Below are 461,373 nucleotides of genomic sequence, written 5' to 3' on the forward strand. Positions count from 1 at the left end.
GGGCTGATCGCCCGAAGCGATAAGACGCGTGAAGGTGCGCCCATGCACTTCAACTTTTTCTACTTCAACGGTGGCAAGGGCGACATAGTGATCGCCTGGGCCGAGATTTCCCGCTCTTTCCTGTACAGTTAGCAACACATCAGCCAGTCCCGCGGGGCTGGCGATTTTTGTTAACGGTTCTAATGGGGGACTGTCCCGAAGTGAACAATGAAATCGAGCACGAACAGCCTCAACGGAATCCTGATCGGTCAATCCGGCTCTGACTTCAATGACCAGTTCTGTTTCTTCAAGGTTATGGGTGAACCTGAAGACTCCCTCATCACCTAACTTCAGGACTTTGGTGTATTTCTGGGCAACATCATTCTCGCCTGTTTCAAACAGATCAATACTGAAAGCGTCGCTATTAGTAACAGAAAGGAATTGTGTAAAGCTTAAAATAGGAGGGTCGTAAATCTCCCGATATGTAGCATGTTTAGGGTAAGTGGTTGTGGAGGACTTAGGTATTGGCTGCCCGTCAAGACCTAAAGTTGACCGAACGATGACTTCACTATGGGTATACTCCTTGTGTCCATTGACCAGAATATTGATAGATTTTGTCTGCAGCCTGCGCTCGGCCACTGCCTGCGCGCCAGTGATCAAAGAGCTGATTGCAATCAACACTGCAAGGCTTAGTGCATTGGGGCGAGTATTTATCATTCTACTACCTCAGAGGCAGGTACTTTTTTTACCCTGAAAAATGATGGCCATGCCAGATGGGTAAGCGGCTTTTAATGGCTCATGGCTGTCAGTGGCTTATGGTTGCAGATAGAGATCCTGATTGAGGGGCATTGCTCAGATCATTACCGTGAACTTTCTGATCATCGCCCTGTCGCAACTCATAGAGGGCACCCAGAGTGTAGGAGTAAGGAATACTTTCTGCGTGGGAAAATGACCATTTAGGCACATTCTCCCTGAAGTATCTCTCCCAGCCATTCTCAAACAGTTTCATGGTGCGATCCCGGCGTTCGCGGAACTGCAGGTAATTTTCGTGTTGCGTCCAGCCATACCGGGTGTTATTTGCTTTGACATGGCTTGCATAGGCTTCATCGGTTTCATCGAAGCGTTGGGGCCTGGCAACAGTTGTACGTTTCACGTATTTATCTGTCGTTTCCCCCACACCAATCCAGCGATTAATCCTGTCAAGACTTCGGCCCAGAGGTCCACCCAGCCATTGAGTGAGCATCTTGTTGTCGTTCATAAAAAAGTCGAAAGTGAGACTCGACGCCAGAGCGAATCCGAAGGTTTGGGCATAGGTAAATCCGGATAAAAGACCATGGGTATATGCTCCGGCAGTGGCTATCGGTCCCAGCACCAGACCGGCGGTAGCAGAGGCCAGAGTTTTCACTTTTTGTGGTGTCACCCTGTGCAGCAGCGGTACCTGAACCCCTTGTCCGGAACCCATGGATTTCACTATTTCTGGCACCAGACGGGAAATGCTGCGATACATTTGAGGGCTGGCGCTGTATTGTCTGGCAAACAGCGTGGAGCCGGTTCTCAGCAGAATGACTGAAGAAGCGGCCTTGCCCAATGGCATGGCCAGTCCGCCCAGTTCAGAAACTTTTTCAATTCCGCGGTGGTAGGCATATTGCCCGGTTCGCTCAGGATCAACACCGAAGTGTTCCAGCCAGTGCTGGAAAGGTATGAGCATCCGGTGCAGGTAATCACCCCGGTGGGTCAGATCCAGAAGATAGAGCAATGACATGTTCAAGAGAGACTGCTCGGCGGCCTGCAGTGTGGTGTGGGTCACCAGCAGAGGTTTGTAGCTGGAGTAGTACCAGGTGACAGCCTGTACCAGAAAGGCCGAAGGCGTGACCCAGTAGTCATTGAGCTGATTCTCAACCACTGCGGCATGAGCCTGCATCAATGTGCCATGGATAGCCTTGATCAGTTCTGATTCAGAGAGTCCGGCCGCATTGGCATAAGGTGTCAGGGTATCCTGAACATTGGCCAGAAACGCTGCCGTTCTGCGGCCATTGTCAAAGGCAATATCGTCAAGAACATAGTTGGCGATGACCGCTGCTGCGTACTCCTTCATGTCGGCAACCGACTCTTTCATAGCTGCCGGGCCAGTTGCAGTCACGGTCACAGGAGTAAAGACACTCTGCATGAATTCCTCAGCACCCTTGTCGGACAGCATCTGGACGGCACTCTTGAAGTGAGGCACATTGACACCCTGTTTGTAGCCAAGAAAGTGCTCAAATTCATCCACTGTCGGATAGCCGTCGACACCTCTGACGGCCTTCATGTAGTTCCCAAGCTCAGCCTTGCTGATCAGTCCTTCACGCAGCAAAGCGATGATCTTGTTGCCAGTGGCAGAATGGCTGGCGAAGTATTCCGGGAAGCTTTTCAGAACGCCTGGCAGATGCTCGACGTAGTGAATGCCTGCCAAGCCCATGCTGCGAATTCTGTCGTCGTATTCTTTTGCCCCTCTTCCTATCCCGTGCCTGGCCGCATAAGTTAGCCGCTTGACTATATACGTGACACTCAGAGGCAGATGATTTACCGGAGGCTCGAAAGGAGGTTCAGGAAAGGTCGTTTTCAGGTTTTTGAAAACTTCCACAATCCAACTGGCCTGTTCAAACGTCAGCTTGTCCCCGGCCATTGCTCGCAAGCCAATGGGGGCAAATTCGTCATCAAAATCGATAGTAGTAAAGTAGGGTATTTCCTTACCGTTTTCTAATGCTAATTCTGCCAGGCCATTTGCGGCTTGCAGAGCGAGTTGTTTGAGAGGGTGCTGTTGCGCGAATGTGTGAAGATCGTTGAGAATTTCTGCCTGTATCGGCGTGTACTGGAAGGGACCGCCATCATCTTCGACGGCTTTTTCGGCAGCCCTCAGGACTTTTTTCATTTTCTTTATGTCTGCTTTAGTGCCTTCATCCTGAGCTTCAGGACTGACCGGTTCCTTAGCCTCCAACAGTTCACTTTCAGCTTCTTTTATATTTCGCCTGGCTATGGCTACCTCACGGTCAAGAGCGTATCGGGGCTTAGGTTCAGGGAGGAGAGCCATGTGCCTGTCAAGCTCATTTTCAATAGCTGCGATACGCTCATTAACGGTAGAACGGCCCGCCTTGAAAACTTCTTCATCCAGCTGCAGGAGTTTCGCTTCAATCAAACTGTTCTGGTCGTGGATAGTGGCATCTTTTTTGTATTCCTTAATATCGAGCTGACAGGCCATTTCATTGTTTCTGGCTCTTTTGACACTTTCATCCTCATAGACTTGGTTGACTTCATCAATTAATCCCCAAATTTTGTCGATCAGGGCATCCTTCTGTTCAATCAGGATGGCATCTTCTTCAAATACCACATCCAGATCAGTGGCCAGTCTGGCAGTGAAGGCCTTGCCCCTTTCTTTGGCAGCAACGTTTTCACGACGGAAGATATTCAGCTCATGCTCTATAGCTCCAAGCAGTTTTTTCTGTTGTTCATTGCTATGCATATCCAGATACGAATCTTCAACTTTATAGGTAAGACTCGCACCGAGCTTCCTGAGTTTGAGAGCCCTCTCGTCCAGCACTGCGCTGTCTTGTTTCCAGAGGGTTTGATCTATCAGATCCAGAGTCTTTTCTGAGGGATCATCGCCCTCAAGTATGCTATGAACCAGTGCAACTCTTGCTGCTCTGCCATGCACTTTATTCAATGTGAGGGTCAGTATCGATTCTACAGCTTCCAGCAGCTGGATCTGTTGTTCTGTGGCTAGCTTATTTGGAGCCGGGGCTTCGATTTTATAATGAAGATGTGCAAGGACTCTTCTGAGTTTGAGATCCCTATCGTTACGAGCTTTGCCATTGTATGTCCAAAGGCTAATGTCTATATCATTCAGTATGTCATCTGAGTGATTTTCGGTGTCAAGTTTCCTGAAAACTCTGATGAATCTTGCTATTTTGTCATCGTCTTTGTTGACGTTGAGGTTGAGTGTTTGTTCTGCGAATTCCAGTAGCTCCAGGGCTTCTTTCTCTGCCTGATGTCTGGCTTTTCTGATAAGTCTGTCCATGTCTTCAGAAATACAAATGCGACGGAGATAAACATCGAACTCTTTTTTATTACAGGGGAAAGCTATCTCCATCTCCAGAGCTTTTTCTACGTCACCCACTGTCTCCAGGACCAGGGCTTCACGCATAGCTTTGGGATGGCCTGTTCCTGCTTCCGCAGTCGCTCTGTCGATTTCATGAATTTTCTGTCTAATGAGTCTGAATTGTTCTTCTGTTGGCTGGTTATCAACCCGGTTATCAATACCAAGATCTTCTGCCAGTTGAGCGTTGTAAGCTTTTCTGGCTTTTTCTCCGGCATCAAGAACTTCTTGCTCCAGCTCTGAAATTCGTGCAAGTTCCCGCTGAAGTTTCTGTGACTGGTCTTGCAGTGTTTTCGTCATTGTACGCATCTGTGCAATCTCATCCTCAAACCGTTGCTTGAGTTGAAGGCTATCGGTAAAAGCTTTCTCGGCTGTGAGCTTTAACTGGTCTCTAACCTCAATGAGTTTGCCTTCTGTTGCCAGATGCTTTTCCAGCAGGAGTTCCCTTTCAACCAGCTGTCCGGCCATGTCGCTCAGAATTTTGGCCATAAACGGGTTATCGCGAAACATTTTGGTCAGTGGTTCAGGGAGACTGGGTACAAGATTCAGCATACCCTGAACATAAAGATGTTTAGTCAGAAAATGTCTCAGTACGGGTTTGAAGCTGAAGTGTTTTGCCAGCTGAATCTGCTGCCAGGTTGGCGAGATGGCGTACGAAGCGACTCTGATGTGCTCCAGTGTGAGTTCAAATGTATCGCTTCCATACTTTTCTTCAGGAGTAGCACTGGTCAATACCTGCATCAGACATTCGTAGTATGAAAGCGCAAGCATCTCCCGTCTATCTTTGTCTGCCAGTACCATTGATGGGTATTTGCTGGTGCCAGACCAGTGCCTCACAATAAGCCCCTCCAGCACTGTCATCTGTTTGCTTCGAAGGACGTACTGGTAGCTTTTGACTTTATGTTTCATAACCTTTGTTGCCGCTGCTGCTGCCGCTTCCGGGGTGGGCTTATTAAGCTCAGCTTCTTTCCAGAGGTTATGGAGGCTTTCTACAAAAACGACATCTTGCGGATCCTGCATCTGACCATGAAAAACAATAACCTCTCCGGGAGTTTCTTTAACTTCCAGCCTTGAATAACCCGGAGGCACATGAAAAATCTGTTTGTCATCCTCGACGTGTACAACAAACCCGACGGGTTTGCTGAGTGCCAACAGTTCATTAAGTGCCTGCTGTTGTAACGCCTCTCCCAGAACATGAACCTGGATATAGGCAGAGGTGGCTGCTGCCAGGAGAACATCATCATTAACAAAGACTGTTTGACCCAGGCGTTGCAAGTCAGGGGGCTGGTCGCCTGCAGCGATAAGACGCATGAAGGTACGTCCTTCCACTGCAACTTTTTCTACTTTAACGGTGGCAAGAGGAACATAGTGATCACTTTCGCCGAGCTGTCCTTTCAGGATATCGACAATGTTCAGCAATTCAGCCAGTTCTCTGGAGCTGGCGATTTTCGTCAGCGGTTCTAATGACAGACTGCAAGATGATTGACTGCGAACCACCTCAATGGAATCCTGATCGGTCATTCTGCCTCTGACTTCAATGACCAGTTCCTGTTGTTTAAGGTTATGGGTGAACCTGAAGAGCGCCTCATCACCCACTTTCAGGACTTTGGTGTATTTTCGGGCAACGCCATTCTTGCCTGTTTCAAACAGATCAACAATGGAAACGTCAGCATTGGCATCAGCAAGAGCTTCCGAAAAGCCTACAGAATTAAAGTGATGGCTCAACCTGTCACGAGGCTGAGCAGGGTAGGTGGTCGTGAAGGATTTGGGTATGGGTTGCTGATCATTCCCTAATGTTGGCTGGACTTTGACCTCACTCAGGGTAATCTCCACATGTCCATTACCCGGAATATCGGCAGCTTTTATCTGCAACTTGCGATCGGCCAGTGCCTGAGCACCAATAAGGATAGAGCTGATTGCAACAGCTACTGCGAGGCTTAATGCATTGGGGCGGGCATTTGTCATTCTATTGCCTCAGAGCTGGGTAGAGAGCCTGATTAAGGGTTTTTCTCTTATCGTGACCCTGAACTTTTCGATTATCGCTCTTTTGTTATTTGTAGAAGGCACCCAGAGTGTAGGAGTAAGGAATGCTTTTTGCGTGGGAAAATGACCATTTCGGCACATTTTCCCTGAAGTATTTCTCCCAGCTATTCCCGGATATCTTCATGGTGCGATCCCGGCGTTCACGGAATTGCAGATAATTTTCGTGTCGCGTCCAGCCATAAATCATGTCACTTGTTTTAAAACGGTTTGCATACACTTCATCGTTTTCATAAAAGCGCTGAGGCTTGGCAATAGCGGTACGTTTTATATATTCATCTGTCGTTTCACCCACGCCTCGCCAGCGATTCATCCTGTCAAGACTGCGACCCAGAGGTCCACCCAGCCATTGAGTGAGCATCTTGTTGTCGTTCATAAAGAAGTCGAAAGCGAGACTCGATGCTAGAGCGAACCCGAAGGTTTGGGCATAAGTAAACCCGGATAAAAGACCATGGGTATATGCTCCGGCAGTGGCTATCGGACCCAGCAGCAAACCGGCTGTGGCAGAAGCCAGAGTTTTCACTTTTTGTGGTGTCGCCCGGTGCAGCAGTGGTACCTGAACCCCTTGTCCGGAACCCATGGATTTCACTAGTTCGGGCAAAAGACGGGAAATACTGCGATACATCTTCGGGTTGGCGTTGTACTGTCTGGCAAACAGCATGGAGCCGGTTTTCAGAAGAATGACGGAGGAAGCGGCTTTACCTAATGGCATGTTCAGACCGCCCACTTCAGACACTTTTTCAATTCCGCGGTGGTAGGCATATTGCCCGGTTCGGTCAGGATCAACACCGAAGCGTTCCAGCCAGTGCTGGAAAGGTATGAGCATCCGGTGCAGGTAATCACCCCGGTTGGTCAGATCCAGAAGATAGAGGAACGACATATTGGCAAGGGACAGCGCCTTGGCCTGCCCGACGGTATGGGTTGTCAGTAGCGGTTTGTAGCTGGAGAAGTACCAGGTGACAGCCTGTACCAGAAAGGCGGAAGGTTTGCCCCAGTAGTCATTGAGCTGATACTCAACCGCTGCGGCATGAGCCTGCATCAAGGTGCCATGGATAGCCTTGATCAGTTCTGTTTCAGAGAGTTCGACAGCATTGGCATAGGGTGTCAGGGTATCCTGAACATTGGCCAGAAACGCTGCCGTCCTGCGGCCATTGTCAAAGGCAATATCGTCAAGAACATAGTTGGCGATGACCGCTGCTGCATACTCCTTCATGCCAGCAACCGACTCTTTCATGCCTGCCGGGCCATTTGCAGTCAGGTCCACAGGCATAAAAGCACTCTCTATGAATTTCTTGGCACCCTTGTGGGACAGCAGCTGGACAACCTTCCTGAACTCAGGCAACTTGACGTTGTGTTCGTAGCCAAGAAAGTGCTCAAATTCATCCACTGTCTGATAACCTTCGACACCTTTGACGGCCTTTATGTAGTTCTTAAGTTCAACCTTGCTGATCAGACCTTCACGCAGCAGACTTATGATCTTGTTGCCGCTGGCAGAATGGGTAGCGAAGTATTCCGTAAAGCTTTTCAGGCCCCCTGATTGATGCTCAACGAAGTGGAGTGCTGTTTTGCCCATGTTGTGAATTTCGTCGTCGTATTCCAGAGCCCCTTTTTTTATCGAATACCTGGCCCTGTGCAAAAGCCTGAAGATTTCATTCAGGTCACTCCCGGGCAGATCCTCAATAGGCTCTATAGGAGATCCCGGGAAGGTCGTCTTCAGGCTCTTGAAAACTTCCACAATCCCACTGGCCTGTCTAAACGTCAATTTGTCTCCGACCAGTGCCCGCAGGTGAATCGGTGCAAATTCATCATCAAAATCAAAAGTCGGAAGGTAGGGTATGGTCTTACCGCTTTCTACTGCTAATTCTGCCAGACCCAATGTCACTTCCAGAGCTTGTTTTTTGATAGAGTGTTGCTCTACGAAGGCGTCAATAGCGGTCCAAACTTTTACCTGTTTCGGTAAATACTGGAAAGGACCCCCGTCATTTTTGACGGCCCGCTCAGCCGCCTTCAGGACTTCCTTCAGTCTCTCAATATCTGCTTTCCTGATTTCAATTTCATCTTCCAGATGGGCCTGTTCCTGAACCAGATGCCGGATCTTGCCGTCAGTACCATCACCCCCATCCGTGACTTGAGTGTATTTTTTCCTGGTTAAAAGCGGTTCACCCCCGACTTCATGGGATTCGTCCCGACCATGGGCATTTGTGTCATCTTCATTGCTACAAAGCTTATTCAGTCTGCGATGAAAACCTGCCAGCTCACTTTCAGCTTCTGCTATTAACCACCTGGCTGTGGCTGCATCACGATCAAGCATGTACCGTGGTTTAGGTCCCAGGCGAGCGATTTGCCTGTCAAGCTCATCATCAATGGCTGCGATACGCTCATTAACGTCTGGCAGACCCACTTTGAGAACTTCTTCGTCCAGCTGTTGGAGTTTTGCTGCAATCAGACAGTCCTGGTCGTCGATTCTGGCATCATCTTCATAATCTTTAATGTTGAGTTGATGAGCAATTTTATTGTTACAGGTTCTCCTGGCACCCTTATCTTCATAGAGTTCGCCTACTCTATCTCGTAATTCCTGAATTCTGTCTCTCAGAACATATTGCCGGACAGACAGGTTGGCATCGTCTTCAAACTCTACCTCCAGATCACTGGCCAGTTTAGCTGTGAAACTTTTGCCTCTCTCTATAGCATGAGGGTTTTCATTAGGGTCGATATCCAGCTCGTCCTCCAGAACGATAAGACGACTTGCTTGTTGTTCTCTGGCTCGCTGATCCGATTCTTTGATTATATAGTTGAGATGATCACGAATCGCCATGCGTTTGATATCTATTTCCAAAGGGTTTCCCTCCAGATCCTCCCAGTCTGGTCTGTCTTCCCACCAGAGCGTCTCGTGCATCCCATCCAGCTCGTCATTTGAGATATCACCGGCATCAAGTCTTGTAAGAATCCTCTCCAGTCTTGCTGTTTTGTAATCATCTCTATTGACTTTGATGTTGAGTAATCTTTCCATTTGGAACAGTGCCGTCAGGGCCTCTTCCTCTGACCGCTTTCTGGCTTCTCTGATGTCTTGACGTATGTTTTTAGAAATGAACTGACGAAGGACATACACACTTTCACTTTGTTTGAAGTATCTACCCCCCGTCTGGGCTATTAATACCCCACGAATTGTCTTCAGTACCACGGGCATCAGTTTGGGATGGCCCGGTGTTTTGATGTCTTTCAGTTCAATTTTCAGCTTTGAAAGCTCGAAGAGCTTGTCATTTACCTTTGATTCCATACTGGCGCGGTCTTCCAGACGGGGGTCTTTGGCCGGATCAATACCAAGAACCACTGCCAGAGTGTCTTGTCTGAGTTTGGTGTAAAAATCTTCTATATCGAGCTGATGACGCATTGCCTTAAGTTGTTGACGCAGAGCTTCTTCCCGGGCTTTCATTGTCTTAAATGTTTGCAGCAGGTGTTCCTGTTGAGCGTCAACATTGGTATTGCTATCAAAATCCTGAATGTTTAAATGCATGGCAATGGTTGCATAACGAGCTTTTATTTCAGCATCTGTTCTGGAGTCCTCATGCTCAAGAAGTTGTTGAGCGACCCAGGCTTGCTGTTGTTTGAGGTGTTGCTGAATGACCTGTCGACGGACTTCCGGATTCTTTCTGTTATCTGAGACCAGACCGAGCATACTTTCAAAGTGAGTCAGTGAGTTCTGGATGACCACATTGTTGAGTTCTACTTTTTGTTGCAGCTGTTGTTGAATGGACTGATAGCAGGTATCCAGATCATCTGCATGGTTCAGAGTAATGCCTAACCTGCTTTCAAAGGGCGCCAGTCTTGCTTTTACAGCTTCTTGCCATGACTGTGTTGTTGTAGCATCTTTTTCGTCAGGAGATCTTTTGATTTCAAGAATTTTTTCCCTGATGATTCTTTCTTGTTCTTCCAGTGGCTGGGTATCGTCCCGGTTATCAGTACCAAACTCTGCTCCCAGTTGGGTGTTAATATGTACTCTTGCTGCTGCCACAGAATCGCGAAGGTGTTTATCAATCGTTGGAAGTAGATTGACCATGTGCCGAAGTTTCTGTAAGCAGTTTTTCTTTGCTTCCAGCTTTTGTTGATATTGACGCTGAAAATAGGGCTGTTGACCCACCTTGGCCAAACTCAGCCAAAGGTGCATTTGAATCATTTCTTGACGGGCTTTCAGGTCATCTTTTTTGTTTGCAGGCAGACCGAGCTGACATTCGATTATCGTCAGTTTATCCCGGAATACCTCATCGGCCTGGTCTGCCTGTTGTTGCAGATGCTGAAGAATGAACTCAGAGCGGCCACCCAGATCGTTTTCATTGTCTGAAACAATACCGAACTGGCCTTCAATCACTGCCAGTGTATTTTTTACAGCCTGCTCCGGAGTCACCTCTGTTCCGGTAAATATTGCGGCCACCGATCGGTTCATTTCATCAATTTTCTTTCCGAGGAGTCTGGCTTGTTCTTCCAGTGACCAGGTATCATCCCAGTCATTCATACCAAGTACTGCCGCCGCATGGGCGTTGCGAGCTTTTGTTGTAGCATCAATAACTTGTTTTACGGCGGGTTCGGCCTCTCTTGCCCTTGGTTTTTCCAGCGTACTTACCATCTCAAGCATCTGTCCGGCAATGTCATCCATGACTTTGGAAGAAAACTTTGTGCCTTCGCCAACATCAGAAGCCTTAACCGCGTTGAAGAGTAAAAAATTTTGAACAAAATTATGGTGGGTCAGAAGATTTTTAAGTACAGGTTTGAAGTTGAAGTTTTTTATGAGTTGAAACTGCACCCAGATTGGTTTGATGACTGATGAAGCGTCTCTGATATACCTTGTCGTGAACTCAAATTCATCGGTTCCATCTGGAGTGGCACTGGCTAATGCCTGCTGAAGAGATTCATAGTAGGCAAGCTTCGACAGTTTATCTTCGTTCAGCTCAGCATCATTATGTGCAGCCAGCTCAGCAGCAAACTCCTCCAGCAACGCCATTTGCCTGCTTCTAATAACGTACTGGTAGCTTTTAACCTTGTCTTTTTTAACCTGTGTACTCTGGTCTTTAAATTTATTCCAGAGATCATAGTGGCTTTCCACAAAGGCAATATCGGTGGGATTCTGTTTCTGACCACGGAAAACAATCATTTCCCCCGAAACCTGATCCACTTCCAGCTTTGGATAACCCGCAGGCAGAGGATAAACCTGTGTCTCATCCTCGACGTGAACAACATAGCCGACGGGTTTATGACAGGACAACAGCTCGTTCAGAGCTTCCTGCTGCAAATCATCTGCCAGAACATGAACCTGGGTATAGGCTGAGGTGGCTGCCGCCAGAAGCACTTCATCATTGATAAAGAGCGATTGCTCAAGACGCTGCAACCTGGGAGGCTCATCGCCAGCGGCGACAAGACGCATGAAGGTGCGCCCATTCACTTCAACTTCGTTTACTGCAACGGTGGCCAGGGCGACATAGTCATCAACTTCACCAAGGTTTCCTGCTCTTTCATTGGCAACCTTCAACACTCCGGCCAGTTGTTTGGGACTGGCGATTTTTGTTAACGGATCTAATGGCTGGATGTCACCAGATTGATTTCGAATAGCCTCAATGGAATCCTGATCGGTCATTCCGTCTCTGACTTCAATGACCAGTTTTTTTTCTGCAAGGTTATGAATGAACCTGAAGATCCCTTCATTACCGACTTTCAGGACTTTGGTGTACTTACGGGCAATGTCATTGTCGTCGGTTTCAAACAGATCAATACTGGAAACGCCACCCTCGATGCCAGAAAGAATGTCTGTAAAGCCTTCAGTAGGAAGGTCATAGTCCGCTCTGACTTGAGTACGATCAGGGTAAGTGGTTGTAAAAGATTTCGGTATTGGCTGCTGGTTATCATCTAAGGTTGGCTGAACCCTGACCTCACCCCAGGTAAACTCCACACGTTTATTACCCTGAATATCGAAAGACTTTGTCTGTAGCCTGCGATCCGCCAGAGCCTGAGTAGCAATGATGGAGGAGCTGATTGCAATGACCACAGCAAGGCTTAATGCATTGGGGCGAGCATTTGTCATTCGACTACCCAGCCATAGAGGGCACCCAGAGTGTAGGAGTAAGGAATACTTTCTGCATGGGAGAACGACCACTCAGGCACATTTTCCCTGAAGTATTTCTCCCAGCCATTCTCAAACAGTTTCATGGTGCGATCCCGGCGTTCGCGGAAATGCAGGTAATTTTCGTGTCGCGTCCAGCCATAGAGGGTGTTATTTGCTTTAACATGGTTTGCATAGGCTGCATCGGTTTCATCGAAGCATTGGGGCCTGGCAATCGTTGTACGTTTCACATAGTTATCTGTCGTTTCCCCCACGCCTGCCCAGCGATTAATCTTGTCAAGACTGCGCCCCAGAGGTCCACCCAGCCATTGAGTGAGCATCTTGTTGTCGTTCATAAAAAAGTCGAAAGCGAGACTCGACGCCAGCGCGAATCCGAAGCTTTGGGCATAAGTGAATCCGGATATAAGGCCGTGGGCGTATGCTCCGACCGTGGCTACCGGACCCAGCACCAGAGCGGCTGTGGCCGAGGCGAGGGTTTTCACATTTTGTGGTGTCGCCCGGTGCAGCAGCGGTACCTGAACCCCTTGTCCGGAACCCATGGATTTCACTAGTTCGGGCACCAGACGGGAAATGCTGCGATACATTTGAGGGTTGGCGTTGTGCTGCCTGGCAAAGAGCATGGCGCCGGTTCTCAGCAGAATGACTGAAGAAGCGGCCTTGCCCAATGGCATGGCCAGTCCGCCCAGTTCAGAAACTTTTTCAATTCCGCGGTGGTAGGCATATTGCCCGGTTCGGTCAAGATCAACACCGAAGCGTTCCAGCCAGTTCTGGAAAGGTATGAGCATCCGGTGCAGGTAATCCCCCCGGTTGGCCAGATCCAGAAGATAGAGGAATGACATGTTCAAGAGAGACTGCTCGGCGGCCTGCAGTGTGGTATGGGTTGCCAGTAGAGGTTTATAGCTGGAGAAGTACCAGGTGACAGCCTGTACCAGAAAGGCGGAAGGTTTGCCCCAGTAGTCATTGAGCTGATACTCAACCGCTGCGGCATGAGCCTGCATCAAGGTGCCATGGATAGCCTTAATCAGTTCTGTTTCAGAGAGTCCGACAGCATTGGCATAAGGTGTCAGGGTATCCTGAACATTGGCCAGAAACGCTGCCGTTCTGCGGCCATTGTCAAAGGCAATATCGTCAAGAACGTAGTTGGCGATGACCGCTGCCGCATACTCTTTTATGCCGGCAATCGACTTTTTCATAGCTGCCGGGCCAGAGGCGGTTTTGGGCACAGGAGTAAAGACACTCTGTATGAATTCCCTGGCATCCTTGTCGGATAGCAGCTGGATAACCTTCCTGAACTCAGGCAACTTGACGCCGTGTTCGTAGCCAAGAAAGTGCTCAAATTCATCCACTGTCTGATAACCTTCGACACCTCTGACAGACTTTATGTAGTTCTTAAGTTCAACCTTGCTGATCAGACCTTCATGCAGCAAACTTATGATCTTGTTACCACTGGCAGAATGGGGAGCGAAGTATTCCGGGAAGCTTTTCAGGTCCTCTGATTGATGTTGAATGAAGTGAAGGGCTGTTTTGCTCATGCTGCGGATTTCGTCGTCGTATTCCTGAGCCCCTTTTTTCATCCCATGCCTGGCCTTGTGCACAAGCCTGAAGATTTTTTTCAGATCATTCTCGAGCAGAGCTTCAACAGGCTCTGTAGAGGATTCCGGGAAGGTCGTCTTCAGGCTCTTGAAAACTTCCACAATCCGACTGGCCTGTTTAAGCGTCAGTTGGTCTCCGACCATTGCCTGCAAGTGATTCGGTGCAAATTCATCGTCAAAATCGAAAATCGGAAGGTAGGATATTGTCTTACCGCTTTCTGCTGCTAATTCTGCCAGACCCATCGCCGTTTCAAGAGCTTGTTTTCTGAGAGAGTTTTGCTGTACGAAGGCGTGCATAGCGGTCCGAACTTTTACCTGTTTCGGTAAATACTGGAAGGGACTCCCGTCATGTTTGATGGCCCGCTCAGCCGCCTTCAGGACTTCCTTCAGTCTCTCAATGTCTGCTTTCTTGATTTCAATTTCATCTTCCAGATGGGCCTGTTCCTGAACCAGATGCCGGATCTTGTCGTCAGTACCATCACCCCCACCCGTGACCTGAGTATATTTTTTCCTGGTTAAGAGCAGTTCACCCTCGACTTCATGGGATTCGTCCCGACCATGGGCATTTGTGTAATCTTCATTGCTACGAAGCCTGTTCAGCCTGCGATGAGTACCTGCCAGCTCAATTTCAGCTTTTGCAATTAACCACTTGGCTATGGCTACATCACGATCAAGCCTGTACCGTGGTTTAGGCCCCAGACGAGCGATTTGCCTCTCAAGCTCATCATCAATGGCTGCGATACGCTCATTAACGTCAGGCTGACCCGCTTTCAAAACTTCTTTATCCAGCTGTTGGAGTTTTGCTGCAATCAGACGGTTCTGGTCGTCGATCCTGGCATCATCTTTATAATCTTTAATGTTGAGTTGGTGAGCAATTTTATTGTTACGGATTCTCCTGGCACTCTCATCTTCATAGAGTTCGCTTACTCTATCCCGTAATTCCTGAATTCTGTCTCTTAGAACATATTGCCGGACAGACAGGTTGGCATCGTCTTTAAACTCTACCTCCAGATCACTGGCCAGTTTAGCTGTGAAACTTTTGCCTCTCTCTATAGCATGAGGGTTTTCATGAGGGGAGATATCCAGCTCGTTCTCCAGAACGATAAGACGACTTGCTTGTTGTTCTCTGGCTCGCTGATCCGATTCTTTGATTATATAGTTGAGACGATCACGAATCGTCATGCGTTTGATATCCATTTCCAAAGGGTTCCCTTCCAGATCCTCCCAGTCTGGCCTGTCTTCACCAGAGAGCGTCTCGTGCATCCCATCCAGCTCGTCTTTTGAGATATCACCGGCATCAAGCTTTGCAAGAATCCTTTCGAGTCTTGCTGTTTTATAATCACCTTCATTGATCTCGATGTTGAGTAATCTTTCCACACGGTCCAGCATGGAATGGGCCTTTTCTTCTGACCGCTTTCTGGCCTCTCTGATGTCCTGATCTATGCCTACAGAAATGAACTGACGAAGGACATACACACTCTGCTTTTGTCTGAAGTATCTACCCCCTTCCAGAGCTATTAATACCCTACGAATTTTCTCCAGTACCTCGGGCATCAGTTTGGGATGGCCGGGTGTTTTGATGTCTTCCAGTTCAATTTTCAGCTTTGAAAGTTCGGAGAGCTTGTCAATTACCTTTGATTCCATATTGGCGGGGTCTTCCAGACAGGTGTCTTTGGCCGGATCAATACCAAGAACCACTGCCAGAGCCTCTTTTCTGACTTTTTTGTAAAAATTCTCTATATCGAGCTGATAACGCATTGCCTTAAGTTGTTGACGCAGACCTTCTTCCCGGGCTTTCATTGTCTTAAATGTTTGCAGCAGGTGTTCCTGTTGAGCATCAACATTGGTATTGCTATCAAAATCCTGAATGTTTAAATGCACGGCAATGGTTGCATAACGAGCTTTTATTTCAGTATCTGTTCTGGAGTCCTCATGCTGAAGAAGTTGTTCAGCGACCCAGGCTTGCTGTCGTTTGAGGTGTTGCTGAATAGCCTGTCGACGGACTTCCGGATTCTTTCTGTTATCTGAGACCAGACCGAGCATACTTTCAAAGTGAGTCAGTGAGTTCTGGATGACCACATTGTTGAGTTCTACCTTTTGTTGCAGCTGTTGTTGAATGGACTGATAGCAGGTATCCAGATCATCTTCATGGTTCAGAGTAATACCTGACCTGCTGTCAATGGGCGCCAGTCTTGCTTCTACAGCTTCTTGCCATGGCTGTGTTGTTGTAGCATCTTTTTCGTCAAGAGATCTTTTGGTTTCAAGAATTTTCTTCCCGATGATTCTTTCTAGCTGGGTATCGTCCCAGTTATCATTACCAGGCTCTGCTCCCAGTTGGGTGTTAATATGTACTCTTGCTAATGCCACAGAATCACGAAGGTGTTTGTCAATCGTTGGAAGTAGATTGACCATGTGCCGAAGTTTCTGTAAGCAGTTTTTCTTTGCTTCCAGCTTTTGTTGATATTGACGCTGAAAATAGGGCTGTTGACCCACCTTGGCCAAACTCAGCCAAAGGTGCATTTGAATCATCTCTTGACGGGCTTTCAGGTCATCTTTTTTGTTTGCAGGCAGACCGAGCTGACCTTCGATTATCGTCAGTTTATCCCGGAATACCTCATCGGCCTGGTCTGCCTGTTGTTGCAGATGCTTTAGAATGAACTCAGAGCGGCCACCCAGATCGTTTTCATTGTCTGAAACAATGTCGAACTGGCCTTCAATCACTGCCAGTGTATTTTTTACAGCCTGCTCCGGAGTCACCTCTGTTCCGGTAAATATTGCGGCCACCGATCGGTTTATTTCATCAATTTTCTTTCTGAGGAGTCTGGCTTGTTCTTCCAGTGACCAGGTATCATCCCAGTCATTCATACCAAGTACTGCCGCCACATGAGCGTTGCGAGCTTTTGTTGTAGCATCAATAACTTGTTTTACGGCGGGTTCGGCCTCTCTTGCCCGAAGTTTCTCCAGCGTACTTACCATCTCAAGCATCTGTCCGGCAATGTCATCCATGACTCTGGAGGAAAACTTTGTGCCTTCGCCAACATCAGAAGCCTTAACCGCGTTGTTGAGTAAAAAATTCTGAATATTCTGAACAAAATTATGGTGGGTCAGAAGATTTTTAAGCACAGGTTTGAAGTTGAAGTTTTTTATGAGTTGAAACTGCACCCAGATTGGTTTGATGACTGATGAAGCGTCTCTGATATGCCTCGTCGTGAACTCAAATTCATCGGTTCCATCTGGAGTGGCGCTGGCTAATGCCTGCTGAAGAGATTCATAGTAGGCAAGCCTGGACAGTAGATCTTCGTTCGGCTCAGCATCATTTTGTGCAGCCAGCTCAGCAGCAAACTCCTCCAGCAGCTCCATTTGCCTGCTTCTAATAACGTACTGGTAGCTTTTAACCTTGTCTTTTTTAACCTGTGTACTCTGGTCTTTAAATTTATTCCAGAGATCATAGTGGCTTTCCACAAAGGCAATATCGGTGGGATTCTGTTTCTGACCACGGAAAACAATCATTTCCCCCGAAACCTGATCCACTTCCAGCTTTGGATAACCCGCAGGCAGAGGATAAACCTGTGTCTCATCCTCGACGTGAACAACATAGCCGACGGGTTTATGACAGGACAACAGCTCATTCAGAGCTTCCTGCTGCAAATCGTTTCCCAGAACATGAACCTGCGTGTAGGCAGAGGTGGCTGCCGCCAGAAGCGCTTCATCATTGATAAAGAGCGATTGACCAAGACGCTGCAACTCGGGAGGCTCATCGCCAGCAGCGACAAGACGCATGAAGGTGCGCCCATTCACTTCAACTTCGTCTACTTCAATGGTGGCAAGGGCGACATAGTCATCAACTTTACCAAGCTTTCCTGCTCTTTCATTGGCACCCTTCAGTAATCCGGCCAGTTGTTCGGGACTGGCGATCATTGTTAACGGATCTAATGGCTGGATGTCACCAGATTGATTTCGAATAGCTTCAATGGAATCCTGGTCGGTCATTCCGTCTCTGACCTCAATGACCAGTTTTTTTTCTGCAAGGTTATGGGTGAACCTGAAGATCCCTTCATTACCGACTTTCAGGACTTTGGTGTACTTACGGGCAATGTCATTGTCGTCGGTTTCAAACAGATCAATACTGGAAACGCCACCCTCGATGTCGGAAAGAATGTCTGTAAAACCTTCAGAAGGAACGTCATAGTCCGCTCTGACTTGAGTACGATCAGGGTAAGTGGTTGTAAAAGATTTCGGTATTGGCTGCTGGCCATCATCTAAGGTTGGCTGAACCCTGACCTCACCCCAGGTAAACTCCACACGTTTATTGCCCTGAATATCGAAAGACTTTGTCTGTAGCCTGCGATCCGCGAGAGCCTGAGTAGCAATGATGGAGGAGCTGATTGCAACGACCACAGCAAGGCTTAATGCATTGGGGCGAGCATTTTTCATTCTACTAACTCAGAGCTGAGTACCTTTGTTACCTTGTAAAGTGATGGCCACGCCAGACGAGGAAGCCGCTTTTAATGGCTCATGGCTGTCAGTGGGTCATGGTTGCAGATAGAGGCCCCGATTGAGGGGCATTGCTCTGATCATGACCGTGAGCTTTATTATCGCCCTCTCGCCAGCCGCCATAGAGGGCACCCAGAGTGTAGGAGTAAGGAATACTTTCTGCATGGGAGAAGGACCATTTAGGCACATTTTCCCTGAAGTATTTCTCCCAGCCATTCTCGAATAGCTTCATCGTGCGATCACGGCGTTCACGGAACTGCAGATAATTTTCGTGTCGAGTCCAGCCATGCATCATGTCACTTGCTTTCACACGGTTTGCATATCCTTCATCGGTTTCACTGAAGCGTTGAGGCGAAGCAATAGCCGTACGTTGCAGATAGTTATCCTGCGTTTCACCCACGGCTATCCAGCGATTAATCTTGTCAAGACTGCGACCCAGAGGTCCACCCAGCCATTGAGTGAGCATCTTGTTGTCGTTCATAAAAAAGTCGAAAGCGAGACTCGACGCCAGCGCGAATCCGAAGGTTTGGGCATAGGTAAACCCTGATATAAGGCCGTGGGCGTACGCTCCGACAGTGGCTACCGGGCCCAGCACGAGGCCGGCGGTGGCCGAGGCCAGTGTTTTTACTTTTTGTGGTGTCACTCTGTGTAGCAGCGGTACCTGAACCCCTTGACCGGAGCCCATGGATTTCACTATTTCTGGCACCAGATGGGAAATACTGCGATACATTTGAGGGTTGGCGTTGTGTTGTCTGGCAAAGAGCATGGAGCCGGTTTTCAGAAGAATGACGGAGGAAGCGGCTTTACCTAATGGCATGGTCAGACCGCCCACTTCAGAGACTTGTTCAATGCCACTGTGGTAGGCATATTGCCCGGTTCGGTCAGGATCAACACCGTAGCCTTCCAGCCAGTGCTGGAAAGGTATGAGCATCCGGTGCAGGTAATCACTCCGGTGGGTCAGATCCAGAAGATAGAGGAATGACATGTTCAAGAGAGACTGCTCGGCAGCCTGCAGTGCGGTGTGGGTTACCAGCAGAGGTTTGTAGCTGGAGTAGTACCAGGTGACAGCCTGTACCATAAAGGCTGAAGGTTTGCCCCAGTAATTATTGAGCTGATATTCAATCGCTGCGGCATGAGTCTGCAGCAATGTGCCATGGATAGCCTTGATCAGTTCTGTTTCAGACAGCCCGGCAGCATTGGCGTAGGGTGTCAGTGTGTCCTGAACATTGGCCAGAAAGGCTACCATCCTGCGGCCATTGTCAAAGGCAATATCGTCAAGAACATAGTTGGCGATGATCGCAGCTGCATACTCTTTCATGCCGACAACCGACTCTTTCATACCCGCCGGGCCAGTCGCAGTCACAGAAATAAAGACACTTTGCACGAATTCATCAACACCCTTGTCGGAAAGCCTCTGGACAAAGGCTTTGAAGTCAGGCAGATTGACGCCGTGTTGGTAGCCAAGGAAATGTTCAAATTCGTCCACTGTCTGATAACCATCAATTCCTCTGACGGCCTTTATGTAGTTCCCAAGTTCAATCTTGTTGATCAGTCCTTCACGCAGCAGAGCTATGATCTTGTTGCCACTGGCAGAATGGGCTGCGAAGTATTCCGGGAAGCCTTTCAGATCCCCAGGTTTATGCTCGACGAAGTGAATGGCTCTTTTGCCCATGCTGCGTATTTCATCGTCGTATTGTGGAGCCCCGGTTTTCATCTCATTTCTGGCCCTGTTTGCCAGAGCCTGGACTTGTTCAATGACATTCTGAGGCTGATCTTCTAAAGGCTCGAAAGGGTAGGGGGGGAAGCTCGACTTCAGGATTTTGAAGACTTCTACAATCCGACTGGCCTGATTAAACGTCAGATCGTCTCCGACCAGCGTCTGCAAACGGGTCGGTGCAAATTCATCGTTAAAATCGAACGTCGCAAGGCTGGGTATTGTTTTACCGTTTTTGATTGCTGATTCTGCCAGGCCCAGTGCAGCATCCAGAGCCTGTTGGCTGAGAGGATGCTGCTCTGTGAAGGTGTCCATATCGGTCAGAGCTTTTACCTGTCTCGGCGTGAACTGGAAGGGGCCGCCGTCATTTTCGACGGCTTCCTCTGCAGCCCTCAGGACTTCCTTCATTCTCTCAATGTCTGCTTTCCTGGCTCCAATCTCATCTTCCAGGTGAATCCATTCCTGAACCAGTTGATGATGCTTGCCGCCTTTACCATCACGCCCGCCCAGTTGCAGCTTTTTGTTTCTCAGGGCATTAATCCGATGTTCACGGGTGTCAGAAGAGTCTGGTATCTCCTTTTCTTTACGATCCAGATTCTCTTTTGCCTTCCTCTGTTCAAGGGCTGCCAGTTCACTTTCAGCTTTTTGTATTGTTTGTCTGGCGCTGGCCAGCTCGCGATCAAGAACATATCGGGGTTTAGGTCCCAGCCGGGCCATTTGCCTGTCAAGCTCAGCATTAATGGCTGTGATATGCTCATCAACGGTGGTAACACCTGCTTTGGGAACTTCTTCATAAAGCTCTTGGAGTTTTGCTTTAATTAAAATATTTTGGTCGTCTATAGTGGCGTCATCTTTATAGGACTCAATGTTGAGTTGATGGGCGATTTCATTGTTTCTGCTTCTTCTGACATCCACATTGTCACAGGCTTCGTCTACTTCTGTCATTAATGCCAAAATTTTGTTTTCAATAACATCCTTGTTTTCAGGCAGGTAGGCTTTCCTTCTAAGTAATACCCCCAGATTATTGGCCAGTTTAGTTACGAAAGCCGTGCCTTTCTCATCAGCCTCATCGCGTACAAAGTCGTAGATGTGCAGCCTGGTCTCTATAAGTTTGAGTATGTTTGCCTGTTGCCTTACGGTACGTCCATCCACTTTTTCGACAAAAAAGTCAAGACTCTTTTGAAGGTCCTGGAGTTTTGTGTTCCCCCTTTTTCCCACGAATATAATGTCTTCTTTCCGGAGTGAATGCTCTATCTTATCCACCATGGATTCTGAGACATCAGCGTTGTCAAGTTTTGATCGAACCCTGTCAAGCCTTGCTGTTTTGTGATCTTCATTATTGACTTCGATTTTGAGCATTTCTTCTACTGTTTTCAGCATCTTCAGAGCCACTTCCTCATTCTGCTGCCTGGCTTTTGCCAGACTTGCCTGAATGGCCTCAGAAATGGCGTTACGACGGTAATACACATCTTCCTGACTAATGAGGTCATCTATATCAAGGACTTTTTCCACTTCATACAGTTTCTCCAGTACTACAGGCATGACTTTGGGGTGGCCTGGTGTTCTGATGTCTTTCAGCTCATCATCTAAATACTCAACACTGCGGAACCTCTTATACATGGCTGTTTGCAGTGCCGGGTGTTCTTTCATCGCACCGTCATCCAGCCTGATACCTAAAATCAGTGCCAGACCATCTTGCCCGGTTTTGACGTCAGGTTCTTCCATACAGCACTGAGTACTCAGTGTCCGGATTCTCTGAAGCAAATGTTCTTGCTCTTCGTTGCGAGTATTGCCCTGAGTATTCAGTGACTGAAATCTGTCAAACAGACTTTTTTGTTGAAGATTCAGTATATGTTTACCCTGTAATTGAGCATTGAGTACCTCAATTCTCCGAAGCAGGTGGTCGAGTTGAACGTCAATGTCCGCACTGCTATCAAAATCCTGAAGGTTTAAATGTGCGGCAAGGGTTGCATAGCTGGCTTTGATTTCAGCCTCTGTTCTGGTGCTCTGGTGCTGAAGAGCCGCCGGTGTTGTTTCTGGAGAATCTCCCTCAGGCTGTCCTGCTGCCGGTTCTCTTGCCGGTTCTCTTGCCGGTTCTCTTGCCAACAATGCCTGGTTGATTTCATGAATTTTTATACTGATGAGTCTGGTTTGTTTTTCTGGCGGCTGGCTATCATCCCAGTTTTCAATGCCAAGCTCTTCTGCCAGTCGGGCGTTGCAGGCTTTTGTGGCTTCCGCTCTGGCATTTCGAAGTTGTTTTTCCAGCTCCGGGATTCGTTCGACTTTCTGCCGATATTCCCATAACAGGCTTAGCCCTCTTTCCATTGAGCCACGAAGCTCTCGAAGATCATGCTCAGCTTGATGCTTAAGCTGAAGTACTATGAGCCTTTGCTTTTCAATGGTACTGGCTTTCCCCAACATGATCTTTACGTGGTTGTTTACCTGGGTGAGTTTCCATTCTCTTTTCAGCTGGTCTGTCAGTTTGCTTTCCCTCTCAATCAGCTGCCTGGCCATGTCGCTCAGGACTTTGAAAGCAAAGCGGTCGTTGTCGTAAGAAACATCGAGCTGTGATTCGTCGACAACGGGTACAAGATCCATAATACCCTGAACAACATTCTGATTACTCAGAAGGCCTCTCAGTACGGGTTTGAAGCTGAAGTGATTTGTCAGTTGAATCTGCAGCCAGGTTGGCGTGATGGCAGACGAGGCGGCTCTGATGTTTTCAAGTGCGAACTCAAATTCTATTTCCGTAGTTGCCAAATCTTGACTGGCACTGTGCAATGCCTGCTGGAAATATTCGTAGAATGCAAGCGCAGATGCCGACCGTTTATCTTTGTTTGTCAGCGTCGTCGGTTGATTTTCGCTTACTTCAGCACCGTGTCGTGCAACAAATTCCTCCAACACCGCCATCTGCCTGCTTCGAATAACGTGCTGGTAGCTTGTGACCTTAAATCTACTAATCTTTGCTACCAATGCAGGAGCCAGGTTATTGGCCTCAGCTTCTTGCCAGAGGTTGTGGAGCTTTTCTACAAAGGCGGTATCATGGGGATTCAGCTTCTGACCATGAAAAACAATAATCTCCCCCGGAGCTTCTGCAACTTCCAGCCTTGGATAACCCTCAGGCACAGGAGAAACCTCTACACCATCCTCGACGTTTACAACATAGCCGACGGGTTTGCTGTGTGCCAACAGTTCATTAAGAGCCTGCTGTTGTAAATCCCCTCCCAGAACATGCACCTGGAAATAGGCAGAGGTGGCTGCTGCCAGGAGAGCCTCGTCATTGACAAACAGTGATTGACCCAGACGATGCAATTCAGGGGGCTGATCACTTGCCGCGATAAGACGCATGAAGGTGCGCCCGTTCACTTCAACTTTTTCTACTTCAATGGTGGCAAGGGCGACATAGTGGTCACTGGTGCCGAGGTTTCCTGCTCTCTTTTTAGCAGCTTCCAGCAATGCAGCCAGTCGATGAGGGGTGGCGATTTTCGTTAAGGGTTCCATGCCAAACAGGCCAGGATATTCTGCTCGAACAGCCTTAACTGAATCCTGATCGGTCATTTCGGCTCTGACTTCAATGAGCAGTTCCTTTTCTTCAAGGTTATGGGTAAATCTGAAGACGCCCTCATCACCCATCTTGAGAACTTTGGTGTATTTCTGAGCAAGGTTATTTTCGTCTGTTTCAAACAGATCAACAGTGGCAACGCCACCATCAATCCTATAAAGAACTTCTGTAAAACTTATAGAGGAAAGATCAAATTCCAGCCTGTCTCGAACCTGATAAGGGTAGGTGGTTGTAAAGCATTTCGGTATTGGCTGACCGTCAGGCCCGGGAGTTGGCCGAACCATGACTTCACTGTGGATATACTCGGCTTGCTCATTGGCCAGAATATTGACAGATTTTATCTGCAGCTTGCGATCGGCCAGTGCCTGTGTGCTAATAATGGAAGAGCTGATGGCAATGGCCACTGCAAGACTTAATACCTTGGGATGAGCATTTGTCATTCCACTACCTCAGAGCTGAGTGCTTTTACTACCGTGGAAAGTGATTGCCGTACCGGGCGAGGAAGCAACGTTTAAAATCGCTCATGGTGATCTTGAGGTTTCAGATGGAAAGCTTGATTGATGGTAATTTCTCTTATCATGACCGTGGTCTTTCTGATCATCGCCCTTCTGCCATTCGAAAAAGACTCCAAGAGTGTAGAAGTAAGGAATACTTTCTGCATGGGAGAACGACCATTTAGGTACATTCTCCCTGAAGTATTTCTCCCAGCCATTCTCGAATAGCTTCATGGTGCGACCACGGTGTTCACGGAACTGCAGGTAATTTTCGTGTCGCATCCAGCCATACATCGTGTTGTTAGCTTTAACACGGTTCGCATACTCTTGATCGGTTTCTCTGAAGCCTTGAGGCGCGGCAGTAGCCGTACGTTTCACATATTTATCGTCCGTTTCACCTACGCCCAGCCAGCGATTAACTTTGTCAAGACTCCGTCCCAGAGGCCCACCCAGCCATTGAGTGAGCATCTTGTTGTCGTTCATAAAGAAGTCGAAAGTGAGGCTCGATGCCAGCGCGAATCCGAAGGTTTGGGCGTAGGTAAATCCGGATAAAAGACCGTGAGCGTATGTTCCGAAGCCAGCTACCGGGCCCAGCACCAGACCGGCTGCAGCCGAGGCCAGAGTTTTCACTTTTTGTGGTGTCGCCCGGTGCAACAGCGGTACCTGAACCCCTTGTCCGGAACCCATGGATTTCACTATTTCCGGCACCAGACGGGAAATGCTGCGATACATCTGCGAGTTGGCGTTGTACTGTCGGGCAAACAGCATGGAACCGGTTCTCAGCAGAATGACCGAGGATGCGGCCTTACCTAATGGCATGACCAGCCCGCCCACTTCAGAGATTTGTTCAATTCCACTGTGACAGGCATATTGGCTGGTTCGGTCAAGATCTACAGCGTAGTGTTCCAGCCAGTGCTGGAAAGGTGTCAGCATCCGATGCAGGTAATCCCCCCTGTTGGTCAGATCCAGAAGATAGAGGAACGACATATTTGAGAGGGACAGCGCGGTAGCCTGCCAGGCGGTACGGGTCGCCAGTAGCGGTTTGTAGCTGGAGAAGTACCATGTGACAGCCTGTACCAGAAAGGCTGAAGGTTTGGCCCAGTACTCATTCAGCTGCTGCTCAACCGCTGCGGCATGAGCCTTCATCAGTGTGTCATGGATAATCTTGATCAGATCTGATTCCGATAGTCCGGCAGCATTGGCATAAGGCGTCAGGGTATCCTGAACATCGGCCAGAAACGCTGCTGTCCTGCGGCCATTATCAAAGGCAATATCGTCAAGAACATAGTTGGCGATGACCGCAGCAGCGTACTCTTTCATGCCGGCAACTGACTCTTTCATACCCGCCGGGCCAGTCGCAGTCACAGGAATAAAGACACTTTGCACGAATTCATCAACACCCTTGTCGGAAAGACTCTGGACAAAGGCTTTGAAGTCAGGCAGATTGACGCCGCGTTGGTAGCCAAGGAAATGTTCAAATTCGTCCACTGTCTGATAACCATCCATTCTTCTGACGGCCTTTATGTAGTTCCCAAGTTCAATCTTGTTGATCAGTCCTTCACGCAGCAGAGCTATGATCTTGTTGCCACTGGCAGAATGGGTTGCGAAGTATTCCGGGAAGCTTTTCAGATCCCCTGGTCCATGCTCGACGAAGTGAATGGCTCTTTTGCCTATGCCGCGTATTTCATCGTCGTATTGTGGAGCCCCGGTTTTCATCTCATTTCTGGCCCTGTCTGCCAGAGCCTGGACTTGTTCAATGACATTCTGAGGCTGATCTTCTAAAGGCTCGACAGGGTAGAGGGGGAAGCTCGACTTCAGGCTTTTGAAGACTGCTACAATCCGACTGGCCTGATTAAACGTCAGATCGTCTTCGACCAGTGCCTGTAAACGAATCGGTGCAAATTGATCGTTAAAATCGAACGTCGTCAGGCAGGGTACTGTTTTACCGCTTTTGACTGCTGATTCTGCCAGGCCCAGTGCAGCATCCAGAGCCTGTTGCCTGAGAGGGTGCTGCTGTGTGAAGGTGTCCATATCGGCCAGAACATTGACCTGTTTCGGCGAGAACTGGAAGGGGCCACCGTCGTTTTCCACGGCTTCCTCTGCAGCCCTCAGGACTTCCTTCATTCTCTCAATGTCTGCTTTCCTGGCTCCAATCTGACTTCTCAGGCGAATCTTTTCCTGAAGCAGTTCATGGATCTTGCCGCCGAAACCGTCATACCCGCCCAGTTGTAAATATATTTTTACCAGGGCACTAATCCGGTGTTCACAGGTGTCACTGGAGTCTGGTTTGAGACCCGCAGCTTCTTCAGTGGCGTCGAGAGCCGCTTCATGATCCACCAGAGCCTTGTGTGCTTTTGATACAGCATCACTTGCCTGCTTCAAGATTAAGCCCAGCCTGTCCATTTCATTCATATGCAGGGTTTTAGCTTTTTGATCGATGTCGCCAAGATCGATCATCTCCTTTTCTTTATGCTCCAGCTTCTCTTTTGCACTCCACCGTTGAATCTGTGCATTCACCAAATTACTGATTTTTATGTTGTGCTGACTCACGAATTCCCTGATTTGAACGTACTTTCTCCTGGTTAAAAACAGTTCACCCAATGCTTCATTGTCTTCGTTCTGAATATGAGATTCTGTATAAGGAATGGCAATGCAGTAAACAACGTTTTCCAATGAACCGATGTCATCCTTTATCAGGATGCTCAGACCTGTTCTGTCCTTCAGTTCATCAAGGATTTCACCCTGTATTTCTTCGCTGTGTCCCCACAGGAATAGACTGAAGTCCCTTAATCGCTCCTCAGAGGGTTGTTCGTCAACAGCAGGCAGACCCAACTCTGTCTGAATTTGTTTCATTGCCTGATTGAGAGCCAGGTTCTCTTCATCCAGGAGATCCCGGAGGTTGGCAGGTCGACCAGCAAATAACACGTGTTTGCCATCAACAGCAATCAGCCTGCGATGAACGGCTGCCAGTTTGCTTTCAGCTTTTTGTAAGGTTTGTCTGGCGCTGGCTAACTCGCGATCAAGAACATATCGGGGCTTAGGTCCCAGGCGAGCCATTTGCCTGTCAAGCTCAGCATTAATGGCTGTGATATGCTCATCAGCGGTGGTAACACCTGCCTTGGGAACTTCTTCATAAAGCTCCTGGAGTTTTTCTTTAATTAAAATGTTCTGGTCGTCTATAGCGGCGTCATCTTTATAGGAATCAATGCTGAGTTGATGGGCGATTTCATTGTTTCTGCTTCTTCTGACATCCTCATTTCTTCTGACATCCACATTGTCACAGGCTTGGTCTACTTCTGTCATTAATGCCAAAATTTTGTTTTTAATAACATCCCTGTTTTCAGGCAGGTGAGCTTTCCGTCTAAGTTCTACCCCCAGATCATTGGCCAGTTTGGCAACGAAAGCCGTGCCTCTTTCATCAGCCTCTTCGTGTACAAAGTAGAAGATGTGCAGCTTGCCCTCTACAATTTTGAGTGTACTTATGAGTCGTATTCTGGCCACGCTGTTCATCTCTTCGACATAAAAGTCAAGGCTCCTTTGAAGATCCTGAAGTTTTGTGTTCCCTATTTTGCTCCAGAATGTGATGTCTTCTTTCCGGAGTGAATCCTCTATCTCATCCACCATGGATTCTGTGACATCAGCGCTGTCAAGTTTTGTTCGAACCCTGGCAAGCCTTGCTGTTTTGTGATCTTCATTATTGACTTCGATGTTGAGTATTTCTTCTGCTGTGTTCAGCAATTTCTGAGCCACTTCCTCCTCTCGCTGCCTGACCTTTGCCAGACGTGCCTGAATTGCCTCAGAAATGGCGTTACGACGGTAATACACATCTTCCTGACTAATGAGGTCATCTATCTTAAGGACTTTTTCCACGTCAGACAGTTTCTCAAGTATTACAGGCATGACTCTGGGGTGGCCTGGCGTTCTGATGTCTTTCAGTTCTTCATCTAAATATTCAAGACTGCGGAACCTCTTATACATGGCTGTTTTCAGGGCAGGGTGTTCTTCCATTGTGCTGTCATCCAGCCTGATACCTAAAATCAGTGCCAGACCATCTTGCCCGGTTTTGACGTCAGGTTCTTCCGAACAACATTGAGCATTCAGTGCCTGGATTTTCTGAAGCAAATGTTGTTGATCTTCGTCGAGGGTATGGCCCTGGGTATTCAGTGACTGAAATCTGTCAAACAGGCTTTTTTGTTGAAGATTCAGCTCATGTTTACCCTGTAATTGAGTATTCAGTAAAGCGATTCTCCAAAGCAGCTGATCGAGTTGAACGTCAATATCCGCATTGCTATCAAAATCCTGAAGGTTTAAAAGTGCGGCAATGGTTGCATAGCTGGCTTTGATTTCAGCCTCTGTTCTGGTGCTCTGGTGCTGAAGAGCCGCCGGTGTTGTTTCCGCAGAACCTCCCTCAGGCCGTCCTGTTGCCGGTCCTCTTGCCAACAATGCCTGGTTGATTTCATGAATTTTTATACTGATGAGTCTGGTTTGTTTTTCTGGCAGCTGGCTATCATCCCAGTTTTTAATGCCAAGCTCTTTTGCCAGTCGGGCGTTGCGGGCTTTTGTGGCTTCCGCTCTGGCATTTCGAATTTGTTTTTCCAGCTCCGGGATTGCGTCGACTTTCTGCCTGAGTTTCCGTAACGGGCTTAGCTCTTTGTCCGTTACGTCAAGATACTCTCGAATATCATGCTCAGCCTGATACTTAAGCTGAAGTACTATGAGCTTTTGCTTTTCAATGGCAGTGGCTTTGCCCAACATGATCTTTAAGTGGTTGCTAACCTGGGTGAGTTTGCCTTCTCTTTTCAGCTGCTCTGTCAGTTTGCCTTCCCCCTCAATCAGCTGCCCGGCCATGTTGCTCAGGACTTTGAAAGCAAAGCGGTCGTTGTCGTAAGAAACATCGGGCGGTGATTCGTCGATAATGGGTACAAGACCCATAATATCCTGAACAACATTCTGGTTACTCAGAAGGTCTCTCAGTAAGGGATTAAAGCTGAAGTGTTTTGTCAGTTGAATCTGCAGCCAGGTTGGCGTGATGACAGACGAAGCGGCTCTAATGTTTTCAAGTGTGAATTCAAATTCTATTCCCGTAGTTGCCCGATCTTGACTGGCACTGGCCAATGCCTGATGAAGATATTCGTAGAATGCAAGCGCAGATGCCGACTGTTTATCTTCGTTTGTCAGCGTCGGCGGTTGACTTTCGCTTACTTCAGCAGCGTGCCGTGCAGCAAACTCCTCTAACACTGCCATTTGCCTGCTTCGAATAACGTATCGGTAGCTTCTGACCTTAAATCTATTAATCTTTGTTGACAATGCAGGAGCCAGGTTATTGCTCTCAGCTTCTTGCCAGAGGTTGTGAAGCTTTTCTACAAAGGCGGTATCATTGGGATTCGGCTTCTGACCACGAAAAACAATAACCTCCCCCGGAACTTCTGCGACTTCCAGCTTTGGATAACCCGCAGGCACAGGAGAAACCTGTGCGTCATCCCCGACGTGTACAACGTAGCCGACGGGTTTGCTCTGTGCTAAGAGTTCATTAAGAGCCTGCTGTTGTATATCCTTTCCCAAAACATGAACCTGAATATAGGCAGAGGTGGCCGCTGCCAGGAGAGCCTCGTCATTGACAAAGAGCGATTGACCCAGACTTTTCAGTTCAGGGGGCTGATCGCTTGACGCGATAAGACGCATGAAGGTGCGCCCGTTCACTTCAACTTTTTCTACTTCAATGGTGGCAAGGGCGACATAGTGGTCACTGGTGCCGAGGTTTCCTGCTCTGTCATTAACCGCTTTCAGCAATTCATACAGTCGTCCGGGGTTGGTGACTTTCGTTAACGTTTCCTCCATGTCAGATAGCAAAAAAGATCGTGCTCGAAAAGCCTTAACTGAATCCTGATCGGTCATTCCGGCTCTGACTTCAATGACCAGTTTTGTTTCTTCAAGGTTATGGGTAAATCTGAAGATGCCCTCATCACCCATCTTCAGAACTTTGGTGTATTTCTTAGCAACGTTATTTTCGTCTGTTTCAAACAGATCAACACTGGCAACGCCACCATCAATCCTATAAAGAACTGCTGTAAAACTTACGGTGGGAAGATCAAAGTCCACCCTGTCTTGAACCCGATAAGGGTAGGTGGTTGTAAAGCATTTCGGTATTGGCTGCCCGTCAGGCCCGAGAGTTGGCCGAACCATGACTTCACTATGGATATACTCGGCTTGTTTATTGGCCAGAATATTGACAGATTTTGTCTGCAGCTTGCGATCGGCCAGTGCCTGTGTGCTAATAATGGAAGAGCTGATGGCAATGGCCACTGCAAGACTTGATACCTTGGGGTGAGCATTTGTCATTCCACTACCTCAGAGCTGAGTACTTTTATTACTGTGAAAAGTGATTGCCTTACCGGGTGAGGAAGCAACTTTTAAAATCGCTGATGACTTTTAATTAATCGCTCATGGCTGTCAATCGCTCATGGCTGTTAGTCGCTCATGGCTGTTCCGGTGAGCTGAAATATTCACTGGTATCATAGTGGTCTGCTGAGGTTGCAGGTGGAAAGCTTGATTGAGAGGCATTTCTCTTGTCATGACCGTGAACTTTCTGATTATCGCCCTTTTGCTATTCGTCAAAGACTCCAAGAGTGTAGAAGTAAGGAATACTTTCTGCATGGGAGAACGACCACTTAGGCATATTCTCCCTGAAGTATTTCTCCCAGCCATTCTCGAACAGCTTCATGGTGCGATCACGGCGTTCACGGAACTGCAGGTAATTTTCGTGTCGAGTCCAGCCATACATCGTGTTGTTAGCTTTAACACGGTTCGCATACTCTTGATCGGTTTCTCTGAAGCCTTGAGGTGCGGCAATAGCCGTACGTTTCACATATTTATCGTCCATTTCACCTACGCCCAGCCAGCGATTAACTTTGTCAAGACTCCGTCCCAGAGGCCCACCCAGCCATTGAGTGAGCATCTTGTTGTCGTTCATAAAGAAGTCGAAAGTGAGGCTCGATGCCAGCGCGAATCCGAAGGTTTGGGCGTAGGTAAATCCGGATAAAAGACCGTGGGCGTATGTTCCGAAGCCAGCTAGCGGGCTCAGCACCAGACCGGCTGCAGCCGAGGCCAGAGTTTTCACTTTTTGTGGTGTCGCCCGGTGCAACAGCGGTACCTGAACCCCTTGTCCGGAACCCATGGATTTCACTATTTCCGGCACCAGACGGGAAATGCTGCGATACATCTGCGAGTTGGCGTTGTACTGTCTGGCAAACAGCATGGAGCCGGTTCTCAGCAGAATGACCGAGGATGCGGCCTTACCTAATGGCATGGCCAGCCCACCTACTTCAGAGATTTGTTCAATTCCACTGTGACAGACATATTGGCTGGTTCGGTCAAGATCAACACCGTAGTGTTCCAGCCAGTGCTGGAAAGGTGTCAGCATCCGATGCAGGTAATCACCCCTGTAGGTCAGATCCAGAAGATAAAGGAATGACATGTTAGAGAGGGATAGCCCGGCAGCCTGCCAGGTGGTGTGGGTCGCCAGCAGGGGTTTGTAGCTGGAGAAGTACCAGGTGACAGCCTGAACCAGAAAGGCTGAAGGTTTGACCCAGTACTCATTCAGCTGCTGCTCTACCGCTGCGGCGTGAGCCTTCATCAGTGTGTCATGGATAATCTTGATCAGGTCTGACTCCGATAGTCCGGCAGCATTGGCATAAGGCGTCAGGGTATCCTGAACATTGGCCAGAAACGCTGCTGTCCTGCGGCCATTATCAAAGGCAATATCGTCAAGAACATAGTTGGCGATGACCGCAGCAGCGTACTCTTTCATGCCGGCAACCGACTCTTTCATACCCGCCGGGCCAGTCGCAGTCACAGGAATAAAGACACTTTGCACGAATTCATCAACACCCTTGTCGGAAAGCCTCTGGACAAAGGCTTTGAAGTCAGGCAGATTGACGCCGTGTTGGTAGCCAAGGAAATGTTCAAATTCGTCCACTGTCTGATAACCATCCATTCCTCTGACGGCCTTTATGTAGTTCCCAAGTTCAATCTTGTTGATCAGTCCTTCACGCAGCAGAGCTATGATCTTGTTGCCACTGGCAGAATGGGCTGCGAAGTATTCCTGGAAGCCTTTCAAATCCCCAGGTTTATGCTCGACGAAGTGAATGGCTCTTTTGCCCATGCCGCGTATTTCATCGTCGTATTGTTGAGCCCCGGTTTTCATCTCATTCCTGGCCCTGTCTGCCAGAGCCTGGACTTGTTCAATGACATTCTGAGGCTGATCTTCTGAAGGCTCGGCAGGGTAGTGCGGGAAGCTCGACTTCAGGCTTTTGAAGACTTCTACAATCCGACTGGCCTGATTAAACCTCAGATCGTCTCCGACCAGCGTCTGCAAGCGGGTCGGTGCAAGTTCATTGTTAAAATCAAACGTCGCAAGGCTGGGTATTGTTTTACCGTTTTTGATTGCTGATTCTGCCAGGCCCAGTGCAGCATCCAGAGCCTGTTGCCTGAGAGGGTGCTGCTCTGTGAAGGTGTCCATATCGGTCAGAACTTTTACCTGTCTCGGTGTGAACTGAAAGGGGCCGCCGTCATTTTCGACCGCTTCCTCTGCAGCCCTCAGGACTTCCTTCATTCTCTCAATGTCTGCTTTCCTGGCTCCAATCCCAGCTTGCAGATGAATCCATTCCTGAGTCAGTTGACGACGCTTGCCGCCTTTACCATCACGCCCGCCCAGTTGCAGCTTTTTGTTTTTCAGGGCATTAATTCGGTGTTCACGGGTGTCAGTAGAGTCTGGTTTGAGGCCCGCAGCTTCCTCAGTGGCGTCAAGACTCGCTTTATGATGATCCAACAGAGCTTTTTCTGCTTTTGATACAGCATCATTTGCCTGCTTCAATACTAAGCTCAGCCTGTCGATTTCGTTCATATGCAGGGTTTTAGCTTTCTGATCGATGTCGTCAGGATCGACCATCTCCTTTTCTTTACGATCCAGATTCTCTTTTGCCTTCCTCTGTTCAAGCCGTGCATCCCCCAGTTTAATGCTTTTTCTGTAGTGCTCATTCAGGAACTCCCCGATTTGACAGTACTGTTTCCTGGTTAAAAGCAGCTCACCCAATGCTTCATTGTCTTCATCCTGACCATCAGAATCTGGAAAGGCTACAAGGCTAAAAAGGCCATCAGCGTCTGCCACTGAATCGAAGTCATCCTTTATCTGGATCTGGATGCTCAGACCTGTTTCGGCCTTCACTTCATTGAGGATTTCACCCCGTCTCTCTCTACTGTACCCCTGCAGAAAATGCCTCAAGCCCCTTAATCGCTCCTGAGGTGTTTGTTCGTCAACAGCTGCCAGACCCAACTCTATCTGAACTTGTTTCATTGCCTGATTGAGAGCCATGCTCTCTTCATCGGAGAGGTCTTGTAGCTCAGCGGGACGCCCCACAAATAATATGTGTTTGCCACGAATAGCAATCAGCCTGCGATGAGCGGCTGCCAGTTCACTTTCAGCTTTTTGTACGGTTTGTCTGGCGCTGGCCAGCTCGCGATCAAGAACATATCGAAGTTTAGGTCCCAGCCGGGCCATTTGCCTGTCAAGCTCAGCATTAATGGCTGTGATATGCTCATCAACGGTGGTAACACCTGCTTTGGTAGCTTTTTCATAAAGCTGTAGGAGTTTTTGTTCAATTAAAATGTTCTGGTCGTCTATGCTGGCGTCATCTTTATAGGACTCAATGTTGAGTTGATGAGCGATTTCATTGTTTCTGCTTCTTCTGACATCCTCATTATCAAAGGCTTCGTCTACTTCTGCCAGTATTGCCAAAATTTTGTTTTCAAAGACATACTCGTTTTCAGGCAGGTAGGCTTTTCTTCTGAGTATTACCCCCAGATCATTGGCCAGTTTAGCAACGAAAGCCCTGCCTCTTTCATTAGCCTCATCGCGTACGAACTCGTAGATGTGCAGTCTGTCCTCTATAATTTTGAGGATACTTGACAGTTGTATTCTGGCCACGCTGTTCATATTTTCGACATAAAAGTCAAGACTCCTTTGAAGGTCCTGGAGTTTTGTGTTCCCACTTTTGCTCCAGAATGTGATGTCTTCTTTCCGGAGTGAATGCTCTATCTCATCCACCATGGCTTCTGTGACATCACCGCTGTCAAGTTTTGTTCGAACCCTGGCAAGCCTTGCTGTTTTCTGATCTTCATTATTGACTTCGATGTTGAGTATTTCTTCTGCTGCTTTCAGCAATTTCAGAGCCACTTCCTCCTCTCGCTGCCTGATTTTTGCCAGACGTGCCTGAATTACCTCAGAAATGGCGTTCCGACGGTAATACACATCTTCCTGACTAATGAGGTCGTCCATATCAAGGGCTTTTTCCACGTCAGACAGTTTCTCCAGTACTGCAGGCATGGCTTTGGGGTGGCCTGGTGTTCTGATGTCTTTCAGCTCTTCATCTAAATAGTCAAGACTGTGGAACCTCTTATACATGGCTGTTTGCAGTGCAGGGTGTTCTTCCATCGCGCTGTCATCCAGCCTGACACTTAAAATCAGTGCCAGACCATCTTGCCCGGTTTTGACGTCAGGTTCTTCCATACAGCATTGAGCAATCAGTGCCCGGATTTTCTGAAGCAAATGTTCCTGATCTTCGTTGCGAGTATTGCCCTGGGTATTCAGTGACTGAAATCTGTCAAACAGGCTTTTTTGTTGAAGATTCAGTATATGTTTACCCTGTAATTGAGCGTTCAGTACCTCAATTCTCCGAAGCAGGTGGTCGAGTTGAACGTCAGTATCTGCATTGCTATCAAAATCCTGAAGGTTTAAATGTGCGGCAAGGGTTTTATAGCAGGCTTTGATTTCAGCCTCTTTTCTGGCGCTCTGGTGCTGAAGAGCCGCCGGTGTTGTTTCTATAGAATCTCCCTCAGGCTGTCCTCTTGCCGGTCCTCTTACCGCCAATGCCTGGTTGATTTCATGAATTCTTATAGTGATGAGTCTGGTTTGTTTTTCTGGCGGCTGGCTATCATCCCAGTTTTCAATGCCAAGCTCTTCTGCCAGTCGGGCGTTGCGGGCTTTTGTGGCATCCGCTCTGGTATTTCGAAGTTGTTTTTCCAGTTCCGGGATTCGTTCGACTTTCTGCCGGAATCCCCGTAACAGGATTCGCGCTCTTTCCGTTGTGCCACGAAGATCTTGAAGATCATGCTCAGCTTGCTGCTTAAGCTGAAGTACTACGAGCTTTTGCTTTTCAATGGGACTGGCTTTCCCCAACATGATCTTTAAGTGGTTGTTTACCTTGGTGAGTTTCCATTCTCTTTTCAGTTGGTCTGTCAGTTTCCTTTCCCTCTCAATCAGCTGCCTGGCCATGTCGCTCAGGACTCTGAAAACAAAGCGGTCGTTGTCGTAAGAAACATTGAGCTGTGATTCGTCGACAACGGGTACAAGACCCATAATACCCTGAACAACATTCTGATTACTCAGAAGGCCTCTCAGTACGGGTTTGAAGCTGAAGTGATTTGTCAGTTGAATCTGCAGCCAGGTTGGCGTGATGGCAGACGAGGCGGCTCTGATGTTTTCCAGTGTAAATTCAAAATCTACTGTCGTAGTTGCCCGATCTTGACTGGCACTGGCCAATGCCTGCTGGAGATATTCGTAGAATGCTAGCGCAGATGCCGACCGTTTATCTTCGTTTGTCAGCGTCGGCGGTTGACTTTCGCTCACTTCAGCACCGTGCCGTGCAGCAAGCTCCTCCAACACCGCCATCTGCCTGCTTCGAATAACGTGCTGATAGCTGTTGACCTTAAATCTATTAATCTTTGCTACCAATGCAGGGGCCAGGTTATTGCCCTCAGCTTCTTGCCAGAGGTTGTGGAGCTTTTCTACAAAAGCGCTATCATGGGGATTCAGCTTCTGACCATGAAAAACAATAACCTCCTCCGTAGCTTCTGCGACTTCCAGCTTTGGATAACCCGCAGGTACAGGAGAAACCTGTGCGCCATCCCCGACGTGTACAACATAGCCGACGGGTTTGCTGTGCGCCATCAGTTCATTAAGAGCCTGCTGTTGTAAATCCTCTTCCAGAACATGAACCTGGAAATAGGCAGAGGTGGCCGCCGCCAGAAGAGCCTCGTCATTGACAAACAGTGATTGACCTAGACTATGCAGTTCAGGGGCCTGATCGCCTGACGCGATAAGACGCATGAAGGTGCGTCCGTTCACTTCAATTTTTTCTACTTCAATGGTGGCAAGGGGGACATAGTGGTCACTGGTGCCGAGGTTTCCTGCTCTGTCATTAGCAGCTTCCAGCAATTCAGCCAGTCGATGAGGGGGGGCGATTTTCGTCAACGATTCCATGCCAAAAAGGCCAGGATATTCTGCTCGAACAGCCTTAACTGAATCCTGATCGGTCATTCCGGTTCTGACTTCAATGAACAGTTCCTTTTCTTCAAGGTTATGGGTAAATCTGAAGACGCCCTCATCACCTATCTTCAGAACTTTGGTGTATTTCTGAGCAAGGTTATTTTCGTCTGTTTCAAACAGATCAACAGTGGCAACGTCACCATCAATATTATGAAGAACTTCTGTAAAACTTATAGTGGGAAGATGATGGTCCACACTGTCTCGAACCTGATAAGGGTAGGTGGTTGTAAAGCATTTCGGTATTGGCTGCTGGTCAAGACCTGCAGTCGGTCGAACCATGACGTCACTCTGGGTATACTCGGTACGTTCATCGACCAGAATCTTGACAGATTTTGTCTGCAGCCTGCGATCGGCCAGTGCCTGTGTGCTAATAATGGAAGAGCTGATTGCAATGGCCACTGCAAGACTTAATACCTTGGGGTGAGCATTTGTCATTCCACTACCTCAGAGCGGGGTACTTTTATTACCGTGTATTACCGTGGAAAGTGATTGCTGTACCGGGCGAGGAAGCAACTTTTAAAATCGCTGATGGCTGTCAGTCGCTCATGGCTGATAGTCGCTCATGGCTGTCAGTCGCTCATGGCTGTCAATGGATCATGGTTGCAGATAGAGATCCCGATTGAGGGGCATTACTCTTGTCATGACCATGAACTTTCTGATCATCGCCCTTTTGCCATTGGTAAAAGACTCCAAGAGTGTAGAAGTAAGGAATACTTTCTGCATGGGAGAACGACCACTTAGGCATATTCTCCCTGAAGTATTTCTCCCAGCCATTCTCGAACAGCTTCAGGGTGCGATCACGGCGTTCACGGAACTGCAGGTAATTTTCGTGTCGCGCCCAGCCATAGATCGTGTTGTTAGCTTTAATACGGTTCGCGTACTCCTGATCGGTTTCTCCGAAGTCTTGAGGCGCGGCAATAGCCGTACGTTTCGCATATTCATCGTCCGTTTCACCTACGCCCAGCCAGCGATTAACTTTGTCAAGACTCCGTCCCAGAGGCCCACCCAGCCATTGAGTGAGCATCTTGTTGTCGTTCATAAAGAAGTCGAAAGTGAGGCTCGACGCCAGAGCTAATCCGAAGGTTTGGGCGTAGGTAAACCCGGATATAAGACCATGAGCGTATGCTCCGACGGTGGCTACCGGACCCAGCACCAGACTGGCTGTAGCCGAGGCCAGAGTTTTCACTTTTTGTGGTGTCACCCGGTGCAGCAGCGGTACTTGAACCCCTTGTCCGGAACCCATGGATTTGACTATTTCCGGCACCAGACGGGAAATGCTGCGATACATCTGCGGGTTGGCGTTGTACTGTCTGGCAAACAACATGGAGCCGGTTCTCAGCAGAATGACGGAGGAAGCGGCTCTACCCAATGGCATGGCCAGCCCGCTCACTTCAGAGATTTTTTCAATTTCGCTGTGGTAGGCATATTGCCCGGTTCGGTCGAGATCAACACCGTAGCCTTCCAGCCAGTGCTGGAAAGGTGTGAGTATTCTGTGCGTGTAATCCCCCCTGTTGGTCAGATCCAGAAGATAGAGGAACGCCATGTTCGAGAGGGACAGAGCGTTAGCCTCCCCGGCGGTATGGGTCGCCAGCAGGGGTTTGTAGTTGGAGAAGTACCAGGTGACAGCCTGTACCAGAAAGGCTGAAGGTTTGACCCAGTAATCATTGAGCTGCTGTTCAACCGCTGCGGCATGAGCCTGCATCAATGCATTGTGGATAGCCTTGATCAGTTCTGATTCAGAGAGTCCGGCGGCATTGACATAAGACGTCAGGGTGTTCTGAATATTAGCCAGAAATGCTGCCGTCCTGCGGCCATTGTCAAAGGCAATATCGTCAAGAACGTAGTTGGCGATGACAGCAGCTGCGTACTCTTCCATACCGACAACAGACTCTTTCATAGCCGCCGGGGCAGTGGCAGTCACAGGAGTAAAAGCACTCTGAATGAGTTTCTCAACACCCCTGTCGGACAGCATCCGGACAGCGGCCTTGAAGTGAGTCAACTCGACGCTGTGTTTGTAGCCAAGGAAGTGCTCAAATTCAGCCACTGTCTGATAACTATCAGTTCCTCTGACGGCCTTTATGTAGTTCTCAAGTTCAACCTTGCTGATCAGACCTTCATGCAGCAGAGTCATGATCCTGTTACCGCTGGCAGAACGGGTAGCGAAGTATTCCGGGAAGGTTTTCAGGTCACCCGGTTCACGCTCAAGGCAGTGAATCGCTGTTTTGCCCATGCCGAAAATTTCTTTGTCGTATTGTTGAGCCCCGGATTCCATCTCATTTCTGGCCCTGTGCACCAGCATCTGGACTTCTTCCAGAGGGCTGCGAGGCTCGTCTTCTGAAGCGGGGTATTCCGGGAAGGTCGCCTTCAGGGCTCTGAAGATTTGTACGATCCGGCTGGTCTGATCAAACGTCAGTTTGTCTCCGACCAATACCTGCAGGCGAATCGCTGCAAATTCATCGTCAAAATCGTAAGTCGGAAGGTTGGGTATTGCTTTACCGTTTGTTACGGCTAATTCGGCCAGACCACTTGCGACTTGCAGGGCCTGTCGTTTGAGAGGGTGCTGCTGCGTGAATGTTTGGATAGCGTGCAAAACTTCTGCCTGTTCAGGCGTGTACTGGAAGGAACCACCTGTATTTTCGACCTCTTCCCCGTCAGCATTAAGGGCTGGTTTGTCAGTGGTTACCTCCGGAATGTATCGGGGTTCAGCTCCCGGAGCGATTTGTCTGTCAAGCTCATTCTCAATGGCGACAATGCGCTCGTTAACGTCAGGCCGACCCACCCTATCAACTTCTTTTTCGAACTCCCGAAGTGCTGTTTCAATAACCTTGATCTGTTTATCCACATAGACATATTCTTCGTAGACCCTGACGTTGAGTTGACGAGCAATCTTATTGTATCCCTCCATTTCGCGATCTCTATTAAAATAGAGATTGTTTACTTGGTCCCATAATGCCTGAATTCCGGCTTTTAGAGCATCCTTCTGGTCATTCAGGCTGGCACCTTTGTCAAATTCTACTTTCAGAACCAAAGCCAGTTCAGCAGCCTCCTCCCTGCCTCTTTCTATAGCAGCGGGGTTTTCACTCTTGTCGATGTTCAGCTCGTTCTCTAAAGCTTCAAGCATCCTTTTCTGTTGTCTTAAGACACGCGCATCCGGATCCGGGGTTTCGACATAAAGCTCAATAAAATCCAGAAGTTGCCAGAGTCTTATTCTCTGGTCTTTGTTCCAGGTCATTTCCATTTTCCAGATGAAAGCTTCCATCTCACGCAGCATGTATTTTGGGATGTCACAGTGAAATCTATCGCGAACTCTGGCCAGTCTTGTTGCTTTGCTATCCTCTTTGTTGACTTCGATTTTTAATATTTCTTCCAGTGTTTCCAGTATATCCAGAGCCTCCTGCTCTGCCTCCTCTTCGGCTCTTGTTGTGTATGACTGAATTTTCTCAGAAATGGCGTTACGACGGTGATACACATCGACCTCGCTCTTATGTCCATCCATTTTCAGGGCTTTTTCTACGGCAGTGAGTTTCTCATGGGCTTCAGACATGATTTCAGGATGGGCTGGTCTTCGATCAATTTCTTCTTCCGGGTCTGCAATTGTCTTAAGTTGTTGATGCAGAACTTTTTTCCCGGCAGTTATTGTCTTGATTTTTTGAACCAGCCATTCCTGTTGAACGTCAATGTCTGCACTGCTATCAAAATCCTGAATCTCTAAATGTGCGGCAAGGGTTGCATAGTGGGCTTTTATTTCAGCCTCTGTTCTGGTGTGCTCTTGCTGAAGATCTGGTTGAACGAGCTGAGATTCCGGATCAGCTTCGTTGACCGGGACAAGCTGACTTTCAACGACTGCCCGCCCGCGTGTGTCATCCGTTTTTTCCAGGAAACGCCTGACTTGCTCATCTAATGGCTGGGTTTCATCCAGGTCGTCCATGCCAGGTGCTATTGCCGTTTCAGGGTGGGGAGCAGTTATGGTTTTTATTCTGGTTTCCCAAACTTTTTTTTCCAACGGAGGAATCCGTTTGACATCCTTCATAAGTAAGCGATGCAGGTTTCCCTGATCTTTTTGCTCATTAAGAACCCTTGCATGTTTATCCTTAATTTTCTGATAGAGTTGTTTCAATTCCAGTTTTTTCTCATCACTGGCACCGGCTTTATACGATTCAATCTCCAACTCACGTTTGAAACGGACGAGTTCGGCTCTCTCGCTCTCCAGTTTATCCAGCTTGTTGAACAACTCCATAATCTGTTTGTTCCTTTCGCCCAGTATTTTGGAAACAAACTGTATGTCGTCGTATAAAATATTGAACCTTAATTTGGGACCAGCGGGTATGTATTTGAAAATCTTCCGAAAAAAATGCTCGTTAATCAGAAGATCCCTAAATGCGGGTTTGAAGCTGAAGTGTTTTGCGAGTTGATTGTGCATCCAGTTTGGTGTGACGACTGACAAGGCGACCCTGATGTGTTCCTGAGTGATTGGAAATTCGTTGATTCCATATTTTTCATCTGGAGTAGCAGTGGCTAATGCCAGATGGAGAGATTCATAGTATGCAAGCGCACGCATCGCCTGCCTGTCTTTTTTTAAAAACGTCGTCGGTTGATCCTCGGTAACTTCTTCTGCAGCGTGCTGCGCAGCAAACTCCTCCAGCACTGCCATCTGCCTGCTTCGAACGACGTACTGGTAGCCTTTGACCTTATGGGTTTTAACTTCTGTTAATATTGCAGAGTTGGGGGGAGTATCCTTAGCTTCTTGCCATAGGTCATAGAGGTTTTCTACAAAAGCGATGTCATCAGGATTCAGCCTCTGACTATGGAAAACTATCACTTCCCCGGGAGTTTCCGCTACTTCCAGTTTCGGATAACCCGCAGGCACAGGATAAGCCCGTGAGTGACCCTCGACGTGTACAACATATCCGACGGGTTTGCTGGCTGCCAACAGTTTATTAAGAGCCTGCTGTTGCAACTCTCCTCCCAGGACATGAACTTTGATATAAGCAGAGGTGGCTGCTGCCAGGAGAGCGTCATCATTGACAAAGAGTGACTGACCCAGGCGCTCCAGTTCAGGAGGCTGATCACCCCCTGAGACAAGACGCATAAAGGTACGCCCATTCACTTCAACCTTGTCTACTTCAATGGTGGCAAGGGTAACATAGTCATCACGGGTGCCGAGGTTTCCTGCTCTCTCTCCGGCAGCTACCAGCAGTGCGAACAATTGTTTGGGTCTGGCGATTTTCGTTATCGGTTCCAATGATTCCATGTCAGTCCATTGAGAACGAACGGCCTTGAGTGAATCCCAATCGGTCATTCCGACTCTGACTTCAATGACCAGTTCCTTTTCCTGAAGGTTATGGGTGAACCTGAAGATTCCCTCATCAACCAGCTTCAGGACTTTGGTGTATTTCCGGGCAGCATTATTCTCATCTGTTTCAAACTGGTCAACGCTGGAAACGCGCCCGTCGAAATCAGAAAGAACGTCTGTAAAGCCTATAGCAGGAACAATATAGCCTGCGCTGACTCCATACCGGTCAGGGTAGGTGGTGGTAAAGGATCCGGGTATTGGCTGCTGGTCATCACCTAAAGTTGGCCGGACCATGATCTCACTCTGGACAAACTCCACCTGTTCATTGGCTTGAATATCGACAGACCTTATTTGCAGCCTGCGATCGGCCAGTGCCTTTGGAGCAATGATGGAGGAGCTAACGGCAACGGCCACCAGAAGGCTGAATGCACTGGGGCAGGCATTTTTCATGCTACTGCCTCAGAGCTGGCTGGAAAGCCTGATTGGGGAGGCGTTTCTTTTATCATGAACGTGAACTTTTTTATCATCACCCTGTCGCCATTTGGAGAAGGCACCCAGAGTGTAGGAGTAAGGAATACTTTCTGCATGGGAGAACGACCATTTCGGCACATTGTCCCTGAAGTATTTCTCCCAGCCATTCTCGAACAGCTTCATGGTGCGGTCACGGCGTTCACGAAACTGCAGATAATGTTCGTGTCGCGTCCAGCCATGCATTGTGTTGTTTGCTTTAACACGGTTCGTGTAGGCTTCATCGTTTTCATTGAAGCGTTGAGGTGAGGCAATAGTCGTACGTTTCAGATATTCATCTTGCGTTTCACCCAAACCAATCCAGCGATTCATCTTGTCAAGACTCCGTCCCAGAGGCCCACCCAGCCATTGAGTGAGCAGCTTGTTATCGTTCATAAAGAAGTCGAAAGTGAGACTGGATGCCAGAGCGAATCCGAAGGTTTGGGCATAGGTAAACCCAGATATAAGACCATGAGCGTATGCCCCGACGGTGGCTACCGGACCCAGCACCAGACCGGCTGTGGCAGAGGCCAGCGTTTTCACTTGTTGTGCTGTCGCCCGGTGCAGCAGTGGTACCTGAACCCCTTGTCCGGAACCCATGGATTTCACTATTTCCGGCACCAGACGAGAAATGCTGCGATACATCTGAGGATTGGCGTTGTACTGTCTGGCAAACAGCATAGAGCCGGTTCTTAGCAGAATGACAGAGGAAGCGGCTTTACCCAATGGCATGGCCAGCCCGCCCACTTCAGAAATTTTTTCAATTTCGCTGTGGTAGGCATGTTGCCCGGTTCGGTCGAGATCAACACCGTAGTCTTCCAGCCAGTGCTGGAAAGGTATGAGCATTCTGTGCGTGTAATCCCCCCTGTTGGTCAGATCCAGAAGATAGAGGAACGACATGTTTGAGAGGGACAGCGCGGTAGCCTGCCCGGTGGTATGGGTCGCCAACAAGGGTTTGTAACTGGAGAAGTACCAGGTGACAGCCTGTACCAGAAAGGCTGAAGGTTTGACCCAGTAATCATTGAGCTGATACTCAACCGCTGCGGCATGAGCCTGCATCAATGTACCATGGATAGTCTTGATCAGTTCTGTTTCAGAGAGTCCGGCAGCATTGACATAAGGTGTCAGGGTATCCTGAACATTGGTCAGGAAAGCTGCCGTCCTGCGGCCATTGTCAAAGGCAATATCGTCAAGAACATAGTTGGCGATAACAGCAGCTGCGTACTCTTTCATGCCGACAACAGACTCTTTCATAGCCACCGGGCCAGTTGCAGTCACAGCAGGAAAAGCACTCAGAATGAATTTCTCAACACCCTTGTCGGACAGCAGCCGGACAGCGGCCCTGAAGTGAGTCAACTTGACGTTGTGTTTGTAGCCAAGGAAGTGTTCAAATTCATCCACTGTCTGATAACCATCAATTCCTCTGACGGCCTTTATGTAGTTCCAAAGTTCAACCTTATTGATCAGGCCTTCATGCAGCAGAGTTATGATCCTGTTAACGCTGGCAGAGTGGGTAGTGAAGTCTTCCGGGAAGGTTTTCAGGTCATCCGGTTCACGCCCGAGGAAGTGAATCGCTGATTTGCCCATGCCGAAAATTTCTTTGTCGTATTCTCGAGCCCCGGATCCCATCTCATTTCTGGCCCTTTGCACCAGCTTCTGGACTTCTTCCAGAGGGCAGCGAGGCTCGTCTTCTGAAGCGGGGTATTCCGGGAAGGTCGCCTTCATGTCCCTGAAGATTTGCACGATCCGACTGGTCTGATCAAACGTCAGTTTGTCTCCGACCAGTACCTGCAAGCGAAGCGCTGCAAATTCCTCGTCAAAATCGTAAGTCGGAAGGTTGGGTATTGCCTTACCGTTCATTACGGCTAATTCGGCCAGACCATTTGCGACTTGCAGGGCCTGTCGTTTGAGAGGGTGCTGCTGCATGAATGTTTGGATAGCGTGCAAAACTTCTGCCTGTGCCGACGTGTACTGGAAGGAACCATCGTCATTTTTGACCTCTTCCACTGCAGCCTTCGGGGCTCGTTCTTCAGTGGCTAACTCTGGATCAGGAATGTATCGGGGTTCAGCTCCCGGAGCGATTTGTCTGTCAAGCTCATTCTCAATGACGGCAATACGCTCGTTAACCTCAGGCTGACCCAACAGATCAACATCTCTATCCAGCCACCGGAGTTCTGTTTCAATGCGCTTTTCCTTTTCATCATCAAAGTGGAAATGCTTGAAGTTCTTAATGTCGAGTTGACGAGCAATTTTATCGTATCCCTCTCTCGGGAGATCTTCATCCTGACAATAGAGGTGGTAGAGGTGGTTTACTTCTTCCCTTAACGCCTGAATACTGGCTTTTAGAGCATCCTTCTGGTCATTCAGGCTGGCACCTTTTGCAAATTCTACTTTTAGAGGCAAAGCCAGTTCAGCAGCAGCCTCCCTGCCTCTTTTTATAGCAGCAGGGTTTTCACTCTTGTCGATCTTCAGCTCGTTCTCTAAAGCTTCAAGCATCCTTATCTGTTGTTTTAAGACACGCTCATCCGGATCCGGGGTTTCGACATTAATGTCAAGAAAATCTATAAGGTTCCAGACTCTTACTTTCTCTTCTTTGCTCCAGGTCATGCGTATTTTCCAAATGAAAGCTTCCACCTCACGCAGCATGTATTTTGGGATGCAGCTACGAAGCACATCCTGAACTCTGGCAAGTCTTGTTGCTTTGTTATCCTCTTTGTTGACTTCGATTTTTAATATCTCTTCCAGTGTTTCCACTATATGCAGAGCTTCCTCTTCTGCCACCTCTATGGCTTTTGTTGCGTATGACTGAATTTTCTCAGAAATGGCGTCACGACGCTGATGCACATTGTCCTCGCTGTTGTCCCCGCCCTTCAGGTCGTCCATCTTCAGGGCTTTTTCCACGGCTCTCAGTTTCATGAGTACTTCAGGCCTGACCCCGGGGTGGTCGGGTGTTCGATCTCTTTCAGCATCTGCGCTGGTGCTCTGTTGCTGAAGAGGTTGTTTGGCGATCTCAGCTTGCTGTTGTTTAATGTGTGGGTGTTGAAGTCGATGCTCGAGATCTTGTTGATGGGCCCAGGCACATTTCAGCCAAAGGTACTTCCGAATGTTATCCTGGCGGGCCTGGGGTCCATCTTTTTCATCAGGGACCAGACCGAGCTGAGCTTCAACGACAGCCAGTTTATACCGAAATACCTCATCGCTCTGACCTGCCTGTTGTTGCAGATGCGTTAGAATGAACTCAGAGCGGCCACTCAGGTCGTTTTCATCGTATGGAACAATGTCGAGCTGGCCTTCAATCGCTGCCAGCGTTTCTTTATAAGGCTGTTCCCGAAACGGTTTTGTTGCCGCCATCGAATGGTTGATCTCATACAATTTCTTGTTGAGCAGTCTGGCTTGTTCTTCCAGTGGCCGGGTATCATCCCAGTCATCAATGCCCAGTAATGCTGCGGCATGAGCGTGACGTGCTTTTGTGGTATCTGCTATGGCATTACTGACCTGTTTTTCCAGCGCCGGGATTTGATTGATATCCTGCCGAAATTTATGAACCGTGTTTTTCAACACCTGGAACGAATTACGAAGCTCTTTAAGCTCAGCCTCAAATTTCTGTCTGATCAGTTCTGCTTTCAGTTTTTCCTCACCACTGTCGGTGGCTCTTGCCGTTGTAATGCCATCTGATGTTTTGACTGCTCTGGCGAATTCGGGCACGTTTGCCAGCAGTTTTTCCTGCGTGTTAACCATCTCAAGCAACTGTCCGCTGATGTCATCCATGACTTTGGAGGAAAACTTTGTTTTTTCGCCAACACCAAAGTCATTTATCACGCCGCTGTCGTAGGGCATGAGTCTCTGAATATTCCAAATACTCTGAACAAAATTACGGTTAGTCAGAAGATTTTTAAGTACGGGTTTGAAGCTGAAGTTTTTTATCAGTTGAAACTGCACCCAGACGGGCGTGATGACTGATGCAGCGGCTCTGATGTGATCTGTTGTGAACTCAAATTCATAGGTTTTATCCGGAGCAGCACTGGTTAATGCCTGAAGAAGAGATTCATAGTAGCCAAGCTTCAACAGTTTATCATCATCAAGCCTGGCACCGTGCTGCGCAGCCAGGTCAGCAGCAAACTCCTCCAGCAGCGCCATCTGCCTGCTTCTGATGATTTGCTGGTAGTTTTTGATCCTGAATGTTTTCACCTTTGCAGGGAGTTCTTTAAATCGATACTCTTCCCGTATGCCGGAGTAGTGGCTTTCCACAAAAGCGATATCGGTTGGATTCTGTTTCTGACCACGGAAAACAATAATCTCTTCCGAAGCCTGTTCCACTTCCAGCTTTGGATAATCAGTAGGTACAGGATAAGCCAGTGTGTCATCCTCGACGTGTACAACGTAGCCAACGGGTCTATGGTATGACAACAGACTGGCCAGGGGCGCGTGTTGTACTTTTTCCCCTAGAACATGAACCTGTGTGTAGGCAGAGGTGGCTGCTGCCAGAAGCACCTCATCATTGACAAAGAGCGATTGCCCCAGGCGCTGGAGATCAGGGGGTTGATCGCCTGCAGCGATAAGACGCATAAAGGTGCGCCCTTTCACTTCAACCGGGTCTACTTCAATGGTAACGAGGTCAACATAGTCATCAGTTTCACCAAGGTTTCCTGCTCTTTTATATGCACCTTTCATTATTCCGACGAATTGTTGGGTAGTGGCAATTTTCGTTGCAGGTTCTAATGGTTGGATGTCACCTGATTGAGCACGAACAGCTTCAATTGCAGCTTGATCGGTCATTCCTTCCCTGACTTCAATGACCAGCTTACTTTCTGCAAGGTTATGGATGAACCTGAAGACGCTCTCATCACCCACTTTCAGGATTTTGGTGTATTTTTGAGCAACGCCATTGTCGTCTGTTTCAAAAATATCAACACTGTAAACGCTGCCACCAATGTCGGCAAGAACGTCCGTGAAGCCTTCGTAAATAACCTTGATGCCAGCCCTGATCTGAACCTCAATCTGGTCAAGGTAAGTGGTTGTACAGGATTTGGGTATGGGTTGCCGGTCATGACCTGAAGTTGGCTGAACCATGACCTCAGTCTGGGTAAACTCTGTTTGTCCATTGCCCGGAATATCAATAGATCTTGTCAGCAGCCTGCGATCGGCCAGTGCCTGTGTACTCATGATGGAAGCGCTGATTGCAAAGGCCACTGCAAGGCTCAATGCATTGGGACAGGCATTTATCATTCTACTGCCTCAGAGCTGGCTGGAAAGCCTGATTGGGGAGGCGTTTTTTTTATCATGAACTTGAACTTTTTTATCATCGCCTTGTCGCCACTTGGAGAAAGCTCCCAAAGTGTAGAAGTAAGGGATACTTTCCGCATGGGAAAACGACCATTTAGGCACATTTTCCCTGAAGTATTTCTCCCAGCTATTCTCAAATAGTTTCATGGTGCGATCACGGCGTTCACGAAATTGCAGATAATTTTCATGTCGCGTCCAGCCATACATTGTGTTGTTTGCTTTAACACGGCTTGAGTAGTCTTCATCGTTTTCACTGAAACGTTGAGGTGTGGCAATAGTCGTACGTTTCAGATATTCATCTTGTGTTTCACCCGCACCCATCCAGCGATTAATCCTGTCAAGACTGCGACCCAGAGGCCCACCCAGCCATTGAGTGAGCAGCTTGTTGTCGTTCATAAAGAAGTCGAAAGTGAGACTGGATGCCAGAGCGAATCCGAAGGTTTGAGCATAGGTAAACCCAGATATAAGACCATGAGCGTATGTCCCGACGGTGGCTACCGGACCCAGCACCAGACCGGCTGTGGCAGAGGCCAGAGTTTTCACGTTTTGTGGTGTCATCCTGTGCAGCAGTGGTACCTGAACCCCTTGTCCGGAACCCATTGATTTGACTATTTCGGGCACCAGACGGGCAATGCTGCGATAAATATGGGGGTTGGCGTTGTACTGTCGGGCAAACAGCATGGAGCCGGTTCTCAGCAAAGTGACGGAGGAAGCGGCTTTACCCAATGGCATGGCCAGCCCGCCCACTTCAGAAACGCTTTCAATTCCGCCGTGGTAGGCATATTGCCCGGTTCGGTCAGGATCAACACCAAAGCGTTCCAGCCAGTGCTGGAAAGGTGTGAGCATCCGGTGCAGGTAATCACCCCGGTTGGTCAAATCCAGAAGATAGAGGAATGACATGTTCAAGAGAGACTGCTCAGCAGCCTGCAGTTTAGTGTGGGTCGTCAGCAGAGGTTTGTAGCTGGAGTAGTACCAGGTGACAGCCTGTACCAGAAAGGCTGAAGGCTTGAGCCAGTAGTCATTGAGCTGATTCTCAACCACTGCGGCATGAGCCTGCATCAATGTGCCATGGATAACCTTGATCAGTTCTGATTCAGAGAGTCCGGCCGCATTGGCATAAGGTGTCAGGGTATCCTGAACGTTGGCCAGAAATGCTGCCGTCCTGCGGCCACTGTCAAAGGCAATATCGTCAAGAAAATAGTTGGCGATGACAGCAACTGCGTACTCTTTCATGCCGGCAACCGACTCTTTCATAGCTGACGGGGCAGTCGCAGTCGCTGACACTGCTGTAAAGGCACTCTGTATGAATTCCTCAGCAGCTTTGTCTGACAGCATCCGGACAACGGCTTTGAAGTGAGGCACATTGACGCCGTTTCTATAGCCAAGAAAGTGCTCAAATTCATCCACTGTCTGATAACCATGGACATCTCTGACGGCTTTCATATAGTTCTCAAGTTCAATCTTGCTGATCAGTCCTTCACGCAGCAAGGTTATGATTTTGTTACCACTGACAGAATGGGTAGCGAAGTATTCCGAGAAGCCTTTCAGGTCCACTGATTCATGCTCAACAAAGTGAATGGCTTTCTTGCCCATTCTGCGAATTTCGTCGTTGTATTGTGGAGCCCCGGTTTTTATCTCATTCCTGGCTCTGTGTGCCAGATTCTGGACTTCTTCAATGACATTCTGAGGTTGATCTTCTGTAGGCTCGAAAGGGGTGGGCGGAGAGCTGGTCTTCAGGTTCTTGAAGACTTCCACAATCCGGCTGGCCTGGTTAAATGTCAGATCATCCCCGACCAGCGCCCGCAAGCGAATCGGCGCAAATTCATCGTTAAAATCGAAAGCCGTAAGGCAGGGTATTGTCTTACCCTTGTTCACCGCTGATTCTGCCAGACCCAGTGCGGCATCCAGAGCCTGTTGCTTGAGAGAGTGATGCTGTTTGAAGGTGTCACTATCGGTCAGAACTTTTACCGGTCTTGGCATGCGCTGGAAGGGACCACCATCATTTTCGATGGCTTCTTCGGCAGCCTTCAGGACTTCCATCCTTCTCTCAGTGTCTGCTTGCCTGGCTTCAATCTCACCTTCCAGACGATTCTGTTCCTGAATCAGTTGCTGGGTCTTGCCGCCAGTACCATCATGACCGCCCAGTTGTACCTGTTTGTTTCTCAGGGCATTAACCCGTTGTTTATTGGTGTCAGCAGGATCTGGTTTAAGACCCAGAGCTTTTTCAGCAGCACCAGGAATAGCTTCCTGATTCGCCAGAGCCTTTTTCGCTATTGATACAGCTTCACTTTTCTGATCCAGAACTAAATCCAGCATAGCTATTTCGTTCTTATATTCGGTTTTAGCAATCTCATCGGTGTTTCCAGAATTGATAAACGCCTTCTTTTCATGATCCAGAATCTCTCGTACAACAGCCTCTTCCTGCAGAGCACAGGCCTCTGGCGCGCTTTTCCTGTCGTGCTCACGCAGGAAATTTGTGACCTGATTGTACTTTTTTCTGGTCAAAGGCAGTTCATCATCAACTGCGTGGGCTGCGTCCCGATCATGAGTTTTTATATAGGCTTTATTGGCAGTAAGGTATTCAGCTTCTTCCAATAAACCGTGCTCACCTGTTATTTGGATGTTCAGAACTTTTGTGGCTTTCTCAATGACCTCATCCCGCTTTTCTGCACTGCATCCCCGCAGGAAGTGTTCGATGTCGTTGACTCGCTCGCTGAGGGTTTGTTCATCACCTGTAGCCAGACCCCATTCGGTCTGAATTTGTTTCATTGCCTGATTGAGGGATGTCTCGTCTTCATCCGGGACAGGTTGGAGGTGAGTTCGGCTCTGCCCGGATACCCATTGTCTGCGACCAATAACATCCAGCTTTTGACGAGTAGCCTCCGGCTCACTTTCAGTTTCTTGCAGTGCCTGCCTGGCTACAGCCAGCTCACGATCAAGAGCGTACCGGGGTTTTGCTCCCAGGGGAGCCATTTGTCTGTCAAGTTCATCCTCAATGGCTTCGATACGCCCATTAACATCAAGCTGGCCCGCTTTGTATATTTCAGTACCGATCCGCATGAGTTTATCTCTAAGTATAAGGATCTGGTCGTCAATAGCGGCATCATCCTGATAGCCCTCAATATTGAGTTGATGGGCTATTTCATTGTTTCTGTCTCTTTTGACACTTTCATCTCCATAGGTTTCCAAAACTTCACCCAATAATGCCCAAGCCACGACTACCAGAACACGCTGCTTCTCAGACAGGCTGAAATCGTTTTCAAACTCTACCTGCAGATCATTGGCCAGTTTAGTAGTAAAAGCCTCGCTTTTTTCTATAGCGGCAACGCTTCTACGAGGGTCGATCTCCAGCTCCCATTCTACATTCGTAAGATAATGTGACTGTAATTCGTTGACTCGCTCTTCCGATACCTCGACAAGAGATTGTAGGCGCGGATGAATCAATTTGAGTCTCAAATCCCTTCCTCTCTGATCATCCCGAGTTGTGCCGAAATCCCCCCAGAGGATCTTGTCCATCTCATCCAGTTCGTAAGCTGAGATATCATCGCCATCAAGCCTTTTATGAACCCTCTCAAGTCTTGCTGCTTTGTCATCACCTTCATTGATGTTGATATTGAATAATTTTTCCGAGACTTCCAGTACGATCAGGGCGTCTTCCTCCAGGAGCTCTCTGGCTTCTATGATGTATTTCTGCATGCCTTCGGAGATGATCTGGCGATGAAGATACACGTCGTCCTCATCACTGAGGTGGTCGTCCTTCAGGACTCTTTCCACTTTTTTCAGAGTACTGAGTATTTCTGGTGTGGTTTTGGGAGCCAGTGTTCGATCCATTATTTCTTTCAGCCTTGTAAGCTCGTAGAGCGTCATATTTATTGCCAGTTCCATGGCGTCGAGCTCTTCGGCTGTGGTGTTATCATTCAGCTCAACACCAAGAGTAGCTACCAGAACATCTTCATCGCCAGAGTTATAGATGTTGCGATGATCACTGCTTCTCTGAACCCTCTGATGCGGCTGTTCCTGCTGAACATTCATTGTCTCAAGTTGCTGACGCAGACGTACTTTTTCATCATTCATCGTGTTGATTTTTTGAATCAGGTTTTCATGTTGAACGAAAACATCTGCATCCTTGTCAAAATCCTGAATGTGTAAACGTACGGCAATCGTCGTATGCTTGGATTTGATTTCAGCTTCTCTTGTAGTATCTGTTCTGAAGCTTCGTTGCTGAAAATGTTGTCGGTCGACCTGAGCTTCCTCCTCCCCGGGGTGTTGCTCAATGGCTTGGTGAGGGGCTTCCAGATCAGCTTCGTTGATGATGTCCTGACTGACCCGTCCAACGACAGGTAGTTCCTCCACTGCGGATGATTCTGCCGTTTCTTGCAGATACTCTTGAATGGACTTAAAGCGCTCAAACAGATTATTTTCATTGACCGGAGTAATACCGAGCTGGTCTTCAATGTTGGCCAGCTTTGCTTTTATGGCTTCTGTATCTGACTGCCCCCCTGTCACTCTTGTCGCAGGTGTCGATATCACTGCCAGCAGCAATTCATAAAATTCTTTTATGTTGACTCTGGCTTTTTCTCCGACTGTTCTGGCTTCATCGACTTGTTGTTTCAGGCATGTAACTTGACTGACTTCACGGCGAATCATCTCATTCTGATTTTCCAGATATTTCAGCCGTATACTGAGCAGTTCAAGCCTGTCATCAAAAAGTTGCTTCTCTCTCAGCTTTTCCTTATCACTATAAGCAGCAATAGCCTTTGTTTCTTCGACTTGTTCATTTGCGCGAAGTAATTTTTCGTTTAGCTCGCCGAGTTTAGCCTCTTTTGCCCGCAGCTTTGCCAGATTGTTGTAAAACTCAAGCAGCTGTCTGGTCATCATATCTTTCATGACTTTGGAAGCAAACTTTTCGTCTTCCCCGGAAGTATCGGTCTGCGCCTGATTGATATTGCTGATAGCGGGTATCTCATTATGAATATTCTGAATAAAGTGCGCGTTAATCAGGAGGTTTCTAAATCCGCTTTGGAAACAGAAGTTTTTCACCAGTTGATTATGCATCCAGGTCGGTGTGATGACTGACGAAACGATTCTGATGTGTTCCAGCGTGAACTCAAATTCGTCTGTTCCATATGCTCTATTTGTAATTACCGTGTTCAATGCCTGTTGCAGAGATTCATAATATAAAAGCGCAATCGTCGACATTTTTTCTTCAATTGAAATGGTCGTCGGTTTATCCGTGTTAACGCCGGACTCGAGCCGCGCGATAAAATTCTCCAGCAGTTCCATCTGCCTGCTTCGAATGATGTAAAGGTAGCTTTTGAACTTGTATTTTTTAACTTGTGTTGTTAATGCCGGGGCGGGGCTATTACCCTTAATTTCTAACCAGTGTTTATGGAAGCTTTCTATAAAAGCAATATCATGGGGATTCTGTATCTGACCATAGAAAACAATAATCTCTCCCGGAGCTTCCTTTACTTTCAGCATTGGATAACCCACAGGCACAGGATAAACCCGTTTGTCATCCTCTATATTTACAACATATCCGACGGGTTTGCTGTATGCCAATAGTTCATTAAGAGCCTGCTGTTGTATATCTTCTCCCAGGATATGAACCTGAATATAGGCAGAGGTGGCTGCTGCCAGCAGGGCCTCATCATTGATAAAGAGTGATTGACCCAGACGTTGCAGTTCAGGGGGCTGTTCACTCGAAGCGATAAGGCTCATGAAGGTACGTCCATTCACTTCAACTTTTTCTATTTCAATGGTGGCGAGGGCAACATAGTGATCAATTGTTCCTAGGCTTCCTGCCCTGTTACCGGCAGCTTTCAGCACTCCAGCCAGTTGTCGGGGGCTGGCGATTTTCGTTAACGGTTCCAGTGACTGGATGCCAACTAATTGATCACGAACAGCCGCAACTGAATCCTGATCGGTCATTCCGCCTCTGACTTCAATGACCAGTTCTTTTTCTTCAAGGTTATGAGTGAATCTGAAGACGCCCTCATCTCCCATCTTCAGGACTTTGGTGTATTTTACAGCGACGTCCTTCTCACCTGTTTCAAACAGCTCAACACTGGAAATGCCACCATCAACATCAGCAAGAGCATCAGTAAAGCCCTTGGTATGAGCGAAAGAACCCACTTTGACTGTCTGATCAGGGTAGGTGGTTGTAAAGGAGTTGGGTACTGGCTGCTGGTCATCACCTAACGTTGGCTGAACTGTGACTTCACTCTGGGTAAATTCCACTTGTCCACTGCAACGAAAATCGATAGATTTTGTCTGCAGTTTGCGATCTGTCAAAGCCTGTGTGCCAATGATGGAAGAGCTGATTGCAACGGCCACCGCAAGGCGTAATGCATTCGGGCGAGCATTTGTCATTCTACTACCTCAGAGCTGAGTACTTTTATGACTATGAAAAGCGATGGCCACACCCGGCGGGAAGCAGCTTTTAATTACTTATAGCTGTCTTTGGGTCATGGTTGCAGATAGAAATCCTGATTGAGAGGGATTGCTCTTATCATGACTGTGAACTTTCTGATCACCGCCCTGTTGTAACTTATATAAGGCACCCAGAGTGTAGGAGTAAGGAATACTCTCTGCATGGGAAAACGACCATTTAGGCACATTTTCCCTGAAGTATTTCTCCCAGCCATTCTCAAATAGTTTCATGGTGCGATCACGGCGTTCACGGAACTGCAGATAATGTTCGTGTCGAGTCCAACCATACATTGTGCTGTTTGCTTTAACACGGCTTGAGTACTCTTCATCGTTTTCACTGAAACGTTGAGGTGTGACAATAGTCGTACGTTTCAGATATTCATCTTGCGTTTCACCCACACCAATCCAGCGATTCATCTTGTCAAGACTGCGACCCAGAGGGCCACCCAACCATTGAGTAAGCAGCTTGTTGTCGTTCATAAAGAAGTCAAAAGTGAGACTGGATGCCAGAGCGAATCCGAAGGTTTGAGCGTAGGTAAACCCGGATATAAAACCGTGGGCGTATGCTCCGACAGTGGCTACTGGACCCAGCACGAGGCCGGCTGTGGCAGAGGCCAGAGTTTTCACTTTTTGTGGCGTCACCCTGTGCAGCAGCGGTACCTGAACCCCTTGTCCGGAACCCATGGATTTTACTATTTCGGGCACCAGACGGGAAATGCTGCGGTACATCTGAGGATTGGCGTTGTACTGTCTGGCAAACAACATGGAGCCGGTTCTGAGTAGAATGACTGCAGAAGCGGCCTTGCCCAATGGCATGGTCAGCCCGCCCACTTCAGAGATTTGTTCAATGCCACTGTGGTAGACATATTGCCCGGTCCGGTCAGGATCATCACCGCAGAGTTCCAGCCAGTACTGGAAAGGTACGAGCATTCTGTGCAGGTAATCCCCCCTGTTGGTCAGATCCAGAAGATAGAGAAACGCCATGTTTGACAGGGACAGATCGGCAGCCTGCCAGGCGCCATGGGTCACCAGCAGGGGTTTGTAACTGGTGTAGTACCAGGTGACAGCCTGTACCAGGAAGGCTGAAGGTTTGATCCAGAGATCATTGAGCTGGTGCTCAACCGCTGCGCTATGAGCCTGCATCAATGTGTTATGGATAGCCTTGATCAGGTCTGATTCAGACAGGCCGACAGCATTGGCGTAAGGTGTCAGGGCATCCTGGAGATTGGTCAGGAAGGCTGCTGTCCTGCGGCCATTATCAAAGGCAATATCATCAAGAACATAGTTGGCGATGACAGCGGCAGCGTACTCTTTCATGCCGTCAACAGACTCTTTCATACCAGCCGGGCCAGATGCAGTGACGGTCACGGGAGTAAAGGCACTTTGCATGAATTCCTCAACATCCTTCTCGGCAAGCATCCGGACATCGGCTTTGAAGTGAGGCACATTGACCCCGTGTTTGTAGCCAAGAAAGTGTTCAAACTCAGCTATTGTCTGATGACCATCGTCGTCTCTGACGGCCTTCATGTAGCTCTCAAGTTCAACCTTGCTGATCAATCCTTCACTCAGCAGAGTTATGATCTTGTTACCAGCGGCAGAATGGCTGGCGAAGTATTCCGGGAAGCCTTTCAGGTCCTCTGTCTCATATTCGACGAAGTGAATGGCTGTTTTGCCCATGCTGCGAATGGCGTCGTCGTATTCTTGAGCCCCGGTTTGCAGCTCACCCCTGACCCCGTTCACCAGCAGCTGAAGTTCTGCCAGGGCAATCATAGGCATATATTTTATCTGCCCGAGAGGCAGGTGCGCGTCGTTCGTCATCAGGCTCTTGAAGACTTTCACTATCCGACTGGCCTGGACAAACGTCAGGCCGTCTCCGACCATTGCCCTCAGGCGAATCGGTGCAAATTCATTGTCAAAATCAAAATCCACAAGCGAGGGTCTTGCCTTACCGTTTTCCAGGGCTAATTCTGTCAGACCTATTGCGGCTTCCAGAGCTTGTTTATTGACAGAGCGATGTTTCATGTAGTTTTGCATATCGCTCAGAAGTTTTACCTGCTTCGGCGTGTACTGGAAGGGGCCGCCGTCATTTTCGACGGCTTTCTCTGCAGTCTTCAGGACCTCCTTCATTCTTTCAATGTCGACTTTCCTGTTTGCTATCACAGCTGTCAGTTGGGCCTTTTCCCGATTCAGTTGCTGGATCTTGCCACCAGTTCCATCATGTCCGCCCAGTTGTACCTGTCTGTTTCTCAGGGCATTAATCCGGTCTTCACAGGTCTGAGTAGAGTCAGGTTTAAGCCCCTCAGCTTCTTCAGTGGCATCAAGAGCCGCTACCACTTGTTTGTCACTAATAGCATTCAGTTTTTGATTAGCAGTCTTGAGCTCACTTTCAGCTTTTAGTATTGCCTGTCTGGCCCGGGCCACCTCACGATCAAGAACGTATCGGGGCCTGGGCCCCAGACGAGCGATTTGCCGGTCAAGCTCATTCTCGATGGCTGCAATACGCTCATTAACGTCAGGCTGACCGGCATTGAAAACTTCTTTATCCAGCTTTTGGAGTTTTTTTCCAATCAGACGGTTCTGGTCGTCGATAGTGGCGTCTTCTTCATAATCGCGGATGTTGAGTTGATGAGCTATTTCATTGTTCCAGGCTCTTCTGGCAGCTTCATCATCATAGAGTGCCGCTACTTTTTCGATTAATTCCTGAATTTTGGTTCTCAGGGTAGCCTTCTGATCAGACAGGTCGTCATCCTGATCAAAGGCGACATCAAGCTCTTTGGCCAGTTTGACAGTGACAGCCTTGCCTCTTTCTTTAGCCGCATCGTTGTCATCAGGGTAGATGCTCAGCTCGTTCTCTATAGCTCCAAGCAAACTTGTCTGTTGTTTTCTGATTTGCATATCCAGGTACGAATCGTCGATTTTATAGTTGAGAATCGCACGAATCTTCGTGAGTTTGAGACTGCTCTCGTCCAGAGCTGTGCTGTCTTCTTTACAGAGGGTTTGATGTATCTGATCCAGGGTATTTTCATAGCTATCATCGCCGTCAAGTGTTGTATAAATCCGGGCAAGTCTTGCTGCTTTGTCATTCTCTTTATTGAATTTGATGTTGAGTGTTTTTTCTGAGGCTTCCAGCCGATCGGTCTGTTGTTCAGTGGCTTGCTTATTCGGGTCAGGGGCTTCGAGTTTATAGTGATGAAGGTGAGCAAGAAGGCTTAAGGGTTTGGGAACATTTCCGTGCAGAATTGTGCTGCCACGGAACCACCCATAGAACCACCCCCAGGCCCACGAGATTTCACTTATCTCATTCTCTATCTTATCCAGTATCTTATCTGAGAGAAGATCACTGTTAAGTATTATAAAAACTCTGTTGAGTCTTGTTGTTTTGTCATCCTCTTCGCTGACTTTGACGTGGAGTTCTTTTTCTACGACTTCCAGTATGTCCAGGGCCACTACCTGAGCCAGCCGTCTGGCATTTCTGATGTATTCCTGTATGCCTTTAGAAATGTCCTGGCGACGGAGATACACATCGTCGTCTTGATCAAGGTCACCCCGGTGAAGGGCTTTTTCTACGGCACTCAGCTTCTCAAGTACTTCAGGCCAGGCTTTGGGGTGGCCTGGTGTTCTGATGTCTTCCAGTTCTCCTTCAAGTGCCTTGAGCCTGAAGTGTTTGCTATATAACATTGCTTCCAGGGCATTGTCATCGGGCGTACCTGGTGGGCTGTATTCACTCAGCTCAGTACCAAGAATCGTAGTGAGAGCACTGGTTTTGACCCTGGTGTACGAATCCTCGGCAAACTCTTGATCGTACATTGTCTGAACTTCCTGAAGCAGGCGTTGCTTTTGAGCATTCAACGTATTGATTTCTTCAAGCAGGCTTTCTTGCTGAGCGTCAACATCTGCATTGCTATCAAAATTTTCAATGTTTAGATGTGCGGCAATGGTTGCATAGCGGGCTTTGATTTTTGCCTGCAGCTCTGCCTCCGTGTTTTCCAACTCAAGGTCCTTACGGACCATGTTAGCAATGACTTTTTTAACAAAGTTTGTGTCTTCGACAAGAGCAAAGCCCCTCATCAGCAGTTCGTTGAGAATGTCTGTTCCTCTTTGAACATTGAGAAAAAAATGCCGACTGTTCAGAAGCTCTCTGAGTACGGGTTTAAAGCTGAAGGTTTTTTCGAGTTGAACCAGCAACCAGCCCGGCGTGATGATCGATGTCGTGACTTCGATCTGTCCTGCTGTCAATTCAAATTCATCGGTTGCATCCTGGCTGGCAATGGTTAATAACTGCTGTATAGATTCATAGTATGCAAGTATCGCAAGTTTATCCTGGTCCAGTTCAGCATCCTGTTGTGTAGCTAAATTGTCAGCAAACTCCTCCAGCAGCGCCATCTGCGTACTTCGAATGACGTACTGGTAGCTTTTGACCTTGTCTTTTTTAACCCGTGCAATCTTGTCATTATCATTAGCGTCAAATTGTTCACAGAGGTTATAGAGACATTCCACAAAAGCGATATCAGCCGGATTCTGCTTCTGACCAAGGAAAACAATCCTGTCCGCCGTAGCTTCAGTCACCTCCAGTTTTAGATAACCCTCAGGCACAGAGTATACCTGTGTGTTGTCCTCGGCGTGGACAACATAGCCGACGGGCTGATGGTATGACAGCAAATCCTCCAGAATATCCTGTTGTAAATGTTCCCCAAGTATATGAACCTGGGTGTAGGCAGAGGTGGCCGCAGCTAAAAGAACCTCATCATTAACAAAGAGGGTTTGCCCCAGACGCTGCAGTTCGGGAGGTTGATCGCCTGCAGCGATAAGACGCATGAAGGTGCGCCCGTTGACTTCAAATTCGTCTACTTCAATGGTGATCAGGTCAACATAGTGATCAGCCTCGCCAAGGTTGCCTGCTCTTTCGTACGCACCCTTCAGCACTCCGGCCAGATGTGAGGGACTGGCGATTTTTGTTAAAGGTTCCAATGATGGGTGGTCATCTGATTGGGCACGAACAGCCGTAATTGAATCCTGATGGGTCATTCCCTCCCTGACCTCAATGACCAGTTTCTCTTCTGCCAGGTTATGGGTGAACCTGAAGACTCCCTCATCACCGACCTTCAGGACTTTGGTGTATTTCTGAGCAGCGTTGTTGTTGTCTGTTGTAAACAGGTCAACGCTGGAAACGCCACCGCTGATGCCTGAGAGAACATCTGTGAAGCCTTCGGAAGGAACCTTATAGCCCCCTCTGATCTGAGTCTGATCAGGGTAGGTGGTTGTAAAGGATTTGAGTAATGGCTGCTGGTCATGACCTAAAGTCGGCTTAACGATGACCTCGCTCTGGACGAACTCCACCTGTTCATTGCCCCGAATATCGATAGATTTTATCTGCAGCCTGCGATCGGCCAATGCGTCTGTAACAGAGATGGAAGAGCTGATTGCAGCGGCCACTGCAAGGCTTAAGGCATTGGGGCGGACTCTTGTCATTCTACTACCTCAGAGCTCAGTATTTTTATTACCACTGATAAAGTGGTGGCCATGCCGGACGGGGAAGTAGCCTTTAATTGCCCATAGCTTTCAGTGGGTCATGGTTGCAGATAGAGATCCTGATTGAAGGGCATTGCCCTTATCATGACCGTGAACTTTCTGATCATCGCCCCGCCGCAGCTCATAGAAGGCACCCAGAGTGTAGGAGTAAGGAATACTTTCTGCATGGGAAAACGACCATTTAGGTACATTTTCTCTGAAGTATTTCTCCCAGCCATTTTCGAATAGCTTCATGGTGCGATCACGGCGTTCACGGAACTGCAGATAATTTTCGTGTCGAGTCCAGCCATACATGGTGTTGTTTGCTTTAACACGGTTTGCGTAGGCTTCATCGTTTTCATTAAAGCGTTGAGGTGAGGCAATAGCCGACCGTTTCATATATTCATCGCCCGTTTCACCCACGCCCAGCCAGTGATTAATCCTGTCAAGACTACGACCCAGAGGGCCACCCAGCCATTGAGTGAGCATCTTGTTGTCGTTCATGAAAAAGTCGAAAGTGAGACTCGACGCCAGAGCGAATCCGAAGGTTTGGGCATAAGTGAATCCGGATATAAGGCCATGGGCGTATGCTCCGACCGTGGCTACCGGGCCCAGCACCAGTCCCGCTGTGGCAGAGGCCAGAGTTTTCACTTTTTGTGGTGTCACCCTGTGCAGCAGCGGCACCTGAATTCCTTGTCCGGAACTCATGGATTTGACTGTTTCCGGCAACAGACGGGAAATGCTGCGATACATTTGAGGGTTGGCGTTGTGCTGCCTGGCAAAGAGCATGGCGCCGGTTCTCAGCAGAATGACTGAAGAAGCGGCTTTGCCCAATGGCATGGCCAGTCCGCCGACTTCAGAAAGTTGTTCAATTCCGTGGTGGTAGGCATATTGCCCGGTCCGGTCAGGATCAACACCGAAGCGTTCCAGCCAGTGTTCGAAAGGTATGAGCATCCGGTGCAGATAATCACCCCGGTTGGTCAGATCCAGAAGATAGAGGAATGACATGTGCAAGAGAGACTGCTCGGCAGCCTGCACTGTGGTATGGGTCACCAGCAGAGGTTTGTAGCTGGAGTAGTACCAGGTGACGGCCTGTACCAGAAAGGCGGAAGGTTTGCCCCAGTATTTATTCAGCTGATACTCAACCGCTGCGCCATGAGCTTGCTTCAATGTGCCATGGATAGCCTTGATCAGTTCGGTTTCAGAGAGTCCGGCAGCATTGGCATAAGGTGTCAGGGTAGCCTGAACATTGGTCAGAAAGGCTGCCGTCCTGCGGCCATTGTCAAAGGCAATGTCGTCAAGAACATAGTTGGCGATGACAGCAGCGGCGTACTCTTTCATGCCGTCAACAGACTCTTTCATGCCCACCGGGCCAGTCTTGGTCAGGGTCACAGGGGTAAAGACGCTTTGCATGAATTCCTCTGCACCCTTGTCGGACAGCGTATGGACAATGCTGTTGAACAGAGGCAAATTGACACGGTGTCTGTAGAAAAGGAAGAATTCAAACTCAGCCACTCTGTGAAAATCTTCGAAACCGCCGGCCTTTATATCGATACTCCTGACGGCCTTTACGTAGTTTTCAAGTTCAATCTTGCTGATCAGACCTTCACGCAGCAGAGTTATGATCTTGTTACCACTGGCAGAATGGGCAGCCAGGTATTCCGAAAAGTCTTTCAGGTCACCTGTGTGCTCGACATTGTGAATGGCTCTTTGGCCCATGCTGTGGATTTCAGCGTCGTATTGTTGGGCCCCTTTTCCCAACTGATTCCTGATCCCGCACACAAGCGTGTGGATCTGTTCCACGATATTTACAGGCTGATCAGGGGGGGGCGGGAAGCTCTTCTTCAGGCTCTTGAAGACTTCTACAATATCACTGGCTTGATTAAAAGGCAGGTTGTCGCCAACCAGTATCCGCAAATGAATGGGTGCCAATTCATTGTCAAAATCGAAAGTCTTAAGCCAGGGTATTTCATTACCGCTCTTTACTGCCAGTTCTGCCAGGCCCAGTGCGGCTTCCAGAGCCTTGTGCCTGAGAGCGTTATGCTGCGTGAAGGCGTCTATGGCGGCAAGAAATATTGCCTGTTCCGGCGTGTACTGGAAGGGACCGCCGTCATTTTCGACGGCTGTCTCTGCCGCCTCCAGGACTTTCTTCATTGTCTTAATGTCTGCTCTCCTGGTTTTAATATCAGCTTCCAGATGGTCTCTTTCCTGAATCAGTTGCCGAATCTTGCCGCCAGTACCATCATTCCCGCCCAGTTTTACCTGCCTGCTTCTCAGGGCATCAACCCGGTCTTGAAAGGTGTCAGTAGAGTCTGGTGTAAGGCCCATGGCTTCTTCAGCGGCTTCAAGAAGCGCCTCGTGCTCCGGGTCTTGTTTTTCATTAGCTGCATTTATACTTTTCCTGTCATGCTCACGCAGGAATTCCGTGACCTGATTGTAATTTTTCCTCGCCAGTGGCAGTTCACCCAGTGCTTCCTCGGGGATATCGCTTTCGTCCAGACCCTTAATTGCCTGATTGAGGACCCTGTTGTCATCATCCGAGATATGCTGGAGGTCTGCACGGTTTCCCGCAAATACCAGGCGTTTACCACGAAGCATATTCAGTTTGTGATAAAGACCCATCAGCCCAATTTCAGCTTCTTTCAGCTCTTCCCTGGCAGTGGCTAGCTCACGATCAAGAACGAATCGGGGTTTGGGACCCAGGCGAGCCATTTGCCTGTGAAGTTCATTATCAATGTCTGCAATGCGCTCATTAACACTGGGCTGACCCGCATTGAAAACGTCTTCATCCAGCTGTTGGAGTTTCGTTTCAATCAGACTGTTCTGGTCGTCGATAGTGGCATCTTCTTTATAATCATCAATGTTGAGTTGATGAGCCACTTCATTGTTTCTGGCTCTTCTGACACCTTCATCGTCACAGGCTTCATGCAGCTCATCCATTAATGCCTGAATTTTGCCTCTCAGAGCATCCTTCTGAGCAGGCAGCTTGTCATCCTCTGCAAATGCTATCTTCAGATCACTGGCCAGTTTTGCAGCGAAAGCCTTGCCTCTTTCTTTGGCAGCAAGGTTTTCATGAGGATTGATACTCAGCTTGTTCTCTATAGCATCAAGCATACTTGCCTGTTGTTCTCTGGCTTGCTTATCCAGACACGAATCTTTGGTTTTATAGGTAAGAATTGCACCAAGCTTCTTGAGTTCGAGCTGCCTCTCGTTAAGAGCTTCGCTGTCTTTTTGCCAGAGGGTTTCATCTATCTGATCCATCGTGTCTTCAGAGGTCAAGTCTTTGTCAAGTACTTCACGAACCCAGGCAAGTCTATCTGCCAGGTCTTTCTCTTCTTCCCATGGGATGCGGAGTATTGCTTCTACTTCTTTCAGCAGATCGATCTGTTGTTTTCCGGTCGGGTTATCCGGGTCGGAGTCTTCGAACTTATGGTGAAGGTAAGCATGAAGCTTGATGCGGATGAGATCATCCCAATCCAGAGCTCTGCTTTCATAGGCCCAGAGGATACTATCTACCTCATCCAGTATCTGAGCCAGTGTGTTATCTGAGAGATCAGCGTTGTTAAGTATTTTAAAAATCCGGGTGAGTCTTGTCGTTTTGTTATCCTCTTCATTGAGGTTGATACTGAGTTCTTCTTCTACGTCTTCCAGAATCCTCTGTGCTACAAACTCTGCATGCTCTCTGGCGTCTCTGATGAATGCCTGCATGGTCTCAGAAATATACCGGCGTTGGAGATGCAGGTCTTCCTTCTGATTAATTTCTCTCATCCGCAGAGCCTTATTTACGGCATTCAGTGTTTTAATGACTTCAGGCCTGATTTTGGGGTGGCCTGGTGTTTTGATATCAGCCAGTTCTTCTTCCAGTTCTGCAAGGCTGAAGAGCCTGGTGTATACCATTTTTTCCAGAACATCGTCTTCTGGTATGCTGCCATCATCTGGCTCAATACCAAGAACCGCTGCCAGAGCCCCTTTTTTGGCCCTGGTGTAAGCATTCTCTGTATTAAGTTCAACATCCACTGTCTGAGGCTTCTTAAAAAAACTTTCTTGTTCATGAATCAGTTGTTTTTTTTGATCACGCAATGCCTTAATTTTCTGAAGCAAATGTTTTTCTTGAGTATTAATATCATCATTGCTATCAAAATCCTCAATGTTTAAATATGAGGCAATGGTTGCATAACGGGCTTTGATCGCAGCTGCTTCTTCAGGCTTTTCTGTTGTGGCCACCGCCGGATTGGTTCCATGAGTTCTTATACTGGTGAGTCTGGCTTGTTTTGCTGGTGGCGGGCTGTCATCCAGATTTCTACGGGGCTGCATCAGCTTATCTCTGATTTGCTGCTTGGTTCGTTTTACTGTCAGGGTTTGCTTATTCTTGGCAATGGCTGCTGCGGTTGCGCGATCTGATGATCTGCTTATCCCGGAGAGTTTGGCCTCTTTTTGCTGTAGCTTTTCCTGCAGGCTTTCTCTCTCGAGCAGCTTTCCGGTAAAGTCAGCAACGACTTTGGAAATAAAGCTTTCGTCTTTGCCAGGAGTATCGCTAAACATTTTGGTCATAATGGGTATAACTTCATGAATAGTCTGAACAAAATGTCGGCTAGTCAGGAAATTTCTAAGTACGGGTTTGAAGCCGAAGTATTCCATTAGTTGAAGATGGATCCAGGTTGGCGTGATAAACGACGAAGCGATTTTGACGTGAGGTACTGTCAATTCAAATTCATCTGCTCCGTCCAAAGTAGCACAGGTTAATACCTGCTGAAGATATTCATAGTATGCAAGAATCGAAAGCTTACCATCGTATTTAAACGTCGTTTGTCCAGCTTTGTTAAGTCCAGCACTGTGTTCTTCAGCCAGCTCCTCCAAGAGATCCATCTGCCTGCTTCGAATGATGTACCGGTAGCTTTCGACCTTGTCTTTTTTAACCTTTGCTGTTGCTCCAGGCGGGGGGGCATTGTTTTTAAGTTCTCTTTTCCAGATGTCAGAGAGAGCCTTCACAAAAGCGACATCAGCCGGGTTCTGCTTCTGACCACGGAAAACAATAGTCTCTCTCGTGGCCTCAGTCACTTCCAGTTTTGGATAATTCTCAGGCACAGGATAAGACTGTTTGTCATCCTCGACGTGGACAACATAGCCAACGGGTTTGTTGTGTGCCAATAGCTCATTAAGAGCCTGCTGTTGTAAATCCTCTCCCAGGACATGAACCTGGATATAAGCGGAGGCCGCTGCTGTCAGAAGAACATCGTCGTTGACAAAGAGTGATTGACCCAGGCTATGCAGTTCAGGGGGGGTATCGCCGGAAGCGATTAGACGCATGAAGGTGCGCCCATTTACTTCAACTTTTTCTACGTTAACGGTGGCAAGGGCAACATAATGATCACTTGTGCCAAGGCTTCCTGCTCTGTTGTCGGCACCTTCCAGTAAAAAAGCCAGTTGTATGGGGCTGGCGATTTTCGTTAACGGTTCTAATGATCCGAGGCCGCCCAATTGATCACGAACAGCCTTGACTGAATCCTGATCGGTCATTCCGCCTCTGACTTCAATGACCAGCTCATTTTCTTCAAGGTTATGGGTGAACCTGAAGACTCCTTCATCTCCCACCTCCAGGACTTTGGTGTATTTCTGAGCAACGTTATTCTCGTCTGTTTCAAACTGATCAACACTGTAGACGCCACCGTCAATACCAGAAAGAACCGCTGTTAAGCTTGAAGAAGGATGGACATAATCCTCACTTTCCTGAGGCTGATAAGGGTAGATGGTGGTAAAAGATTTGAGTATTGGCTGCTGGTCATGACCTATTGTTGGCTGAACTAAAATCTCACTCTGGGTGAACTCCACCGGTTCATTGCCCCTGATATCGACAGATTTTATCTGTAGCCTGCGATCGGTCAGTGTCTGTGCGGCAACGAGAGACGAGCTGATTGCAACGGCCACTGCAAGGCTTAGCGCATTGGGGTGAACATTTGTCATTCTGCTACCTGAGAGGTGAGTACTTTTACCGTGAAAAGTGATTGCCACACTAGCAGCCTGTTGGACTTAAGCGCCCGTAGCGAGGATTGCGAGAAATTGAGGATAAAAATTTCTGCTTCTGAGGAGAATAGCGGGGCTATTTGACGAAGAGGCAGGAATTTTTAGACCAATTTATCGCAACCGCAGTAGGGCAGACTTAAGTCCGACAGGCTGCTAGGCGAGGGAGCAACTTACAAACGCTCATTGCGCTCAATCGCCCATGGGTGTCAATTGCTTACTTGATTAGCTTCAAGCTCTTTGAGGTCACTGTGGGCTGAGAAAGAAAGGTGACATCCTGTGCCATCACCGTTATTTCATGGGGCACTGGTGTAGCGTTGCTGGTCGTTGCCTGACCCACACTTTTTATCAGTTTCAAGCTAATCGCCTGAGGCGTCAGTCAGAAAGTCCGGTTGAGGGACATTTCTCTCATTATGACCGCGAACTTTCTGATCATCGCCCCATCGCCATTCGTACAAGGCTCCAAGAGTGTAGAAGTAAGGAAAACTTTCTGCATGGGAGAATGACCATTTAGGCACATATTCCCTGAAGTATTTCTCCCAGCTGTTCTCGAACATCTTCATGGTGCGATCACGGCGTTCACGGAATTGCAGATAATTTTCCTGTCGCGTCCAGCCCAACATACTGTTGCTTGCTTTAACACGGTTTACATACTCTTCATCAGATTCACTGAAGCCTTGAGGTGAAACGACAGCGGTCCGTTTCACATATTCATTGTCTGTTTCACCCACGCCTTGCCAGCGATTGATTTTGTCAAGACTACGTCCCAGGGGGCCAGCCAGCCATTGGGTGAGCATCTTGTTGTCGTTCATAAAAAAGTCGTAAGTGAGACTCGTTGCCAGAGCGAATCCGAATGTCTGGGCATAGGTAAATCCAGATACAAGGCCGTGGGCGTATGATCCGACAGTGGCTACCGGACCCAACACCAGACCGGCGGTGGCAGAAGCCAGAGTTTTCACTTTTTGTGGTGTTACCCGGTGCAGCAGTGGTACCTGTATCCCTCCAGAATTCATGGATTGCACTATTTCGGGCACCAGGCGGTTAATGCTGCGATAGCTATGAGGATTGGCGTTGTACTGTCTGGCAAACAGCATGGAGCTGGTTCTCAGCAGAATGACCGAGGAAGCGGCCTTGCCCAATGGCATGGCCAGTCCGCCTACTTCAGAGATTTGTTCAATTCCATTGTGGTAGGCAGACTGGCCGGTTCGGTCAAGATCAATACCATAGCCTTCCATCCAGTTTTGAAAAGGTGTGAGCATCCGGTGCAGGTAATCTCCCCTGTTGGTCAGATCCAGAAGATAAAGGTACGACATGTGTGAGAGGGACAGCCCGACAGCCTGCCAGGCAGTATTGGCTACCAGTAAGGGTTTATAGCTGGAGTAGTACCATGTGACAACCTGCGCCAGGGAGGCTGAAGGTTTGATCCAGTAATCCTTTAGTTGCTGCTCAACCGCAGCGGCATGAGCCTGCATCAATGTGTCATGGAAAATCTTGATCAGGTCTGATTCAGACAGGCCGACAGCATTGGCATAAGGTGTCAGGGTATCCTGAACATTGGTCAGGAATGCTGCCGTCTTTCGGCCATTTTCAAAAGCAATATCGTCAAGAACATAGTTGGCGATAACAGCTGCAGTGTAATCTGTTACGCCGGCAACTGACTCTTTTATACCTGTCGGGCCCGTTGCCGCCACAACCACAGGAGTAAAGGCACTTTGTATAAGTTCTTCAGCATCCTTGTCGGGCAGCATCCGGATAATCTTCCGGAATACTCTTGCTTTAACGCCGTGTTTATAACCAAGGAAATGTTCAAATTCAGCCACTGTCTGATAACCATCGACACCTCTGATGGCTTTCATATAATTCTCTAATTCAACCTTGCTGATCAGTCCTTCACGCAGCAGACTTATGATCTTTTTGCCACTGGCGGTGTGGGTTGAGAAGTATTCCGAGAAGCTTTTCTGGTCCTCTGCTGAATGCTCAACGAAGTGAGTACCCGCTGAGCCTATGCGGTGAATTTCGTCGTCGTATTGTTGGGTCCCTTTTCCCATCTCATTGGTGACCTTCTGCGTCAGAGTCTGAATTTCCTCCAGGGTATTTATAAGTTGAATTTGATTTGCTATTAAAGAATCGTAAGGGTATTCCCAGAAGGTTGTCTTCAGACTCTTGAAGACTTCCGCAATACGACGAGCCTGATTCAGATCGTATCCGAACATTGCATACAAGCGAATCGGTGCAAATTCATCGTAAAAATTGAAAGTCGACAGGCAGGGGGTTGGCTTACCTCTTGCCACTGCTGATTGTGCCAGACCCACTGCGGCTTCCAGCGCTTGTTTTGTGAGAGGGTGCTGTCGGCTGAATTTCAGGAAAGCTTCCAGAGCTTCTGCCTGACCCGGCGTGTACTGGAAGGGACTGCCATCATTTTCGGCGGCTTTCTCGTCGGCCTTCAGGGCTTCCTCCATTCCCTCAATATCTGCTTTTCCGGATTCAATTTCACCTTCCTGACGGGCTATTTCGTGTTCATGTAAGGTTTTACTCTTCTCATCGATGTCAACGTTCATTACCTGATAGAGAGTCGTGTCGTCTTCATTGTCAGGAACGTATTGGATTTTACCCAGGCAAGTCATTTGCCTGTCAAGCTCATTTTCAATGGCTGCGATACGATCATAAATTTTAGGCCGACCTATTATGTCAACTTCTTCATCCAGCTCCTGAAGTGTTTTTTCAATGAGACTGATCTGATCCTCCAGAGGGGCGTCATTCATATAGCCCTCAATGTTAAGTTGCCAGGCAATTTCATTGTTTGTATCTCTTGTGAGATCTTCAGTGTCATAATGGTCGTTTACTTTTTCCCTTAATATCTGAATTTTGTTACTTAGAGCATACTTCTGGTCATTCAGGCTGGCACCTTTTTCAAACTCTACTGCCAGATCCAATGCCAGTTCAGCGGCAAAACCCTTGCCTCTCTCTTTAGCAGAAGGGTTTTCACCCGTGTCGATGTTCAGCTCGTCCTCTACTGCTTCAAGCATCATTCTCTGTTGTCTTGTGACTTGTCCATCTACATCCGGGGTTTCAACATGAAAGGTAATAAACTTTTGAAGTATCTCAATTTTTTTTGCGATTTGGTTTCCAGGTGAGCTGTCTATTTTACAGACAACAGCATCTATCTCATCCAGCATGAATTCTGAGACATCACCGCTGTTTAGTTTTGTAAGAACCCTCTCAAGCCTCGTTGCTTTGTGATCATCCTGGTTGACTTCAACTTCGAATATTTCTTCTACTGTTTCCAGTATTTCCAGAGACTCTTTCTCTGCCTTCTTCCCGGCTTCTGTAATGTATGTCTGAATTTCTTCAGAAATGGCGTTACGGCGGTAATAGACATCGTCCTCGCAATCGTGGTGATCCATCTTCAGGGCTTTTTCTATGGCCGCAAGCTTTTCTTTTAAAGCTTCTTCTCCGGGCTGTCCTGTTGCGACAACGGGTTGCTCAACTTCATGTACTTTCTGACTGATGAGTATGGCTTGTTCTGTATTATCCCGGCCATCAATACCAGGCTGAGCGTTGCGAACCTTTGTGGCACCTGTTCTGGCTTCATGGACTTGTTGTGCCAGCGATGGAACTTGTTCTGCTTCCTGCTCTTGTTGATTCTGAAAATGTTGTTGAAAGACCTCACGTCCCTGCTGCTTAAGGCGCTTCAGAATGTTACGGCGACGGGCTTCAAGACCATCTTCGTTGTTCGGAACCAGGCCGAGCTGTCTTTCAAAGGTAGCCAGTCTTTCCCTGACTTCCTCATTGGGTAGTTCTGAGTTTTGTTGCAGCTGATTATGAATGAAAAGAAGGCTACCCAGGTCGTCTTCATTGACCAAAATAAGCTGGTGCCTGTCTGCAATGGTGGTGCGTTTTGCTTTTACAGCTTCCTTATCAGACTTTGCCGCTGCGGCATATTTCGCAGCCTCCGCTTGCTTGAATTTACGAACTTTTCTACTGATGCGTCTGGCTTGTTCTTCAGGTGGCTGGGTATCATCCCAGTTATCAATACCAAGCTCTGCTGCGATTTGAGCGTTGCGAATTTTTGTGGCATCTGCTCTGGCATCACGAATTTTACGTTCCAGCTTTGGAATTCGTTTGGGTTCCCGCTGCAGTTTCGCAGCGGTGCTCTGCTGTCGAAGAGGTTGTTGAGCAGTCTCATCTTCCTGCGCCTTAAGGTGCTGCAGAATGGCCTGACAACGAGCTTCCGGATCTTTATCGTAATCCGGGACCAGACTGAGCTTACTTTCAACGATAGCCAGTCTTTTCCAGACTTTTTCATCGGTTACTTCTCTGTTTTGTCGCAGCAACTGTTGAATGGACTGAAGGTAACCCAGACTGAATGCCTTGACCGGAGCAATACCTGGCTCACGGCCAGTGGCTGACGGTTTTGCTTTTACAGTTTTGTCATCAGACTGAACTGTTGCGGTAAATATTGCGACAACCAATTGGTTGATTTTATAAATTTCTTTTGCAATGAACCTGAGTTGTTCTTCATCTGGCTTGGTAGCGTCCCAGTTATCGATACCAAGTTCTTTTGCCATTTGAGCATTGCGAGCTATTCTGGCTTTTACTCTGATGCCATGAGTTTTTACTGACTGCTCTGGATTGCATTCGACTTCCTGTTGAAGCTTCTGCATCAATTTTTTCTCTTGTGCCCGCTCCTGGCGAAGCTGTATAAGCTCATTGTTAATTTGTTGTTTGAGTTGATCTGCTCTGAGTCTCCCTTTTTCACTGATAGTGGCTGTCTGCGTTTCGAGATTTATCTCTTTTTTAAGATGCCTGAGACTGAGTTCTTTTATTAGCAAGAATTGCAGCTTATCATCCATCTCAATCATCTGTCTGGAAATGTCGCTTATGGGTTTGGAAGTAAGCTCTTCGTTGACCTCAAGAGTATTGTCCTGCACCTGATTAAGATAACTGTCATCCACTATCTCTTCCTGAATTGTCTGAATAAAGGATGGGTTAGTCAGAAGATTTCTAAGTGCAGGTTTGAAGCTGAAGTGTTTTTCGAGCCGATTAAGCACCCGGGTCGGTGTGAGGAACGGGAAAGCGTCTTCGATCTGTCCTACTGTGAGTTCAAATTCATCGGCTCCATCTGAAGTAGCACTGGTCAATGCCTGCTGAAGATATTCATAGTGTATCAGTGTCCAAAAATCCTCTTCGTATTTAAACGTCGACTGTAAATCATCTTCAGTATGCTGCTCAGCAGCCAAATTCTCCAGCAGTACCATCTGCCTGCTTCGGATGGTGTGCTGGTAGCTTCTGACCTTATCTTTTTTGATGTGTGTTTTTGCTTCAGAGGGAGGATTGCAGGACTCTTCCGCCCACATGTTATAGAGTCCTTCCACAAAAGCGACATCGGCCGGGTTTTGCTTCTGACCACGGAAAACAATAACCTCTCCCGTAGCCTCAGTCACTTCCAGTTTTGGATAGCCATCAGGCACAGGATAAGTCTGTGCGTCATCCTCAACGTGGACAACATAGCCGACGGGTTGATTATGGTGCAACAGATCCTCCAGGGCTGCCTGTTGTAAATCTTCCTCCATCACATGAACCTGGGTATAGGCAGAGGTAGCTGCTGCGAAAAGCACTTCATCATTGACAAAAAGCGATTGACCCAGGCGCGATAAATCAGGAGGCTGATCGTCGGCAGCGATAAGACGCATGAAAGTACGTCCTTTCACTCTTACTTTATCTACTTCAATAGTGGCAAGGGCAACATAGTTATCTATTTCGCCAAGTTTCCCTGTTCTTTCGTGTGCAACTTTCAGCACTCTGGCCAGTTGTTCGGGGCTGGCAACTTTCGTTAACGGTTCTAATGGCTGGAGGTTGCCTAATTGATTTCGAACTGCTGCAATTGAATTCTGATCGGTCATTCCGTTTCTGACTTCAATGACCAGTGCCTTTTCTGCCAGGTTGTGGGTGAACCTGAATATCCCCTCATTACCTATCTTGAGGACTTTGGTGTATTTCTGAGCAACGTCCTTCTCGTTTGTTTCAAACAGATCAACACTGGAAGCGCCGTCGATGCCAGAAAGAATGTCTGTGAAGCCTTCAGAAGCCAGGTCGTAGCCTGCTCTGACTTCGGTCTGATCAGGGTAGGTAGTTGTGAAGGATTTGGGTATTGGCTGCTGGTCATTCCCTGAAGTTGGCTTAACTATGACTTCGCTCCGGGTATACTCTGTACGTCCTTTGTTCAGAATGTCGGCGGATTTTGTCTGCAGTTTGCGCTCGGCCATTGCGTCTGTAGCAATGATGGAAGAGCTAATTGCAAGGGCCACTGCAAAGCTTATTGCATTGGGGCGAGTATTTGTCATTCTACTTCCTCAGAGCTGAGTACTTTTATTGCCGTGAAAGGTGATTCACACCCAGAGCGGGGAAACGGTTTCTAATCGCTCATGGCTGTTTCGATAAGCCGTTGAGAGAATCTAGTTCACAGTGGCAAATCTGATAAGGTGCTTGGCAAAATCGTCGTAAACCCTCGCCCAATCGAGGGTGTCGCAAAACTCTCAGTAGAATTGAGTGTTTTTTCAGGGAAGGAATGCCTCCATACCTTCTGACAGAATTTACTCGATAGTTTGACCTGAAAGAAACCAGTCTGTATTCCTTTGTACTGATTTCATTTGGTTGGCTATGAAGGGGGCATCCACTGGTTTCTGATATCAAAGTTCGTCGCGGGTATTTTTATCTTTATCAAGATCGAACTTCTTAACCTCAAGACCAGCCGATGCTGCTTTCACGGCTGCGGAGGGAGGCTCAGGTGCTGCAGTCCCAGAATCGAAGAGGGCACCCAGAGTGTAGGAGTAGGGAATACTCTCTGGGTGGGAAAATGACCATTTAGGCACATTTTCCCTGAAGTATTTCTCCCAGCTACTCCCGAACATCTTCATGGTGCGATCGCGGCGTTCACGAAATTGCAGGTAATTTTCGTGTCGAGTCCAGCCATACATAGTGTCGTCTGCATTAATACGGTTCGCATAGGCTTCATCGGTTTCAGTCAAGCGTTGAGGCGAAGCAACAGCGGTACGTTTCACATATTCATTGTCTGTTTCCCCCATGCCTATCCAGCGATTAATTTTGTCCAGACTGCGGCCCAGAGGTCCACCCAGCCATTGAGTGAGCATCTTGTTGTCATTCATAAAGAAGTCGAAAGTGAGACTCGACGCCAGAGCGAATCCGAAAGTTTGAGCGTAAGTAAACCCGGATAAAAGGCCATGGGCGTATGATCCGGCTGTGGCTACCGGACCCAATACGAGACCGGCTGTGGCTGAGGCCAGCGTTTTTACTTTTTGGGGTGTCACCCTGTGCAGCAACGGAACCTGAACCCCCTGGCGGGAACCCATGGATTTCACTATTTCGGGCACCAGACGGGAAATGCTGCGATAGCTGTGTGGGTTGGCATTGTACTGTCTGGCAAACAGCGCAGAGCCTGTTCTTAACAGAATGACTGATGAGGCGGCTTTGCCCAGTGGCATGGCCAGCCCGCCCACTTCAGAGATTTGTTCAATGCCGCTGTGGTAGGCATATTGACCGGTTCGGTCAGGATCAACAGCGTAGCGTTCCAGCCAGTGCTGGAAAGGTGTGAGCATTCTGTGCAGGTAATCACCCCTGTTGGTCAGATCCAGAAGATAGAGAAATGACATGTTTGAGAGGGACAGCCCGTTAGCCTGAGCGACGCTATGGGTCGCCAGCAGAGGTCTGTAACTGGAGTAGTACCAGGTGACAGCTTGTACCAGAAAGGCGGAAGGTTTCGCCCAGTAATCCTTTAGCTGCTGCTCAACCGCAGCGGCATGAGCCTGCATCAATGTGTCATGAATAGTCTTGATCAGTTCTGATTCGGATATTCCCGCAGCATTGGCATAAGGTGTCAGGGTATCCTGTATATTGGCCAGAAACGCTGCCGTCCTGCGGCCATTGTCAAAGGCAATATCGTCAAGAACATAGTTGGCGATGACCGCAGCTGAGTACTCTTTCATGCCGGCCACCGACTCTTTCATAGCTGCCGGGCCAGTTGCGGTCACGGTCACAGGAGTGAGAGCACTTTTTATGAATTCCTCGGCACCCTTGTCGGATAGCATCCGGACAAGGGCTTTGAGGTCAGGATTGACGCCGTGTTTGGAGCCAAGGAAGTGTTCAAATTCAGCCACTGTCTGATAACCATTGACACCTCTGACGGCCTTTATGTAGTTCTCAAGTTCAACCTGGCTGATCAGACCTTCGCGCAGCAAAGCCATGATCTTGTCACCACTGGCAGAGTGGGCAGCGAAGTAATCCGAGAAGCTTTTCAGATCCCCTGGTTGATGCTCGACGAAGTGAATGGCTGTTTTGCCCATGCCGTAAATTTCGTCGTCGTATTGTTGTGCACCGGTTTTCATCCCACCTCTGGCTATAAGCACCAGAATCTGGAGTTCTTCCATGACAGTCATAGGGTCATATTTTTCAGGCCGGAGGGGCGGGAAGTTCGCTTTCAGGTTCTTAAAGACTTCTACCATCCGGCTGGCCTGAGCAAACGTCAGTTCGTCTCCCACCAGTGCCTGCAAGTGAATCGGTGCAAATTCATCGTCAAAATCGAAACGGGTAAGGCAGGGTATTTCCCTACCGTTTTCTACTGCTGATTGAGCCAGACCCATTGCCGCTTCAAGAGCTTGTTTCTTGAGAGAGTGCTGCTGTACGAAGTCGTCGATTGCGGCCCGAACCTCCGCCTGTATCGGCGTGTACTGAAAGGGACCGTCGTCCATTTCGACGGCTTTCCGGGCAGTCTGCAGGGCTTCCTTCCTTCTCTCAAGGTTTGCTTGTCTGGTTTCAACCTCACTTTCCAGACGGGCCTGTTCCTGAAGCAGTTGCCGAATCTTGCCGCCAGTACCATCTTCCCCGCCCAGTAGTAGCTTCTGGTTTTTCAGGGCGTTAACCCGTTGTTCATGGGTATCAGCAGGTTCTGGTTTGAGACCCACGGCATCTTCAATGGCGTCAAGAATTGTTTGGTGATGATTGCTGAGAGCAGCTGCTGCTTCCGATAAAGCTGCTTTTTTATCCATAAGTTCTGAATTCAGCCGAGCTATTTCTTGCTCATGTAAGGTTTTAGTCTGTTCGTCGATCTCTCCGGAATCGAGAATCTGCTCTTTTCTGAGATCCAGATTAGTTTGTGCAGTGTCCTCTTGGACCACTGCATTGGTCAGTTCCAGACTTTTTCTGTCGTGCTCACGCAGAAATCTTGTGACCAGATTGTACTTTTTCCTGGTTAAAGGCAGTTCACCCTCGACTTCATCGGTTTTGTGCCGACCACGAGTGATTGCATAGATTGCAATGGCAGTAAAGTAATTCGATACTTCCAGTAAATTGATGTCACTTAACGTGGCGATCTCGAGAGTTTTTGTGGCAGCTCCCATTTTATCAAGAGCTTCGTCCATAGAATCAATGTTCGCGGTGCTGAGAGTTTTTGTGGCAGCTCTCAGTTTCTCAATGGCTTTATCCTCTGTTACTGCAGAGTTCCGGCGCAGGAAATCTCTGATGTCGTCTATTCGCTCTTCAGGGGTTTGCTCATCATCTGCGGGCAGACCGAACCTGATCTGAATTTTTTTTATTGCCTGATTGAAAACCTTTTCGTGTTCTTCCATGGTAATAGGGGTATTGTCAGTTGGACGCAAAAATAACGGTTTTTTGCGACGAATAGCATCCAGGTTGTGATTAGTCGTCTCCAGCTCACCTTCAGCGTCTTTTACTGCCTGCCTGGCTATGGCTAGCTCACGATCAAGAACGTATCGGGGTTTAGGCAGCCGAGCCATTTGCCTGTCAAGGGCATTCTCAATGGCTGCAATACGCTCAGCAACGTCAGGCTGACGCACTAAGAAAATTTCTTCATCCAGCTGATCGAGTTTTGCATTAATCAGGCGGCTTTGGTCGTCTAAGCTGGTATCGTCTTTATAATCTTCAACCTTGAGTTGATGAGCAATTTTATTGTTCCACGCTCTCCTGTCATCCAGATCTTCATAAGTTTCGCCTGCTTCTTTCTCCCGTAATTCCTGAATGATGTCTCTTAGAGTATGCTGCCGGTCAGAAAGGCTGACATCGTCTTCAAACCCAACCTGCAGATCACTGGCCAGTTCAGCTATGAAAGCTTTGTCTCTTTCCCTTTCCATGGCTGCAGGGTTTTTATGAGGGTCAATATTCAGCTCGTGTTCTACAGCTAAAAGATATTTTCCCTGTTTTTCCCTGGCTCGCTGATCCGATGCTGCGACTTTCACGGCAAGACGGCCACGGATTCTGTCGCGTCTAATATCACTCCCCTCTGGAGCCTCCAGAGATGTACTCTCATCTTTCCAGAGGTATTTATCCATCTCATTGAGCAGGTATTCCGAGATATCCTCGTCGTTACGCTTTATAGTAACCCTGTCAAGTCTTGTGAGGACCCTGTCAAGTCTTGCTCCTTTGTCGTCCTCTTCACTGATTTCGATTTTGAGTAATTCTTCCAGGGTTTTCAGTATTTTCAGGGCCTTTTCCTCTGAACGTTGCGTGGCTTCTGTGATGTATTTCTGCATGTGCATGGAAATGTGCTGGCGACGGAGATACTCATCGTGCTCTCCGGGGTAGGTAGCCATGTTCAGGGCTTTTTCCACGTTGGTCAGTGTTACAAATACTGCATCCCTGGTCATGGGGTGGCCTGGTGTTCTGCTGTCTTCCAGCTCTTGTTCCAGCTTTGAAAGCTCGAACAGTTTGTCATATACCGTTGATTCCAGTCTGGCGCGGTCTTCCGGACCGGTGTTTTCGCTCGGGTCAATACCTAAAACCACTGCCAGAGCTTGTTTTCTGGCTTTGGTGTAAGAATCCTCCATATCGATCTGACGACTCATTGTCTTAAGTTGTTGACGAAGACTTTCTTCATGAGTACTTATTTCCTTGAGTTTTTGAATCAGGCGTCCCTGTTGAACGTTAATATCTTCATTGCTATCAAAATCCTGAATAGTTAAATATGCAGCAATGGTTGCGTAGCGGGCTTTGAGTTCGGCTTCTTTTGTAGCATCTGTTCTGATGCCTTGTTGCTGAAACTGTTTTAGAGCAATCTCGGCTTCATTATTCTTAAGGTGTTGTTGAATGGCCTTGCAACGGGCTTCCAGGTCGTTTTCATTATCGGAGACCAGACCGAATTCAGCTTCAAAGCCAGTCAGTTCATGCAGTCTTATCTTATTGGCCAGTTCCAGCTCTTGATACAGGTACTGTTGAATAGACTGAAAGCGGAAATCCAGATCGTTTTCATTATATGGAGTAATATCGAGCTTTTTTTCAATGGCCGCCAGTTTTTCTTTTACAGCTTCTCGCCGAGGCTGTTCTGTTCCGGCATCCGGGTTGTTGATTTCAAGAAGTTTGTCTCTGATGAGTCTGACCTGTTCTTCCAGAGGCCTGGTGTTATCCCAGTTATCAATGCCAAGGTATTCTGCCAGTTGAGTGTTGTGATCCCTTCTGGCTGCCTCTACGGATTCAAGAACATCTTTTTTACGCATGGGTACTTGACCGATGTGATACTGAATTCTTCGTACATAGTTTTTGTGTTTTTCCAGCTCCTCTTCCTGCTCTTTTTTTTGCTGAAGACGATGTTCGCCGATCAGAGTCTCCAGCTTCCTGAGCCGTTGAGAGACTTCCGGGTCATCTTTTTCATGGGAAGCCAGTACGAACTGACGTTCGGTAGTCGGCAGCTTTGCTTGTGCAGTGGCAACCCTGAGCCGACCTGTTTCGGCAACCGCTTTGTTCATTTCATGAATTTTCTGTCGGATGAGTCTGACTTGTTCTTCCAGGGGTTGGCTATCATCCCAGTGATCAATACCCAGATCTTTTGCCAGTTCAGTGTTGTAAGCTTTTCTGGCTTCTTCTCTGGCGTCACGAAATTGTTGTTTTAGCGCCGGAATTCGATCGACTTCCTGTTGAAGTTTCCGTGACTGGTCCTGCAGTCTGAACAGCTCTTTAAGAGCCTTTGAAAGTTCATCCTCAGCCTCTTGTCTGAGTTGAAGGGCTCTGAGTTTTTTTTCCTTTTCGCTGGTGATAGCTTTATTCGATGTGATCTGTAAACGGTTTATAACCCGGATGAGTTCGAATTCTTTTATCTGCAGCTTGTCCAGTTTGCTATACACCTCAATGAGCTGTGTGATGATGTCGTTCTTGACCTTGGAAGCAAACTGTTCGTCGTCCCCAAGAGCATCGGCCTGCGCCTTGTTGGTAATGCTTAAAATGATTGTCACTTTCTGAATCGTCTGAATAAACAGCTGGTTAGTCAGAAGATTTCTGATTATGGGTTTGAAGCTGAAGTGTTTTATGAGTTGCTCATGCATCCAGGTTGGTGTGGCGACCGACGAAGCGCCCCGGATGTGTCCTATCACGAATTCAAATTCCTCTGCCTGATCCTGCGCAGCGCTGGTCAATGCCTGCTGCAGAAATTCATAGTATGCAAGCATAGCCGGTTTATCCTGGTCAGGTTCAGCATGCTGCTGTTCAGCTAACTCCTCCAATAGTGTCATTTGCCTGCTTCGAATGACGTACTGGTAGCTTTTTAGCTTATTTTTTTTTACCAGTGTTGTTAATTCAGAGTTGGGGTAATTGACGAAATCGCCTGCATAGAGGCTATAGAGGCCATCCACAAAAGCGCTGTCGGCTGGATTCTGTTTCTGACCATGAAAAACAATAGTCTCCCCCGGAGTGTGTGACACTTCCATTCTCGGATAACCATCAGGTACAGGACAGGCTTGCCTATCATCCTCAACGTAGACAACATATCCTATGGGCTTCTGATGTGATAACAGTTTACTCAGAGCTTCCTGTTTTAAACTCTCTCCCTTGATATGAACCTGAGCATAGGCAGAAGTGGCTGCTGCAAAAAGAGCCTCATCATTGACAAAGAGCGATTGACCCAGACTTTGCAGTTCAGGAGGCTGATCGCCCGCTGCGATAAGACGCATGAAGGTGCGCCCGTTTACTTCAACTTTGTCTACTTCAATGGTGGCAAGGGCAACGAAATTATCAACTTCGCCGAGGTTTCCCGCTCGTTTATTCGCACCGTTCAGTATTCCAGCCAGTTGTTCCGGACTGGCGACATTCGTCAACCATTCTAATGGTTGTGTCTGGATGCCACCTGACTGAGCAAGAACCGCCGCAATTGAATCCTGATCAATCATTCCTTTTCTGACTTCAATGACCAGCTTCATTTCTGCAAGGTTATGGGTGAACCTGAAGACTCCCTCATCACCCACCTTCAGAACTTTCGTGTATCTCTGGGCAACGTTATTCTCGCCAGTTTCAAATACATCAACACTGGAAGCGCCACCGTCAACATCAGAAAGAATTTCTGTAAAGCCCGCTGAATGAACACGCTGACTTGCTCTATCATGAGCCTCATCAGGGTAGGTGGTTGTGAAGGATTTGGGTATTGGCTGCTGGTCATCACCTAAAGTTGGCTGAACCATGACTTCACTTTGGGTAAACTCCGCATGTTCACTGCCATCAATATCGACAGATTTTATCTGCAGCCTGCGTTCTGCAAGTGCCTCTGTAATGATGATTGAAGAACTGATTGCAACGGCCACTGAAAGGCTTAATGCATTGTGTCGGACATTCGTCATTCTACTACCTCGGAGCGGTGTACTTTTATTACCGTGAGAAGTGATTGCAACACCAGGCCAGGAAGTAGCTTTTATTTAAGGCTGTCTGCTGAGGCTGCAGGTAGAAAACTCGATTGGGGGACATTTCTCTTTTCATGACCGTGAATCTTCTGATCACTACTCTCTTGCCATTTGTAGAAGGCTCCAAGAGTGTAGGAGTATGGAATGCTTTCTGCATGGGAGAACGACCATTTAGGTACATTTTCCTTAAAGTATTTCTCCCAGTCATTCTCAGACATCTTCATGGTGCGATCACGGCGTTCACGGAACTGGAGGTAATTTTCGTGCCGCGTCCAGCCATGCATCATGTCACTTGCTTTAACACGGATTGCATAGGCTTCATCGGTTTCACTGAAGCCTTGAGGCGTAGCAATGGCCGTACGTTTGAAATATTCATCCTGGGTTTCACCCACGCCCAGCCAGCGATTAATCCTGTCAAGGCTTCGACCCAGAGGTCCACCCAGCCATTGAGTCAGCATCTTGTTGTCGTTCATAAAGAAGTCGAAAGTGAGACTCGACGCCAGAGCGAATCCGAAGGTTTGAGCATAGGTAAAACCGGATAAAAGACCATGGGCGTATGTTCCGAAGGTGGCTACCGGGCCCAGCACCAGACCGGCTGTGGCAGAAGCCAGAGTTTTTACTTTTTGTGGTGTCACCCTGTGCAGCAGGGGTACCTGAACCCCTTGCCTGGAACCCATGGATTTCACTATTTCGGGTACCAGGCGGGACATGCTGCGATACATCTGCGGGTTGGCGTTGTACTGTCGGGCAAACAGCATGGAGCCGGTTTTCAGCAAAATGACGGAGGAAGCGGCTTTACCCAATGGCATGGCCAACCCACCCACTTCAGAGATTTTTTCAATTCCACTGTGGTAGGTATATTGGCCGGTTCGGTCAAGATCAACACCATAGTGTTCCAGCCAGTGCTGGAAAGGTGTCAGCATCCTGTGCGCGTAATCGCCTCTGTTGGTCAGATCCAGAAGATACAGGAATGCCATGTTTGAGAGGGACAGTTTGGCAGCCTGAGAGGCGCTATGGGTTACCAGCAGAGGTTTGTAGCTGGAGAAGTACCAGGTGACAGCCTGTACCAGAAAGGCTGAAGGTCTGACCCAGTACTCATTCAGCTGCTGCTCAACCGTTGCAGCATGAGCCTGCATCAATGTGTCATGGATAGCCTTGATCAGTTCTGATTCAGAGAGTCCGGCGGCATTGGCGTAAGGTGTCAGGGTATCCTGAACATTGGCCAGAAACGCTGCCGTCCTGCGGCCATTGCCAAAGGCAATATCGTCAAGAACATAGTTGGCGATGACAGCAAGTGCGTACTCTTTCGTGTCGGCTAAAGGCTCTTTCATACCCGTCGGGTCAGTGGCAGTCACAGCTGCTTTTTTATCTTTCAGGTCCAAATTCAGTCGAGATATTTCGTGCTCATGGAAGGTTTTAGTCTTTTCATCGATCTCTCCGGAATCAGGAATCTCCTTTTTTCTGAGATCCAGATTATTTTGTGCAATATTTTCTTCGACCACTGCCTTGGTCAGTTCCGTACTTTTTCTGTCGTGCTCAACCAGAAGTTTTGTGACCAGAGTGTACTTTTCCCAGGCTAAAGTCAGCTCGTACTCGACTTCATTGGTTTTGTCACGACCATAAGCATCTACATAGGCTTTAAGTGCAGTAGAGAAAGACGATAAATCGTTGCCATTTTCCACCCAGGTGTCCATAGCGTTTATGACAGCTTCGAGTTTCTCAAGCGCTTGACCGATTTCTACGTTGTCCAATGGCTCTTCAGGGGGAGGGGCATCGCCTGCAGGCAGACCCAACCTGGTCTGAATTCGTTTCCTTGCCTGATTGGGAGTCTTTTCGTCTTCATCCGTGACACTGCCCTCGGCGTTAGCAGAAGGCAAAGGTAACACTTGTTCGCGACGAATAGCATCCAGATTATGATTAGCACTGGCCAGCCCGGTTTCAGCTTCTTTTTTAGCATTTGTTCTGGTGTTCTGTTGCTGAAGATGTCGCTGTTGTTCAGTGATCTGAGCTACCTGCTCATTAAGGTGTTGCTTGATGGCCTGACAACGGATTTCCGGGTCCTTTTCGTTATCCGGGATCAGACCGAGCTGACCTTCAATGTCAGCCAAATGATTCTCAGCCGTCTGTACCCGATCGGCCTGTTCTGCTTTTAGTCGCTCCAAGTGTTGTTGAAGGGACCGATAGCGGGCATCCAGATCGCTTTCATTGTCTGGAATGATACCGTGTTTGCTTTCAATGGCTGCCAGTTTTTCTTTTAAAGCTTCTTCCCGGGGCTGTCCTGTTGCAGCAACCGATGCTGAGGCAGTCAATGTTGGTGCAATTGATGTTGATGCAATTGATGTTAGTGCAATTGATGTTGGTGCAATTGATGTTGGTGCAATCGATGTTGGCGCAATAGATGTTGGTGCAATTGATGTCGGTGCAATTGATGTCGGTGCAATTGATGTCGGTGCAATTGATGTCGGTGCAATTGATGTTGCGGAAACCCTTGTTGGGGTAATCGATGTTGCGGCAACCGTTGTTGGGGTAATTGTGATAACGGGTTGCTTGATTTCATGAATTTTCTGGCTGATGAGTCTGGCCTGTTTTTCTGGTGGCTGGGTATCATCCCAGTTATCAATTCCAAGCTCTGCTGCTATTTGAATGTTGTAATCTCGCCTGGCTGCTGCTGTTGCTTCAAGAACTTTTTTTTTCAGGATTGGAATTCGCTCGACTTCCTCCTGAAGATTTCGTATCCAGTTATTCTGTTCTGCCAGCTCTTTTTCGATCTGAGCGTCCTGCTCCCTGATGTGTTGCTGAATGGTCTGGCAACGGACTTCCAGATCCCTGTCGTCAACCGGGATAAGGCCGAGCTGATCTTCAATGTAAGCCATATTATTCAGGATTATCCGATCGGTTAATTCTTCCGGGAGCACACCTTGCTGACAATCAATGTAAGCCAGATTATTCTGGATTATCCGATCAGTTAGTTCTCTCTTTTGTTGCAGGTGCTGTTTAATGGACTGAAGGATACCCAGGTCGTCTTCATTAACCGAAGTAATATCTCGCTTGCCGCCAATGACCGCCGGTTTTGCTTTTGCAGCTTCTTCATCAGGCTTTCTTGTTACGGTAATCCGTTGCTTGATCGCATTAATTTTATCTATGATGAGTCTGGCTTGTTCTTCGGCTGGCCGGGTATCATCCCAGTCATCAATACCAAGCCCTGCTGCCATTTGAGCGTTGCGAACTTTTGTCGCTTTTGCTGCGGCATCATCGGCTTTTTTTTCCAGCTCCGGGATTCGTTTGGTATCCTCCCGAAGTTCATAAACCGTGTTTTTGACCACTTCGAACGTTTGACGAAGCTCTTTAAGCTCAGCCTTAAATTTCTCACTGAGTCGTTCTGGTTCCAGTTCTTCCTCACCGCTGGCAGCGGCCATTGCCTTTATGCTGTGGCCTAATGTTTTGGCTGTCCCGGCGAGTTGCCCGGCGAGTTCGGCCTCTCCTGCCCGCAGCACTTCCATCGTGCTTGCCATCTCAAGCATCTGTTGGCTAATGTCGCCCTCAACTTTGGAGGAAAAGGAGGAAAACTTTTTGCCTTCGCCATCAGCAAAGATCTTCATCGCTTTGTTAACAGAGGATATAAAGCTTTGAATATTGTGAACAAAATTATGGTTGATCAGAAGATTTTTAATTACGGGTTTGAAGCTGAAGTTTTTTATGAGTTGAAACTGCATCCAGATTGGCGTGATGACCAATGAAGCGATTCTGATGTGTCCTGTTGTGAACTCAAACTCATCGGTTTCATCGGCAATAGCACTGTTTAATGCCTGCTGAAAAGACTCATAATAGGTAAGCTCCGACAAGCTATCTTCGTTAAGTTTGGCATTGTACTTTTCAGCCAACTTTGCAGCCAACTCCTCCAGCAGTGCCATCTGCCTGCTTCTAATGACATACTGGTAGTTTCTGACCTTGTCTTTTTTAACCTCTGCAGTGAGTTCTTTAACTTTATATTCTTCCCAGATGACAAGCTGGCTTTCCACAAAAGCGATATCGGTCGGATTCTGTTTCTGACCACGAAAAACAATTATCTCCCCCGAGGCTTGATCCACTTCCAGCTTTGGATAACCAGCGGGCACAGTATAAGCCTGTGTGTCATCCTCGGCGTGTACAACATAGCCGACAGGTCTATGGTACGACAGTAGTTTATTGAGAACTCTCTGTTGTAGTTTTTCCCCCAGAACATGAACCTGGGCATAGGCAGAGGTGGCTGCTGCTAAAAGAGCTTCATCATTAACAAAGAGCGATTGCCCCAGGCGCTGCAGTTCAGGAAGTTGATCGCCTGAAACAATTTGGCGCATAAAAGTGCGCCCGAGCACTTCAACTTTTTTTACTCTAATGGTGGCAAGGGCAACATAGTCATCGCTCGCACCAAGGTTTCCCGCTCTTACATGGGCACCTTTCAGTGCTGCAGCCAGCTGTTCGGGGCCGGCGATTTTTGTTGTCGGATCTATTGGTTGGATGTCACCTGATTGAGCTCGAACGGCCTCAATTGAATTCTGATCAGTCATACCTTTTCTGACTTCAATGACCAGGTGCTTTTCTGCAAGGTTATGGGTGAACTTGAAGACGCCCTCATCACCTACCTTCAGGACTCTGGTATATTTCTGAGCAACGTCATTCTCGTCTGTTTCAAACAGATCAACACTGGCAACGCCACCTTCTATGCCAGCAAGTACGTCTGTGAAGCCTTTAGAAGGAACGTCATAGCCCGCTCTGACTTCAGTTTGATCAGGGTAGGTGGTTGTGAAGGATTTAGGGATGGGTTGCTGGTCATCACCTAAAGTTGGCTGAACCATGACCTCACTATGGATAAACTCCACGTGTCCACTGCCCAGAATATCGACAGATTTTGTCTGCAGCCTGCGATCGGCCAACGCCTGTGTACCAAAGATGGAAGAACCGATTGCAACGGCCACCGCAAGGTGTAATGCATTGGGGCGAGCATTTGTCATTCTGTTACCTCTGGACTGAGTACTTTAACTACCGTGAAAAGTGATTGCCATATTTGGCAGGGGAGCGACTTCTAATCGCTCGTGGCCATCAAATGCCTGTATTTTCCGGAAAGCACACAACAAGAGGGTCTGGATGCAACTGAGGAGTAGCGCTTCTTTCCGGCTCAGTTCACATGGCCATTTAGCCTTGTAAGCGATTGCCAGCGCAGTTTGTAAGCCAGAAAGAAGCTGACAAGTCCACAGGTTTTTATGCTGTTTTCCAGAAAGCGACAATATGTTTCTATCCTCGTCGAGATAAATGGTGGTTTTTAGTTCTTTTACAAATCTCCGGGTCAGAGCCCGAGCTAATCTGCTTCATCGGGATCATAACCTTCGAGTTCTCCCTGATCTTCCATTTCATCAAGATTCGGTTCATAGGGAGCTGGTTCCGGAGTACCGGAGTCATCATCATCAAACATGAACTGTTCAGTTTCGGGTTGATCATCGTCGTCCTCTACTCCGCTTAAGTCTGCATAGTTCACTGAGGCAAAGCCCAATGCCATTAGAATGATCAGGAACGAGGCCCCCGAAATAGCAAAAGCCTGGAGCGTTTTGACAGATAGCCACTTTATTGGCTCGGGTTTCCCGAGGGCGAAGGAAGCATCAGCCTTCCAATTAAATGTCTCTTTTTCTGAATTGACCCTAGGGTCATTCATTTGAGTTGTTTTCTCAGGGGTGGAATACATTTTTTCATACCTCTTCATAGGAGTAATCGGTAGCCCAATCAGAGAGAGAAAGCAGTATGAATTCCTTTATAACGGCTTCCTCTGGATGGCTATGAAGTGAGCATCTGCTGGCTTCTGATATCAGAGTTCGTCCCGGGGATTTTTATCGTCCCCCCGATCTTCATCAAGTTTGAACGCAAGACCAGCGATTGCTGGTTTTACAGCTGCCGGGGGTTCCTCAGGCGCTGCAGTTGGTGTCGCGGCTGTTATCGGCGCAGGTTCAGAGCTTTTCCTTGAGTCGCTTTCTCTGAATTCATCCAATTTAATGGGGGGAATAACTTCAGGCTTTGTCACCGGAGAAGTCTCCGTGGACTCGCAAAGAAGCGCTTCAACTGAAGTCATCACCGGTGTTTCGTGGAGCACTGGCGTGGCACTGCCGGTAGTTGCTTTTTGCCTGGTTGACTCACCGGCTCTTTTCCCCTTATACCCGTTCGTATCAGTATTTAGCCGATCGCCTGAGGCTTCCTGTAGAAAGCTTGATTGAAGGGCATTCCTATCATAATCAACAGGAGCTTTCTTATTATCGGCCTTTTGCCATTCATAGAAGGCACCTAAAGTGTAAGAGTAAGGAACACTTTTTGCATGGGAGAATGACCATTTAGGTACATTTTCCTTGAAGTATTTCTCCCAGCCATTCTCAAACATCATCATGGTGCGATCCCGGCGTTCTCGGAAATGCAGATAATTTTCATGACGCGTCCAGCCAAGCATCCTTTTGCTTGCCTTAACACGGTTTACATAATCCTCACCGGTTTCATTGAAGCGTTGTGGCGTGGCAACAGCCGTGCGTTTCACATATTCAGCGTCCGTTTCACCCACACCTCGCCAGCGATTAATCCTGTCAATACCCCGGCCCAGAGGACCACCCAGCCATTGAGTGAGCATCTTGTTGTCGTTCATGAAGAAGTCAAAAGCAAGACTCGACGCCAGAGCGAACCCAAAGGTTTGAGCGTAGGTAAATCCTGATAACAGACCGTGGGCGTATGCTCCGGCAGTGGAAATCGGACCCAGCACGAGGCCGGCTGTGGCAGAGGCCAGACTTTTCACTGCCTGTGGTGTCACCCGGTGCAGCAGCGGCACCTGAACGCCTTGTCCGGAACCCATGGATTTCACTATTTCAGGCACCAGGCGATAAATGTTGCGATACCTATGGGGGTTGGCGTTGTACTGTCTGGCGAAGAGCATGGAGCCGGTTCTGAGCAGAATGACTGAGGAAATGGCCTTGCCCAATGGCATTGCCAGCCCGCCTGCTTCAGAGAATTTTTCAATTTCTCTGTGGTAGGCATATTGGCCGATTCGGTCAAGATCAACACCGTAGCGTTCCAACCAGTGCTGGAAAGGTGTGAGCATCCTGTGCGTGTAATCCCCTCTGTTGGTCAGATCCATAAGATAGAGGAACGACATACTTGAGAGGGACAGGTCGGCAGCATGCCAGGCGGTGTGGGTCATCAGTAGAGGTTTGTAGCTGGTGTAGTACCAGGTGACAGCCTGAACCAGATAGGCTGAAGGTTTGAGCCAGTATTCATTTAGCTGCTGTTCAACCGCTGCAGCATGTGCCTGCACCAATGTGCTATTGATAATCTCGATCAGCTCTGATTCAGCCAGGCCAGCTGCATTGGCATAAGGTGTCAGGGTATCCTGAACATTGGCCAGGAATGCGGCCGTTTTGCGACCGTTTTCAAAGGCAATATCGTCAAGAACATAGTTGGCGATAACTGCAGCGGCGTACTCTTTTATGCCGGCAATGGACTCTGTCATACCTGCCGGGCCAGCGGCAGTCACAGCCACATTAGCAAAGGCACTCTGCATGAATTCCTCAGCAGCCTTGTTGGACAGCATCTGGACAAAGGCTCTGAAGCGAGGCACATTGACGTTGTGCCTGTAGCCAAGAACGTGTTCAAATTCATCTGCTGGCAGAGAACCATCGATACCTCTGACGGCTTTCATGTAGTTCTCAAGTTCAACCTTGCTGATCAGACCATCACGCAGCAAAGCTATGATCTTGCCACCACTGGCAGAGTGGGCAGCGAAGTATTCCGAGAAGTCTTTCAGGTCCCTTGGTTCGTGTCCGACATAGTGAATACCGGCTGAGCCTATGCCAAAGATTTCGTCGTCATATTCTTGTGCCCCGCTTTTTATCTCATTCCATGCCCTGCTCGTCAGAGTACGGATTTCTTTGAAAACATTCCTGGATTGATCTTCTGAAGGCAGGGGAGGCGGGAAAGCTGTCTTCAGGTTCCTGAAAATTTCCACAATCCGACAGGCTTGTTGAAACGTCAGTTTGCTTCCGGCCCTTGCCTGCAAGCGAATCGGTGCGAAATCATCGTCAAAATTGAAAATCGTGAGGGGGGGCTTACCGCTACTTGATGCTACTATTGTCAGGCCAATGGTGGCCTCAAGAGCTTGTTTTTTGAGAGGGTGTTCCTTCGAGAATTTGTGGATAGCTTCCAGAGCCTTTACCTGTCTCGGCGTGTACTGGAAGGGACCGCCCTCATCTTCGACAGCTTTCTCTGCAGTCTTAAGGACTGCCTTCTTTCTCTCCATATCTGCTTTCACGGCTTTAATCTCGCCTTTCAGACGGGCCTGTTCCTGAGTCAGTAGCTGGATCCTGCCGCCAGTGCCATCGTGTCCGCCAAGTTGTAACTGTCTGTTTCTCAGGGCATTAACCCGGTGTTCACTGGTGTCGGTGGCGTCTGGTTTAAGTCCCACAGTTTTTTCCAGTGGGGCAAGAAACGCTTTATGAAAATCCGTCAGGTCTTCTTCTGCTTTTGATACCTCTTTACTTTTCTGCTCCAGGGCCAGATTCAGCCGCGCTATTTCGTTCTTATGTATGGTTTCAGCCATGTCATCAGTGTTTTCACAACGCTTGATCTCCTCTTTTTTAAGGTCCAGCTTATATCGTGCATTCCTCTCTTCAAGCTGCGCATTGGTTACCTTTAAGTTTTTCTTGTCGTGGTCAATCAGGAATTGCCTGACCTGAGAGTTCTTTGTCCGGGTTAAAGCCAGTTCACCCAATGATCCAAAGGGTATATAGGTTTTGTCCAGATCATGGGTGTTTTTGTTCAGAACGACCATAAAGTCATCAGCTTCTTCCGTAAAACTGAGGACATTTCCTTTTATCTCAATGTTCCTGTTTGTTTTGGCTCTCAGTTGCTCAACGATGTTATCCCGCTGTTCCTGACTGCAACCCCGCAGGTAATGTTTGACGCTCTCCAGTCGTTCTTCAGGGGGTTGTGAGTCACCTGCACCCAGACCCAGGTGGGTCTGAAATTCTTTCATTGCCCGGTTGACAATCGTTTTGTCTTCATCCGAAAGGTGCTGCTGGTTGGCAAGGCTCCTCGCAAATACCACGTGTTTGCCACGAATCTCATACAGCTTGCGATTAACTACGGCCAGTCGACTTTCAGCTGATTTTATTGCACGCCTGGCCTTAGCCAGATCACGATCAAGAACGTATCGGGGTTTAGGTCCCAGACGAGCGATTTGCTTGTCAAGCTCATTTTCAATGGTTGCGATACGCTCGTTAACGCCAGGCTGACCCGCTTTGAAAACTTCTTCATCCAGCTGATCAAGTTTTGCGCCAATTAGACTCTTTTGTTCGTTTATACTGGCACGATATCTATAGTTCTTAATGTTAAGTCGATCAGCAATTTGATTGTTACTGATTCTTTTGCCGCCTTCATCGTCATAGATTTCGTTTACTTCTTCTCTTAATGCCTGAATTTTGCCTCTGAGAGCATCCTTCTGGTCAGAAAGGTTATCATCCTGTTCAAACTCCAAGTGCAGATCACCGGCCAGTTTAGCCGTGAAAGCTTTGCCTTTTTCTATAGCAGCAGGGTTATTATGAGAGTTGATCGCCAGCTGGTCTTCTATAGCCAAAAGGTATTCTGCCTGCTTTTCTATGGCTCGCTGATCAGACTCTTCGATTACAAAGGCAAGACGCTCACGAATTGTGATGAGTTTGAGATCCGTCTCTAACAGATCTCCCTTCAGTGCCTCCAGATCATGTCTGTCCAGCTCACACCAGAGGATCTCGATCATTTCAACCAGCTTGTAATTTGATATATCACCGCCATCAAGTCTTGTACGAACCCTTTCCAGTCTTGCTGCTTTGTCATCATCTGCATTGCTTTGGATGTCTAATACTTTTTCCAGAAACTCCAGTTCAATCAGGGCATTTTGCGCTGACCGCTGTTTGGCTTCTGTGATGAACATCCGTATACCTTCAGAAACAGCCTGACGATGGAAATACACATCGTCCTCTTCACGGTAAAGCCGCTCCAGCTTCAGGACTCTTTCCACGGCAAAAAGTGTCCCAATGACTTCAGGCATGGCTTTGGGGTGGCCTGGTGTTCTGATGTCTTCCAGCTCTTGTTCCAGCTTTTTTTCGTACTCTGAAAGCTTTAAGAGCTTGTCTTGTAATGTTGACTCCGGGATGGCGTGATTTTGCAGTGTGCTGTCTTCATTCGGATCAATAGCAAGAGGCTTTGCCAGAGAATCTATAATGGCCAGGGTGCAAGAATGCTCTGTATTGCGTTGAAAGCCCATTCTATAAAGTTGTTGATGCAGACATTGCAGATGAACATTTATTCTTTTAAATGTTTGAATCAGAGAGGCTTGTTGAACCTCATCAGCTCCATCGCTGTCAACATCCTGAGGGTTTAAATGAGCGGTAATGGACGCATAGCGGGCTTTGATTTCAGCTTCTCTTTTAGCATCTGTTTCAGCCTGTGTCAGGGTGCTCTGTCGCTGAAGATGTTGTTGATTGATCTGAACTTCTTGGGCCTTGAGGTGGTGATGAAGGGTCTGGCGATAGACTTCGGGATCCTTTTTATTATTAGGGGCCATATCCAGCAGACCTTCAATCATAGCCAGATTATTCAGGATTGCCTGATCGGTTTGTTCCAGTATTTCCTGCAGGTGCGGTTGAAGGAACCGATAGCGGGCATCCGGATCGTTTTCATCGTCTGGAGACATATCTTGCTTTCTATTAATGGCTGCCAGTTTTTCCTTTAAAGTTTCTTCCCGAAAATGTGCTTTTGCGGCTCCTGTTGCGATAACCGGTGTTGTGGCAAGAGGTGTTGCGCTAACCGGTGTTGGGACAATCGATGCAGTGGCAAGAGGCTTTGTGCTAACCGGCGTAGTGGCAATGGATCTTGCGCTAACCGATTGCTTGACTTCATGAATTTTATGGCTGATAAGTCCGGGTTTTTTTTCTGGTGCCTGGGTATCATCCCTGTCATCAATACCAGGGTCTGCTGCCCGTTGGGTGTTATCAGTTTTTCCGGCCTCTTCGCCGGTATCACGAAGTTGTTGTTGCAGTTTTGGATGAGGCAGAGCTTCCAGTTGAAGATTTATTTTAATAAGTTTTTGAAGCAGGCGTTCTTGTTGATCTTCAACATCTGCATTGCTATCAAAATTCTGAATGTTTAAATAAGCGGCAATACTTGCATATTGGGCTTTGATTTCAGTCTTTGTCTTTGTGAACTGTTGCAGAAGATGCCGTTGTTGAGCGATCTGAGTATCCTTCTCCTTAAGGCGTTGCTTAATGGCATGACTACGGACTTCCGGGTCAATTTCGTTATCCGGGACCAGACCGAGCTGACCTTCAATCTTAGCCAGATTATTCTCGACTGCCCTCCTTAAATCGTTTTTTTCTGCCTTTTCTTGCTGCAGGTGCTGTTGCAGAAACCGATAGCGGGCATCCAGATCGTTTTCATTGTCTGGAGTAATCTTGTGCTTGCTCTCAATGGCCGTAAGTTCTTCCTTGACAGCTTCTTCCCGGGACTGTGCTGTTGCTGCAACCGATGTGGTGGCAACCGGCGTTCTGGTAACCGGTGTTGGGGCAATTGATGTTGCGGTAACCGGTTGCCTGATTTCAAGAATTTTTTCTCTGATAAGTCTGAATTGTTCTTCTATTGGCTGGGTATCATCCCAGCCATGGATACCAAGCACTGCCGCCAGTTGAGAGTTGTATTTTTGAGTTTTTGTTGCAACTTTGTCACGAGCTTCTCTTTTCAGAATTGGAATTCGATCGACTTGATTCTTAATAAGCTGTATCCAGTTTCTGCGTCTTTCCAGCTCATTTAGATTGTTTATATATTGTTGTTCGATCTCAACTGACCGCTCCTCAGTGCGCTGCTGAATACCCCGGAGACGGGCTTCAAGGTCGTCTTCATCGTTCGGAACCAGGCCAAGCTTGTCTTCAAAAAAAGACAGTCTTTCCTGGGCCTCCTCATCGGTTGGTGCTTCGTTCTGTTGCAGTAGCCGTCGCTGTTGAACGAATTCAAAGGTATCCAGATCGTCTCCATTGATTGTAGTAATACTGCGTTTGCCGCCAATGGCGGCCGGTTTTGCTGTTGCAGCTTCTTCATCAGGCTGTCCTGTTGCCGCAACTGATGGTTTCATCCCATCAATTTTTTTTCTAATAAGTCTGGCTTGTTCTTCGGATGACTGGGTATCATCCCAGTCATCAATATCAAGCTCCGCTGCCAGTTGAGCGTTACGAGCTTTTGTGGCATCTGCTCTGGCATCACGAACTTGTTGTTCCAGCTCTTGAATTCGATCGGCTTCTTGCTCAAGTTGATTCTGAACAGGCTGTCGAACGATCTCGGTTGCCTGCTGCTTAAGGTGCTGCTGAATGGCCTGGTGTCGGGCTTCAAGGTCATCTTTGTTTTCCGGAACCAGACCAAGATAATTCTCAAAGATAGTCAGCCTTTCCTGTACTTCCCGTTTGGGTAGTATTATTTCTTGTTGTTGTAGCCGTTGTTGAATGAACAGAAGGGTGTTCGGATTGTATTTATTGACCGAAGCAATACCGCGCCGACCACCAATGGCTGTTGGTTCTGCTGATAGAGCTTCTTCATCAGACTGCCCTGCTGCTGCCATTGATGCGTATATTTCACTAAATTTTTTTACTATGAGTCCGAATTGTTTATCGAGTGGCAGGTTATCATCCCAGTCATCAATACCAAGCTTTGATGCTGTATGAGCGTAGTGAGCTTTTCTGCCATTTCTCCTGACAGTATGAAGTTGCTTTTGCAGCAGTGGAACCTGATCGGCTTTCTCCAGAAGTTTCATTACCCACTCTTTCTGTTCATTCGGCTCAAAGTGTCCAGGAATGCTCTGGTGAAGGGCTTCCAGCTGGTCTTCATTGGCCAAAATAAGACGACGCTTGTTTCCAATGTCTGACGGTTGTGCTTTTTCCGTTTCTTCATCGGTCTGCTCTGTTGCGGCAAACGGTAGTTTGATTTCCTGAATTTTTTTTCTGATGAGTCTTGCTTGTTCTTCGAGTGGCAAGGTATCGTCCCAATTATCAATACCAAGTTCTGCTGCCGTTTGAGCATTGCGATCTTTTGTGGCGTCTGCTCTGGCATCATGTACTTGTTCTTCCAGCTCTTGAATTCGATTGGATTCTTGCTGAAGTTTCTCTAACCAGATTTTCTGTTCTTCCTGCTTTTTTTGATTCTGAAGTTGTTGTTGCACGATCTCAGGTCCCTGCTGCTCAGGGGGCTGTTGAATGGTTCGGTGAGGGACTTCAAGTTCTGCTTCGTTGTCCGGGATCAGGCCGGTTTGACTTTCAGTGATAGCTTGTTCGTGGAGGCCCCAGGACATTTCAGCCTTTTGCAGGAACTGTTGAATGTAATGAAAGCGGGCTCCCAGATCTTCTTTAAGGCCCCCGGTAAGATCGAACTGACTTTCAATGGCTGCCAGTTTTACTTTTACAGCATCTTCATCAGACTGTTCCATTGCGGCATAGGTTGCGGCCAGCGACTGGTTGATTTCATGAAATTTTATTCTGATGAGTCTGGCTTGTTCTTCCAGTGGCTGGCTATCGTCCCAGTTATCAATACCAAGCTTTGCTGCTACTTCAATGTTGTGTTCTTCTGCAATGGCTCTGGCAATACCAACATTTTTTTCCAGCTGCTGAATTCGTTTGGCTTCCTGCTGAAGTTTCTCTAACCAGTTTTTCAGTTCTTCCTGCTCTTGTTGATTCTGACCATGTTGTTGTACGGCCTCAAGTCTCTGCTGCTGAAGGTGCTGAAGAATGGTCTGGTAACGGGCTTCAAGGTCATCTTCATTTTCCGTAACCAGGCCGAGCTGACCTTCAAAGATTGCCAGATTTTTTCGGAATTCCTCACTGTTTTTTTGCAGCTGCATTTCAATGAATTGAAGGGCACTCAGATTGTCCTTATTGACTAAAGCCATATTGGGCTCGCCATCAATGGCTGCCGGTTTTGCTTTTAAAGCTTCTTCATAAGACTTTGCTGTTGCGGCGACCGGTCTGTAGATTGTGTGAATGTTTTCTTTGATGAGTCTTTCTTGTTCTTCTATTAGCGGGGTATCATCCCGGTTATCAATACCCAGCTTCTGTACTTGTTGAATATTATAAGCTTTCGTGGCATCTGCTCTGCCATCACGAATTTGTTGCTCCAGCCTGAGAATTCCTTTGATCTCCTGCTGAATTTCTCCTGACGGGTTTTGCAGTTCATCCCTCAATTTACGATTTTCTGCAAGCGTATCCTCTACTTGTCGCTTGAGTTGAAGTGCTCTGAGTTTTTTCTCTACAATGGTGGAGGTTTTCTTCATTGTGAGCTTTAACTGGTCTCTAAGCCGGGTGAGTCCGCGTGCTTCTGTTTGCAGCTCTTTCTGCATGTTTTCCATCTCAACCAGCTGTTTGGAAATGATGCTGGCAAACTTTCTCTTGACCCCGGGATCACCATTCCGGGCCTGGTTGATACCGGTTACCACTTGCTGAATATCCTGAATAAAGAGCTGATTAGCCAGAAGATCTTTAATTATGGGTTTAAAGCTGAAGTGTTTTTCGAGTTGATTCTGTATCCAGGTTGTCGTCGCCACTGACGAAGCCTGTCTGATGTCTTCTATCGTTAATTCAAAATCATCGGCTTGATCCGGTCTGGCATTGGTCAACGCCTGCTGGAGAGATTCATAGTATGCAAGCGTAATCAGTTCAGCTCTGCCAACTACAGTATCATACTGTTCAGCCAACTCCTCCAGCAGTTCCATTTGCCTGTTTCGGATGACGTACTGGTAGCTTTTGACCTTATCTTTTTTTATCTTTGCTGTTACTGGAGTGGGGTTGTTGGCGTCATCTTCTTGCCAGAGGTTGTAGAGGCCTTCCACAAAGGCGATGTCGGCCGGATTTTGTTTCTGAGAGCGGAAAACAATAACGCCCCGCCGGATCTCTTCCACTTCCAGCTTTGGATAACCGGCTGACAAACGATAAGACTGTGATTCGTCCTCAAAATGAAGAACATAGCCGACGGGCTGATGGTATGACAACAGATCATTCAGGGCTTCCTTTTGTAAATCTTCCCCCAGAACATGAACCTGGGTATAGGCAGAGGTGGCTGCAGCGAAAAGCGCCTCATCATTAACAAAGAGCGATTGACCCAGGCGCTGCAGCTTAGGCTGATCGCCTGCTACGATAAGTCGCATGAAGGTGCGCCCTTCTACGTCCACTTCGTCTACTTCAATGGTGGCAAGGGCAACGAAGTTATCAACTTCGCCAAGGTTTCCCGATCTTTCATTGGCGCCTTTCAGTATTGCGGTTAACTGTTCGGGGCCGGCAACTTTCGTTAATGGTTCTAATGGTTGGGTGTCGCCTAATTGAGTTCGAATAGCTGCAATTGAATTCTGATCGATCATTCCTTTTCTGACTTCAATGACCAGCTCCTTTTCGGCGAGATTATGGGTGAATCTGAAGACTCCTTCATTGCCAACCTTGAGGACTTTTGTGTATTTTTGGGCAATGTCATTCTCGTCTGTTTCAAACAGATCAACGTTGGAAACGCCACCCTCGATGCCGGAAAGAACCTCTGTGAAGCCTTCAGAAGGAACGTCGAAGCCTCTTCTGACCTGAGCCTGATCAGGGTAGGTGGTGGTAAAGGATTTGGGGATTGGCTGCAGGTCATCATCTAACGTTGGCCGAACTATGACCTCGCTACGCGTGAATTCCGCATGTCCATTGTCTGGAATATTGATCGATTTCGTTTGTAGCTTGCGTTCGGCGAGTGCCTGTGTACCAAAGATGGAAGAACTGATTGCAACGGCCACTGCAAGGCTTAATGCATTGGGGCGAGTATTTGTCATTCTACTACCTCAGAGTTGAATGCTTTGCTTACTGTGAAAATTGACTGCCGAACCGGGCGAGGAGGCAGCTTTCACTCGCTCATGGCGGATAATCGCTCATGGCAGTTTCGGTAAGCTGTTGAGAGAATTTAGTTCACAGTGGCAAATCCGGTTAGCTACTGAGCAAATTTAGTTCACAGTAGTAAAGTGCAGTGGCAGTAAAATTGAGTGACTTTTCAGGGAAGGAATACATTCATACCTTTTAGCAGGGCTTAATCAACAGCCTGGTGTGAAAGAAGCCAGCCAGTGCTGCTTTCACGGCTGTGGTTTTTTTCCAGACGCTGCACTACTTCTGATAGTTGATGTGGCTTGAAGAGCATTTCTCTTGTCATGAAAAGTAGCTGTCTTACCATCGCCCTGTTGCAATGTATAGAAGGCACCCAGAGTGTAGGAGTAAGGAATGCTTTCTGCGTGGGAGAAAGACCATTTAGGCACACTTTCCCTGAAGTATTTCTCCCAGCTATTCGCAAACAGTTTCATGGTGCGATCTCGGCGTTCGCGGAACTGCAGGTAATTTTCGTGTCGAGTCCAGCCATACATCGTGCCCTGGGCTTTAACACGATTTGTATACTCTTCATCGGTTTCACTGAAGCGTTGAGGCATGACTACAGAGGTACGTTTCACATACTCATCGTCCGTTTCACCCAGGCCTGTCCAGCGATTAATCTCATCCAGACTGCGGCCCAGAGGACCACCCAGCCACTGAGTGAGCATCCTGTTGTCGTTCATAAAGAAGTCGAAAGCGAGACTCGACGCCAGCGCGAATCCGAAGGTTTGGGCATAGGTAAACCCTGATATAAGGCCGTGGGCGTATGCTCCGACAGTGGCTACTGGGCCCAGCACGAGGCCGGCTGTGGCCGAGGCCAGAGTTTTTACTTTTTTTGGCGTCACCCTGTGCAGCAGCGGTATCTGAACTCCCTGTCCGGAACCCATGGATTTCACTATTTCCGGCACCAGACGGGAAATGCTGCGATACATCTGCGGGTTGGCGTTGTACTGTCTGGCAAACAGCATGGAGCCGGTTCTCAGCAGAATGACGGAGGAAGCGGATTTACCCAATGGCATGGCCAGCCCACCTAATTCAGAGATTTGTTCAATTCCACTGTGGTAGACATATTGCCCGGTTCGATCAAGATCAACACCATAACGTTCCAGCCAGTGCTGGAAAGGTGTCAGCATCCGATGCAGGTAATCACCCCTGTTGGTCAGATCCAGAAGATAGAGGAACGACATGTTTGAGAGGGATAGCTCAGCAGCCTGCCAGGTGCTGTGGGTGGTCAGCAGGGGTTTGTAGCTGGAGAAGTACCAGGTGACAGCCTGTACCAGAAAGGCTGAAGGCTTGACCCAGTAATCCAGTAGCTGTCGTTCAACCGCTGCGGCATGGGCCTGTATTAATGTGCCATGAACAGTTTCGATCAGGTCTGATTCAGATATTCCGGCAGCATGGGCATAAGGCTTCAGGGTATCCCGGACATTGGTCAGGAAGGCTGCCGTCCTGCGACCGTTTTCAAAGGCAATATCGTCAAGAACGTAGTTGGCGATGACCGCAGCTGCGTACTCTTTCATGCCGGCAACAGACTCTTTCATACCCGTCGGGCCAGTGGCTGTGACAGCTATGGGGTCAAAGGCACTTTGCATGAATGCCTCAACAGCCTTATCGGACAACATCCGGACAACCTTCTTGAAGTTGGGTACATGGACGTCGTGTTTGTAGCCAAGGAAGTGTTCAAATTCATCCACTGTCTGATAACCATCGACACCTCTGATGGCCTTCATGTAGTTCTCAAGCTCAATCTTGCTGATCAGGCCTTCCCGCAGCAGGGTAATGATCCTGTCACCACTGACAGAGTGGGCAGCGAAGTATTCCGAAAAGTCTTTCAGGTCCCCTGGTTTATGCTCGACGAAGTGAGTGGCTCTTTTACCCATGCCATGAATTTCGTTGTCGTATTGTTGAGTCCCGGTTTTTATCTCATTCCTGGCCCTGAGCGCCAGATTCTGGACTTCTTCAATGACATTCTGAGGCTGATCATCTGCGGGCTCGAAAGGGAAGCTCGTCTTCAGGCTCTTGAAGACTTCCACCATCCGACCGGCCTGATCAAATATCAGATCGTCTCCGACCAGCGCCTGCAGGCGAAGCGGTGCAAATTCACCGTTAAAATCAAACGTCGCAAGTCTGGGTATTGTTTTACCGCTGTTGACTGCTAAGTCTGCCAGGCCCAGTGCTGCATCCAGAGCCTGTTGCCTGAGAGGGTGCTGCTGTGTGAAGGTGTCCATATCGGTCAGAATTTTTACCTGTCTTGGCGTGAACTGGAAGGGACCGCCGTCATTTTCGACGGCTTTCTCTGCAGCCCTCAGAACTTCCTTCATTCTCTCAATGTTTGCTTCCCTGACTTCAATCTCACTTTCCAGACGGGCCTGCTCCTGAGTCAGTTGCTGGATCTTGCCGCCAGAACCATCATTACCGCCCAGTTTTACCAGCCTGTTTCTCAGTGCATTAACCCGGTGTTCATTGGTGTCAGTGGCGTCTGGTTTAAGACCCATGGTTTTTTCCATGGGGTCAAGAAACGTTTTATGAAAATCGATCAGGTCCTCTTCTGCTTTTGATGCCGCTTCACTTCTCTGCTCCAGGGCTGTATTCAGCAGGGTTATTTCGTTCTTATTTTCGGTTTCAGCCTTCTCACCGGTGTTTCCAAAACGCTTGATCTCCTCTTTTTTAAGGTCCAGACTTTCTTGCGCGTTCCTCTCTTCAAGCCGTGCATTGGTCAACTCACTGTTTTTCTTGTCGTGAACACGCAGTAGTTGCCTGACCCGAAAGTACTTTTTCCTGAGTGAAGGCAGTTCACCCAATCGTTCATCGAATTCATGGGTTTTGTCTTGATCATGATTATCTCTTCTGCCCCGAATGACAATAAAGTAATCAGCATCTTCCGATAAAATTTCGTCATTTCCTTTTATCTGGGTGTTGGTATTTGTTTTGCCTACCCGTTGCTCAACGATTAAATCCCGTTTCTCTTTGCTGTATCCCGACAGGAAATCTTTGACATCCTCCGTTATCTCTTCAGGGTGTTGTTCGTTACCTGCATCCAGCGCCAAGTCGGTCTGAGATTCTTTCATTACCTGATTGATAACTGTGTCGTATTTATCCGAGATATGTCGGAGGTCATCACGACTCCCGGCAAATAACACGTTTTTGCCACGAAGCGTATTCAGTTTTCGATGAACATCTGTTAGCTCTGTTTCAGCTTTTTGTATTGCTTGTCTGGCTCTGGCTACCTCACGATCAAGAACGTATCGGGGTTTAGGTCCCAGGTGGGCTAATTGTCTGTCAAGTTCTGTATCAATGGCTGTGATATGCTCATTAATACTGACAATACCTGCTTTGGAAACTTCTTCATTCAGCTGTTGTAGTTTTCCTTTAATTAGAATTTTTTGGTCGTCTATGCTGGCGTCATCTTTATAGACCTCAATGTTGAGTTGAGAAGCAATTTCATTGTTTCTGCGTCTTCTGACATCTTCATCGCCATAGGCTTCGTCTACTTCTGTCATCAATGACAGAATTTTGTTTGCAATAACATACTTGTTGTCGTACAGGTAGTCATTGTTTTCAATATTTAACCCCAGATCATTGGCCAGTTTAGCAACGAAAGCTTTGCCTTTTTCTATAGCTCCATAGTTTATATTGGAGGAGATAAGCAGAACGTGCTCTACAACTTCAAGCAGGTCTTTCTGTTGTTTAAAGACTCGCGCATCTGTGTTTTCGACATGGTAGGTAAGATGCCCTTGAATCTTCCTGAGTTTTGATGCCTTTTTTACGCTCGCAGGTATGATCTTTTCTTTTGAGAGGGCATGTTCTATCGTATTCAGCGTGTCTTCTGAGACATCATTGCTGTCAAGTTTTGTACGAACCCTTTCAAGCCTTGCTGTTTTGTGATCGTCTTTGTTGACTTGGATTTTGAATATTTCTTCTACTGTTTGCAGTATTTTAAGAGCATCTTCCTCTGCCTGCTGTCTGATTTTTATGATGTATGTCTGAATTTCTTCAGAAATGGCTTGACGACGGTGATACACGTCATCGACGCTATCGGGGTCATCCATATTCAGGGTTCTTTCCACGGCGGTCAGTTTCCCAAGTACTCCATATTTATTGCTATCAAAATTCATGGTGTTTAAATGACTGGCAATGGCTGTATAGTGGGCTTTGACTTCTGCTTCTCTTTCAGCATCTGTTTGGGTGCCCTGTTGCTGAAGATGTTGTTGGTCAGTAACTACCAGTTTTGTATTTAGAGTTTCTTTATCGGGCTTTTCTGTTGCAGCCAACAATTGCATGATTTCATGAATTTTCTTTCTCATGAGTCTGTTTTGTTTTTCTGTTGGCTGGGTATCATCCCAGTTATCAATACCAAGCTCTGCTGCTATTTCAGCGTTAAGCGCTTTTGTGACATCTGCTCTGATAGTACGAACTTGTGTTTCCAGCTCCGGGATTCGTTGAGCATCCAGCAGAAGTTTCAGTTCCAGATTTTCCAGATATTCCAGTTCGACATGAATCTTTGCAAGCTCATCCTTAACTTCCCAATAGCGTTGTTGCTCCTCTCTCAGCTTTTCCTTACGACTGGGACTGGTTACTTCGATTCTGCACTTTAAGTAGTTATGAAGTCTTAAGAGGTCACTTTCTTTTGCGTACAGTTTGTCCAGTTTATTAAGCAGCTGTCTGTTCATGTCTCCTATGACTCTGGCAGCAAACTTTTTGTCCTTCTCACGATGACTGGTCTGCGCCTGGCTGTCATCGTTGTTAACGGGTACAACACTCTGAATATTTTGGACAAAATGCGGGTTAATCAGAAGATTTCTGAATACGGGTTTGAAGTTGAAGTGTTCTATGAGTTGAGAATGCAGCCATTGTGGCGTGATGACCGACGAAGCAACCCTGATGTGTTCCAAGGTGAATTCAAATTCAGGGACCTGAATCGAACGAGCTGGAGCATTACTGGCCAAAGCCTGCTGGAGGTATTCATAGTGAGCAAGTGCATCTATTGCCAGTTTATCTTCGTTTGTCAGCGTCGTCGGTTGATCATCGTGAACGACAGCATCGTGCCGCGCAACATACTCCTCAAGTATTGCCATCTGCCTGCTTCGAATAACGTGCTGGTAGTTTCTGACCTCATGTTTTTTAACCTTTGCTACCACTGCAGGGACGGGGTTATTACCCTCAACTTCTTTCCAGAGGTAATAGAGGTTACAGAGCTTTTCTACAAAGGCTATATCATTCGGACTCAGTCTCTGACCATGGAAAACAATCTCCTTCCCCGAAGCTTCTGCTACTTCAAGTTTTGGATAACCCGCAGGCACAGGATAAAACTTTGTGTCATCGTCGACGTGTACAACATAGCCAACGGGTTTGCTGTGGGCCATGAGTTCCTTAAGGGCCTGCTGTTGTAAGTCCTCTCTCAGGACATGAACCTGGATATAGGCAGAGGTGGCTGCTGTCAGAAGGGCCTCGTCATTGATAAAGAGTGACTGACCCAGACGCTGCAGTGCAGGGGGCTGATTCCCCGAAGCGATAAGACGCATGAAAGTACGTCCATACACTTCAACTTTTTCTACTTCAATGGTGGCAAGGGCAATATAGTGATCATTGGCGCCCAGCTTTCCTTTTCTATCGTAGACAGCTGCCAGCAATTCAGCCAGTTGCAGGGGGGCGGCGATTTTCGTTAACGGTTCTAATGGTTGCTCGGCATGAAATGCACGAACAGCATTAATTGAATCCTGATCGGTCATTCCGGCTCTGACTTCAATGAACAGTTTCGTTTCTTCAAGGTTATGGGTGAACCTGAAGACTTCCTCATCATCTAACTTCAGGACTTTGGTGTATTTTTGAGCAACGCCATTGTCGCCTGTTTGAAACAGATCAACACTGGAAACTTCGCCTTCAACATTAGAAATTATTTGTGTAAAGCTTGGAGTAGGGAGGTGATAGCAGTTTTCTCTGTCGATAGTATAAGGGTAGGTGGTTGTAAAGGAGTTGGGTATTGGCTGCTGGTCAAGACCTAAAGTTGGTCGAACCATGACTTCACTGTGGGGAAACTCCTCATGTCCACTGGCCTGAATATGGATAGATTTGGTCTGCAGCCATCGATCAGCCAGTGCTTGTGTGCCAGTGAAGGACGAGCCGATTACAGCGATTACAGCAAGGCTTAAAGCATTGGGGCAAGCATTTGTCATTCTACTACCTCGGAGATGAGTACACCGATTAGTGTGGAAAGTGGTTTCTTACAGGTGTTAATTGGTAGCCCAATCAGAAAGAAACCGGTATGTATCCTTTTATACCGGTTGCTTTTGGGTGGCTATGAAGAGGTCATCCACTGGTTTCTGATATTAAAGTTCGTCGCGGGGATTTTTATTGTCACCCCAATCTTCATCAAGTTCGAAATCCTTAATCACAGCCTCAATATCAAGATTGTCCTCAGGATCAGCCTTGGCTGCCAAGCTGTCATCAGGCGCTAAAGTCCCTGTGGTGGCCGGTGTGGAGGAAACAGCTGGAGTTGCTTCAGGCTCTGGCAGTGGGGTTGCCGCCATGGTGTCAGAAGCAACCGTTACTCCCGCAGTCACCACCAGCGTCTCACTGGTTGTTGATGTTGTAGTGGCCGGCGTTATTGGTACTTCAGTGGTTGTGGTTGCAGGAGTTACCAGTGCAGATTCAGTATTTTTCCATGTATCGTCTTTTTCGAGGTCGTCCATTTCAGCCGCTTGATCAGGCTCTTTCACCGAACGGGTCTCTGTGGGCTCAGAAAGCAGCCCTGCATCGGGAGTCATATACCACTCCTCATTACCATCAAGCTGATCGCCCATGGCTCCGGGCAGAAAGCTTGATTGAGAGGAGGGGTTATCATGGGCAGAAAGTTGCTTATCATCGCGCTTATGCCCTTCGAAGAAGGTACCCAGAGTGTAAGAGTAAGGCACACTCTCTGAATGGGAGAATGACCATTTGGGCACATTTTCTTTGAAGTATTTCTCCCAGCCATGCTCAAAGAGTTTTATGGTGCGATCACGGCGTTCACGGAACTGCAGATAATTTTCATGTCTCGTCCAGCCAAGCATCATGTTGCCCGCTTTGACACGATTTGCATACTCCCCGTCGCTTTCACCGGAGCGTTGAGGCGTGGCAATAGCCGTACGTTTCACATATTCATGATCCGATTCGCCGACGCCTCGCCAGCGATTAATTTTGTCAAGGCTTCGGCCCAGAGGGCCGCCAAGCCACTGAGTGAGCATCTTATTGTCGTTCATAAAGAAGTCGAAAGTGAGGCTCGACGCCAGGGCAAATCCGAATGTTTGAGCATAGGTAAAACCGGATATCAGCCCATGGGCGTAGGCTCCAACAGTGGCTACCGGACCCAGCACGAGGCCGGCGGTGGCAGAGGCCAGACTTTTCACTTTTTGTGGTGTCACCCGGTGCAGCAGCGGTACCTTCACCCCTCGCCCGGAACCCATGGATTTCACTATTTCGGGCACCAGACGGGAAATGCTGCGATACATATGGGGGTTGGCGTTGTGCTGCCGGGTAAACAGCATGGAGCCGGTTTTCAGCAGAATGACTGAAGAAGCGGCCTTGCCCAATGGCATGGCCAGCCCGCCCACTTCGGAGACTTGCTCAATTTGATTATGGTAAGCGTATTGGCCGGCTCGTTGAGAATCAACACTATAGCGTTGCAACCAGTGCTCGAAGGGTGTGATCATTCTGTGTGCGTAATCACCCCTGTTGGTCAGGTCCAGCAGATAGAGGAATGACATGTTTGAGAGTGACAGCCTGGCAGCCTGGCAGGCGGTATGGGCCACCAGTAGCGGTTTGTAGCTTGAGAAGTACCAGGTGACAGCCTGTACCAGGAAGGCTGAAGGTCTTACCCAGTATTCATTGAGCTGTTGCTCAACCGCTGCAGCATGAGCCTGCATCAATGTGCTGTTGATAATCTTGATCAGGTCTGACTCAGGCAGGTCAGCAATGTGGGCATAAGGTGTCAGGGTATCCTGTACATTAGCCAGAAATGCTGCCGTCTTACGGCCGTTTTCAAAGGCAATATCGTCAAGAACATAATTGGCAATGACCGCAGCCGCGTAATCTTTCATGCCGGCAACAGACTCTTTCATACCGGCTGGGCCGGAGCCGGTGACGGCCACAGGAGTAAAGGCACTGCGCATGAGTTCCTCTGCCCCCTTGTCGGACAGCATCTTTACAACCTTCTTGAACTCAGGCACTTTGACGCCCTGGTTGTAGCCAAGGAAGTGTTCAAACTCATCCACTGTCTGATAACCATCGACACCTCTGACGGCCTTTATGTAGTTCTCAAGTTCAACCTTGCTGATCAGACCTTCACGCAGGAGTGTTATGATCTTGTTACCACTGGCAGAATGGATCTCGAAGTATTCCGAGAAGCTTTTCAGGTGCCCTGATTCATGTTCGACGAAGTAAATGGCTGTTTCACCCATGCCGTTAATGATTTCGTCGTAATATTTAGCGCCTCTTCCTATCTCATTCCTGGCCCTGTACGCCAGAATCTGGACTTGTTCAATGACGGTCTGAGGCTGACCTCTTTCAGGCTCGAAAGGAGGAGGGGGGGAGGGGAACTCCGTCCTGAGGTTCTTGAAGACTTCCACCATCCGACTGGCCTGATCAAACGTCAGATCTTGTCCGGCCATTGCCTGTAAGCGAATGGGTGCAAACTCATCGTCAAAATCGAATGTCGCAAGGCAAGGTATTGCCTTTCTGCTCTTTTCTGAAGAGGCTGCCAGGCCTATTGCGGCTTCCAGAGCTTGTTTCCTGAGAGAGTGCTGCTGAGTGAAATCGTGCAAATCGGCCAGAACTTTTACCTGTCTCGGTGTGTACTGGAAGGGGCCGCCGTCGTTTTCGGCGGCTTGCTCTGCAGTCTTCAGGTTCTCCTTCATTCTCTCAATGTCTGCTTTCCTGGTTTCTATCTCACCTTCCAGGCGGGCCTGTTCCTGAATCAGTCGCTGGATCCTGCCGCCAGTGCCATCTTCCCCGCCCAGTTGCAGCTGTTTTTTTCTCAAGGCACTGATCCGCTGTTCACTGGTCTCAGAAGCCTCTGGTTTAAGACCCACAGCTTTTTCAGTGGCCTCAAGAGCCGTTTTGTGATGTTCCGTCAGAGCGGTTTCTGCCTTTGATAAAGCATCACTTTTCTGCTTCAGGGCCAGATTCAGCAGCTCTATCTCGTTCTCAATCGCCTCATTTTTTCGATCCAGATCCTCTTGTACAGCGAGTCCGCGAGCCACTGCCGATACATCGTTCCCGATCAAACATTTCAGGGAATCCCGTTTCTCGATATCAGTAGAGTCTGATTCAGAACCTGTGGCTTTGTCAGTGGCTTCAATATCCGCTTTATGAGCCTCCGGAACTTTCACTGCTTCTGATTCAGCGTCACTTTTCTGCTCCGGGGTTTGCTTCAGGTCTGTCTGCTTAAGGTCTGTACTCTGCGATTCAAATTCGTTCTCATATTCGGTTTTAACCTTTTGTTCGATGCCACCGGCTTTGTTAATCTCCTCTTTTTTACGATCCACAGCCTCTTGTGCAAGCGCCTTTTGATGCCGTGCAGATTCTATGTCCATGCCTTTTCTGTCGTGCATACTCAGGAATTCCGTGACCTGAGTGTATTTTTTTCTGGTTAAAGGCAGTTCACCTAATGCTTCATCGACTTCATTGATTTCGTCCCAGCCACGATTATTTGCGTAGGCTGTAATAGCAAAATAATCAGCATGTTTCGGTAATCTGAGGTGATCTTTTATCTGAATGTTCAGGTTTTTTGTGGCAGCTTCCAGTTTATCAATGATTTCATCTCGTCTTTCTGCACCGTCTCTCTGCATAAAGTGGCTGATGTCGTCTACTCGTTCTTCAGGGGTTTGCTTGTCACCTGCAGGCAGACCCAGTTCGGTCTGTATTTTTTCCATTGCCTGATTGAGAGCGCTGTTATCTTCATCCGAGATAGGTTCAATGCCATCGCGATTTACAAGCACTAATTGTTTGCGACGAAGATCATTCAGTTTGCGATGAGCACCTGCCAGCTCAGTGTTAGCTCTTTCTATGACTTGCCTGGCTGTGCCGACATCACGTTCAAGAACGTATCGGGGTTTAGGTCCAAGGCGGCCCAATTGCCTGTCAAGCTCATCTTCAATGGCTGCGACACGCTCATCAACTTCAGGCTGATCTGCATTCATCACTTCGCGATCCAGTTGCTGGATCAGTTGCTGGAGTTTGCCATTAATCAGCTCGATCTGGTCGTGGATAGCGGCATCATCTCTATACTCCTTAATGTTGAGTTGATGAGCCAAAATATTGTTCCGGGTTCTTTTGGCAGCTTCATCCTCATAGCTTTTGTGTATTCCATCCATCATCATGTGAAGTTCGGCACCCAGAGCATACATCCGGTTAGACAGGCTGACATCGTTTTCAAACGCTAACTGCAGATCACCGGCCAGCTCAGCAGTGAAAGCCTCGCGTCTTTTATTAGCCGCAGGGTTTTTCTGAGGGTTGATATCCAGCATTTTCTCAACAGCAGTAAGATAATTAAGCTGTTGTTCTCTGGCTCGCAGATCGGATTCTTCGACTCGAGAGGTTAGATGCTCACGAAGCCTGTCGAGCCGTATATCTCCTTTTTCCGGATCCTCCAGCGTCGTGTCGTCCGTGAGGATCTTAACCATCTCGTCCAGCTGGTTTTCTGATATATCATCGCCATCAAGCTTTGAACGAACCGTTTCAAGTCTTGCTTTTTTGCCAGCATATTTGTCGATTTCGAGGTGGAATATTTCTTCCATTGCGTCCAGTATGTTCAGGGCCTCTTCCTCTGACCTTTTTCCGGCTTCCATGATGTAGGTCTTTATGTCATCAGAAATAGCCTCGCGCCGAAGATAAGCGTCTTCCCCTCCACCTGGGAGAATCATCTTCATGGCATTTTCCACGGCACTCAGTTTCTCAAGTACTTCAGGCTTGGCTTTGGGATGGCCCGGAGTTCTGATGTCTTCCAGTTCTCGTTCCAGTTCTGCAAGTCTGGAGAGCTTTTCATAGACGGTTGACTCCAGAGTGACGCGGTCGTCCTCATTCAGCTTAATACCAAGAACCGCTCCCAGAGCACCTTTTTTGGCCTCGGTGTAAGAATTCTCTGAATCCTGTCGATCAGCCTGAGTTCTACGAAGCAGCCATTCCTGATGCTCTTCTACTGCCGAAAGTCTTTGAATCAGGTACTGTTTTGAATCCTCTATCATCTTGATTTTTTTAAGCAGGCATTCTTGCTGATCGTCAATATCTGCATTGCTATCAAAATCCTGAATGTTCAGATGTGCGGCAATGGTTGCATAGCGGGCTTTGACGTCAGCGACTCCTTTCGAATCTTTTCTGATGTTCTGTTGCAGAAAGCGTTCTCGATCGATCTGAGCTGCCTGCTGCTTCAGGTGCTGCTGAATGACTCGGGAACGGACTTCCGGATCTTTTTCGTTATCTGAGACCAGACCGAGCTTAAGTTCAATATTTGTCAGTCTTTTTCGCATTAAAGTATCGGCCAGTTCGGTCTGCTGTTGCCGATACTCTTGCATGTGTTGCTGAATGAACTGAAAGCGGGTAATCAGATCGTTTCCATTGTTTGGAGCAAGATTGAGCTCTCTCTCAATGTCCGTCATTTTTGCGCTTACAGCTTCTTCCCGAGTTTGTCCTGTTTCGGTAACCGAACTTTTGATTTCAAGAATTTTCTCATTGATAAGTCTGATTTGTTCTTCCAGTGGCTTGCTATCATCCCAGTTATCAATACCAAGCTCGTTTGCCAGTTGGATGTTGTAATCGTCTATGGCTGCTGATACTGAAACATGAATTTCTTTTGCCAATGTTGGAATTCGATCGATTTCCTGCTCAAGAATCGTTGTCTCTTTTTTCTGCTTTTCCAGATTCTGTCGATGCTCAAGATGTTGCTGAATGGCCTGGTGACGGGCCTTCAGGTCATCTTTGTTATCCGGGATCAGCCCGAGTTGATCTTCTATAGTAACCAGTGCCCCTTCTTCAGCCAGTTCTGCCCGTTGCTTCATGTAATGTTGTATGTACGCAAAGCGGGCACCCAGATCGTTTTCATCTTCCGGAGTAATACCTAACACGCCTTCAATCACCGCCAGTTTTGCCTCAGGAGCTTCTTCATGAGACTCTCCTGTTGCAGCAAATGTTGCGGCCACCGCCAGGTTCATTGTGTGAATTTTTTTTATGATGAGGCTGACTTGTTCTTCGGATGGCTGGGTATCATCCCAGTTGTCAATACCCAGTTCTGCTGCCAGTTGAGTGTTGTAATCTTTTATGGCCTCTTCCCTGGCATGACTAACTTGTTGTTCCAGCTCTGGAATTCGTTTGACTTCCTGCTTAAGTTGATCTGAATGCTCTTGCAGCTGTTCAATCATTTCACGATTCTCTGCAAGCTGACTCTCAACTTTTTGCTTGAGTTGAACGGCTTTGAGTTTTTCCTCCTCACTGATAGCGGCTTTCTCCGACAGGAGTTCCAGCTGGTTTGTCATCTGGGTCAGCTTACTCTCTATGGCCATATGCTTTGCCAGCTTCATTTCCCTCTGAACCATTTGGTTGGAGATGTCGCTCAAGACTTTGGAAGCAAACTCTTCATTGTGGGTTAAAGCACTGAGCATTGATTCGTCGGCGGTGAGTACATTACTCATAATACCCTTAACAAAACTCTTAATGATCAGATGGTCTCTAAGTACGGGTTTGAAGCTGAAGTGTCTTGCAAGTTGAATCTGCACCCAGGTTGGCGTGATGACAGACGAAGCAACTCTGACTTGTTCCATTGAGAAGTCAAATTCATCTGCTGGAGCCGCTGCAGCGGCGCTGGCCAGTGCCTGCTGGAGATATTCGTAGCGTGAAAGTGCTCGAAATGCCTGCCGATCTTCGTCTGTATAGGTCGCCGGTTGATCTTTGTTAGCGCCAGTAGAGTCCGTCGCTACAAGCTCCTCCAGCAGTGCCATCTGCCTGCTTCGAATGGCGTACTGGTAGCTTCCGACCTTATGTTTATTGACCACTGTTGCTGCAGGAGCGGGTTGATTACCCTCAGCTTCTATCCAGAGTTTATGGAGGTTTTCTACAAAAGCGACATCTTGCGGATTCAGCCTCTGGCCATGGAAAACAATCACTCCCTCCGAAGCTTCTGATACTTCCAGCCTCGGATAGCCCGCAGGCACAGGATAAACCTCTGTGTCATCCTCGGCGTGTACAACGTAGCCAACGGGTTTGCTGTGTGTCAGGAGTTCATTAAGAGCCTGCTGTTGTAAATCCTCTTCCAGAACATGAACCTGAATATAGGCAGAGGCGGCCGCTGCCAGGAGAGCATCGTCATTGACAAAGAGTGATTGACCCAGACGATGCAGTTCAGGGGGCTGACCGCTCGAAGCGACAAGACGCATGAAGGTACGCCCATTGACCTCAACTTTTTCTACTTCTATGGTGGCAAGGGCAAGATAGTGATCACTTGAGCCGAGGTTTCCTGCTCTGTCATTGGCAGCGTCCAGCACATCAGCCAGTTGTATGGGGGTAGCGATTTTCGTTGACGGTTCCAGTGATTTGATGCCATGCAACTGCCATCCTTTTCGAATAATCTCCACTGAATCCTGATCGGTCATTCCGCCTCTGACTTCAATGAGCAGTTCGTTTTCTTCAAGGTTATGGGTGATCCTGAAGACGCCCTCATTACCCGCCTTCAGGACTTTGGTGTATTTCCTGGCAACGTTATTCTCGTCTGTCTCAAACTGATCAACACTGGAAACTGTGCAACGAGTATTATAAAAAACTTCTGAAAAGCTTATGGAAGGATAGAGAAAATCCTCATTTACTGCAGGCTCATAAGGATAGGTGGTTGTAATGGATCTGGGTATTGGCTGTTGGTCATCACCTAAAGATGGCTGAACCCTGACCACACTCTGAGTAAACTCCAAATGTCCGTTGCCCAGAATATCGGCAGATTTTGTCTGCAGCTTGCGATCGGCCAGTGCCTGAGTGCCAGTAATGGAAGAGCAGATTGTAAAGGTCACAGCAAGGCTTAGTGCATTGGGGTGAGTATTTGTCATTCTAATACCTCAGAGCAGAGTACTTCTAATACTGAGAAAAGTGACTTCCATACCAGGCAAGGATGCAACTTCCAGTAGCTCATGGCTGTCCCGGTAAGCGGCTGAGAGAATTTGTAAGTACCCAAAACTTTTAGCAGTTAAATGGAGAGCTGCAAGTTCAAGTGTCTAAATATCCAAAAGTCTGGCCAATGAGCAGGTAAAGATATAAGACCTGTTGCAGCTTTTTTAGAAGATCATTATTGGGGAGGTCTGATGGGAGCCAGTCACCGTTTCTTGTGTTCTCTGAGCAACGAACTGCGAAACAGGAATCCCCGTCGTTTGGAGGGTGTCAAAAGGGATGTGGTATCCAGCTGGTGTTTCTTGTTTTCGTGCTTGATCCAAAGGATGACAGGCACGGCAATTCTATTGTTCCAGTGCCGTGACTCTTGCCTCAAGGCTCATAATGACTGTTGTGTATGGTTTGTTGTTTGAGCGTAGCTGACAAAAACGAGTCAATAGTGAAATAAATTTCCTGTAAACAGGAGCCGTGTACGAGGTCCGTTCGCACGGTTCTGCAGGTAGGCTGAGGCGAGAACCTCAGCCTACCTGCAGAGCCACTCAGAATCAGGCCGCAGCTGCGGTAGCAATGTACTGATTCCTTAACTCTTCGATCTTCTGCAGATAGCCGTTGTATTCAGGGGAACCGTCGTGTGAGTAGTTGAGGTTCTTGAGCAGGCCGGTCAGCTTGACGAAGTAGTCACGGGCAACTTCTTTATCCTTGAAGGCATACTGCTGACTGATCAGGCTCACAACCAGCTCGAAGCAGGCCTGCTGGCGACTCAGTGGGCAACTGCTGTCGACGTCATCAAAGGCGTCCTGCTGCAGGTAAACCATATCCAGGAAGAAAGACTTCTGGAATGTAACGTAATCTTCCAGGGTAATACCTTCTTCACCGGTCACCTGCATCATCTGGTTAATGCTATCACCTTTGACAAGCAGAGCCTGCATTTCCTTGACGGTATCTACCCAGTCAGCGGACAGGTTTTTGCTGTACCATTCGGACAACTGATCAAGGTAGCGGGACCAGGAGATCAAAGGGTCAATAGCAGGGTAGAAACGCTTGTAGGCGCGATCATACGACAGCCCCAGGAAAGTTTTGACCGTACTCAGAGTAGCCTGGGTGACAGGCTCCTCGAAGTTACCACCGGCAGGGGATACAGAGCCTACCAGAGTCAGGGAACCTTCGTCTCCTTCTTCGTTACGAATCACACCACAACGCTCGTATACACCTTTAATGGCGGAGTCCATGTAAGCAGGGAAACCTTCTTCACCCGGAATCTCTTCCAGACGGTTGGAGGTCTCACGCATGGCCTGGGCCCAGCGGGAAGTAGAGTCTGCCAGAGCGAGAACGTTGTATCCCATCTGACGATAGTACTCTCCCAGTGTCAGACCCGTATAGATAGATGCTTCACGGGCGGCTACCGGCATCGACGATGTATTACATATAATGACGGTGCGGTCGATGAGAGAGCCGCCTGTTGTTGGATCTTGCAGGTGTGGGAATTCTTCAATGGTTTCCACTACCTCACCGGCACGCTCACCACAGGCCGTTACGATGACGATGTCGGCATCGCAGTAACGGGAGAAGGAGTGCTGGAGTACGGTTTTTCCGGAACCGAATGGACCGGGGATACAACCGGTGCCACCACGGGCAATGGGGAAGAAGGTATCCACGATTCTCTGGGTAGTCACCAGGGGAGTATCAGGATACCGACGTTCAGTTTTACCTTTTCTGGACAGGGTTTCAGAAATGGAGTGACGCACTGGCCACTTCTGAACCATCGTCAGGTTGATCTCGTCACCCATCTGATTGCGCACTTTGGCAACAACGGTATCAACGCTGAAGGAGCCTTCCTGAATCCAGATCACTTCCACTTCACCTTCGGTGTTGAAAGGAATCATGATTTTGTGGGTAAAGCGACCTTCCGGGACCGTACCAAAGGTTTCACCCGCGTGAAGTTTATCACCAATCTTGGCCACGGCTGTGAATGCCCATGTCTGACTGCGATCAAGCGCATCAATCTGAACACCACGCTGCAGGAATTTGCCATGCAGAGAGGCCAGCCTTTCCAGAGGGTTCTGCAGACCATCGTAGATCATGGAAAGAATGCCGGGACCCAGTTCCAGAGAGAGCAGGTGCCCCGTCTGGATGATGGCATCGCCTACCGCGACACCCCGGGTGTCTTCGTAAACCTGAATGTCCGCGATATCACCGCGAACCCTCAGGACCTCAGCCATCAGTTGCTCTTCCACCTGTTCATTAGAACGACGGCTGGGCATTACGTAGACGACTTCGTTTTTGGTCAGTGGCTTACTGCCCAGGCTCTTGATGGTGAGGATATCACCCATTACGGCAACGACTTGGGCAGAGGCTCCGTGGGCCAGTGCCTGCTGTTCCGGTTCTGTGTTTGTCTGTTCACTCATTGGAGTTTTCCAAATGCTGTTTACTGCTTGCCACAACGACGCAGTCCTCAGGCATTAAAGAGGGGCTGTATCTTTTCATGGCTGCTTAATCAGGCTGTCCCCGACTCTGGTTCCCGACCAGATAACGGATTGACAAATTCGCCCAGTGCCAGGTCGGTCAATTCGTTAAAACGTTCCACTGCCTGGTCGCCGTCGTAGGCTGTCCAGCGGGCGACCAGGTTCCAGCGCAGCAGGTAGATCACAACCGCTTCGAAGTCGAAGCTGTGCTGTCTGCCAGCGTCGTCCAGTCGGCGCCACACGGCTTCCAGCAGGGTTTTCTCCAGTGTGAGATAGTCCCGCTTGTGCAGACAATCAATAGCCTGTGGAATCCATGGGAAGGCATGCTGAAGGCCCAGTGTCGGATTACTCCAGTTACGACGTATGTAGGCATAGCGGGTACCGAAGCTCCACTGGGGATCACCCGGTGCCTGCTTGCCCTGCATTTTACGACGCAGTGCTGCCATGACCGTTCTCATGTCCAGCCGCCAGTTGATCAGATCACGCAGAGTCTGGCTGGGAAGTTCTCCATGCAGGCGAGCTGCCAGTTTGATCAGGGCTGCCTCGTCTACATCTTCACCCAGGTGGCTCCAGTGCATAAGCTGCTCGACCTTGATCAGGGTATCCTTGTCTTCCTGATTCAACATGGAGAGGCGTCGATCCAGTTGCAGACGAGAGATCGGAGTGATCTTGCTGTCAAACAGTGAATCGATGTGAGGCAGCGAAGTCACCAGGGTGTAATAGGCGTTTTCTGCCATTTCATTCTCCCAAAAAGTCCGGCTTTTTCAGTCTTGACTGTCAACTTCCGACTCTTAACTCATTATTTGACGATGCCTTCGAGCAGCGCCCGGAAACGAGGCTGAAGGTGTCTCAGTAAGACAGCAGTGACGGTATTGTCGCTCAGCTCTACTTCGATCTCCTTGTCCTGAAGACGGAATTTGATACCGCTCTGACTGGTCTGGCCTACCGAGAAAGTCACGCCTTCCTGAAGCATTTCAGCAGCCTGACCGGTGACAAAGTCCAACAGGGGACCTTTTTTAACCAGGTCCGGGTTTTTGCGCAGCTCATCAACACCGATGACCTTTCGAGGCAGGACCACTTCCAGATTTTTCTCGCCATGCAGGTTATTTTCGCCTGCCACTTCAAGAATCATCTGCTTGAGCACTTCTTCTTTCTCCAGGGAACCGCTGACCAGGGCGCTGATCTGTCCGGAGAATTTTTCCAACAGGTAATCTTTCAGTTCCAGAACGGCATTACGCTCCGCGAGTTGAAGGGCTTCCTGACCGGATTGGGTGATAAAGTCCGCCTCTTCACGGGCTTTGCTGACAATCATGTCGGCTTTAGCCTGGGCTTCCCGGATCAGTTCGGCGGCATGGGTCTGGGCCTCGCTGACAATCCGGTCAGCCTGGTCACGACCATCCTGTACGCCCTGATTGCGCAGTTTTTCGATCAGCTCCTGGACGCCAACAGAGACGTTCTGGCCGCCAGGATTCATTGCTGCTGTCATAATTTATTCCTCTAGTTAACTGTCCACCGTCTATTGTCTAGAGTCTACTGATCAGGCCGTGATCTGCTGACCCAGTACCAGAGCAAATACGAATGCGAATACCGAAAAGCCTTCAACAATTGCAGCAGGCGCGATGGACAGACCAAAGACTTCCGGTTTGTTCTTGGAGGCATTGATACAAGCGGCAACCGCCTGACCCTGATAGATAGCAGAGTACATCAGGGCAATACCGGTCAGTAGACCAATACCCAGCAGGCCCGGGGCGCTGTTATCGGAAACACCGATACCGCTGAGGGTGAACATTATTACAATGCCGTATATAACCTGAGATGAAGGCATTGCTGACAGACCGATAAATTTGCCGTAACCACTTTCAACATCCAGCATGGCTCCACAGGCCGCCTGGCCAGCGACTGAACAGCCAATGGCTGAACCCACTGCCCCCAGTGCAACCGGTGCAAATACGCCTATCCAGCCCAGGGCCAAGATCAGATTTTCCATGTTTAATCCTCTTGTTTTCTAAAAGATTTAAATGGGTAGCCCTCGTCGGACAGACCCCAGTTAACGAATTCAATCACGTTGAGACGCATGCCATGTACGACACCGCTCATGATGCAAAGGGCAAAGTTGAGTATGTGTCCCAGCAGCAGGATAAGGCCGCTGAACAGCACGCCAATGACCGGACTGGAATCCAGGGCATCCATAGCCAGAGTGTTGAAGGTCATCGCCAGGGAAGCACCGGAAAGACCCAGGGCAAACAGACGCATGTAGCTCAGCACGTCACCGAAAGCGGAGGTGATGTTATAAATACCTTTCAGGCCGTCCAGACCTCTGAGACAAAGGCTGCCGATGGAGCGAACCGGACGGGTGCTGGTAAACAGGAACACCAGCAGAGCACCTGCGATCAGGCCAGCAGGTCCAACCTTGTCGGCAAAAACAGTCGGCAGTGTATCGGTCGTGCCCAGCCACATTGACAAACCCGAGGCCATAATGATTGCCCAGCCAACCGGGGCGAGCGCATGGCTGCTACCCCGGTTGACCACTGCCGTCATGATGTTGGCAATGATCAAATGTGTCACACCGACAAAGACTGACAGTTTCATCATGGCGCTGTAGTCGTTCAGGTCAACGACGGCCAGATGACCGAGAATCCCTGCCGATTCCGGCGCCACACCAAAGTAACTGCCAATCAGAACACCCCAGACAACACCGGCTGCTGACATGAAGTAAGCCAGATTCATCAGACGTGAACCGGCCTCGGTTTTTTTCAGGTTCTTGCGGAACATAAACACGATGCCACCAAACAGCAGGCTGTACATGGCGTCACTCATGATCATGGCGAAGAACAGCGAAAACGAGTAAAAGACCAGATTGCCCGGGTCCCAGGTACGATAGTTGGGTGTCTGGAAGAAGCCCAATGCATCCGAGCCACCCCCAATGCTGTCGGATTTATCCAGCAGGGTAGGCGGATTGTCTTCTTCAGAGGGCTCCTCTAAGATGGCCGCAACGCCGTTTTCCAGACAGAATGCCTCCACAGCTTTTTTCTCCGATACCGCTACCCAGCCCTGAACCAGGAAGAAGGTTCCCTCATCCTGAGTGCCACTGCTGGCTTCTTCCAGGGCTGCCTGATCCTGTCTGGCTGCCACCGTCTGACCCAGCAGATAGTGCCAGCGGGTCAGAGCTTCGCGCTCAGCCAACTGTTCTTCCAGCAGATGCTCAGACTCTTCCAGTTCCATTTCAAGTCTTGAAAGAGGTACCATACCGACATGGGAGCGAGGCACTGGCAGAAGGTCTTCTGCCGGTTCACTGGTAGAAATGACAATCACATAGGCCTGGCGATGATCCCTGTGAATTTCCTCCCAGGGCAGGTCATTTTCCTTCAGTACTTCGGAGAGAGCTTCCATTTCACCGATAGGAACGACATAAAACCAGAAGCGCTGGCCATTCAGGTCGGACAGACTGGGCAAGCTGAACTCACCCCACTGACGCACTTCACGGATTCGCTCAACCAATTTGTCACGGGCATCGGACACTTCCCGAACAGAGGCCTTGTTGTCCAAAACCTCGGCAACGACCTGATCAATGCAGACATGGTTTTTGTCTTTGAGCTGTCGACGTATACGTGGTGAGCGCTCCAGCCAGGCTATAGCTTCACTGGCCTGTGCCGGTTGCATGCGCAGGCTTTGATCCACGGTGTTATCGGACAGTGGAATCAGGTGCATGCATCCCAGAGTCTGGAGCCCCTGAAGAATCCTGGTTTTGTCTTCCCCGGGCCCGTAAAGGGTAATTTTATTCAGTTGCTTAATGGCCATTGACGTCTGCCTCACCTGATTCCAGTTCACGGGCTCTGGCCAACCTGGCTTCCTGAGCCAACACTTTACCCTTGGAGAGCTTAGCGTTCATGACGTTGGCACGATCCTGGTCAGACAGGTAGATCTGGATTTTCTGGATACTCTCGCGGGTTTGCGGAATCAGTACCTTGGAAAACAGATTTACCCTCTGGGATGTTGTCCGGGTAGCTTTGTCGAGCTCTTTATGACGCAACTCGCGCACCTGGTACTCAATGCGCAGGCGCACCATCTGCTGAAGCAGTTCAACCAGAAAGTCGACCCAAACCGGCTTGGCGAGGTCACTGTAGGCTTTCAGGCTAATGGCGATGTTCTCTACCCTGGGTACTGCTGTACCCACGATGTTCTCATCGATCAACGTGACCCTGTTTACCTTGACCAATCCTTCCAGAGGCACGTCCTCCCGGGCCAGCATCGGGAGCTGTTCCCTGACCAGACGCTCAATGTCCGCCAGATGAGACCGGGTTTCTGCCAGCGCTTCTTCAGCCTTTTTCCGTTCAACCATCAACTGTTGGCGCTTCAACTCCAGTGCCGGCAGATAACGGTTGTAGGTCTTGAGGCTGCGCTTCTCTTTGTTCAGCGAGCTTTTATTGAGGGCTACCTTGGCCATGATTTAAGTCTCTGCCGCTGCTGTTTCCGAGCCTGGCTTTTCAGTGGCCCTGGCGGATTCTTTGGCTTCGGCAAGACCAGGCCAGTACTTGTCCAGCAGGCTCTGTTTCAGCAGGGTTTCTTCGGGTTCAAAACATTCAGCCAGTGTCTGCCAGCAAAGATCCAGAGCTTCTTCCAGACCCATCCGGGCTTCAAGAAGCATGAAGCGACTTTTGAATTTTTCACCGAAGGCAATCGCTTTCAGGTCATAGCTGGACAGTTCAAAGGCCATGGCCTGTTTCTGCTGGGCATTCACAGAGTCAGAGTAGAAACGGATCATGGTGTTCATGATGTGAGGATGGTCGTCCCGGGTTTCTTTGCCCTGAATCATCTGTTTCAAACGCGACAGGGAACCGAACGGGTCAATGACGCCATTGTGCAGGTAGAACTGACCTTCGGTGATGTAACCGGTGTTATCCGGAACCGGGTGAGTGACATCGTTGCCCGGCATGGTGGTTACCGCGAGGATGGTGACAGAGCCGGCACCCTTGTAATCACAGGCTTTCTCATAACGCTTGGCCAGCTGGGAGTAAAGGTCACCCATGTAACCCCGGTTAGCCGGGATCTTGTCCATGGCTACGCCGATCTCTTTCATGGCATCAGCGTAGGAGGTCATGTCGGTTAGCAGAACCAGAACCTTCTTGCTTTCGTTTACGGCAAAGTGTTCTGCCACTGCCAGAGCCATATCGGGCGTCAGAAGACGTTCAACCGTAGGATCAGAGGCCTGGTTGGTAAACATGACGGTACGGGAAGATACACCGGCTTCTTCAAAGGTTGTGCGGAAGAAGTGGTAATCATCGAAGATCAGGCCCATGCCAGCAAACACGACCACGTCAGCTTCAGCCTGAATGGCAATACGAGCGAGGAACCGGTTGTAAGGTTCACCTGCAACCGAGAAAATGGGGATCTTCTGCGATTCAACCAGGGTGTTGAATACGTCAATCATTGGAACATTGGTTCGTACCATTCTTGACGCCAGTACACGACGGACAGGGTTTACCGACGGGCCGTCGATTTCAACCTTGGGGTCTTGCTCCAGAGCCGGACCACCATCAATGGGTTCACCGGCACCGTTGAAAATGCGGCCCAGGATGTTGGGAGAATAGGTGGCCTTCATAGGCTCACCCAGGAAGCAGACGGAGGCATCAGTAGACAGGCCCTTGGTGCCGGCAAAGACCTGCAGGGAAACTTCTTCATGATCGATCTTGATGATCTGGGCCAGGGAATAAACCTGTCCGTTTTGTTCGATCATCGCCAGATCGCCATAGCTGGCCCGGGCATTGCCTGCAGTCAGGTTAGGCACTTGAACGCGAATCAAGTCACCAACAATGCTGAGAATGTTGGTGTATCGCAATAGACTCTGGGGCATTGCTGCTCCTCTATACGGCTTGGGAACTGAAAAATCGGGACGATTGACCGGAAAGCCGGAACTTAATCACCATGTGCCTCTCTTAAACTTAAAAAAGAAACTCATGGTCATGGTGGTTCAGGTCAGGATCAAAGAACCTCCGGTTAATCATAGGTTATCTGTCGCCTATAAAATTGAAGGGCGGCGATCAGGTATAACCGGGCTGCTGAAGGTTTTGGAGTGAAAGCTCCGCACTCTCTGCAGCAGCCTGGATGCATTGTAAAATTTACTCAATAGTAGACAATTCCGGACGTTTCAGTCTCCAGACTTTGTCAGGGTCACTCTTGGCGCAATAAATATCTCTCTTCGATCGCCGCCGTTTTGCTCTGACTGGTCAGGCTCCCAGTGTAGCCACCATAACGGCCTTGATGGTGTGCATACGGTTTTCTGCCTGATCAAAAACGATAGAGTGTTCAGACTCAAAAACATCTTCCGTTACTTCCAGGCCCGACATGCCGTATTTACTGGCAATCTCACGGCCAATAGTCGTTTCATCGTTATGGAAAGCAGGCAGGCAATGCAGGAATCGGACGTCAGGATTGCCCGTTTTTTCAAGCATAGAGGCATTTACCTGATAGGGCGTCATCAGGCGTACACGTTCATCCCAGGCTGCTACTGGTTCACCCATGGAGACCCAGACATCGGTATAGATAAAGTCACATTCACGTACCGCTTCTTCTGCAGACTGGGTAACGGTGATTCTGGCTCCGGATGTTTCTGCCAATGGCTGGCAGTGTTCGAGCAGTTCCGGGGCAGGTGTATAACCTTCTGGTGCGGCAATTCTGAAGTCAACGCCCATTTTGGCACAACCTACCAGAAGTGAGTTCGCCACATTGTTCCGGCCATCACCAACATAACAGAGCTTAAGTTTGCTCAGGGGGCGCCCTTTGCCATGTTCCAGCATGGTCAGAAAATCTGCCAGAATCTGAGTCGGGTGCCAGTCATCGGTCAGGCCATTCCAAACGGGGACGCCTGAGTATTCTGCCAGTTCTTCAACATGCTGTTGGGAGTGGCCACGGAATTCAATACCATCGTACATTCTTCCCAGAACCCTGGCGGTGTCTTTCACAGATTCTTTACTGCCCATCTGTGAGCCGCCGGAAATGTAAGTCACATTGGCACCCTGGTCAAAGCTGGCTACTTCAAAGGCACAGCGGGTTCGGGTGGACGCTTTTTCAAAAATCAATGCGATGTTGCGACCCTGAAGAAAACGGGGCTCGTTACCGCTTTTCTTGGCCTGCTTCAGTTGAGCTGACAGGTCGAGCAGCGAAGCAATATCCTCTTTAGTGAAATCAAGCAGTTTCAGGAAAGAGCGGTTGGGCAGTCTGAAATCCATCATTTTACTCTTGCTTTTTGGTAGGCGCATGGTTGCATGCTATATGCACTGGTCGTATCTTCCGGTGGCACTCCAGACGTACAGGTACGCGATTCCGGGAGGCCATAGAGTATATGCGCAAAAACCGGATGACACTACGTAGAATTACTATTGATGTTACTGCTCATAGTAAATGCGGCTCTCGTAATCAGTAAGTACTTACGTTATGTTTTTCATTTGAAAGCGCTTCTAAACTTTGGTTCTGCATCTCGAAACACCATGTCTGGCATCAATTTAACCCCTTGTTTGTAAGGTTTTTCGGTTTGATTGAACTTATTAAATTTAGAGTCAGAGACCGTTGTATAGCACGCTCTGCAGGTTCGAAAATCAGAAGAGTAAGAATGAATAACCTATGCTGAAGTAGCTCCATGTTCTACTGACCCCATGTAGCTCTTAGTACTTGCTATCAATGTGGTTTATGTGCTTAAAAAAGATTTAAATGATTAAAACCCAGCGATATAGTTGGGTTTTAATCATCTACTGGCATTAAAGCCCAAGAGCTTCTATTTCTTCACGAGCAATATTGTGCACCACAAAATGCAGACTACCGCTATTATCGGTCAAACGCATCTGCAATGTATGTGCACTAGTTTCCAAAAACTCTCGAAGTGTCTGCTCAGGTACTCGAATCGCAAAGTTTTCATCAACTTCGGGCTCATCAACAAAGCTGATATGCGCCAGGCTATTTCGAGTGCCAGTGTTTGGGCTCGCCTGACTATCTACCAGGAGTACTTGACGATAATAATCCTTGTCCCAGGTTGAAAGCTGACTTAAACCAAAACGTACTACAAGATCATAACCTTGCGCCTCAATACGAACTTGCTCAAATGTTGGATGTGTTTCGATACTTTCAGAGTTTGGGCTGGAATAAGGAGTCTTTAGCTCATATTTGGCCACATACCAAAGGTGATCAGAAACAAACTCTCTCTCGCCATAATGAGACTCTCCGTGCTCATCGATCTTCAATCCAGTATGTGGGTCATCGAAGGTGTAGGTATCATCTTCTCCGTGGGGACCGGCAAAGAACTGGTTAATGCGAGGCCCAAGAATCGCCACGTCTTTCAATACAAAGTCTTTTGCATTGGCGTTGTGATAAATAAAATCGATACGATCTCTATCATCTAACGCCCGTCCACATTCATTCACATAAGTGTTGTTACTTGTCCAACTGTCGTCCTGGTGTGCTGGCCAGGTAGCACCCATATGAGTAACAGGATCAGGGTAGATTGCTCTATAGCTATCAGTCAGGCCAGCATCTCGAATCATCCGGTGTGTTAAGAAGTCATGTACAGTACCGCTATGGTCGTACATATGCGCAGTTTCTTCCGTCCAGTCCAAGCCACTCGCTTCATTAAAATCCCCGCCCAAGATAACAGCAGTACCTTTTTCCAGATAAGGCTCAAGGTTGTTCAGCATGTATTCAGTCTGAGCAGGGCGATCGGACTTTCTGTTTAGAGCTTCAAGCTCACTGCTGTCCTGAACCGGAATACAGTTCTCACGAGCATTCCAGGTAACACCGTTACCGCCCCGGGCATCGTAAACATGATAATTCGTAAAGTCGAGATGATTGCTCCACACAACCACGTCACGGCCGTTTATATCCAAAACAGCACCAAGGTTATTGTTGTTGGTATCTGTTATGCGATGATCATAGACTTTCTTAATGGGATGTTTACTTAACAAGGCGGCACTGGTCCCCTTACCCTGCCAAAGGTACATTCCAAGGTCTGCAGCCAATCGGGCGTTTACCCCCTTAGATTCTTGTAAGAAGAGAATATCTGGAGATTGAGCTTTAAACTCTGCGACTGCGATATCGTAAGAGTTCGTGTTATTCCAATTAGTTTTCAGACTGTGCCAGACATTACTTGTCACCACAGTCAAACTTGTTGTATAGCCCGGCTTCGTATTATTGTCATCACTGTCTGATTCTTTGTCACAACCGGTTAGCAATGCGGTCACCAGGATAGTTGAAGCTATGAGTTTTAGTGTCACTTTTTAAGTTCCATTTTGTAATAAAACGAAACAATGATAAAAGTCATTTCTTACAACTATAAGAACCAGGTGGCTAGTTTTTCTTTGTAAATCAATTAGATAATTTAATGATTGCGTGTCTCGTAATGCCCAAGTTAGAGCACAAGAAATTAGTGTTGAAGCCAGACTGGCTGATTCACCGATTTTTTCCCGTTGACGTAAGTAAAGTCAGAAACCGGTAACATCAGGCTTTCCATAGAGACGATTACAGCGGCGATGGGTAGAGGCGGTCTTCAATGATATCTCCGGTAGAGGCATTTACTACCAGTCTTTTCTTATAGCGGCTTTCATCCAGATAATAAATTTCCCGGACCGGCTGTTTTTTCCAGCGAGCCAGCCGGGTTTTCAGGATTACCATGCTCTTGTGAGTATCTCTGGCCTTTGTCAAGACCTGATTCAGGGACACCAGCTTACCCTGAGGTTTCATTGTGTAGTTGTATTCGTCAATGATCATACCAGTATAGGCATCAAGCGTCGTAGACCAGCGCTTGTGTTTCTTGTCTATAAAGTCAACGATTTGAACCAGCTGGCCATTTTGCATGTCGGTCCTTGTTTTCAGAATGGCTACAACAGAATGCTTGCATTTGACTTTGGCTATGATTTTTTCCAGCAGCATAGGCGACTGCAATTGGGCAACTTCAATGATCTTGCCTGATCGGGCATCAACGACTGCACGCTGGTTTCTGTTTATACTGTCGGTGAAGTCTATGACTCTGACCTTGCGTTTGTCTTCTTCAGTCATGCGTACATTCTGAATGATCACCTCACCGTACTTCTTTCGAATCTGACTGATGATCTGTTCCAATGGCAGCAGGTGGTTAGCTTCCACAGGTGTTGGCGATTCGGCCTTGCCGCCAGTCACTATTATTAACGACATGGTCAGCGACAGGATCAAGGCCAGAGAGGAACAGGACAGGAATTGTCTGTACATAACACAGTACCTGCGTTTTATATTGCAGATGCGAAGCCGCAGAAGGGAACTCATGCAAACTGGAACATAAAACCGAATTATGAATTTAGATGTTTTCGAAAGAGCTGTTTTGCTGAATGGTGCTGTTTTCAGTCAAACTAATTGAAGCCATATACCAGGAGGCTGACCGAGAATAGCGCCCGTCTAGGCGACCCCGTCTAGGCGACCCCGTCTAGGCGACCCCGTAGCGAGGACGGCAGAAAACCGGATTTTCAGACCAATTTGTTGCCGCCGCACGACTGCATGGATGCAGGAGCTAGAGCAACGCAGGAGCAGTTGCCGACGACTGCATGGATGCAGGAGCTAGAGCAACGCAGGAGCAGTTGCCGACGACTGCATGGATGCAGGAGCTAGAGCAACGCAGGAGCAGTTGCCGACGACTGCATGGATGCAGGAGCTAGAGCAACGCAGGAGCAGTTGCCGCGTAGGCCAGTCTATTCTCGGTCAGCCTCCTAGCTGTTAATGTAGATTTGAATGGTTGGAATGCAAGCCTGAGTTTTCTCCAATATTAACTGACCCTCGCCTGATAAAGGCTGCCCAAAACTCTGACAACTTCTCCCCTCGCTTCAGAGGCTGTCGCAAACGCCCAACAACTCGTTCCCACGCTCTGAGGGTGTCGCAAAACTCTCTCCAGCGTGGGAACGAGTTGACTCCCGACGTTCCCGCCTTCGCGGGAATGACGACCTCAGAGCATGGGAACCCATACCCATCTCGCGCTGCAGAGTAGGCTTTTCAGGGAATGCATACCTCCCCTGAAAACCGGATTCTGAAAACAGTGGTGGCTTATGGGGCCCGTGTTTTGCGACAGCCTCGATAGCGCGGGTAGTGTCAGTCTTGATAAGCTTTGCGGACTTCTTCGGCAATAACAGTGATACCACGCTCTACGGTTTCATTATCGCGTGAGTAAGTCATCCTCAGACATTCATGCTTGTGTTGCCAGTCATCATCCATGCCCGGGAAGAAATAGTGGCCTGAGACGACCAGAACGTTGCGTTTTTTCAGTCGCTCGTATAGTTCCTGACTGCTGATGGGCAGTCCTTCAAACCAGAGCCACAGGAACATGGCACCTTCCGGTTTGTGTATCTTCCAGTTCACTCCATTGAGATGCTTATGCAATAGAGAAACGGCAAACCTGACCTTGTCTTCATAGTAAGGACGAATCACATTTTTACTGAGATCTATGATGCTGTCGTCACGGATCATATCCAGCACAATCAGACTGCCAAAGCTGTTGGGAGCCAGATTCATGATGGCGTTAATACCAGACAATGCTTTGATAATCTGTTCGTTGGCAATGACGATGCCGGTTCTGGCTGCGGGCAGCCCAAGTTTGGAAAGGCTGAGGCAGAGAATGGTGTTCTCATTCCATTCCGGGTTGGCATCACTGAAGATCAGATTCGGGAACGGGGTGCCGTAGGCGCCGTCAATGATCAGAGGAATGTTATGGGCTCTGGCTATTTCGTCCAGCCGACTGACTTCCGAGTCGGTCAGGACATTGCCGGTTGGGTTGGTCGGGCGGGAAGCGCAGAGTGCACCGGTCCGTTCATCGACTTTCAGGCTGCTGAAATCAACATGGTATTTGAACATGTGGTTATCAATGATCCTGATTTCAGGCTTGTTAGCGATGAAGAAATTTTCACTCAGACCTGCATCACCGTAGCCAATATATTCAGGCGCCAGAGGTAACTGAATACAACGATGACTGCCATCATCATAATCACCGGCAAACATATTGAAGAGCATGAAAAATGCGGCCTGACTGCCGTTGCTCAGGGCAATGTTTTCCGGCCCCAGCTGCCAGCCAAACTGACGGTTCAGAAAGCGAGCCGTCTCAAGAATAAATTCTTTTTCTCCCTGGGGGGGGTCATAGGTCCCGATCAGACGGGTGAATTCGGATTGACTGTCTAGAATTTTCTGAAGTCGCTGACGAAAAGCCTCTTCCACTTCAGGAATATGGGCCGGATTTCCTCCACCCATCATGATCATATCCTGGCCGCCGGCCAGTGCATTTCCCAAGTCATCCATAAGTTGGAGAATGCCGGAATGACTGGTAAATTTCGTGCCAAATGTGGAAAGCTTCATGCTTGTCTCAGGTCAACATAAAATCGAAAGGCTTTTGCTCATTCGCAGTAAAGCCCAGGTAGGGTTATCCTGCTGAAGGCAGTATTGAGTGAAGATTGCCGTCAGGGTGCAAGACTGTAGCAAAAGTGCTTCGCTTTGCCGATAAGGCATTTAAAAGAGGCTCAAAACTCTGATTTGCTGCCCGTGGACTGCCTTTTTTTGCCACTTTTTGCCTTGTTTCAGCTTTGTCCGCTACTTGTGCGATAGTCCAGGTGCTTGCGGACACTCGAGTCGTTTGAATCGCAGCGTTCTTATACCAGGAAATATCACGGCAGTTTAACTGAGATTGTGCTTTTGTGCATAAGATATTTTATGCGCTCCCCGCCGCCGTCCTGCTCATCGTTTGACGTGGGGCGGGGTTCTGGCGAACTGTTTGCAAGCTACTCGTGTACAGGATCTTCTGCTATAGCATTCATTTTGATAAGAGGCTCACTTTGGAGAGAACGTTTACTTTTGTACCTGATGTAGCTGATAGCAATGCCCGCACCGACAAGGGCAACTCCGGTACTGACTATCAGTGCGGTTTGCCAGTCGTGCATACCTGACGAGTCGAGCCTTTTCTTGTCGTCCGAAAACTTAAGACCTGCCGGAGTTGAATTGTTGTTGGTTGGCTGTATTTGTGTCACGAGGCTTTGTGAATGGGTGGTCAGGCTGCTGGCTGGTGATGAATCTGGATGTTCTCTGGTGCTGTTACCCTCAGTATTTATGTGTTTGGAAATTTTATCTCTGCTATGGTTACTGCGTTTGCCGGAAGGGGTTGGTGAAGTCGGCGGTGATGTGCCATTGAAATTTTTGTGTGAACTTGCCGTTATTGACTCTAAAGCAGACTCACTTCTGAGGGATAAGCCAGAGGTCACTGGTTTCTCTGCCCGGGAGCTCAGATCGGGTGTTGTGACAGAATGCGTTGCAGACTCTCTGAAACTGCGCTCATAGCCTGTTTCTGTAGGCTTTTCTGAAAAGCGACGGCTGTCTGAAGAGGGCGTGCCAGAAAAGTGATCTCTGCCCTTGATGGAGTCTGATGGCTCGGTGAGCCCCGCTGTTGGAACGACGAACCCTCCGGGGCAGGAAGTAATCCCGTCAGAAAATACAAGGCCACCGATGATATTAGTATGTTCAAGCTGGTAGCAGGGATCATTACCTATGCTATTAAACTGGTTGTTTCTGTCGCCCGACAGTGTGACAGGCAGTGTCAGATCGTTCCGGCGTTCTATGGACACCAGCCCGCCAAGAAGCCGGTTTGATTTCAATACCAGCTTTTGATAACCGGTCAAAGACAAGGCTGCCTGATAACCCTGGATAAGATTGCCCGTCATATCGACGGTCAGAGGGGCCTGCCAGTTTTCACTGCTCTGGCCCGGGCCATCAATGCTGATGCCTCTTGTATCCCCGTCATCCACTTCTGTTGTCACAAACTCATTGTTAGCAATGCTGACTTTAACGTGTTCGGGAAGAGCCAGGTTCATAGCCCTTGGCGTATTCCCAAGGATGTAATTATCCTTGAATTCCAGAGCCCGAATAAATTCAGGTTTGGGTGTGGCATCCCGGTAGATAAGGTCAATATCCACAGCCGTTTCAACGGGGTTGAGATTTCCTTTGTTGTAGCAGGAATAGACCTGATTGTCCGAAAAGCCAATCAGGGTTCTGTTTCCGAAGAGTGCTGAATTTACGCTTTCCGATTCATCGGCAAGAGCAAGGCTGATGGCTGGTTTAAGGATTTGAAAGAACTCATTTCTGAAAATATTGGCCATGAAGTCATTAGCCGGAACTTCCACGGACTTCAGGTTCAACTCTCCTTTCAGCATCTCAGTGTAAACGTCGTGGCTGGCAGTAGTGATAATCTTCGAACTAGCTCCGCAATGTTTGCCAGCATCTTCCCTGAAGGTGTCTAGTGCAGGTAACGTGGTCAAACCTGTGATCAGGATGCCTGCACCGTTAAAGTTAATCAGCTCACCTTTGAAAAAAATTTTGTGGCTTTGAGTGTGGCTGCGTCCACCGTACCAGCCATTGCTGCAAGAATGTTTGTACTCAATTTTTCTCTTCAGGGCAGCAAAATAGCCGTCTGCCAATGAACCGTTACTGCGGTCCAGTGGCACCCCGATGAGCATCTGCCCTGCTTTTAAATTGATGGTTTTTCTGATCTGGAAGTGTTGAAGCCAGTTATCGGGCAGGACTGAAGGTAGATCGTCGTGTTTACCGGCAATGACCGGCCGTTTCGAAGCGCAGTCTTCACCAGCGGAAACAGGTTCTGACTTCATGCCAACACCCACCAGAAAAAATGCGGTGTTGGTGGTCTCTTCCCATGGTTTGTCAGAATTGAACTCATCAATGCTTTCGTCGAGATAGTTGGTTTTGCTTTCGTCGGGATAGCTTTTTTCGGTCGGGGTATAGATAACACACCGGTCAATGGATTGTCTGGTCCTGGCAGAGACTTGCCTGAGTGCCTTTACAGTTGCCTGTTTCATGGCTTCTGAGGTGAGCAGGTCCAGGTTTACGATGCGCCCTGAGCACAACTCGGAAAGTTCCAGGTCGCCGGTTGCGACAGTGGTTTGAGGTTGGGTGGCACTGTAAGTGGGGCTCGAGGTTGCTGCAGTGGTGGGGAAAGCTGGGGAGGATTCAGCAAATAAGACCGTTATAAAAGTAATAATGCAGAGAGACAGTAAGTATTTCATGGCGTCCTCATTACACAATAAGTGTCGTAAAACAAAAACGGTTAGTACAGGCAATCATTCATGCCGAAAAATGGCTGCTCAATATCAAGCAGGTACTATTGTTTTTGTTAGATAATGTTTTTATTTGCTAAGGGAGTATAGTCGGTGTTATCCATTGGTAGGATTTTTTGAAAATTGATCGAAATATTGATGCAAATCCATTTTCTTCAGCGGCGAGTCGTTGACAGCGAAACCTTGTCTGTATCCTGCCTCATGATTTGACTGGAGGCAGGGTATTCCGGTGGACTGTACTGATCGCCTAGAACTCGGATTTTGGCTCCGACATTATCATTTCAGCAGCAATCATCGCCCTGAAAGAGTTTCTGATTTTGTGCTTAATGTATCCGCTGATAATGCCCAAAATCGCAATCGAAACGCCGCCAATGCATATCATTGTGATTGGCCAACCCTTCGGGTCTTTCAGGTTGTTACTTTCCTTATCGGCAGAGAACTCAAAGTAAGCTCTCTCAGTTGCATTGCTGAATGCTGGCTGTATTTCAGTCAGGATGCTGGGTGAACTGGAAGTTGGTTTACTGTCGGATGATGGATCAGGATACAAGACCAGCTTTTGATGACCTGCCAAAGACAATGCAGCCTGATAACCTTTTATAAGGTTTCCGGTTACATTAAGGGTTAATGAGGCTGGCCAGTTCTTGCTGCTCTGGTCCGGGCCATCTGGGCTGGTACCTTTTGTATCCCTGTCACTGACTTTTGTCGCCACAAACTGATTGTTGTTAATGCTGGCTTTAACCTGTTCGGGAAGCACAATTTTTATGGCTTGTGGTGCATTCCCCAGGATGTGATTGTCTTTAAATTCCAGAGCCTGAATAAACCCGGACTCTGGTGAGGCGTCCTGATAGGCAATGTTAATATTCACGGCCGTTTCAACCTGGCCGGGGTAGCAGGAATAGACCTGATTGTTCGAAAAACCAATCAGGGTCCTGTTGTTAAATAACCTTGAATCTACGTCTTCGGATTGATCCGCGAGGGAAATGCTGACGGCGGGCTGAAGGATTTGAAAGAGTTCATTCCCGAAAATATTGACCATATAGCCATTATCCGGAACTTCCAGCGATCTCAGGTCCAGTTCTCCTTTCAGCATTTCAGTATGCATTTCGTGGCTTGAGGCGGCTTTATGTGTATTAAGCCAACCCCGATAACAAAGAGTTTTTGTTTCAAGGTCAGACTGATAAGTATTGGTGAATGCTGGCAGCGTGGTTAAACCATTAATCAGGATGTTTGTACCACTAAAATGAATCATCTCGCCTTTGTGTAAAATACTTCTGAGATTGGAAAGGTGTTTGGAGCAGTTATGTGCCGGGTCAATTTCTCTCTTCAGGCCGGCAAAATAACCCTCTGCAAATGCACCGTTACTGCTGTCCAGTGGCACCCCGATCAGCATCTGTCCGGATTTTAAATGAATGGTTTTTCTGAGCTGAAACTGTTCAAGCCAGTTCCCGGGTAAAACCGAAGACTGGTCCCTCTGTTTTCCGGCAATGACCGGTTTCGTCGAAGCGCAGTCCTCCCCTGCTCTGAAAGGTTCCGATTTTATGCCGACACCTACCAGCAGGAAAGCGGTGTTGGCGGTCTCTTCCCTTGATTTGCTGGTATTGAACCCATTGATGCTTTCGTCGAGATAGTTGCCCTTTGTAGGGGTCTTGATAATACATCGGTCGATGGGCTGTGCAGACCTGGTCAGGACCTGTTCCAGAGCTTTTACCGTTGCCTGTTTCATGGCCTCAGTGCTGAGCAGGTCCTGATTCTTGATATTCCCTGAGCAGAGCTCGTAGAGTTTAAGGTCACTTGGTGCGGCAGTGGTTTGACTTGTTGGTATTGTGGGCAAAGCCGGAGAAGATTCAGCAGACGGGATCGTTATAAGAGTGACAATGCAAAGAGACAGTAAAAGCTTCATGGTTTCCTCGTTAGACAACATTGCTCGTAGAGTAAAAGCGCTTACTAGAGACAATCATTCATGCCGAAATAGGACTACTGGTTTACTCTCAACCAGGTATTATCGTTTTTACTGGACAGTGCTTTTTATTCAACAGAGGAGTATAGGTAGCAGGCAGAAATAAGGGCGATAAAAATCATTATTTTGCAAAAGGTTTTATTGGCAGACTGAAACTCGGTGTCCTATTAAAATAATTCACCTTTTTGATGGCACGAAGAGTCTTGAAGATATTGATATTTCTGTCGCTGGTTTTTCTGATCTGGTGGGGCTCTGCTCAAGCTTCAGGGGAAGAACCGTCGGGAGTGGCTTTTCATCATGAAGCCTTGTTGCTGATTTTTCTGAATCCCTTATTTAGCGCCCAAATTCTTATCTATAACGACCTGGTGCCAAAAACGATCCAGGAGAAAGAAGCCAGCTCTCAGGATAGGGATTTTGTGACGGCCAGTAATCTGATCGCTTTTTATAGTGCCTTGACCGGAATTTTGCAGTTGGGTGCTGATGTGAGCCGGAGCAATGATAAGGGCTCAACTCAAGATAACAGTGGGGTTGCTAAGAGAAAAGGCGCTGGTATGAAAGAGGAGTCGTCTGAGTCAGATATGCTTGTTGCGGCCGGGGGGGAGGACCACAAGGAGGATAATAGCGATGAGCGAAGGTCCGGGTCAGGAGATAAAAAGATTTCTTATCTGTGCTGGTGTTGCCAGAAAAAGGTGATTCGCTGGAAATACTCCTGTTGTGGCAAAGGGCTCTGTGAAGGCTGCCATCGGTTTTATGGAACCTCACCTGCCAAGTGTCCGTGCTGTGGCAAGAACAGAAGGCCCTGGGTTCACTGTAATCTTTGCCCTCGTGAACATGGACCCATGGCGCTTGATCAGGAGGGGGTCAGGGCTCATCTTTTTTCGCAGCATCTGCAACAGCGGTCCAGGGGAAGAGTCCATGAAGTATGTCGGCATTGCAGCGAGAGCCTGGAATTAAATCTTCCCCGTCAACAGCTCATAAATGCTTTGATACAACACTGTTTTACCGCCTGTATTTTTCCCCGATGTGAGACTGTTTTGACAGCAGAAACAGACAACACTGCTCATTTTGAGTCCTCACATCAGGGGGCGGCAGAATGTCCGGTATCAGGCTGCACTCTTAATCGGTTCGGGCACATCCACCAGCCTTCCGCTTTCCACATGAATAGCCATTTGCAATATAGCTGTTGTTTTTGTGTTGTAACAATCAACAATCAACTAGCCCTGCAAGCTCACCTGCCCCGTCATATCGAGTCATACCGCTGTGGTTCATGCCAGGGTGATGAAGGGGCTGAGTCCCTGCTTCGAGTGCTTCTGATGGGAGGTCATCTTCAACAGTTCGATAATGCGGATTATACGGTTGATCTGCCACTGATGTCAGAAATGGCAGTGATTAATCACTGGGCGTTTTTCCATTGTCAGATCAGTTGTCCAATATGCTCTCATGCTCTGCAGGGTTCTGATAGTGCGATTATCCAGGAGCATATTGATATTGTATGTTCACGAGTCGAGCGTCTCTCCAGGTCAGAACAGGAGCGGGGAGCTTTTAATACTGATTACGAGTTTGAGGATGGGGGTGATCCAGAGTGATAGTCAGTCACTGTGGCCTACCTCACCATTCCAATAAACTGCAGCACAGCTCCATTGGGGTGATGGATATATTGAAGCCCGGTAAATCCCTGGGTCTGAAAGGTATTCTTCAGACGATTCACCATTGGGTAACGCATCTTGGCCAGCAACTTGCCGGAAAGTTTGTCGAAGAAAAGAATGTCCAGTCCCTGCATACCCCGCTGAATAGACACTTTGAAAACTGGAAATTCATTGTATTCCATGGGCTCATCTCTGGAAGAAGGACTCAGCATCAGTGGCAGCGTGACAGCATACCCCCTGGTGCCCGGATCTTTTTGAAAATAAAAGTTCAGGGCCGCTTCCTGAGCTCTGGCCTGGGTCATTGGCGAAATAAGCAGGACGCAGAGGCCGGCCAGTACCAGAGTGATCCTTTTCATCAGGGTTCCTTTTGTCAGAGTCTCTGCAAATATGTCTCGACTGCAAGGTTTAAAACTTGACATCCTCCCTGATTTGAACACTCAGCATGATGCTAAAGAGTCATTGCGCCGGGTATCAGTAGGAACAACGCTGCATTGATGACAGAAAGTACAATACTCATGAGCAGTGCCCAGCCAAAATTTCGGACATTAAAACTGTCTATAAAATAATTAACGATCATCAACATAAGGGCATTGAGTATCAGGATAAATAAACCCAGAGTCAGGATGGTGATGGGTAGGGTCAGGAAAAACAGAATCGGTTTGACAAAGGTATTCACCACAGCCAGTAAGATAGATACCAACACCGCACTTGCGTAGTTTTCAATTTCTACGCCTTTCAGGATTCTGGCGGTGATGAAAACGGCCAGACCATTGATCAGGAAGTATAAAATCAGACTCAGCATGGCAAACGCTCTCCAGATGGCTTCAATGGCTTGTGCACTTTACACCATCCTGGAGTCAAAGACAGAAAAACAGGTGGTAGTCCTGAATTGTTTATCGAGCTTCAGCGTAAGACACCCTCTTTAGCGAACGTCTTCAGTTCAGCATTGAATAGTACTAAAGTACTGTTCAAATCGACATGTATATGTAAAATACCTTGGTCTTGTGCTCAATTGACCTTCTCTTGAAGGCCAAACAAAACGACAAAAAGGCGAGATACTGTGCTGGCTCTGACAGCATATTTCACATTATAAAAAACTGGTAGTGATTGAGTTCCGGCCAAACCGGGACCCTGGAGTGAAACATAATGAAAAAAATAATGGTATTTCTGACGTTTATGCTGGCCTTTAGCACCAGCCTTTTTGCTTCTGACACAGAGCTTTGGCAAGAGTCTACCCTGAATGAAATCATTGAACGCAAAACCCTCCGTGTTGGTATGGAAGCAGGCTACATGCCTTTTGAAATGACCAATAAGCGTGGTGATATTGTGGGCTTTGATGTAGACATTGCCCGCCAGATGGCCAAAGCCATGGGTGTTGAGCTGGAACTGGTCAACACTGCATGGGATGGAATCATTCCTGCCCTGCTGACCGGCAAGTTTGATATTATTATGTCCGGCATGACCCTGACTCCTCAGCGTAACCTGCAGATCAACTTTGCCCAGCCTTACATTGTCGTCGGTCAAAGTATTTTGTTGCGCAAGGGACTGGAGGGTGAAATCAAGAGCTACAAGGATCTGAATAACAAGAAGTACACGGTTGCCACCAAACTGGGTACCACCGGCGAACAGGCGACCAAACGTTACCTGAGTAAGGCCAATATCCGCCTGTTTGAAACAGAAGCCGATGGTGCTCTGGAAGTTGCTAACGGCAAGGCAGATGCTTTCGTTTATGACTTTCCTTTCAATGCGATTTACTCCAGCCAGAATGAAGGCAAGCTGACGCACCTGGACACCGCCTTCACTCATGAACCTCTGGCCTGGGGTATTCGCAAAGGTGACCCCGATTTTGAAAACTGGCTGAATAACTTTATGAGTCAGATCAAGGCCGATGGCACCTACGATAAGATTTATGCCAAGTGGTTCCAAAGCTCTGAATGGCAGAAGACTCTGAACTAAGTGCTGAGCAGTAAACCCTTGACCGGCCGTCCGCTGCAAATGGAAAAGCAACCGAACCGGGTTCTTTGGAACCTGGTTTTCGGTGCGTTATTGCTGCTGATGGGCGTGGGTATCTATAAGTCAAGCCAATCGATTGAGTATATCTGGCGCTGGGAGCGCATTCCTCAGTACGTTTTCTTCAAGGCAGAAAGTCCTCTCAGGGCTGAATACGACGGCACTGTTACAACCAACGACAGTGGACAACTTGTTTTGGTGAATGACTTTGATGACTCAGAGCAGACGGTCATTAAAGGCTTTGCCGACGTTCAGGTTTATGACGGTGATCTGGTCTTCGAAGGGGATTTGCTGGCTGTTAATTATGAATGGAAGGCCGGACCCATAGCCAATGGTCTGGTGATGACCATCAAGTTGTCGCTGGTCTCTATTGTCTTTGCCATTCTCCTGGGAGTGATTTCAGGACTGGCGAGAATTTCTCCCAATCCGGCGTTGAGAAATCTCTCGATACTCTATATCGAGGTGATTCGTGGCACCCCGTTGCTGGTGCAGATTTTCATTGTTTATTTCTTCATCGGTACGGTTCTTCATCTGGATCGTTTTACAGCGGGTGTTGCAGCGTTGTCGATCTTCACCGGCGCCTACATTGCAGAGATTATTCGAGCGGGTATTGAGTCGATTCACAAAGGTCAGATGGAGGCTGGGCGCAGTCTTGGCATGAGTCGTGGTGCAACCCTGCGCTATATCATTTTGCCCCAGGCTTTTAAACGTGTTCTGCCACCGTTGGCTGGTCAGTTTATTAACCTGATCAAGGATTCTTCATTGGTTTCGGTGATTTCCCTGACCGATCTGACCAAAGCCGGTCGGGAAACGGTGAGCAGTACCTTCAGTCCTTTTGAAGTCTGGTTCACGGTTGCGGCACTTTACCTGATACTGACCGGTATCCTGTCGTTTGTCGTCAGAAGAATGGAGGTGAAGTATGCCGCAAGAGACTGACGCTATCATTTCCGTGACGAACATTCACAAGGTCTACCCCAACGGGGTTCATGCCCTGAAGAATGTCAGTCAGACCATCAGGGAAGGAGAGGTGGTGGTTGTGGTTGGGCCCAGTGGCTCGGGCAAATCGACTTTTCTGCGTACCCTGAATCAGCTGGAAACCATCAATGCCGGTGAAATCGTCGTGGACGGCATCTCCCTGACCACGCCCGGTGATGTCAATAAGTTGAGGGAAGAAGTGGGCATGGTGTTCCAGTCCTTCAACCTGTTTCCTCACCTGAGTGTATTGGACAACATCTGTCTGGCACCGATGAAAGTGCGTGGTATCTCCAGAAGCGACGCTGAAGACAGGGCCGTAGCACTGTTGGCCAAAGTCGGTTTGTCTGACAAAGCCAGGAGTTTTCCACCTCAATTATCGGGTGGTCAGCAGCAGCGTGTAGCCATAGCCCGGGCTTTGGCTATGCAGCCGAAGATCATGTTGTTTGATGAGCCGACTTCAGCACTGGACCCGGAAATGGTCGGTGAGGTTCTGGAGGTGATGAAACAACTGGCTCGCTCAGGTATGACCATGGTTGTAGTCACTCACGAAATGGGCTTTGCCCGTGAAGTCGCCGACCGGGTTCTGTTTATGGAGTCCGGTGAACTGTTGGAAGACAGTGTTCCTGATCGCTTTTTTGAGACTCCTGACAGTGAACGCCTGCAGGCTTTTCTCAGTCAGGTCATCTGAGTCATCACCGGGTTCTGGAAGATATGGCTTTGTGGGTCAGGGCCATGCCTTCCAGTGCAGCATGACTCCCTTTAGCGGTAATACAGGGCCAGTAATGGCAAAGCGCCCAGTGGTAGCCAGGCGGAAGCAGCGACCCGACTGGATTCGGAGGACAGTCTTAATTCAGGGGTTATGCATTTGCAGGTACTCTGGCCGTCAATCCAGCTGACTTTTGCATCCCGCCATGTGCCGCCCTGTGCCTTGCAAACGGGAAGCTTGCTGTTTTTGTGTGAATCGCCTCCCGGACAGGCAAGAAAGTAATACCTGGCACACCCTTGAAAATTATCATAATTGTTTGATTCTTCCAGATGCGCCTGCCAGACAGTCTTGCCGTTTTCATCGGTGTCGGGAGCACATTGCTGACCCCAGGGTGAATCAGATACACAGTCATCGCGACTCGGACATAGGGGCTCAACAACACTCAGTGTGTGCCAGGCAGCGTCAACAAACCAGATGCGTCCGGTCTTTTGATCGACCTCAAGACCTGCAATCTGGCCTGCGGGTGTTTGAATGCAGCCTATATAGGTATGGTTTCCTGCTGTGTCGAGACTTATGGCGTGGATCTTTCCGGTCTCAGAATCGCTGACAAACAGCCTCTTGTTAGAAATAACCAGACCGCTGGGGCTTATTAGTTCAAGTCCGGTGACACTGAGTTCGCTGAAGCTGGCACCTTCTATTCTGGTATATGCGGCATATTTGTCACGCCATTCATTTTTGGGCTTTACATCCCCCTCTTCGGTTCCGCTTTGAGTATCAAGAACGTTAATTACACCTTTTGCTGGATTGGCTACAAACAAATACTTGTCGTACCTGGCCATATGTCCGGGGACAATATTGCTTCCGGGCTTTAAGCTCATGGTTGTATTGGCGTACCGATACAGAAAGGCATGGGTATGTTCATGTCCACCATAGCCATGGGAGCGAGTAATATTGCTGTACACAATGCTTCCATATTTAGAGTCAGGGCCTGCGTCCCACGACCAGTAACCCGCTTGCCTGCCTTCCCAGGTGATCCCCATTGCGAAGGGTTCCTGATGAAGCATGTCGATATGGGAGCCAAAAGGTTTTCTGCTGAGATTATCCGGAAAAAAATTATTGTTTTTAATAGCAAAGGTTTTAAGGTTGTTTTCCCAAAGAGTCGGTCCCATAAAGTCCGAGCAGATTCGCTGAGTGAAATCGTATCCCATAAAGGCGGATGCCGTATAATCGTTACAGCTACCACCCGTGGTGGCAAAGGTTCCGGTCTGGCTTATATTATGAACCTCCTGCCCTTCAAATTCGGGGACATCACCCAGGGTGGGTGAGCCACCAAAGGCGATATCAGTGGGTCGGTGCATGAAATGACAGGAAGCCAGGTCACGACGGTGTTCCGGTTTGTATGAAGAAGCGGACTTTACACCGGGACAGTAAAAAATACTTAAGCTGTCATCGCCGCTGTTCAGAACAAAGAACTGGCCTCTTGCATTGGGGTTCTCTGCCACCGCTACAGGCTTGTTCAGGCCTCCGATTCTGGAACTACCCCATTGACGAATTGCAGGACCGAAATGGCCATTTTTCAGTCTGGGTCCGAACTCTGGTATACAATCCTTTTCATCATCTGAAGGATTACAGCGTTTATCGAGAGGACATCGACCATATCCTGCCGATGCTCCACCAGGTTTAACAACGAGAGAACAATCAGCAGACTGAGACCTGGCCGGTGTTGCATTCATCGACAATGGCAGAATCGTCAGGGTGAGAAAAAACAACGGCCGTCGCGTCACTGAGTCTGGTTTTATGAAGTTACAGTTTTTGAAATTCATAGAGCACACTTCTGTACAAAGGTTTAATTGCTGAGGTGCTCATTCAAAGTAGCTGGCTTCGGGGCAGTTGCCAGTAACGCCATAAAACCTAGAGCTGATCAATCACCGCGTGCATGGCATTAAGATTGGCGGCTCCCAGTGCCTGACTTCTTTCAGGGCTCCAGCCCTGGTAGTCATCCGGTGAGTCCACGGTGTCCTTGAAAGGCATTTCCAGAGTCATAGACAGACAGTCGAAGCGTTCAGCCAGGGCTGCAGTGCAAACCGTCATGTTGGCCTTACCGGGCTCATCTTTTGGATAACCGAACTCTGTCTGAAAGTCAGGGCTGGCCTGAACCAGAGCTTGCAGATAGTTTTCGGTTAACCTGTTGAGTCGATCGCTCCAGGAAGGAATGCCTTCAGCCGCTGCAATAAAGTTGTAGGGCAGGGCTTCGTCACCATGAACATCCAGAGCCAGGTCGACACCGGTTTCATCCATTTTGTTCCTGACCAGCAGCACTTCGGGGCTTCTTTCCAGAGTGGGTGCAGCCCATTCCCGGTTCAGGTTGGCACCACAGGCATTGCTGCGCAGGTGACCACGACGACTGCCGTCTGGATTCATATTAGGCACGACGTAGAAAACGGCTTTTTTCAGCAGTTCACGGGCTACCGGGCAGGCAGGGTCCAGCAGTCGCTGCAGGAAGCCTTCCATCCACCATTCCGCCATGGTTTCACCGGGGTGCTGACGGGCAATGACCCAGCACTTGCGCTTGCCTTCGCCAGCACCAATTTTTAGCAGATCCATGGGTTGTCCATCCAGGGTGTCTCCCAGGGTCTCGGTCTGGACTATGGCGGATTGTTGAGCCCAGGCAATCAGGTCATGATGGCGTTCCATGGAGTAAGGAGCGAAATAAGCGTAATAGACTGTATTGCACTCGGGAGTATGCTGAATGATCAGTTTTTTACCGTCGTAATCGGTATCTACACGAAACCAGTGCTCTCTGTCGTAGGAGGCAACGGCCCGGTAATCGATCCAGCCTTCTGGGTAGGATGATCCGGAGGCATTGTTCAGGTGCATGGTCAGGGGCTGACCCTTAGCGCCACCGACCCGGTAGTAAAACCACTGGTAAAACCCGGACTCGACGTCTTTGTTGATTTCCAGCTGAATAGGCCCGGGGTTATCCTTGTTGATAACCTTGATGTTACCGCCATCGAACTGGCTGGTGATATGGAGTGATGTCATGAACTCTGTTTACTTCTTTTAATGATTCGTCGTTAAGCTAACTTATCAGGGATAAAAAATATATATGCTGGGGTAGGTGTTTGTATCCTGCGGCATATCCCTGTTTCTATGGGGCCATCGAAGTAATAGAATGCTGCCGCCTTTCAGTTTCGATTATTGCTTCGGGTTTTTGATTGTTCTTCCAATTGCAGGGGGTAGGTAAGTGGAATGTCGTCTGGGTTGTGGTGCCTGTTGTATAGCACCTTCGATTTCTTCTGCTATACCGGGTATGCCAGAGGGCAAGCCTGCCGGGGTGCGCTGTGTTCAGCTTGATGACAATAATCTCTGCAAAATTTTTGGTCAGTCTGGTCGTCCGGAAGTCTGTTCCGGTTTCAAGGCTGACCGCGCTGTATGCGGACAGGAAAATTCTGTCGCTTTAAGTAATTTGATCGTGCTGGAGACACTGACCCGTTAAAGAAAAGCCGGATACTGTTGCCCGGCTCCCGAATAATCAGGTTCTGCCAATCAGCTCCACATCGGGTAATGGGTATTCATCCACCATCACTTTGTCGACAGCGGGCATGACTTCCGCTTTGCCTTTGACCACCGTTTTGCCGTTCTGGTTTACTACATTCGTAGAGATAGTGGCGCGTTTGCGACGCTCATTAATCTCTACCACTTCCAATTGAACAGTTACCGTGTCGCCGATTTTGACAGGACGCATGAATTTTACTTCCTGTGACAGGTAAATGCCGCCGGGACCGGGCAGTCGGGTGGCGAGGGCACAGGAGATGAGGGATGACGTCCACATTCCGTGAGCAATACGACCCTCAAACTGAGTAGTGGCGGCATAATCCTTGTCCAGATGCACAGGGTTGGTATCGCCGGAAACCTTGGCGAACAGCAGAAGATCCTGCTCGGTCAGTGTCCGGGTCAGGGTATCTTTATCCCCGATTTTCAGCTCATTAAACGGGGTGTTTTCCAGTTTACGCATTATCATTGGCTCTTAAAGGCAACAGAACAGGAGAGGGCGGTAGTAAACACTACCGGCTAACAAATCCATTAATACCCTGAGAAGCTTTTTACGATCAGGACTCTGTGAGCTCCGGGGCGGAGTTATTCACCGGGTAATATTCCTGACTCATGACTGTTTGATTGATCCATTGTAACAAGCGTTTTATCACTTGCTGAGAATTCGTTTCGTTCAACATTTCGTGACGGCCATCAGGATACAGGCTCAGTGTGACATTTCTTACACCGGCTTTCCGTAATGCTTTGGTAAGTTTCTGTTGCCCCAGAGGAACGCTGACCGGATCTTTTTCACCGCCCATGACCAGAAAAGGCAGCTTCGATTCGATTTGTTTAAGGTGCTGGTTGGCCCCGATATGAAGCAAACCCTTGAAAAGGTCGTGCCACAGTTGATTGCTGCAGGAGAAACCACAGAGCTCATCGGAGATATAATCATCCACCGCTTGAGGGTCTCTGCTGAGCCAGTCAAACTCGGTACGGTTTGGCTTGAACCGGCGGTTATAACTGGAGAAGGTTAATTGTTTGATCAGGGGGCTTATGCCTTTCTTACCCTGTCTCAGGCATTCCAGTTTGGTGACCAGCAGGCCGACTTCCAGTAACAGTCTGGGGGCATAATTTGAGCCAGACAGAATAGCTCCAGCCAGCCTGGGAGTATGATGGATCAGGTAGCCCTGCAAAATATAGCTCCCCATACTGTGACCCATGAGAACCAGTGGGGCGCTGGGAAACTTTTTCTGGATAAACTCAACAACGGTTGCCAGATCATCCACTACTTTATGCCAGCCCCGCTGCCCGGCGAAATAACCTGCACCATCTTGCTCGATACAGGCGCCATGTCCTCTATGATCATGGGCGAAGACAAGGTAGCCCGCCTGATTCAGTTCTGTGGCAAAGGAGTGGTAACGCTGTCCATATTCCGCCATGCCATGGCTGATGTGAACAATGCCTTTGCGGACCACAGATTCCGGAAGGTTATTCCAGCAATAGAGAGGAATGTTATGGTCGTCGCTTTTCAGTGTGTAGATTTTCATGCCGTGGAGCTGCTCTCGTTATTGTTGAATTTTTGCTCTTTAGTCATGGGTACAGGTTAAGTCACTTTATAAGACAGGCGAGACAGGGTGGCTCAAGACTTATAAAGTCAGAGGACACTTTATGGCAAAAATGAAACAATTAGTAAATGGTTTAACGATTTTTTCTAGCAGCTCTCTGCCGGTAAAACAGAAAAAATGATAATCTCCGACACCCCGTCGCTGATGGCCGACTCTCAGAAGCCGCTTTATTCCCTGCAAGGGTACGAAAGAAAATCGGATATCAGAGCCCGGACCGGGTATAATCGGGCGTTTTGATTAAAATGCATTTTCCGGGAGATATGAGTGTCCGGCCGAAACAGCCCTGAGCTTATCCAGAGCCCTGAGCCCACCCAGCGTCAAGAAAGGTTATCGCCCAGCGAACATTCCCCAGAACGCGGCCCTGCAAAGGGCGGCCAGCTAAACAAGAAAGCACTGTACGACGCTCTGGACCAGTGCATGGTCAGGGACCGTTTTCCTGTTCGCAGGCAGATTCAGAGACTGAAAACCGGCGACCAGGCAGCCGTAGATAAGCTGCAGGAAAGAATCAATCGATCTACTTCCAGAGTTCAGGAAAGGCTGCAGGCTGTGCCTGACATTGAATACGATGAGGCGCTGCCCGTCGTAGGCCGTCGTGATGAGATCCGTGAGGCGATTGAAAAACATCAGGTTGTTGTTATTGCCGGCGAAACAGGTTCCGGTAAAACCACCCAGATTCCGAAAATCTGTCTGGAGGCTGGCCGGGGTATTGTTGGCCAGATAGGTCACACCCAGCCGAGAAGGCTGGCCGCGCGATCAGTCGCCAGCCGGATAGCGCAGGAGCTGAAAGTGCCTGTGGGAGAGCAGGTAGGTTATCAGGTTCGATTCACCGATCATGGCAATGAGAACACCCTGATTAAACTGATGACCGACGGTATTCTGCTGGCAGAGATTCAGAATGATCGTTTTCTGAACCGCTACGATACCCTCATTATTGATGAAGCCCATGAGCGCAGTCTGAACATTGATTTCCTGCTGGGTTATCTGAAAATTCTGTTACCCAAACGACCTGATCTGAAGCTGATTATTACTTCGGCCACCATCGATGTTGAACGCTTTTCCAGACATTTCGATAATGCGCCTGTTATCGAGGTTTCTGGCCGAACCTATCCCGTGGAGGTCAATTATCGCCCCATGGAAGACCTGGAGCTGGAAGGTCGGGATGCCGACCTGAGAGTTCAGCAGGGTATATTATCCTGTCTGCGGGAGATTGAGCATCTGGAACGTTCCGGCAAAGGCGGACGTCTCGGGGGTGTGCTGGTCTTTCTCAGCGGTGAACGGGAAATCCGGGAAACCAATAAATTCCTCAAGGATGCCCGGCTGGCTCATACCGAGATTCTTCCCCTTTATGCTCGCCTTTCTGCAGCTGAACAGAACCGCATCTTTCAGCCTCATGGTGGCGGTCGAAGAGTGATCCTGTCTACCAACGTAGCGGAAACCTCCCTGACCGTACCGGGCATTCGCTACGTTATAGACCCGGGTACGGCAAGAATCAGCCGTTACAGTGTCCGTTCAAAAGTTCAAAGGCTGCCTATTGAGCCGATATCCCAGGCTTCGGCCAATCAGCGAAAAGGGCGATGTGGTCGTGTAGCAGAAGGTGTGTGCTACCGACTTTATTCCGAAGAGGACTTTCTGGGGCGTCCTGAATTTACCGATGCCGAAATTGTCAGAACCAATCTGGCGGCGGTTATTTTACAGATGCTGCGGTTGGGTCTGGGTGATATTGCGGCCTTTCCTTTCGTTGATGCACCGGATGCCAGGGCGATCAACGACGGCTTTAAGCTGTTGCAGGAGCTGGGTGCCGTCAGTGACAAACGTCGTATGACTCGAATCGGCCAGCAGATCTCCAGATTGCCGGTAGATCCCCGAATGGCTCGAATGCTGGTGGAAGCGGATAAAAACCGTGCTCTTGGCGAATTACTCGTCATCACCAGTGCCCTGGCGATTCAGGACCCAAGAGAGCGACCGGCAGAGAAAAAGCAGGCTGCCGATCAGCGACACCGTGAACATTATCACGACGACTCCGACTTTATGAGCCTGGTTCAGCTCTGGAATACCTATGAAGAACAGCGTCAGAGGCTGTCCCAGAATCAGTTGCGTAAATATTGCAATCAGCAGTTCCTGTCGTTTATGAGAATGCGAGAGTGGCGGGACCTGCATCGACAATTAGCGCTGGCCTGCAAAGAAGTTGGCTTGAAAACCAATGAAGACGAGGCCAGTTACGCGGATATTCATAAATCCCTGCTGGCGGGTTTGCTGTCTCATCTGGGCAGCAAAGATGACGACGCGGATTATATGGGAGCACGTAACCGTCGTTTTTATGTCTTCCCGTCTTCAACGCTTTATAAGCGCAAGCCCAAGTGGCTGATGACGGCGGAGCTGGTGGAGACCTCCAGACTGTTCGCCCGCACTAATGCCAAAGTGGAGCCCCAGTGGATTGAGCCGCTGGCGGGTCATCTGATCAAAAGAAATTATTTTGAGCCCCACTGGGAGAAGAAAAGAGCCCAGGTGGTGGCTTTTGAGCAGGTGACTTTATACGGCCTGATTATTGTGGGTCGTCGTCGGGTCGGTTACGGCGCCATTGACCCCGTGGTATCCCGTGAGATTTTTATTCGGGAAGCTCTGGTAGAGGGTCATTATCATTCACAGGGCAAGTTTCAATCCCACAACCTGTCGTTAATTCAGGAAGTGGATGAACTGGAAGCCAAGTCTCGACGCAGAGATATTCTGGTTGACCCGGAAACTCTTTATCAATTTTACGATGAGAAGCTGCCAGCCAATCTCCACAACGGAGCGGGTTTTGAAAAGTGGCGTAAGGAGGCTGAGAAACAGGATGCTCAGCTGTTGTACCTCACCAAAGAGTATTTGATGAGGCATGATGCCGACGAGGTGACCGAGAACAAATACCCCGATCTTTTTCGCTGGGAAGGGCTGGAATTACCGCTTTCGTATCATTTTGAGCCAGGTGCTATGGACGACGGGGTAACTCTGACATTACCGGTGCAGGCCCTGAGACTATTGCCTAAACACCGGTTGGAATGGCTGGTGCCCGGCATGCTTTACGACAAGTGTGTGGCCCTGGTACGAGCCTTGCCCAAGTCGGTGCGCAAAAACTTTGTCCCGGTACCGGATTATGTTCGGAGCGCTATGGAGTCTATGTCTATCTGCGATGAACCTCTGACCGATATACTGGGGCATCACCTGCATCGTATGTCCGGTATGCGTATTCTGGATGAGCACTGGGACACTGATAATATGCCCGATCATTTGCAGATGAACTTCCGGCTGATGGATGAGAACGGGAAAGTGCTCGGGCAGGGCCGTGATCTGATCAAGCTCAAAGAAAAGTTTGGTCGGGAGTCTGAGGACAGTATGCGCAGACTCACGGACAGTTCTTTGCAGCAGGAAGGTCTGAAAGAATGGACATGCGGTGAACTGCCGGAAGAGATAACCCGCAAAGTGGGTGGTCTGGTCCTTAAAACCTTTCCGGCTCTGGTGGATCAGAACAGCTCTGTGGCCGTTAAACTGTATGAAGACAAAGCTATGGCTGAAGCCACTCACCGTATGGGGGTGACTCGTTTGTTTCAGTTCAAGCTGTCCAGTCAGCTGAAGTTTGCCCTGTCGAAAATGAACCATCTGAAACAGGTGAAACTGCTGACCACGGGCATCATGCAGGCCAAAGCACTGGAGGAAGATCTTCAGGCGTTTCTGATTTCGCAGGTGTTTGTTCGTGATCCTGCCCTGCTATCCGGGAATAACGGGCCAAGGGATGAAGCGGCTTTCAATGCTCTGATTGAAGATCGAAAAGGCCACCTGATGCCTTTTGCTGAAGAGGTTGATGGCCTGTTGTTTGAAGTTTTCCAGAAGGTTCACAACATCAGCAAGCAGCTGAAGGGCAAAATATCCTTTGACCGGGCATTTTCACTTTCCGATATCAAACAGCATCTGGGTCAGCTGATCTATCCCGGTTTTCTCTGTGATGCAGGCATTGAGTGGTTCAGGCACTATCCAAGGTTTCTGGAAGGCATTGAGGTAAGACTTGAGAAGCTGCCTGGCCAGCTTAATAAAGACCGGGCCTGGTCAGAGGAGCTGGCTACCCAGTTTAAAGCCTGGGAAAAGCGTAAAGCTATTCATGAGAAACATAAAATTGTGGATGAAAACCTGATGCTTTACCGCTGGATGCTTGAGGAATACCGCGTCTCGTTATTTGCCCAGAAACTGGGGACCCGTTTCCCGGTATCCGACAAACGCCTCAGGAAACTCTGGCTGGAGGTTCAGGAAGTCTGAAAAAAGTCGTTAACCTTCAGAGAAAGTCGTTAAACACGGTTTGGCAGGGAGGCCACAGCCATGAAAAAGCTTTTAAAGGGGTCTATTCTCGTCCTGACTTCCCTGGGTCTCGGATTTACCGTTGCAAATGAGATGGATCTTTTTGAAGAACAGAATGATACTGACTCCGGGCAGCATGTCTATGACGCAGAAGACCTGTATCACAATGAAACGACTCAGTATTCGGACCCGTACTTTGAATCAGAAGGCGAGGATGAGGCCGATGAAGAAAGGTTCGATGAAGAAAGGTTTGATGAAGAAAAGTACGATGACGACCAATACGATGATGACCAATACAGTGATGATTCTGATCATGATGAAAGCGTCGTAGAACAGGACTATTAATACTTTCTGCAGGTCAATATTTTGCAAGTGCACAGCCTTTACCATGCGCTTGCAGTTAAAAGATACAATGAAATCAGAAAAGCTAATGCTGGCTTGCCAGTAGAGGGTATGGCCTCACTTACAAGATACTCAAGGTCACCCTCAATTGCTATAGTCACGGTCAGGGTCGATTTCAATACCTGCACGCTTTCTCGTTCCGGGAGGGCTTCAAAGATATAAACCTCACCTTTATTGTATTTTGGTTTTAAAATAACTAAATGTTGGTCCCCATTCTGACATGGCCAGCTCTTGATGTATTCACCTTCATCACCCAGCCGGTAAATGACACTGTTAGTTTCGCACAGCGCAACGATTGGAAACCCTGATGTACTGTGAATATACAGATTCTGACTCTCGTTATAGCGAACATTCCAAACGAGTTCAAAAGGTTGTTTAATTGAATGGCCATGCGTCGTTGGAACGGTTGTTGGATAAGTTGTTACTTCAGAAGAATTCCCTGTCTCAGTGTAATTCGCTGTTTCAGTATAATTGCTTGTCTTAAAATAAGTTGTTGGTTCAGCATAAGCCGTTGTTTCAGGTTTTTTATAACTGCATTCGGGGCTGTAGGGGTCACAGATATATACTGCAAGGCGCATATTATGAGATCGGCAATAACCACCTTCAAGGTTATCGAGTGAAGATTTGGTACCATCTGCTGTGGATATAAAATAGTAGAAATGATCCTCTTCATAGGCTGGCATCTCTTTGTAGGAAACGAGTTCTTTAAATTCCGCTGTGTACGCTTTTAGCCCAGCAGGGTCATTGCATTTGATCAAAAGTCTGCTTGTAGACTTAGTTATATTCACTTTACATTGTTCATACTCAGCTTTATCGACTTGCCACAGGTTGACATACATATTATCACGATTTTTAGCGCTCCACCTGGGCGTTGCATAAGTGTTAATATTATCACAAACAAAAAACTGAATTGATCCAAGCCTCATGGATAAGGTTTTATTCACGTTTTTTGAAAATTCATCAACACTCCAAATTATTGAAGGCCTGAAAGTCGCTGTTTGAGCTTCAACCAGGTGGGGGAGTATGGCGAGCCCGAATAAGGTCACTAAAATGCATTTTCTCCATGGCACGGGCAAAGACAGACGGGTCATAACCGGAACCTGGCCTTTTTTGAATACACCGGACTGTATAGCATTACATCAGCTTGTGCGCCATGGTAAATAAATGAATACTGACGAAAGAAGCTTATACGATCAAAGTCATCTATTGCGCTCCATTTTTGTTTGGTGGCTGTATTTGGATTGGCTTGAGCTGACAATCATTATCCAGGTGATCCTGAAATAACTGCCCTGCAAGAATTCATGCCAAAGTATGATCCGTATTTTAAAATTCTGAGCAATGAGTAAAAAGTGTCACAAAACCTTCTTTTTCTCGTCACCTCCAAGAAATATTTCCAGCCCAATATACTCACCCGCAGTTAATAAAAAAAAACAGCCATGAGCGTCTTGCAGCCATGCTCCGAAGTCTGGGGAGGTGGTAAGGCCTGTCAAGGTTGCAAATGATAAAAAATGCCGACAGACCGCTCTTTAGAGCAAATTAATAAATACTAAAACACAGTAAAAATGGAGTTTTTTAATGAAACTTAAACCTGTTTCTCTGGCAGTAGCCGCTGTTGCTGCAGGTCTGACCCTGTCTGCTGCCCATGCTGGTGTTGTTAAGACGGAAGGTGAAGATATTATCGTCAGCACCAAGAACGGTGGTCTTCAGCTGAAAACAGATGACGGCGCTTTTTCCTTTAAGGTAAGTGGCAAGCTGCAGTGGGACTATGCAAGCCTTGATGATCTTTATGTCGCAGCCACTGGTAATGACGCTGAAGCCCGCAAAGGCTATATTCGCCGTGCCGAGATTGGTTTTAGTGGTAAGGCTTACACTGACTGGAAATACAAGCTCAAGCTGAAAACCAACAGCGACGACTCAATCGAACTGGATGATGCCAAGATCACTTATGTTGGCTTCAAACCGGTAGAAGTGACTCTGGGTCGCTGGGGTCGTGATTACGGACTGGAAAATACCGTGAGCTCTTCCTGGATCATGGCGATCGAGCGGCCAATGATCTACGACTTACTGCAGGGCGATGAAGGTAATGACTACGGCATTCAGGTAGCGACCGGTGGTGATAACTATACCGCAGTGTTTGGTATTCACCATGATGGCCAGGCTGAAGAAGATAAGCCGGAAGTAGAACGGACTGCCAGCTATATCGTGCGTGCTACCTATGCTCCCATCATGAATGATGACATGCTGCTTCATCTGGGTCTGAACTATTACAACAAGAATCCGGATGGTGGTTCTGATGTTGAGTTAGAGTCCTCCTTAGGCGTTAAAAAAGGTGAAGATCGGACTGTAACCGTCACAAACGTTGATAAAGATTCTGAATATGTTCTGGAATTAGCGGGTCAGTTCCAATCACTCCAGCTTCAGGGTGAGTACGCAGTTAGAGACTTGAAGTCTAAAGACGCTAACAGCGACGCAAAAGTCTCGGGCTACTACGGGCAGATTTCTTACATGCTGGACGGTGGCAAGCGTACTTATAAAGAAGGTGCTTTTGGTAAGCCAACCGGTGGTCAGTGGGAAGTGTTCGCACGTTACACTCAGGCGACTATCGACCAGGATAATGTGAGTGATGATCTTGAACTGAAAACCACTACTCTGGGCGTGAACTACTTTGCGACCAAGAATATCCGCGCCAGCCTGAACTATGTTCAAGGCAAAACCAATGAAAACATAGAGAATGATAAGGGAAGCGCTATTGTATCCCGCCTGCAATACGTGTTCTGATCCCCTTTCAGTTCCTTAGTGTGTGAGTCTGGCCCTGCTTTTGCGGGGCCTTTTTGGCTAAACCAAAACGTTCAGCAGCCGGTTCTCCGGGGGCGATGTCTTCTCCGCATACAGAGTCATAATTGAGGCTCCGGAACCAGCCCGGACAGAGCTGTTCCGGATCATTTGTACTCCTTATCGATCACTGACCCAACGGTAATATACGCCTGTTGAGGGTGGTTGAGCCTGGTGGGGTACATCAGCCTGAGTTTGTGCTCTTTGATCAATGGTTGCAGGTATTTTTTGCGCAGAGATTCGCCACTTCGATTTAGCAGTTTTTCCAGTTCTTCCAGTTGTAATGTTCGCAGTGCACACAAGTTAAGGATGGCTTGGCGCACCTCTTCGCTGGGGGCTCGCTTTTTTGTAGCGACGGGTTCTGCCAGAGTCGAAAGCTGGTTCTCGAAAGGTCCGGACCTTTCGGGGCAAGGTCCGGACCTTTCGCCTTCAGACCAGGGTCTTTCCATCTCCATACCTTCGAAAATCCGTTCTAACATCGTATCTTCCGCCATAGCCTGGGCGGTGAAATAAATTGTTCCACGACCGCTACCATCTTGATATAGAAGCTTTTTGTCAACAAGAGAGGCAAGCAGGGCTGAGAGGTCTCGAGGGTGAATATCCAGAATCGACATCATTCTGGCATGATCCACTGTCTTTTCAATATGGGCAGTAATCAGGACAAGCTGCTCTTGCTTGCCTAATTTATCAAAAGCTGCTTCCCTCAGGGTTTCCCGAAGGTGTTGCAGTATATGATCGGGAATCAGACTCAAGGTATGCAGTTCAAGCAGTGTTTGCTCGTTGGGGTCTGTTTTTTGCTTCAGGAGCGGCTTGCGCCAGTGTTGGCTGTCCCAGATATCAAATATCTTGGGTAAGCCTGAGCCAGCATTTTCTCCCAGACCGACATAGCGGAACATGTCTTGCAGTGAACGATTCCGGCAGTCACTGATGCTGCCAGCAATGGCATCTTCAATGGCTACCCTCATGTCACCCGGGTTTCGGAATCCGAACATATCCCGGCGCTTGACCACCAGGACAGAAACCCGGCCGGTATAATCGGCGTGAATCAGGGTATTAACCAGAGCTTCCCGCAAGGCCTTGTGGACAGGAGTGTCATCCTGACGCTGATCACCTTCCAGAACAAAAGGAACCTTTAAGTCGGCCGTTAGCTTTCGAATCACCTTCTGGTAGAAATCGAATAAATTTCCAGACCAGCTGCCGTCGGGCACCAGCCTGTCAACCCAGCGTGTTTCCGTTTTCGCTTCCGGTCTTTCCTGATAGTCCACCATATAGTCGGGAAAGGCTTCTTTGATAGGACGATACTGTCCGAACATCAGCAGACCTGCACGGGTCAGGCCACTGTTGCCAGTTTCCCGATCTCTGCTCCAGGCCCCTATCTGATAGAGAAAGTCCTGAACATCTACTTTGTTCCATGGATGGTCGGGCTGGCGAGCACTGTACATATTCCGGTAAGCATTAAAGGTTTCAATATTGAGGTCATCAATGCCGTAGCCTTTAAGGATTTCGGCATCCCGGCTCTCCTCAACCTGCTCAGCCATCATCCGGCGAACCATCTCTTCACTCACCTGCATATCGCCACTGTTAAAGCGACGATAGGTGCCGATCATGGGGTTACCCTTGATGTAGACTGGCTTTTGCTTACGATTGGCGGGTGGAACATGAATGTGGATGAGAAACTTCCCCTCAATCTCCAAAACCTTGACCCAACGATCTTGAATAATACAAGTGCTGACTTTTTGTGGATTGTTCACGGTATCCCAAAACTCTTTTAGAACTTTCGGGGTGTCGGCAATACCTTCCAGAACAAATCGGTGACCCGATTTTTCTTTAAGGCCCAGAAAAATATCGCCGCCCTGGGTATTGGCAAAAGCACTGTAGGTTTCCCACATATCTTTCGGGATAGCACCTTTGCCATCCCGCCCCTGTGCCAGTTTGCACTCCACGTCCACACTTTCCCGCATGGCGGCAATATCTTCAAGCGTTTCGATAATCAGCATTCAAATTCCTGATGGCTGCCCATACCCGACAGTGGTTATGTTACCGCTTATGCAGCTTCTTGTAACAGGTAAACCATGATTTCATTATTTTCTTCTGAAAGCTCATCAATACCAACTCGATCAGAAGAGAATCAGGCTATCGGTTTTACGGAGAGAATGCTCCGTTTATTCCAGCAAACGATCGATGAACAGGGCTATTTCACGTCATTTTTTATAAAAAAATCAAAAAATGAATTAAAGTGGCCGAGAAATTTGACGAAATAGAATTTTAGACCTTAAATGAATTAATAAGAGTTTGCTTATTGCGATTCATATTATTTCAGGGCTGTTTATTACATTGCGTTGATGACAAGGAAAGTCGTTACAATGGATGCAGCAGATCAGGTATTGATCATAGAAGACTCTCAACAGCGCCGACATGATCTAAGTACCGTTATCGAATTTATGGGGTATCGTACCAGAGCGGTCAGTTCCGCCTACTGGGAAGATGCTATCAGCGAGTCCAGCAAAGAAGGATTCTGTGCGCTTTTTCTTGGCGATTTTCTCCAGGCAGAAAGCTCAATGCAGGGCATGATCGCTCGCATACAGAACTGGAGTGGCGGTGTCCCCGTCATTCGCATAGCCGAGCCCCTTCCGGAAAACCTCCAATCCTCACTCCGTAGACAGGTCATTGCCCGTATCGACTGGCCCTGCAATCGTTCGCAGTTACTCTCTTGCCTGCATTACGGTCAGGTGTATCGTGAACAATGGCGCCAACTTCACCAGACAGGTATGAATCAGCAAGTAGAGCTGTTCCGCGGGCTGGTGGGTAAAAGTGACAAAGTCCGCAAAGTTCGTGCTTCCATGGCACAGGTGGCTGACCGTGACGTCAATGTTATGGTGACCGGAGAGTCAGGAACAGGCAAAGAGCTGGTGGCCAGAAATCTGCACGACCACTCCCATCGTCGGGATATGCCTTTTGTGCCGGTAAACTGTGGCGCTATTCCTAATGAATTGCTGGAAAGTGAGCTGTTTGGCCATGAGAAAGGTTCTTTTACCGGTGCGGTCAGCTCAAGAAAAGGGCGGTTTGAACTGGCACAGGGTGGCACACTGTTTCTTGATGAAATTGGTGATATGCCGCTGCACATGCAGGTTAAATTGCTCAGGGTTTTGCAGGAGCGCACTATTGAAAGAGTGGGGGGGTCCGAGCAGATTCCTGTGGATGTCAGAATTATAGCGGCTACTCATAAAAACCTTGCTGAAATGATCGAGTCCGGCGAGTTCAGGGAAGACCTGTACTACCGGCTGAATGTATTCCCCATTGAAATGCCCGCGCTCAGGGATCGTCCGGAAGATATTCCGCTGATACTTAACGAGCTGGTCAGTGCAATGGAAAAACAGAGTCGTGGTTCTATTCGTCTGAGTTCCGCTGCCATTATGTCGCTATGCCGTCATGACTGGCCAGGTAACGTCAGGGAAATGTCCAATTTGCTGGAGAGACTGGCGATCATGTATCCCTACGGTGTCGTAGGTGTTCAGGATCTGCCACAGAATTTCCGTCATATGGAAGCTATTACTGATGATGACGGTGTTGCCGAGCTGTTCCCGGATAGTATTCAACCTGCTGGACCCGGAAAAGTCGATGATTTGGCGATTCTTCCCGTGGGCGGCCTGAATCTGAAGGAATTTTTGACACGGCTGGAAAAAAGCCTGATCCAGCAAGCCCTGAGTGACTGCAACAGCGTTGTCGCCAGAGCGGCTGACAAGCTTCAGATTCGCCGGACAACACTGGTTGAGAAAATGAGAAAGTATGGCCTTCATCGTTATGAAGAGACCATGCGCTAATCAGGTCTGTTCAAAAAAATGGCTGTCAGCGTGAGCTGATAGCCATTTTTTTTGCCTTAACTTTTCCTGTTGTTATACCAATCGAACTTTCTAACTCCTTATTGCGCTGAAGATTTGAGCCTTAATCCTGCGTTGGCGATCATCGCCATAGCTAAGGCTATGACTCCTCATGCCGCTTTTTCTTAAGGCTCAAATCTCTATGCTCATCACGGGATTTAGAAAGCACGATTGGTATTGCCAGGTTCGATTTTATGACGGCCTCGTCTGCTTTTGAGAAAAAGTAGACGAGGCCGTTTTTGTATTTTTAAAAGTCTGAAAACTATTACTTGGTCGCTGTCTTTCTTTTTATCTAAAAAAGTGAGTCGCTTTTATCAGCTATCAAAAAAGTAGGAAATTAAAATTTTTGACGTTTTTTATCTTTGTATGAAGTGTTTTTATCAAACCATGGAAACTAATTTTATTTTGTCGTTTTTTAAATATCTCAGTTTTGAAATTTATTTTGTCAATTAAGTAACACTTTTTATCTTGCTGGAAAATTTTATGCGACAGTAATTCGTCACTATAAAATGACACTGTCAAATAACTTTCTTTTTATTTTTCAATAAAACGACGTTTGATGTATTTTTTTGAGAGTGATTTTGACTCTGTCAAAAAAGTAACATGACGGAAATTCGACTGGTAAGAATAAATATCAATAAAAACAATGGGTTATAATCTTTCGTCTGGGGCGGGTCAAAATGATGTCGCGTCAGCTATATGACCGTGACTGAAAAACAGGCGTTTTAAAAAATTGGCACGGCTCTTGTTATTAATAAAGTACAGGCAGTAAAAAAGAAAAAACGTTTTTGATTCCAGATCTTATGCAGTAATCACTGAAAAGAAGCTGAAAGCCATGAACTCATCAACAAAACAGATTATTGCAGTTGCGGGGTGTAAGGGTGGAGTAGGTAAAACATTAGTTGCAGTTAATCTCGCACTGGCGCTTACAAACAACGGTAGACGTGTGGTTTTAATGGATGGAAACCTGGCTGTCCCCGATGTTGGAATAAGTCTTGGTCTCGAGAAGAAGCTGGATATGTCCCACTTCGATGCCAACGACTCTTTTTCCACTTTTATTCAGGATGGGCCCTCGGGTCTGAAGGTGTTGTCGCCAAGAGGAGAACCTATCTGGAGGGAGACCGTAGAAACCGGTCATGCTGTCCGAATGATAGAAAGCCTTGAGGCATTGGCTCCCACTCTTGATACCCTTGTCATCGATACCGCACCTGGATTAGCTCCGGACAATGTAGCTCTTATTCAGGCTGCGGGAGAAATTCTCATCGTCATTAATCAGGAAGTTGTGTCACTGCTGGATGCTGTGAGAATGATCCGTGTGCTTTACCGAATATACGGTGTTCGTCGTTTTGGAGTGATTGTGAACGCCGTTAATAACCGTCGGTATGGATCGAACCAGTTCGAAAGGTTGCAATCCTATCTGAATGATGAAGTAGAAATTATTCTCCGTTATCTGGGGGCGATTCCATTCGACAAGGCCGTCGCAGAATCACTCAACCGTCAGCAGGTACTTCTGCAGGTAAATCCGGATTGCCGGGCTTCGAAAGCCATTTTGCGTATTGCACATCAGATGATGGCGATACCAGTAACGCCGCCAAGAGGTCGTATCGAATTCTTCTTACCAACAAGAATAATGGAGAGGGTATAAGCATGGATGCTACAGCACAGGGAGTGCAGGTAACTCAAGCCAATCAGGAAAAGAGTCAGAAACTTATTCAGACCGAAATGGTTGAAACTCATAAGGCTCTGGTAAAAAGAATTGCGAACCACCTGGCCGCCAGGATGCCAGCCAGCGTTCAGATCGATGACCTGGTTCAATCAGGCATGATCGGTCTGCTGGAAGCAGCTTCAAAGTACGATGCCAGTAAAGGCGCAAGTTTCGAAACATTTGCGGGCATTCGTATCCGTGGAGCCATGCTGGATGAAATCCGAAAAGGTGACTGGGGGCCAAGATCGGTTTACAGAAACAGTCGTAAAGTGACTGAGGCGATTCAGAAGGTTGAAGCCCGCCTTGGCAGAGATGCCAGAGACTTTGAAGTGGCCCAGGAGCTGGAAGTCAATCTGGATGAGTTCTACACCATTCTCAGTGACCTTCGCGGTTGTCGACTGTTCAGTTTTGAAGAGCTGTTCGACAGCGAAGAGTCCAGAATGCAGGCTCGCTCTGGAGATAGAGGCCCATCGGCCGATATTCAGGAAGAGAAGTTCAAGTATGCCCTGGTAGAAGCTTTAGAGAAGTTGCCCGAGCGGGAAAAGCTGGTCCTGATGCTTTATTACGATGAGGAGATGAATCTCAAGGAAATTGGTAAGGTTCTGGGCGTCAGCGAGTCCAGGGTCAGCCAGATTCACTCCCAGGCAGCCGTCAGATTAAGAGCCAAGCTCCATCACTGGTTAGGTTAAACCACCAGTGTACCCGGGGGGACTCGTGGGTAGGGTCCCCAAGCTCTAAAGCAAGCATTATTTGTTTCTATCCAAGGTCAGTGCTTCTCCAAGCCCTGTGGCTGGAATGAATGATTTGTAGAGTAAACGGTATTTTTTCACTCTATATGCTCTCTGGCAGTGAGCAGCAAGCTTTTAGCTTCCTATTATTCCAAGTACGCAGGTCCTTACTCCATATACTTTTTTATTAAGTAGTTTTTATTAAGTAGTCTTATAACGGACCTGTATTAATATGAAATGGAATTCTTATCTTGCAGGGTGCTTTCTGGCCCTTACCTCCTGCTTCCTGTCTGCACAGGAAGCGCCAGTGAATATCAAGAACGTTGTTACCATTAACACTCATCAGGCCAAGCGCCTTCATGAGTTGGGGGCATTATTTATAGATGTGAGACCTTATCAACAGTGGGAGTGGGGGCATATTGACCGGTCTCAAAGTCTGGATTTAAGGGCGGGCTTCAGACAGCTGTTCAAGCCTGGCACTTTGGATAAAAAGACACCTATTGTCATCTACGGAAACAGCACATATCACATGAGGGGGGCGATAGCGAGCTACCTTGCCGCGCTCTGGGGTTACAAGAGAGTGTTCTTTTTCAGGGATGGCTACTTTTCCTGGTTGGCACTTGATTACCCGGTAACGCTTTATTCAGAGCTGGAAACGGAAGAAGTCATCAGTTGGAAGCCAGAAAAGCATAAGATAGATGATATGAGTGATTTGCAGACGTTCTCGGCCATGCTGATGGAATAAGTTATTTTAAGTTATAAAAAAAAGGCGTCATGTGACGCTTTTTTTATAACTTACAGAAACCCATGGAATGTGAGAGCCGGTTGATGTCTATAATTTTTTATTCAATATTGTGTCGAATATAACCAGGGGAGCGACACCCGCTTGTCTCCCTTCTTCATTTGCTTGAATCATTAAGCCGTAAACCCGTTCATTTCCAGCCACTTTAAACTCCCATAGTGGCATGCCATTATATCTAAAGCATTTGTAGCCTGTAGCGCCAGTTTCATGCGGCGCATAACGGCCTGTTTCATGAATGCTTTGCATTTTTTTAATGGCGTTATCGGAGATTGTGCTTTTGATTGCATCTGATGAAGGGTCAAAATAGGCATAAGCAACAATGTTTTTTGAACCCGTTTCTTTACTAGACGGGATAAAGCCTCTTTTGTAAATTGGCCTGATGCATTGGTGGTTTAACGGTATATCCTCTTTCCAGGGCCTCGCAGGAAACTCGTCTTTTGGCACAACGATATCCTTAATTTTTTTAGCTATTGCTCCAATACTTTGACTTTTTTTGAGACGCTTGTTTTTTTTGATTCGCGTTAAGTCATGATAGAATGATAAAGACGCATGTTCCCAGTTGTCGGGGTAAATAAACGTCAGCTTAGTGCTTGTATGGCTTGAAATCGCCGCGTCTTCTGCTCTGTCGCATTCATCCATAGATTTTTTGATGTCTACTGGCATCTTCTTTTTCTCGGTTCTGATTATTTTTTCTAACAGGCGACTAGTGTCTATTTTCTTTCTGTAGGTGAAGTAACGGGTTATTTTTTTCGGTAAAGGCATCAATGCAAGTGTAGAACCTAACATGCACAGAAGGTAAAATGTATAGGAAGCTACAGACACTAAATTAAAAAACTTCATAGTAAAGCTGTTGTTGTTTGCTTCTCTCCTGGCTCTGACTCTTTCAGCAAGCTCCCTGGCTTCAGTCCGCTTGTGCTCGTTGAGGCATGCTTGACGATCCTTTATGCATTGTTGGAACATTTTTTTTATTTCTACAGGGCTAAGAATGGCTTGAGATTTTCTAATCTGGGAATTAATGTATTTTCTGTGCTGCAGAATATCTTCTTTTTTGTGATCACTATTAACTTTTAGTGCAGTTGATGTCTGTCTTTCTAAATCATCAAATTTACTTTTTAATGATTGTAATAAGCTCACAAATACAGCATTGCGTCCTTTTATTAAGTGGTCCAGTTCTTCAGCATAGGCTTTGTAATCTCCCGATTCCTTCTGATACATGAAGATTTCTTTTAATGCCGTATCATAGCTATCGAGTTCATCAAACAGATTTCTCATACAGCGGTTTAGAGGAAAGAACTCATACTTCTTTAGAACAGTGAGTTGTTTCTCATCAAAAACAAGCATTCCGAAATCATTGTTGTTTATATGGATGTAGATGTTAGTCTGTTGCAGAATCTTTTTTAACTGTAATGTCTTGGACTCCAAACGAACAAGGTCTTTATATTTTTTCATTACAGGAACCGATTCAGGGTTCTGAATACCAAGCACTATGCCAGTCTCATCTGATTTTTTATAAACTCCGGTCATTCTATTCTCTGGACCGATCTGCTCCATCAGACTTGGTTTGTGACAGAATTGAGACTTACTTTCTCTTTTAGGCGTTGATCTTTTTTTGAGAATTATTTCTTTGGGGGCTGAGCACTCATCTGCCTGGCACTCTGTCTGCGCATCATCTTTTCGGCCTGTTTTCTCTAATTTTGTGACCCACTCTGGAAAGCCAGCTTTTGGGCAAGTGCTGAGTTCAGCTTTTGCCGGGGAAGCCACGCTGCAAATGTTACTTTTTCCATTGCTTTGTGCATACACAGACTGAACGCCTGAAAAAAGACCAAGAACAAAAACGAAGCGCTCTGTTATCGACATATCAGAAAAATTTTTACCACGGATTGCAGTCGTTTGTTTCTTTCTGGTTTCTTGGGGAAGGGTGTTTTTTCTTACTTCCCGTCGAGCCCATTGTTTTTTCTTACCCAGTTTTGTGGATTGTTCTGGTACAGAGCCAGATCGTCCATGGATTAAGGTGCTGTGACTGGAAACAGGGAGTGACATCGTAATTCTCCTTAATGTGTCTATGTCGGGTCTGGCCAAACAAGAAAGTTTTGACTGATGAAGATATAGACTGGCTTATTCCAGTAAAGTTCCTTTGTTTGATTCTTTTTTTAATGAGTGATCCTGAACGTCAGTTCATGAAAAACAGAGGCTATCTATCTGCCTAATCTGCAACGATAATCAAACGATTACCTGTTTTTCGTTTTCATGAGGACAGACTCCAGTATTTCCCTGCCGGAACTCCGGAGCCTGTGTGAGGACAGTACCAGTGGCGGAGCTACTCCCAACCTGGCACACCGGTCATGTCAGGCAGCTTATGGGCAATACCCTTGTGACACTGAATGCAGGTTTCACCGTTTTTCTCGGCAGCGGTATGGTTTTTGACCGCTAAAAGTGATTGTTCAGACAGTTCCATAGATTGCTGGGTATGGCAGTTTCGACACTCCTGAGAATCGTTGGCTTTCATGCGTGCCCATTCCCGTTCAGCCATTGTCTTTCGATGAGCTTCAAACTTCTCCGGGGTGTCTACCTTGCCCGTTAAGTGAGCAAAGACTTCTCTGCTGGCCTGCACCTTGCGGATCATTTTCGGTAAAAATTCTTTGGGCAGGTGGCAGCTGGCGCAGTCAGCCTGAACTCCGGAGGCATTGCTGAAGTGAACACTCTGCTGGTATTCCGGTACCACATCATTGGTATGGCAGCTGGAACAGAATTCCAGGGTGCTGGTGTATTCCATCGTCGCATTATAAGTGCCATGCAGGACCAGGGCACCAATAAAGCCAATCACCAGTAAGAGGCCGGCAGAGAGTTTGGCACTGGGTCGGCGCAGAAACTGCCAGAAGGCTTTAAAAAGGATTAGTACCTTGTTTTTCATCGTTTCTTCCTTAAATCACTGTTTTTTCAGAGATTCAACAGGTTCGAAGGTGTTTTTCTTCAAAGGCCTGGCATCTTTCTGCGGAACATGACAGGTCAGGCAGAAATAGCGGTTGGGAGCCACATCGGCGAGCTGCTCACCCTCACGGTTTTTATAATGGGAAACGGCGATCCTGGTAGCGCCCCATTTATCCGCATTTTTCATGCTGTGGCAGCGCAGGCAGCTATTGGCATTCTTGTCGACCTGATAGCGATCAACAGAGTGAGGAATCAGGGGGGGCATATCCACAAAATCACGTCCCATGGCAGGGCCTTGATAGTCCTGCTTCATGTATTCAGCCTCTGGCTCGACACTGACTTCCTGTTTTCTGAGTGACTCCAGTCCACCCATTTCGTTGCTGTTGACCCTTTCTGCCAGGGTGGGCAGGCTGATGGTCAATGCCAATAAGGCACTTATTAATTTGTTCATGGGTTTGTATCCCGTTTTTAAGCAATGCAGTGACACTTTCTGCTTCCCGTTCTCAGACTTTGGAAACCCTTACAGCGGTTTTCTTGAAGTCGGTCTCTTTTGAGAGTGGATCGGTAGCGTCCAGGACCAGCTTGTTGGTCAGCTGGCTGGCATCAAAGAACGGCATAAAGGTCAGTCCCTTCGGCGGACGGTTACGACCCTTGGTTTCAACCCGGGTTCGCACTTCGCCATAACGGGAAGTCACTTTGATCTCATCACCTCGACGCAGTCCCCTTTCTGCAGCATCGTCAGGATGCATAAACAGCTGGGCATCAGGGTAAGCACGGTAGAGTTCGGGAACCCGACGGGTCATTGAGCCAGAGTGCCAATGCTCAAGAACACGACCGGTGGACAACCAAAGGTCGAACTCTTGGTCCGGAGCGTCATGGGGCGGTTCGTAGGGCAGGGCAAAAATCCAGGCTTTGCCATCGGGCTTGCCATAGAAGTCGAAGTCACTGCCCGCTTTGGCATAAGGGTCAGAGCCTTCCCTGAAGCGCCAGCGGGTTTCCTGACCATCCACCACAGGCCAGCGCAAGCCGCGCTCCTGGTGATAACGCTCAAAGTCCGCCAGATCGTGTGCTTTGCCACGACCGAAAGTGGCGTATTCTTCAAACAGACCCTTCTGGACATAAAAACCCAAAGCACGAGCATCGTCGTTCAATCGGTCTTCAGGAATCTCATCCAGTTTGAACCGGTCAACCTGTCCGTTGGCATACAGAACATCAAACAGGGTCTTGCCACGATATTCAGGGTGATTCAACAGCAGAGCATCTGACCAGACTTCCTCAACCTTGAAACGCCTGGAGAATTCCATCAGCTGCCACAGGTCGGATTTGGCTTCGGCAGGAGCTTTTACCTGCTGATACCAGAACTGGGTACGACGTTCTGCGTTTCCGTAAGCACCTTCTTTCTCCACCCACATGGCGGTTGGAAGAATCAGATCGGCAATCTGTCCGGTCAGGGTTGGGTAAGGGTCAGAAACCACGATGAAATTGTCAGGATTTCTGTAACCGGGCAGTGTTTCATGGTTCAGGTTCGGGGCTGTCTGGGCGTTGTTGTTACACATGACCCAGTAAGCATTGAGTTTGCCGTCTTTGAGCATCCGGTTTTGCAATACGGCGTGGAAACCCGGTTTGGCAGGAAGGGTTCCTTCAGGCAGTTTCCAGATTTTTTCGGCATAGTCTCTATGGGCTTTGTTAGCTACAACCATGTCAGCGGGCAGACGGTGAGCAAAAGTACCGACTTCTCTGGCGGTACCACAGGCAGATGGCTGACCGGTCAGGGAGAATGGACTGTTACCCGGCTGGGAAATCTTTCCGGTCAGCAGGTGCAGGTTGTAGATAATGTTGTTCATCCAGACACCACGGGTATGCTGGTTTACACCCATGGTCCAGAGGGACATCACTCTGGTGTCGGGATCAGCATAGAGTTTCGCCAGCTCTTCCAGTTGTGCTTCGCTAACGCCAGACAGTTTTGAGACTTTTTCAGCCGTGTATTCGCTGACAAACTCTGCAAAGCCATCAAAGTCGAGAGGTGTTGCGCCACCATTTCCCGGGTTTTTGGCTTTCTTTTCCAGCTCGTGATCCGGGCGCAGGCCATAGCCAATATCCGTTACACCTTTGCGGAAAACAGTATGCTTCCTGACGAAGTCCTGGTTGACCTTGCCATTCTGGATGATGTAGTTGGCGATATAGTTACCAATAGCCAGGTCAGACTGAGGAGTGAAGATGATAGGTTGATCGGCCAATTCAAAGGAGCGGTGTTTAAAGGTAGACATCACCGCGACTTTTACGTGGGGGTTAGACAGACGACGGTCAGCCAGTCTTGACCAGAGTACCGGGTGCATCTCGGCCATGTTGGAGCCCCAGAGTACAAAAGCATCGGCATGTTCAAAGTCGTCATAACAACCCATGGGCTCGTCAATACCAAAAGTACGCATAAAACCCACAACTGCAGAAGCCATGCAGTGCCGTGCATTGGGGTCAATGTGATTCGAGCGGAAGCCGGCTTTCATCAACTTGGAGGCAGCGTAACCTTCCCAGACAGTCCATTGACCAGAGCCGAACATACCCACGGGAGGCATATCATCGGAGTTACGGGTTTTGGCGATGGCAGCTTTCCATTTTTCCGCCATGATGTCGAAAGCCTGATCCCAGGAGATCGGGGTGAAATCGCCGTTCTTGTTGAACTTGCCGTCTTTCATTCTCAACAGCGGTGTTTCAAGACGATCGCTGCCGTACATGATTTTGGCCAGGAAGTAACCTTTGATGCAGTTTAAACCTCTGTTGACAGGCGCTTCCGGGTCAGCCTGAGTCGCGACCACACGGCCGTGCTGTGTGCCTACCAGTACAGAGCAGCCAGTACCACAGAATCGGCAAGGCGCTTTGTCCCACCTGATCGCTGTCTCCTTGCTGCTGGTAATCAGGTTGGTTGCAACAGCGTTCATACTGACGCCCGCTGCTGCGGCAGTGGCGGCTATGGCACTGCTCTTGATAAAGTCACGGCGGCTTTGTTTCATGGTTCTTTTCCTGGGTCTTTCAATCTTTTCTCAGGGCTGTCTGGCGACCCTGAATAAGGAGTCTTTGTGCTTGTTATTCCTGGTGGGTGTACACCAGGGCAGTGGCAATGACGCCATCTACCTGACTGACTCGGGTTATGGTGTCGACCATGGTGCGTTCGCCGGGCTCTTCTTCAACGGTTACCACCATCTTTCCCGAAGGGTCGGTCATATGAACTTCAACCCCGGGCAGTGCTTGAAGACGCTCTTTTACTGCCACCATCCGGTCAGGATGGGTCTGAACCGAGAGTCCGGAAATGCTGTAGTGCAATGCTTCAGCCTCTTGTGGTGTCGGTATGGGCATTGGCGCTTTCTCTGGCTGTCATGGCGATCGCATCCACAGGGCATGAGGAAACACAGTCACCACAGGCGGTACATGGGTCTGGGTCAATGGCAGGCCCGGCTATTCCACCGGGTCGATATCGGAACTGGATAGCGGTGGGGTCACACACCTCTGAACAGGTACGACAATGTATTTGGTTCATGGCCAGACATTGATCGGAAATCAGGGGCTTCAGTTGCCATGGGGTCTCGCCATGTTTGTCGATTGCACCCGATGGACAGGTTTTTAAACAGGCACCACAGAAAGAGCATCCCGCTTTTCTGAAGTCAGCTTCCGGAAAACCTCCAGAACCTTGAATCAGTAGGCCTGTTTTACAAACGGCAAGGCACTGCCCGCATCGTGAGCAGAGATCTGTGAACAGCTCTTCCTGCAAACTCCAGGGGGGGCGAGCAGGTGGCTCGATGGGTTTGGTTCTTCTGGTCAACTGTGAGCGGCTGAAATGAGTTATCTTCTTCCCGGATGATGAAAAAAATTTTCCTGTCAATAACCCTCGACGATCAAGATCTATCTTCTGGCTCATGGCGTTGTGACCTTACTTGCATTGCGACTTTTCTGGCATGGAATCTGAGTTGAATTTCAGGCTCTTTCAGGCTTTGTTGAGGAGTATTTTAATGAGGATGAACGTTCAAAAAAGACCCTTCAGGGGCTTTGTGTGAGTTGGGGTAAGCCTGAAGTACCTCTAAGGTAGTAGTGGTTCTGCGAAGGTTTGATAAAGTCTTGGCTTGGCAATGCGGTGCGGATCTTTGTAGCCTCTGTTTTCAGCGGTAAGCGGGTCTTTAGGGGTACTCAATGTTGGTGTGGTTTGAGCTTCTTAGATGTCTCTGGCTACCAACGAAAAGAAAACCGGGATGGGTCTTTCTTCCTGGGTCGAATCAAGAATAAAGACCTGCCCCTAAATGCCTTTCGGCTCATCATTCTGTCAGTCAGTAGCTATTGTAAATATTGCACCTATGCTTAACGAAATTGAATGGGTGCGATTTACTGGATCCAAAGGTGGCAGAAATGCTGCTGTATATGTTTTTGCACATTGATCAATGTCAGGGTTTACTATTTTTTCCTGAATTCTGGTTTTTAAACCAAAAATATCATAAGGCCCAGCATTAAATACCGTTCGTTTAACCGGCCATGCACTCACTACATGTTCAGGCGGTATGCGTGTCGTGATGACTTCTTCAAAAGATTTGATAGAAGTGGTGTATAGCCCAGCTCCCGTCAGATCTGCAGCTGTTCTGCAAATGTCGATACCGGTATTGACATAACACTGATAAACATAGGTGCTGTCTTCCTCTCCAGGCTCAGGAATGAAAAGCTCAGGCGAGTCAGGCTCAGTCTGCGATGAAAACATTGGGAACCAGGTTGCGACTGCGACGTTGCGGCTAGTGCTGATGATCTTATTTTCTGAGTCGTTCACCAATTGGTAGCTACCAAAAAAGTCTGGTCCATGCGTTAGTTTATAGGGACTCAATTTTGTACTGAGCAGAGCTTCAAGGAAATCATTATCGTTAATAGAGTCTGAATCATCTGATTTTCGATTAAATCCCGTTTTGAAAATGGTTTCCGGAGGCCTCGAATCGCCCTTATATACCATTCCAATATGGGATGGAGTTTTCAGAGTAGGAGTAAACCTGAATTGACCCTCATGATGCCAGAATGGATTATGACTGAAAAATACATTTTCAGATTCTGGCAGGTAGGTTTTTCCTGGATATGCAGCAACCTCCCGGGCAAAGGCTTTGACTGTTTCAGTTGTTGCAGTTTGCCAGTCTGCAGGGGAGCTGAGTGGGTTGGTCTTAATTGTTTCACTGATGTGCATGGTTACACCTCCATTGGTCAATGAATACTGGTAGAACTGGATTTTCAGATTGCTCTTTCATCAGATGGAGTGTGAGATAGCATAACTAGCAAAATTCCAGAGGTTAATTGCATGTGCCTCCGAGTGCATGTGCCTCCGAGTCTGATAATAGAGTTAAATTTATTACTTGTTTGATCGTGCAACTATAAAAAAGTTCCATTAATTTTCTTTTCAGAACCAGGTAACTCTCCTCCATGAGTATTTTGCTTTCAAACCTGCGGCAAGGCATTAGACTTCTGGCCGAATTTACTGTTCTTGTTGAACATGCTTTCTTTCACTCTCAGCAGCGTTTTCAGGACGATCTCTGCTAAGGGCTGTTTTTGAAAGAAAGTAACTTTTGATTTTCTTATCGCAAAATCTAATAAAACTATACTAACGCACATCAAGATAGATGAAAGGGTGGTAACCATGAAGAAATATCAACCAATACTGCTTGTTGTTTACCTTGGTTTTATGAGTGCCAGTTATGCCGGATCACAACTGACCGAGACTGATTGTCACTATCTATACACTCCTCATGCCACAGATTGGGATTTTATACCCGCCAGTGATCCAACTACTGCCATCGGCGCTCAATGCATTCTTTTCGATTACGGTGGCAATTGTCCTGATGGCAGGCATCATCGCTGTTGTCTGGGTGTTGGTGGACTGAGCAAAGCTCCGGATACAGATTATTTAGGTGGTGTCAGTAGAATTGGCAAAGACTGGCTGCTGTATAAAGTTTACTCAACAAAAGCCGATCTCTTTCGGGCCGTCGATAGTGGTGAGATTAGAGAAGCCTATGAAAAATGCTTGCGTAATTAATGGCTGTGAGAGGATATCTGATAAGCACCTGTCTCAATTCCCGAAACTTTTTCCCACTCCTGCGGCAGTGGCGTCTGCGGCACTGCTTCTGATAAAGTCGTGACGACCTTGTGTCATGGCTCTCTTCCCGGGTCTAAATCTTTTCTCAGAGCTGTCTGACAGCTCTGAGTGTCGAGTCTTTATTTAAGGTGCATGTTGTTGAAGCCCATTCGTTTCAAGGCGCTGGCCGCTATTATCACCATCTGTTTTTTGGGGTTGCTCAGTGTTAGTGGTTCCTTGTGGTTTGCAGCGACGACAGAGAGTGATGCCGCTGCTATCAACCTTGCCGGATCATTGAGAATGCAGGCATGGCGTCTGGTAGATCGGGTCAATTCTGACAAGACCCGCCACAACGGATTGAACCAGTTAATCAGGACCTATGACAGCAGACTTGCCAGTCCTACTTTGAGGCATTTGGCTGACAGAACCGATATTATTGGCCGTCGTTATCAGGCTCTGGTCAGTGAATGGCACAGTGAGATGCGACCTTTATTGAGCGATAAAGCCGGATGGCGAGAGTTTGCGGATAAGGTTCCCGGTTTTGTTGATCGTTTGAACGATCTGGTGACCTCATTACAGTTGCATACCGAGCGAAAACTGCACTGGCTGGTGATCCTGGCGATTTTTTCGCTCTGTTCCATTCTGGCCATTGGGGCTGTGACGATAGGTTACATCCAATTGAACCTGATAAAGCCGGTTGAACAGCTCAGTTATGCGGCAAAGAAGGTCCGTCGTGGTAAGTTTGACCACCTGCGTCTCAATTATAAAAATGCCGATGAAATGGGGCAGCTGACAGAGACCTTCTCTGCCATGGCCGACAGCCTCTCGCTTCTTTATAGTGATCTTGAGGCTCAGGTATCAGGGAAGACCCGATCACTGGAGCAGTCAAACATGGCTTTGCAACTATTGTATGAATCTTCCCAAACATTGAGCATGAATCCCTACGATGAAGATCAACTGACGTTGTTGCTGGAACGCTGGAAGCGGCTGCTCGGACTTAAAAGGGCCTATGTCTGCCTGACTGGCAATGCGGGAAGCATGAAATTGCAGCGGATTTTTCCCCAGAGCGAGACTTTTAATGATGTCTGCAATACAGGTCAGTGTGAAGGCTGTATTCGAGAACCCTCATCGGACCTCCAGTTTTCACTGAGCCAGAATGATGAGGGTTATGGTTATCTGCAAATCTCTCTGCAAGATGGGCAGTCATTGACTGAAGAGAGCAGGCAGTGGTTGAGAACGTTTGGCGATATTGTTTCTGCCTCAATGTATCGCAGTGGCTACCAGACTCAGGAGAGGCAATTGCTTTTGCTGGAAGAGCGAGCCGTCATAGCCAGGGAGTTACATGATTCGCTGGCTCAGGCATTGTCTTACCAGAAAATTCAGGTTACTCGATTGAGGAAGGTTCTAAAGCGGATGGGAACGGAAGAATCGGTCGACTCAATTGTCGAAGAAATTCGTGAAGGCCTGAATAGTGCTTATCGCCAGCTCAGGGAGTTATTGAATACCTTCCGGCTCAATACGTCGTTTGGCAGTCTTGAAGGGGCACTGCAAGAGACGTTGAAAGAGTATGGTAAACGGGATGAGAGTGTGAAGTTTAACCTCGATTATCGTTTACGCTTCTGTCATCTTGATGCCCACCATCAGATTCATGTTTTACAGATTGTTCGGGAAGGGCTGGTCAATGTGATCCAGCATTCCGGGGCAAAAAAAGCAACGGTCGTCTGTGAACAGGTTTCGCCCGGGAAGGTTCAGGTATTGATAGACGATGATGGCTCCGGCTTCAGTGACGAGATCAATACCCCCGGCCACTACGGCACCACCATCATGCAGGAAAGGGCAGAGAGTCTCGGTGGCCAGCTTTATTTTGAAAGTTCCGGTTTTGGCGGGGCGCGGGTGCGTCTTGAGTTTTCATCGGTGTGAGAGATGATGAACGACACAAGTGTTTTATTGATTGATGACCATCCTTTACTCCGAAAAGGGTTGGCTCAGTTGATTGATGAAGAAGAGGGTTTGAAAGTCGTTGCCGAAGTGGGCGACGGAGTGACCGGATTGAAACTGGCCATTGAGTTCGAGCCGGATCTGATTCTGCTGGATCTGAATATGAAAGGTATGGACGGACTGGAAACACTCAAAGCGATGAGGGCTGAAGGAGTCGCTTCGCGGGTGGTGGTCCTCACCGTCTCAGAGCACAGGGACGATATTGCAGCGATGTTTCGCGCCGGAGCCGATGGTTATCTGCTAAAAGACATGGAACCTGAAGAACTCCTGAGCCAGATTTCACAGGCCGCCATGGGAAAACTGGCTGTGGATGCCCGGCTGGCAGAAGTGCTGGCTTCTGTTCTCAGGCCTGATAGCAGCGAGACCAGCAAGATTGATCTGCTGACACCTAAAGAAAGGGAGGTTCTCCAGTTTATTGCGGAAGGGGATGCCAATAAGGTGATTGCCCGAAAAATGGACATCAGTGAAGGCACAGTGAAGGTTCACGTCAAACGTCTGCTTCGAAAACTGGACTTTCGTTCGCGGGTTGAGGCTGCGGTCTGGTGGGTGAGCAGCCGGGATCGTTGATGACGCTTGCGACTGAGGGCATAGAGCTGAATAGAGTCAGGTGAATGTCAGCGAATTTACCCAATCTAGATAGTTAATTACTTCGGAACGAACGTCTTTTTCGATATAATCCTGCCCGAGTTTATGGCTGTTAGAGTGTTTTTTGAACAGCTACCAGGCGTCAATCGTAAACTGCTATGAAATTTCGGCCGTATAAGGGTGCAGAGACTTCAGGTCTCTGAACCACTCAATTGACAGACTGACTTTAGGGAAAACGACTTGCTCGAAGTGGCTAAGCTGGGGTGTGAACGAGACGATCGTGTTCTTTTTTCAAACCTCTCCATTCAACTGTCCCCCGGTGAGCTGCTACAGATAGAAGGCTGTAACGGAGCCGGTAAGACCACGCTTTTGAGAGTGCTGGCTGGCCTCTGCGGTGATTATCGTGGCGAGGTGATCTGGCAGGGACAGAAGCTTTCCGCGGTCTATGCAGACTTTCGGCTGTCAACCTTCTATTTTGGTCACAGACCTGCCATTAAAGCTGAACTCACTCCAATCGAGAATATTGTCTGGCGCTCAAATCTTCGTAATGAACGCTACCCAGAGCCATTGATTTTTTCTGCGCTGGAGCAAGTGAACCTTGCTGGCTATGAAGAGGTTCCCTGCGGACAACTTTCTGCAGGGCAGCACAGACGGGTGGCTCTGGCAGACCTTTCGCTTTCAACCGTGCCGCTGTGGATTCTCGATGAGCCCTTTACGGCTATTGATGTCGATGGCATGGCCTGGCTTGAGCAATTGCTGGCCCGGCATATTGAAAAAAACGGCGCTGTGGTGATGACCAGCCACCAGAGCCTGTCAAAGCTATCTGACCGGGTCAGAAAGCTCCGTCTGGAGACCTATGCAACTTCCGATGAAGAGACCGGTCATGAAGAGTCGGGGGCCTGGTTATGAGTGACACTTCATTGCAGGGAAACCAGTCATTGCAGGGCAGCCGGGCATTTCTGGGATTGGTTAAAAGAGACCTGATTCTGGCCTTTCGGACACCGGGACAGACCCTGAATCCAGTGGCATTCTATCTGATGGTCGCCAGTCTTTTTCCTCTGGGTATCGCCCCTGAAAAAGAACTTTTGTCTCAGTTAGCCGGAGGCATCGTCTGGATAGGCGCTCTGCTGGCGGTCCTTCTCTCCCTGGATTCCCTGTTCAGAAGTGACCAGGAAGACGGCTCACTGGATCAGCTATTGTTATCGCCGCACCCTTTGCCTTTACTGGTGTTGGCTAAAATTTCTGCGCACTGGCTGACCACTGGTGTAGCACTGATAGCTATGGCCCCCTTACTGGCTTTGATGCTGCATTTACCGGCTCAGGCTTTTCCTGCATTAATACTGAGTCTGCTGGTGGGTACTCCCCTGATGAGTCTCGCTGGAGGTATTGGTGCAGCGCTGACAGTGCGTGTTCAGAGGGGAGGAATACTACTGACATTGCTGTCTTTACCTTTATATATTCCTGTTTTGATATTCGGGACAGGGGCTGTTCAGACGGCAGTTGAGGGTATGTCCTATTCAGGGCACTTGTTGTGGATGGCAGCATTGCTGATGTTTGGATTGTGTCTGGCGCCGCTGGCGATAGCCGCATCACTGAGAATAGTTGCAGACTGAGCAACAGGAACCAGTCACGGTAGAGTAAATAATGAACTGGACTTTTTTTCACAAACTGGGGTCACCCAGATGGTTTTACGAAATCAGTGGCAAGTGGTTGCCCTGGTTGGCCATTCTGGCAGCCCTGTTGATGGCCATCGGCTTGATCTGGGGTCTGATGTTTACGCCACCGGACTATCTTCAGGGCAATAGTTACCGGATCATATTTATCCACGTTCCTACCGCCTTTCTGGCTTCTGCTGTCTACGTGATGATGGCCTGTGCAGGGGTCGTCACTCTGGTATGGAAAATGAAGCTGGCTGACATGGTACTGAAGTGCTGTGCACCCATCGGGGCTTCTTTCTGCCTGATGGCTCTGGTAACCGGTGCGATCTGGGGTAAACCGACCTGGGGTACCTGGTGGGTTTGGGATGCCAGACTGACCTCTATGCTGATTCTGCTGTTCCTTTATATGGGGGTCATCGCTCTTCGAGGTGCTATGAGGAACACCAGTACCGCTGCAAAAGCCTGCGCCATTCTGACTCTGGTCGGGGTGATCAATATCCCTATCATCAAATTTTCTGTCCAGTGGTGGAATACCCTCCATCAGGGCGCCACGCTCAAGTTGACTGAAAAGCCGTCCATGGCACCTGAGATGCTTTGGCCTCTGCTGATCAGTATTGCGGCTTTTTATCTGTTCTTTACCGTCGTCCTTATTCTCCGTTTGCGAACCGAAATACTGGACCGTGAGCGCCGAACCAAATGGGTTCACAAGACCGTATTGGCCAAACTGGAGAACTGAAAACTATGTATTTTGAGAGTCTGGCCAGTTTGATACATATGGATGGTCACGGTGTCTTTGTTTGGGCGGCCTACGGCATTGGTGTACTGATCATTGCCTACAACATAATTTCTCCTTTGCGGGCCAGAAAGCGGATTCTGTCACAGGTTCTGCGTCAGGTGCGCAGCAGCCGGTCCAGAGGCCGGAGCTTGACAGCGAACAGGCGCCAAAGCTCGATAGCTGACAGAAAGCAAAAAGTGACAATAACCCGTCAGCGGGAAGACAGAGTCAACATTAAAGATCAGGGTGTCCGGGAGGGAGAAGTGGAATGAATCCAGTTCGCAAACAACGCTTATTATTAGTGCTTTTATTGGTGGCCGGCGTCGGTATTGCTGTGGCCCTGGCTCTGTTTGCCCTGAAGGAAAACATCAACCATTACTTTTCTCCAGCCCAGATGGCCAGAGGCGAAGCGCCCGTCGGTCAAAGGATCCGTGGTGGCGGTATCGTCGTTCCGGGGACGGTCATACGTGATCCGAACAGCCTGAAAGCCAGATTCCGAATCAGTGATGGCGATGGCGAAGTGGAAGTGGAATATACCGGAATCCTGCCAGACCTTTTTAAAGAAGGTCAGGGCATTGTCGGAACCGGCAAACTGGATGAAAACCGTCGTTTTGTAGCCGAGGAGCTGTTAGCCAAGCATGATGAAAACTATATGCCTCCGGAAGTACAGAAGGCCATCGACAAAGCTCATGGTACGAAGTCAGGCAATCCGTCAGATAAGTCTGATGGCGCCCCGTCATACCCACAGGAGAGTCAACAGCCCGTTGAGAGCCTTCATTCTCAGGCATCGGAGAGCAAGTAATGAATCCTGAACTGGGGCTGTTTGCCCTGATACTGGCAACCTGTCTGGCCCTGCTGCAAAGTATTATCCCACTGGCAGGTAGCTACAATGGCCGACTGAACTGGATGGCCACTGGTAAAACACTGGCAACAGGTCAGTTTGTTTTTGTCCTGTTGTCGTTCATGTGTCTGGTAGTTGCTTTTGTTTCGGATGACTTTTCGGTTCAGTACGTGGCCAGCAACTCAAACTCCCTGCTGCCTGTTTACTACAAGGTGACTGCCGTCTGGGGTGGCCATGAAGGTTCTCTGTTGCTCTGGATTCTGACCCTGACCGGTTGGGGGCAGGCGGTTGCCCTGCGCAGTAACAAACTGCCTCCGGAACTGTCTGCAAGAGTGTTATCGGTCATGGGTATGATCAGCGTTGGCTTTATGCTGTTTATCCTGCTGACCTCTAACCCGTTCACCCGTATTCTGCCATTTCCTCCTGCCGACGGTTCTGATCTGAACCCGCTGCTGCAGGATCTGGGTATGATTGTGCACCCGCCCATGTTGTATATGGGGTATGTAGGTTTTGCCGTCGCTTTTGCCTTTGCTATTGCGGCATTGCTCGGTGGCCAGCTGGACAGCGCCTGGGCACGCTGGGCTCGCCCCTGGACAACCGTGGCATGGTGCTTCCTGACTGCAGGTATTTCCCTGGGTAGCTGGTGGGCCTATTACGAGCTGGGCTGGGGTGGCTGGTGGTTCTGGGACCCTGTGGAAAATGCTTCCCTGATGCCCTGGCTGACGGGTACGGCACTGATTCACTCTTTGGCAGTGACTGAAAAACGCGGACTGTTCAAGAGTTGGACACTGCTGCTGGCGATCACCACATTCTCCCTGAGTCTGTTTGGTACTTTCCTGGTTCGTTCCGGTGTGCTGACCTCGGTTCACGCCTTTGCCAACGATCCTGAGCGTGGTCTCTTTATCCTGGGCTATCTGCTGGTGGTGGTGGGTGCTTCCCTGACCCTGTTTGCATTCAGGGCACCGGAAGTGAGAAGTAAAATCAGTTTCTCCCTGCTATCCCGTGAAACCCTGTTGTTGCTGAATAACATTATTCTGGTGACCAGCTGTGCCACGGTATTACTGGGTACTATGTTCCCACTGCTGCTGGATGCCTTGGATCTGGGCATGATTTCTGTAGGCCCTCCCTACTTTAATCTGCTGTTTGTTCCTCTCGCCATGCTGCTGGCTGCCTGCCTGGGTATCGGTATTCTGCTGAACTGGAAAAAAGGCTCCGTCAGCTGGCTGAAACAGCAGGTACGCTGGATTCTTATTGTCTCTGTTATCGGCGGTGTCGCATTCAGCTTCCTTTACGGAGATCGCTTCCGGGTCAGTGAAGCGCTGGCGATTGGGCTTGTCCTCTGGATGGTTCTAACCATTGGTAAGGATGTACGTAATAAAACCCGTAATACCGGCCTGCTGAGAGGACTGACAAAGCTCAAGCCAGCCTACTATGGCATGCAACTGGCGCACCTGGGTCTGGCGGTTACCTTTATTGGTGTGGCACTGACGTCTGGTTACAGTGTTCAAAAAGACCTGCGGATGAGTCCCGGTGACTCTGCCCAGGTCGGTGCATACGTCTTCCGGTTTGATGGTGTGAGTCAGCGTCAGGGGCCTAACTATGTGGCGGACTACGGCACTATAAGCGTCTTTGAGGATGAGAAGAAAATAGCTGTCCTCGAACCGGAAAAGCGTATTTATACCGTGCAGAACATGCCAATGACAGATGCGGATATTGATCCGGGCTTAACCCGTGATCTTTATGTTGCCCTGGGCGAGCCGCTCGGTGGCGATAGTTGGGCAGTCCGTCTCCACGTCAAGCCTTATGTTCGTTTCATCTGGCTGGGTTCCATCTTTATGGCTCTGGGTGGTTTGCTGGCGATTTCTGACAAGCGATATCGTGTCCGTCTCAAGAACAGGAAAGAGGCTTTAATGGGTAACAAAAAGCCCTCCCGGGATTCAGGTAAGGATGCGGCCATCACGACAGGAGGTCGGGCGTGAAGCGTTGGAAACTGTTTCTGCCATTAGGTTTCTTTCTGACGTTCTGTGTGCTGCTTTATATCGGTTTGTTCATGGAAGATAAAAGTGAACTGCCTTCTATGCTGCTGGATAAACCTGTTCCGGAATTCAGCCTCAAAAAGCTGAAGCAGCCTGAACAGAGCGTTACTGAAGCAGCGTTGAAAGGCAAGGTTCTGCTGCTCAATGTCTGGGGTTCATGGTGTCCGGCCTGTAAGATTGAGCACCCTTATCTGATGAAGCTGGCCCGGGAAGGTATCAATATTGTTGGCGTCAACTACAAGGATGAGCGTCAGGATGCTCTGAAGTGGCTGGATCGCCTCGAAGATCCTTACCTTTTTAACATTGCTGATAACGATGGCAGGCTGGGTCTGGACCTGGGTGTATACGGCGCACCGGAAACTTTTCTGGTCGACAAAAAGGGTGTGATTCGTCACAAGCACATCGGGATCATTGATGACCGGGTCTGGAAGGAAGATCTCAAGCCTCGTTACGACGCCCTGCAGAAGGAGTTAGTGCAATGACTCTCGACTATTTGTTCAGGCACTCATCGCTGCTGAAATCTGCAAGTATTGTTCTTTCTTTCAGGCTCATACTGTTGTTGTTTGTCACGGTACTGCTGGTCAGCCCGGGCGCCTATGCCGGGGTCATTGAAAACTACCAGTTTGATTCTCCGCGACAGCAGGAGCAGTTTTTCCGACTGAACGAAGAACTGCGCTGCCCTCAATGTCAGAATCAGTCTATTGCTGATTCCAATGCACCTATTGCTAAGGATCTGCGTCGTGAAGTTCACCGTATGATTGTTGAGGAAAAGGCAGATGATGACACCATTATCCAGTTTATGCTGGATCGGTACGGTGACTTTGTTCTCTATAAACCCAGAATGGATGCCCGTACCATCGCCCTCTGGTTTGGTCCTCTGATTCTGCTGTTGCTGGGCATGTTCATACTGTTCAGAATCCTTAAACGGCATCGTCCCGGGATCGAAGATGAGACACTGGACGAGCAGGACAAAGCCGAGCTTGAAAAGATACTGGGTGGTAAAGATAAATGACGCAGTTCTGGATAATCGCTTCCATTTTAACTCTCACTGGTATGGCTCTCGTAGTTATGCCACTGTGTTACCGCAGTCGACCTGCTGCGGATCAGGGGGTTTCTGACAAGGCTTCCAATATTGCTTATTTCAAAGAGCAGGAAGCCGAACTGAAAAAGCAGCTGGATCAGGGTTTGGTGACACCGGAAGATGCTGAACTGATTCGCACTGAGCTGGAAAAGAAGCTGCTGGAAGATATGGCTGATAAGAAAGAGAAGCCCAGTTACACCGGCACTAGTAACAAAGGCCTGGCTCTGTTTCTGGCCTTCCTGATTCCAGCCATGGCTGTGCCCGTTTACCTTTACCTTGGTTCACAGACAGAACTGTCTGTCGTTGAGATGATGAACCGGGATGTGTCTCACGAAGAGATGATCTCTACCCTGGAAGCGTGGAGTGACAAACGACCTGACAATGCTCAGGCCTGGTATATGCTGGCAGGTCGTTACATGGCCAGAGGTGAGGTTAATAAGGCGATTGACGCTTATAAAAAGCTATACACCGTCACCGAAGGCAGTCCTCAGGCGGCGGCCCAGCTGGCTCAGGTGCTGTTCCTGGCGAACCGCAACCAGATCAATGGTGAGGTGCGTGGCCTCTATCAGGATGCACTGAGCAAGGATGAAAGCAACACCACGGCATTAGGGCTCAAGGGTATTGATGCTTTTGAGCGGGAAGACTACCAGCAGGCAGTTCAGGCCTGGACCAAAGCCCTCTCTTTTGAAAATGATATGGCTGCCCGACAGTCGTTGTCTGCTGGTATTACCAAAGCACGCAAGCTGATGGGTGAAACGGTTGCAGAATTGAGGATCAATGTCGAATTGGCTCCTGAACTCAGTGACCTTCCGGGTAAAGCCAGAGTTATTGTTTTTGCCCGTGAGAGCGGTGCCAAAAAGCCCCCTATTGCTGCTATTCCTCTGCAGGTCAGCGACCTTCCCAAAGAGGTAATACTGGACGATAATGCCGCCATGATGATGGGCTCAGGCAGCCTCTCGGATACAGAAAGTCTGGATGTAGTCGCGCGTATTACACTTTCAGGCGATGTGGCTCAGGCTGATTATCAGGCTGAGGTCCGTGATGTGAAAATCAAGGATAACGGCGTTATTCAGCTGCGGATTGCACCTGCCAGCTGATCTTGCTGCTATTTTGAATTCTTTAAATTCTTTAAATCTGCTGCCTCGTTGACTGACCGGGCAGCGCTATTTTTCTTCCTGTACAACTCGTTCCATTTCCGCCTCTTCATGCCTGTTTACTGCGATTTAGTCTACGATGACCGATTCAATGTCAGGAAAGGTAAATTTCCAGGAGGGCATGGTCTGTGGTCCGGGAGAGGGCTGATAGTCCATCCGTCGGTCATGTTTCATCCTGTATTGGTTGTGATTGATACGATTCTGGCGACTGATGCCAGATTCTTCCTCGATCAATACCGGAGCGGGGCGCTGGTCATTATAGAAGCTGTCATCCTGAACCATTGGTTCGGTGACACACCCTGCTAATAGGCTGCACAGTATTATTGTTGTTGTCGGTAAGAGCAGTAGTTTTGTCATAGTGAGTGTTTTCCTGTTTTGTATTTATTAAAAGTGATACAGAATTATAGACGCTGTTATCAAAAAAATAAGACACCCATAAAAAGAAGAGAAAGAAATAAGACACCCATTTAATATTTAATAAGACATTTAAAAACTGTATTCCCAAAAAAGGATCTGAAAACTTATCTTCGAATAGCTTATCAACGAGCCAAATAGGAGCATTCGACGAACAGAGGCTACTCAGGCCATGATTCAGACGACACAAACTTATTCCGACTTAAAGTCGAGGAGGGATAAAGAGAAAGTGTTTAATTTCTTAACTGACTTCTACGCTAACCTGTCAGATACAAACGGCTACAGACGTTTAAGCCTTGAAGCCACTTCTGTCCGGCTTCAAGTGCATAAGCCTTCATCACCTCCAGACGGCCAACTGCCCGATAAAGCAGAAATAAGACACCCATTCAATAAGACATTTAAAAACTGTATTCCCAAAAAAGGATCTGAAAACCTATCTTCGAATAGCTTATCAACGAGCCAAAAATAGAGATATAAGACACCCAAAAAAATACCCAAAAAAAATAAGCCTCGTCAGCAAATCTGTGGTGACAAAAGCAGAAATAGATATAAGACACCCATAAAAGAGAGAAATAGATATAGAGAGATATAAGACACCCAAAAAAATACCCAAAAGCAGAAATAAGACACCCATTGAATAAGACATTTAAAAACTGTATTCCCAAAAAAGGATCTGAAAACCTATCTTCGAATAGCTTATCAACGAGCCAAATAGGAGCATTCGACGAACAGAGGCTACTCAGGCCATGATTCAGACAACACAAACTTATTCCGACTTAAAGTCGAGGAGCAGCAGAAATAAGACACCCATTCAATAAGACATTTAAAAACTGTATTCCCAAAAAAGGATCTGAAAACCTATCTTCGAATAGCTTATCAACGAGCCAAATAGGAGCATTCGACGAACAGAGGCTACTCAGGCCACGATTCAGACAACACAAACTTATTCCGACTTAAAGTCGAGGAGGGATAAAGAGAAAGTGTTTAATTTCTTAACTGACTTCTACGCTAACCTGTCAGATACAAACGGCTACAGACGTTTAAGCCTTGAAGCCACTTCTGTCCGGCTTCAAGTGCATAAGCCTTCATCACCTCCAGACGGCCAACTGCCCGATAAAAACGATTATTCCTTTGCATGGTTTTCAGCCACTCATCAGGATCAATTTCCAATCTTTCAAGAATAGGAGGGGTACACGACGGGATGGAACCTTTCTTATCTGTTCTGACAACGCGGCCAGTCCAGTCAACCAGTTCCAGATAGTCGTGAAGAAGGTAGGGAAGGGCAACGTCCGTATTCTGTCCCTGCAAACACATAGGTTTCAGGGTCAGCGGCTGCTTTTTAGTCTCGGTATTTGTAACCTGTTCCACCCGTTCCTGAATCGACGTGTAGTTCGACTCTTCCGGTGTTTCTACCTTTCCAGCCCGAATCGGATTCAAGTCAACATAGGTCATGCAGGTTAGTAACGCTGCTTCGTCCAGCAATGCCTGGCTTTTAAAGCGTCCTTCCCAGAAGCGTCCTTTACACTCGTCTTCTTTGTTGGCCTCACGAGCAAGATATTCATTCAGGCAGCGCATAAACCAGCTGATATCCTTTAAACGACGCCGGTATTCCTCAGCATATTCATCAATACGGGCCAATTCAGCGCTGCCCAGTTTGTCAGCGGCCAAATGCCTTTGCACCAGAAGTGGACCTGTAAACAAGGTCGTCCAACGGTGAAGCACTTCGTCCCGTGACCAGCCTCTGGCAGATAACTGATTGATGTGCAAAACCACATGGTAATGATTCGACATGACAGCGTAAGCGCAGACTTCGATAGCGAAGACTGAAACCAGTTCCCGAAGTTTATCCACCACCCATTGGCGGCGATGCTCGTAGTTCTTGCCAGTCAGGTGGTTCTCTCCACAGAGGTAAGCCTGACGGACACATCTCGCCATGCAGTGGTAATAAGGCGTTGAGCTGGGGTCAATCAGGGTATTGCGAGCTTGGGCCATGAACCAACCTGTTTGGGCAAAAAATCAGTTGTAGGTGAAAAGTAGACTAGGTGGATGGTAAAGCAAATTTATGGGTGTCTTTTTTTTCCCCAGGCTTCATAGGGAGTGGAGTCCTGACCTCCAAAGTATGCTGCTTACTGCTCTCATCCATACAGATCAGTGGTCGATTCGGATCATGTGGTTGTTGATAAACATCCAAAACACGTTCCATAGCGCAAACAAATTCTGCGTTTGCTTTTTTTGGAATACACCACTCCTTTTTCTGCCAAGGCTTCAACTCGTTTTTTTTAACTCTCGGCCAATGGTTTGATGCGAGATGGAATTGACATGCTCCAACTCAACCATACGGTCAGCGAGAAGCTGTAGCGTCCAGCGGCTATGACCTTCTGGTGGTGTTGAGCAAGCCAGAGCTGTCAATGCCGCCTGCTGCTCCCCCTGGAGTTTTCTTGGGCGGGCAATGCCATTGAACTTGCTATTAACAGCAATATCCAGCCCTTCAAGTACACAGCGTTTGCGTGTTCTCTGAACCGTTTTCGTTGAAACACCACAGGTTTGGCTGGTCTGGAGCTCCGTCAGTTTTGGCCCGTTTTCATCGAGACACAGGAGGATCTGGGCATGAATACGTTTATGCTTGGCCACCTTGGTCTGGTGAATGAGGTCTTTTAATTGCTGCTGTTCGTCTATGGACAGGCGGATACGGTATTGAGCTGGCATAGGTCACCCTGATCTGAATCAGGGAGAAGAATGCCAGAATGGAAAATTCCGGCATTGCTGCAGGACAAAGAAACTGGAGTTATGTACTAGGTGGATGGTAAAGCAAATTTATGGGTGTCTTTTTTTTCTTTTTTATGGGTGTCTTTTTTTTCTTTTTTTTCTTTTTTTTCTCGTTTATGGGTGTCTTTTTTTTTCTCGTTCTGCTGAAAGACAGAAACATTGTTAGCTGCACTTAACAACCTGTTATGAACTTCCACCCTGAAAAGGTTTCTAACTCAAGACGCAAGTTTTGAACATGCTTGCTGATTGAGGATAAATTCCAGCTTTCAGGAGTCCAGTCGTGAATGTAACAAATAATAAGCCCATCACTGTCGATTCATTGTTGTTTAATTCTGCAAAATCTCAATCGTCGGCAGCAACAGGTACCACTGTGGGTGGCGACATCACGGTGTTTGGCAATTGCGAACCTTCATTGCTGAACTTATCTTTGGTGGAATACTCACTCATTTTTAGATCTTTGGATCTTCGGGATATTCGCAGTTTAGAACAGGTGTGCACCCACTTAAGCAAAGCTGTCAAAGACGATAACGCCCTGGCAAAAGCATGGTTTCGCCGACTTCCTTCATCACACCAGTACCGACTAAGCCAAACCATCACTGCAAAAAATGATCAACAATTCCATAGTTGGCTTGAGTCGTTTATCAATGATCAGGCGCTAGTGAAGTCAATGAGTGAACTCCGAATGAGGAGTAAATATGTACCTGCTCTGTTATTTTTCACCAAGACTGTGCTGATGTCTCAATGTGAAAAATTTAATTTGGTTACAAAAGAAATTAACTGTGCATCGCAGACGTTCGAATCAGCGGTCCAATCAGCCAGCCTTAGTGCCGATAGTCGCCACCTGATGATTAACGGCTATCTTAGGACGGAAATTTACGTTCATATGGCTGATGAATTATGGACAAAAAAAGCCACCATTCCTCATGAAAGTTGTTTGACTTCAGCTGTCTTCAGCCCCGATGGTCACCATCTGCTGATCACCACACGTTATGCTGCGGAAATCTACGTTCATAGGGCTGATGAATCATGGGCAAAAAAAGCCACCATTTCTCATGATGATCGGGTCCATTCAGCTATCTTCAGCCCTGATAGTCATCATGTAGTGACCGCCAGTCATGATCGCAGAGCGAGAGTATATGGCCTTATGGACGATGGCTCATGGAAGCAAGAAGCCATTATTCGACATAGTGGTCCTGTCCTATCAGCCATTTTCAGCAACGATGGCCGCCATGTGGTAACCAACGATCTGAACTTCACACGTAAAACTGGCCAGATAGCCGATGGATCATGGGAATACGCAGATAGCATTAATTTAGGTGGTGCCAGTTTCAGCCCTGATGGCCGCCATGTGCTTGCCAGAGAGGGTTTCGAGGCAAAAATCTTTATTTCGGATGAGGCTGGTGAATCATGGCTAAAAAAAGCCACCATTCCGCACGAGGGTCTTGTCACCTCAGCCACCTTTAGCCCCGATGGTCTATCTGTGTTGACTGTCAGTAAAGATGGTATGGTAAAAATTTGTGGCCAGAAAACCGATGGATCATGGGAACAAGTACAAACCTTTCGCCACGATGGAACTGTCAAGTCAGCCACTTTCAGCCCTGATGGCCGCTATGTGGTGACTGCCTGTAGCAGTGGTACGGTGAAAATATATGGCCAGAAAGCCGATGAATCATGGGAACAAAAAGCCATCTTTGACCATGGACACAGAGAGGTTTTAGTCCGTTTTGGCCCTGATGGCCGACATATGGTTATTTATGGCGATATCAGAACAGCGAAAATCATCGGTCAGCAAACCGATGGAACCTGGTCAGAAAAAGCCGGTATTTCCCATAATAACCTGATCCGAGCAGCCTTCTTCAGCTCCGATGGCAGCTATGTGGTCACTGTCAGTCGAGATGCCAGGGTGAAAATCACTGAACTACGAATGAGTGATCGATTGTTTGCCGTTACTGAGTGACGCCATTGTGCGTCTGCTGAAAGACAGAAACATTGTTAGCTGCACTTAACAATCTGTAAAACAACACCGGGCTGTCAGATTATTCTTTTCGCTACAACAGACCATCCATGGTCTGAGTTGCTGATGGGCCATTCTGGCCTTGGAGAAGATAACCGGATAGCTCAATCCGAAAAAAAATCATCATGGGCTCGGCGACAGAGCCTGCTAACAGGCTGCACAGTATTATTGTTGTGTTTTGTCATAGTGGGTGTTTTCCTGTTCCTGTTTCCCTTGGCTGGCATCAATCCCGTATTAGCTTTAATGCGTTGGTTACGGAACTAAATTAATTAACTGCTGTCATAACATTCGATCAAATTCTTTTGCGCTAGGGTCTGTCAGGAGAATTCACTATCAAGCTGGCATTCAATGGTTTGCAGATCCCGCAGATGACTTGATCGTACTTTAACTAAAAAAAACTTTCATGGAGGAATTAATCATGATAAATCCAAACTCAACTCACCCGGTTGATCGTTCTCAAAATAGCCAACCTGCTGAAGCAGGTAATCATTGTCCTATATGCAAAAAAGTGTTTGGCAGAAATGTGACTGTCACTGCTTGTTGTTCAAAAAAAATTGACACTGGCTGTTTGCGACAGGCGTTTCAAGCTACTCCACTGGAGGCAAGGCTAAAATGCCCATTATGCAAAGCCAGGCAGCCTGATTCAGCGCAATCAGAACCTTCATTAGTCAGCGTAGGGGCGCAGCGAAACATACCAGTTTCCTTTAACGAGCCTCAGGGTGCCTGTTTGTCACAATCGGCCTCAGGTGGTTTTTCCGCTGCTCAAATAGCAGAGATGCCGACACTTCACGGAGGACAGATTTATATTCTGCCTACTCAGGGGCTGAGACAAAAGTGTATTCAGGGCACCAGTCGAGGGCAAACGGACGAAACCTGGGCACTGAGAAACGATCTGGTAAAGGCTTTGAATAACGGGTTGTGGGATGAAGTATATCGTTTGCAGCGCATTATCCGGGACACTGGGGCAAGTCAGACGGACAGAGTGCTCAGGGTAAGGCCGACGCAAGACGCCAAGCTGGCACTGAGTCACAAGCTGATAGAGGCTGTGAATAATGGCTTGTGGGATAACGCAGATCTTTTACAGCAGGTTATTAAGAGCATCGATGCATGGCTGGCATACGAAGACCAGCAGGCACTGGCTAACAAATTGATGGAGGCTGTGAATGATGAGTCTTGGGATATTGCAGATCATTTACAGCAGATTTTTAAAGGCACCTGGACAATACTGCCGAACGAAGACATGAAGGCACTGAGTCATAAGCTGATAGACGCTGTGAATAATGGATCGTGGGAAAACGCATATAATTTGCAAGGCATTATCCAGGGCACCATGACAAGGCTGACGGACGACGACCAGCGGGCACTGATTAACATGTTGATAGAGGCTGTGAACAATGGGTTATGGGAAAGAGCATTTAGTTTGCAACGCATTATCCAGGGCACCGGGGCAAGGTTGATGGACGATGCTACTATGGCAAGGCTGACGGACGACGACCAGCGGGCACTGAGTAACATGCTGATAAAGGCTGTGCAAAATGGGTTGTGGGATGACGCAAATAGTTTTCAAGGTATTATCCAGAGCACCGGAGCAAGGCCGACAGACGACGACCAACGGGTACTGAGTGACATGCTGATAGAGGCTGTGAATAATGAGTCCTGGGATAACGCCCATAGAATTCAATGCATTTTCGAGGGCATCGGAGCAAGACTGATGGACGATGGCAAGGTGACAAGGCTGACGTACGAAGCTCAGCAGGCACTGAGTGACAAGCTGATAGAGGCCCTGGAAAATGAGTCTTTGGATAAAGCGGATATTTTCCAGAAGATTATTAAGAGCAGCGGAGCAAGGACGACGTACAAAGCTCGTGATCTAGTGGAATTTAAGCTGATTCAAACCATAACATATAGTGATTTGAGAGGAAACACATCGCGAATGGAAGACATTATGCGCGGCATTGGGATGAATATCCCCCCATCAGTCGCGCAGGCTATGCATATCTTGTCTGAAGGGACGTATAGAGCAATGTTCGACTATTAGCAAAATTGCCGTAAGCTTTCGCCAAATCGAGGGGGTTGCATAAGTAGCTAGCAAAGCTGAGACAAGGCAAAAAGTGTTGAGAAAATGCAGTTTACAGGGATTGACTGAGCATTATGAGCCACTTTTTAAAGCAGTACCCGCTTTGCTTGCTACTTTTGCAACAGCCTCGTTAGTGCGGCTGGCATCAATCCCGTTTTGGCTTTGAAGGCGTTGGTTACGGAACTAAATTAATCAACTGCTGTCAAAAAATACACGATCAAATTTTGTGGCGCTAAGGTCTGCCAGGACAATTCAGAATCAAGGTGGCGTTTAGAGGTTTGCAGATCCCGCAGATGACTGGTTCGCACTTTAACTGAAAAAACTTTCATGGAGGAATTAATCATGATAAATCCAAACTCCACTAAGCCAGTTGATCATTCTCAAAATAGCCAACCTGCTGAAGCAGGTAATAGCTGCCCTATATGCAAAATAGTGTTTGGCAGAGATGTGACCGTCACCGCTTGTTGTTCGAAAAAAATTGATACAGCCTATTTGCTACAGGCGCTTCAAGCTACTCCACTGGAGGTAAGGCTAAGATGCCCATTGTGCAACGCCGGGCAGCTTGATTCAGCGCAATCAGAACCTTTCTCAGTCAGAGTCGGGGCGCAACGGAACATACCAGGTTTCTTTAACGAGCCTCAGGGTGCCTGTTCCTCACAATCGGCCTCTGGTAATTTTTCCGCTGCCCAAAAAGCAGAGAGAACAACAAGTCATGAAAGACAGATGGATACCCTGCCTCCCCGGGAACTTCAACAAGACAGTATTCAGGGCACCAGGGCAGGGCTGACGGAAGACGATTATTGGGCACTGATTGGCAATCTGACAGAGGCTCTGAATAATGGGTTATGGGATAAGGCATATATCATTCAACGCGCTATTCAGGACACTGGGATAAAGCTGAAGCCCAGTTACATCTGGGTGAAGAATGACGCTAAACTGGCACTGGGTAACATGCTCATAGAGGCCGTGGACATTGGGTTTTGGGAAAAGGCAGATCTTTTACAGCAGATTTTTAAGAGCATCGGGGCAACGCCGAGCTACGACGTCCAGAAGGCACTGGGTAACAGGCTGATAGAGGCTGTGAATAATGGGTTGTGGGATGAAGCAGATAGTTTGCGATGCATTATCCAGGGCACAGGGGCAAGGCCGAGCTACGACGTCAAGAAGGCACTATTTAACAGGCTGATAGAGGCTGTGAATAATGGGTTTTGGGATAAAGCATGTAGTTTGCAATGCATTATCCAGAGCATCGTGTTACGGGTGCCGGACAATTTCCAGGATGCACTGTGTAACAAGCTCATTGAGGCCGTGGATGATAAGTCCTGGGATAAAGCAGATATTTTACGGCAGATTATTAAGGGCACCAGGGCAATACCGCAGTTCGAACACGAGTGGGCTCTGGGTAATAGGCTGATGGAGGCTGTGAATAATGGGTTGTGGGAGGAAGTATATAGCTTGCAACGCATTATCCAGGACACCGGGCCTCGGCCGACGAGCAAAATTCTCTGGGTAAGGCCGACGCACGAAGCCGAGCGGGCACTGAGTAACATGCTGATAGAGGCTTTGAATAACGGGTCGTGGGATAACGCAGATCTTTTACAGCAGGTTATTAACAGCATCGGGGCAAGTCTTGCGGACGCCGACGAACGGATACTGAGTAACAAGCTGATAGAGGCTGTGAATAACGGCTTGTGGGATAACACAGATAGAATTCAACGCATTTTCCAGGGCACCGGGGCAAGGTTGTCGGATGACGACCAGCAGGCACTGGCTAACAAACTGATGGAGGCTGTGAATAATGAGTCTTGGGATATCGCAGATCGTTTACAGCAGATTTTTAAAGGCACCTGGACAATACTGCCGAACGATGACATGAAGGCACTGAGTCACAAGCTGATAGAGGCTGTGAATAATGGATCGTGGGAAAACGCATATAATTTGCAAGGCATTATCCAGGGCACCATGACAAGGTTAACGGACGACGACCAGCGGCTACTGATTAACATGTTGATAGAGGCTGTGAATAATGGGCTATGGGAAAGAGCATTTAGTTTGCATCGCATTATCCAGGGCACCGGGGCAAGGTTGATGGACGATGGCACCATGGCAAGGCTGACGGACAACGCCCAGCGGGCACAGGGTAACAAGCTGATAGAGGCTGTGCAAAATGGGTCGTGGGATGACGCAAATAGTTTTCAAGGCATTATGCAGAGCACCGGGGCAAGGCTGATGGACGATGGCACCGTGGCAAGGCTGACGGACGACGACCAGCGGGTACTCAGTGACAAGCTGGCAGAGGCTGTGCTAAAGAGGTTGTGGGATAAGGCAAACAGTTTTCAAGGCATTATCCAGATCACCGGGGCAAGGCTGACAGACGACGACCAGCGGGCACTGAATGACATGCGGATACAGGCTGTGTATAACGATTCCTGGGATGACGCAGTTAGAATTCGATGCATTCTGGAGAGCATCGGAGCAAGGCCGATGGACGATGGCAAGGCTGACGTTTGAAGCTCAGCAGGCACTGAGTGACAAGCTGATAGAGGCCTTGGATAATGAGTCTTGGGATAAAGCAGATATTTTCCAGAAGATTATTAAGAGCAGCGGAGCAAGGACGACGTACAAAGTTCCTGATCTACTGGAATTTAAGCTGGTACGGAGCTTAACGATTAATCAGTTAAGAGAAAAGTTTGGCAGAAATGTGACTGTCATTCGCTGTTGATTCGCTGTAGACGGTATAAAACTTAAACGGTTAGCTGCTGGTCGGGACAACGAAAATTTTTAGGGATTATTAAGTTCCATGCTACTTATTTGGTGCTTAAGCCCTGATAAGGAGTGGGTATTTTCTAAAGGAGTTTTAATTATGTTTCCTAAACTGTCAACGATCTATATTCCGGTTCGACCCTTACCATCAGTATCTGAAAATTCTATCAAAAAATTGGATGTCGAGAATGAGAAGGGTGACCCTGAGTTCAGTATTGATCTGGATGAAATGCATGCTCGGGCCAGCCAAGAGAGTTATCTGGTTTGGGCAGGAATTGTCAGCGATAAAGCTGATCAAATAAATCATTTTGAAATAACGGTGGCCAGGGGTGAGTCAGTTTTTCTGAAGTTTCAGCCAAAGTCAGGGTATGATTGCAAGTTTCATATGACTGCCATCAGGCACCGGGATGTGAAAATATTTCTGGTCAACGACTACACCGATAAGCGAGTGATAAAGGCTTCCAGGATAGTTGGCGAACAAGGTCAAGATAAAATATTTGTTCTGGCTGATGAGGTGCCAGATTACTCTGCAAGATTACGAAGTTTTCACCTCTTGTTACGTCATATCCAAGGCACTGACGTGAAGGAATTAATAACCCGTCTGGCAAGTAAGGGGTTTTATCTCAAAGATGGTTTTGTCCGCTGTAATGGCTGTGAATACCGTAAAACCCTGAAGCAGTTTACCGATTATATGGACTCCTCAGGGAGCTATCTGGCATCAATGAAATCCATGCTGGCTGTTGTTCAGACCATATTGGGCAAAAGTGATGTTGAACACGATGATGACAATTGTTATCTGGCCAAAACGGATAAGAAAACATTTCTCCGTGTCAGTTACCCGCCAGATCCCAAAGTCGATGGTGGGTATAGTGAACAGGGGCACTATCTTGTCTGCCAAGCTGGTCGCAAAAATTGCATCGAGTGCCCAAGCTATACCGAACGGTGGCCATACAAGAAACTGAAAGAAATTTATGCAGAGCATCCGCAAAAGAAGTACCGTGATCGTTTCCTCAATCACGATAATCAATCTTTTCTGTTTACCACAACGGTTCCAAAATCGGCAATGCTGTCTCAGGATGATTTAATTTATGAGGCTTCGCAGATTAAAACCGATCTTGATGGGTTGCGACAAAAGTATAATGATTTTCAGCGCTTGGTGGATCAGTTATCGGATCATAATCCAGAGTTAGTCAAAGCATTAAATTTGCCTGCGATACAAAGCCTTTTATCCCCTGAAATTGGCATGCTTTTTTCCAGAATCATCTTCAAAATCGGCGAGAAATCGGCCAAAAACCTGTCATGTCATGATAAACAGGGCTTGCGCCATTTGCTTGATCAATTGCTGACATTTATCGAACATCAAGGTGGTGATGTTGGCGATAAAGGCTTTAAGTGTCTCGGTATATACGCCGACGAAAACGATGCTAAAAAAGCTGCACGCAAGGAATTTTCAGCACTGTCAGGGCAAAGCGAAATATCACCAATGCAGCAGCAGTGGCAGGAGCTTAAAACAGGGTTTGCCCAGGCTATTACCTCCACAATACTGAGACCTTTACTTAAGATACTCACCACCGACGGGATGGGTGATCACGTCATGAGTAAAATCTTTGGCGTCAGTGTGGACCCTGTCCCGCCGCCCATAATGCCAGCCCCTGCATCCGTGATGTCCGTGCGAAGACGCAAGGCATCGTAAATGTAAAAAAAATGGCTCTTCAGGGATATCTGTGGGTAAAAATGAGTCAATTTGACAGGTAGAAGCACCAGCGGCTGATTTTTGATAGGTTTTTTGTTACAAAAAAATAACAAAAAATAAGACACCCATTAAAAAAAAAATAATAAAAAAAAATAAGACACCCATTAAATAAATAAGACATTTAAAAACTGTATTCCCAAAAAAGGATCTGAAAACCTATCTTCGAATAGCTTATCAACGAGCCATACAGGAGCATTCGACGAACAGAGTCTACTCAGGCCATGATTCAGACAACACAAACTTATTCCGACTTAAAGTCGAGGAGGGATAAAGAGAAAGTGTTTAATTTCTTAACTGACTTCTACGCTAACCTGTCAGATACAAACGGCTACAGACGTTTAAGCCTTGAAGCCACTTCTGTCCGGCTTCAAGTGCATAAGCCTTCATCGCCTCCAGACGGCCAACTGCTCGATAAAAACGATTATTCCATTGCATGGTTTTCAGCCACTCATCAGGATCAATTTCCAGTCTTTCAAGAATAGGAGGGGTACACGACGGGATGGAACCTTTCTTATCTGTTCTGACAACGCGGCCAGTCCAGTCAACCAGTTCCAGATAGTCGTGAAGAAGGTAGGGAAGGGCAACGTCCGTAAAGCGTCCTTTACACTCGTCTTCTTTAGATGACTGATTGATGTGCAAAACCACATGATGATGGTTCGACATGACAGCGTAAGCGCAGACTTCGATAGCGAAGACTGAAACCAGTTCCCGCAGTTTATCCACCCACCCACTGGCGGCGATGCTCGTAGTTCTTGCCAGTCAGGTGGTTCTCTCCACAGAGGTAAGCCTGACGGACACATCTTGCCATGCAGTGTTAGTAAGGCGTTGAGCCGGGGACAATCAGGGTATTGCGAGCTTGGGCCATGAAGTCACCTGTCTGGGCAAAAAATCAGTTGTGGGTGAAAAGTAGACCAGGTGAATGGTAAAGCAAATTTATGGGTGTCTTTTTTTCTTTTTTATTTTTTTCTTAGCTTTAATGCGTTGGCTACGGAACTAAATCAATTAACGGCTATCAAATGTACATCGAACAAACTCTGTGGCGCTCTGTTCTGCCAGAAGAATTCAGAATCATGGCACCCTGTGCAGGCTTATAGGCTTGCGTTGCAATGCCCGCACATGACTTGTGTGCACTTTATTTGATAAAAAACTACCAGGGAGGCATTTAAATTGAATGGACCAAACTCGGCTAATCCGGATACTCCTTATCAAAACAGCCAACCTGCTGAAAACGATGGCAATTGCCCCATATGTTTAGAAGCCTTTGGCAGAAGAATTGTGACTGTCACTACCTATTGTAAGACACAAGTTCATAGAGACTGTTTGCAGCGGGTGTTTAACATTACTCAACTGGGGCAAAGGAAAACCTGCCCATTTTGCAGACGGGGCCTGGCTGATTTAGCAAAAGAGTTGGGTGCTACAGAAAACCAAGAAGCACAGCAGAACTTACCCGATTCCAACAGTATTCAGGACACCCGGACAATAGGGATGCGAAACCTCCGCAGGCGACTGAGTTGTGCGCTGGTATACGCCTTAAATAATAACTTTATGGATGACGCAGAGAATTTACAATGCATTATTCAGGGCACTGGGGCAGGGCTGGAGGACTACGTTCAGCGGGTACTGAGCGACAAGTTGATAGAGGCCCTCAATAATTGGAATTGGGCTAATGCAGAGCGTTTACAACGCATTATTCAGGGCACCGGCGCAAGGCTTGAGGACTACGCTCAGCGGGTACTAAGTGACAAGCTGACAGAAGCCCTCAATAACAGGGTCTGGGTTAACGCAGACTTTTTACGGCGAATTATTCAGGGCACCGGGGCAAGACTGGACGGCCCCGTTGAGCTGAGACTGAGTGAAATGCTGATAGAGGAGCTGAACAATTTCCGTTGGGAAAACGCTGAGCATTTAGTACGCATTATTCAGGGCACCGGGACAAGGCCGACGGTCGCAGTCGAGCAGGTACTGAGTGACAAGCTGGCTGATGCCCTGAATAATGGCTTGTGGAATAACGCAGTTCTTTTAGGAAAGATTATTCAGGATATCGGGGCAAGTCCGATGGACACAGCCGAGCGGGCACTGAGTGACAGGCTGGTACGAGACCTGTCCCGTGGGCTTTGGAATAATGTAGATCGTTTACGACGGATTATTCGGGGCACCAGGGCAAGTCTGACGGACAGAGCCAAAGCGGCACTGAGTGACAAGCTGATACGAGAGCTGTCTCGTGGGCTTTGGAATAACGCAGAGCGTGTACAACGCATTATTCAGGACACTGGAGCAAGTCACTCGCCAAACGCCCGGCAGACACTGAATAACACGCTGGCATGGCTGATAAGCAATAACATTCAAAATAATGCAGAGCGATTACAACGCATTATTGAAGGCAGAGTACCAGACTAAACTTGGGAAACGCAAAATGAAACCGGGTTTTGCCTGTTAAACTCCTCTGGCTGGAACCCATCCCGTATTGATCTTATTGTGCTGGTTATTTTTGGTCTCCCCGGAAAAAAATAACGAAAAAATAACAAAAAATAAGACACCCATTAAAAAAATAATGGAAAAGAGAAAAATAAGACACCCATTAAATAAATAAGACATTTAAAAGCTGTATTCCCAAAAAAGGATCTGAAAACCTATCTTCGAATAGCCTATCAGCGAGCCACACAGGAGCATTCGACGAACAGAGACTACTCAGTCCATGATTCAGACAACACAAATTCATTCCGACTTAAAGTCGAAGGGGGATAAAGAGAAAGTGTTTAATTTCTTAACTGACTTCTACGCTAACCTGTCAGATACAAACGACTGCAGACGTTTAAACCGCGAAGCCACTTCTGTCCGGCTTCAAGTGCATAAGCCTTCATCGCCTCCAGACGGCCAACTGCCCGGTAAAAACGATTATTCCATTGCATGGTTTTCAGCCACTCATCCGGATCAATTTCCAGTCTTTCAAGAATACGAGGGGTATACGACGGGATGGAACCTTTCTTATCTGTTCTGACAATGCGGCCACTCCAGTCAACCAGTTCCAGATAGTCGTGAAGAAGGTAGGGAAGGGCAACATCCGTATTCTGGCCCTGCAAACAAAAAGGCTTCAGGGTCAGAGGCTGATTTTTAGTCTCAGAATGTGTAACCTGCTTCACGCGCTCCTGAATCGACGTGTAGTCTGATTCTTCCGGTGTTTCTACCTTTCCAGCCCGAATCGGATTCAAGTCAACGTAGGTCATGCAGGTCAGTAACGCTGCCTCGTCCAGCAATGCCTGGCTTTTAAAGCGACCTTCCCAGAAGCGTCCTTTACACTCGTCTTCTTTATTGGCCTCACGAGCAAGGTGCTCATTCAGACAACGCATAAACCAGCTGATATCCGTTAAACGACGTCGGTATTCTTCAACATATTCATCGAAACGGGCCAGCTCGGCGCTGCCCAGTTTGTCAGCAGCCAAATGCCTTTGCACCAGAAGTGGACCTGTAAACAAGGTCGTCCAACGGTGAAGCACTTCGTCCCGTGACCAGCCTCTGGCAGATGACTGATTGATGTGCAAAACCACATGGTAATGATTCGACATGACAGCGTAAGCGCAGACTTCGATAGCGAAGACTGAAACCAGTTCCCGAAGTTTATCCACCACCCATTGGCGGCGATGCTCGTAGTTCTTGCCAGTCAGGTGGTTCTCTCCACAGAGGTAAGCCTGACGAACACATCTTGCCATGCAGTGGTAATAAGGCGTTGAGCCTGGGTCAATCAGGGTATTGCGAGCTTGGGCCATGAACTCACCTGTCTGGGCAAAAAATCAGTTGTAGGTGAAAAGTAGACCAGGTGGATGGTAAAGCAAATTTATGGGTGTCTTTTATTGTTCTTTTATTATTCTTTTTGGGTGTCTTTTATTCTTATGATTGTCCATGGTAAAGCAAATTTATGGGTGTCTTTTATTGTCGGGTGAAAAGTAGACCAGGTGGATGGTAAAGCAAATTTATGGGTGTCTTTTATTGTCCACTGTCGAGAGTGGCTGGACTTGCCTGAAGGCTGATGATCAAAGCTTTCGGTTACAACGACTTTTCCTGACGGGCATAATCTGTGTACACTCGTAGAGAGTTGTTACCTACTGATAACCAGGCAGCTGTGGTCCTGATAGCTACGAATTAAGGAAAAGATGCGTCTTAAATCGATCAAACTGGCCGGTTTCAAATCCTTCGTGGATCCCACAACGGTTCATTTTCCCTCCAATATGTGCGGTGTTGTTGGTCCTAACGGCTGCGGCAAGTCCAATATTATTGACGCCGTGCGCTGGGTTATGGGGGAGTCTTCTGCCAAGCACCTTCGTGGTGAATCCATGACCGACGTTATCTTCAAGGGCTCCAATAGTCGTAAGCCTTCAGCAAAGGCGACGGTAGAGTTGATCTTTGATAATAACGAAGGTCGGGTCACTGGCGAGTTTGCTGCTTACAGTGAGATTTCAGTGCGCAGGATGCTCACCTCGGAAGCCAAGAACTTTTACTTCCTCAATGGCAACAAGTGTCGCCGGAAAGATGTTATGGATATCTTTCTGGGAACCGGTCTGGGTCCGCGCAGTTACTCCATTATCAGTCAGGGTATCGTTTCCACGCTGATTGAGTCCAAGCCGGAAGAGCTGAGAGTCTTTATTGAGGAAGCCGCCGGTATCTCCAAGTACAAGGAGCGCCGCCGTGAGACAGAAAACCGCATTCGCCGAACCAACGAAAACCTTGAGAGACTGACTGACCTGCGGGAGGAGCTGGGTCGTCGTCTCGGGCATTTGCAGAGACAGGCCGAAGCGGCAGAAAAATACAAAGAATACAAAGCCGATGAACGACTGAAAAAAGCCCAGCTTCAGGCTCTGCGCTGGCAGGGCATTGATGAAAAGGTCAGGAATCAGGAACATGTGATTTCCGAACTGGAAGTCCAGCTGGAAGCTGCTGTCAGTGAGCAGCGCTCTTCCGACGCCGGGATGGAAAAGGACCGCGCCCAGCAAATGGAGCTGAGTGATCACTTTCATGAAACCCAGGCCAGGTATTATGGCACGGGCAATGAAATCACCCGGATTGAGCAGACGCTTCGCCATAAGGAAGAGCGGGCCAAAGAACTGAGCCATGACCTGCAACAGCTTGAACAAAGCTGGCAGGAAGCCCGTGAACAGATGGCTGAAGATCAGTCTCAGCTGGAAATTCTGGAAGCAGAAAAATTGCAGATTGAGCCTGAGCTGGAGATGCTTCAGGAGCAGGAATACCAATCCGGTGACTCCCTTGCCCAGGTGGAAGCGGAAGTGCATCGTTTGCAGCAGGAATGGGATCAGTTTAATCAGCGCTCCCATGAGCCTCAGAAAGCGGCTGAAGTGGAGCAGTCCCGGATTCAACATGCGGAGGCCGTACTGAAACGTCTGCAGGAGCGTGAACAGCGTCTGCGGGAAGAGAGCAGCAGTCTTGGTGGTGGTGAAGACATTGAAGAGATGGAATTGCTCTCCGAAAAGCTGACCGAGTTGGAGCTGACCCGCGAAAATTACGAGCTGAAACTCGAAGAAGTCAGCTCTGACATAGAGGAAAACCGTCTTCAATTTGATCAGTTGCAGGAAGATCGTGACAGCCACCGCAATGAGCTGAGTATGATCAGAGGGCGTCATGCTTCTCTGGAAGCCCTGCAGCAGGCCGCTATGGGGCAGGACACCGGGGTCATGGTCTGGTTGCAGCAGCATGGACTGGCATCGGCACCCAGACTGGCCGAAAAACTGCAGGTGGAGTCAGGCTGGGAACTGGCCGTTGAAACCGTTCTCGGAGACAGCCTGCAGGCAATCTGTGTGGATGATCTGGACCCTGTTGCAGGGTTGCTGGGTTCCCTGGAGCAAGGCTCAGCGGTTTTGCTGGATGCTTCTGCTCATCAGGTTTCTGACGATGCCAGAGGTGCGCTTCAGGCCCTGGCTGGCAAAATAAAGTCAGGCAGTGAGGCCAAAGGGTTATTGGCAGGCATCTATGTTACTGGTTCGCTGGAAGAGGCTCTATCTGCTCGATCTTCCCTGGAGGCTCACGAATCCATCGTGACGCAAGAGGGGATTTGGCTCTCCAGAAACTGGCTTAGGGTTTGTCGTGAAACGGACAATCACTCCGGTGTTCTGGCCCGTCAACAGGAACTCGAAGAGCTTGGCAGCCGTATGGAAACCCTGGAGGCACTTAGTCAGCAGGTAGAAGAACGTCTGGCTAACGCCAAGGTTCAAGCCGAGCAGCTGGAAACTCGTCGACAGCAGACACAACAACAGATCACTGAACTCAACCGAAACCAGGGTGAGGTCAGAGCTGATCTCGGTGCCAGGAAGGTCAGACTTGAGCAGTTTTCAGAAAGACGTACCCGACTTCAGCACGAGATTGCTGAATGTCAGGAGTTGAGTCAGGCTGAACAGGAAAGTATCGGAGAGTCCCGTTTGCGACTTCAGGACGCTCTGGATCGAATGGAGATGGACAGCGGTCTGAAAGAGGATTTGCTGGAGAAAAGAGAGAAGGGCCGGGAAGAGCTGGAACAGTTGCGGCAGCGTTCCCGTCAGGATAAGGATCGTCTGCATCAGCTGGCCTTGAGGCAGCAAACCATCAACAGTCAGGTGTCATCTCTGCGGGCGGCTATCGAGCGACTCAGCCAGCAATCCACCAAGCTGCGGGAGCGCCGGGAGTTGCTTCAGGCGTCACTGTCGGAGTCCCATTCTCCTGAAGGAGAACTGCAAGAACAGTTGGAGATTCTTCTGGCCAGAAGGCTGGAAGAAGAGGAAGCCATGCAGAAGGCTCGCAGCGAACTGGAAGACGTTGAACAACGACTGCAACAAATGGAAAAGAGTCGACAGTCAGCTGAGCAAAAAGCCCAAACGGCCCGTTCAAGACTTGAGAAATTAAGAATGGACTGGCAGGGCATGCAGGTCCGGCGTACGACCTTGTCTGATCAATTGCGGGAAGATCAGTTTGATCTGGATACCGTTCTGGCCAACCTGCCGGAAGAAGCCACTGAGAAAGCCTGGGAGCTGGAGCTGGAAAGACTGCAGGCGCGGATTGAAAGGTTGGGAGCGATCAACCTGGCAGCGATTGAAGAATACGAAACCCAGTCGGAGCGCAAAACCTATCTGGATGCACAGAACCATGATCTGGAGTCCGCACTGGAGACATTGGAAAATGCTATCCGCAAAATCGACCGGGAGACCCGCCAGCGTTTCAAAGTCACCTTTGATAAGGTCAATTCCGGTTTGCAGGAACTGTTCCCCAGAGTCTTTGGTGGTGGCCGGGCTTATCTGCAGTTGACCGGTGAAGATCTGCTGGATACCGGGGTGGCTATTATGGCGCAACCGCCGGGCAAGAAGAACAGTACCATTCATTTACTCTCCGGTGGTGAAAAAGCGCTGACGGCGATTGCCCTGGTATTTGCCATCTTCCAGTTGAACCCTTCACCCTTCTGTATGCTTGATGAGGTGGATGCGCCATTGGATGATGCCAACGTGGGCCGTTACGCCAAAATGGTTTCGGAAATGAGCGACAAGGTTCAGTTTATCTATATCACGCACAACAAGATCGCCATGCAGGCAGCGAATCAACTCGTGGGTGTAACGATGCAGGAACCCGGTGTCTCCAGACCTGTATCTGTGGATGTGGAAGAGGCCGCAGCCATGGCAGAACTCTAAGTCTCGGGAACAGTCTTCACAGGCTGTTTTCTAATGGTAATGTTGGTTTGTTATTCGTTGTTAAGGTTCGGAAATCTGTCACTGTGCAACCCTCTTGTAAATTGTGAACTGTTTATGGAGTTGCACTGGCGGCCGGAAAAAGTTATCACTATTCAGGTGCCTGTCCATTTGGCCAGGTGCTTATAGAAGATTGTTAATGATATCCGTAGTTTGCGCTTGAAGGGACAACAAATACTCGCCAGAATAGGGTCTCAGGTCAGGGCGATTTGTTTGTCCCGATTCTGGCGTTCTTCGAACAATAATGTGAAAGTAATGATTAAGAACGTGTGTTAACAGCAGTCTTAAACAATAGTCATAGACAACGGTCTGATTAAAAGATTTTTTGCTGTAACATAGTAGCACATTTTACTGATTTACAATTTTCAGATTTTTTTGCGTTTTCGGGTTGTTGATTTTCAGGCAGCAACAATCCATTGGGTAAGCAGGCGGCATGGACATGAGTTTACGAGATTGGTTGGTAGTAATCGGAATCGTCGTCATTATTGGCGTTCTGGCTGATGGATACCGCCGTATGCGTCTGGCTAGAAAAAGAGCATCAGAACTGTCTTTTGGTCTTGAAGATGTAAAAGGAAACGAAGACGAATTTGGCAGTGAATTGCCCAATGGTGGAGCTAGAAAGTCTGAGGGAAGCCCCCAGAAGCTGGAAACAGTCAAGAGCTGGGTACGTTCGGAAGAGTCACCCCATTTGCCTGTAAGGGAGCGGATCGAGCCGGAAATATCCAGCCTTGAATCAGAAATAGTAGCGCCTGCCAGGCCAGTGACACCGTTGCAGATGCAGCCTGTCGAAGCGTCAGAGGTTCAGAAAGAGTCGGAACCTTTACCCGTCCTGACTCGTGTGGATGGTGTCTCGGAAGTGCTTTCTGCCGTGCCCTCAGGTGGAGTTGAAGAGTCCGCTCCAGAAGTTGAAAAACCAGCCCCCGGAGTTGAAGAGCGCACACCTGTGCAGGAAAGCTTTACCTTGACGCCCGGGCTTGTTGAAGAACCCCGGGTGGCTGTCCCGCAATCTGTTACAACAACCAAGCCTGCAAGAGCGGAAAAAAGTCACCGTCCTGTCAACCAGGAAAAACTGGCAGACCGTCCTGCTGCCAGTGAAATTCTGGTCATCAATCTGCTGGCTAAAGGTGGCGAAAAGTTTAACGGAGCAAGGTTGCTGCAAAGCCTGCTGGCTTCGGGCATGCGCTATGGTGATATGTCGATCTTTCACCGTTATGCCAACAAAGATGGAACCGGGCAGATTCTGTTCAGCATGGCAAACGGGGTAGAGCCGGGCACTTTTGACATTGGCAAACTGGAATCGACTGAGACACCGGCAGTCAGTATCTTTATGGGATTGCCGGGGCCCCGTGAGCCACTCAAAGCGTTTATGCTGATGGAAGAAACGGTTCGTCAGTTAGCCCTGGATTTGGGTGGAGAGCTAAAAGACGAGCACTTTAGTGTACTGACTCAACAGACGCTGGAGCACTATCGTCAACGCATTCGTGATTTCGAAAGAAAACAGTTAACCCAGAAGATGGTTGACTGATTCCTTTCTGCCCTTCAACAATCCAAATCCTCTCCCGGACTGAGGGGGTCGCAAAACTCCAGCATCTCGTTCCCTCGCGATCAGGTCCCTTCGGTACCGGCGAGGGAACCAGAGACGGCTTCGTACCTCCCGGGAATTGTCAGTTTAATAGCTCAAGGCTGTTTTCAATCACTCCAGGCCGTTTAAGTAACAGAATCATGACCCAGACTAACCTCTCTCTCAAGGAAGCAGAACAGCAAGCTCAGAAGCTGCGAGAACAGATTGATGATCATAACTATCGTTATTATGTCATCGACGATCCTGTCATTGCCGATGCCAGTTATGATCGGCTGATGCAGCAGCTGAAGGCTATCGAAACGGATTTTCCGGAGCTGATCACTCCTCAATCACCCACCCAGCGAGTGGGCGCTGCACCCTTGCAGGCGTTTGAACAGATTCGTCATGAACTGCCCATGTTGTCACTGGATAACGCATTTAACGAAGACGATCTCAAAGACTTTGACCGCAGGGTACGGGAGCGTCTGGGTACTGATTCAGCCGTGGAATATGCCTGTGAACCCAAACTTGACGGGATTGCGGTCAGCCTTCTGTACGAGAAGGGTTCACTGGTACGAGGCGCTACCCGTGGGGATGGTACAACCGGTGAAGATATTACTATGAATGTTCGCACCATTGCTTCTATTCCTCTGCAATTACTGGGTGAAGGCTGGCCTGATCGTCTGGAAGTTCGCGGTGAAATCTTTATGCCCAGGGAAGGTTTTGAAAAGCTGAATCAGAGAGCCAAAGCCCGTGATGAAAAAGTATTTGTCAATCCACGCAATGCTGCAGCGGGCAGTTTGAGACAGCTTGACTCAAAAGTAACGGCGAAAAGACCTCTGGAGATCTACTGTTACGGTGCTGGTATTGTTGAAGGGGGTGAGTTACCAGACAGACATGCCGCTATTCTTGAGTGTTTTAAAACCTGGGGCCTGCGGGTAAACCCTGAACTGCGGGTAGTAAAAGGGGCTGCTGCCTGCGCTGAATATTTCTCGAGAATGGAGGAGAAGCGCGAAGCCTTGCCCTACGAAATTGATGGTATCGTTTACAAGGTCAACAGTCTGGCCCAGCAGGAACAACTGGGTTTTGTCGCCCGTGCCCCCAGGTGGGCCATTGCTCACAAGTTTCCCGCCCAGGAAGAAATGACCGTTCTGAAAGACGTCGAGTTCCAGGTGGGAAGAACCGGTGCCATTACGCCGGTCGCTAGACTCGAACCGGTGTTTGTGGGTGGGGTCACCGTCAGCAATGCAACCCTCCATAATATGGACGAGGTAACACGTCTGGGGCTGAAAATCGGTGATACCGTTATCATACACCGGGCCGGGGATGTGATTCCAAAGGTGGTTCGGGCTATTCCCGACCGAAGACCGGATGATGCCAGAGATATTGAGTTGCCTGAACACTGTCCGGTTTGCGATTCAGACGTTGAAAGAGATCAAGACGAAGCAGCAGCCCGATGCACCGGCGGTCTTTATTGTTCTGCCCAGCGCAAGGAAGCTATCAAACACTTTGCTTCAAGAAAAGCCATGGATATTGATGGCCTGGGTGATAAGCTGGTGGAGCAGTTTGTCGAGAAAGGTCTTGTGAATACAGTGGCTGATCTCTACAAGCTCGAAGTAGAGCCTGTTGCATCCCTTGAGCGTATGGGTAAGAAATCAGCCGCTAACCTGGTTAGTGCTCTGAAGGTTAGTCAGAAAACGACACTGGCCAGATTTATTTACGGCCTCGGCATTCGTGAGGTAGGTGAAGCGACTGCCCGGAGTCTGGTGGCTCATTATCGTGATCTTGAGGCGATCAGGTCAGCGACTCTCGAGCAGTTACAGGAAGTGGATGATGTCGGCCCAGTCGTTGCTGCTCATATTGAAAAGTTTTTTAAGCAGGAACATAATCTCGAAGTGATTGATGAACTGCTGAAGGTTGGGGTGCACTGGGAAGAAGAAGCCGAACCGGAAGCCGGTGTGGTTCAACCACTGGCAGGTGAGATTTGGGTGCTGACAGGTACCCTGCTCACCATGACCCGTGATGAAGGCAAGGTTGTATTACAGAAGCTGGGAGCCAAAGTTACCGGCTCTGTTTCAGCAAAAACCACGGCGTTACTGGCCGGAGAAAAAGCAGGATCCAAGCTGACCAAAGCCCAAAATCTCGGCGTTCGTGTTGTCACAGAAGATGAGTTTGCTCATTTGCTGCAGAAATGGGGAGTTTGATAAGTGAAACGAAGGTTGGCACTGATCATAACCATAGCCGGATTTCTTTTTCTGACCGGCTGTGCCACCAGTACAACACCACCTGCCAACCCTCATAACCTCTGTAGTATTTTCAAAGAAAAGCGTAGCTGGTATCGCCATGCTAAAAAAGCCAATGAAAAATGGGGGACTCCGATTCAGGTCATGATGGCCATCATGTATCAGGAGTCCTCTTACCGTCATAATGTAAGGCCCCCCAGACCCCGTTTCCTGTTCATACCACTGCCCAGAAGTTCATCGGCCTACGGCTATGCCCAGGCCCTGGACGGCACCTGGGAGATGTATCTGAAAGAGAATGGTGGCTGGTTCAAGGAGCGGGATGACTTTGAGGATGCCATTGATTTTATTGGCTGGTATACCCACAAAACACGTACTATTAATGGTGTCTCTCTGTGGCACGCTGATCTGCTCTACCTGAATTATCATGAGGGCTGGGGTGGCTACCAACGGGGCAGTCACAAGAAAAAAGTCTGGCTGTTGAATACCTCTAAAAAAGTGCACAGCCGAGCCTCAAACTACGGTGCCCAGCTTCGTCGTTGCCGTCTCTGAGCAAGAAGCCTTCAAGGATTCAGTGACTGATCGCGGTTCGGGACGCTATCGTCATTTTCGCTTTCTTCAAGAGATCATCAAAAGCCTCTGAATGACTTTCACCCCGTAAACGAGCGCCTGTTAAACGGGTCGCTGGATAGTCATGGTCTTACCCAGCGCAGCGTAATCATTACCACCCAGTCTGGAAATGGGATCTACTTGAGCTGCATCAATGACCAGCCGTTCGCCTTTAGATGCGACTTTATCCGACAGATACGCCTGTTTGATCTCGCCAAATACAAGTCCTTGTTTGTTCGCGCCGATTTCCTGATACTCGAAGAGTTGACAGTACAAAGCGATATCGCATTCAGATAAGCGCGGCAGTGATTGCTGCCAATCATTGTTGGTTGTCAGATGAATACGCTCCAATTCAGATTCGCCATAGTCCAAGGTTCGAGCTGTCTCAGTCATCTCTTCTGCCAATGAGGAAGGCGCAATATGAACCACAAACGACCTGCTACGCAAAATATTACGACGAGTGTCTTTTATTTCGCCAGAGGGCTTACTTCCGACAGAAAACATAATCAGCGCTGGGTTACTGCTGATTGCGGTAAAAAATGAAAACGGTGCCAGATTAAAATTGCCCTCTTCATTGACAGTGAGCACCCAGGCCACAGGCCGGGGAATTACAGTTTGAGTCAATAAGTGATAGGCTTGTATATCAGACATTTCTTCTACGTTAAGATGCATAACAGGCTTCCCTGGAAAAATCAGCTCTCTGTTTTTGCAAGCTGTTGCTTATACTTTTCAATCGAATCCGGTCTTTGGTGGCCCCAGAGGCTGCTGAGATTTTGTTCGTAGGCTTGAGAAAGGCTCACAGACCCGTAGCATTGCGGTTCCTGCATAGCACTGATACGAATCTGTTATGTCCCGCCTCATGCTCATTGATGAGCACTGGTTGAAGCCTCAGCCAATTCTCAAACAAGCCTGTATAAATAACAAGCCTGATCTCAGAATTTCTATGGAGGGCATGCTTTATCTCATTTGTATAGGTATTCCATGGCGTGACCTCCTCTGAGTTTGGAAACTGGAATACCGTTTTCCAGAAGTTTAACGACTGGTCTGCCAAGGGAAATGGTTGAAGGTTTTTAAGACCTTCCCACGTCATCAGCGGGTACTAACGCTGTCACTACAGCTTTGAGAATCATAACCATCCTGTCCATACTCGTCGGCCTTAGAGCTCGTGCCGTAAGAAGCAACAAAGGGGGTAGTCACTGAGAGACAGACTCATAAATCAAAAATAACTGACCATCAAGACTGAATAGCTGACCATCAAGGCTGTCCAGTCCACTGAAAGGACTGATCGTGGAATCATTGATAGACGTCCAGGTATTGAAAATCTGGCAGACTGTCGGTGAAGTGGGCGTTACCATGGCACCGGTCGAATCCATATTGTCTTCACACTCTCCTGCCCATGGTAGTGGATCAACGGCTTTCAAGCGTATTGTTGTGGTCGCCACCACCATGAAGGTGGATGTTGTCGCCACGGATTGACCGCCTGAAGATGGTTACAGGCCAAGGCCAGTTTAATGTGTCCTTCGATACCTATAGCTGTACTTTTTGAGCGTATCAGATTGCCTGCCAGATTAAAAACAGGAGGTACCAGGTTGACTTTTGTATCATAATTGCCTCTGAGAAGGAAACCATCTCTAAAACGCGCTAGTCCTGTTGCAAGAGGTTTCTTGCCTGGCATATTGTTGTTGATATCAACCCTGTTTCTGAAAATATCCATACTGCTCCCAGCCGGTAGGTAAAAGTCACCCGCGTGTGTCATCTCGCCCTGGAATGAATTTTCAATAACAGCGATCCTCTGTGACTGCTGCGTACCGGCATGATAAATATCTATCCCTTTGGGAACAATATCTTTCCCGTCGTAGAGTATGGATTTACCTACCATGGTGTTATTGGCAAACCGCAGGCCCGGACCCTGGTTCAACGATGCATTCAGGGGTCCTGCGCAAGAGAGGAAAAGTCCGGCCCGTCTAACAGACACATAGAACAGGTTATTTTCTACAATCAGTTTCCGGTTATAGCACCCTGCATAAATAATAGAATAAGTCCCCTCATTGTTATCAGGTCCAACGGGCTGGAAAGTAACATGCCTTATGTGACTGTCTCTCGTTTTGTCGAAATCGTAAATATCATCAATCATGACCATAGATGGATCTCTAAAACCTGCGTCAACTCTGATAACTATTTCAAAACCTTCGTCTGCCGCACCAATGATGTCCTGACCGTCCTTCAAAACTATTCCTTTACCAATAAGATACTCAACCGGGGTTTTACCCACCGGAGGGAAAGAGGATGTAGAAGTAGAAGACGCAGTAGACACAGTCTCGGAAGAGAGCAGGATAACAGTGTTCTCAGGAGCCCGTTTGATCGTCTCACTCAGATCCTCTGTCTCCCCTGTCGGATCAGCAGCGAGAACAATACACTGTCGTCCCTTGACAAGTTCTGTGTACTGGTTCAACCGCTGAATAACCCCCATCGTTTGTCCGTTAAGAGTCACACAATACTGTCAGCAGAGGAGAATAGGGTGCTGTAGAAGAGTTGACGTTTGCAGATTGAGTCGTCCGGGCTTCTGAAAACAGAGCCATTAACAGGAATAAAGGGACGATTAACCGGGCTAATAAATAGTGTTTCAGCATGATCATGCTCAGGACCCCTTGAAGCAGTCGACAAGAAGTCTAGACTCTGTATTTATACTTAGCCATCAAAAAAATTGTTCCATCCAGTGCTGTAAAAACTTTTCAGATTTTAATAAAAAAAACCTTCTCCATTGGCAACGTTTACACATTGATTCCAATCACAGATCTCAGGGTAGATATTAAGCCCCACCCACAGCACAAGAACCTAATCTTGTTCTTCCTGAACAACCATCTTGTACAGGGTGCTCAGGTTTGGCATTATCTGCCCGGAAGTCGAGCAGCTTCCTCGTATGTGAGAGCAGAGCCTTTCCTGCATTCATCAGGGATAAAATGATATTACCAAACAATCGGGTTCCACTTTTCATCGCCTTATGCGTCGAGATTTCTTCAATTCAGCTCACTGCGCCAAACCTGCCACTGCAATCCAAATGTGTCGATTCGCTTGCGGTTGATTTTTGCTGACAATCAGTACCATCTGAACAACGAAAGCTCCAAAGGAGAGAGGCTTATTTTTTAAAATTGAAAGCTTTGCCTTTATTTATGAAGCATCTGGTCTAAAGTAACTTGGGTTGTCTTAAAAGGATTACGACGACAAGGAGTATCTGTTTTGACATTTAAATATTAGAAAGAGTGAATTGATGAATATCTTAAGATCCGGATTGGTGGTTGCTCTATTCTCAGTAATGAATTCCTTCCCTTGTTATGTCTGTGCAATGGGTGAGCCAACCAGCAGTGCGGTATTTACAGAAGTTTCAAATTGTTCTGAATTAACCAGCGGTGTTGACAGGGATCTGTGTACTCGCCATTTATCTGCGCTTAAGGATTTGATCAGGGAAAAAAACAATCAGGCGTCTTTAAGTACTTCCACGGCTGCTCCGCCCATTCCAGAAACAATCAGGATAAGGAAGATATCCGCTACAAATACCAGACTGGATCAAGAGGTTTTCAGAACCATCTATCCGACGTTATTCATCTTTGATTCAGAGCAACCGACCGGGAATGGACAATCTGCCATTTATGAATTGCCATTGACAGAGCGCGATAATGGCTTATTCAGAAGTGCCAACAGTTTTCAACTACCCGCTAACTCTGCCTTTGTTGGGAATCGAGTCGATATTCTGCCTGAATTTGTTATTAACGGAGGCGGGTGGTTTCATTACGTGATGTCGGCATCCTGCAATGATTCTGTCTATTATCTGGCGAATATTAAAGTCAATTCCAGATCCCCTTCCGATATGGGCAGATCATCTACAGCAGTTGCCACAGTGCCTCCCGGTTCAACTCCGACAGAACGACTCCATGTACCAGCGGGTGTTCTGGATCTCAGGGGGGCGGGTATCTTTGTTGCGGACAACATCAAGGTGGTACTTGATCCAGCGGATAATCAGAGAGTTATCAGGCCGGTACATTTGGGATGTACCGATAATGAAGATGGGAGAGGAGCAAAGGAGCTTTTCGTCTATCGATTTACGCACTCTGAATTTGATCTCCTGCAAGGCATGCAGAGACCAACACATGATCGAAACGCCGCATTGAGTGTTCATTGTTACACCGAAGGGCAGGTGCAGTTGACCTTGAAAAACACTAAAACTGTCGTGTCCTTACCGACTGAGACTGATACTCCAACGCCTGAATCAGTTAAGAGCAGTGGTGTATTGTTCGATCTGACCTTACTGCCCAGAGAAAACGTTCTGCACCTGGTCGATTGTACCTGTAACAGTATTGTTGATCAGTTTGGCAATGACCTATCGATCGACTCAGCCAATCCATCGGATCCTGCTCCCTACATGGGAGGTATCTGGTATGCCAGGTACTGTTATGATGATAAAGTAATCCGGGGAGCATTTGGATTGAAAGGCAGAGATGAGGCATGGGGCTTGATAGACGTTGATCCAGCTGCTTCCGACAGATGCTCGAATGTATTGGCTGAGCGTTATCAACTAGGATTTGCTTCAGTGGGCGCATGGTCTTCGGCAGGGTTTGATGTTGCCTGTCATTCTGATTTGCCGACTTCCACAGCCACTCAGGATAAAACTCCGGTGTCTAGCGATATTTCTGATGTCAGACGCTATGGCTATGAATAAGGCTCAGCAGTTTTAACCTCCGGGCAGAAGGTTGACACAGGTATTGCCGTGTTTGTTCTGGACCAGACTATTCTCATAGCTGGTTCTGTCTCTCAAACCGTCCTTTATGGTTGGTCTGGATAAGGCACACCAGCCAGGTATCAGCCGCTGTATCGGGCTTGGGCATTCTGGCAGTCCAGTTGCTACCAAAACGCGTCAGTGGATTGAGTGGATAGAACTCCTATACTCTAATGGCCGATCAGGCTCGATCCTGGTTCGGCATAAAACTCTTCAAGTCGGTAATCTGAATTTTTAAAGCAGCATTACCGGCTTCCTGATCTAAACATTCCAAAAGCATGAGGCCCATTTCCTACTGTTGAAGACATTGCCTTTATTGATGAAGAACTTGAACAGGATTATTGCGATAAGGGTTCATCTGTTGTGACTTTAAAATATCAGACAGAGTACAGTTATGAATATTTACAGATACAGTTTGGTCATCGCTTTATTGTCAATAATTTATGCCTTACCCTGTCATGTCTACGCCACAGATGCTCCAACAGGCAGTCCCACAGATGCGCCAACAGGCAGTCCCACAGATGCGCCAGTAGGCAGTTCCACAGATGCACTAACAGGCAGTCCCACAGATGCGCCAGCAGGCAGTTCCACAGATGCGCCAACAGTCAGTTCCACAGATGCGCTAACAGGCAGTTCCACAGATGCGCCAGCAGGCAGTCCTACAGATGCGCCAACAGGCAGTCCCACAGATACGGAGGTTTCAAGTTGCTCTGATTTAGCCAGCGATGTGGATAAGAAGGTGTGTGACTATCATTTGTCGGCTTTTGAGGACCTGATCAGAGAAAAAAACGATCAGGTATTTTCAACAAAATCATACTCAACGGCTTCACCCAGTGCTTCTCCAATTCCTGAGACGGTAAGGATAAGAAAAATATCGGCTACAACAAGGCTGGATAAAGAGGTTTTCAAAACCAGCTTTCCAACATTGTTTATCTTTGATGCGCAATCACCCGGACAGGAACACCCCGCCGTTTATGAATTGCCATTGACTGTGCCCGATAGTGGCGGCGATCTCAGGGGAGTAAAGAGTTTTCAGTTGCCTGATAACTCCGCTTTTGTGGGGAACAGCAGAGATATTCGGCCAGAGTTCGTAATCGAGGGAGGCATACAGAATCATTATGTGATGTCGGCACCCAATAATGATGCTGTCTACTATCTGGCGAATATCGAAATTGATTCCAGAAATCCTCTGGACAGGGGCAGTTCTTCAGCGACGGCTGGCTCAGACTCCATCGGTAAAGAGATTCATAAACCTTTAGGCATTCTTGAACTGGAAGGTGCGGGTATTTTTGTTGCAGACAACATCAAGGTGGTACTGGATCCGGCAGATTATCGTAGGACTCTCCGACCAGTTGGTCTGGGCTGTACAAATTTTGCCGATGGGAGAGGAACAGAAGAGACTTTCGTCTATCGATTTACGGACTCTGAATTTGATCTACTGCAAGGCTTAAAAAAAGCAGAGTTTGGTTTGCACGCTGCAATAAGTGTTTCCTGTTATCAAAAAACAGGGCAAGTGCAGTTGACTATGAGAAACACTAAAACTGTCATATTTGTACCCCCTGGAAATCCAATTTCCTCTATTGCACCAGGCAGTGGTGTGTTGTTCTTTATTAGCTTGTGGCCCAGAGACAACATTATGCGCTTTGTCGATTCTTCCTGTAACAGAGTCGTTGATCAGTTTGACAATGATCTATCCATTAACTCAGCTGTTCCATCGAATCCCGGTGTGTATATGGGTGATATCTATAACAGTATCTGTACTGAGATTAATATGGTTCAGGGAGCCTTTGGATTAAAAGACAGAGATCAGGCATGGGGTTGGATATTAACTGATTACAGCAGTGATTATGGCTGTGATCCTGCAGTGAAAAAGACTTATCAACCAAGGTTTGCTTCATTGAGCGAATGGTCTGAAGCAGGTGTTGAAGTTGCGGCTAATTGCACAATGCCAACATCTACTTCTATAACCCTGGCGCCCTTCGTTATTGTTGGTGCCGATGCTCAGGCAAAGAATAATGCCAGTGCAGCAGGATTAACCCCGGTGCAAATAGCAGGCATAGGACTTGCTGCGCTTTTTGTGGACCAGGTCATTACTCAGAGCTGGTTCTATCTTTCACACCGGATAAGGCAAGACTGGATAAGACATACCAGTCAGGTGTTAGCCGCTACATTGGGGGTGGGGCTGCCGGTAATCCAGTTGATGCCAAAATGCATCAGTCGGTTGAGAGGTAGGAGTGCAGTGCACACTCTATTGACAGAAGAAAAGCAACTATAGTTTGTTGCAAGCCTCCTGTAAGTCGGTAATCAGGATTAGAGAGCAGCATTAGGCTTCGCCTTCTCATATACGTGCTATGGCAATGAATAACACTGGCACCAGGAGGGCAGAAAGCGAGTGCAGGTATTGCCGCGTATCACAGTAAGGATGCTGCTGTTTTGGCTTTTAAAAAATCAGACAGAGTGCAGTTATGAATATTTCCAGAGTCGGCCTGGCAGTTGCTCTACTCTCGGCAATGTATGCTTTTCCCTGTCATGCTTTCGCCATGGATGGGCCAACGGGCAGTGCCGTGTTCAAAGAGTTTTCAAGCTGTTCCGGGTTAACCAGTATTGTTGATAAAGACGTGTGCAGTTATCATTTATCTGCTTTTAAGGCACTTATCAGGGAAAAGAACAGTCAGGTATCTCCAACAACCTCTTCCTCGGTTGCTTACTCAAGCATTTCTCCAAATAGTTCCCTGAGTACTGTTCCAGGTACCTACTCAATATCTGAAACGGTCAGGATAAGAAAAATATCCGCTACGACAAAAAGACTGGGTCAAGAGATTTTTAGAACTAATTATCCAACCTTGTTTATCTTTGATGCAGAGCAAGTGCCGGGAACGGGACAGCCGGCCACCTATGAACTACCATTGAGAGGTGGCGGCAGCAGTTACGGAAGTGTCAACAGTTTTCAGTTACCGGATAACTCGGCTTTCGTTGGGAACGGGACGGATATTCTGCCTGAATTTGTTATCGAGGGAGGCTCACGGAGTCATTTCGTGATGTCGGCACCCCATAATCATTCTGTCTATTATTTGTCGAATATTGAAGTTGATTCCAGGAATCCTCGGAAAAAGGCTGTTGGATCAAAAATAACCCCTACAGGACACCCCGTTACAACTCCCGCTTCAAAGGCTCACATACCCGCAGGCATTCTTGACCTGAAGGGGGCAGGTATCTTTGTTGCAGATAACGTCAAGGTGGTACTTGATCCGGCGGATAATCAGGCTGATATTGATCCGGTAATACTGGGGTGTAGTAATTATGCTGACAGGAAAGGAACAGAAGAGAGTTTTATCTATCGATTTACGCACACCGAATTTGATCTCCTGAAAAGCCTGGAAGGAGTAACACATTTTCAAAATGCTGCATTGAATGTCGATTGCAAAGAGAAAACAGGGCATGTGGAGTTGACCATGCAAAACACTAAAACAGTCATATTTGTACCCACTAAAACTCTGTTACCCCGTCCGACAGATAGCAATGGTGTCTTGTTCTCTTTGAGTTTATGGCCCAGAGAAAACGTTCTGCGCCTGGTCGATTCTACCTGTAACAGCGTCGTTGATCAGCGTGGCAATGATTTATCGGTCGACTTAACGAATTTATTGCATCCTGATCACTATATGGGTGGTGTCCGGGGCGTCAGTTACTGTTCTGATATCAAAATAATGCAAGGCGCTTTTGGAATAAAAGACAGAGAGGAAGCATGGGGCTTGATAGTTGTTGATCACACCGATCTGCATAGCTGTTCGACTGCACTGGATAAGCGTTATCAACTGGGATTTGCTCCAGTGAGTGCATGGTCGAAGGCAGGCTTTGATGTTGCCTGCAATTGCACCATGCCAACATCGATTTCATTCAGTTCATTCCCAACCTATCCTTATACAACGCAGGTAGCATACACTTCACTCAGACAGATTCCGGGTAAAGGTGCTCTGGCTATTGACAGTAATGGCACTAAAAGATTGACCGAGTTGGAGAAAGCAGGCATTGGTATTGCCGCGGTTACTTTGGATCAGGCCATTACTCATAGCTGGTTCTATCTTTCAAACCGTATCAAGCAAACCTGGATAAGGCATACCAGCCAGATATTGGCTGCTACATTAGGTTTGGGTATTCCGGCCATCCAGTTGCTACTGAAATGTAAAAGTGGATTGAAAAAAGTAGATATGGAGATCGGTTTATTGAAAGATCCCGCTCAACAGATGTAGTTTGTCGAAAAAACACCACTTCCAAAGGAATGGGACTCATTCCATCTTAGAGAGGGCATTACCTTTATTTATAAAATATCCGGTGCAGGATAAATAGTAGCCTGCGGATGGATTATTAAAGAAAGGGTGCTTATGTTTTTAATGTTTAAAAATTAGACAGAGTGCAGTTATGAATATTTCCAGATCCGGGCAAGGGGCTGTTCTATTGTCAGCAATCTATACTTTCTGCTGTCATGCTTCTCCCACAGCTGGCTCAACGGGAAGTTCCACATATACAGAGGTTTCAAGTTGTTCTGAATTAGCCAGTAGTGCCGATAGGAGCTTTTGCAGTCACCATTTAGCTGCTTTTAAGGCTCTTATCAGGGAAAAGAACAATCAGGCACCTCCGACAACATCTACGCCGGGCACTCCTCCGGGTATTTACCCAAGTCCCCCCTCAGTATCTGCTCCCATTCCTGAAACGGTCAGGATAAGAAAAATATCCGCTACAGCAGAACCATTGGGTCGGGAGGTTTTTGAAACGGGCTTTCCAACCCTGTTTATCTTTGATGCAGAGCAATCGTCAGGAGAGGAGCAACCAGCCGTCTATGAATTACCACTTAAGACCATCAGTCGCGGTCATAGAACAATTAATACTTTTCAATTACCGGATGACTCGGCTTTCGTGGGCAACAGTGCAGATATTCTGCCGGAATTTGTCATTGGGAGAGGCAAACATCATCATTTCATGATGTCGGCAACCCATAATAATTCTATCTATTATCTGGCGAATATTGAAATTGATTCCAGAAACCCTTTAGATGATAAAGGAGCGGGCTTTGCAAGAGGGCAGCCGTATACAACCCCGACCACACAGAATCATACTCCGTTCGGTATTATGGATCTCAGAGGTGCGGGTATTTTTGTTGCTGACAACATTAAAGTGGTAATGGATCCGGCGGATAGTGACATGAGAATCGGGCCGGTAGACTTGGGCTGTAGCAATTATGCTGACGGGTTTGGAACCGAGGAAAATTTCGTCTACCGATTTATGCACACTGAGTTTGATCTGTCACAAGGAGAGCAAGGACCAACACGCGGTCAAAACGCTGCATTGAGTGTTAGATGTCTTCAGAAAAAAGGGCAAGTGCAGTTGACCTTGAAAAACACTAAAACAGTCATATCTGTACCCACTGGCAGGACAACAACCGTTTCACCAAAAAGCAGTAGTGTGTTGTTCTACATATCCTTATGGCCCAGAGAAAATGTTCTGAGCTTCGTAGATTCTACCTGTAACAGCGTCGTTGATCAGCTTGGCAATGATTTATCCATTGACCCGGATAATCCATCGGATCCTGAGCACTACATGGGGCGCGTCTTTAGTAACAATTACTGTTCTGGCATCAAAATGATAAATGGAGCATTTGGATTAAAAGACAGGGAGCAGGCATGGGGTTGGGTTCCGGCGGCTGAGCACATCGGTAAGCACAGGTGCTGGGCTGCTGATAAGAAAGCTTATCACGCTGGATTTGCTTCAGTGAGCGAATGGTCTTCGGCAGGTTATGATGTTGCCTGTAATTGCAGTATGCCAACATCTACTTCATCCATTTTAAACACTTCAGTCAGTCCATTCACAACCTCTTACTATACGACTCGGGTTTCACCCGCACTGATTCCCGATGTTGGTGATACAGCCGCTCTGGTTATGAATAAGACTGATGCCGAAGGATTAAAGGCATTTGAAAAATTAACCATGTGGCAGAAAGTAGGCGTTGGTGCTGGCGTGTTTCTTGCGGACCAGTTGGTTACTCAGCCCTGGTTCCATCTTTCAAAACGGATCAGGCAAGCCTGGATAAGGCATACCAGTCAGGCATTAGCTATTACGTTTGGTTTGGGTTTTCCGGCACTCCAGTGGGTACCGAAATGTATCAGTGGATTGAGAGGAAGGTCAGGGCACGTCCTGTTAGGTGATAAGGAACCATTGGGAAATCAAGAAATATTTGAACCGCGCTAGCAGCCTGTCGGACTTAAGACTGTCCTACACGGCAACTGCTCCTGCGTTGCTCTAGCTCCTGCATCCATGCAGTCGTGCGGTTGCAATAAATTGGTCTAAAAATCCCTGTTTCTTCGTCAAATAGCTCGCTATTCTCCTCAGAAACAGAGATTTTTATCCTCAATTTCTTGCAATCCTCGCTACGGACGCTTAAGTCCGACAGGCTGCTAGGATAAATAACGTCTTCAAAAAGGATGGTTAAGGAGAGGATACTTCTGTTTAACGTTTAAAATCAGACAGAGTGCAGTTATGAATATTTCCAGAATCGGCTTAGTTGTTGCGCTATTGTCAGCAGTTTATGGCTTCTCTTGTCATGCTTTCACTACTGTTGGGCCAACGGTCGGTTCCAAATATACAGAGGTTTTAAGTTGTTCAGAATTAATCAGTAGTTTCGACAGAAAAGTGTGCAGTCAACATTTACCCGCTCTCAAGGCACTTATCAGGAAAAAGAATAATCAGGTATCTTCGGCAACACCTTCCCCAACCGCTTCTCAAATTCCTGAGGCGGTCAGGATAAGAAAAATATCCGCTACAACAGAAAGATTGAGTCATGAGGTTTTTGGGACCCTCCATCCAACCTTGTTCATCTTTGATGCAGAGCGATCATCAGGAAAGGGTGAACACGCCGTCTACGAATTGCCACTGACTGAGCCTGTCAGTGGCAATCCCAGAATGACCAGGAGTTTTCAATTGCCTGTTAATTCGGCTTTTGTGGGGAATAGAAAGGATATTCTGCCTGAATTTGTGATTGCCGGAGGCATGCAGAATCATCACGTGATGTCGGCAACCTATAATGATTCTGTCTATTATCTGGCGAATATCAAAATCGATTCCAGAAATCCTCAAGAGTGGGGTGGTTCATTAGCAACAGCTGCCACAGTATCACCCGGTTCAACCCCGACCACGCAGTATCACGCACCTGCAGGTATTCTGGATTTGAGGGGCGCGGGTATTTTTGTTGCAGACAATATCAAGGTGGTACTTGATCATGCGGATAATGGGATAAGAGTTAATCCGGTAGACTTGGGATGCACCAATTATGCTGATGGGAGAGGCTCAGAGGAGTATTTCGTCTATCGATTTACGTACTCTGAGTTTGATCTTCTGCAAGGATTAAATAATCTTCATAACGCTGCATTGAATCTTGAATGTTATAAGGAAACAGGACAAGTGCAGTTGACCATGAAAAACACTAAAACTGTTCTGTCTGTATCCACTGAAACTGACGCTGCGGGACACAGGATGTCTAAGGGCAGTGGTGTGTTGTTCTCTATTAGCTTATCGCCTAAAGAAAATATTCTGAGCTTTGTCGATTCTACCTGTAACAGTGTCGTTGATCAGTTTGGTAATGATCTGTCCATTGATCCTGCTAATCCATCGGATCCCGATCACTATATGGGTGGCGTCTTTGACAGTAATTACTGTTCTGATGTCAAAATGGTTCAAGGAGCCTTTGGATTAAATGACAGTGAGCAGGCATGGGGTTGGATACCGGTTGAACACGCCGAAAAAGAGAGCTGTTGGGCTCTGTATGAGGAGAGCTATCGAGCGGGATTTGCTCCACTGGCTGTATGGTCTAAGGCAGGTTTTAATGTTGCATGCAATTGCACAATGTCAGCATGCACAGCCTCTCCCTTTGCAACTCAGATACCTTACACAATGGCTGATGCAGATGCTCTGGTCGGGAATAAAATCAGCAGATCAAAATTAATCGGATTAGAGATTTTAGGTTTATCCCTGTTTGCCGGGAGTCAGGTCATTGCTCAAATCTGGTTCCGGCTTTCAGACCGTATCAGGCAAGCCTGGATAAGGCATACCAGCCAGGTGTTAGCGGCTACATTGGGTTTGGGTATTCCGGCACTCCAGTTGCTTCCGAAATGTGTCAGTGGATTGAAAAGAGGGTACAGAGTATCGCCGATAAAGCACTCTCTATTACATGATGATTTTGATAAATTATAAGTACCCGACCGTACGAAATTACATTTTCAGACTTTTTTTTCAGGCGTTCATGGCAAGTACTCCTGCGTTGCTCTAGCTCCTGGTTCGGTTAAAAAATATACGACAATAGACATGCAGCTTGATAGAGAAGACTTTGCCTTTATTTATTAAATATCTGGTCTAGGATGAATAACGACCTTAGGAAGGATTGTTACGTTAAGGACGCTTTGATCTTAACTTTTAAAAAATCGGCAGATTGCTGTTATGATAATTTTCCGGTTCAAGATAGCAGTTGCTTTACTGTTATCAATGTATGCCTTCCCCAGTTTTGCTTTTCCTGCCGTTGGTTCAACAGTCAGCTCCACATATACAGAGGTTTCGAGTTGTTCTGAGTTGGCCAGTCGTGTCGACAGAAACGTGTGCAGTCATCATTTAGCTGCTTTTAAGGCACTTATCAGGGAAAAGAACAATCAGATATCTTCAACAACGCCTTCTCCAACCAGGTTCCCGAGTATCTCTCAAAAGACATCCATAAATACTTCCTCAGATATTTCCTTACATACACCTCCAATCCCTGTCTCAAGTCTTTCTCTAATTCCTGAAACAGTCATGATACGAAAAATATCTGCTACATCAGAAAGATTGAATCATGAGGTTTTTGAAACGTTCTTTCCAACCCTGTTTATCTTTGATGCAGAGCAATCACATGGAAATAAACAACCAGCCGTCTATGAATTGCCATTGCCAGAGGCTGCCAGTGTCGGCCACGAAGGGGGGGCTTTTCACTTACCGGATAACTCGGCTTTTGTGGGAAATGGAGCGGATATTCTGCCTGAGTTTGTTACTCAGGGAGTCTTACAGGATCACTACGTGATGTCGGCGACTCATAGTAACTCTGTCTATTATCTGGCAAATATTAAAGTCGATTCCAGGAATCCTCTGGTCGTGAATAGTTCATCAACAATGGCTCTATCTGGATCCCCTGAATCAACTCCAACCAAACAGAGTCATGTACCGGCAGGTGTTCTGAATCTGATGGGCGCAGGTATCTTTGTTGCAAACAACGTCAAAGTGGTGCTGGATCCGGCAGATAATCAGATGCGGATTAAAACGGTAAAACTCGGATGCAAAAGCTTTGCTGGTGGGAAAAGATCAGAAGTAAACTTCGTCTATCGATTTATAAATTCTGAATTTGATCTTCTGCGAGGCTTAAAAGGACGGACAGATTTTCAAAACGCTGCATTGAATGTTGAATGTTCTGATAAAACAGGGCGAGTGCAGTTGACTATGAAAAACACTAAAACCGTCCTATCCTTACCCACTGATACGGCACCACTCGATTCGCCGCAGAGCAGTGCTGTCTTGTTCGCTATAAACTTGTGGCCAGGAGAAAACGCTCTGAGCTTTGTCGATTCTATCTGTAACAGCGTCGTTGATCAGCTTGGCAATGATCTATCGATCGACTTGGCTCACCCATCGGATCCTGATCATTATATGGGGGGTATCCGGTGCAGTAGTGACTGTTCTGATATTGGAATAATTCAGGGAGCATTTGGATTAAAAGACAGAGAACACGCGTGGGGTCTGATGGAGGTTGATGATACCGGTAAACATGTAGGTATGTCTGTATTGGAGGGGCGTTATCAAGTCGGCTTTGCTCCTGTAAGCGCATGGTCTGAGGCAGGTTTAGATGTTGCCTGTAATTGCACTATGTCAGCGCCTGCTTCATCCAGTTCATTAATAGCATTGCCCTGTACAGCTCAGTTAGCCAACGCTTCAATTACAGACGGTTCCGATTCGGGTGAAGCAGGCTTCATGGTTAATGAAAATGACAATGCAGGATCATACGAAAACCAGAGATTGAAAGTAGTCGTAGTTTTTTCCCTGCTTACTGTGGACCAGGTCATTACAAATACCTGGTTCTATTTTTCATACCGAATCAAGCAAAACTGGATCAGGTATACCAGCCAGACCTTGGCGGCTATCTTAGGACTGGGTATTCCGGGAATCGTAGCCGTGGAGATGAAGAATTTTATTAGTGCATTGAGAATGAAAGATCTCACTGTAGTACTGGTCATTGAGCCAAAGTAGTTTTTCGTTTCATACCCATTCCTTTGCAGTAGGACAGCCAATTTATAAGATTTGCGTCGTTTAAGTCTGGTCGATAATAGACTCATAGTTTTGAGCTTCTTTTGCCGGAATAATATTCACACTCTCGGTTTCGGGATCAAAAACAATAGAGACTTCGCCGGATTTCAATAACCCAAGTACCTGCTGAATACGACTTTCCTGATCCTGCTCAAAACCGTTGTCAGTCCCTTCCCGGCTGACAAAATCGGCAATCAGATTGTTCAGTGTCTCTGTGTTCAGTTCCTGATATGGAATGATCATGACTCCACTCCTGAAGATGACCCTGAGGTCAAGGTGATAAATAAGGTTCCAGATCGGTGACCAGAAAGTGATCTCCCCTGGACTCCCAGACCACATTAACGTCCCAGAGTGCGGAGCCGTGCCTTCGCCCAGTGGTATCTCTGAGGTAGGCCGGGCGTGGATCCTGCCCCAATACCTGTTGAATCAGTTCCACCAGAGAACGCCCTGTCCGCCGCTCATAAGCCAGGCATTTAATCATGGCCTCTTCGCTAAATTCCACTGCTGCCATGATGGCCGGTAAAGGTGCAAAGCCACCTTTAGCTTCTGGCAGAGCATCGGCGTAGGGCAGGTAGGGTTTGATATCTATAACCGGTGTGCCGTCCAGCAGATCAGCTTCTGCCAGTCTTAGTATCAACTTGCCGTTACCGGATTGGATACTTTTCAGTTTTACCACAGACAAGCCAATGGGGTTAGGACGATGGGTCGAACGAGTGGCAAAAACGCCCATGCGCTGTCTGCCGCCAAGTCGGGGAGGGCGAATGGTAGGGCGCCAGCCTTGATTTATGGTTTCGTGAAAAACAAAATGAACCCAGAGGTGAGAGAAACCTTCCAGACCACGTACCAGGTTCTCCTGGTTGAAGGGTGGTAACAGTTCCAGCTCTGACTCTGCCGCTGTGACAATGCCCGGTTGGCGGGGAATTCCAAATTTTTGCCGGTAGCAGGAGTGAATCACTCCAATTTGTTCAAACTGGAAACTGCTTTTGCTCACATTTAACCCGTAATCGCTGTCTTGACCGGGCAATATAATGGAAAAATGAGGCTCTTAACAGGTCTTGGCCTTATAACGGCTCATTATTTCAGAGCAACCCAGCTGGGCCTGATCAGAATTTCCATAGAAAGATCAGGAGTCTGACGGAGACTATCAGACTCCTGTTGTTCTCAGGAAGTCTTTTTTCTCCAGAAGGTTGCCTGGGCAATGGTATGCTGGTGTTTTCTGGCGGTTTCCCGGATGACAAAAGGAATATCTCTGGGTGGTTTAATCTCCTCAAAATGTTGGCCCAGAACTCTTTTTAGTCCGTCATAGGTTGTCAGGGCTTCACCATTCTCGCGTATTCCTCCCAGCCATTTATCTTTTGACGTGTATTCTTCCAGCCAGGTATAGGGCGAAGTCAGCACCAGCAGTCCCTCTGGACGGATTCGCTCATGAACAGAAGAAAGAAATTTATAGGGATCGTTGAGTCGGTCAATCAGATTCCCGGCAAAGACAAGGTCATAGTTATTGTATTTGGTTTTGAGATTGCAAGCGTCTCCCTGGGTAAACAGCACACGACTGACATCAATGTTATCGGCAAAGTCAGTCAGTCTGGCTTCACGGTATTCGCCCAGTTCTCCCTCGGAGGGCACAAAGTATCGAATGTTTCCATTCTGCTGAAGCCTGGAGGCCGCAGAGATAAAGCGGGCTGAGAAGTCGATTCCGTCAACATGTTTGAACCAGCGGGCCAGCTCAAAACTGCTCCTCCCTACCGAGCAGCCCAGATCCAGTGCCCGGGTGCAGTTGAGGTCATTCAACAGCTCATGGCAGATTTCGGCACAGGTCCTGGGGAAATTTTCAACACCAAAGTAGCTTTCGCCATAATGGAATTCCAGATACTGAGCCACCAGCGCATCGGTTTCATAAGGGTTCAGGTTGGCATTATGCTCAGCGGTGGACTCAACATAGCGAAAACCGGCATGCTGGAAAAAATGTCGCCTGAAGGCATATCGGGAATCTCTGATCGCATAGTTACCTGTCGAGATCCAGCAGCCACCTTTAATCAGGTTATGCCGGCCGTCAAATGTGGGGGTAGAAAAGTCATCGTAATAGGGATGAACCTTGAAGCCTTCAAAGGCATCAATGGGCGTCGTTGTCCATTGCCAGACATTACCAATGACATCATAAAAGTCCCCCGTCCTGAACTGGTTAACCGGACAGGAAGAGGCCCAGTATTCGAGGTTGATGTTGCCAGGAGCCTGTTTCCAATAAGGTTGGTCTGTATCAATGCTGTCTCGCAAACAATACCATTCAGCTTCGGACGGCAATTGTATCTGCAGGCCCGTCATTTCTGATTTCCACCGGCAGAAAGCCTGGGCCTCATGGCAGTTGACATCCACGGGCCAGTTCCAGGGCATGTCTATCTCTTCCAACATGGCCCGGTATCGGTAATTTTCATCACCGGGAACCCAAAACTCAGGGTGAACGGCTTCGGCAAAGGTAGCCCATGCCCAGCCCTCATCGGTCCAATATTTTTCGGCGTTGTATCCGCCATTCTGGACAAACTCAAGAAACTCCTGGTTGCTGACCAGGTACTGGCTTGCCTTGAAGGCAGGGATGGTTTCTTCATAGTGACCGTATTCGTTGTCCCAGCCATAAAGCGCATGATCAAACGGCTTACCGAGAATCTGGTGACCACCAGCATGTTCAATTAACTGATTTTCCGGCGCTGCCCCGGAAGTTTTGCAGGGTCGCCAGTCCTGGTGAGGCGTGACGTAAGCCAGAGGTAACTGACGAATGAGAACCGATGAAGTCTCCAGGTGGATGCGCTCGTGCTCAATGCCCATCATGATCAGCCAGGCTGGACTTTCCCAGGTGATGGGTATCTCTATAGGCATGGTTTCAATAAATTCAACGATGTGTGTCCTGACTTTTTGACGGTATTCCTTCATGGCTGGAACCGTTGGCCAGTCGTAGTTGTTTTCGTCCAGATCATCCCAGGACATTTCATCAACGCCGATGGCCACCATTGCTTCAATATCTGTATCTACCCGTTCGTTAATCAGGCGGGCAGCAATCAGTTTGTTAACAAAAAATGCTGCGGTATGGCCGTAGTAGAAAATCAGCGGGTGTCTCTGGGAAATAGCCTTACGGTAATAGGCCTCATCATTGCTGAGTGTTTCAAAAAGACGATCGTAGATATCGAAGGTTTCGCAGAAGTACTGAGTCAGTTCCTGGCGCTTTTCTTCCGGGGTGCCTGAATCAAGTATCAGTGTTCTTGTGGGGATCTGGAGTGGCGAGGTGTTTTCAGTAGACGTCACGTTTAGCACGAGCTAACCTCCAAAGCAATCTAACAATGCATTACGGTTTGACCAGAGTCTATTAAAATATCCTATATGGTTTAGAGCTTAAAGGCAGAAGTATCAAGGTTGACCGATATGTCAATTTCAGCCAGATAACTAATGCCTTTCGAGCTGCTTCAGATCATACGTTTTCAGAGTGTTGTTGGATGACAGGTTATATAATCCATTCAGGGTTTGAGATCAGCTATTGCGACCCTGATCCTGCGAATGCCTTCCTCCAGAGTGGAGCGACTGCAGCCAAAGTTCAGTCTCAGGTAGTCACGGTCTCCAAACTGGGCACCGGGAGAGAACCCCACACCGGCATCCTCAAAGAAGCGGTGTGGGTCATCCAGACCCAGTTCGCTGACATTAATCCAGGCCAGGTAGGTAGACTGCAGGGGCAACATACTTAACCCCTTAATGTCATTGATTTCGGACATCAGCAAATCGTGGTTACCCCGAAGATAGTCGAGCAGACTCTGGCGCCAGGGTTCGCCATGTTCGTAGGCGGCTCTGGCCGCCGTGAAGCCTATCAGCATGTTATCCGGATCAGGGACAATACCCTTGCGAACTCTCTGGAATTCCATGCGCAGTGTGCCATCCGGTATTACGGCAAAGGCACAGCCAAAGCCGGCCACATTAAATGTCTTGGAAGGCGACATCAGGGTGATAGATGTGTTCCGGGTGAATTCACTCAGGCTGGCATAGGGGATGTGTTCGGCATTGCGATCAAGAATCAGGTCGCAATGCACTTCGTCAGAACAGACGGCAATGCTGTACTTTTTGCAGAGCGCCTCGATAGTCTCCAGTTCTTCCCGGGTAAGTACCCGGCCGTTGGGGTTCTGTGGATTACATAGCATCAACAGCCGGGTATCATCGGTGATCCTGTTTTCAAAGGCTTCCAGATCCAGCTGCCACTGATTGTCCCTGATCACCCAGTCCAGTCCGATCATCTGGCGTCCGCCCAACCTGGGTGCCATCAGAAAGGGGTAGTAAACCGGCAGAGGCACTGCAACGGTCTCTCCGGGGCCAGCAACGCTTCTCACCGCAATATTGAGCGCGGTCACCAGTCCGGGCAGCCAGACGATCCAGTCTTTTTCAATCTGCCAGTCGTAGAGGTTGTGCATTCGCTCGACAATTCGATCTTCCAGACCCTCATCGGCCAGGGTATAGCCAAAAACACCGTGCTCAACACGTTGTTGCACAGCTTCAATGATTTCAGGGGCGGATTTGAAGTCCATATCCGCCACCCAGAAAGGCAATATATCTCTGTCTTTGTAGCGGTCCCACTTAAGGCTTGAGGTATGACTTCGGTCGATAAAAGTATCGAAATCTGTGGACACGGATACTTCCCCTGATGTTGGATTGAATGTGTTTCACCGATACTACCTGCAGTCAGTCTTTTTTGAAATGTGATTTATCATTACGGCTTCGCCGACTTTATCCGTTTTGCTGACTCGCTGGTCAGCTCAGGGTGGTAAATCCTGCCGGGGGGCTGGAAAATCGCGGCTTTGTAGGCAATGCTCAGTGAACCTGAAGTTTCTCTGTGGAGAAGTACCGAATTGATTGCCAGAGGCGTTGTCTATTCGCTGTTGTCCGGAGCCTTGCTGGGAAGTCTGATCATTCTTCCCGGATGGATGTCGGAATATTCTGCTATTGAGCTGGTAGCAGGGCGCTTTGCAGTATTTGGTCTCTGGGTCTTTATAATTGTCCTTTTTCGTCGCGAGATTATTAAAAGAGTCCAACAAGGTGGGATCATGCCATGGATCTGGGTGGCCCTGCTGACAAATCTCCTTTATTACCTTTTCCTTATAATCAGTATCCGAAGTCTTGGCGGTGTTTTTGCCTGTATTCTGATAGCCGCCTTACCCATGATTTTTCAGAAATGCTTTTTGGAAAGAAACGCTGCCGGTCAGCTCACTACGCCTTTATTGCTATTGATTGGTGCGCTGTTTCTGTTGATTTCCCAGAAGTTTGATCAGAGTTATCCTGGCTCACATGAGCAGAGTATGGTCATCGGCCTGCTCTGGCTAATGCTGGCAAGTATCTGCTGGCTCGCAGGTACCCGCATACAATTGTCAATGGCCACTGAACGTCCCGATATTGATCCTTCTGATCGTTATCTGTTGACCGGACTGGGCTCTATATTGGCATTGCCCATGATTTATCCCCTGACCTGGCTGAACCACCCCGAATTAACCCTTTTTCCTGGAGGTATTGCTAATATTGACTGGACTTGCTTTTTAGGAGGCGTTCTGGTTGCAGGGGTATTAGCCACCGGTTTGGCCCGGATATGCAGACACAAAGCAGTGGCGCATAATAGTGATTCTGGATTTTATTCCTATACAACCCTTGAGGCTTTATTTGGAGTGCTGTTTGTCTTTATGCTGGAAGGGCGCACACCCAACAATCAGGAGTGGGCAGTTATTGCCATCCTGGTCTGGGGTATGGCCCTGTTTTACCGAAATCAAGCAACTTCACAATTTAATACCAGCTCAGGATAGTTGTTTCTGATCTCTTCCCGGTTACCTCTGAAGAGAATTCTTTCCTGCTTCTGCTCCAGCTGATACTCGTACATGGGGTCATAGTAGCCAACCAATAATTGCTCAATCAGTGGCCGATAGCCATCAATGGCACCATGAACTTCATGTTGCTGAAGGGCTGAAGAGAGTAGCTTTCCCAGCTCCTGATAACGGACTCCACCCAATCGTCTGCGAATCCGGTAAAGGCTGTCAGTCAGTCCCTGGCTGAAGCGGGTAAAGCCCTCTTCTTTACCGTAAACGGTCTGGTATTCGGTCAGGTTATTGCTGACATACTCCTGAAGACCTATCTCTACACGCTCTTCTATAGAAGTTTCCAGCAGAATTATGGAGGACTGTTGCATCTTGTTACTGAACACCTGGGACAGGCTACAGCGTCCGATCAGCTTGCTTTCGTCCTCCAGAAGCAGAGCGCGCCCTGGTTTAAAGTGGCGGTGCTTGAGCATGGCGATAGAAAGACGGTTTTCAAAGTCAATCTGGGTTGGCTGGCCACCATAACGACGCCCGAAGCTCGACCCCCGATGGTTGGCCAGACCCTCCAGATCAATGCTGTCTTCAATGTCATAAATCAGACGAGTTTTGCCGGCACCGGTTTTGCCACTGAGAATCACAAAGGGAATGTCTTCAACAGACTTTTCCAGTTCATCGATCAGGAACCTTCTCAATGCTTTGTAGCCCCCTTTGATCAGAGGGTAAGGGTATCCGGACTCAGCCAGCCAGGATTGGGTAATATGAGAGCGCTGGCCGCCCCGAAAACAGAATAAGTAGCCTTCTGGATGCTGTTGTACGAACTGCTGCCAGAGGGTCACCCGTTCAACACGCACATCGTCAGTGGCCAGCTCATAACCCAGGGCGACGGCAGCATCTTGCCCCTGCTGCTTGTACTCAGTACCAATCATTTCGCGCTGGTAATCATCCAGGATAGGCAGGCTGGTCGCCAGTGGGAATGAACCTTTGTTGAATTCAACAGGCGCCCGAACATCCATCAGTGGAACATCATTCAGGAACAGGGCGAGGTAGTCTTGGGTATCCGGGCGTTGTTGGGTCATAAGGTTCCGTAACAGCTCAATGGGAGCGGGCTGGGTTCTTGTCCAAAAGCACTATAGTTTCGCTGGAAGCTGTCTGTTTAAGCAAGTGTGGATTGTTTCTATCGGATTCACAGGGGCAGAGTACAGCCAAACCTGCATATCACTGGAACAAAGCCAGACAGCACAATACAGGCTGTGTACAGTGAGCGTTTAGCAGCTGTGTACATTTGAGTGCAATATTCTGCATTAGGAGGACGCCGCTATAGCGATTGCCCAAATGGCTTTCTGACAACAGGTTTTAACATTTGATGAGCATTAAAACGGTCTGATTTCTATTTCAAGCTGTCTGGTGTCTCTGGATTTGGCTCTGTGGAGAAAGTGGTAGAGGCTTGCCAAAGATACGAACGTAAAAAAGCTCAGACCGGTGGTTACAGTGATAATCGTAGGGTCAGGTCTGTATCCAAAGGGAGCAATGACCGACATAGGCAGTTTTTCATGACTGAGTATTTCATAACCATTGCCAACGATTAAATTTTTTCCTATATCCCAGAGAGTCCTTGATTCACCCGCAATTTTTTCAAATTCATGCCAGGCGTCCGAGAACAGTCCGGCTCCCAGACTGGCGATTACAAACCACGAAAATGTTCTCAAACAGGTACTTTCGGTTTCCGGATTGAATGGTATCAGTTTTGTAGCAATGATTCCCAAAGGGATGAGAGACATGCAAATGGCTTCGTATTTTTTATCGAGGACCAGCGGTAAAGTGGCCAGAGAGCCTTCTCCGGTTTGGCGAAAAGTATTCGAGATAACATTGATCAGCAGCCCTGATAAGAGAAGTTCCCTTTTACCTGTGGTACCTCCAGCGAGCCTGAGAGCCCAGCCACCAGCGCACATGCTGGCTTTTAATGATGTTAACCCAGTAATAAGCCCAACCCATTTCTCGGGGATTTCCCTCCCTGAATCCGCGAGTAAGACTCCGGTAGTGAATACACCGCCCATAGTAACGAGACTGGTGACAAGTGCTGTTCCCAAAATTTTATTTTTGGCTTCGGGTTTAACTCTGATAGAGCCTTGAAGGAGTATGAACATCTCCACGCCTTCCAAAACCCAGATAGCAACGCTGGTAAGAAACTGCTCGTTATCTTGTTTGCTTTTTTTGGTGACTGTTACAGGAGGGCTTTCACATCCCAGTTTATCTTTAATGGCGTTAAAGTCAGAGCTGTTGCCATAAATCACAGTTGAGTTATTCGGGTCGTTGATGTCTGAGCAGATAAAGGCTTTCAGCTTTCCTCTGTTCTCGCCGCAGCTGATATCGTCTGATGCTGTCTGCGGCAGCCTGATGCCCATGGAAACCCTATCCGGTAGTATGATATTGAGTTTTGAGGCAGGTGTGCTTCCGTTAACTGCTGAAGCCAGCGTGGAGTAGTCAGATTTAACTAACCCCGAAGTATCCAGGGCAGGACTAGCCAGAGCTGAATGAACAGAAATATAAGCAATCATCGTCGATATTAAGAGCACAAGACAGGTTTTTGACCGTTGCATTGGATGTGTCTCCATGAGCTGACTGGCTGATTGATATCAATTGAATTCAGATAAGCTGTTTTGAACACATTCGTATTGGCTCGAGTAGGTATAGTCAATTTGAGGTGAAACGCAACTCGTTTGCATTTACAGGATGGCCGAACAGCTCAAAAGATAGCTTGTATAGGGATTACAACCCTGATGTCTCCGCATTATCAGGTATTAACTGATCAATACTCGTGGGTTGCACTCTGTGGATAAAAAGATAGAGGCTTGCAAGAGTTACCAATGTAAAATAGCCCAGGCCGGACGTTAAGGTGATAACCGTGGGATCGGGTCTGTATCCAAAGGGAGCAATAATCGACATTGGCAGTTTTTTATCGCTGAGTATCTCATAAGTATCGCTAACCGTTGCTTGTTTGCCAAAATCCCAGACAGTACTGGATTCACCGGCAATTTTTTCAAATTCATGCCAGGCTCCCGAGAACAGTCCGGCCCCGAGACTGGCTATTACAAACCATGAGAACCTCTGCAAAAAGACACTGTTGGTTTTCGGGTTGAATTTTATTAATTGTGAAGCAATGACCCCCAGAGGAATGAAAGCCAACAGAGCGGCTGCGTACTTTTTATCAAGGATCAGCGGTAAAGTAACGAGGGCGCCTTCTCCGGTTTGGCGAAACGTGTTTGAGATAACATTCATCAGTAATCCGGATAAGACGAGCTCTTTTTCAGCGGCAAACCCTCCAGCCATCCCAAGAGTCCAGCCACCAATGTTCAGACTGGCTTTTAATTTTGTTAACCCTGCAATAAGTCGAATCCATTTCTCGGGAATTTCCTTACCGGATGCCGCGAGTGCGACTCCGGCACTGTAAAGGCTGCATGTGGTGATGAGACTTGTGAAAAATGCTGTCCACAAAATCTGCTTTCTGGCTTTGGGATTAACTTTTATGGTGGCATGAAGCAGTATGAACATCTCTATGCCTTGCCATACCCAGACAGATACACTGGTCATCCACCGGTCGTAGCCGGGTTTATTTTTTATGGCATCTACTGGAAGGGGAGCTTCGCATCCCAGATGATTTTTAAGATTGTTCAAGTCAGAGCTGTTGCCATAAACGACAGTTGAATTACTTGGTCGATTGATTAGTGAGCAGATAAAGGCCGACAGTGCACCTTTATTCTCCCTGTAGCTGATATCGTCTGATGATGTCAGGGTTAGCCTTATGCCCAGGGAAACCGTACTCGATGAGCTGGCATTAAATTCTGAAGCGATTGCGGGCTCACTGAAATTTGAAGAAAAGGTGGAGCTTTCAGGATTGACTGACGCCGTCGTGTTTATGTCGGTTTTAGCCAAAGCTGAATGACTCAGGATATAAACAATCATCGTCGATATTAAAAGCATATGATCATGTTTCAATAACTGCATTGGATGGGTCTCCAGGAGCAGACTGATTGATATAAGCTGAATCCGGTTCGGCTGGTTTGGATAGGTTTGTCGTGGCTCGGGTAGGTATAGTCAATGTGAGATGAAATGCAACTTGTTTGGATTCACTGGAAGCTTCCGGAGTTTTTACTGCCTGGCTGAATGACGATACAGCTTACATCACAGCTCTGTGCTGATATACCAGGTGGAGGATGTAAGCAAGGCTTGCGAAGAGCAAGCCCATGAACCATTTACCATCTGTCTCTTCTAAACTTGCCGTGGGGCTTATAGTCTATTGAGTTCGTGTGATGCTTGAAGGCGTTTTGCACTTTTAACCGTTACTCTTGCTAGCCTCAAGTCAGGCAGGTCAGTATGGAATTCAATTTGGACTTTTATTCGGCTACCGCGTTATTTTTTTATCAATCAATGCTTACGCGGCATGCCCTTTGATATCGGATCATTATGGAATTTCATTGCAGGGTGTCGATAAGGCGAAAGTTGTTACGTTCCAGACTTCGTCACTCCTTATCCATACGGTAATACACCTTGTTCCTGGTGCCAGAAATAGCAACCTGACCAGTTCGAACTCTGGTAACAAGTTTTTTGTGAAAGAGCTCCCAAATTGGGAGGGTATTTCTCCATTGTTGCTTTTAAAAACTCAAGAGCCCTGTTGAGGTTATCTTTTTTCTGACTTGACACAGGCTGTGAAAAACTCAAAATAATGATCGTTTGGCTTTTCTTTGCTAAATGCTAGTAACTGTCCAAAGATTTTCTCCTTTCAATCGGTGAGAAAATCCAAGCATCCTCTGGTATGGGTTGCCACTGGTACTAACGTTCTCAGCCTCTGGTATGGGCTGACAAGAACGATGAGCAAGCAGCCTCCGGTATAGGTTGCCACTGAAGATGAACATAATGCCAATAGCGGCAAAAGCCCTGGCGGCAAAAAATTAAGGAATATCTCCTCATGCCTGTAATTACGCTTCCCGACGGCAGCAAGCGCGAATTTGCTGACGCCGTTTCTGTAATGGAAGTGGCCCAGGATATTGGTCCGGGCCTGGCCAAGGCGACTCTGGCGGGTCGTATCAATGGTGAGCTGGTGGATGCCAGTACCAAAATCACGGATGACTCTGAGCTGGCTATTATCACTTCCCGTGATGAAGAAGGTGTTGAGGTGATCCGTCACTCAACGGCTCACCTTTTGGCTATGGCCACCCAGGATCTGTATCCCGGTGCCCAGGTCACCATTGGTCCTGTGATTGACAATGGTTTTTATTACGACTTCTCCTATGAGCGGGCATTTAACCTCGAAGACCTGGAGAAGATTGAAAAGCGTATGGCTGAGCTGGCAAAGCAAGATCTGGGTATTGAGCGAGTGGTGATGACTCGTAACGAAGCCATCAGTGCTTTCAAAGCCATGGGTGAAGAGTACAAGGTCGAGATCATTAATGACCTGCCCGAAAATGAAGTGATCTCCGTTTACCGTCAGGGTGAGTGGATGGATCTTTGCCGTGGCCCACACGTTCCTTCAACAGGTAAGCTGAAAGCCTTCAAGCTGATGCGTGTAGCCGGTGCCTACTGGCGAGGTGATTCCAGTAACGAAATGCTGACCCGTATCTACGGAACGGCCTGGGAAGACAAGAAAGCCCTGAAAGCTTACCTGCAGCGTCTGGAAGAAGCCGAGAAGCGTGATCACCGTAAATTGGGTAAGAAGCTGGACCTCTTCCACATGCAGGAAGAAGCACCGGGCATGGTTTTTTGGCACCCCAATGGCTGGGCCATCTATCAGGAACTTGAACAGTACATGCGTAAAAAGCAGATTATGCATGGCTACAAAGAGATCAAAACTCCACAGCTGGTGGATCGCTCCCTCTGGGAAAAATCCGGTCACTGGGATAAGTTCCAGGACGACATGTTCACCACCAACTCGGAAGAGCGTGATATTGCTGTTAAGCCCATGAACTGCCCATGCCACGTTCAGGTCTTCAATCAGGGGCTGAAAAGCTACCGTGATCTGCCGCTGCGACTGGCGGAATTTGGCTCCTGTCATCGTAACGAGCCATCCGGTGCACTCCATGGAATCATGCGTGTTCGTGGTTTTGTTCAGGACGATGCTCATATTTTCGCAACAGAAGATCAGATTCAGTCGGAAGTGGCTGCCTTTATCGATTTCCTCCATGAAGTGTATGAGGACTTTGGCTTCAGTCGTGACAACATGCTCTACAAACTGTCTACCCGTCCTGAAAAGCGCGTAGGTTCTGACGAAATTTGGGATAAAGCCGAAAAAGCCCTGGCTGATGCTCTGAATGCACAGGCGTTGCCATGGGAAGAACTGCCGGGTGAAGGTGCTTTCTACGGACCAAAAATCGAATTTTCCCTGAAAGACTGCATTGGCCGGGTATGGCAGTGTGGTACGATTCAGGTTGATTTCTCTATGCCAGGCCGTCTGGGTGCTGAATATGTCGATGAAAGCGGTGAACGCAAAACACCGGTCATGCTCCACAGGGCGATTCTGGGGTCGTTTGAGCGATTCATCGGTATACTTATTGAGCACTATGAAGGGGCTATGCCGCCATGGCTGGCTCCCAAACAGGTTGCCATCCTCAATATTACTGACAGACAGGCTTCTTATGCGGCAGAACTGGAAAAAATGTTGATGGAAAAGGGAGTTAGGGTAAAAGCGGACTTGAGAAACGAGAAGATCGGCTTTAAAATCCGCGAGCATACCTTAAATAAGGTGCCTTATTTGCTGGTTATTGGCGATAAGGAAATGGAAAACAGAACCGTTGCTGTGCGTACCCGCACAGGTGAAGACCTGGGTACCATGCCTGTAGAGGCATTCAAGGAACGCCTTGCAGCGGATATCAGCAAGCGTGGCCGTACTGCGTAATTAATCTGTAACGGGCTTGTCGATCTTAATGTTAAGCGTCGACAAGCCCTATCGCACAGGCTGCCTTTACAGGAGATACACCCATCAGACGTAACAGCTTCCGCGATCGTCGCCCGCAGAAGGCGCCGATTAATGAGAATATCCGTGCCAAAGAAGTCCGACTGATTGGAGCCGATGGCTCTCAGGTAGGGGTGGTCGATACCCGTGACGCTTTGTCCATGGCCCAGGAAGCAGGGCTGGATCTGGTTGAAATTAATGCAACCAGCGAACCGCCAGTCTGTAAGATCCTTGACTACGGCAAGCATCAGTACGAGCAAAAGAAGCAGAAAGCCGCAGCCAAGAAGAAACAGGTTCAGACCCAGGTGAAAGAAGTCAAGTTTCGCCCGGGCACAGAGGAAGGGGATTACCAGGTAAAACTGCGCAACCTGGTACGTTTCCTGACAGAGGGCAACAAGGCGAAGGTATCACTTCGCTACCGTGGTCGTGAGATGGCTCACCAGCAGCTGGGCATGGAACTGATGAACCGGGTTGAAAAAGATCTGGAAGAGATCGGTACCGTTGAACAGCGTCCAAAGATGGAAGGTCGTCAACTGATCATGGTTATTGCCCCGAAAAAGAAGAAGTGATTTGAGTATGAAAAAACCGGTCACTGCATCAGTGGCCGGTTTTTCGTGTTCTGGATGAGGCTTTTCTATAAAGAAAATGTTCTTCCGGATTGAACGACAGTCGCTTTTATTTTTAATATCCCGACACCTCCTGGCCCTGAAATGGGCGCCGCTCTCAAGATGAGAAGGGGTAGGTGGTCGCGAATGCGGAGTGCTTTTTCATGCCAAAAATGAAAACCAACAGTGGTGCCGCCAAGCGTTTCAAGAAAACGGCTAGCGGTTACAAGCGTAAGGGTGCCTTCAAGAGTCACATCCTGACCAAGATGACCACCAAGCGTAAGCGTCAGCTGCGTGGTACCTCCATGGTAACACCTGCTGACCAGGGTCTCGTTAAGCGTATGCTGCGCGACTAATCGCTTTTTAGATCATTTTTTCGGAGAGTTAGCTCATGGCACGTGTAAAACGTGGTGTAATCGCGCGCAAGCGCCACAAGAAAGTTCTTAAGGCCGCCAAAGGTTACTACGGAGCACGTTCACGTGTATTCCGCGTAGCCAAACAGGCTGTAACCAAAGCCGGTCAGTACGCTTACCGCGACCGTCGTCAGCGTAAACGTCAGTTCCGTGCTCTATGGATTGCCCGTATCAACGCCGGTGCGCGTACCAACGGTCTGTCCTACAGTCGTTTCATTGCGGGCCTGAAGAAGTCTGCGATCGAAATCGACCGAAAGGTTCTGGCTGATCTGGCTGTTCACGACAAGGCCGTTTTCGGTCAGCTGGTTGAAAAGGCTAAAGCTTCTCTGGCTTGAGTCTGATTCATACCAGTTTTTAACGGGGTTATGGTTTTCCATAACCCCGTTTTATTTTGATGGGTCAGAATCAGGCGGTGCGTTTGGAGTGGCGCTCCCGGTTTTCCAGCTTTTTTCTTTCACTCTTTCTCAGCACCACGTACAAGGCCGCAGAGCCGCCGTGAAACTTCAATGCGGTATGAAAGCAGAGCACCTGGTCCATTTCCCGCAGCCAGGTATTGACGTAGCTTTTAATGATGGCGGGGGGGGTGCTGTTTAAGCCCAGGCCGTGATTGATGATGAGTGAGCGAAGCTCGTGTTGCTGGCAGTCGTTGATGAAGTCAAAAACCGCTTTGCGAGCCTCAGCCGCTGTGTGATTATGCAGGTCGAGTCTGGCTTCAATGGCGTATTTGCCCAGTCTCATTTTCTTGAAAACACCTTCCTGAACACCGGAGCGCTTATATTCCAGGTGATCGTAAGGCTGGACTCTTTTCGGGTTATCCAGAGATAAAAAATTAGGGTCATTCAACTCAGTCTGGGCTGCCTTCCTTCTCAGGGCCTGACCGGGAGTCGCTGTCTGATGCTTCTTGAGGTTCGCTTTGGCGCGGCTTTTCAGGGGAGCCACTCCCTCCATTTCCTGGAGGAACAGATCCTGGTCGTCGTAACTCATGGCTTTGTACTTGTCGTAGAAGGGTCAGAGGTGCTCGACGGTCTGGAAGTTTGACGATACACCTCAATGAATTTTGATAGTACCTGTTTTTGTGTATCCGGGGAACTATAGCTGCTTTAAGCGACTTTTTCCCTAAACCTGAAGTCAGAGGAAATTCGTTTTTTCATAATTCAAGGCATACATAGCAACAGGTTTTCCTATGACTTTATTTTGGAAAAACGTGTCATGCTTTTCCAGATTCCATACGAACTCGTTTTCCACAGGTTGGTAGTGGATGACATCGGCGGCCTGCCGTTTTTCCTTGTCCAGAGAGTTAATAATATGGCTGCTCATGTATTCACTGGAAAAGCATCTGGCAGGTAAAACCTTATCTTGTGAAACCGCTGCGTAAGCCGCCTGAGCCCCGCCTTTTTCGTAGCCCGATAATTTCAGAGTCCAGCCTTTAAAGGCACTGTTTTTCTTCATCAGGTTCTGAACCTGCTTAGTGAGCTTGCTGGCTTGCTGGTAACTTTCAGGCACAGTTTTTCGCCTTGCGTTTCTCAGATTTCGTACCCAGCGGATGAGAGTGAATGCTTTTTTGAACCTTCCAGTATGAGAAAGCTCATCCGGTTTTTTCAGGGCATCCCAGCTGCCAAAAACAATGCGAACTTCGGGAGGACTGGTTTTGGGGTTACGAAGAATATAGGCAGTGAGTCCGGTTTTCTTGTCGAACACACAGCCTTCGGATCCTTTGGTGGATAATCCGGCTGCTTTGCCAGCATCCAGGGCGAGACGGCGGTCAGTATCCCAGGACTTAAGTTCATTCAGGATCTTTTTGTCTTTTAATCCCCAGTCGCCTATGGACTTTTTGTAAGGGTAAGCGGCAATCCTTGCCTCGACAGCCATAGCTTCACCCATTCGCCAGTTATTTCTGGGAGTGCCCTTATCCGGAGTAAGAGTCCCTACGTGATGTTGCCAGGGGTTGGTTAATGAAGGAAAATTTCCAAAATAATAAGGAGCTACGGGTGTTTTTGGTTTTAAATCGGACTTTTGAGTATCTTCACTTCTGCTGTTATCTTCTGCGTATCTTCTTGCAGATAAACCCGCTCCAATAAAGACCCCTCTCATAATACTATCCCCCCAGCAGGTGATGAGTCGTAAACAAGCTCCTGCTCTTCTTCTTTCAGTTCCCGGGTTAACGTGTTGGCGAGCTCTATGTAGCCAAGCACCAGGTTTTTGAATGTCTCGTGGGTCAGACTGCCGACAGGGTGGCTGGTCATAAGGTGCAAACCCATTCCATCCTGGTCCGTATAAAACCAGGCACCTTTGAGCTTGTCCGGGGCTCCGTTGAGAGACAACAGCTGCATTGCTCTGGCGGCCTGTAGCTCAGGATCTGTAGGCATGGGTGTCAGCATGCGGTGCAGCAGTAAAAGATCACTGTTCTCAGGTAACTCTATGATCACTGCGGTCTCATCGTTCTCGTCTGCCAGAGCGCAGATGTTGTCTTCTGTGGTCAGGTCATGACCAATATGTTCACCAAAGTTCTTCAAAAACTCTTTAAATTGTTCGTAAGGCTCAATCATGATCAGGCTGTCCGAAGTTATTCATTATTTTTTGCTTCGGCTGGGATGCAGGAAATTGAAGAGTGCTTTGAACTGTGTAACGGAAGGGTTCTGTATCATGAGGTTGCCAGAGCCTGTCTTGATGACCAGGCCCGACAATCAGGTCATCAAGATGACTTCGGTCAGTGGCTATAACTGCGATCCCAGTCCTTCCAGACCGGTTCCAGACCTTTTGATTTGATCGCAGCAGCAACCACTTCAGGACGACGGTTGTCGTCGATGGCGAATTGTTCCAGGGATTCAACGGCACCATCGGCATAACCACCAGGTTGAGTGCTTGAGAAAGCGCTCATAGTGGTAATACCCAGAGGCAGTACATTATCTCTGAACGATTCTGACTCTCGAGTGGACAGTGACAGTTCCGCTTGCGGTTTAAACAGACGGTAAGCGCAGATCAGCTGAACCAGTTGTTTGTCTGAAATAATGGAAATAGGCTGGAACTCACCTTCGCAGGGGCGCAATCTGGGAAAAGAGATGGAGTAACGGGTTTTCCAGTAGGTCTTTTCCAGATAGTCGAGGTGTGCGGCTACCATGGCGGAATCCGTACGCCAGTCTTCCAGACCAATAAGGGCACCCACACCAATCTTGTCGATGCCGGCCTTGCCGAGTCTGTCCGCGGTTTCCAGGCGATAGTCGAAATCCATCTTGCTGCCTCTCAGATGGTATTTCTCATAGGCCGGGCGATTGTAGGTCTCCTGATAAACCAGAACGGCGTCCAGCCCCAGTGCCATCAACTCTTCGTATTCGCTCTGTTCCAGGGGTTGTACTTCCAGTGTAATGTGGGAAAAGTGCAGTCTGACTTTGTCCAGTACGGTTTTGAAATATTCGGTGCCCACCGTACCCTGGGCTTCGCCAGTCACCAGCAGGATATGATCAAACCCCATGGCCTTGATGGCTTTCAGTTCCCGGTCCAGCTCTTCCATGCTCAGGGTTTTGCGCCGGATTTTGTTGTCGAGGCTGAAACCACAGTAGGTACAGATGTTGGTGCACTTGTTGGACAGGTATAAGGGGATATACATCTGTACTGTATTGCCAAAGCGCTGGCGGGTGAGTGCCATGCTTTTCTGTGCCATCTGTTCCAGGTAAGGTTCAGCCGCAGGAGAGATGAGAGACAGAAACTGATCATGAGCCAGTCTGCGGACGGACAGGGCATGTTCGACATCCGCAGCGGTTTTACTCAGGATGCTCATCCTGATTTCATCCCAGTTTAACTGGTTAAATGCGTTTACAAATGACATTAAAAGTCTTCCAGAAATGCAGTCAGTGGGCTGCTTGCCTGAGCCTGATGTGAACGTATTCCGAGGCCAGCCTCGTAAGCTCGCCTGCCCGCTATCACGGCTTCCTTGAAAGCTATACCCATGGCTACCGGGTCATTTGAAACAGCAATGGCTGTATTCACCAGTACGGCGTCAGCTCCGATTTCCATTGCTTTAGCGGCATCGGAAGGGCTGCCAATACCGGCATCTACCACCACAGGGACCTGACTCTGCTCGATGATAATGTTCAGAAACTCCTCGGTTTTCAGGCCCAGATTGCTGCCAATGGGTGCCCCGAGAGGCATAACCGCAGCGGCACCGGCTTCTTCCAGCCTCTTGCACAAGACCGGGTCAGCGTGAACATAAGGTAGAACAACAAATCCCAGTTCGACAAGTTCTCCGCAGGCTTTTAGTGTTTCAATGGGGTCAGGCAGTAAATATTTAGGGTCCGGGTGAATTTCCAGTTTTAGCCAGTTGGTCTGCAGAGCTTCTCTGGCCAGCTGGGCTGCATACACGGCTTCTCTGGCGTCGCGGGCACCGGAAGTATTAGGTAGCAGGTTAACGCCTGCTTCAATCAGGGGGGAGAGAATGTCATCCTGATCGTCATTCAGATCCACTCGCTTAAGTGCCATGGTGACCAGTTCGCTCTGTGAAGCCTTGATGGCTTCAGCCATGGTCTGGCTGTTATTGAATTTCCCGGTACCGGTAAACAGGCGAGAATGGAAGGTTCTATCAGCAATGGTCAGCATACCAGCCCTGTAGTTCGATAAATTGTCGGTCATTCCAAGTGCGATTTCTGCGCGCTATCAGCCACCTGCGGTAGCCTTGATCAGGGTGATACGGTCACCTTCTTCTACTTTTCTACGGGGCCATTGGGAGCGACTGACGATCTCTTGATTGACCGCAAGTGCCACGCCCTTTTCAGCCTGATTGATCTGTTCCAGCAGCCGCTCGAGCGTCAGAGGGGCCTCAAGGCTCAGGGGCTGGTCATTAACAAAAAATTGCATAGATCATTCTGGGAGGTTTTGAAAACAGGGGGAAGTTTAAAGCAAATTCTTCTCCGGATAAATGGGGGGCAGTCAGGAGCCGTTCTTCTGATCTCGGTCAGCTTTTTTGAGCGGCATAGCGAGACTTGTCATAGCAGGGCTTATGGGTTAGTTGATAGGGTCAGAGACGAGAATATTGAACTTAAAACTGAAAAACTGGTCACACAGTGAATCTATATGCAATGACTTGAGGCTAGATATGGTTTTCAGAAAAATAGTAACCGCTTTAGCTTTCCTGGCTGCATCGGTATGTTATGCGGATACATCGGTATGTTACCCAGATTCACTAATAACGGTTAAGACGAACAGCTTGCCGTTATCGGATTCATTTAAGGCTTACATTGAGGATAACCTGCCACAGGCTTTGAATAAAAGGTGTTCTACTCCAGAACGTGTTTCTGCGTTAATTCGAAATGAATTGTTTTCAAATGGTTATGTTGCAACCCCGGAGGATGCTGTTTTTTCGGTGCAGTATATCTTCGATAAAAAATTCTCCGGGAGTCAACTGATTACTTCGGATGCCTGGCCATCAACAATAAAAGTTTTTAGCACTTATCATGACCAGATACACTGTGGAGCAGGCTTGGAAGTAGAGGAAAAAGACTATTTATCAATGAGCCAGCGTAAGCTTTCTCGCTTTGTTAGTGCATTAAACAGAGAATTGAATGGCTATGAGCTAGGGACTGGCTTGTTTTTTATATTGGTTCAGCCAAGCTCGCAGTTCCCGGGAAAAAAGAATATATTTCATTGCGATGCCCTTTATTCAAAATCCAGGTAGATGAAAAGTTTTAAATCCCAGCAACGTCTCTGCCCTGGCTGAAGTTGAGTCAGCTGCCAATGCCGCTGATCTGGACCAGGTCGGGCAAGGCTCCTTGGCAAAAAAGGCGAGCTTGATCAAAAGGTTAGGTCTGACCTGATGCGATATTTAGTAGATCATGTTTCAAGTTCCTGAAACGGGTACCTCCATTTGGCAATGAACTAAATCATTTCCTGGTTGTCAAAGATATTAAGACGATAGTTTCAGTATCATATAATTCGCACGTTCTCCTGAGATGACCTGAAATACTGTCAGGCAGGATTGAATATGCTGACTAAATGAGCTGACTTCAAGAAGGTATTAACGGCAAGCCTATGTGAATGGAGGATAAGAAATATGGATATTAAACCTGAAGGCTTTCAACCCGGCACATATTTTCAGCCCAGAGCAGAGGATGTTAAATATACTAAATTGGATCTTGACGAAAGTTCCACGAGAAAATTTTCGGTTAACCCTTCAAGGTGTGTATCACCTGTGCGATTTGATTCTTCAGATTCGCTAGCTTTAACTGCAATCGATATCGAGCACGAAGAGAAACCGATACATAAACCTGTTTTGTCCAGGCGCGTATCATCTTTGCTATCAGGTGATGAGAAGAAATCAGTTTCAAATAATGTCTCGGACGATGATACTGTTACTTTGAACGATCATCTCAACTCTATACGTCAGATAACCCCCACTTACAAACCCTTTCCGAAAAGTCTCAGCACCAAGTCCGTGGCTGAGCAGTTCGCCGAGAATACAATTTACTGGCTCCAGCTCAGTAACACATCCTACGTTGATCGGGACTCAGTTGAGACAAGCTTTCAGCGTCGAGTGGAAGATTCTGAAGCAGGAGAAGAACCATTTCAGGATAATTTTTGTATTAAGAAATATCGGACCCAAGTAGAAAAAAAACGTCTGGGTATTTTTTATCCTGAGGATTATCGGACTCACGAAATTCCCGGTCTGTCAAAAAGTTCATACCTCGGGAAGCACTCACTGCCGGAATATTTTGACACGGCGAACAGGTATAACTTTGTAGCAATGGATAATGGGCATAAACCAAGTGAGTGTCTGAATGCTTTTTTTCATGGCCCCACCATTGCAGACTGTGCAACGACTCTTTCGGCCTGTCAGTATCGGGCCATTGAAACCATTATTGGCACCGAAGAATTCGACCGCATCTTTGGTGCACCGATCTCAAGGTTCAGAATTCCAGTCGACCTTTTCAGTCACATCTCCCAGGTTACGGCATTCTTCACAAAGGGTGAATATGTAAACCGGGTCAAGTATAGCAACCCTCTCTATCGTCTGTTTGATTATCTTGAGTTTTACAAAGGCTCAGGGAGCAATGGGCAGTCAGAGCTGAATATAAAAAAAGGTGATATCCTCTATATTCAGGGGGTAAAAGGCTACGATTTGAAGCACGCAACTGGTCATGCTGTCGGTTACAATCTGGTATGCACCGGGCAAAACAGCAGCGGACAGAATCTCTATCTGGGGTTTGGTCCGGGTGAATTTGATGAACCGAAAACCTACGATCAGGTCAAAAAAATACTGATTGATGGCTACAATAAACCACAGGGCCCTGAGACAATCCTTGCCATTAAAGAAGGGAAATCGAGCTACACTGAGCGGGCCGACGATATCCTGCCCTATGACCACCCTATTGGTGGTATCATTATCGCGGCTCGCTTTAATAATGAGCCTTGGGAATATTTTTTGTCAGAGTGCGATCAAGTCTGGCATCGTCAACCGCTTTTGTCTGTCACTCCGGCTATGGAACCAAAGCCAGTGCATCAGGTGTCACGTATCCATGCTGAAAATCTTGATGCTGATATAGATCAATTCATACCCCGCTCAACACAGCAGGAACTGATGCATGAGACGGCCCTGAAGTTCACGCATGCTGTGATTAATAATCAGGGTGGAGCCTCGTATAAAAAGCCCATGGGACTATTCCTGACCGGATCACCGGGACTAGGAAAAACACATCTTTGTGTGGCTGTTGCCAAAAAAGCAGCCGACTATGGTGTCAACACCCTGTATCTGGACGCAGATAAGGCAGGTGAACTGTATCAGTGCTTCCAGGGTAATGAAAATGAATGGGATAGCAAGATCAGGGAGATGCTTGCCGGTAAAGATTTGGTGGTAATCGATGATGCTAACGGCGGTCACTTTAGCAAACAACTTCTGGCAAGAACAATGAAACATGTGATGACTGCCAAGAAAGCTATCATGGTCAGTTCAAATCATCATATTCCTGTCAAAGCTGGACTCCTTGGCGATATCGATCCCTTTACCAGGTACGCCCATAATTTTCTTTACCTTAGTGATTTGCAGGGAGACAGTTGCCGTTCCCAATGGTGGCACAGCCCTGATGTACTGGCTGCTGATGCAATATCGCAACTGGGTCAGTATCAAGGCCGTAATGCGGCAGGAGTGATCACTGAGCACGCCGTATCAATAGACGAAATGGCCAGAGTACTCAGTATTCCAGCCGAACAGATCCGCCGGGTGGGCCCTCCCGAATTACCCGGAACAGAATTTGTAAGCCCGAAATTCTATTTCAACCATTTATCCAAAACAGGGCATCAGGCTGTTTTTATGGAGTGTGATATTACTTTTAGTAATCCTTGGATCAAGCAGTTCTTAAATGTTGTTCAGAAAGTACACGACGAAGGCTTGAAACTGGTAGTGAAAACCAATGACCGCATATTATTCTTGGAAGCTGTAATGGATTATTTAAAATTTCTTCAACTTCTAGATGGGGAGGTCCGTATCGGAGAGCGGCTAGAGCATATGTTCCCGGACTTTGCGGAATCCGGACTACAGAACTAGCTCAAGCAGCAACGTTTGCCGGGAGCGTTTGTTGGGAACAAAGCCTGTCGATAAATTGGCAAAAGACACCGGCTTAACAAAAAGGCAGGGTTGTCCACAGTGCAGTCATGATGGTGCCAGAGGATCGAACTGGTACCATTCGTTATGTGCGAACTTTTTAGTAATAGGGGCATATCCAGGCTTCGTTATTTTGATCAGCTGAAATAATTGTGTAACCTCGTTGCCTATTGAAAATTAAATATAAATGTGAATGTTCTAACTCCCAAAAAAAACTTGGAGGTAGTTTGGTGATAATAAACTCACCATTAAGAAAACCAGCTGAGTAGACTGACTCATCTCGCTCTGAAAGTATGATTTTTCTGTACGTCTTAATTTTTTGTTGATTTTTCTCCTGTAAATTTGACCGATTTAATAATAAATGCTGCTCATGAAATATACATGCATTGATAGCCATTATGTTCGTGCTTGCATAACAATATTTCGTCGGATTTTCGCCAAAATAATGATCACTCAAAACGCCTTGCCTCAGTTTATCAAGGAAAGAACAAGCACTCTCCTCTTTTTTGATATAATTTGATTTAGCACCTGATAGACCAATAAATCCCAACGAAAGGAAAAATAAATTTCTCACCAAGTTTTGGTTTTGCCTTCCTTCTGCCACATTCCTTGATCCAGTTGTCAAAAAAGTGAATGACATTACTCCAAGAGGTATAGCCAAGGCTAAAGTTTTTAACTCTGTTAAATGAGTAATTGAGGAAGATGTGGGACTTTTAAATGCGAGATTGTGTTGTATCGATCCCTTGCTGGCAAGGTAAACACCGGAAGCATTTTTGGAAAAGAGCAAAAATAATAGAAAAGTTGAAATAGTTTTCATAACAAAGTAAGTACTCAATCCTATGAAATCGTATTTTCTGGCCCATTGTTTGCCGGAGGTAACACTATAGAATGCGCCGGGTGGAATGCAAGACGTGCTGCGTTGCAACTCCGGTCACATAGCTCGCAATGCTCCCGCCGTTGTGCCTTGCAGAGCACCTGTCCGATAAGCCAGAAATATTCGATTCTGTATGGCTGAGTATTATATCTATTCAAACCCTTCCTCAACCGCTAGAATTGGCGGTTTATTTTCTCTACGCATCGGTTATCAGGAATCCCATGGAGAATCTGGAAACACTTGTTTCACCTATAGTCGTCTCTGCCCTGGCGGAAGTTGAGTCAGCTGCCAATGCCGCTGATCTGGACCAGGTTCGGGTACGGTTTCTTGGCAAAAAAGGCGAGCTGACCCAGCTGTTGAAAGGTCTGGGCAAACTGTCTCCGGAAGAACGTCCGAAGGCGGGCGGCTTTATTAACGAAGCCAAGCAGCAGGTTCAGGCTGCCCTGGATGTGAAACGTGAAGGTCTGGAGAAAGTGGCTCTGGAAGCTCGCCTGGCCAGTGAAACCATTGATGTCACCCTGTCCGGCCGTAGTCAGAACCTGGGGACGGTTCACCCAGTTACCCGCACCATGGAGCGCATCACCGATTACTTTGGCAACATCGGCTTTGAAGTGGCCCAGGGGCCCGAAATCGAAGACGATTACCACAACTTTGAAGCGTTGAATATTCCCGGTCATCACCCGGCCCGTGCCATGCACGATACTTTTTACTTCAATGACAGCACCGTTCTGAGAACCCACACTTCTCCGGTTCAGGTGCGTGTCATGGAAGCCCTGAGCAAGGCCGGTGAGAAACCGCCTATTGCCATTGTTTGCCCGGGCAAGGTGTACCGTTGCGATTCCGACCAGACCCACAGCCCGATGTTTCACCAGGTCGAAGGTCTTTATGTGGCCGAGAAAGTCAGCTTCGCTGACCTGAAGAGTGTTCTCAGTGACTTCCTGAGAGTGTTCTTTGAGCGTGACGACCTGAAAGTCCGCTTTCGTCCTTCCTACTTCCCGTTCACTGAGCCTTCTGCAGAAGTGGACATTGAGTGGGGACGCAATGAAGACGGTTCCATCAAGTGGCTGGAGGTTCTGGGCTGCGGTATGGTCCATCCGAAAGTCTTTGAATACTCCGGTATTGATACCAACAAGTACACAGGCTTTGCCTTCGGTCTGGGGGTTGAGCGTTTTGCCATGCTCCGTTACGGCGTAAACGATTTACGTCAGTTCTTTGATAATGACCTGCGCTTCCTGAGCCAGTTCAATTAACGGTTTCCGGCGATCAGATCGAATAACGGAGTTGAGAAAAGTCTATGAAATTCAGTGAACAATGGTTACGTCAGTGGGTTGCCCTGGAAGCGGACACTCAGGAGCTGGTAGATAAGATCACCATGGCTGGTCTGGAAGTGGACGACGTTGATCCGGTAGCGGGTGAGTTTTCCGGTGTGGTTGTGGGTGAAATTGTTGCCTGTGAACAACATCCGGATGCTGACAAATTGCGTGTCACCCGTGTCAGTACAGGATCGGAAGAGTTTCAGGTGGTTTGTGGTGCGCCTAATGCCCGTGTTGGTATTCGTGTGCCTTTTGCAACAGTCGGTTCCGTTCTGCCGGGCAATTTCAAAATCAAGAAAGCCAAACTGCGCGGTGTTGAATCTTTCGGCATGCTGTGTGCGGAAGAAGAGTTGGGCATGGCTGAATCTTCAGACGGCCTGATGGAGCTGCCAGCGGGTGCTACTGTAGGTCAGGATATCCGGGAGTACCTGAACCTTGATGACAGGATTATTGATGTTGACCTGACGCCAAACCGAGGTGACTGTTTAAGCATTGCGGGCCTGGCTCGCGAAGTCAGTGCGAACTTCCTGGCTGATGTCAGCGAAGTTCAGGTTGATCCGGTAGCTACGGCGATTGACGACACTTTTAAGGTGGCTGTTGAATCCAAAGAAGGCGCCCCACGATTCCTGACCCGGGTCCTGAAAGATGTTGATGTCACGCAACCTACCCCTCTGTGGATGGTTGAGCGCCTGCGTCGTTCCGGTATTCGTTCCATTGATCCCGTTGTCGATGTGACCGCTTATGTCATGCTGGAACTGGGTCAGCCTATGCACGGTTATGATCTGGATACCCTGAAGGGTTCCCTGATTGTTCGCATGGCTCACGAGCAGGAGAAGCTGGTTCTGCTGGACGGACAGGAAGTTACCATGAATACCGGGACTCTGGTCATTGCCGATGAGCAGCAGGCTCTGGGTATTGCCGGTGTGATGGGCGGAGAAGGCTCCGGTGTCTCACAAACTACCCGTAACGTCCTGCTGGAAGCGGCTTTCTTTGATCCCATTACCATTGCCGGTAAAGCCCGTTCCTACGGACTGCACACCGACGCTTCCCACCGCTTTGAGCGTGGTGTGGACTTCCGGTTGCAGCGTAAGGCCATTGAGAGAGCAACCGCCCTGATTCTGGAAATCTGCGGTGGTCAGCCCGGTCCTGTTGCCGAGGCAGTGAGCGAAGACAACCTGCCTGAACTGAGCACGGTGAAGCTGAGAGCTGAAAAAGTGGCTTCTTTGCTGGGCATTACCATCGAGAATGACCTGATTGAAGCTCTGCTGACACGACTGGGTCTGGAGATGAGTTCTATTGCCGAAGGTGAGTGGACCGTTTCAGTTCCAAGCTGGCGTTTTGACATCTCCATAGAAGAAGATCTGGTGGAAGAGCTGGGTCGTATTTACGGCTATGAGCGACTGCCAGAAACCATCCCAACGGCCCTGCTGAAGCTCAAACAGGTGGATGAAAACAGAGTTAAAGAATCAGACATTCGTCGTATTCTGGTCGGTCGTGGCTATCAGGAAGCGGTCTCCTTCAGCTTTATTGATCCGAAACTGCATCAGCTGTTTGATCCCGGCCGTGAGCCTGTCGCCCTGGCGAACCCCATCGCCAGCGATCTTTCTGTCATGCGAACATCCTTGCTGCCGGGCTTGGTTAAAACGGTCAGCTACAACCTGAATCGTCAGCAGAGCCGTGTTCGTCTGTTCGAAACCGGTCAGACGTTTGTTCGTGAAGGCGACACTCTGAGGCAGGAAAACCAGATTGCTGCCGTGATTACAGGCAGTCGCTACCCTGAAAGCTGGGCGATCAAAGCGGAGCCCGTTGACTTCTTCGACCTGAAAGGGGATGTGGAAGCTCTGCTGGAGCTGGGTGGTGCCGGAGGAGCGTTCCGTTTCGAAAAAAGCAGCCCGGAGGCGGGTAAGAGTCATGATGCCATGCACCCTGGTCAGTGTGCAGCGCTGGTCCGTGATGACAAGGTGATTGGTCACATAGGTGCTTTGCATCCAAACCTGGCGAAAGCGTTGGGCCTGAATAGTGCAGTAATCATGTTTGAAGCCAGCCTTGAGGCGGTGAGTCAGGGTAAAGTGACAGAGTTCACACCATTGTCCAGATTCCCTGAAGTCCGTCGTGATCTGGCCTTGCTTGTCAGGCAAGAAGTGGCTGCTGACAGTCTTAACCGGGTTATTCGGGAAGAAGCCTCTGAACTGTTGAAAGGTGTTCGTGTTTTTGATGTTTATGCCGGAAAAGGCATTGCGGAAGGTCATAAGAGTCTTGCTTTGGGCTTGACCTTGCAGCACGCTTCCCGCACTCTAAAAGACGAAGAAGTTAATCACTTGATTGACAGCATTGTAAGTCGGCTGGGATCGGAATTTGGTGCCAGTCTCCGAAGCTAATCAGCCAATGCGAGCGCCCTGTATCGGGCCTGTTTTCTGAGCAGGCTCGACAGTTCGCTGGCCTGGTTATAAGAGAGCGGAAGTTATCCATGGGAGCTCTGACGAAAGCTGATATAGCCGAGCGTCTGCACGAAGAACTCGGTTTGAACAAGCGCGAAGCCAAGGATATGGTCGAGCAGTTTTTCGAACAGATCCGTCAGGCATTAGAGAATAATGAACAGGTCAAGTTATCCGGCTTCGGTAATTTTGAACTGCGAGACAAAAGTCAGCGGCCCGGCCGAAACCCCAAAACCGGCGAAGAGGTTCCTATCTCTCCTCGCAGGGTGGTGACTTTCAAGCCTGGTCAGAAACTCAGGTCACGAGTCGAGGCTTATGCAGGAAACAGAGCTCAGGAAGAGTGATCTCCCTGTTATTCCCGGCAAGCGTTACTTCACCATCGGTGAGGTCAGCGACTTGTGTCAGGTCAAATCCCATGTCCTGCGATACTGGGAACAGGAGTTTTCGCAGCTAAAACCGGTCAGGCGCGGGAACCGTCGTTACTACCGGCGACAGGATGTGCTGCTTATCCGGCAAATTCGCAGTTTGCTCTACGACAAGCGTTTTACCATTGACGGCGCCCGAAATCATCTCAAGGGCGAAGTGCAGAAGCTGGACGCTTCCCAGTACAAACAACTGATCCGGCAAACCATTGCTGAGCTGGAGGATGTTGTCGATGCGCTGGATGGGATTCCTTCCAAGTAAGAATATGCAGATAAAAAAATACCGGCGGATGCCGGTATAATTTACCTTCGGGAAGGGGTAGGCGGGGGGCCGTTTTGCGTGCGGTTATTGACGATTCTATCAATAAGCAGGCCTATCTGACTCCAGTTTTTATCCGCTTTCAAGGTCTCGGTGTATTTAGAAATCTCATCGAACTGTTCCTGATCCTGATTCTGATGTGCCTGACGCAAGACATGGGTAAGTTCAGTGGTCAGCTTATTTTTATCGAATGTTTGTATTGTCATTCCATACCCGCCGGCAGTAATTTTATCCAGCAATTCATCGGCATCTTTAGGGCCATTGTATTTGGTTCTCTCCGCTGCTACCGGTGGTAAGTCTGGAGCCTTTTCAACAGAAGTTTTTGTTTTGTCTGCAAAGTTGGTATTGACGTAAGTGTCATCCCTATTGGCTCTTCTGAGTCTGGCAGCATCTCGCGCTTCCCTATTGATGACGGCATAATCTTCTGAGCCGTACTTCAGTCCGTTATCTTTGGGCTCCGGGGCTTTTTGAGGGGTAGCAGGTGTCGCAACAGTCAGACCCGCTTCTTTCAATAAGGGATTAAACAAGGGTGTGAACTGTCCGTGAACCGCTGTGACGGTATTGAACTGCCCTGCTGTTTGAACAAATCTGTTTCTGACCTTGCGGGCGGTGTTGATGGTTTGAGTGAAATCCTTTGGAACTTCTCCCGTCTTTTGGTACTGACGCAGGCTGTTATCAATCGTTACGAAGGTTCCTGTTCTACCGACACCCGCGTTGCAGTTGACGACGGTGGGGTTGTCTGACCTGCTGGCAACGGAGGGGTGCTGACGTAACTTTTCAACCAGTACCGACAGTTTTGCCAATCGTTCCGGGTTGCCGGCAGAATGGTCTTCCCAGCTTTTATCGTACACCCTGAACTGTGTTTCCCCATTAATGGAGAATTGTTTGACGGTAACGTTACCCTTATCAAAAGAGTATTGTCCATCCAGTCTCACCTTCACGCCATCGTAGTTTTTTTCTTCGCCGATTGTCTTCGGGCCTACTTCGATAGAACGCTGATTTTCTTTTTTATGGGAAATTTTCGGATCCTGGAGTTCTGTGGAGTTAACAAGAGAAACTGAAACGGCAGGGCGATGATGAGCCAGCATTTTAATGAAGTTGGTTTCTGTTTTTTCAATCGGTCCCTGACTGGCGATAAAGCTGCCACCAGGCAGGTCGACTTTTGCCGCATGATAGGGAGCTCCCGGTGCGAATGCTTTGCCTGCATCGCTCTGATGGATGTCTTTGTATTTTGGGATTGCCTGATCTCTGAAAGCAAGGTCGTTATGGATTTCACCTCGTATATCTGGATTTTGAATATTTTTGAATTGCTCATTAATTACACGGTCATCAGGCCTTTTGGGGTACTCCTGATCCAGCTTAAGTGAGACTCCCTGGAAAGTGCCAAATTCAAGTTGGGAGCCATTGCCTGAGTCATAGACACCCTGCAAGGACGGAGTCAGTTCCTTAAGTTCAAGGGATCGGGAGTCAGGGGCTTCCTGAAGACCAACTTGACGATCAATCTCTGCAAGCATCGCCGCTGCAAGTTTGGGGACATGGGCATAGTGTCCGGCAAATTGGTCTTTGAGGCCCTGCACATTGTCACCAAATTTTTTCAGCCCCTCAGTGACTTTTCTTTCAGCATAAATTTCTCGTACTTCTTGCATGACCGTATCATAACCAGGGCCCTCCTTTCGGCTCAGCTGCTTCATCAATGGCTTGATATCCTCAGTAGAGAGCTGTTGGACGGCTTCCGAGAACTTGTTGAGTGAGAAACCGGATTTATCCTCAAACTTGCCATGCTCCAGGTTTTTAATGATTTCCGGAGCTGTCAGGTCTTTAGCCGGTTGGATTTCAGGACTGCTGTTTCTGACTGCAAGCGGTGTATTAGCAGGTTTCGAATGGGTTGTGGGTTGCTCATTCATCTGGTTGGGAAGCTTGGGCAGTGGGCGGGCGGTTCTTTCTGAAAGTGGTGTTGAGGGCAGTTTTGATGGGTTCGCTGTAATGTCAGCGCGATGTTCATGCAACTTGCCATGGAAGTGGTCATAGACGGGTTTAACCAGACCATGAACACCGAGAACTTCCCGTGCAACTCTCAAACCCCAGACTTTCGAAGCACTGCAATTGTAGAGTTTGCCGTTGACCTTGACTGTCTTGGTAATTGAATTCTGTGGATCAGCGCCCGCTGTTTGAGGATGGCTTATTGAAGAAGCCCCGTTATTGTTAATTGTATTGCCCACAACCTCTCTCCTGAGAATCTTCCCTGATTCTTGCAGTATAAAAGGCTATGTGACTTTTTCCACAGAGTCAGGTCAAGCGGGACTGACAGGCGTTTATCGTTAACAGGTGTCATGTTTTTGTCATAATTTGCCGATAGACTCACCGAAAAATTAGAAGTGTGCTCTGAAATTTACTCATGACAATAACAAAAACATTCTGGTCTCTGCTGTTTTATTCATTCTTATCCCTTCTTTCTTTTGGTGCTCAGGCTCAAGAAGAATTATTGTTCTCGATTCATGGCTCGAATACTGTAGGTGCCAGATTAGGGCCATCATTAGCTGAGTCCTATCTGAAGTATCTGGGGGCAGAAGGAGTAGGCGTTTTCCCGACCGGTCTGGATAATGAGGTCAAAGTGACTGGCTTTTTACCCGCTAAGGAGCAATTAGTCAGCATCTTTATTGCTGCTCATGGTTCATCCAGTGGTTTTAAAGCCCTGGCCAGCGGGGAAGGGCAGATTGCCGCCGCATCACGACCGATAAAGACCAGGGAACAGGCCATGTTGTCTGACATGGGTGATTTCAGCAGTCGGGAAGCAGAGTATGTTGTTGGCATAGACGGTCTGGCGATTATTGTGAATCCGGGTAACACCATTAACAAGCTGGATATCAAAGATATTGCCCGTCTTTTTTCTGGTGAAGTGAAGAACTGGGAAGAATTGGGAGGGGCAGATCTGCCGGTTTCGCTGTTTGCCCGCGATGATCGTTCGGGAACCTGGGATACTTTCAAAAACCTCGTGTTGGCCAAAAAATACCAGCTAGACCCTACTGCCAGGCGTTTTGAGTCCAATACCGATGTCTCTGACAAAGTGGCCTCGACTCCGGGGGGCATTGGTTTTGTCAGCCTGAATACCATTGGTCGAGCCAGGCCGTTGATGGTTTCTGAAGGCACTGACAGAGCATTGAAGCCCGAGCTGCTGCACGTTTCGACGGAAGATTATGTTCTGAGTCGCCGTCTTTATATGTATCTGCCAGAAAAGGACGCTGATCCTGATGCTCTCGACTTTCTCCGTTTTGCAACCAGCGATCAGGCACAGCCTGTGGTAGCTTCTGTTGGTTATGTTCATCAGGCGGTTGAGCTGATGAGCCCTGATGTGCACTCTGCACCAGAGGATTATCAGCGGATTGTTGATCGGTTTGACCGTGCTTCTGTTAATTTCCGCTTTGCCCAGGGGCGTGCCCAGCTGGATAACAAGGCTATCAATGATATTGAAAGGCTGGCGCGTTTCATTGATCGACAGCCAGGAGAGGTTCTGTTAATCGGTTTTGCAGATCAGAGGGTGCAATCGAGAAATTCAGATCTTTTGGCTAAGCTCAGGGCTGATGTGGTCAGAAGAGCCCTGGTCAAGGCTGGAGTTCCACGGAAGAAAATCCAGTACCGGGGTTATGGTCAGTACATGGCATTGTCTTCTGCAGACAGTCTGGCCAGCAAAATAAGAAACCGCCGGGTGGAAGTCTGGGTCAAAGCAGAAAGCGAACCCAATCAAGTGGCGGCGTCCTTTTGATTTCACCGATAAATTTCTTTAGGGCAGTGCAATAGTATGAAGCACTGTTCACTTTCTTCTTGAGCCGTGCAGACTATTTTACCGGCGCCTGCTCGGTAGGGCCTTGTGGACTGATTTTAATTTCTTGGCTGTCGGCTTGCCGCCGGCCTCCTCTGGAGAGTTAAACAGCAGATAAAGTTCCATCAACACCTCAGGTATCTGGCTGCACATATCTTCAGTCAGCTTTTCGTCTTCCAGAATAGCTTCAAACTCAGGCTCATCGTCAAACAGTCCGGAGCCGAGCATAACCGGGAGCAGCAATTCACTGACTTCCTGTTCATTTTCCTGAAACCACTGTTCTTCCGTCATGAAATGAGCCTGAAGAAAACCACAGCACCAGTCCATCAGGTCTTCATCATCCGGATCGGTAAATTCTTCACAGGAAAGCTCAAAGCCCTCTTCTTCATTAAACTGTCGATCGATTTCTCGTGACAACTGATCAAGAGCCTGCTCCAGCAGGGCTGAATCTTCTCCAGAGAGTGTTACCCGAGTTCCAAACAGAATCTCATTACGCTCATCAGTCTTCAATTCGAACGGGATGATGGTCATTGCGGTGTAGAAGCCATGGATGGCGTGGAAGGTGAAGCCTTCCTCATCCGCATACCTGTTTAGCAGCGGCTCCAGAGTAGAACAGATGTCCTGCATTTGAAGAAAATCCGGTGTGAACTGAAGTTGGTCAGTTTACAGTAGTTTTCTGAAAGATTCCTGTCTATTCTCGGTCAGGTCCTCAGTTTGATGGTATACTAATCTGTCTTTTCTTATTTAATTAATCATCGTCGTTTAAATGTGCACTGGACTGTAATGACTGATCCTGCTCTGAATGTTCTGCAAAATACTTTCGGGTTCGAATCTTTCCGTGGCTTCCAGGGAGAGGTCATCAGGGAGGTCACAGAAGGGCGTGATGCGCTGGTCCTTATGCCTACCGGCGGTGGTAAGTCACTTTGCTATCAGGTACCGGCTCTGGTTATGGCGGGTACTGCTATCGTTGTGTCCCCTCTGATTGCTCTGATGGAAGATCAGATCCGTAATCTCAAGCAGATAGGTATCCGGGCCGAAAGCCTGAATTCGGGCATTTCCATGGAAGAGCAGTACCGAATAGAGCAGGAGCTGTTCACCGGGCATATTGATCTGCTCTATGTTGCTCCCGAACGTCTGATGACTGAAATGATGCTAAGGAAGCTGGATCGGATACGGATTTCCCTGTTTGCCATTGACGAGGCTCACTGTGTGTCTCAATGGGGGCATGATTTCAGGCCTGAATATCTGCAGCTCTCGGTATTGAAAACACGTTTTCCAACGGTTCCCAGAATCGCCCTGACCGCCACAGCAGACAAGCGAACCCGTCAGGAAATTATCGAACGTATGGGTCTGGCGCAGGCCAAGGTGTTTGTTGACAGCTTTAACCGCGCCAATATTTTTTATCGCATCAGTCAGAAGAAACAGGGTAAGCAGCAATTGTTCAGGTTTCTGGAAAAAGAGCACCCTGACGATTCAGGCATAGTCTACTGTCTTTCCAGAAAGCGGGTGGAGGATACTGCTGCCTGGCTGAATGCCCAGGGCCGAAAAGCACTGCCTTATCATGGGGGAATGACGGCCCACGATCGCAAGAACAATCAGCATCGTTTTCTCAACGAAGACGGCATGATCATTGTTGCCACTCTGGCATTCGGAATGGGAATTGACAAGCCTGATGTTCGTTTTGTTGCTCATCTGGATCTGCCAAGAAGCATCGAAGCTTATTATCAGGAAACCGGTCGAGCCGGTCGTGATGGGCTCCCTGCTACTGCCTGGATGGTTTATGGTCTCCAGGACGTCATGCTGCTGAGACAGATTCAGTCGAATTCTACTGCAGCGCCTGAAATTCAGCGAATCGAGCAGCAGAAGTTGGAGGCCATGTTGTCTCTTTGTGAAGTAACGGGTTGTCGCCGCCAAGTGTTGCTGGAATATTTTGATGAACCCCTGAAAGAGAAGTGTGGCAACTGTGACCTTTGTCTGGAGCCGGTGACGACCTGGGATGGTACTGAAGCCGCCAGAAAAGCACTCTCCTGTGTTTACCGGACAGGGCAGATGTTTGGTGTCTCTCATCTGGTCGACGTTCTGCTTGGCAAAGAAACGGCCAAGGTCAGCCAATTTGGTCACCGACAGATAAGCACTTTTGGTATAGGTAGTGAATACAAACAGAGCGAGTGGCGTTCAATATTCCGGCAGTTGGTGTCCAGAGGGTTTATAAATGTTGATGTAGAAGGGCATGGTGCGCTCAAACTGAATGAAAAATGCCGCCCTTTGCTCAAAGGCAGTGAGCGATTATTACTTCGTCAGGACCGCTTCGAATACGCCTCTGAGAGAGCCGCACGAAAAACCCGGAGTGTGGATCAGGGCAGAGTCATTATTGATGACCATGATCGTCCATTATGGGAAGCCATGAGAGCCCGTCGTAAAGAGCTGGCAGAAGAGCAGGGTGTCCCTGCTTATGTCATTTTTAATGACAAAACACTCTATGAAATGCTAAATGTTAAACCCGCCAGTCTGGAGGCTCTGTCTCATATTTCAGGGGTGGGTGAATACAAGCTGGAAAAGTATGGGCAGACTTTCGTTGAGTTGATATCCGGGTTTGTTGCTTCGACTGCTTGATTTGAGTATTTGCTCCTATGCTGGAGTATGGGGGCCAGCGGAATCACGCTATTAGTCATTTTTTTAGCTTTAGCAGGTTCTTATATGTCTCATACGATTCGCTTCCCGTGTCACAGAGAAATCACAGTGAATAATCCAGATTTACTGGACGAAGTTTGTGAAAACGAAGTGACCTTTCGCTTTGTCGGTTTACATAACGACCCAATTCCAGAGAACTATCAGCTATTTACCAGTGAATTTGATTTTGATCACAGCGCGACTTTGCTGGGTGATGGCTTTCAGATGTTGGCGCAAACTTCCGGGACGTTCGACAGACCGGTTGATATTGGCCGATGCCCGGATAACGGCAGTAGTTATCGGATTTATGGAGAGCAACAGGGAAAGCGATACTACAACTACCTGATTGTAGAAGATTCAGCGGAGTACACCCTGTTTGGCTTTACCCGCTGTCATCGCTATGCGGGCTACTTCGAAATAGCCAGAGATGAGAGAAGTATCTTGATCTCAGCCTGTATCGATGGGGAAGGAACTTCTCCTCAGGACCCTGACAGCAAAGAGTTCGAATCTGTTGCTGTGCTACGTGGAGGTTCTTTATCTCAACTATATCAACAATACGCAGAGTTGATCGCACAGCATCACCCCGCAAGGGCGGGCGTCAGGCAACCAGCACCCATCGGTTGGTGTTCCTGGTATGCCTATTATGCCGATGTTACTGAAGACAATATTCGCCAGAACCTGGACGTAATGGAGGGAGATCTTGATAGTCTGGAGTGGGTGCTGTTGGATGATGGTTATCAGGCATTTATGGGCGACTGGTTGTCTCCTTCGGATAAATTTTCCGGAGGAGTGAGAGAATTAATAGCGGATATCAGGCGCAAAGGAAAAAAGTCGGCGATTTGGCTTGCTCCTTTTATTGCTCAGCCTGAGTCAGAACTGTTTAAACAGAATCCATCGTGGTTTGTTCGCCATCATAACGGTGATCTCCTCAAGGCCGAAGATGTGACCTACGGAGGTTGGCGTTGTACCCCTTGGTATGTATTGGATACATCCAACCCCGAAGTTCAGGCTCATTTAACTCACATAGTCAAAACCATGCGAGAAGAGTGGGGTGTTGAGCTGTTTAAACTCGATGCCAATTATTGGGGAACGCTCAAAGGAAAACGTTATCAGAGAGGTGTCACCGGAGTGCAGGCCTACCGAATGGGTATGGAGGCAATAGCGAAGGGCGCTCAGGATGCTTTGTTACTTGGGTGTAACGCACCCATGTGGCCGTCTTTAGGGCTTGTTGATGCTATGAGAGTCTCTGACGATGTAGAGCGTGACGCCCATAGGTTTGAGCAAATTGCGAAAGAAACCTTCTATCGTAGTTGGCAGCATCGTAAATTGTGGCAAGTCGATCCAGATTGCGGTACGTTTGTTTCGCTTGCTAATCAATCGACGGATCCTGGTAATTACGATTTTCATCGCAATGTATTACTCGCTAGTGGCGGACTTCTGCTTTCAGGCGATCCGCTGCCTGATCTCACTTCGTTTGCTAAAACGACGTTAAGCAAATTGATACTGCGTCATCGTTATAGTCAGGAAGCTGCCCAATTTACTTCACTGTCTTTACATCATGCTTCTCTGGCATTAACAGAGGGTGGAAAACTTCATTGTTTATTTAACTACAACGAGAATGTCAGGGAGGTAACATTGACCTCCGATCACCCTCTGTATTGGTACGATTACTGGAGCGGCGAGAAGCTCATAGAGGAACCCGTTCAAAAGGTCAGGGTTCCATTGGAAGCCGGGCTGACGAGCCGCGCGATAATTGCTTCGATCTAAGAGAAGTTCACTCCCAAAAAATAGAGGTTTTGCCTCTTTTTTCATCACCTCTGAAGCACTGGTACTCAAACCCTGATTTTCTCAAAGAACGTCAAAGGCTCCAGACACTGATTGCAGAGATAGACGGTACCTCGTATTGCCCTGTCCTGGCGAATGCACCTGAGCGGGATAGTCTTTCCTTTATAGCGGTAACTATACAGAAATGGTCTTTTATATTCAGGGCTTTAACTACCTATTTCCTCTTCAAAAATAACTTTTGAGTTGTGTTTCAGAGTTAAAAAATGACCATATTCCTTTTCAAGCTGATCCCGCTTTAGCTTCAGTGTCGGAGTGAGCATTTCATTCTCAATACTCCAGGTTGTTTTAGCGACTATGATATGATCCAGCTTTTCATGAGCCTCCAGCTCATTGTTAACCGATGTCATCGTGCTGACCAATTGTTCTTTTTGCTGGCCACGATTTTTTGAAGCGCCTTCTCCCAACACGATCATTGCTATAGGTTGTTTGCGCCCAATCCCCATAACACAGACTTGCTCGATATCCGGGTTACGACCGAGGCTCGACTCAATAGGTACTGGAGAAACATATTTGCCTTTACTGGTTTTAAATTGTTCTTTGACCCGGCCAATGATTTTCCATGAACCGTCAGAGGTTATCTCGGCTTTATCACCTGTTTTGAACCAGCCATTCTCAAAGGCGGCCTCTGTTGCTTCAGGGTTGTTGTAGTAAGATTTAAATACCGCTTCTCCTCGAATCAACACTTCTCCTTGCTCGGAAAGTGACATTTCGACACAAGATTGAGGGCTGCCTATTGTGCCAATATTATCGGGTTTGAAGGGGATGTTGCTGCACGATAAGCCTGAGGTTTCGGTCATGCCCCAGCCTTCGCTAATACGAATACCCAACTTTTGGAACCACTTCAAAATTTCTGGAGAGATAGGTGCGCTTCCAGAACCGAAAATTTTAGCTTCCTGCAGCCCAAGAGCAGTGCGAATTTTCTTTGCTACTAATTTACCTATAATGGGGATTTTCAAAAGAGTTTGTAGCTTTTTGTTGGGCATTTTGGCCAGAATTTGTGACTGAAACTTAGTCCATAATCTAGGCACTGATAAAAAAGCAGTGGGACGAGCATAACGAACATCGTCTACAAAAGTATCCAAGGACTCAACAAAGAAAATCTCGGCGGAGTAATAAATTGATGGGAGTTCAACAACGCATCGTTCAGTGATGTGGGCAAGGGGTAAATATGACATTACCCGTCTTTCATCACCCCTTAAAAACTTCTCACCCCCAGCCATGGCCGAAGAAGCTACATTTCTCTGACTAATCATGACGCCTTTGGCAAGGCCTGTACTGCCTGAGGTATAGATAATAGAAAATAGATCGTCGATATCCGGATTATGGAGTGTTTTTAGTGGCTCATAAATATTCAGCCAGTCAAGCCACTGCTCTTTGCAATCAAGTGTAGGGTATGGAAATGAGATGCTGAGAAAGTCGTCTGGCATTGCTTCTGAAAGGGCTTCAGTGCTGTCCAGTTTGCCAACAAAAATAGCCTTTGCATTACTATGCTCAAGCACATATTTTATGTTGTCTGCACCAGCTGTTGGGTATATGGGCACACTGATTAAGCCTGCCATCATGATGGCTAAATCAGAAATATACCATTCGGCTGAATTCTTGGCGATGATGGCGACTTTATCGCCCTTTGATAGTCCATTGGATAGAAGGCCTTGAGCGATCTTGCGGGCTTGCTCGTCAGCTTCCCCCCAAGTGTAAGAGGTCCATTGCCTGTTATCAGGCTGATTAAGCCAGACCTTATCGGGATGCCTTGCAACATTTAGCTGCATTTGTGCCAGGGGGGTTCTACGATTTTTCATATTATTATTTTTTCGTACATTTTTTGGTTGCTAACATTAGCTAACGCATGAACTCTAACTTGTAGAGTGGATAGATACAACAATTATTGTAATTTAAAAAATTTAAAGATAATTGATCCGCAATACTCCCTGAAGCACTGGTCATCAAACGTTGATTTTCTCAACGAACTTCAAAGGTTTACGGCACTGGGCGCATAAATAGACTGCACCTTTTACTGCCCTGTTGTGGCGAATGCTACTGAGTGGGATGGTCTTTCCTGCACAGCTGCAGCTGTATAGAAATGGTCTTTTACTGGCGTTGCTGGTGTTGTAACTGTGGGTTCTCCGGGCCGGGAGTTTGAAAACCTCTTCCATAATCAATTGCCACTCTCTGCCGTGGGGGCGAATCTTTCTGCCAAACAGTTGGTGGGCAATGAGGTGTGCGACTTCATGACCCACGGTATGCTTCAGAAAATGCTCCTGGTTTTCTTTGAGTAGTTGCTTGTTCAGACGAAGCAGGTTTTTTTCGGTCCAGGCCTGTCCAGCCGTTTCGCCTCTTAAATTCAGGCTGATCTGAGGACGTGGAAATCGTTTAAGAAAATGCCGCTCAGCCAGGCAATAAAGCTCACTGACCCGTAACTCAACGGTAGGCAAATAGGCGCATTGTATATTCGACATAAACAGATTGACTTGGAAAACTCGTGAGAGGATAGATCAGGGGGATTGTATCTGTGTAGTAGGTTTATTGGAATAATCAGGCAGGTTTCAGGGCATCGCTTCCAGATGATACGACTTAATTCATCTGGTTTGGCGCTGAAGTTTAGTAAACTTGAATGTATTCAGGGCTTACACCCATGCCCCAGAAGATCACGGTAGTGATCATGATAGAGACCAGAACAACCAGCCCGATGCAAAGCACTGAGCTGGCATAGACAAACCCCTGTTCTTTAGGTATCTGCATGAAGGTTGGCAGACCGGAATACAGCATCAGGGCTGAGCAGGACATGGCGATAGTGCCGGCAACAATGGTCAACCATATAGAGGGATAAAGCCCGCACAGGCCAGCCAGAAAGAGTGGTAAAGCGGTATAACAGCTAAATGCAACACTCTGTGTCATGTTGGGTTTGCTGCCAAAGGTTTCTGCCATCCATTGGATGAATGCACCCATAACAGCTACGCCCGCCAGTATGGCCAGCCAGGCAAAAAATGCCATGAAAGCAGCACTGGTTTGCGTTAACTTGACGACCTGATCACTGCCCGGGACTGTCCAGCCGATTCGAGTCGTCCCCAGATAAGTACAGACCGCTGGCAGGGCAGCAAGCCATATGATCTGGCCCAGGTAGAGGCGAATAATGCCGGGAGGGTGCTCCCGAATATCGGTCCACTCTTCTTTCGGACGAAAGAGAAGCCCCCAAAAGTGACTTAATATCATGGCGCAACCTCCGTTATGGCTGTACCAGTAGCTGGTAATCCTTACGTTTTGCTAAGTAATCAGCTACAAAACAGCGGCTAATATGTTGTTATTATTCACTGCAACAGGCATCGGCTCTTCCTATTTAACAGGATCGGTTGATAGCCTTGACTTCAGTGTCTACATATTTCTTGTAGGAAGTAAAGTAATATCGTCCCAATGCAGATTTTTTTATTGAATAATACGGCAATTATTTCGTCGTTTAGTAGTCGTATAAGGGCTTCGGTGCATGACTGTCTGGTTCAGTTCGCTGGTTTGGTGGATTGTGAGACTAAACGGTTAGTATCATAGAACTCCGGAATGATTACTTGACTTCAGGCGAAGCCGTTTTTGTTTAAAAGTAGTGTGTAGAAAGTTTCGTTTTTGCTGGACGGGCTCAGGAGAATTACATAGACCATGATGACTAGAATTGATCGTTTGTTTCTATTACTGCTGGCAGGGCTCGTTGCTCTGGGAAGCGGGTACAACAGAGATTTTCAGCCTGTGAAAGAGCCCGCAAATGAACCGGTGCAAAAGGTCACCACAGAGGAAGTCAAGGTTGAAAAAAAGGTTCAAAAGAATATACCCGACTTTGCTGCCATCGAGGACGTCAATAAGAAGAAAAGTCAGTTCTTTGCCCACGTGAAGCAAATGGTTGATGAAGAGAATGAGCGTCTGGCGGCTATTCGTCAGGAAGTTAAAATGCTCAGGGAAAAATCGACTCTGCATGAACGCGAAGAAAAGTGGCTGTTGGATATGGCCCGAAAGTTCAGAGTGGATGAAGAGCTTAAAGTCAGTGATGAGCTTTATGACGACCTGCTGCACAGGGCGGACGAGATTCCGGTATCGCTTGCTTTGGTGCAAGCGGCTAACGAGTCGGCCTGGGGGACTTCAAGGTTTGCCGTTGAAGCCAACAACTACTTTGGCCAGTGGTGTTTTACTCCGGGCTGTGGTGTTGTTCCCGGTGAGCGTCCGGAAGGTGCGACTTATGAAGTCAGGAAGTTTCCTTCATTGGAAGCATCGGTTCGGTCGTATATGCATAACCTCAATACCAGCCATCATTATGAGGGTCTGAGGGAGCTGCGCTCAAAAAGAAAATCCATGGGACACCCGGTTACCGGACCGGTACTGGCCCAGGGACTTTATGCCTATTCCTCCAGAGGTATTGATTACATAGAAGAGTTGGTATCCATGATCGAGAGTAATGATTTGCTGAAGTACGATCTGGAAAAGCCTCTAACGAGGCACTAGCAGCCTGTCGGACTTAAGTCTGCCCTACTGCGGTTGCGATAAATTGGTCTAAAAATTCCTGCCTCTTCGTCAAATAGCCCCGCTATTCTCCTCAGAAGCAGAAATTTTTATCCTCAATTTCTCGCAATCCTCGCTACGGGCGCTTAAGTCCGACAGGCTGCTAGGCTGCCCAGAGCAATAGTGTAGCTATTGATTGCACTTATATTGCTGATGCCTCAGCAGCAGGCAGCTCCCTCCAGTGAATGCTGGAGGGGTTGAATAAAAGTAACGAACCAGGGAAGGCGTGTTGCATCAGGCTGCCAGAGTGATTTAAGAACCCGGCCAAAGCAAAGCGAAGAGCGGGGGTGTCAGAGGTTCACAATATTCACAATGGAAGCTTGTTCAGGCTTTTCGTCTTCATCGCTTTCATCCCTGAAGGCCAGAGGTACATCCACTGGGTCAAACGCAGTGTCTCCATCTTTAACAGGTTGACCATCCGCCGTCAGATTCTTGAAATCAAACAGTGAGCTGTCTGCCAGATGGGAGGGTGCTACGTTCCTCAGAGCTCTGAACATACTCTCCATTCTGCCGGGGAAGCGTTTGTCCCACTCGGTGAACATAGCCTTGATCGCCTGCCTCTGAAGGTTTTCCTGAGAGCCACAGAGATTGCAGGGGATAATCGGGAATGCCTTGAACTCGGAAAAACGGATAATATCCTTTTCACGGCAGAAGGCAAGAGGACGGATAACCGTGTGCTGACCGTCGTCACTGACCAGTTTGGGCGGCATGGCTTTCATCTTGCCGCCATAGAACATGTTCAGGAACAGGGTTTCCAGAATATCATCCCGATGATGGCCCAGGGCAATCTTGGTGGTTTTCAGTTCGCTGGCCGTGCGGTAGAGGATACCTCGGCGCAGCCGAGAGCAGAGTGCGCATGTGGTTTTGCCTTCAGGCACCTTCTCTTTGACAATGGAGTAGGTATCTTCCTCGACAATGCGGTACTCAACACCCAGGGTTTCCAGATAATCAGGCAGCACATGTTCAGGAAAGCCAGGCTGCTTCTGATCAAGGTTAACTGCGATAACGTCAAAATTGACCGGCGCATAAGTCTTCAGGTTCAGCAGAATATCCAGCAGGGTATAACTGTCCTTACCCCCGGACAGACAGACCATGATGCGGTCGCCGTCCTCAATCATGTTGTATTCGGCGATGGCCTGACCAACCTCTCGTCTCAGGCGTTTCTGTAGTTTGTTGAAGTGGGTTTTTGCGCTTTTTGTCTGCATCTGCATTTTGGTTCTGTCTTGTCTCTAAAAGTACCCAACTTCATTTAAAGCCCGTAAAGGGGGCGGTTAAACCGGGTGACTTACTGCTCTGGATAATGTTGAAACGGGCAAGATCCCGAAAATTCACAACATTATAATCAAAGGTTTCAAGATAGGCATCAGGGATAATGACAGCAGAAGCTATAAGTACCTAACCAATTGGTTACCTCCCGAATTCACAGGGCCGGTGGCCGCTATTGTGAATGAGCTGTCGAAATATGGTTAACTCTAGCTATGCTTAGCTAATGGACAAAATGCGAAGGGACACAGGTTCCTGTCGTCTATACACAGAATAATCGTGGACATTTATTCAGGGGACTTCCATGGCTGATTACGAGAAACTTAGAGTCTGGTTATTATCTCGCAGAGACGAGTTGAATATCCGGCTCGGAAACATCAATAAAGATATGACTCGCAGAGCTAATGCCGATTGGTCGGAGCAGGCGCAGGAGAGAGAAAATGATGAGGTTATTGATCAGCTGGGTAATGATGCCCGGGCTGAACTTAATCTGATAAACAAAGCACTGGATCGTATGAATCATGACGATTACGGCTTCTGTACCGGCTGTGGTGACAAGATAGTTGAAGCCCGTCTGGCCGCTATGCCTTACGCCGATCTTTGCATCAAATGTGCAGAAAAGCGGGATCGCGCCAGCTGACCGCGTCAGGGAGTCTTCAGGCTCTCTGATACTGTCTTTTCTGTCTCATTAGAATTCGTTATCAAAGCACTGTAACTGTCCACAAAGCTTTCGATGGGGCCGGGGTGGTGGCGATGATAGTAATTATGCCAGAGCTTACCCAGCGCATGGACATCATCATGGGGTACCTTGTGGATGGGCTTATTGGTTCGGTAATAGATCATCCAGGCAATGGCAGTAGCATAAGAGAGGTTGGTCGCTAATTCCAGATGTGGATGAGCGAGAAATTCTCTCTGGCTGGCCAGTCCCCGTATCAAACTGGAAAGGTCGGATTTCTTCGCCAGGTAGTGATCCCAGATATTGCGGTGCATTCTGGGTGAGATTTGATAAATCCCCAGAGCCTGATGGTGCTCCTGTTTAAGATGAAACCCCAGACCGGATTCTCTGGCCGCAGTTCCCAGCAGCAGGTTTTCTGCAGTAGGACTCCACATTCTTAAATGCTTCAGGGTAGGGCGAACAACATAGTGGCGCAGCTCCTTTGCACAAATACCCATTGGGATTTCCTTTGTCTTAGAGCATTATTTTCATTATTCAGATTATCGTAGCACTCAGAAAATTCTTAAGTACAGCAAAATTTAACCAGAGAATACTTCGGGTGTGAAAACCATAACAGCCCCTGATAGTCATTTTCCGATAAAACTGAATATCTGGAGATTGCGAAGGGGTTAAAAGGCGTGGGGTGTCAGGAAAGAAAAGAGGGGGACTAATCCCCTTCAAATTCACACAGTGAGAAGACAGGAATTCCCGCTTCATTTAATGTCTTTGAACCACCAAGGTCCGGAAGATTAATAATGGCAGCCGCTTCCAGAATTTGTCCGCCCAGTTGTCTGACCAGTTGACCGGCCGCAAGCAAAGTGCCACCCGTGGCAATCAGGTCATCAACCAGAATGACCTTATCGCCTTTCTTAATAGTGTCTGCATGAACTTCAAGAGTTGCCTTGCCGTACTCAAGTTCATAATCCTGAGCGACAGTATTGTAGGGCAGTTTTCCCTTTTTTCTAAACAGGATCAGTGGTTTGCTCATGGCATATGACAATACAGAGCCCATCAGGAAGCCCCGGGCATCAAGAGCACCGATCCGGTCAAACTCAACATCCATATAGCGATGAATGAGGCTGTCCATGACCGACCGCCAGGCTTTGGGGTTCTCGAAAAGAGTGGTCACATCCCGAAACTGAATGCCGGGCTCTGGCCAGTCAGATACAGTTCTAATCTGTGCTTTCAGATAAGCTTCATCAACGATCATACCTTTCCCTTAATGTCCGTCCCTGGTGTGTTTATAAGGAGGAGATAATCTGTTCCAAATCGACAGACTTTCCACCCGCCAGAGAGCATAATTGAATCGGGTCTCGGATTTCAATTTCTTTGCCCACTGCGAAGATCAGACCGTTTTTCTGGAACCGGGTAAATACCCGACTAACGGTTTCTACAGCCAGTCCCAGGTAATTGCCCATTTCATTGCGGGACATGGACAGTCGGAATGATTGGGATGAGAAGCCTCTGCGACGGAAACGACTGGCCAGGTTGAGCAGGAAGGTCGCAGTTCTTTCATCGGCGTTTTTCTTGGACAATAGCATCATCATCTGCTGATCTTCACGAATCTTCTTACTCATCAGACGCATCATATGACGACGCAACTCCGGGAATCGATCGGATAGCGTTTCCAGCTGGTCAAAGGGGATCTCACAGATCATGGTGGTTTCCATAGCCTGAGCAGAGACCGGGTAGACGTCAGTATCGAGACCACTCAGGCCCAATATCTCACTAGGAAGATAGAAAGACGTAATCTGTTCCTCACCTTCATTGGTGGCGGTATAAGTCTTTATGGCCCCGGAGCGGACAGCGAAGACGCTGGTAAACGGGTCTCCTTCCAGGAACAGGTGTTCCCCCTTCTTGAGAGGGCGGCTTCGCTTGATGATGCGATCAAGCTGGTCAATGTCTTGTAGGTTCAATGCCAGAGGCAGGCAGAGGGAGCTAAGACTACAGTCCCTGCAGGCCACATGGCTAGGCTGTCGTACATTGGGCTTTGACGTCATTGAGTGGCCTCAAAGTCGTATTGGCGAAATCGCTGCCGATTCTATTGAAAATGCTACCAAAGTGTAAGTCTGTGCTTTCCGAGACTAAAGCGTAATTCCTTCATACTTAAGGTTTTTTCGGAAAATCCTTACTGGGTTGCGATAAGTCCGCACTAAAAAATGTTGTACTTGATCAGTCGGTTGGCACTTAAGTAATTGAGCTTGAACAGAAGGCTGTAAACGCTATCAATACCTATGATGCAAGAAAGATGTTCTTCACCGCCAATGTGCCGATAACTGTATTGAATACAATTTCGTAAATCAGGGAGATTTACGCTATGAGTCTGCTCAGCTCAGTGACAGGGATCCTGTTTACTCCAACCGTGCAAGAAGTTGCACCTCGAACCTTTGAGGAGCTCGTTGCTGCAGAGGATCTGACGTTCAATGATCTTTCGCCACAGGAAAAGCAAATCCTGATGGCCAGAAAGGGTGAGCTGACAATCGAGGAACTCAGAGCATTAAAGCTCGAAGAGACCGAGTGTGCTGAGCTTGAAGAGGCGCATCGTACCCGGCTTCAAAAAAGTGCGATCTGGGATGGCCGAAGAATTGCTGTCACGATAGCCAAGGGAACCGGGGTTCTGGCCGTCGGTGCTTTTGCCGCCGGGGCAGCTTCTGTATCTGTGCCTGTTGCTGCCGGGCTGGCTGTATGTTCAGGGGTGGGCTACCTGTTTTATTTGCGGACCCATTCAGGCGAGCTGGAAACACGTTCAAAGCAACTGACTGATTTTGTCATTACCCATGCACAACCCCAGAGAATCATTCGCGAGCAGCTGGAGCTAAGAGAGTCTGAGCGTGCAGAGGCTCTGGATAGAAGGCTCCATGAGGCAGAAGAAGCGCTGAAGTTGGAGAGAAAACGAAAAGCAGACTTGGCCAGTCAGCTTTTCCCGGAAAAGCCGGATCTGGCTTCAGGGCAAGAACACTTTGAAGAGCTACAGAATCGAATTGAACAACTCAGGGCTGCAGAGCAACAGCAAAAAGAATTGTCCGCTGAGTTGAGAGTATTGACTGAGCAGCACAGGAACGTTGATCTTGAAATAGCAGGAGTACTTGAAGAAGTTGAACGATTGAGTCAGGAACTCAGGCACAGGCAAGATAGTGACAAGGGAAGAGATCGCCAGCAGCTAAAACAGCAGGATTTGAGGCTGCACGAGAGGCTTCAGCTTTTCCAGAAACAGGTTGCGGGGCTTGAAAATGAAGCACAGATACTGACTGAAACCATTAAGGAAAAAGATATTGAACTTGAAAAGCTGGATCGGCAGAAAAATCATCAGGCTACTGATATTCAGGCACTGATTCTGCAAAAGAAAGCCGTTGAGCGAGACACCATTAAGCCATTGCAAAGAAGGCTCAGGGCAGCCGAGAAGATGCTGATGGAGGCAGGAGCCGATCAGCAGACTATTCAGAACCAACTGTTTCAAACCCAGCAGACTGTTCGATCTCTGGAAGCGGAGGTAAAGACGGCTTCTGATGCGGCGGTTACCCAAAAGCTTGATTTGGAAAGGGCTACTGAGAGGGTGCTGTTACTGGAGTCTCAGCTGAGTTCTGCCATTCAGCATAAAGACAAAACCTATCAGGACTACCTGATTGTCATTGATGAACTTAATGCTGTTCGTATGCAGCTTGAAAGAAGTCAGGGGTTGCAGCAGGAGCTGGAGGGTCAGCTGGAGAAGGATAAGGTGGCTCAACGCATTCAGGAAAGGCAACTGAGGTCAGATCTGGAACAGTTGCAAAAAGAGAAAGCCGGGTTGATCAATCGCTCAGCAAAGGTCGCTTCCGAGAATCAGTTATATCGGGAGCAGATTGATCTGCTTACCCGGGAAGAGCAGATGGTCAGGGCGCGTTGGGTAGAAGCCCATAAGTCGACTCAGCGTCTTAAGCATGTTGAAAAAGAACTGAAGGCCCAGGGAGAACTGCTCCAGGAAACCAGAGTTCATTTGCAACATGAAGCTTCTTCCAGAAAAGTGCTGACAGCAGAGCTCAATGGTTTTAAGCAACGGGAAGCAGCCGTTGCTAAAGAAAAAGGTTTGCTGGAGGTGCAGATCCAGCGTCTCAGGGAACAGGAAAAGACCGATCGGGATGCGCTCGTCTCGACAGCGCATCAGCTTGAAGAGAAAAAGAATGAACTTGAATTGTTGCAGGAAAGTTATACCCGCCTTCAGGAGAATATCAGTCAGGGTGAGCTTTCGAATCAACAGCTCAGAGCCGAACTGGACCGGGTGAGACTAGAGGTGCTGGTTAGAAATAGAGAGATCCGGGAAGTTCGCGACCTTTTACAGAAAACAAAAAGTGTTCTGGAAAGCTCTGAGCAGAAGGCATTTGACCTGAATGCAGAGTATGAGTCCGTGCGCAGCCAGACCATAGAGGGGACTGTGGTCAGCGCTATGGATCACGTGTATCAACTGACCAGTGATTTGGTGAAGACCAGAGACCATTCAAAAAAGGTTGAGGAGCAAAAGCATAACCTGGAGCTACAGTTTCAGACGCTGAGCAGCATGAATAAGCAGCTGCTTGAAGAAGTCGCTCAGCTTGATAATAAACGGGGTAAGAAGAGAAGGGGCTGGCAACAGCAAATCAGGCAGGCCAAATCTGAAGCTGAGCAGAGTCAGGCACTTGCCAGACGATTACAGCAGGACCTGATCAGCAAAAACTCCTCGGTTGATGAAATGAGTGAGAGACTTAAGCAAGTTGAAGAGGCGTTCGGTCGGGTCTCGGAGCAGTTAAATGTCAAAAAGCAGGAAGCGAATGCTGTATCCGTTCAGCTGGAGTCAACCAGGATAGAGTCCGAAGAGCGAAGGCTAAAGCTCGAAGAATTGGAAAACTCCGGGGCTAAACTGCAACTCAGACTGGATTCCCTGACCAACGAGCTTGAGCTGCTCAGGTCAAAACCGGAAGGCATTGATAAACAAGCTCATCAACGAGTAGTGGATGAGCTGGAAAAAGCACAAGGAAATGTTAAAAAATTACAGGGAGAACTGAGTGCCAGTGACGATCTTGTGAGCGAATCTCTGGCTTATGTTCAGACGTTGCCAGAGCTCAAAGGTAATCTCAGGGACATTGAGGAACATCTGTCGCTCCTTGAGGGGTATTTGCAAACGCCCCATGAGTCGTTTCAAACTGATGCTGATGAGTATACCAGGACCTTGTCCCGGCTAAAGTCTGAATGTCAGGAGATCGCTGTTCTGACGGGACAGGAAATGACCGCTCTCAAACGTCAGGTCGAAAAGCTCCATGATATGAACTACCTGTTGAAAGTTCAGGACGTAGAGGGTCAGACAAAGACTCTGGAAACCCGGGTTAAGCTGGCTGAAGCTCTGAGAACGCTCAATGGGTTGCAAAAGGGCAGAGATCCTGAACAGGCAGACAAGTTTGCTGAAGACCTGGTAGCCGCTGAAACCTCGCTGCAGGCATTAAGACAGGAAGCGAAAGGGCTGTCACGGACTCTCATGACAGTGAAGAATCATCCTGTTATTCAGGCTGAAGCAGATTCCGAAGCCGGGGCTCTGAACCAAGTGCGCAATGATCTCTTGCTGGAGCAAAAAAAGTCAGCAGATTATCTCAGTCAGATCAATGCGCTGAAGATGCAGTTTGTACGACAGTATTCTGAAATTCCACTGTCGCATATTTCTGATGAAGACTATCCCCGGGCGATTCTGGAAGTGGTTAAAAAGTACATTGCCGTTGATGAACATGAAGCCCGTCTGGGGGCAGGTCTGGAAGCCATGCTGACCGATCCTCTGGATTATATTCACCGCATTGACGATTATGACGATGACGCCAGAGACTGGGAGATTGAGTTGGCTGGCGAAGAAGCTCTTGAGAGCTGGCAGCTGGCCCTGAATGAGGAACAGCTTCGCTCCAGGGCGTACTTCAAAGAATTGATGGCCCTTAGGACATACCTGATCGCTGAACTGGAGTATCGTGGATTAACAACAAAAGCGCTGGAATGGGGCATGGACGAGCTACAAGCCATTATTGTTGATCAACTGCGAAGGGATGGAAGGCTGAAAGACTCCTCCCAGACGATTTCACCCGCAACGACAACCATGCCTTCGTCATTGCAGTCGACGGCAAATGACCCGGGCAGTCTGCAGCTCGATGACCCTGTGGGATTGAATTGGGATTATAGTGATATGGTTCAGTATTCAAGCGATGACGATTTAACTTCTGTTGTCTCTGACGATGAAGACAATGCACCATCAGAATACGATTCGACCCCTTCTGAAGGCGGCAGTCTTGAGGATTCTGTTGAGAGCACCATACTTCGGCAGCAGCTGCCTGAAGAGTTGGACTATCAGGAAGAGTTTTACCAGCAAGTGCTCTCTGCAGTGGATGAGCTGGAGGAAATTGACCGTGAGCTTGAAGAGCTGGATTGGTCTGAATCTTCCGATGAAGAGACCGGGGCAGAGAGTCCGCGAGTCAGGCTGGAACAGAGGAGGCAAGAGCTTATCGACTGGCTCCGGCAGGAAGATGTTATCAATATGATGCAAAAGTTTCGTTAGCAAGCGGACAATACACAACCGTTAATATAACAACCTTGTTAGTCAAATCCTGAAAATAATCGGTCATAGTCCCCCGAAGGAATCAAATTAGTACTCCGGGGGGGAAGGATTATGGCCGGAAAATCACTCAAATTATCTTTGCTTTTGCTCATGCTGCTGGCAGCCGCTGTGTTGCCGGTGCCAGTGCTGGCCATTGATCCGGCTTTAATTGTGACTGGCGGAACGGCCCTGCTGGGGACTGGGCTTGGTGGACTCTCCTACAAGTTTGGTCAATGGCTGTACGGCCCGGACAACGGCAGTGATGATAAACCTGCTCCGGTATTGGTTGAACCGGTCTCTTTTTTTAATCCCGGTGAAGACAAGCCTTATGAAATTACTCTCAGGCTCCTTGAAAATGGTGGTGATGGAGGCGGTGGTGAAGGTGGAGAAGCCCGGGTTAACCATAAACCTGACTCGGATTCGAGTCTCATCCCGACAGATCCTGCAAGTCCGAAAAAGCCTGGAAAACCTGACGAGGGGGTAAAAGGCGTTCAGGAAAAGTGGGTGGTTATCAGAGTCGAGAAAGGGGCTGCCAGTCGTGAGTTGCAGTCAATGATCAATCAGCCTCTGCCTCAAGCCGGAGAAGTGCTCTATCATCCAACCCCCAGTGCTCAGGCGACGTTAAATGGGACACGCCACTTGGAAATGGCTTCTACCCAGGCGCTGTTTAGTCAGTTGAGTGATCTGCGTCAGATTCTGGATCTCTTCCGCAATGGTCAGGCTTTTCTTCTTAATAATGCCAGTCTGGATCAACGTACTGTGAAAGGAGGTAATCAAACATCTACCGAGAAGTTGCAGAGCGGTGAGAGCAGTCGGTGGCACAGCTTTGTACAAACTTATGGTTCGAAATCCCATTACTCATCACTGCCTGGTTTAGGGGGAATGAATGCCGACAGTCATGGGCTGAATGTCGGTGTATTCACTCAAGCTGGTGAAAATACCCTTGTGGGCCTGATGCTGGGTAGCCGGAAAACGTCAGCCGGTTTCCAGCAGAGATTGGGCTCGGGCTCGTTAGAATCTATACACTTTGGTCCGTTCCTGTCCTGGCAGAGGGATCAATGGCAGTTTGATGGCGCCCTGACTCTTGCAACCAAACAATACAGCAGCAAACGCACGGGTACCGATGGTCATCGACTTCGGGCTTATCGCTCAGGCACCGACTGGAATGCCTACGGTGCCCTGGGTTATGACATCGATATGAATAACTGGCTCAATGGTCTTACCGTCACGCCAATGGTTGAGTTTCTTTATCATCATTCAGAGTCGGACAGCTTCAGAGAGAGAGGCTTGTCTGATGAAGCGCTGGCTGTGCGCGGGCAGTCCTTTGATCAATCGATTTTACGATTGGGCAGTGACTTTGTCTTATTGAATGGAACTGGGGATACCCCCTCGGCCCTCAAACTTTCTGCGGGCTACCAGCAGCAGACGGTGTTGAGTGGAAAGTCCAGATACACAGTTAATAATACCGGGCAGCATGGACTGTCAGAATATCGGGCTCAGAAGATTAACGACACGGGGTGGTATCTGAGTATGGGCTACAACGCCATAATGTCCGGGCGATCCAGTCTGAGCATGAATTATACGGTGATTCGATCCAGTCGCAGTACCAGTGATGGCCTTCAGCTGAGCTACACACGATCTTTCTGATTCTTACAACAAAAACCGGGCTGTCTGACCATTCTGACCTTTGAAAGGATAACCAGACAGCCCCCTGGAAATCGTGCATTGCCCGCATTCCTGTACGAGAACTGTCAAATAACCTTTGAATAGAGTTTCTGCTGCTGTTGTATCTGCTGTTTAAAATAACCATCAAACTGCATGCAGATGTTTCTGATCAGCATTTTGCCTCTGGGTTCTACTTTAATCCCCTGCTCAGTCAAAGAAAGCAAACCATCGTCAGCCATAGGTTTCAGTGCTGCCAGTGCATCAGAGAAATAGTCACTGAACTTGAAGCCATAACGCTCTTCCACCTCAGCAAAGTCCAGTTTGAAATGGCAGATCAGTTCGTTGATGACACTCTGGCGAATTTCATCATCACGATTCATGGTTAAACCACGGTAGATCGGAAGACGGGCTTCATTGATCGAGTTTTCATACGCCTCCATGCTGACATGGTTTTGCGCATAAACACCGCCCACCTTGCTGATAGAAGAGACGCCCATGGCAATCAGATCGCAGTGACTGTGTGTGGTATAGCCCTGGAAGTTCCTGTGCAGGGTACCTGTTTCCTGGGCAACGGCCAGCTCGTCATCCGGCAGGGCAAAGTGATCCATGCCGATGAAGACATAACCCCGCTCTACCAATCTCTCGGTAGCCTGATGCAGAATGTCCAGCTTTTCCTCAGGAGAAGGCAGGTCTGCCTCATTGATCCTTCTCTGTGGTTTGAAACGGTGTGGCAGGTGAGCGTAGTTAAACAATGACAATCGGTCTGGCGCCATCTCGATCACACGGTTCACGGTATTCATAAAACTTTCGACGGTCTGATGAGGCAGGCCGTAAATCAGGTCCATATGCACTGACTTGAAAGTCATGGTTCTGGCGGCATCCAGAACAGACTGAACCTGTCCTTCGGGTTGCACCCGATTGATGGCTTTCTGAACCTTCTCGTCAAGGTCCTGCACACCGATACTGATACGGTTAAAGCCCTCGTCACGCAGGCGGGACATCATGACCCAATCCACCTCGCGAGGGTCCAGCTCGATGGAAAAGTCCGAATGATTTTGACAGTTGAAGTTAAAGACGGACCGCAGCTTGTCCATCACCGCAGAAATCTGGTCTGGGCTCAGAAACGTCGGAGTACCGCCACCAAAATGAAGCTGTTCAACTCTCTGGTCCCGGCCGAACAGACTGGCTTGCATGTCAATCTCACGAAACAGGTAGTCAAGGTAGTCTTTTGCTTTGGAACGGTGCTTGGTGACTATCTTGTTACAGCCACAGTAGAAGCAGACGTGACTGCAGAAAGGTATGTGTACATAAAGCGACAGGGGGTTGTTGGTCGCACTGCTTGCCCGGGCGCTGGATTCATAGTGCTCGAGGTTAAACCCCTCCTGAAACTGAACGGCAGTAGGGTAGGATGTGTATCTTGGGCCACTGAGGTCATACTTCTTGATCAGACCTGTATCCCATACGGGGGCTGCACTCATGTTAACTCTCGAATTGGTTACAGCTCATCTGGCTGGACTCTGTTGATGACTCTGCAGGTAAACAGCCGATTGACCGCTTCATTTATTAACAGTTTAAAGACTAAAAAGCCAAATGTATTTGACGTGTGTCAATAAGTAGGTGACGCAAATCATACCGGTTCCCATGCTTTCGCCTGTGGGGCAGACATGGAAAAAGTTTTCTTTAGGGCTGTGGATTCAGGAGAAAGGCCGTTAGAAATGCTAACCGGAATGTCATTAAGAGGTCTTTGCGTGAAGGCTAAAATCAATTGATAGCAAAGTAAGGAATTTGCTTCACTGCAAACCTGAGAGTTCATACAGGCAATCGGGAACTTTTAATGTCCGTTGCCTGTCTAACACTATAAATTATCACGGAGGATAGATTATGGCTTATGGATTAACACCAACAACAGACAACTCCGCAACCGGGGCTGAATTTCAACCGCCGCAGAACAGTTCCGCGGGGGCCGGTAGCTGTCCGGCGACAACATCGAACGGTCGACGTCTGGTTAAGGTTGAGCCTACATCTAACACAAGTAGTACAAGCCCAACAGGATGCGATCCGCGCCAACGTGTTTCATTGGATCAACGTACCTGTCAGTGGTTGGAAGAACTCCAAAGCTTTACAGGCCGGAATGTAACCGATGTAAATCAGGCTGCAAGCAGTGTGGCAACCACAGCGGAATCAGAACCATCGCAGTATTGTGAATCGGAGGGCACTGGCTATTCGGCACCAACATATGTTGGTACAGGTTCATTTGTAAGAAGAGATGCTGTTTCATCTGATGAGGACATCAGCCACCTGAAGGTAGCCCATGCATCGCCTGCAAACACTGGCAAAGTTTTTGAACAAAACGGAAAAATCCCTGCTGAGTTTATTAAAGAAATGACCAACTTAGTGTTAGAGGAAGAAAGATTTAAGCCTGAAGATTTAACCCAATTAAAAGAAGATAAAGATGCACTGCCATTTTTATTGACACCCTATGATGTAGAAGACGAGAACGGCAATCTTTACAGTGAATACATAATGTCAAAGGATTCAGAGGATTCAGAGGATTCAGAGGATTCAGAGGATTCAGAGGATTCAGAGGATTTTGAGGTCAGGGGCGTCCGGGTAGGTATTAGGGAGTATACACTGGAGCCAGACACTGAGTTGAAGGTAGAAGCATTTTACTCATTTATGATGGGGGTGCAGGACAGTAAAGATGTACTCCTTGGATTTGGAATTCTGGAAAGTGGTCATCCATTCATATACGAAGAAGATTCGAATTCCAGTACCCAGGTTCATTACGTGCCATGTATTACTATTGCACCTGACTGGAGCAGTCTGATTGATAATATAGATAATGATTATCTGGAAAAATTTGTAAAAAATATGGATGAAGGCAATTGTCAATTGCTCGACGATTGGCTAGAAATCACCCCATCAGGCAACCTCGATGATATACGTGATAAATTGAAAATTGTTTTAAGTCCCGACTTATTGGATACGTTCTGTCAGCAGGTGTTCAAGATGATCAATCATTGAGCCACCTGCTCAAATCGGGCTGTTGCGTGCCCTGTTGATTAGAACAGCTAACCGGTATGTCATCAAAATGCTTTTGCGAGAAGGGTATAGTCCATTTACGGCGAAGCAAGCATTTTCTGCGTTGAATAGTCAAGAGGGCACCAGGTAATCGGGAACTTTTAATGTCCGTTGCCTGCCCAAAATTATAGATATCACGGAGGATAGATTATGACTTACGGAGCAACAAAAAGCAGCGCTGCAACCAGAACTGAATTTCAACCGCCGCGATACACTGCAGCGAGGTCCAATAGCTGTTCGACAACAACTTCAGATGGTCGAAGTCTGGTTGGGCTTGAGCCTGTATCTAATGTAAAGCCAACAAGGCAAGATCCACTCCAATCTGTCTCATTTGCTCAACGTACCTGTGAGCGTCTGGAAGTAATCCCAGACTTTACAGGCCGAAATGCAGCCGATAGTCAGGGTTCAGGCAGCGCCGCAACCAGAGCGGAATCTCAATCATCGCAGTATTGTGAATCGGGGGCCAGTGGCTATTCGGCATCAACATATGGTGATCGAAGTGAAACTTCGAGTTCATCTAATAGTTCTCCAGGAGGAAACATGATGGCTAGTACTCTCGGATTTGGAGGAAAGTCCGAAATCTTTCCTCCACATTATCCAATGTTTGTTGAAATTGAGCCGAATAATTCTCTCGAAGAAAGTGAGCAGGACTTCTATAGACAGCGGATGATCGAATATAGTCAAAATCTGACCGATTATAGAGAACCAAAACCTATCACAGACACAGTAGTAACAAACCTGACTGCAGAAAGATAAGTGCGCAGAAAAGCGCCAGGGGTTATCGAATAAGCGTTACTCGTTCCGACGCTCCAGCGTGGGAATGCATATCTCCCCAACAAGCCAGACACAGTAACTAAAGAGAGTATTTGGGTTCCCACACTGGGACACAAAGTGCCTGAAAGCATGGGGTTAACCTCACCAAGAACCACAACGGCAGAGCATTCACTTGTGCGCCGACAGCACCTAATCAGTCTATGCTGGACAACAAATAATATCGGACTCAACCGGGAGAGAATATTTTGGGGGTTATTGGTTTTAGCAGTTTTTTATTGCTTAAGGTTCTTTTCGGTGTTGTCAGCTACTCCGGAGTGATTACCTGGGAAGAGATTCAGTCAGGCCATATTGATAGCCGAAGAAGACCTGTCCACCTGGCAGTTTACCTTGGTTATTTGGCTCAATTGAAGCTAAGTGGGAAATCGCCAGAAACTGCTGTTCTGGAGAATATTTTCAAGCTATCGAACCAAAGGGCGCTGGAGTGCAGTGATGGTCATTGTATGTTGGAAAGCCAGCTGGTGTTGAATAGTTTTCCCTACTGGTTGGAAGACGACGTAATGCATCTGTTGCTGTTTATATCCGGCAAGGACTGGCAGGAAGAGTATTTGCGGGAAGAGTCAAAACGACTGTTAAAGAAAAATCTTGGCGAGTTACTGTCAAGGTACTCTCTGGAATGGTATATCCATGTGAATCCACCCCATAAACGAACCGTGGCGGGTCTGGCTCATGCTCATATCTTCATCAGGAGTGTGAACTCAAAAGAGATTGCTGATCAGGTCGAGCAGATCTTGCAGTCTGGTAAATAAGGGCGGGATCTCTGGTAGTTCAGTAATGGCCGCCATGCTCGACAGAAAGTATGGACATGACCCAACCCTGGTGCGGGCCCGGAATACTGTAAAGACCAAAGAGAATCATCATAATGCCGGCAATATTGCGGGTCATGCTGGCTTGTATGACAGACGCCAGTTGTCTTGCAAACATTCCGGTCAGAAATACAGAGGGCAGGGTGCCCAGCCCAAAAGCGGCCATCAATAAGGCAGACTGAGTCGGGTTATTCTGACTGGCAGACCAGATCAGTGTGCTGTAAACCAGCCCACAGGGAAGCCAGCCCCAAAGGGCACCCAGGGCCAGAGCATCAGGTGTGCTGCGAATAGGTAGTAGTTTGCTGGCGAGCGGTTGAATGTGTTTCCAGAGGTGCTGCCCCAGCTTTTCCATTTTCATGAGGCCTTTCCACCAACCGGTGATATAAAAACCCATGGCGATCAGCATGGCGCTGGCAATGATTCGAAGAGAAGATTGCAAGGCTTCGCTGGCATCTCCCAGAAACCAGCCCACTAATCCAAGTAGCAGGCCCGCCAGAGCATAACTGCTGATTCGGCCTGCATGATAAGTCAGCATTAACCAGCTGGTTTCAGCTTTTGAGCGCCCTTTGAGGGAAAGGCTCAGGGCCGAGGTGATACCCCCACACATGCCAATGCAGTGAGTGCTTCCCAGCAAGCCAAGGGTGGTTGCGGCCAGTAGAGTGGGTGCTTCGGTCATGGCTGTCTGTCTGCTCGGGGCTGTTTATAGGCTCAATACTGTTTCTGATTACTCTTTTTTGGACGGACGACTGGCTTTTGGCGGGTTATCGTCAAAAAGAATACTGTGGGCGGGTCCTTCCAGATCATCAAACTGATCATTATCTACTGCCCACAGGAATATCGCGACTGCAAGGGCAATCAGCACTACGGCTATAGGGATAAGAATGATCAGGCTTTCCATTGGGCACTATACCTTTACAGCAACTTGCAGATTATTTGCATTTTCACGACCACTAGCCTGGCTGGCAAGTTGCTCTCCCCGGGAAGCAGGTTTTTTGTCTTTGCTCAACCGCAGTGCGTTGCCTACTACCAGCAGAGAACTCAATGCCATGCCGATCGCAGCCATCCAGGGAGCCACCAAAGCGGCGGCTGCCAGAGGCAGGGCAGTCATATTGTAGCCAAATGCCCAAGCCAGATTCTGGCGAATGATCTTGCGGGTTCGCCTGACCAGATCAAAGGCGTCAATCAGACGACTTAAGTCGTCGGATAGAAGAACCGCATCGGCACTGGTCTTGGCCAGGTCTGAAGCATTGCCCATGGCCAGAGAGATGTCTGCACCGGCCAGAACCGGTACGTCATTAATACCATCGCCCACCATCAGAACATGCTGGCCGTCAGCCTGTCGCTGGCGAATAAATTGCAGTTTGTCGTCCGGACTGGCCTGAGAGTGCCATTCTTCAATGGCTAATTGTTTGGAGACGGCTGCTACCACCGGCTCCTGATCACCACTGAGCAGCGTAACCTTGAAACCGGAGTCTTTTAACTGACCAATGACACGGGCCGCTTCCGGTCTGAGGCTGTCTGTTACCTTGAACCAGCACAGTGGCAGGTCATTCTCAGCCATCAGCAGCCATTGTCCTTCCTGCTCCGGGCGTGCCGGTGTGTTTGTCTGACAGCAGAAATCGGGACGACCAATTTTGTATTGGTTTGCCCCCACTCTTGCTTCGATGCCCTGGCCGGTATGACTGACAACTTCTGCAGCCCTGAGGTCAGTCGCAACGGCAAAAGCTCTGGCAATAGGGTGTTCCGAGTGCGCTTCAATGGCCGAGGCAATGGTAAGCAACTTATCTTCAGAATACTGGCAGCCAGCAACGGGATAAATGCCTTCCAGTCTTAAACGGCCCTGGGTCAAAGTACCGGTTTTATCAAAAACAATGTGGGTGATTTTGCCCAGACCTTCGAGTACATGACCCCGGGTGACCAGGAATCCTAATTTATGCAGATAGCCTGTCGCTGTCGTCAGAGCCGTTGGCGTTGCCAGAGAGAGTGCACAGGGGCAGGTCACTACCAGTACCGACAGGGTGATCCAGAACGCCTCTTCTGCTGCGACACCGGACCAGTACCAGTAGACGACCGTTGCTGTCATCAGTACCGAAGCCACAAAGTAACCGGCAACACGATCTGCCAGTCGGGCAATGGCAGGTTTGTCCTGCTGGGCATGTTTCAACAGTCGGAGAATCGCAGACATCCGGGTTTCTTCGCCCACATGAGTGATTTCAATTTCAAGGGCGTTGTCGATATTGAGGCTGCCTCCCATCACTGACTCACCTTTGCTGCGGGCTATTGGCAGATATTCGCCAGTCAGCATGGACTCATCGACACTGCTACTTCCCCGGACTATAACGGCATCAGCCGGGATGGAGTCACCAGGTAATACCCGAACATGGTCTTTGGGTTTCAGATCTGAAAGAGGGACTCTAACATACTCATCACCGTCTTTTTTCAGGCAGCTGGTGGGCAGCAGGTTGCTCAGGGCCCGGGCTGCCCGGGAGGTTGAGTGTCTTGCACGAAGTTCCAGATAGCGGCCGGTCAGCAGGAAGAAAGTAAACATCGAAACCGAGTCGAAATAGACTTCACCACTGCCGTTTACTGTTGCCCAGAGGCTGGCAACATAGGCACCACCAATGGCAATGGAGACCGGTACATCCATGCTGAGATGACGGGTACGGAAATCTCGCAGAGCCGCTTTGAAGAAAGGCGCAGCAGAGTAGAGTATCACCGGAGTGGCCACCAGGGCACTGATGTATCGGATCAGATCCCGATAGGGGGCCGTCATGTCATTACTGATCGCACCGGAGTAGAGCGCGATAGCATACATCATGACCTGCATGGTGCCAATACCGGCAATGGCGAGGCGTCGTATAAATACGCGGTTCTCTTTCTTTAGCATGGCTTCCTGACGATCCGCTCGCCAGGGGTAGGCCTTATAACCAATCTTGTGAATGGCGATCAGAATATCGCTGAGTGGGACCTTTTCATTTTTCCAGCTGATCTGGGCTTCATGAGTACTCAGGTTAACAGTGATGTTTTCCACACCCTCAATCAGGCCAATATGACTCTCCAGCAGCCAGATACAGGCAGCACAGGTGATGCCTTCTATCAACAGGCTGGCCTGTCTTTCAGGACCGCCATTGCGGATCACAAAGTCCTGCTGAATGTCATCCCGGTCGTAAAGCCGAAGTTCTTCTTCCAGTCGCTGGCTGAGTGAATTGGCTTGCAGGCCGGGATCGGTGCGGTGCTGATAATAGCTGTCCAGACCGCCGACAATAATCGCTTCAGTCACCATCTTGCAGCCCGGGCAGCACATAGGCTGTTCTACATCTTCAACCATCGCCGTATAAGGCGGAGTCCCTTCGATAGGCAGGTGACAATGGAAACAGTGGCAACTTTCAGAATGTTTACTCATCCACTCAATCCAAAATGCTTCAGGGCTCAGAGCTATCTTTTGAGCTACCACGTGGCAGCAGCGCGCTGGCAACACCGGCTTTCAGCACCAGAGGCTGATTCAGGCGCCAGCCTGTTTCGTAACCGACTTCAGGAATCAGTTCATCCATTGTTTCGAGCTGGACATAGGTTTTTCCCTCAACCGCTTCATCAACCTGACCCACATAGATCTGGGTGGACTGGTCACCAGAGATGGAATGGTTGACCATGATGACCTTGTCCTGATCGGCGAATACCGGAGAAAGCAGGCTGAGTTTTAATTGTTTGGGCCACTCAGTGATGTCGCCCTTCAGGGTGATTCGGACTTCTCCTGTCAGGTCATCGATCAGCAAGTTGGCGCGAATGCCAAAGTCCCTGGCGTTGTGATCACGGGTAAGGTCTTCATTGATCTGTTTACCTGTTTTGTAGTAGTCATCGACCACCACACTGTCCTGAATCTTGAACGCATAGTAAGTCCGGTAGCTGCCCCAGACAAAGGTGACAGCGAGTACCCCCAGAATTCCCCATACCCAGGGTTCCTGGTACCAGCGGGTGACGGGTTCATTCTTCACAAGGTTCATAATCGTTGTTACCTGTCTTCAGATTTGCGGAGCAAGGAATCGGCTTTCGGCACTTACAGGCTCAATATCCGGCTGATCACTGCTGATTATAAATTCAATATCGCGGCTGCCGGAATCGATAGAACCCGCAGGCAACACCAGTCGAACTACGTGTTGCGCAACTTCGCCGGCATTGACCGTAAAGCTCATATCGCCTTTGGTGCTCAGATCCCCTATGTCCCTGACACTAACGGTCATGGTCAGCGGGCGCTGATCCTTATTGGCCAGTTTGAGGATATAGGTATTTTCAATACTGCCATCAGAAGTGGTGCGATAAAGTTGATTGCGGTCTCTGAGAATGTCCAGTTCCAGTGCAGAGCGATTGTTCAGGCTCCCTATAAACAATCCGATCATTGTCAGCAGGGTAGCGGTGTAAGCGATCAGCCTGGGGCGTATGAAATGTGTTTTCTTACCTGAAAGCTCATTATCCGTGGTGTAGCGGATCAGCCCTTTCTCGTAGCCCATCTTGTCCATAATGCTGTCGCAGGCATCGATGCAGGCCGCACAGCCTATGCAGTCGATCTGCAGCCCGTTCCTGATATCAATACCGGTCGGGCAGACTTGTACGCAGACGCTGCAGTCAATACAGTCGCCCAGTCCCTGGCTTTTGGGGTCCACACCTTTCTTACGTGAACCCCGGTTTTCACCGCGATTATGATCGTAGGCGACCAGCAGAGTATCCCGGTCAAACATAACGCTCTGGAACCTTGCATAAGGGCACATGTGCAGGCAGACCATCTCCCTCAGATAACCTGCATTGCCGTAGGTTGCCAGGGTAAAGAAGCCCAGCCAGAAAAGCGTCCATGGGCTTGCTTCCAGGGACAACATATTCGGAACCAGCTCCCGAATCGGAGTAAAGTAGCCGACAAATGTGATGGCCGTGGCCACAGAAACACCCAGCCAGATACTATGCTTTGCCAGTTTGCGCAGAACCTTTTCTGCGGACATTGGAGCTTTGTCCCTGCGCATTCGCTGGTTGCGTTCGCCTTCTGTAATCTTCTCTGCCCACATAAATACCCAGGTGAATACACTCTGGGGGCAGGTATAGCCGCACCAGATCCTGCCGGCAAACACCGTTATGGCAAAGAGGCCAAAAGCGCAGATAATCAACAGCCATGACAGCAGGATAAAGTCCTGCGGCCAGAAAGTAGCGGAAAAAATATGAAATTTACGCTCTGGCAAGTCGAACAGCACTGCCTGTCGGCCATCCAGCTTCAGCCATGCCGTGCCGAAATACAGAAGGAATAACAGCGCTCCCCCGGCGAGCCTGAGATTGCGAAAGTACCCCTGGAAACTGCGAGTGTAGATTTTGTCCGGCTTTTGATACAGGTCAATCAATTCCGGTTCATTGGCTTGGATTTTTTGGTCTGACTTTGGCATTTCACTTCACTGCCCTGATGGTCGATACAGGTCGTCCACAGGACCGAATTCTCCCCCATGAATTTGAGAAGCGGTCCCCCGAACGGCATCCGTTTTCATTGTTTATACAAGATGCTATCGGAAACTCGGCATTATTTTACATGATAAAAAAAACCGCAGCCAGATGGCTGCGGTTTTCATGACAAGGTGCCAGGAGGCAGTTAGTCCTGCTCTTCTTCGTTGTCTTCGTCATCTATGTGCAGACTGAATACGTAGGTTGCGACCAGGTGGACTTTTTCACTGCCCAGAATGTCTTTCCAGGCTGGCATCACACCGTTACGACCGTTGCGAATGGTGTATTCCACCTGAGCCTGACTTGAGCCGTACAGCCAGACTTCATCGGTCAGGTCAGGGGCTCCCAGCGTCTGGTTGCCTTTGCCATCGGTGCCATGACATACCGCACAGGTCGTGTCATAAATCTTCTTGCCTGCGGTCATTGTGGCCGGGTCTACCTTATCGATCAGACCCGCATTAGCACGAATGAAAGTGGCAACGTCACGAACACCTTTCTCACCAATCACTGCACCCCAGGCAGGCATTTGCCCGTTACGGCCTTCCATGATCGTGGTGGTGATGGCGTCAGCTGTGCCGCCATAGAGCCAATCATCGTCGGTCAGGTTCGGGAAGCCAAAAGCACCGGCGGCATCACTTCCGTGACACAAGGCACAGTTGTTCAGGAAGATACGCTCACCCATCTTGACCGCTTTCGGGTTGTTAACCAGCTCTTCGATCGGGGTATTAGCATACTGTGCAAACAGTGGCTGATAACGGCGATCATGTTTTAGCTGGTGACGTTCCAGTTCTCCCGTAGAAGTCCAGCCCAGGAAGCCCTTCCAGTTACCCAGACCTGGGTAGAGAGCGAGGTAAGCGGCAGAAAAGATGAAAGTGCCGACAAATAGAGCCAGCCACCATTTAGGCATGGGGTTATCCAGCTCTTCGATACCGTCGTAGGCGTGCCCGGTGGTTTCAGTAGTTGTCTCTTTGCGCTGCTGCTTCCAGGTAGTAAACAGCACATAGATTACAAATGCCAGGCAGGCCAGAGTTAGGATGACGACCCATCCACTCCAGAAACTACTCATCATTATATGGCCCCTTTGTCCTTGTCTGCGTGCTCAGTGTTGGCTAAGCCATTGGCGTGTTGCGTATTTATATGAGCTTCGTCATCTGCAAACGGCAGTGATGCCGCTTCATTAAAGTCCCGCTTCTTATGGCCACTGTACGCCCAGAAACAAACCCCCAAAAAGGCGATCATGGCTAAAACAGTGGACAGTCCTCTCAGATCATTAATATCCATGAGTGTCACCGTTTGTTCTGGAGTGCGGTGCCCAGTGACTGCAAATAAGCCACTACGGCGTCCATTTCAGAGTGACCCTTGACAGCGGCAGCTGCACCCTCAATGTCATCATCGGTATAAGGTACGCCCAGACTTCTCAGAACTTCCATTTTCTTGCCGGTCAGTTTGCCGTCCAGAATGTTTTCATTCAGCCATGGGTAAGATGGCATGATGGACTCGGGCACAACATCTCTTGGGTTGTTCAGGTGAGCACGATGCCACTCGTCAGAGTAGCGACCACCAACACGGGCCAGGTCCGGACCTGTCCGCTTGGAGCCCCACAGGAACGGATGGTCGTAGACAGATTCGCCGGCTACAGAGTAGTGACCGTAACGCTCTACTTCAGCACGCAGGGGGCGAACCATTTGTGAGTGACAGCCAACACAGCCTTCGCGAATATAGATGTCACGACCTTCCAGCTGAAGGGCGTTGTATGGCTTCAGGCCTGCCACTGGCTCAGTGGTGGTTTTCTGGAAGAACAGAGGCACGATCTCAACGAGGCCGCCAAAGCTGATGGCTACTACGATCAGTGCCACCATCAAACCAAGATTTTTTTCGACTAAATCATGTTTTTTCATGGTGAACTTCCCCGGTCAGGCCGTCTGTGCAGGTGGCGCCTGAACTTCACCTTCCTGCTGATTTTCACTGCCCTGTCTGACAGTGCGATATAAGTTGTAAGCCATGATCAGAACACCCGCTAAGAAGAAGGCGCCACCGATAGCACGGACAACGTAGCCAAAGTGACTGGCGGTTACTGACTCGAGAAAGCTGTAGGTCAGGGTGCCGTCGTTGTTTACGGCTCTCCACATCAGACCCTGTGTAATACCGTTGACCCACATAGCCACAACGTAAAGAACGGTTCCGATAGTAGCCAGCCAGAAGTGAGCGTTGATCAGGCCAACACTGTACATCTGTTCACGTCCACACACCTTGGGAATCAGGTGGTACAGGGAGCCGAAGGAGACCATCGCAACCCAGCCCAGTGCGCCGGAGTGGACATGGCCAATGGTCCAGTCGGTGTAGTGAGACAGGGCGTTAACTGTCTTGATGGCCATCATAGGGCCCTCAAAGGTTGACATACCGTAGAAGGACAGGGATACCACCAGGAAGCGCAGGATTGGGTCGGTGCGCAGTTTGTGCCAGGCGCCGGACAGGGTCATGATGCCGTTGATCATGCCTCCCCAGGAAGGAGCCAGCAGAATCAGGGACATTACCATACCCAGGCTCTGGGCCCAGTCGGGCAGGGCTGTGTAATGCAGGTGGTGTGGGCCCGCCCAGATGTAGATGGCAATCAGTGCCCAGAAGTGAACGATAGACAGGCGGTAAGAGTAAACCGGACGCTCAGCCTGCTTGGGTACGAAGTAGTACATCATGCCCAGGAAGCCGGCGGTCAGGAAGAAGCCCACTGCATTGTGTCCGTACCACCACTGAATCATGGCATCCATAGCACCAGAGTAAGCAGAGTAAGACTTGGTCAGGGTAACGGGTACAGAAGCGCTGTTGACAATATGCAGAATCGCAACAGTAATGATAAAGGCACCGAAGAACCAGTTAGCAACATAGATATGCTTGGCCTTACGCTTCATGATAGTGGCAAAGAACACAATCGCGTAGCTTACCCAGACAATGGCAATCAGGATATCGATGGGCCATTCCAGTTCGGCATATTCCTTTGAGGAAGTCATGCCCATAGGCAGGGTAATGGCGGCCAGAACAATCACCAGCTGCCAACCCCAGAAAGTAAAAGATGCCAGTCCAGGCATGGCCAGTGGAGTCTGACAGGTTCTCTGGACGACGTAGTAAGAGGTGGCGAAAAGGACGCAGCCTCCAAATGCAAAAATAACGGCGTTTGTGTGTAACGGTCTCAGTCTGCCAAAACTGGTCCAGGGTAGATCAAGATTCAGTTCAGGGAATACCATCTGGGTAGCGATGAACAGTCCCATCCCCATCCCGACGATGGCCCAAACCACCGCCATGATGGCAAACTGCCTGACAACCTTATAGTTATAGGTTGGCTGTATCGTTGCAGTGCTCATGCTCCGTGTTACCTTCGGGTTCTGCTAACAATTATTACGACTTGGAGATAACCTGAGGCTTTGCAACTTTGACCGAAAATTCAGTAAAACAATCAAACTTTGGTATTCACCTTGACACTGGGCGCAGTGTTTTCAGAGTCAGGCCAACACTATCTCGTCGTCAAAGCCTTCTGAAAAGTTAAGGTGAAACTGTTTTACTGGATTTCAGGCCAGATATTCTTTGCTACCGGCCAGCTCCCCCGGGTTTACGTAAGGCCGTGCTTCCTGCAAATTTTTTGTTAATAAAAATGCAGTTAACGAGTTGAGTCGGAACGTTCCGCTCATGAGGGCCGCCAAAAAGCTGCTCTCGCGAGTGTTTGACATAAGACAGTTGTCAAATTCATTACCTGACAGAGATCCTCAGGCTCTGGCTGAATGACTTGAGACTGACTTATTACCTTCAGACTCCGAGTGTTTTGATCCTGATTCGATGGTCCTGATCTTGCACACTTCTGGTTATTATCCGGTCCTTAGCGGTTGGCAGAGTTTTGTGATACTGCCAGACCCGTTGCAATCATACAGAAATATTACATGCCCTGCTAATGCTTTTTGGGTATGACTGGCTCCTATGTATTGAAATCTTTTGTGATGGTCTGTTTAGTAAAGATTATGTCAGGAATGTGATGGATTCAGGGTTGCATCAGACGAGTAAGATGGATTATTGCTGTCAATTTTTGTCATTGTCAGAGGATGTTCAGTTTTGTGTCAGCAGAAAAAAAAAGACATCCATAAATTTGCTTTACCATCCATCTAGCCTACTTTTTCACCCATCACTGATTTTTTACCAAGACAGGTGAGTTCATGGCTCAGGCCCGCAATACTCTGATTGACCCCAGCTCAACGCCTTATTATCACTGCATGGCGAGATGTGTTCGTCAGGCTTACCTCTGTGGAGAGAATCACCTGACTGGCAAGAACTACGAGCATCGCCGCCAGTGGGTAGTGGATAAACTCCGGGAACTGGTTTCAGTCTTTGCTATCGAAGTCTGCGCTTACACTGTCATGTCGAATCATTATCATGTGGTTTTGCACATCAATCAGTCGTCTGCCAGAGGCTGGTCACGTAATGAGGTGCTTCATCGTTGGACGACCTTGTTCGCTGGACCGCTTCTGGTGCAAAGGCATCTGGCCGCTGACAAACTGGGCAGCGCTGAATTGGCCCGTATTGATGAATATGCTGAGCAATACCGGCGTCGTTTAACGGATATCAGCTGGTTTATGCGCTGCCTGAATGAATATCTTGCTCGTAAGGCCAACAAAGAAGACGAGTGTAAAGGACGCTTCTGGGAAGGTCGCTTTAAAAGCCAGGCATTGCTGGACGAAGCAGCCTTACTGACCTGCATGACCTATGTTGACTTGAATCCGATTCGGGCTGGAAAGGTAGAAACACCGGAAGAGTCAGACTACACGTCGATTCAGGAACGCGTGGAGCAGGTTACACATTCTGAGACCAAAAGGCAGCCGCCGTCCCTGAAACCTTTCTGTTTGCAGGGCCAGAATACGGACGTTGCCCTTCCCTATCTTCTTCACGACTATCTGGAACTGGTTGACTGGAGTGGCCGCATTGTCAGGACAGATAAGAAAGGTTCCATCCCGTCGTGTACCCCTCCTATTCTTCAAAGGTTGGACATTGATTCGGATGAGTGGCTGAAAACCATGCAATGGAATAATCGTTTTTATCGGGCAGTTGGCCGTCTGGAAGCGATGAAGGCCTTTGCACTTGAAGCCGGACAGAAGTGGCTTCGAGGTTTAAACGCCTGCAGTCGTTTGTACCTGACAGGTTAGCGAAGAAGTCAGTTAAGAAGTCAAAGACGCTCACTTTATCTCTTCGACTTATGTCGGAATGGATTTGCATTGTCTGAATTATGGCTTGGACAGCCTCTGTTCGTTGGATGTCGCTGTGTGTCTCATTGATACGCTACTTGAAGATATATTTTCTGATCCTTTTTGGGATTACAGTTTTTGAATGCCTTATTTCTTTGGGTGTTTTATGGGTGTCTTATTTTTTTTCTGGGTGTCTTATTTTTCTTTTTTATTTTTTTTCTGGGTGTCTTATTTTTCTTTTTTATTTTTTTTCTGGGTGTCTTATTTTTTTTCGTTCATTAATCAGAACAAACAGGGGCATCGTCGCATAATAAATACTCCCAGTTCGTTCTCTTCGCTCACCCGACGCCGCCTTTAGCGGCTCAGTTTAAGTAGGCGGCATGCTCTAAATAAAATCAGCTGTCATTGTGTCTCTGGCTCTGTCTGTGTCTGTGTCTCAGTTCTGTCTCTGCTTCTGTCTCTGCTTCTGTCTCTGCTCCTGTCTCTATTCCTGAATCTGTTTCTGACTGAATCTCTGTCTTTGCCTCGCTTGCTCCATCCATGAGCGTATTAAAAACTTCTACTGATCTCCACCGATCGGCTTCGCTTAACTCTGAAAAACGCTGAAAGAACAAATCAGTTAACGTTTTGTACAAAGTTCTATCAGTATCATTTCTTGGTGGGTAATCGAGCTGTGATTTTACAAATGGAGCTGCAAATGCTAACAGTTCAGGTTCTGCGGGTTCGCTTTGTAGTTTGGCTATCATTCTTGCCTGATACTCTGGTCTGGAAAGTGCCTGTGACAGAGGTTCTTGATTAAAACAAACTCTATGATCTCCTGAATTTGCACCATGGTGTACTCGGGATCGCTGCTTACAAACCGAACATAATAGATCACGATGAGTTGATCGTAATGTATCTAAACAATCCTCATGAAAATCATGTCCGCAGCAAAGGCTAGTGCTTTGCTGACCGCTGTTAATTTCATGTTGACAAATTGGACATACGTCAGCGTAACCTGTGCCGATTGTTAAACTTAAGCTGAAAACTAAAAAAATAAACAAGCGCATAAACAGCTACACCATTTAGATTTTAATCAAGAGAACAAACACTAAAAAAATTCCTGAGTAATGCATCTACTTCGCAGTCCCTGAATTTGTGATTAAGTGCTGCTTTGAGATTTGTGCTTTATGTACAGAGGGCGGTGTCATGTTCGTCCAGATCGAATTTCATCATAGTCCATCAGTTCACAGACTTCATGAAAAATGCTGAATCTTTCGCCACCCACTTCGGATTGGGTATGCCTTTAATGTTCTCATCAGGTTCCGGAAAACCCAGAGCCTCCAGAGCTTCGCACTGATCTTTAAACTTCCCAATGTTGCAGTACCAGGCTTTGAAGTTCATGTCCCTCATCATGAGTGCTGAGTCCAGATCCTTGGCCTCTATCAATTCATCAAATGTCATCAGTATCCTCTGAAGTCATTGTTGCCACGTACACTGCCGTACCTCTATCGGAGTCGATTCTGTTGTCGCAAGAGCTTCAGCTTCCACACGCTTCTTTCCGCTGGTCGCCAGGAATCCTATAAGCTCGCTGCTGCCCGTTTCAGTGCCGGGTATTTGATGGAAGAAATGCCAGTAAACGCATAACAACCCATGATGGCTATTGAACTGAACAGTTTGTAAAAGACGGTTCAGAGCCATCGGAGTGAGTGGGTGATTGTTCCAGAATGTTTATAGATAATTTGCACAACCCTTTTATCAGGGCCTGCAAGGGAAAGCCAGCTATATGAGCAAGCCCAAAATCAAGACTTCTATCATCCGAGTCACGGGATAGCGAGTATGCTTCGATTTCCATCGAAGTTTTCATTATCTCAGGATCAGGTCTTTTATTCTGCGTTATGTTTGAGAAGTAATTCTGGTGTTTATGATCATGTCTTGAAGCAAAAAAGTCAGGCGTCATTTCATGCGGCTGCATTGCTGACCAATAGACTATTTCTAATGCATTTCTATGCAGCTATTGTTCAAAATCAGCATCATTCAGTCCAAGAGCTTGCTGCAAGTTTATTGTATTGGTTGAATAATAGCCTTGTAAAAAATGCTCCAGCATACCTCTGATAAAAATTTTTACATCTTCAACGGCGATAGGATTTTGGTAATGGAGATCATGGTTTAAACGTTTTCCACGAGCATAAACAACAATGGCAACGATATTATCCATAAGGGCATTAAAAAAAGCTAACGGTTACCGACTTTTGCAAGGAACATTGTATTTAATGCATTCTCAGGGGGCAGGTTGTGCAAGACCTTTTCAAATATTTGGCTGTCTCCAAGATCTCCTTTTCTTGGCACGCTCAATCCCTTATTGACCGAACTATGGGGCAGGGTACCGAGATCGACTCCAGGCGTAAACGTTTCAAGCGCTTCTTCGCCCGGAGTGCCATGGGGCTTGATGATATGGCCAGAATAGTCCTTGACTGGATGCTGCCCGAAGGGAATTGGGTTGTCTGTCTGGATCCCACTAACTGGGACCTTGGCCAGTTCAAAATCAACATCATGATGGTCGCTAACTCTACAGCGTGAGATAGGTATGGGTTCCCAAGCTGGGACCCACAGGGTCTAAAAGCATGGGAACCTGAGTTTTGTGACACTCGCAAAGGCGGGAATCATTCAGCTTGAGTGAATAAGCCTGCAGTTATACCTGCTGGCGAGTACCCACTCATCCTTTTATATCAAGATTCGTTACGAAATTGTCCACTACAGAGGGTCATCTTCTACAGACTCACAGGCAGTAGGGGCGCAAGGATGGAAAACTTGATTGAAATGGCATCCGGTAGTCTACCATGAAGGCTTTGCACCCATTTCTGACGGCTATAACAATACAGGAGTCTTGGAATGTATAAACACTTCTTTTTTTGGCTATTAGTCATTTATCTACAAGATGTAAGAGCAGTTGAAGATTTAAGATTATTTTTCGTTGTGGAGCCATCTAATTTGAAATTCTTGTTGGAAGGGTGTTATCAATTTAATACAGAGTTCAGTTACTCTATAGAAGATGTTAAAGATGAAACTCAAGGAGAGCGTAAAGCAGTAGTCGTCTTTATGAAACATTTAAAAAACCCATTCTCTTGTTTTGTGGTTCCTTCTCGTGAGTTTGGGGTTTTTGCCGAGGGTTCTGATGATTATGAATTTTTTTTGCATTATTTTAATTTTGATGATGATGAGCCAGGTTTTACTCGATATATTATTACCAAATCTTTTTGGTATCATCTTTTTTATACGTCATTTATGGAGCAAAAAAATAGAGAGTCAAAGTTTGCTGAATCATTTGTTAGTAAAATCTCTGATTTGGAAGTAGTGCTGTTATTTAAATGCTTTGGTGATGAAAAATCGACGTATGATTGTAAAAACTATTTATCAGAGAGTCTTGAGTGGTTTGGATGGAGTCTTGAAACTAAAGACAGAAGAAAAGACGGTTTTATATACATTAGAATTATTATTCCTCTTGGAAATGAAAGTCATAATAATTTTCAGACTTTTCAGCTAGATTCCAATGTTCGTTTGGATATTGAAAAATCAGGTGTTAGAAGGAAAGGAGAGAGAAATAAAGGTTCTATGATTTTTTTTCCATCAGTGGTATGTCAGAAGAATTCCTGCGAAACACTGGCTCATGGCAGCGTACAGAATCGGGAAGACTATTGTGCTTTCGGAATGATTGGTCCAAACAATGCCTGTGTATGGACATTTCCCAGAAACTACAACCAACTCGAAACTTTTGTTGAAGAGAGCCCCAATACTGGTTCTGATGCTACAGCTAAAAATGTCTATGAAGCCTGCAGAGATTACACTAAAATCCCGGCAGATGTGTTGAATGCCGCTAAATCCTTACTCGTTGCTCTGAAGGGAATTGTCAATAGTTTCATAAGAGTAAATTCTGATGGTTCTGACAGTCTGAAAGATACGAGTGAATATTTAAAACAGCTTGGCTTTGAGGTTCACAATATGCCAACTGATGGCTACTGTGGCTGGCATGCTATCCTGAGTTGGATCAAAAGCAATAGATATGAGCTTTTATCTGAAATGACTGAAAATCCAGATGATTTAACGGCACAGGGAGTATTTGAATATTTTTCTGCCAGGGCTCAAAAACGGGTTAAGGAAGGTGATGAACCTGACTATATAGTATCAATGGCCAATGAAATGAATGGGTCTAATTCGGATAGAATGTGGCTTGAAGATAATCATATTCGTTTCCTGATTGCCCCGTTTATCAACCAAAATATTTTAATGTTTGATATAGCTTCTAATGCTCCCACTCCAGGATGTCCTTTTCAAGTCAGCTTGATAAGGCCAGATGGTGTTGATGTTAACTTTCAGAATCAAAACGAAATTGTCGAAGCGCTACATGAAAATCGTCATTGTATGATGTTGCTTCATGCTTCTAATCATTGGTTGTTGATAATGCCTGCTGATCAAGTGGCCAGAACTCAAGATAATCAAGGGAATACAACTTCACTGGATTTGCCCGGAGATTCGTTTGAAATTGACTGGAGTAAAGTCGTTGTTCCACTCTCTTTTTCTGAATAAGTAGCTCAGTAAACGAAAGCGCATTGTAATGCCCGTTATTGCTATTGAGCCAGTTATTCTCACTGAAATATCGGGTATTGCCATGCAACTTTACTATTGGTCCATATTTTTTCCTGACTGTTCAAAAAAATTGATAAAAATAAGGTCGTTGGCTATCTGAGGGTGTTCACCGGATCAGAGGCCATCTACCACAGAGTGCTGCATTGGCAATGTGTCTGAGCATAACCGATGCAGGGTCTTCATTACTTTCATTTGTCAAGGGTCATAGTACTACTAGAGTTCACAATTGGTAATCCAAGAGGAAGTGACGCAGTGAAAGCATTTTTTTTCATTCTTATCTTTTTTTTTACGCAATTTTCTATGGCAGGGAGATTTTCTGATGCTATTTTAAGTGAAAATTTTACAGCAATAGAAGAATTGATCAAGAAAGGTTATATGCTCGACAGAGAAGATGAAGCCGTGTCCGACGCACTTAATTCCGGATCATTGGAAATGCTGCTTTTTGTGCTTAAGCATGGTGCTAACCCGAATTCATTTACCTATACACATACCTATAATAGTTTGAGGGTCGCACATATTTTAAATGATGCCTCAACGATATCTGAAATTGTTGCATTACTCAGTTTTGGTGCAAACCCTTTTGGTGACTCTCTATGGGAGTGTAACCATGCATTAGTTGATAAAAGGTGGCTGCATTTAATTATTTATTATTATTGGTGGAAAACGTTAAAGTACGGTAATTTTACAGCCCCCAATAGCCTTTCTGAACTCAATGTTATTATAGGGTCTTTACCTTTTCTGATAATTAACTCTTTTGTTGTTTTTATGGAAAATAATCTTGATTTGGAAGTGATATTACCTGTGTTGCCAGAAGATCTGAAATGGTTATTTGATTTTGTAAGCAGACAATAGCCAGACGACAAGGGAACCGGAGAATAAGGTCTGATTAATTCGAGTTATATTTACGACATGTCAGGCCGCTTTGACAGGCACTTCCTTGCAGACATTTTTGTGTTTCTGGCCACCTTGGCATCTTCAAAGTGCACGCGTCGTTAAGTGCGTCTAATCCAGACTCTTCTTAAATCGTTTTGCCGCAACCACTAATCCAACGATCGTAAAAACGACCAGGTAAGCAACGTCTGTTGTCATGCCCTCTAATTCTGCGCCTCTTAAAATAATACCCCTCATCAAACGCATATAGTGGGTTGCAGGCAAGAGTTCGGAAAACCATTGAGCAGCGATTGGCATGCCTTCAAAAGGAAACATAAACCCTGACAACAGAATGGAAGGCAGCAGAATGAAAATGGTCATTTGTGAAGCCTGCAATTGCGTTTCCGCGCAGGTGGAGATAATCAGCCCCAGTGTCAGACTGGCAGAAATAAACAGCAGGGTAGCCAGTAACATTTGGAAAATACTACCGACAAAGGGCACATTAAAAATCAGGTTACCCAGCAACATAATAATGCCGGTCTGAATAAAACCTGCAAAAATATAGGGAATGATTTTGCCAATCATCAGCTCTATCGGGTGAACGGGTGTCGCTATCAACAGTTCCAGGTTACCCCTTTCCCGTTCACGTACCAGTGCGGCAGAAGTGAACATAATCATCGTCATGGTCAGAATCACGCCCACCAGACCAGGAACAGTGTTGACGACGGATCGTTGCTCCGGGTTGTAATAAAGAGCAACTCTAAAAAACTCTCTCGAAGGCCCTGGCTGAATGCCTGCAACGGCTGAGAATGGCATTTCCCGAAGCTTTATAATGGCTGAGCTGATCATGGGGTCTGAGCCGTCAACCAGCCATTGTGCGGGTATTCTGCCATCGTCCAGGCGCTGGTTGAAGTCAGATGGAATCATCAGGGTAGCCCTGACTTTTCCGTTCCGGAGTGCCTCTTCCGCTTCCTGTGGGAGCCTATCCTGTCGAACTACTCTGATCACCTGAGTCGCCTTCAGCGCGTCTACAAGAGCCCGGCTGAAGTAAGTTTGGCTGCTATCCACAATACTGACCGGTATCTCTCTGACATCGGTATTGATAGCGAAGCCAAACAACAGCAATTCAACCAGAGGAATAATGACGATCATGGCAAAGGTGGCATGATCACGTGACAGTTGTCGAAATTCCTTCATCAGGATTGAGAAGATTCTTTGCAGGCTGTTGGTCATGCCTGACAGGGGTGAAGGTTTTTCCACTACTGTCGCCGCTGTCGAGTGCAATGAACAAATACGTCCTCAAGACTGGGACGCACCTTCTCAATGGTTCTGTCTTTCGTTTCTTCCGGCCATTGGCTTCGTAACCAGACTTCAGGCTCACTGATCGTGTTGCTGACCAGAACCCTGAGGCGAGCTCCCTGCTGGGCTGAGGATAAAATTTCTGATCGGGCTGCCAGAATCTCCCTGATCTGACGAAGGTGATCGCCGTCCACCTCAAGAACCGTGGCCTGTATATCGGCCATGAGTTGTTTGGGGGAACCGTCGGCCTGTTTGATGCCCCCTTCCAGAATGGCCAGGTTATGGCAGCGCTCAGCTTCATCCATGTAATGAGTGGACACCAGAATAGTGACTCCCTGATCACAGAGGTCAAAAAGTGTTTCCCAGAAATCGCGGCGGTTTTCAGGGTCTACCGCTGAGGTCGGTTCGTCCAGTAACAATAATTCGGGCTTGTGCAATGTCGCTGCTGCAAGCGCAAGCCGCTGGCGCTGACCGCCACTGAGACTGCATGTCATACGCTTGCGGCGCTGATCCAGACCATAGGTCGTGAGTTGGCTATCAATGCGATTTTTGACCTCTCTGCCCGGCAGGTTGAAAACTTGTGCCATGAACTTCAGGTTTTCTTCTACGGAAAGATCGTCGTACAGAGAGAATTTCTGGGTCATATACCCTAGACGCCGTCGAAGGGCTTCTGATTGTTTGGGTATGTCCAGCCCCAGAACACGGATGTTACCCTGACTGGGCGTCAGCAAACCGGTTAACATTCTGAGCGTAGTCGACTTGCCACTGCCATTAGGCCCCAGAAAGCCAAAAATTGTTTTTTCTTGGATGTTCAAATCCAGATGATCCACGGCCATGAAATCACCAAAACAGCGGGTCAGCCCTGTGGCCGAGATAGCTTGCCGACTCACAGGGGAAGGTCCACTTGCACAGGCAGGCCTGATGGCAGGTCGGCAGCGGTTTCCGGAAGTTGTACTTCGGCCATGTAAACCAGTCGGGAACGTTCTCTTTCATTAAGGGCATAGTGGGGAGTGAAGGCCGGATCCAGGGATACCCAGCGTACCTGGCCAGTAAAGGCTTTCTTTACGCCATCAACATGTACCGTTAAATGGTCTCCTACGTGTACAGCAGCCTTATGGGGCTCTGGAACGTAAATTCGGGCATAGGGGGCTTCATTCAACAGCAGGATGACCAGTGTGCTGCCTGCTGAAACCCTCTCGCCCTGGTGTCTGGGTAGACTATCCAGCCAGCTGTCTCTTGTCGCATAAATGGACAGATCCTCCAGCTTTCTCTGTTCCAGAAACTGATTGGCTAATGCCTTTTTCATAGAAGCCTCTGCCTGTTCTATGGCTTCAGGGCGATTGCCATTGAGCAGACCCAGGAGTTTTTCGTTGGCATTCACTTTTTCTGCAATAAGCGCATCCCGGTCTGCTCTCGCCTGGTCCAGTCTCGATTGACTGATCAGTTTGCGCTTTAGCAGTACTTCGTTTCTCTGAAACGTTTTGTCGGCATCCACCAGCCGGGCCTCAATTTGCCCGACACTGGCCCTGGCTGCTGCTATGTCTTCCATTCTTGCTCCCTTGACCATTTCATTGAAATAGGCTCGTGCCCGCTCTGTTTCGGCCAGGGCCGCAGCAACAGCGGCCTGTTGTTTGCGATCATCCAGCTTCAGGATCAATTGACCGGTTTTAACCGGGTTACCCTCAGGGATAAGAATGTCTGTAATCAGCTCCGAAGCGGTGGCTGTGAGAGTCACTCTGTCTCGTTCAAGTGTACCCAGAGCCTGATGGCTATCGGAAGAGAAGCAGCCGGAAAGGAGGAGTGTCAGAGCGGCAGCTGTAATTAACATAAGATGACTTTTTATTAATCGGTTCATAGAGTGACGGCGTGTTTCATGACGATTAACATCCAACAAATGTAGACACAAAATGAGGGGACGACCTATAACTATCTTGCGACAGTGTAATGCGTGATGAACCCGAGGTCGTTTAGAAGGAAAGCAGCGAGTACCGAATCACTGAAGAAGCCGGGAGCATCGGTACTCGAATAGACGTTTAAGCTCGATCACTCAGCTGATGTCAGGAACTCAACTGAGGGTGCAAAGAATGCACATCCGGTGATGGCCTGCGAATAATCCATCAAGTGATCGTAGTGGCCATGGCTATCGGCCTTGACCATGGACTCCATCATCTTGTCAAAATGGGCTGGAGTGCGGCAGTAGGAGACAAAGTAGAGTCCGCCTTCACTGGCATTACCGTAGGGCATACTGTGACGGAGTATTTCCATACTTTTGCCTTCACTGTTCTTGACGTTGGAACGTTTTACGTGAGCGGTGGGCGCTTTTTCTTCGCTACTGAATTCAATGTTGTCTTCCTTGGTGCGGCCGATCACCCTTTCCTGCTCGGGTACTGCCAGTTTGTCCCACTTTTTGAACAAGTGAACCCACTTCTGGGTGTGGATATAGCAGCCACCGGCAAACGACTGATCTTCATCACCCACCAGAGTGACGCTGGCCCTGTCATCGCCTTGGGGATTTTCGGTGCCGTCCACAAATCCGCTCAGGTCACGGCTGTCCAGGTAACGGAAACCGGTCTCGTCTTCCTGAATTTTAACTGCCTGTCCAAAATGATCCATGGCTCTGTGCAACAGAATAAAGTTGATATCCCGACGGTTGGAACGGATATGAAGCAGCAGGTCACCCTGAGTGGCAGGTGCAGCGCGGTCACCTTCTGTCACTGCTTTGAAAGGAGCAAGAAGAGCCGGTTTACCGGCTTTGTACAAAACATCCCAGGCCTCGCTGCCAATACTGATTGTGGAGGACAGCCTTGCATCGGGATACTGTTTGCTGAGCTCCTCTGTCAGTCGGGGAATCAGTGCACAGGTCTTTCTGATTTGTTCAAGGCTGTCTGCATCTTGTCTGATAGTTAAAACCAGAAAGCAGGCATCGGTATTGGCTTCTGGAGTAATTCCTGATTGTGGTGTGCTCATTTCCAACTCTAACGTCAGTTTTCGTAACAATGGGAACCTGTCTGTTTTCTTTCAGGTTACCTTGCATAGCATGAAGGGGTTTACAGTTTGGATCAATACGCTTAGATTGCTTTATCGAATAGATTTGCGGGCCTCTTCGCACTCACCTTCTTCAGCCATTTGTGCCAGTTGCGAACATTCTGATGACATCGGCTGGAAAGGGCAGGCTGTGGTCTCTTCCTGACGGGTCACGAGCCTGGCAATAGTGTCTTGCCGGGTAATCTTGCTTTCGATGGTGTCAATGGTTCGAAAGCTTAACCAGACTGCTATGAATGAAAACAGGACGCCTCCGGCTGCCTGACCCACCAGAACGCCATAAGCCCCCATATATCCAGAGGCGACCCAGATGAAAGGGACTGTGCCCAGTGTCGCTCGGCCCCAGTTTAACAGGGTTGAGTATCCGGGCTTGCCAAGATTGTTAAAAGCCGCATTGGCGACGAACATCGTCCCTGTAAACAAAAAGCTGATGGCAATCCAGTCGCAGAAAAACGACACCAGACTGGCAGCTTCACCCCGGGCTCTGAACACCTGAATGAGAATGTCCTGCAGGAAAAACAGTATGACTGAAATCACAAGGACATAATACACGGTAAAGAGGATAGCATTACGAAGCGACTCCCTGACCCGGCTCATACGTCTTGCCCCAAAATTCTGGCCTATTATTGGTCCTACAGCACCAGACAGGGCAAAAATGACACCAAAGGCGACAGGTATCAGCCGGTTAATGATGGAATAGCCTGCTACATAACTGTTACCGTACTGTGACATATAGCGAACCATCCAGGCACCACTGAAAGGCATGGCCAGATTGGTGGCAATGGCAGGGAGGGTGATTGCAAGAATGTTTTTGAGATCCTTGCTAAAAAGCGACAAATCAAAGGGGGAGTAAAGTTTATGTTTATAGAAAATACCGTAAAATGAAATAGCAAACATTGTGACACGAGCCATCACCGAGGCAATGGCAGCCCCTTCTATACTGAGTTCCAGAAGAAAGATCAGAATGGGGTCCAGAATGGCATTCACAGCTCCGGCTGAGAGTGACGATGTCATAGAGAGCCTGGCATCTCCAACCGCTCTGAGTCCGGCCCCGAGTGTCATGGACAGGCTGACCAGAGGCATCGAGGGAATCACAATATTCAGGTAATTGTCGGCCAGTTCATGAACCCGTCCGGTGGCTCCCAGCAGAGCAACCAATTGAGGAATAAGAAGCCAGAAGATGATGGCCAGCGTGACACTGACTAATAGCACCAGGAAACAGATGTTCACCTGATATTGGCAGGCTTTTTTCCGGTTGTGGCTGCCGATGGATCTGGAGACCAGAGCCCCTGCGGCAATGGATAAACCAATACCCAAAGCAGATGTGATAAACAGGACAGTGCCCGCATAACCAATAGCCGCAGCCAGATATTTTTCACCGAGCAAACTGAGAAAGAACAGATCGAGCAGGTCGACAAAAAAGAGCGTTGTGATGCCCGCTGCATTGCTGAGACTCATGACAATGACATGCTTCATTGTTGAGCCCTGGGTAAAGCGGGCATGGGTCATCGTAGGCTACTCTTTCGACATTGTTTAGGTGAGTCGGACATAAAACGACAAAAGTCGTTAGAATTCTGGATAGTAAAGAGCCGTATTTTGCTCAGTGAACAGGATATTGCGCTTCGACCAGCTTAGTTCAGATCCCGGCGACGGGTCGGTTAAATGGCGTTACAATCAAATGCTTTAGCTATTCTGGACTGTTTTTCTATGGATCTTATCTGGAACCGGGCTGAAACCGGGTCCCCATTACTGGTACTGGCCCATGGTGCCGGCGCGGCCATGGACAGTGATTTTATGAATCAAATGGCTGACTTGTTGATGACAGAAGGTGTCAGTGTAGTGCGCTTTGAATTCCCTTATATGCAAGAGCGAAGAGAAACCGGTAAAAAAAGACCACCGGACAGGCAGCCAAAATTATTGCAATGCTGGCTGGATGTGATCGGGCAAATCAAAAACGAATACAATGGCTCCCTGTATGTTGGCGGTAAATCAATGGGTGGTCGAATGGCCAGCCTGTTGGTGTCTGAGATGACTGATCTTTCGTTGAGTGGCGTCGTATGTCTGGGCTACCCGTTCCATGCACTGGGTAACCAGGACAGCCCCAGAACAGAGCATCTTGCCGATTTCCCATTACCCATGCTGGTGGTGCAGGGCAGTCGGGATGCCATGGGTGATTATGCAACCGTTCAAGGCTATGAACTGTCAGAGAATATTGAGCTTCACTGGCTGGCGGACGGTAATCATGATCTGAAACCCCGGGTAAAATCGGGTTTTACTCATCAACAGCATATGATCGAAGCCGCAAAAAAGGTCTCTGACTTCATAAAGACAAAGTTTACGTATACTGGTCTGAACTAAAGTCTCATAGAATAGTCTCAATTCTATCAGGCAATAGTGAGGGCTGGCGTTGACCTCAACAGTAGCATTGTATCGGCGGGTCTGGAAGTTTGCCTGGCCTGCCATTCTTTCCAATATTTCGGTTCCCCTGCTGGGCTTGGTTGATTCTGGGGTCCTGGGGCATCTCTCCAGTGATATTTATCTGGCGGGTGTCGCCATTGGCAGTACATTATTTACACTGCTGTTCTGGGCTTTTGGTTTTCTTCGAATGGGCACCACCGGCCTGGTGGCTCAGGCCCTGGGTCAGGATGATCACCAGGAAACCCGGCAGTGGCTGGCCCAGTCGATCCTGCTGGCAGTTGCAATCGGTGTTTTCCTGATCCTTTTATACCGTCCTCTGCTGGATATTGCCCTGCCTTTATTTAACGCAGCTCCTCAAGTGGCCGAGCAGGCCAGAATCTATTTCACCACCCGAATACTTTCAGCTCCTGCGGTCTTGATTAACTACGCGATCGTCGGCTGGTTGATCGGAATGCATCGTCCCAAGGGGCCGATGTTTATTCTGGTACTGGCCAATGGGGTCAATATTATTCTGGATCTGCTGTTTGTCCTGGGTCTGGGAATGGCTACCAGGGGCGCAGCATTGGCGACAGTGATCGCTGATTATACCAGCCTTGTACTGGGGGTATGGATGGTCAGTCAAACCTTGAGAGGTAAGTCAGGAAGCTTTGCTCGGGCAAGGATTCTGAACCCGGGCACTATGCGCCGCCTGTTGTTATTAAATCGACACCTGTTTGTTCGCACGCTTTGTCTGCTTGCAACTCAGGCTTTCTTTACGGCACAGGGGGCCCAGAGCGGCAGCCATATTCTGGCAGCCAACGCTCTGTTACTGAATATGTTGCTGCTGATTTCCAATGGACTGGATGGCTTTGCCCATGCCGCCGAGGCACTGACCGGCGAAGCTCTGGGTCAGCGAAAAGAAGATCGCTTTAAACAGATTGTCAGGGTAACGGGTTATTGCTCGCTTATTTGTGCTGTTCTGTTTTTCGTCACCTTCTCGCTGGTGGGGCAGGGCATCATTGGTCTGCTGACGGATATTCCTGCTGTCGCAGATACTGCCAACACTTATCTGCCCTGGCTGGCCGCCATGCCATTATTTGCTGTCTGGTGCTATTGGCTGGATGGTGTGTTTATTGGTGCCGTGCGAACGGACATGATGCAAAACACCATGCTGGTGGCAACGTTAATCGTGTTCCTGCCGGTTTGGTATGTCACCCGGGATATGGGGAATCACGGCTTGTGGTTAGCCTACAGTGCCTTTATGCTGGCCCGCAGTGCAGGACTGGCTATTGTTTATCGATCCCTGAGTCGGTCCGGGTCCTGGGTCAGATAACAGGAGTGAATGTGTCAGAGACTATAGAAATCAATTATGAACTGGATACTTCGGGTCTGCTTTGCCCGGAGCCGGTCATGATGTTGCATAACAAAGTGAGGGACATGAAGACGGGAGAAACGGTCAGAGTTATAGCGACTGATCCTTCGACCCAGCGTGATATTCCCAAGTTCTGTAACTTTCTGGATCATGAGCTGCTGTCTCATGAGCAGCTGGAAAAACAGTATATTTACCTGATTCGCAAGGCTGGTTCCTAGCCTATACATCAGTGCTACTTAATCTGGCGATCATTTCACATAACTGTTTCGGGTCCCACTATGGTGCGCCATGCACCATAGTGGATCGTTGTGAAACGCTTTGCCGTAGAGAAATTGAAGAAAATTGACCAAGTAGTTAGTTTTTATGTAAAGTTGACGAATTGGTCAGGTATTTGCATTGTCTATACCAGACGCTGATACAGCGGCTATTGGATATATAGCTATAAAAGCACGGATTATGCTGAAAATAATTGCGTGCATTTATTCAGAACAGAATTATTACAATAAATCCTGAAGGGAATAATCATGAAGTTAATGAAACAAGCCGCTATTGCTGCAACTATTGCTGCTGCCTCTACAGGCGCTCAAGCGGATATCCTGTGGAGTAATGTCTCGGCAACTTATTTGACCGGTGACGGCTATTTGAATGCTTTTTCCGAGCAAGAGGGTAAATCCCAGGTAGTGACTCTCGAGCATGCTGCTGCATACACCTGGGGTAAGAGCTTTTCTTTTGTTGATCGTTCTTTTGTAGAAGATGACGTTGATAATGATGATACCTACGGTGAGGTACATATTGATTTTTCGCTGACTGGAGGTGAAGGCTTTAAAGATTCTGTTATCAAGGACGTTTATTTGGCGACACAGTGGGAGCATGCTGCGACGGTAAATCTGGACAATATTTTATTGGGTGGTGCAATCGGTTGGAATGTACCTGGCTTTATCTTCCTGGACACTGCCGTTTATTATCGTGCTAATGGCAAAGACTCTTTTGACGTTGAGTTAGATGACAATTTTCAATTTACTACAGCTTGGGCCGTGCCTTTTTCTTTAGGTTCAACTAAATGGTTATTTGACGGCTTTGTAGATATTACTAATGCTACGGAAAATAACTCGGGTGAAGATGTAGAAATGCAAATTATTGCACAGCCTCAGTTAAAACTGGATGTGGGTCATTTCTTCGGTAAAGGAGGCAAATATTACGCCGGCATTGAATACAACTACTGGAAAAACAAGCTTGGTCGTGATGGGCAGGATCAAAATCTACCACAGTTCATAGTGCAGGCAAATTTCTAAAAGCTTTCATATCTGTCAGTTGGAACAGTGTTGTGATGGAAAAGCTAGCGCCTTGTGCTGGTTTTTCATCATTTGGATTTTAGGACATACATAAATTTGATCTCCCGATCCTTAAAAGCAGGTTTCAATCCTTTTAAATCTAAGCCAGGCAGGTAATTGGAGTCTGCCCCCTGCCTGAACGCTTACCAAGTAAAATCATTCCGATAATAATGATACTTGAGTAATTGCATTCCAACGAGACTATGTGCCTCCCTGTAATATGGGTCTGGATTATAAGAATCATCGGCAGGTTCACTACCTGGCTCTTGATGAAGGTCTATAAGGCAGGGACTCTTTAGAGCGCATCTTAAAAAAGTATCTTTAGATTGCTCTGCTAAAAATAAACAACTATTTTCACCGTCCCAATTAACACCACATCTAGCGTTCAATAGATAGTCGTAGTCAGAATTAATTGCTGCTAGCAGTTTTGATAGATGTTCATAATTGCATTGTGCCTCACCACTTAAAATATAATCAAAAAGTTTTTTCGCTTTGTCTGAAGACCATTTAATTGATTCGCGACTATTAAGGAAAGGTATGTCAGAGAAAAATGATCTGTGCTTCTGTAAAAGCTTTTTATCAAATGTAGATAGTTGTTCTACATGGTAACTATTTATATGGTTGCTTAGTGTCAAAGACATTGAAAGTCTTGGTTGAGTAAACATCCCATGGCTGGCTAATATATAGGGTGGTTTGGATAACCATTGATTATCAATGTCTGAATAAAACAAATGATTAGCACCAAGTTTTTCTAAACGATGGGCTAATTTGGTTTTATTTTCAGCTTTTGCCCTGTTAATACAAAAGTTTATAGTCTTAGTGATGTTTTGAGACACAACAATTCTGATAGAATCGTTAAAATAAAGACTCATGCGTTTAGCATATTTTTCTAATTGTACTGGGAATTTTAGCTGCAGGTCTTTTTCCAAAGATATACATAAAATGTTGTCATGATTTTTAAATTCAGCCCTCATCTGATCAATTTGAGATTGTCGTAGACTCATACCTGAAAAAACAATAAGCAGTGGTATATCACTTTCAGCGAGTTTGCTTCCTTCTTCCAGTATCCTTTGAATATAGTTAATCCCTCTGAGTTTATCAGGATTGTTCAAACCATTAAATATAGTAGTGCCATGTAGTGCGACCCATGTGTGAAAAACTGGACATGGAGGACATACCTTCAAATCCATAGCAGTAGCTTTCTCTAATGAATCAATGCCTGAAAACTTTAAACTATCAGCCATGTTTTTCCAGGATTCTTCATCAATGGAATCAAAATAAATTGGATCAAGGTTGAAGACTATATTTTTTGCAAGCTGGATGTAGGAAGTTTCGTTATCTTTTCCGCTCGAAGCCAAAGAAACGCATCTTGATGAAAGGTCCTTTTTCTCGAAATTGTATTCTGCTGTGTCTGGAAGATATTTCCTATCATTTGCTCTATTTTTGAACAGGCTGCCCGCTTCCGTCTCGGAGTGTGATAAGGGATATGCCCCCGGAAATGTGTTCGCTTTGACTGCTTGATCCATGTCCTTATTCCTTGATCAATAATCTTTGTTTCCAATTACTTAGAGTCTTAAAGTTTTTTTTAGTTCTGATTATTTGCTAACAAGTGCGTAAGGGTGTCTTACAACAGTGCTTGTCATCAGTAAGTACTCAGCCATACGGAATCGAATATTTCTGGCTTATTGGGCAGGTGCTCTGCAAGGCGCAACGACGGGAACATAGCAAGCTATGTGACCAGAGTTGCAACGCAGCACGACTGCATGGATGCAGGAGCTAGAGCAACGCAGGAGCAGTTGCCGCGAGTGCCTGAACAATGAGTCAGAAAATATGATTTCGTATGGTTGAGTACTTAATATGAGTGTAAATATTTCTGAGGTGAGAACTACAGAATTTACCAGCAGTCGGCTCTCACCTGTAATATCAGTCCATTTCCCTTAGTATCCGCTTCTTATCCAGGACTCATCATGCCCATGATAATGATACTTGAGTAATTGCATTCCAACGAGATTGTGTGCTTCTCTGTAATATGGGTCTGGATTAGCAAAAGCAGCTCTTGGATGAATATCTGGATTTTGATGAAGGTCTATAACACAGGGGGTCTTTAGAGCACCTTTTAAGAAAAAATCTTTTGAATGCTCAGCCAGAAACAGACAACTATTGTCTCCCTGAGAAAAAACGAAACTAGTGTATTTCAATAACTTAACGTAATTAGATGCAACATCTGCTATCTGTTTTACTAGATATTCATAGTTGGATTGTGCCTCACCAGATAAAATATAATCAGACAGGTTTCTAGCTTTTTCAATAGACCAATTTCCTGAATTGTATTTATTTAAGTGAGGCATAGCAATGAAAAATGATCTATGCGTTCTTAAATGCTCTCTAATTTTATCAGATAATCCGTATAAAATCATAGGTCCTATTTCGTTTAGTGGCAAAAATGTTGAAAATAGTGGCTGAGTAAATGTTCCATGGCTAGCTAGTATATAAGGTGGTTTTGAAAGCCATTGATTATCAATGTCTGAATAAAACAAATGATTACTCCCAAGCTTCTCAAAACGATTTACTAAATTGGTTTTGTTTTCTGATTTTGCCTTATCTATACAAAAATTTATAGTCTGAGTGATGTTTTGAGATACAGCAATTCTAATAGAATCCATAAACATTATGCCCATGGATGAAGCATATTTCTGTAGTTTTATGGGTAATTTCAACTGCAGGTCTGATTCAAAAGAAATACATAGGATATTGTCATGGTTTTTAAATTCATCCTTCATTTCTTGAATTTGATCTTTTGTGAGATTCATGTCCGAAAACACTATGAACAGTGGGATATCATGCCTGCTGAGGTTAGTTGCTTCTTCTAATATTCTCTGAATATAATTTATTCCTGGTTGAGTTTGAGGATTGTTCTTGCCATTAAATATGGTCGTGCCGTGCAGTGCGACCCATGTGTGAAATACCGGGCATGGAGGACATACCTTCAAATCCATAGCTGTGGCTTTCTCTAATGAATCAATGCCTGAAAACTTTAAACTATCAGCCATGTTTTTCCAGGACTCGTCATCAATGGAATCAAAATAAATTGGATCTAGAGTGGCGACTATATTCTTTGCCAGTTGGATGTGGTGTTTATCGTTACCTTTTTCGGGCGTTACCGGAGAAACGTATCTTGATGACAAGTCCTTAGAACTAAGAGAATCTCCATCGTTTGTTGCTTTAGAGACATATTTCATAGCTTTAGATGGTCTTTCATACTCGATTTTAGAATATGGCGACGAATATTCCCCACGAAATATGTTCTGTCCTACAACTTTATCCATGTCATTGCTCCTTTTGATACTCTATTTTTAGAGTCTTTTAACTTTGTTTAGTTCTAATTGATTGCTAACAAGAGTGTAAGTGTCTCTGACACAGCGAGATTGAAAGCCGAAGTCGAGGTTTAAAACTTTGATGATGGATATTATTTACATGATGACAGGGCCACTCTGTTTGAGCTTGTCAGGCATTGTCTGGGTAATGTGCCAAGTGTCATCATGCCCATGAGAATGATATTTGAGTAGTTGCATCCCAACGAGACTGTGTGCCTCTTTGTAATATTGATCTGGATTATAAGAGTCATTATCAAGTCGACTATCTGGCTTTTGATGAAGGTCTATAATGAAAGGACATTTCAAAGCGCCTCTTAAAAAAACGTCTTTAGACTGCTCTGAAAAAAAACAACAACTATTTTCGCCCTCCCAGGAAACTGCTCCATCAGGAATCAATAGATAATTGAAGTGTGGTGAAATATGTGCAATCTGTTTTGATAAATGTTCATAATTACTTTCTGCGTCACCACTTAAAATATAATCAAATAACTTTTTTGCTTTTTCTGCAGACCATTTTGCTGGTTTTCTTTGTATGAAATAGGGCATTTCTGAAAAAAATGATGTATGCCACTCTAAAAGCTTTCTATTGATTTCAGATAACTTTTCAACAACGCCTTCTCGTATGTGAATTAATGGTAATGTTTCTGAAATCATTGGCTGAGTAAAAGTCCCATGACTCGCTAATATATAAGGCGGCCTGCTTAACCATTGATTATCAATATCTGAATAAAATAAATGATTAAACCCGAGCTTTTCTAAACGATTAGCCAGTTCTGTTTTGTTTTCAGACTTTGCTTTGTTTATACAAAAGCTTATAGTCTTAGTAATGTTTTGCGATACAATAATTCTAATAGAATCCATAAAATGAAAGTCGATGGATGAGGCGTATCGCTCTAATTGGGCGATAAATTTTAGCTGCAGTTCTGTTTCAAAAGAGATGCATAAGATATTGTCGTGATCTTTAAATTCAGCCTTCATCTCATTAATTTGAGAGGTTGTTAGATTTTTATCTGAATATACTATTAGCAGCGGTATATCACTTTTACTGAGGTTGGTTCCTTCTTCTAAAATTCTTTGAACATAATTAATTCCCGCTAATTTTTCAGGATTATTCAAGCCATTAAATATGGTGGTACCATGCAGTGCGACCCATGTGTGGAAAACCGGACATGGGGGACATACCCTCAAATCCATAGCAATAGCTTTTTCTAATGAATCAATGCCTGAAAATTTCAAACTGTCAGCCATGTTTTTCCAGGACTCTTCATCAATTGACTCAAATAAAGTTCGATCCAGGTTAAAGACTATATTTTTTGCAACCTTTAGGTGGTGATTATCGTCATTGTTTTCGGTATGAGCCAAAGAAATACATCTTGATGAAAGGTCTTTATTTACAGATTGATTTTCTGTGTATTCATCAAGGTTTGGAAGATACTTCTCAGCATCAGCTCTATTTCTGGATGGAGCGTCTGCCAGCATTTCGGGGTATGCCAGGATATACCCCCCTGATGATGCGTCTGGTTTTATTGCTTGATCCATTATTCCATATCCCTTGGGTCTATATGAGGTTTAATATCTTCTCCTGAGATTAATGTCTCGGGCACAGGTAAAAGCTCTAATTTCTCACTTAGATTGTTCAATAAGGTAGTGATTTCTGGAATACTAAATACACCTTTTGATAAGTTAATAATTAAATCTATGTGTTTTTTATCTAAATCCTTTTTCCAATCTAAATATGAAAAATCAGGCCTGAAGTAAATTCTTTTAAAACATGTTACATTACAAAAAGCAGCTTTTCCTTCATAAGGCAGAGCATCACAATTATGGCTTAATCGGGTTAAAACATAATAGACAAGATTCCCAATTTTTGATTGTGTTGTACTACCATCCCAGTCAATTCCAAAATCTGTCAGTTTTAATCTGTTTTCGCTTTTAAAATAGAGAACATTGCCTTCAGATAAATCAGTGTTATTTAATAATTCTTTACTCTCAATATACTTATAGGCCTCTAATAATTCAGTAAGTAAAAAGTCAAGTTGTCCAATTGATAATTTTACTTTTTCTCTACCCCATAAACCAACAAGTTTATCCAGAGAACAGTCTCCAAGTTCTAAGGCTAAGCATACTCTGTGATCAGAAATAGAAAAATCTAACAGATTTACAATGTTTTTATGAGGGTTTAGCTTACTTAAAGTGTCGATTTCAATCTCTCCATTTCTTCGTGCAATTTTAAGAGCAACAAAATTATCTTTGTTTGTGGATTCTGTTTCATTTTTGGCTAAATAAACATTTCCATAAGATCCATAACCAATCAAACGTCTTTTTACATAGTAGCCTTTAGTTAAAGCAATGGTTGTCTCATTATTTGAGTTTGGGGATTGTTTTTGTGCTCCCTTTCCATGGGTCACTGAAGAAGTTGGCTGCATTTTTGGTGCACCTGTAATATATTGTGAATTTATATATTAGAGTGTTTTACATTTAAAATGTTTCTTTATTTGTTACCACTACTTACCAATAAGTTAGGAAGGTAATAAAAAAATCCGTAAATTTTATCAAGCGACAGGTGAACTATTTTTATCCTGTTATCAGTTCTTGTCGTTTTAGTATTCTATGCGAGGGCACGAGACGGCAGCAACAGGGTTTACACCATGTTCTCACTCTCTGTGTCAGTTAGCCTCAGGATATCTGTAGGCTTCGCTTATGTGGTACTGCACATTAACACCAGTGGGGTTGAAAGCTGGAATCAGCCAATTTCTAAAAAAACAGTTGGTTGTTTTTACTCGTTTTGTCAAACTTAGGTTAATTCCAACAAGGAATGTTTGAGCAATCAGGTGTTTTTTATGTATGACGAACTATTTTTTAGCTTCTATTTTGAAATCTTGAGGTTTTCCTGATTTTTATATTTTCCTAATCGTTTCTATTTTTTTGTTTTCCAAAATATACAGTGCTATTTTTCATGGTAAATAGACTATGAGAACAGTTTATTATGAAATTCAAAAAGACGATTTTATTTTTGATAATATTTTTACTTTCATTTCATTCGAACGCAACAGTGCTTTCAACCAGTTCTCGTTTTCTTTCGATTCACGACAGAGGATTAATAATGTCATATAAAAAAAGTACTGAGTGTCATCAAATGTTTTTGAATGCTTGTGAATTATCTGGGCTTACAGAAATAATTGATATGATTCGAATTATATCTTCAGTAGTCTTAATTGGAACTCAGTATAATCCAAAAAAACCAAAAGAAATCTATTTGGGGCAATTAAAGAGGTTGGCAGAAGCTGGTTTAGGTCGCACTGGTTTTAATCAGCTGATAACGTCTTCTTCTTTATCCGCCTCAGGTGGTCTTTCTGATTTTACTTTTCTGGGTTTGCAAAAAAAAACAAAGACTTAAATGGGCAGTTAATGGAGCTCTTACTAGGAGTTTTGAATATCTTGAATGAAGGTGGAGAGTATATAAACATATGCAGTGACTTAGGCTTGAGCGAAGAGCTTCAAGAGTTAAAAAGTGAAATTATGAGGTTGAAAAAAAGTAAATAAAAGCGTTATTCGTATCGGCTTTTGTTTTTTCAATGCTGACTATTCTACTCTTTGCAGAGTCAATAGAAATATTTAGCAAGACGCAATAGTATAGTTTGTCATAATTCCTGCATCCGCCAATTCTATCCGGGGCTTGGTTCCACTGCTCGCCGCCGTCGGTGGCTCAGCTGAACCAGCAAGACCTCAAGATAGAGGCTTACCAGTTTGAGAACTACAGTCGGTTTGAAAAAATCGAAGATACACTCGCTATCATCGTAAACCACCTTCAGAAATAAGCACGCCACCTGACAACACGCTCAACAGGGACGCACATACTGTGTGCCCGTCAGCTCTATGACTATGTTCCTGGGCTGGTCTATGCTATGACTCAGTTCTTTATAGTCGAGAGGCTCAAGGTATGATCAATCCATTGGAGATAGCAAAGTATTACTTCCAACTCTCAAATGACAGTAATTTTGATGAGATCACAAAGCTATTTTGTGAAAGCTCTACTTACAGATCAGGAAAGGGTGAGCTTTTTCTGGGAGTAAATGACATCATGACTATGCAGAGACTTTATCATGGTAAGTTTGCAAGACTTCAATGGCAAGTAAGCAGTGTCATAGAAACCAAACCCGGAATTGTTCATTTTACTTTTAACTTTGTCGGTGAAATGCACACTGGTGAAATTGTAGAGTATTCTGGTTTGGAAGATGTGGTCGTGTATGATGGGAAAATTCAGCACATTCAGGTTCGACGCCTGTGAAACATTTAAACTCTTTTTGATAGAAAATATGAGGAGAAAAGAGTAGAACAAAGAGAACCAGATTTAGAGATAGTGGAGGAAAGATGATTAAAAAATATTTCTATGTCTTCCTGTTAGTGGTTTTGACTGGTTGTTTGTATGCCAGTCAGGACGATACACGTAAATACGTTTATAGGGGGAGTATTTCAGGTTATGCATACGATGAGTATAAATTGTATTTACATAAAAATGATAATCTTTTATCCAATCTGAAAGCAAAAAATCTTGAAGTTATAATTTATTCTCCAGTCAGCCTTACTTTAGAAAATGATAAGCCTATTGAAATACTAAAAGATGGAATGTACGTCATCAGGGTTTTAATGAAAAGAGCATTCTCAAGAAGGGACGCCACCTATAATTATGAACTGTCTATTTGGGTGTGTGGTCATTAATTTAATATATTAGAATTGAGAAAAAACAGTGAGGTCGGGTTTTACAGGATATTTTAAGTGGTTCTTGTGGTGAAAAATATTAAGCTAATAAAAATGCATTTAGCAGGATTTTTTCACGAGATTCCTGCTGTGTGCTCTTCAAGCGACATAGGTTATATCCCTCTCAGCATAAGCTATACTAACCAATCGAATTTTGTTCTATTTAAGTTGGTTTTGTAATGAAAGTTTCTGTTCTACTTTTTGTTGTTGTTGAATTTATTTCAATAAACACTTGGGGCATGGTGGAAGAAGACAACTCAGGTTCAGACAAGAATATCAGCGAAGACACAACTCTAAGAACAACTGTAAAAAAAGAAGAGTGCAGTATGAAATTGCAAGCGTATTTATTAAATCCTCCTTTGCAAGTAATCGTAATAACAACTGATGGTGATATTTATCAAGCAACTACTGGCGTGATGATGGGGAAATTTTATTTGACTGTTGCACATGTTTTACCTTTGTACGATCTGGAGTCAATTAGCCAAATATTTGTTGGCCATCCACAAGGCTCATTCTATAAAGAAGTGATTGTAGATTCCATAAGCTTTAACCCTGGCCAGGGAAAGGATCAGTGCTTATTAAAACCAAAATATTAGAAAATACAGTTCATAACAAAAATTACCAAGGGACTTTGCCTGCTGCGCAGCCTCTCCGAATGGGGGGTTAATAATTAGAAAAAAATCTACCCTGACATTAGGTGCTTAGTCCTCGATCATTTCAGTGAAGGCAGCAATGGCATCAGGGTCACCGTGTTTAATTTTGTTGGCAATGATATGGTGAAAGAAATACTTAAAATCTTCATGTTCCTGCGCTGGAAAAAGGCATTCATCTTTGGGCAGAATGGGTGTGGTTTCTACCTTCTTCTCATCGGCCAGCATGGCATGAATACGGCCGTCGTTGTACAGGCGCCAGCTGGTGACATGAATCAACATCAGGGTGTGAAAATTGTCTTCTGTCAGGATGGCATGAGTGCCAATATTGTCGCCAATTTCCTGCAAAATGAAGTCAGGGTCTTCTTCTTTCGTTTGAAAGTACAGAGCGGCGGTTTCCAGCTCTGTTCTTTTGTATTCGGGAGCCTCAAAAAAGGCGTGATCATGAAAGCTGTCGTAGTAGCCTTCCCAGCGCCCATTCAATGGATCATTGAGCTCTCGGGCAGGCACCAGCTTATTGAGCCATGGCACCAGAGCATCCACTGTACCATCTTTTTTCAGGGCCCAGCAGAGAATTTTCATACTGAACAGTTTTCCGGGATTGGCGTCGTTGCTGTAAAGCATTTCCAGGCCATCCAGCTCCGGTGCCAGCCTGATAATTTTTTCACTTTCCGTTTCGTTGACGGGCTTGCGGGTAAAAAGGTCAATCACATTCCCTTCGTCATCCGGCTTTTTATCCATTGAATCTCCGGTGCTGCAGGGCGCATAAGTGTGAGTCAGGAATCGCCCTTAAGGCTGTCTATCGGCACTGGAGTCTGGAAGTTAATTCGAAGGGTTTTGTCCGGGTTGCATCTGGCATTCAGTCAGTACTTTTTGCCAACTTCGGGTATGGCGCAGAATGGCCTTGTCTAATTGATGCCAGACTGAAAAGGCGTAATCCGAATGGGTAATGGCCAATAGATAGTCTTTCATGGCCTTGTCTGGAGCAGGTGGCAGTTCAATCAGTAAAGGCAAGATGACAGATTGCCATTCTTTCCCTTCTGTAACGACTTTGGCCATGTAGGGCTGGATACTGTCGACGTAGAAAAGTCTGAAGACGTTGTTGAGTCGTTCTATTTTTACAGAGCGCCGACCTTGTGGGCAGATATTGTTGCTCTTTTCCAGCATCACTGAAACACGGTTGAGGGTGTTAGTAATAGCCGAGGCAGCAGCCAGTAGTTGACCACTGTAATGAGAAGCGGTTAATTGTTGCAGTTGCATTTCCAGAGACTGTTGATCGTAGGGAGGAGAAAAACGGTCATCTTTCAGATAAAACCTCAGATAGTTTAGTGCTTCCAGTGTTCCCTGACGGCCATTATCTCCATGGAGCGGAAGCAGGGTCTGAAAGCCGCTCAACTGGCTTGGCAGTTCAGTTCCAGACAGCAGCATGTTCCATTTGGCTGCGGGCAACGCAGCTTCTTTCTGCTGAAGGATAGCTTCCAATCTGGCTCTTAGTTCTGCCTTTTTATCCCGCTGCTGTAAATAGTTTGTGCAGTCTTCCAGCTCGACGATCAGCTTTTTTTCGTAGTGCAGCAGCTGGGAAGGCTGCATCTGTTTACCTAAACTGTTGTTGCGGTGTGCAATGAGCTGGGTAAGTCTGGGGCATTCGAGAAGATTCAGGGCTTCCAGTGCTTTTAAACGAATATCCGGTAATGGATATTGACGCTTTCTTAACGGAGGCATTTCAGGAAAACTGACCGTAGCAGAGGGCATTGGCTGTCCGGTAACGTGACTGATTCTTTCTTCATACTCTTCCAGCTGATATTCAGCTGTGGAACGATAACCACAGCCTGCCAGAGTGATCAGCAAAAGCAGGGCAAGGGAGCGAACAGTTACTTTCAAAGTCATAAGCAGTGATTGACAGGATTGAGTGCAGTATAGGTTTTATTTCTCAAACAGGAGTGACCGATCCACATAAGCTCGGAGTTGTTAATTTTAAGAATGGACTATAGTATCACGCCACCACTGGAATCAACGAATACGGCCATCGATGAAAATTGTTGCTGACGAGAACATTCCACTACTTCATGAATGCTTCGGGGCACTGGGTGAAGTAGTGGCTTTGCACGGGCGAGATATTACTGCAAGCGATATTGCTGATGCAGACGCGCTGCTGGTGCGTTCAGTAACAGCGGTGAATGAAGCACTACTACGGCAGGCTTCTGCTCTCAGGTTTGTTGGTTCTTGCACTGCCGGTGTTGATCATATCGATCAGCAAACTCTGGCCGGCCGGGGCATTACTTTTGCCAATGCGCCTGGCTGTAATGCCCGTTCTGTTGTTGAGTATGTGCTTTGCGCCCTGGATATTCTTGCCGATCGGGATGGCTTCAGGCTGATGAATAGAAAGGTAGGTATTGTGGGTCATGGTCAGGTGGGCAGCCAACTGTATAAAACCCTTGAAGGGCTGGGTGTTGAGGTCATGGCCTGTGATCCACTTTGTGAGCGAACGGCGGGTGTCCGGTTCGAATCCCTGGAAACTCTGTTAGGTCAATGTGATGTCATTGCTCTGCATACTCCCCTGACCCGGGACGTGGATTATCCTACTCATCATATGTTGGATTATGACAGGCTGAGCAAGATAAAACCGGGTTCTATTCTGATCAATGCCGGGAGGGGACCGGTTATTGATAACCAGGCACTCCTTGAATTACTCGAAGAAGGTCTGGATCTCAGTGTGGTGCTGGATGTCTGGGAATATGAGCCTGATGTCAATCTGGATCTGCTGGCACGCGTGGATATCGGCACCCCCCATATTGCAGGCTATAGTCTGGACGGCAAGATCTCGGGTACCGAGAGGGTCTATAAGGCCCTTTGCCAGACCTTTGGCTTACCGTGCAGGGTCAGACTGGCCGCTATCACTCCCATGCCTGCTCTGAAGAGAATGGGTTTCAACGACTCAGCTACCGCTGCCGAGGCTGCTGGTATTGCGATGAAATCCGTCTACGATCTGCGTCGTGACGATGCGCTTATGCGACGTCTCTTCACCATGAAGAAAGAGGCGCGAACTATCGAATTTGACCGGATGAGAAAGCACTACCGGGAGCGGCGGGAATTCAGCACTCTGATGGTTCAGGCCAAAAAGTGTGAGAAAAAGGTTCAAAAACATCTGAAGGCCCTGGGCTTTCATCTTCAGGAGGTCTGAGACAGGTCTGGCAGCTTCTCATAAACAGTTTGTTACAATCAGTTCGTTATAAAGAGTCTCAGGAATCTTACGATAAATCTGTACAGATGAGTTCACTGGGACAGGTTCCATGATCAAGACACTGGTGATGAGCCGCTACATTAGACCTTTGGGGGGGATTGCTATTGCGATTTGCGCAGTGACCTGGTGGATGGATCTGGCAGAGATCGTGAAAACCTGTCCATTCTGCCGCACGGAAAGAACTGCCATCGGTTTGCTCGGTGTTCTGATGGTTTTGCCTCATTACCGCTATATCAGTATTTTCTTAACCTGTCTGGTTTCTGTGGTCGGTCTGGTCACCGCTTCCCAGCACCTGTTCCTGATGATAAAAAGCTGGCATTTCTCGTCGAATACCCCGCTGGTTATTATTGCTCTGTGTTTGCTCAGTGGCGAGTTGCTGCTCCTGATCGAACGGACTTTACTAAGCCGTAAAAGTCTGAAGCAATAGTCTGAAACAAAAGTCATAAACAAAAGTCTGAAGATAAGCATTGGCTATTTGTTATGCTGGCTTACTTTATGGTTAGTACTAATATCCATAAAAGGAAATTATTATTCGTTTTATCTGTCAAATGAATAATAAGAGCTTCAATTTGGAAGAATAAAAAACTGCCAACCAGGCTTGATAAACCATCTGGATAGGTGCTTAATAAAATATTAATGGATGTATAAAAATGAACTCATTGCCAGAAATGCACTTACAATTCAACCCTGCTTCAATTCAATCAGAAAGTACTGTAGCTAAAGAATCAGGAGCTAATAAAGTTAGCTCTGATCAAAGTTACCAGACTCAGGTTGAAACAAAATTATTATCAGAAAGAAAGGTTGACTCTGCTAATGATTTTCGTTTTCTTAATGAAGAGCACTACGTAATAAAATGGTACCTTGAAGAACATTACGCTGAAAAGCTCTACGTTAAAAAAAATTCCGGGGTTAAAAAAATGCATGTTTTTCCGTTTAGCCTAAATGGTGTAAAGCATTATAGATTAAGTCCAGATTACCCTGTTTCAGAAAAAGACTTTTCAGTATCTTTGCCTTTGAGCGAGGAAGTAAATCTTGATTTATGCTATCGGGAACAAGTGAAAAAAAGGTTGTCAGATATCTTTACGCAAGGCTTTGAGAATGTTTGTAAAACTTTTTATTTTTTTGAAGATGAGGAAAGTGTTGTGAGTGGTTTTTGTCATCAATTTGTTAATTACCTGGCATTTGGGATGGATAAACAAATAAGTCAAAATTTCAATGGTTGGTATGAAAAGCTTTCATTTGTATCTATTCAAAAATTTGATCAAGAAAAAGTCCGCTGGGGAGACATCGTTCAATTATTATCAGGTGAAAGTTTACTTCATAGTCTTTTTTACATAGGAGATGGAAGGTATATAAGCAAACATGGAGTGTGTGATATATTTTTCCAGTCTTTGTCTGCTGCTCAGGAGTCATACCCTTCAGACTCAGTGAGGATCGTTAGATTAGCGCCTGAATATTATTCAAAACAAATAACCTTTGAAGGAAATGATTGAGCCTTCTGGTTATCTGCGGCACGCCAGGCACTCCAAAAAATACTGTGTTTGAAGAGCTGATTTACTGTTTTTTCCAAAAAAGGTTTGGTGCACTCAATGCAAAAACTGCTTCGGTAATGACTGCTGGTATCAAGTTAAAAGGCAAAGCGAAAAAAATGAGCTATTTTTAGTTTCTGATGTTAAAAACACATGGTTGTACATTATGAAAAGTATAAAGATGTTCTTGTCAATTTTTATAGCTTTTTCTATGTTTTCTAACTCAGGATTTGCAGATGGTAAAGATAAATTAGAAACCAGTATAAATGAATTCAAAATAGCTTTTACCGATAGATTGTATGGTTCACTTTCCTGGGGAATGCAGCATGATGCGGATTCAATGCTGCATATTACGGATGAGATTGTTTCAGAACATGGTATTCGAGGTGAATTGATACCCTTTGTTTCAACCCTAGGCGAAGAATACGCCGCTAAAGGGGATGTTCTTTCACTACTCATATTGGCAACATTGTGTTTTCATTATGTTCCAAATGAAAGCCGTGAGTTGATTTTAAGATATGTTATGATACTCCAGTCTGCAATTTTTCATGCAATGAAAACAACAGATAAAAAAGAACTTATTTTTGAACAGATAAAAGAACTGTTCGAATCTATGAAACCTGAAAAGCAAAGTGTTTTTTTTGAAGAATCGCGAACCGTTTTTAGTTCAATTTCACAGGGGCATTATACCGGGAAATTATTCACGAATCAGTCAGGGGCATATTTATTAACTTTTTTTCCTACCCCTTTGTTATTGATAGATGCACTAATTTCAACCTGGACAATCAAGCGAGGAGTAAGTAGATAGTAAAGTGAAAAAGTTGGATGGCCACAGGTTTCTGGTATTTATCTACATCGTCTGATAACAGCTTCTTTACTCGGGCGGTTCACAATGGGTGGTGATAGAATCATAATTAAGAGCTACTTTAAGATAACCGAGAATTGTTTTTTGAGCAGAAGCTTAAACATCGAAAGATTAGAGAGTTGAGGTTTTTATGTGCTTTCTCCGTAAATACAAGATAAGTCTCATCTTGAGCTTATGTGGCTCAGGCTGCTTAGTCGTCTATTACTCTGACGGTACATACGTAAATCAAAACGGAATACTAACCGAGTCATTCGGTTTTCTCCCATTGTTCTGGATTTTTCAACTGCTGGCTTTGGTGGCGTTTGCTATCAGTTTTTTTAAGCCAGGATGAGCTAAAAACGGATAATTGTCATATTGAGAACTAACCTTGCGAAAAAATGCCTCTCATTACTTTAGGTACTTGTCATTTCTTCTCAAAGTAATATTTTTCAATAATGGAAATGGTTATGTTGCTCGGCATAAGTATCGAGAAAACCATCAATAGCTAACGTTTTTGTCAACAAGACTTTTTTCCACCGATTGTCATCAGGTAGGTAATATTGAGTATATAAATAACTATATATTGAGCATGCTTCAAGCCCAAACATTAAGCTTATAAGAACAGAGCTGCCAAAATAATCACCAGAGGTTTGAAATCGCTTCCAGAAACCATAACCTTCACGCAAGCGAGCAAGTCCAGTAATGGTCCAGAGGACAGGAAAAGATGTCATTCCTATTATTGCAGTTCCTTCACCGCGAGGGAAGCTATAATACTCGATTGTTTTGTAATTCGACAAATTATTCTTCAGTTTGTTTTTGGAATTTTCTCCGGCGGAAATGCCTCCATACCGAGCTAGCTTATCTGAAAAAGCATAGAGTGTTGTTGATATATCTGTATTAATTTCACTGGGTGATGCAAACATATGTGACACCCATCGTTTAATATCAGGAGATTTATGCTTTTCGACTTTAATATCGATGACTGTATTTTTTCGTAAAACTAACTCAATATTATCAGCCGCTAAAGTCGTGGTAGGGTAAGACGAGAGGCCATAGGGTTTAAGATAATCGATTGCTTTACTGGAAGTGATCGGGCCAAAGATATTGATTCCTTTTATATCAGTTAAACTCACTTTTCTCTTTTCGGCATTATGGTTGATCCGATTTTTTAGCTCATTTATATCAACAGTGTCAGTGCAAAAATGAAATGCGGAATACCCGTTTAATTCCAGACTATGCATATAATGTTGAATGGCACTATTATAGTTTTCACAATAATTCTTATGAAATACTATTAAGTAAGTTGGTCGTAGTGCAGAAGCATCTGCATTAAGAAAAAAAGGAAGAAAGTAAAACAAAGCTATTATTCTGAGTAACATAATTATCATCTCCATATTGTGTATACCAATTTAGACATTAAAAATATGAAATAGTTTCAAAGCTACCAGAGATCGTGAAGTGGTAGCACTGGAGTCAGAAGTTTATCTGACAAAATAATTGCTTACGTCTGATGCTCATTACCCGCTATTTTTCATGCGGCTTTACTTAATGTTTACTATAAATGCACAAGCAAGGGAGTATTTAATCGTTTTAGCTGTTAAAAGAACACTATAAGTACTCAGCCATACGGAATCGAATATTTCTGGCTTATTGGGCAGGTGCTCTGCAAGGCGCAACGACGGGAACATAGCAAGCTATGTGACCAGAGTTGCAACGCAGCACGACTGCATGGATGCAGGAGCTAGAGCAACGCAGGAGCAGTTGCCGCGAGTGCCTGAACAATAAGTCAGAAAATATGATTTCGTATGGTTGAGTACTTAAAGGCTGTATGAAAATAAATTTTCATACAGCCGGTGTTCGATTGACATGAAAAGTGAATATATTGAGCTAAGCTTACCTGCCTAGCTTAAAAAGATATTGTGGTAAAGTATGAAAAGCCTAAAGCTATTCTTGTCAATTTTTACAGTTGTTCTTATTTTTTCTAATAACGGATTCGCAGATGGGCGGGAAGAATTAGTAAAAAGAATAAAAGATTTCAAAAAAGAATTTAGACAGATAGTAAGTGCTCATCTTAGTTGGGGGGTTCAGGTCGATGGACCTGCAATGTTGTATATTACGGAACATGTTGTTGCCGATCATGGTATTGGGATTCAGGAGGAGTTGATACCATTTATTACACCCTTAAGAGAAGAATTCTCTGCTAAAGAAGATACACTTTCACTACTCATATTGGCAGCAATGTGTCTGGAGTATGTTCCATATGAAAGTCGTGATTTGATTTTAAGATATGTTATGATACTGCAGGCTGCATTGTATGAGAAACTGATAGAACACCCAAGTCAAAAAGAAAACCTTTTTAATCTGGTAGAAGAACAGTTCGAAACTATGGATTCTGGTTTGCGAAGCGTTATTCTTGAAGAAGCACAAGCTGTGTTTAACTCAGTTTCTCAAGATCATTATGCAAGCAATTCATACTCTTCTGAGCAAGACACGAGTTTCAATATTTTAACACCCCCTTTGACATTATTAGCTGCATTCACTACAAACTGGGCAATGGGCTCTCCAAAACCGCAATAAAAGAAAATTAAATCCGATGGCCGCAGATTTCTAACATTTAACTAGCAGCCTGTCGGACTTAAGCGTCCGTAGCGAGGATTGCGAGAAATTGAGGATAAAAATTTCTGCTTCTGAGGAGAATAGCGGGGCTATTTGACGAAGAGGCAGGAATTTTTAGACCAATTTATCGCAACCGCACGACTGCACGGATGCAGGAGCTAGAGCAACGCAGGAGCAGTTGCCGCGTAGGGCAGACTTAAGTCCGACAGGCTGCTAGAGTGATTTGAACTGCGAGGCCAGGTGATCCGTATGACTCGTGATGTGGGAAGAGCAGAGTCGTGAGGCTCTGCCCTATCCCGATTATGTGGCACCATAGAAAAGCACTAAGTACTCAGCCATACGGAATCGAATATTTCTGGCTTATTGGGCAGGTGCTCTGCAAGGCGCAACGACGGGAACATAGCTAGTATGTGACCAGAGTTGCAACGCAGCACGACTGCATGGATGCAGGAGCTAGAGCAACGCAGGAGCAGTTGCCGCGAGTGCCTGAACAATGAGTCAGAAAATATGATTTCTGAGTACTTATGGTTAAATTGAACTAATGAAATTTTGTGTAGTCTAACTCCTATCCATATAAAAAAAGAGTTTTTATATGATTCATAGAATGGTAGATTCAGCAAGTATTCAGGATAAACCCAGAGTTAGTATTTCCCCTGCTTCAAAGGAAATTTCAGCATTTATGGGTTTTAAGGTTAAAATAATATGTGATTGTTCAGATCTCTCGTATCTGCCTATATATTTTTCTTCACTTAAAGAAATCTCCCCTATTGATCCAGTAGAGGAGTTATCAGAAGAATTTGAAAAAATTTCTAAAACAAGGCTTTCTGATAGAGCATGTAAGTCACTAATTATTGAGTTATTGGATTCTCAAACAACTCAACTTATCGCCTTTACATCAATGCAAGAATCCAAAAAATCCTTGGTTGTTAGAATGCTGGCAACCAAGGATGAATTTAAAGGTCGTGGAGCTGGTCAATTTCTTATGCGCTGTGCCATTGATATTGCAACTAAAAAAAATATTAAAACTGTTAGGCTTAAGGCTGAAGGTAGTGCAAAAAAATTCTATATCGAAAAAATTGGAATGACAAAAAACAATAAGGCTGAATTAGAGTATTCTCATCCAGGATATAGTGATAGAAAAACACATTCCAGTCCAGTACTCTCAAAATTCAAGATTATACAAACAGATGTGACAGGCTATTTGCACGCCACCCCTCTCTAATTGTGCTAATTATACTGGGTTTGCTCACTGGTATCCTTTTCCTGCGCCATGTCCGGCAAAGAACGATTATGCGGAGGTGAAGGCTTATTTAATACTGCTGCTTTACGTTCATCTGAATATCGAGGCACACTTATCGTCCTCCGCCCACTGTTTAACATTATTGGTTAATCAGTAATCGGGACAACAATCCTGACACAGTGGGAGAGACACAGTTAAATCTTCAGTCTCATCTAAAGACTCACATGTTCTCAACTCAAGGCTTTTTAGATCAAATATCGATCCACTGGGTTTCATAAACACATAACCTGAACTGAGCCGTTACGGCTCATGTGTGTCAGATTTCCAAACGAAGCCTATATTATTCAGAATTCTGTTTGTCTTTTAAGGTGTTCATATGAAACTATTACTAGTCAGCTTTCTGTTATATATATCGGCACTTTCATTCTATGGATACTCTAACGACTGCCTGACTATGGGGAACCGGAACCCCCCGCAGAGCTGTCCTGATGGCCTACGGAGTCAAGATATTTTCGCTTGCCCACCCGGGGAAGTCGTAATAGGTATAAGATCTTTAGATGTGGGGATTCAGTGCGCTTTTGGTCTAGGCTACATTCTGGGTGACATTGATTTAATATGTGCAACTGTATCTAATGGCCTCTGGCATACTGTCAATAAAAAAGCTCTAGACCACATACGTTACTGGCGCACTGTCATGTGCCCGGTAAATACAGCTGCATTTGAAGTGAGGGGGAAAAGAGGAAGCTTATTTGACAGTTTGTTTTTTAAATGCAAAGAATTAGGTGATGATGGTTTTGTAGCAGAAAATGGAACTGAAACAGAAATCGATAGGGTAGGTGGAAGTACTGGAGGAAATAACCTTAACCCTGTCGCTTGTCCTAATAATACAGTTTTTAATAAAATTGATAGCCATGTATTTGGAACACCGCTAGACGCAAGTATTCGAAAAGGCACTCTTGAGATTAAGCTTTGTTGTGATAAATATGGTCAGCAAATGTATTTTGATAATAATAAATGTATGTCTTCTTTCCCGATAATTTTAAATGGTTCTGGTTTGTTGTTAGAAGACAGTAGTAAACATATTTCTCTGCTTGGAGATCAATACTCTAACTATTCTCTTTGTGCGCCAGTTTATACTACTTTCAATAATGGACTTGATGGTGTTATTTGGTTGACTGATTCTGAAGATAACAAACCTTTTATATATAGTGAACATAACGAACAGTGTCCTTCTGGAGCATCTAGTTGGATGATTAGTAACTATATACCTAGAGTCGGAAATCCGATAAACGTTCAGTTTGAGTATGACGAAAGTAATAACAAATGTCCCTCACGTTTTTATATACTAACTACCAATATAACAATTAATAACACAGACGACTTTGTTAACCAGTTTCTTGAGCTTTCAGGAAATTATAGTTCTTTTGGTAGTTGGGTTAGTGATTCTAAAACAATCTATGATAATGGACTGTACATTGCGATTGAAAACAGAGGAGCACCATTCAAGTTAAGAACTCTAAAGGTAATGTCAAATAATAATACCTATGACTTTACAGAGATCTCTTCTACAGCAACAGAGATGACTTCTACAGCAACAAAGATGACTTCTACAGCAACAGAGATGACTTCTACAACAACAAAGATGACTTCTACAACAACAAAGATGACTTCTACAACAACAGAGATGTCTTGTTCAGGACATATTGTAGCTGCATTTCTTTCTTTTGCTATTACAATGTGCCTGCTTACGTACTTGTGAATCTCGCCGGTATTGAGAGGCAACCTAATCGGAATAGGGCAGAACCTCACGATTCCCCGGGATTGCCAGAATCGCGGTGTCCTTCTTTGAACACCACTCAGAAAAAACTCTCAACAAAATTACTGATATTAAGGCACTAACTGTACCAGAAAAATACTTTCATACTGGTCGTACACCGCTTCGTCGGGTCTGACATGGACATGCACATTAAACCACTTATGCGCCTCTTTGCTGGCAATCGATTCATCAATCCTCTCCACCAGCTTGCGATGATAACTAACGGTGATACGTTCAATAATCAGTCCAAGATCCCGTGCAACATTAACCGTACTCTTTCCGTTTACCGTCGTTTCCAGGAAGGCTGTCTTGAAAGCGTCCGAACCGTAATCTTTTTTGTGCTCTAACAGGATCTCTATGGTTTTCTGATTCGAAATCGTTTCCCGGTCAATGATCTCCGGCAGTTCCAGAAGCCATCCGAAACTGTCGAAACTCAACTTAAACTTACCGTAGGTATAAAGCTCTCGAGTGGATCAGACCTCATTCTCACGTTGTGTAGACAATCACGGACGTTGTGTGATACCTGACGCTCTGGTTTAACTGCTTAGATACTGGATCAGATTGACAATCAAAAGTAACAGCGCAATCAACTGCCAGGTCAACACTGGATTTCGTTCTATCAGGGGCTGAAAGTCGCGGTTCCTGAATGAACGGTTCGGTTGTTTGAGATCTTGCAAAAACTCAGACAGGGCAGGGTATCGTTTAGCCGGGTCAGCAGCCACGGCTTTTGCCAGTGCCGAATCAATCCATGAAGGAATGGATGAGTCAGACAGGTTGGCGTGGCGGTATTGCATATGCTGATAATGCCTGACCCTGATACTGCTGCCCGAATGTTCCGGGTAGGGCAGTTTACCGGTCAGCAATTCATAGGCCATGACACCAATGGCAAACTGATCCGCTCTTTCGTCGATAACCCCATCCAGAAAGTATTCCGGCGCCGTATAGTTTTTTGTACCCTGGGGTAAATCGCTGCAATGAGCCTGCTGATTTTCCAAATCCCCTGCGACTCGTGCTGATCCAAAATCAATCAGTTTCAGACGACCTTTCTGGTCAAACATCAGATTTTCAGGCTTCAGATCCTGATGCAGAATCTGAAGTCTGTGCAGCCCCCGAACAGCGGTGATCATCTGGGCGACAATCTCCCTGACCTGAGTCAGCGACGGTTTGGGGTTCTCCTGCATCCAGCTGCGCAGGGTCTGACCTTTGATGTATTCACAGGTATGGTAAAGAAATTTTCGCCCCGTTCTGGGAGCCATGATTGCCATAATAGAAGGATGTTTTACCCTGCGACCGATCCACTCTTCACGCATAAAACCTTCGAGGTAATCGGGGTCATCTTCATAGTTGATAGAAGGGGTTTTGATGACCACATGATGGGCACCGACTTTCTCAGACCCAATGTCTTCTGCGAGATAAAGCTGGCTGCGTTTGCTGGCGTGAAGCTCTTCAAGGATACGATAGCCGTCGAGTATCTGACCTGGGTAGAGATCCGGTGGCAATCTCAGCTGGGAAAGCCTTTCCAGGTTTTCACCAGCATCTCCGGCAGGAACTTTATCAATACGACCGATGACGCAGGTCAGGTTGTCATGGCTGCCGTTCTTTAACGCCAGGTCCACCAGATGTTGTGCCACTTCATCCAGTGATCTTTGATCGGAAAAGCAATTTTTGAGGGCATCCTGTGAGATAAAATCATGAATGCCATCAGTGGTCAGTAGCAGTATGTCTCCGACATCCAAAGCTTCTGATCTGTAATCCACTTCCACATCAGGTGCCATGCCCAGTGCCCGACCTAAATACTGCCGTCCACCCAGAGTGGCGGTATGATCCCTGGTCAGACATTCCAGCTCATTATTTCTTATCCGCCAGGCTCTGGAGTCACCGGTATGCACCAGGTGCAATGTCGCTGACTTCAGAATCATGGCGGTAAAAGTGGTACACCAGCTGCCCTTATCCCTGGGGTCCGTATGACCCTGCTGATAAAGCCAGCGGTTCAATGCGCTGAGAATCCTGGCGGCCGAATAACGGGCCGTCCAGGAATCCGGGGTACTGTAATAATCAGAGGTAAAGCTGGAGATAGAAGTATGGCTGGCCCGACGGGCTTCACTACAGGCGCTGACGCCGTCGGCCAGAGCCAGAACAGCACCTTTGTCATGCATTACATGGCTGTTTGTTGGCACCTCCGCCACCCAGGCATCCTGATTTTCTTCCTTGACGCCGGCACTGCTGGCACCGGCTGTGGTCATTTTTAACGGCTTCATATTCTTCTTTTCTGTTTTCTGGCGCTTAGAAAACCACTGCTGGCAGGTGCTGTCAAATGCAATAACAAAACACAGAATTGCTGTGATCTTACATCAACATTAACCTACATGGTTTCTCGAAAGGTTTCTTTCTGATAACGCAGCAGGGGTGACAGGAAGTATTCCAGTAAACGACGCTGGCTAACAATAACGTCAGCGGTGACTATCATCCCCGGCTGTAATTTGATTCTGAGATCTTCCACCTGGAACCAGTCTTTTTCCAGATCAATATAGATTTGGAAAACCCAGCCCTTTTGTTCATCATTAATAGCGTCGCTGGATACTCTACGGACATGACCGTCAAGGTAGCCGTAGCGGGTGTAGGGAAAGGTTTCGACTTTCACCTGTACTTTTTGCCTGGGCTTAACCCAGCGAATGTCTTTATTCAGAATGATGGCCTCGACGATCAGCAGTATATTGGTGGGCACAATCACCATAACAGGCTGGCCCGGCTGAACCACATCCCCGGAGGAGTGGGTCTGAATTTGCTGGACAATGCCATCGATGGGTGCGATTAATATCTGGTTTTTTTCTCGCTGGTTCGCCTTTTGCCCCGTCTTGTCTGCGCGATCCAGTTGTTCGATCGCTCCCAGATACTCCTTAACATGGTTCGAGATAAAAGATTCACGCTTTTGTTGTCGTTCGGCCAGTAAAGCCTGATATCGGGCTTCGTGTTCCTTGTGGCGCAGCACCATGACTTTCAGTTGCTGGGTGGTGTCGATCTGTTTTTCCCGTCGTGTCAGCCAGTCCACTTCGGACATCATTTTTTTCTGATAGAGGCCTTGGGTAATGGTAGCCAGCTTGTCATGAATGGGGTGTAGAAGCCGAAGACGTTGAATTTCTTCGCTATCAACCAGCAGGGTCGTAGACAACTCATCAATGGTTTTTGCTATGGCTTTATCCGCCGAAAGAAAGGCGTCCAGCTCACTGGTCAGGGTGCTGTTTTCTGTCGACCATCGCTGCTCGTCAGGGGGGACCTCAAAGACCAGCTGCGCAAGGTCGGCTTCCTGTTCCAGATTAACGGAAACCGGCTGGTTAAGGTCAGGGGTATTGACCAGCCTGAGCAGGGTTTTTTCTCTCAGGGCAGACAACTGGGCACTGGTAATTTCGCGGGCGGTTTGCAGAGTATTATTTTCTGAGTCAGTGGGGTTGGGGATCAGTTCAATAAGTTTGTCACCCTTTTTGACCCGGCTACCCTCATCGACAAAAATGGTGCTGACTCTGGCCACCTGTATGGGACTGATTTTTTTTGAGTACCCGTCGGGGATAATACGCCCTTCCGCTTCTACGACGACATCAATATTACCAAACCATGCCCAGACCAGAGCAATCACCAGTAACAGGCAGATACCGAGGGTTAAGACGTGCTTGAGGGGGGAAGCGGGGGTCTCCAGGATTTCTACCGCAGCGGGCAGGAACTCGTTTTCTTCTTTGGGACGAAAAGCAGAGAAGAGACGCTTGAGTCGTTTAATCATTTTGGTTACCTGACTGGATGTTCCACAATCTGGTGTAGTAGCCGTTCATTTCGATCAGGCTATGGTGGGTGCCATCCTCGGTAATCCTGCCATCTTTCATGACGATAATTCGGTCACAATGTCGGATGGTTGAAAGCCGGTGGGCAATGGTGATCACCGTTCGGTCTTCGGAAATGGCGTCCATATTTTGTTGCAGTACATGTTCGGACTCATAGTCCAGTGCTGAGGTTGCCTCATCAAAAATAAGAATTTTCGGATCGCTGATCAGTGCCCTGGCAATGGCAATCCGTTGTCTTTGTCCACCGGACAGTCCTGTACCACGCTCACCCAGCTCAGTGTCGTAGCCCCGGGCCATGCGGGTGATGAATTCATGGGCACCTGCCAGTTTGGCGGCATCGATCACAGCTTCCATAGGTAGCAGCGGGTCTGAATGGGCAATGTTCTCCCGGATGGTACCATTGAACAGAGTGTTTTCCTGAAGTACAACGCTGATTTGCCGCCGCAACCAGGAGGGATCAAGAAGCGCAATATCGTTGTCGTCTATCAATACCTTTCCGGTGTTTGGCACATATAGACGCAGCAACAGTTTTGCCAGGGTCGACTTTCCGGAGCCGGACTCGCCGACAATGCCAATGGTTTGTCCGGCAGGAATTATCAGAGAAATGTCGCTCAGAGTATTCTGTAGTTCGCAGCTGTAGCTGAAATTGACACGCTCTATATGGATATGACCTTGTAATGCCTCTATGGGTGGTTTATCCAGACTCTGCTGTGGCTCTTGGGGGGTGTTCAGAACATCACCTAAACGGGCAATGGATATCCGGAACTGCTGGAACTCCTGCCAGAGCTGGGAAAGCCTCAGAATCGGCTGGGCGACCTGGCCTGAAAGCATATTGAAAGCAATCAGCTCACCAATGGTCAGTTGACCGCTAATGACCTCTTTGGCGCCAATCCACAACAGGGCTACGGTAACTATTTTGTTAATAAGCTCCACCAGGTTGCTGCCTACCGTGCCCAGTACACTGCTGTTGAAGCTGGCTTTGGCATAGCTCGACAGGTAACGCTCCCAGCGGGACTGCATTCTCGGCTCAACAGCGGTTGACTTCAGGGTTTCCATGCCGGTAACTGCTTCAGTCAGGAAGGCCTGGTTGATGGCACTGCGCTCAAACAGTTCCTTGGCACGGTTGTGCAGGGTAGGGCTGATCAATACGGAAAGCAGAACGTAAAACGGGATGGAAGCCAGTACGACCCAGGTGAGCGTGGATGAGTAGAAGTACATGGCGATAAACAAAACAATGGTGAAAAACAGATCCAGTATCAGAGTCATGGCATTGTTGGTAAGAAATGCCCGAATGTTCTCCAGCTCCCGAACCCGGGCCACCACCTGGCCCACAGGCCGGGCACTGAAATAGGCAATAGGTATTTTCAACAGGTGCTCGAACAGTCGGCTGCCCAGCTCCACATCCACCCGGCAGCTGGTGTGGGAGAACAGATACATCCGCAAGGTGCTCAAGGCCACTTCAAACAGCGACATGGCCAGCAGGGCAATGGCAATAACATTCAGGGTGGATATGGCTTGGTGCACCAGCACTGTATCCATAACCACCTGAAAACAGATCGGGGTAATCAGGGCGAACAGTTGCAGGAAAAATGAGGCCAGAACCACTTCGCCTAATACCCGACGGTATTTGATCACCACCGGAATAAACCAGCTGACGCCAAAGCGTTTCATGGTGTGAGCCAAATCAAACCGTCGGGTCATCCAAAGGGCGCTGCCATCCCAGTTTTTCCATAGTTCAGCGAGTTTCAGAATACACGGCTGCTGACCAAAAAATTGCACCATCGCGTTCTGCTTATCTGTATCGATATTGGCAATGATAAAAAACTGGTGATCTTTTCCCTGGGCGATAAAGGGAAGGGGGGCTTTATGAAGGTTGTTTTTGATTCTGACCTTTCGGGCCTTCATGCCAAGGCGCCGGGATAACCTGACAAGTTCCCGTAAGTCGATACTGACGTCTTTGCCGGATAACTCATGAATCAGTGAGTTGATGTCGACGTTTTTTTCATGGAATTTCAGCAGCAGAGCGAGTGCACTTGCTGCCGAGTGGGTGTTGGGTTGATCCATTGTGTACTGCCTGCAATGTTTTTTCGTGCAAACGAACTATGCGCAAACGAACTTTGTGTAAACGAACACAGCCTGAAAAGAAATTCATTCTTAAGGTCATTTCTGTAAGTTAGTTCCCATCAAAAAACACAATTTATTGAAAGCTCTGACTATTGAAACCATGGAAAGTGATCGTGAAAAATAAATAAAGCCCTTCTGTTTTTTCAGCCATCACCCAATATCAATAGACATCAGGAAATGTTGAAACAGAGGGCTTCAAATGCGTAAAAAACGCAACACGCAGTGTAGTATGGAACTCCGCCATGTTCCTCACAGAATTTGCACATAAACTTCCGGTCTATCGCAATGACTTGATGAGCCTGCTTACTCAACCCTTACTCATCGTCGTCAAAGGTTGCGGACTCGTCAGGTTTTTTATCATTCCCTGGCTTGCCGATGGGATAAACGACGGGCTTTCGCCACTGCGACTGCCAGACAGAGCACTGAGGTCCTGCACCAGTCGCTGGTAGTGCTGGTACAGTTCCGTATCATTCAGGCTTGTTCTTACTGGCCGCGCACTATCCGATCCAATGTCGTTTTTCTTACCTCCGGCCAGGCTACACAGGTAATTCACCAGCCGTTGACCTCTGCCAATGATCTTGTTCAGAAAGGCCAGGGCGCCGTTGTCGCCATCGACACTGTCGTCCAGGGCCAACGCACTATCGTTTCTGTTGATCACCGTCATGGGGTTCAGGCTCACTTGTCCGCCTTTAAAGTGCAGGCTGGCCAGCACCTCCGGTTTCACCAGCGCCAGTGTCTGGTTGTTACGGGTATTGATGATCCTGAAGGTTTGGCTTCCCAATGGAAGGGAGTGGTTGCTGCGGGTAAGGTTGCTGCTGAGGGTAAGGTTGCTGCTGCGGGTGAGATTACTCTGCGCCTGCGGTTCACACTGGCTGAACGCCACATGTTCTGCAGTGAGGTCGGTAAAGAACAGTGCGGTGCTGTTATCACCAGACAAATGTCGTAAATCTGCCTTCGACCTGGACGACAGGAGGATATAGTGCTTGCCACGGCTGTCGATTGTGCGGGCTGGCCTGCAGGCCCGCAGGTCATAGACGTCATTGCCGACACCACCGGCCAGCGGGCGGGTCCAGTCGAGGATGGCTTGCCACAGGCTGCTGTTGCCGGGCGTATCCAGTCTTCGGTTGTCACACCGGTCGCCCCTGTTCGCCAGCACTTCTGGTCGTGGGGCGGTGTTTTCTGAGGCACCCAGAAGCAGCAGGTCATGACCGCCCCATCCCCGGAGTGACCACTGTCGGGCATCGGCGCCAAGGTACAGAATGTTATTGCGGCTATTGCCCCAGAGTCTCGCTGTCCCGTTGCCCATGGCGGACGAGCTGATCACGGCGGGTATAAACGGCCATGACTGGTAACCGCTGCCGGGTTCCGGTCCGCTTACCTGAACACTGCCCGGCTCCCAGCCCCACTGTCCAGTGCTGGTAATAAACACCTGACGTCTGATGTATGTGGGGTCCAGGGGCTCCAGTGTCAGTTTAATCCCGTCCATCGCCCGGTATGTGACGATTTTTACTGGCTGATTTTGCTCGATGTACAGGGGGTTGCTGGCTGTGGCGTTGATGAATCTCAGGCGTTCCTTCCTGACGAGGCTGCTCACCGTGAGTGGCAAGACGACCCACTGACCCGAGTCCATCATCCGTGCTGCCAGATCGGATAACGGCAGCTCAAGGTCACTGAACACCAGCGTTGTGGGCTGCAGGAACCGGTCGTACTGTCTGGCCCAGACCTGCTGAATCTCGATCTCGGCGCCGTTGCGGGTAAACCGGTTTTTCAGCATCAGGCTCTGACCCCAGCGCCTGGCATTGAAGAGGAAGGCCGGTGCATTCAGCACAATGAGGGTCTGTGCCCTGTCGTGATCGGCGGTGTCGTTTTCAGCCAGGCCGGGATGGATGAGGATCCGGGCAAAAAACGACAAGTCAGTCTCATCCAGTTCAATCACGTCGGCCCCCCCCTGGCCCTCCACCATGACACCGAACTTTTGTCGTATACCTTTCTGGACAAAGGCCACCCGATGCTCGTGGTAGTAAGTGTCCAGCCGCAACGCTTTCAGCCTGATCCAGTTGGCTCCGGGGGTTCCTGAGAGCAGCAGACCCTCGGCCATCACGGCGACCTTGTTAAAGGTTCCCAGGGACTGGTAACCCCCGGAGGTGACCCGGTAAAGCATCTGTTTGTCTGGACTATAAACGACCGCAGCCTTTGACCGAAGGAACCGGGAACTCTTTTTATGGGTGCCTGAGGTTTGGCCAATCAGTTGCTGAACACCGTACTCCTCGCCAGGCAGGCCGAACAACACTCTCTGTTGCCTGGAATACCGGCCCCGGTAATCTACCCAGGCCACCTGAGTCCAGGCGTAGCCAGGGCGTAGCTTGAGGGCAATCAGTCCGGCGTCGATCCGCGACCGAACACCTGATGGCAGGGATCTCATGGCCCATTCGAAATCTTGCAGGGTCTGGGTGAGTCGGCTGTGGGAGGCTTTCCTGGGTCCCATCTGGCTGAGGTCCAGTCTCACCAGGGCCAGACGCCGCCGGTTGGCCAGGTATTGGGCCTTCGGTGTCTGGATGCGCCATGCCCGGGCACTGGGCTCCCACTGGTATCTGCCCCGCAAGTCGATGCGCTTGGCCATGTAACGGCAGGGAATGGAGATCAGGTCATCGAACTCACTGGGCATCCTGGTCAGCGAAGCGGCGGCGGCTTTGCCACAGAAGGGATGGCCTTTGGCGCCCTGATCAGGCTGTAAGAAAAACTCGAAAGCCTCCTCTTTGCGGGTATCCGACAGGGCGAGCAGTTGGCCGTCTTCGTTCACCATGACCTTAAATTGGTCACGGGTGTTGGCCGCCAGCAGGGTGTCGCCGTCCAGGTAGTACCAGAAATCCAGTTGCCTGATCGCGCTGAACAGGGGGTGCTCGGTGATCGCGTTGATCCCTTTCAGCGGCAACAGCCCCACCGTTGCTGAGAATTCCTCCTGGACCTGTTCCACCCCGGTGCGCAGCCGTTCCTTCAGCTCACGGATGAAAAACCGGGCATTGGCGGTGGTCCAGGCGGTGCTGGGGGGGGTCAGGATCATTTTGACGAAGACATGGTTGACTATCTGGCCCGGGTCCAGGCTATCAATCACCACGCCGGATTGAGGAGTGAACTGGCGCACAGTCAGGGTATCGTTCGACTTGGCGACGGTCTGCCCGGTGGCCTCGACCTGCCAGCGCTCAAAGCGGCCTGACTCCATCGACAGGTTTTTTTTGAACACCCGGGTGTTGTCCCAGGCCTTGTCCGGTATCCACAGCCGGTAGCCACCCAAGGTATCGGCCAGAAGGCTGCCGGAGTGCGCCTGCACCCGGGTAAAGATGTGTTGGCTTGCCATCTGTGCCACCGTCCGGTGCTCACCCACCGGGCGGATCATCTGGAAACCGGAGCTCAGCCGCTGGATGTCCTTGTGGCGTTTTACGTCGGTGGACATGTAATACAGGTTGCCGGAGTGCTCGCTGAACAAAATGTAGTGAACACCCCGGCCCCGAACCACCTTGCGGACCGGCAGGTGCTCTTTGCGCAGTGCCCTCCGGACGCGCTCATTGATCGTACGTAAGCGGCTTTCGTCGTCCGTATTGCTCAGCGCTCCGCCATCCAGCAGGCTGCTCAGGAAAGCAATGTAGGTTCGGTTGGCGTTGTCATAAAAACCGGCCCTGAGTATATGACGTTTTTCGTGATTATAGACGACCCGCATGGGAATCAGTCCATGGTCGGATGTCGTTGTGTCGGATGCCGCTGCAGGTGGGATAGGAGGGACGCTGAGCTGGCCATCCAGGGTTTCTGCCGCAATCACCTGGTGAGTCAGCTGACCGGACGGGCTGGCCGTCAACAGGTAATAATAGGGGGGATCAAACACCAGCAATTGTGACTCATCTTTGTTCGGCATTACCTTTGAGACATGGCGGCCAAACACAAACAAGCCGGCATTCAACTCACCGAAGTGCCTGATTTCCCGGGTCAGTGCCACCTTATTCTGGAATAACACCTTGCCGTTGGCGGAGTCAAAAAAATAGTAGCCGGTAGCCGGGTTCCCCTGGACCGGTTGGGCACTGGCAGCAATGAGCCGGATTTCCTGATAGTTAAGGGTATCGTACCAAAGCCGGACCCGGCCCAACTGATCCCAGTCTGCTTCGGCCAGTCCCAGCTTGTCAGGGAAGCAGCGGTAAGGTTGCTTGAGATACTCATTAACCTGTCGGTCACAGTCCCGCTTGTGCTGTAACCAGGCCGGGTTCTGCCGATTATGGCTCTTGGGTAGTGGGTCAAGGGCACCGTTCATCGCCCACCGGTTCGGTATTTTGGGTGACCACCCGGATGTGTCTGTGGTCCACCGGTTCGGCGCTCCGGCCATACAGTGTTGACGGAGCTGAAATGAGGCGTCGCAGTCTTTCAGCTTCAGCGGCAGGAAACGTCTGGCCGCAGTGTAACGGCTCATGATTCTGTTCAGTTTCGACGCTCTTGACGGCCTGTCATTCAGTGTTCCGGTGTCGTATAAGTGGTGAATCACTTTGCGGTCCGGCAGCCACTTAAACCGTGCGTTGGGATCCTGTACCACAACTTCATACGAGGGGATGGGTTCATAAGGGGTGGGCAGCACCGGAACAGGAAACCGGAAAAGGGTCTCACCCAGCCTGATGTCCCAGGTTGGGTTCCTGGTCTGGCTCAGCCAGGAGCTACAGTTTTGTATCAGGTCATCCCGCTCGGTAATGCAGGCGTAGGGGCGCTTGCCGTCGTAGTTCAACACCCAGGTAGAGTGCCCCTGGGGGTGAATGCGGATAACGTGGTCACCGTTGGACACCAGGACGTAGGTGTTGTTGGCCCCTTTAGGACTGTACAGGTCATAATACAGCAGCCTGGAGAATTCGTCTGAGACCCAGCGAAAGACGACGATGTGATCGTTTTTATCGAGATTCAGGCTGCTGGTTGACTGAAGGTACTCGTGGCCGCTTGTATGAGTGAACATCTTGCCAAGGTATTTATACGTGTAAGTCACTTTTTCCTTACACTTCTTAAAAAAGATGCTCACACACCGGGTGACTTTGGTGTCTTTCACCTTTTTCTGGTAAATCCGTTTCAGCTTATCATCGCTGACGGCATCCAGCAGCTGCGCACCGGGTGAACTGCTGTCCGGCGCACTCCCTTGAAAGTTCTGATCAATGTCAGTGTATTCGAGTTTGAGCTTCAACGCGGGTACGGCAGGCATTAAAATGATCTTTTTATCGCTCATCTGTCCCAGGTTGTGAAACACCCCGTTTGAGCATTGGTACGGGATTAAACGCGATTCCTTCCGGCACAATGTCTTCAGGGCATCGTTGATCAGGTTAAAGGGGGCCGGGGAGCGGTCGAGCCGGTTGGTATAGGTAGGGCATTCCAGGGTGTTGTGTGGTACATCGACCTTTTCCTTGCATTTCTTCCAATTCCAGTCGCCATTATCTTTGGCCACGAAGGTTATCCCGTGCGTATAGACGCCCCCGTAGGTCAGAGTCTTGTTCACCAGGTTGATGGACTGGATGTTCAGGTTCAGGAGGTTTTTGCCGTCCCCGCTGATCAAAGCATTGAGGGTCTGGTTGTTGGCCAGAAAGCGTTTGGGATCCAGCTGAGCATGAATCGGGTTAAAGATGTGGGCCGCCTTGCCCGAGGCTTCCCGTAACTTTTTATAGGCCAGCGTGGCTAACTTTTCTTTATAATCCTCGACAAAAATAGCCCTGACGAAGTGCATGAGACCGTCAACCGTTAACCCGAGCGGCCCGAGAAAGTCTGAAGCAATGGAGATTCCCAGGTCCACCGACTCAAAGATCACCATGGATTTCTTGAGTTCCTTGACTTCCGGGTCCTTTTCGTTCTCATAGTCAATCACGGTCAGGGTGAGACTGGCTGCCGGCACGCTACTACCCAGAAAAGGCAAAAAACGAGCAGCTTTTTTACCCAGCCTGCCGGCTTTTTTCAGCCCGCTGACCGGCTTGTTCAGCTCGGTACCGGGTAGCTTTGGCGCTGTCCGGTGGGTAGAAAATGGCTGCTTGAAGTTCGGGGTGAACAGTTTGAGTCCCTGTCGCCCGAGATCGATTATCTCAATCCCCTGCAAGGTGACCGCTGCAAAAAAAACCACCTGGCGCCCGGTATAAATCTGCCGTTCGGTGTCCGTCATATTCTGAGACGGGGGGTTTTTGTAATGAAATCCCGCAGGGGCAATCCCGGTGATCAGGTCGAAAAGATCTCTACAAGACCTGAGTTTACTCCAGCTGCCGTCGGCTGCTTTTTTCCCTTTGAGCCGCGATGGTGTTGGATGACCCATGCCCTTGAGAAACCCCCGGAAGCGGTCAAAAGCTCCGGACGTAAACTGGATGTTCTTACGGGCCAGGGTATCAGGTTCCAAAAAGTCGATGCGCCAGCCCCGGCCATCCCGACGGAGGGTATCCAGTTGGGGGATCATGCTGTCGGGGAGTGAGTGCCGGGCTTTGATGTCCCTCAGGGCGGTGTCAAACTCCAGCAGCCGCTGCCTGAATTCGCTGCGTTCACTGGCCACACCGGATAGACTGTCTTTAGTCCGGGGCGGCACCGGAACCGAAAGCTGGCTGGGCGGCAAATAGCGGAGCGGGGCTTTTGAATCCGATGGCCGGGGTGACATCAGCACCGTCTTTTCGCCGGGAAGCAGCCGGTACTCCGGTTGTCCGGTGCCCGGGGAGCGCAGCACAAGGGTTTCAATCGCCGGGCGATCCTTCGGCATCAGGCGCTGGATGTCTTTCACCAGTCGTTTGAAAACCTCGGGGCTGCGACTCCTGGTCTCAATAATCAGCTCGCCCACCCGGGGTTTGCCATTGGTGGGCAAACGGGTCATAAAGGTCTTCAGACCGTTCAGAGCTGTGATTCCGCGGGACTGGTTGCTGCCGGCAAGATCGCTGACGGTCAGGGAGGCGATGTAGCGGTCCGGGGTAAAGTCGACCAGTGTCGCCAAAGCATGGGCGATCAGCCCGGCTGGCCGACCGAGAACGGTGACGCGGTTGCCGTCTCCCCCGGCGATGGCCGACTGAACCCGGCCACCGGGTGTGAGCAGCACATAACTGCCAGAGGGGGTGGTTTTCAGCAACAGGGGTTGGCCACTCAGGGTTCCGTCTTTTATCTGCTGTTGAGCGCGGGTAAACGAATCTTCGTCCAGGGCAATGACCGAGTGTATGCCCCGGACGTGGGCTAATGCGTCCTTGCCTTCCAGGCGACGAAACCGGGTGAAAAAATTCTGCAGCCAGCGCTCACTTTCATTGGAGGGTTCGCGCAGGGCGATATCAGTTTTGCCTTTTTTGCCTTTTTTGCCTTTTTTGTATTTGTTGTCATCAAGATAGAGTTGGGTTTTGTAGCCGGAAAGTAACCGGAGGGCATACACCAGCGCTTTGCGTCGAGCATCGCAGCTGCCGGTATTGGCTGATCTTCGGCGCCTGTTACAAGGCCCCGGTAGCTGGTTTGCGGGAAGCTCAATGTAGGCGAAATCATTTTCGTAGATCGCATTAATCTCGGCGGCACCTTTCACCGTTCCGATATCGGCACGGTGAATAAAGTATGAATCTGCCTGTATCCGTCTTTTCAGGGTCTCGAAAGCTCTGGTCTTTGCTTCTTCACTCTGGAAATGGTCCATTAGCTGCTGAAGCTGAGAAACTTGGCCTAACCAGCCGTAAAGATGTCCATAGCGCGAAAGCCAGTCCGTGTAAGAGGAAGATTGCTCCGCCAGACGGAGGGTGTCTGACAAATGAACATTTTCTGCGATGTCTGGATTGGCGAAAGCAACTTTTTCAGGCCCCGGGTTTTCAAGTAATCCATGAAAGATCGCTCCTTTGAAAGTGAAGTATAAGGCGAAATGTTGCGCATTTTTTTTGGTAAGCTCATATTCGACTAAGGAATCAAGCAAATTCTGTTCGTCTATGGCAAAGTCAGACTTATCTTTGTGCATGAGCCCGACCGAAGCCTCTTCGGGTCTGGCATTGGTAGCCGGTCTGGCAGCTATAAGCTCACCGGGTCTGGTACCGGTAGACTTATATTTGACTAAGCTATCAACCATCTGTCGTGTGAGATCAGGATCAATCGAATCATCACTTGTGATGGCATTGATCAAATCCATGTCATCGGCAAACCCATTTGCTAATCCGTCGTCGATAGACATCCCTTCGGATCTGGCACCGATAAACTCATTTTCGAAGTCGAGTGACTTGGCTTGGTATTCAACGGTATTGTCAGACTTCAGGGTAAAAACGATGCTTTGCCCCGGCTTATCTTTTGAGGTTGAAGGTCTGTCATGATCACCACCGGTATCCTGAGGATCGTCTGCTGACACGAATTCTCGAACAGCGACAGCGTGATTCGCAAGGATACCTTTTTTGGCCAACTCCCTCAAAACTTCAGGTACAACATATCCCTGGCTAGTATCCAGTGTGCCCGCAGAACCCATAATGCTTTGTGCAGAGTTATCAAAAGCGAATTCGATGCTTTGTAAGTCGGTATCGTTTGGGATCACCAATTCCAAGGCAGATGATAGGTCTCTCACTAAGTTCTGATTGTATTTCTCTAAGTATTGGTTGTTTTCAGAGATCTTGATATCATGAAAAAAAACACTACCAGTCATAACGACTTTGGTGTCCACGCCAATGTTTGTGAACGCTGTTCCGTCTACTCTATAAAGTTTTCTTATTTCTGAACTAATATCAACAATGTGGTACAAAACTCTATTTTCTTTTTTAGTGCGGTACCTAGAATAAAGTTCAATATCCTCTCCTGAAGAAGTCACTGTAAAAGTGAAACTCTTAGAAAAATAAATCATTATTAATTTATCGTATAGTCTTCTTTCTGGATGGTGAAAAATAAGTTTAGGAGATTTCTCGTTATGGAAGGAATTAATCGATAAGAAATTACCAGCTGGAATAATTATAGTTTTGCGAGATACTCCATTGCTTTTTAATCTTTCAAAACCGTCATAAATTAATTCAGCAATAAGGTGGTAATCAGCCTCCCTATTATTATCTGAAAGTTTAGTTGCAATTGCTGCGACTTTATCGATGACATTATCGTTGACGGTCACTTCATTTTCTTCATAAAATTGATGCATAGTATTCCTTATCTTTGCTGTGAGTTCTTGTTTTCTTATTGGTGTTTTTTCTAAATCTTCTATGGTCTTATGAATAAAACGGATTTCATCAAGTAGTATCACCATTAATCTATGTTTTGAGCGAGATGCTACCATCAGTGGCTGGATTTCATTTTCAGACTTTACTTCACTACTTAAAAATATTTTATTAATAGTACCCCTCTTTAGGTCATGTTCCTCTAGTCTGCGGTATATATCACTAATAGTGCTTTCTGCTACGATGCTTTTAATTAGACTGAAATCTTCTTGCGGAAGATCATTATCGTATGTCGTAAAATAAGGTTCAGGATTTGGAATCAATTTATCTGAAAATATTTTTTCTAAAAGAGCAGCTGTTATAGCTTTTTCGATTTTATTTTTCTTTTCATCAGCTATTGGTCTATTCCATATATAGTTGGTTGGAAACATCCTTTTTATAAGTGTGTCGATGTCCAGTTCTGGTAGTAGTCCTTTATCAACATATACCCCTCCAAGCCCTAATTCATGATACAGACCTACAAATCTTTCGGTTATCAAGCTATCAGTAAGGCTCAAAGTGTACCTGATATATTCTTTGTTTGTTTCTTCAAAACTACCCAGGTTATCATGAACGACAGAATTACCAATGTGTTTTTTAATTTTCCTTATCAAAGTATTGGTTTCATACCATGCGGTGAGAAAATCTCTCTTTAAATTATCTGAAAAATCAGATTTCATGATATCCAAATTTCTTATGTTATTGTTTTCTCCTATAAAACTATCAATTTCGTTCCAGATGCTGTTTCTCAACTGTGAAATGCCAGCGGGATAATCTTTTTCAGTAGTTTTTTTATTTTTCTCAGCAAACAGCAGTGAATATAAAATGCCTTGGTATGCCAAATTTTCGGGAGCCCATACATGGATTGTATGGTCAGGGTTCACCTTGGCCCATATTGTCAGGCAAATAAACTCCCAGCCTTTAATACGACCGACGATACTAGTATGAATATTCTTGGGTATGGATGGCATGATAATACCTCACGGGATCAGTTCAGACCCATCGTTGTCAAAGGTTGCGGAGTTGTCAGGTTCTGCATCAACCCCTGGCTTGTCGATGGCACAAACAACGGGCTCTCGCCACTGCGACTGCCAGTCAGGGCGCTGAGGTCCTGCACCAGTCGCTGGTAGTGCTGGTACAGTTCCGTATCATTCAGGCTTGTTCTTCCTGGCCGCGCACTATCCGATCCAATGTCGTTTTTCTTAACCCCGGCCAGGCTGCACAGGTAATTCACCAGCCGTTGACCTCTGCCAATGATCTTGTTCAGAAAGGCCAGGGCGCCGTTGTCGCCATCGACACTGTCGTCCAGGGCCAACGCACTATCGTTTCTGTTGATCACCGTCATGGGGTTCAGGCTGACTTGTCCGCCTTTAAAGTGCAGGCTGGCCAGCACGTCCGGTTTCACTAGCGCCAGCGTCTGGTTTGTGCCGGTATTGATGATCCTGAGAATCTGGCTCTGCAATGGAAGAGAGTGGTTGCTGCGGGTAAGGTTGCTCTGCGCCTGCGGGTCACACTGGCTGAACGCCACCTGTTCCGGGGTCAGGTCGGTAAAGAACAGGGCTGTGCTGTTATCACCCGACAAGCGTCGTAAATCAGCCTTAGACCCGGACGACAGCAGGATATAATGCTTGCCATGGCTGTCGATTGTGCGGGCCGGCCTGCACGCCCGCAGGTCATAGACGTCATTACCAACACCACCGGCCAGCGGGCGGGTCCAGTCGAGGATGGCTTGCCACAGGCTGCTGTTGCCGGGCGTATCCAGTTTTCGGTTGTCACACCGGTCGCCCCTGTTCGCCAACACTTCTGGTCGTGGGGCGATGTTTCCCGAGGCTCCCAGCAACAGCAGGTCATGACCGCCCCATCCCCGGAGCGACCACTGTCGGGCATCGGCGCCAAGGTACAGAATGTTATTGCGGCTATTGCCCCAGAGTCTCGCTGTCCCGTTTCCCACGCCGGACGAGCTGATCACGGCGGGTACAAACGGCCATGACTGGTAACCGCTGCCGGGTTCCGGTCCGCTTACCTGAACACTGCCCGGCTCCCAGCCCCACTGTCCTGTGCTGGTAATAAACACCTGACGTCTGACGTATGTGGGGTCCAGGGGCTCCAGTGTCAGTTTAATCCCGTCCATCGCCCGGTATGTGACGATTTTCACTGGCCGGTCCCGCTGGATGTACAGGGGGTTGCTGGCTGTGGCGTTGATGAATCGGAGGCGTTCCTTGCTGGCGAGGCTGCTCACCGTGAGTGGCAAGACGACGCCCTGGCCAGAGTCCACCACCCGTGCCGCCAGATCGGATAACGACAGCTCAAGGTCACTGAACACCAGGGTTGTGGGCTGCAGGAACCGGTCGTGCTGTCTGGCCCAGACCTGTTGAATCTCGATCTCGGCGCCGTTGCGGGTAAACCGGTTTTTCAGCATCAGGCTCTGACCCCAGCGCCTGGCATTGAAGAGGAAGGCCGGTGCATTCAGCACAATGCGGGTCTGTGCCCTGTCGTGATCGGCGGTGTCGTTTTCAGCCAGGCCGGGATGGATGAGGATCCGGGCAAAAAACGACAAGTCAGTCTCATCCAGTTCAATCACGTCGGTCCCGCCCTGGCCCTCCACCACGACCCCGAACCGCTGTCGGGTACCGTTCCGGACAAAGGCCACCTGGTGGTTGCGGTAGTAAGTGTCCAGCCGCAACCCTTTCAGTTTGATCGTTTCGGCTCGGGGGGTTCCTGACAGCAGCAGACCCTCGGCCATCACGGCGACCCTGTTAAAGGTTCCCAGGGACTGGTAACCCCCGGAGGTGACCCGGTAAAGTATCTGTTTGTCTGGACTATAAACGACCGCAGCCTTTGACCGAAGAAACCAGGAACTCTTTTTATCGGCGCCCGTGATTTGGCCAATCAGTTGCTGAACACCGTGCTCCTTGTCAGGCAGGCCGAAAAACAGCCTCTGTTGCCCGGAATACCGGCCCCGGTAATCTACCCAGGCTGTCCGGGTTGGGGCATAGCTGGGGTGTAGCCTGAGGGCGATCAGTCCGGCGTCGATCCGCGACCGAACACCCAATGGCAGGGTTCTCATGGCCCAGTAGAAATTTTGCAGGGCCCGGGAGAGTCGGCTGCCGGAGGTTTTCCCGGGCCTCACCCGGCTGAGGTCCAGGCTCACCAGGGCCAGACTCTCCCGGCTGCCCAGGTATTGGGCCTTCGGTGTCTCGATGCGCCACGCCCGGGCCCCTTCGTCCCACTGGTAGTTGCCTGGCAATCGGAAGCCACCGGACACGGTAAAAAGGCAGGGAACGGAGAGCAGGGCATCGAACTCAGCGGGCACTCCGTTCAGCGGAAAGCTGAAAGCGTTCCCACAAAAGGCATGGCCTATGGCGTGCTGTTCAGGGCGGGGGAAAAACTCGAAAGCCTCCTTTTTGTGGGTATTCGACAAGGCGAGTAGCTGTCCGTCGTCGTTCACCATGACCTCAAACTGGTCGCGGGTGTTGGCCGCCAGCAGGGTGTCGCTGCCCGGGTTGTACCAGAAGTCCAGTTTCCTGATCGCGCTGAACAGGGGGTGGTCGATGATCGCGCTGATGGGTCTCAGCGGCACCAGCCCCACCGTGGCCGAGAATGCCTCCCGGGCCCCTTTCACCCGGTCCCGCAGCAGTTTCTTCAGCTCACGGATGAAAAAACGGGCACTGGCGATGGTCCAGGTGGTTCTGCCGGGGTGTTCAATGGTCAGTTTGGCGAAGATCAGGTTGACTACCCGGCCCAGGTTCAGGCTGTCCATCACCACGCCAGATTGGGGGGTGAACTGGTGCACACTCAGGGTATCGTTCGACTTGGCGACGATCTGCCCGGTGGCTTCGACCTGCCAGTTCTCAAAGGGTCCTGACTCCACCGACAGGTTTTCACTGACCACCCGGGTGTTGTCCCAGGCCTTGTCCGGTATCCACAGCCGGTAGTCACCGTTGGTATCGACCAGGAGGCTGCCGGAGTGCGCCTGCACATGCCTGAAGACGCCGGTGCTGGCCATCTTTGCCTTTGCCAGCGCTCGCTTCTCGCCTGCCGGGCGGATCAACTGGAAACCGGAGTTCAGCCGCTGGACGCCCCCGGGGCGATTCACGTCAGTGCTAAGGTAATACAGGTTGCCGGAGTGCTTGCTGAACAAAATGAAGTGAACACTCTCCCGCACCACCTTGTGGACCGGCAGGTGCTCTTCGTCCAGAGCCTTTCGGACACGCTCATTGATCGTCCATAAGCCGCTTCCGTCGTTTTTATTGTTCGGCACGTCGCCATCCATCAGACTGTTCAGGAAAGCAATATGGGTTTGGGTGGCATCGTCATAAAAACCGGCCCTAAGGATACGACGTTTGTCGTAGTCATCGACATCCCGCATGGGAATCAGTCCATGGTCGGATGTCGTTGTGTCGGATGTCGTTGTGCCGGACGCCGCTACAGGTGGCACAGGAGGGACGCTGAGCTGGCCATCCAGGGTTTCTGCCGCAATCGCCCGGTGAGTCAGCTGACCGGACGGGCTGGCCGTCAACAGGTAATAATAGGGGACATCAAATACCAGCAATTGTGACTCATCTTTGTTCGGCATTATCTTTGAGACATGGCGGCCAAACGAGCTGGCATTCAACTCACCAAAGTGCCAGATTTCCCGGGTCAGTAACTCCTTATTCTGGAATAACACCTTGCCATTGGCGGAGTCAAAAAAATAGTAGCCGATAGCCGGGTTCCCCTGGACGGGTTGCACCTGGGCCGGTTGCAGCTGGGCATTGTCAGCAATGAACCGGATTTTCTGACGGTTAAGGGTATCGTACCAAAGCCGGACCCGGTCTAATTGATCCCAGTCCGCTTCGGCCAGTCCCAGCTTGCCAGGGAAGCAGCGGTAAGGTTTCTTGAGATACTCATTGACCTGTCGGTCACAGTCCTGCTTGTGTTGCAGCCAGGCCGGGTTCTGCTCGACCCGCGAGAGCCGATCAGGTCTCACGGGTAACGGGTCAGAGGCACCTTTCATCGCCCACCGGTTTGGTTTTTTGACAGCCAACCAGACTGTTCGCCACTGCTCCGGCGCTCTGGCCATACAGCGTCTACGGACCCGGGTTGAGGCGTCGCAGTCTTTCATCTCCAGCGGCAGGAACTGGCTGGCCGCGGTGTAGCGGCTCATGATTCGGTTCAGTTTCGACGCCCCTGATAGCCCGTCATTCAGTGATCCAGTGTCGTATAAGCGATGAATCACTTTGCCGTCCGACTGCCACTCAAACTGTGCGTTGGCATCTTCGGCCACCACTTTATACGGAGAGGATGGCCTCGGTTCAGGAAACTCGAAACGGGTCTCACCCAGCATGATGTGCCGGATTCGGTCCCCGAAATAGTTCTGCGAGGACCAGCAGCGATGTTCCTGGTCAGCCTGCTCGGTAATACAGGCATAGGGAACCTGACCGTCGTAGTTCAACACCCAGGTAGAGGCCGTCTGCCCGGGGTGGACGCGAATGTAATGAGCTCCGTCTGACATCAGGATGCAGGTTTTATCCCCTTTAGGCCTATACAGGTCATAATCCAGCAGTTTGGAAAATTCGTCTGAGACCTCACGAAAAACGACGATGTGATCCTTGTCATCGAGATACAGGCTGCTGGTTGACTGACGGTACTCCAAACCGTCGGTATGAGTGAACATCTGGATAAGGTATTTATAGTGGTAACGGGTGCTACATTCATCAAAGCCACGGGCTCCACAGTATTTGATCCGGGTGCTTATTACCTTTTTCTGGTAAAACCGTTTCAGCTTGCTGTCGCTGACGGCATCCAGAAGCTGTGCACCGGGAGAACTGCTGTCTGGCGCACTCCCTCGGGGAAAACGATCGTAGGGAGTGTAGCGGAGCCTGACCTTCCACTGAGGTAAGGCGGGCATGAAAATGTTTTTTTTACCGGTCATCTGCCTCAGGTTGTGGAACACCCCGTTTGAGCATTGGTAGCCGGTTAAACGCGACTCCGTCCGGCACAATGTCGCCAGGGCATCGTCAATCAGGTTAAAGAGACCCGAGGCGTACTCGATCCTGTTAATGTCGGTGGCGCAATCCTGTATAAGGCCGGCCTCTACATAGGGCTCATCCTTACAGCGTTTCCAGTCGTCTTTTTTTCCGGCGACGAAGGTTGTCTGGAATGAATAGCCGCCACCGTAGGTCAGGGTCTGGTTCACCAGGTTGATTGACTGGATATTCAGGGCCAGGAGGCTTTTGCCATCCCCGTTCGTCAACGCATTGAGGGTCTGGTTGTTGGCCTGGTTGTTGGTCAGGAAGCTTTCGGGGTCCAGCTGGGCGTGGATCAGGTCAAAGATTTTTGCCGCCTTACCCGAGGCGTCCCGTAATTTTTTAAAGGCCAGCTTCTCTGCCCGGCTCTCGTAATCGAGATTAAAAACCGTCCTGATATGGTGCATGATCCCACCAAGCACGATCCCCAAGACTGGATTGACAAGCACTAACCCGATGGAGATAGCCGTATCCACCGACTCAAAGATCACCCTGGATTCCATGAGTTTCTTAACTTCCGGATCCTCTTCGTTCTCATATTCAATGATGGTCAGGGTGAGACTGCCTACCTGCACGCTGGGAAGCAGAAAGGGTACAAAACGACCGGCTGTTTTACCCAGCCTGCCGACTTTTTTCAGACCCACGGGGAGCTTGCCCGGCACAGAAATCTTGGGTAGTTTTGGTGCTTTCTGACCGGAAGGAATTGACGGCAGGATGACTGGAGTGATGGCCTTGATCCCGTGCCGTCCGACATTGGCTATGTCAATCAATTGTAATGCCAACGACGTATAAAAAAACGTCTTTCGCCCGATATAAATTTGCCGCTCGGTGACCGTCATATTCTGGGATGGGGGCTGGCTGTAATGGTGTCCCACGGGAGAAATCCCGGCTATCAGGTCGTAAAGGCCTATAAAAGACGCGAGCCTGTTCATATTGGCGTTGGCGGTTCTTTTCCCTTTGACCAGCGATGGCAAGCCTTGACGACCCGTCCCCTGGAGAAAGCCCCGGAAGCGGTCAAAAGCTCCGGACGTAAACCGGATGTTTTTTCGGGCCAGGGTATCGGGTTCCATAAAGTCCATGCGCCAGCCACGGCCATCCCGACGGAGGGTATCCAGTTGCGGGATCATGCTGTCGGGGAGTGAGTGCCGGGCTTTAATGTCCCCCAGGGCGGTGTCTAACTCCAGCAGCCGCTGCCTGAATTCGGCCCGTTCAGAGGCCACACCTGAGAGACTGTCTTTAGTCCGGGGCGGCACCGGAACCGAAAGGTGGCTGGGCGGCAAATAGCGGAGGGGGGCTTTTGAATCCGATGGCCGGGGTGACACCAGCACCGTCGTTTCGCCGGGAAGCAGCCGGTAATCCGGTCGTCCGGAGCCCGGGGAGCGCAGCACAAGGTTTTCAATCGCCGGGCGGTCCTTCGGCATCAGGTGCTGGATATCTTTCACCAGTCGTTTGAAAACCTGGGGGCTGCGGCTTCTGGGCTCGATAATCAGCTCGCCCACCAGGGGTTTGCCGTTGGCGGGCGATTGGGTCATAAAGGTTTTCAGGCCGTTCAGAGCTGTGATTCCGCGGGACTGGTTGCTGCTGGCAAGATCGCTGACGGTCAGGCTGGCGATGTGGCCGTCCGGGGTAAAGTAGACCAGTGTCGCCAAAGCATGGGCGATCAGTCTGGCTGGCCGACCGAGAATGGTGACGCGGTTGCCGTCTCCCCCGGCGATGGCCGACTGAACCCGGCCATCGGGTGTGAGAAACACATAACCGGCAGAGGGAGTGGCTTTCAGCAACAGGGGCTGGCCACTCAGGGTCCCGTCTTTTATCTGCTGTTGAGCACGGGTAAACGAATCCTCGTCCAGGGCAATGATCGAGTGCACGCCCCGGACGTGGGCTAATGCGTCCTTGCCTTCGAGGCGACGATACCGGGTGAAAAAATTCTGCAGCCGACGCTCACTTTCGTTGGAGGGTTCGCGCAGGGCGATATCAATTTTTTCCCTGTCGTTGCCAAGAAAGAGTTGAGTTTCGGGGCCGGAAAGTAACCGGAGGGCATACTCCAGATTTTTGCGGCGAGCATCGCAGCTGCCTGTATTGGCTGATCTTCGACGTCTGTTACAAGGCCCCGGTGGCAGGTTTTTGAAAACACTGATGTTGTTGAAATCATTTTTGAATAGTGCGTTAAGCGTGGCGACATCCTCTGTCTTTGTATGATCGAGAGGGAAGATATCGTATGCCCTTGCCTGTGTCCGTCTTTTGAGGTTTTCGAAGGCCCTGTTCTTTGCTTCTTCACTCTGGAAGTCGCTCATTACCCGCGCAAGCAGGTCGATTTCGTTAGACTCGGTGTAAAGACTTGCATAGCGAGCAAGCCATTCCTTGTACGAGGGAGATAGCAGCACAAGGCGGAGTGCGTCTTCCAAACGATTAGTTTCTCTCTTGTCCGGATTAACGAAAGCAACTTTTTCAGTCGCCGGTTGCTCCACTAATCCATGTAAGAGCGCGTTTTTAAAATCTGCGTATAACGAGTATTGTCGAGCATCTCTTCTGGGATCTTCAGGACCGTAGTCGTCTGCGGGCTTGCGCACCTGATCTTCCGGTATGTTAGAGTCAGACTGACCTTCGATCGAACTACCTACTTCGAGTCCGTCATGGTCGAACTTATGTTTGGCTATGGCTTCGACCAAAGCATTTTTGAGAATTTCATCGATAGACTCATGAAATACTATGGTTTCGATCAAATTTCCTTTGATTCTTTCACTGATTGGCTTGTTTCTGGCTATGACTTCGATCAAATCCTCTTTGAGTCTGGCTTCGATAGACTTATGTTCGACTATGGCTTTGATCAAGACTTCTTTGGGTCTGGTATCGGTATGTTGACCTTCGGGTCTGGTATTAGTAAGCTCATTTTCGGCATCAGGGGAGGTCAGCTCGAACCTGGTGAACTTGTATTTAACGGTGTCGTCATCATTCAGGGTAAAAACAATACGGTTGAGTTCAGGATAGGGCGTATTCTGCAAGGTTGACGGCCTACCAGAATCGCCATCGGTCGTTTGCTGAGGAACGACTGCTGACAGAGATCCTCGAACCGCAACAGCTGATTCTGCACGGATACCCTCTTTAGCCAACTCTCTCAGAACTTCAGGTATAACATAATCTTTCTGGCTAGCATCCAATACACCCGAAAAACCTGAAATGTCTTGTGCAGAGTTATCAAAAGAGAATGTTATAGTTTCTACAGTAGTATGTTTGGGAATCACCATCCTTAAAACCGATGATAGCTTTCCCACTAAGCTTCGTAAGTAAAAAAGTGAAAATCTATTCAAGTCGGTATTAAAGAAATAAAGGCTTCCAGTTATGATTACTTTAGTGTGTTTGCCAATATTTTTGGGTGGTGATCCTTGTATTCTTTCAAGCTTTTGCCTTCCAGACAAATAGACAATGTTGTACAAAACGTTGCTGTTTTTGTTCTCAGTGCGGTACTTGTTATAAAGTTTAAAACACTTTGTCAAAGTGGATTTTCTTTCGTCCTGACTCTTAGGATAATTAATCATTATTAATTCTTCTTGTGATTGTTCATGCACTGTTTGTAAATCGTCAATACTAAGGTCATAAGAACCCCTGTTATAGAAGGGATTGTTCGATAAGAATCCATCAATTGACTCGATTACAGTTATTTTTTTAAATCTGATATTTCTTAATCTTTCAAAAGCGTCATAACCTAATTTGGTGATGATCTCGTAGTCAACCTCCCCGGCATTATATGAAAGGTCAGTTAGCATTATTGCAGCTTTATTGATGTCAACGCTGGAGGGAAAAATGTTGTTTTCTGTATAGAATTGATTCATAGTCTTTTTTATCTCTGATATGAATCTTACTTTGTTTGTTGCTGATTCTTTTAAATTTCTTGCAGTTTTATGAAGAAGGCAGGTTTCATCAAGTTGTAGTTTGATCAGTGGATGTCTTTGGCGTGATATTACCATCAGTGGCTGGATTGAATTTTCAAGAACTACAGAGGCAGTGTCATCTACAAAATCTACTCTGTTACTTAAAAATATTTTATTTTGAGTATATCTGTTTAGATTATATTCCGGCAGTTTATCGAATATATCACTAAGAGTGCTTTCTGCTATGATACTTGCAATTAAACTAACTTGTTCTTTCGGCAGGTTTTTATCGTATGTCGTAAAATAAGGGCCAGGATCAGAAATAATTTTATCTGCAAACATTTTCTCTAAAAGAGTACGTATCTTAACTCTGTCAAGCTGCTTTTTCTCCTCGCCACTCAGTGTTGTCCCCGATATAGGGTTGCCCGAACTGTCCCTTTTTAGAAGGGGGCCAGTTTTCAGTTGTGGTAGTAGTCCTTTATCAATATACACCCCTCCAAGGTCGAACTCATGATACAATCCTATAAACCTTTCGGTTATTAAAGTGTCAGTGAAGCTTAAACTGTACCTGATAAATTCACTATATTCTTTTTCAATATCACTCGAGGTTCTATGAACTAGAGTCTTAGCAATGTGTACACTAATTTTATTTAACATGTTATTGGTTTTATTCCATTGGAAGATAAACGCCCTCTTTACATTATGTGAAAAGTCAGATTCCATTATGTCCTTACTTGTTATGCTTTCTCTTTCGCCGAGAAAACTATCAATTTCTTCCCAAATACTACTCTGCGCATTATCAACGGGAGAATTTTGTTCAACGCCTTGTTTTTTTTTCTCAGAAAGCAGCAGTGAATATAGGATTTTTTGGTATATCAAACGTTCGGGCGCCCATACGTGGAGTGTATAGTGCGGGTTCACCCAAGCCCATATTATTAGAAAACTAAACTCCCAACCTTCAACAGGACCGACAATACTGAAATGAATATTCTTGGATATTAGCATGATGACACCTGATAGATTAAGCCATACGGTTTCCCGAACGGGGGTGATACCTGACTTTTCAACGGTGTGATCAGAGAGCTTTAAATGCGCAAAAACCGCTACATGCAGTGTAGTATGGAACCCTGCCATGTTCCTCACAGAATTTGCACGTAAACTTCCGGTCTATCGCAATGACTTGATGAGCCTGCTTACTCAACCCTTACCCATCGTCGTCAAATTTAGCGGAGTCGTCAGGTTTAGCATCATTCCCTGGCTTGCCGATGGGATAAACGACGGGCTCTCGCCAATGCGACTGCCAGACAGGGCGCTGAGGTCCTGCACCAGTCGCTGGTAGTGCTGGTGCAGTTCCGTATCATTCAGGCTTGTTCCTACTGGCCGCTCACTATCCGATCCAATGTCGTTTTTCTTACCTCCGGCCAGGCTGCACAGATAATTCACCAGCCGTTGACCTCTGCCAATGATCTTGTTCAGAAAGGCCAGGGCGCCGTTGTCGCCATCGACACTGTCGTCCAGGGCTGACTGACTGTCATTCCTGTTGATCACAGCCATGGGGTTCAGGCTGACTTGTCCGCCTTTAAAGTGCAGGCTGGCCAGCACGTCCGGTTTCACCAGCGCCAGCGTCTGGTTGTTGCGGGTATTGATGATCCTGAAGGTCTGGCTTCCCAATGGAAGGGAGTGGTTGCTGCGGGTAAGGTTGCTGCTGCGGGTGAGATTACTCTGCGCCTGCGGGTCACACTGGCTGAACGCCACCTGTTCCGGGGTCAGGTCGGTAAAGAACAGGGCAGTGCTGTTATCACCCGACAATCGTCGTAAATCCGCCTTCGACCCGGACGACAGCAGGATATAATGCTTGCCATGGCTGTCGATTGTGCGGGCCGGCCTGCACGCCCGCAGGTCATAGACGTCATTACCAACACCACCGGCCAGCGGGCGGGTCCAGTCGAGGACGGCTTGCCACAGGCTGCTGTTGCCGGGCGTATCCAGCCTCCGGTTGTCACACCGGTCACCCCGGTTTGCCAGCACGTCTGGCCGTGCCGCGATGTTTCCCGAGGCTCCCAGCAACAGCAGGTCATGACCGCCCCATCCCCGGAGCGACCACTGTCGGGCGTCGGCACCAAGGTACAGAATGTTATTACGGCTATTGCCCCAGAGTCTCGCTGTCCCGTTGCCCACGCCGGACGAGCTGATCACGGCGGGTACAAACGGCCATGACTGGTAACCGCTGCCGGGTTCCGGTCCGCTTACCTGAACACTGCCCGGCTCCCAGCCCCACTGTCCTGTGCTGGTAATAAACACCTGACGTCTGACGTATGTGGGGTCCAGGGGCTCCAGTGTCAGTTTAATTCCGTCCATCGCCCGGTATGTGACGATTTTCACTGGCCGGTCCCGCTGGATGTACAGGGGGTTGCTGGCTGTGGCGTTGATGAATCGGAGGCGCTCGTTCCTGACCAGGCTGCTCACCGTGAGTGGCAAGACGACTCCCTGGCCAGAGTCCATCACCCGTGCCGCCAGATCGGATAACGACAGCTCAAGGTCACTGAACACCAGGGTTGTGGGCTGCAGGAACCGGTCGTGCTGTCTGGCCCAGACCTGTTGAATCTCGATCTTGGCTTCGCCGGTGGTAAACCGGTCGGACAGCATCAGGTTCTGACCCCGGCGCCAGGCAAGGAAGGGGAAAGCCGGTACATTCTTCAGTTCAATGCGGGTCTGTGCCCCGTCGTGATCGGTGTTATCTTCTTTAGCCAGGCCGGGATGGATGAGGATCCGGGCAAAAAACGACAAGTCAGTCTCATCCAGTTCAATCACGTCGGACCCGCCCTGGCCCTCCACCATGACCCCGAACCGCTGTCGGGTACCGTTCCGGACAAAGGCCACCTGGTGGTTGCGGTAGTAAGTGTCTAGCCGCAACGCTTTCAGGCTGATCTGCTCGCCCTCTGGAGTGCCTGACAGCAGCAGACCCTCGGCCATCACGGCGACCCTGCCAAAGGTGCCCAGTGACTGGTAACCCTTTTGGGTGACCCGGTACAGCATCTGGTTGCTCTGGTTATAAACGACCGTGCTCGTTGACTGAGGGAACGATAGCTTCCGGGTGCTGCCAATGACTCGCTGAACACCGTGCTCCTTGCCTGGCAAACCGAACAACAGTCTCTGTTGACGGGAACTCCGGCCCCGGTAATCCATCCAGGCTACCTGGGTTGGGGTATAGCCGGGGCGCAGCGTGAGGGCGATCAGTCCGATGTCGGCCCACTGTCGTATGCCCGCTGGCAGAGATTCCATCGCCTGATTAAAATCTTGCCGGGTCCAGAAGACTGGGCTGCCGGAGGTGTTTCTGGGCCCCATCAGGCTGAGGTCCAGCGCGACCAGGGCCAGACTCTCCCGGTTGCCCAGGTATTGGGCCTTCGGTGTCTCGATGCGCCACGCCCGGGCCCCTTCGTCCCACTGGTAGTTGCCTGGCAATCGGAAGCCACCGGACACGGTAAAAAGGCAGGGAACGGAGAGCAGGTCATCGAACTCACTGGGCACTCCGGCCAGGGAAACGGCGGCAGCCTGCCCACAAAAGGGATGGCCTTTGGCGCCCTGTTCAGGGCGGGGGAAAAACTCGAAAGCCTCCTCTTTACGGGTATCCGACAGGGCGAGCAGCTGGCCGTCGTCGTTCACCATGACCTCAAACTGGTCGCGGGTGTTGGCCGCCAGCAGGGTGTCGCTGCCCGGGTTGTACCAGAAGTCCAGTTTCCTGATCGCCCTGAACAGGCGGTGCCGGGGGATCGCGGTGATCGGTTTCAGCGGTACCAGCCCCACCGTTGCCGAGAACTGCTTACGGGCCTCTGTTACCAGGGTACGCAACTGTTTCTTAAGCGCACCGATGAAAAGCCGGGCACTGGCAGCGGTCCAGGTTCTGCCGGAGTGCATCTGGGGCAATTTGGCAAAGACCTGGTTGACTATCTGGCCCAGGTTCATGCTGTCCATCACCACGCCGGACTGAGCGGTGAACTGGCGCACACTCAGCGTATCGTTTGACTTGGCGATGGTCTGTCCGGTGTCCTCGACCTGCCAGTGCTCAAAGGATTCCGACTCCAGCGACAGGTTTTCGCTGACCACCCGGGTGTTGTCCCAGGCCTTGTCCGGTATCCACAGCCGGTGGCCACTGAGGGTATCGGCCAGGAGGCTGCTGGAGTGCGCCTGCACACGGGTAAAGATGGGGTGGGCGGCCATCTGTGCCAGGGTCCGGCGCTCGCCTGCCGGACGGATCACCTGGAAACCGGAACTCAGCCGCTGGATGTCCCCGGTGCGCCTGGTGCGATTGACGCCGGTGGTGTAATACAGGTTGCCGGAGTGCTCGCTGAACAAAATGTAGAAAACACCCTGACCCCATACCACCTTACGCACCGGCAGGTGATCCTCGCGCAGTGCCCTCTGGACAGGTTCACTGAGTTTTCTTAAAAATCTTCCGTCGTCTTTATTGATCGCCTGGCCGCCATCCAGAAAGCTGCTCACGAAAGCAATATGGTTTTGGTTGGCACCGTCATAAAAACCGGCCCTAAGGATACGACGTTTGACGTAATTATCGACGACCCGCAGGGAAATAAGATCCTGGTCGTATGTCGTTGTGTCGGATGCCGCTGCAGGTGGGATAGGAGGGACGCTGAGCTGGCCATCCAGGGTTTCTGCCGCAATCACCTGGTGAGTCAGCTGACCGGACGGGCTGGCCGTCAACAGGTAATAATAGGGAGGATCAAACACCAGCAATTGTGACTCATCTTTGTTCGGCATTACCTTTGAGATATGGCGGCCAAACACAAACAAATCGGCATTCAACTCACCGAAGTGCCTGATTTCCCGGGTCAGTGCCTCCTTATTCTGGAGTAACACCTTGCCGTTGGCGGAGTCAAAAAAATAGTAGCCGATAGCCGGGTTCCCCTGGACGGGTTGCACCTGGGCATCGGCAGCAATGAACCGGATTTCCTGACTGTTGAAGGTATCGTACGAAAGTCGGATCCGGTCTAACTTATCCCAGTCCGCCCTGGCCAGTCCCAGCTTGCCGGGGAAGCAGCGGTAGGGTTTTTTGCGATACTCATCGGCCTCACGTTCACAGTCCTTCTGGTGTTGCACCCAGAACGGGTACGGTATTTTGCGTGACGACTTGAGCCACCAGTTCGGCGCCCGGGCCATACAGCGTGCAAGGACCCGGGGTGAGGCGTCACAGTCTTTCAGCTCCAGCGGCAGGAACCGGCTGGCCGCGGTGTAACGGCTCATGATTCTTTGCAGTTTTGACGACCTTGACGACCTGTCATTCAGTGTTCCAGTGTCGTGCAATCGGTGGATCACTTTGCCTTCCGGCCGCCATTCAAACAGTGCGTTGGGATCCTGGGCCATTACTTGATACGAGGAGGATGGCCCCGGTACAGGAAACCGGAAAAGAGCCTGACCCAGCCTGATGTCCCAGGTTGGGTTCCTGGTCTGACTCAGCCAGGACTGACAGTTTTGTATCTGGTCATCCCGCTCGGTAATGCAGGCGTAGGGGAGCGGGCCGTCGTGGTTCAACACCCAGGTAGAGGCCGTCTCGCGGGGGTGAATGCGGATAACGTGGAAACCGTTGGATATCAGGACGTTGGTGTTTTTGGCCCCTTTAGGACTCCCTTCAGGGCTGTACAGGTCATAATCCAGCAGCATTTCGAATTTGCCTGAGACCCGGCGAAAGACGAGGGTGTGATCTTTGTCATCGAGATACAGGCTGCTGGTTGACTTACGGTACTCCAAACCGTCGGTACGGGTGAACATCTGGATAAGGTATTTATAGTGGTAACGGATACTACATTTACCAGAGCCAAGGGGTTCACAATTTGTGAGCCGGGTGCTTTTTACCTTTTTCTGGTAAAACCGTTTCAGCTTGCCGTCGCTGACGGCATCCAGAAACTGTGCACCGGGAGAACTGCTGTCTGGCGCACTCCCTGGATCAAAACGCTGGTAGGGAGTGTAGCGGAGTCTGACCTTCCACTGAGGTAAGGCGGGCATGAAAATATTTTCTTTACCGGTCATCTGCTTCAGGTTGTGGAACACCCCGTTTGAGCATTGGTAGCCGGTTAAACGCGACTCCGTCCGGCACAATGTTGCCAGGGCGTCGCCGATCAGGTTAAAGGTGTCAGGGGAGTATTCGATCCGGTTGATGTCGCTGGCGCATTCCTCTATAGGGGCGCCCTCTACGTAGGGCTGATCCTTACAGCGTTTCCAGTCGTCTTTTTTTCCGGCGACGAAGGTTGTCTGGAATGAATAGCCGCCACCGTAGGTCAGGGTCTGGTTCACCAGGTTGATCGACTGGATATTCAGGGCCAGGAGGCTTTTGCCATCCCCGCTCGTCAACGCATTGAGGGTCTGGTTGTTGGCCTGGTTGTTGGTCAGGAAGCTTTCGGGGTCCAGCTGGGCGTGGATCAGGTCAAAGATTTTTGCCGCCTTGAGACTGCCTACCTGCACGCTGGGAAGCAGAGAGGGTACAGAACGACCGGCTATTTTACCCAGCCTGCCGACTTTTTTCAGACCCGCGGGGAGCTTGTCCGGCAAGGAAATCTTGGGTAGCTTTGGTGCTTTCTGACCGGAAGGAATTGACGGCAGGATGACTGGAGTGATGGCCTTGATCCCGTGCCGTCCGACATTGGCTATGTCAATCAATTGTAATGCCAACGACGTATAAAAAAACGTCTTTCGCCCGATATAAATCTGCCGTTCGGTGACCGTCATATTTCGGGATGGGGGCTGGCTGTAATGGTGTCCCACGGGAGAAATCCCGGCTAGCAGGTCGTAAAGGCCTATAAAAGACGCCAGCCTGTTCATATTGGCGTTGGCGGTTCTTTTCCCTTTGACCAGCGATGGCAAGCCTTGACGACCCGTCCTCTGGAGAAAGCCCCGGAAGCGGTCAAAAGCTCCGGACGTAAACCGGATGTTCTTTCGGGCCAGGGTATCGGGCTCCATAAAGTCTATGCGCCAGCCCCGGCCATCCCGACGAAGGGTATCCAGTTGCGGGATCATGCTGTCGGGGAGTGAGTGCCGGGCTTTAATGTCCCCCAGGGCAGTGTCAAACTCCAGCAGCCGCTGCCTGAATTCGGCTCGTTCAGAGGCCACACCTGAGAGACTGTCTTTAGTCCGGGGCTGTACCGGAACCGAAAGGTGGCTGGGCGGCAAATAGCGGAGGGGGGCTTTTGAATCCGATGGCCGGGGTGACATCAGCACAGTCGTTTCGCCGGGAAGTAGCCGGTACTCCGGTTGTCCGGTGCCCGGGGAGCGCAGCACAAGGTTTTCAATCGCCGGGCGGTCCTTCGGCATCAGGCGCTGGATATCTTTCACCAGTCGTTTGAAAACATGGGGGCTGCGGCTTCTGGGCTCGATAATCAGCTCGCCCACCAGGGGTTTGCCGTTGGCGGGCGATTGGGTCATAAAGGTTTTCAGGCCGTTCAGAGCCGTGATTCCGCGGGACTGGTTGCTGCTGGCAAGATCGCTGACGGTCAGGCTGGCGATGTGGCCGTCCGGGGTAAAGTCGACCAGTGTCGTCAAAGCATGGGCGATCAGTCTGGCTGGCCGACCGAGGACGGTGACGCGATTGCCGTCTCCCCCGGCGATGGCCGACTGAACCCGGCCATCGGGTGTGAGCAGCACATAACCGGCAGAGGGAGTAGCTTTCAGCAACAGGGGCTGGCCACTCAAGGTCTCGTCTTTTATCTGCTGTTGAGCACGGGTAAACGAATTCTCGTCCAGGGCAATGACCGAGTGCACGTCCCGGACGTGGGCTAATGCGTCCTTGCCTTCGAGGCGACGAAACCGGGTGAAAAAATCCTGCAGCCGACGCTCACTTTCGTCGGAGGGTTCGCGCAGGGCGATATCAATTTTTTCCCTGTCGTTGCCAAGAAAGAGTTGAGTTTCGGGGCCGGAAAGTAACCGGAGGGCATACTCCAGATTTTTGCGGCGAGCATCGCAGCTGCCGGTACCGGCTGATCTTCGACGTCTGTCACAAGCCCCTTGTGGCGGGACCGGGAGAACACTCACGTTGTCGAAATCCCTTTTGAATTTTGCGTTAATTTCGGCGGCACCTTCCGGCGTTTTAATATCGATATTGTAAATATGGTATGCGTCTTTCCCTACTCGTTTTTTGATGTTTTCAAAGGCCCTGGTCTTTGCTTCTTTACTCGCGAAGTGTTCTATCTCCCGCTCAAGCCGATCGATTTGATCGTTGGGAAAACGTCTTTTATAGCGCGCAAGCCAGTCAGTGTACGAGGAAGATTGCCCCAACAGTCTGAGTGTTTCTCTCAAACGCGTGGTTTCTCCTTCATCCGGATGGACGAAAGCAGCTTTTTCGGTCGGCGGTTGTTGCACTAATCCAAAATAGATCGCTTCCTGGAAATTTGTGTAGTATGAGAATTTGCTGGCATCTATTCTATTATCAATCGGTTCATAAGTGGGTAACCTGTTTTCGGATCTGGCAGAGGCAGAATCGTCCTGGTCTCTGTCACCGGCATACATTTTTTCGACAAGGGCTTGGACTGAATCCTTCCCGAGTCTGGGATCGGTCGAACCCTGCGAATTCTCAACGACTACGGATTCGAACAACTGATCTGCGAACATGGATTCGTGAATGTCAATGTTGGGTCTGGGATAAAACTCTTTATCAGGGTCAAGCGAGGCCAACCCGAACTTGGCTTTGTATGTAACGGTGTTGTCTTCATTAAGGGACAAAACAATACGGTTGAGTTCAGGATCGGGCGTATCTCTCGAGGTTGACGGCCTGTCAGGATCACCACCGGTAGTTTGCCGGGGAATGCCTGCTGATAAGTATCCCCGAACTGCAACAGCAGAATTTGTACGGATACCTTCTTTGGCCAACTCCCTCAGAACTTCAGGTACAATATAATCTTTCTGGTCAGCACCCAACACACCCTCAGAACCTGGAATGTTTTGTGCAGAGTTATCAAAAGAGAATGCTATGTTTTGTACGGTGGTATTCTCTGGGATCACTGCCCTTAAAATTGATGATAGCTTTCTCACTAAGAGCAGGGAGTTAGTGGAATTAATCTCACTCGACTCGGTAGCAGAGAAATCAAGACTTCCAGTAATAAAGACTTTAGTGTCTTCGCCGATATTTTTGAATGGTGTTCCTAAAATTGTATTAATTTCTAGTGATTTACTTCGATCAGAATAAACAACGTCATACAAGACGCTCTTGCCTTTTGGAGTGCGATACCTGATATGTTTTTCATAACTCTGCCTCGCAGACTCTCCATTGTCCTTAAATCCGGGTATATTAATCATTATGAACTTGTCGTATGGTCGCCTAAGCGCTGAGTCTGGCAGGTCAGAATCAGTGCCATAAGAGTTCATGCTATAGAAGGGGTTTTCCTCTGAGAAGCTCTTAATTTGAGAGATTATAGGCTTTCCCCCGGAAACGGTTCTTTCTAATCTTTTAAAAGCGTCATAACCTAGTTTAGCGAGAATCCGGTGGTCAAGATCCCCGTTATTATATGAAAGCTCCGCTAACATGGTTGCAATGCTATAGATTTCTTCGTTGTAGGCAGGATCTCTATGTTTATTGAATTCATTCAGAGACTTGATTATCTCCGTTATGCGTCTTTCTTTGCTTGTTTCATTGTTTTTGAATTTTTCTAAAATGCTGTGGAAGAATATGGTTTCTTCAAGTACTTTGTTGATCAGTGGGTTATTTGGGAAAGCTTCCAACATCATTGGTGTGATTGAATCATCGTGGAGTCCGGCTTTAATCTTGTCTTGAGCAATTAAAGTTCTACCGAAAAATATTTTATTGTCACTAACTCTGTCTGTTATACGATCACTCAGTGAAAGAAATAGTTTGCCAGGAAAGTTTTCTTCTACGACACTTTTAATTCGATTTAATTGTTCTTGTGACAGGTTTATATCGTCTATCTTGAAATAACGGTCAGGATCAGGAATAAGTTTACGTTCAAACATATCTTCCAAAACAGCACGTACCTTAGCTCTTTCTAGCTGCTCTCTCTCACTACTGTCCACTTCCCTTCCCGATGTAGGCTTGCTCGAGATGCCGCTTTTTTCAAAGGGCCCAGTCTCCAGTGCCGGTAGCAGTCCTCTATCAACATATACCCCTCCTTCAGATTGTTGACGAGAAATCCCTACAGCTCTTTCGGCTATCACAGGTTTTTTAAGGCTTAAGGCGTACTTGATATATTCACTGTGTTGTCGTTCAAAATCAGAAGTATCTTCTTTGACATTAGACATGCCAATGGTTTTTCGAATTTGATTTAACACATCGTTGGTTTTATTCCATTGGGTGGTAAACAACCTCTTTACACTGTCTGAAAAATCGGCTTTCATTATATCCAATTTTTCTATGTCATCGTTTTCACCCATAAAAGCATCGATTTTTTGCCAGATACTACGCCTCAACCATGCAATATCAGGGGGATAATCTGTTTCAATCGTTTGTTGTATTCTCTCAGAATACAGCAACAAATATAGAATTCTTTTGTATATCAAGGCTTTGGGAGCCCATACATAGATAGCATGGTTCTTGTTCGCCAAGGCCCATGCTTTCAGACAAATAGACTCCCAACTTTCAGCAGGACCGACAATAGCAAAATGAATCTTCTTGGGTATGGTTGGCATGATAACACCTGATAGATTGAACTACATGATTTTCAGAAGGGTTGTGATACCTGTCTTTTCACCGGCGTGGCCAGAGGCGTCTAAATGCTTAAAAACCGCACCATTGCAGTCTAGCTCGGAATTGAGAAGTTGACCTGATTAGTCGTTCTATAAAATAAATTGTCGTCTTTTTAAGCATGGGCAGTTCCTGACAATCAGCCCTGACCCATCGTCGTCAAAGGTTGCGGACTCGTCAGGTTTTGTATCATTCCCCGGCTTTTCGATGGGATAAACGACGGGCTTTCGCCACTGCGACTGCCAGACAGGGCGCTGAGGTCCTGCACCAGTCGCTGGTAGTGCTGGTACAGTTCCGTATCATTCAGGCTTGTTCTTCCTGGCCGCGCACTATCCGATCCAATGTCGTTTTTCTTAACCCCGGCCAGGCTGCACAGGTAATTCACCAGCCGTTGACCTCTGCCAATGATCTTGTTCAGAAAGGCCAGGGCGCCGTTGTCGCCATCGACACTGTCGTCCAGGGCCAACGCACTATCGTTTCTGTTGATCACCGTCATGGGGTTCAGGCTGACTTGTCCGCCTTTAAAGTGCAGGCTGGCCAGCACGTCCGGTTTCACCAGCGCCAGCGTCTGGTTAGTGCCGGTATTGATAATCCTGAGAATCTGGCTCTGCAATGGAAGAGAGTGGTTGCTGCGGGTAAGGTTGCTCTGCGCCTGCGGGTCACACTGGCTGAACGCCACCTGTTCCGGGGTCAGGTCGGTAAAGAACAGGGCAGTGCTGTTATCACCCGACAATCGTCGTAAATCCGCCTTCGACCCGGACGACAGCAGGATATAATGCTTGCCATGGCTGTCGATTGTGCGGGCCGGCCTGCACGCCCGCAGGTCATAGACGTCATTACCAACACCACCGGCCAGCGGGCGGGTCCAGTCGAGGACGGCTTGCCACAGGCTGCTGTTGCCGGGCGTATCCAGCCTCCGGTTGTCACACCGGTCACCCCGGTTTGCCAGCACGTCTGGCCGTGCCGCGATGTTTCCCGAGGCTCCCAGCAACAGCAGGTCATGACCGCCCCATCCCCGGAGTGACCACTGTCGGGCGTCGGCGCCAAGGTACAGAATGTTATTGCGGCTATTGCCCCAGAGTCTCGCTGTCCCGTTGCCCATGCCGGACGAGCTGATCACGGCGGGTACAAACGGCCATGACTGGTAACCGCTGCCGGGTTCCGGTCCGCTTACCTGAACACTGCCCGGCTTCCAGCCCCAGTGTCCTGTGCTGGTAATAAACACCTGACGTCTGACGTATGTGGAGTCCAGGGGCTCCAGTGTCAGTTTAATCCCGTCCATCGCCCGGTATGTGACGATTTTCACTGGCCGGTCCCGCTGGATGTACAGGGGGTTGCTGGCTGTGGCGTTGATGAATCGGAGGCGCTCGTTCCTGACCAGGCTGCTCACCGTGAGTGGCAAGACGACGCCCTGGCCAGAGTCCATCACCCGTGCCGCCAGATCGGATAACGACAGCTCAAGGTCACTGAACACCAGGGTTGTGGGCTGCAGGAACCGGTCGTGCTGTCTGGCCCAGACCTGTTGAATCTCGATCTTGGCTTCGCCGGTGGTAAACCGGTCGGACAGCATCAGGTTCTGACCCCGGCGCCAGGCAAGGAAGGGGAAAGCCGGTACATTCTTCAGTTCAATGCGGGTCTGTGCCCCGTCGTGATCGGTGTTATCTTCTTTAGCCAGGCCGGGATGGATGAGGATCCGGGCAAAAAACGACAAGTCAGTCTCATCCAGTTCAATCACGTCGGACCCGCCCTGGCCCTCCACCATGACCCCGAACCGCTGTCGGGTACCGTTCCGGGCAAAGGCCACCTGGTGGTTGCGGTAGTAAGTGTCCAGCCGCAACCCTTTCAGTTTGATCGTTTCGGCTCGGGGGGTTCCTGACAGCAGCAGACCCTCGGCCATCACGGCGACCCTGTTAAAGGTTCCCAGAGACTGGTAACCCCCGGAGGTGACCCGGTAAAGCATCTGTTTGTCTGGACTATAAACGACCGTAGCCTTTGACCGAAGAAACCAGGAACTCTTTTTATCGGCGCCCGTGGTTTGGCCAATCAGTTGCTGAACACTGTGCTCCTTGTCAGGCAGGCCGAAAAACAGTCTCTGTTGCCCGGAATACCGGCCCCGGTAATCTACCCAGGCTGTCTGGGTTGGGGCGTAGCTGGAGCCTAGCCTGAGGGCGATCAGTCCGGCGTCGATCCGCGACCGAACACCCAATGGCAGGGTTCTCATGGCCCAGTCGAAATCTTGCAGGGCCCGGAAGAGTCGGTTGTCGGAGGTTTTTCCGGGCCTCACCCGGCTGAGGTCCAGGCTCACCAGGGCCAGACTCTCCCGGTTGCCCAGGTATTGGGCCTTCGGTGTCTCGATGCGCCACGCCCGGGCCCCTTCGTCCCACTGGTAGTTGCCTGGCAATCGGAAGCCACCGGACACGGTAAAAAGGCAGGGAACGGAGAGCAGGGCATCGAACTCAGCGGGCACTCCGTTCAGCGGAAAGCTGACAGCGTTCCCACAAAAGGCATGGCCTATGGCGCGCTGTTCAGGGCGGGGGAAAAACTCGAAAGCCTCCTTTTTGTGGGTATTCGACAGGGCGAGTAGCTGTCCGTCGTCGTTCACCATGACCTCAAACTGGTCGCGGGTGTTGGCCGCCAGCAGGGTGTCGCTGCCCGGGTTGTACCAGAAGTCCAGTTTCCTGATCGCACTGAACAGGGGGTGGTCGACGATCGCGCTGATGGGTCTCAGCGGCACCAGCCCCACCGTGGCCGAGAATGCCTCCCGGGCCCCTTTCACCCGGTCCCGCAGCAGTTTCTTCAGCTCACGGATGAAAAAACGGGCACTGGCGATGGTCCAGGTGGTTCTGCCGGGGTGTTCAATGGTCAGTTTGGCGAAGATCAGGTTGACTACCCGGCCCAGGTTCAGGCTGTCCATCACCACGCCAGATTGGGGGGTGAACTGGTGCACACTCAGGGTATCGTTCGACTTGGCGACGATCTGCCCGGTGGCTTCGACCCGCCAGTTCTTAAAGGGTCCTGACTCCACCGACAGGTTTTCACTGACCACCCGGGTGTTGTCCCAGGCCTTGTCCGGTATCCACAGCCGGTAGTCACCGTTGGTATCGACCAGGAGGCTGCCGGAGTGCGCCTGCACATGCCTGAAGACGCCGGTGCTGGCCATCTTTGCTTTTGCCAGCGCTCGCTTCTCGCCTGCCGGGCGGATCAACTGGAAACCGGAGTTCAGCCGCTGGACGCCCCCGGGGCGATTCACGTCAGTGCTGAGGTAATACAGGTTGCCGGAGTGCTTGCTGAACAAAATGAAGTGAACACTCTCCCGCACCACCTTGTGGACCGGCAGGTGCTCTTCGTCCAGAGCCTTTCGGACACGCTCATTGATCGTCCGTAAGCCGCTTTCGTCGTTTTTATTGTTCGGCACGTCGCCATCCATCAGACTGTTCAGGAAAGTAATATGGGTTTGGGTGGCATCGTCATAAAAACCGGCCCTAAGGATACGACGTGTGTCGTTGTCATCGACATCCCGCATGGGAATCAGTCCATGGTCGGATGTCGTTGTGTCGGATGTCGTTGTGCCGGGCGCCGCTACAGGTGGCACAGGAGGTACGCTGAGCTGGCCATCCAGGGTTTCTGCCGCAATCGCCCGGTGAGTCAGCTGACCGGACGGGCTGGCCGTCAACAGGTAATAATAGGGGGCATCAAATACCAGCAATTGTGACTCATCTTTGTTCGGCATTATCTTTGAGACATGGCGGCCAAACGAGCTGGCATTCAACTCACCAAAGTGCCAGATTTCCCGGGTCAGTAACTCCTTATTCTGGAATAACACCTTGCCATTGGCGGAGTCAAAAAAATAGTAGCCGATAGCCGGGTTCCCCTGGACGGGTTGCAGCTGGGCCGGTTGCAGCTGGGCATTGGCAGCAATGAACCGGATTTTCAGATGGTTGAAGGTATCGTACCAAAGCCGGACCTGGTCTAATTGTTCCCAGTCCGCTTTGGCCAGTCCCAGCTTGCCAGGGAAGCAGCGGTAAGGTTTCTTGAGATACTCATTGACCTGTCGGTCACAGTCCTGCTTGTGTTGCAGCCAGGCCGGGTTCTGCTCGACCCGCGAGGGCCGATCAGGTCTCACGGGTAACGGGTCAGAGGCACCTTTCATCGCCCACCGGTTTGGTTTTTTGACAGCCAACCAGACTGTTCGCCACTGCTCCGGCGCTCTGGCCATACAGCGTTCACGGACCCGGGTTGAGGCGTCGCAGTCCTTCATCTCCAGCGGCAAAAACCGGCTGGCCGCGGTGTAGCGGCTCATGATTCGGTTCAGTTTCGACGCCCCTGATAGCCCGTCATTCAGTGATCCAGTGTCGTATAATCGATGGATCACTTTGCCGTGCGACTGCCACTCAAACTGTGCGTTGGCATCTTCGGCCACCACTTTATACGGAGAGGATGGCCTCGGTTCAGGAAACTCGAAACGGGTCTCACCCAGCATGATGTGCCGGATTCGGTCCCCGAAATAGTTCTGCGAGGACCAGCAGCGATGTTCCTGGTCAGCCTGCTCGGTAATACAGGCATAGGGAACCTGACCGTCGTAGTTCAACACCCAGGTAGAGGCCGTCTGCCCGGGGTGGACGCGAATGTAATGAGCTCCGTCTGACATCAGGATGCAGGTTTTATTCCCGTTAGGCCTATACAGGTCATAATCCAGCAGTTTGGAAAATTCGTCTGAGACCTCACGAAAAACGACGATGTGATCCTTGTCATCAAGATACAGGCTGCTGGTTGACTGACGGTACACCAAACCGTCGGTATGAGTGAACATCTGGATAAGGTATTTATAGTGGTAACGGGTGCTACATTCATCAAAGCCACGGGCTCCACAGTATTTGATCCGGGTGCTTATTACCTTTTTCTGGTAAAACCGTTTCAGCTTGCTGTCGCTGACGGCATCCAGAAGCTGTGCACCGGGAGAACTGCTGTCTGGCGCACTCCCTCGAGGAAAACGATCGTAGGGAGTGTAGCGGAGCCTGACCTCCCACTGGGGTAAGGCGGGCATGAAAATGTTGTTTTTACCGGTCATCTGCCTCAGGTTGTGGAACACCCCGTTTGAGCATTGGTAGCCGGTTAAACGCGACTCCGTCCGGCACAATGTCGCCAGGGCATCGTCAATCAGGTTAAAGAGACCCGAGGCGTACTCGATCCTGTTAATGTCGGTGGCGCAATCCTGTATAAGGCCGGCCTCTACATAGGGCTCATCCTTACAGCGTTTCCAGTCGTCTTTTTTTCCGGCGACGAAGGTTGTCTGGTATGAATAGCCGCCACCGTAGGTCAGGGTCTGGTTCATCAGGTTGATCGACTGGATATTCAGGGCCAGGAGGCTTTTGCCATCCCCGCTCGTCAACGCATTGAGGGTCTGGTTGTTGGCCTGGTTGTTGGCCAGGAAGCTTTCGGGGTCCAGCTGGGCGTGGATCAGGTCAAAGATTTTTGCCGCCTTACCCGAGGCGTCCCGTAATTTTTTAAAGGCCAGCTTCTCTGCCCGGCTCTTGTAATCGAGATTAAAAAGCGTCCTGATATGGTGCATGATCCCACCAAGCACGATCCCCAAGACTGGATTGACAAGCACTAACCCGATGGAGATAGCCGTATCCACCGACTCAAAGATCACCCTGGATTCCATGAGTTTCTTAACTTCCGGATCCTCTTCGTTCTCATATTCAATGATGGTCAGGGTGAGACTGCCTACCTGCACGCTGGGAAGCAGAAAGGGTACAAAACGACCGGCTGTTTTACCCAGCCTGCCGACTTTTTTCAGACCCACGGGGAGCTTGCCCGGCACGGAAATCTTGGGTAGCTTTGGTGCTTTCTGACCGGAAGGAATTGACGGCACGATGACTGGAGTGATGGCCTTGATCCCGTGCCGTCCGACATTGGCTATGTCAATCAATTGTAATGCCAACGACGTATAAAAAAACGTCTTTCGCCCGATATAAATTTGCCGCTCGGTGACCGTCATATTCTGGGATGGGGGCTGGCTGTAATGGTGTCCCACGGGAGAAATCCCGGCTAGCAGGTCGTAAAGGCCTATAAAAGACGCGAGCCTGTTCATATTGGCGTTGGCGGTTCTTTTCCCTTTGACCAGCGATGGCAAGCCTTGACGACCCGTCCCCTGGAGAAAGCCCCGGAAGCGGTCAAAAGCTCCGGACGTAAACCGGATGTTTTTTCGGACCAGGGTGTCGGGTTCCAAAAAGTCCATGCGCCAGCCCCGGCCATCCCGACGGAGGGTATCCAGTTGCGGGATCATGCTGTCGGGGAGTGAGTGCCGGGCTTTAATGTCCCCCAGGGCGGTGTCCAACTCCAGCAGCCGCTGCCTGAATTCGGCCCGTTCAGAGGCCACACCTGAGAGACTGTCTTTGGTCCGGGGCGGCACCGGAACCGAAAGGTGGCTGGGCGGCAAATAGCGGAGGGGGGCTTTTGAATCCGATGGCCGGGGTGACACCAGCACCGTCGTTTCGCCGGGAAGCAGCCGGTAATCCGGTTGTCCGGAGCCCGGGGAGCGCAGCACAAGGTTTTCAATCGCCGGGCGGTCCTTCGGCATCCGGTGCTGGATATCTTTCACCAGTCGTTTGAAAACATGGGGGCTGCGGCTTCTGGGCTCGATAATCAGCTCGCCCACCAGGGGTTTGCCGTTGGCGGGCGATTGGGTCATAAAGGTTTTCAGGCCGTTCAGAGCTGTGATTCCGCGGGACTGGTTGCTGCTGGCAAGATCGCTGACGGTCAGACTGGCGATGTGGCCGTCCGGGGTAAAGTAGACCAGTGTCGCCAAAGCATGGGCGATCAGTCTGGCTGGCCGACCGAGAATGGTGACGCGGTTGCCGTCTCCCCCGGCGATGGCCGACTGAACCCGGCCATCGGGTGTGAGCAGCACATAACTGCCAGAGGGGGTGGTTTTCAGCAACAGGGGTTGGCCACTCAGGGTCCCGTCTTTTATCTGCTGTTGAGCGCGGGTAAACGAATCTTCGTCCAGGGCAATGATCGAGTGCATGCCGCGGACGTGGGCTAATGCGTCCTTACCTTCGAGGCGACGATACCGGGTGAAAAAATTCTGCAGCAAGCGCTCACTTTCGTTGGAGGGTTCGCGCAGGGCGATATCAATTTTTTTCCTGTCGTTGCCAAGAAAGAGTTGGGTTTCGGGGCCGGAAAGTAACCGGAGGGCATACTCCAGATTTTTGCGGCGAGCATCGCAGCTGCCGGTACCGGCTGATCTTCGAGGCCTGCGACAAGCCCCTTGTGGCCGGGCCGGGAGAACACTCACGTTGTCGAAATCCCCTTTGAATTTTGCGTTAATTTCGGCGGCACCTTCCGGCGTTTTAATATCGATATTGTAAATATGGTATGCGTCTTTCCCTACTCGTTTTTTGATGTTTTCGAAGGCCCTGGTCTTTGCTTCTTTACTCGCGAAGCGTTCTATCTCCCGCTCAAGCCGATCCATGTGATCGTTGGGAAAACGTCTTTCATAGCGCGCAAGCCAGTCAGTGTACGAGGAAGATTGCCCCAACAGTCTGAGTGTTTCTCTCAAACGCGTGGTTTCTCCTTCATCCGGATGGACGAAAGCAGCTTTTTCGGTCGGCGGTTGTTGCACTAATCCAAAATAGATCGCTGTCTGGAAATCTTCGTAGTATGAGAATTTGCTGGCATCTATTCTGTTATCAATCGGTTCATAAGTGGGTAACCTGTTTTCGGATCTGGCAGAGGCAGAATCGTCCTGGTCTCTGTCACCGGCATACATTTTTTCGACAAGGGCTTGGGCTGAATCCTTCCCGAGTCTGGGATCGGTCGAACCCTGCGAATTCTCAACGACTACGGATTCGAACAACTGGTCTGCGAACATGGATTCGTGAATGTCAATGTTGGGTCTGGGATAAAACTCTTTGTCAGGGTCAAGCGAGGTCAACCCGAACTTGGCTTTGTATGTAACGGTGTTGTCTTGATTTAGGGTAAAAACAATACGGTTGAGTTCAGGATCGGGCGCATCCCTCGAGGTTGACGGCCTGTGAGGATCTCCACCGGAAGTTTGCCGGGGAATGCCTGCTGATAGGTATCCCCGAACTGCAACAGCAGAATTTGCACGGATACCTTTTTTGGCCAACTCCCTCAGAACTTCAGGTACAATATAATCTTTCTGGTCAGCACCCAATACACCCACAGAACCTGGAATGTCTTGTGCAGAGTTATCAAAAGAGAATGCTATGTTTTGTACGGTGGTATTCTCGGGGATCACCTTGATTAAAACTGATGATAGCTTTTTCACTAAGAATTGGTAGTAGATGGAATTAATGTCATCCGACCCGTTATCAGTTAAATCATAATCTCCAGTAATGAAGACTTTAGTGTCTTCGCCGATATTTTTGAATGGTGTTCCTAAAGTTGTTGTAATTTCTAGTCTTTCACTTCGATCAGAATAAACAAATTCATACAAGACGCTCTTGCCTTTTGGAGTGCGATACCTAATATATTTTTCATAACTCTGCCTCTCAGACTCTCCACCGTCCCCAGCCATGGGCGTATTAATCATTATGAGTTTCTCGTATGGTCGCCTAAGCGCTGAGTCTGGCAAGTCAGAATCAGTGCCATAAGAGTTCATGCTATAGAAGGGATTTTCCTCTGAGAAGCTCCTAATTCGAGAGATTATAGGTTTTCTCCTGAAAACGGTTCTTTCTAATCTTTCAAAAGCGTCATAACCTAGTTTAGCGAGAATCCGGTGGTCAAGTTCCCCGTTATTATATGAAAGCTCCGCTAACATGACTGCAATTCTATAGGTTTCTTCGTTGTAGGCAGGACCTCTATGTTTATTGAATTCATGCAAAGACTTGTTGATCTCCATTATGCGTCTTTCTTTGCTTGTTCCATTGTGTTTAAATTTTTCTAAAATACTGTAAAAAAATGTGGTTTCTTCAAGTACTTTGTTGATCAGTGGGCTATTTGGGAGAGCTTCCAGCATCATTGGTTTGATTGAATCATCGTGGTTTCCGGCTTTAATCTTGTCTTGAGTAATTACAGTTCTACCGAAAAATATTTTATCGTCACTAAATCTGCTCGTTGGGCGGTCACTCAGTGTAAAAAATAGTCTGCTACAAGTGTTTTCTTTTATGACACTTTTAATTCGATTTAATTGTTCTTGTGACAGGTTTATATCGTCTATCTTGAAATAACGGTCAGGATCAGGAATAAGTTCACGTTCAAACATATCTTCCAAAACAGCACGTACCTTAGCTCTTTCTAGCTGCTCTCTCTCACTACTGTCCACTTCCCTTCCCGATGTAGGCTTGCTCGAGATGCCGCTTTTTTCAAAGGGCCCAGTCTTCAGTGCCGGTAGCAGTCCTCTATCAACATATACCCCTCCTTCAGATTGTTCACGAGAAATCCCTATGGCTCTTTCGGCAATCACAGGTTTTTTAAGGCTTAAGGCGTACTTGATATATCCACTGTGTTGTCGTTCAAAATCAGAAGTATCTACTTTGACATTAGACATGCCAATGGTTCTTCGAATTTGATTTAACACATCGTTGGTCTTATTCCATTGGGCGGTAAACAACCTCTTTACACTGTCTGAAAAATCGGCTTTCATTATGTCCAATTTTTCTATGTCATCGTTTTCACCCATAAAAGCATCGATTTTTTGCCAGATACTACGCCTCAACCATGCAATATCAGGGGGATAATCTGTTTCAATCCTTTGTTGTATTCTCTCAGAATACAGCAACAAATATAGAATTCTTTTGTATATCAAGGCTTTGGGAGCCCATACATAGATAGCATGGTTCTTGTTCGCCCAGGCCCATACTTTCAGACAAATAGGCTCCCAACCTACAGCAGAACCGACAAGAGCAAAATGAATCTTCTTGGGTATGGATCGCATGGTAACACCTGATAGATTGAACTACATGATTTTCAGAAGGGTTGTGATACTTGTCTTTTCACCGGCGTGGCCAGAGGCGTCTAAATGCTTAAAAATCGCACCATTGCAGTCTAGTACATCACTCCGATTTGATCGTCGGGTAAAGCTTCTTGAGTTTTACCCGAGCATCCTCGGTCGTAAATCGCCATTCCATTTTGCTTTCTACACCATTACGCTGGGACTCCCACGCTTCAATCTCTGATTTCAGTGCGGCCTGATCGGGTATGCGTCTACTTAAACACTGACGACTGAGAATACTCAATTCAATCTCTGCCATGTTGAGCCAGCTTCCATGCTTGGGTGTATAGATGATTTCCAACTTACTGGCCAACCGATGAGCCTCTCCTGGTTCAAAGGCTTTATAAAGAGATGCAGGTGTATGTGTGTTCAGGTTATCCATGACAAGACGGATGACATCAGCTTTTGGGAAGTGAACATCAACCAGCTGTTTGATCTGGTGAGCCCAGTCGCAGGCAGTTCGGCTATCAGTCACCTCGATATGTCGCCAACCTTCCAGTGGCGCAAAAAACATGAAGAGAGAACTCACACCATTGCGCTCATACTCATTGTCATATTTTAGGGGTTGGCCAGGCTTCATAGGGAGTGGAGTCCTGACCTCCAAAGTATGCTGCTTACTGCTCTCATCCATACAGATCAGTGGTCGATTCGGATCATGTGGTTGTTGATAAACATCCAAAACACGTTCCATAGCGCAAACAAATTCTGCGTTTGCTTTTTTTGGAATACACCACTCCTTTTTCTGCCAAGGCTTCAACTCGTTTTTTTTAACTCTCGGCCAATGGTTTGATGCGAGATGGAATTGACATGCTCCAACTCAACCATACGGTCAGCGAGAAGCTGTAGCGTCCAGCGGCTATGACCTTCTGGTGGTGTTGAGCAAGCCAGAGCTGTCAATGCCGCCTGCTGCTCCCCCTGGAGTTTTCTTGGGCGGGCAATGCCATTGAACTTGCTATTAACAGCAATATCCAGCCCTTCAAGTACACAGCGTTTGCGTGCTCTCTGAACCGTTTTCGTTGAAACACCACAGGTTTGGCTGGTCTGGAGCTCCGTCAGTTTTGGCCCGTTTTCATCGAGACACAGGAGGATCTGGGCATGAATACGTTTATGCTTGGCCACCTTGGTCTGGTGAATGAGGTCTTTTAATTGCTGCTGTTCGTCTATGGACAGGCGGATACGGTATTGAGCTGGCATAGGTCACCCTGATCTGAATCAGGGAGAAGAATGCCAGAATGGAAAATTCCGGCATTGCTGCAGGACAAAGAAACTGGAGTTATGTACTAGTTCGGAATTGAGAAGTTGACCTGACTAGTCGTTCTATAAAATAAATTGTCGTCTTTTTAAGCATGGGCAGTTACTGACAATCAGCCCTGATTCATCGTCGTCAAAGGTTGCGGACTCGTCAGTTTTTGTATCATTCCCCGGCTTTTCGATGGGATAAACGACGGGCTTTCGCCACTGCGACTGCCAGACAGGGCACCGAGGTCCTGCACCAGTCGCTGGTAGTGCTGGTACAGTTCCGTATCGTTCAGGCTTGTTCCAACTGGCCGCTCACTTTCTGATCCAATGTCGTTTTTCTTACCTCCGGCCAGGCTGCACAGATAATTTACCAGCCGTTGACCTCTGCCAATGATCTTGTTCAGAAAGGCCAGGGCGCCGTTGTCGCCATCGACACTGTCGTCCAGGGCCAACGCACTATCGTTTCTGTCGATCACCGTCATGGGGTTCAGGCTGACTTGTCCGCCTTTAAAATGCAGGCTGGCCAGCACGTCCGGTTTCACCAGCGCCAGCGTCTGGTTAGTGCCGGTATTGATGATCCTGAGAATCTGGCTCTGCAATGGAAGAGAGTGGTTGCTGCGGGTAAGGTTGCTCTGTGCCTGCGGGTTACACTGGCTGAACGCCACCTGTTCCGGGGTCAGGTCGGTAAAGAACAGGGCAGTGCTGTTATCACCCGACAATCGTCGTAAATCTGCCTTTGACCCGGACGACAGCAGGATATAATGCTTGCCATGGCTGTCGATTGTGCGGGCCGGCCTGCACGCCCGCAGGTCATAGACGTCATTACCAACACCACCGGCCAGGGGACGGGTCCAGTCAAGGAAGGCTTGCCACAGGCTGCTGTTGCCGGGCGTATCCAGTCTTCGGTTGTCACACCGGTCGCCCCGGTTTGCCAGCACGTCGGGCCGTGCCGCGATGTTTTCCGAGGCACCCAGCAGCAGCAGGTCATGACCGCCCCATCCCCGGACTGACCACTGTCGGGCGTCGGCACCAAGGTAGAGGACGTTATTGCGGCTATTGCCCCAGAGTCTCGCTGTCAGGTTACCCATGGCGGATGTGCTGATCACGGAGGGTATAAACGACCATGGATGGTAACCGATGCCGGTTTTTTCCCCGGATACCCGGACACCTCCGGGTTCCCAGCCCCACTGACCTGTGCCAGTAATAAACAACTGACGTCTGAAATAGGTAGAGCTCAAGGGCTCCAGCGTCAGTTTAATTCCGTCCATCGCCTTGTAGGTGGCGATTTTTACTGGCTGGTCCCGCTGGATGTACAGGGGGTTGCTGGCAGTGGCATTAATGAATCGAAGGCGCTCTTCCCTGATGGGGTTGCTCACCGTTAATGGAAGCACCACCTCCTGACCAGAGCTGGTCACCCGTGCCGCCAGATCGGATAACGACAGCTGAAGGTCACTGAACACCAGGGTTGTGGGCTGCAGGAACCGGTCGTACTGTCTGGCCCAGACCTGTTGAATCTCGATCTCGGCGCCGTTGCGGGTAAACCGGTTTTTCAGCATCAGGCTCTGACCCCAGCGCCTGGCATTGAAGAGGAAGGCCGGTGCATTCAGCACAATGAGGGTCTGTGCCCTGTCGTGATCGGCGGTGTCGTTTTCAGCCAGGCCGGGATGGATGAGGATCCGGGCAAAAAACGACAAGTCAGTCTCATCCAGTTCAATCACGTCGGCCCCGCCCTGGCCCTCTACCATGACACCGAACTTTTGTCGTATACCTTTCTGGGCAAAGGCCACCCGATGCTCGTGGTAGTAAGTGTCCAGCCGCAACGCTTTCAGCCTGATCCAGTTGGCTCCGGGGGTTCCTGACAGCAGCAGACCTTCAGCTATCACGGCGACCCTGCCAAAGGCGCCCAGTGATTGGTAACCCTTTTCGGTGACCCGGTAAAGCGTCTGTTTGTTTGGACTATAAACGACCGCAGCCTTTGACCGAAGGAACCGGGAACTCTTTTTATGGGTGCCTGAGGTTTGGCCAATCAGTTGCTGAACACCGTACTCCTCGCCAGGCAGGCCGAACAACACTCTCTGTTGCCTGGAATACCGGCCCCGGTAATCTACCCAGGCCACCTGAGTCCAGGCATAGCCAGGGCGTAGCTTGAGGGCAATCAGTCCGGCGTCGATCCGCGACCGAACACCTGATGGCAGGGATCTCATGGCCCATTCGAAATCTTGCAGGGTCTGGGTGAGTCGGCTGTGGGAGGCTTTCCTGGGTCCCATCTGGCTGAGGTCCAGTCTCACCAGGGCCAGACGCCGCCGGTTGGCCAGGTATTGGGCCTTCGGTGTCTGGATGCGCCATGCCCGGGCACTGGGCTCCCACTGGTATCTGCCCCGCAAGTCGATGCGCTTGGCCGTGTAACGGCAGGGAATGGAGATCAGGTCATCGAACTCACTGGGCATCCTGGTCAGCGAAGCGGCGGCGGCTTTGCCACAGAAGGGATGGCCTTTGGCGCCCTGATCAGGCTGTAAGAAAAACTCGAAAGCCTCCTCTTTGCGGGTATCCGACAGGGCGAGCAGTTGGCCGTCTTCGTTCACCATGACCTTAAATTGGTCACGGGTGTTGGCCGCCAGCAGGGTGTCGCCGTCCAGGTAGTACCAGAAATCCAGTTGCCTGATCGCGCTGAACAGGGGGTGCTCGGTGATCGCGTTGATCCCTCTCAGCGGCAACAGCCCCACCGTTGCTGAGAATTCCTCCTGGACCTGTTCCACCCCGGTGCGCAGCCGTTCCTTCAGCTCACGGATGAAAAACCGGGCATTGGCGGTGGTCCAGGCTGTGCTGGGGGGGGTCAGGATCATTTTGACGAAGACATGGTTGACTATCTGGCCTGGGTCCAGGCTATCAATCACCACGCCGGATTGAGGAGTGAACTGGCGCACAGTCAGGGTATCGTTCGACTTGGCGACGGTCTGCCCGGTGGCCTCGACCTGCCAGTGCTCAAAGCGGCCTGACTCCATCGACAGGTTTTTTTTGAACACCCGGGTGTTGTCCCAGGCCTTGTCCGGTATCCACAGCCGGTAGCCACCGAGGGTATCGGCCAGAAGGCTGCCGGAGTGCGCCTGCACCCGGGTAAAGATGTGTTGGCTTGCCATCTGTGCCGCCGTCCGGTGCTCACCCACCGGGCGGATCATCTGGAAACCGGAGCTCAGCCGCTGGATGTCCTTGTGGCGTTTTACGTCGGTGGACATGTAATACAGGTTGCCGGAGTGCTCGCTGAACAAAATGTAGTGAACACCCCGGCCCCGAACCACCTTGCGGACCGGCAGGTGCTCTTTGCGCAGTGCTCTCCGGACGCGCTCATTGATCGTACGTAAGCGGCTTTCGTCGTCCGTATTGCTCAGCGCTCCGCCATCCAGCAGGCTGCTCAGGAAAGCAATGTAGGTTCGGTTGGCGTCGTCATAAAAACCGGCCCTGATTATATGACGTTTTTCGCGATTATAGACGACCCGCATGGGAATCAGTCCATGGTCGGATGTCGTTGTGTCGGATGCCGCTGCAGGTGGGATAGGAGGGACGCTGAGCTGGCCATCCAGGGTTTCTGCCGCAATCACCTGGTGAGTCAGCTGACCGGACGGGCTGGCCGTCAACAGGTAATAATAGGGGGGATCAAACACCAGCAATTGTGACTCATCTTTGTTCGGCATTACCTTTGAGACATGGCGGCCAAACACAAACAAGCCGGCATTCAACTCACCGAAGTGCCTGATTTCCCGGGTCAGTGCCACCTTATTCTGGAATAACACCTTGCCGTTGGCGGAGTCAAAAAAATAGTAGCCGGTAGCCGGGTTCCCCTGGACCGGTTGGGCACTGGCAGCAATGAGCCGGATTTCCTGATAGTTAAGGGTATCGTACCAAAGCCGGACCCGGCCCAACTGATCCCAGTCTGCTTCGGGCAGTCCCAGCTTGTCAGGGAAGCAGCGGTAAGGTTGCTTGAGATACTCATTAACCTGTCGGTCACAGTCCCGCTTGTGCTGTAACCAGGCCGGGTTCTGCCGATTATGGCTCCTGGGTAGTGGGTCAAGGGCACCGTTCATCGCCCACCGGTTCGGTATTTTGGGTGACCACCCGGATGTGTCTGTGCTCCACCGGTTCGGCGCTCCGGCCATACAGTGTTGACGGAGCTGAAATGAGGCGTCGCAGTCTTTCAGCTTCAGCGGCAGGAAACGTCTGGCCGCAGTGTAGCGGCTCATGATTCTGTTCAGTTTCGACGCTCTTGACGGCCTGTCATTCAGTGTTCCGGTGTCGTATAAGTGATGAATCACTTTGCGGTCCGGCAGCCACTCAAACCGTGCGTTGGGATCCTGTACCACAACTTTATACGAGGGGATGGGTTCATAAGGGGTGGGCAGTGCCGGACCAGGAAACCGGAAAAGGGTCTCACCCAGCCTGATGTTCCAGGTTGGGTTCCTGGTCTGGCTCAGCCAGGAGCTACAGTTTTGTATCAGGTCATCCCGCTCGGTAATGCAGGCGCAGGGGCGCTTGCCGTCGTAGTTCAACACCCAGGTAGAGTGCCCCTGGGGGTGAATGCGGATAACGTGGTCACCGTTGGACACCAGGACGTAGGTGCTGTCGGCCCCTTTAGGACTGTACAGGTCATAATACAGCAGCCTGGAGAATTCGTCTGAGACCCAGCGAAAGACGACGATGTGATCGTTTTTATCGAGATTCAGGCTGCTGGTTGACTGAAGGTACTCCCGGCCGCTTGTATGAGTGAACATCTTGCCAAGGTATTTATACGTGTAAGTCACTTTTTCTTTACACTTCTTAAAAAAGATGCTCACACACCGAGTGACTTTGGTGTCTTTCACCTCTTTCTGGTAAATCCGTTTCAGCTTATCATCGCTGACGGCATCCAGCAGCTGCGCACCGGGTGAACTGCTGTCCGGCGCACTCCCTTGAAAGTCCTGATCAATGTCAGTGTATTCGAGTTTGAGCTTCAACGCGGGTACGGCAGGCATTAAAATGATCTTTTTATCGCTCATCTGTCCCAGGTTGTGAAACACCCCGTTTGAGCATTGGTACGGGATTAAACGCGATTCCTTCCGGCACAATGTCTTCAGGGCATCGTTGATCAGGTTAAAGGGGGCCGGGGAGCGGTCGAGCCGGTTGGTATAGGTAGGGCATTCCAGGGTGTTGTGTGGTACATCGACCTTTTCCTTGCATTTCTTCCAATTCCAGTCGCCATTATCTTTGGCCACGAAGGTTATCCCGTGCGTATAGACGCCCCCGTAGGTCAGAGTCTGGTTCACCAGGTTGATGGACTGGATGTTCAGGGTCAGGAGGTTTTTGCCGTCCCCGCTGATCAAAGCATTGAGGGTCTGGTTGTTGGCCAGAAAGCTTTTGGGATCCAGCTGGGCGTGAATCGGGTTAAAGATGTGGGCCGCCTTGCCCGAGGCGTCCCGTAACTTTTTATAGGCCAGCTTGGCTAACTTTTCTTTATAATCCTCGGCAAAAATAGCCCTGACGTATTGCATGAGAACGTCAACCGTTAACCCGAGCGGCCCGAGAAAGTCTGAAGCAATGGAGATTCCCAGGTCCACCGACTCAAAGATCACCATGGATTTCTTGAGTTCCTTGACTTCCGGGTCCTTTTCGTTCTCATAGTCAATCACGGTCAGGGTGAGACTGGCTGCCGGCACGCTACTACCCAGAAAAGGCAAAAAACGAGCAGCTTTTTTACCCAGCCTGCCGGCTTTTTTCAGCCCGCTGACCGGCTTGTTCAGCTCGGTACCGGGTAGCTTTGGCGCTGTCCGGTGGGTAGAAAATGGCTGCTTGAAGTTCGGGGTGAACAGTTTGAGTCCCTGTCGCCCGAGATCGATTATCTCAATTCCCTGCAAGGCGACCGCTGCAAAAAAAACCACCTGGCGCCCGGTATAAATCTGCCGTTCGGTGTCCGTCATATTCTGAGACGGGGGGTTTTTGTAATGAAATCCCGCAGGGGCAATCCCGGTGATCAGGTCGAACAGATCTCTACAAGACCTGAGTTTACTCCAGCTGCCGTCGGCTGCTTTTTTCCCTTTGAGCCGTGATGGTGTTGGATGACCCATGCCCTTGAGAAACCCCCGGAAGCGGTCAAAAGCTCCGGACGTAAACTGGATGTTCTTACGGGCCAGGGTATCAGGTTCCAAAAAGTCGATGCGCCAGCCCCGGCCATCCCGACGGAGGGTATCCAGTTGCGGGATCATGCTGTCGGGGAGTGAGTGCCGGGCTTTAATGTCCCTCAGGGCGGTGTCAAACTCCAGCAGCCGCTGCCTGAATTCGCTGCGTTCACTGGCCACACCGGATAGACTGTCTTTAGTCCGGGGCGGCACCGGAACCGAAAGCTGGCTGGGCGGCAAATAGCGGAGCGGGGCTTTTGAATCCGATGGCCGGGGTGACATCAGCACCGTCTTTTCGCCGGGAAGCAGCCGGTACTCCGGTTGTCCGGTGCCCGGGGAGCGCAGCACAAGGGTTTCAATCGACGGGCGATCCTTCGGCATCAGGCGCTGGATATCTTTCACCAGTCGTTTGAAAACTTCGGGGCTGCGACTCCTGGTCTCGATAATCAGCTCGCCCACCCGGGGTTTGCCATTGGTGGGCGAAAGGGTCATAAAGGTTTTCAGGGAGTTCAGGGCTGTGATTCCGCTGGACTGTTTGCTGCTGGCAAGATCGCTGACGGTCAGACTGGCGATGTGGCCGTCCGGGGTAAAGTCGACCAGTGTCGTCAAAGCATGGGCGATCAGTCTGGCTGGCCGACCGAGGACGTTGACGCGGTTGCCGCCTCCCCCGGCGATGGCCGACTGAACCCGACCATCGGGTGTGAGCAGCACATAACCGGCAGAGGGAGTGGCTTTCAGCAACAGGGGCTGGCCACTCAGGGTCCCGTCTTTTATCTGCTGTTGAGCACGGGTAAACGAATCCTCGTCCAGGGCAATGACCGAGTGCACGCCCCGGACGTGGGCTAATGCGTCCTTGCCTTCGAGGCGACGAAACCGGGTGAAAAAATTCTGCAGCCAGCGCTCTCTTTCATTGGAGGGTTTGATCAGGGCGATATCAGTTTTGTCTTTGTTGTCTTTGTTGTCTTTGTTGTCATAAAGATGTAGTTGGGTTTTGTCGCCGGAGAGTAACCGGAGGGCATACGCCAGCTCTTTGCGTCGGGCTTCGCAGTTGCCGGTATTGGCTGATCTTCGACGCCTGTTACTACAATAAAGCGGTAACTCACTTGATAGAAGATCGAAGTTGGGGAAATCATTTCTGTATATTGCCTTAATCGTGGCAGCACCCACTTTAGTTCTGGGATTGATAGTTAAGATATCGTATGCATTGGCCTCTGCCCTTCTTTTGAAGGTTTCGAAAGCCTCAACCTTTTCTTCTTCACCCCGAAAATGATTCATTTCCTGATCAAGCAGTGTGACTTCGTTAAACCCCGGGAAACGACGTTTATAGAGCGCAAGCCATTCAGTGTAGGAGGAAGATTCCTTCGCCAAGTCCATTGTGTCTTCCAAACGACGAGTTTCTCTCCAATTCGGATTGACGAAAGTAAATTTTTCAAACTCCGAGTCTTTGTTTAATCCATAAAAAAGTGCATCTTTGAACTGAAATGCTAATAAGTACTGTCGAGCATCCTTTTTGGTAGCTTCAATATCATCGTCAACCTCGTTGTCGACCCTTTCATTGAGTTCGGGTCTGGCATCGATAGCCACATCAGATCTGGCATCTATAACCTCACCGGGGCTGATACCGGCAGACTTATATTTGACTATGCTATCGATCATCTGCCGTTTGAGATCAGGATCAATCGAATCATCATTTGTGGCGGCACTGATCAAATCCATGTCATCGGCAAAATCATCTGTAAATATGTCGTCGATAGACGTTACGGATCTGACACCGATAGGCACACCTTCGAAGTTGAGTGACCTAGCTTGGTATTCAACGGTATTGTCAGGCTTCAGGGTAAAAACAATGAAGTGACCGGACTCATCTTTTGAGGTTGAAGGGGCAGGATTACCACCGGTATCCTGAGGATCGCCTGCTGGCACGAATTCTCGAACCGCAACAGCGTAATTCGCACGGATACCTTTTTTGGCTAGCTCCCTCAAAACTTCAGGTACAACATATCTTTGGCTGGTATCCAGTGTGCCCGCAGAATCCATAATGTTTTGTGCAGAGTTATCAAAAGCGAATTCGATGCTTTGTAAGTTGGTATTGTTTGGGATCAGTATTTCCAAGGGAGCAGATAGGTAATTCACTAAGTTCTGGTTGTAAGTCACTAAGTCCGTGTTGTCTGCAGAGAGCCTGGCATTTTGGAAATAGAGCTTACCAGTTATGACGACTTTGGTGTCTTCGCCAATGTTTGTAAACGCCGTTCCGTCTACTCTATAAAGTCTTCTTATTCCCGAATCAGTTTCAGTAAAGTGGTACAAAACTTTATTTTTTTCACTGGGGTACTTTTGATAAAGCTCAATATCCTTTCCTGAAGAAGTCACTGTAAAAGTGAAATCATCAGAAAAATAAATCATTATTAATTTGTCGTACGATTGCTTCTTGATTTCAGGGTAGTAAAAAACAAGTTCAGGATGAATCTTCTTATAGAAGAAATTATTCGATAAGAAATTATCAATTGGATTAATTGTGGCTGGTTTTTGTGGTCGGAATTTTCTTAATCTTTCAAAGCCGTCATAAATTAATTGGGCGATAAGGTGGTAGTCATCTTCCTTGGTATTATCTGAAAGTTTAGTTGCAATTTCTGCGATTTTATCGACATTATTATCGGTGACAGTCACTTTTTGTTCACTATAGAATTGATTCATGGCATTCTTTATATCTAGTTTGAATTTTTCTTCTATTATTGGTCTTTTTTTTAAATCTTCTAAAGTCTTATGAATAAAACAGATTTCATCAAGTAGTATCAGAATTGTTTTATGGTCTCCGCGAGATGCCAGCATCAGCGGCTGGATTGGATTTCCAGGATTTTCAGACTTTATTGCTCTACTTAAAAATATTTTATCAATGGTATTCTTCGTTAGCTTATATTCATTTAGTCTGTGGAAGATATCACTAATGCTTCTACCTACTACGAGGCTTTTAATTAGACTGAATTCTTTGTCCGGAAGGCTTTTATCGTATCTCGTAAAATAGGGTTTAGGATCTGGAATGATTTCATTTGAAAACATTATTTCTAAAAGAGCACGTGTTATAGCTCTTTCGATTTGCACTTTCCATTCATCAGGTAATGGTGTTTTAGGTACAAAGTTGAGAGCAAAAATCTTTTTTGTAAAGGGGGTGATGTCCAGTTCTGGTAGTAGTCCTCTATCAATATATATCCCTCCAAACTGTGTTTCATGATACACTCCTATAAATCTTTCGGTTATCAAGCTATCACTAAGGCTTAAACTGTACCTGATATATTCTTTGTATTTTTCTTCAAAATGACCCTGGCTATTATGAACGACAGAATTGCTGATGTCTTTTTTAATTTTCTTTAGCAGAGTGTTGGTTTTACCCCATGTTTCGAGAAAATCTCTCTTTAAATTATCTGAAAAAGCAGATTTCATTATATCCAGGTTCACTATGTAATTTTTATTACCCATGAAACTATCAATGTCGTTCCAGATGCTGTTTTTAAACTGCGAAATGTCAGCGTGATAACCTCTTTCAGCGTTTTTTTTATTTTTCTCAGCAAACAGCAGTGAATATAAAATTTTTTGGTATATCAAATTTTCGGGAGCCCATACAATGATTTTATAGTCCGGGTTCACCATAGCCCATATTTTTAGCCAAATAAAATCCCGGTCTTTAGCAGGACCGACAATAGCAACATGAATATTCTTGGGTATGGATCGCATGGTAACACCTGATAGATTGAACTACATGATTTTCAGAAGGGTTGTGATACTTGTCTTTTCACCGGCGTGGCCAGAGGCGTCTAAATGCTTAAAAATCGCACCATTGCAGTCTAGTTCGGAATTGAGAAGTTGACCTGATTAGTCGTTCTATAAAATAAATTGTCGTCTTTTTAAGCATGGGCAGTTACTGACAATCAGCCCTGACCCATCGTCGTCAAAGGTTGCGGACTCGTCAGGTTTTGTATCATTCCCCGGCTTTTCGATGGGATAAACGACGGGCTTTCGCCACTGCGACTGCCAGACAGGGCACTGAGGTCCTGCACCAGTCGCTGGTAGTGCTGGTACAGTTCCGTATCATTCAGGCTTGTTCTTCCTGGCCGCGCATTATCCGATCCAATGTCGTTTTTCTCAACCCCGGCCAGACTGCACAGGTAATTCACCAGTCGTTGACCTCTGCCAATGATCTTGTTCAGAAAGGCCAGGGCGCCGTTGTCGCCATCGACACTGTCGTCCAGGGCTGACTGACTGTCATTCCTGTTGATCACAGCCATGGGGTTCAGGCTGACTTGTCCGCCTTTAAAATGCAGGCTGGCCAGCACGTCCGGTTTCACCAGCGCCAGCGTCTGGTTAGTGCCGGTATTGATGATCCTGAGGATCTGGCTCTGCAATGGAAGAGAGTGGTTTCTGTGGGTAAGGTTGCTCTGCGCCTGCGGGTCACACTGGCTGAACGCCACCTGTTCCGGGGTCAGGTCGGTAAAGAACAGGGCAGTGCTGTTATCACCCGACAATCGTCGTAAATCCGCCTTCGACCCGGACGACAGCAGGATATAATGCTTGCCATGGCTGTCGATTGTGCGGGCCGGCCTGCACGCCCGCAGGTCATAGACGTCATTACCAACACCACCGGCCAGCGGGCGGGTCCAGTCGAGGATGGCTTGCCACAGGCTGCTGTTGCCGGGCGTATCCAGCCTTCGGTTGTCACACCGGTCGCCCCGGTTTGCCAGCACGTCTGGCCGTGCCGCGATGTTTCCCGAGGCTCCCAGCAACAGCAGGTCATGACCGCCCCATCCGCGGAGTGACCACTGTCGGGCGTCGGCGCCAAGGTACAGAATGTTATTGCGGCTATTGCCCCAGAGTCTCGCTGTCCCGTTGCCCATGGCGGACGAGCTGATCACGGCGGGTACAAACGGCCATGACTGGTAACCGCTGCCGGGTTCCGGTCCGCTTACCTGAACACTGCCCGGCTCCCAGCCCCACTGTCCTGTGCTGGTAATAAACACCTGACGTCTGACGTATGTGGAGTCCAGGGGCTCCAGTGTCAGTTTAATCCCGTCCATCGCCCGGTATGTGACGATTTTCACTGGCCGGTCCCGCTGGATGTACAGGGGGTTGCTGGCTGTGGCGTTGATGAATCGGAGGCGCTCGTTCCTGACCAGGCTGCTCACCGTGAGTGGCAAGACGACGCCCTGGCCAGAGTCCATCACCCGTGCCGCCAGATCGGATAACGACAGCTCAAGGTCACTGAACACCAGGGTTGTGGGCTGCAGGAACCGGTCGTGCTGTCTGGCCCAGACCTGTTGAATCTCGATCTCGGCTTCGCCGGTGGTAAACCGGTCGGACAGCATCAGGTTCTGACCCCGGCGCCAGGCAAGGAAGGGGAAAGCCGGTACATTCTTCAGTTCAATGCGGGTCTGTGCCCTGTCGTGATCGGCGGTGTCTTTTTCAGCCAGCCCGGGATGGATGAGGATCCGGGCAAAAAACGACAAGTCAGTCTCATCCAGTTCAATCACGTCAGACCCGCCCTGGCCCTCCACCATGACCCCGAACCGCTGTCGGGTACCGTTCCGGACAAAGGCCACCTGGTGGTTGCGATAGTAAGTGTCTAGCCGCAACGCTTTCAGGCTGATCTGCTCGCCCTCTGGAGTGCCTGACAGCAGCAGACCCTCGGCCATCACGGCGACCCTGTTAAAGGTTCCCAGAGACTGGTAACCCCCGGAGGTGACCCGGTAAAGCATCTGTTTGTCTGGACTATAAACGACCGTAGCCTTTGACCGAAGAAACCAGGAACTCTTTTTATCGGCGCCCGTGGTTTGGCCAATCAGTTGCTGAACACTGTGCTCCTTGTCAGGCAGGCCGAAAAACAGTCTCTGTTGCCCGGAATACCGGCCCCGGTAATCTACCCAGGCTGTCTGGGTTGGGGCGTAGCTGGAGCCTAGCCTGAGGGCGATCAGTCCGGCGTCGATCCGCGACCGAACACCCAATGGCAGGGTTCTCATGGCCCAGTCGAAATCTTGCAGGGCCCGGAAGAGTCGGTTGTCGGAGGTTTTTCCGGGCCTCACCCGGCTGAGGTCCAGGCTCACCAGGGCCAGACTCTCCCGGTTGCCCAGGTATTGGGCCTTCGGTGTCTCGATGCGCCACGCCCGGGCCCCTTCGTCCCACTGGTAGTTGCCTGGCAATCGGAAGCCACCGGACACGGTAAAAAGGCAGGGAACGGAGAGCAGGGCATCGAACTCAGCGGGCACTCCGTTCAGCGGAAAGCTGACAGCGTTCCCACAAAAGGCATGGCCTATGGCGCGCTGTTCAGGGCGGGGAAAAACTCGAAAGCCTCCTTTTTGTGGGTATTCGACAGGGCGAGTAGCTGTCCGTCGTCGTTCACCATGACCTCAAACTGGTCGCGGGTGTTGGCCGCCAGCAGGGTGTCGCTGCCCGGGTTGTACCAGAAGTCCAGTTTCCTGATCGCACTGAACAGGGGGTGGTCGACGATCGCGCTGATGGGTCTCAGCGGCACCAGCCCCACCGTGGCCGAGAATGCCTCCCGGGCCCCTTTCACCCGGTCCCGCAGCAGTTTCTTCAGCTCACGGATGAAAAAACGGGCACTGGCGATGGTCCAGGTGGTTCTGCCGGGGTGTTCAATGGTCAGTTTGGCGAAGATCAGGTTGACTACCCGGCCCAGGTTCAGGCTGTCCATCACCACGCCAGATTGGGGGGTGAACTGGTGCACACTCAGGGTATCGTTCGACTTGGCGACGATCTGCCCGGTGGCTTCGACCTGCCAGTTCTTAAAGGGTCCTGACTCCACCGACAGGTTTTCACTGACCACCCGGGTGTTGTCCCAGGCCTTGTCCGGTATCCACAGCCGGTAGTCACCGTTGGTATCGACCAGGAGGCTGCCGGAGTGCGCCTGCACATGCCTGAAGACGCCGGTGCTGGCCATCTTTGCCTTTGCCAGCGCTCGCTTCTCGCCTGCCGGGCGGATCAACTGGAAACCGGAGTTCAGCCGCTGGACGCCCCCGGGGCGATTCACGTCAGTGCTGAGGTAATACAGGTTGCCGGAGTGCTTGCTGAACAAAATGAAGTGAACACTCTCCCGCACCACCTTGTGGACCGGCAGGTGCTCTTCGTCCAGAGCCTTTCGGACACGCTCATTGATCGTCCATAAGCCGCTTTCGTCGTTTTTATTGTTCGGCACGTCGCCATCCATCAGACTGTTCAGGAAAGTAATATGGGTTTGGGTGGAATCGTCATAAAAACCGGCCCTAAGGATACGACGTGTGTCGTTGTCATCGACATCCCGCATGGGAATAAGTCCATGGTCGGATGTCGTTGTGTTGGATGTCGTTGTGTTGGATGTCGTTGTGTCGGATGTCGTTGTGTCGGATGCCGCTGCAGGTGGGATAGGAGGGACGCTGAGCTGGCCATCCAGGGTTTCTACCGCAATCGCCCGGTGAGTCAGCTGACCGGACGGGCTGGCCGTCAACAGGTAATAATAGGGGGCATCAAATACCAGCAATTGTGACTCATCTTTGTTCGGCATTATCTTTGAGACATGGCGGCCAAACGAGCTGGCATTCAACTCACCAAAGTGCCAGATTTCCCGGGTCAGTAACTCCTTATTCTGGAATAACACCTTGCCATTGGCGGAGTCAAAAAAATAGTAGCCGATAGCCGGGTTCCCCTGGACGGGTTGCAGCTGGGCCGGTTGCAGCTGGGCATTGTCAGCAATGAACCGGATTTTCAGATGGTTGAAGGTATCGTACCAAAGCCGGACCTGGTCTAATTGTTCCCAGTCCGCTTTGGCCAGTCCCAGCTTGCCAGGGAAGCAGCGGTAAGGTTTCTTGAGATACTCATTGACCTGTCGGTCACAGTCCTGCTTGTGTTGCAGCCAGGCCGGGTTCTGCTCGACCCGCGAGGGCCGATCAGGTCTCACGGGTAACGGGTCAGAGGCACCTTTCATCGCCCACCGGTTTGGTTTTTTGACAGCCAACCAGACTGTTCGCCACTGCTCCGGCGCTCTGGCCATACAGCGTTCACGGACCCGGGTTGAGGCGTCGCAGTCCTTCATCTCCAGCGGCAAAAACCGGCTGGCCGCGGTGTAGCGGCTCATGATTCGGTTCAGTTTCGACGCCCCTGATAGCCCGTCATTCAGTGATCCAGTGTCGTATAATCGATGGATCACTTTGCCGTCCGACTGCCACTCAAACTGTGCGTTGGCATCTTCGGCCACCACTTTATACGGAGAGGATGGCCTCGGTTCAGGAAACTCGAAACGGGTCTCACCCAGCATGATGTGCCGGATTCGGTCCCCGAAATAGTTCTGCGAGGACCAGCAGCGATGTTCCTGGTCAGCCTGCTCGGTAATACAGGCATAGGGAACCTGACCGTCGTAGTTCAACACCCAGGTAGAGGCCGTCTGCCCGGGGTGGACGCGAATGTAATGAGCTCCGTCTGACATCAGGATGCAGGTTTTATTCCCGTTAGGCCTATACAGGTCATAATCCAGCAGTTTGGAAAATTCGTCTGAGACCTCACGAAAAACGACGATGTGATCCTTGTCATCAAGATACAGGCTGCTGGTTGACTGACGGTACACCAAACCGTCGGTATGAGTGAACATCTGGATAAGGTATTTATAGTGGTAACGGGTGCTACATTCATCAAAGCCACGGGCTCCACAGTATTTGATCCGGGTGCTTATTACCTTTTTCTGGTAAAACCGTTTCAGCTTGCTGTCGCTGACGGCATCCAGAAGCTGTGCACCGGGAGAACTGCTGTCTGGCGCACTCCCTCGAGGAAAACGATCGTAGGGAGTGTAGCGGAGCCTGACCTCCCACTGGGGTAAGGCGGGCATGAAAATGTTGTTTTTACCGGTCATCTGCCTCAGGTTGTGGAACACCCCGTTTGAGCATTGGTAGCCGGTTAAACGCGACTCCGTCCGGCACAATGTCGCCAGGGCATTGTCAATCAGGTTAAAGAGACCCGAGGCGTACTCGATCCTGTTAATGTCGGTGGCGCAATCCTGTATAAGGCCGGCCTCTACATAGGGCTCATCCTTACAGCGTTTCCAGTCGTCTTTTTTTCCGGCGACGAAGGTTGTCTGGTATGAATAGCCGCCACCGTAGGTCAGGGTCTGGTTCATCAGGTTGATCGACTGGATATTCAGGGCCAGGAGGCTTTTGCCATCCCCGCTCGTCAACGCATTGAGGGTCTGGTTGTTGGCCTGGTTGTTGGCCAGGAAGCTTTCGGGGTCCAGCTGGGCGTGGATCAGGTCAAAGATTTTTGCCGCCTTACCCGAGGCGTCCCGTAATTTTTTAAAGGCCAGCTTCTCTGCCCGGCTCTTGTAATCGAGATTAAAAAGCGTCCTGATATGGTGCATGATCCCACCAAGCACGATCCCCAAGACTGGATTGACAAGCACTAACCCGATGGAGATAGCCGTATCCACCGACTCAAAGATCACCCTGGATTCCATGAGTTTCTTAACTTCCGGATCCTCTTCGTTCTCATATTCAATGATGGTCAGGGTGAGACTGCCTACCTGCACGCTGGGAAGCAGAAAGGGTACAAAACGACCGGCTGTTTTACCCAGCCTGCCGACTTTTTTCAGACCCACGGGGAGCTTGCCCGGCACGGAAATCTTGGGTAGCTTTGGTGCTTTCTGACCGGAAGGAATTGACGGCACGATGACTGGAGTGATGGCCTTGATCCCGTGCCGTCCGACATTGGCTATGTCAATCAATTGTAATGCCAACGACGTATAAAAAAACGTCTTTCGCCCGATATAAATCTGTCGCTCGGTGACCGTCATATTCTGGGATGGGGGCTGGCTGTAATGGTGTCCCACGGGAGAAATCCCGGCTATCAGGTCGTAAAGGCCTATAAAAGACGCGAGCCGGTTCATATTGGCGTTGGCGGTTCTTTTCCCTTTGACCAGCGATGGCAAGCCTTGACGACCCGTCCCCTGGAGAAAGCCCCGGAAGCGGTCAAAAGCTCCGGACGTAAACCGGATGTTTTTTCGGACCAGGGTGTCGGGTTCCAAAAAGTCTATGCGCCAGCCCCGGCCATCCCGACGGAGGGTATCCAGTTGCGGGATCATGCTGTCGGGGAGTGAGTGCCGGGCTTTAATGTCCCCCAGGGCAGTGTCCAACTCCAACAGCCGCTGCCTGAATTCGGCCCGTTCAGAGGCCACACCTGAGAGACTGTCTTTAGTCCGGGGCTGTACCGGAACCGAAAGGTGGCTGGGCGGCAAATAGCGGAGGGGGGGGGTTGAATCCGATGGCCGGGGTGACATCAGCACCGTCGTTTCGCCGGGAAGCAGCCGGTACTTCGGTTGTCCGGAGCCCGGGGAGCGCAGCACAAGGTTTTCAATCGCCGGGCGGTCCTTCGGCATCCGGTGCTGGATATCTTTCACCAGTCGTTTGAAAACCTGGGGGCTGCGGCTCCTGGGCTCGATAATCAGCTCGCCCACCAGGGGTTTGCCGTTGGCGGGCGATTGGGTCATAAAGGTTTTCAGGCCGTTCAGAGCAGTGATTCCGCGGGACTGGTTGCTGCTGGCAAGATCGCTGACGGTCAGACTGGCGATGTGGCCGTCCGGGGTAAAGTAGACCAGTGTCGCCAAAGCATGGGCGATCAGTCTGGCTGGCCGACCGAGAACGGTGACGCGGTTGCCGTCTCCCCCGGCGATGGCCGACTGAACCCGGCCATCGGGTGTGAGCAGCACATAACTGCCAGAGGGGGTGGTTTTCAGCAACAGGGGTTGGCCACTCAGGGTCCCGTCTTTTATCTGCTGTTGAGCGCGAGTAAACGAATCTTCGTCCAGGGCAATGATCGAGTGCATGCCGCGGACGTGGGCTAATGCGTCCTTGCCTTCGAGGCGACGATACCGGGTGAAAAAATTCTGCAGCAAGCGCTCACTTTCGTTGGAGGGTTCGCGCAGGGCGATATCAATTTTTTCCCTGTCGTTGCCAAGAAAGAGTTGAGTTTCGGGGCCGGAAAGTAACCGGAGGGCATACTCCAGATTTTTGCGGCGAGCATCGCAGCTACCGGTACCGGCTGATCTTCGAGGCCTGCGACAAGCCCCTTGTGGCGGGACCGGGAGAACACGCATGTTGTCGAAATCCTTTTTGAATTTTGCGTTAATTTCGGCGGCACCCTCCGGCGTTGTAATATCGATATTGTAAATATGGTATGCGTCTTTCCCTACTCGTTTTTTGATGTTTTCGAAGGCCCTGGTCTTTGCTTCTTTACTCGCGAAGCGTTCTATCTCCCGCTCAAGCCGATCGATTTGATCGTTGGGAAAACGTCTTTCATAGCGCGCAAGCCAGTCAGTGTACGAGGAAGATTGCCCCAACAGTCTGAGTGTTTCTCTCAAACGCGTGGTTTCTCCTTCATCCGGATGGACGAAAGCAGCTTTTTCGGTCGGCGGTTGTTGCACTAATCCAAAATAGATCGCTGTCTGGAAATCTTCGTAGTATGAGAATTTGCTGGCATCTATTCTGTTATCAATCGGTTCATAAGTGGGTAACCTGTTTTCGGATCTGGCAGAGGCAGAATCGTCCTGGTCTCTGTCACCGGCATACATTTTTTCGACAAGGGCTGCGGCTGAATCCTTCCCGAGTCTGGGATCGGTCGAACCCTGCGAATTCTCAACGACTATGGATTCGAACAACTGATCTGCGAACATGGATTCGGGAGTGTCAATGCTGGCTCTGGGATAAAACTCTTTATCAGGGTCAAGGGAGTCCAACCCGAACTTGGCTTTGTATGTAACGGTGTTGTCTTGATTTAGGGTAAAAACAATACGGTTGAGTTCAGGATCGGGCGCATCCCTCGAGGTTGACGGCCTGTTAGGATCACCACCGGTAGTTTGCCGGGGAATGCCTGCTGATAAGGATCCCCGAACTGCAACAGCAGAATTTGCACGGATACCTTTTTTGGCCAACTCCCTCAGAACTTCAGGTACAATATAATCTTTCTGGTCAGCACCCAACACACCCTCAGAACCTGGAATGTTTTGTGCGGAGTTATCAAAAGAGAATGCTATGTTTTGTACGGTGGTATTCTCTGGGATCACTGCCCTTAAAATTGATGATAGCTTTCTCACTAAGAGCAGGAAGTTAGTGGAATTAATCTCACTCGACTCGGTAGCAGAGAAATCAAGACTTCCAGTAATAAAGACTTTAGTGTCTTCGCCGATATTTTTGAATGGTGTTCCTAAAATTGTATTAATTTCTAGTGATTTACTTCGATCAGAATAAACAACGTCATACAAGACGCTCTTGCCTTTTGGAGTGCGATACCTGATATGTTTTTCATAACTCTGCCTCGCAGACTCTCCATTGCCCCTAAATCCGAGCATATTAATCATTATGAACTTGTCGTATGGTCGCCTAAGCGCTGAGTCTGGCAGGTCAGAATCAGTGCCATAAGAGTTCATGCTATAGAAGGGATTTTCCTCTGAGAAGCTCTTAATTTGGGAGATTATAGCCTTTCCCCCGGAAACGGTTCTTTCTAATCTTTTAAAAGCGTCATAACCTAGTTTAGCGAGAATCCGGTGGTCAAGATCCCCGTTATTATATGAAAGCTCCGCTAACATGGTTGCAATGCTATAGATTTCTTCGTTGTAGGCAGGACCTCTATGTTTGAATTCATTCAGAGACTTGATTATCTCCATTATGCGTATTTCTTTGCTTGTTTCATTGTTTTTAAATTTTTCTAAAATACTGTGGAAGAATATGGTTTCTTCAAGTACTTTGTTGATCAGTGGGTTATTTGGGAAAGCTTCCAACATCATTGGTTTGATTGAATCATCGTGGAGTCCGGCCTTAATCTTGTCTTTAATAATTAAAGTTCTACCGAAAAATATTTTATTGTTACCAACTTCACTCGTTGGACGTTCACTCAGTGTAAGAAATAGTTTGCAACAAATGGTTTCTTTTACGACACTTTTAATTCGATTTAATTGTTCTTGTGACAGGTTTATATCGTCTATCTTGAAATAACGGTCAGGATCAGGAATAAGTTTACGTTCAAACATATCTTCCAAAACAGCACGTACCTTAGCTCTTTCTAGCTGCTCTCTCTCACTACTGTCCACTTCCCTTCCCGATGTAGGCTTGCTCGAGATGCCGTTTTTTTCAAAGGGCCCAGTCCTTAGTGCCGGTAGCAGTCCTCTATCAACATATACCCCTCCTTCAGATTGTTCACGAGAAATCCCTACGGCTCTTTCGGCTATCACAGGTTTTTTAAGGCTTAAGGCGTACTTGATATATTCACTGTGTTGTCGTTCAAAATCAGAAGTATCTTCTTTGACATTAGACATGCCAATGGTTTTTCGAATTTGATTTAACACATCGTTGGTCTTATTCCATTGGGTGGTAAACAACCTCTTTACACTGTCTGAAAAATCGGCTTTCATTATATCCAATCTTTCTATGTCATCGTTTTCACCCATAAAAGCATCGATTTTTTGCCAGATACTACGCCTCAACCACGCAATATCAGCGGGATAATCTGTTTCAATCCTTTGTTGTATTCTCTCAGAATACAGCAACAAATACAGAATTCTTTTGTATATCAAGGCTTTGGGAGCCCATACATAGATAGCATGGTTCTTGTTCACCCAGGCCCATACGCTCAGACAAATAGACTCCCAACTTTCAGCAGGACCGACAAGAGCAAAATGAATCTTCTTGGGTATGGTTGGCATGATAACACCTGATAGATTGAACTACATGATTTTCAGAAGGGTTGTGATATCTGTCTTTTCACCGGCGTGGCCAGAGGCGTCTAAATGCCTAAAAATCGCACCATTGCAGTCTAGTTCGGAATTGAGAAGTTGACCTGATTAGTCGTTCTATAAAATAAATTGTCGTCTTTTTAAGCATGGGCAGTTACTGACAATCAGCCCTGACCCATCGTCGTCAAAGGTTGCGGACTCGTCAGGTTTTGTATCATTCCCCGGCTTTTCGATGGGATAAACGACGGGCTTTCGCCACTGCGACTGCCAGACAGGGCACTGAGGTCCTGCACCAGTCGCTGGTAGTGTTGGTTGAGTTCCGTATCATTCAGGCTTGTTCCTACTGGCCGCTCACTATTCGATCCAATGTCGTTTTTCTTAACCCCGGCCAGGCTGCACAGGTAATTCACCAGCCGTTGACCTCTGCCAATGATCTTGTTCAGAAAGGCCAGGGCGCCGTTGTCGCCATCGACACTGTCGTCCAGGGCTGACTGACTGTCATTCCTGTTGATCACAGCCATGGGGTTCAGGCTGACTTGTCCGCCTTTAAAATGCAGGCTGGCCAGCACGTCCGGTTTCACCAGCGCCAGCGTCTGGTTAGTGCCGGTATTGATAATCCTGATAATCTGGCTCTGCAATGGAAGAGAGTGGTTGCTGCGGGTAAGGTTGCTCTGCGCCTGCGGGTCACACTGGCTGAACGCCACCTGTTCCGGGGTCAGGTCGGTAAAGAACAGGGCAGTGCTGTTATCACCCGACAATCGTCGTAAATCCGCCTTCGACCCGGACGACAGCAGGATATAATGCTTGCCATGGCTGTCGATTGTGCGGGCCGGCCTGCACGCCCGCAGGTCATAGACGTCATTACCAACACCACCGGCCAGCGGGCGGGTCCAGTCGAGGATGGCTTGCCACAGGCTGCTGTTGCCGGGCGTATCCAGCCTTCGGTTGTCACACCGGTCGCCCCGGTTTGCCAGCACGTCTGGCCGTGCCGCGATGTTTCCCGAGGCTCCCAGCAACAGCAGGTCATGACCGCCCCATCCGCGGAGTGACCACTGTCGGGCGTCGGCGCCAAGGTACAGAATGTTATTGCGGCTATTGCCCCAGAGTCTCGCTGTCCCGTTGCCCATGGCGGACGAGCTGATCACGGCGGGTACAAACGGCCATGACTGGTAACCGCTGCCGGGTTCCGGTCCGCTTACCTGAACACTGCCCGGCTCCCAGCCCCACTGTCCTGTGCTGGTAATAAACACCTGACGTCTGACGTATGTGGAGTCCAGGGGCTCCAGTGTCAGTTTAATCCCGTCCATCGCCCGGTATGTGACGATTTTCACTGGCCGGTCCCGCTGGATGTACAGGGGGTTGCTGGCTGTGGCGTTGATGAATCGGAGGCGCTCGTTCCTGACCAGGCTGCTCACCGTGAGTGGCAAGACGACTCCCTGGCCAGAGTCCATCACCCGTGCCGCCAGATCGGATAACGACAGCTCAAGGTCACTGAACACCAGGGTTGTGGGCTGCAGGAACCGGTCGTGCTGTCTGGCCCAGACCTGTTGAATCTCGATCTCGGCTTCGCCGGTGGTAAACCGGTCGGACAGCATCAGGTTCTGACCCCGGCGCCAGGCAAGGAAGGGGAAAGCCGGTACATTCTTCAGTTCAATGCGGGTCTGTGCCCTGTCGTGATCGGCGGTGTCTTTTTCAGCCAGCCCGGGATGGATGAGGATCCGGGCAAAAAACGACAAGTCAGTCTCATCCAGTTCAATCACGTCAGACCCGCCCTGGCCCTCCACCATGACCCCGAACCGCTGTCGGGTACCGTTCCGGGCAAAGGCCACCTGGTGGTTGCGGTAGTAAGTGTCCAGTCGCAACCCTTTCAGTTTGATCGTTTCGGCTCGGGGGGTTCCTGACAGCAGCAGACCCTCGGCCATCACGGCGACCCTGTTAAAGGTTCCCAGGGACTGGTAACCCCCGGAGGTGACCCGGTAAAGCATCTGTTTGTCTGGACTATAAACGACCACAGCCTTTGACCGAAGAAACCAGGAACTCTTTTTATCGGCGCCTGTGATTTGGCCAATCAGTTGCTGAACACCGTGCTCCTTGTCAGGCAGGCCGAAAAACAGTCTCTGTTGCCCGGAATACCGGCCCCGGTAATCTACCCAGGCTGTCTGGGTTGGGGCGTAGCTGGAGCCTAGCCTGAGGGCGATCAGTCCGGCGTCGATCCGCGACCGAACACCCAATGGCAGGGTTCTCATGGCCCAGTCGAAATCTTGCAGGGCCCGGAAGAGTCGGTTGTCGGAGGTTTTTCCGGGCCTCACCCGGCTGAGGTCCAGGCTCACCAGGGCCAGACTCTCCCGGTTGCCCAGGTATTGGGCCTTCGGTGTCTCGATGCGCCACGCCCGGGCCCCTTCGTCCCACTGGTAGTTGCCTGGCAATCGGAAGCCACCGGACACGGTAAAAAGGCAGGGAACGGAGAGCAGGGCATCGAACTCAGCGGGCACTCCGTTCAGCGGAAAGCTGACAGCGTTCCCACAAAAGGCATGGCCTATGGCGCGCTGTTCAGGGCGGGGGAAAAACTCGAAAGCCTCCTTTTTGTGGGTATTCGACAGGGCGAGTAGCTGTCCGTCGTCGTTCACCATGACCTCAAACTGGTCGCGGGTGTTGGCCGCCAGCAGGGTGTCGCTGCCCGGGTTGTACCAGAAGTCCAGTTTCCTGATCGCACTGAACAGGGGGTGGTCGACGATCGCGCTGATGGGTCTCAGCGGCACCAGCCCCACCGTGGCCGAGAATGCCTCCCGGGCCCCTTTCACCCGGTCCCGCAGCAGTTTCTTCAGCTCACGGATGAAAAAACGGGCACTGGCGATGGTCCAGGTGGTTCTGCCGGGGTGTTCAATGGTCAGTTTGGCGAAGATCAGGTTGACTACCCGGCCCAGGTTCAGGCTGTCCATCACCACGCCAGATTGGGGGGTGAACTGGTGCACACTCAGGGTATCGTTCGACTTGGCGACGATCTGCCCGGTGGCTTCGACCCGCCAGTTCTTAAAGGGTCCTGACTCCACCGACAGGTTTTCACTGACCACCCGGGTGTTGTCCCAGGCCTTGTCCGGTATCCACAGCCGGTAGTCACCGTTGGTATCGACCAGGAGGCTGCCGGAGTGCGCCTGCACATGCCTGAAGACGCCGGTGCTGGCCATCTTTGCTTTTGCCAGCGCTCGCTTCTCGCCTGCCGGGCGGATCAACTGGAAACCGGAGTTCAGCCGCTGGACGCCCCCGGGGCGATTCACGTCAGTGCTGAGGTAATACAGGTTGCCGGAGTGCTTGCTGAACAAAATGAAGTGAACACTCTCCCGCACCACCTTGTGGACCGGCAGGTGCTCTTCGTCCAGAGCCTTTCGGACACGCTCATTGATCGTCCGTAAGCCGCTTTCGTCGTTTTTATTGTTCGGCACGTCGCCATCCATCAGACTGTTCAGGAAAGTAATATGGGTTTGGGTGGAATCGTCATAAAAACCGGCCCTAAGGATACGACGTGTGTCGTTGTCATCGACATCCCGCATGGGAATCAGTCCATGGTCGGATGTCGTTGTGTCGGATGTCGTTGTGCCGGGCGCCGCTACAGGTGGCACAGGAGGTACGCTGAGCTGGCCATCCAGGGTTTCTACCGCAATCGCCCGGTGAGTCAGCTGACCGGACGGGCTGGCCGTCAACAGGTAATAATAGGGGGCATCAAATACCAGCAATTGTGACTCATCTTTGTTCGGCATTATCTTTGAGACATGGCGGCCAAACGAGCTGGCATTCAACTCACCAAAGTGCCAGATTTCCCGGGTCAGTAACTCCTTATTCTGGAATAACACCTTGCCATTGGCGGAGTCAAAAAAATAGTAGCCGATAGCCGGGTTCCCCTGGACGGGTTGCAGCTGGGCCGGTTGCAGCTGGGCATTGTCAGCAATGAACCGGATTTTCAGATGGTTGAAGGTATCGTACCAAAGCCGGACCTGGTCTAATTGTTCCCAGTCCGCTTTGGCCAGTCCCAGCTTGCCAGGGAAGCAGCGGTAAGGTTTCTTGAGATACTCATTGACCTGTCGGTCACAGTCCTGCTTGTGTTGCAGCCAGGCCGGGTTCTGCTCGACCCGCGAGGGCCGATCAGGTCTCACGGGTAACGGGTCAGAGGCACCTTTCATCGCCCACCGGTTTGGTTTTTTGACAGCCAACCAGACTGTTCGCCACTGCTCCGGCGCTCTGGCCATACAGCGTTCACGGACCCGGGTTGAGGCGTCGCAGTCCTTCATCTCCAGCGGCAAAAACCGGCTGGCCGCGGTGTAGCGGCTCATGATTCGGTTCAGTTTCGACGCCCCTGATAGCCCGTCATTCATTGATCCAGTGTCGTATAATCGATGGATCACTTTGCCGTCCGACTGCCACTCAAACTGTGCGTTGGCATCTTCGGCCACCACTTTATACGGAGAGGATGGCCTCGGTTCAGGAAACTCGAAACGGGTCTCACCCAGCATGATGTGCCGGATTCGGTCCCCGAAATAGTTCTGCGAGGACCAGCAGCGATGTTCCTGGTCAGCCTGCTCGGTAATACAGGCATAGGGAACCTGACCGTCGTAGTTCAACACCCAGGTAGAGGCCGTCTGCCCGGGGTGGACGCGAATGTAATGAGCTCCGTCTGACATCAGGATGCAGGTTTTATCCCCTTTAGGCCTATACAGGTCATAATCCAGCAGTTTGGAAAATTCGTCTGAGACCTCACGAAAAACGACGATGTGATCCTTGTCATCGAGATACAGGCTGCTGGTTGACTGACGGTACTCCAAACCGTCGGTATGAGTGAACATCTGGATAAGGTATTTATAGTGGTAACGGGTGCTACATTCATCAAAGCCACGGGCTCCACAGTATTTGATCCGGGTGCTTATTACCTTTTTCTGGTAAAACCGTTTCAGCTTGCTGTCGCTGACGGCATCCAGAAGCTGTGCACCGGGAGAACTGCTGTCTGGCGCACTCCCTCGGGGAAAACGATCGTAGGGAGTGTAGCGGAGCCTGACCTTCCACTGAGGTAAGGCGGGCATGAAAATGTTTATTTTACCGGTCATCTGCCTCAGGTTGTGGAACACCCCGTTTGAGCATTGGTAGCCGGTTAAACGCGACTCCGTCCGGCACAATGTCGCCAGGGCATCGTCAATCAGGTTAAAGAGACCCGAGGCGTACTCGATCCTGTTAATGTCGGTGGCGCAATCCTGTATAAGGCCGGCCTCTACATAGGGCTCATCCTTACAGCGTTTCCAGTCGTCTTTTTTTCCGGCGACGAAGGTTGTCTGGAATGAATAGCCGCCACCGTAGGTCAGGGTCTGGTTCACCAGGTTGATTGACTGGATATTCAGGGCCAGGAGGCTTTTGCCATCCCCGCTCGTCAACGCATTGAGGGTCTGGTTGTTGGCCTGGTTGTTGGCCAGGAAGCTTTCGGGGTCCAGCTGGGCGTGGATCAGGTCAAAGATTTTTGCCGCCTTACCCGAGGCGTCCCGTAATTTTTTAAAGGCCAGCTTCTCTGCCCGGCTCTCGTAATCGAGATTAAAAAGCGTCCTGATATGGTGCATGATCCCACCAAGCACGATCCCCAAGACTGGATTGACAAGCACTAACCCGATGGAGATAGCCGTATCCACCGACTCAAAGATCACCCTGGATTCCATGAGTTTCTTAACTTCCGGATCCTCTTCGTTCTCATATTCAATGATGGTCAGGGTGAGACTGCCTACCTGCACGCTGGGAAGCAGAAAGGGTACAAAACGACCGGCTGTTTTACCCAGCCTGCCGACTTTTTTCAGACCCACGGGGAGCTTGCCCGGCACAGAAATCTTGGGTAGTTTTGGTGCTTTCTGACCGGAAGGAATTGACGGCAGGATGACTGGAGTGATGGCCTTGATCCCGTGCCGTCCGACATTGGCTATGTCAATCAATTGTAATGCCAACGACGTATAAAAAAACGTCTTTCGCCCGATATAAATCTGCCGCTCGGTGACCGTCATATTCTGGGATGGGGGCTGGCTGTAATGGTGTCCCACGGGAGAAATCCCGGCTAGCAGGTCGTAAAGGCCTATAAAAGACGCGAGCCTGTTCATATTGGCGTTGGCGGTTCTTTTCCCTTTGACCAGCGATGGCAAGCCTTGACGACCCGTCCCCTGGAGAAAGCCCCGGAAGCGGTCAAAAGCTCCGGACGTAAACCGGATGTTTTTTCGGACCAGGGTGTCGGGTTCCAAAAAGTCTATGCGCCAGCCCCGGCCATCCCGACGGAGGGTATCCAGTTGCGGGATCATGCTGTCGGGGAGTGAGTGCCGGGCTTTAATGTCCCCCAGGGCAGTGTCCAACTCCAACAGCCGCTGCCTGAATTCGGCCCGTTCAGAGGCCACACCTGAGAGACTGTCTTTAGTCCGGGGCGGCACCGGAACCGAAAGGTGGCTGGGCGGCAAATAGCGGAGGGGGGTTTTTGAATCCGATGGCCGGGGTGACATCAGCACCGTCGTTTCGCCGGGAAGCAGCCGGTACTTCGGTTGTCCGGAGCCCGGGGAGCGCAGCACAAGGTTTTCAATCGCCGGGCGGTCCTTCGGCATCAGGCGCTGGATATCTTTCACCAGTCGTTTGAAAACCTGGGGGCTGCGGCTTCTGGGCTCGATAATCAGCTCGCCCACCGGGGGTTTGCCGTTGGCGGGCGATTGGGTCATAAAGGTTTTCAGGCCGTTCAGAGCCGTGATTCCGCGGGACTGGTTGCTGCTGGCAAGATCGCTGACGGTCAGACTGGCGATGTGGCCGTCCGGGGTAAAGTAGACCAGTGTCGTCAAAGCATGGGCGATCAGTCTGGCTGGCCGACCGAGAACGGTGACGCGGTTGCCGTCTCCCCCGGCGATGGCCGACTGAACCCGGCCATCGGGTGTGAGCAGCACATAACTGCCAGAGGGGGTGGTTTTCAGCAACAGGGGTTGGCCACTCAGGGTCCCGTCTTTTATCTGCTGTTGAGCACGGGTAAACGAATCTTCGTCCAGGGCAATGATCGAGTGCATGCCCCGGACGTGAGCTAATGCGTCCTTGCCTTCCAGCCGACGATACCGGGTGAAAAAATTTTGCAGCCAGCGCTCACCTTCGTTGCCGGGTTTGAGCAGGGCGATATCAATTTTTTTACCTTTGTTGTCTTTTTTGCCATCAAGATTGAGTTGGGTTTCGGGGCCGGAAAGTAACCGGAGCGCATACACCAGCGCTTTACGTCGAGCATCGCAGCTGCCGGTATTGATTGATCTTCGGCGCCGGTTACAAAAAAGCGGTAACTCACCTGAGAGAAGATGCCAATTGGGGAATTGATTTTTGTATATTACCCTAATTCTGGCTGCACCCTCTTCAGTGTAGGGATTTAAAGTTAAGATATCGAATGAATAGGCCTCTGCCTTTCTTTTGAAGGTTTCGAAGGCCTCGACCTTTTCTTTTTCACCCTGATATTGGTTTATTTCCTGCCGAAGCTGGGTGATGTGGTTGAACTCGGGGAAACGCTTTTCATAACGCTCAAGCCATTCGGTGTAGGAGGAAGACTCCCTCGCCAGGTCGATTGTTTTTTCTAAACGACGCGTTTCTTTCCCATCCGGATGCATGAAAGCAACTTTGTCAGGTTTCGAGTCTTTGTCTAATCCGAAATAAATCGCATCTTTGAACTGAAATGCTAATGAGTATTTTTCAGCATCTCTTCTATAATCGACCTCTTCGTGGACTGCGGAAGCGGGCACCCTGTTTTCGGGCCTGGTAGAAGCAGAGGCAGAATCGTCCTGGTCTCTGTCACCGGCATACGCTTTTTCGACCAGGGCTTCGGCTGACTCCTTTGCGAGCCTGGGGTCGCCCGAACCCTCGGCGACTACGGATTCAAAAAACTGATCTGTGAATGAGGATCCGGGAACATCAACTTTGGGTCCGCTGGGATAAAGCTGATAACCAGGGACAAGGGAACTCATTCCGAACCTGGCTTGGTAGGTAACGGTGTTGTCCCTATTCAGGGTAAAAACAATACGGTTGAGATCAGGATCGGGCGCCTCTCTCGAAGTTGACGGCCTGTTAGGATCACCACCGCCAGTTTGCCGGGGAACATCTGCTGACAGGGATCCCCGAACTGCAACAGCATAATTTGCATGGATACCTTTTTTGGCCAGTTCCCTCAGAACTTCAGGTACAATGTAACTTTTCTGGCCAGCATCCAATACACCCTCAGAATCTGGAATTTTTTGTGCGGAGTTATCAAAAGAGAACCCTATGTTTTGTACGGTGGTATTCTCGGGGATTATTACACTTAAAAGTGATGATAACTTTTTCACCAGGCGTCGAGAATAACTGATATAATTCTCACTCACATTGATATCAGGGAAATCAAAACTTCCCGAAATTAAGACTTTAGTGTCTGCGTCGATATTTCTGAATGGTTTTCCTGATACTGTTGTAACTACTCTATTTCGCCTTATACCACGATAAACAACCTCAAACAAAACATTATTGTCTTCTTTAGTTTTAGTGCGATACCTATTATATTTTTCATAACTCTGCCTTCTAGACTCTTCCATATGACCATTACCCTGAATCTCGGAAATATGAATCATTATTAACTTTTTGTATGGTTGTTTAAACGTTAAATCTGGCAAGTCAGAATCAGGTTCAGAAGATTTTATTTCATAGAGGGGATTTATTTCTAAGAAGTTACTAACTCGGGCAATTGTAGCTCTTCTTGTATGTTGGACATTTTGTAATCTTTCAAAAGCGTCATAACCTAGCTTGGCAAAAATCCGGTAGTCAAAATCCCTTTTATGATATGTAAGTTCGGTTAACATCATTGCAGCATTATTGATTTTGTGTTGGTAGACATCAGCTTTACCTTTATAGAATTCAACCAAATTATCCTTTATTATTCCTATGCGGTTTTCTTTTCTTATTTCATGTTTTTTAAAGCTTTCTAAAATCTCGTGAAAAAACAAGTTTTCTTCAATTATTAATTTTATCAAACGGTTGTGTGGGCGAGTTTCAAACATTATTGGCATGATTGAATCATCGAGGTATCCGCCTCTAAGCTTGTCTTCAGGATATGAACCGCCACCGAAAAATATATTATTATGGGAGCCATAACTGACTTCACGATCAATCAGTTTATTAAATAAATCGCTAATACTGATGTTTCCTATGACACTTCTAATTCGATTTATTTCTTCTTGTGACAGGTTTAAATTGTCTATCTTAAAATCAGGACCAGGATCAGGAATAATTTTCTCTGCAACCATTTTTTCCAAAAGAGCAAGCACCTTAGCTTTTTCCAGCTCCTCTTTCTTACTCCTACTCACTCCCTTTCCCGATATGGGTATGAACGAAATGCCCCTTTTTTTGAAGGGCTCTTCACTCAGTGTTGGTAGCAGCCATTTATCAATATATACACCTCCATCATTGTGTTCATGATTAAACCCTATCATTCTTTCGGCTATCACCGTTTTTTTTAAGCTTAAGATGTACTTGATATAGTTACTGTGTTCTTGTTCAAACGCAAAATCAACCTCGCTAACAACAACCGTGCTAATTTTATTTCGAATTTGATTTAACAAATCTTTAGTTTTATTCCATTGGGTAGTAAACGACACCTTTACACTGTTTGAAAAATAGGATTTCATTATATCCAATTTTTCTACGTCATCGCTTTCACCCATAAAAGCATCGATTTTTTGCCAGATACTACGCCTCAACGGGGCAATATCAGCGGGATGATCTTTTTCAATAGCTTGTTGTATTTTCTCAGAAAACAGCAGTGAATATAGAATTCTTTTGTATCTCACAGCCTTGGGAGCCCATACATAGATGGTGTGGTCCGGGTTCACCCCGGCCCATATTGTTAGCCAGGCAAACTCCCGACCTTTAGTAGGACCGACAATAGAAACATGAATTTTTTTGGGTACGGTTGGCATGATAACACCTGATAGATTGATCTACATGACTTTCAGAAGGGTTGTGATACCTGTCTTTGACAATCAACCCTAGCCCATCGTCGTTAAATTTAGCGGAGTCGTCAGGTTTTGCACCATTCCCTGCTTTGTCGATGGCACATACGACAGGTTCTCGCCGCTGCGATTGTCGCGCAGGGTGTTGATTTCCTGAACCAGACGCTGGTGGTAACGGTTCAATTCGGTGTCATTCAGACTCGCCAGCTCGGGTCGCTCACGCTCGGCTGAACCCGTGTCAGCGTCGTCTTTCTTACCTGTAACCAGACGGCCCAGGTCATTCAACAGCCGTTGCCCCCTGCGAACGATTCTGTTCAGAAAGGACAGAGTTCCATTGCCTCCACCCTCAGACTGAGGGGGGTCCACTTTCGCAAGCACCTCGCTCATGCTGAGCACCCTGTTATTGACGATCAGGCGCTCAATGGTCTCGCCTCCCTCACTGAAAAAATTTTGCACCCTAAGGCTCTGGGTGGCATTGATCGGATTGGTGCTATTTTCGCTGTTTTTCAACAGGTTATTATTCGGCAGGACAGTCAGGATAAGATCCTCGTCCGACTTTTGATAGCGCAATGTCTGGCAGTCATGGGTATTAATTTCGAGCTGGTCAGCTGTGCCCGAGGCGTTTGCAAGAAGCCATTGGCCGTTACCTGTATCATCGCCAGAGAAACGGTAAGTAGCGCTTTTTTCATCGATTAAATACTGATGTCCGGGGATGGTTTGCTCTGAAAGTGAATAACCCGACTCGAGCCGTTGACCGATCATTTCCCTGTTATCCAGAATGCCGTCATCCAGTTCCAGACTGTCTGGCCAGCCATTGATGTAGATAAGGTCAGGGTCCTGCCAAGTGCCTATTCTCACCAGGGGGTCGGCACCGGACGCCATCATTTTTATGCCTTCAGGCGACGGGAGATGTTGATTGATGATGAGTTTGTCAGCGGCATAACAGTTCAGCGTCCGAATTTTCCTGGTGGGCTTGAAGGCCCGGGTTACCAAAGCAATCTGGCCATTCCGGTAGATGGTTAGAAAACCACTGTCATTTATTGTCATGACCAGGTGCAGACGGGGGGAGGTAAAAAATGGCCTGACCCTTCGATGAAAGACTCTGGCACCCTCCGTTAGCCTGATCTCCAGCTTCCCGGGGTTCAGGCTCAGGCTGATGACATCTGAGCCGTCAGCCCCGGCAAAATGAATCAGTGTGCTTCCGGACTGTGTTCGCCTGCCCAGCGGCAGGCCCTGACGGATCCAGGCTGCCAGGATAAAACTGCCTCCGGTGACCGGAGGAGGCATCAGGCGGGATAAACCGGCTGGGCAACGAGTCTGGTCACTGCGGTCAGGAGCATTGTGCAGATCCAGCGAACGCCAGCTTGCTGCCTGCACATCCGTGAGGCTAACCCCCCCCATACGAACCCGGTTAAACGAAGAAGGCGCAAAGAATAGCTTTAGCGCACCCTTCTTTTTTGCATTCTCCAGCTCCAGACTGACAAGGTTATTGCCGGAACCGGGGTGGACACTGGCACCTCTGCTCTTGAGGTGGAAAATATCATTTCCCGACTCTCCAAACAGCTCAACCCCCGGTTTGACAGCACCTGAGACGAAGAACTCGTCATCACCTGGCCCGCCGTGTACAGGCTCGGTAAGATTGCCAAGCTGATAAGTGCTATCCAGTCGTTTATCCACAGTCAGCTTGGAGTGATAGTAATCTCGAAGGTTTTTGCCGCTAAGCAGCCTGCTTACGTTGTTGGCCGGAGCAATCGTTGTCAGGCGCCAGATATGCCGTTCCAGGCTGTTGATAAAGTGCTTGGTGACCAGGCTGCCATCCCCACGCACACACTGGGGAACGTGCCCTAAATGGATGCTGAAAAAGAAATGTCCGTCGTTGCTCACTTCCAGATGGGTATAATTCCCGGTCAGTCGCCAGTCCAGCTTTTCGGATTGGACTCTGTGCAATATCAGGCTATTCCCGTTGTCCCGGTCGATGATCCGGGTGCCATTGGCCTCTGGATAAATAACGTAAATATCCGGGCCCAGGTTGCCAGAAAGCAGGTCAGGCCCCAGGTTGGCCACCATCCGGTCAGCTTTCTCGCTGCCATAATGCTCGTTGTATCCGGCTCCTCCTATGGTGGAGGTGATTGAACTATTGACCCTTGAACTATTGCCCCAGGCGTCGGAAGAGAAAACTCTGAAAGTATCATTGCCACCCCCGCCATCGACGACAATCCCGGCAAGGGCCGGAATGTTGAACATATCGTCGGAATCGGGGCCCTTGAAAATCTCAAAATTACTGATAGCTGTCGGCCATGTTTGGAAGATGTTCCGGGATTCGGGCAACCTGTTCGTAAAAGACACATGACCTCTGACGTTTTTATCGGGAGGACAGGGCTGCGAATCGCTTGCAAGACAGGAAAGGCTCGCTGCTTTTTTTCTTAAAGACAGATTGAGCCGGACAAAATGCGGCTCAATGGTCATCTGGCTGAAATCCATCGTGTCGGTGCCAGGACCACCGTTAAAATAGTTGGCCTTCGGCTGCTTCAGAAGAAAAAGGTAGTCATCCCCTCCCATGCTACTAAAACTGTGCAGGGAGCCTCTGGACACATAAATGTCATCTTTATCATCACCGGAAAATTTTACCTTGCCCTTGCCGGTGTCCTCCAGGATAAAATTCCTGACCGTTACACTATTTTTCAGGTCGATAGTCACGCGATGACTGTCGTGTAAATCAAAGAGCAGTGTATTGGCACCGCTGCCGCCGTCCAGGATGGTACCATTTTGACAGGGGGCGTTAATAATAACCCGGTCGTCTCCGCCGCCCATGTACACCTTGTCCAAACCACCCCCGGTGCTGAAAATATCCGTACCATTGCCGCCAAAGTAGGTATCATCTCCCGAAGACCCGGTCATCTGGCTGATCCCACTGAATACGGTCTGGTGATAACGCCAGCTGCCTGTTTCCGTATTTCGCCATCGGGTCTGTGCGATCCCCTCCGTGACATTGACGGTCATCCCATCCAGTTCATACATTGTGGCAACCTTGAAGGTGAGAACCCTGATGTCTTTCCGCAGGCGACGGATCCCATAAAGTAAAGAAAACTTGTCGTGTATTAGCTGATTGTGTCCTTCCCTGCCAGCCGTAACAGTGGTATCGCCCATGCCGACAATAAACTGGTTGTTGCCTCCCATATCCTGCAAAATGTCGCGCCCTCCCTTGCCAAGCAATATATTATCTGTGGAGGGATTGCCTGTTAGCCGATCATTGCCCGGACCACCGATAATGATGGGAACGCCAGAGTGTGAGTCTGAAGACAAGTCAAGCTGGACATCCGGTATAGTCATGGAGCTGTTGTACAGTCTGGAGGCTCCGCACAGTTTGAAGAGCTCCATTTTCCTATTAAAGGTATGACGTACCTCCAGCATGCCCAGGCCGACCTCCATTGACTGATCGGGGAACAGTTCGTGCCATTGTTTTGAGTACTGTTCTGATCCTGATATCTGGTGACGGCCATGATGTTGTCTGCTGCCGTCTGCATGGGTTTTAACCAATTTTAAAGTCAGTGTGTGCTTTGGTGGTACAGAGTAAATCATCTCCTTGCCCTTGTTGAACAAGGCATGCACCTTCTGGGCGGGGGCTAAGCCTTCAAAGAGCACCTGCTGTTGGTTCGGCTTCAGGGTCAGCCTGCGTAAAAGACCACTACGCTGGCTGCAACTGGAAGAGTCGAAACGAATCTCAATCCCCAGCCTGAGATGATTGCTTTCCTCACTGCTAATGCGGTGCAAACCGGCACCCAGGTTTTTTCCTTCATTAGCAAGACTCTCCAGCTCAGTCTTGTCAGGCCACTGGAATTCACCTAAAGGTTTTCCGGGGTAGCGATTCAAAAATCCCAGCATCTGCGCTCTGGAAAAGGTATAGGTGTCCACTTCCCTGGTGACCTTGCAAGCACCTTTTCTTGAATCAAAATCGGTCAGGGTAGTGTTTTTCAGTTTCATCACATCCCCGGCTATGTACCGCCAGCGATCCGTATCCGTATCCAAATCCTTCCGGTACCAGTGGGTATTAAATTGCTTGACTGTGACCGGCGGGATGTCGGGGGTGTTAAAGTCCAGGGTGACGGTATGATCGGGTTTCTGTTTGCTGAAAACCAGGTCCATGCGCTCGCTGAACGGGTTGACAGTCAGGCTGGCCAGCTGTGTGGGCTGCCGGGTGCACCGGGCACCAAATCGTCCCCAGCGGATGACCAGGACGGGCCATTTTCCTGTCGAAGGTTCCTGAGGTTTGTGGACATAAAATTGTTGGTTAACAAGGTTGCTGCCACTCACCCTGATTGAGTCGGCATGAATGCCCATGTGAACCTTGTGGTGGCCATCGCCCAGTATTACGGAGTTAAAACCGCTTCTCAGCCAAATGGATGTCTTTCCGCCGTCAGTGATAACCGTGTCGTTGCCAGCTCCGGTATCCAAGGTATTGCTGCCACCGGTGGTCATGAAAACCGTATTCTCGGAGTTTCCTTTGATCTTGTCGTTATGGGGGGAGTCCTGTATGACCTCGACACCGGTCACCACCTCCTTCGACGGATCCCGGTTGGTCATATCCAGCCAGAGCTCTTTTTTTCGAACCGTGTAGGAAATGGTGTCTGTGCCGGGGCCGCCGTCCACCTCATTTTGATCGCTCAATACCGCCCGGTCATTGCCCTCCCCCAGTTTTATTATGTCTGTGCCATTGCTGGCATAGACAAAATCGTCACCAGCTCGCGTATCCACTATGTTGTTGCTATTTTCATCGCCCCTGAGATAAATGCTATCGCGCTGCTCAGTCCCGTAGACTTCCGAGCCGTCTTCGGAACCCACCAGATGCTCCATACCATCAACAGAGCCGCCGGTTACCAGGCAGTCCAGGAGGGTGGCGAAGAATTTGATGGACTTATTAGTTTTACTGGCCTTGAGCAGGCTGTCCTTTTTGAAAAACAACAGGGAGCGGTCGCTTTTCATCACGAAAACGCCTGAGCGCGTAAAATAGAGGTGGACTTGCTCTCCCGCGCTGCCGTACTGAACTTTGCCGAGGTAAAAGTAAGAATTCTCACCGTCAATATCAGAAATTCGACTGACGCCTGGGTGAGTGGCGTAAGGTGTAACCTGCTCCATCAATGCCTTAGTCAGCGATGACTGACCGCCAGGCCCTACACGAAACACACCGAAAAAGGATTCGCCTTTTTCCTTTTCTTCGCGATCCGGATGGGTGCGCTTCAACTTCTGAAACTCGAGATAATCAGAAAAATGGTTACCCCAGGTTCTTTTTTTCAAGTTAACCCAGAGTAATGGCTTAGAGTAACCATGAGAGTAGCGACGCGTGTCATCAATGGGTCCGGATGGGTGGTCATCAATCCTGAAGGTATTACGACCAATAGTGTACTGAGCCGTGAGTTTACCTTTTTGTATCTGGCTGAACACACGAAACGAGAACCTGGGCAGGACAAGCGTATCATTTCCCGGTCCGCCAAAAAGGTGTGCGTAGCCTAACCCCGGCGAAAGACGGTCATTACCTGTTCCACCGTGCTGTTCGATTGCGCCGAGCTTGTCAATGAGCAGGTCATCACCCGCATCGCCATACTGGGATTTGCCGTAATAAATCTGATCGTTTCCCGGCCCGCCATAGCCAATTCCACCGATCTTTGACAGGTAGAGGGTGTCGTCCCCGTATCCCCCATAAGCCTTACCTGAGTGCCCAATCCAGATAACATCATTGCCTCTGCCCCCGTGGCCCGTACCTGACTTTTCAATTCGGATAATGTCATTGCCACTGTCCCCGTAACCCTTACCTGACTTTTCAATCCGTATATCGTCATCACCACTGTCCCCGAAACCTTCGCCTGACTCTTCAACCCGGATAATGTCATTGCCACGACCCCCTCTTGCTTTGCCTTTTTTCACAATCAGCAAGTCGTTGCCTGGACCGCCATAAAGCTCTCCCAGGTCAGTGATCAGGGTGTCATTGCCACCCAAACCAAAAAATCTCTTGTATCCTCTTCTACCCTCTATATAGTCCGACAGGTACGTCCCTGATCCGGATCGCCTTACGTTTTGCCTGTCAACAACGGCAAGCCATTTGTCTTTGTCGAAATCATCCAGAAGAAACCACATAGTGGAGAACTTCAATGTCTCGAGGTTCTCCTCATACTTGCTCTGGTCAAGATAATTACTGGCATCGTCGAAGAGGATAAACCGCCTGTAGCCCGCTTTCTCAAATTGTTCCGCCTGCTGATTAAGGCGTCCATTGAATTTAGGGCTCTCCAATAAGGCGTTGAAATCCTCCTGGGCGGTGGGGGGTGGCAAAATGGCCTGCAGGGCCGTTTGCACGAAACCTAACAGCATACTGATCAGGTCTACAACAAGACCCAGCTTTGGAAAGATGACGTCCAGCGCCATACTCAGAACATCAAGGCCAATGGTAATGACATCCAGGGCCGCCATGGCGCCATAAATGGTCGCCCGTTTATGGCTGCCAGCCTTTCTTGCTGCATGGGCGTTTGTGGTGTTAGCGGCCAGTGAAAGCATGCCAACTTCAATAGAAATAAGACCGCCTATAACGGGTAAAGTCCTGGCCACTATTCGCGACGATTTTGGGCCCAGTTTTAACGCTGCACCCATGGCACCCAGCGGATTGTCGGTCTTGACAAGGGTTTTGCTCAGCGCCCAGTTGGCGCTCATGGCAAGACCATAGACAGAGTTAGTAGTGCCCAGGCTGGCACTCGCATAAGCCGTGTTCCTGGCGTCAGCAGGCATCGAGTCGCCGTATTTTTCCAGGTTATTCAGTGTCACCGAGGCCAGGGCAAGGCCAGCGATAGCATTCCCTGCGCCAACAACCATCCTGCCCGTATTAAATTTTGTACTACGGTCCAGCACATCCAGTGTGCGCATGAACTTCCCTTGCAAGCTTTTCGACTCACCTCCTGGCCTGGTGTCAGCCGGGCTATCGGGCGTAGGGTCTTTACGGAGCTTGAGGCTCTCCATAAATTCCGGGCTTGCAAGCAGCTGTTCCTTTACGTAATGGGTGTCGTCGGGACTGTACCCCGAATCATTGAGCAAGGTGACCACCCGATTAATGATTTGCTCCGGTTTCAGTCCCTGCCTTTGCGCCAGTGTCTGTCGTAAGAGTTCAAGAAGCTTCTTGCGGAACTCTGGACTGTCCATAATATCTTCGGTGACAACCGCCGCAAAACGTCCCTGTACAAGCAGCATGAAGGCGTCTGCCAGCAACCCCTTGTCACCGGCACTCTGCCTGACATGGATGAAGTGATCACTGGCCTCAATGGTATCCAGGTGACTGCTGACCCGGTCTATCAGGGACATTGCGGTCCTGACCGGTCCGGAACCCTCGCACAGCACACAGTCTGCATCGGGTAGCCTTGCTGCCTGACCGGCTGGCAAACCGGCCTTGTCCAGTGCCTGCAAGGTCCTCCGGAAATCATGCTCGGTGATATCAACGAGGTCAGCCATCTGGCCAAAATCAATATCACGCCTGAGTGCGGCAACACCGTCGGCTACGTTCTGGCGAATCTTTCTGGCCAGAAGTCGGGCTCCGGAAAAATTCTCCCGCTTCAGCCTGTCCGCCAGCCCGATAAAGCTGGTCAGGCGTTCCAGCAGGCCGGAGAGTGCCAGCTTGCCTTCCTTAACCGTGAACTCGCTGACCAGCGACTCCGGCGACAGGCTTTCCATGCCTGCTGGCAATTTGATCCGCTTCTGTTGCAGGGCGAGGAATGTTTTTGCCTGATCCCCCGCTGCCCGGGCTTCCCATGCTCGCAGCAAAGCCAGTGCTGCCGCAGCGGTCAGCGGACTGTCGGCACCGCCATTGCCCAGCACCAGTGTGCGTTGGGCAGGCATCAGGTAGGAGGCATCGGCAGTGATTGAGGGGTCGGTCAGCACCCGAATCGTCAGGTCGCCAGACGTCAGTGAAAACGCCCTTTTCCCGGTCAGATTCAGCAGCCCGTTGAGCCGCTGATAAAGCCCGATAGAGATCTTTTCAGGCAGGGAACCCAGCGCCGTGATCTCTGCTGCAAGTAACTTCCCGGCGATGGTTTCGGCCAGACCTGCCGGGATAGCTGACTGCCGGGCGTATCGCTGGAAACTGTCTGCAAACGGCTGGCGGGTGACAGCGTCCATCTTTTCAATAACGGCATTCAGCTGGCCGGTAATGTCAATGTCCTTCAGTTCACTCAAAGTCTCATAATGGCGTGCCAGCTGTGACAGGTAAGCCTCCGTGGTTGCAGCGTTTTTACCCGGATTAAGGGGCCGCCGTAACAGCCTCTTCAGGCCATCCTGCGACTGGGGTGACATCAGCGGGAAAGGATTGCCCGGGCCCGCCGGGGTTATTTTCAGATAACGCCTGTTACCGTCTGCCATAACGACATGGCGGGGGCTGCTGGCGGTGGTTTCAATGGTCCTTTGCTGGCCCGGTAGAGCCTGCACAGACGTTGGGTTTTTAAACTGGGCATCCTGCTGTTGGTTAACCGGCAACTGGAACTGCCTTCCGACTTGCCGTCGTAGTTCTACCGCCTCTTCAAATACGGTGCGCACATCTTGATTCATATTGGCCAGCAGGCCAGTGTCAAAAGACTCCCAGCCCAGCCCCCGGGCAACAAAAGCGCAGGCTTTTTCCAATTCCACGACCATGGATGTCTTCTGCCCGGACCAAAGGGTATTCATTTTTTTGATTTTCCCGATGTCGCCGTCAGGCAGTATGGCCGTTACGGCATCGGTCACCCCCAGGTGTATCTGACTGGCTGGCTGGCCGTTACTCCCCAGAACCTGGTCCATCTTCCGGTAAATAAAATGAACCAGCAGCGACTTCAGGTAAGAGCTGGCGGTGACGCCAGGCACATCGGACAGCAGATTTGCCGCCGCTGCCCGACTTAATGCAAGCAGCCTGACGTCGAGCAGGGATTCCAGGCCAGAACCGACACTCCAGAAGGCTCGGTAATTCACATTGACCTGCCTGGAGGTGGAGGGTGGGGGAATATATAGGGCGATGGTATTGTCGGGATCTGGAACCAGGAGCGCTGAGGATTGCTTATCATTGACAACTTTGTTGAAAAGAGTGCGCTCACTGTCACTGACTTTAATTTCTCCTTTAGCAAGGCTGTCCTTTATTGCCTGAATCCTGGCTTTATCATGAAGCTCAAAATACTCCGCTGCCCGGAGGTAAGCGGCTTGAGTACCTTCAGCCAACAGCAGGTTATGATAGCCGTTGACCAGTTGCCGATAGAGGCCTGTGGGGTTGCCAGCCACCGGGGTCAGTGCGTATTGACGGGTCAGTCCCAGGGCGCGCGATTCGCCGTCAGGCACTGTCCCGGTGTTGATCCCGAACTCTTGCCGCACCTGCTGGCGCAATACTGACAGCGACCCATCTCCGCCCTCAAGGGCCTTCAAGAGACTGGCACCAATCAGGTTCGCCAGGGTTTCCCGGACAATGAACGGTCTGTTCCTGTCCTTCGTGCCCAGCAATAACAGGGCGTGGGCACTGTTTTCCTCACTCACCTTGATACGGCTGTCCACCAACGGCCAGAGAGGCTTGGGGCTGATTCTTATCTTAAAAGGGCTGGCATCGGTAATGCCTGCGTCCCTGACGGGTTGCACCAGCGCCTGAAGAAGGTTCAATAAACGTGACTCACCCATCCCCCGGGCAATGAGCTGAATGTCGTTCTGTAATTGATGTTTGCCAATACTGCCCTCGCCTTGCATCTTGCGATAGGTTTTCATATAGACAACCAGCCTGATCTGCAAAAGATGGTCTGGCCAGCCATCAGGAAGCTGGAGGCGAAAGACCCGCTTGCGGTCGCCTTCGCTGTGAGTCAGGGAGTAGCCGGGACCCTGGTCGGAAAAAGCCAGGTCATCCCGGCGACCCAGCGTGAACGTCTTTTGTCCGTCCGTGGTCTGAACCTGGGCCTGGTGACGGCCCAGCCCGGTATTAAGGGTGAAAGCCGGGGGGTCCCAGCCGGGTCCCGGAAGCAGTGGCGGATTTGTTTGCAGGAGATCAAGCCATTTATTGGCCCTCAGGGCATCTGCCCGCAATCTGGCTGGGTCTGTGGGTTCCAGGCCCTTGAGCCGCCGGTGAAAAAAATACTCCGCCAGCAGCGACTCACCGTCGGTCAGGGATGGCTTTTTGAGCAAATCAACAAGGGTGTCGTCCAGGTTGTTGGTCTGCTGCGGAGACAGCGATAACAGAGTACGCTTGATCGCGTCCCGGTAATAGTTCGGGTCGGTAACCGCGGGAGCCCACCCAAGCTCAGTTCTTAAGGCAACGACAGCCTGCGGGCTGTCAGGTGACTCCTGTCTCAACAGAGCCAGCAAACCGCTAAGCTCATCCCCAGCCGGGGCGGAAAGGGGGCCGTTCTGGCTTTCAATAGCAATGAGGTGCTGGTCATTCAGCCGGGTGACCGGTTGCCGCCCGGTACTGGTCAGGGCGAGGGTTTTTCGGTTACCAGCGGTGACCGGCACATTGCCGTGGGAATCCTCAACGAGGGGAAGTTGTCCGGGGTCGGCCCATTCCCTGCGCACTGCCTGTGCGTCCACAAGAACTGCCTCTGCCCGGCGAAGCCAGCTCGATAATCCCCGTTGTTCTGCCGCTGTGAAGGCGATGCCCCGTCGGTCTTTCAAAGCATCGGTCAACACCTCTTCAAGCGGCCCGGCGAGGTTGTTGATCCCGGTCAGTGCTTTCAGCTCACTGTCGTCGAGCACGGCTGTGACCACATCCGCCGGATCAGCCAGCAGTGCGGGCTGCGATGTCACCATGCGCCGTCTGACCAGCCCACTCCAGGCTAGCTGCGTTAACAGTGAGCGGAGGTTTCCCAGTCTCGAACGATCAGCGTCGGATAACCGGTCAACCCGTTGGTTGCAATAATACTGAACCCGCTGAAACAGCAGACGGGTTTCCATATCCCCCACCAGCCGACCAAAGCCGGACAGAGGCTCAGCAATCGCTTTATAGGCAATCCGGACCCGCTGGCGGTTTTTCACAGTCGTTATTCCGCCCGTCGTGGTGACCGCCTGAACAGGGGCATGGGCTGATGCTGTGGCCAGCACGGGCAGCAGGCCGTACTGCTTACGAAGCTGGTTTTCCAGTTGCAGCAGCGTCCGGTCACTGGTGATTTTGGCTCCCTGCAACCAGCTCATGGCAATGGCTGGTGACTTCGTCTGGTCAGTACTGGTCAGTGCTGCCCGACATAAATCCTTCAGGATAGAGGTCAGTGCCCCCAGGTAATTACTGGTGGAGTAGCCTTGTCCGGCCAGCACCGCCGGGTCAACTTGCAGCACCACAAGTCTTTTGCCACTGGTGTCCCCGCTGCCCCCGGGGCGATAGGGTATCACCCGGTCAACGAGAGCCTGTTTGCCAAGCCTGACCACCAGCCTGAGAGGAGCAGGGGGCTTCATACCAGGCAGTAGCTGGCTGTCCAGCTCAGTCATAGTGGCGGGTTTGATGAAGCTGTCGGAAAATCCCGGGGCCTTGACCAGACGCTGTCCTGCGGAAGTGGCAATAAAGACTCTCAGCTCTGACAAGAGCCGTTCGGCCTGGTTCGCCAGTGGCTGGCCGGAGCGGTAGTCGGCAGGAAGGATCACGGCTATTCTGTCATCCGTGCCCGTCAACGTCCGTAGCTCAGAACTGCCCGCTGACAGCCAGTGGTGGGCGGCGGCTAACTGATCCTTCAGCGATTCTTCCGGGTTGAGTTTGAAGAGCCCGTTTCTACCTGACGCGGAGTTGTCCAGTTTTACGCCATAAACTGTCTGTCCATAGTCGTTTTTTTTTAGCACCGGAATAAGGGTTTTACCCTTAGTGTCGTACGACGCTAACAGCCTGTCTCCGGATTGCAAACTCACTGCCCGGTAGTGACTGTCAGCTTCCGAAATGAGCTGATAAACCTTACCATCGGAACGCCTGACCGCCACGGACGTGGTAGACAATGTTCCGTCCGAAAACACCCGTTCAGCTGGGGAATCCTTGCTATCGTGGATGCTGTCATAAAGGGAAGCCTGGCCCAGGGGGGTGGCAGTGATATCGTTGCCTGAGCGGCTGAGCACTCGGTACAGCTCACCATTGTGGTTAAGGAACTCAAGTTTGTAATAAGGTTTGTCGGTATCGGTGTTACTGATATCCGTACTGTCGATGTCCAAAAAGGGGCGGTCTGCCAGATTTCCTGCTGATAGCAGGCGAGTCCCGCACCCGTCGACCCCACGTCGGCAGCGTTTGTTGTCACTCGCCTCAAGGTCTTCGATGACAATCACTGACTCGCTGTCGCTATTGCCATTGCTGTCGCTGCGAGATTCAACCAGCCAGTAGGTCGATGACTCATACCCGTCTGCATCGGTTACCTGGGCCTGCGAATCGGATGTTGTTTTAAGTGCACCTATGTAATCAATCAGTTCCCGCTGGTGAGGGGCCTGGTGAGTCAGGGCATCCTTCAGGAATTCGATCTGCTGAGGAGTGAAAGCCTCCCTGAACAGGAATCTGTCACCATCAGGCAGGTTGCGGTCAAACTCATAGAACGCCCTGGCAAAGGTTTGAATAGCCGGGTTATCCTGGCTCCCCCGAATCTGGTTAAAGAGCTGTTCAAGACCCAATGGAATTGATGCAGGCTGCTGATCGAACAGCCATGTTAGCGTCTGTTTCACGCCTTCCTGACTGGCGGGTCCAGCATTAATTTCTAGTAAATCCGGGCTGTTGTCTCTCGGAAGGGTAGTATCCAGGTTCCGCGCCGCAGGCAGGGAATCCCATCGCTGGACAGAATCAAAACCAATAGTGTCGCCCAGTTGACTCAGTCGCTCCGCCTCCTCTGGCCAGGCAGACTGGAACAGCCTGGCATCAACAGCCTCTACACTTTTGGCCAGACCCATGGCGTAGAACCGGCCAACCACTTCGTTAAAGAATCTGTACCTCAGCAAAGGGTTATCCTTCATCCCAAGCTCAATCGTTACGGCGGCATCCCCGACCTGTAACCGGGACTCCTGCAGGGGAATATTGGGATTTAACTGCCAGTAGAGAGGTCGGCCCGCACTCAGGTCAAGCGAACCCTCCTTTTGGAGTCGTTGGCGATAGATTTCCGGTCCAAAGTCACTGAACGTTTTAATAAGCCACTGGACATCATGCGGGTAACGATCGGGATGCAGCTGGCTATGCTGCATCGCTTGCCGGTACAGTCTGACGTTGTAGCGCGTATCCAGAAACGACCCCGGAAACTGGCTGCTGTATGAACTGGCGGGCATTAGCATCCCTTGCGGATACGGCTTGAGTGATGGTTCTCCAGTCACCGGCTCCAGAGAGCCGGCCAGCACAGGTATTATCCCCTCGTCAGTCTCCAGCCTGAAGCCGTGACTTCCGTCTTCGAGTAATGTCAGACGCCTGATGCGAAACGCCGGCGGAGTCCCGGCCTGATCATCCTGACTGATCTGCAGATTTACTTCCGAAAGTTGGATTCGGGTAAGGGCGAGAGCCAGCTGCCTGAAATCATCCTCCGGATACTGCAAGCGATATTGACCCAGCGCCGCCACCACTGCGGAACGCCGCAACTCCGGCAATGAAGAGAAGTACTCCAAAAACTGCGCCCAGTCGGCTTTACCCACCCTGGACATCGCCAATTCGAGAAACGCACGGGTAACCTCTGGATCACTGCCCAGCCAGTTCGGTTTCAACGCCAATCGGAGGTGGCTCCGGAGGTTATCGGAGGGCACCGGGTTTCGAAGAAACAGGCGTTTGACCACGCCGCTTTGACCCGGCAGGGCCAGGTCCAGAAGATAATGGCCATCGGCGTTTCTGGAGACAGGTCGCGCTCTTCTCTCCTCTGACATCTGGCCAGTCCAGAGTTCCCGGTATTTTTTGTGATCCAGCAGAGGCAGCGAGTAGTAATCCGGCAGCGTGCCGGGCAGCAACATGGCTTCGTTGGCAAGGCGGTAATCCAGAGCCATCCCCAGCAGGTCTTTGATCCTGACGCCCGCTTGCAGGTCCGGGGCACCGGGCTGTGCAAGGACAGTGAGCTTCGCTTCCAGTTCCTGAGTGACCTGTTGCAGGCCAACACGGTGGATGTAGTCAGTGAGTAAGGCAACGGCATTGTCGGAAAGGCAGGTATGGATATAATCTGCCAGTCTTATCCCCGGAAACAGGGATTTCCCGTGGGGGGGGGGCCTCGACAGCCGGTACAACAACAGGGTAAATAGCGACCTTAACTGAGCATGGATTGCCCTGTAATCGCCTGAGGCCGGGGCAATAGCTGTCACGAACTGTTTGGCAGCCTTCAGGCTGGCCAGCAGCCGCTCCCCTTCAGGGCTGTCACTGTCAGCAAACAGGGCAGCAAAGACCGGCCTGTCCAGATCCTCAAAGGGCAGCCTCAGGATGATTCCGGTATCTGCCCCGTCGGTGGTTTTTGCCCGGTTAATGGTTTGCCCTTCAGAGCCTGACCGGTCTGTAAAATAGTCCCTGTAGACCTCATCGTAATCTTTGTCATTGTCCGGATGAGTCAGCGTCGAGATCATTTTATCCAGCGCATAAAAATCGGCTGCCAGAGAAAGCCTGTGAGTGTCCAGGTCATCCGGGGACAGCGGGGCTGTTACCAATTGCAACCCCGGCTGACCTTCGGCACCAAGCCATTTCAGGGTCGTCAAAGGTGAGCCATTGATCTCTGTCGGGCTCTGCTGCACTGTGCTGTCCGATCCGGCAGGTCGGGAGACAGCGTCGGTTATTCTTTCAAGAATGATCTGGCCGTATGCGCCGTCCTTTTTAATCGTCGCTGTTTTGGTAAGCTGCACCAGGGGAGCCAGTCCCATTTGCAGGCGAACCCTTTTTTCAATGTCTTTATCGTCCGGGACGGCAGGCTGACTGCTATCACCCATGTCGTAGCCGGATTTAATCAGGTCAACAAACACTGGGATCAGGCTGGACAAACGGATCTTTTGACTGGCACCGGGATCAATAATCACTCGCTTGTCAGCCGTTTCTTTGCCAGCCAGTGTTAACGAAACAACGATTTGCTGCTTTCCATCGCTTGCTTTTGGGGCATCAAAAATCAGGTACTGATCACGGCCAGATTTGAAAATCTCTTTGAATTTATTCAGGTAATCTTTGCCCTGAGGCGTTGCCAGGAAGCTCCTGATGGCATCGGGTAATAAATGATAATTCGCCCCGGCATAATCGAAGTATTCAGGGGTCACCTTTAACCATATCCCCATGCTCAGTTTGATACCGCGCAAGGGGCGTTTTGAATCGCGACCATCACAAAGGTTGTCAAGTTTTCTGGCATCTATGATTGCCTCCAGGCCATCGATTAATGGCTCGCGCTTTTCATTCAGGTTCTGTTTCAGAAAAGTGCAGCCCTCACTCCCGATGGCCTGACGCAGAGTCAGCGCTGCCCGGTCATCCGGCAGGCTCCTGTGTGTCTTCACCAGTGCTGAGGCAAAGGTGTCCAGGTGTACTCCGGTGTTTTGACGGTGGTTGTTCCGAATCCGTTGAAAAGCCTCTGTCAGACTGTCCTGATCATAGCGAGTGGACAACCCGAACAGCACCCGGGCGAAATCCTCAACCGACCCGGAAGCAAACTGCCAATTGTGATCGGGGCTGCCGATGCCATCCACAAACTGTGTGTACAGGGCGTCCTGCTGGTCTGGAAAAATGGCCAGAGTCAGTTCTTTGGTCAGGCCATAGTTGCGGCCAGTCTTGATTGACGACAATCCCCAGATCGCCCGCAAGTCTTTTTGCGCCTGATGGAGCGCTGCCACATCGGGATGGTTTAACAGGGCTATTGCGAAAAGCTTGCCTATGGGGGTAGCTTCAGGGATATCTTGCGTCGCGTCTTTTATTCCCACTGTCAGGGTCAGCGGATGGTTATTCAGGTGACTCTGATACGGGTGCCATTGGGGGTTAAGGGCAATCGTTATTTCCTGACAGACACGGCGCAGAGACATTCCGTACCTGGACAGCACCTCTCCTGATTTAAGCACTGGTTTAATAAAACCTTCGCCTTCATCACCAGAAAACAGGTTCAGAAGTTTATTGAGTTCAGCGGGCAGATGAAGCTCTGCCAGCTGTTGCCAGCGGGCCTGACGGTCAGTGGTTGCCACAGGAAGCTGTTGCTCCCCGCTGGTTGTCCGCTGAAGATCCACGGACACTATTTTTTGCAACTGCACCAGAGTGTCCCAGGCTGATTCTGGCGACCCTCCGGTTATCGCCCTGAGATTGGCAGTCAGCAGTAGCCGGGCCAATCGTTCCCGCCCGATTGTGTCCTGTGTTTCCTGCGGATGGTTGACGAAGGAGCGGGTTACATGCTCGAGCTTTGCGTGGCTGAGTCGACCCAAACGGTCGAGGATAGACTGCTTCACCCAGCTCTGGTAATGCGAAGTTTCGGTTTCAGGGCTGACCAGGGATTGGGCTTTTTGTAAAAAAATCCCGTCAACCTCCGGGTCTGCTCCCAGTAACCCCGGGGTTTGAACGGACTTTATTATCGAAACCGTGAAAATGCCGGGAGGGGAAAAAGCCATCTTATCGAGATTGGGCCAGAGTTTTCGAACCTCAATTGTCCCGAGGAAATGGGTTTGACCCTCTTCATCGACATAATAAGTGACACCATGTCTTGAGCGTGGACTTGTGACGTCTACGTAACCCAGCTTCGGTTTTTTGTTCTCGCCCTGGGGTAATTCGAAAAAATCTGAGCCATGATCAGAGGGGATCATCATCTTCCCATGTTCGACACGATGATCCAACAGGTCGGTGAACAGCAATTTTAACCTGACTTGCAATCGATGTTTGGGGACTTTCCACGCCCTGCCAAGCCCTTCAGCCTCAGATCCCACCGTGGCCAGATCATTGACCGTTTCCTGCATCAACGAAATAAAGGCCTGCCAGCTGTAATTCTGGATGGCTGACTTAAGTTGGGTGGCCTCCAAATCAGAGATGACAGTCATTAAAAAATCAGCGGTACCCAGTCTCAATAATCCTCTGATTTTATTGAGAGGGGTACCTGACATACTCATTTTTCCCCTCAAAAAATCGTCGGTTGAACTGTCTAATGCCTGCTTGTACAAATGCACGGTAAACATGGATTTCAGCAAGTCAGAATTCAGATTCAGTCTTTCTGAAATGACAGAGGCCTTATACTGGCTCCACTGAAAAACGTGCCTTAATGTGTCATGTTGATCCGAGACAAAAAGATTGGGAATATAGGAGGTTATATCCCCAATCAAACTAAGATCGACCCCAATATTGACATGAATACGATAAGGTGGTGACTGTGCTCCTGCCGCTACCGCTGCCCCCATCATGTCAGGCAACAATGAAACTTGACTGTCTTTATATTCATCAAAACTGATTAACCTGAAATTTTCTAAATTACCTTTGGGGTTATTGCCAAGTAGCTCGTCATTATAAGCCTTAACTAAATCGCTTACGGTAAAACCACCTTTAGGTATTTTTGCTAAAACAGAGACCAGCGTATTGGTCGCAAGAAATAAATCTGAGGATTCACTGAGATAAGCCGAGAGAGGTTTGGGTCCGGTAATGATTTCAATGATAGCGCGATTTTCATGGATATCAGTACACAGGAGAATATTAGGAAAATCAGTGTCAATAGCATCAGGATCTGATTTAGTGAATGCAAGCGTTTTCTTCGTTCCAGTATTCACACGTGTGATGAGATTCTCTATTTCAAGGCCGATCAGCCCTGTATAACGGTCTCTGGGGATAGCTACAGTGTTTTTCTTCTCTGGTAATTCCTTGATGCCAAATTTGTGCAGCATTTTTTTGCGAACGGTTTCATAATCTCTGCTGATTCCTTTCAGCAGACTGGATGCAACAACATAACGAGCTATCAGGCCTGATAAGGTCTGATATTGTTCAACCTCTATTTGTCCTTTGATGAAATACTGGCTCGGATCCACTTTCAGGACGCAACCGGCATCATGAAACAGAACCGGCTCCGGCGTTTCTGGAGCGGATGAAACGGGAGGAGTAACAACCAGCAATAGCCGGACAGAGTCGGGTATTTTGACCTGATCGAAGCCGGTACCGGCAGAACCATCAATAATCCCCTGGTTCACCAGCGTCTGGAGGTCGCCAAAGACCTGGCTCCGATCTTTCGCCAGCGTGTCGGAAAAACCCTCGAATTCAGAGGTGGTCCTGAGCCATCGAAGGGTTTTGATAATCTCACTGTGTACTGAAAACAGGTGTTCGGAAGGAGCATTCTTTTCAAGAGCACTGTTTTCAAGAGCACTGTTTTCAAGAACATATTTGATAAACCGGCCAGAGAACAAGATCGCGATCTTCGACTCCGAGCCTTTATCGTCATAGGAACCCAGTGCCACCGTGCTAATAATTCCGGGACTGTTCTCCTTTATTCCTTTGCTATAGACGTCCACGTAATGAGAAGGCATTGTGCCAGTGTACGGAGTTTTGTCAGGCGGGTTTTCCATATCATCCAGACTTGACAATAACCAGTTCCTGCTTCTGTAGGCTAAACCGGAGCTGGTTAGTCGTTGTTTCAACATCCGGTAATCCGATGCCTGCAACTGCAGCGCCGACCGCAGTTGTGAATCCTGCATCTCTTTCCAGAAATCTGTGTGTACGTTAACCAGACCTTCTACAAAAGTATCAACAGGGGTCGCCGGATTTATTGCAATGTGGCTAATAACGTTTCTGACCGAATGGCTTAGTTTCCCTTTGGAAAACAATACCTCCAGAGCCCGCTGGAAATCATCTACCGAACCCTCGGCAAACTTAAGATCATGGTTCTTACTGTCAAGGATCAGTACCCGGTAAAGCGGATCGCCAGTTTCCGGTAATTGTCGCAATCTCAGAGCATTGTCAAAACCGTATTCACCCTCAGGATTACGATGGTAATCTATCTGCCATATCGCCATAGCCCCGAGTAGATCGCGGGCATTTGGAAATGTTGCTCGTATTCGCAGGCATACGGCCACCCCGTAGGATTGGGTCAGCACCCGGGCCAGGCGGGCGTCAGACACCTCTTCTGGTACATCCTTCACTCCAACCCGGACGATGACCGGCTTATCTACTTGCCATAGCTGGACAGTTACACTACTGTCCTCGATCAATAGGTCGTGTTCCAGACGAATATCCGGGTTCGGCTTTTTAACCTCAAAGCCAGTCTCTATCTCCCATTTGCGCCAGTCCAAAAGGGTATCGATAAATTGATTAGGTTTGTCGAAATAACGAAGCACACGCCCCGGTTTTTCTGGCAGCCCATTCAGTTTCGTCAGCTCACGCAGCTGAGAGCGATAGGTACTGTCCTGAATGGTCGAGATAGAAAGTGGCGAACGAGCCCCCAAAGTGACTCGCGAATGCAAGCCATAATATTCATTCTTGTCGATGGGCATCAAAGGATTCAGAGTAATCGTGCGTTGGTATTCTCCCGAAAGTTGGAGCTGGACGACAAAGGTCCTTTCTTCGGGGGCCCGGACGAATAATTCTGCGATCAGGAACTTCTCCTGATGATCGGGTTCGTGATCAGTGTCCAGGGCCGTCACTGCGCTGCTTGCCAGACGAACCAAAAGTCTTCTTATCAGATTCCGGAGAGCATTAGGCTCCGTGTCCATGTTAATGACTTCATTGGCCAGTGTGACTATATCAGCCATCGGCAGTCGGGTTATTTTTTCAGCAAACTGCTTTCCTGCCAGGAAGTCTGAATGTCGGGAATAGGCTGACTCAATGGTATTGATCAGCGTCTGGGCATTACGCATCCCCAGCGGACCTGAGGACTGAAGCATAAACAGGATATTGCGCAGATTATCCGGAAAAGCCGGGCTGTTACTTTCTGGCATGTCCAGCAGAATATAAGTTCCGCCCGAAGGGTCGGTGACAACAGGCAGGTGATTGTTGTCATCAAAAGCCTCTCTATTAACCAGGGACACAGGACCCGAAAAAGCGACAGTGTCATAGGGATAGTGCTTCACCCTTTTATCAATCCCAAGGGAAAGCGTTTTTTGAAGCAACTGACTCCTTTTCCCGGCGTTCAGTCTCGATACTTTTTCTGCGTCTGCTTTGTCCGCCAGAAAGTGACCCAATAGCTTTTTCAGAGACTTGATATACCGCTGGCTCAAGTTGGAAAAGTCATTTTGTTTCTGTTGGCCATGGAGAGCATGCAGGTCATCTTTTCCCAATACCGAAGCCATCAGGTCAAGGCTGGAGACACGGAACGGATCTATGTCATTGGCATCAGGTGCCATAATGTCCTGCAAAGACCCAAGCAACAGGCGGGTAAACAGTGCTGCCATGGCATCGGATGGCGACTTTGTGACTCCCGTGGCCAGCAGATACCCCTCCTGCTGGATCCGGGCAAAATTCTCTTGCGCCAGGGGATCGCCATAGGCCAGCTGACCAACCCCGGAATACGGGTCACCGATTGAGTCTGTGCGGACAAAGGCGCGCATCTGACGTTTTTTTTCTGGCTGAGGCTCTTTTGGGGCAAGAGGAAGCTCGACATCAGCAACCGGCAATGGCATCAACCGATAAGGGGAAAGGTTATCACCGGTGAGTTGATACAGTTCACGGTTGTAATGCTCAATCAGGTCTGAGAGTTTCTGCCTGCCATTGTTTCCGATAATCGTTTCAAGCAGTAAGCGTCTGGCCTGATCGAAATGAGGGGCATCCTTGCCCAGATGGGCATAATCCCTGCCGGGGGGCAAAGCGGGCAAATCCCGGAGTTTTTTCACCAGCCCTTCTGCAACCGGAAGCTGGCGGGCAACTAACTGCCCCTGATTGTCCTCCTCAAGCACCAGCTTGACGCGACGGTCTGACTGTGACCACAGGACATCGCCGTCGGCAGGCAAGGTGCCGGTCCATTTGCGGCCGAATCCATCCACCGCTACCAGGGCGTTACGGAAAGTGATTCGTTTTGTCCGGATTTCAGCAAACAGTGTCCTGGCGAAATCTTCAACAGGATAATGCTCGCCACTGGCATCAGCTCCACAACCCACCAGACTGACAGTGTCGACAAACCGCCCGCCGGTCACGTGCTCAAGCACTTTGGCCAGTTGCGCAACTGTCTTCCCACCCAGGATAAACTGGTCGGAACCGGCCTTTTCCCCCTGAACCTGACTGCCGTGGCCAACTACAATAATACGGGTGTCGTCTTTAAGAAAGTCAGCTTGCAATGCTTCAAGCTCAATGGCGTGGCCTGTCTCCGGTTCAATCAGGGTGTCGTCAGACTTCAGTCGTATAAGACGGCTGAAATCAGGCTGATATTTTTTTCTCAGGTATAAGCTGGCTTTGATTTCATTCTCGCTGTTACCCAATTGGAGAATAATCTGGTTTTTATAATTGCTGTCTTGCTCAGCGGTCAGGGCATAACGCACGGTTTTATCAGTATTGGCCACCCAGCTACTGGGGCTTTCATCAGTATCGACACTGACTAAATCCATCTTTGCCAAGGGATTAACTTGTGTGAAAGTGAATTGGAATTCTTGATCAATAAGATCCTTTCTTAAAAAATAATTTAACAAATAACGCTCGAAGACTTTTATAAACACTTTCGAACCGGATACAAGCATCGACGATTTAGATCCACGCTGTATTCCATCTCTTCGATAATCGAAAAACATCGATGCGGTTTTCGGCTCAATACCCAATTCATTGGCGATTGAGTTTACAGTTTTATGTATGTCAGCATCAAAATCTTTAAATGGGCTGTCGATATTTAAACGTTCAATCAATTGATAACGTCTTATAATTTCTGCCTTAACTGCCTTGAGAACATCACTGTCTGGTGGTGCGATAATAAAACCGTTGCTGTAATGGGCTGTTTCTATATATTCTAATTTTATCTCCACTGAGCCAGGAATAACCTTGAGCCGTTCTGGAAAAACGAAAAGAGGCTCTTTGTTGTGATTAGCTATGGCCTCTTCAATAGCTCTGATAAAGTCAGGGTATTCTTCCTTTACCTGGTTATAATATTTCTCTTTTTTTGAGTCAGGTGTCTTGTTAAAAAACAGCTGTTCCGGCCCTGGCTGGCCAAGATATTTTATAATCGCATGGTTAATTAAATACTCCCGGTTGTGTTCAAAAGAGATTTGTTTCGGAGTTTCAATATGTTTAAACAAATTCTTGTTAAAAGCAGGTAATGTGTCGACATCAAAATAGGCGCCTCCCCCTTCCTTGTCATCAGTCAGTACCGCCACCCTTACCACATCTGCTGCTGCGGCAAAAATTCCCCTCAGCGCAAGCTCTTTCACATACCGCTCTTTCAGATTGGCTTCATGGCGCCAGAGTTGATTGATATCGGCCAGCCTGAATCCCCCGGATCCGGGGTCGCCCTGAAGGCTGGTCAGCTCATTGGCAAAATCCGTGAATTCCTTCAGGCTCTGGCTTTGTATTGCCTCTATTTTCTTTAGATCCATACCCAAATGGTCGACTAAAAACGCCTTTGCCATTTGATCGAAGGGTTTGCCCTGGGCGACTCCTTTTTTTATCGCGCTGTAGGCCAGATCTTGCAGATGATAAAAACGTGCCAAAAATTCATCTTTGTTATTTTCTTTTGTCAGGAATGATTCGGGTATTTTTTCAGCAGCGACTGTCTTATATATTTCCCGGGCAAGCAGGGGGGCTAAAACCGCTTGTGGGTCATACCAGAGTGTTAGCGGCCAGGAAACCATCCTGGCCCAGATCCTGATGTGATCTTTAACACCTTCGTTGAGACGACCAATCCAGATACAGTGAAGCTTTTCAGGAACCTCCGCCAAAGCATCCAGCAGGTACTGTTTTATAGTGGCGGCCAGGTGGGGGGCCGCTGATTCCCCACTAAGAATTCCGTGCAGGTCTTCCTGCATGCGATAGACAAGGGCATATTTTTCAAGGGCAGTTCCGTCTTGGCGAAGTTGATCAAATTGTGCGATTTTCTTCTCGAGCGATTCTAAATTATTTGAACCGAGAGCACGCAGTTGCGGTTTCAGGTTGCGCTTGAACATCGCCAGAGTCGGCACTGCATCATCGGGATTGGCGGGCCCCAACAAGCCGCTGTTCTGTGACAACACAGAGGGCAGCTGCCGGAGTCCAACAGCACCTTCAGTAAACTGGTCTTTTTCAGGCAGGCGTTCGACGGTGACGTCACCGTTACTTATGCGAAGCGCTTTAAGCTTGTCAGGTTTGTCGGCCAGTGACCAGGTCACCAGACCCGTGTCAGAATGCAGTCCAACCCACAGGCGCCCCCAGATATCAACTCTCAAAAGACCGTCACGGGCAGTCACTGTCCGGGTTTTTGTTGCTTTCAGGGTTTCTTTCAGGTACTGGCTGACAAGCCCACCGTGATCAATACCTGAGCCAATCAGGTTAACGGTTTTTACCGGGGTATCACCGATCAATTCATTGATTTTTTGTGACAGCGCTGACGCGGTTTGCCCGCTCAGGGTAAATTTCCCGTTCTTGGACTTACCAAGGCCTACCACATGAATTCGGCTATCTCCGTCCAGAAATTTGCGAATATCATCATTATTAATCCTTGCGCCTGTCTCTCTGTCTGACCAATAACCGTTGTCAACGACCAGCCAGCGGACTGAAGGGTAACTACCAGTTTTTTCGCGATTTTCATATTTGCGAAACAGGTATCGGCTGGCCTTGCCAATCGGCTTATCATCGCCAGACTCCATCTGGATAACCAGATCATAACTGTATTGGCTTCTGTTGTGCGGATCCGCCCTTATATAGTTTGTGATATCGTTTTCGTGGTTCCAGACAGCTACCGTTTCGGCAGAAATGCTAAAGCATCCTGAGGGAGGCGATTGCAGGGCATCCAGCAAAGTTTTGTAGCTATCATACCAATTCATCAGAGTATGGCTTACCCTGAGGGCGAGATCGCCATTCAGAATTTGATAGCCTTCTGCAAATTTTGATACCCCTCCAAATCGATAATAAGCCAATGCTGCAACATCAATCTCACTAGCGATTAAAAAGAATTCTTTGTATCTGGCAGTGCTCCAACTTGTCACATCGGACAATTTAAATCGACTGATCTTTTCATAGTGCGACAGAAGGGTTCTTTGGGCCAGCTCCATGGTTGGGATGCCCGGTTTAGCCGCAAAAAATAAACCTGGATTCTTTTCTGATGGCACGTAGGCCTGATTGGGTATGACTTTAATTTTTTCCAAAGGCTTTAACAGTCGCGAGGGTTCAGATTTTTCCAAAAGATCTTCAAAATCGCGCTTCAACCTGGGGTATTTTTCACCGAACCAGGCAAGGTCGTCTGAAACTTTCTGTTTAATGACAGGGTCCTGCACCGCAGGACGGAATTCTTTGCCAAGCCGCTGGATGACCAGCTGTGTCTGTACCGCACCTACTCTGACCCAATCCGTTTTGCTGACGTCTGAAAAATCAATACCCTCGAAAAGATCCTCATTAATGGCAGGCGAAAGGGACGTATCAGAATAAACGCCACCGAGAGTAGTAATCACCTTGTTTTTCACCAGTGCAGCGGCTGCAAACTGATTGCCACGCAACCCCAGCTCCCTGAGATAGTAATTTCTGGCCTCTTCTCCGTCTTCCCAGATCTCACCAATATCCCTGAAGGAGAACTTTACCTCAGGATAAGAAGACTTTATCTCCTTTTCGAATTGCCGGTAGTACTCCAACTTGCTGGTTTTTTTTTCGTCAATATCCGTTTTATAGTTGAGATGGTCTACAAGAAAATCCTTCGACGCCTGATCAAATGGCTGGCCCTGTTCCAGTTTTGGCTCTATGGCTTTCCAGGCCTCATCCTGTAGCCTCATCAGTTCTTTCAGTAATTCCGATTCAAAATCAGATGGATTACCGGGACCGGGTTGGCTGGTCAATTTACTGGTCACTGATTCTTTAAGGGCTTCGGCAAGCACACCGGCAAGCATTGCATTCGTGTCATACCAGAGGTTTATTGTTAATCCGGACTCTGAATTTGTCTTAATCCATAAGCGGATATTGCTCAGCTCCCAGTCGGTCGGGTTAACGCTGACAAAATGCAGCTGTTTGGGGATTGATTCCAGATTGTGTTGAAGCCAGCTCTCGAAGTCTGTAGCCAGTTTCATAAATGTTGTGCCGATTTCCTGCAGGTGATGCCCGATCAGGTTGACGAGTTTTCCGTAGACCCCAAAGACCGCGGGAAAGGTTAACGGAGTATTTAAATCGCGGAGGCCATCGAGATTTTTAAAAGCCGCGAGCAGGTTTTCAAAACGCTCGTTTAAGTTTTTGTTCGAGGAGCGTTCGTAGACTAATAACAAACCAAATTTCTTTTGGAATGTCCTGGAGTCAGGAATGAGTTGGTCGATTGAACCTTCAACAGGATTTGGATCGGCACGGCGAACTCTGTGTCCTGCAGCCGGTCTGGCAACTCCGGGATAGCGCCACAGGTAGGGTGGCAGAAGACCGTTATCTGCGGTCATTGTGCCAATGGACGCCAGTTGCAGACGATAGCTGCCGTTCCCGTCAGGCTCTGCCGTCAGTTCCAGATGACGCCCCAAAGAGCCGTGCCCGGTCACTGCCAGTCGCACGGATTTTCTGGCGTCTGTCACTGTCGTTTGATTAAACCTTACCTGTAAGGGCAAGGTGTCTTTGACCATCACCTGACGAGGGTTCACTACCGGTAACGGCAGTCTTTCCTGTCCGGGTCTGTCCTGTTCGAGTCTGTCCTGTTCGAGTCTGTCCTGTTCGAGATAGTACCGCGGCAAACCAAGCTCAGTACGAATCCGGTTTTTGGCCGCATTGGCATCTTCCTCTGGCGTCAGCCCGAGGGCCAGTCGCAATGTTTCCCCCAGCTGGTAAAAGAACGAAAGATGGCCTGACAGCCACCCGGTACCGTAGGGCAGGTCCCCCTCGGCCGGATCAAAATGGATGACAGTGAAGGTGCCGTTATTGACTGTCTGGTTGGTCGGGGCAAGATCATGGACGGTATCATTTTCGGCACTATGATCTATGGGCAGGTAGGTCAGCGGGCCGGACTTGCTGTCGGGGGATGCGCCCTTGCGACCGAGGATAATCAAACTGACATACTCCCCGGGAATCGTCCTGTTGCGCTCATCGGGGGAGACCTTCATTAAACTTTTGTCGTGTATATCACCAAGGGTGTCGGGTCTGATCGGGGTCGTTACATTGCCCGACAGCCTCCGTAACGCGTCGGTATTGTTCAACCGGCGTCTGAACAGGTCGCTGGCGTCTACCAATTGCCGCAGGTCACTGGCGAGGGTCTGGTTACTGGAGCTGGCCAGGTAGTCCGGCGCCAGGTAAACCCCTATCCAGTCACCCAGAGCCTTGAGGGTAAGGAATCTGCCCCGAACGCTGCTGGTGGCATTGTTAAGGAGCGGCGACTGCTCTGGCTCCAACAGGCCATCGTATTCATCCTGTTGTGTTTCATCATTTTTTTTCAGTCGCTGAAGGTTTGCCAGAGCCGGATTGTCAGGATCTCTGGCAGTCAGCCAGTCCAGACTGTCATCAAGTGCTCTGCGGAAAAACCATTGTTTACTGCGCAAAGGTTGTTCGTCGTAAACTGTGACAATAGCCTTGAGTAAATCCGCCATTTCCCCGGTTGTGCGGTCAGTCTCCGTTGACGGTTGCCAGTCTTCCATAACGCTGGCCAGTGCTGGTGCCAGCCCGTCACCCTGATAAAGTTCGCGGACGGCATCAACAAAGTCTTCTGCAGTGCCACCCCGCTTTCTGAGGTTATGGCGTTGGCCTGACACCAGCCGCTGGTAGAGATCACCGGACTGTGCTGGCCATTGCCGGGCCTGGTAACGTTCATCCAGCCCATAATGCGCTTGCAGTGCTTCCAGCCTTTTGCCAGTCATTCCCCAGAGCTGTTCAATACCGGCCACAGCCACGGCACTGTCCGCCAGGGTTTTTCGCCATGCAGGTACCAGCAGGGATGACAGTCCGTGCCCAAGAGCTCCGTCAGAGTGCCGGGAAAGATCGGCGGCTCCCAGACGAATCAGTGGCTGACTGTCGTTTATGAAGGTGGTGTCACTGTCAATAAATAATCGGTCGGACTCTGCCCTGATAAGAGGGATCTTGTGATCCGGGCCACCCGGATCATTGGCAATCTGAAGTCCGCGAAGAAAGGCCAGCAACTGCCGGTTAAGACCACCGTGCAGAAACAGCCCTGCCAATTTCTCAAGGTCAAAGACCAGCCGCTGGAGCCTTTGTGCCGGATCCTTGTAACCCCGCGAACGATAGCCTTCCACATCAAGGGTGATGTCGACCAGTCCCAGTGACGGAGCGGCGTCGCCCTGGGGGTATACCCTGACGGCTATTTCTGTTCCGTTAACACGGGTGCGGTAACCTTCACCAAAAGCGGGACAGGTTATTGTCTCGTCGATGCGCAAAAGCGGCGCGACGGGCGTGAATGTAAAATAATTGTCAGGCAGGGGTCTGGTAACATTGCCTGTTGAAGGGATCTCCTCGCTTTTGAGCCAGGCCAGTGTTTGACTAAGGTCGTTTTTAGAATGCCAGTGCCTGGCTTGCAATTCGGCACTTAGAGGAGTTGGAGGTTTCTCAAGATTTTTTGGGCTATTGAACAGATCAGGAAGCAAAGACTCCAGCCAATAGAGTGAAGTCGGCGATACTTTCTGATTCAACCATTTGGCAGCCAGGGTTTCAGAGATAAAGTCGAGCTGTGTTTGAGTGGCTGTAGCAGAAACCACGTCACCAGCCTGGCTGATGGGAGAGGGGATTAAACCGCCACCATTTTCTTTGGAACCTTTCTGGCGCGCCTGAAATTCTGACCAGAAGTTATTGGGGTCACAGGCTTCATAAACGACCATTGCCATGTTGTTCAACAACCTGGCAACGATTCGGTCAGTTCCGGGAGCATCGGCTATACCGGCAGCTTTGCCCGAAGCCTGGGGCAATAATGACGGATTGATGATCGATTGCCCGATTAACAATGTCACGCCATCGTCGTCATAATAGATATTCTGCCCCGGCAAATCAGGGTCAGACAGGATAATACTGATATTCCGATGTATGTAGTGAGGAAAAAAACCGGACTGCTCAATTAACCAGAAGGCTCGGTCAATGGCTGTCCTGACAGTAATAATGTGTTCTGGCGTGGCAAAGACCGACTCCGGGTTGGCCGGGTTCACCAACAGTCTGATGGTAAAGGTATCGGTATTAACAGTGGCCGAGTAAAACCAGTTATCGCTGGTATCCAGCCATTGTCTTTTGGGAGCAGGGCTGAGAGGATTGGTATCAGTCAGATTGGCAGGCATACGGGAAGCTCTCCGTAACTGACAGGCCATTCAGCCTTGACCTGTCCTATCCTATCCTAGTCGAAGGTTGCGGAGTCGTCAGGTTCTGCATCGCGCCCTGGATTGCCGATGGGATAAACGCCGGACTCTGACCACTGCGATTACCTGTCAGGGTGTTGAGCTCCTGAATCATTCGCTGGTAGTGTCGATTCAGTTCTGTTTCATTCAGCTTCGCCGTTGTGGGTCGCTCACCCTGATCTACTACTAATTCATCGTCGTCTTTATTATCTCTGTACAGGCTGCTCAGGTCGTTCAACAGCTGTTTGCCCCTGCGAATGACCTTGTTCAGAAAGGACTGGTTTCGGTTGCCTTCACCCCCAGTGGCCAATGAACCCTCTGCCATGCTCTCATTCAGTGAGCGCGTGCCATTTGGCTGTGAGGTATCCACTTTCGCAAGCACCTCGCTCATGTTAAGCACCCGGTTATTGACGATCAGGCGCTCAACGGTCTCGCCTTTCCCGCTGAAAAAATCTTGCACCCGAAGGCTCCGGGTGGCATTGATCGGATTGGTGTTATTTTCGCTGTTTTTCAACAGATTCTTATTCGCTAAAACAGTCAGAATAAGATCCTCGTCCGACTTTTGATAGCGCAACGTCTGGCAGTCATGGGTGTTAATCTCGAGCTGGTCAGCCGTGCCCGTGGCGTTTGCCAGAAGCCATTGGCTGTTACCCGTATCATCGCCAGAGAAACGGTAAATAGAGCTTTTTTCATCAATTACATACTGATGGCCGGAGATGGTTTGCTCTGAAAGTGAATAACCAGACTCGAGTCGTTGACCGATCATTTCCTTGTTATCCAGAATGCCATCATCCAGTTCCAGACTGTCTGGCCAGCCATTGGTGTAGATACAGTCAGGGTCCTGCCAGGTGCCCATTCTCACTAGAGGGTCGGCACCGGACGCCATCATTTTTATCCCTTCAGGCGACGGCAGACGCTGGTTGATGATGAGTTTGTCAGGGGCATAACAGTTCAGCGCCCGAATTTTTCTGATTGGCTTGAAGGCCTGGGTTGCCAAAGCAATCTGGCCATTCCGGTAGATGGTTAGAAACCCACTGTCATCTATTGTCATGGCCAGGTGCTGACGTGGGGAGCTGAAAAATTGCCTGACCCTTCTGTGAAAGACCCTGGCACCCTCTGTTAGCCTGACCTCCAGTCCCCCGGATTTCAGGCTCAGGCTGATGGCATCAGAGCCGCCAGCATCAGCAAAATGAACCAGCGTACTCCCGGCCCCTGTTCCCCAGCCGAGAGGCAGGCCCCGGCGAATCCGGGCTGCCAGAAAAAAACGGCCGCCGGTGACCGGAGGCGGCATCAGGCGTGACAAACCGGCTGGACAAGGAACCTGGTCCTGGTCACTGCTGTCAGTGGCATTGCGCTGCTCCAGCGAACGCCAGCTTGCTGCCTGCACATCCGCAAGGCTGACACCAGCCATTCGAATACGGTTAAACGAAGAGGGGGCAAAGAACAGTTTCACGGCGCTATTTTCCCTGCCATTCTCCTTTGAATTCTCCAGCTCCAGACTGACAAGATTATTGCCGGAGCCGGGGTGGACACTGGCACCGCTGCTTTTGAGGTGGAAAATATCATTGCCCGAATCGCCGAACAGCCCGGCCCCCGGCTTGACAGTACCCGAGATGAAGAACACGTCATCACCTGGCCCGCCATGTACCGGTGCTGTGATATTGCCAAGCCGGTAAGTGCCATCCAGTCGTTTATCAACCGTCAACCTGGAGTAATAGTAATTTCGAAGTTTTTTGCCGCTAAGCAGCCTGGTTCCGTTGTTGCCCGGAGCAATCGTTGTCAGGCGCCAGATATGCCGTTCCAGACTGTTGATAAAGTGCCCGGTGACCAGGCTGCCATCCTTGCGCTCACAATGGGGAACGTGCTGTAAATGGATGCTGAAAAATAAGTGTCCGGCGTCGTTCACATCCAGACGGGTATAATTTCCGGTCAGTCGCCATTCCAGCTTTTCAGGCTGCACCCCGTGCAATACCAGGGTATTCCCGTTGTCCCGGTCAACGATTTGGGTGCCATTGGCCTGCGGGTAAATAACGTAAATATCCGGCCCCAGATCGCCAGAAAGCAGGTCAGGCCCCAGGTTCGCCACCATCCGGTCAGCTTTCGGGCTGCCATAATGCTCGTTGTATCCAGCTCCTCCTATGGTGGAGGTGATTGAGCTGTTGCCCTTGATGCGGGGAGAGGAAATTCTGAAAGTATCATTGCCACCCCCGCCATCGACGACAATCCCGGCAAGGGCCGGAATGTTGAAAATATCGCCGGAATCGGGGCCCTTGAAAATCTCAAAATTACTGATAGCTGTCGGCCATTTTTCGAAGATGTTCTGTGATCCGGGCCACCTGTTCGTAAAATACACATGACCTTTGACGTTTTTATCAGGAGGGCAGGATCCCGAATCGCTTGCAGAACAGGCAAGGCTCGCTGTTTTTTTTCTTAAAGACAGGTTGAGCCGGACAAAATGCGGCTCGATGGTCATCTGGCTGAAATCTATCGTGTCGGTGCCTGGACCACCGTTTAAATGGGTGACCTTCGGCTGCTTCAGAAGAAAAAGGTAGTCATCTCCTCCCCTGCCATTAAAACTGTACAGGGAGCCTCTGGACACATAAATATTATCTTTATCATCACCGGAAAATTTGATCCTGCCCTTCCCGGTGTCCTCCAGGATAAAGTTCCTGACCGTTAAACTATTTTTCAGGCCGACAGTCACAGCACGACTGACGGGCAAGTTAAAGAGCAGCGTATTGGCACCACTTCCTCCGTCCAGAGAGGTGCCTCTTTGCCAGGGAGCATTAATGATGAGACGATCATCTCCATCCCCCATGTCCACCTTGTCCAAACCACCTCCGGTGCTGAAAATATCCGTACCATTGGAGCCAAAGTAGGTATCATTTCCCGAAGTCCCGGCCATCTGGTCGATCCCACTGAATACAGTCTGGTGATAACGCCAGTGGCCGGTTCCATCGGTATTCTGCCATCGGGTCTGGGCGATCCCTTTCGTCACATTGACGTCTATCCCATCCAGTTGATAGGTTGAGGTGATAACCTTGACGCCAAGACTTCTGGAGTGTTTCTGCAGAAGCCGGGTACCGTAAATAACAGAAAGACGCTCGTCGTGTACTAACTGATTGTATCCCTCCTTCCCGGCAATAACGGTCGTATTGCCCATGCCGACAATAAACTGGTTATTGCCTCCCATATCCTTTAAACGATCATGACCTCCCATGCCAATTAATACGTTATCCGTAGACGGGTTGCCCGTCAGCTGATCATTACCCGGACTACCCAGTATGATGGGGATGCCAGAGTATGAGTCTGAAGACAAGTCAAGATGAACCGCCGGCAAAATCAGAGAACTGTTGTATGAGGGAGAGGCACTGCATGTGTCACGAAAATAAGTATCAAAACCATAATTCAGCTCCAGCATGGCCAGGGTTTTCGCCATTGGCTGACCGGGGAACAGCTCGGTCCATTGCTCCGAGTCAGTCCATTTTGACATCTGTTTCATGGCCAATGATGTCTGGCGGCCCTGTTGTTTTCTGCGACCGTCCGCATGGGTCTTAACCAGTTTTAAACCCAGTGTGTGCCTTGGCCTTAGAAAGCTGACACCATGCTTCTTAATGGCGGGAGCTGCACCTTCAATAAGCAGCTGCTGTTGGCCAAGCTCCAGGGTCAGTTTGCGTAGAAAACCATTCTGTGGAGTACAACGGTCAGAGACGAAACCAAACTCAATCACCAGATTGATATGATGACTTTCCTGGCTGCCAATCCGATGCAGACCAGCGCCCAGTTTTTCCCCCTCATTGGCAAGGCGCTGCAGCCTGGTCTTTTTACGCCATTGCTGCCGGGGAAATTCACCCAAAGGTTTTTCCGGGTGACGGTTTAATAATGCCAACATCGCCTCTGTGGAAAAGCGATAGTCATCCACTCGCTTTCTGACCCAGCAATTGGCTTTGTCTAAACGAACAAAACCCCAGAGGGTGGTGTTCCTCAGGCTGGCCAGGGCCTCAGTCATGGACAGGGAAGCATTTTTGCCCGCTACTTCCTCCCAGTAAATACTGGTATTGGCATGTACCTCAAGGCCGGATAAACCGGGAGTGTGAAAATCAAGCTTCATATGCTTATGTGGCATTGAAGGGTCAAGAGCCAGGTTCAGGCTCTCGTCAAAGGGATTGATCGTCAGGCTGGCTATCTGATGGTCGCTGCACCCGTGATCAAAAATCCCCAGCGAATGACCAGCACTGGCCATTTCCCGGTCGGGGGCACCTGACGTTTATGGACGTGAATTCGGTGGTGACCTAGATGGCTGCCAGGACGCAGCATGATGGTGTCTGTGTGAGTGCCCGTGTAAACCTCGTGGCTACCCTGAACCTTACCGTCACCCAGCACCACTGTGTTAAAACCGCTGCGTAACCGGATAGAAGTGCTTCCGCCGATGGCGACCACCGTGTCGTTGCCACCCCTCAGGTCCACGGTATTGGTACCGTTGGTGACAATGAAAAGGTTATTACCGTGGTCTCCCCAGAGTGTGTCATTGCCAGGGGAGCCCTGGATGACCTCTACCTCTATCAGCTGCTCTCCCTCCGACTTAAAGCGGTTGGCGAGATCCAGCTTAAGACCTTTTTTTCTGCCAAGGTAAGAAACGGTGTCCGTGCCGGGACCTCCATGGACCCGGTTCAAGCCATTACCCAGCAGCGCCTGATCATTACCCGGGCCCAGGGCTATCCAGTTAGTCCCGTTGCCATTGCTGGCACTGACAAAGTCATTGCCGCCCCCGGTATGAACCTCATTTTTACCACCCCACAGGTAAATATTGTTGGGCTGGGCCGTCCCTGTCACGGATACACCTTGCGTCGACCCTACTACATTTTCAACATTGGCAATCGACCCTCCGGTTGCCAGCAGCTGTATCACCGTCGCGTAAAAGATGCTGGGGTCATTGGGCCTGGGCCTTTCTCCGCGCTCCCTAAGTCCGGTCTTGCTGAAATAGTAAAGATCCCCATTGGTTTGCAACAGGTAAGCACCCCGTTCCGAAATATACATATGACCCAGTTTTGTATAGCCAATGTTTACTTTTTCATGCTCGTAATGGACGTGTTTGGACTTGACTCTGCCAACGTAAAAGTAGGTCTGAAGGCCATAGTGATCAGAAATTCGTTCTACTTTTGTGTGCTTTGCGTCATACCCCGTCAGCAAATCTTCGGGGGGTAATTTTTTATCTCGGGTTGCACGATGGTAATCCGCTTTTATCGATGACAGTTCGGCAATGTACATTCTGCCCGGGCGCAGATTTTCTTCCATGCTATCGCGTGGGTTAGCAGAAAAACCGGACTGATAGCCATTGATGCCGAAGCGGCGTGAAAGGGATGGTTCATTCCATGTTTCCTTACCATCCGGCGCGTCGCGGTTAACTCCATGTTTTTTCAGATATTCAGGAAAAAGGTTACCCCAGTGCCAGGTTTGCAGGTTAACCTCGAATAATGTGTCAGATTTCGTCCAGTTAAGGCGATAGTAATGCGTTTCCGGTTTTATGAAGTAGAATAGAGAGTGCCTTAAGTAAGGAATCTTGATCTCGCTTGGCAAAATCAGGGTGTCATTGCCAGATCCCCCATAAAGAATTCCCTTGCCCAAACCCGGTTCAAGCCGGTCATTCCCTGAACCACCAAACTGCTTTATGTAGCCAAGGTCGTCTATAAGATGGTCATCATCGGGACCTCCGTACTGAATCCTGCCGTTGATAATGGTGTCTCTACCCGGTCCGCCGTAGCCGAGCCCGTAGTTATATGGCAAACGGAGGATGTCGTTACCTCTGCCCCCATAAGCTACCCCTGACTCACCAATCCAGATATCGTCATCACCAGAGTCCCCAAACGCCGTCCCTGATTTTATGATCCGGATAATATCGTTGCCGTCGCCCCCTTCCGCCAGGCCTTTCTCAAGCGTCAACCGGTCATTGCCTGACCCGCCGTACAGCTCTCCCTCGTCGATGATCAGGGTGTCATTGCCACCCAAACCATAAAATATCTTGTAGCCTTTCTCGCCACGCATGTAATCTTCCAGGTTCGACCCCATCTTTGTACGGCGCCGGTTGACCCGGTCGGTAAAGGCAAGGCCTTTTGTGGTACCAGCCAGTGATCTTTTTTGGGTTACCGACAATTCTTCCAGGTTATCCTCATACTTGCTCTGGTGAAGAAACTCCGTGGCATCGGTATGGTACTCAAACCTTGAAAACCCTTTTTTTCTCGAAGTCTTTCGCCATGTTGTCCATGTATCGTGCAAAGCCATCGCCTTGCACTATTGCGTCGAACTCCTGCCGGGCATTGTTGGGCGGCATGAATGCCGCGATAACGGTCTGTATGACAGTGAGCAGCTGGCCGACCAGGTCGGCAATCACACCAAACGGTGGAAAAAAGTCCAGCACCATGCCGACAAGATCCAGGGCAATCGAAATCGCATCCAGGGCGATCATCATTTCGTAATAAGTCGCCTGGGCATCGTTGCCAGACGCTCTTGCATCTCTGGCGGACATCTCATTAGAGGTGATGGAAACAACGGCACCTGCAATACCAATGAAACTGCCTCCCACCGGCACCATCCTGGTCACGACCCTTGAGGCTTTTGCCGCCCTGGTGGTGGTCTTCAAGGTCTTGAGACCAGAGCCTGCGGCATCGCTCCCCTTGATCAGACGCTTGCCACTGCTCACCAGCCAGTGGCTGGTCATCGCCAGGCCATAGACAGAGTTGCCAATCTCCAGGCCGGCCCCGGCATAGGCCAGGTTCCGGGTTTCATCAGGCAGTATGTGGCCGTATTTCTTCAGATTCTCAATGGCCTGGATACCACTGGCAAGCCCTACAATGGATTGCCCCGCGCCAACACCGACTTTGATACGCCCGTATGTTTTGCTTCTGTCCAGCTTATCGAGCATGCGGGTAACTTTTCCGGGCCGCTTCTTCGACCCGCCCCCCGGACCGTTGGCATCAAAGCCACTCCCTCCGGGATGATCTTTGCGGGTCTTCAAGCCCTCCATGAACGCCTGGTTTTTAAGCAGCTGCTCTTTTACATACCGGGTATCGTCAGCACTGTAGCCCGAGTCATTGAGCGAACTGACAACACGGTCAATCACCTGCTCTGGCGTCAGCCCCTGCTGCTCTGTCAGTGTTTGCCGGAATAGATCAAGGAACTTCTTGCGAAACACCGGGCTGTCCTGAATATCCTCGGTGGCCACCGCTGCAAAACGCCCTTGTTCCAGCAGCAGGAAGGCGTCTGCCAGTAACCCCTTGTCACCGGCAGTCTGCCTGATATGGTTGAAACGATCACTGACCTCAATGGCATCCAGGTGCCCGCTGATCCGGTCCATCAGGTCCATCGCCGTCCTGACCGGTCCGGAGCCGTTGCACAGCACGCAGTCTGCATCGGGCAGCCGTGTTGCCTGACCGGCTGGCAAACCCGCCTTATCCAGTTTCTGCAGGGCCTGCCGGAAATGAGATTCGGTCATATCAACGATGCCGGTCATCTGGCCAAAATCAATATCGCTCCTGAGTGCTGTCAGGCTGTCGGCCACATTCTGGCGAATCTCCCTGGCCAGAAGGCGGGATTCAGAGGAGCCCTCCCGGTTCAGCCTGTGGGCCATCCCGATAAAGCTGGTCAGACGTTCCAGCAGCCCGGAAAGCGTCAGCTTGCCCTCTTTAACCGTGAACTCGCTGACCAACGACTCAGGCGACAGCTTGTCCATGCCCTCTGGCAATTGGATTCGCTTCTGTTGCAGGGCCAGGAATGCTTTTGTCTGATCCTCCGGTTTCTGTGCCTGGGCGGCTTGCAGCAGAGCCAGTGCTGCCGCGGCGGTCAGCGGACTGTCAGCAGCGCCATTGCCCAGCACCAGGGTGCGTTGGGCAGGCATCAGGTAGGAGGCATCGGCGGTGATTGAAGGGTCGGTCAGCACCCGCATCGTCAGGTTGCCAGAGGTCAGTGAAAACGTCCTTTTCCCGGTCAGGTTCAGCAGTCCATTAAGCCGCTGATAAAGCCCGGTAGAGATCTTTTCAGGCAGGGAACCCAGCGCGCTGATCTCTGCTACAAGTAACTTCCCAGCGATGGTTTCGGCCAGACCTGCCGGAATGGCTGACTGCCGGGCATAGTGCAGAAAATAGTGCAGGAAACTGTCTGCAAACCGCTGGCGGGTGACATCGTCCATCTTGTCAATAACGGCATTGACCTGGCCAGTCATGTCAATGTCTTTCAGTTCCCTGAAAGTCTCATAATGGCGTGCCAGCTGTGACAGGTAAGCCTCAGTGGTTGCAGCGTTTTCACCCGGTTTCAGGGGCTGGCGCAACAGCCTCTTCAGGCCATCCTGTGACTGGGGGGACATCAGTGGGAAAGGATTGCCCGGGCCCGCCGGGGTGATTTTCAGATAGCGCCTGTCACCGTCTGCCATCACCCCATGTCGGGGACTGCTGGCGATGGTTTCAATGGTCTCAGGCTGCCACGGTAAAGCCTGCACAGACCTCTGGACGTCCTGCTGCGGGTGAACAGGCAACTGGAACGACCTTCCGACCTGCTGTCGCAGTTTTACCGCCTTCTGGAATACGGTGTGCACATCTTCATTCATATTGGCCAGCAGGCCAGTGTCAAAACGCTCCCAGCCCAGCCCCCGGGCAACAAAAGCGCAGGCTTTTTCCAATGCGGCGACCATGGATGCCGCCGATCCAATGGGAGGCAAATTAAGATTGTTGATAACTTTGATATCGCTGTTAGGCAATATGGCCGTTACCGCATCGGTCACTCCCAGGTGTATCTGGCTGGCTGGCTGCCCGTTGCTCCCCAGAACCTGATCCATCTTCCGGTAGATAAAATGAACCACCAGCGACTTCAGGTAATCGCTGATAACGAGCCTTAGCCCGTAATCTTCGTAAATCACCTTTGCCCGATAGGACAGGAAGTTTTCCGCTGCCGCCCGACTTAACCCGAGCAGGTTAGGGTCGAGCAGGGATTCCATGCCGGAGCCGACAGTCCAGAAGGCCCGGTAATCAGCGTCGACCTGCCTGGAGGTGGAGGGCGGGGGTCTATACGAGGCGATGTTATTATCAAGGCCGGGATCTGGAATCAGGGGAGCTGAGGATTGTTTCTCATTGACGACCTTGTTGAAAAGAGTGCGCTCACTGTCACTGACTTTAATTTCTCCTTTAGAAAGGCTGTCCTTTATTGCCTGAATCCTGGCTTTATCATGAAGCTCCAAATACGCCACTGCCCGGCGGTAATCGGCTTCAGTACCTTCAGCTAACAGCAGGTTATGATGGCCTTCGACCAGTTGCCGATAGAGGCTTGTGCCTGAAGGCTTGTCAGCCACCGGGGTCAGTGCGTATTCGCGAGTCAGTCCCAGGGGGCGCGGCTCATCGTCAGGCAGTGTCGCGGTATTGATCCCGAACTGCTGCCGCACCTGCTGGCGCAAGGCTGACAGCGGTCCATCACCGTTCTCAAGAGCCTTCAAGAAACTGGCACCCACCAGGTTCGTCAGGGTTTCCCGGAAAATGAACGGCCTGTTCTTGTCCTTTGTGCCCAGCAATAACAGGACCTGGGCACTGTTTTCCTCATTCACACTGACACGGCTGTCCACCAACGGCCAGTCAGGCCGGGGGCTGATTCTTATTTTAAAAGGGCTGGCATCGGCAATGCCCGCGTCTCTGACGGGTTGCACCAGCGCCTGAAGAAGGTTCGATAAACGTGACTCACCCATCCCCCGGGCAATGAGCTGAATGTCGTTCTGTAATTGCTCTCTGTCAATACGGCCCTGCCGTTCCAGCCTGCGATAAGGCTCCATATGGACAATCAGCCTGATCTGCAAAAGACGGTCTGGCCAGCGATCTGGAAGCTCAACGCGAAAGACCTTGCGGTGATCTTCGCTGTGGATCAGGGCGTAGCCGGGACCCTGGTCAGCAAAAGCCAGATCATCGCGGCGCCCCAGTGTGAAGGTCTTTTGCCCATTGGTGGTCTGAACCCGGGCCTGGTGCCGCCCCATCCCGGTATCGGGAATGAAAGCCATGACCTCCCGGCCCGGGCCTGATGGCAGTGGCTGATTTTTTTGCAGCAGATCAAACCACTCATTGGCTTTCAGGGCATTCATCCGCAACCCGACCGGGTCTGGGGTTTCCAGACCCTTAAGCCGTTTGTGGAAAAAATACTCCGCCAGCAGTGCCTCACCATCAGACGGGGATGACTGGCTGAGCAACCCGAGAAGCGTTTTATCCAGTTGGCTCACCTGCTTCGGGGATAAAGGCGACAAAGTTCGCTCGATCGCATCCCGGTAATAATCCGGGTCAGCCGCTGCGGGGACCCACTGCAGCTGCGTCCGCAAAGCCGCCACTGCCTGCGGGCTGTCAGGCGACTCCTGTCTTAACCGCGACAGCAAACCGGTCAATTCATCCCCTGCCGGGGCGGACAGGGGGCCTTTCTGGCTTTCAATGGCGATAAGAGGCTGATCACCCAGCCGGGTAACCGGTTGCCGCCGGGCGCTGGTCAGGGCGAGGGTTTTGCGGCTGCCATCGGTGACCGGCACATTGTGGCGGGAATCCTCGCCAAGAGGCAGCTGTCCGGGGGCACCCCATTCAGTGCGCACCGCTTGTGCGTCCGTTAAAGCCTTTTCTACACGGCTTAACCAGGTGGACACACCTCGTTGTTCTGCCTCCGTGAAGGCGATGCCCCGCCGGTCTTTCAGGGCATCGGTGAGCACCGCTTCAAGATGCCCGGCCAGGTTATCAATCCCCGCCAGCGCCTTCAGCTCGGTGTCATCGAGTATTGACACGACCACATCCACCGGATCAGCCAGAAGCGCCGGCTGCGCAGCCACCATCCCCCGGCTGACCAGCCCGCTCCAGGCCACCTGTGTTAACAGTGCACGGAGATGGCTCAGCGAACCACTCGCGCCGGACAACCGGTCAACCCATTGGTTGCCATGATACTGGACCCGCTGAAACAGGGAACGGGTTTCCATATTCCCATCCCTGATCAGCTGACCAAAGCCGGACAGAGGATCAGCAATGGCTTGATAGGCAATCCGGACCCGCTGGCCGGTTTCCACGGTAGTTATCTCACCGGCGGTAGTGACGGTCTGAACCGGTGTGTGTGCGGCAGCTGTGCTCTTGACAGCCTTCAGACCGAACTGCTCCCGAAACTGGTTTTCCAGTTGCAGCAGCGTTCGGTCCCCGGTGATTTTTTCCCCCTTCAACCAGGTCATGGCGATGGCCGGTGAGCCCGCCTGGTCCGTGCTGGCCAGTGCGGCCCGACACAGATCCTTCAGGACAGAAGCCATCGTCCCCAGATAATTACTGGTAGAGTGGCGCTGCCCGTCCAGTACCGCCGGATTCACCTGCAACACCACGAGCCGCTGACCACTGACCTCCCCGCTGCCTCCGGGACGATAGGGTATCACCCGGTCAGCGGGCGTCTGACTGCCCAGCCTGACCACTAACCGGAGATGATCGGGGGGCTCCATACCGGGCAGCAGTTTGCTGTCCAGTTCCGTCATACTGGCGGGCTTGATGAAACCGGCGGGGAATCCCAGGGCGTTGACCAGTCGCTGCCCTGCGGAGGTGGTCACAAAGACCCTCAGTTCGGACAGAAGCCGTTCGGCCTGAGTCGCCAGCGGCTTGCCGGAGCGGTAATCGGCAGGAAGGATCACGGCGATCCGGTCATCGGTGCCTGGCAGCGTTCTTAGCTCGGCACTGTCATCTAACAGCAAGTGATCTGCCCGGCGGGCGGCAGCCAGCTGATCTTCCAGCGGTTCTGACGGGTTGAGTTTAAACAACCTGTTTGTATCTGACGCAGCGTTGTCCAGCTTCAGGCCATACACCGTCTGGCCATGGTCGTTTTTCTCCAGCACCGGAATCAGGGTTTCCCCGTTACTGCTGTAAGACGCTAACAGCCGATCGCCAGGTTGCAGACTGACGGCGCGATACTCTCCGCCATCTTCCGAAAGCAGCTGATAAACCTCACCATAGTAACGCCTGACCGCCACGAATGTGCCAGTATCCGACCCAGCCTGAATAACACGCTCAGAATGGGAGTCATCAATACCGAAGATACTGTCATAAACCGAAGACTCACCCAGCGGCGTCACTGTGACATCACTGCCTGAGCGACTGAGCACCCGATACAATTCACCCTTGTGAGTCAGGAACTCAACCTTGTAATAAGGTTTGCTGGTATCGGTGTCGCTGATATCCCCACTGTCAATGTCCAAAAAGGGGCGGTCTGCCAGACTTTCCGTCAAAAGCTGGCGGGTTTTGCATCCGTCCACCCCACGCCGACAACGTCCCCCTGGAGGATCCGGGTCAGGGGCTTCCATAACAGCGTGCACCTCGCTGTCAGACTCAACCAGCTGATAGGTCGTTGATGGCACAAACCCGCTTGCGCCCGCTACCGGGGCTGTCGAACTGAGCGATTCTTTAAGTGTGTCTAAATAGTTAATCAGTTCCCACTGAACAGGTATCTGATTGGTCAGAACTTCTTGCAATAATTCAAGCTGTTGATGAGTAAATGCCCCCCTGAACCGGGCTCTGTTACTATCAGACAGGCTCTGATCAAACTCACGCAGTGCCCTGGCGAAGCTTTCAATACTCGGATCAGCCCGGTTTGCCTGAATGTAGTCCGAGACCCTGCTCAGGCTCAATGAGAGCAATTCAGTATCCCGGGTGAACAACCATCTCATCGACTGTTCAAAGTCTTCCTGGCTGGAAGGTAACCCCATCCGACCAAAATAATGTTCAAGAGTATCCTGATGGTTGCCAGCCAGAAGAGTATCAATGTTATCAAGGGTATTATCCCGGTTTCGTATTGCAGGCAGGGAAACCCATTCGTTGCGAAGGCCGAAACCAACGACTTTGCCCAGTTGCCTCAGGTACCTGACCTCTCCATACCAGGTAGCCCGAAACAGCTCGGCATCAGCTGCCTCGACACTTTTGGCCAGACTCATGCCATACAGATCTGTAACGATCACGTCAAAGAACGAATCGCTTATCGCATGGTTATTCTGCATCCCAAGCTCAATGATGACCGCCGTATCCCCGACCCGCAATCGGGACTCCTTCCAAGGAATATGAGGGTTTAACTGCCAGTGGACAGGCAAACCCGAACTCAGGTTAACCGACTTCTTTCGTAAGAATACCGAAGTACGGCTTTCCGGCGGTTCCAGGGGCTTGCGCTTGTGGAAATTTTGGCGATAGTTTTTCGGTCCCTCGTTATTGATAACTCTAATAAGCAGCTCGACATCTCTCTGGAAGCTGCTGAATGCCTGTCGGCGGTCCTGAATGGCTTCCCGGTACAATCTTTCGCTTTGGCTCTTTTCAAGAAACGCCGGGGGAAACTGGTCACTGAGTGATCCTATCAGCAGCATCCGATCCGAATCCAATCTGAACGGTGATGTGCCGACTTGATCCGTTACCGGCACCAGAGATCCGGCCTGCAGATGGAACTCGCGCCTCTCATAGGTATTCAGCTTGATGCTATGGCTTTCGTCTGCAAGTAATTCCAGATTCCTGATGCGAAAAGCCGGCGGTGTCCGGGTTTGATCACTCTGACTGATCTGACTGTTCACTTCAGCGAGCTGGGGTTCGGTAAGAGCAAGGGCCAGCCGCTTGATGTCGGCCTCCGGATACTGGGAGCGATATTGACCAAGTGCTTCCACCACCCTGAAACGCGACGCTTCCGACAATGAAGAAAAGTGCTTCGAAAACCACGGCCAGTCTGCGTTATCCACCCTGGACATCGCCAATTCAATAAACGCACGGGTCACCTCCTGATCACGCCCCAGCCAGTGGGGTTTCAACGCCAGCTTGAGATGACCCGCCAGGTTATCAGGCTCTGCCGCTGTTCGGCTAAACAGGCGCTCCAGATTGCCGCTTTGACCTGGCAGGACTGCGTCCAGAAGATAATGGTCATCAGTCCCTATAAAGACAGCTCGCGATACGCTGTCTTCTGACATCAGGCCGGTCCAGAGTTCCCGGTACTCTCTGCCATCCGCCATGGGTAGCGAGTAAAAATCCGACAGCGTGGCGGGCAACACTTCGGCTCCGTTGGCAAGGCGGTAATCCAGAGCCGTGCCCAGCAGGTCTTTAATTCTGGTCTCTACTTTCGGGTCTGGAGTACCGGGTATTTGCTGTGCAAGGTCATTGATTTTTACTTTCAATCCATCAGTGACCTCTTGCAGGTCAAAGCTTTTGATGTAGTTATTGAGTGTGGACACAGCATTGTCGGAAAGGTAGGTGTGGATGCAGTCTGCCAGCCTTAGCCCAGGAAACAGGGCTCTCTCCTGCGGATTGTCCCTCGATAGCCGGAACAATAACAGGGCAAACATTGACCTTAACTGGGCATGGGTTACTCCATCACCGCCTGAAGTCTGGGCAATAGGCTTTACGAACCGGCTGGCGGTCTGCAGGCTGGCCTGCAGCCGTTCCCCCTCAGGACTTTGACTGTCCCCAAACAGTGCCGCAACCACCGGCTTGCCCAGATCCTCAAAGGGAAGCCTCAGGGTAATTCCGGAATCTGCCTCGCCGGTGGCTTTTGTCTGTTGGATGTTTGTCTGGTCATTTTCAAAAATTAACTGGCCCAGTGCGCTGTCTTTTTTTACCGCCTTTGTCTTGGCAAGCCGTTTTTGAAAGGCCCGGACCAAATCCTTGTTATTAACCGGACCAGACAAGGCCGAGACGGTTTTGTCCAGCGCCTGAAAAGCGGCGTCCAGTAAAGGCCGGTGCTCATTCAGCTCGTCGGGGGACAGCGGGGCTGTTATCAGTTGCAAGCCTGGTTGACTGTTGAGCCATTTCAGGGTGATTAAAGGTGAACCATCAATGTTTATCGAGCTTTTGGCCTGCAGGCTTTCCGGTTTGGCAGATTTGTCGATGGTATAGGTTTTTTCAAGGATTATCCGGCCTGATGCATTGTCCTTTTTTATAGTCCTTGTGTCGGCAAGCACCACTAAGGGGGCAAACCCCATTTGCTGGCGAACCATTCCGTCAATGTCTTTAGCGTCCGGGAGGTCAGCCTGAGCGTTTCCCTGCAGATCGTATCCGGATTGAACCAGGGCAGTAAACACTGGAATCAGGCTGGATGAACTGGCTTGTTGACTGACAGCGGTATCGGGGTTGATAACCACCTTCTTACCAGAACGAGTGATCGAAATAACGATTTCCCGCTTCCCGTCCACCGTTTGCGGGGCATCAAGCTTTAAACGATCTGAGGATACGGCATTGTCTTTGAGCCCCTTCTGGTAATCTTTACCCAGAGGCGTTGTGAGGAAGTCCTTAATACCCTCGAGTAATAAAATATACTCCGTTTTGCCATGGCGAAGGTAATCAGGGGTGACGCTTAATTTGATGACCTTGTTAATATCGAGTTCAGTGATGCTCTGTTGTGAATCGAGATTAACATAATGTTCGTCAAGACCCTTTAGATCTAATATCGAATTCAGTCCGTTAATTAATGATGGGCTGCTCTCCTTCAGAGCCTGCTTCAGAAAAGTAACTCCGTCACTCCCGATGGCCTGACGCAAAACCAGACCCGCCTGGTAATCCGGAAGATTCCTGTGAGTCTCTACCAGTGCCGAGGCAAAAATATCCAGAGATACCCCGGGGTGTTGACGCCGGTGGTTCAGAACCCGTTCAACCGCCTTTGTCAGCCCGACCTGATCATACCGGGCGGTTAAACCGTATATGACACGGGCAAAATCCCCGACCGACCCGGAAGCAAACTGCCAATTGTGATCGGTGCTGATGCCATCAATAAATCGTGTGTACAAGGGGCCTGTCTGGTCTGGAAAAGCAACCAGCGCCATTCCTGTGGTCAGGCCATAATGGCGACCCGTCCCGACTGACAATCCCCAGATTGCCCGCAAGGCGTTTTGTGCATCACTGAGCGCTGCCACACCAGGATGGTTGATCAGGGCTATTCCAAATAATTTCCCAATAGCGATAGACTTTCGGATATCAAAAGTCGCGTCTTTGATTCCCACCGTCAGCCTCGGCAGGTCGCTATTCAGGTGACTCTGATACAGGTATCGTCCGGAGTCGGAGGTAATGGTTCTTTCATGAAACAGACGATCCAGTGATATCCCGTACCTGGACAGCACCTGCCCCGACGCAAGAACTGGTTTAATAAACCCTTCACCTTCAACACCAGAAAACAAGTTCAGAATTTTATAGAGTTCGGTGGGCAGGTTTAACTGTACCAGCTGTCGCCAACGGGCGAGAAACAGAGTGTGTCTATCAGCCTCTGTCGCAGGAAGCTGTTGATCCTCGGGGGCCACCCGCTGAAGGTTAGTGTCTGCAGACACGATTTTTTGCAACTGCAACAAAGTGCCCCAGGCTGATTCTGACTGCCCGCCAGTGATTGCCCTGAACTGGGCAGTCAGCAACAACTGACCCAATTTGCCCTGCACGGTTTGCAAAGGTTTGAACTTATTGTAGGAGCGGATGACATGCTTCAGCTTTGCGTGGTTGAGTTGACTCAGGCGCTTAAGGATGGACTGCTCCACCCAATCCCGGTATTGCGCCGTTTCGGTTTCAAAGGTGAACCGGTTACCAGTTGCTGGCCCTGCCGTTTGCTGATGTATCTGCTGATCTATCCGGTAAGGCGCAGTTCTGGTTGCAAGGGTGGGCCGGTTACCGGTTGCTGTCCTTGCCGCTTGCTGAAGTATCCGCTGATTTATCCGGTAACGCTCAGTTACGATGTCAAGGGTGAGCAAGCTTTGGACTTTTTCAAAAAAGATCATGTCAACGTCCGGGTTGGCTCCTAATAAACCCGGATTCTGAACGGACTGTATCAGCGCAGTGATTGAATGACTGGGAGGGGCAGAAACGATGCTTCCAAGATCAGGCAAGGGCACTCGAACCTCTATGGTGGCGAGGTAACGGACTTCACCCTCTTCACTGACATAAAAAGAGACACCTTGTCTTGATGGTCCATTTAAACTATCGGTGTAACCCAGCTTAGGCTCTTTGTTTTTGCCTTGCGGTAATTCAAAAAAATCTGACTCACTAAGGGGGATAGTCATCCTCCCATGTTCGATACGGTAATCCAACAGGTCAATAAACAGCAATTTTAACCTGGCTTCCAGTTGCTGTCTGGGTACATTCCATTCTATGCCGGCCCCTTGAGCCATAGCTCCCGTACTGGCCAGATCATTAACCATTTCCTGCATTAAAGAAAAAAAGGCTTCCCGACCGTACTCCCCGATGGCTGACTTAAGTTTGGTGGCATCCACATCAGAGATGACCGTCATTAAAAAATCACCAGTACCCAATCTTGGTAATCCTTCAAGTTTAATCATTAACGAATTTCTAACGCCAAGATCTCCCCTCACAAAATTATTCGTTGAACTGTCTAGTGCCTGCTTGTACAAATGAATAGCAAACATGGATTTCAGTAAATCAGAATTCAGATTCAACCTTTCTGAAATGACAGAGGCCTTATACTGACTCAACTGAAAAACCAGCCTTGATACATCATTTTGCCTCTGGGCAATAAGATTAGAAATATAGGATGTTATATCCCCAATTCCGCCAAGGTCGACCCCAATATTGACCTGAACAGAATAAGGTAATGACTTTTTCTCTCTAGCCTCGGGCGCCAGTGAGACTTTATTATTTTTTGATTCATCATTAATGATTAACTTGAATTCATTTTTGGGGTTATTGCCAAGTAACTCGCTGTTATAATCCTGAACCAAACTTCCTAAGGTATAGTCACCCTTAGGTATTTTCCGGGTAGCAGAGTTCAGCGTCTTGATAGCGTCAAATAAAGCCGAGGATGGATTCTGATACTCCGAGAGAGGTTTTGGTCCGGTAACGATTTTAATGACAGAGCGATCACCATATTTATATTGATCGGTTCTTAGAACCAGATCAGGATAAGGGCCTGGAAGCTCAGCAGGTTTAGACTTAGTATGCGCAAGTTCTTTTCCCGGTTCAGCATCCACATTTGTGAAAGAACTCACTAATTCAAGACCGATCTGTCCTCCATGGATATCTAAAGGAATCTTTGATGATTCTATGCCCTTTTGTAATATCTTGACTTTATTAACAACAAGTTCATTCAGAATCTTTTTCCGAATGGTGTCAGAATCGCTGCTGGTTCCTTTCAAAAGATTTGCTGCAACCATATAACGAGCCATCAGGCCTGATGAAATGTGATATTGTTCAGCCTGCAGTTTACCTTCGATGAAATACTGGCCCGGATCAATTTTCAGGACGCTACCGGCATTATTAACCATAACCGGAACGGGCGGAACGTTACCGGATGAACCGGGAGGCGTGATAACCAGTAATAACCGAACAGAGTCCGATATTTTGACCTGGTCGAAGCCGCTACCGACAGAACCATCAATAACACCCTTATCCACCAGAGTCTGCAGATTGCCAAAGACCTGGCTCTGCCCTTCCTTTAACGCACTGGAAAAACCCTCGAATTCAGAGGTGGTTCTGAGCCATCGAAGGGTTTTGATAATTTCCTTGTTTAATGAAAACAGGTATTTTGAAGGAATATCGTTTTCCAGAACATGTTTGACCAGCTCGGCAGAGAACAAGATCGCGATCTTCGACTCCAGGCCTTTATCGCCATAGGAGCCCAGTGTCACTTCGCTAATAATTCCGGGACTGTTCTCCTTGACGTCTTTGCCATAAACATCCATGCCATCAGAAGGCGTTTTGCCGGTGTACGAAGTTTTGTCTGCCGGGTTTTGTATATTACCCAAATCTGACAATAACCTGTCCCGGTCTCTAGCGGGGACATCGGAGCTGGATATTCGGTTTTTCAATATCTGATAATCGTTTCCCTGCAACTGCAGCGCAGACCGCAATTCCGAGTCCTGCATCTGTTTCCAGGAATCTGTGTGCGCCTTAATCAAACCCTCTACAAAAGTATTAACAGAGATCTGCGGCTGCATTGCAAGGTACTTAATGACACCTCTGACCGAATCGGTGAGTTTCCCTTTCTGAAGCAAGACATCCAGTGCCCACTGGAAATCATCCACCGTACCTTGGGCAAACCTGAGGTCGTGATCATCACTGCCAAGGATCAGCCTCTGGTAAACCGGATCGCTGTTGGTCGGTAATTTCCGCAATGTCAGACTGCTGTCAAAACCGTACTGACCGTCAGGATAATTATGGTAATCCGTTTGCCATATCTCCGTAACCTTGACGAGATCGGCTATGGTTGCTGACGATGCTTCCTTTTTTATGGATGCTTGCAGTTTGATAGACAAAGCCAGCCCGTAGGATTGGACCATCACCCGGGCCAGGCCGGTATCAGACGACTTTGATCGTACATCTGAAATACCTATCCGGATGGTGACAGGCTTAAATTCTTCCCATTGCCGTACGATCACATCGCTGTCCGCAATCGACCGGTAGGATTCGAATCGAAAATCAAACTTCAGTCTTGTTGCCTCCAAACCACTCTCTAGCTCCCATTTGCGCCAGGCCAGAAGGCTATCGATAAATTCATTCGGTTCATTGAAGAAATAATCAACCACACCCTTCAGCGGGTCTGGCAGGCCACCCAATTGCAACAGTTCGCGCAGCTGGGAGCGATAGGCACTGTTATTAGAGGACGTGATAAAAGAGGGCGAACGAACCCCCAGAACGATCTTCGGGGGAATATACTGATCCTTAGTGAAGGCTAGGGAAGGGTCCAGGTAAACGGTGTATTCGGGGTTTCCCAACGACGAGAATTTGATGGGTTTGTTGTCGTGATAAAGCTGACCGTACAATTCTGCGATCAGGCGCTTTTGCTGAAGATCCGGTGCGTTACCGCTTTCCAGGGTGGTGATTACGCTGCTCACCAGACGCAACCACAGCGGTTGTGCCAGGCTTCGGGCAACCTTACTTTCTGCGTTGATGTTATCTGTCAGTGTGGCCACATCAGTCAGCGACAGTTGGGCCACTTTTTCATAAAGCTGCGGTTCAAGCAAGTCTGGGGTGTGATAAGAATAGGCTGACTCAATCGTCTTTATTAACGTCTGAGCATTGCGCTTCTCCAACGGACCTGAGGACTGAAGCATAAACAGGATATTGCGCAGATTATCCGGAAAAGTCCGGCTGTTACTTTCAGGCACACTCACCAGAACATAGGTTTCACCGGAAGGATTGGTGACAACGGGTAGGTAATTATTGTGCATGTCGTCATCAAAAACCAAAGACACAGGCCTAGTAAAACTGACAGGTCCAATCGGTTGGCGCTTCCTTTTGCTCACCCCAAGCGAAAGGGTGTTTTGAAACCATTGTCTCTGCTCATTGCTTTTCTTGTCGCTCAGTGCCAGCCCTTCTTTGTCCGCCAGAAAATGACCTGATAACTCTTTCAGCGTCTCGACATACTTCTGGCTCAATCCGGAAAACCCATTTTGTCTCTCTTGGGTATAGAGAGCCAACAGATCCTTCTTTGCCAATACAGCAGCCACCAGGCCTGCGCTGGAAACCCGGAACGGGTTTATGTTATTGCCACCGGGTGCCACAATATCCTGCAAAGACCCAAGCAGCAGGCGAGTAAACAAAGCTGCCATGGCATTGGATGGCGAACTTGCGACTTGCTGGGCCAACTGATACCCCGCCTGCTGGACCCGGAAAAAATTTTCTTGCTCAAAGCGATCGCCATAGGCCAGCAAACCAACCCCCGAGAACGGATCACCGAGTGAGTCTGCGCGGACAAAGGCGCTCATGTGAAGCGCTCTTGGTGCCTCGGCCTGTGCAGAAGGCAGTTCAACATCAGCAACCGGCAATGACATCAACCGGTAAGGGGAAAAATCATCACCGGTAAGTTGTTGCAGCTGACGGTTGTAATGTTCGATCAGGTCGGAGAGTTTCTGCTTGCCACTTTTTTCAATAACCGTATCAAGCAGTAAATGTTTGGCCTGGTCGATACGTGGGTCAGGATCGTTACCCAGTTGCACATAATCCCTGCCGGGGGGCAAAGCGGGCGAATCCAGGAGTTTTTTCACCACCCCTTCTTCAACCGGGCGCTGGCGGGCAACTAATTGCCCTTGATCGTCTGGCTCAAGTACCAGCTTGACGCGACGGTCTGATTGTGACCACAGGATACGGTTTTCACTTTGCAGGATGCCAGTCCATTTGCGGCCCAAACTATCCACGGTCACCAGGGCGTCACGGAAAGTGATACGTTTTGTCTGGATTTCACCAAATAGTGTCCTGGCGAATTCTTCCACAGGGTAATGCTCAACAGAGTAATACTCTGCGCTGGCATCAGTGCCACAGCCCACTATACTGACGGTATTGACAAAGCGCTTGCCGGTTACGTACTTAAGCACATCAGCCACTTGCTCAGCCGTTTGCCCGCCCAGGAGAAACTGGTCAGAATCGCCTTTTTTACCCTGCACTTTACTACCATGACCAACAATAATAATACGGGTGTCGTCGTTAAGAAAATCAGCCTGCAATGTCTCAAGATTAATGTCGAGGTCTGTCTCCGGGTCAACCAGACGACGATGACCATCATTAATAAAATTAGTTTTAGTTATCTTAAGCTCAACGTCACCGCTTTTTTCCGGCTGAACCCGATCGCCATAAAGCTCCAGGACCATAAGGCGGCTGAAATAGGGCTCGTATTTATTTTTCAGGTATCGGCTGGCTTTGATTTCATTCTCGGTGTCACCCAGCTGGAGAATGATCTGGTTTTTATAACGGCTGTCTTGCTCAGAGGTCAGGGCATAACGCACGGTTTTATCTGTTTTGGCCACCCAGCTATTGTATCTCTCAGGAGTATCGATATTGACTAAATCAGTGTTTGCGGAGGGGTTAATCAGTAAGAAAAATGGTTTTAATTCATGATCGATCAAATCCTTTCTTTCAAAAAAATCAGACACATAACGGCGCTCAACTGTCTTAAAAAGCTTTGGCCCGGTTATAAAAATTGTCGACTTGGATCCAAGCGCTATTCCATCTTTCCGATATTTCATAATATAACGGGCGCTGTCTTTATCAATATTCCATTCTTTGGCTATTGATTTTACAGCTTTACTTTTATCAATATCAGAAGCATTTAATGGGTCATCGACTTTTGCACTTTTAATCAATTGATAACGTTGCCTAATTTCTTTCTTAACTGCTCCGAGAACTTCACTGTTTGGTGGCGCAATAATCACGCTACTGGTGTAAGTGGTTTTTTCTCCATATGACAAATGCGTTTCCATAGAGCCAGGAATAACCTTGACCGACTCTGGAAAAACAAACAGAGGCTCTTTGTTGTGATTGGCGATAGCTTCTTCAATGGCCTTAATAAAAACAGGGTATTTTTCCTTTGCGCTGTTATAGCGTTCATCTTGTTCCTGGGCAGGCGCCTTGTTAAAAAACAGCTGTTCCGGCCCCGGCTGACCAAGATAATTCATAATTGCACGATTAATTAAATAACCCCGCTTGCCTTCGAATACAATTTCTCCTGGCGTGGTAATATGTTTAAACAACTTCTCGTTAAAAGGAGGTAGTACATCGGCGTCAAAGTATACCCCCCCCTGTTTCATAATTTCTACTTTTGTCACGTCCGATGCTGGGTCTAATAGTCCCCTATGGCCAAGTTCTTTCAAATACCACCCTTCCAGGCTGGGCTGGCCTGTCAGGCTGGCTTCATTAGCTGCCTCCCGCCAGATTTCTTCGATATCTGCCAGCTTGAAACCCTCAAATGGAGAGTCGCGCCGAAGTTTGATCAGCTCATTGTTGAAGTTCGTGAATTCCTTCATGGTTTGGCTTTGTATTGCCTCTAATGCCCCTCTATCCATGCCCAAATGTTTAATTAAAAATACCTTTGCCATTTTGTCGAAGGAATTACCCTCAGCAATGCCTTTTTTTATAGTGCTGTAGGCCAGATCTTGCAGATGATAAAGACGTTTCAAAAATTCATCTTTGGTATTTCCATCTTTCAGGAATGATTCAGGTATTTTTTCATCTGCAACCGCCTTATATATTTCCTGGGCAAGCACGGGCGCCAGAAGCGCTTTCGGGTCGTACCAGAGTGTTAGCGGCCAGGGAACCATCTTAACCCAGACCCTCAGATAGTTTTTAACATCTTCATTGAGACGACCAATCCAGATACAGTGAAGCCTTTCAGGTACTTCAACCAGAGCATCCATAAGGTACTGCTTTATTGTGGCGTTCAGGTGGGAGACTGAAGCACCGGCACCACCCTTAGCAAGAACGCTGGACAGGTTTTCCTGCATCCTATAGACAAGACCGTATTTGTTAAGGGTGGTCCCTTCCCGACGAAGTTTGTCAAATTGAGTAATCTTCTCCTCAAGCGATGCTAAATTATCTGAACTAAGGTCATCTAAATGCGGCTTCAGCCTGCGCTTGAACATCGCCAGGGTCGGGATTGAATCATCGGGATTGACGGGGCCCAACAGCCCGCTGTTTTGTGCCAACACAGAAGACATCTGTCGTAGTCTAACGTTAGCTTCAACATAGGGGCCTTTTTTAGGCAAGTATTCGAGGGCGACTTCATCGCTACTCGTGCGAGAGACTTTCAATCGGTCAGGCCTGTCGTCCAGTGACCAGTTGACCAAACCCGTGTCTGAAAGCAGGCCAACCCACAGACGCCCCCAGATATCGACCCTCAAAAGACCGTCACGACCAGTCACTGTCCGGGTTTTTGTTGCTTTCAGGATATCTTTAAGGTATTGACTGACAATCCCGTTGTGATCAATGCCTGAACCTATCAGGTTGATGTTTTTAACCGGGGTATCGCCGGTCAATTCATTGATTTTTTGTGACAGGTCTGACGCGCTTTGTCCACTCAGGCTAAACTTCTTCCCCCCCGATGCACCAAGGCCTACTACATGAATTCGGCTTTCACCGTCCAGAAATCGGCCAATATCAGCATTGTTGACCTTTGCACCAGTCTCTCCATCTGACCAACCATCGCTCTCGCTAACCAACCAACGGATTGAGTCATAACTGTCTGGACGTTGTTTATATTTGAGAACCAGGTAACGGCTGGCCCTGGCAATCGGGTTATCACCACGAGGCTCCATCTGGATAACCAGTTCTTGGCTGTATTGGCTTCTGTTCTGCGAATCCGTTCTTATAAAGCTCGCGATAGCATTTTCCTGATCCCTGGCAGCGACCGCTTCAGCAGGAATGGTAAAGTATTCCCTGGAAGACAATTGAAGTGCATCAAGTAAAGCGTCGCGGCCTCTGGTCAAACTCATTGCAGCCTTACTTTTCTTCAGGGCGAGATCACCGTTCAGGGCCTGATGCCCGTTCGCAAACGGCAACCCTGTGAATCGATAATAAGCCAATCCCTGAGGAGAAATATTGCGATCTTTAAAAATCGCCTCTTTATATTGGGCAGCGCTCCAGTTTGTCACGCTGGTCAATTTATATTCACTAATCTTACTATATTGTGATAAGAGGTTTTTTTGAGTTGATTTTATGGTTGGGTTGCCCCGCGACGCAGCGAAAAATAAACCCGGATTTTTTTTGGGTGGTACGTAGACCCCACCGGGAAGGACTTTCACTTTTCCCAGAGGCTGAAATAGCTGCGAAGAATCAGAACCCGCCACAAGCTTCTCGATATTGCTCTTTAACTGGGGGTATTTTTTACCGAACCAGGCAAGATCATCTGAAACTTTCTGCTCAATGGCAGAACCCTGGTCATCAGACAAGAATTCTCTGCCAAACCCCTGGATAATGAGTTGCGTCTGTAAAGTTTGCACCCTCTCCCAGTCTGTTGTACTAACACCGGAGTAATCAAGACCTTTGAAAAGATCCCTATTAATGTCTGGTGTAAGAGACGTATCAGAATAAACACCACCAAGGGTGTCAATCACTCTGAATTTCACCAGTGCTCTAGCCGCATCCTGATCCCCGCGCAACCCCAGTTCCCTTAAATAGTATCTTTTGGCCGACTCACTGTATTCTCCGAAAGCCTCATTCCAGACAAGATTAATATTCTCGTAAGAGAACTTAACTCTGGGGTAAGAAGACTCTATCTTCCCTTTAAATTGCTGGTAGGTGTCCTGCATTCTGGTTTTTTTTTCGTCAATACCCGATTTGCTGAGATGACTTACCAGAAAATCCTTCGCCGCCTGATCAAATAGCTGGCCTTGTTTCAATTTTGGCTCTATGGCTTTCCAGGCCTCATCTTGCAGCGCCATGAGTTCTTTGAATAAATCCGATTCAAAATCCGATGGATCACCGAGACCGGTTTGAAGGAGCGATTTACTGGTCACTGACTCTTTGAGGGCTTCGGAAAGCACACCAGCCAGCATTGCCTGCGGGTCATACCAGAGGTTTACCTGTAAATCGGACTTTGAATTGGCCGCAATCCATAACCGGATACGGTTAAGTTCCCCGATGGTTGGATTAACGCTAACAAAATGCAGCTTTTCAGGGACTGTCTTGGTGATGGTTTTAAACCAGCTTTCAAGGTCTGTAGTCAATTTTGCAAGCTTTGCTTCGACATCCCTTTCCAGTGTGTGATTCCTGGTCAGGTCGATGAGTCTTTCGTAGACAGCTAATACCGAAGTATAAGTTATTGACGGATTCAGATCGCGATGAACATCCAGCTCTTTAAAGGCTCTGAGCAGGTTTTGATAACTCGCGTTCAAGTATGAATTTTCGGAACGCAGGTAATGCAGTAACGGTTCAAATTCCTTTTGGAACCCATCAGAGTCAGGAATCAGTTTGTTCATTAATTCCAGGTCTTGACCTTCAGCTGGATTAGTATCGGAACGGCGAACCCTGTGCCCTGCCGCTGGTTTATTTACTGCGGTGTAACGCCACAGGGGGAGAGGTAGCAAGCTATCAACCGGGGTCATTGGGCCAATGGAAGCCAGTTGCAGACCATAAGTTTCATTCCCTTCAGGCTCTGCCGTCAATTCCATGTGCCGTCCAAGGGCACCGTATCCAGTCACCGCCAGGGGCATGGATTTTTTGCTGTCTGTCGCTGTCGTTTGATTTAATCTTACCCGAAATGGCAGGTTTTCTTTGAGCATTACCTGACGGGGGTTTACTACTGGTAACGGTCGCCCTTCCTGTTCGGGATAGTGCCGTGGCAAACCAAGGTCAGTCCGAATCCGGTTTTTGATGGCGTTGGTATCTTCTTCTGGTGCCAGCCCAAGTGCCAGCCGCCATGCCTGCCTTAACTGGTAAAACAGCGAAATGTGGCCTGACAGCCATCCGGAACTGTAAGGCAAGTTTCCTTCGTCTGGATTAAAATGAATGAGAGTGAACGTGCTGTTATTGATGGTCTGGTTAACCAGAGCAAGGTCATGGGCGGTGTCATTATCCGCGCCATTCTGGATGGGCAAATAGGTCAGCGGGCCAGACTCACCACCGGAGGGCGCACCATCGCGACCGGGGATAATCAAACTGACATACTCTTCGGGAATTGTCCTGTTCCGTTCATTGGGCGACACTTCCATTAAGTCATGGTCGTGTATATCGCCAAGGGTATCAGGTCTTATCACGGTTGTTACGTTGCCCGACAGCATCCGTAATTCGTCTGAATTGTCTACCCGGCGCCTGAACAGGTCGGTTGCATCCACCAGTTGGCGCAGGTCACTGGTAATGGTCTGGTTACTGGTACTGGCCAGATAGTCCGGCGTCAGGTAAACACCTATCCAGTCACCCAAAGTCTTGAGGGTGAAGAACCTGCCATTGATGCTGCGGGTGTTGTTGTCAAAGCGCAGTGCCAGCTCCTGCTCGGCCAGGCCATCGTACTCTCCCTGTTGTGCCTCATCATTTTTTTTGAGTCGCTGAAAGTTTGCCAGAGTCGTATTATCGGAGTTCCTGTTCATCAGCCAGTCCAGACTGTCGTCAAGAGCCCTGCGAAAATCCCACTGCTCACTGCGTAGCGGTCGCTCGTCGTAAACCGCAACGATGGCCTTGAGTAAATCGGCCATTTCCCCGGTATTCTCTGTTAACGGTTCCCGGTCTTCCATTACTCTGGCAAGCGCCGTCGCCAACCCGTCATTCTGATAAAGTGCACGCACGGCATCAACAAAATCTTCCGCTGTGCCACCACGTTTTCTGAGGTTATGACGTTGGCCTGACACCAACCGCTGGTAGAGGTCACCGGACTCTGATGGCCATTGCCGGGCCTGATAACTTTCATCAAGCCCATAGTTGGGTTGCAGTATTTCCAGCTTGTTATGAGTGACACCCCAGAGCTGTTCAATACCGGCCACAGCCACGGTACTGTCCGCCAAAGTCATTCGCCATGCGGGTACCAGCAGAGCCGACAACCCGCGCCCAAGTGCCTCGTCAGAGTGCCGGGAAAGATCGGCGGCTCCCAGACGAATCAGTGGTTTACTGTCGTTTATTAAGCTCGCGTCACTGTCAATAAATAATCGGTCGGACTCTGCCTTGATAAGAGGGGGTTTGTGATCCGGCTCTGGGCCACTGGCAACCTGAAGTCCGCGAAGAAAGGCCAGCAACTGTTTGTTAAAACCACCGTATAGAAACAGTCCTGCCAATTTCTCAAGGTCAAAAACCAGCCGCTGGAGCGTTTGTGTTGAATCTTTGTAACCGAGTGAATGATAGCCTTTCACATCAAGGGTTATGTCGACAAGTTGCAATGGCTGAGCTGCGTCGCCCTGAGGGTATACCCTGATAGCTATTTCCGTTCCGTTTATGTGGGTGCGGTAACCTTCGCCAAAAGCGGGACAGGTTATTGTCTCGTCGATGCGCAAAAGGGGCGCGACGGGCGTGAAGGCAGAGTAACTGTCAGGCACGGGTCTGGTGACATTGCCTGTTGAAGGGATCTCCTCGCTTTTGAGCCAGGTAAGTGTTTGACTAAGGTCGTTTTTAGAATGCCAGTGCCTGGCTTGCAGTTCGGCACTTAGAGGAGTTGGAGGTTTCTCAAGATTTTTTGGGCCATTGAACAGATCAGGAAGCAAAGACTCCAGCCAATAGAGTGAAGTCGGCGATACTTTCTGATTCAACCATTTGGCAGCCAGGGTTTCAGAGATAAAGTCGAGCTGTGTTTGAGTGGCTATAGCGGAAACCACATCATCAGTCTGACTGATGGGAGACGGGATTAAACCGCCACCATTCTCTTTGGAACCATTCTGGCGCGCCTGAAATTCTGGCCAGAAGTTATTGGGGTCACAGGCTTCATAAACGACCATTGCCATGTTGTTCAACAACCTGGCAACGATTCGGTCAGTTCCGGGAGCATCGGCTATACCGGCAGCTTTGCCCGAAGCCTGGGGCAATAATGACGGATTGATGATCGATTGCCCGATTAACAATGTCACGCCATCGTCGTCATAATAGATATTCTGCCCCGGCAAATCAGGGTCAGACAGGATAATACTGATATTCCGATGTATGTAGTGAGGAAAAAAACCGGACTGCTCAATTAACCAGAAGGCTCGGTCAATGGCTGTCCTGACAGTAATAATGTGTTCTGGCGTGGCAAAGACCGACTCCGGGTTGGCCGGGTTTGCCGACAGTCTGATGGTAAAGGTATCGGTATTAACAGTGGCCGAGTAAAACCAGTTATCGCTGGCATCCAGCCACTGTCTTTTGGGAGCAGGGCTGAGAGGATTGGTATCAGTCAGATTGGCAGGCATACGGGAAGCTCTCCGTAACTGACAGGTCATTCAGCCTTGACCTGTCCTATCCTATCCTATCCTAGTTGAAGGTTGCGGAGTCGTCAGGTTCTGCATCGCGCCCTGGATTGCCGATGGGATAAACGCCGGACTCTGACCACTGCGATTGCCTGTCAGGGTGTTGAGCTCCTGAATCATGCGCTGGTAGTCTCGATTCAGTTCTGTTTCATTCAGCTTCGCCGTTGTGGGCCGCTCACCCTGATCTACTACTAATTCATCGTCGTCTTTATTATCTCTGTACAGGCTGCTCAGGTCGTTCAACAGCTGTTTGCCCCTGCGAATGACCTTGTTCAGAAAGGACTGGTTTCGGTTGCCTTCACCCCCAGTGGCCAATGAACCCTCTGCCATGCTCTCATTCAGTGAGCGCGTGCCATTTGGCTGTGAGGTATCCACTTTCGCAAGCACCTCGTTCATGTTGAGCACCCGGTTATTGACGATCAGGCGCTCAATGGTCTCGCCTTTCCCGCTGAAAAAATCTTGCACCCGAAGGCTCCGGGTGGCATTGATCGGATTGGTGTTATTTTCGCTGTTTTTCAACAGATTCTTATTCGCCAAGACAGTCAGAATAAGATCCTCGTCCGACTTTTGATAGCGCAACGTCTGGCAGTCATGGGTGTTAATCTCGAGCTGGTCAGCCGTGCCCGTGGCGTTTGCCAGAAGCCATTGGTTGTTCTCCGTGTCATCACCAGAGAAACGGTAAATAGCGCTCTTTTCATCGATTAAATACTGATGTCCGGGGATGGTTTGCTCTGAAAGTGAATAACCAGACTCGAGTCGTTGACCGATCATTTCCTTGTTATCCAGAATGCCGTCATCCAGTTCCAGACTGTCTGGCCAGCCATTGGCGTAGACACAGTCAGGGTCCTGCCAGGTGCCCATTCTCACCAGGGGATCGGCACCGGTCGCCATCATTTCTATCCCTTCAGGCGACGGGAGACGATGGTTGATGATGAGTTTGTCAGCGGCATAACAGTTCAATGTGCGAATTTTTCTGGTTGGCTTGAAGGCCTGGGTTGCCAGAGCAACCCGGCCATCCCGGTAGATGTTTAGAAAACCACTGTCATTTATTGTCATGGCCAGGTGCTGACGAGGGGAGCTGAAAAATTGCCTGACCCTTCTGTGAAAGACCCTGACACCCTCTGTTAGCCTGATTTCCAGTCCCCCGGATTTCAGGCTCAGGCTGATGGCATCAGAGCCGCCAGCATCAGCAAAATGAACCAGCGTACTCCCGGCCCGTGTTCCCCAGCCGAGAGGCAGGCCCCGGCGAATCCAGGCTGCCAGAAAAAAACGGCCGCCGGTGACCGGAGGCGGCATCAGGCGTGACAAACCGGCTGGACAAGGAATCTGGTCCTGGTCACTGCTGTCAGTGACATTGCGCAGATCCAGCGAACGCCAGCTTGCTGCCTGCACATCCGCAAGGCTGACACCAGCCATTCGAACACGGTTAAACGAAGAGGGGGCAAAGAACAGTTTCACGGCGCTATTTTCCCTGCTATTCTCCTTTGAATTCTCCAGCTCCAGACTGATAAGATTATTGCCGGAGCCGGGGTGGACACTGGCACCGCTGCTTTTGAGGTGGAAAATATCATTGCCCGAATCGCCGAACAGCCCGGCCCCCGGCTTGACAGTACCCGAGATGAAGAACACGTCATCACCTGGCCCGCCATGTACCGGTGCTGTGATATTGCCAAGCCGGTAAGTACCATCCAGCCGCTTATCAACAGTCAGCCTAGTGTAGTAGTAGTCTCGAAGGTTTTTGCCGCTAAGCAGTCTGGTTCCGTTGTTGCCCGGAGCAATCGTTGTCAGGCGCCAGATATGCCGTTCCAGACCGTTGATAAAGTGTCCGGTGACCAGGCTGCCATCCTTGCGCTCACAATGGGGAACGTGCTGTAAATGGATGCTGAAAAATAAGTGTCCGGCGTCGTTCACATCCAGACGGGTATAATTTCTGGTCAGTCGCCATTCCAGCTTTTCAGGCTGTACCCCGTGCAATACCAGGGTATTCCCGTTGTCCCGGTCGACGATTTGGGTGCCATTGGCCTGCGGGTAAATAACGTAAATATCCGGCCCCAGGTCGCCAGAAAGCAGGTCAGGCCCCAGGTTCGCCACCATCCGGTCAGCTTTCGGGCTGCCATAATGTCGGTTGTACCCAGCCCCCCCAACCGTGGTGGTGATTGAGCTGTTGCCCTTGATGCGGGGAGAGGAAATCCTGAAAATATCATCACCCCCTCCGCCATCGACGGCAAGCCCAGCGAGGGCCGGAATGCTGAAGATATCGCTGCTATCGGGGCCTTTGAAAACCTCAAAGTTGCTGACACTTAACGACCATGTGTTACGGGTGCTCCTCGATCCCGGTTCCCTGAGCGTATAAAACAGACGAGCCTGGATGTTTGTCTCCTCAGAGCAGGGCCGGGAATCGTTTGCAGGGCAAGAGCGCCTCACTGAGCCTGACACCACAGACAGGTGGAGCCGGACAAATTCCGGGGCAAGGATTGCCCGGCTCAAGTCCAGCGTGTCTTTACCCGGACCACCGTTAAAATGGAAGGGCGTCGGCAGCTTCAGAAGTAAAAGGGCGTCATCACCCCCTCTGCCATGAAACCGGCGCAGCGAACCTCTGGACACATAAATGTTATCTTTATCATCACCGAAAAAGTTGATGCTTCCCTTCCCGGTGTCCTCCAGGATAAAGTTCCTGACCGTTAAACCATTTCTCAAGCCGACAGTCACAGCACGACTGACGGGCAAGTTAAAGAGCAGCGTATTGGCACCACTTCCTCCGTCCAGAGAGGTGCCTCTCTGCCAGGGCGCATTGACGATGAGCCGGTCATCTCCATCCCCCATGTCCACCTTGTCCAAACCACCTCCGGTGCTGAAAATATCCGTACCATTGGAGCCAAAGTAGGTATCATTTCCCGAAGTCCCGGCCATCTGGTCGATCCCACTGAATACTGTCTGGTGATAACGCCAGTGGCCGGTTCCATCGGTATTCTGCCATCGGGTCTGGGCGATTCCTTTCGTCACATTGACGTCTATCCCATCCAGTTGATAGGTTGAGGTGATAACCTTGACGCCAAGACTTCTGGAGTGTTTCTGCAGAAGCCGGGTACCGTAAATAACAGAAAGACGCTCGTCGTGTACTAACTGATTGTATCCCTCCTTCCCGGCAATAACGGTCGTATTGCCCATGCCGACAATAAACTGGTTATTGCCTCCCATATCCTTTAAACGATCATGACCTCCCATGCCAATTAATACGTTATCCGTAGACGGGTTGCCCGTCAGCTGATCATTACCCGGACTACCCAGTATGATGGGGATGCCAGAGTATGAGTCTGAAGACAAGTCAAGATGAACCGCCGGCAAAATCAGAGAACTGTTGTATGAGGGAGAGGCACTGCATGTGTCACGAAAATAAGTATCAAAACCATAATTCAGCTCCAGCATGGCCAGGGTTTTCGCCATTGGCTGACCGGGGAACAGCTCGGTCCATTGCTCCGAGTCAGTCCATTTTGACATCTGTTTCATGGCCAATGATGTCTGGCGGCCCTGTTGTTTTCTGCGACCGTCCGCATGGGTCTTAACCAGTTTTAAACCCAGTGTGTGCCTTGGCCTTAGAAAGCTGACACCATGCTTCTTAATGGCGGGAGCTGCACCTTCAATAAGCAGCTGCTGTTGGCCAAGCTCCAGGGTCAGTTTGCGTAGAAAACCATTCTGTGGAGTACAACGGTCAGAGACGAAACCAAACTCAATCACCAGATTGATATGATGACTTTCCTGGCTGCCAATCCGATGCAGACCAGCGCCCAGTTTTTCCCCCTCATTGGCAAGGCGCTGCAGCCTGGTCTTTTTACGCCATTGCTGCCGGGGAAATTCACCCAAAGGTTTTTCCGGGTGACGGTTTAATAATGCCAACATCGCCTCTGTGGAAAAGCGATAGTCATCCACTCGCTTTCTGACCCAGCAATTGGCTTTGTCTAAACGAACAAAACCCCAGAGGGTGGTGTTCCTCAGGCTGGCCAGGGCCTCAGTCATGGACAGGGAAGCATTTTTGCCCGCTACTTCCTCCCAGTAAATACTGGTATTGGCATGTACCTCAAGGCCGGATAAACCGGGAGTGTGAAAATCAAGCTTCATATGCTTATGTGGCATTGAAGGGTCAAGAGCCAGGTTCAGGCTCTCGTCAAAGGGATTGATCGTCAGGCTGGCTATCTGATGGTCGCTGCACCCGTGATCAAAAAATCCCCAGCGAATGACCAGCACTGGCCATTTCCCGGTCGGGGGCACCTGACGTTTATGGACGTGAATTCGGTGGTGACCTAGATGGCTGCCAGGACGCAGCATGATGGTGTCTGTGTGAGTGCCCGTGTAAACCTCGTGGCTACCCTGAACCTTACCGTCACCCAGCACCACTGTGTTAAAACCGCTGCGTAACCGGATAGAAGTGCTTCCGCCGATGGCGACCACCGTGTCGTTGCCACCCCTCAGGTCCACGGTATTGGTACCGTTGGTGACAATGAAAAGGTTATTACCGTGGTCTCCCCAGAGTGTGTCATTGCCAGGGGAGCCCTGGATGACCTCTACCTCTATCAGCTGCTCTCCCTCCGACTTAAAGCGGTTGGCGAGATCCAGCTTAAGACCTTTTTTTCTGCCAAGGTAAGAAACGGTGTCCGTGCCGGGACCTCCATGGACCCGGTTCAAGCCATTACCCAGCAGCGCCTGATCATTACCCGGGCCCAGGGCTATCCAGTTAGTCCCGTTGCCATTGCTGGCACTGACAAAGTCATTGCCGCCCCCGGTATGAACCTCATTTTTACCACCCCACAGGTAAATATTGTTGGGCTGGGCCGTCCCTGTCACGGATACACCTTGCGTCGACCCTACTACATTTTCAACATTGGCAATCGACCCTCCGGTTGCCAGCAGCTGTATCACCGTCGCGTAAAAGATGCTGGGGTCATTGGGCCTGGGCCTTTCTCCGCGCTCCCTAAGTCCGGTCTTGCTGAAATAGTAAAGATCCCCATTGGTTTGCAACAGGTAAGCACCCCGTTCCGAAATATACATATGACCCAGTTTTGTATAGCCAATGTTTACTTTTTCATGCTCGTAATGGACGTGTTTGGACTTGACTCTGCCAACGTAAAAGTAGGTCTGAAGGCCATAGTGATCAGAAATTCGTTCTACTTTTGTGTGCTTTGCGTCATACCCCGTCAGCAAATCTTCGGGGGGTAATTTTTTATCTCGGGTTGCACGATGGTAATCCGCTTTTATCGATGACAGTTCGGCAATGTACATTCTGCCCGGGCGCAGATTTTCTTCCATGCTATCGCGTGGGTTAGCAGAAAAACCGGACTGATAGCCATTGATGCCGAAGCGGCGTGAAAGGGATGGTTCATTCCCTATTTCCTTACCATCCGGCGCGTCGCGGTTAACTCCATGTTTTTTCAGATATTCAGGAAAAAGGTTACCCCAGTGCCAGGTTTGCAGGTTAACCTCGAATAATGTGTCAGATTTCGTCCAGTTAAGGCGATAGTAATGCGTTTCCGGTTTTATGAAGTAGAATAGAGAGTGCCTTAAGTAAGGAATCTTGATCTCGCTTGGCAAAATCAGGGTGTCATTGCCAGATCCCCCATAAAGAATTCCCTTGCCCAAACCCGGTTCAAGCCGGTCATTCCCTGAACCACCAAACTGCTTTATGTAGCCAAGGTCGTCTATAAGATGGTCATCATCGGGACCTCCGTACTGAATCCTGCCGTTGATAATGGTGTCTCTACCCGGTCCGCCGTAGCCGAGCCCGTAGTTATATGGCAAACGGAGGATGTCGTTACCTCTGCCCCCATAAGCTACCCCTGACTCACCAATCCAGATATCGTCATCACCAGAGTCCCCAAACGCCGTCCCTGATTTTATGATCCGGATAATATCGTTGCCGTCGCCCCCTTCCGCCAGGCCTTTCTCAAGCGTCAACCGGTCATTGCCTGACCCGCCGTACAGCTCTCCCTCGTCGATGATCAGGGTGTCATTGCCACCCAAACCATAAAATATCTTGTAGCCTTTCTCGCCACGCATGTAATCTTCCAGGTTCGACCCCATCTTTGTACGGCGCCGGTTGACCCGGTCGGTAAAGGCAAGGCCTTTTGTGGTACCAGCCAGTGATCTTTTTTGGGTTACCGACAATTCTTCCAGGTTATCCTCATACTTGCTCTGGTGAAGAAACTCCGTGGCATCGGTATGGTACTCAAACCTTGAAAACCCTTTTTTCTCGAAGTCTTTCGCCATGTTGTCCATGTATCGTGCAAAGCCATCGCCTTGCACTATTGCGTCGAACTCCTGCCGGGCATTGTTGGGCGGCATGAATGCCGCGATAACGGTCTGTATGACAGTGAGCAGCTGGCCGACCAGGTCGGCAATCACACCAAACGGTGGAAAAAAGTCCAGCACCATGCCGACAAGATCCAGGGCAATCGAAATCGCATCCAGGGCGATCATCATTTCGTAATAAGTCGCCTGGGCATCGTTGCCAGACGCTCTTGCATCTCTGGCGGACATCTCATTAGAGGTGATGGAAACAACGGCACCTGCAATACCAATGAAACTGCCTCCCACCGGCACCATCCTGGTCACGACCCTTGAGGCTTTTGCCGCCCTGGTGGTGGTCTTCAAGGTCTTGAGACCAGAGCCTGCGGCATCGCTCCCCTTGATCAGACGCTTGCCACTGCTCACCAGCCAGTGGCTGGTCATCGCCAGGCCATAGACAGAGTTGCCAATCTCCAGGCCGGCCCCGGCATAGGCCAGGTTCCGGGTTTCATCAGGCAGTATGTGGCCGTATTTCTTCAGATTCTCAATGGCCTGGATACCACTGGCAAGCCCTACAATGGATTGCCCCGCGCCAACACCGACTTTGATACGCCCGTATGTTTTGCTTCTGTCCAGCTTATCGAGCATGCGGGTAACTTTTCCGGGCCGCTTCTTCGACCCGCCCCCCGGACCGTTGGCATCAAAGCCACTCCCTCCGGGATGATCTTTGCGGGTCTTCAAGCCCTCCATGAACGCCTGGTTTTTAAGCAGCTGCTCTTTTACATACCGGGTATCGTCAGCACTGTAGCCCGAGTCATTGAGCGAACTGACAACACGGTCAATCACCTGCTCTGGCGTCAGCCCCTGCTGCTCTGTCAGTGTTTGCCGGAATAGATCAAGGAACTTCTTGCGAAACACCGGGCTGTCCTGAATATCCTCGGTGGCCACCGCTGCAAAACGCCCTTGTTCCAGCAGCAGGAAGGCGTCTGCCAGTAACCCCTTGTCACCGGCAGTCTGCCTGATACGGTTGAAACGATCACTGATCTCAATGGTATCCAGGTGCCCGCTGATCCGGTCCATCAGGTCCATCGCCGTCCTGACCGGTCCGGAGCCGTCGCACAGCACGCAGTCTGCATCGGGCAGCCGTGTTGCCTGACCGGCTGGCAAACCCGCCTTGTCCAGTTTCTGCAGGGCCTGCCGGAAATGAGATTCGGTCATATCAACGATGCCGGCCATCTGGCCAAAATCAATATCGCTCCTGAGTGCGGCAAGGCTGTCGGCTACATTCTGGCGAATCTCCCCGGCCAGAAGGCGGGATTCAGAGGAGCCCTCCCGGTTCAGCCTGTGGGCCATCCCGATAAAGCTGGTCAGACGTTCCAGCAGCCCGGAAAGCGTCAGCTTGCCCTCTTTAACCGTGAACTCGCTGACCAACGACTCTGGCGACAGCTTGTCCATGCCCTTTGGCAATTGGATTCGCTTCTGTTGCAGGGCCAGGAATGTTTTTGTCTGGTCCTCCGGTTTCTGTGCCTGGGCGGCTTGCAGCAGAGCCAGTGCTGCCGCGGCGGTCAGCGGACTGTCAGCAGCGCCATTGCCCAGCACCAGGGTGCGTTGGGCAGGCATCAGGTAGGAGGCATCGGCGGTGATTGAAGGGTCGGTCAGCACCCGCATCGTCAGGTTGCCAGAGGTCAGTGAAAACGTCCTTTTCCCGGTCAGGTTCAGCAGTCCATTAAGCCGCTGATAAAGCCCGGTAGAGATCTTTTCAGGCAGGGAACCCAGCGCGCTGATCTCTGCTACAAGTAACTTCCCGGCGATGGTTTCGGCCAGACCTGCCGGGATGGCTGACTGCCGGGCATAGTGTAGAAAACTGTCTGCAAACCGCTGACGGGTGACAGCGTCCATCTTGTCAATAACGGCATTGACCTGGCCAGTCATGTCAATGTCTTTCAGTTCCCTGAAAGTCTCATAATGGCGTGCCAGCTGTGACAGGTAAGCCTCAGTGGTTGCAGCGTTTTTACCCGGATTCAGGGGCTGGCGCAACAGCCTCTTCAGGCCATCCTGTGACTGGGGGGACATCAGTGGGAAAGGATTGTCCGGGCCCGCCGGGGTGATTTTCAGATAGCGCCTGTCACCGTCTGCCATCACCCCATGTCGGGGACTGCTGGCGATGGTTTCAATGGTCTCAGGCTGCCACGGTAAAGCCTGCACAGACGTTGGATCTTTACTCTGGACGTCCTGCTGCGGGTTAACAGGCAACTGGAACGACCTTCCGACCTGCTGTCGCAGTCTTACCGCCTTCTGGAATACGGTGTGCACATCTTCATTCATATTGGCCAGCAGGCCAGTGTCAAAACGCTCCCAGCCCAGCCCCCGGGCAACAGAAGCGCAGGCTTTTTCCAATGCGGCGACCATGGATGCCGCCGATCCAATGGGAGGCAAATTAAGATTGTTGATAACTTTGATATCGCTGTCAGGCAATATGGCCGTTACCGCATCAGTCACTCCCAGATGTATCTGGCTGGCTGGCTGCCCGTTGCTCCCCAGAACCTGATCCATCTTCCAGTAGATAAAATGAACCACCAGCGACTTCAGGTAATCGCTGATAACGAGCCTTAGCCCGTAATCTTCGTAAATCACCTTTGCCCGATAGGACAGGAAGTTTGCCGCTGCCGCCCGACTTAACCCGAGCAGGTTAGAGTTGAGCAGGGATTCCATGCCGGAGCCGACAGTCCATAAGGCCCGGTAATCGGCGTTGACCTGCCTGAAGGTGGAGGGCGGGGGTCTATAGGAGGCGATGTTATTATCAAGCTTGGGATCTGGAATCAGGGGAGCTGAGGATTGTTTCTCATTGACGACCTTGTTGAAAAGAGTGCGTTCACTGTCACTGACTTCAATTTCTCCTTTAGAAAGGCTGTCCTTTATTGCCTGAATCCTGGCTTTATCATGAAGCTCCAAATACGCCACTGCCCGGCGGTAATCGGCTTGCGTACCTTCAGCTAACAGCAGGTTATGATAGCCTTCGACCAGTTGCCGGTAGAGGCTTGTGTCTGAGGGCTTGTCAACCACCGGGGTCAGCGTGTATTCGCGAGTCAGTCCTAGGGGGCGCGGCTCATCGTCAGGCAGTGTCGCGGTATTGATCCCGAACTGCTGCCGCACCTGCTGGCGCAAGGCTGACAGCGATCCATCACCGCTCTCAAGAGCCTTCAAGAAACTGGCACCCACCAGGTTCGTCAGGGTTTCCCGGAAAATGAACGGCCTGTTCCTGTCCTTTGTGCCCAGCAATAACAGGACCTGGGCACTGTTTTCCTCATTCACACTGACACGGCTGTCCACCAACGGCCAGTCAGGCCGGGGGCTGATTCTAATTTTAAAAGGGCTGGCATCGGCAATGCCCGCGTCTCTGACGGGTTGCACCAGAGCCTGAAGAAGGTTCGATAAACGTGACTCACCCATCCCCCGGGCAATGAGCTGAATGTCGTTCTGTAATTGGTTTCTGCCAATACGGCCCTGCCGTTCCAGCCTGTGATAAGGCTCCATATGGACAACCAGCCTGATCTGCAAAAGACGGTCTGGCCAGCGATCTGGTAGCTCGACGCGAAAGACCTTGCGGTGATCTTCGCTGCGGATCAGGGCGTAGCCGGGACCCTGGTCGGAAAAAGCCAGGTCATCCCGGCGACCCAGCGTAAACGCCTTTTGCCCGTCCGTGGTCTGAACCTTGGCCTGATAACGGCCCAGCCCGGTATCGAGGGTGAAAGCCGGGGGCTCCCAGCCGGGACCTAGCGGCAATGGCGGATTTTTTTGCAGGAGATCAAGCCATTTGTTGGCCCGCAGGGCATTGGTTCGCAACCTGACCGGGTCTGTGGTTTCCAGACCCCTGAGCCGCCGCTGAAAAAAATACTCCGCCAGCAGCAACTCACCGCCGGTCAGGGATGGCTTTTTGAGCAAATCAACAAGGGTGTCGTCCAGGTTGTCGGTCTGCTGCCGGGACAGCGGTGACAGGGCACGCTTGATCGCGTCCCGGTAATAGTCCCGGTCGGTAGCCGCGGGAGCCCACCCAAGCTCGGTCCCTAAAGCGGCCGCAGCCTGCGGGCTGTCAGGTGGGTTCTGTCTCAACAGTGCCAGCAAACCGCTAAGCTCATCCCCTGCCGGGGCGGACAGGGGGCCGTTCTGGCTGTCAATGGTGATGAGATGCTGGTCACCCAGTCGGGTGACCGGTTGCCGCCCGGTGCTGATCAGTGCAAGGGTTTTCCGGCTCCCGACAGTGACCGGCACATTGCCGTGAGAATCCTCAGCGAGGGGAAGCTGTCCGGGGCCGACCCATTCATTACGCACGGCCTGTGCATCCGCAAGCACCGCCTCTGCACGGCTTAACCAGGTCAATAATTCCTGTCGTTCTGCCGCTGTGAAGGCGATGCCCCCTCGGTCTTTCAGAACATCGGTCAACACCTCTTCAAGCTGCCCGGCGAGGTTGTCGATCCCGGTCAGTGCCTTCAACTCACTGTCGTCGAGCACGGCTGTGACCACATCCGCCGGATCAGCCAGAACTGTGGGCTGCGAAGTCACCCTGCGCTGGCTGATCAGCCCACTCCAGGCTATCTGGGTCAACAGTGAGCGGAGATTTCCCAGCTTCGAACGACCAGCGTCGGATAACCGGTCAACCCGTTGGTTGCAATAATACTGAACCCGCTGAAACAGTAAACGGGTTTCCCTATCCCCTATCAGCCGACCAAAGCCGGACAGGGGGTCAGCAATGGCTTTATAGGCAATCCGGACCCGCTGGCGGTTGTTCACAGTCGTTATCTCGCCCGCCGCAGTGACCCTCTGAACAGGGGTATGAGCTGAGGCTGTGGCCTGGACGAGCGACAGGTCGAATCGCTCCCGAAGCTGGTTTTCCAGTTGCAGCAACGTCCGGGCACGGGTGATTTTGGCCCCCTGCAACCAGCTCATGGCGATGGCTGGCGAGTTCGCCTGGTCGGTACTGGCGAGCGCTGCCCGACAGAAATCCTTCAGGACAGAGGCCAATGCCCCCAGGTAATGACTGGTGGAGTGGCGTTGCCCGGCCAGTACCGCCGGGTCAACTTGCAGCACCACGAGCCGGTTGCCACGGGTGTCCCCGCTGCCCCCGGGGCGGTAGGGTATCACCCGGTCAACGAGAGCCTGTTTGCCAAGCCTGACCACCAGCCTGAGAGGGGCAGGGGGCTTCATACCAGGCAGTAGCTGGCTGTCCAGTTCAGTCAAAGTGGCGGGTTTGATAAAGCTGTCGGGGAATCCCAGGGCATTGACCAGACGCTGTCCTGCAGAGGTGGCAATAAAGACTCTCAGCTCTGACAAGAGCCGTTCGGCCTGGTTCGCCAGTGGCTGGCCTGGGCGGTAGTCGGCAGGGAGGATCACGGCTATCCTGTCATCCGTGCTCGTCAGCGTCCGTAACTCAGAACTGTCCGCTAGCAGCCGGTGATTTTCCCGGCGGGCGGCGGCCAGTTGGTCCTCCAGCGGTTCCGCCGGGTTGAGTTTGAACAGCCCGTTTGCATCTGACGCTGCGTTGTCCAGCTTCAAGCCATAAATCGTATGGCTATCGTCGTTTTTTTTCAGCACCGGGATCAAGGTGTTCCCGTTGTTGTCGTAAGAGGCCAGGAACCTGTCGTCGGGTTGCAGACGGATTGCGCGGTATTGACTGTCATCTTCTGAAATCAGCTGGTAAATCTGGCCACTGGAACGTTCGACCGCCACGGACGTCGTGGTCAATGTCCCGGCTGGAATATCGCGCTGACGTGAGGAATCGTCACTGGCGTGGATACTGTCATAAAGTGAAGCTTCGCCCAGGGGGATGACTGTGATATCGCCACCTGAACGGCTAAGCACCCTGTGCAGCTCACCTTTGTAAGTAAGGAACTCAACTTTGTAATAAGGTTTGCTGGTATCGGTGTTACTGATATCCGAGCTGTCAATGTCCAAAAAGGGGCGGTCCGCCAGATTTCCTGCTAATAGCAGGCGAATACCACACCCGTCGACCCCACGTCGGCAGCGTTTGTTGTCTTGCGCCTCAGGGTCCCAGATGACAACCTTCAACTTGCTGCCATTGGGGCTTTTAATATCACTGCCACTGTGACTGTCGGTGTCGCTATCGCTGTCAGACACAATCAACCAGTACGCCGATGAAGCAAACCCGCTTGCATCGGTTGGGGCCTGCGAATCGGGCGTTGTTTTAAGTGTGTCTAGATAGTCAATCAGTTCCCAGTGGTGAGGGGCCTGGTGCGTCAGAACATCCTTCAGTAATTTGATCTGCTGATCAGTGAAAGCCTCCCTGAACAAGACTCTGTCACCATCAGGCAGGTTGCGGTCAAACTCATAAAGTGCTCTGGTAAAGGTTTGAATACTCGAATCATTCTGATGCGTCTCAATCCACTCAAAGAGCACTTCAAGTCTCGATGAGAATGATTCAGGATTCTGATTGAACAGCGATGTCACCGCTTGTTTAATTTCTTCCCGACTGATGGATGATCCAGCGGGGTCAGGATAAAGTGCAGGTGAATCCCGGATCAGTGCCGCGGGCAGGAAATCCCATTGCCGGACAGTATCAAAATCAATAGTGTCACCCAGTTGACCCAGTGGCCCGGTTTGCTCTGGCCAGCCAGACTGGAACAGGGCGGTATCAACAGCCTCTACACTCTTGGCCAGACCCATGGCGAAGAAGCGGGTGACGACTTTGTCAAAGAGTCCGTGTCCCAGTGAAGGGTTATCCTTCATCCCAAGCTCGATAGTTACAGCGGTATCGCCGACCTGCAACTGGGACGCCTGCAAGGTAATATGGGGATTTAACTGCCAGTGAACAGGCAGGCCCACACTGAGGTCAAGCGAGTGCTGCAGATGGAATTGCCGACGATAGATGTCCGCTGAAAAGCCATTGAAAATTTTAATAAACAGCTCGACATCATACAGGTAACGGTGTTGATCCAGCTGGCTGTCCCGCACCGCTTGCCGGTAGAGTCTTTCGTTGTGGCGCATATCCAGAAACGCCGCCGGAAACTGACTGCTGTGTGACCTGACGGGCAGCAGCATCCGTTGTGGACTTGGCTTGACTGATGGCAGTGGAGTCATCAGCTCGGTCACCGGCTCCAGGGAGCCGGCCAGCACAGGCATGAACCCCGCGTCGGTCTCCAGCTTGAAGAGATGGCTTCCATCTGCGAGGGGTTGCACACTCCTGATGCGAAAAGCCGACGGTGTCCCGGCTTGAATGTCCTGACTGATCTGCCTGTTCACCACAGCTAGCTGGACTTTGGTAAGAACACGGGCCAGCTGCTTAATATCTTCCTCCGGATACTGCAAGCGATATTGACCCAAGGCTTCCACCACCGCGAAACGCTGCAATTGGGGCAATGAGGAAAAGTGTTCCGAAAACCACGGCCAGCCGGCTTTACCCACACTGGACATCGCCAATTCAAGAAACGCACGGGTAATTTCCGGATCATGGCCAAGCCGGTCCGGTTGCAAAGCCAGCCTGAGGCGGCTCTGGAGGTTATCGGGGGTTGCCGGGGTTCCTGGAAACAGGCGTTTCACCCTGCCGGTTTGACCCGGCAGGGCCAGGTCAAGAAGATAATGGCCATCGGCGTTTCTGGAGACAGGTCGCGCCGTGCTGTCCTCTGACATCCGGCCGGTCCAGAGTGCCCGGGATTTTTGCTTATCCTTCAGGGGCAGCGAGTAGTAGTCCGGCAGTGTGCCGGGCAGCAGCCCGGCGCCGTTGGCAAGGCGGTAATCCAGAGCCATCCCCAGCAGGTCTTTGATCCTGATGCTTGCTTGCAGGTCCGGGGTATCCCGCTGTGCCAGGACAGTGAGCTTCGCTGCCAGCTTTTTGGTGACCTGTTGCAGGCCAACACGCTTAATGTAGTCACTGAGTGAGGCAACGGCGCTGTCGGAAAGGTAGGTATGGATATAATCTGCCAGCCTTATTCCCGGAAACAGGGCTTTTCCGTGAGAGTCGTCGTCCCCCGACAGCCGGAACAATATCAGGGTAAACAGCGACTTTAACTGAGCATGGATTGCCTTGTTATCGCCTGAGGCC

At 49.0% G+C, this 461,373-nt stretch carries 205 protein-coding genes (2 of these 205 cut by a window edge); 81 read left to right on the forward strand and 124 right to left on the reverse strand.

Annotated features, from left to right (window positions below; genetic code table 11):
- The 34 genes from P6910_RS08135 to P6910_RS08300 all read right to left on the reverse strand — a co-directional run.
- Nucleotides 1–696: the 5' end (the start) of a hypothetical protein gene (locus tag P6910_RS08135; protein WP_317145770.1), read on the reverse strand. The gene continues 4,020 nt to the left of window position 1, outside the view; the window shows 696 of its 4,716 coding nt (coding positions 1–696); its start codon is at nucleotides 694–696; its stop codon lies off the left edge, out of view.
- Nucleotides 697–784: 88 nt separating this feature from the next.
- Complete coding sequence (locus P6910_RS08140; protein ID WP_317145771.1) at nucleotides 785–6,073, reverse strand: hypothetical protein; 5,289 nt, start codon at nucleotides 6,071–6,073, stop codon at nucleotides 785–787.
- Nucleotides 6,074–6,158: 85 nt separating this feature from the next.
- Entirely contained in the window at nucleotides 6,159–12,218 is a 6,060-nt protein-coding gene (locus tag P6910_RS08145) for a hypothetical protein (RefSeq protein WP_317145772.1), read from the reverse strand.
- Nucleotides 12,215–18,283, reverse strand: a complete 6,069-nt coding sequence (locus P6910_RS08150) for a hypothetical protein (protein ID WP_317145773.1) — start codon at nucleotides 18,281–18,283, stop codon at nucleotides 12,215–12,217. Before P6910_RS08150 ends, P6910_RS08145 begins: the two co-directional genes overlap by 4 nt.
- A gap of 88 nt (nucleotides 18,284–18,371) precedes the next feature.
- Complete coding sequence (locus P6910_RS08155; protein ID WP_317145774.1) at nucleotides 18,372–24,059, reverse strand: hypothetical protein; 5,688 nt, start codon at nucleotides 24,057–24,059, stop codon at nucleotides 18,372–18,374.
- Between the two features lie 81 nt (nucleotides 24,060–24,140).
- Nucleotides 24,141–30,452, reverse strand: coding sequence for a hypothetical protein (locus tag P6910_RS08160; protein WP_317145775.1), 6,312 nt, complete (start codon nucleotides 30,450–30,452; stop codon nucleotides 24,141–24,143).
- Between the two features lie 265 nt (nucleotides 30,453–30,717).
- The gene (locus tag P6910_RS08165; protein WP_317145776.1) at nucleotides 30,718–36,930 is read right to left on the reverse strand and encodes a hypothetical protein; all 6,213 of its coding nucleotides are present in this window, start codon (nucleotides 36,928–36,930) and stop codon (nucleotides 30,718–30,720) included.
- A 151-nt stretch (nucleotides 36,931–37,081) separates the two neighbouring features.
- Entirely contained in the window at nucleotides 37,082–42,238 is a 5,157-nt protein-coding gene (locus P6910_RS08170; RefSeq protein ID WP_317145777.1) for a hypothetical protein, read from the reverse strand.
- A 9-nt stretch (nucleotides 42,239–42,247) separates the two neighbouring features.
- Complete coding sequence (locus tag P6910_RS08175) at nucleotides 42,248–47,521, reverse strand: hypothetical protein (protein ID WP_317145778.1); 5,274 nt, start codon at nucleotides 47,519–47,521, stop codon at nucleotides 42,248–42,250.
- A 9-nt stretch (nucleotides 47,522–47,530) separates the two neighbouring features.
- Nucleotides 47,531–53,950, reverse strand: a complete 6,420-nt coding sequence (locus tag P6910_RS08180) for a hypothetical protein (protein WP_317145779.1) — start codon at nucleotides 53,948–53,950, stop codon at nucleotides 47,531–47,533.
- A gap of 78 nt (nucleotides 53,951–54,028) precedes the next feature.
- Nucleotides 54,029–59,479, reverse strand: coding sequence for a hypothetical protein (locus P6910_RS08185; protein WP_317145780.1), 5,451 nt, complete (start codon nucleotides 59,477–59,479; stop codon nucleotides 54,029–54,031).
- 90 nt (nucleotides 59,480–59,569) lie between these two features.
- Nucleotides 59,570–65,479: a hypothetical protein gene (locus tag P6910_RS08190; RefSeq protein ID WP_317145781.1), complete on the reverse strand. Its 5,910-nt coding sequence runs from the start codon at nucleotides 65,477–65,479 to the stop codon at nucleotides 59,570–59,572.
- Between the two features lie 416 nt (nucleotides 65,480–65,895).
- Nucleotides 65,896–71,880: a hypothetical protein gene (locus P6910_RS08195; RefSeq protein ID WP_317145782.1), complete on the reverse strand. Its 5,985-nt coding sequence runs from the start codon at nucleotides 71,878–71,880 to the stop codon at nucleotides 65,896–65,898.
- Between the two features lie 345 nt (nucleotides 71,881–72,225).
- Nucleotides 72,226–79,164, reverse strand: coding sequence for a hypothetical protein (locus P6910_RS08200; protein WP_317145783.1), 6,939 nt, complete (start codon nucleotides 79,162–79,164; stop codon nucleotides 72,226–72,228).
- 71 nt (nucleotides 79,165–79,235) lie between these two features.
- Entirely contained in the window at nucleotides 79,236–84,215 is a 4,980-nt protein-coding gene (locus P6910_RS08205; RefSeq protein WP_317145784.1) for a hypothetical protein, read from the reverse strand.
- 24 nt (nucleotides 84,216–84,239) lie between these two features.
- Nucleotides 84,240–84,488, reverse strand: a complete 249-nt coding sequence (locus P6910_RS08210) for a hypothetical protein (protein WP_317145785.1) — start codon at nucleotides 84,486–84,488, stop codon at nucleotides 84,240–84,242.
- 71 nt (nucleotides 84,489–84,559) lie between these two features.
- On the reverse strand, nucleotides 84,560–84,910 hold the full coding sequence (locus tag P6910_RS08215; RefSeq protein WP_317145786.1) for a hypothetical protein: 351 nt from the start codon (nucleotides 84,908–84,910) through the stop codon (nucleotides 84,560–84,562).
- Nucleotides 84,911–85,060: 150 nt separating this feature from the next.
- On the reverse strand, nucleotides 85,061–95,092 hold the full coding sequence (locus P6910_RS08220) for a hypothetical protein (RefSeq protein ID WP_317145787.1): 10,032 nt from the start codon (nucleotides 95,090–95,092) through the stop codon (nucleotides 85,061–85,063).
- Between the two features lie 294 nt (nucleotides 95,093–95,386).
- Nucleotides 95,387–101,350 carry a hypothetical protein gene (locus P6910_RS08225; protein ID WP_317145788.1) on the reverse strand — a complete coding sequence of 1,988 codons (5,964 nt, stop codon included), beginning with the start codon at nucleotides 101,348–101,350 and terminating at the stop codon, nucleotides 95,387–95,389.
- Between the two features lie 153 nt (nucleotides 101,351–101,503).
- The gene (locus P6910_RS08230) at nucleotides 101,504–109,237 is read right to left on the reverse strand and encodes a hypothetical protein (RefSeq protein WP_317145789.1); all 7,734 of its coding nucleotides are present in this window, start codon (nucleotides 109,235–109,237) and stop codon (nucleotides 101,504–101,506) included.
- Nucleotides 109,238–109,840: 603 nt separating this feature from the next.
- Nucleotides 109,841–111,700 (reverse strand): V-type ATP synthase subunit A, encoded by a 1,860-nt coding sequence (locus tag P6910_RS08235; RefSeq protein WP_317145790.1) that lies wholly within the window; start codon nucleotides 111,698–111,700, stop codon nucleotides 109,841–109,843.
- An 89-nt stretch (nucleotides 111,701–111,789) separates the two neighbouring features.
- Nucleotides 111,790–112,494 (reverse strand): DUF2764 family protein, encoded by a 705-nt coding sequence (locus P6910_RS08240; protein ID WP_317145791.1) that lies wholly within the window; start codon nucleotides 112,492–112,494, stop codon nucleotides 111,790–111,792.
- A 62-nt stretch (nucleotides 112,495–112,556) separates the two neighbouring features.
- Nucleotides 112,557–113,243 carry a hypothetical protein gene (locus tag P6910_RS08245; protein WP_317145792.1) on the reverse strand — a complete coding sequence of 229 codons (687 nt, stop codon included), beginning with the start codon at nucleotides 113,241–113,243 and terminating at the stop codon, nucleotides 112,557–112,559.
- Nucleotides 113,244–113,294: 51 nt separating this feature from the next.
- Entirely contained in the window at nucleotides 113,295–113,744 is a 450-nt protein-coding gene (locus tag P6910_RS08250; protein WP_317145793.1) for an ATP synthase subunit C, read from the reverse strand.
- Between the two features lie 2 nt (nucleotides 113,745–113,746).
- Entirely contained in the window at nucleotides 113,747–115,555 is a 1,809-nt protein-coding gene (locus P6910_RS08255) for a V-type ATP synthase subunit I (RefSeq protein ID WP_317145794.1), read from the reverse strand.
- Nucleotides 115,545–116,201 carry a V-type ATP synthase subunit D gene (locus tag P6910_RS08260; protein WP_317145795.1) on the reverse strand — a complete coding sequence of 219 codons (657 nt, stop codon included), beginning with the start codon at nucleotides 116,199–116,201 and terminating at the stop codon, nucleotides 115,545–115,547. The genes P6910_RS08255 and P6910_RS08260 overlap by 11 nt, the downstream gene beginning before the upstream one ends.
- Nucleotides 116,202–116,204: 3 nt before the next feature.
- Nucleotides 116,205–117,608: a V-type ATP synthase subunit B gene (locus P6910_RS08265; RefSeq protein ID WP_317145796.1), complete on the reverse strand. Its 1,404-nt coding sequence runs from the start codon at nucleotides 117,606–117,608 to the stop codon at nucleotides 116,205–116,207.
- Between the two features lie 373 nt (nucleotides 117,609–117,981).
- A complete protein-coding gene (argF, locus tag P6910_RS08270) occupies nucleotides 117,982–118,983 on the reverse strand; it encodes an ornithine carbamoyltransferase (protein WP_317146522.1) in 1,002 nt (333 codons plus the stop codon).
- 525 nt (nucleotides 118,984–119,508) lie between these two features.
- Complete coding sequence (locus P6910_RS08275; protein ID WP_317145797.1) at nucleotides 119,509–121,014, reverse strand: endonuclease/exonuclease/phosphatase family protein; 1,506 nt, start codon at nucleotides 121,012–121,014, stop codon at nucleotides 119,509–119,511.
- Between the two features lie 244 nt (nucleotides 121,015–121,258).
- A complete protein-coding gene (locus tag P6910_RS08280) occupies nucleotides 121,259–121,984 on the reverse strand; it encodes a PepSY domain-containing protein (protein WP_317145798.1) in 726 nt (241 codons plus the stop codon).
- A 605-nt stretch (nucleotides 121,985–122,589) separates the two neighbouring features.
- On the reverse strand, nucleotides 122,590–122,886 hold the full coding sequence (locus tag P6910_RS08285; RefSeq protein WP_317145799.1) for a hypothetical protein: 297 nt from the start codon (nucleotides 122,884–122,886) through the stop codon (nucleotides 122,590–122,592).
- Complete coding sequence (locus tag P6910_RS08290) at nucleotides 122,852–124,105, reverse strand: valine--pyruvate transaminase (protein ID WP_317145800.1); 1,254 nt, start codon at nucleotides 124,103–124,105, stop codon at nucleotides 122,852–122,854. The genes P6910_RS08285 and P6910_RS08290 overlap by 35 nt, the downstream gene beginning before the upstream one ends.
- Before the next feature lie 419 nt (nucleotides 124,106–124,524).
- Nucleotides 124,525–126,813: a hypothetical protein gene (locus P6910_RS08295; protein WP_317145801.1), complete on the reverse strand. Its 2,289-nt coding sequence runs from the start codon at nucleotides 126,811–126,813 to the stop codon at nucleotides 124,525–124,527.
- A gap of 298 nt (nucleotides 126,814–127,111) precedes the next feature.
- Nucleotides 127,112–128,764: a hypothetical protein gene (locus P6910_RS08300; protein ID WP_317145802.1), complete on the reverse strand. Its 1,653-nt coding sequence runs from the start codon at nucleotides 128,762–128,764 to the stop codon at nucleotides 127,112–127,114.
- Between the two features lie 260 nt (nucleotides 128,765–129,024).
- Between P6910_RS08300 and P6910_RS08305 the strand changes: the two genes are divergently transcribed.
- Entirely contained in the window at nucleotides 129,025–130,407 is a 1,383-nt protein-coding gene (locus P6910_RS08305; protein ID WP_317145803.1) for a hypothetical protein, read from the forward strand.
- A gap of 17 nt (nucleotides 130,408–130,424) precedes the next feature.
- On the opposite strand, the gene P6910_RS08310 is transcribed toward P6910_RS08305, so the two are convergent.
- A complete protein-coding gene (locus P6910_RS08310) occupies nucleotides 130,425–130,823 on the reverse strand; it encodes a hypothetical protein (protein ID WP_317145804.1) in 399 nt (132 codons plus the stop codon).
- 92 nt (nucleotides 130,824–130,915) lie between these two features.
- Nucleotides 130,916–131,269, reverse strand: a complete 354-nt coding sequence (locus tag P6910_RS08315; RefSeq protein ID WP_317145805.1) for a phage holin family protein — start codon at nucleotides 131,267–131,269, stop codon at nucleotides 130,916–130,918.
- A 344-nt stretch (nucleotides 131,270–131,613) separates the two neighbouring features.
- Between P6910_RS08315 and P6910_RS08320 the strand changes: the two genes are divergently transcribed.
- Genes P6910_RS08320 through P6910_RS08330 form a run of 3 tightly spaced genes read left to right on the forward strand, consistent with a single transcriptional unit; the run spans nucleotide 131,614 to nucleotide 134,140 of the window.
- Nucleotides 131,614–132,423 (forward strand): transporter substrate-binding domain-containing protein, encoded by an 810-nt coding sequence (locus tag P6910_RS08320; RefSeq protein ID WP_317145806.1) that lies wholly within the window; start codon nucleotides 131,614–131,616, stop codon nucleotides 132,421–132,423.
- 18 nt (nucleotides 132,424–132,441) lie between these two features.
- Nucleotides 132,442–133,413, forward strand: a complete 972-nt coding sequence (locus P6910_RS08325) for an amino acid ABC transporter permease (RefSeq protein ID WP_317145807.1) — start codon at nucleotides 132,442–132,444, stop codon at nucleotides 133,411–133,413.
- Nucleotides 133,397–134,140, forward strand: a complete 744-nt coding sequence (locus P6910_RS08330; RefSeq protein WP_317145808.1) for an amino acid ABC transporter ATP-binding protein — start codon at nucleotides 133,397–133,399, stop codon at nucleotides 134,138–134,140. Before P6910_RS08325 ends, P6910_RS08330 begins: the two co-directional genes overlap by 17 nt.
- Nucleotides 134,141–134,211: 71 nt before the next feature.
- Here the strand turns inward: P6910_RS08330 and P6910_RS08335 are convergent, their stop codons facing one another.
- Together P6910_RS08335 and P6910_RS08340 are read right to left on the reverse strand one after the other, a co-directional pair.
- Nucleotides 134,212–135,981 carry a hypothetical protein gene (locus P6910_RS08335; RefSeq protein ID WP_317145809.1) on the reverse strand — a complete coding sequence of 590 codons (1,770 nt, stop codon included), beginning with the start codon at nucleotides 135,979–135,981 and terminating at the stop codon, nucleotides 134,212–134,214.
- Nucleotides 135,982–136,069: 88 nt separating this feature from the next.
- Nucleotides 136,070–137,200, reverse strand: a complete 1,131-nt coding sequence (locus P6910_RS08340; protein ID WP_317145810.1) for a M14-type cytosolic carboxypeptidase — start codon at nucleotides 137,198–137,200, stop codon at nucleotides 136,070–136,072.
- A 202-nt stretch (nucleotides 137,201–137,402) separates the two neighbouring features.
- Here P6910_RS08340 and P6910_RS08345 point away from each other — a divergent pair, with 202 nt between their 5' ends.
- Entirely contained in the window at nucleotides 137,403–137,654 is a 252-nt protein-coding gene (locus P6910_RS08345; protein WP_317145811.1) for a YkgJ family cysteine cluster protein, read from the forward strand.
- Between the two features lie 36 nt (nucleotides 137,655–137,690).
- Here the strand turns inward: P6910_RS08345 and P6910_RS08350 are convergent, their stop codons facing one another.
- Both P6910_RS08350 and P6910_RS08355 read right to left on the reverse strand, forming a co-directional pair.
- Nucleotides 137,691–138,173: a MaoC family dehydratase gene (locus P6910_RS08350; RefSeq protein WP_317145812.1), complete on the reverse strand. Its 483-nt coding sequence runs from the start codon at nucleotides 138,171–138,173 to the stop codon at nucleotides 137,691–137,693.
- 94 nt (nucleotides 138,174–138,267) lie between these two features.
- A complete protein-coding gene (locus tag P6910_RS08355) occupies nucleotides 138,268–139,239 on the reverse strand; it encodes an alpha/beta hydrolase (RefSeq protein ID WP_317145813.1) in 972 nt (323 codons plus the stop codon).
- Between the two features lie 342 nt (nucleotides 139,240–139,581).
- Between P6910_RS08355 and hrpA the strand changes: the two genes are divergently transcribed.
- Entirely contained in the window at nucleotides 139,582–143,601 is a 4,020-nt protein-coding gene (gene hrpA / locus P6910_RS08360; RefSeq protein ID WP_317145814.1) for an ATP-dependent RNA helicase HrpA, read from the forward strand.
- A gap of 60 nt (nucleotides 143,602–143,661) precedes the next feature.
- Nucleotides 143,662–143,985 carry a hypothetical protein gene (locus P6910_RS08365; RefSeq protein ID WP_317145815.1) on the forward strand — a complete coding sequence of 108 codons (324 nt, stop codon included), beginning with the start codon at nucleotides 143,662–143,664 and terminating at the stop codon, nucleotides 143,983–143,985.
- A gap of 38 nt (nucleotides 143,986–144,023) precedes the next feature.
- On the opposite strand, the gene P6910_RS08370 is transcribed toward P6910_RS08365, so the two are convergent.
- The gene (locus P6910_RS08370; RefSeq protein ID WP_317145816.1) at nucleotides 144,024–145,133 is read right to left on the reverse strand and encodes a hypothetical protein; all 1,110 of its coding nucleotides are present in this window, start codon (nucleotides 145,131–145,133) and stop codon (nucleotides 144,024–144,026) included.
- Between the two features lie 484 nt (nucleotides 145,134–145,617).
- On the opposite strand from P6910_RS08370, the gene P6910_RS08375 reads away from it, so the two are divergent.
- On the forward strand, nucleotides 145,618–146,820 hold the full coding sequence (locus P6910_RS08375; protein WP_317145817.1) for an OprO/OprP family phosphate-selective porin: 1,203 nt from the start codon (nucleotides 145,618–145,620) through the stop codon (nucleotides 146,818–146,820).
- A 161-nt stretch (nucleotides 146,821–146,981) separates the two neighbouring features.
- Here P6910_RS08375 and P6910_RS08380 read toward each other — a convergent pair whose 3' ends face one another.
- Entirely contained in the window at nucleotides 146,982–148,871 is a 1,890-nt protein-coding gene (locus P6910_RS08380; RefSeq protein ID WP_317145818.1) for an RNA-binding domain-containing protein, read from the reverse strand.
- A gap of 366 nt (nucleotides 148,872–149,237) precedes the next feature.
- Between P6910_RS08380 and P6910_RS08385 the strand changes: the two genes are divergently transcribed.
- The 4 genes from P6910_RS08385 to P6910_RS08400 all read left to right on the forward strand — a co-directional run bounded on the left by P6910_RS08385 (nucleotide 149,238) and on the right by P6910_RS08400 (nucleotide 153,930).
- Complete coding sequence (locus P6910_RS08385; RefSeq protein ID WP_317145819.1) at nucleotides 149,238–150,695, forward strand: sigma-54 dependent transcriptional regulator; 1,458 nt, start codon at nucleotides 149,238–149,240, stop codon at nucleotides 150,693–150,695.
- Between the two features lie 892 nt (nucleotides 150,696–151,587).
- Nucleotides 151,588–152,397 (forward strand): MinD/ParA family protein, encoded by an 810-nt coding sequence (locus tag P6910_RS08390; RefSeq protein WP_317145820.1) that lies wholly within the window; start codon nucleotides 151,588–151,590, stop codon nucleotides 152,395–152,397.
- A 2-nt stretch (nucleotides 152,398–152,399) separates the two neighbouring features.
- The gene (locus tag P6910_RS08395; protein WP_317145821.1) at nucleotides 152,400–153,146 is read left to right on the forward strand and encodes an RNA polymerase sigma factor FliA; all 747 of its coding nucleotides are present in this window, start codon (nucleotides 152,400–152,402) and stop codon (nucleotides 153,144–153,146) included.
- Nucleotides 153,147–153,492: 346 nt separating this feature from the next.
- Nucleotides 153,493–153,930 carry a rhodanese-like domain-containing protein gene (locus P6910_RS08400; RefSeq protein ID WP_317145822.1) on the forward strand — a complete coding sequence of 146 codons (438 nt, stop codon included), beginning with the start codon at nucleotides 153,493–153,495 and terminating at the stop codon, nucleotides 153,928–153,930.
- Nucleotides 153,931–154,017: 87 nt separating this feature from the next.
- On the opposite strand, the gene P6910_RS08405 is transcribed toward P6910_RS08400, so the two are convergent.
- The 7 genes from P6910_RS08405 to P6910_RS08435 all read right to left on the reverse strand — a co-directional run bounded on the left by P6910_RS08405 (nucleotide 154,018) and on the right by P6910_RS08435 (nucleotide 162,118).
- Complete coding sequence (locus P6910_RS08405; RefSeq protein WP_317145823.1) at nucleotides 154,018–156,027, reverse strand: hypothetical protein; 2,010 nt, start codon at nucleotides 156,025–156,027, stop codon at nucleotides 154,018–154,020.
- A gap of 277 nt (nucleotides 156,028–156,304) precedes the next feature.
- Nucleotides 156,305–156,898: a NapC/NirT family cytochrome c gene (locus tag P6910_RS08410; RefSeq protein WP_317145824.1), complete on the reverse strand. Its 594-nt coding sequence runs from the start codon at nucleotides 156,896–156,898 to the stop codon at nucleotides 156,305–156,307.
- A gap of 15 nt (nucleotides 156,899–156,913) precedes the next feature.
- The gene (locus P6910_RS08415) at nucleotides 156,914–157,366 is read right to left on the reverse strand and encodes a nitrate reductase cytochrome c-type subunit (RefSeq protein WP_317145825.1); all 453 of its coding nucleotides are present in this window, start codon (nucleotides 157,364–157,366) and stop codon (nucleotides 156,914–156,916) included.
- Nucleotides 157,367–157,418: 52 nt separating this feature from the next.
- The gene (gene napA / locus P6910_RS08420) at nucleotides 157,419–159,923 is read right to left on the reverse strand and encodes a nitrate reductase catalytic subunit NapA (protein WP_317145826.1); all 2,505 of its coding nucleotides are present in this window, start codon (nucleotides 159,921–159,923) and stop codon (nucleotides 157,419–157,421) included.
- Nucleotides 159,924–159,996: 73 nt separating this feature from the next.
- Nucleotides 159,997–160,266, reverse strand: coding sequence for a chaperone NapD (locus P6910_RS08425; RefSeq protein ID WP_317145827.1), 270 nt, complete (start codon nucleotides 160,264–160,266; stop codon nucleotides 159,997–159,999).
- Complete coding sequence (napF, locus tag P6910_RS08430; RefSeq protein WP_317145828.1) at nucleotides 160,238–160,825, reverse strand: ferredoxin-type protein NapF; 588 nt, start codon at nucleotides 160,823–160,825, stop codon at nucleotides 160,238–160,240. Before napF ends, P6910_RS08425 begins: the two co-directional genes overlap by 29 nt.
- 399 nt (nucleotides 160,826–161,224) lie before the next feature.
- Nucleotides 161,225–162,118, reverse strand: a complete 894-nt coding sequence (locus tag P6910_RS08435; RefSeq protein WP_317145829.1) for a hypothetical protein — start codon at nucleotides 162,116–162,118, stop codon at nucleotides 161,225–161,227.
- Between the two features lie 447 nt (nucleotides 162,119–162,565).
- Here P6910_RS08435 and P6910_RS08440 point away from each other — a divergent pair, with 447 nt between their 5' ends.
- The 12 genes from P6910_RS08440 to ccmI all read left to right on the forward strand — a co-directional run bounded on the left by P6910_RS08440 (nucleotide 162,566) and on the right by ccmI (nucleotide 173,071).
- The gene (locus P6910_RS08440; RefSeq protein ID WP_317145830.1) at nucleotides 162,566–162,961 is read left to right on the forward strand and encodes a hypothetical protein; all 396 of its coding nucleotides are present in this window, start codon (nucleotides 162,566–162,568) and stop codon (nucleotides 162,959–162,961) included.
- 198 nt (nucleotides 162,962–163,159) lie between these two features.
- Entirely contained in the window at nucleotides 163,160–164,920 is a 1,761-nt protein-coding gene (locus tag P6910_RS08445) for a histidine kinase (RefSeq protein ID WP_317145831.1), read from the forward strand.
- A gap of 3 nt (nucleotides 164,921–164,923) precedes the next feature.
- A complete protein-coding gene (gene narL / locus P6910_RS08450) occupies nucleotides 164,924–165,565 on the forward strand; it encodes a two-component system response regulator NarL (protein WP_410493887.1) in 642 nt (213 codons plus the stop codon).
- A 258-nt stretch (nucleotides 165,566–165,823) separates the two neighbouring features.
- Nucleotides 165,824–166,492: a cytochrome c biogenesis heme-transporting ATPase CcmA gene (gene ccmA, locus P6910_RS08455; RefSeq protein ID WP_317145832.1), complete on the forward strand. Its 669-nt coding sequence runs from the start codon at nucleotides 165,824–165,826 to the stop codon at nucleotides 166,490–166,492.
- On the forward strand, nucleotides 166,489–167,196 hold the full coding sequence (gene ccmB / locus P6910_RS08460; RefSeq protein ID WP_317145833.1) for a heme exporter protein CcmB: 708 nt from the start codon (nucleotides 166,489–166,491) through the stop codon (nucleotides 167,194–167,196). Before ccmA ends, ccmB begins: the two co-directional genes overlap by 4 nt.
- Nucleotides 167,197–167,227: 31 nt before the next feature.
- On the forward strand, nucleotides 167,228–167,977 hold the full coding sequence (locus P6910_RS08465) for a heme ABC transporter permease (protein ID WP_317145834.1): 750 nt from the start codon (nucleotides 167,228–167,230) through the stop codon (nucleotides 167,975–167,977).
- Nucleotides 167,978–167,982: 5 nt separating this feature from the next.
- Nucleotides 167,983–168,288, forward strand: coding sequence for a heme exporter protein CcmD (ccmD, locus tag P6910_RS08470; RefSeq protein WP_317145835.1), 306 nt, complete (start codon nucleotides 167,983–167,985; stop codon nucleotides 168,286–168,288).
- A complete protein-coding gene (ccmE, locus tag P6910_RS08475; protein ID WP_317145836.1) occupies nucleotides 168,285–168,818 on the forward strand; it encodes a cytochrome c maturation protein CcmE in 534 nt (177 codons plus the stop codon). The genes ccmD and ccmE overlap by 4 nt, the downstream gene beginning before the upstream one ends.
- Nucleotides 168,818–170,836 carry a heme lyase CcmF/NrfE family subunit gene (locus tag P6910_RS08480; protein ID WP_317145837.1) on the forward strand — a complete coding sequence of 673 codons (2,019 nt, stop codon included), beginning with the start codon at nucleotides 168,818–168,820 and terminating at the stop codon, nucleotides 170,834–170,836. Before ccmE ends, P6910_RS08480 begins: the two co-directional genes overlap by 1 nt.
- A complete protein-coding gene (locus tag P6910_RS08485) occupies nucleotides 170,833–171,375 on the forward strand; it encodes a DsbE family thiol:disulfide interchange protein (RefSeq protein WP_317145838.1) in 543 nt (180 codons plus the stop codon). The genes P6910_RS08480 and P6910_RS08485 overlap by 4 nt, the downstream gene beginning before the upstream one ends.
- Nucleotides 171,372–171,905: a cytochrome c-type biogenesis protein gene (locus P6910_RS08490; protein WP_317145839.1), complete on the forward strand. Its 534-nt coding sequence runs from the start codon at nucleotides 171,372–171,374 to the stop codon at nucleotides 171,903–171,905. The genes P6910_RS08485 and P6910_RS08490 overlap by 4 nt, the downstream gene beginning before the upstream one ends.
- Nucleotides 171,902–173,071, forward strand: coding sequence for a c-type cytochrome biogenesis protein CcmI (ccmI, locus tag P6910_RS08495; protein ID WP_317145840.1), 1,170 nt, complete (start codon nucleotides 171,902–171,904; stop codon nucleotides 173,069–173,071). Before P6910_RS08490 ends, ccmI begins: the two co-directional genes overlap by 4 nt.
- Nucleotides 173,072–173,197: 126 nt before the next feature.
- On the opposite strand, the gene P6910_RS08500 is transcribed toward ccmI, so the two are convergent.
- The 3 genes from P6910_RS08500 to P6910_RS08510 all read right to left on the reverse strand — a co-directional run bounded on the left by P6910_RS08500 (nucleotide 173,198) and on the right by P6910_RS08510 (nucleotide 176,248).
- A complete protein-coding gene (locus tag P6910_RS08500) occupies nucleotides 173,198–173,485 on the reverse strand; it encodes a hypothetical protein (protein ID WP_317145841.1) in 288 nt (95 codons plus the stop codon).
- Between the two features lie 1,065 nt (nucleotides 173,486–174,550).
- A complete protein-coding gene (locus P6910_RS08505) occupies nucleotides 174,551–175,534 on the reverse strand; it encodes a transposase (protein ID WP_317145842.1) in 984 nt (327 codons plus the stop codon).
- 273 nt (nucleotides 175,535–175,807) lie between these two features.
- The gene (locus tag P6910_RS08510) at nucleotides 175,808–176,248 is read right to left on the reverse strand and encodes a helix-turn-helix domain-containing protein (RefSeq protein ID WP_317145843.1); all 441 of its coding nucleotides are present in this window, start codon (nucleotides 176,246–176,248) and stop codon (nucleotides 175,808–175,810) included.
- 340 nt (nucleotides 176,249–176,588) lie between these two features.
- On the opposite strand from P6910_RS08510, the gene P6910_RS08515 reads away from it, so the two are divergent.
- The 4 genes from P6910_RS08515 to P6910_RS08530 all read left to right on the forward strand — a co-directional run bounded on the left by P6910_RS08515 (nucleotide 176,589) and on the right by P6910_RS08530 (nucleotide 184,855).
- On the forward strand, nucleotides 176,589–178,265 hold the full coding sequence (locus P6910_RS08515; RefSeq protein ID WP_317145844.1) for a hypothetical protein: 1,677 nt from the start codon (nucleotides 176,589–176,591) through the stop codon (nucleotides 178,263–178,265).
- 475 nt (nucleotides 178,266–178,740) lie between these two features.
- Complete coding sequence (locus P6910_RS08520; RefSeq protein ID WP_317145845.1) at nucleotides 178,741–180,360, forward strand: hypothetical protein; 1,620 nt, start codon at nucleotides 178,741–178,743, stop codon at nucleotides 180,358–180,360.
- A gap of 381 nt (nucleotides 180,361–180,741) precedes the next feature.
- A complete protein-coding gene (locus P6910_RS08525; RefSeq protein ID WP_317145846.1) occupies nucleotides 180,742–182,910 on the forward strand; it encodes a hypothetical protein in 2,169 nt (722 codons plus the stop codon).
- Nucleotides 182,911–183,262: 352 nt separating this feature from the next.
- Nucleotides 183,263–184,855 carry a hypothetical protein gene (locus tag P6910_RS08530; RefSeq protein ID WP_317145847.1) on the forward strand — a complete coding sequence of 531 codons (1,593 nt, stop codon included), beginning with the start codon at nucleotides 183,263–183,265 and terminating at the stop codon, nucleotides 184,853–184,855.
- 366 nt (nucleotides 184,856–185,221) lie between these two features.
- On the opposite strand, the gene P6910_RS08535 is transcribed toward P6910_RS08530, so the two are convergent.
- Nucleotides 185,222–185,638, reverse strand: coding sequence for a hypothetical protein (locus P6910_RS08535; protein ID WP_317145848.1), 417 nt, complete (start codon nucleotides 185,636–185,638; stop codon nucleotides 185,222–185,224).
- Between the two features lie 444 nt (nucleotides 185,639–186,082).
- On the opposite strand from P6910_RS08535, the gene P6910_RS08540 reads away from it, so the two are divergent.
- The gene (locus tag P6910_RS08540; protein ID WP_317145849.1) at nucleotides 186,083–187,312 is read left to right on the forward strand and encodes an RING finger domain-containing protein; all 1,230 of its coding nucleotides are present in this window, start codon (nucleotides 186,083–186,085) and stop codon (nucleotides 187,310–187,312) included.
- Between the two features lie 383 nt (nucleotides 187,313–187,695).
- On the opposite strand, the gene P6910_RS08545 is transcribed toward P6910_RS08540, so the two are convergent.
- Nucleotides 187,696–188,679 carry a transposase gene (locus P6910_RS08545; RefSeq protein WP_317145850.1) on the reverse strand — a complete coding sequence of 328 codons (984 nt, stop codon included), beginning with the start codon at nucleotides 188,677–188,679 and terminating at the stop codon, nucleotides 187,696–187,698.
- Between the two features lie 384 nt (nucleotides 188,680–189,063).
- Between P6910_RS08545 and smc the strand changes: the two genes are divergently transcribed.
- From smc to P6910_RS08565, 4 genes are all read left to right on the forward strand, one after another.
- Nucleotides 189,064–192,573, forward strand: a complete 3,510-nt coding sequence (smc, locus tag P6910_RS08550; RefSeq protein ID WP_317145851.1) for a chromosome segregation protein SMC — start codon at nucleotides 189,064–189,066, stop codon at nucleotides 192,571–192,573.
- Nucleotides 192,574–193,069: 496 nt separating this feature from the next.
- Nucleotides 193,070–194,155, forward strand: coding sequence for a cell division protein ZipA (gene zipA, locus P6910_RS08555; protein WP_317145852.1), 1,086 nt, complete (start codon nucleotides 193,070–193,072; stop codon nucleotides 194,153–194,155).
- Between the two features lie 197 nt (nucleotides 194,156–194,352).
- On the forward strand, nucleotides 194,353–196,395 hold the full coding sequence (ligA, locus tag P6910_RS08560; RefSeq protein ID WP_317145853.1) for an NAD-dependent DNA ligase LigA: 2,043 nt from the start codon (nucleotides 194,353–194,355) through the stop codon (nucleotides 196,393–196,395).
- 3 nt (nucleotides 196,396–196,398) lie between these two features.
- Complete coding sequence (locus tag P6910_RS08565) at nucleotides 196,399–196,983, forward strand: hypothetical protein (RefSeq protein ID WP_317145854.1); 585 nt, start codon at nucleotides 196,399–196,401, stop codon at nucleotides 196,981–196,983.
- A 120-nt stretch (nucleotides 196,984–197,103) separates the two neighbouring features.
- On the opposite strand, the gene P6910_RS08570 is transcribed toward P6910_RS08565, so the two are convergent.
- The 3 genes from P6910_RS08570 to P6910_RS08585 all read right to left on the reverse strand — a co-directional run bounded on the left by P6910_RS08570 (nucleotide 197,104) and on the right by P6910_RS08585 (nucleotide 199,531).
- Nucleotides 197,104–197,712, reverse strand: a complete 609-nt coding sequence (locus tag P6910_RS08570; protein WP_317145855.1) for a flavin reductase family protein — start codon at nucleotides 197,710–197,712, stop codon at nucleotides 197,104–197,106.
- A gap of 521 nt (nucleotides 197,713–198,233) precedes the next feature.
- Nucleotides 198,234–198,509: a hypothetical protein gene (locus P6910_RS08580; protein ID WP_317145856.1), complete on the reverse strand. Its 276-nt coding sequence runs from the start codon at nucleotides 198,507–198,509 to the stop codon at nucleotides 198,234–198,236.
- Nucleotides 198,458–199,531: a hypothetical protein gene (locus P6910_RS08585; RefSeq protein WP_317145857.1), complete on the reverse strand. Its 1,074-nt coding sequence runs from the start codon at nucleotides 199,529–199,531 to the stop codon at nucleotides 198,458–198,460. The genes P6910_RS08580 and P6910_RS08585 overlap by 52 nt, the downstream gene beginning before the upstream one ends.
- Nucleotides 199,532–200,308: 777 nt before the next feature.
- Here P6910_RS08585 and P6910_RS08590 point away from each other — a divergent pair.
- From P6910_RS08590 to P6910_RS08615, 6 genes are all read left to right on the forward strand, one after another.
- Nucleotides 200,309–201,754 (forward strand): hypothetical protein, encoded by a 1,446-nt coding sequence (locus P6910_RS08590; protein ID WP_317145858.1) that lies wholly within the window; start codon nucleotides 200,309–200,311, stop codon nucleotides 201,752–201,754.
- Between the two features lie 451 nt (nucleotides 201,755–202,205).
- Entirely contained in the window at nucleotides 202,206–204,086 is a 1,881-nt protein-coding gene (locus P6910_RS08595; protein ID WP_317145859.1) for a hypothetical protein, read from the forward strand.
- A gap of 190 nt (nucleotides 204,087–204,276) precedes the next feature.
- Nucleotides 204,277–206,058, forward strand: coding sequence for a hypothetical protein (locus P6910_RS08600; protein WP_317145860.1), 1,782 nt, complete (start codon nucleotides 204,277–204,279; stop codon nucleotides 206,056–206,058).
- 499 nt (nucleotides 206,059–206,557) lie between these two features.
- The gene (locus P6910_RS08605; RefSeq protein ID WP_317145861.1) at nucleotides 206,558–208,051 is read left to right on the forward strand and encodes a hypothetical protein; all 1,494 of its coding nucleotides are present in this window, start codon (nucleotides 206,558–206,560) and stop codon (nucleotides 208,049–208,051) included.
- Between the two features lie 711 nt (nucleotides 208,052–208,762).
- Nucleotides 208,763–210,049 carry a hypothetical protein gene (locus P6910_RS08610; RefSeq protein ID WP_317145862.1) on the forward strand — a complete coding sequence of 429 codons (1,287 nt, stop codon included), beginning with the start codon at nucleotides 208,763–208,765 and terminating at the stop codon, nucleotides 210,047–210,049.
- A 243-nt stretch (nucleotides 210,050–210,292) separates the two neighbouring features.
- Nucleotides 210,293–212,119, forward strand: coding sequence for a hypothetical protein (locus P6910_RS08615; RefSeq protein WP_317145863.1), 1,827 nt, complete (start codon nucleotides 210,293–210,295; stop codon nucleotides 212,117–212,119).
- 60 nt (nucleotides 212,120–212,179) lie between these two features.
- Here the strand turns inward: P6910_RS08615 and P6910_RS08620 are convergent, their stop codons facing one another.
- The 4 genes from P6910_RS08620 to P6910_RS08635 all read right to left on the reverse strand — a co-directional run bounded on the left by P6910_RS08620 (nucleotide 212,180) and on the right by P6910_RS08635 (nucleotide 216,834).
- A complete protein-coding gene (locus tag P6910_RS08620) occupies nucleotides 212,180–212,419 on the reverse strand; it encodes a YheU family protein (protein WP_317145864.1) in 240 nt (79 codons plus the stop codon).
- A gap of 28 nt (nucleotides 212,420–212,447) precedes the next feature.
- A complete protein-coding gene (tsaA, locus tag P6910_RS08625; RefSeq protein WP_317145865.1) occupies nucleotides 212,448–213,167 on the reverse strand; it encodes a tRNA (N6-threonylcarbamoyladenosine(37)-N6)-methyltransferase TrmO in 720 nt (239 codons plus the stop codon).
- 170 nt (nucleotides 213,168–213,337) lie between these two features.
- Complete coding sequence (gene ovoA, locus P6910_RS08630) at nucleotides 213,338–215,479, reverse strand: 5-histidylcysteine sulfoxide synthase (RefSeq protein WP_317145866.1); 2,142 nt, start codon at nucleotides 215,477–215,479, stop codon at nucleotides 213,338–213,340.
- 200 nt (nucleotides 215,480–215,679) lie between these two features.
- Nucleotides 215,680–216,834: a PatB family C-S lyase gene (locus P6910_RS08635; protein ID WP_317145867.1), complete on the reverse strand. Its 1,155-nt coding sequence runs from the start codon at nucleotides 216,832–216,834 to the stop codon at nucleotides 215,680–215,682.
- A 177-nt stretch (nucleotides 216,835–217,011) separates the two neighbouring features.
- Between P6910_RS08635 and P6910_RS08640 the strand changes: the two genes are divergently transcribed.
- Entirely contained in the window at nucleotides 217,012–217,995 is a 984-nt protein-coding gene (locus P6910_RS08640; protein ID WP_317145868.1) for a DMT family transporter, read from the forward strand.
- On the opposite strand, the gene mnmH is transcribed toward P6910_RS08640, so the two are convergent.
- The 3 genes from mnmH to P6910_RS08655 all read right to left on the reverse strand — a co-directional run bounded on the left by mnmH (nucleotide 217,959) and on the right by P6910_RS08655 (nucleotide 222,006).
- Nucleotides 217,959–219,080, reverse strand: coding sequence for a tRNA 2-selenouridine(34) synthase MnmH (mnmH, locus tag P6910_RS08645; RefSeq protein ID WP_317145869.1), 1,122 nt, complete (start codon nucleotides 219,078–219,080; stop codon nucleotides 217,959–217,961). The genes P6910_RS08640 and mnmH overlap by 37 nt on opposite strands.
- A 294-nt stretch (nucleotides 219,081–219,374) precedes the next feature.
- Nucleotides 219,375–220,601: a hypothetical protein gene (locus P6910_RS08650; protein WP_317145870.1), complete on the reverse strand. Its 1,227-nt coding sequence runs from the start codon at nucleotides 220,599–220,601 to the stop codon at nucleotides 219,375–219,377.
- A 169-nt stretch (nucleotides 220,602–220,770) separates the two neighbouring features.
- On the reverse strand, nucleotides 220,771–222,006 hold the full coding sequence (locus P6910_RS08655; RefSeq protein ID WP_317145871.1) for a hypothetical protein: 1,236 nt from the start codon (nucleotides 222,004–222,006) through the stop codon (nucleotides 220,771–220,773).
- 961 nt (nucleotides 222,007–222,967) lie between these two features.
- Here P6910_RS08655 and thrS point away from each other — a divergent pair.
- The 4 genes from thrS to rplT all read left to right on the forward strand — a co-directional run bounded on the left by thrS (nucleotide 222,968) and on the right by rplT (nucleotide 226,300).
- Complete coding sequence (thrS, locus tag P6910_RS08660) at nucleotides 222,968–224,890, forward strand: threonine--tRNA ligase (protein ID WP_317145872.1); 1,923 nt, start codon at nucleotides 222,968–222,970, stop codon at nucleotides 224,888–224,890.
- Nucleotides 224,891–224,973: 83 nt separating this feature from the next.
- Entirely contained in the window at nucleotides 224,974–225,516 is a 543-nt protein-coding gene (infC, locus tag P6910_RS08665; RefSeq protein WP_252180580.1) for a translation initiation factor IF-3, read from the forward strand.
- Nucleotides 225,517–225,716: 200 nt separating this feature from the next.
- On the forward strand, nucleotides 225,717–225,908 hold the full coding sequence (gene rpmI / locus P6910_RS08670) for a 50S ribosomal protein L35 (RefSeq protein WP_034837404.1): 192 nt from the start codon (nucleotides 225,717–225,719) through the stop codon (nucleotides 225,906–225,908).
- A 35-nt stretch (nucleotides 225,909–225,943) separates the two neighbouring features.
- Nucleotides 225,944–226,300 (forward strand): 50S ribosomal protein L20, encoded by a 357-nt coding sequence (gene rplT, locus P6910_RS08675; RefSeq protein ID WP_257254376.1) that lies wholly within the window; start codon nucleotides 225,944–225,946, stop codon nucleotides 226,298–226,300.
- Between the two features lie 70 nt (nucleotides 226,301–226,370).
- Here the strand turns inward: rplT and smrA are convergent, their stop codons facing one another.
- The 6 genes from smrA to thiS all read right to left on the reverse strand — a co-directional run bounded on the left by smrA (nucleotide 226,371) and on the right by thiS (nucleotide 230,813).
- On the reverse strand, nucleotides 226,371–226,949 hold the full coding sequence (smrA, locus tag P6910_RS08680) for a DNA endonuclease SmrA (RefSeq protein ID WP_317145873.1): 579 nt from the start codon (nucleotides 226,947–226,949) through the stop codon (nucleotides 226,371–226,373).
- A 144-nt stretch (nucleotides 226,950–227,093) separates the two neighbouring features.
- Nucleotides 227,094–228,056: a hypothetical protein gene (locus P6910_RS08685; protein WP_317145874.1), complete on the reverse strand. Its 963-nt coding sequence runs from the start codon at nucleotides 228,054–228,056 to the stop codon at nucleotides 227,094–227,096.
- The gene (locus tag P6910_RS08690; RefSeq protein ID WP_317145875.1) at nucleotides 228,053–228,511 is read right to left on the reverse strand and encodes a type III secretion system chaperone; all 459 of its coding nucleotides are present in this window, start codon (nucleotides 228,509–228,511) and stop codon (nucleotides 228,053–228,055) included. Before P6910_RS08690 ends, P6910_RS08685 begins: the two co-directional genes overlap by 4 nt.
- Before the next feature lie 161 nt (nucleotides 228,512–228,672).
- Nucleotides 228,673–229,788: a 2-iminoacetate synthase ThiH gene (thiH, locus tag P6910_RS08695; protein WP_317145876.1), complete on the reverse strand. Its 1,116-nt coding sequence runs from the start codon at nucleotides 229,786–229,788 to the stop codon at nucleotides 228,673–228,675.
- Nucleotides 229,788–230,588, reverse strand: coding sequence for a thiazole synthase (locus P6910_RS08700; RefSeq protein ID WP_317145877.1), 801 nt, complete (start codon nucleotides 230,586–230,588; stop codon nucleotides 229,788–229,790). Before P6910_RS08700 ends, thiH begins: the two co-directional genes overlap by 1 nt.
- Before the next feature lie 24 nt (nucleotides 230,589–230,612).
- Entirely contained in the window at nucleotides 230,613–230,813 is a 201-nt protein-coding gene (gene thiS / locus P6910_RS08705) for a sulfur carrier protein ThiS (RefSeq protein ID WP_317145878.1), read from the reverse strand.
- A gap of 175 nt (nucleotides 230,814–230,988) precedes the next feature.
- Between thiS and P6910_RS08710 the strand changes: the two genes are divergently transcribed.
- Nucleotides 230,989–231,630, forward strand: a complete 642-nt coding sequence (locus P6910_RS08710; protein ID WP_317145879.1) for a hypothetical protein — start codon at nucleotides 230,989–230,991, stop codon at nucleotides 231,628–231,630.
- Nucleotides 231,631–232,308: 678 nt separating this feature from the next.
- The gene (locus P6910_RS08715) at nucleotides 232,309–234,492 is read left to right on the forward strand and encodes an ATP-binding protein (RefSeq protein ID WP_317145880.1); all 2,184 of its coding nucleotides are present in this window, start codon (nucleotides 232,309–232,311) and stop codon (nucleotides 234,490–234,492) included.
- Between the two features lie 157 nt (nucleotides 234,493–234,649).
- Here P6910_RS08715 and P6910_RS08720 read toward each other — a convergent pair whose 3' ends face one another.
- A complete protein-coding gene (locus P6910_RS08720) occupies nucleotides 234,650–235,366 on the reverse strand; it encodes a hypothetical protein (protein WP_317145881.1) in 717 nt (238 codons plus the stop codon).
- A gap of 278 nt (nucleotides 235,367–235,644) precedes the next feature.
- Here P6910_RS08720 and pheS point away from each other — a divergent pair, with 278 nt between their 5' ends.
- From pheS to P6910_RS08740, 4 genes are all read left to right on the forward strand, one after another.
- The gene (gene pheS, locus P6910_RS08725; protein WP_317145882.1) at nucleotides 235,645–236,673 is read left to right on the forward strand and encodes a phenylalanine--tRNA ligase subunit alpha; all 1,029 of its coding nucleotides are present in this window, start codon (nucleotides 235,645–235,647) and stop codon (nucleotides 236,671–236,673) included.
- Between the two features lie 44 nt (nucleotides 236,674–236,717).
- Complete coding sequence (pheT, locus tag P6910_RS08730; RefSeq protein ID WP_317145883.1) at nucleotides 236,718–239,114, forward strand: phenylalanine--tRNA ligase subunit beta; 2,397 nt, start codon at nucleotides 236,718–236,720, stop codon at nucleotides 239,112–239,114.
- 89 nt (nucleotides 239,115–239,203) lie between these two features.
- On the forward strand, nucleotides 239,204–239,515 hold the full coding sequence (ihfA, locus tag P6910_RS08735) for an integration host factor subunit alpha (protein ID WP_317145884.1): 312 nt from the start codon (nucleotides 239,204–239,206) through the stop codon (nucleotides 239,513–239,515).
- A complete protein-coding gene (locus tag P6910_RS08740) occupies nucleotides 239,487–239,855 on the forward strand; it encodes a MerR family transcriptional regulator (RefSeq protein WP_317145885.1) in 369 nt (122 codons plus the stop codon). Before ihfA ends, P6910_RS08740 begins: the two co-directional genes overlap by 29 nt.
- A 41-nt stretch (nucleotides 239,856–239,896) precedes the next feature.
- On the opposite strand, the gene P6910_RS08745 is transcribed toward P6910_RS08740, so the two are convergent.
- Nucleotides 239,897–242,131, reverse strand: a complete 2,235-nt coding sequence (locus P6910_RS08745; RefSeq protein ID WP_317145886.1) for a tyrosine-protein phosphatase — start codon at nucleotides 242,129–242,131, stop codon at nucleotides 239,897–239,899.
- Between the two features lie 176 nt (nucleotides 242,132–242,307).
- Here P6910_RS08745 and P6910_RS08750 point away from each other — a divergent pair, with 176 nt between their 5' ends.
- On the forward strand, nucleotides 242,308–243,672 hold the full coding sequence (locus P6910_RS08750; protein WP_317145887.1) for a phosphate ABC transporter substrate-binding/OmpA family protein: 1,365 nt from the start codon (nucleotides 242,308–242,310) through the stop codon (nucleotides 243,670–243,672).
- Between the two features lie 78 nt (nucleotides 243,673–243,750).
- Here the strand turns inward: P6910_RS08750 and P6910_RS08755 are convergent, their stop codons facing one another.
- Entirely contained in the window at nucleotides 243,751–244,356 is a 606-nt protein-coding gene (locus P6910_RS08755) for a YecA family protein (protein WP_317145888.1), read from the reverse strand.
- 156 nt (nucleotides 244,357–244,512) lie between these two features.
- On the opposite strand from P6910_RS08755, the gene recQ reads away from it, so the two are divergent.
- Both recQ and P6910_RS08765 read left to right on the forward strand, forming a co-directional pair.
- Complete coding sequence (gene recQ / locus P6910_RS08760; RefSeq protein WP_317145889.1) at nucleotides 244,513–246,342, forward strand: DNA helicase RecQ; 1,830 nt, start codon at nucleotides 244,513–244,515, stop codon at nucleotides 246,340–246,342.
- Between the two features lie 126 nt (nucleotides 246,343–246,468).
- On the forward strand, nucleotides 246,469–248,166 hold the full coding sequence (locus P6910_RS08765; RefSeq protein WP_317145890.1) for a glycoside hydrolase family 36 protein: 1,698 nt from the start codon (nucleotides 246,469–246,471) through the stop codon (nucleotides 248,164–248,166).
- Nucleotides 248,167–248,390: 224 nt separating this feature from the next.
- Here the strand turns inward: P6910_RS08765 and P6910_RS08770 are convergent, their stop codons facing one another.
- The 3 genes from P6910_RS08770 to P6910_RS08780 all read right to left on the reverse strand — a co-directional run bounded on the left by P6910_RS08770 (nucleotide 248,391) and on the right by P6910_RS08780 (nucleotide 251,454).
- Entirely contained in the window at nucleotides 248,391–250,043 is a 1,653-nt protein-coding gene (locus tag P6910_RS08770; protein ID WP_317145891.1) for an AMP-binding protein, read from the reverse strand.
- 144 nt (nucleotides 250,044–250,187) lie between these two features.
- Nucleotides 250,188–250,700 (reverse strand): SprT family zinc-dependent metalloprotease, encoded by a 513-nt coding sequence (locus P6910_RS08775; RefSeq protein ID WP_317145892.1) that lies wholly within the window; start codon nucleotides 250,698–250,700, stop codon nucleotides 250,188–250,190.
- Nucleotides 250,701–250,842: 142 nt separating this feature from the next.
- Nucleotides 250,843–251,454, reverse strand: coding sequence for a Yip1 family protein (locus P6910_RS08780; RefSeq protein WP_317145893.1), 612 nt, complete (start codon nucleotides 251,452–251,454; stop codon nucleotides 250,843–250,845).
- Nucleotides 251,455–251,889: 435 nt separating this feature from the next.
- On the opposite strand from P6910_RS08780, the gene P6910_RS08785 reads away from it, so the two are divergent.
- The gene (locus tag P6910_RS08785; RefSeq protein ID WP_317145894.1) at nucleotides 251,890–252,723 is read left to right on the forward strand and encodes a glucosaminidase domain-containing protein; all 834 of its coding nucleotides are present in this window, start codon (nucleotides 251,890–251,892) and stop codon (nucleotides 252,721–252,723) included.
- A 347-nt stretch (nucleotides 252,724–253,070) separates the two neighbouring features.
- Here the strand turns inward: P6910_RS08785 and ttcA are convergent, their stop codons facing one another.
- Nucleotides 253,071–253,991, reverse strand: a complete 921-nt coding sequence (gene ttcA, locus P6910_RS08790) for a tRNA 2-thiocytidine(32) synthetase TtcA (protein WP_317145895.1) — start codon at nucleotides 253,989–253,991, stop codon at nucleotides 253,071–253,073.
- A gap of 356 nt (nucleotides 253,992–254,347) precedes the next feature.
- Here ttcA and P6910_RS08795 point away from each other — a divergent pair, with 356 nt between their 5' ends.
- On the forward strand, nucleotides 254,348–254,683 hold the full coding sequence (locus P6910_RS08795; protein WP_317145896.1) for a TraR/DksA family transcriptional regulator: 336 nt from the start codon (nucleotides 254,348–254,350) through the stop codon (nucleotides 254,681–254,683).
- A 5-nt stretch (nucleotides 254,684–254,688) separates the two neighbouring features.
- On the opposite strand, the gene P6910_RS08800 is transcribed toward P6910_RS08795, so the two are convergent.
- From P6910_RS08800 to fnr, 3 genes are all read right to left on the reverse strand, one after another.
- Nucleotides 254,689–255,216, reverse strand: a complete 528-nt coding sequence (locus tag P6910_RS08800; RefSeq protein WP_317145897.1) for a hypothetical protein — start codon at nucleotides 255,214–255,216, stop codon at nucleotides 254,689–254,691.
- A 209-nt stretch (nucleotides 255,217–255,425) separates the two neighbouring features.
- Nucleotides 255,426–255,965: an adenine phosphoribosyltransferase gene (locus tag P6910_RS08805; protein WP_317146524.1), complete on the reverse strand. Its 540-nt coding sequence runs from the start codon at nucleotides 255,963–255,965 to the stop codon at nucleotides 255,426–255,428.
- A gap of 34 nt (nucleotides 255,966–255,999) precedes the next feature.
- Nucleotides 256,000–256,758, reverse strand: coding sequence for a fumarate/nitrate reduction transcriptional regulator Fnr (gene fnr / locus P6910_RS08810; RefSeq protein ID WP_317145898.1), 759 nt, complete (start codon nucleotides 256,756–256,758; stop codon nucleotides 256,000–256,002).
- A 317-nt stretch (nucleotides 256,759–257,075) separates the two neighbouring features.
- Here fnr and P6910_RS08815 point away from each other — a divergent pair, with 317 nt between their 5' ends.
- Both P6910_RS08815 and P6910_RS08820 read left to right on the forward strand, forming a co-directional pair.
- On the forward strand, nucleotides 257,076–261,296 hold the full coding sequence (locus P6910_RS08815; protein ID WP_317145899.1) for a hypothetical protein: 4,221 nt from the start codon (nucleotides 257,076–257,078) through the stop codon (nucleotides 261,294–261,296).
- A 111-nt stretch (nucleotides 261,297–261,407) separates the two neighbouring features.
- Entirely contained in the window at nucleotides 261,408–262,982 is a 1,575-nt protein-coding gene (locus P6910_RS08820) for an autotransporter outer membrane beta-barrel domain-containing protein (RefSeq protein WP_317145900.1), read from the forward strand.
- Between the two features lie 104 nt (nucleotides 262,983–263,086).
- Here P6910_RS08820 and hemN read toward each other — a convergent pair whose 3' ends face one another.
- Complete coding sequence (hemN, locus tag P6910_RS08825) at nucleotides 263,087–264,478, reverse strand: oxygen-independent coproporphyrinogen III oxidase (RefSeq protein ID WP_317145901.1); 1,392 nt, start codon at nucleotides 264,476–264,478, stop codon at nucleotides 263,087–263,089.
- 403 nt (nucleotides 264,479–264,881) lie between these two features.
- Here hemN and P6910_RS08830 point away from each other — a divergent pair, with 403 nt between their 5' ends.
- The gene (locus P6910_RS08830) at nucleotides 264,882–266,024 is read left to right on the forward strand and encodes a hypothetical protein (protein WP_317145902.1); all 1,143 of its coding nucleotides are present in this window, start codon (nucleotides 264,882–264,884) and stop codon (nucleotides 266,022–266,024) included.
- Between the two features lie 430 nt (nucleotides 266,025–266,454).
- On the opposite strand, the gene P6910_RS08835 is transcribed toward P6910_RS08830, so the two are convergent.
- The gene (locus P6910_RS08835; protein WP_317145903.1) at nucleotides 266,455–266,598 is read right to left on the reverse strand and encodes a hypothetical protein; all 144 of its coding nucleotides are present in this window, start codon (nucleotides 266,596–266,598) and stop codon (nucleotides 266,455–266,457) included.
- Nucleotides 266,599–266,621: 23 nt separating this feature from the next.
- On the opposite strand from P6910_RS08835, the gene P6910_RS08840 reads away from it, so the two are divergent.
- Nucleotides 266,622–266,837 carry a hypothetical protein gene (locus P6910_RS08840; protein ID WP_317145904.1) on the forward strand — a complete coding sequence of 72 codons (216 nt, stop codon included), beginning with the start codon at nucleotides 266,622–266,624 and terminating at the stop codon, nucleotides 266,835–266,837.
- Nucleotides 266,838–267,130: 293 nt separating this feature from the next.
- Entirely contained in the window at nucleotides 267,131–267,661 is a 531-nt protein-coding gene (locus tag P6910_RS08845; RefSeq protein WP_317145905.1) for a DUF3605 domain-containing protein, read from the forward strand.
- Between the two features lie 19 nt (nucleotides 267,662–267,680).
- On the opposite strand, the gene P6910_RS08850 is transcribed toward P6910_RS08845, so the two are convergent.
- The 9 genes from P6910_RS08850 to ccoN form a co-directional block, all read right to left on the reverse strand.
- The gene (locus tag P6910_RS08850) at nucleotides 267,681–268,394 is read right to left on the reverse strand and encodes a sulfite exporter TauE/SafE family protein (RefSeq protein WP_317145906.1); all 714 of its coding nucleotides are present in this window, start codon (nucleotides 268,392–268,394) and stop codon (nucleotides 267,681–267,683) included.
- A gap of 48 nt (nucleotides 268,395–268,442) precedes the next feature.
- Complete coding sequence (gene ccoS / locus P6910_RS08855; RefSeq protein ID WP_317145907.1) at nucleotides 268,443–268,616, reverse strand: cbb3-type cytochrome oxidase assembly protein CcoS; 174 nt, start codon at nucleotides 268,614–268,616, stop codon at nucleotides 268,443–268,445.
- Between the two features lie 6 nt (nucleotides 268,617–268,622).
- Entirely contained in the window at nucleotides 268,623–271,121 is a 2,499-nt protein-coding gene (locus P6910_RS08860) for a heavy metal translocating P-type ATPase (RefSeq protein ID WP_317145908.1), read from the reverse strand.
- Nucleotides 271,122–271,140: 19 nt separating this feature from the next.
- Nucleotides 271,141–271,719: a FixH family protein gene (locus P6910_RS08865; RefSeq protein WP_317145909.1), complete on the reverse strand. Its 579-nt coding sequence runs from the start codon at nucleotides 271,717–271,719 to the stop codon at nucleotides 271,141–271,143.
- 18 nt (nucleotides 271,720–271,737) lie between these two features.
- On the reverse strand, nucleotides 271,738–273,138 hold the full coding sequence (ccoG, locus tag P6910_RS08870; protein ID WP_317145910.1) for a cytochrome c oxidase accessory protein CcoG: 1,401 nt from the start codon (nucleotides 273,136–273,138) through the stop codon (nucleotides 271,738–271,740).
- Between the two features lie 200 nt (nucleotides 273,139–273,338).
- Nucleotides 273,339–274,259, reverse strand: a complete 921-nt coding sequence (gene ccoP, locus P6910_RS08875) for a cytochrome-c oxidase, cbb3-type subunit III (RefSeq protein ID WP_317145911.1) — start codon at nucleotides 274,257–274,259, stop codon at nucleotides 273,339–273,341.
- Entirely contained in the window at nucleotides 274,259–274,471 is a 213-nt protein-coding gene (locus P6910_RS08880) for a cbb3-type cytochrome c oxidase subunit 3 (RefSeq protein WP_317145912.1), read from the reverse strand. Before P6910_RS08880 ends, ccoP begins: the two co-directional genes overlap by 1 nt.
- 5 nt (nucleotides 274,472–274,476) lie before the next feature.
- Nucleotides 274,477–275,088 carry a cytochrome-c oxidase, cbb3-type subunit II gene (gene ccoO / locus P6910_RS08885; RefSeq protein ID WP_317145913.1) on the reverse strand — a complete coding sequence of 204 codons (612 nt, stop codon included), beginning with the start codon at nucleotides 275,086–275,088 and terminating at the stop codon, nucleotides 274,477–274,479.
- Between the two features lie 15 nt (nucleotides 275,089–275,103).
- Nucleotides 275,104–276,546: a cytochrome-c oxidase, cbb3-type subunit I gene (gene ccoN / locus P6910_RS08890; RefSeq protein ID WP_317145914.1), complete on the reverse strand. Its 1,443-nt coding sequence runs from the start codon at nucleotides 276,544–276,546 to the stop codon at nucleotides 275,104–275,106.
- Nucleotides 276,547–277,386: 840 nt separating this feature from the next.
- Here ccoN and P6910_RS08895 point away from each other — a divergent pair.
- A complete protein-coding gene (locus P6910_RS08895) occupies nucleotides 277,387–278,370 on the forward strand; it encodes a transposase (RefSeq protein WP_317145915.1) in 984 nt (327 codons plus the stop codon).
- Between the two features lie 434 nt (nucleotides 278,371–278,804).
- Here P6910_RS08895 and P6910_RS08900 read toward each other — a convergent pair whose 3' ends face one another.
- From P6910_RS08900 to P6910_RS08910, 3 genes are all read right to left on the reverse strand, one after another.
- Nucleotides 278,805–279,458 carry an RING finger protein gene (locus tag P6910_RS08900; protein ID WP_317145916.1) on the reverse strand — a complete coding sequence of 218 codons (654 nt, stop codon included), beginning with the start codon at nucleotides 279,456–279,458 and terminating at the stop codon, nucleotides 278,805–278,807.
- A 172-nt stretch (nucleotides 279,459–279,630) separates the two neighbouring features.
- The gene (locus P6910_RS08905) at nucleotides 279,631–279,852 is read right to left on the reverse strand and encodes a hypothetical protein (protein ID WP_317145917.1); all 222 of its coding nucleotides are present in this window, start codon (nucleotides 279,850–279,852) and stop codon (nucleotides 279,631–279,633) included.
- 550 nt (nucleotides 279,853–280,402) lie between these two features.
- Nucleotides 280,403–280,606: a hypothetical protein gene (locus P6910_RS08910; protein ID WP_317145918.1), complete on the reverse strand. Its 204-nt coding sequence runs from the start codon at nucleotides 280,604–280,606 to the stop codon at nucleotides 280,403–280,405.
- A gap of 77 nt (nucleotides 280,607–280,683) precedes the next feature.
- Between P6910_RS08910 and P6910_RS08915 the strand changes: the two genes are divergently transcribed.
- The 3 genes from P6910_RS08915 (at nucleotide 280,684) to P6910_RS08925 (ending at nucleotide 283,884) form a co-directional block, all read left to right on the forward strand.
- Nucleotides 280,684–280,968 carry a hypothetical protein gene (locus P6910_RS08915; RefSeq protein WP_317145919.1) on the forward strand — a complete coding sequence of 95 codons (285 nt, stop codon included), beginning with the start codon at nucleotides 280,684–280,686 and terminating at the stop codon, nucleotides 280,966–280,968.
- A gap of 312 nt (nucleotides 280,969–281,280) precedes the next feature.
- Nucleotides 281,281–282,972, forward strand: coding sequence for a hypothetical protein (locus P6910_RS08920; protein WP_317145920.1), 1,692 nt, complete (start codon nucleotides 281,281–281,283; stop codon nucleotides 282,970–282,972).
- A gap of 312 nt (nucleotides 282,973–283,284) precedes the next feature.
- Nucleotides 283,285–283,884, forward strand: coding sequence for a hypothetical protein (locus P6910_RS08925; RefSeq protein ID WP_317145921.1), 600 nt, complete (start codon nucleotides 283,285–283,287; stop codon nucleotides 283,882–283,884).
- Between the two features lie 150 nt (nucleotides 283,885–284,034).
- On the opposite strand, the gene P6910_RS08930 is transcribed toward P6910_RS08925, so the two are convergent.
- From P6910_RS08930 to P6910_RS08950, 5 genes are all read right to left on the reverse strand, one after another.
- Entirely contained in the window at nucleotides 284,035–285,186 is a 1,152-nt protein-coding gene (locus tag P6910_RS08930; RefSeq protein ID WP_317145922.1) for an ABC transporter permease, read from the reverse strand.
- Nucleotides 285,162–286,037 (reverse strand): ABC transporter ATP-binding protein, encoded by an 876-nt coding sequence (locus P6910_RS08935; protein ID WP_317145923.1) that lies wholly within the window; start codon nucleotides 286,035–286,037, stop codon nucleotides 285,162–285,164. Before P6910_RS08935 ends, P6910_RS08930 begins: the two co-directional genes overlap by 25 nt.
- 50 nt (nucleotides 286,038–286,087) lie before the next feature.
- The gene (locus tag P6910_RS08940; protein ID WP_317145924.1) at nucleotides 286,088–287,029 is read right to left on the reverse strand and encodes an HlyD family secretion protein; all 942 of its coding nucleotides are present in this window, start codon (nucleotides 287,027–287,029) and stop codon (nucleotides 286,088–286,090) included.
- Between the two features lie 215 nt (nucleotides 287,030–287,244).
- A complete protein-coding gene (locus P6910_RS08945; protein WP_317145925.1) occupies nucleotides 287,245–288,168 on the reverse strand; it encodes a Dyp-type peroxidase in 924 nt (307 codons plus the stop codon).
- A 111-nt stretch (nucleotides 288,169–288,279) separates the two neighbouring features.
- Nucleotides 288,280–289,752, reverse strand: a complete 1,473-nt coding sequence (locus P6910_RS08950; RefSeq protein WP_317145926.1) for an MATE family efflux transporter — start codon at nucleotides 289,750–289,752, stop codon at nucleotides 288,280–288,282.
- Between the two features lie 153 nt (nucleotides 289,753–289,905).
- On the opposite strand from P6910_RS08950, the gene P6910_RS08955 reads away from it, so the two are divergent.
- The 4 genes from P6910_RS08955 to P6910_RS08970 all read left to right on the forward strand — a co-directional run bounded on the left by P6910_RS08955 (nucleotide 289,906) and on the right by P6910_RS08970 (nucleotide 293,304).
- Entirely contained in the window at nucleotides 289,906–290,601 is a 696-nt protein-coding gene (locus P6910_RS08955; RefSeq protein WP_317145927.1) for an alpha/beta family hydrolase, read from the forward strand.
- Nucleotides 290,602–290,650: 49 nt separating this feature from the next.
- Entirely contained in the window at nucleotides 290,651–291,973 is a 1,323-nt protein-coding gene (locus P6910_RS08960) for an MATE family efflux transporter (protein ID WP_317145928.1), read from the forward strand.
- Nucleotides 291,974–291,984: 11 nt separating this feature from the next.
- The gene (tusA, locus tag P6910_RS08965; protein ID WP_317145929.1) at nucleotides 291,985–292,230 is read left to right on the forward strand and encodes a sulfurtransferase TusA; all 246 of its coding nucleotides are present in this window, start codon (nucleotides 291,985–291,987) and stop codon (nucleotides 292,228–292,230) included.
- A gap of 306 nt (nucleotides 292,231–292,536) precedes the next feature.
- On the forward strand, nucleotides 292,537–293,304 hold the full coding sequence (locus P6910_RS08970; protein WP_317145930.1) for a DUF5020 family protein: 768 nt from the start codon (nucleotides 292,537–292,539) through the stop codon (nucleotides 293,302–293,304).
- 182 nt (nucleotides 293,305–293,486) lie between these two features.
- Here the strand turns inward: P6910_RS08970 and P6910_RS08975 are convergent, their stop codons facing one another.
- From P6910_RS08975 to P6910_RS08990, 4 genes are all read right to left on the reverse strand, one after another.
- On the reverse strand, nucleotides 293,487–294,869 hold the full coding sequence (locus P6910_RS08975; RefSeq protein ID WP_317145931.1) for a hypothetical protein: 1,383 nt from the start codon (nucleotides 294,867–294,869) through the stop codon (nucleotides 293,487–293,489).
- A gap of 411 nt (nucleotides 294,870–295,280) precedes the next feature.
- A complete protein-coding gene (locus P6910_RS08980; RefSeq protein ID WP_317145932.1) occupies nucleotides 295,281–296,669 on the reverse strand; it encodes a hypothetical protein in 1,389 nt (462 codons plus the stop codon).
- A 144-nt stretch (nucleotides 296,670–296,813) separates the two neighbouring features.
- Entirely contained in the window at nucleotides 296,814–298,256 is a 1,443-nt protein-coding gene (locus P6910_RS08985) for a hypothetical protein (protein ID WP_317145933.1), read from the reverse strand.
- A complete protein-coding gene (locus tag P6910_RS08990; RefSeq protein ID WP_317145934.1) occupies nucleotides 298,256–299,143 on the reverse strand; it encodes a protein kinase domain-containing protein in 888 nt (295 codons plus the stop codon). The genes P6910_RS08985 and P6910_RS08990 overlap by 1 nt, the downstream gene beginning before the upstream one ends.
- Before the next feature lie 677 nt (nucleotides 299,144–299,820).
- Here P6910_RS08990 and P6910_RS08995 point away from each other — a divergent pair.
- The 4 genes from P6910_RS08995 (at nucleotide 299,821) to P6910_RS09010 (ending at nucleotide 302,071) form a co-directional block, all read left to right on the forward strand.
- Entirely contained in the window at nucleotides 299,821–300,114 is a 294-nt protein-coding gene (locus P6910_RS08995; RefSeq protein WP_317145935.1) for a hypothetical protein, read from the forward strand.
- 543 nt (nucleotides 300,115–300,657) lie between these two features.
- Complete coding sequence (locus P6910_RS09000) at nucleotides 300,658–301,005, forward strand: hypothetical protein (RefSeq protein WP_317145936.1); 348 nt, start codon at nucleotides 300,658–300,660, stop codon at nucleotides 301,003–301,005.
- A gap of 83 nt (nucleotides 301,006–301,088) precedes the next feature.
- Nucleotides 301,089–301,436 (forward strand): hypothetical protein, encoded by a 348-nt coding sequence (locus tag P6910_RS09005; RefSeq protein ID WP_317145937.1) that lies wholly within the window; start codon nucleotides 301,089–301,091, stop codon nucleotides 301,434–301,436.
- A 218-nt stretch (nucleotides 301,437–301,654) separates the two neighbouring features.
- Nucleotides 301,655–302,071: a hypothetical protein gene (locus P6910_RS09010; RefSeq protein WP_317145938.1), complete on the forward strand. Its 417-nt coding sequence runs from the start codon at nucleotides 301,655–301,657 to the stop codon at nucleotides 302,069–302,071.
- A gap of 105 nt (nucleotides 302,072–302,176) precedes the next feature.
- On the opposite strand, the gene P6910_RS09015 is transcribed toward P6910_RS09010, so the two are convergent.
- Both P6910_RS09015 and P6910_RS09020 read right to left on the reverse strand, forming a co-directional pair.
- Nucleotides 302,177–302,866: a hypothetical protein gene (locus tag P6910_RS09015; RefSeq protein WP_317145939.1), complete on the reverse strand. Its 690-nt coding sequence runs from the start codon at nucleotides 302,864–302,866 to the stop codon at nucleotides 302,177–302,179.
- 81 nt (nucleotides 302,867–302,947) lie between these two features.
- A complete protein-coding gene (locus P6910_RS09020; protein ID WP_317145940.1) occupies nucleotides 302,948–304,012 on the reverse strand; it encodes a DUF3080 family protein in 1,065 nt (354 codons plus the stop codon).
- Nucleotides 304,013–304,154: 142 nt separating this feature from the next.
- Here P6910_RS09020 and pdxB point away from each other — a divergent pair, with 142 nt between their 5' ends.
- The 6 genes from pdxB (at nucleotide 304,155) to P6910_RS26760 (ending at nucleotide 308,091) form a co-directional block, all read left to right on the forward strand.
- Nucleotides 304,155–305,306: a 4-phosphoerythronate dehydrogenase PdxB gene (gene pdxB, locus P6910_RS09025; RefSeq protein WP_317145941.1), complete on the forward strand. Its 1,152-nt coding sequence runs from the start codon at nucleotides 304,155–304,157 to the stop codon at nucleotides 305,304–305,306.
- A 109-nt stretch (nucleotides 305,307–305,415) separates the two neighbouring features.
- Complete coding sequence (locus P6910_RS09030; RefSeq protein WP_317145942.1) at nucleotides 305,416–305,793, forward strand: disulfide bond formation protein B; 378 nt, start codon at nucleotides 305,416–305,418, stop codon at nucleotides 305,791–305,793.
- 223 nt (nucleotides 305,794–306,016) lie between these two features.
- The gene (locus P6910_RS09035) at nucleotides 306,017–306,859 is read left to right on the forward strand and encodes a hypothetical protein (RefSeq protein WP_317145943.1); all 843 of its coding nucleotides are present in this window, start codon (nucleotides 306,017–306,019) and stop codon (nucleotides 306,857–306,859) included.
- Nucleotides 306,856–307,029 carry a hypothetical protein gene (locus tag P6910_RS09040; protein WP_317145944.1) on the forward strand — a complete coding sequence of 58 codons (174 nt, stop codon included), beginning with the start codon at nucleotides 306,856–306,858 and terminating at the stop codon, nucleotides 307,027–307,029. The genes P6910_RS09035 and P6910_RS09040 overlap by 4 nt, the downstream gene beginning before the upstream one ends.
- Nucleotides 307,030–307,061: 32 nt before the next feature.
- Entirely contained in the window at nucleotides 307,062–307,703 is a 642-nt protein-coding gene (locus P6910_RS09045) for a hypothetical protein (RefSeq protein WP_317145945.1), read from the forward strand.
- A 187-nt stretch (nucleotides 307,704–307,890) separates the two neighbouring features.
- Entirely contained in the window at nucleotides 307,891–308,091 is a 201-nt protein-coding gene (locus tag P6910_RS26760) for a DUF3955 domain-containing protein (protein WP_410493889.1), read from the forward strand.
- A gap of 97 nt (nucleotides 308,092–308,188) precedes the next feature.
- Here the strand turns inward: P6910_RS26760 and P6910_RS09050 are convergent, their stop codons facing one another.
- Entirely contained in the window at nucleotides 308,189–309,118 is a 930-nt protein-coding gene (locus tag P6910_RS09050) for a hypothetical protein (RefSeq protein WP_317145946.1), read from the reverse strand.
- A 550-nt stretch (nucleotides 309,119–309,668) separates the two neighbouring features.
- Here P6910_RS09050 and P6910_RS09055 point away from each other — a divergent pair.
- The 3 genes from P6910_RS09055 (at nucleotide 309,669) to P6910_RS09065 (ending at nucleotide 313,354) form a co-directional block, all read left to right on the forward strand.
- Nucleotides 309,669–310,316 (forward strand): hypothetical protein, encoded by a 648-nt coding sequence (locus P6910_RS09055; protein ID WP_317145947.1) that lies wholly within the window; start codon nucleotides 309,669–309,671, stop codon nucleotides 310,314–310,316.
- Nucleotides 310,317–310,947: 631 nt separating this feature from the next.
- Nucleotides 310,948–311,577: a GNAT family N-acetyltransferase gene (locus P6910_RS09060; RefSeq protein ID WP_317145948.1), complete on the forward strand. Its 630-nt coding sequence runs from the start codon at nucleotides 310,948–310,950 to the stop codon at nucleotides 311,575–311,577.
- A 712-nt stretch (nucleotides 311,578–312,289) separates the two neighbouring features.
- Nucleotides 312,290–313,354, forward strand: a complete 1,065-nt coding sequence (locus P6910_RS09065; RefSeq protein WP_317145949.1) for a hypothetical protein — start codon at nucleotides 312,290–312,292, stop codon at nucleotides 313,352–313,354.
- A 128-nt stretch (nucleotides 313,355–313,482) separates the two neighbouring features.
- Here P6910_RS09065 and P6910_RS09070 read toward each other — a convergent pair whose 3' ends face one another.
- The 18 genes from P6910_RS09070 to P6910_RS09155 all read right to left on the reverse strand — a co-directional run.
- Nucleotides 313,483–313,848: a hypothetical protein gene (locus P6910_RS09070; RefSeq protein WP_317145950.1), complete on the reverse strand. Its 366-nt coding sequence runs from the start codon at nucleotides 313,846–313,848 to the stop codon at nucleotides 313,483–313,485.
- A gap of 99 nt (nucleotides 313,849–313,947) precedes the next feature.
- Nucleotides 313,948–315,669: a bifunctional protein-serine/threonine kinase/phosphatase gene (locus P6910_RS09075; RefSeq protein ID WP_317145951.1), complete on the reverse strand. Its 1,722-nt coding sequence runs from the start codon at nucleotides 315,667–315,669 to the stop codon at nucleotides 313,948–313,950.
- 104 nt (nucleotides 315,670–315,773) lie between these two features.
- Entirely contained in the window at nucleotides 315,774–317,183 is a 1,410-nt protein-coding gene (locus P6910_RS09080; RefSeq protein ID WP_317145952.1) for an HlyD family type I secretion periplasmic adaptor subunit, read from the reverse strand.
- Complete coding sequence (locus P6910_RS09085; protein ID WP_317145953.1) at nucleotides 317,176–319,305, reverse strand: type I secretion system permease/ATPase; 2,130 nt, start codon at nucleotides 319,303–319,305, stop codon at nucleotides 317,176–317,178. The genes P6910_RS09080 and P6910_RS09085 overlap by 8 nt, the downstream gene beginning before the upstream one ends.
- A 367-nt stretch (nucleotides 319,306–319,672) precedes the next feature.
- On the reverse strand, nucleotides 319,673–327,889 hold the full coding sequence (locus P6910_RS09090; RefSeq protein ID WP_317145954.1) for a hypothetical protein: 8,217 nt from the start codon (nucleotides 327,887–327,889) through the stop codon (nucleotides 319,673–319,675).
- Nucleotides 327,890–329,511: 1,622 nt separating this feature from the next.
- The gene (locus tag P6910_RS09095; protein ID WP_317145955.1) at nucleotides 329,512–337,776 is read right to left on the reverse strand and encodes a hypothetical protein; all 8,265 of its coding nucleotides are present in this window, start codon (nucleotides 337,774–337,776) and stop codon (nucleotides 329,512–329,514) included.
- Nucleotides 337,777–339,597: 1,821 nt separating this feature from the next.
- On the reverse strand, nucleotides 339,598–349,041 hold the full coding sequence (locus P6910_RS09100; RefSeq protein ID WP_317145956.1) for a hypothetical protein: 9,444 nt from the start codon (nucleotides 349,039–349,041) through the stop codon (nucleotides 339,598–339,600).
- A 194-nt stretch (nucleotides 349,042–349,235) separates the two neighbouring features.
- On the reverse strand, nucleotides 349,236–359,000 hold the full coding sequence (locus P6910_RS09105; RefSeq protein WP_317145957.1) for a hypothetical protein: 9,765 nt from the start codon (nucleotides 358,998–359,000) through the stop codon (nucleotides 349,236–349,238).
- A gap of 118 nt (nucleotides 359,001–359,118) precedes the next feature.
- Nucleotides 359,119–360,251 (reverse strand): IS630 family transposase gene (locus tag P6910_RS09110; protein ID WP_317145958.1). Its coding sequence is split into 2 segments (ribosomal slippage): nucleotides 359,119–359,831 and nucleotides 359,831–360,251, totalling 1,134 coding nucleotides; the frame shifts between segments, so codons are not numbered across the junction.
- A gap of 170 nt (nucleotides 360,252–360,421) precedes the next feature.
- On the reverse strand, nucleotides 360,422–369,133 hold the full coding sequence (locus tag P6910_RS09115; protein ID WP_317145959.1) for a hypothetical protein: 8,712 nt from the start codon (nucleotides 369,131–369,133) through the stop codon (nucleotides 360,422–360,424).
- Nucleotides 369,134–370,362: 1,229 nt separating this feature from the next.
- Nucleotides 370,363–372,690 (reverse strand): hypothetical protein, encoded by a 2,328-nt coding sequence (locus P6910_RS09120; RefSeq protein ID WP_317145960.1) that lies wholly within the window; start codon nucleotides 372,688–372,690, stop codon nucleotides 370,363–370,365.
- A 44-nt stretch (nucleotides 372,691–372,734) separates the two neighbouring features.
- Nucleotides 372,735–380,153 (reverse strand): hypothetical protein, encoded by a 7,419-nt coding sequence (locus P6910_RS09125; RefSeq protein ID WP_317145961.1) that lies wholly within the window; start codon nucleotides 380,151–380,153, stop codon nucleotides 372,735–372,737.
- Nucleotides 380,154–380,347: 194 nt separating this feature from the next.
- Complete coding sequence (locus P6910_RS09130; RefSeq protein WP_317145962.1) at nucleotides 380,348–390,151, reverse strand: hypothetical protein; 9,804 nt, start codon at nucleotides 390,149–390,151, stop codon at nucleotides 380,348–380,350.
- 69 nt (nucleotides 390,152–390,220) lie between these two features.
- Nucleotides 390,221–418,378 (reverse strand): TcdA/TcdB catalytic glycosyltransferase domain-containing protein, encoded by a 28,158-nt coding sequence (locus P6910_RS09135; protein ID WP_317145963.1) that lies wholly within the window; start codon nucleotides 418,376–418,378, stop codon nucleotides 390,221–390,223.
- A gap of 46 nt (nucleotides 418,379–418,424) precedes the next feature.
- Complete coding sequence (locus P6910_RS09140) at nucleotides 418,425–422,678, reverse strand: calcium-binding protein (protein ID WP_317145964.1); 4,254 nt, start codon at nucleotides 422,676–422,678, stop codon at nucleotides 418,425–418,427.
- Complete coding sequence (locus P6910_RS09145) at nucleotides 422,618–424,708, reverse strand: calcium-binding protein (RefSeq protein WP_317145965.1); 2,091 nt, start codon at nucleotides 424,706–424,708, stop codon at nucleotides 422,618–422,620. Before P6910_RS09145 ends, P6910_RS09140 begins: the two co-directional genes overlap by 61 nt.
- Nucleotides 424,647–447,017 carry a TcdA/TcdB catalytic glycosyltransferase domain-containing protein gene (locus tag P6910_RS09150; RefSeq protein WP_317145966.1) on the reverse strand — a complete coding sequence of 7,457 codons (22,371 nt, stop codon included), beginning with the start codon at nucleotides 447,015–447,017 and terminating at the stop codon, nucleotides 424,647–424,649. The genes P6910_RS09145 and P6910_RS09150 overlap by 62 nt, the downstream gene beginning before the upstream one ends.
- A 21-nt stretch (nucleotides 447,018–447,038) precedes the next feature.
- Nucleotides 447,039–461,373: the 3' portion of a TcdA/TcdB catalytic glycosyltransferase domain-containing protein gene (locus P6910_RS09155; protein ID WP_317145967.1), read on the reverse strand. It continues 13,142 nt past the right edge of the window; only the last 14,335 of its 27,477 coding nucleotides appear in the window; its start codon lies beyond the right edge, outside the window; the stop codon is at nucleotides 447,039–447,041.

Origin of the sequence: Endozoicomonas sp. 8E (assembly GCF_032883915.1) — a bacterium.
Lineage (GTDB): Bacteria > Pseudomonadota > Gammaproteobacteria > Pseudomonadales > Endozoicomonadaceae > Endozoicomonas_A.

Coding starts and splice junctions, on each gene's coding strand:
- P6910_RS08465 (WP_317145834.1), top strand. CDS start 167,228: ATGAACTGGACTTTTTTTCACAAACTGGGGTCACCCAGATGGTTTTAC.
- P6910_RS08140 (WP_317145771.1), bottom strand. CDS start 6,073: ATGACAAATGCCCGCCCCAATGCATTAAGCCTCGCAGTAGCTGTTGCA.
- P6910_RS08250 (WP_317145793.1), bottom strand. CDS start 113,744: ATGGAAAATCTGATCTTGGCCCTGGGCTGGATAGGCGTATTTGCACCG.
- P6910_RS26760 (WP_410493889.1), top strand. CDS start 307,891: ATGTGCTTTCTCCGTAAATACAAGATAAGTCTCATCTTGAGCTTATGT.
- rplT (WP_257254376.1), top strand. CDS start 225,944: ATGGCACGTGTAAAACGTGGTGTAATCGCGCGCAAGCGCCACAAGAAA.
- P6910_RS08145 (WP_317145772.1), bottom strand. CDS start 12,218: ATGACAAATGCTCGCCCCAATGCATTAAGCCTTGCTGTGGTCATTGCA.
- pdxB (WP_317145941.1), top strand. CDS start 304,155: ATGAAAATTGTTGCTGACGAGAACATTCCACTACTTCATGAATGCTTC.
- P6910_RS09125 (WP_317145961.1), bottom strand. CDS start 380,153: ATGCCAACCATACCCAAGAAGATTCATTTTGCTCTTGTCGGTCCTGCT.
- P6910_RS08205 (WP_317145784.1), bottom strand. CDS start 84,215: ATGACAAATGCTCGCCCCAATGCATTACACCTTGCGGTGGCCGTTGCA.
- argF (WP_317146522.1), bottom strand. CDS start 118,983: ATGGATTTCAGACTGCCCAACCGCTCTTTCCTGAAACTGCTTGATTTC.
- P6910_RS08180 (WP_317145779.1), bottom strand. CDS start 53,950: ATGACAAATGCTCGCCCGAATGCATTACGCCTTGCGGTGGCCGTTGCA.
- P6910_RS08380 (WP_317145818.1), bottom strand. CDS start 148,871: ATGCTGATTATCGAAACGCTTGAAGATATTGCCGCCATGCGGGAAAGT.
- fnr (WP_317145898.1), bottom strand. CDS start 256,758: ATGACGTCAAAGCCCAATGTACGACAGCCTAGCCATGTGGCCTGCAGG.
- smrA (WP_317145873.1), bottom strand. CDS start 226,949: ATGAGTTACGACGACCAGGATCTGTTCCTCCAGGAAATGGAGGGAGTG.
- P6910_RS08900 (WP_317145916.1), bottom strand. CDS start 279,458: ATGCGCTTGTTTATTTTTTTAGTTTTCAGCTTAAGTTTAACAATCGGC.
- P6910_RS08185 (WP_317145780.1), bottom strand. CDS start 59,479: ATGACAAGAGTCCGCCCCAATGCCTTAAGCCTTGCAGTGGCCGCTGCA.
- P6910_RS08880 (WP_317145912.1), bottom strand. CDS start 274,471: ATGGATATTAATGATCTGAGAGGACTGTCCACTGTTTTAGCCATGATC.
- P6910_RS09080 (WP_317145952.1), bottom strand. CDS start 317,183: ATGATTAAACGACTCAAGCGTCTCTTCTCTGCTTTTCGTCCCAAAGAA.
- P6910_RS09005 (WP_317145937.1), top strand. CDS start 301,089: ATGATTAAAAAATATTTCTATGTCTTCCTGTTAGTGGTTTTGACTGGT.
- P6910_RS08905 (WP_317145917.1), bottom strand. CDS start 279,852: ATGACATTTGATGAATTGATAGAGGCCAAGGATCTGGACTCAGCACTC.
- P6910_RS08240 (WP_317145791.1), bottom strand. CDS start 112,494: ATGGCAGAAAACGCCTATTACACCCTGGTGACTTCGCTGCCTCACATC.
- P6910_RS08935 (WP_317145923.1), bottom strand. CDS start 286,037: ATGGCCGTGGATCATCTGGATTTGAACATCCAAGAAAAAACAATTTTT.
- thrS (WP_317145872.1), top strand. CDS start 222,968: ATGCCTGTAATTACGCTTCCCGACGGCAGCAAGCGCGAATTTGCTGAC.
- ttcA (WP_317145895.1), bottom strand. CDS start 253,991: ATGCAGATGCAGACAAAAAGCGCAAAAACCCACTTCAACAAACTACAG.
- P6910_RS08830 (WP_317145902.1), top strand. CDS start 264,882: ATGGCTTATGGATTAACACCAACAACAGACAACTCCGCAACCGGGGCT.
- P6910_RS08510 (WP_317145843.1), bottom strand. CDS start 176,248: ATGCCAGCTCAATACCGTATCCGCCTGTCCATAGACGAACAGCAGCAA.
- P6910_RS08320 (WP_317145806.1), top strand. CDS start 131,614: ATGAAAAAAATAATGGTATTTCTGACGTTTATGCTGGCCTTTAGCACC.
- ccoN (WP_317145914.1), bottom strand. CDS start 276,546: ATGAGCACTGCAACGATACAGCCAACCTATAACTATAAGGTTGTCAGG.
- P6910_RS08330 (WP_317145808.1), top strand. CDS start 133,397: ATGCCGCAAGAGACTGACGCTATCATTTCCGTGACGAACATTCACAAG.
- P6910_RS09150 (WP_317145966.1), bottom strand. CDS start 447,017: ATGACCTGTCAGTTACGGAGAGCTTCCCGTATGCCTGCCAATCTGACT.
- P6910_RS08865 (WP_317145909.1), bottom strand. CDS start 271,719: ATGAACCTTGTGAAGAATGAACCCGTCACCCGCTGGTACCAGGAACCC.
- P6910_RS09015 (WP_317145939.1), bottom strand. CDS start 302,866: ATGGATAAAAAGCCGGATGACGAAGGGAATGTGATTGACCTTTTTACC.
- P6910_RS08375 (WP_317145817.1), top strand. CDS start 145,618: ATGAAACTTAAACCTGTTTCTCTGGCAGTAGCCGCTGTTGCTGCAGGT.
- P6910_RS08530 (WP_317145847.1), top strand. CDS start 183,263: ATGTTTCCTAAACTGTCAACGATCTATATTCCGGTTCGACCCTTACCA.
- P6910_RS08150 (WP_317145773.1), bottom strand. CDS start 18,283: ATGAAAAATGCTCGCCCCAATGCATTAAGCCTTGCTGTGGTCGTTGCA.
- P6910_RS08615 (WP_317145863.1), top strand. CDS start 210,293: ATGATAATTTTCCGGTTCAAGATAGCAGTTGCTTTACTGTTATCAATG.
- P6910_RS09130 (WP_317145962.1), bottom strand. CDS start 390,151: ATGCCAACCGTACCCAAAAAAATTCATGTTTCTATTGTCGGTCCTACT.
- pheT (WP_317145883.1), top strand. CDS start 236,718: ATGAAATTCAGTGAACAATGGTTACGTCAGTGGGTTGCCCTGGAAGCG.
- ccoS (WP_317145907.1), bottom strand. CDS start 268,616: ATGGAAAGCCTGATCATTCTTATCCCTATAGCCGTAGTGCTGATTGCC.
- P6910_RS08600 (WP_317145860.1), top strand. CDS start 204,277: ATGAATATTTCCAGAGTCGGCCTGGCAGTTGCTCTACTCTCGGCAATG.
- P6910_RS08840 (WP_317145904.1), top strand. CDS start 266,622: ATGATGGCTAGTACTCTCGGATTTGGAGGAAAGTCCGAAATCTTTCCT.
- ccoG (WP_317145910.1), bottom strand. CDS start 273,138: ATGCCAAAGTCAGACCAAAAAATCCAAGCCAATGAACCGGAATTGATT.
- P6910_RS08820 (WP_317145900.1), top strand. CDS start 261,408: ATGGCCGGAAAATCACTCAAATTATCTTTGCTTTTGCTCATGCTGCTG.
- P6910_RS08785 (WP_317145894.1), top strand. CDS start 251,890: ATGATGACTAGAATTGATCGTTTGTTTCTATTACTGCTGGCAGGGCTC.
- P6910_RS08780 (WP_317145893.1), bottom strand. CDS start 251,454: ATGATATTAAGTCACTTTTGGGGGCTTCTCTTTCGTCCGAAAGAAGAG.
- ligA (WP_317145853.1), top strand. CDS start 194,353: ATGACCCAGACTAACCTCTCTCTCAAGGAAGCAGAACAGCAAGCTCAG.
- P6910_RS08655 (WP_317145871.1), bottom strand. CDS start 222,006: ATGCAGTTATTGAAACATGATCATATGCTTTTAATATCGACGATGATT.
- smc (WP_317145851.1), top strand. CDS start 189,064: ATGCGTCTTAAATCGATCAAACTGGCCGGTTTCAAATCCTTCGTGGAT.
- P6910_RS08225 (WP_317145788.1), bottom strand. CDS start 101,350: ATGACAAATGCTTGCCCCAATGCTTTAAGCCTTGCTGTAATCGCTGTA.
- P6910_RS09045 (WP_317145945.1), top strand. CDS start 307,062: ATGAAAAGTATAAAGATGTTCTTGTCAATTTTTATAGCTTTTTCTATG.
- P6910_RS08170 (WP_317145777.1), bottom strand. CDS start 42,238: ATGAAAAATGCCTGCCCCAGTGCATTCAGCCTTCTGGTGGCCGTTGCC.
- P6910_RS08415 (WP_317145825.1), bottom strand. CDS start 157,366: ATGAACAAATTAATAAGTGCCTTATTGGCATTGACCATCAGCCTGCCC.
- P6910_RS08350 (WP_317145812.1), bottom strand. CDS start 138,173: ATGCGTAAACTGGAAAACACCCCGTTTAATGAGCTGAAAATCGGGGAT.
- P6910_RS08395 (WP_317145821.1), top strand. CDS start 152,400: ATGGATGCTACAGCACAGGGAGTGCAGGTAACTCAAGCCAATCAGGAA.
- P6910_RS09020 (WP_317145940.1), bottom strand. CDS start 304,012: ATGACTTTGAAAGTAACTGTTCGCTCCCTTGCCCTGCTTTTGCTGATC.
- P6910_RS08985 (WP_317145933.1), bottom strand. CDS start 298,256: ATGGATCAAGCAATAAAACCAGACGCATCATCAGGGGGGTATATCCTG.
- P6910_RS08910 (WP_317145918.1), bottom strand. CDS start 280,606: ATGGATAATATCGTTGCCATTGTTGTTTATGCTCGTGGAAAACGTTTA.
- P6910_RS08405 (WP_317145823.1), bottom strand. CDS start 156,027: ATGTCACTCCCTGTTTCCAGTCACAGCACCTTAATCCATGGACGATCT.
- P6910_RS09035 (WP_317145943.1), top strand. CDS start 306,017: ATGAACTCATTGCCAGAAATGCACTTACAATTCAACCCTGCTTCAATT.
- P6910_RS09010 (WP_317145938.1), top strand. CDS start 301,655: ATGAAAGTTTCTGTTCTACTTTTTGTTGTTGTTGAATTTATTTCAATA.
- P6910_RS08815 (WP_317145899.1), top strand. CDS start 257,076: ATGAGTCTGCTCAGCTCAGTGACAGGGATCCTGTTTACTCCAACCGTG.
- P6910_RS08410 (WP_317145824.1), bottom strand. CDS start 156,898: ATGAAAAACAAGGTACTAATCCTTTTTAAAGCCTTCTGGCAGTTTCTG.
- P6910_RS09030 (WP_317145942.1), top strand. CDS start 305,416: ATGATCAAGACACTGGTGATGAGCCGCTACATTAGACCTTTGGGGGGG.
- P6910_RS08280 (WP_317145798.1), bottom strand. CDS start 121,984: ATGTACAGACAATTCCTGTCCTGTTCCTCTCTGGCCTTGATCCTGTCG.
- zipA (WP_317145852.1), top strand. CDS start 193,070: ATGAGTTTACGAGATTGGTTGGTAGTAATCGGAATCGTCGTCATTATT.
- P6910_RS08980 (WP_317145932.1), bottom strand. CDS start 296,669: ATGGATAAAGTTGTAGGACAGAACATATTTCGTGGGGAATATTCGTCG.
- pheS (WP_317145882.1), top strand. CDS start 235,645: ATGGAGAATCTGGAAACACTTGTTTCACCTATAGTCGTCTCTGCCCTG.
- P6910_RS08945 (WP_317145925.1), bottom strand. CDS start 288,168: ATGAGCACACCACAATCAGGAATTACTCCAGAAGCCAATACCGATGCC.
- P6910_RS08385 (WP_317145819.1), top strand. CDS start 149,238: ATGGATGCAGCAGATCAGGTATTGATCATAGAAGACTCTCAACAGCGC.
- P6910_RS08365 (WP_317145815.1), top strand. CDS start 143,662: ATGAAAAAGCTTTTAAAGGGGTCTATTCTCGTCCTGACTTCCCTGGGT.
- P6910_RS08525 (WP_317145846.1), top strand. CDS start 180,742: ATGATAAATCCAAACTCCACTAAGCCAGTTGATCATTCTCAAAATAGC.
- thiH (WP_317145876.1), bottom strand. CDS start 229,788: ATGTCATTTGTAAACGCATTTAACCAGTTAAACTGGGATGAAATCAGG.
- P6910_RS08255 (WP_317145794.1), bottom strand. CDS start 115,555: ATGGCCATTAAGCAACTGAATAAAATTACCCTTTACGGGCCCGGGGAA.
- P6910_RS08640 (WP_317145868.1), top strand. CDS start 217,012: ATGCTCAGTGAACCTGAAGTTTCTCTGTGGAGAAGTACCGAATTGATT.
- ccmE (WP_317145836.1), top strand. CDS start 168,285: ATGAATCCAGTTCGCAAACAACGCTTATTATTAGTGCTTTTATTGGTG.
- P6910_RS08770 (WP_317145891.1), bottom strand. CDS start 250,043: ATGAAAAATCGTAGAACCCCCCTGGCACAAATGCAGCTAAATGTTGCA.
- P6910_RS08595 (WP_317145859.1), top strand. CDS start 202,206: ATGAATATTTACAGATACAGTTTGGTCATCGCTTTATTGTCAATAATT.
- P6910_RS08970 (WP_317145930.1), top strand. CDS start 292,537: ATGAAGTTAATGAAACAAGCCGCTATTGCTGCAACTATTGCTGCTGCC.
- rpmI (WP_034837404.1), top strand. CDS start 225,717: ATGCCAAAAATGAAAACCAACAGTGGTGCCGCCAAGCGTTTCAAGAAA.
- P6910_RS08940 (WP_317145924.1), bottom strand. CDS start 287,029: ATGTTAATTACAGCTGCCGCTCTGACACTCCTCCTTTCCGGCTGCTTC.
- P6910_RS08435 (WP_317145829.1), bottom strand. CDS start 162,118: ATGCACATCAGTGAAACAATTAAGACCAACCCACTCAGCTCCCCTGCA.
- P6910_RS08425 (WP_317145827.1), bottom strand. CDS start 160,266: ATGCCCATACCGACACCACAAGAGGCTGAAGCATTGCACTACAGCATT.
- P6910_RS08160 (WP_317145775.1), bottom strand. CDS start 30,452: ATGACAAATGCTCACCCCAAGGTATCAAGTCTTGCAGTGGCCATTGCC.
- P6910_RS08520 (WP_317145845.1), top strand. CDS start 178,741: ATGATAAATCCAAACTCAACTCACCCGGTTGATCGTTCTCAAAATAGC.
- P6910_RS08155 (WP_317145774.1), bottom strand. CDS start 24,059: ATGACAAATGCTCATCCCAAGGTATTAAGTCTTGCAGTGGCCATTGCC.
- P6910_RS08490 (WP_317145839.1), top strand. CDS start 171,372: ATGACTCTCGACTATTTGTTCAGGCACTCATCGCTGCTGAAATCTGCA.
- P6910_RS09055 (WP_317145947.1), top strand. CDS start 309,669: ATGAAAAGCCTAAAGCTATTCTTGTCAATTTTTACAGTTGTTCTTATT.
- P6910_RS08975 (WP_317145931.1), bottom strand. CDS start 294,869: ATGGATCAAGCAGTCAAAGCGAACACATTTCCGGGGGCATATCCCTTA.
- ccmI (WP_317145840.1), top strand. CDS start 171,902: ATGACGCAGTTCTGGATAATCGCTTCCATTTTAACTCTCACTGGTATG.
- P6910_RS08590 (WP_317145858.1), top strand. CDS start 200,309: ATGAATATCTTAAGATCCGGATTGGTGGTTGCTCTATTCTCAGTAATG.
- P6910_RS08290 (WP_317145800.1), bottom strand. CDS start 124,105: ATGAAGCTTTCCACATTTGGCACGAAATTTACCAGTCATTCCGGCATT.
- P6910_RS08610 (WP_317145862.1), top strand. CDS start 208,763: ATGACCAGGAGTTTTCAATTGCCTGTTAATTCGGCTTTTGTGGGGAAT.
- ccmB (WP_317145833.1), top strand. CDS start 166,489: ATGAGTGACACTTCATTGCAGGGAAACCAGTCATTGCAGGGCAGCCGG.
- P6910_RS09140 (WP_317145964.1), bottom strand. CDS start 422,678: ATGGCCAGTGCTGGTCATTCGCTGGGGATTTTTGATCACGGGTGCAGC.
- P6910_RS08720 (WP_317145881.1), bottom strand. CDS start 235,366: ATGAAAACTATTTCAACTTTTCTATTATTTTTGCTCTTTTCCAAAAAT.
- P6910_RS08200 (WP_317145783.1), bottom strand. CDS start 79,164: ATGACGAATGTCCGACACAATGCATTAAGCCTTTCAGTGGCCGTTGCA.
- P6910_RS08570 (WP_317145855.1), bottom strand. CDS start 197,712: ATGCATCTTAACGTAGAAGAAATGTCTGATATACAAGCCTATCACTTA.
- P6910_RS08315 (WP_317145805.1), bottom strand. CDS start 131,269: ATGCTGAGTCTGATTTTATACTTCCTGATCAATGGTCTGGCCGTTTTC.
- P6910_RS08480 (WP_317145837.1), top strand. CDS start 168,818: ATGAATCCTGAACTGGGGCTGTTTGCCCTGATACTGGCAACCTGTCTG.
- P6910_RS08700 (WP_317145877.1), bottom strand. CDS start 230,588: ATGACCGACAATTTATCGAACTACAGGGCTGGTATGCTGACCATTGCT.
- ccoO (WP_317145913.1), bottom strand. CDS start 275,088: ATGAAAAAACATGATTTAGTCGAAAAAAATCTTGGTTTGATGGTGGCA.
- ccoP (WP_317145911.1), bottom strand. CDS start 274,259: ATGATGAGTAGTTTCTGGAGTGGATGGGTCGTCATCCTAACTCTGGCC.
- P6910_RS08545 (WP_317145850.1), bottom strand. CDS start 188,679: ATGGCCCAAGCTCGCAATACCCTGATTGACCCAGGCTCAACGCCTTAT.
- P6910_RS08750 (WP_317145887.1), top strand. CDS start 242,308: ATGACAATAACAAAAACATTCTGGTCTCTGCTGTTTTATTCATTCTTA.
- P6910_RS08775 (WP_317145892.1), bottom strand. CDS start 250,700: ATGTCGAATATACAATGCGCCTATTTGCCTACCGTTGAGTTACGGGTC.
- recQ (WP_317145889.1), top strand. CDS start 244,513: ATGACTGATCCTGCTCTGAATGTTCTGCAAAATACTTTCGGGTTCGAA.
- P6910_RS08505 (WP_317145842.1), bottom strand. CDS start 175,534: ATGGCCCAAGCTCGCAATACCCTGATTGACCCCAGCTCAACGCCTTAT.
- P6910_RS09050 (WP_317145946.1), bottom strand. CDS start 309,118: ATGTTACTCAGAATAATAGCTTTGTTTTACTTTCTTCCTTTTTTTCTT.
- P6910_RS08195 (WP_317145782.1), bottom strand. CDS start 71,880: ATGACAAATACTCGCCCCAATGCAATAAGCTTTGCAGTGGCCCTTGCA.
- P6910_RS08950 (WP_317145926.1), bottom strand. CDS start 289,752: ATGACCCATGCCCGCTTTACCCAGGGCTCAACAATGAAGCATGTCATT.
- P6910_RS09085 (WP_317145953.1), bottom strand. CDS start 319,305: ATGGATCAACCCAACACCCACTCGGCAGCAAGTGCACTCGCTCTGCTG.
- P6910_RS09115 (WP_317145959.1), bottom strand. CDS start 369,133: ATGAATCAATTCTATAGTGAACAAAAAGTGACTGTCACCGATAATAAT.
- P6910_RS08235 (WP_317145790.1), bottom strand. CDS start 111,700: ATGAGTGAACAGACAAACACAGAACCGGAACAGCAGGCACTGGCCCAC.
- P6910_RS08175 (WP_317145778.1), bottom strand. CDS start 47,521: ATGATAAATGCCTGTCCCAATGCATTGAGCCTTGCAGTGGCCTTTGCA.
- P6910_RS09095 (WP_317145955.1), bottom strand. CDS start 337,776: ATGGTGATTCCCAAACATACTACTGTAGAAACTATAACATTCTCTTTT.
- P6910_RS08340 (WP_317145810.1), bottom strand. CDS start 137,200: ATGACATCACTCCATATCACCAGCCAGTTCGATGGCGGTAACATCAAG.
- mnmH (WP_317145869.1), bottom strand. CDS start 219,080: ATGACCCAACAACGCCCGGATACCCAAGACTACCTCGCCCTGTTCCTG.
- P6910_RS08990 (WP_317145934.1), bottom strand. CDS start 299,143: ATGCAGCCAACTTCTTCAGTGACCCATGGAAAGGGAGCACAAAAACAA.
- P6910_RS08245 (WP_317145792.1), bottom strand. CDS start 113,243: ATGACAGCAGCAATGAATCCTGGCGGCCAGAACGTCTCTGTTGGCGTC.
- P6910_RS08755 (WP_317145888.1), bottom strand. CDS start 244,356: ATGCAGGACATCTGTTCTACTCTGGAGCCGCTGCTAAACAGGTATGCG.
- P6910_RS08295 (WP_317145801.1), bottom strand. CDS start 126,813: ATGAAATACTTACTGTCTCTCTGCATTATTACTTTTATAACGGTCTTA.
- P6910_RS08620 (WP_317145864.1), bottom strand. CDS start 212,419: ATGATCATTCCATATCAGGAACTGAACACAGAGACACTGAACAATCTG.
- P6910_RS08740 (WP_317145885.1), top strand. CDS start 239,487: ATGCAGGAAACAGAGCTCAGGAAGAGTGATCTCCCTGTTATTCCCGGC.
- thiS (WP_317145878.1), bottom strand. CDS start 230,813: ATGCAATTTTTTGTTAATGACCAGCCCCTGAGCCTTGAGGCCCCTCTG.
- napA (WP_317145826.1), bottom strand. CDS start 159,923: ATGAAACAAAGCCGCCGTGACTTTATCAAGAGCAGTGCCATAGCCGCC.
- P6910_RS08260 (WP_317145795.1), bottom strand. CDS start 116,201: ATGGCCAAGGTAGCCCTCAATAAAAGCTCGCTGAACAAAGAGAAGCGC.
- P6910_RS08215 (WP_317145786.1), bottom strand. CDS start 84,910: ATGAATGACCCTAGGGTCAATTCAGAAAAAGAGACATTTAATTGGAAG.
- P6910_RS08650 (WP_317145870.1), bottom strand. CDS start 220,601: ATGCAACGGTCAAAAACCTGTCTTGTGCTCTTAATATCGACGATGATT.
- P6910_RS08995 (WP_317145935.1), top strand. CDS start 299,821: ATGTCATATAAAAAAAGTACTGAGTGTCATCAAATGTTTTTGAATGCT.
- P6910_RS08190 (WP_317145781.1), bottom strand. CDS start 65,479: ATGACAAATGTTCACCCCAATGCGCTAAGCCTTGCAGTGGCCGTTGCA.
- P6910_RS08690 (WP_317145875.1), bottom strand. CDS start 228,511: ATGATTGAGCCTTACGAACAATTTAAAGAGTTTTTGAAGAACTTTGGT.
- P6910_RS08165 (WP_317145776.1), bottom strand. CDS start 36,930: ATGACAAATGCTCACCCCAAGGTATTAAGTCTTGCAGTGGCCATTGCA.
- P6910_RS08440 (WP_317145830.1), top strand. CDS start 162,566: ATGAAGAAATATCAACCAATACTGCTTGTTGTTTACCTTGGTTTTATG.
- narL (WP_410493887.1), top strand. CDS start 164,924: ATGATGAACGACACAAGTGTTTTATTGATTGATGACCATCCTTTACTC.
- P6910_RS08390 (WP_317145820.1), top strand. CDS start 151,588: ATGAACTCATCAACAAAACAGATTATTGCAGTTGCGGGGTGTAAGGGT.
- P6910_RS08310 (WP_317145804.1), bottom strand. CDS start 130,823: ATGAAAAGGATCACTCTGGTACTGGCCGGCCTCTGCGTCCTGCTTATT.
- P6910_RS08860 (WP_317145908.1), bottom strand. CDS start 271,121: ATGAGTAAACATTCTGAAAGTTGCCACTGTTTCCATTGTCACCTGCCT.
- napF (WP_317145828.1), bottom strand. CDS start 160,825: ATGAGCCAGAAGATAGATCTTGATCGTCGAGGGTTATTGACAGGAAAA.
- P6910_RS08850 (WP_317145906.1), bottom strand. CDS start 268,394: ATGACCGAAGCACCCACTCTACTGGCCGCAACCACCCTTGGCTTGCTG.
- P6910_RS08230 (WP_317145789.1), bottom strand. CDS start 109,237: ATGACAAATACTCACCCCAATGCACTAAGCCTTGCTGTGACCTTTACA.
- P6910_RS09065 (WP_317145949.1), top strand. CDS start 312,290: ATGTGCCCGGTAAATACAGCTGCATTTGAAGTGAGGGGGAAAAGAGGA.
- P6910_RS08500 (WP_317145841.1), bottom strand. CDS start 173,485: ATGACAAAACTACTGCTCTTACCGACAACAACAATAATACTGTGCAGC.
- P6910_RS08920 (WP_317145920.1), top strand. CDS start 281,281: ATGTATAAACACTTCTTTTTTTGGCTATTAGTCATTTATCTACAAGAT.
- P6910_RS09000 (WP_317145936.1), top strand. CDS start 300,658: ATGATCAATCCATTGGAGATAGCAAAGTATTACTTCCAACTCTCAAAT.
- P6910_RS08300 (WP_317145802.1), bottom strand. CDS start 128,764: ATGAAGCTTTTACTGTCTCTTTGCATTGTCACTCTTATAACGATCCCG.
- P6910_RS09075 (WP_317145951.1), bottom strand. CDS start 315,669: ATGAAGCCGTTAAAAATGACCACAGCCGGTGCCAGCAGTGCCGGCGTC.
- P6910_RS08800 (WP_317145897.1), bottom strand. CDS start 255,216: ATGGGTATTTGTGCAAAGGAGCTGCGCCACTATGTTGTTCGCCCTACC.
- P6910_RS09100 (WP_317145956.1), bottom strand. CDS start 349,041: ATGCCAACCATACCCAAGAAGATTCATTTTGCTATTGTCGGTCCTGCT.
- P6910_RS08265 (WP_317145796.1), bottom strand. CDS start 117,608: ATGCCCCAGAGTCTATTGCGATACACCAACATTCTCAGCATTGTTGGT.
- P6910_RS09060 (WP_317145948.1), top strand. CDS start 310,948: ATGATTCATAGAATGGTAGATTCAGCAAGTATTCAGGATAAACCCAGA.
- P6910_RS09105 (WP_317145957.1), bottom strand. CDS start 359,000: ATGCGATCCATACCCAAGAAGATTCATTTTGCTCTTGTCGGTTCTGCT.
- hemN (WP_317145901.1), bottom strand. CDS start 264,478: ATGAGTGCAGCCCCCGTATGGGATACAGGTCTGATCAAGAAGTATGAC.
- P6910_RS08895 (WP_317145915.1), top strand. CDS start 277,387: ATGGCTCAGGCCCGCAATACTCTGATTGACCCCAGCTCAACGCCTTAT.
- P6910_RS08355 (WP_317145813.1), bottom strand. CDS start 139,239: ATGAAAATCTACACACTGAAAAGCGACGACCATAACATTCCTCTCTAT.
- P6910_RS08220 (WP_317145787.1), bottom strand. CDS start 95,092: ATGACAAATACTCGCCCCAATGCATTAAGCCTTGCAGTGGCCGTTGCA.
- P6910_RS08955 (WP_317145927.1), top strand. CDS start 289,906: ATGGCGTTACAATCAAATGCTTTAGCTATTCTGGACTGTTTTTCTATG.
- P6910_RS08685 (WP_317145874.1), bottom strand. CDS start 228,056: ATGAGAGGGGTCTTTATTGGAGCGGGTTTATCTGCAAGAAGATACGCA.
- ccmD (WP_317145835.1), top strand. CDS start 167,983: ATGTATTTTGAGAGTCTGGCCAGTTTGATACATATGGATGGTCACGGT.
- P6910_RS08795 (WP_317145896.1), top strand. CDS start 254,348: ATGGCTGATTACGAGAAACTTAGAGTCTGGTTATTATCTCGCAGAGAC.
- P6910_RS09135 (WP_317145963.1), bottom strand. CDS start 418,378: ATGCCTGCCAATCTGACTGATACCAATCCTCTCAGCCCTGCTCCCAAA.
- P6910_RS08370 (WP_317145816.1), bottom strand. CDS start 145,133: ATGACCCGTCTGTCTTTGCCCGTGCCATGGAGAAAATGCATTTTAGTG.
- P6910_RS08335 (WP_317145809.1), bottom strand. CDS start 135,981: ATGAATTTCAAAAACTGTAACTTCATAAAACCAGACTCAGTGACGCGA.
- ihfA (WP_317145884.1), top strand. CDS start 239,204: ATGGGAGCTCTGACGAAAGCTGATATAGCCGAGCGTCTGCACGAAGAA.
- P6910_RS08835 (WP_317145903.1), bottom strand. CDS start 266,598: ATGAACTCGAAGTTTCACTTCGATCACCATATGTTGATGCCGAATAGC.